The organism is Paenibacillus sp. FSL P4-0081, assembly GCF_000758565.1.
Taxonomy (GTDB): domain Bacteria; phylum Bacillota; class Bacilli; order Paenibacillales; family Paenibacillaceae; genus Paenibacillus_AQ; species Paenibacillus_AQ phytohabitans.
Map to the genome: position 1 here is coordinate 2,710,559 of NZ_CP009280.1, position 461,373 is coordinate 3,171,931.

General features: G+C 53.2%; 337 protein-coding genes, 2 tRNA genes and 1 other RNA gene (3 of these 340 cut by a window edge). 249 read left to right on the forward strand and 91 right to left on the reverse strand.

Annotation, left to right across the window (positions count from 1 at the left end):
* On the reverse strand, window positions 1-743 hold the 5' portion of the coding sequence (locus P40081_RS11400; RefSeq protein ID WP_042135506.1) for a S8 family peptidase. Its footprint begins 556 nt before the window's first position; the window shows 743 of its 1,299 coding nt (coding positions 1-743); it begins with the start codon at window positions 741-743; its stop codon lies off the left edge, out of view.
* A gap of 195 nt (window positions 744-938) precedes the next feature.
* Here P40081_RS11400 and P40081_RS11405 point away from each other — a divergent pair, with 195 nt between their 5' ends.
* The 3 genes from P40081_RS11405 (at window position 939) to P40081_RS11415 (ending at window position 3,145) form a co-directional block, all read left to right on the forward strand.
* The gene (locus tag P40081_RS11405; RefSeq protein WP_052421773.1) at window positions 939-1,274 is read left to right on the forward strand and encodes a hypothetical protein; all 336 of its coding nucleotides are present in this window, start codon (window positions 939-941) and stop codon (window positions 1,272-1,274) included.
* Between the two features lie 135 nt (window positions 1,275-1,409).
* Window positions 1,410-2,141 (forward strand): alpha/beta fold hydrolase, encoded by a 732-nt coding sequence (locus tag P40081_RS11410; protein ID WP_042135508.1) that lies wholly within the window; start codon window positions 1,410-1,412, stop codon window positions 2,139-2,141.
* A 14-nt stretch (window positions 2,142-2,155) separates the two neighbouring features.
* Window positions 2,156-3,145, forward strand: a complete 990-nt coding sequence (locus P40081_RS11415; protein WP_042135510.1) for a hypothetical protein — start codon at window positions 2,156-2,158, stop codon at window positions 3,143-3,145.
* On the opposite strand, the gene P40081_RS11420 is transcribed toward P40081_RS11415, so the two are convergent.
* Entirely contained in the window at window positions 3,120-4,187 is a 1,068-nt protein-coding gene (locus P40081_RS11420) for a GerAB/ArcD/ProY family transporter (RefSeq protein ID WP_042140976.1), read from the reverse strand. The genes P40081_RS11415 and P40081_RS11420 overlap by 26 nt on opposite strands.
* A 126-nt stretch (window positions 4,188-4,313) precedes the next feature.
* Here P40081_RS11420 and P40081_RS11425 point away from each other — a divergent pair, with 126 nt between their 5' ends.
* From P40081_RS11425 to P40081_RS11435, 3 genes are all read left to right on the forward strand, one after another.
* On the forward strand, window positions 4,314-5,714 hold the full coding sequence (locus tag P40081_RS11425; RefSeq protein WP_052421775.1) for a spore germination protein: 1,401 nt from the start codon (window positions 4,314-4,316) through the stop codon (window positions 5,712-5,714).
* Window positions 5,711-6,844 carry a Ger(x)C family spore germination protein gene (locus P40081_RS11430; protein ID WP_042135512.1) on the forward strand — a complete coding sequence of 378 codons (1,134 nt, stop codon included), beginning with the start codon at window positions 5,711-5,713 and terminating at the stop codon, window positions 6,842-6,844. The genes P40081_RS11425 and P40081_RS11430 overlap by 4 nt, the downstream gene beginning before the upstream one ends.
* A gap of 325 nt (window positions 6,845-7,169) precedes the next feature.
* Window positions 7,170-8,573, forward strand: coding sequence for an NAD(P)-binding domain-containing protein (locus tag P40081_RS11435; protein WP_042140978.1), 1,404 nt, complete (start codon window positions 7,170-7,172; stop codon window positions 8,571-8,573).
* Between the two features lie 113 nt (window positions 8,574-8,686).
* On the opposite strand, the gene P40081_RS11440 is transcribed toward P40081_RS11435, so the two are convergent.
* The gene (locus P40081_RS11440) at window positions 8,687-9,775 is read right to left on the reverse strand and encodes a low temperature requirement protein A (protein WP_042135514.1); all 1,089 of its coding nucleotides are present in this window, start codon (window positions 9,773-9,775) and stop codon (window positions 8,687-8,689) included.
* A 187-nt stretch (window positions 9,776-9,962) separates the two neighbouring features.
* On the opposite strand from P40081_RS11440, the gene P40081_RS11445 reads away from it, so the two are divergent.
* Entirely contained in the window at window positions 9,963-11,798 is a 1,836-nt protein-coding gene (locus P40081_RS11445; protein WP_042135515.1) for a UbiD family decarboxylase, read from the forward strand.
* Window positions 11,799-11,806: 8 nt separating this feature from the next.
* Here the strand turns inward: P40081_RS11445 and P40081_RS11450 are convergent, their stop codons facing one another.
* Together P40081_RS11450 and P40081_RS11455 are read right to left on the reverse strand one after the other, a co-directional pair.
* On the reverse strand, window positions 11,807-12,190 hold the full coding sequence (locus tag P40081_RS11450; protein WP_042135517.1) for a hypothetical protein: 384 nt from the start codon (window positions 12,188-12,190) through the stop codon (window positions 11,807-11,809).
* A gap of 236 nt (window positions 12,191-12,426) precedes the next feature.
* Entirely contained in the window at window positions 12,427-13,602 is a 1,176-nt protein-coding gene (locus P40081_RS11455) for a copper amine oxidase N-terminal domain-containing protein (RefSeq protein ID WP_231575327.1), read from the reverse strand.
* Window positions 13,603-13,821: 219 nt separating this feature from the next.
* On the opposite strand from P40081_RS11455, the gene P40081_RS11460 reads away from it, so the two are divergent.
* From P40081_RS11460 to P40081_RS11500, 10 genes are all read left to right on the forward strand, one after another.
* Window positions 13,822-14,241, forward strand: a complete 420-nt coding sequence (locus P40081_RS11460) for a VOC family protein (protein ID WP_042135519.1) — start codon at window positions 13,822-13,824, stop codon at window positions 14,239-14,241.
* Between the two features lie 40 nt (window positions 14,242-14,281).
* The gene (locus P40081_RS11465; RefSeq protein WP_042135520.1) at window positions 14,282-14,848 is read left to right on the forward strand and encodes a GNAT family N-acetyltransferase; all 567 of its coding nucleotides are present in this window, start codon (window positions 14,282-14,284) and stop codon (window positions 14,846-14,848) included.
* Window positions 14,849-15,292: 444 nt separating this feature from the next.
* Window positions 15,293-19,405: a choice-of-anchor I family protein gene (locus P40081_RS11470; RefSeq protein WP_042135522.1), complete on the forward strand. Its 4,113-nt coding sequence runs from the start codon at window positions 15,293-15,295 to the stop codon at window positions 19,403-19,405.
* Window positions 19,406-19,572: 167 nt separating this feature from the next.
* Window positions 19,573-20,490, forward strand: a complete 918-nt coding sequence (locus P40081_RS11475; RefSeq protein WP_042140980.1) for a helix-turn-helix transcriptional regulator — start codon at window positions 19,573-19,575, stop codon at window positions 20,488-20,490.
* A gap of 70 nt (window positions 20,491-20,560) precedes the next feature.
* Window positions 20,561-21,127, forward strand: coding sequence for a GNAT family N-acetyltransferase (locus tag P40081_RS11480; RefSeq protein ID WP_052421777.1), 567 nt, complete (start codon window positions 20,561-20,563; stop codon window positions 21,125-21,127).
* Between the two features lie 190 nt (window positions 21,128-21,317).
* The gene (locus tag P40081_RS36320) at window positions 21,318-25,304 is read left to right on the forward strand and encodes a PAS domain S-box protein (RefSeq protein WP_052421778.1); all 3,987 of its coding nucleotides are present in this window, start codon (window positions 21,318-21,320) and stop codon (window positions 25,302-25,304) included.
* The gene (locus tag P40081_RS11490) at window positions 25,305-26,399 is read left to right on the forward strand and encodes a response regulator (protein WP_042135525.1); all 1,095 of its coding nucleotides are present in this window, start codon (window positions 25,305-25,307) and stop codon (window positions 26,397-26,399) included.
* Window positions 26,400-27,013: 614 nt separating this feature from the next.
* Window positions 27,014-27,178, forward strand: coding sequence for a hypothetical protein (locus P40081_RS38375; RefSeq protein WP_197074349.1), 165 nt, complete (start codon window positions 27,014-27,016; stop codon window positions 27,176-27,178).
* Window positions 27,179-27,337: 159 nt separating this feature from the next.
* Window positions 27,338-28,351, forward strand: coding sequence for an SDR family NAD(P)-dependent oxidoreductase (locus P40081_RS11495; RefSeq protein WP_042135527.1), 1,014 nt, complete (start codon window positions 27,338-27,340; stop codon window positions 28,349-28,351).
* A gap of 178 nt (window positions 28,352-28,529) precedes the next feature.
* Window positions 28,530-28,931, forward strand: coding sequence for a MerR family transcriptional regulator (locus P40081_RS11500; protein ID WP_042135528.1), 402 nt, complete (start codon window positions 28,530-28,532; stop codon window positions 28,929-28,931).
* A 415-nt stretch (window positions 28,932-29,346) separates the two neighbouring features.
* Here the strand turns inward: P40081_RS11500 and P40081_RS11505 are convergent, their stop codons facing one another.
* Both P40081_RS11505 and P40081_RS11510 read right to left on the reverse strand, forming a co-directional pair.
* Window positions 29,347-30,741, reverse strand: coding sequence for a helix-turn-helix domain-containing protein (locus tag P40081_RS11505; protein WP_231575328.1), 1,395 nt, complete (start codon window positions 30,739-30,741; stop codon window positions 29,347-29,349).
* Window positions 30,742-30,936: 195 nt separating this feature from the next.
* On the reverse strand, window positions 30,937-32,094 hold the full coding sequence (locus P40081_RS11510; RefSeq protein ID WP_042135530.1) for a glycosyltransferase family 4 protein: 1,158 nt from the start codon (window positions 32,092-32,094) through the stop codon (window positions 30,937-30,939).
* A gap of 177 nt (window positions 32,095-32,271) precedes the next feature.
* Between P40081_RS11510 and P40081_RS38380 the strand changes: the two genes are divergently transcribed.
* Window positions 32,272-32,442 (forward strand): hypothetical protein, encoded by a 171-nt coding sequence (locus P40081_RS38380; RefSeq protein ID WP_156118586.1) that lies wholly within the window; start codon window positions 32,272-32,274, stop codon window positions 32,440-32,442.
* Window positions 32,443-33,046: 604 nt separating this feature from the next.
* Here P40081_RS38380 and P40081_RS11515 read toward each other — a convergent pair.
* Window positions 33,047-34,030 (reverse strand): zinc dependent phospholipase C family protein, encoded by a 984-nt coding sequence (locus P40081_RS11515; RefSeq protein WP_042135533.1) that lies wholly within the window; start codon window positions 34,028-34,030, stop codon window positions 33,047-33,049.
* Between the two features lie 201 nt (window positions 34,031-34,231).
* Here P40081_RS11515 and P40081_RS11520 point away from each other — a divergent pair, with 201 nt between their 5' ends.
* The 3 genes from P40081_RS11520 to P40081_RS11530 all read left to right on the forward strand — a co-directional run bounded on the left by P40081_RS11520 (window position 34,232) and on the right by P40081_RS11530 (window position 36,951).
* Window positions 34,232-35,251: an AraC family transcriptional regulator gene (locus tag P40081_RS11520; protein ID WP_042135535.1), complete on the forward strand. Its 1,020-nt coding sequence runs from the start codon at window positions 34,232-34,234 to the stop codon at window positions 35,249-35,251.
* Between the two features lie 124 nt (window positions 35,252-35,375).
* Window positions 35,376-36,170, forward strand: coding sequence for an SDR family NAD(P)-dependent oxidoreductase (locus P40081_RS11525; protein ID WP_042135537.1), 795 nt, complete (start codon window positions 35,376-35,378; stop codon window positions 36,168-36,170).
* A gap of 13 nt (window positions 36,171-36,183) precedes the next feature.
* The gene (locus tag P40081_RS11530; RefSeq protein ID WP_042135539.1) at window positions 36,184-36,951 is read left to right on the forward strand and encodes a class I SAM-dependent methyltransferase; all 768 of its coding nucleotides are present in this window, start codon (window positions 36,184-36,186) and stop codon (window positions 36,949-36,951) included.
* Between the two features lie 125 nt (window positions 36,952-37,076).
* Here P40081_RS11530 and P40081_RS11535 read toward each other — a convergent pair whose 3' ends face one another.
* The 3 genes from P40081_RS11535 to P40081_RS11545 are packed head-to-tail and all read right to left on the reverse strand — an operon-like array spanning window position 37,077 to window position 40,128.
* A complete protein-coding gene (locus P40081_RS11535) occupies window positions 37,077-37,556 on the reverse strand; it encodes a GNAT family N-acetyltransferase (protein ID WP_042135541.1) in 480 nt (159 codons plus the stop codon).
* Window positions 37,556-39,367, reverse strand: coding sequence for a family 20 glycosylhydrolase (locus P40081_RS11540; RefSeq protein ID WP_052421779.1), 1,812 nt, complete (start codon window positions 39,365-39,367; stop codon window positions 37,556-37,558). Before P40081_RS11540 ends, P40081_RS11535 begins: the two co-directional genes overlap by 1 nt.
* Window positions 39,364-40,128 (reverse strand): sugar isomerase domain-containing protein, encoded by a 765-nt coding sequence (locus tag P40081_RS11545; protein WP_042135543.1) that lies wholly within the window; start codon window positions 40,126-40,128, stop codon window positions 39,364-39,366. The genes P40081_RS11540 and P40081_RS11545 overlap by 4 nt, the downstream gene beginning before the upstream one ends.
* A gap of 411 nt (window positions 40,129-40,539) precedes the next feature.
* On the opposite strand from P40081_RS11545, the gene P40081_RS11550 reads away from it, so the two are divergent.
* The 8 genes from P40081_RS11550 to P40081_RS11585 all read left to right on the forward strand — a co-directional run bounded on the left by P40081_RS11550 (window position 40,540) and on the right by P40081_RS11585 (window position 49,948).
* Window positions 40,540-41,394, forward strand: a complete 855-nt coding sequence (locus tag P40081_RS11550; protein WP_081970463.1) for a carbohydrate ABC transporter permease — start codon at window positions 40,540-40,542, stop codon at window positions 41,392-41,394.
* Window positions 41,395-41,458: 64 nt separating this feature from the next.
* A complete protein-coding gene (locus tag P40081_RS11555) occupies window positions 41,459-42,238 on the forward strand; it encodes a carbohydrate ABC transporter permease (RefSeq protein WP_042140986.1) in 780 nt (259 codons plus the stop codon).
* 158 nt (window positions 42,239-42,396) lie between these two features.
* On the forward strand, window positions 42,397-43,758 hold the full coding sequence (locus tag P40081_RS11560) for an ABC transporter substrate-binding protein (RefSeq protein WP_042135545.1): 1,362 nt from the start codon (window positions 42,397-42,399) through the stop codon (window positions 43,756-43,758).
* A gap of 118 nt (window positions 43,759-43,876) precedes the next feature.
* Window positions 43,877-45,676, forward strand: a complete 1,800-nt coding sequence (locus P40081_RS11565) for a sensor histidine kinase (protein ID WP_052421780.1) — start codon at window positions 43,877-43,879, stop codon at window positions 45,674-45,676.
* Window positions 45,677-45,695: 19 nt separating this feature from the next.
* Complete coding sequence (locus P40081_RS11570; protein ID WP_042135549.1) at window positions 45,696-47,339, forward strand: response regulator transcription factor; 1,644 nt, start codon at window positions 45,696-45,698, stop codon at window positions 47,337-47,339.
* Window positions 47,333-48,112, forward strand: a complete 780-nt coding sequence (locus tag P40081_RS11575) for a glucosamine-6-phosphate deaminase (protein ID WP_081969917.1) — start codon at window positions 47,333-47,335, stop codon at window positions 48,110-48,112. The genes P40081_RS11570 and P40081_RS11575 overlap by 7 nt, the downstream gene beginning before the upstream one ends.
* Window positions 48,109-49,278, forward strand: coding sequence for an N-acetylglucosamine-6-phosphate deacetylase (locus tag P40081_RS11580; protein ID WP_042135551.1), 1,170 nt, complete (start codon window positions 48,109-48,111; stop codon window positions 49,276-49,278). The genes P40081_RS11575 and P40081_RS11580 overlap by 4 nt, the downstream gene beginning before the upstream one ends.
* 262 nt (window positions 49,279-49,540) lie before the next feature.
* Entirely contained in the window at window positions 49,541-49,948 is a 408-nt protein-coding gene (locus tag P40081_RS11585) for a VOC family protein (protein WP_042135553.1), read from the forward strand.
* Between the two features lie 1,192 nt (window positions 49,949-51,140).
* Here P40081_RS11585 and P40081_RS11595 read toward each other — a convergent pair.
* From P40081_RS11595 to P40081_RS11605, 3 genes are all read right to left on the reverse strand, one after another.
* Complete coding sequence (locus P40081_RS11595) at window positions 51,141-51,710, reverse strand: YdeI/OmpD-associated family protein (RefSeq protein ID WP_042135557.1); 570 nt, start codon at window positions 51,708-51,710, stop codon at window positions 51,141-51,143.
* Window positions 51,711-52,345: 635 nt separating this feature from the next.
* Window positions 52,346-52,864, reverse strand: coding sequence for a DUF1761 domain-containing protein (locus P40081_RS37005; RefSeq protein ID WP_042135558.1), 519 nt, complete (start codon window positions 52,862-52,864; stop codon window positions 52,346-52,348).
* 63 nt (window positions 52,865-52,927) lie between these two features.
* Window positions 52,928-53,845: a helix-turn-helix transcriptional regulator gene (locus P40081_RS11605; RefSeq protein WP_042135560.1), complete on the reverse strand. Its 918-nt coding sequence runs from the start codon at window positions 53,843-53,845 to the stop codon at window positions 52,928-52,930.
* Window positions 53,846-54,032: 187 nt separating this feature from the next.
* On the opposite strand from P40081_RS11605, the gene P40081_RS11610 reads away from it, so the two are divergent.
* The gene (locus tag P40081_RS11610; RefSeq protein WP_042135562.1) at window positions 54,033-56,048 is read left to right on the forward strand and encodes a methyl-accepting chemotaxis protein; all 2,016 of its coding nucleotides are present in this window, start codon (window positions 54,033-54,035) and stop codon (window positions 56,046-56,048) included.
* Here the strand turns inward: P40081_RS11610 and P40081_RS11615 are convergent.
* Together P40081_RS11615 and P40081_RS11620 are read right to left on the reverse strand one after the other, a co-directional pair.
* Window positions 56,028-56,921 (reverse strand): NAD-dependent epimerase/dehydratase family protein, encoded by an 894-nt coding sequence (locus P40081_RS11615; RefSeq protein ID WP_042135563.1) that lies wholly within the window; start codon window positions 56,919-56,921, stop codon window positions 56,028-56,030. The two genes, P40081_RS11610 and P40081_RS11615, sit on opposite strands and share 21 nt — an antisense overlap.
* Window positions 56,922-56,973: 52 nt before the next feature.
* Window positions 56,974-57,735: an RNA polymerase sigma factor gene (locus P40081_RS11620; RefSeq protein WP_052421782.1), complete on the reverse strand. Its 762-nt coding sequence runs from the start codon at window positions 57,733-57,735 to the stop codon at window positions 56,974-56,976.
* A 168-nt stretch (window positions 57,736-57,903) separates the two neighbouring features.
* On the opposite strand from P40081_RS11620, the gene clpP reads away from it, so the two are divergent.
* Both clpP and P40081_RS11630 read left to right on the forward strand, forming a co-directional pair.
* On the forward strand, window positions 57,904-58,521 hold the full coding sequence (clpP, locus tag P40081_RS11625) for an ATP-dependent Clp endopeptidase proteolytic subunit ClpP (protein ID WP_256704061.1): 618 nt from the start codon (window positions 57,904-57,906) through the stop codon (window positions 58,519-58,521).
* Window positions 58,522-58,539: 18 nt separating this feature from the next.
* On the forward strand, window positions 58,540-58,746 hold the full coding sequence (locus P40081_RS11630; protein ID WP_042135564.1) for a hypothetical protein: 207 nt from the start codon (window positions 58,540-58,542) through the stop codon (window positions 58,744-58,746).
* A 148-nt stretch (window positions 58,747-58,894) separates the two neighbouring features.
* Here the strand turns inward: P40081_RS11630 and P40081_RS11635 are convergent, their stop codons facing one another.
* Entirely contained in the window at window positions 58,895-60,334 is a 1,440-nt protein-coding gene (locus P40081_RS11635; RefSeq protein WP_042135565.1) for an MDR family MFS transporter, read from the reverse strand.
* Between the two features lie 162 nt (window positions 60,335-60,496).
* On the opposite strand from P40081_RS11635, the gene P40081_RS11640 reads away from it, so the two are divergent.
* Window positions 60,497-61,111, forward strand: coding sequence for a TetR/AcrR family transcriptional regulator (locus P40081_RS11640; protein WP_042135566.1), 615 nt, complete (start codon window positions 60,497-60,499; stop codon window positions 61,109-61,111).
* A gap of 128 nt (window positions 61,112-61,239) precedes the next feature.
* Here the strand turns inward: P40081_RS11640 and P40081_RS11645 are convergent, their stop codons facing one another.
* Entirely contained in the window at window positions 61,240-63,060 is a 1,821-nt protein-coding gene (locus P40081_RS11645) for an acyltransferase (protein ID WP_042135567.1), read from the reverse strand.
* A gap of 156 nt (window positions 63,061-63,216) precedes the next feature.
* Here P40081_RS11645 and P40081_RS11650 point away from each other — a divergent pair, with 156 nt between their 5' ends.
* The 8 genes from P40081_RS11650 to P40081_RS11685 all read left to right on the forward strand — a co-directional run bounded on the left by P40081_RS11650 (window position 63,217) and on the right by P40081_RS11685 (window position 74,692).
* The gene (locus P40081_RS11650) at window positions 63,217-64,053 is read left to right on the forward strand and encodes an AraC family transcriptional regulator (RefSeq protein WP_179093655.1); all 837 of its coding nucleotides are present in this window, start codon (window positions 63,217-63,219) and stop codon (window positions 64,051-64,053) included.
* A gap of 106 nt (window positions 64,054-64,159) precedes the next feature.
* Complete coding sequence (locus P40081_RS11655; RefSeq protein ID WP_063779791.1) at window positions 64,160-65,815, forward strand: AraC family transcriptional regulator; 1,656 nt, start codon at window positions 64,160-64,162, stop codon at window positions 65,813-65,815.
* 98 nt (window positions 65,816-65,913) lie between these two features.
* Window positions 65,914-66,924: a FecCD family ABC transporter permease gene (locus P40081_RS11660; RefSeq protein ID WP_042135570.1), complete on the forward strand. Its 1,011-nt coding sequence runs from the start codon at window positions 65,914-65,916 to the stop codon at window positions 66,922-66,924.
* Window positions 66,925-66,973: 49 nt separating this feature from the next.
* Complete coding sequence (locus P40081_RS11665) at window positions 66,974-68,002, forward strand: FecCD family ABC transporter permease (protein ID WP_042135572.1); 1,029 nt, start codon at window positions 66,974-66,976, stop codon at window positions 68,000-68,002.
* 42 nt (window positions 68,003-68,044) lie between these two features.
* Window positions 68,045-68,815 (forward strand): alpha/beta hydrolase, encoded by a 771-nt coding sequence (locus P40081_RS11670; protein WP_042135575.1) that lies wholly within the window; start codon window positions 68,045-68,047, stop codon window positions 68,813-68,815.
* 1,086 nt (window positions 68,816-69,901) lie between these two features.
* Complete coding sequence (locus tag P40081_RS11675) at window positions 69,902-71,101, forward strand: saccharopine dehydrogenase family protein (RefSeq protein ID WP_036702452.1); 1,200 nt, start codon at window positions 69,902-69,904, stop codon at window positions 71,099-71,101.
* A gap of 25 nt (window positions 71,102-71,126) precedes the next feature.
* The gene (nspC, locus tag P40081_RS11680; RefSeq protein ID WP_042140990.1) at window positions 71,127-72,263 is read left to right on the forward strand and encodes a carboxynorspermidine decarboxylase; all 1,137 of its coding nucleotides are present in this window, start codon (window positions 71,127-71,129) and stop codon (window positions 72,261-72,263) included.
* Between the two features lie 1,445 nt (window positions 72,264-73,708).
* Window positions 73,709-74,692, forward strand: a complete 984-nt coding sequence (locus tag P40081_RS11685) for a phosphotransferase enzyme family protein (RefSeq protein WP_042135578.1) — start codon at window positions 73,709-73,711, stop codon at window positions 74,690-74,692.
* A 172-nt stretch (window positions 74,693-74,864) separates the two neighbouring features.
* On the opposite strand, the gene P40081_RS11690 is transcribed toward P40081_RS11685, so the two are convergent.
* From P40081_RS11690 to P40081_RS11700, 3 genes are read right to left on the reverse strand one after another with little or no spacing between them, the layout of a single operon-like run.
* The gene (locus P40081_RS11690) at window positions 74,865-75,122 is read right to left on the reverse strand and encodes a hypothetical protein (protein WP_042135579.1); all 258 of its coding nucleotides are present in this window, start codon (window positions 75,120-75,122) and stop codon (window positions 74,865-74,867) included.
* A gap of 22 nt (window positions 75,123-75,144) precedes the next feature.
* A complete protein-coding gene (locus P40081_RS11695; protein WP_042135580.1) occupies window positions 75,145-75,732 on the reverse strand; it encodes a DUF2441 domain-containing protein in 588 nt (195 codons plus the stop codon).
* Between the two features lie 15 nt (window positions 75,733-75,747).
* Window positions 75,748-77,259 (reverse strand): stalk domain-containing protein, encoded by a 1,512-nt coding sequence (locus P40081_RS11700; protein ID WP_042135582.1) that lies wholly within the window; start codon window positions 77,257-77,259, stop codon window positions 75,748-75,750.
* A gap of 235 nt (window positions 77,260-77,494) precedes the next feature.
* Here P40081_RS11700 and P40081_RS11705 point away from each other — a divergent pair, with 235 nt between their 5' ends.
* From P40081_RS11705 to P40081_RS11830, 26 genes are all read left to right on the forward strand, one after another.
* On the forward strand, window positions 77,495-78,118 hold the full coding sequence (locus tag P40081_RS11705) for a deoxynucleoside kinase (protein WP_039303946.1): 624 nt from the start codon (window positions 77,495-77,497) through the stop codon (window positions 78,116-78,118).
* A complete protein-coding gene (locus tag P40081_RS11710; protein WP_042135585.1) occupies window positions 78,115-78,768 on the forward strand; it encodes a deoxynucleoside kinase in 654 nt (217 codons plus the stop codon). The genes P40081_RS11705 and P40081_RS11710 overlap by 4 nt, the downstream gene beginning before the upstream one ends.
* 385 nt (window positions 78,769-79,153) lie before the next feature.
* The gene (locus P40081_RS11715; RefSeq protein ID WP_197074350.1) at window positions 79,154-84,724 is read left to right on the forward strand and encodes a hypothetical protein; all 5,571 of its coding nucleotides are present in this window, start codon (window positions 79,154-79,156) and stop codon (window positions 84,722-84,724) included.
* Window positions 84,725-84,748: 24 nt separating this feature from the next.
* A complete protein-coding gene (locus P40081_RS11720; RefSeq protein WP_042135589.1) occupies window positions 84,749-92,554 on the forward strand; it encodes an S-layer homology domain-containing protein in 7,806 nt (2,601 codons plus the stop codon).
* Between the two features lie 80 nt (window positions 92,555-92,634).
* Complete coding sequence (locus P40081_RS11725) at window positions 92,635-101,358, forward strand: chitobiase/beta-hexosaminidase C-terminal domain-containing protein (protein WP_042135590.1); 8,724 nt, start codon at window positions 92,635-92,637, stop codon at window positions 101,356-101,358.
* A 31-nt stretch (window positions 101,359-101,389) separates the two neighbouring features.
* A complete protein-coding gene (locus P40081_RS11730) occupies window positions 101,390-102,079 on the forward strand; it encodes a S1 family peptidase (protein WP_042135591.1) in 690 nt (229 codons plus the stop codon).
* Window positions 102,080-102,242: 163 nt separating this feature from the next.
* The gene (locus P40081_RS11735; protein WP_052421783.1) at window positions 102,243-102,605 is read left to right on the forward strand and encodes a LytR/AlgR family response regulator transcription factor; all 363 of its coding nucleotides are present in this window, start codon (window positions 102,243-102,245) and stop codon (window positions 102,603-102,605) included.
* Between the two features lie 104 nt (window positions 102,606-102,709).
* The gene (locus P40081_RS11740; RefSeq protein WP_042135592.1) at window positions 102,710-103,891 is read left to right on the forward strand and encodes a MalY/PatB family protein; all 1,182 of its coding nucleotides are present in this window, start codon (window positions 102,710-102,712) and stop codon (window positions 103,889-103,891) included.
* A 328-nt stretch (window positions 103,892-104,219) separates the two neighbouring features.
* A complete protein-coding gene (locus P40081_RS11745; RefSeq protein WP_042135593.1) occupies window positions 104,220-105,179 on the forward strand; it encodes a nucleoside hydrolase in 960 nt (319 codons plus the stop codon).
* 177 nt (window positions 105,180-105,356) lie between these two features.
* Window positions 105,357-106,607: a stalk domain-containing protein gene (locus tag P40081_RS11750; protein ID WP_042135594.1), complete on the forward strand. Its 1,251-nt coding sequence runs from the start codon at window positions 105,357-105,359 to the stop codon at window positions 106,605-106,607.
* Between the two features lie 278 nt (window positions 106,608-106,885).
* Window positions 106,886-107,839, forward strand: coding sequence for a radical SAM protein (locus tag P40081_RS11755; protein WP_039303158.1), 954 nt, complete (start codon window positions 106,886-106,888; stop codon window positions 107,837-107,839).
* Between the two features lie 257 nt (window positions 107,840-108,096).
* Entirely contained in the window at window positions 108,097-109,107 is a 1,011-nt protein-coding gene (locus tag P40081_RS11760) for an L-rhamnose/proton symporter RhaT (protein ID WP_042140993.1), read from the forward strand.
* 135 nt (window positions 109,108-109,242) lie between these two features.
* The gene (locus P40081_RS11765) at window positions 109,243-110,271 is read left to right on the forward strand and encodes a bile acid:sodium symporter family protein (protein ID WP_042135597.1); all 1,029 of its coding nucleotides are present in this window, start codon (window positions 109,243-109,245) and stop codon (window positions 110,269-110,271) included.
* 257 nt (window positions 110,272-110,528) lie between these two features.
* Window positions 110,529-112,562 carry a methyl-accepting chemotaxis protein gene (locus P40081_RS11770; RefSeq protein ID WP_042135599.1) on the forward strand — a complete coding sequence of 678 codons (2,034 nt, stop codon included), beginning with the start codon at window positions 110,529-110,531 and terminating at the stop codon, window positions 112,560-112,562.
* A gap of 232 nt (window positions 112,563-112,794) precedes the next feature.
* Window positions 112,795-113,259 (forward strand): immunity protein YezG family protein, encoded by a 465-nt coding sequence (locus tag P40081_RS11775; RefSeq protein ID WP_042135600.1) that lies wholly within the window; start codon window positions 112,795-112,797, stop codon window positions 113,257-113,259.
* Window positions 113,260-113,575: 316 nt separating this feature from the next.
* Window positions 113,576-113,848, forward strand: coding sequence for a CD3324 family protein (locus tag P40081_RS11780; RefSeq protein ID WP_042135602.1), 273 nt, complete (start codon window positions 113,576-113,578; stop codon window positions 113,846-113,848).
* 147 nt (window positions 113,849-113,995) lie between these two features.
* Window positions 113,996-115,018, forward strand: a complete 1,023-nt coding sequence (locus P40081_RS11785) for a phosphotransferase enzyme family protein (protein ID WP_042135604.1) — start codon at window positions 113,996-113,998, stop codon at window positions 115,016-115,018.
* Between the two features lie 945 nt (window positions 115,019-115,963).
* The gene (locus P40081_RS11790; RefSeq protein ID WP_042135606.1) at window positions 115,964-117,268 is read left to right on the forward strand and encodes an ABC transporter substrate-binding protein; all 1,305 of its coding nucleotides are present in this window, start codon (window positions 115,964-115,966) and stop codon (window positions 117,266-117,268) included.
* Between the two features lie 93 nt (window positions 117,269-117,361).
* A complete protein-coding gene (locus P40081_RS11795; protein WP_231575329.1) occupies window positions 117,362-118,255 on the forward strand; it encodes a carbohydrate ABC transporter permease in 894 nt (297 codons plus the stop codon).
* Window positions 118,256-119,089 carry a carbohydrate ABC transporter permease gene (locus tag P40081_RS11800; RefSeq protein ID WP_042135609.1) on the forward strand — a complete coding sequence of 278 codons (834 nt, stop codon included), beginning with the start codon at window positions 118,256-118,258 and terminating at the stop codon, window positions 119,087-119,089. It abuts the gene before it with no gap.
* 478 nt (window positions 119,090-119,567) lie between these two features.
* Complete coding sequence (locus P40081_RS11805) at window positions 119,568-121,232, forward strand: family 43 glycosylhydrolase (RefSeq protein ID WP_231575330.1); 1,665 nt, start codon at window positions 119,568-119,570, stop codon at window positions 121,230-121,232.
* 45 nt (window positions 121,233-121,277) lie between these two features.
* On the forward strand, window positions 121,278-122,600 hold the full coding sequence (locus P40081_RS11810) for an ABC transporter substrate-binding protein (protein ID WP_042135612.1): 1,323 nt from the start codon (window positions 121,278-121,280) through the stop codon (window positions 122,598-122,600).
* Between the two features lie 29 nt (window positions 122,601-122,629).
* Entirely contained in the window at window positions 122,630-124,441 is a 1,812-nt protein-coding gene (locus P40081_RS11815) for a cache domain-containing sensor histidine kinase (RefSeq protein WP_231575331.1), read from the forward strand.
* Window positions 124,434-126,074 carry a response regulator gene (locus tag P40081_RS11820; protein WP_042135616.1) on the forward strand — a complete coding sequence of 547 codons (1,641 nt, stop codon included), beginning with the start codon at window positions 124,434-124,436 and terminating at the stop codon, window positions 126,072-126,074. The genes P40081_RS11815 and P40081_RS11820 overlap by 8 nt, the downstream gene beginning before the upstream one ends.
* A gap of 81 nt (window positions 126,075-126,155) precedes the next feature.
* Window positions 126,156-127,934, forward strand: coding sequence for a glycoside hydrolase family 2 protein (locus P40081_RS11825; RefSeq protein ID WP_197074351.1), 1,779 nt, complete (start codon window positions 126,156-126,158; stop codon window positions 127,932-127,934).
* A 332-nt stretch (window positions 127,935-128,266) separates the two neighbouring features.
* Entirely contained in the window at window positions 128,267-129,397 is a 1,131-nt protein-coding gene (locus P40081_RS11830; protein ID WP_042135621.1) for an IS4 family transposase, read from the forward strand.
* Window positions 129,398-129,682: 285 nt separating this feature from the next.
* On the opposite strand, the gene P40081_RS11835 is transcribed toward P40081_RS11830, so the two are convergent.
* Entirely contained in the window at window positions 129,683-130,963 is a 1,281-nt protein-coding gene (locus tag P40081_RS11835) for a histidine--tRNA ligase (protein WP_231575332.1), read from the reverse strand.
* Between the two features lie 288 nt (window positions 130,964-131,251).
* Between P40081_RS11835 and P40081_RS11840 the strand changes: the two genes are divergently transcribed.
* The 3 genes from P40081_RS11840 to P40081_RS11850 all read left to right on the forward strand — a co-directional run bounded on the left by P40081_RS11840 (window position 131,252) and on the right by P40081_RS11850 (window position 135,203).
* Complete coding sequence (locus tag P40081_RS11840; protein ID WP_042135624.1) at window positions 131,252-131,905, forward strand: HD domain-containing protein; 654 nt, start codon at window positions 131,252-131,254, stop codon at window positions 131,903-131,905.
* A gap of 90 nt (window positions 131,906-131,995) precedes the next feature.
* Window positions 131,996-133,447, forward strand: a complete 1,452-nt coding sequence (locus tag P40081_RS11845) for a DEAD/DEAH box helicase (RefSeq protein ID WP_042135626.1) — start codon at window positions 131,996-131,998, stop codon at window positions 133,445-133,447.
* Between the two features lie 526 nt (window positions 133,448-133,973).
* Window positions 133,974-135,203, forward strand: coding sequence for a M20 family metallopeptidase (locus tag P40081_RS11850; protein ID WP_042135629.1), 1,230 nt, complete (start codon window positions 133,974-133,976; stop codon window positions 135,201-135,203).
* 96 nt (window positions 135,204-135,299) lie between these two features.
* Here the strand turns inward: P40081_RS11850 and P40081_RS11855 are convergent, their stop codons facing one another.
* A complete protein-coding gene (locus P40081_RS11855) occupies window positions 135,300-136,004 on the reverse strand; it encodes a hypothetical protein (RefSeq protein ID WP_156118589.1) in 705 nt (234 codons plus the stop codon).
* 150 nt (window positions 136,005-136,154) lie between these two features.
* On the reverse strand, window positions 136,155-137,870 hold the full coding sequence (locus tag P40081_RS11860) for an ABC transporter ATP-binding protein (protein ID WP_042135633.1): 1,716 nt from the start codon (window positions 137,868-137,870) through the stop codon (window positions 136,155-136,157).
* A 220-nt stretch (window positions 137,871-138,090) separates the two neighbouring features.
* Between P40081_RS11860 and P40081_RS39310 the strand changes: the two genes are divergently transcribed.
* From P40081_RS39310 to P40081_RS11875, 4 genes are all read left to right on the forward strand, one after another.
* Entirely contained in the window at window positions 138,091-138,195 is a 105-nt protein-coding gene (locus tag P40081_RS39310; RefSeq protein ID WP_231575333.1) for a YjcZ family sporulation protein, read from the forward strand.
* 240 nt (window positions 138,196-138,435) lie between these two features.
* Window positions 138,436-139,668, forward strand: a complete 1,233-nt coding sequence (locus P40081_RS11865) for a CynX/NimT family MFS transporter (protein WP_042135635.1) — start codon at window positions 138,436-138,438, stop codon at window positions 139,666-139,668.
* Between the two features lie 401 nt (window positions 139,669-140,069).
* Complete coding sequence (locus P40081_RS11870; protein ID WP_042135636.1) at window positions 140,070-141,092, forward strand: ABC transporter substrate-binding protein; 1,023 nt, start codon at window positions 140,070-140,072, stop codon at window positions 141,090-141,092.
* Between the two features lie 110 nt (window positions 141,093-141,202).
* Entirely contained in the window at window positions 141,203-142,804 is a 1,602-nt protein-coding gene (locus P40081_RS11875) for a helix-turn-helix domain-containing protein (protein ID WP_052421784.1), read from the forward strand.
* Between the two features lie 6 nt (window positions 142,805-142,810).
* On the opposite strand, the gene P40081_RS11880 is transcribed toward P40081_RS11875, so the two are convergent.
* The 3 genes from P40081_RS11880 to P40081_RS11890 are packed head-to-tail and all read right to left on the reverse strand — an operon-like array spanning window position 142,811 to window position 145,154.
* Window positions 142,811-144,061, reverse strand: coding sequence for an MFS transporter (locus P40081_RS11880; protein ID WP_052421785.1), 1,251 nt, complete (start codon window positions 144,059-144,061; stop codon window positions 142,811-142,813).
* Window positions 144,058-144,690, reverse strand: coding sequence for a LysE family translocator (locus tag P40081_RS11885; protein WP_042135638.1), 633 nt, complete (start codon window positions 144,688-144,690; stop codon window positions 144,058-144,060). The genes P40081_RS11880 and P40081_RS11885 overlap by 4 nt, the downstream gene beginning before the upstream one ends.
* Entirely contained in the window at window positions 144,687-145,154 is a 468-nt protein-coding gene (locus tag P40081_RS11890) for an Lrp/AsnC family transcriptional regulator (RefSeq protein WP_042135639.1), read from the reverse strand. Before P40081_RS11890 ends, P40081_RS11885 begins: the two co-directional genes overlap by 4 nt.
* A 214-nt stretch (window positions 145,155-145,368) precedes the next feature.
* On the opposite strand from P40081_RS11890, the gene P40081_RS11895 reads away from it, so the two are divergent.
* Window positions 145,369-145,452, forward strand: a tRNA-Leu gene (locus tag P40081_RS11895).
* A gap of 1,110 nt (window positions 145,453-146,562) precedes the next feature.
* On the opposite strand, the gene P40081_RS11900 is transcribed toward P40081_RS11895, so the two are convergent.
* A complete protein-coding gene (locus tag P40081_RS11900; RefSeq protein WP_042135640.1) occupies window positions 146,563-148,017 on the reverse strand; it encodes an MDR family MFS transporter in 1,455 nt (484 codons plus the stop codon).
* A 264-nt stretch (window positions 148,018-148,281) separates the two neighbouring features.
* On the opposite strand from P40081_RS11900, the gene P40081_RS11905 reads away from it, so the two are divergent.
* The 9 genes from P40081_RS11905 to P40081_RS11945 all read left to right on the forward strand — a co-directional run bounded on the left by P40081_RS11905 (window position 148,282) and on the right by P40081_RS11945 (window position 157,283).
* Window positions 148,282-148,959, forward strand: coding sequence for a TetR/AcrR family transcriptional regulator C-terminal domain-containing protein (locus P40081_RS11905; protein ID WP_042135641.1), 678 nt, complete (start codon window positions 148,282-148,284; stop codon window positions 148,957-148,959).
* Between the two features lie 169 nt (window positions 148,960-149,128).
* Window positions 149,129-149,869 (forward strand): RNA polymerase sigma factor, encoded by a 741-nt coding sequence (locus P40081_RS11910; protein ID WP_042135643.1) that lies wholly within the window; start codon window positions 149,129-149,131, stop codon window positions 149,867-149,869.
* Window positions 149,832-150,125, forward strand: coding sequence for a hypothetical protein (locus P40081_RS11915; protein WP_042135644.1), 294 nt, complete (start codon window positions 149,832-149,834; stop codon window positions 150,123-150,125). The genes P40081_RS11910 and P40081_RS11915 overlap by 38 nt, the downstream gene beginning before the upstream one ends.
* On the forward strand, window positions 150,115-151,035 hold the full coding sequence (locus P40081_RS11920) for an ABC transporter ATP-binding protein (protein ID WP_231575334.1): 921 nt from the start codon (window positions 150,115-150,117) through the stop codon (window positions 151,033-151,035). Before P40081_RS11915 ends, P40081_RS11920 begins: the two co-directional genes overlap by 11 nt.
* Window positions 151,032-152,261: an ABC transporter permease gene (locus P40081_RS11925; protein ID WP_042135646.1), complete on the forward strand. Its 1,230-nt coding sequence runs from the start codon at window positions 151,032-151,034 to the stop codon at window positions 152,259-152,261. Before P40081_RS11920 ends, P40081_RS11925 begins: the two co-directional genes overlap by 4 nt.
* On the forward strand, window positions 152,258-152,890 hold the full coding sequence (locus tag P40081_RS11930; protein ID WP_042135648.1) for a hypothetical protein: 633 nt from the start codon (window positions 152,258-152,260) through the stop codon (window positions 152,888-152,890). Before P40081_RS11925 ends, P40081_RS11930 begins: the two co-directional genes overlap by 4 nt.
* Before the next feature lie 216 nt (window positions 152,891-153,106).
* Window positions 153,107-156,577 carry a PAS domain S-box protein gene (locus P40081_RS11935; RefSeq protein WP_052421786.1) on the forward strand — a complete coding sequence of 1,157 codons (3,471 nt, stop codon included), beginning with the start codon at window positions 153,107-153,109 and terminating at the stop codon, window positions 156,575-156,577.
* 31 nt (window positions 156,578-156,608) lie between these two features.
* Entirely contained in the window at window positions 156,609-156,797 is a 189-nt protein-coding gene (locus P40081_RS11940; protein ID WP_042135652.1) for a DUF6954 family protein, read from the forward strand.
* Between the two features lie 90 nt (window positions 156,798-156,887).
* Window positions 156,888-157,283: a NusG domain II-containing protein gene (locus tag P40081_RS11945; RefSeq protein ID WP_042140998.1), complete on the forward strand. Its 396-nt coding sequence runs from the start codon at window positions 156,888-156,890 to the stop codon at window positions 157,281-157,283.
* 8 nt (window positions 157,284-157,291) lie between these two features.
* On the opposite strand, the gene P40081_RS11950 is transcribed toward P40081_RS11945, so the two are convergent.
* The 3 genes from P40081_RS11950 to P40081_RS11960 all read right to left on the reverse strand — a co-directional run bounded on the left by P40081_RS11950 (window position 157,292) and on the right by P40081_RS11960 (window position 160,290).
* A complete protein-coding gene (locus P40081_RS11950) occupies window positions 157,292-158,149 on the reverse strand; it encodes a TIGR03943 family putative permease subunit (protein WP_042135654.1) in 858 nt (285 codons plus the stop codon).
* 88 nt (window positions 158,150-158,237) lie between these two features.
* Entirely contained in the window at window positions 158,238-159,236 is a 999-nt protein-coding gene (locus P40081_RS11955; RefSeq protein WP_042135656.1) for a permease, read from the reverse strand.
* A gap of 22 nt (window positions 159,237-159,258) precedes the next feature.
* On the reverse strand, window positions 159,259-160,290 hold the full coding sequence (locus P40081_RS11960) for a CobW family GTP-binding protein (RefSeq protein WP_042135657.1): 1,032 nt from the start codon (window positions 160,288-160,290) through the stop codon (window positions 159,259-159,261).
* 295 nt (window positions 160,291-160,585) lie between these two features.
* Between P40081_RS11960 and rpmG the strand changes: the two genes are divergently transcribed.
* The 8 genes from rpmG to P40081_RS12000 all read left to right on the forward strand — a co-directional run bounded on the left by rpmG (window position 160,586) and on the right by P40081_RS12000 (window position 166,610).
* Window positions 160,586-160,735 carry a 50S ribosomal protein L33 gene (gene rpmG / locus P40081_RS11965; protein ID WP_042135659.1) on the forward strand — a complete coding sequence of 50 codons (150 nt, stop codon included), beginning with the start codon at window positions 160,586-160,588 and terminating at the stop codon, window positions 160,733-160,735.
* A 95-nt stretch (window positions 160,736-160,830) separates the two neighbouring features.
* Window positions 160,831-162,039 carry a GTP-binding protein gene (locus P40081_RS11970; RefSeq protein WP_042135660.1) on the forward strand — a complete coding sequence of 403 codons (1,209 nt, stop codon included), beginning with the start codon at window positions 160,831-160,833 and terminating at the stop codon, window positions 162,037-162,039.
* Between the two features lie 379 nt (window positions 162,040-162,418).
* Entirely contained in the window at window positions 162,419-163,126 is a 708-nt protein-coding gene (locus tag P40081_RS11975; protein WP_039308718.1) for a metal ABC transporter ATP-binding protein, read from the forward strand.
* The gene (locus P40081_RS11980; protein ID WP_042135661.1) at window positions 163,072-163,911 is read left to right on the forward strand and encodes a metal ABC transporter permease; all 840 of its coding nucleotides are present in this window, start codon (window positions 163,072-163,074) and stop codon (window positions 163,909-163,911) included. Before P40081_RS11975 ends, P40081_RS11980 begins: the two co-directional genes overlap by 55 nt.
* Window positions 163,912-163,932: 21 nt before the next feature.
* A complete protein-coding gene (locus tag P40081_RS11985) occupies window positions 163,933-165,057 on the forward strand; it encodes a metal ABC transporter substrate-binding protein (protein ID WP_231575335.1) in 1,125 nt (374 codons plus the stop codon).
* Window positions 165,058-165,081: 24 nt separating this feature from the next.
* The gene (gene rpsN, locus P40081_RS11990; RefSeq protein ID WP_042135662.1) at window positions 165,082-165,351 is read left to right on the forward strand and encodes a 30S ribosomal protein S14; all 270 of its coding nucleotides are present in this window, start codon (window positions 165,082-165,084) and stop codon (window positions 165,349-165,351) included.
* 153 nt (window positions 165,352-165,504) lie between these two features.
* The gene (locus tag P40081_RS11995; protein ID WP_042135664.1) at window positions 165,505-165,924 is read left to right on the forward strand and encodes a DUF6157 family protein; all 420 of its coding nucleotides are present in this window, start codon (window positions 165,505-165,507) and stop codon (window positions 165,922-165,924) included.
* Between the two features lie 62 nt (window positions 165,925-165,986).
* A complete protein-coding gene (locus tag P40081_RS12000; RefSeq protein WP_042135665.1) occupies window positions 165,987-166,610 on the forward strand; it encodes a class I SAM-dependent methyltransferase in 624 nt (207 codons plus the stop codon).
* 83 nt (window positions 166,611-166,693) lie between these two features.
* Here P40081_RS12000 and P40081_RS12005 read toward each other — a convergent pair whose 3' ends face one another.
* Window positions 166,694-167,278 (reverse strand): helix-turn-helix domain-containing protein, encoded by a 585-nt coding sequence (locus tag P40081_RS12005; protein ID WP_039308727.1) that lies wholly within the window; start codon window positions 167,276-167,278, stop codon window positions 166,694-166,696.
* Window positions 167,279-167,477: 199 nt separating this feature from the next.
* On the opposite strand from P40081_RS12005, the gene P40081_RS12010 reads away from it, so the two are divergent.
* The 6 genes from P40081_RS12010 to P40081_RS12035 all read left to right on the forward strand — a co-directional run bounded on the left by P40081_RS12010 (window position 167,478) and on the right by P40081_RS12035 (window position 172,173).
* Entirely contained in the window at window positions 167,478-167,765 is a 288-nt protein-coding gene (locus P40081_RS12010) for a Dabb family protein (RefSeq protein WP_039308729.1), read from the forward strand.
* Window positions 167,766-167,981: 216 nt separating this feature from the next.
* Window positions 167,982-168,422, forward strand: coding sequence for a DUF86 domain-containing protein (locus P40081_RS12015; RefSeq protein ID WP_042135666.1), 441 nt, complete (start codon window positions 167,982-167,984; stop codon window positions 168,420-168,422).
* A 42-nt stretch (window positions 168,423-168,464) separates the two neighbouring features.
* Window positions 168,465-169,130, forward strand: a complete 666-nt coding sequence (locus tag P40081_RS12020) for a helix-turn-helix transcriptional regulator (protein WP_042135667.1) — start codon at window positions 168,465-168,467, stop codon at window positions 169,128-169,130.
* A 98-nt stretch (window positions 169,131-169,228) separates the two neighbouring features.
* Window positions 169,229-169,696, forward strand: coding sequence for a YtxH domain-containing protein (locus tag P40081_RS36335; RefSeq protein ID WP_081969923.1), 468 nt, complete (start codon window positions 169,229-169,231; stop codon window positions 169,694-169,696).
* 233 nt (window positions 169,697-169,929) lie between these two features.
* Window positions 169,930-170,736, forward strand: a complete 807-nt coding sequence (gene racE / locus P40081_RS12030; RefSeq protein WP_039308737.1) for a glutamate racemase — start codon at window positions 169,930-169,932, stop codon at window positions 170,734-170,736.
* 228 nt (window positions 170,737-170,964) lie between these two features.
* Window positions 170,965-172,173, forward strand: a complete 1,209-nt coding sequence (locus P40081_RS12035) for a M14 family metallopeptidase (RefSeq protein ID WP_042135668.1) — start codon at window positions 170,965-170,967, stop codon at window positions 172,171-172,173.
* A gap of 661 nt (window positions 172,174-172,834) precedes the next feature.
* Here the strand turns inward: P40081_RS12035 and P40081_RS38390 are convergent.
* The gene (locus tag P40081_RS38390; protein WP_197074352.1) at window positions 172,835-173,149 is read right to left on the reverse strand and encodes a hypothetical protein; all 315 of its coding nucleotides are present in this window, start codon (window positions 173,147-173,149) and stop codon (window positions 172,835-172,837) included.
* A 170-nt stretch (window positions 173,150-173,319) separates the two neighbouring features.
* Here P40081_RS38390 and P40081_RS12045 point away from each other — a divergent pair, with 170 nt between their 5' ends.
* The 11 genes from P40081_RS12045 (at window position 173,320) to P40081_RS12095 (ending at window position 186,345) form a co-directional block, all read left to right on the forward strand.
* Complete coding sequence (locus P40081_RS12045; protein ID WP_042135670.1) at window positions 173,320-174,696, forward strand: FAD-dependent oxidoreductase; 1,377 nt, start codon at window positions 173,320-173,322, stop codon at window positions 174,694-174,696.
* The gene (locus tag P40081_RS12050; protein WP_042135672.1) at window positions 174,693-175,631 is read left to right on the forward strand and encodes a carbohydrate ABC transporter permease; all 939 of its coding nucleotides are present in this window, start codon (window positions 174,693-174,695) and stop codon (window positions 175,629-175,631) included. The genes P40081_RS12045 and P40081_RS12050 overlap by 4 nt, the downstream gene beginning before the upstream one ends.
* Window positions 175,632-175,656: 25 nt before the next feature.
* Window positions 175,657-176,493 carry a carbohydrate ABC transporter permease gene (locus P40081_RS12055; protein WP_039308750.1) on the forward strand — a complete coding sequence of 279 codons (837 nt, stop codon included), beginning with the start codon at window positions 175,657-175,659 and terminating at the stop codon, window positions 176,491-176,493.
* Window positions 176,494-176,633: 140 nt separating this feature from the next.
* Window positions 176,634-178,001 (forward strand): ABC transporter substrate-binding protein, encoded by a 1,368-nt coding sequence (locus tag P40081_RS12060; protein WP_042135675.1) that lies wholly within the window; start codon window positions 176,634-176,636, stop codon window positions 177,999-178,001.
* 80 nt (window positions 178,002-178,081) lie between these two features.
* Entirely contained in the window at window positions 178,082-179,830 is a 1,749-nt protein-coding gene (locus P40081_RS12065; protein WP_042135677.1) for a sensor histidine kinase, read from the forward strand.
* On the forward strand, window positions 179,811-181,412 hold the full coding sequence (locus P40081_RS12070; protein ID WP_042135679.1) for a helix-turn-helix domain-containing protein: 1,602 nt from the start codon (window positions 179,811-179,813) through the stop codon (window positions 181,410-181,412). The genes P40081_RS12065 and P40081_RS12070 overlap by 20 nt, the downstream gene beginning before the upstream one ends.
* A 302-nt stretch (window positions 181,413-181,714) precedes the next feature.
* Complete coding sequence (locus P40081_RS12075; RefSeq protein ID WP_042135681.1) at window positions 181,715-183,067, forward strand: FAD-dependent oxidoreductase; 1,353 nt, start codon at window positions 181,715-181,717, stop codon at window positions 183,065-183,067.
* Between the two features lie 23 nt (window positions 183,068-183,090).
* Window positions 183,091-185,211 (forward strand): 3-keto-alpha-glucoside-1,2-lyase-like domain-containing protein, encoded by a 2,121-nt coding sequence (locus P40081_RS12080; RefSeq protein ID WP_042135683.1) that lies wholly within the window; start codon window positions 183,091-183,093, stop codon window positions 185,209-185,211.
* Between the two features lie 171 nt (window positions 185,212-185,382).
* Window positions 185,383-185,634 carry a hypothetical protein gene (locus tag P40081_RS12085; protein WP_039308765.1) on the forward strand — a complete coding sequence of 84 codons (252 nt, stop codon included), beginning with the start codon at window positions 185,383-185,385 and terminating at the stop codon, window positions 185,632-185,634.
* A 126-nt stretch (window positions 185,635-185,760) separates the two neighbouring features.
* A complete protein-coding gene (locus P40081_RS12090; RefSeq protein WP_039308768.1) occupies window positions 185,761-186,063 on the forward strand; it encodes a HesB/IscA family protein in 303 nt (100 codons plus the stop codon).
* Window positions 186,064-186,105: 42 nt separating this feature from the next.
* Window positions 186,106-186,345: a DUF1450 domain-containing protein gene (locus P40081_RS12095; RefSeq protein WP_039308771.1), complete on the forward strand. Its 240-nt coding sequence runs from the start codon at window positions 186,106-186,108 to the stop codon at window positions 186,343-186,345.
* 600 nt (window positions 186,346-186,945) lie between these two features.
* On the opposite strand, the gene P40081_RS12100 is transcribed toward P40081_RS12095, so the two are convergent.
* A complete protein-coding gene (locus P40081_RS12100) occupies window positions 186,946-188,079 on the reverse strand; it encodes a THUMP domain-containing class I SAM-dependent RNA methyltransferase (RefSeq protein ID WP_042135686.1) in 1,134 nt (377 codons plus the stop codon).
* 176 nt (window positions 188,080-188,255) lie between these two features.
* On the opposite strand from P40081_RS12100, the gene P40081_RS12105 reads away from it, so the two are divergent.
* A complete protein-coding gene (locus P40081_RS12105) occupies window positions 188,256-188,885 on the forward strand; it encodes an O-methyltransferase (protein WP_042135688.1) in 630 nt (209 codons plus the stop codon).
* 49 nt (window positions 188,886-188,934) lie between these two features.
* Here P40081_RS12105 and P40081_RS12110 read toward each other — a convergent pair whose 3' ends face one another.
* Window positions 188,935-190,155: an MFS transporter gene (locus P40081_RS12110; RefSeq protein ID WP_042135690.1), complete on the reverse strand. Its 1,221-nt coding sequence runs from the start codon at window positions 190,153-190,155 to the stop codon at window positions 188,935-188,937.
* Window positions 190,156-190,382: 227 nt separating this feature from the next.
* On the opposite strand from P40081_RS12110, the gene hemE reads away from it, so the two are divergent.
* From hemE to P40081_RS12165, 11 genes are all read left to right on the forward strand, one after another.
* Entirely contained in the window at window positions 190,383-191,444 is a 1,062-nt protein-coding gene (hemE, locus tag P40081_RS12115) for a uroporphyrinogen decarboxylase (RefSeq protein ID WP_042135692.1), read from the forward strand.
* A 106-nt stretch (window positions 191,445-191,550) separates the two neighbouring features.
* Complete coding sequence (gene hemH, locus P40081_RS12120) at window positions 191,551-192,504, forward strand: ferrochelatase (protein ID WP_042135693.1); 954 nt, start codon at window positions 191,551-191,553, stop codon at window positions 192,502-192,504.
* On the forward strand, window positions 192,501-193,976 hold the full coding sequence (gene hemG / locus P40081_RS12125) for a protoporphyrinogen oxidase (protein WP_042135696.1): 1,476 nt from the start codon (window positions 192,501-192,503) through the stop codon (window positions 193,974-193,976). The genes hemH and hemG overlap by 4 nt, the downstream gene beginning before the upstream one ends.
* Window positions 193,977-194,165: 189 nt before the next feature.
* Window positions 194,166-195,548, forward strand: coding sequence for a CapA family protein (locus P40081_RS12130; RefSeq protein WP_042135698.1), 1,383 nt, complete (start codon window positions 194,166-194,168; stop codon window positions 195,546-195,548).
* Window positions 195,549-195,578: 30 nt separating this feature from the next.
* Window positions 195,579-196,310, forward strand: coding sequence for a glycerophosphodiester phosphodiesterase (locus P40081_RS12135; RefSeq protein ID WP_042141002.1), 732 nt, complete (start codon window positions 195,579-195,581; stop codon window positions 196,308-196,310).
* A 75-nt stretch (window positions 196,311-196,385) separates the two neighbouring features.
* Window positions 196,386-197,009: a fumarylacetoacetate hydrolase family protein gene (locus P40081_RS12140; protein WP_039310261.1), complete on the forward strand. Its 624-nt coding sequence runs from the start codon at window positions 196,386-196,388 to the stop codon at window positions 197,007-197,009.
* A 25-nt stretch (window positions 197,010-197,034) separates the two neighbouring features.
* Window positions 197,035-197,835, forward strand: a complete 801-nt coding sequence (locus P40081_RS12145; RefSeq protein WP_042141003.1) for a DUF92 domain-containing protein — start codon at window positions 197,035-197,037, stop codon at window positions 197,833-197,835.
* Window positions 197,836-197,911: 76 nt separating this feature from the next.
* Window positions 197,912-198,514, forward strand: coding sequence for a TetR/AcrR family transcriptional regulator (locus P40081_RS12150; RefSeq protein ID WP_042135700.1), 603 nt, complete (start codon window positions 197,912-197,914; stop codon window positions 198,512-198,514).
* A gap of 56 nt (window positions 198,515-198,570) precedes the next feature.
* Window positions 198,571-200,514 (forward strand): ABC-F family ATP-binding cassette domain-containing protein, encoded by a 1,944-nt coding sequence (locus P40081_RS12155; RefSeq protein ID WP_042135702.1) that lies wholly within the window; start codon window positions 198,571-198,573, stop codon window positions 200,512-200,514.
* Window positions 200,515-200,965: 451 nt separating this feature from the next.
* On the forward strand, window positions 200,966-201,451 hold the full coding sequence (locus tag P40081_RS12160; RefSeq protein WP_042135704.1) for a tetratricopeptide repeat protein: 486 nt from the start codon (window positions 200,966-200,968) through the stop codon (window positions 201,449-201,451).
* A gap of 370 nt (window positions 201,452-201,821) precedes the next feature.
* The gene (locus P40081_RS12165; protein ID WP_144026086.1) at window positions 201,822-202,145 is read left to right on the forward strand and encodes a hypothetical protein; all 324 of its coding nucleotides are present in this window, start codon (window positions 201,822-201,824) and stop codon (window positions 202,143-202,145) included.
* Between the two features lie 409 nt (window positions 202,146-202,554).
* Here the strand turns inward: P40081_RS12165 and P40081_RS12170 are convergent, their stop codons facing one another.
* The 6 genes from P40081_RS12170 to P40081_RS12195 form a co-directional block, all read right to left on the reverse strand.
* A complete protein-coding gene (locus P40081_RS12170; protein ID WP_231575336.1) occupies window positions 202,555-203,316 on the reverse strand; it encodes a hypothetical protein in 762 nt (253 codons plus the stop codon).
* Window positions 203,317-203,556: 240 nt separating this feature from the next.
* Window positions 203,557-204,600 (reverse strand): M42 family metallopeptidase, encoded by a 1,044-nt coding sequence (locus P40081_RS12175; protein WP_042135710.1) that lies wholly within the window; start codon window positions 204,598-204,600, stop codon window positions 203,557-203,559.
* A gap of 27 nt (window positions 204,601-204,627) precedes the next feature.
* The gene (locus tag P40081_RS12180) at window positions 204,628-204,948 is read right to left on the reverse strand and encodes a LapA family protein (RefSeq protein WP_042135712.1); all 321 of its coding nucleotides are present in this window, start codon (window positions 204,946-204,948) and stop codon (window positions 204,628-204,630) included.
* Between the two features lie 85 nt (window positions 204,949-205,033).
* The gene (gene pepF / locus P40081_RS12185; RefSeq protein ID WP_042141004.1) at window positions 205,034-206,824 is read right to left on the reverse strand and encodes an oligoendopeptidase F; all 1,791 of its coding nucleotides are present in this window, start codon (window positions 206,822-206,824) and stop codon (window positions 205,034-205,036) included.
* Window positions 206,825-207,034: 210 nt separating this feature from the next.
* The gene (locus P40081_RS38965) at window positions 207,035-207,205 is read right to left on the reverse strand and encodes a hypothetical protein (protein ID WP_042135714.1); all 171 of its coding nucleotides are present in this window, start codon (window positions 207,203-207,205) and stop codon (window positions 207,035-207,037) included.
* A 6-nt stretch (window positions 207,206-207,211) separates the two neighbouring features.
* A complete protein-coding gene (locus P40081_RS12195; protein ID WP_036702226.1) occupies window positions 207,212-207,445 on the reverse strand; it encodes a hypothetical protein in 234 nt (77 codons plus the stop codon).
* Between the two features lie 172 nt (window positions 207,446-207,617).
* Between P40081_RS12195 and P40081_RS12200 the strand changes: the two genes are divergently transcribed.
* Window positions 207,618-207,815, forward strand: a complete 198-nt coding sequence (locus P40081_RS12200) for a cold shock domain-containing protein (protein ID WP_036725228.1) — start codon at window positions 207,618-207,620, stop codon at window positions 207,813-207,815.
* 264 nt (window positions 207,816-208,079) lie between these two features.
* Here the strand turns inward: P40081_RS12200 and P40081_RS12205 are convergent, their stop codons facing one another.
* Complete coding sequence (locus P40081_RS12205; protein WP_042135717.1) at window positions 208,080-209,324, reverse strand: MFS transporter; 1,245 nt, start codon at window positions 209,322-209,324, stop codon at window positions 208,080-208,082.
* 224 nt (window positions 209,325-209,548) lie between these two features.
* On the opposite strand from P40081_RS12205, the gene P40081_RS12210 reads away from it, so the two are divergent.
* The 4 genes from P40081_RS12210 to P40081_RS12225 all read left to right on the forward strand — a co-directional run bounded on the left by P40081_RS12210 (window position 209,549) and on the right by P40081_RS12225 (window position 214,665).
* On the forward strand, window positions 209,549-210,631 hold the full coding sequence (locus tag P40081_RS12210) for a tetraprenyl-beta-curcumene synthase family protein (RefSeq protein WP_042141005.1): 1,083 nt from the start codon (window positions 209,549-209,551) through the stop codon (window positions 210,629-210,631).
* Window positions 210,632-210,704: 73 nt separating this feature from the next.
* A complete protein-coding gene (pfkA, locus tag P40081_RS12215; RefSeq protein WP_039299701.1) occupies window positions 210,705-211,676 on the forward strand; it encodes a 6-phosphofructokinase in 972 nt (323 codons plus the stop codon).
* A 238-nt stretch (window positions 211,677-211,914) separates the two neighbouring features.
* Complete coding sequence (locus P40081_RS12220) at window positions 211,915-214,389, forward strand: FAD-dependent oxidoreductase (RefSeq protein ID WP_042135719.1); 2,475 nt, start codon at window positions 211,915-211,917, stop codon at window positions 214,387-214,389.
* Window positions 214,390-214,404: 15 nt separating this feature from the next.
* A complete protein-coding gene (locus P40081_RS12225; RefSeq protein WP_042135721.1) occupies window positions 214,405-214,665 on the forward strand; it encodes a metal-sensitive transcriptional regulator in 261 nt (86 codons plus the stop codon).
* Window positions 214,666-214,737: 72 nt separating this feature from the next.
* On the opposite strand, the gene P40081_RS12230 is transcribed toward P40081_RS12225, so the two are convergent.
* The 4 genes from P40081_RS12230 to P40081_RS12245 form a co-directional block, all read right to left on the reverse strand.
* Window positions 214,738-216,093 (reverse strand): MATE family efflux transporter, encoded by a 1,356-nt coding sequence (locus tag P40081_RS12230; RefSeq protein WP_042135723.1) that lies wholly within the window; start codon window positions 216,091-216,093, stop codon window positions 214,738-214,740.
* 144 nt (window positions 216,094-216,237) lie between these two features.
* Window positions 216,238-217,467: a putative glycoside hydrolase gene (locus P40081_RS12235; RefSeq protein WP_042135725.1), complete on the reverse strand. Its 1,230-nt coding sequence runs from the start codon at window positions 217,465-217,467 to the stop codon at window positions 216,238-216,240.
* A gap of 239 nt (window positions 217,468-217,706) precedes the next feature.
* Window positions 217,707-217,895: a hypothetical protein gene (locus tag P40081_RS12240; protein WP_171718441.1), complete on the reverse strand. Its 189-nt coding sequence runs from the start codon at window positions 217,893-217,895 to the stop codon at window positions 217,707-217,709.
* A gap of 178 nt (window positions 217,896-218,073) precedes the next feature.
* A complete protein-coding gene (locus P40081_RS12245; protein ID WP_042135728.1) occupies window positions 218,074-218,871 on the reverse strand; it encodes a YitT family protein in 798 nt (265 codons plus the stop codon).
* Window positions 218,872-219,217: 346 nt separating this feature from the next.
* Between P40081_RS12245 and P40081_RS12250 the strand changes: the two genes are divergently transcribed.
* Window positions 219,218-220,876, forward strand: coding sequence for a degradosome RNA helicase CshA (locus P40081_RS12250; RefSeq protein ID WP_042135729.1), 1,659 nt, complete (start codon window positions 219,218-219,220; stop codon window positions 220,874-220,876).
* A 115-nt stretch (window positions 220,877-220,991) separates the two neighbouring features.
* Here P40081_RS12250 and P40081_RS12255 read toward each other — a convergent pair whose 3' ends face one another.
* Entirely contained in the window at window positions 220,992-221,087 is a 96-nt protein-coding gene (locus P40081_RS12255) for a hypothetical protein (protein ID WP_039299719.1), read from the reverse strand.
* A gap of 177 nt (window positions 221,088-221,264) precedes the next feature.
* Between P40081_RS12255 and P40081_RS12260 the strand changes: the two genes are divergently transcribed.
* The 3 genes from P40081_RS12260 to P40081_RS12265 all read left to right on the forward strand — a co-directional run bounded on the left by P40081_RS12260 (window position 221,265) and on the right by P40081_RS12265 (window position 223,024).
* Window positions 221,265-222,083 carry a YesL family protein gene (locus P40081_RS12260; RefSeq protein WP_042135731.1) on the forward strand — a complete coding sequence of 273 codons (819 nt, stop codon included), beginning with the start codon at window positions 221,265-221,267 and terminating at the stop codon, window positions 222,081-222,083.
* Window positions 222,084-222,187: 104 nt separating this feature from the next.
* A non-coding RNA gene (gene ssrS / locus P40081_RS37015) (6S RNA) lies at window positions 222,188-222,379 on the forward strand.
* A 255-nt stretch (window positions 222,380-222,634) separates the two neighbouring features.
* Window positions 222,635-223,024, forward strand: coding sequence for a DUF1499 domain-containing protein (locus P40081_RS12265; RefSeq protein WP_039299722.1), 390 nt, complete (start codon window positions 222,635-222,637; stop codon window positions 223,022-223,024).
* A 176-nt stretch (window positions 223,025-223,200) separates the two neighbouring features.
* Here P40081_RS12265 and tpx read toward each other — a convergent pair whose 3' ends face one another.
* Entirely contained in the window at window positions 223,201-223,719 is a 519-nt protein-coding gene (gene tpx, locus P40081_RS12270) for a thiol peroxidase (protein ID WP_042135733.1), read from the reverse strand.
* A gap of 113 nt (window positions 223,720-223,832) precedes the next feature.
* On the opposite strand from tpx, the gene P40081_RS12275 reads away from it, so the two are divergent.
* Both P40081_RS12275 and P40081_RS12280 read left to right on the forward strand, forming a co-directional pair.
* Entirely contained in the window at window positions 223,833-224,459 is a 627-nt protein-coding gene (locus tag P40081_RS12275; RefSeq protein ID WP_042135735.1) for a rhomboid family intramembrane serine protease, read from the forward strand.
* A 14-nt stretch (window positions 224,460-224,473) separates the two neighbouring features.
* Window positions 224,474-225,391, forward strand: coding sequence for a glutamate biosynthesis transcriptional regulator GltC (locus P40081_RS12280; RefSeq protein ID WP_039299738.1), 918 nt, complete (start codon window positions 224,474-224,476; stop codon window positions 225,389-225,391).
* A 40-nt stretch (window positions 225,392-225,431) separates the two neighbouring features.
* Here P40081_RS12280 and P40081_RS12285 read toward each other — a convergent pair whose 3' ends face one another.
* On the reverse strand, window positions 225,432-226,109 hold the full coding sequence (locus P40081_RS12285; protein WP_371916272.1) for a zinc metallopeptidase: 678 nt from the start codon (window positions 226,107-226,109) through the stop codon (window positions 225,432-225,434).
* A gap of 33 nt (window positions 226,110-226,142) precedes the next feature.
* Window positions 226,143-226,574 (reverse strand): MerR family transcriptional regulator, encoded by a 432-nt coding sequence (locus P40081_RS12290; protein ID WP_042135737.1) that lies wholly within the window; start codon window positions 226,572-226,574, stop codon window positions 226,143-226,145.
* Between the two features lie 678 nt (window positions 226,575-227,252).
* On the opposite strand from P40081_RS12290, the gene P40081_RS12295 reads away from it, so the two are divergent.
* Genes P40081_RS12295 through P40081_RS12305 form a run of 3 tightly spaced genes read left to right on the forward strand, consistent with a single transcriptional unit; the run spans window position 227,253 to window position 230,503 of the window.
* Window positions 227,253-228,641 (forward strand): ammonium transporter, encoded by a 1,389-nt coding sequence (locus P40081_RS12295; protein ID WP_042135739.1) that lies wholly within the window; start codon window positions 227,253-227,255, stop codon window positions 228,639-228,641.
* Window positions 228,642-228,683: 42 nt separating this feature from the next.
* Entirely contained in the window at window positions 228,684-229,757 is a 1,074-nt protein-coding gene (locus tag P40081_RS12300; RefSeq protein ID WP_042141006.1) for a DUF294 nucleotidyltransferase-like domain-containing protein, read from the forward strand.
* A complete protein-coding gene (locus P40081_RS12305; protein ID WP_042135741.1) occupies window positions 229,754-230,503 on the forward strand; it encodes an exonuclease domain-containing protein in 750 nt (249 codons plus the stop codon). Before P40081_RS12300 ends, P40081_RS12305 begins: the two co-directional genes overlap by 4 nt.
* Here the strand turns inward: P40081_RS12305 and P40081_RS36340 are convergent.
* On the reverse strand, window positions 230,489-230,959 hold the full coding sequence (locus P40081_RS36340) for a M67 family metallopeptidase (RefSeq protein WP_052421788.1): 471 nt from the start codon (window positions 230,957-230,959) through the stop codon (window positions 230,489-230,491). The genes P40081_RS12305 and P40081_RS36340 overlap by 15 nt on opposite strands.
* A gap of 132 nt (window positions 230,960-231,091) precedes the next feature.
* Between P40081_RS36340 and P40081_RS12315 the strand changes: the two genes are divergently transcribed.
* Window positions 231,092-231,652 (forward strand): TlpA family protein disulfide reductase, encoded by a 561-nt coding sequence (locus P40081_RS12315; protein WP_042135743.1) that lies wholly within the window; start codon window positions 231,092-231,094, stop codon window positions 231,650-231,652.
* Window positions 231,653-231,747: 95 nt separating this feature from the next.
* Here the strand turns inward: P40081_RS12315 and cimA are convergent, their stop codons facing one another.
* Window positions 231,748-233,367 (reverse strand): citramalate synthase, encoded by a 1,620-nt coding sequence (gene cimA / locus P40081_RS12320; protein WP_042135745.1) that lies wholly within the window; start codon window positions 233,365-233,367, stop codon window positions 231,748-231,750.
* Between the two features lie 270 nt (window positions 233,368-233,637).
* On the opposite strand from cimA, the gene P40081_RS12325 reads away from it, so the two are divergent.
* The 3 genes from P40081_RS12325 to P40081_RS12335 all read left to right on the forward strand — a co-directional run bounded on the left by P40081_RS12325 (window position 233,638) and on the right by P40081_RS12335 (window position 236,961).
* Window positions 233,638-234,930, forward strand: coding sequence for a DNA polymerase IV (locus P40081_RS12325; RefSeq protein WP_042135747.1), 1,293 nt, complete (start codon window positions 233,638-233,640; stop codon window positions 234,928-234,930).
* A 158-nt stretch (window positions 234,931-235,088) separates the two neighbouring features.
* Window positions 235,089-235,331 carry a ferredoxin gene (locus P40081_RS12330; RefSeq protein ID WP_036702186.1) on the forward strand — a complete coding sequence of 81 codons (243 nt, stop codon included), beginning with the start codon at window positions 235,089-235,091 and terminating at the stop codon, window positions 235,329-235,331.
* Between the two features lie 190 nt (window positions 235,332-235,521).
* On the forward strand, window positions 235,522-236,961 hold the full coding sequence (locus P40081_RS12335) for a L,D-transpeptidase (RefSeq protein ID WP_042141008.1): 1,440 nt from the start codon (window positions 235,522-235,524) through the stop codon (window positions 236,959-236,961).
* Here the strand turns inward: P40081_RS12335 and P40081_RS38970 are convergent.
* Window positions 236,958-237,095 (reverse strand): hypothetical protein, encoded by a 138-nt coding sequence (locus P40081_RS38970; RefSeq protein ID WP_171718430.1) that lies wholly within the window; start codon window positions 237,093-237,095, stop codon window positions 236,958-236,960. The two genes, P40081_RS12335 and P40081_RS38970, sit on opposite strands and share 4 nt — an antisense overlap.
* Before the next feature lie 208 nt (window positions 237,096-237,303).
* Here P40081_RS38970 and P40081_RS12340 point away from each other — a divergent pair, with 208 nt between their 5' ends.
* The 7 genes from P40081_RS12340 (at window position 237,304) to P40081_RS38395 (ending at window position 243,733) form a co-directional block, all read left to right on the forward strand.
* Window positions 237,304-238,398, forward strand: a complete 1,095-nt coding sequence (locus tag P40081_RS12340; protein WP_042135749.1) for a quinone-dependent dihydroorotate dehydrogenase — start codon at window positions 237,304-237,306, stop codon at window positions 238,396-238,398.
* Window positions 238,399-238,425: 27 nt separating this feature from the next.
* Window positions 238,426-239,238, forward strand: a complete 813-nt coding sequence (locus tag P40081_RS12345; RefSeq protein WP_039299775.1) for a GTP diphosphokinase — start codon at window positions 238,426-238,428, stop codon at window positions 239,236-239,238.
* Window positions 239,204-239,686 (forward strand): DUF309 domain-containing protein, encoded by a 483-nt coding sequence (locus P40081_RS12350; RefSeq protein WP_305954205.1) that lies wholly within the window; start codon window positions 239,204-239,206, stop codon window positions 239,684-239,686. The genes P40081_RS12345 and P40081_RS12350 overlap by 35 nt, the downstream gene beginning before the upstream one ends.
* Window positions 239,687-239,755: 69 nt before the next feature.
* Window positions 239,756-241,321, forward strand: a complete 1,566-nt coding sequence (locus P40081_RS12355) for an RsmB/NOP family class I SAM-dependent RNA methyltransferase (RefSeq protein ID WP_042135755.1) — start codon at window positions 239,756-239,758, stop codon at window positions 241,319-241,321.
* Between the two features lie 3 nt (window positions 241,322-241,324).
* On the forward strand, window positions 241,325-242,089 hold the full coding sequence (locus P40081_RS12360) for a pseudouridine synthase (RefSeq protein ID WP_042135757.1): 765 nt from the start codon (window positions 241,325-241,327) through the stop codon (window positions 242,087-242,089).
* A gap of 648 nt (window positions 242,090-242,737) precedes the next feature.
* Window positions 242,738-243,541 carry a Cof-type HAD-IIB family hydrolase gene (locus P40081_RS12365; RefSeq protein ID WP_042135759.1) on the forward strand — a complete coding sequence of 268 codons (804 nt, stop codon included), beginning with the start codon at window positions 242,738-242,740 and terminating at the stop codon, window positions 243,539-243,541.
* 33 nt (window positions 243,542-243,574) lie between these two features.
* Window positions 243,575-243,733, forward strand: a complete 159-nt coding sequence (locus tag P40081_RS38395; protein ID WP_156118593.1) for a hypothetical protein — start codon at window positions 243,575-243,577, stop codon at window positions 243,731-243,733.
* Between the two features lie 322 nt (window positions 243,734-244,055).
* On the opposite strand, the gene P40081_RS38975 is transcribed toward P40081_RS38395, so the two are convergent.
* On the reverse strand, window positions 244,056-244,145 hold the full coding sequence (locus P40081_RS38975) for a sporulation protein YjcZ (RefSeq protein ID WP_197073075.1): 90 nt from the start codon (window positions 244,143-244,145) through the stop codon (window positions 244,056-244,058).
* Between the two features lie 115 nt (window positions 244,146-244,260).
* Window positions 244,261-245,667: an RsmF rRNA methyltransferase first C-terminal domain-containing protein gene (locus tag P40081_RS12370; protein ID WP_042135761.1), complete on the reverse strand. Its 1,407-nt coding sequence runs from the start codon at window positions 245,665-245,667 to the stop codon at window positions 244,261-244,263.
* Window positions 245,668-245,857: 190 nt separating this feature from the next.
* Here P40081_RS12370 and P40081_RS12375 point away from each other — a divergent pair, with 190 nt between their 5' ends.
* From P40081_RS12375 to P40081_RS12385, 3 genes are read left to right on the forward strand one after another with little or no spacing between them, the layout of a single operon-like run.
* The gene (locus P40081_RS12375; protein WP_042135763.1) at window positions 245,858-246,994 is read left to right on the forward strand and encodes a glycosyltransferase family 4 protein; all 1,137 of its coding nucleotides are present in this window, start codon (window positions 245,858-245,860) and stop codon (window positions 246,992-246,994) included.
* A 4-nt stretch (window positions 246,995-246,998) separates the two neighbouring features.
* Window positions 246,999-248,471: a metallophosphoesterase family protein gene (locus P40081_RS12380; RefSeq protein ID WP_081969926.1), complete on the forward strand. Its 1,473-nt coding sequence runs from the start codon at window positions 246,999-247,001 to the stop codon at window positions 248,469-248,471.
* Window positions 248,468-251,773: an AAA family ATPase gene (locus tag P40081_RS12385; RefSeq protein ID WP_042135765.1), complete on the forward strand. Its 3,306-nt coding sequence runs from the start codon at window positions 248,468-248,470 to the stop codon at window positions 251,771-251,773. Before P40081_RS12380 ends, P40081_RS12385 begins: the two co-directional genes overlap by 4 nt.
* Here P40081_RS12385 and P40081_RS12390 read toward each other — a convergent pair.
* Window positions 251,760-252,887 (reverse strand): YkvI family membrane protein, encoded by a 1,128-nt coding sequence (locus P40081_RS12390; protein WP_042135767.1) that lies wholly within the window; start codon window positions 252,885-252,887, stop codon window positions 251,760-251,762. The genes P40081_RS12385 and P40081_RS12390 overlap by 14 nt on opposite strands.
* 177 nt (window positions 252,888-253,064) lie before the next feature.
* Between P40081_RS12390 and P40081_RS12395 the strand changes: the two genes are divergently transcribed.
* The 5 genes from P40081_RS12395 (at window position 253,065) to P40081_RS12415 (ending at window position 255,999) form a co-directional block, all read left to right on the forward strand.
* Entirely contained in the window at window positions 253,065-253,634 is a 570-nt protein-coding gene (locus tag P40081_RS12395) for a xanthine phosphoribosyltransferase (protein WP_042135769.1), read from the forward strand.
* Window positions 253,635-253,741: 107 nt separating this feature from the next.
* The gene (locus P40081_RS12400) at window positions 253,742-254,059 is read left to right on the forward strand and encodes a hypothetical protein (RefSeq protein WP_039309077.1); all 318 of its coding nucleotides are present in this window, start codon (window positions 253,742-253,744) and stop codon (window positions 254,057-254,059) included.
* Between the two features lie 131 nt (window positions 254,060-254,190).
* Window positions 254,191-254,409, forward strand: coding sequence for a hypothetical protein (locus P40081_RS12405; protein WP_042135771.1), 219 nt, complete (start codon window positions 254,191-254,193; stop codon window positions 254,407-254,409).
* Between the two features lie 124 nt (window positions 254,410-254,533).
* Window positions 254,534-255,325 (forward strand): SDR family oxidoreductase, encoded by a 792-nt coding sequence (locus P40081_RS12410; protein ID WP_042141010.1) that lies wholly within the window; start codon window positions 254,534-254,536, stop codon window positions 255,323-255,325.
* Entirely contained in the window at window positions 255,322-255,999 is a 678-nt protein-coding gene (locus P40081_RS12415; RefSeq protein WP_042135773.1) for an AlkZ-related protein, read from the forward strand. Before P40081_RS12410 ends, P40081_RS12415 begins: the two co-directional genes overlap by 4 nt.
* A 512-nt stretch (window positions 256,000-256,511) precedes the next feature.
* Here P40081_RS12415 and P40081_RS12420 read toward each other — a convergent pair.
* Entirely contained in the window at window positions 256,512-256,970 is a 459-nt protein-coding gene (locus P40081_RS12420; RefSeq protein WP_042135775.1) for a YhjD family protein, read from the reverse strand.
* Between the two features lie 189 nt (window positions 256,971-257,159).
* Here P40081_RS12420 and P40081_RS12425 point away from each other — a divergent pair.
* Window positions 257,160-257,243 (forward strand) — tRNA-Leu (locus P40081_RS12425).
* Between the two features lie 227 nt (window positions 257,244-257,470).
* Here the strand turns inward: P40081_RS12425 and P40081_RS12430 are convergent.
* On the reverse strand, window positions 257,471-258,022 hold the full coding sequence (locus P40081_RS12430; RefSeq protein WP_042135777.1) for a TetR/AcrR family transcriptional regulator: 552 nt from the start codon (window positions 258,020-258,022) through the stop codon (window positions 257,471-257,473).
* A 280-nt stretch (window positions 258,023-258,302) separates the two neighbouring features.
* Here P40081_RS12430 and P40081_RS12435 point away from each other — a divergent pair, with 280 nt between their 5' ends.
* The 9 genes from P40081_RS12435 (at window position 258,303) to P40081_RS12475 (ending at window position 267,653) form a co-directional block, all read left to right on the forward strand.
* Window positions 258,303-259,265, forward strand: coding sequence for an alpha/beta fold hydrolase (locus P40081_RS12435; protein ID WP_042135779.1), 963 nt, complete (start codon window positions 258,303-258,305; stop codon window positions 259,263-259,265).
* 29 nt (window positions 259,266-259,294) lie between these two features.
* Window positions 259,295-260,926 (forward strand): amidohydrolase family protein, encoded by a 1,632-nt coding sequence (locus tag P40081_RS12440; RefSeq protein ID WP_042135781.1) that lies wholly within the window; start codon window positions 259,295-259,297, stop codon window positions 260,924-260,926.
* Window positions 260,927-261,089: 163 nt separating this feature from the next.
* Window positions 261,090-261,293 (forward strand): helix-turn-helix transcriptional regulator, encoded by a 204-nt coding sequence (locus tag P40081_RS12445; protein WP_042135783.1) that lies wholly within the window; start codon window positions 261,090-261,092, stop codon window positions 261,291-261,293.
* A complete protein-coding gene (locus P40081_RS12450; protein WP_042135785.1) occupies window positions 261,290-261,712 on the forward strand; it encodes a hypothetical protein in 423 nt (140 codons plus the stop codon). The genes P40081_RS12445 and P40081_RS12450 overlap by 4 nt, the downstream gene beginning before the upstream one ends.
* 54 nt (window positions 261,713-261,766) lie before the next feature.
* The gene (locus tag P40081_RS12455) at window positions 261,767-262,423 is read left to right on the forward strand and encodes a hypothetical protein (RefSeq protein WP_042135788.1); all 657 of its coding nucleotides are present in this window, start codon (window positions 261,767-261,769) and stop codon (window positions 262,421-262,423) included.
* A gap of 235 nt (window positions 262,424-262,658) precedes the next feature.
* Entirely contained in the window at window positions 262,659-263,999 is a 1,341-nt protein-coding gene (locus P40081_RS12460; RefSeq protein ID WP_039309061.1) for a hypothetical protein, read from the forward strand.
* 101 nt (window positions 264,000-264,100) lie between these two features.
* Window positions 264,101-266,233, forward strand: coding sequence for a hydantoinase/oxoprolinase family protein (locus tag P40081_RS12465; RefSeq protein ID WP_042135793.1), 2,133 nt, complete (start codon window positions 264,101-264,103; stop codon window positions 266,231-266,233).
* Window positions 266,234-266,305: 72 nt separating this feature from the next.
* A complete protein-coding gene (locus P40081_RS12470; RefSeq protein WP_231575412.1) occupies window positions 266,306-266,998 on the forward strand; it encodes a hypothetical protein in 693 nt (230 codons plus the stop codon).
* Window positions 266,985-267,653 (forward strand): GntR family transcriptional regulator, encoded by a 669-nt coding sequence (locus P40081_RS12475; protein WP_039309052.1) that lies wholly within the window; start codon window positions 266,985-266,987, stop codon window positions 267,651-267,653. Before P40081_RS12470 ends, P40081_RS12475 begins: the two co-directional genes overlap by 14 nt.
* Window positions 267,654-267,748: 95 nt before the next feature.
* On the opposite strand, the gene P40081_RS12480 is transcribed toward P40081_RS12475, so the two are convergent.
* The 3 genes from P40081_RS12480 to P40081_RS12490 all read right to left on the reverse strand — a co-directional run bounded on the left by P40081_RS12480 (window position 267,749) and on the right by P40081_RS12490 (window position 270,038).
* The gene (locus tag P40081_RS12480) at window positions 267,749-268,897 is read right to left on the reverse strand and encodes a DUF2812 domain-containing protein (RefSeq protein ID WP_042135797.1); all 1,149 of its coding nucleotides are present in this window, start codon (window positions 268,895-268,897) and stop codon (window positions 267,749-267,751) included.
* On the reverse strand, window positions 268,894-269,259 hold the full coding sequence (locus P40081_RS12485) for a PadR family transcriptional regulator (RefSeq protein WP_231575337.1): 366 nt from the start codon (window positions 269,257-269,259) through the stop codon (window positions 268,894-268,896). The genes P40081_RS12480 and P40081_RS12485 overlap by 4 nt, the downstream gene beginning before the upstream one ends.
* Window positions 269,260-269,351: 92 nt before the next feature.
* On the reverse strand, window positions 269,352-270,038 hold the full coding sequence (locus P40081_RS12490) for a DUF7002 family protein (protein WP_042135799.1): 687 nt from the start codon (window positions 270,036-270,038) through the stop codon (window positions 269,352-269,354).
* 77 nt (window positions 270,039-270,115) lie between these two features.
* Between P40081_RS12490 and P40081_RS12495 the strand changes: the two genes are divergently transcribed.
* The 7 genes from P40081_RS12495 to P40081_RS12525 all read left to right on the forward strand — a co-directional run bounded on the left by P40081_RS12495 (window position 270,116) and on the right by P40081_RS12525 (window position 280,087).
* Entirely contained in the window at window positions 270,116-271,024 is a 909-nt protein-coding gene (locus P40081_RS12495; protein WP_197074353.1) for a GNAT family N-acetyltransferase, read from the forward strand.
* A 496-nt stretch (window positions 271,025-271,520) separates the two neighbouring features.
* The gene (locus P40081_RS12500) at window positions 271,521-273,161 is read left to right on the forward strand and encodes a response regulator transcription factor (protein WP_042135803.1); all 1,641 of its coding nucleotides are present in this window, start codon (window positions 271,521-271,523) and stop codon (window positions 273,159-273,161) included.
* A 67-nt stretch (window positions 273,162-273,228) separates the two neighbouring features.
* Window positions 273,229-275,043 carry a cache domain-containing sensor histidine kinase gene (locus tag P40081_RS12505; RefSeq protein WP_042135805.1) on the forward strand — a complete coding sequence of 605 codons (1,815 nt, stop codon included), beginning with the start codon at window positions 273,229-273,231 and terminating at the stop codon, window positions 275,041-275,043.
* A 167-nt stretch (window positions 275,044-275,210) separates the two neighbouring features.
* Window positions 275,211-276,122 (forward strand): ABC transporter permease, encoded by a 912-nt coding sequence (locus P40081_RS12510; RefSeq protein ID WP_042141012.1) that lies wholly within the window; start codon window positions 275,211-275,213, stop codon window positions 276,120-276,122.
* Window positions 276,123-276,146: 24 nt separating this feature from the next.
* On the forward strand, window positions 276,147-277,022 hold the full coding sequence (locus P40081_RS12515) for a carbohydrate ABC transporter permease (protein WP_042135807.1): 876 nt from the start codon (window positions 276,147-276,149) through the stop codon (window positions 277,020-277,022).
* Window positions 277,023-277,086: 64 nt separating this feature from the next.
* Entirely contained in the window at window positions 277,087-278,646 is a 1,560-nt protein-coding gene (locus P40081_RS12520; RefSeq protein WP_042135809.1) for an extracellular solute-binding protein, read from the forward strand.
* A gap of 31 nt (window positions 278,647-278,677) precedes the next feature.
* Entirely contained in the window at window positions 278,678-280,087 is a 1,410-nt protein-coding gene (locus P40081_RS12525) for an FAD-dependent oxidoreductase (RefSeq protein WP_081969929.1), read from the forward strand.
* Between the two features lie 481 nt (window positions 280,088-280,568).
* Here the strand turns inward: P40081_RS12525 and P40081_RS12530 are convergent, their stop codons facing one another.
* The 3 genes from P40081_RS12530 to P40081_RS12540 form a co-directional block, all read right to left on the reverse strand.
* Window positions 280,569-281,423 carry a YihY/virulence factor BrkB family protein gene (locus P40081_RS12530; protein ID WP_042135811.1) on the reverse strand — a complete coding sequence of 285 codons (855 nt, stop codon included), beginning with the start codon at window positions 281,421-281,423 and terminating at the stop codon, window positions 280,569-280,571.
* 163 nt (window positions 281,424-281,586) lie between these two features.
* Window positions 281,587-282,741: an anaerobic sulfatase maturase gene (locus tag P40081_RS12535; protein ID WP_231575338.1), complete on the reverse strand. Its 1,155-nt coding sequence runs from the start codon at window positions 282,739-282,741 to the stop codon at window positions 281,587-281,589.
* A 24-nt stretch (window positions 282,742-282,765) separates the two neighbouring features.
* Complete coding sequence (locus tag P40081_RS12540; RefSeq protein WP_042135813.1) at window positions 282,766-283,956, reverse strand: ROK family protein; 1,191 nt, start codon at window positions 283,954-283,956, stop codon at window positions 282,766-282,768.
* A gap of 244 nt (window positions 283,957-284,200) precedes the next feature.
* Between P40081_RS12540 and P40081_RS12545 the strand changes: the two genes are divergently transcribed.
* Window positions 284,201-284,812, forward strand: a complete 612-nt coding sequence (locus tag P40081_RS12545) for a chromate transporter (protein WP_371916273.1) — start codon at window positions 284,201-284,203, stop codon at window positions 284,810-284,812.
* Between the two features lie 14 nt (window positions 284,813-284,826).
* A complete protein-coding gene (locus P40081_RS12550; RefSeq protein ID WP_042135816.1) occupies window positions 284,827-285,360 on the forward strand; it encodes a chromate transporter in 534 nt (177 codons plus the stop codon).
* A gap of 84 nt (window positions 285,361-285,444) precedes the next feature.
* Here the strand turns inward: P40081_RS12550 and P40081_RS12555 are convergent, their stop codons facing one another.
* The gene (locus P40081_RS12555) at window positions 285,445-286,983 is read right to left on the reverse strand and encodes a sulfatase family protein (RefSeq protein ID WP_042135818.1); all 1,539 of its coding nucleotides are present in this window, start codon (window positions 286,981-286,983) and stop codon (window positions 285,445-285,447) included.
* 103 nt (window positions 286,984-287,086) lie between these two features.
* Between P40081_RS12555 and P40081_RS12560 the strand changes: the two genes are divergently transcribed.
* The 16 genes from P40081_RS12560 to uidA all read left to right on the forward strand — a co-directional run bounded on the left by P40081_RS12560 (window position 287,087) and on the right by uidA (window position 311,390).
* Entirely contained in the window at window positions 287,087-287,965 is an 879-nt protein-coding gene (locus P40081_RS12560) for an AraC family transcriptional regulator (protein WP_331281712.1), read from the forward strand.
* 76 nt (window positions 287,966-288,041) lie between these two features.
* The gene (locus P40081_RS12565; protein ID WP_042135820.1) at window positions 288,042-289,844 is read left to right on the forward strand and encodes a sensor histidine kinase; all 1,803 of its coding nucleotides are present in this window, start codon (window positions 288,042-288,044) and stop codon (window positions 289,842-289,844) included.
* The gene (locus P40081_RS12570; protein ID WP_231575340.1) at window positions 289,845-291,443 is read left to right on the forward strand and encodes a response regulator; all 1,599 of its coding nucleotides are present in this window, start codon (window positions 289,845-289,847) and stop codon (window positions 291,441-291,443) included.
* A 135-nt stretch (window positions 291,444-291,578) separates the two neighbouring features.
* Window positions 291,579-293,150 carry an extracellular solute-binding protein gene (locus P40081_RS12575; protein WP_042135822.1) on the forward strand — a complete coding sequence of 524 codons (1,572 nt, stop codon included), beginning with the start codon at window positions 291,579-291,581 and terminating at the stop codon, window positions 293,148-293,150.
* A 30-nt stretch (window positions 293,151-293,180) separates the two neighbouring features.
* Window positions 293,181-294,140, forward strand: coding sequence for an ABC transporter permease (locus tag P40081_RS12580; protein ID WP_042135824.1), 960 nt, complete (start codon window positions 293,181-293,183; stop codon window positions 294,138-294,140).
* A gap of 18 nt (window positions 294,141-294,158) precedes the next feature.
* Window positions 294,159-295,055 (forward strand): carbohydrate ABC transporter permease, encoded by an 897-nt coding sequence (locus P40081_RS12585; RefSeq protein ID WP_042135825.1) that lies wholly within the window; start codon window positions 294,159-294,161, stop codon window positions 295,053-295,055.
* Between the two features lie 20 nt (window positions 295,056-295,075).
* Window positions 295,076-297,112 (forward strand): alpha-L-arabinofuranosidase C-terminal domain-containing protein, encoded by a 2,037-nt coding sequence (locus P40081_RS12590; protein WP_042135827.1) that lies wholly within the window; start codon window positions 295,076-295,078, stop codon window positions 297,110-297,112.
* On the forward strand, window positions 297,109-298,875 hold the full coding sequence (locus P40081_RS12595; RefSeq protein WP_042135829.1) for a glycoside hydrolase family 2 protein: 1,767 nt from the start codon (window positions 297,109-297,111) through the stop codon (window positions 298,873-298,875). The genes P40081_RS12590 and P40081_RS12595 overlap by 4 nt, the downstream gene beginning before the upstream one ends.
* A gap of 393 nt (window positions 298,876-299,268) precedes the next feature.
* A complete protein-coding gene (locus P40081_RS12600) occupies window positions 299,269-300,387 on the forward strand; it encodes a glycoside hydrolase family 5 protein (RefSeq protein WP_042135832.1) in 1,119 nt (372 codons plus the stop codon).
* A 274-nt stretch (window positions 300,388-300,661) separates the two neighbouring features.
* Window positions 300,662-301,582 carry an ABC transporter permease gene (locus P40081_RS12605; RefSeq protein WP_269323272.1) on the forward strand — a complete coding sequence of 307 codons (921 nt, stop codon included), beginning with the start codon at window positions 300,662-300,664 and terminating at the stop codon, window positions 301,580-301,582.
* Window positions 301,583-301,608: 26 nt separating this feature from the next.
* Window positions 301,609-302,490, forward strand: coding sequence for a carbohydrate ABC transporter permease (locus tag P40081_RS12610; protein ID WP_042135835.1), 882 nt, complete (start codon window positions 301,609-301,611; stop codon window positions 302,488-302,490).
* Window positions 302,491-302,503: 13 nt separating this feature from the next.
* Window positions 302,504-302,656 (forward strand): hypothetical protein, encoded by a 153-nt coding sequence (locus tag P40081_RS38400; RefSeq protein ID WP_156118595.1) that lies wholly within the window; start codon window positions 302,504-302,506, stop codon window positions 302,654-302,656.
* Between the two features lie 600 nt (window positions 302,657-303,256).
* Window positions 303,257-304,789: an extracellular solute-binding protein gene (locus P40081_RS12615; RefSeq protein ID WP_042135837.1), complete on the forward strand. Its 1,533-nt coding sequence runs from the start codon at window positions 303,257-303,259 to the stop codon at window positions 304,787-304,789.
* Window positions 304,790-304,852: 63 nt separating this feature from the next.
* Entirely contained in the window at window positions 304,853-307,144 is a 2,292-nt protein-coding gene (locus P40081_RS12620) for an AraC family transcriptional regulator (protein WP_042135839.1), read from the forward strand.
* A 65-nt stretch (window positions 307,145-307,209) separates the two neighbouring features.
* Entirely contained in the window at window positions 307,210-309,519 is a 2,310-nt protein-coding gene (locus P40081_RS12625; protein ID WP_042135841.1) for a 3-O-beta-D-glucopyranosyl-beta-D-glucuronide phosphorylase, read from the forward strand.
* Window positions 309,520-309,599: 80 nt separating this feature from the next.
* Window positions 309,600-311,390 (forward strand): beta-glucuronidase, encoded by a 1,791-nt coding sequence (gene uidA, locus P40081_RS12630; RefSeq protein ID WP_042135843.1) that lies wholly within the window; start codon window positions 309,600-309,602, stop codon window positions 311,388-311,390.
* Between the two features lie 3 nt (window positions 311,391-311,393).
* Here the strand turns inward: uidA and P40081_RS12635 are convergent, their stop codons facing one another.
* Complete coding sequence (locus tag P40081_RS12635) at window positions 311,394-311,723, reverse strand: HIT domain-containing protein (protein ID WP_042135845.1); 330 nt, start codon at window positions 311,721-311,723, stop codon at window positions 311,394-311,396.
* 125 nt (window positions 311,724-311,848) lie between these two features.
* Between P40081_RS12635 and P40081_RS12640 the strand changes: the two genes are divergently transcribed.
* Entirely contained in the window at window positions 311,849-312,781 is a 933-nt protein-coding gene (locus P40081_RS12640) for a hypothetical protein (protein WP_052421792.1), read from the forward strand.
* 203 nt (window positions 312,782-312,984) lie between these two features.
* On the opposite strand, the gene P40081_RS12645 is transcribed toward P40081_RS12640, so the two are convergent.
* Complete coding sequence (locus P40081_RS12645) at window positions 312,985-313,845, reverse strand: SDR family NAD(P)-dependent oxidoreductase (RefSeq protein ID WP_042135847.1); 861 nt, start codon at window positions 313,843-313,845, stop codon at window positions 312,985-312,987.
* A 159-nt stretch (window positions 313,846-314,004) separates the two neighbouring features.
* Here P40081_RS12645 and P40081_RS12650 point away from each other — a divergent pair, with 159 nt between their 5' ends.
* The 3 genes from P40081_RS12650 to P40081_RS12660 all read left to right on the forward strand — a co-directional run bounded on the left by P40081_RS12650 (window position 314,005) and on the right by P40081_RS12660 (window position 317,147).
* Window positions 314,005-314,445 (forward strand): MerR family transcriptional regulator, encoded by a 441-nt coding sequence (locus P40081_RS12650; protein WP_042135848.1) that lies wholly within the window; start codon window positions 314,005-314,007, stop codon window positions 314,443-314,445.
* Between the two features lie 529 nt (window positions 314,446-314,974).
* Window positions 314,975-316,069, forward strand: a complete 1,095-nt coding sequence (locus P40081_RS12655) for a glycerol dehydrogenase (protein ID WP_042135850.1) — start codon at window positions 314,975-314,977, stop codon at window positions 316,067-316,069.
* A gap of 130 nt (window positions 316,070-316,199) precedes the next feature.
* On the forward strand, window positions 316,200-317,147 hold the full coding sequence (locus P40081_RS12660) for a divergent polysaccharide deacetylase family protein (protein ID WP_231575341.1): 948 nt from the start codon (window positions 316,200-316,202) through the stop codon (window positions 317,145-317,147).
* Here the strand turns inward: P40081_RS12660 and P40081_RS12665 are convergent.
* On the reverse strand, window positions 317,134-317,931 hold the full coding sequence (locus P40081_RS12665; RefSeq protein WP_063779793.1) for an N-acetylmuramoyl-L-alanine amidase family protein: 798 nt from the start codon (window positions 317,929-317,931) through the stop codon (window positions 317,134-317,136). The genes P40081_RS12660 and P40081_RS12665 overlap by 14 nt on opposite strands.
* A 195-nt stretch (window positions 317,932-318,126) precedes the next feature.
* Between P40081_RS12665 and P40081_RS12670 the strand changes: the two genes are divergently transcribed.
* Entirely contained in the window at window positions 318,127-318,315 is a 189-nt protein-coding gene (locus tag P40081_RS12670) for a YqzE family protein (RefSeq protein ID WP_042135853.1), read from the forward strand.
* Window positions 318,316-318,444: 129 nt separating this feature from the next.
* Here P40081_RS12670 and P40081_RS36345 read toward each other — a convergent pair whose 3' ends face one another.
* From P40081_RS36345 to P40081_RS12685, 3 genes are all read right to left on the reverse strand, one after another.
* Entirely contained in the window at window positions 318,445-319,512 is a 1,068-nt protein-coding gene (locus P40081_RS36345) for a hypothetical protein (RefSeq protein ID WP_052421793.1), read from the reverse strand.
* 193 nt (window positions 319,513-319,705) lie between these two features.
* Entirely contained in the window at window positions 319,706-320,782 is a 1,077-nt protein-coding gene (locus tag P40081_RS12680; RefSeq protein WP_042135856.1) for a YqhG family protein, read from the reverse strand.
* Window positions 320,782-322,527, reverse strand: coding sequence for a DEAD/DEAH box helicase (locus P40081_RS12685; protein WP_042135858.1), 1,746 nt, complete (start codon window positions 322,525-322,527; stop codon window positions 320,782-320,784). Before P40081_RS12685 ends, P40081_RS12680 begins: the two co-directional genes overlap by 1 nt.
* A 550-nt stretch (window positions 322,528-323,077) precedes the next feature.
* Here P40081_RS12685 and P40081_RS12690 point away from each other — a divergent pair.
* Window positions 323,078-325,729, forward strand: a complete 2,652-nt coding sequence (locus P40081_RS12690) for an adenosylcobalamin-dependent ribonucleoside-diphosphate reductase (RefSeq protein ID WP_042135860.1) — start codon at window positions 323,078-323,080, stop codon at window positions 325,727-325,729.
* Window positions 325,730-325,978: 249 nt separating this feature from the next.
* Here the strand turns inward: P40081_RS12690 and P40081_RS12695 are convergent, their stop codons facing one another.
* Window positions 325,979-326,341, reverse strand: coding sequence for a DUF3221 domain-containing protein (locus tag P40081_RS12695; protein WP_042135863.1), 363 nt, complete (start codon window positions 326,339-326,341; stop codon window positions 325,979-325,981).
* A gap of 276 nt (window positions 326,342-326,617) precedes the next feature.
* On the opposite strand from P40081_RS12695, the gene loaP reads away from it, so the two are divergent.
* The 13 genes from loaP to P40081_RS12760 all read left to right on the forward strand — a co-directional run bounded on the left by loaP (window position 326,618) and on the right by P40081_RS12760 (window position 384,475).
* A complete protein-coding gene (gene loaP, locus P40081_RS12700) occupies window positions 326,618-327,202 on the forward strand; it encodes an antiterminator LoaP (RefSeq protein ID WP_042135864.1) in 585 nt (194 codons plus the stop codon).
* A gap of 422 nt (window positions 327,203-327,624) precedes the next feature.
* Entirely contained in the window at window positions 327,625-328,884 is a 1,260-nt protein-coding gene (locus tag P40081_RS12705; RefSeq protein WP_042135866.1) for a hydroxymethylglutaryl-CoA synthase family protein, read from the forward strand.
* Window positions 328,881-329,648 carry an enoyl-CoA hydratase/isomerase gene (locus P40081_RS12710; RefSeq protein ID WP_042135868.1) on the forward strand — a complete coding sequence of 256 codons (768 nt, stop codon included), beginning with the start codon at window positions 328,881-328,883 and terminating at the stop codon, window positions 329,646-329,648. The genes P40081_RS12705 and P40081_RS12710 overlap by 4 nt, the downstream gene beginning before the upstream one ends.
* A 3-nt stretch (window positions 329,649-329,651) precedes the next feature.
* Entirely contained in the window at window positions 329,652-335,084 is a 5,433-nt protein-coding gene (locus P40081_RS12715) for an AprA-related methyltransferase (protein WP_052421794.1), read from the forward strand.
* A 19-nt stretch (window positions 335,085-335,103) separates the two neighbouring features.
* Entirely contained in the window at window positions 335,104-336,366 is a 1,263-nt protein-coding gene (locus tag P40081_RS12720; RefSeq protein ID WP_042135870.1) for a hydroxymethylglutaryl-CoA synthase family protein, read from the forward strand.
* Between the two features lie 5 nt (window positions 336,367-336,371).
* Window positions 336,372-337,121, forward strand: coding sequence for a polyketide synthase (locus tag P40081_RS12725; RefSeq protein ID WP_042141021.1), 750 nt, complete (start codon window positions 336,372-336,374; stop codon window positions 337,119-337,121).
* Between the two features lie 4 nt (window positions 337,122-337,125).
* On the forward strand, window positions 337,126-342,414 hold the full coding sequence (locus P40081_RS39315) for a type I polyketide synthase (RefSeq protein WP_231575342.1): 5,289 nt from the start codon (window positions 337,126-337,128) through the stop codon (window positions 342,412-342,414).
* Window positions 342,415-342,427: 13 nt separating this feature from the next.
* Window positions 342,428-349,201: a beta-ketoacyl synthase N-terminal-like domain-containing protein gene (locus tag P40081_RS12735; RefSeq protein WP_052421796.1), complete on the forward strand. Its 6,774-nt coding sequence runs from the start codon at window positions 342,428-342,430 to the stop codon at window positions 349,199-349,201.
* Between the two features lie 32 nt (window positions 349,202-349,233).
* Complete coding sequence (locus P40081_RS38425; RefSeq protein ID WP_042135872.1) at window positions 349,234-367,578, forward strand: SDR family NAD(P)-dependent oxidoreductase; 18,345 nt, start codon at window positions 349,234-349,236, stop codon at window positions 367,576-367,578.
* Window positions 367,575-380,921 carry an SDR family NAD(P)-dependent oxidoreductase gene (locus tag P40081_RS36350; protein WP_052421797.1) on the forward strand — a complete coding sequence of 4,449 codons (13,347 nt, stop codon included), beginning with the start codon at window positions 367,575-367,577 and terminating at the stop codon, window positions 380,919-380,921. The genes P40081_RS38425 and P40081_RS36350 overlap by 4 nt, the downstream gene beginning before the upstream one ends.
* On the forward strand, window positions 380,914-382,593 hold the full coding sequence (locus P40081_RS12750; RefSeq protein ID WP_042135874.1) for a thioesterase domain-containing protein: 1,680 nt from the start codon (window positions 380,914-380,916) through the stop codon (window positions 382,591-382,593). Before P40081_RS36350 ends, P40081_RS12750 begins: the two co-directional genes overlap by 8 nt.
* Window positions 382,594-382,609: 16 nt before the next feature.
* Entirely contained in the window at window positions 382,610-383,806 is a 1,197-nt protein-coding gene (locus P40081_RS12755; RefSeq protein WP_052421798.1) for an NADH:flavin oxidoreductase, read from the forward strand.
* A 180-nt stretch (window positions 383,807-383,986) separates the two neighbouring features.
* Window positions 383,987-384,475: an LURP-one-related/scramblase family protein gene (locus tag P40081_RS12760; RefSeq protein ID WP_042135876.1), complete on the forward strand. Its 489-nt coding sequence runs from the start codon at window positions 383,987-383,989 to the stop codon at window positions 384,473-384,475.
* Window positions 384,476-384,489: 14 nt separating this feature from the next.
* Here P40081_RS12760 and P40081_RS12765 read toward each other — a convergent pair whose 3' ends face one another.
* The 5 genes from P40081_RS12765 to P40081_RS12785 form a co-directional block, all read right to left on the reverse strand.
* On the reverse strand, window positions 384,490-384,840 hold the full coding sequence (locus P40081_RS12765) for a hypothetical protein (RefSeq protein WP_042135878.1): 351 nt from the start codon (window positions 384,838-384,840) through the stop codon (window positions 384,490-384,492).
* A 274-nt stretch (window positions 384,841-385,114) separates the two neighbouring features.
* On the reverse strand, window positions 385,115-386,326 hold the full coding sequence (locus tag P40081_RS12770; RefSeq protein ID WP_042135879.1) for a CynX/NimT family MFS transporter: 1,212 nt from the start codon (window positions 386,324-386,326) through the stop codon (window positions 385,115-385,117).
* A gap of 224 nt (window positions 386,327-386,550) precedes the next feature.
* Window positions 386,551-387,117, reverse strand: coding sequence for a helix-turn-helix domain-containing protein (locus P40081_RS12775; protein WP_042135880.1), 567 nt, complete (start codon window positions 387,115-387,117; stop codon window positions 386,551-386,553).
* A gap of 88 nt (window positions 387,118-387,205) precedes the next feature.
* Entirely contained in the window at window positions 387,206-388,909 is a 1,704-nt protein-coding gene (locus P40081_RS12780) for a methyl-accepting chemotaxis protein (RefSeq protein ID WP_042141026.1), read from the reverse strand.
* Window positions 388,910-389,124: 215 nt separating this feature from the next.
* Window positions 389,125-390,015 carry a LysR family transcriptional regulator gene (locus tag P40081_RS12785; RefSeq protein ID WP_042135881.1) on the reverse strand — a complete coding sequence of 297 codons (891 nt, stop codon included), beginning with the start codon at window positions 390,013-390,015 and terminating at the stop codon, window positions 389,125-389,127.
* Window positions 390,016-390,123: 108 nt separating this feature from the next.
* Here P40081_RS12785 and P40081_RS12790 point away from each other — a divergent pair, with 108 nt between their 5' ends.
* From P40081_RS12790 to P40081_RS12805, 4 genes are all read left to right on the forward strand, one after another.
* Entirely contained in the window at window positions 390,124-391,422 is a 1,299-nt protein-coding gene (locus tag P40081_RS12790) for an adenylosuccinate synthase (RefSeq protein ID WP_042135883.1), read from the forward strand.
* 106 nt (window positions 391,423-391,528) lie between these two features.
* Window positions 391,529-393,022 carry a WG repeat-containing protein gene (locus P40081_RS36355; protein ID WP_052421799.1) on the forward strand — a complete coding sequence of 498 codons (1,494 nt, stop codon included), beginning with the start codon at window positions 391,529-391,531 and terminating at the stop codon, window positions 393,020-393,022.
* Between the two features lie 259 nt (window positions 393,023-393,281).
* The gene (locus P40081_RS12800) at window positions 393,282-393,917 is read left to right on the forward strand and encodes a hypothetical protein (protein ID WP_042135884.1); all 636 of its coding nucleotides are present in this window, start codon (window positions 393,282-393,284) and stop codon (window positions 393,915-393,917) included.
* Window positions 393,918-394,179: 262 nt separating this feature from the next.
* Window positions 394,180-395,703: a carboxylesterase/lipase family protein gene (locus P40081_RS12805; RefSeq protein WP_042135886.1), complete on the forward strand. Its 1,524-nt coding sequence runs from the start codon at window positions 394,180-394,182 to the stop codon at window positions 395,701-395,703.
* A gap of 26 nt (window positions 395,704-395,729) precedes the next feature.
* Here P40081_RS12805 and P40081_RS12810 read toward each other — a convergent pair whose 3' ends face one another.
* Both P40081_RS12810 and P40081_RS12815 read right to left on the reverse strand, forming a co-directional pair.
* Window positions 395,730-396,494 (reverse strand): helix-turn-helix transcriptional regulator, encoded by a 765-nt coding sequence (locus P40081_RS12810; protein WP_042135889.1) that lies wholly within the window; start codon window positions 396,492-396,494, stop codon window positions 395,730-395,732.
* Window positions 396,495-396,573: 79 nt separating this feature from the next.
* The gene (locus P40081_RS12815; protein WP_042135891.1) at window positions 396,574-397,719 is read right to left on the reverse strand and encodes a family 8 glycosyl hydrolase; all 1,146 of its coding nucleotides are present in this window, start codon (window positions 397,717-397,719) and stop codon (window positions 396,574-396,576) included.
* Between the two features lie 260 nt (window positions 397,720-397,979).
* On the opposite strand from P40081_RS12815, the gene P40081_RS12820 reads away from it, so the two are divergent.
* A complete protein-coding gene (locus P40081_RS12820) occupies window positions 397,980-399,407 on the forward strand; it encodes a family 43 glycosylhydrolase (RefSeq protein WP_042135892.1) in 1,428 nt (475 codons plus the stop codon).
* Between the two features lie 139 nt (window positions 399,408-399,546).
* Here P40081_RS12820 and P40081_RS36360 read toward each other — a convergent pair whose 3' ends face one another.
* A complete protein-coding gene (locus tag P40081_RS36360; RefSeq protein WP_052421800.1) occupies window positions 399,547-400,440 on the reverse strand; it encodes a helix-turn-helix transcriptional regulator in 894 nt (297 codons plus the stop codon).
* 100 nt (window positions 400,441-400,540) lie between these two features.
* Here P40081_RS36360 and P40081_RS12830 point away from each other — a divergent pair, with 100 nt between their 5' ends.
* Window positions 400,541-402,985, forward strand: coding sequence for a glycoside hydrolase family 31 protein (locus P40081_RS12830; protein ID WP_042135894.1), 2,445 nt, complete (start codon window positions 400,541-400,543; stop codon window positions 402,983-402,985).
* 11 nt (window positions 402,986-402,996) lie between these two features.
* On the opposite strand, the gene P40081_RS12835 is transcribed toward P40081_RS12830, so the two are convergent.
* A complete protein-coding gene (locus tag P40081_RS12835; RefSeq protein WP_042135896.1) occupies window positions 402,997-403,866 on the reverse strand; it encodes an AraC family transcriptional regulator in 870 nt (289 codons plus the stop codon).
* Between the two features lie 131 nt (window positions 403,867-403,997).
* On the opposite strand from P40081_RS12835, the gene P40081_RS12840 reads away from it, so the two are divergent.
* The 5 genes from P40081_RS12840 (at window position 403,998) to P40081_RS38430 (ending at window position 409,405) form a co-directional block, all read left to right on the forward strand.
* Window positions 403,998-404,837 carry an amidohydrolase family protein gene (locus P40081_RS12840; RefSeq protein ID WP_042135898.1) on the forward strand — a complete coding sequence of 280 codons (840 nt, stop codon included), beginning with the start codon at window positions 403,998-404,000 and terminating at the stop codon, window positions 404,835-404,837.
* Window positions 404,838-404,964: 127 nt separating this feature from the next.
* The gene (locus P40081_RS12845) at window positions 404,965-405,924 is read left to right on the forward strand and encodes an aldo/keto reductase (protein WP_042135900.1); all 960 of its coding nucleotides are present in this window, start codon (window positions 404,965-404,967) and stop codon (window positions 405,922-405,924) included.
* The gene (locus P40081_RS12850; RefSeq protein WP_042135902.1) at window positions 405,924-406,943 is read left to right on the forward strand and encodes a zinc-binding alcohol dehydrogenase family protein; all 1,020 of its coding nucleotides are present in this window, start codon (window positions 405,924-405,926) and stop codon (window positions 406,941-406,943) included. Before P40081_RS12845 ends, P40081_RS12850 begins: the two co-directional genes overlap by 1 nt.
* Window positions 406,944-406,964: 21 nt before the next feature.
* Window positions 406,965-409,211 carry a glycoside hydrolase family 95 protein gene (locus P40081_RS12855; protein WP_042135904.1) on the forward strand — a complete coding sequence of 749 codons (2,247 nt, stop codon included), beginning with the start codon at window positions 406,965-406,967 and terminating at the stop codon, window positions 409,209-409,211.
* Between the two features lie 32 nt (window positions 409,212-409,243).
* Window positions 409,244-409,405: a hypothetical protein gene (locus P40081_RS38430; RefSeq protein WP_156118598.1), complete on the forward strand. Its 162-nt coding sequence runs from the start codon at window positions 409,244-409,246 to the stop codon at window positions 409,403-409,405.
* An 88-nt stretch (window positions 409,406-409,493) separates the two neighbouring features.
* On the opposite strand, the gene P40081_RS38435 is transcribed toward P40081_RS38430, so the two are convergent.
* Window positions 409,494-410,312: a hypothetical protein gene (locus P40081_RS38435; RefSeq protein WP_156118599.1), complete on the reverse strand. Its 819-nt coding sequence runs from the start codon at window positions 410,310-410,312 to the stop codon at window positions 409,494-409,496.
* A 322-nt stretch (window positions 410,313-410,634) separates the two neighbouring features.
* Here P40081_RS38435 and P40081_RS12865 point away from each other — a divergent pair, with 322 nt between their 5' ends.
* From P40081_RS12865 to P40081_RS12900, 10 genes are all read left to right on the forward strand, one after another.
* The gene (locus P40081_RS12865) at window positions 410,635-412,317 is read left to right on the forward strand and encodes a type 2 periplasmic-binding domain-containing protein (protein ID WP_042135908.1); all 1,683 of its coding nucleotides are present in this window, start codon (window positions 410,635-410,637) and stop codon (window positions 412,315-412,317) included.
* Window positions 412,318-412,410: 93 nt separating this feature from the next.
* Window positions 412,411-413,397: an ABC transporter permease gene (locus P40081_RS12870; RefSeq protein WP_052421801.1), complete on the forward strand. Its 987-nt coding sequence runs from the start codon at window positions 412,411-412,413 to the stop codon at window positions 413,395-413,397.
* Window positions 413,398-413,411: 14 nt separating this feature from the next.
* Complete coding sequence (locus tag P40081_RS12875) at window positions 413,412-414,323, forward strand: carbohydrate ABC transporter permease (protein ID WP_042135910.1); 912 nt, start codon at window positions 413,412-413,414, stop codon at window positions 414,321-414,323.
* Between the two features lie 130 nt (window positions 414,324-414,453).
* Window positions 414,454-415,986: a response regulator transcription factor gene (locus tag P40081_RS12880; RefSeq protein ID WP_042135913.1), complete on the forward strand. Its 1,533-nt coding sequence runs from the start codon at window positions 414,454-414,456 to the stop codon at window positions 415,984-415,986.
* Between the two features lie 22 nt (window positions 415,987-416,008).
* Complete coding sequence (locus tag P40081_RS12885) at window positions 416,009-417,817, forward strand: sensor histidine kinase (protein ID WP_042135915.1); 1,809 nt, start codon at window positions 416,009-416,011, stop codon at window positions 417,815-417,817.
* On the forward strand, window positions 417,810-419,330 hold the full coding sequence (locus P40081_RS36365; protein WP_052421802.1) for a response regulator transcription factor: 1,521 nt from the start codon (window positions 417,810-417,812) through the stop codon (window positions 419,328-419,330). The genes P40081_RS12885 and P40081_RS36365 overlap by 8 nt, the downstream gene beginning before the upstream one ends.
* Window positions 419,331-419,450: 120 nt before the next feature.
* Window positions 419,451-419,573 carry a hypothetical protein gene (locus P40081_RS39910; RefSeq protein ID WP_305954207.1) on the forward strand — a complete coding sequence of 41 codons (123 nt, stop codon included), beginning with the start codon at window positions 419,451-419,453 and terminating at the stop codon, window positions 419,571-419,573.
* A complete protein-coding gene (locus P40081_RS38440) occupies window positions 419,524-419,700 on the forward strand; it encodes an endo-1,4-beta-xylanase (RefSeq protein WP_305954208.1) in 177 nt (58 codons plus the stop codon). Before P40081_RS39910 ends, P40081_RS38440 begins: the two co-directional genes overlap by 50 nt.
* A gap of 89 nt (window positions 419,701-419,789) precedes the next feature.
* The gene (locus P40081_RS12895) at window positions 419,790-421,220 is read left to right on the forward strand and encodes a glycoside hydrolase family 43 protein (protein ID WP_042135917.1); all 1,431 of its coding nucleotides are present in this window, start codon (window positions 419,790-419,792) and stop codon (window positions 421,218-421,220) included.
* A gap of 23 nt (window positions 421,221-421,243) precedes the next feature.
* Window positions 421,244-422,758 (forward strand): glycoside hydrolase family 43 protein, encoded by a 1,515-nt coding sequence (locus P40081_RS12900; protein WP_042135919.1) that lies wholly within the window; start codon window positions 421,244-421,246, stop codon window positions 422,756-422,758.
* A gap of 206 nt (window positions 422,759-422,964) precedes the next feature.
* Here P40081_RS12900 and P40081_RS12905 read toward each other — a convergent pair whose 3' ends face one another.
* Window positions 422,965-423,756, reverse strand: a complete 792-nt coding sequence (locus P40081_RS12905; protein WP_042135921.1) for a helix-turn-helix transcriptional regulator — start codon at window positions 423,754-423,756, stop codon at window positions 422,965-422,967.
* Between the two features lie 172 nt (window positions 423,757-423,928).
* On the opposite strand from P40081_RS12905, the gene P40081_RS12910 reads away from it, so the two are divergent.
* The 3 genes from P40081_RS12910 to P40081_RS12920 all read left to right on the forward strand — a co-directional run bounded on the left by P40081_RS12910 (window position 423,929) and on the right by P40081_RS12920 (window position 428,768).
* The gene (locus tag P40081_RS12910) at window positions 423,929-425,743 is read left to right on the forward strand and encodes a family 43 glycosylhydrolase (RefSeq protein WP_042135923.1); all 1,815 of its coding nucleotides are present in this window, start codon (window positions 423,929-423,931) and stop codon (window positions 425,741-425,743) included.
* Window positions 425,744-425,870: 127 nt separating this feature from the next.
* Window positions 425,871-427,895, forward strand: a complete 2,025-nt coding sequence (locus tag P40081_RS12915) for a right-handed parallel beta-helix repeat-containing protein (RefSeq protein ID WP_042141032.1) — start codon at window positions 425,871-425,873, stop codon at window positions 427,893-427,895.
* A 90-nt stretch (window positions 427,896-427,985) separates the two neighbouring features.
* Window positions 427,986-428,768 (forward strand): alpha/beta hydrolase, encoded by a 783-nt coding sequence (locus P40081_RS12920; RefSeq protein WP_042135925.1) that lies wholly within the window; start codon window positions 427,986-427,988, stop codon window positions 428,766-428,768.
* Between the two features lie 643 nt (window positions 428,769-429,411).
* Here the strand turns inward: P40081_RS12920 and P40081_RS12925 are convergent.
* From P40081_RS12925 to P40081_RS12935, 3 genes are read right to left on the reverse strand one after another with little or no spacing between them, the layout of a single operon-like run.
* A complete protein-coding gene (locus P40081_RS12925; RefSeq protein ID WP_052421804.1) occupies window positions 429,412-431,202 on the reverse strand; it encodes a type 2 periplasmic-binding domain-containing protein in 1,791 nt (596 codons plus the stop codon).
* A gap of 46 nt (window positions 431,203-431,248) precedes the next feature.
* Window positions 431,249-432,211, reverse strand: coding sequence for a carbohydrate ABC transporter permease (locus P40081_RS12930; RefSeq protein WP_144026091.1), 963 nt, complete (start codon window positions 432,209-432,211; stop codon window positions 431,249-431,251).
* Window positions 432,208-433,122, reverse strand: coding sequence for an ABC transporter permease subunit (locus P40081_RS12935; RefSeq protein WP_042135926.1), 915 nt, complete (start codon window positions 433,120-433,122; stop codon window positions 432,208-432,210). The genes P40081_RS12930 and P40081_RS12935 overlap by 4 nt, the downstream gene beginning before the upstream one ends.
* A 674-nt stretch (window positions 433,123-433,796) precedes the next feature.
* On the opposite strand from P40081_RS12935, the gene P40081_RS12940 reads away from it, so the two are divergent.
* The 3 genes from P40081_RS12940 (at window position 433,797) to P40081_RS12950 (ending at window position 436,375) form a co-directional block, all read left to right on the forward strand.
* Window positions 433,797-434,960: a glycoside hydrolase family 27 protein gene (locus P40081_RS12940; protein ID WP_042135929.1), complete on the forward strand. Its 1,164-nt coding sequence runs from the start codon at window positions 433,797-433,799 to the stop codon at window positions 434,958-434,960.
* 19 nt (window positions 434,961-434,979) lie between these two features.
* Window positions 434,980-435,177, forward strand: coding sequence for a hypothetical protein (locus P40081_RS12945; RefSeq protein WP_042135931.1), 198 nt, complete (start codon window positions 434,980-434,982; stop codon window positions 435,175-435,177).
* 79 nt (window positions 435,178-435,256) lie between these two features.
* The gene (locus P40081_RS12950; protein WP_042135933.1) at window positions 435,257-436,375 is read left to right on the forward strand and encodes a GNAT family N-acetyltransferase; all 1,119 of its coding nucleotides are present in this window, start codon (window positions 435,257-435,259) and stop codon (window positions 436,373-436,375) included.
* Between the two features lie 37 nt (window positions 436,376-436,412).
* On the opposite strand, the gene P40081_RS12955 is transcribed toward P40081_RS12950, so the two are convergent.
* A complete protein-coding gene (locus P40081_RS12955; RefSeq protein WP_042135935.1) occupies window positions 436,413-437,279 on the reverse strand; it encodes an AraC family transcriptional regulator in 867 nt (288 codons plus the stop codon).
* 234 nt (window positions 437,280-437,513) lie between these two features.
* On the opposite strand from P40081_RS12955, the gene P40081_RS12960 reads away from it, so the two are divergent.
* A complete protein-coding gene (locus P40081_RS12960) occupies window positions 437,514-439,190 on the forward strand; it encodes a glucuronoarabinoxylan endo-1,4-beta-xylanase XynC (RefSeq protein ID WP_042135937.1) in 1,677 nt (558 codons plus the stop codon).
* Between the two features lie 49 nt (window positions 439,191-439,239).
* On the opposite strand, the gene P40081_RS12965 is transcribed toward P40081_RS12960, so the two are convergent.
* The 3 genes from P40081_RS12965 to P40081_RS12975 are packed head-to-tail and all read right to left on the reverse strand — an operon-like array spanning window position 439,240 to window position 443,608.
* Window positions 439,240-440,208 carry a sugar ABC transporter substrate-binding protein gene (locus P40081_RS12965; protein ID WP_231575343.1) on the reverse strand — a complete coding sequence of 323 codons (969 nt, stop codon included), beginning with the start codon at window positions 440,206-440,208 and terminating at the stop codon, window positions 439,240-439,242.
* Window positions 440,208-441,803 (reverse strand): response regulator transcription factor, encoded by a 1,596-nt coding sequence (locus tag P40081_RS12970; protein WP_042135939.1) that lies wholly within the window; start codon window positions 441,801-441,803, stop codon window positions 440,208-440,210. Before P40081_RS12970 ends, P40081_RS12965 begins: the two co-directional genes overlap by 1 nt.
* Complete coding sequence (locus tag P40081_RS12975) at window positions 441,800-443,608, reverse strand: cache domain-containing sensor histidine kinase (protein ID WP_231575344.1); 1,809 nt, start codon at window positions 443,606-443,608, stop codon at window positions 441,800-441,802. Before P40081_RS12975 ends, P40081_RS12970 begins: the two co-directional genes overlap by 4 nt.
* A 265-nt stretch (window positions 443,609-443,873) precedes the next feature.
* On the opposite strand from P40081_RS12975, the gene P40081_RS12980 reads away from it, so the two are divergent.
* The 8 genes from P40081_RS12980 (at window position 443,874) to P40081_RS13020 (ending at window position 454,488) form a co-directional block, all read left to right on the forward strand.
* Entirely contained in the window at window positions 443,874-444,911 is a 1,038-nt protein-coding gene (locus P40081_RS12980) for an ABC transporter substrate-binding protein (protein ID WP_042135941.1), read from the forward strand.
* 81 nt (window positions 444,912-444,992) lie between these two features.
* A complete protein-coding gene (locus tag P40081_RS12985; protein ID WP_042135942.1) occupies window positions 444,993-446,504 on the forward strand; it encodes a sugar ABC transporter ATP-binding protein in 1,512 nt (503 codons plus the stop codon).
* A 7-nt stretch (window positions 446,505-446,511) separates the two neighbouring features.
* Window positions 446,512-447,552, forward strand: a complete 1,041-nt coding sequence (locus tag P40081_RS12990; protein ID WP_042135944.1) for an ABC transporter permease — start codon at window positions 446,512-446,514, stop codon at window positions 447,550-447,552.
* On the forward strand, window positions 447,542-448,510 hold the full coding sequence (gene yjfF / locus P40081_RS12995; RefSeq protein ID WP_042135946.1) for a galactofuranose ABC transporter, permease protein YjfF: 969 nt from the start codon (window positions 447,542-447,544) through the stop codon (window positions 448,508-448,510). The genes P40081_RS12990 and yjfF overlap by 11 nt, the downstream gene beginning before the upstream one ends.
* Window positions 448,511-448,598: 88 nt before the next feature.
* Window positions 448,599-449,639, forward strand: coding sequence for an ABC transporter substrate-binding protein (locus P40081_RS13000; RefSeq protein WP_231575345.1), 1,041 nt, complete (start codon window positions 448,599-448,601; stop codon window positions 449,637-449,639).
* 241 nt (window positions 449,640-449,880) lie between these two features.
* The gene (locus tag P40081_RS13005) at window positions 449,881-451,788 is read left to right on the forward strand and encodes a carbohydrate-binding protein (RefSeq protein ID WP_042135948.1); all 1,908 of its coding nucleotides are present in this window, start codon (window positions 449,881-449,883) and stop codon (window positions 451,786-451,788) included.
* A 23-nt stretch (window positions 451,789-451,811) separates the two neighbouring features.
* Entirely contained in the window at window positions 451,812-452,891 is a 1,080-nt protein-coding gene (locus P40081_RS13010; RefSeq protein ID WP_231575346.1) for an endo-1,4-beta-xylanase, read from the forward strand.
* A 916-nt stretch (window positions 452,892-453,807) separates the two neighbouring features.
* The gene (locus P40081_RS13020) at window positions 453,808-454,488 is read left to right on the forward strand and encodes a hypothetical protein (protein ID WP_042141040.1); all 681 of its coding nucleotides are present in this window, start codon (window positions 453,808-453,810) and stop codon (window positions 454,486-454,488) included.
* A gap of 508 nt (window positions 454,489-454,996) precedes the next feature.
* Here the strand turns inward: P40081_RS13020 and P40081_RS13025 are convergent.
* Window positions 454,997-455,830, reverse strand: coding sequence for an AraC family transcriptional regulator (locus tag P40081_RS13025; protein ID WP_042135952.1), 834 nt, complete (start codon window positions 455,828-455,830; stop codon window positions 454,997-454,999).
* Between the two features lie 211 nt (window positions 455,831-456,041).
* On the opposite strand from P40081_RS13025, the gene P40081_RS13030 reads away from it, so the two are divergent.
* Entirely contained in the window at window positions 456,042-457,025 is a 984-nt protein-coding gene (locus P40081_RS13030) for an ABC transporter permease (RefSeq protein ID WP_042135954.1), read from the forward strand.
* 17 nt (window positions 457,026-457,042) lie between these two features.
* Window positions 457,043-457,924 (forward strand): carbohydrate ABC transporter permease, encoded by an 882-nt coding sequence (locus tag P40081_RS13035; protein ID WP_231575347.1) that lies wholly within the window; start codon window positions 457,043-457,045, stop codon window positions 457,922-457,924.
* Between the two features lie 32 nt (window positions 457,925-457,956).
* Window positions 457,957-459,528, forward strand: coding sequence for an extracellular solute-binding protein (locus tag P40081_RS13040; protein ID WP_052421805.1), 1,572 nt, complete (start codon window positions 457,957-457,959; stop codon window positions 459,526-459,528).
* A 99-nt stretch (window positions 459,529-459,627) separates the two neighbouring features.
* Window positions 459,628-461,373 carry the 5' portion of a sensor histidine kinase gene (locus tag P40081_RS13045; protein ID WP_042135956.1) on the forward strand. 6 nt of this gene lie beyond the right edge of the window, so the window shows 1,746 of its 1,752 coding nt (coding positions 1-1,746); it begins with the start codon at window positions 459,628-459,630; its stop codon lies off the right edge, out of view.
* Window positions 461,354-461,373, forward strand: partial view of a response regulator transcription factor gene (locus P40081_RS13050; RefSeq protein WP_042135958.1) — the beginning only. Its footprint extends 688 nt past the window's final position; the window shows 20 of its 708 coding nt (coding positions 1-20); it begins with the start codon at window positions 461,354-461,356; the stop codon falls past the right edge of the window. Before P40081_RS13045 ends, P40081_RS13050 begins: the two co-directional genes overlap by 26 nt.

A 461,373-nucleotide genomic window follows, 5' to 3' on the forward strand; every position in this document is an offset into this window, starting at 1 on the left:
TCGTCTTTAGCTGACGGATTTACCGGTCCGCCAAAGGACATGGACAGGATGCGCAGCTTCAGCTTTTTGCGCCGGGCAATGCACCATTCAATGGCTTTAATGATGGTGGAGTCATAACCGTCTCCGTTTTTGTCCAGCACCTTAATTCCGACGATCCCTGCTTCAGGTGCCGGCCCTCTGTATTTACCTTTGCTGGACCAGCCGTTCCCTGCGGCATCGCCGGTAATATGTGTGCCATGCCCGTTATCGTCATACGGACACTTCCGGTGATTGATATAATCCTTGAAGGCAATAATCCGGTTCACAGGCCGGGTCAGATCGGGATGCGGATACACACCGGTATCGAGCACGGCGATATTGATGCCTTTGCCGGTAAGCCCTCTTGAACGCTGCACGGCAGTGGCACCAATGGACGGGGTAGCGATATTTAAGGTGGTTTTTTTGATGCCATCGAGATAGACCTTATGGACCCCGTTCCAGCAGCATACCTGCTCCAGACATTTCAGCGTAATATGTGAGGCAACTGCACGGTGCAGGGGCAACAGATGTTTAACCGGAAAAGCGTGTGTCCCCAGATGCTTCTGCAGAGCCTTCATTCTGGCTGGAGTCAGCGGATGCTTGAACTGTATAATGACCGGAATGGCAGCCGGTTTCACGGTAGATGTATAGGATTTGCGGATCTTTTGCTTCAGCGGACGGTTAAGCTTGGCGGCATGATGCTGAACCCATAACTTATCAGTCATTAATGTGATCACCTCTATGGAAGCATAGTATGCGGCCGGGTGATCAGTGGGTACGAATCTATTAATATAGGACAGTGCTACATTTCTATGAATACCAGGCAATAACGCGTGTCGGCCGGTTCTTCAGTTGCATTTACTACTGTATCCCAGCAGAAAGTGGTGAAGCAATTGAAAGAATCAGAGAAGAAAGCACTAATGGCAAAACGTCTCCTTATGGCCAAAAAAGCAAAAGCATCGGCGGTAGTAAGACCCAAGAGACGGCGGATCAAACAGGTTCTCACCAATTTCATCGTGCTCGCAGTAAATAACAACAATGTTCCTTATGAAACGCAAGGCTGGACGGCTACGTTGACCAGAAGCTCAGGCACGGTTACCACCGCACAGTTCGATGAATTCGGTGTAGCCCAATTTAACACAATCAGCACTCTGACAACTATCAGCTACACCCTTAGAATTATTGATGCGGATAATGTTCAGCGTACTCAGAAATTCGTCCCTGCCAACCGTGAGTTCTTTGTAGCCCGTTTCTAAAAGGCCGGCGCGTCCTGTTCTATACGGGGCGTGCCTTTTACTATACAGAATAATAGAGATGATTCCTTGTACGTTTAAGCGAAATGTGAAATTATAGAAAAAAGAGTTTTATCATACATAGCAGGGGGAACAACGATGAAAAGCTATTTTGTTCATAATGGAACTGCTTTATTGCATGTGATGGAGAGCGGGATGCCGGGTGCTGAAACACCGTCACTGCTCGTGGTCAGCGGATTGTGGGAGCCGGCGGAGCGGGCGATTCCGCTGCTCAGCCATTTACCGGGTCATGTAGTGGCTTTCAGCTTCCGCGGCCGCGGCTTAAGCTCTACACCGGATTCAGGTTATGATCTGGAAGATCATTTATCCGATATTGAGGCTGTAGTTAACCATAGCCTTCTTACAAACTATATTGTACTCGGCTTCTCCCGGGGCGCTGCCTATGCTCTTGGCTGGAGCCTAAGGCATCAGGATCAGATGAGGGGCCTTATCCTGGTTGATCAACCGCCGGTTCACAGGGCCATGTCCCTTGAAACGTTGGAGTTCTGGAGCAGCCTTGTCTATCAGCAGGTGCCTCTTCTGAACTATATCCGCCGGGAGGCTTTGCAGGGAATGGGGCGGGAAGCCCGTGAAGTGGACTTCTCGGCACAACTGCCGCAGCTTGCAATTCCCGTCACGCTGTTTGCCGGCAGGAATCCGGAATCTATGATCCCATCGGATATATCAGATGAAGTAATGGAGAAGTACCGCACATTGGTGCCCTGCTGCACTGTAGTCGAATTTACACAGTCCGGGCATATGATTCCGGATGAAGAGCAGGCGAAGTATATAGCTGAGGTTGAGAGATGTATGTCTGAGACTTTTCGCTAAGAGGAGGTAAGTCTGTGTTTAACTGGATTCAGAATTATACGAGACTTGAGTATATCACGGAGCTGGAGCCTTTCGATTTCAGCAGCGTGACGGAGCAGGAGCGTATCCGCAGAATGGAGCCGCAGGAGCAGCCTGCTGAAATGACTGCACTCGCGCAATATTTCATAGCTGCCAGTGCCTGGCTAACGGAGAATATGTCTATTACGATCCCTATGCGCAATGAAGAAGCCGCGAAGCGGGTGCTGGAAGAGGTTAGCCCGCATTTCAACAAGGTTCTGCAGTACACTGCTGCGGACAGAGGAAGTGGGATGGTTCTGCAGAAGCTGAAGCCGGCGTCCAAAGCACTCTTCGGGGCTGCACGCACCGCAGCGCTGCCGTTAATGGAAGATCTGTACCGGCATCATGATATCAGTGTATGGGATGCCGGCAAGCGGAGTATTGTGAATTATACCGTTAACCGTGCGGAGCTTGAACCCTGTGAAGGTCCGGAAATAGAGAAGCTGCAAGCCCTGCTGCATAAGCTGTATCTTGATCCGCCAGGGGAGGACTTTGGGCTGGCCCCGCTGGGCTGGAAGTTTGAGGATTCCCTTAAGGATTCCCTGATGCTGCGCTTCCTGGCAGGATTCACACCGCATCTGACGCTTGCTGTGGATTCCGGCACCATGGAAGTCATTAGCATTCATCTGTCCCAGGAGGAATTCAGCCGTCCGGTTCTGCTGCGCTCGGGATGGCCTAAGCCGCCGCGCAGGAATGGGGATTATCTGTATCTGGATCTCGGCAGGAAGCTCGTATATGTAGTCGATCTAAGCAAGCAGGCCAAGCTTGAGAACTGGGCTGATCTGCATGAAGAGGCCCGGGTGTACCATATCCTGCCGGACGGGGATTTTGCCCGCTTCAATCACCTTACCGCTGAGCCGAAACCGGCTGGTGTGGGCTTATTCTTTGATACAAATACGATTGGCAGAATGCTGGAGACAATCAACCTTGAGCTGGAGTCTTTTTGAAATAATAAATACTATAGAGGATCAGCGGAATGACCAGGAAATTGGCCAGCTGAATATATAGCAGATAGTCGAGCAGCTTGAACATATCGAACAAATCCCGCGAGAACAGGTACGAGAAAAGTATCGTCAGCGCGCAGACATAATGCTCCTTGAACCGGATCTTCAGGCCCGACAGCCGGATCAGCTCCATCAGTGCAAAGAAGCAGACGATATAACGGATGAACCAGCCGGCGACCACCTGCAGCATGACGAATAGCTCACCGGCCTCCAGGAAGCCGAAGGCGCTGATAATCTGGGTCTGTGTCAGCTTGGGGAACAACAGGTTGACCGCACGGTCCGGCCCGAAGGTAGTAATGACGCCAAGCATCGAGAAGATCTGCATCTGGATAATGAACAGCAGGGCAATCGACGTATGCAGGAGCAGCTTGGATTTGTCCCGCACACTGTCCAGGTAAGGGATCATAATGGTGACACAGCTAAGTGCGCCGAGAATCTTCAGGGTGCTCAGCAGCAGTGCAGGGGTTACTCCATGCTCCAGGATCGGATAGATATACTTCATGTCTTTGTATTTATGAGTCAGGAAGGCGAGCAGCATACCGGACAGGCTGATGAAGAAGATCACCACAATTGTCGTAATCGTTACGGAAGCAATCCCTTTTTTGACCACATAGACCGTCGCTACCGCAGTCACCAGTATAAAGACCCATACAGGCGTGAACAGCTGGAAACCGGTGTGAATGACACTGGCCTCGGCGCCCGCACTCTCAAATATAGTTAATAGAAGGGTCAGCAAAAACAGCACGGAAAAAAAGCCGCCGCCCCATTTGCCGAGCGATTTCGCATAGATGTCGAGCAGGTTATAATTTTTAGTCCTCTTCTTAATCGTCAGAATAACCCACATGTAAACAAGAATACAGGCTGAAGCGGCAATCATGGCAATCCAGGTATCTCTTCCGCCTAGCCGGATGAATGACGAGGGGAAGGTCTTAAGAGTGACAATCGCCAGACTGCAGATGATGAAAAACAGATGTTTGGAGTTCATACTTCCCACTAGTACGCCTTCTCTCAGAAAAATCTAGACTTAACCTCTAGTATGGTCCGCTGTAAGGAATATTATTCCGGGAATCCGGCATACTATCCCTACCACTTAAGAAGGGCGGGAAACCGGATGACCGTACAGGCGAGTGAGCTTTCCTCTATACTAAGCGGCTGCTTTGATTTCATTAAGCGGGATATCGTGATGAACGATGCTGTCATTACTCTCTTTTATATAGAGACCATTTGTGATTCTACCTATATCAGCCAATATATTATCGAGCCGCTGTCGCAGGCGGCAGGGGGGATTACCAGCAGGGAAGAGGTGGGTAAGGCCATCTATGCCGCTAAATTCGGGGAGGTCCGGGATGCGGACGAGGCGCTTGAGCATCTGCTGGCAGGTGATCCGGTGCTGATTTTTGAACAGCTCCAGTATGCTGTTTATTGTGACGCCCGCAAGCTGGAATCCCGTCCGGTCGAGAAATCGCAGTTCGAAGCGTCGCTCGTCGGCTCGAACGAGAGCTTCAATGAGCTGCTGGTTAACAATGTCAGCCTGATCCGCAAACGGATGGCTACGCAGACGCTGAAGATCGAAAGCCATATTCTGGGCAAGCAGTCGAAGACGCAGGCGGTTCTGCTCTATGTGGAGGGGACGGCTCCGGAGGATCTTGTCGCGACTGTCCGCCAGAAGCTGGAGGCTATGGACAATGAATTCGTGCTGGGAGCACAGTATGTTGCGGAAGCCTTAAGTCCGGGCAAGACGCTGTTCGATACCATAGGATACACCGAGAAGCCCGATGCGATAGTCGCCAAGCTGTTTGAGGGCAGAATCTCCGTAATTGTGAATGGTACGCCGTTTGCACTGACCGCGCCCTGTTTCTTTTTTGAGAACCTGCAGTCCCCGGATGATTATGCCACCAACAGGCTGTTTGTTACGCTGCTGCGCTGTGTGAGATTCGGCTCGGTGCTGGTATCGCTGCTTCTGCCGGGATTCTATGTGGCGCTGACAACGCATCACTTCTCGCTGATTCCTTCTGCGTTTGTGTTCAAGCTTGCCGTGTCCCGTTCGGGGGTGCCTTTTCCGACAGTGGTGGAAGCGGTCCTGATGTTCCTGTTCTTCGAGCTCTCCCGGGAAGCGGGACGGCGGCTGCCGCATCAGATCGGACAAGCGCTCAGCATTGTAGGTGCCCTGATTCTGGGCGATGCCGCTGTCGGCGCCGGACTGGCTTCCCAGGCTACAGTGGTCGTGACAGGGATTTATGCCATTACCTCGTTCATTAATCCGCGTCTGACCTCGGCCATTTCTGTATGGGCAGTGTTCTCTATCATCATGTCTGCCTGTTTCGGGCTGCACGGCTTCTATCTGGGATTCATCCTGCTGGTGGCCCATTTGGGATCGCTGAGATCCTGTGATTATCCGTATCTGTTCCCGCTGGGCACCGAGAAATCGTTCCGCGCCGCCAATCTGGATGTGCTGGTCCGGGGACCGCTGAGCAAAGTATCGAAACCCTTCCTGTACCGGGGCAGAAAATGATCAAGGCGCTCCGCAGAAAAGTACTCGTCACACTGATGCTGGCGGTGCTGCCCCTCCTGCTGGCTTCCTGCTTGGGCTACAGGGATCTTGACCACATCGCATTCGTGACCTCCATTCTGATTGATCAGGATGAGGAGGAGAATCTCGTTTTTTATTTTGAGACGCTGAACTCCATCCGCAACTCCTCCAAAGAGGCGAACCAGGAGGAGCGGATTGTATATAAAATAGCGACCCAGAATCCGGGTGATGCAATCAACCGGCTGGAGACCCACACCAGTGCCCCGGTTACCCTTGCCCACAACAAAGTAATCCTCTTCACGGAACGCTTTGCGGCGGGCGGGCTGGACCAGGCATTTGATATTTTTGACCGGTGGCAGGAATCCAGCACACGTACACTTCTGGGCGTGTATGTAGGAGAGACAGAAGATTTCATCAAGCCCAACCACGAGGAAGAGGTTATGACCGGCCTGTATCTCTATGATATGCTGGGCAACAAAGCATCCGTAACCTCCTATGGCGTCAAGCTGAACATCAAGGAGTTCATGAATCAGAAGATTATCGGTGATCATGTAAATTCCATGTCGATCATGAATGTGTCCAAGGATAAGGATACTAAGGGGCAGTATTTCCTGGACGGCCTGGCGCTGATTAAAGATTATAGAATGGTAGGCAGACTGAGCAGCGAGAAGTCCATCTACTTCAACTTCCTGCTCGATAACGAGGTATCGGGCAATATCAATACGCAGAATCCCGAGGACCGGACGAAGACGGTGAGCCTGCTGCTGCAGAATAACCGCTACAAGTCCAGGCTCGATTATAAAGACGGCATGCTAAAGATGGAGATCATCCTTAAGCTGAACACCGATGTATCCTTAATCCAGGGGAAGCTGAAGCTGAACGAGGAGAATATTGCGAAGCTGGAGGCGTCCATGGCAGCGAAGATCAGAGCCGATTGTCTGGCGCTGTTTCAGAGATGGAAGGATAAAGGGACCGATATTTTTGATATCCAGGAGAAGTTTGACCGGAAATATCCTAAGCTCGCCGGCCGGAATATCATCGGGAGTACAGAGCTCGACCTTAAGGTTACGGTAGATATTAACGGCACGACAACGCTTAGGGATGCGGAATAGCAATATGATAATTATAGAAGCTGTTATCACGGCCATAAGGGCTGAGGTTACAGCTTCTTTTTGTATGACAGATTTCATGCCGCGAATAAGCGGATTGCACGGGCTGTTGTATCTTTTGTCAAGAATTAATGCGTAATATTTATAAAATATTGTTCGATTATACAAACCAATCCGCGAATTTTAGCTATAATGAAAATAAACCTGCCACGAACATTTCAAAGCCGGAGCATTAAAGATATAATGTGGCCATAGGTATAGGTATGATACAGTGCGGAAATGCCCGTAATTACGCAGCCTAAAGATGCCAGCGAAAGGTCTGAGGATGATGAGCCTGGAAGCCTTGAATGAACGTGTGAAGACCGATCTTTCCTACCTTGCCTATGGCGGCACGGACTGGGTACGCCCTCTGGAGCATCCCGAAGGCCATGTCTATGATGTTGTGATTGTGGGCGGGGGGCAGAGCGGATTAGGCGCAGCCTTCGGCCTGCTGCGTGAACGGATATCCAACATTCTGATTATTGATGAGAACAGTGACGGGCGGGAAGGTCCTTGGGAAACATACGCGCGGATGGTGACTCTGCGCACGCCCAAGCATTTGACCTCCATTGATCTGGGCATTCCATCGCTCACCTTCCGCTCCTGGTGGGAAGCGCAGAAGGGAACAGCAGCCTGGGATGAATTAGGCAAAATCCCCCGCGGCGACTGGATGAATTATCTGCGCTGGTACCGGCAGATTCTGCAGCTGCCGGTGATCAATGAGGTGCAGCTTAAGCTGATCGAGCCTGGTGAGGACGGGATCTACCGGCTGCGGATTGCCGGAGCGGGTGCCCCGTCCGGTCTGCTGCTGGCGCGTAAGATCGTACTGGCCACAGGTATCCAGGGCGGAGGCGAGTGGCATGTCCCGCCGATGATTGCGGAGCATCTGCCGGAGCATCTGTATGCACATACCTCGCAGAAGATTGATTTCGCCGCTCTCCGCGGCAAGCGGGTAGCGATTCTCGGCGGCGGGGCCTCGGCCTTCGACAATGCTAACTTCGTCCTTACTGAAGGAGCGGCGGAAGCGCATGTGTTCGTCCGCCGCGAACAGCTGCCGAATGTCAATCCGATCCGCCAGATGGAGGTTTCGGGCATGATTGAACGGTTCCATGCCTTAGCGGATGCAGATAAATATGCGGTGATCTCGCATTTCTTCAATTATAATCAGCCGCCAACGAACGACACCTTTGCACGGGCGGCGGCCTGGCCCGGCTTCCGGCTGCATCTCGGTTCTCCCTGGCTTAGTGTGGCGGCTTCCGGAGAAGAAGCGGTAGTGACTACGCCTAAGGGTGAATTCAGCTACGACTTCCTGATTGTCAGCACCGGGCTGCTCAGTGATCCCGCCCTGCGGCCGGAGCTGCAGCAGGTCCAAGCTCATATTGCCCGCTGGCGCGACCGCTATGAGGCGCCGGCCGGAGCGTCGAATGCGCTGCTGGATGCGCATCCGTACCTCAGCCCGGGGTTTGCGCTGCAGAGCCGGGATGAGGCAGACCGCAAGCTGCTGCATGGAATATTCATCTTCAATTATTCGGCCCTGGCCAGCTGCGGCTTATCGGCATCGGCGATCTCCGGCCTGAAGAATGCGATACCGAAGCTTGTCTGTGGTGTAGCCGACCAGTTGTTCATGGATGACCGCCAGCAGACCCTGCAGGCGTATTATGATTACGACGAGATTGAGTTTACCGGCAAATAATACAAGAAGAGGCTGTACCGGGGGTCAGGAAGACCTTTGGTACAGCCTTTGTGCTGTGGAGCGTGTCCAGAGAAGTGGCCTGGTGCTTACATGCTGCTGCCTGGCAGCCGGGTCTAGGTTGTGATCCTGGCATACACCGCGAAGAACAGCGCCAGCTCGCCCATGATCAGCACATTCGGAACATGGATTACGAGATCCAGCACGTAGAAGCAGATCAGGATAGCGGTGAGCAGCGCCAGATGCTTAACCCCCAGCCGGTGCTGCTTATGTCTGTAGACATGGAAGACCAGTGTGGTCGAAGCGAAGTAGAGCAGGACTGAGCCGAAGAGCAGATTCAGCATCAGGTCATAATGAAGCTTATTCAGGAAGAGCAGCTGGATCGATGCGGCAAGCATACATAACGACAGATAGATAAACAGATGTCCGTAGATAATGGTCTGTCCGGCCGTTTGAATATGCATATCGACCTTCTTTTCCAGGTTGTCATAATACTGCCACCACATCGCGATAATCAGCACGAAGGTGAGGGCGGCGAAGCCGACAGATTGTCCGGTCCAGGTACTGGACTGCAGTACGGCAAGAATGCTGACGACAGATTCACCCAGGAGAATTAAAGCGAACAGTGAGAACCGCTCCAGCAGATGATGCGTATTGGCAGGAGTCTTCACAAGAATCCGCCGCCCGGTCAGCGGGAGAATAATGTCCAGCGCAATCCCGGCGTACAGCACGGCATACCGGAGCCAGGAATCGAAGAACAGCGAACACGCCGAAATCACCAGTCCGATCCAAAAGCGTGTTCCTAAATAACGGGCCGTATTCCGCAGATGGCCGCTTTCTTTGGAATGTGCGTAGTGATACTGGACGGCGGTCATGATCCGGAGTCCGAGATAGCCAATCAGAAACGGCAGATAGTTGGCATCGAAATCCACAGACAGGCTGGCTGTCATGATCAGCACGAAGAATAATTGGATGATCAGAAAAATCCGGTGCGCCACCGTATCCTGTCCATAACGGTTGACGAAAAGCGTCTGGCCTACCCAGGCCCACCAAATCGGAATGAAGATCAGTACGAATTTGCCCAGTGTCTCCAGAGAGAGAACCTCGTCTTCTACATGCAGAAGCACATGGCTGGCCTTGGAGACCGCAGCGACAAACAGCAAATCATAGAAGAGCTCCAGCCAGGTTACTTTTTTGATAATCATTCTGCAAGTCTCCTTTGCCGTATGTTTACCGGAGCAGTCCGGTTAACAAGTATAATAAAGGCTCTGGATAGAAGAAGGCAAGACAGCAGGTGGATTAACCATGGTTCATTCCGGCAGCAATTGACCTGGGCTGCGCTCTCACGGATAATATAGAGGTTCATATTCTTTACAGGATCGGGGTAGAAGCATGTCATATCGTAATATGGAAGAATGCATTATTGACTTGGAGAAGCACGGACATTTAATTCGCATACATGAGGAAGTTGACCCGCATCTGGAGATGGCTGCGATCCATATGAAGGTCTATGAAGCGGGCGGTCCCGCGCTGCTGTTCGAGAATGTCCGGGGCTCGAAGTACCGCGCGGTATCGAATCTGTTCGGAACGATCGAGCGCAGCAAATTCATCTTCCGGGATACCTGGCAATCCTCCCAGGATGTTATCGCTTTGCGCAGCAATCCCATGAAGGCGCTAAAGCAGCCTTTTAAATACTTTGGAACCGCCCTTGCAGCCAGAAAAGCACTTCCGCTGAAGAAACAGGGCAGTGCTCCTGCCGGTTTCGAGGAAATTCAAATCTCTGATCTTCCCCAGATCAAGCACTGGCAGGGAGACGGAGGGGCATTTGTCACGCTTCCGCAGGTGTATTCGGAAGATCCGGACAAGCCGGGGATCATGAACTCCAATCTCGGGATGTACCGGATTCAGCTTAGCGGCAATGAGTACGAGATGAACAAGGAGGTCGGTGTGCATTACCAGATTCACCGCGGCATCGGCATACATCAGTCCCAGGCCAATAAACGCGGCGAGCCGCTCAAGGTGAGCTGCTTCATCGGCGGGCCTCCGGCGCATACGCTGTCGGCGGTGATGCCGCTGCCGGAGGGCCTCAGCGAGATGACCTTTGCCGGGCTGCTGGCCGGACGCCATTTCCGCTACACCTATGTGGACGGATTCTGCATCAGCAGTGATGCCGATTTCGTAATTACCGGAGAGATTCATCCCGGTGAGACGAAGCCGGAAGGTCCGTTCGGGGATCATCTGGGCTACTACAGCCTGACCCACCCGTTTCCTGTGATGAGAGTGCATAAGGTCTACGCCAAGCGAGGGGCCATCTTCCCGTTCACGGTCGTCGGCCGTCCGCCGCAGGAAGACACCGCCTTTGGAGAATTGATTCATGAGCTGACGGGCGGGGCAATTCAGTCTGAGGTTCCCGGCGTTAAGGAAGTTCATGCCGTAGATGCCTCGGGAGTGCATCCGCTGCTATTCGCCATCGGCAGTGAACGCTATACGCCTTATCAGCAGCTTAAGCAGCCGGCGGAGCTGCTGACCATTGCCAACCGGATTCTCGGAACCGGACAGCTCAGTCTGGCGAAATATCTGTTCATCACTGCAGAAGAGGACCAGCCGGTCAGCACGCATGATATTGAAGGTTTCCTGACGTATATCCTGGAGCGGATTAATCTGCACCGCGATATTCATTTCCAGACGAATACCACCATAGATACACTGGATTACTCCGGCACGGGAATCAACAGCGGCAGTAAGGTGGTGTTCGCTGCGGTAGGCGGGCAGAAGCGGAGCCTATGCACGGAAGTGCCTGGGATTCTGCAGGCACAGCAGAGCTGGGGACCGGCGGTGATGATTATGCCGGGTGTTGTGGCGCTGCAAGGCAAGCCGTTCGCGGATTATCAGTCAGCCGCAGAGGAAATCGCCGGCCTGTGTGCCGCCATTGCAGAGCAGGGGCCGCCCGATTCCTGCCCGATGATCATTCTGTGCGACGACAGCGGGTTCATGTCGGAGCATCTGAACAATTTCCTGTGGGCGACCTTTACGCGGAGCAATCCTTCCCATGATATCCACGGGGTGAACAGCAGGGTAGAGCATAAGCACTGGGCCTGCGATAATATCATTATCGATGCCCGGGTGAAGCCGCATCAGGCGCCGCCGTTAATCCCCGACCCTGAGGTGCAGAAGAATATACAGCGGGTATTTGCTCCCGGAGCCAGCCTGGGCGGTATGCGGGGATAGAATGGGGCTTACTCCCTGACGGGCACCTCGACTTTAATGTATTCACCTTCACTGTTTAAGACGGCGATTGCTTCTGCTGTAGGGATATCATTAATGGTGTATAACTTGCTGCCTTCAGAGAAAGTAGTGGAGAAGTTGTTGGGAGTATCTGCGATAGGCTCCAGGGATTGTAATGTGATTTCGCCGATTTGTTCCCCTACATCAGTAACCTGCGTTTTCGTAATTTGATAAATCCGGTCATTCCATTTGACACATGGAAAGGCAATGGACCCCGCAGTGCGGACCTCTACGTGTTGACTAGAGGGACCCGGCTGCGGGGTTTGTACTTCTTGGCCGGCAGATGAGCAGGCAGCGAGGAAAATTACGCTTGCGGCAACAATGAACTTCTTCATTCGTCTGGTTTACTCCTTTCAGTAAGCTTTTAGATGGAAAAACGTCACTTAATTATCTTGGCGATACCCAAACAGTAACATTAACTGGAAAAACGTCACTTAATTCTGCCCATATCTCCGATATCCCGCAAGATGGGTTAAATTAAGTGTTGTTTATCCAACTGCAGCTCCATTTAGGAAGATTTCCCCGGAATTAGTTGACGTTTATCCACTTGTTAGCTTGTCTTGAATTTGTTTTATTCACTCTCGCTGTCAGGCAGTGTATAGGTATGCACAGTTTCTTTGCTGCCGTCCAGATAGTTAACAGTGAAGGTGAACACATTGCCCTCACGCTTGGTGAACTTAATATGGTCCCCGGGGAACATATAATCTATTTGCTCCACATCAAGCTGCCCTTCAGCACTAAGCAGCTCTTTGTACAGCAGGGTTTGCTCGCCGGTAGTACGATTGACGAGTGTCAGGAGGGCTGTATCCAGAGGGCGGACCAGCAGGACATCCTTGAAGACAGCTTCGACATTATAGTAGACATCTTTCGTGACGGTTGCGCCCATCAGGTGCGGTAAATCAATTGTTTCACTGACCGCTCCCGTTCCATCCTCAATCAGCCGCAAAGTCTGCCCGTCATTCAATACCAGCTTCCCCTCAGACCATTCGGCGGCTGTGCCGAAGGAGGTGTAGGTATCTATATGCCCTTGACGAATGACACTGCCATTTTTCAAAAGATAGGTGTAGTACCCGGCATGCAGATGCGGTTCGCCGTAAACATTGCTTACACGCAGCAAAGTCAGGCCTGCAGGTGTATGCTCGAAGGTGAAGTCAATAACATCCAGACCTCTGCCCAGCGTAGCAAGCTTGTGCTTCGTGTTCTGCTTGGTGGTGAGGTACAACTCACCGCTGTCAAGGGATAGGGAATACACTCCGCCCTCGAAGGTTTCCGAATAGCTGCGGTACATATGCAGATGATTGATCAGCAGAGTCTTCTTTGCAGAGTCCCACCGGACAGGTCCCCCTTCAAGTGCCGCTGCAATAAATTTAACAGGTACATACAGCTCTTGTTTTGACATATACGGAGTGCCGCCTAGCGGAACCTTCTGCCCGTCGAGCACACCGGTGGAGCTGCCCAGCTGCACACTGAAGCTTTTATTCCAGCCGCTGAATGCCGCAGTTTTAGCCGCATTGTTCCATAGGATCTCAATTCCGGTAGCTTTCACCAGATTGGCAGGCATGTAGGAGATTCCATTCTTGATCTGTGCGTTCCCCGCTGAACTCCCCGATATACCGCTCTCACTGCTATAGGTAAAGTAGATCTTTACCTCAGACACAGACTTGGCGGAAGCCGGGACTGCCGGTGTGCCCGTTGCCATTGCAAGCGCAAGTGCGGGGAGGAGTAATATTTGCCGGGTAATCTTCATCGTTCCCATCCTTTCTATGAAAGCGTGGTTGCCATGGCTCTGGCATTAATCTTCTGTTCCATATAGACGAATATATAGACGAATATAACCATGGAAGGTTTCGGGTGTTTGTAAAAATATGGACGAAGTGATATTGAGTATGCCTAGTCTCCTGTGGATATGCTACTATGTTGTTTAGAGTGGCAGAATAGCGCTTTCATCCGAAAAGGAGCGAATCATATGACCAAAGAGCTTTGGCTTAATCTCCCTGTAAAGGATCTTAACCGTTCGCGGGAATTCTTCGGCAAGCTGGGATTTGCGTTTCATCCGCGGCATGAAGGCAGTGATGAGATGGCGGGACTAGTCATCGGGGATCAGAAAGTACTGGTAATGCTGGTTCCGGAAGCAACGTTCCGCAGATACACCGGGCAGGAGATTGCTGACACCTCTCAAGGGACAGAAGTTCTCTTCTCAATCGATGCTGCCAGCCGGGAGGAAGTAGACGAACTTGTCCGTAAGGCGGAGGAGGCGGGCGGACATGTTTTTGGCAGGCCGAAGGCGGCGGGCGGAGGCTGGATGTACGGCGCAGGCTTCGCTGATCCCGACGGACACCGCTGGAATGTGCTCTATATGGATATGGATCAGATACCCGAAAGTTGAAATTAGGGAAAGTATACACTGCATGCAGGGGGAAACAAAGATGGATGTATTAGAAACGCAGCGGTTAATCTTACGGAGCTTCAGAGCAGAAGACGGGGACGATCTGCATGCCTATCTCTCGCAGGAAGAGGTTGTGAGATTCGAGCCTTACGGCGTATATGACCAGGCTGCAAGTAAGGCCGAGGCAGAGCGGCGGGCAACCGATCACGCCTTCTGGGCCGTATGTCTGAAGGACAGCGGCAGACTGATAGGGAACTTGTATTTCCAACAGCAGAACCCGCCGCAGTTTCAGACCTGGGAGCTGGGCTATGTGTTCAACAGTAACTATCAAGGAAAAGGCTATGCGGCAGAGGCTTGCCGTGAGCTGCTGGCATACGGCTTCGGCACAATTGGAATCAGACGTGTAACCGCGCATTGTGATCCGGACAATCATCCGTCATGGCGGCTGCTCGAGCGGCTGAAGCTGCGCCGGGAGGGGCATTTTCTGCAGACAGGTTATTTCAAGCCTGATGAACAGGGAAACCCGGGATGGCATGATACCTATGCCTATGGTTTGCTTGGGAGTGAGTGGATGAGTATGAACCAAAGAGAAGATGTTAGCAGCTGATCGCTGTGAGGCTGGCGGAGTAAGTCCGTTCCTCATACTAGATTCGTTTAAGGCAGGATAGAGACTCTTAAGTTAGCACTAAGGGCATAAATGTTGTACATTGTGCAGCTTTGATTCCTGAATATCTGGGTGTTCGGAAGGATTGTTGTAGGAAATACAACAATAGTTCCGCTAAACCGCCAAGTGGGGGAGAAATGTTGCATTTTCTACAACAATATTGGTTTTTGGACTGGTATAGTGAGGAGAATGTTGTATTACGTGCAGGATTTTAAAAAAATTTCAAAGCTATAGCCCCACAGCCCCACTGTGTGGGGCTATTTCACGTATACGGCAGCGGCTTTACATTCAGTTTATGTAAATCTTCAAGTGAGCAAATACTCGTCTCCTATAGTAGTTAAAAAAGTAGTTAAAAAATAAACTATAGAGTACAGGAGTGACAATCACTTGAATTCATCCAGTAAAGCCATCCTTTCTCTTCTCCTCGCCGCAGAGCTTGCGGCCGGATCCGCATGGGGCGCAGGCCCGGTAGCCGCCGCCCCTTCGATACAGCCAGGCACTCCGTATAATGCTTCCGGCAGCTATGATGTTGCCGTTCCGCACATTGTCGTCAACCAGATTTACGGCGGCGGTGATGCCGGGACAACAGAGGGCTACTTCTCCAAAGGCTTCATTGAGCTATATAATCCTACAGATTCGGATGTGAATCTGAGCGGCTGGTCGGTGCAGTATTCCGATCCCGGCATGAACGGTGCCTGGAGCAAGCTTGCCCTGACAGGTACCATTAAAGCGCATGCCTCCTACCTTATTACGGACGGTAAATTGAATCCCGTCTATCAAAGTGACCTCAGCGGCAAGGGGGATCAGAGCTGGGACAAACTTCTTTTTAATAATAAAGGCATGAAGGTGGTCCTTCTTAGCAGTTCCGCTCTGCTGGAGAACGCTAATCCGTTCCTGGACAAGTCGCCGGCTTATGTAGATATGATCGGCACAGCAGGAAATGACAACGGTGCTACGATCGATGGCTATGAGGCGGATTATCCGACGGGCAAAACCGGCGGGACCTCCAAGCAAAAGTCAGTGCGACGTACGGATTACGTGGACACGGACAACAATAAAGCGGATTTTGCGCAGATTTCATTCGATAAGCTGGATGGGGCAGCGATGAATCAGCTGAAGCCGCATAACAGTGCCGATGGCGCCTGGGGGATAACGGCTCCTGCCCTGGGCATAGCGACCGCTTCCTTGCCTCAGGCGACTGCAGGGGCGCCCTATTCCGTATCGCTCTCGGTATATGGCGGAACACAGCCGTATTCCTACACGGCAGCGGGCCTGCCTGACGGGCTGAGCATAGACTCCGTATCCGGTGCAGTTAGCGGTACTCCGCTGAAATCCGGAACGGCAACGGTGAGTTTCTCTGTATACGACAGTGCAGCTCCTTCCAACAAGGCTGAAGCGATGCTCCCGCTGACGGTCCAACCTGAGGCTGCTCCGCCTACGGAGGATGTCATCAGCATCACCAAAATTGGCGGGTATGCGGTTGGTACGACCAGTGAGGATGGCGGTGTAGCCGAGATCATTAAGTACAACCGCGATAACGGGAGATTCTACCTTGTCAACGGCTCAACCCATCCGGCATCGGTGGACATCGTGAATCTGAAGGATGGCATTCATCCGGAGAAGGAAACCAGCATCAATGTGGAGCAGCTGTCAGAAACGGGGGGCTTCAGCTACGGTGACTTGACGAGTGTCGATATCAACACGGCCACCAAGCGGATTGCTGTTGCTGTACAGGAAGAAGATGCGCTGAAGAACGGTAAAGTGCTTGTGCTGGATTATGACGGCAGGCTGCTGGAACAATATGAAACCGGCGTACAGCCGGATATGCTCAAATATACGGAAGACGGCCGTTATATTCTTACGGCAGACGAGGCTGAACCCCGCACACTTGCGGGTGATCCCGAAGGCAGTGTAACGATCATCAATACGGCTACCAAAGCAGTGAACCTTGTGAAATTCGACGACCCCGCGGCTATTGATGACCTTGTGCATATCCGTGGTGCTGTTGACCCTAAGACCAAGCTGATTACCGGGAAAGGGAGCAAGGCGGATGCCATACGCGATCTGGAGCCGGAGTTCATCGAGCTGTCCGGGGATCAGGCAACAGCGTATGTCTCGCTTCAGGAGAATAACGCGATTGCCGCGGTTGATGTTGTCTCCGGTAAGCTGTTATGGGTTAAGGGCCTTGGATTCAAGGATTTAAGCAAGCCGGAGAATAAGCTTGATTTGATAAATGACAGTATGATCCATCTGGAGAATGTGCCGTTTAAAGGAGTCTACATGCCGGACGGCATCAGCCAATACACAGTAGACGGCAAAACCTATTTGTTCACAGCCAACGAAGGGGATGCCACCGAATGGGACAGCAAGGAGAATGCAACCAAGATCAGCAAAGTGAAAGGCCTGCTGAATCCGGATTCTGCTGCGGCCAAGTTCCTGAACGGCACCACGAAATATGACGGGGTAGAAGTGATGTCGGATATGGGCAATGAGGACATCTATCTGTACGGAGGCCGTTCTTTCTCAGTATGGGATGCGGCGGACATGACGCAGGTTTATGACAGCGGCAGCGATTTTGAGCAGATTACTGCGGAACGTCTGCCCGGCTATTTCAATGCAAGCAACAGCAACACGACACTTGACAGCCGCAGCTCCAAAAAAGGGCCGGAACCTGAATATGTCAAGGTAGGCATGGTCGGGAAAAGGGCGCTGGCCTTCACCGGACTAGAGCGTATCGGCGGTCTGATGACCTACGATGTAACCAATCCCGGGCAGCCGCAGTTTGTGAATTATATCAATTCCCGTGAATTCACGCCTAAGAATAATCTGGAGACCGACACCGGGCCGGAAGGGATTGATTTCATCCCGGCAACGGCCAGTCCGACCGGACTGCCGCTCGTGCTGGTCGCCAACGAGGTTGGGGGAACGGTTGCCGTCTACCAGCTGAACGTGACGAAAATTACACTGGACCAGTCCTCGCTGTCTCTGACAGCCGGAGGAACGGCAGCAGTGCTCAAGGCGACGGCCCAGGCCGGCGGAGGCACGGAGGGCACGCTCAGCTGGAGCTCTTCCAATGCTGCTGTCGCTTCTGTCGATCAGACTGGCAAAGTAACACCGCATGCCGCGGGAACGGTTGTTGTCTCGGTATACAGTGCGGACGGCTACGGTGTAGCTGAATCTCAGGTGACGGTTGCGGCTGCTGGTCCGGTTGCCAGCTTACCGGGGGCGGGTTCTTCCGGTGGAAGCGGAGCCTCACCAGCTGCAGCAGGGGCTGCAAACGCAACTGCTGCAGTTACTATAGAAGGCGGCAAAGCTGTCATGGAACTGAAGGGACAAGCTGATGCAGAAGGCAAACTAAGCCTGTCGGTAACCGCTGCTGAAGTGGCAGCAGCACTTGAGACCCTGAAGACTTCAAGTGCAAGGGAGCTTGTATTGCATATCATTTCGGGTCATGCGGCCGAAGCGGTGTTGCTGAAGATTCCAGCCGCAGCATGGGCTCAGATTGCCGGCAGTTCACTGGAGGCAGTGAGTGTGACCGGAGGACCCGGTACAGTTACCTTCGACCGGGCTGCCTTCTCCGCCATTCATGCGGCGGCAGGCAACGAAGATATCAGCCTGACCCTTGCCAAAGCCGATCTCGGCAGTACCTTGACCGGTCAGGAAGGGGCAGGTTCAGCCAGCATCATTGGCAGCCGCCCGGTGCTAAGCCTAATGGTTCAGGCCGGAACGCAGACGCTTTCGAGCTTCGGTGAAGGTAAGGTGGATGTCAGCATCCCTTATATAATGGCGTCCGGCGAAGACGCCAATGCGGTTGCTGCCTATCAGGTGAGTGCAGGCGGCGAGCTGGTTGTCCTTCCGGGCAGCAGCTATGATCCGGGGAACGGCCTGCTCTCCTTCCGCACGAATCATTTCTCGGTGTACGCGGTTGGCTACAATAAGCTTGCATTCGCGGATACGGCTAGCAGTTATGCCAAGGATTCCATTACGTACCTTGCGGCACGCGGCATTGTTACCGGGGTCTCCTCAGAGAACTTTGGCCTGAAAGACAAGCTGAGCCGCGGCAATGCCGCGCTGCTCCTGGCCCGTCTGGCCGGGGCAGAGCTGGAGTCCTCAGCTGCCGGCAGCTTTACGGATGTGAAGCCGGGGGACTATTATGCGGCCGCTGTGGATTGGGCGAATCAGAGCGGAATTGTCCAAGGAACGGGAGACGGAAGATTTGAGCCCAAGGCACCGGTCACACGCGAGCAGCTCGCCGTGATGATGATCCGTTTGTCAGATTCATTAAAATGGAGTCTGCCGGCAAACGGCGGCTCAGCGGCCTTTGCAGATCAGCAGACGATTAGCCCTTATGCAGTGGAAGCCGCAGCTGCTGCAGTGCAGGCCGGCATTCTTTCCGGTCAGGCGAGCGCTGACGGCAGTGTCAGCTTCGCACCGAAGGCAGCCGCTACACGTGAGGAAACGGCGCATATGTTAGCCAAACTGCTCAAAGCAGTGCAGTAATAAACCATTTTAAATGATTCCTGAGGGGTGTTTAGAGGCCGTGAAGCGGCTTCTGGACACCCCTCTCGCCGTTAATGGGAGCAGTTAGATGCATCATGGAAAAATCCGGGGCTTCAGGATAAGCTACAAGGGACATATGAAGATGAGGATGGAGCGTGGAGCTGACCATGAAGATTAATCGTTTGCTGGGCATCGTAGTCTATCTGCTCAACCGGGAGACCGTCAGCGGGCGGGTGCTGGCCGGGAAGTTCGAGGTCTCGGCGCGGACCATTCAGCGGGACATTGAAGCGATCAGTCTGGCCGGGATTCCCGTAGGTTCGCTGCAGGGGCTGAACGGGGGCTACTACATCATGGACAGCTTCAAGATGAACAGGCAGCTGCTTCAGCCGCAGGACTATGCGTACATTCTGGCAGCGCTGAGAGGTTTCGTGTCCGGCTATGACAGCAGGCAGGCTCAGGATACGGTGGAGAAAATGGTTGCGCTGTCGCCGGATAATGCGGCGGTTCCGCAAGCTTTTCAGCTGAATCTCGGGGTGCTTCAGGAAGGTGTGGGGACCGGCGAAACCATCGCTGTACTTGAACAAGCCATCCGTGAGAAACATGCTGTCCAGTTCCTGTATACGAATGCCCATCTCAAGGCTTCCTGCAGACGGGTAGAACCGCTGCTGTTGACGTACAAGTGGTATGCCTGGTATTTATTTGCCTATTGCTGTGAGCAGGAGGATTACCGCCTGTTCCGGTTGTCGCGTATGCGTGATATCTTGCCTCTGCCTGAACCATTCACTGCGGTTCACCGGGATGCGGAGCTGCTGCTGGCTGGGCATGGTGACAACCGGGTCTATATACATATTAAGCTGCTCTGTCCTGCGGAGTACCGTGTACTGCTGGAAGAGGCTTTGCCGAATGCCAGATTGCTGGAAACACGCGGGCAGAAGCTGGTGATGGGCTTTACGGTACCCGGGGAGGAGCAGGGCTGGTTCGGCATTATCCTGCAGCACAGCCATCAAGTCACTGTTCTGGAACCGGAGTCACTCCGGGAGAAGCTGCTGGCCAGGGCCAGAATGATTCTGGATACCTATAGCTGAATGGCGACATAATGCTGTCTAATATAGCCCTCTATAATGGATTTATTCCATATCATAAGGAGAGCTTAGCATGAAAATAGAAATATCAGATCCTTACGTAACCAGTCCGGTGTTTGAAACCAAGCGGTTCCGTCTCAGACAGGTACAACTGAAGGATGCAGAGGATTTATTGGGCTGTTACAGTGACCCTGAAGCCAGCCTGCTGTTTAACAGTGACAATTGCCGCTCAGATTTCCGGTTGAACACCCTGAAGGATATGCAGAATATTATCGGGGTATGGCTCGGGGAATATGAGAAAAGAGCCTATATACGCTTCAGTGTTGTGGATAAATTAGCGGGCACAACTGCAGGGACCGTTGAATTTTTCTGCAGAAGCGGAGTGGACGGGGATGAGCAGAGTACAGGCGTATTGCGGCTGGATTTGGCCTCACGCTATGAGACAGAAGAGAACTTGTGCGAGCTTATCTCTCTAGCAGGAGAACGTTTCCGTGAATGGTTTGAATTCAGCGGGATTGTGACCAAAGCAATGCCGCAGGCAGAACGGCGGATTCGTGTGCTGCGTCAGGAGGGGTACCACCGCTTAGAGCTGAACGGAAGCTTTGGCTATAGCGATTATTATCTGAAAAGATCCAATTAAAAGTAAATGAATAGTATTATTTGTCTCAGCCCTTTTTGTCTCCCCTTTGGAGTACAGGAAGGGCTAAATTTTTTGCTGAACAATGTCGAAAAAAAGAGTAGAGCTACGATGACATCTGCGTATAGAATAGATAAGCGCAGATTTCTTTTGCAGAATGATAAATTGATTGAGGCAAGGGTGGTAACGTCAGATGGATACACATAAAGCCAACACATGGTTAGGAGGATTGGCCGTCTATATTGTTGCCTATTTGGCAGCGGTGCTGCTGGATAATCATCTGATGTTTGGAATCGTCACAGTCATAGCGCCTATGCTGGCCTGTCTGTATTACCGGATATCCGGACCGCCTCCCGCGCTGCTGAGAAGGCCCTTCCGGCTGATCAGTTACGGGTTCTTCCTGTGGGTGATCTGTGATGCACTGCTGCTGACAGGGTTATACGGCTTCCATTTCTCAGCTGACGACACGTCAACTTTTACCCTTACCGCACTTACGCTCTATTCGGTTACAAGAACGATTATTCTTGTTGCAGTCCTGCAGATGTATGGAATCTTCAGACAGGGCATCAATAAATTACAGGTGCTGTGGGATCAGATCACAACGCTGGAATGCATTGTGGGCAGTATCTGGTTTGTTTTTTTTCAGGACGGGTCATTCCGTTTGGCGGATATGAATTACCGTACCCTGATCCTCTTCTTCTATCTGCTGGCCCCCCTGCTGACCCTGGCCTCACTGATGCTGATCTGGGTGTACATGAAGCGGGAATACCGTACAACGGGCTTCAAGCTGCTGATTGCCTCCATTGCCCTGGTATCCTCCGTGGATCTGGTCCAGGCGCTGAATAATGGGATTATGTCCGGCTACCTCATAGACGGACTCTATAAATTATCCATTGTGTGCATAGCCGCAAGCTGGATTCTGGTGCGCCAGTATCCGATACAAGCGGAGCAAGGGCTTGCCGAACCCCAGCCCGTAACGGAAAGCCGGACCTTGAAGAGCGGAGTGCTGTTCATGGCGTATCCGGCACTGATTTTTATACTCAAAGGATTCTCTGTATATGTGTTTCTATATTTCACCATCATTATCATGGCTTATTTCATCGTCCGGCTGTATGCCAAACAGATCGCCTATACGAGAAAATTGCTGGACACCGAAAGGGAGTACAGCGAGAAGCTGCGGCTGTACATGGATGTGGTTGAACAATCCCCATTGTCTATAGTCATCACCGATATGGATAGCCTCATCGAATACATAAACCCTTATTTCACGGAAGTTACCGGTTATTCCAAGGAGGAGGCCGTCGGCAATAAACCGTCGATTCTGAGGTCGGACAAGAACCAGGCTGAAACGTACCGGAATATGTGGGAGACGCTGATACTTGAAGGCAAATGGCAAGGGGAATTCATTAACCGTAAGAAGAGCGGGGAAGAGTACACGGAAGCCGTAATTATCTCTTCTATTAAGAATGAACGGGGCCAGACCACGCATTATGTGGGCATTAAGGAGAACGTCTCGGAATATAAGCGGATCAAAAAAGAGCTGTCGGACCAGCTGTATTTCACCTCCCAGCTGGTGGATACTTTACCGCATCCGCTATTCTATATGGATGCCGAAGGGAACTTTCTCGGCTGTAATACGGCCTATGAGGAAGCGTTCCAGGTATCCCGCAGGGTCTTTACGGGAACTCCGATGAGCCGGCTGCCGCATCTCTCGCAGGAGGGCTTCGGAATTCTGAGTGAGATGAAGGATGAAGTGACGGCCAGCGGACTGCCGGCGACCCGGCAGATCCAGCGCAACTTCGCCACCGGGGAAGAGCATGATATTCTCTATTCCCTGTCTGCTTACCGGTTGTCTGACGGCACAGTGGGCGGGTACCTGGGGATTCTGACAGATATCAGTGATCTGAAGCATAAAGAGAAGGAGCTGCTCAACAGCCGCAATTTCCTGGATGCGATTATTAACCATATTCCGGTCATGATTAACGTCAAGGATGCGCAATCCTTGAAGATATTCAAGGCAAATCAGGCGGGAGCTTCCTTCCTCGGTATGACTCCGCAGGAGATGGAAGGCAAGGATAATTACGATTTGTACCCTGAAGAGCTGGCGGGCAAGCTGAACGGCAGTGACCGGAAGGTGCTGGAGACGGGCAGGCTCTTCAGCGAGATTGAGATTGTTACGGATGATGCCGAGCTCTGCAATCTGAAATACGTGCTGGCTTCGAAGGTGCCGATTCTGGATGCAGAGGGGAAGCCCCTCTATCTCCTTAGTGTGTCCGAGGATATCACTGAAGTGAAGCGCAAGGAGGAGGAGCTGAAATCCGCGCTTAATCTGGCGGAAGAGGCGACAGCTGCCAAATCGCAGTTCCTGGCGAATATGAGCCATGAGATCCGGACGCCGATGAATGCCATTATCGGGATGGCTTATCTGGCGCTGAAGACAGAGCTGGATCCCAGGCAAAGTGACTATATCTCCAAGATTCATAATGCCGGAACTTCATTGCTCGGTATTATTAATGAAATCCTAGATTTCTCCAAGGTGGAGTCGGGGAAGCTGGAGCTGGAGAATATTGATTTTGAGCTCCCGGATGTAATCGGGAATGTGGTGGATATCTCAGGACAGTCTGCACTGGACAAGGGGCTGCAGATGTCCGTTCAGCTTCCTCCTGATGTTCCGCGCCAGCTCAGCGGTGATCCGCTGCGGCTGGGGCAGGTCCTTACCAACCTTCTGAGTAACGCCGTTAAATTCACCGAGAAGGGTGAAGTGGTTATTCTGGTAGAGAGAATCAGCATGATCGACAGCATGACGAAGCTTAAATTCAGTGTGCGGGATACAGGGATCGGCATGAGCAAGGAGAGTGAAGGAAAGCTGTTTCAGGCGTTCACGCAGGCGGACAGCTCTACTACAAGAAGGTTCGGGGGCACAGGACTGGGTCTGGCCATCAGCCGGAAGCTGGTGGAGATCATGGGCGGCAGCCTGTGGGTCGAGAGTGAGGAAGGGCAAGGGAGTACCTTCGCCTTCACGGCCTGGTTCGGAATTCCTGCTGTGCAAGACTCAGGGGCAAAGGCAATGAGAGATACAGCAACTGGTGTGAAGGACAAGGATTACGGCCTGTCCGGTGTGCGGGTACTGCTGGTGGAGGATAACGAGATTAATCAGCAGATTGCGGAAGAACTGCTGCTGAGCCAGGGAATGATTATCGACATTGCCGGCAACGGAGCGGAAGCCGTGCAGAAGATTGAGGAGATGTCCGCGGATCTGCCTTATCAGCTGGTGCTGATGGATCTGCAGATGCCGGTCATGGACGGGTTCGAAGCGTCGCGGAGGATCAGGGCGGCAGAAGCTGAGCTGCCGATCATTGCCATGACCGCTAGGACCATGCAGGAGGAGCGGGAACGAAGCTTCGCGGCTGGCATGAACGGCCATGTGGCGAAGCCGGTCGATCCGGATATCCTTTTTGCCAAGATCAGCAGGTGGACATCGGATGCTTCCAGGGAGGAGCAGCCGGATTACGATGAACGTGAGCACAGGCGTCCGCAGGAGGCACAAGGGACTTCCGGATTCCGCATAGAGGGTATTGATACAGAGAATGGCCTGAGACGTGTCGGAAATAATGAGGCGTTATATATACAGCTATTGCTGAAATATTCAGAGAGCCAGCGCGATACCGCCCGGAAGCTCCGCAGCTTCATTAAGCAGGGGGATGAGGAAGCCGTGTATATGCTGGCTCATAGTCTGAAGGGAGTTGCCGGGAACCTGGGGGTAAAAGAAGTGCAGAAGCTTGCCGATTCGCTGGGCAGAATGCCGAATTATCATGAGCAGCCTGAGAAGCTTGAGGCGCTGGTGCTGAGGCTGGATGCGGCTGTGCTGGAGAGCTGTACAGCGATTCGCAGGCAATGGGGGTCTGCCGGGCCCTCTGCCGCCCTGATGGCTGAGCTTGATCCGGAATCGGTTGCACAGCCGCTGGCTCCTATGGCGGGGAAGCTGCTCGGAATGCTGATGGACAGTGACAGCGAAGCCGTTGATTATTTCATTTCGGTGCGTAGCCAGCTTGCAGGATATATGCACCCAGAGCAGCTGGTTCAGCTGGCTGACTGTCTGAACCGGTTCGAATATGAGGCAGCGATAGAAATGATTGAAACGGTAATACAAGAAAGTAAATATGAACAGAGGTTGATATAAATGCTGGACACTAGACCTGTAATCCTGGTAGTTGACGACACGCCGGACAATATCTCACTTCTCAGCGGGCTGCTTAAGGAGCAATACAAAGTAAAGGTAGCCATCAACGGGGAAAAAGCATTACAGGTGGCCAAAGCCTCACCTCCTGATCTGATCCTGCTGGATATTATGATGCCGGTTATGGATGGCTACGAGACCTGCCGCCGGCTTAAGGAAGACGGGGAGCTGAGAGAGGTTCCGGTAATCTTTTTGACGGCCAAGGAAGAGGTGGAGGATGAGAATCTGGGATTTGATCTGGGGGCCGTAGATTATATTACGAAACCGATCAGTTCGCCGATTCTGCTATCCCGTGTCAAAACGCATCTCACCCTGAAGCAATCCAAGGATTTCCTTGCGGACAAGAATGAGTTCCTTGAGGCGGAGATCTCCCGGCGGATTAAGGAAATCTCGCTCATCCAGGAAGTCTCGGTTATGGCGATGGCCGCGCTTGCCGAAATGCGTGACTCGGAGACCGGCAATCACATTCAACGGACGAAGCTCTACATTGAAGAGCTGGCCACCCAGCTAAGCCGGACGGGAAAATATGCGGAGGTGCTGAGTCCGGAGCATATTAACCTGATTGTGACTTCCGCGCCGCTGCATGATATCGGCAAGGTGGGCATTCCTGACCACATCCTCCTGAAGCCGGGGGCGCTGACCCGCGAGGAATTCGAAGTGATGAAGACGCACACGACACTCGGCAGGGAAGCCATTCTGCGGGCAGAACGGCTTATGGACAAGCCGGAGACTTTTCTGCGCTTCGCCAAGGAAATTGTCTATTCCCATCATGAGAAATGGAACGGAACCGGATATCCCGAGCAGATTGCCGGTGAACAGATTCCCCTGTCAGCCCGGCTGATGGCGGTAGCCGATGTCTACGATGCGCTTACGAGCAAGCGGGTATATAAAGATGCAATGACGCATGAGGAGGCGGTCGGTATTATAGTAGGCGATGCCGGAATACATTTCGATCCTGACATCGTGAAGGTATTCGTGAAGAACAAGCATAAATTCAAGGAAATCGCCGAGCGGTATACCAGCGAGCTGGCAGGATGACCGGTCATGGATTGGCAAATAGTGAATAGCGAAAAGAACCGGATCACCCCGCATAGAAATTACTGATATTTTAAAGTTATACAGATCAATCTGGAGGACCGTCCGCTGCATATACGGATTGCGCAGATTGTTTATTTTGAGGGGGCGCTGGCTTCGTATGTGTAGGTTGGCGGTATGAAATAAGCAAAAGGCAATAAGCAATAAGCAATAAGCAATAAAGATCTTTTTCCATCCCTTATGGGGTGGAGGAGGGTCTTTTTTTTAGAAGCGATTTGGAGCATCCGACCCTGGGTACAATCTGCTGCTTCGTACGCCTTGATTGGGCTTAAGAGAACGAGAGTGGAGACGAGCCGAATGTATGCGAAAAACCGAATACAATGTGCCAATGGTAGTGGAGATGAGCCGAATGTATGCGAAAAACCGAATACAATATGCCAATGGTAGAGTAGACGAGCCGAATGTATGCGAAAAACCGAATACAATGTGCCAATGGTAGAGTAGACGAGCCGAATGTATGCGAAAAACCGAATACAATGTGCCAATGGTAGAGTAGACGAGCCGAATGTATGCGAAAAACCGAATACAATGTGCCAATGGTAGTGGAGATGAGCCGAATGTATGCGAAAAACCGAATACATTGTGCCAATGGTAGTGGAGACGAGCCGAGTTATTTTACTTTTGATGTGCCGCGCTTGATTCGTCCTCCGGGCGATTTTGTTATTACTTTGGAGATTAAGCACCGTTATCTTGGGGGGAGAGGGCTGGAGGCGGAAATGTAGGGGATAAATGAATGCTTGCTTTAAAGTGCACTTTAAGGATTATGATGGTTCATGAAGGCGAAGGCGCTGAGGCAGGTGAGTTTGTCGGTTCCTATTAGTTATGTAGAGCGGGTAGCCGGCCATGCGCCTGGAAAGAAACTTTACTTAGGAGGTACAACTATGCACAAGTATATAAATAGCAGCGCAACACCCCAAGCTCCGATTGGGAGCAGTTTTGGTGCCGGGACTACGGCGGAACAAGTAATCGGCAACCTCGATTTGAGCGGAAAAATAGCCATCGTAACCGGCGGATATTCCGGCATTGGCCTGGAAACTGCACGTGTACTCGCCGGTGCCGGAGCTACAGTCATTGTACCGGCACGGACACCGGACAAGGCCAAGGCTGCAGTCGCCGGAATTCCGCGTCTGGAGCTTGAAGCCCTTGATCTCATGGACCCTGCTTCCATCGACAGCTTCGCCCGGCGTTTCCTGGATTCAGGACGGCCGCTGCATATGCTGGTTAACAGTGCCGGCATTATGGCTGCACCGCTGGCGCGGGATACCCGGGGCTATGAATCCCAGTTTGCCACCAACCACCTGGGGCATTTCCAGCTTACGGCCAGGCTCCTGCCGGCATTGAAGCAGGCAGGCAATGCCCGTGTTGTATCCGTAACATCGCGGGCACACCGCCTGGGCGGTGTCGATCTGGACGATCCTAATTTCATCCACCGTGAATATGACAAATGGACCGCCTATGCCCAGTCGAAGACGGCAAATGTACTGTTCGCCATAGCATTGGATGAGAAGGCTAAGGGTCAGGGAATCCGGGCCTTTGCAGTGCACCCGGGATTAATTCCATCCTCCGGCATCGGGCGTTTCTTGGAAGCGGAAGAGCTTGGCGTCAAGCCGGTCCCGGAGGCGCAGGATGTGAAGCATGAACAGCCGGCTGGCAGTGCCGGAGCAGACCGGATGAAGACAGTGGAGCAGGGCGCGGCAACCAGCGTCTGGTGCGCAGTAAGTGAACAACTGGCAGGTATGGGGGGAGTCTACTGCGAGGATGTTGATCTGTCCGAAGCTGTCCCGGCTGGCAGTGTGCAAGGCTCCGGGGTATGGCCCTGGGCAGTAGACCGGGAGATTGCGGAGCAGCTGTGGACGCTCAGCGAGAAGCTGACGGGAGTGGGATTCGCGATTTAAGCGGATATCCTGCTGCGGGAATACAGCGGACGATTCGCAGGTGAGAAGCTAGTGTAAGCACAACGCTGGCTCAGGGCACCCAGGTACTCAAGCGCTCAAGCTTGACTTAAAGTGCATTTTAACCCCTATACTATAAGAAAAACTTGATCACTGCCGTGATCTGAGGGAAGTGACCGCTTTGAGTATATTGATCAAAGAAGCTGCGGCCAAGCTGGGGCTCCCCGCCCATACCATCCGCTATTATGAGAAAGAAGGGCTGCTGCCTTCTCTACAGAGGGACGGGCAGGGGAACCGTGTTTTTGAACAGGGTGATCTGGACTGGATCTCGCTTATGACCTGCTTCCGGGCCACAGGAATGCCAGTGGCCGGACTGAAGCAGATCGTTAACCTAGCCGCAGAAGGAGATTCCACGATACCCGAAAGGCAAGCAATTCTGGAAGCCCACAAGCTCGAGCTTCAGCGCAGGCAGGAGGAGCTGGACCGGGCTTTTACAGCGGTAAATATGAAGCTGTCACGGTATGAGACAATTCTGAAAGGCCAGCCGGACCCCGATGCAGGTAACCCTATGGGATTGTGCTGAGCCTAGCTTTTATAGGGCATCGAGCTTCTGAACTTGGTCAAATATAGCTTCACCTACTGCCTGCGGCTGCTCTTGTCAATATAGTGGAGACGGTGGCCTGTCACTTCCGCGTAATGCGAGTCGAACGGGAAGTCCGCGCGGATAGGAGGGATGTCAGAACGAGCTCCGCCGGTTGATTAGTTGCTGGCAGTTCCACTATACTTCAAATTTAAGTCTATTTCTGTAAAAAAAGATACTCCCGGGTCCGGGAGCATCTTAGGACTATCGTTATACTATTTTCTTAACAATATTATTCAAAATTATACAGACTTAACCCTCACCCGCACCATGGCCCATAGTAGAAATTAATTGGGAGCTATTCAGATCTGTTGTGAATCCGATACCTCCAACCGGTAACATAATTACAAGTAGAAGACTAAACGAAGTTAGAAACGTGATAAACTTTTTGGTCATTTGGATCCTGCACCTCTCTGATTAGAAATTTATACTGCACTTGCTCTTCTTCGCTGGCCTCATGCCGGTGCTGCTCAAACAAATTTACACATTTAATGATTAGGCTTTCATTATTGATTCTAACGGATGATTCCAAACTTTTGAGTATTACGCTAATTCCATCGTGCCGTTTGTTGTGCAGATTATACATGGCTAGCTCAGTGAGGAATCTGGCATGCTGGTCTGCAATAATCTGATGATTATATTTGCCGAAGCCGGAGTTGTAAGGTTCATAAGGAACATGCTTGGAAAACCTGGCAAGAATGTAATCTATATTCCATCCGTAGCGGTTTGCTGATTTAATAATATTATAGACAGCTGTAAAAACCTGCCCCTCGTGGTTAGAGATATAGTCTACATAATCCTGCAGCCCCTCATATTGCCCGGCCATTACACGGTAGAGGTGGGTGTTTGCCGTTCCCCAAAGCTTAAATTGAGCTAACGTCTCCCGGACCTCATCACTGTCTTCCTGTATCCAGTCTGCCTCCATATATTGTGGAATAAGATTCAGAGCCGCTGTATAGTCCCCATACTCTTCCTGCACACTGGAGCGCATAAGATAGGAATATAGAATGTAGAAGTATAACGGTTTCTCAGGAGCTTTCTCGCTTCTGTCCTTGCGGCCGGAGGGATGCTGGAAATTGTAGCTGAGCGTAGCCAAACGGAGCATCTCCAGTGCCAGCTCATCTACCTTGTCCCACTTGTGCAGTGAATAATAGACATGCATCAGGTGTTTCAGCCCATCCAGCTGATCCGCTACCTCTAACCGCTCAATATAGCATTCAAAAAGAAGAGCCGCCTGCAGATTGAGGACTTGGCTGTCACCAATGGAAATGCGGAATACGCGGTATTGGCATATAGCAAGCCGTTCGGAATGCTGATACTTCTCACTTGCACTCACATTCTTGTACAGAACCGCTGCTGCCTGCCATTGGCCCTCCTGAAACAAGCCTTCGGCCACTTCAAACAGCATGGGTGCATAGATTAAATTGTCGAGCAGATTCCTAACCACAAGTTCAATACAGTCAAGCCGCCCAAGCGCTGCTGAACTCAGAATGAACGGGCGCAGTCGCCGCCAGGTTGGTGCTGAATGATAGAAGCATTCGTCCACATACAAACTATAGAAATGGTCCTCCGGTACTCCCATCCCCCGGGTAATCAATTCCAAATGACTCATGGCGATCGGCTGCTGGCCGTTAAGCAAACGGCTGAGCGTTCCCGAATTAATGCCGGTCTGTATGGAGAATTGATTAATGGACATATGCTGTGCAGAGAGATAAGCCTCTAAATGACTGCGAATCGTGGCTGCAGGCTCCAAAGAAACACCACCAATCCAATACCATAATTTAGGTCCTTAATGTTATAAGTGTATAATATGCGCCATTATACCACCGGTCAAGAGTGTGATTGGTAGAAACAGTGAACAACAGGAAAAAGCATCCCCAATGTAACAGGAACGCTCTCCCGAATTATTGCAGATGGTGGTAAGAGATGCTTAGCTTCCGAAGCTGGACTAGGCAGTGAAAATACCCGCCCCTCCTTTGCTCTTCCGGCTCTCGATCACCTCTTCGTAATCCTTGATCAATCCGTCGAAAATATGCTCCCAGGAACGTCCGAGCGCGAGGCGCCGCCCTTCCCGGCCCATAGACGCCCGCAGTGCATGCTGGGCGGCTAGGATACTAATCCCGCGTGCCAGCGCTGCCGGATTACGGGGTTCGAACGGATTCCCGGTGATACCGGGAACGACCAGATCCCTGGTACCGCCAGCATCTGCGGCGATGACCGGCAGCCCCGAAGCCATGGCTTCAAGCACGACATTCCCGAAGGTTTCCGTGCAGGAAGGGAAGACAAACAGGTCGGCTGAAGCGTACAGCTCCGCCAGCTCTTCGCCATGCTTCGCACCGGTAAAGGTTACGTTGTCCGGTGCCTGTGATCTGAGCTCAGGCAGGAGCGGCCCGTCTCCGACAATCAGCAGCTGCACACCGGAGCGTACGGATTCCGGCAGGAGCTGCATGGCGAGCAGCAGGGTGGCGATATCTTTTTCCGGGGCAATCCGCCCGACATAGAGCATAACCAGAGGCGCGCGCATACCATACCGCTCCCGCAACTCTTCACTTCGTTTCTCAGGTGAATAGAGAGTGCAGTCGACGCCTCTGGACCACAGGCGCAGTCTCATGAAGCCCTCTGCGCGCAGCGAGGCTAATGTCTCCTGGGAAGGTGCCAGCACAGCATCGCAGGAACGGTGAAACCACTTCATATATTTCCAGTAGAGCGGGACAATTCTTCTCATTTTGTAATATTCCAAGTATCGGTCGAAGTGGGTGTGGTATGAGGCAACATGAGGGAGCTGCTGCTTGCGGGCATAGCGGAGGCCGGATAAGCCGATGTTGAACGGGGTGGCCAGATGGATCAGATCAGGGGCGAAAGCCGTTAGCTCACTTTGAATAGAGGACATGCCCGGCAAGGCCAGCCTGCACTCGGGATACAGAAAAAACGGGATGCTGGCGATGGGGCGGACGGGATCTGGGTAGCTGCTCTCCGGTGCGGACTTAGGGGTAAACAACAGATGCTCAATCCCCCTGCGGTGCAAATGGCCGGCTAACCGGCTAAGCGTGCGGGCAACACCATTGGTCTGCGGAAGAAACGTGTCCGTGAATAGAGCCATACGCATCGGAATCCCTCCCTGTATTCTTGTTGCCTTGAGCTTAGCAGGCGAATATTTCATGGAGATCAACCGCAGGTTAAACATCTGGCATAGAGGAAGATTGGGGAGTTTCGAATCTGCTTTTTTTCAAGAAGGGGTGGAGCGGGTATACATAGGTATCAGGAATGAAGGAGGTAAGAGGATATGAATAAAGATCTGCCGCCAGAGGTTCCACCGAAGGTTGTACCCGAAGTGAAGCCGGACATGATCCCTGAACCGGGACCGGTTGTAATTCCGCCGGAGGTTCCTCCACAGGAGCAGCCGGAAATTATTCCGCAGATCCCGCCGGAGATTATTCCGAGGGAGCCTTTGTAATTGTTGATATAAGCCGGGCATGGAACGGCATCGGGATAAACACGACATTGGGATAATAGGAACAATACGTGACAATAGGAACATTACCAGTAATTATAGGAACAGTACGTGATGATAGGAAAAATATAGGATGGATTACAAGGAGCGTCCGGGAAACCGGGCGCTTTTTGGCTGCTTGGGAGATTATACATTTGGAATATTGCGATAACTCAGTTTGGAGGCGCCGGAAGCGGGCGGGATGATGTTGTTCCAAAGTAAACTTTGTAGTTGCTTCGCGCCAGTAATATGATTTGTCCTTTTCGCTGAAGCGGACTGAGATTCCGTTATTTCAGCAAAAAACCTCCATATGAAGAGTATGCGGACTGAGTCCGGTTGGGCGGGAAATCTGCTTGTTTTGCTCAAATAGCGGATTTTCAGTCCGCATCATCAGCTGACGGGTCATGAAGTTACTGTGAGGTGCCGCCGGAGCGGTAAAGTTACTGCGAAGTGCCTCCGGGAGCCGCGAAGTTTCTGCCAAGCGCCCACCCGTTCTCCGCGCCGCCCCCTGGGCGGCTTCATTGCCCGGTTGAAGCGGCGGCAGAGCCGGATGAGACGCTGACTGCGATCAGCTGCCAGGCAGGCTGGTCCAGATGGGCTCTGCATATTGGTTCTGCAGGTTCATGCTGCATTCCTTGCCCGTATCATAAGAGCGGTCGCCCAGTACTGTGATGAACTGATCGAGCTTGTGCCTTGCCGCGGCGGTGTCCGTACATTCCAGCCAATCGGCGAGCGCGGTGAGCACGGTCCGGCCTTCCTCCAGCGCCTGCTCCCACAGCTCCCAGACAGATTCCGTCCGGACCTCGGAATACAGTGCGGAATGCCGCCACTCGGAGTGCCGGTCATTCAGATAATCCAGCTGCTCTTCATGGGCAGTCAGCTTCCGGGAGAACAGACGGCGGGTACGGCCCCAGGCTAGGGCCTTCTTCCAGCCCTTCGGATCATAAAGACATCTGTGAGCCAGCACCATATCCCGGTAGGAGCTCTGCCAGATCTCGGAGGGCAGCTTGCCCATGGCTTCCGGATAGTGCCGGAGTGCAGTGGTGTGAAGAATATGATGAACCGGCTCAGGCAGCCGGGGACCTGCGTCTATTCTTGTCCAGGCGGCATTCTGCCAGGTATTGACGCCCCGCAGCCGTTTCATGAACAAGGTATCCAAATCGATTTCGAACCGCTGGTGATCGCGGAATTTGTAGCCTGCCTTCCAGTTAATGTACGGATGCAGGTTCCGGTCCAGCAGATGATGGGTCAGGAAGCCAAGGAAGTAGAGCCGGGCCTGGTCTGCCTCTGGCCCTTCGAGAGTCCGCGCAGCTTCCCAGCAATCAATAAGCACAGGCCCGCAGTGCTGCGTATGCATCAGATCCCCGAGATGAAGGGCCCCCGCATCCTTGCTCCAGGGCAGAAAACTATGATACAGCAGGAAATCCGGACCCTGACAGCCTAGATTATACAACTGTTCCTGCTGCTGAAGCTTATGTAAGAACGGGAACCGGCTGCGGAATTCCCCGGCCAGCTGTTGCCCGTATTCGAGATGCATCCAGATATTAGGCATGATTAATCCTCCTACAGGTTTTGTGAGCACACTTAGTTATGATCTGAATCCATTGTAACGCCTGCATGTTAAAACAAAATGAGAAATGTGGATGAATTTCATTCCATCTCTAGACATCGCAACGGGCATAAGAGTATTCTTATATGGCTTTAATACAACCACAGCTATGAATTTACAACTGGCAAAAGGAGGTCCGTACGTATGAAGTCCCGTCTCTCTGACCTTATTAGAATACCTCCGGGATTCTGGGCAGGCATAAATCACTTAGGAATTGCCTCCCGCGACGTGGCCCGCCATGCACAGCTGCCTGAATCGATAACAACGGAATCCTCAGTCACCACTGCCCAATATTTCGCAATCTGGCAGGCGTATTCCGAGCTCACCGGGGACACTGCAGAGGGGATCATCAAGCTTGCAGCCGCCTTTGAAACCACGCAGTATCCCCCCGCCGTCTTAGCAACGTATCACGCCCGTGACTACCGCGATGCTCTGAAACGTATGGCCAGATACAAGCAGCTGTGTCCTCCTGAAAGCCTGCGGATCACGGAGGAGAACGGGCATTGTACAGTTGAACTGGAATGGCTGAATACCGAAGCATCCGGTCCTCCGGTGCTGGCGGGGATCACTTTGGCCTTTCTTCTGGAGCTTGGGAGGAAGGGGACAGGCCGCCCCTTGAAGGCACAGTCCGTCGAATTTACGCAGTCCATGGGCGATGAACGGGTTCTCGAAGCCTACTTCGGCTGTGCAATCCAGGCAGGCGGGCAATGTAACCGGCTGACGCTGCATCGAAGTGATCTGGACCTTCCCTTTGTATCGTATAACGAAGAGCTGCTGGAGATCCTGACACCCGCTCTGGACCGGTCACTCGTTGAACTGCATGACAACCGCTCTATTACCGGAAGAGTCAAAATGGTCATTAAACACACCCTCGCAGGAGGATGCCCCGGCATTCAGGCTGCTGCGAAGCAGCTTAAGATGAGCGGCCGGACCCTGCAGCGCCGGCTGACTGACGAAAATACGACCTTCAAGCAGCTGTTGACAGAAGCACGGCATGAGCAGGCCCGGGAGTATTTGGCAGACCCTTCGCTTGATATTAAAGAAGTAGCTTACCTGCTTGGCTACGAGGACCAGAACTCCTTCTACCGTGCTTTCCGTCTGTGGGAGGGGGACACTCCTTCGAAGTGGCGTGCTGAGCATCTTCCGGATGCCGGCATTTTGTGAGCAGTATTTTTTTGGCGTGTTAAACAAGAAGTTTGGCACATGGGGCTAGTTACTGAATAATCCCGGCGGGGTACAATAATCACTATCCGGAACACAGGAATGTTCGAATAAGGAGAAGTGGATTATGGATATGGGATTAAACAACACAACAGCATTAGTTACAGGATCTACGAAAGGCATAGGAAAAGCCATTGCTATAGAGCTTGCCAAGGAAGGCGTTAACGTATTGGTCAATGGACGGAATTACGAAGAGGCAGAGCGGACCGTCAGTGAATTGAAGATGAATTTCCCGGCCACCACTCCTCAGAATGCCGCTGCTGATATAGTGGACGCTGCACAAAGACAAGCTTTATTCGCGAAATTCCCCAGCGTTGATCTTCTGATCAACAATATGGGCATTTATGAATTGATGCAGTATGAGGATGTTGACGATGACATATGGGAGAAGTATTTCCGCACGAATGTGCTTGCTGCAAACGGATTAACGAAATTATATATCCCTGGAATGTTGAAACAAGACTACGGCCGTATCCTCTTCATCGCCAGTGAAGAAGCCGTCATGCCTTCAGGACAGATGCCTCAATATGCAATGACCAAATCCATGCTGCTGTCCTTGTCCAAGAGTCTGTCCAAACTGACAGCAGGAACTGAGGTTACGGTTAATACAATCATGCCTGGACCTACACTGTCTGAGAATGTGCAGCAAATCATTGACGGGATGTATCCTGACGAGAAATTGACGTTTGCAGAAAAAGAGAAGAAATTTATGGCTGCAAGTCTACCGCAATCTGAATTACAGCGTTTCATCAAGCCTATGGAGATCGGCAGGCTGGCTGCTTTTGTATGCAGTCCCTATGCGGCAGCATTTAAAGGCTCTCCAATCCGTATGGATGGGGGAATGGTGCCGGTTATTTACTGAAAGAGGAGGATGTATGGATAAACGGTTAACATTCAATGAGGATGCGGCGAATTACGATAAATGGAGACCGGCTTATTGTGCGGAATTATTCCGGGACATTATAGCGTATTCCCGGATCGGGCAGGGCGGGAAGGTCATTGAAATCGGGATCGGAACGGGCCAGGCAACCCGGCCTTTTCTGGAAACGGGCTGCGAATTAGCGGCCATTGAACTGGGGGCAGACCTTGCGGAATACTCACAACTAAAGTTCCGGGAACACAAGAATTTCAGAGTGCATAATACGACTTTTGAAGAATTCACAGGCCCGGACGACAGCGCGGACCTCATTTACTCCGCTACTGCATTTCATTGGATTCCAGAGGACGTTGGTTACCCGAAGGTTCGTGAATTGTTGAAGAAGGGCGGAACAGTGGCCTTATTCTGGAACCGGCCTTTTGCAGCGCGGGAGGATGACGAATTACATCAGCGTATTCAGCGTATTTATCAGAAGTACAGGCCTTCAAACACTAAATTGATCGAACATGATACGGGAAAATACCAGGCCATCTCACAGAATCTGCGTACCTACGGGTTCAAAGATATCCAGTTCAAGTTGTATCACCTAACCAGAAGCTTCTCCTCGGCGGATTACATTGCCCTGCTTAATACATATTCAGACCATAGAAGCATGCCGTCTGCTATTAAAAAGCCGTTTGAGGAAGAGATCAGAGCGGCGATTATGAAGTCCGGTGATGTGTTAACTATTTATGATACAATCGACCTGCATTTGGGCAGAAAATAAAGGATTTCCGATTATCGATTTCTGCTAGCTCGGCGGAATAGGTCATCTGCAATGACAATGAAACAGCGGCAGTTCAGGGACATTTAGGTCCTTGGCTGCCGCTGTTTGCTGTATCAGAGGGGCGTTTAGTCGATACTGATCAAGTCGCGGAATACACCGGGAAAAGAATCAGGGACCGCAATCGCGCCGACAGTCTTCTCATAGAAAGGCACTGCGTCCACGACCCAGCCGATGATTGCGTAGCCGTAGCCGTTCCGGTGCATCGCGGACAGGCATTCCAGCAGCAAGGCCTTCCCGATGCCGAGGCCCCGGTAATCCTCCAGCACGCCGGTCGGGCCGAAGAAGTTCTTCACAACAACATCGTGACAGGCAAAGCCGATCACTTCGCCCTGCTTCACGGCAATGTAGCAATGGACGGGCAGATGCGCGAAGGCTGTCTCGCATTCATTCCGCCAGCTATTCGTGAAATGGCGGCCGACAAAATCCACAATGGCCTGCTTATCCCCGGTCATTGCCCGTTTGATGGCAATTCCTTCTCCCCGCAGACGTTCCAGCAGCGCACTATTGTCAGGCAGATCATATAACTTAACGAGCATATCAGGCATCAGCTATCCCCCGCTTTCTGTTCAATTATCTCAAGATCTGTAATCATCCCGCGCAGGTCTGCTTCAAATAATTCCGGCCGGTAGAACCGGGAGCGGATGAACAGCTCCGCCATCTGCGGCGGGAGCAGCTCTGCAAGCACGCTCTGCATCCGCTGCTTGGCTCTGAATAAATCGCCGTATCCGCTCCTGTACTTATCCCGGAGGAAGGTAATGACTTCCTCACTGCCCGGCGACATCGCTCCGCGGAAGAGGAACGTATGCAGCGGAGAGCGGCGCTGCGCCGGGATCTCATACTGAATCATCGCATCAATCAGCTCGGCAGTAAGGCGGTTCTTCTTCACAGCCGGAAGCAGCTGCGGAATCAGGGCATAATAGTCGGTTACCGCATAATCTGCCCATTCTTCTCCACTCAGCTGGGCCGTATCAAGCCCGTGGAACTGGTGCAGAAAACGGGCCAGGAAGGATGAAATATCCGCCTTGGCATTCCAGCTCTGCTCTGCGGCAAAAAACGCCGGATAACGCGAGGTCTCGAACAGGCCGTAGGGACTGCCCAGTGAGAACGGGCATCCCCAATTCGTATGAATGATCCCGTCCAGCTGCTCCGATTGCGCCAGCTGAATCCAGTCTAGCACATTCTTGATCCGGTTATGAATGACCGGATAATTCTGGTCGCCGTTATCATCCCAGCAGCGGACAGAGGAGGCGCCGATGGTCTCGATGCCGGCGTCGCGCAGCTTGTGGAGAATGAGCCGGGCATCCGCCTTCATCCGGTGCCCGCCGTAGATCCAGACCACCACTACGACACGCTTGTCGAGTGCGGCGATCTCGTTCAGAGTGGCGTGCATGATCATGTCATGCCAGATCATTGGTGTTTTGCCGAGGCTGAGCGTCTTCTCAGCCAGCTGATTGACAAAGCGGATGAAGGAGGCCTCCGGAGTAAGCCCGGAATTCCGGCAGTCTTCACAGGTGCCGAGCGTCCAGACTTCATCACAGCCCAGATGGAGATAATCGCTGTGCGGATGAAGTGCAGCCACTTCCTCCAGAATGCCGGCCATCATCTCGAAGGAGCCTGCGCGGTGCGGGCATAATTCCGAGACTGTCTCCGGGACCTCACGCAGTCCGATATAGACTGGATGCTTCAGAATATATTCCAGATGTCCGAAGGACTGCTGCTTCGGGATTACCGTAACGAAATGGTCATACGCCATCTGCAGCAGCACCCGGTGCTCTTCCTCGGTGAAGGCTAGCCCGGGATGGCGCAGGAAGCTCAGCTTGCGGAACGGCAGCTTGTCCTCATATTCGATGATCAGCGTATTAATCTTGTAGCTGGCCAGCTCCGCAATATACTCCAGCATATGCTCATAGGTCGGATAGACGGTGCGCAGATCGAGATAATCGCTGCGCAGCCGCAGATCCGCCCAGTCGGCCACCGTCAGTGCAGGTACGGCGCCTCCGCCGGTATCCAGCAGCTGCTCCAATGTTCTAATCCCGTAGAAAAGCCCGGAAGCGCTAAGTGCGTATAGTTCAACCCGGTCTGTATCTGTTACCAGTACGTATCCGTCATGCTTGCCTTCTACCCGCCGGGCCATGCGGGGATTGAAGCGGGTTCCCTCCGAGACCAGCGCATATACTGCGCTGCCTCCAGGCTCCTGAACCTCTGTCACCCCCGCGAATATTCCTTGCGCTGCCGCCAATAACCGGACATCATTCCCGGGACTCCATAGCTGCACCGACCAGCCGCGGATGCCGCTGACCGGTTCCGGTCCCCGGCTCTGCACCACCTGAGGCTGCGGAATCAATGGAATGTTCATAGCCAGCGGACCCGGCCCTTGAAGCGCTCAATGAAGCGGTTATTCCATTCATCCCCGCCCGGAGCGTTGCCGCTGCGCCAGACCGGCACCTCAATCCCTTTTTCCCCGAGACAGGCAGCTGTGGTCATCATCAGTGAATTTAGCAGGAAAGCGTTGGCGAAGGTTGAGGTCGAGCCCATCTTCGGTTCAATTCCCTCAATATGCAGTGCAGCATCGCCCGGCTTGACCTTGCTGTCCAGAACATAGTCGCATAGCTCATACAGGTTCTGCCCCGAAGGATGGCGGGCAATATGATTCTTGGGGGTTGCTTCGGCATGGCCGACAGAGGTAACGGCAATCGTTGTAACCCCCCGGCGCCGCGCCTCCAGGGCAGCATCGACACAGGCGGTGTTAATGCCGTAGGCATTGGCAAGGATCAGGATGTCATCTTCGCCCAGCCGGTTATCTTCTATAACAAGTGTTCCGTAGCCGGGAGTACGTTCAACGGCCATCGAGCGCAGAGCGCCGTTCGAGATCATCGTGCCTTCATCTAATATAGCGCTGATATGCATCAGGCCACCTGCGCGGAAGAAGACCTCGGTAGCATTCATGTTGGAATGCCCGCCCGGACCGTACAGATAGACCAGCTTATCCTCTGCAATATGATCTGCAAGCAGCTCCGCCACCTGCACCAGCTTCTCCCTCGGCTCACTCCGTATCTCATTCAGCAGCTCCACAATGCTTTCCATATAAGCGGACATAATATCTGACTTTGCGTTCATTTACATTCCTCCTAAAAGTTTTGTAAGCATAAGCCCCCTGAGTCTCTTCGCAAAACTGGCTTCGGAAGCATACGCTTTAAGTTTTGTAAGCATAAGCTTCCGCTTGCCTAGAAGATAACAAAGCGGGCAGGCGGAGTAAATCAACTATTTTGCGCAAATCCGCACCGTTTTTGACTGATTTGGCCAGCAGCATGCCATGATGTGTACAAATCGCTGATTGGGACAACGGCAGGTAAAAATTTTTCTGAACGGGTCAGGATCGTGACTTATGTAAAATTCTTTGCTTTTCTATAATGAGAGATAACATCACGCAAGAGGGGGGACAGAGCCTTGAAGACGTCAGTTGCCTTGCCACAGTCCCGGGAGAATCCGGTCATCCGCCGAAACAAACGGAAATGGAAAGAAATATGGATGGGTTATCTGTTCACCGGGCCCATGCTGCTCGGAGTAATTGTATTTACGCTGATCCCTATGATTTTCTCCTTCATACTCAGCTTCACCAAGTGGTCGTTCGTCACCGGGTTTGACAAGATCCGCTGGAACGGACTGGACAACTTCCGCCAGCTATTTCAGGATGAAGTGTTTCTGAAGTCGCTGGGCAATAATTTCATTATGCTGCTGGCGGTACCGGTGGGAATGGCTATAGCGCTGATCCTGGGGGTGATTATCACCAATCATGTCTACGCGCCGGGAGCGTTCAAGGTCATCTATTTCATGCCCCAGATTTCCAGTGTCGTCGCTGTCGCAGTAGTATGGCAGGTTCTGTTCCATCCCTCCTACGGTCCGGTTAACGGTTTCCTGTCGGCACTCGGAGTGGACAATCCGCCCAAATGGCTGGCCGATCCTTCGTATGCGCTTCCATCGGTCATGCTGCTGATGATCTGGATAGACCTCGGGGTCTCGCTGATTATCTACATTGCGGGAATCAAGAATATTCCTGCCGATCTGTATGAAGCGGCGACAATCGACGGTGCCTCGAAGTTCGCCCAGTTCCGCTCCATTACTTTTCCGCTGCTGACGCCGACGACCTTTTTCCTGCTGGTGACCGGAATTATCGGCAATTTCAAATCCTTCGCGCTGGTCAAGGTGCTGACGGAGGGCGGTCCGGCCAACTCTACTTCCGTTGTGGTTTATGACATGTATCAGACCGCATTTGTGGATCTCCAGACGGGTTATGCTTCTTCTATGGTCATGGTTCTGTTCGTTATCGTACTCGCCATCACCGGCTTGCAGTGGCTGGGACAGCGCTATTGGGTCAATTACTAGAAAGGGAGGGACCCCTGTGAAATTAAAGAATCTGGACTGGGGAAAAGCGGTTATCACTCTACTTATGGCGCTGCTGGGCATCGTATTCCTGCTCCCTTTTATATGGATGCTGTCCGCTTCGCTCAAGCCGGAGGCTGATGTGTTCAAATATCCGATCGAATGGATTCCGCAAACCTGGAGGGCAGCGTTCAACTACCACTCTGTGTGGTTTGGCAAAGCGAACTTTACCCTGTATTATTGGAACTCCATCAAAGTCACAGCACTCACGACACTCCTGTCCGTAGCCGTCTCCAGCATGGCCGCCTACGGCTTCACCAAAATCCGCTTCCCGGGCAGAAACGCATTATTTGTGGTGGTGCTGGCCACTTATATGATTCCTGCGGAAGCCACGCTGGTGCCGCTGTTCATCATGTTCCGCACCATCGGCCTGTACGACACCCATCTGGGCCTGATTCTGCTGGGCGGGTTCAGCGTACTGGGAACCTTCCTGCTCCGCCAGTTTTTCGCCTCACTCTCGAATGAATATATCGAATCCGGGCAGATCGACGGGGCGGGCCATATCCGTATTTTCCTCTCCATTCTGTTTCCGCTGGTCCGGCCGGCGATTGCCACTTATGCCATTCTGCGGTTTATCTGGACCTGGAATGATTTTCAGACGCCGCTGGTCTTCCTGAACAGCAAGACGCTCTATACCCTTCAGCTTGGCATGAATGCCTTCGCTGACCGGAACGGCGCATTCTACTCCCTCATCATGGCGGCTTCCGTCTCGGCAATTGTACCGCTGCTCGTAGTGTTCATCCTCGGCCAGAAGCAGGTCATCGAGGGCATTTCCTTGGGGGGGTGAAGGGGTGAAGGCTGGCAAGTTCCCGGAAGTTGCATAACCGGAGGTGGATGGAGCGGACGTGACTGTCAGTGTATACATCAGAAAGTCCAGACGATAAGGAACAGCTGCCGGACAAGCTTCATAGGCAGGGAGAACTCACATTAGAAGGGGTGTTATTAATGAAAAAGAATGTATTCGCGTTGGTATGGATCACCGTGCTCCTTGTAGCCCTGGCGGGCTGCGGCAATTCGAACAACACTAATAATGCATCTCCCACTAATAGCAGCACTGCTGCACCGGATGCGGCGGAGAGTGCTGCACCTTCTGCAGAACCTGTCACGATCAAAGTCGCCAACTGGTCACCTGCGGCGGATATGGAACCTATTCTGCAGGCGTACGAGGATTCCCATCCGGGAATTACACTGGAATACGTGGAGCTGGCTGACAACGGCGATTCCGTGGCCGGGATGAAGAAGCTGGATCTCCTCGTTGCTTCCGGCGAGAACCTGGACGTTGTGTTCATGCCGGGTGCAACCGACTACTCACAGCGTGCGGGACTCGGACTGCTGGCTTCGCTGAATGACCTGATAAGCAAAGAAGGCATCACGCTGGCGGATGAATATACGATTGATCCATCCGTAGACGGACAGGTGTATGCACTTCCCGATACACTGGAGAATTATTTCGTCCTGCTGAACAAGGACAAGCTGGATGCGGCTGGACTGGCTGTGCCTACGGAATGGAGCTGGGATGACTATCTTGACTATTCCGCCAAGCTGACCAGCGGTACCGGGCCGTCCAAGACCTTCGGCACTTATTTCCATACCTGGGCGATGTACTGGGAGCTGGCCATTATCAACCAGGAGAAGGACAACAATCTGGTCAATAACGGCATCGTAAATATTGACAGTGCGGGTATCCGCCAATCGCTGGAGCTGCGCAGCAAGGCAGAGGAATCCGGAGTGGCTGTACCTTATGCAGATACCATCTCCCAGAAGCTGGCTTACCGTTCTGAATTCTTCACCGGACATGCCGCGATGATTGTGACCGGCAACTGGATGATTGGAGAAGCGGGCGGATCGGAGGAATTCCCGGCTACGTTCACCACTGCCTTTGCACCGATGCCTTCCAACAGCGCCGGACAGCCTGCCGGAGTCAGTATTGCCAACGGCAACTATGTGGGCATTCTGGAGAAATCGCAGCATCAGCAGGAAGCCTATGATTTCATCCGCTGGTATTCTACAGAGGGCGAGCAGATGCAGAATGTATACTCCGCCTGGAAGAAGCAGGATGTCGATCAATACATCGCCGGAGTGAAGGCATCCGCCATGAGCCCGGACAAGATTGACGAAACCTCACTGGCCTACGTAATCAAGAATGCCAAGCCAGCTCCGCTGAGTGTACCGCCGACCTATCAGGGCGAGCTGGAAACTGCTTTTACCAAAGAAACCGAGCTGTACATCCTGAAACAGCAGGATCTGGAGACTACGATCAGCAAAGCGCAAGCTGAACTGCAAAAGATCGTGGATGCCAATAAGTAAATAAAGCGAACCGTCATATTTTGTCGAAATATTACTGGGAAATGAATTGCTGGAGGCGGAAAGCTGATATGATAGAAGCAAAGAAAACGATCGTCTGATTGTGAAGGGGGGATTGCCATTGCTGCCAAAAGGATGGAAACTCGGTTTTCGCAACAAGCTGCTCGTAGCTTCCTTGCTCTGTCTGCTGCTTCCCGCCTCCATTACCCTGTATATTTCCAATTCCTATACCGAGCACATCCTCCGCTCCCAGGTGATTCAGAATGAACGCCGTTCGCTGGAGCAGGAGAGCATGTATATCTCGAACCTTCTCAGCAATATGGTGCTGGTGTCGAATTACATTCAGTTCGATCCCGGGATTACGCTTATTCTCAAAGAAAATTGGCAGCGCAGTAAGCTGCATCAGCCGGATACAGCCAAGAATGTACTGGAATTCAAAGAGGTTACCGAAAAGCTCGAAAGCGTGACCTCCATGATGGAGAAAACATTTGTCACCGTGCTTACCTCAGACGGCCAATATTATTCGAATTATCCTTACGCCAAGCTGGATGTCGGCGCCCTGCTGCAGCAGCCCTGGATGGAAAAAGCCCGTCAGCAGCCTGTCTTCGATCTCTACTGGGCAGGTGTGCTCGATAACTATATTCCTACCGTTGCCCAGACCAGCCCGCAGGTGCTGACGATTGCCCGCAATCTCAAGCTGTCCTCCAATTCCACTTATGCGACGGTCATTATCAGTATCGCCGAGAGCCGGATCAGCCAGATCTTCAATGATAACCGTAAAGGCCAGGAGACACTGCTGATTGCACCTGACGGAACGGTACTGGCCTCCCGGGACAAGACGCGCCTGGGTCAGCCGTTTGCGCTTGCGGATGAACTGAGTGGTACAGCGGATTCACGTTTCATGGACTACCGGAATGAACAATATCTGCTCAGCAGCCTGGATATTCCCTATGGAAATTACCGGATCGTCAGCCTGTCGCCTTACCGCGAGGCGGTCAGCCAGATCAGTGCAACCCACCGCTGGAGTACAGCCGTGCAGATCGTATCGGGAGCGTTCTTCCTGCTGATCCTGGTCCTGCTGGTCCGTCAGTTCACGAAGCCGGTAATCAGGCTGGACAGCGTAGCGGCCAGAGTGGAGCAGGGTGAGCTTGGCATCCGTTCCGGCGTGCGCGGGTATGACGAGATTGGGCGGCTTGGCAAGTCCTTTGACCATATGCTGGACCGGGTGGAGAAAATGATCGAACAGATTAAGGTGGAGCAGGCGCAGAAGCGCAAGGCCGAGCTGGCGATGCTGCAATCGCAGATCAATCCGCATTTCCTGTTCAATATTCTTAATTCCATCCGCCTGCGCATTATGATGCGGGGGGATGAGGAGAATGCTGAGCTGCTGTTCTCGCTGTCCCGGCTGCTGCGGATGACCATTCAACAGCGCGATGAGTATACTTCTCTGCATGATGAGCTGCATATTGTCAGGAGTTATGTGGAGCTGCTGAATTTCCGCCAGGCCGATGAAGTTACGCTGGATACAGACTGCACCTCGGAGAGCCTTGGGGTAAAAATCCCGCGCTTCCTGCTGCAGCCGGTCATCGAGAATGCTTATATTCACGGCCTGCGCCAGGAGAGCGGACGCATTCTGATCCGTACCTGGACTCAGGACAGCCGTCTGTTCATAGCGATTGAAGATAACGGCCGGGGCATGGATGAGGTGACTCTGAACCGGCTGCGGGCAGAGGTTGGCTCCGAGCCGCCGGAGCTGGAAGCCATGCCGTCCAGCAGACTGGCTCATATTGGAATGTCGAACGTATACGAGCGTCTGTATCTGACATACGGTTCAGCCTTCCAGGTTACCATTGACAGTATCCCTGGACAAGGGACAACCTTCCTGTTTGTGCTTCCTGAAGAAATTCCGGATCAAGGTTAGGAAAGGGAGAGTGGGAACGATGTATAGCGTGATGCTGGTGGATGATGATTATCCGGTACTGGACTTTCTCTCGGCAGTAATTCCCTGGAACGAGCTTGGACTGACCCTTCATTCGGCCTGCAAAAATGGTCTGGTTGCCCTGGAGAAAGCGCAGGCCGGTATGCCGGATATTGTGATAACGGATATTGGCATGCCTTATATGGACGGCATTGAGCTGATCCGCGAGCTGAAGCTGATGAACGAGGATTTACGCGTTGTGGTGCTGTCATGTATGGATGATTTCACGTATGCGCAGCAGGCGGTGAAGCTGATGGTGAGCGATTACATTCTCAAGGAGATGATCAGCCGCGAGCTTATTACCGGTCTGCTGCAGGAGATTGGCGATGAGCTGCGGCGCAGGGATGCGGACAAAGCCCAGACGCTGAAATGGAAAAGCATGGCGGAGAATCAAAAGGTGCTGCTGAAGCAGAGTGTGCTGCGGCGGATTGCCGCCCGGGAGCTACCGGACACCGAATGGCTTCGAGATGCCGCCGAGCTGGGGATTGTACCCGATTTGACGGCAAATGTAGCCGTTCTATGCCGGGTCAGCGGCAGTACCGGGGAGCCGGTCCGGGATGATCTTGCGCTAATGGCACTGGTGGAATCCGCCGCCGAAGCGGTGCTTCAGGATGGAACGGCCGCCGTATGTCTGCCCTACAGCGGGCGGGACTGCGTGCTGGTCTTCACCGGAGGGATGGGTAATGGCGCAAGTGCCGGCCATATCTCCATGCTCGGCAAGCTGCGTTCTGCGGTTCAGAGCATGCCGGGGGTAGGGGCATCCTTTCAATATCTCTGTATTCCGCCCGGCAGCGGGCATTTCCGTGAAGGGATTATAACGCTGCTTACACAGGGGCGGGAGAATGCCTTCTATCTGAAGCCGGGCGAGCTGACCGGGCTGAAGGAGCTCCAGCCGTTCACCGGCGAGGATCTGTTTCTGCATTACACCGAAGCCTCCCGGGAGATCCGGGATGCGTTCCTGGAGGAATCGGCCGGGCGGCTGGAGGAGCTGCTGTCCAAATGGATGGATTATATCCGTGTGAAGCGCTTTGCTCCGCGCCAGGTCAAGGAATGGGTGCTCAAGCTGCTCTATGATAACCAGATGCGGCTGATGGCCCGTCAACAGTTCCAGTCGACCTTCTCTCTGGAGATGCTGCATGACACTATCACTGCCATTGAGCATATTGACAGCCTGGAAGAGTGGTCCCTGCAATTCTTCTTTGAACGTCTGCCGGTGATCCGGGAGATGTACCAGGAGACACGGCGGGATGAGATCAAGAAGGTGAAGCAGTATGTGGACCGGCATCTGAACCGTAAAATTACGCTGGAGGAGGTAGCCGAATACACTCATCTGAATTCGAGCTATTTCAGCCGCTTGTTCAAAAAAGAAACCGGGATGAGCTTCATTCACTATGTCACCCACACCAAGATGGAGCATGCCAAAGAGCTGCTGGACCAGTCTCCGCAAAGTGTGGAGCAGGTCGCCGAGCAGCTGGGCTACGAGAACAAAAGCTATTTCACCAAGCTGTTCAAGCTGCATACAGGCTTCACTCCGGGTGAATTCCGGGGTGAGGAAGGAACAAGGAACGGACAACCACAAGGCACAGGGAGGAACTACTCATGCTGAAAGTGACACCAATCCATACCGAAATGGCAGGTTCCATGCTTGTCCGTGTGTTTGAGAACCGGCAGCTGCTGGGATCTGCGGCAGGGCGTGAAGCAGCCGCGGCGATCCGGGCGCTGCTGGCGTCCAAGACCTTCGTAAGAATTATTTTCGCCGCCGCCCCTTCCCAGAATGAATTCCTTGCCGAGCTTGCCGCAGCCAAGGATCTGGACTGGAGCCGGATTACGGCCTTCCATATGGACGAATATCTCGGACTCCCGGAAGGCTCGCCGCAGAGCTTCGGCAGCTTCCTCCGGGAAGCGCTGTTCGACAAGGTGAAGCCGGGCAGGGTTCATTATATCAATCCTGCCGCAGAGCTTGAGGCTGAATGTGAGCGTTATGGCAGGCTGCTGGCGGAGGCTCCCATCGATATTGTCTGCCTCGGCATTGGCGAGAATGGCCATCTGGCCTTCAATGACCCTCCGGTTGCGGATTTTCATGATCCCCGGCTGGTCAAAGCGGTGACCCTCGATGCCGCCTGCCGCACCCAGCAGGTGAATGACGGATGCTTCGCCAGTCTGGAGGAGGTCCCGCAGCAGGCGCTGACTTTGACGATCCCGGTGCTGCTCTCCGCCAAGTGGCTGTTCTGCATGGTCCCGGGTCCGACTAAGCGCGGAGCAGTTACCCGCACGCTGCATGAATCTGTCTCCACGGCCTGTCCGTCCACAATCCTGCGCAGCCACGGGGATTGCCGGCTGTTTGTGGACACGGATTCCTTCGGAGCGGTTGTGCGATGATTGTGGATGCGCTGCATTACCGTACAGGCGAGCCGGTCCGTATCCATCTGGAGGGCAGCATTATTGCTGCCATTGAACCGTTGGATGGACCGCTGCTGCTGCCGCCGGACGAACTGCTGGAGCTGCCGGTAGCTGCGCCCGGCCTGGTAGATCTGCAGATCAACGGCTATGGAGGCCATGACTTCAATCATCCGGTGCTGACCGCGGAGGCTGTCAAGGAAGCCATCCGCGCCTTGTGGACCGAAGGCATAACCACCTGCTATCCGACCGTGATCACCGGTGCTGCGTATACGATTCACGGCGCAATGCGGGCGATTGCCCGGGCCTGCGAAGAGGATGCTGCCGCCTCTGCGACGATTGGCGGCATCCATCTGGAGGGACCGTTTCTCTCGCCCGAAGACGGTCCGCGCGGAGCGCATAGTCTGGAGCATATTCGTCCGCCGAGTACGGCCTTGTTCGATCAGTGGCAGGAAGCGGCAGGCGGGCGGATCTCCATCGTGACGATGTCCCCCGAATGGGAAGGGAGTACGGAGTTCATCCGCCACTGCGTGCGGCAGGGCGTGACGGTCTCCATCGGGCACACCTCGGCAAGCCCGGCGCAGATCTCGGAGGCGGCCGCTGCCGGAGCGCGGCTGTCCACGCATCTCGGCAATGGGGCGCATGCTATGCTGCCGCGCCATCCGAATTATCTGTGGGCCCAGCTCGCGGAAGATGAGCTGTGGTGCACCCTGATCGCCGACGGCTTCCACCTCCCTGATGAGGTGCTGAAGGTTGCGATGAAGGTCAAGGGCAGCCGGGCACTGCTGATCAGCGATGCCGTTGCCCTCGCCGGCCTGCCGCCCGGCAGCTACGACACGCCGGTCGGCGGCCGCGTGGTGCTGACCCCTGAGGGCCGGCTGCATCTCGCCGGCCAGCCCGGGCTGCTGGCCGGTTCGGCGCAGATGCTGCTGCGCCACATTGCGCGCCTTAGCGCCGCGGGCCTGGCCGATCTGCCGGACGCCTGGGACATGGCGTCCGTGCACCCGGCAGGCTTCATGGCCCTGCCGGAGGCAGCGGGCCTGGCCGCCGGCGCGCCGGCGGATATTGCGCTGCTCCGCCGGGGCAGCGCGGGGCCGGCGCTGGCGGCGCTCTGCAAAGCCGGCGAATGGGTGTACCGCCGGGGCTGATGCCCGGCGGTAGTTTTTTTGCCGGGAGGTGCTGCGGGGTGCTGCGCCCGCCCTCGCACCTGCACTCGCGATTGCATCTGCACCTACATCTGCATCCGCACTAGCTAACGCAACTACACCTACATCTGCACCCGCACTAGCTAACGCACCTGCCCCTGCATCTGCCCCTGCGATCGCACCGCCACCCGCAACTTTTTGCCTGAGACAAGTTCATGCTATAATGGTGCGGAACACACTCCATGGATGCAGAGGTGATTAGAAAGTGGGATATAAGGCAGGCCAGCTTTTTGTTAATTTGCCGGTGAATAATCTGCAGGATTCGATCAACTTTTTTACCGCGCTCGGATTTGAGTTCAACCCGCAGTACACGGATGAGAACGCAACATGCATGATCATCAATGACAACACGTTTGCCATGCTGCTGACCAAAGAATTTTTTAACACCTTCACTTCGAAATCGGTTGTGGATACTGCCGGACACACGGAGGTTATCCTCGCCTTCTCAGCAGCAAGCAGGGCAGAGGTGGACGAACTGGTGCATAAGGCACTTGGGGCCGGCGGCAAACCGTTCAATGATCCGGTAGACCATGGGTTTATGTACAATTGGAGCTTTCAGGATATCGACGGACATCTGTGGGAAGTCATGTATATGGATGAGAACGCGCAATAGCATGGTGTGGATATAAGTGTGCATGAGGACAGGCTTCCGGATACGGGGGCTTGTTTTTTGCTCGTTTATACGAGGAACCTTTGGAGGGTTGGCAGTGATGCTATTATGGTATGCGGAATGCGGTGCGTGGTATGCTTAAGTGCACTTTGTACAACTAAATCGCCTGATTTTCAACCAATTATTCGTTTAGTTGTATTCCGTGCAATTAAACTGCCCCTTATAGATGGTTTACGCCGCTTCGGGCAGATATAGTTGTACAGAATACAGTTATAGGAGGCGAGCCTGCCTTTTCGCGGTTTTTAGTTGTACAATGTACAACTATCCTTTAAGTTTCCAGTTGAAGCTGAAACCGAACACATAAATTTCTGCATGAAATGAACTCATTTCATTAGTTCTGAGATTGTACCAACCGGGCATTGTAGAATGGCGGAGGCATACCTGAAAGACAGATTACTGGTGGTGTTCTGAAGCGAATGGCCGCCAGTGTGGCAGGACCGTTAGCTCAGCAGATGGCGATCAGCAGGGGAATGCGGACTGAGAAGACGCTATTTTGCCCAAAACACTGCATTCAACGCCCAAACGGACTGAGAATCAGTTATTTTGTTCATTCGACCCTAAAATGTGGAGCTGGCAGCCATGTAAGCGATTCTGAGTCCGCAAGACCGAAAAATCACCTATTTTGCCCAAATAGTGGATTCTCATTCCTATTCACGAGCGTACACGATCGTGAAGCTATTCATCCCCCGCCCAGCTCCCGCCGAGTCCCGCCAAGCCCCGCCGAGTCCTGCCAAGTCCCGCCCAGCTCCCGCCGAGTCCCGCCAAGCCCTGCCGAGTCCTGCCAAGCCCCGCCGAGTCCCGCCCAGCTCCCGCGGAGTGCCGCCGAGTCCCGCCCAGCTCCCGCCGAGTCCCGCCCAGCTCCCGCCGAGTCCCGCCCAGCTCCCGCCGAGTCCCGCCCAGCCTCGCCAAGTCCCGCCCAGCTCCCGCCGAGTCCCGCCCAGCCTCGCCAAGTCCCGCCCAGCTCCCGCCCAGCTCCCGCCGAGTCCTGCCGAGTCCTGCCGAGTCCTGCCAAGTCCCGCCCGGCCTCGCCGAGTTCCGCTCAGCTCCCGCCAATCCCCGCAAATTTCCCGCCAGTCCCCGCCAGCCCCCTAAATCACTCTCCCGCCAACTTCTCTAAATACAAGCAGTGCAGGACCTAATACTCCAGCAGGCGCCCGTTATCATGCCATTGGCCGTACATAGTATTGGCTCTGGTGTTTGCGATGAATTTCTCCAGTCTGCGCTGATACACTTCAGGCTGATGGATATAGCTTTGTATGGTATCGATCCGCACCCGCCGGTAGAGCGCCGGAAAGGCCATGAAGTTCTCATACACCTGCGTTTCCTCTTTCAGCTTCTCTTCGATAACCTTGTCTATTCTGAAAGAATTGATGTCCATATCAGGAAGAACCCGCTGTCCTTCCTCACGCATCAAGCCCAGCTTCTCCAGGCGGCGGACACGCTCTTTATTAAGCTCAGTCCATGAGCTCCGCTTGCTGCGGGGAGACAATCTCTGGACCAGCTTCGCTTCAGCGTTCATCTTCTTCACTCCATCGATCCAGCCGAAGCACAAAGCTTCTTCAACGGCGTCCAGGTACAGCAGCGTACCCGGGACTGGCTTCATAGTGGCTTCGACCCAGCAAAAGGGTTCAATCGTGCTGTTCAACAGCAGCCAGTTCCGCAACTCTTCCCTTGATGTAGCCGCAATCCAATTTTCAGCGCTCATAGTTACTGTACACTCCCTTCTGTCAACTATATAGCCCGAACAGGAATCTGCACGGACGTTTTACGTGAATGGCAGTTTGTATGGCTGGAAGACTCCCGCTTAAGTGCTAACTGTAGTTTCGACTAGGCCGGTTTGTATAGTTATAACGAGCTGTCCCTGCAAGATATTCAACTATCCGCTAGGCGTAACCCGCTTGAGAACGGTAGAGCTAGCTCATCATTGATTGCACTTTCTGCAACAGATTCTGCGTTATCCTGCGCTAAAACCAATTCTGATGTATTTCATACAATTGATTTCCAGCGATCTGCCCAAATTCACCTATTCCATAGAGTTCTGTTGTACGAAGTGCAATAGACAATAGATTTCAACCTGGCTCTCACAAGAAGACCAGGCAGCTTAGCTTAAAGGTGAAACAGTGTTGGAGAACCGATCGTGGTTCGTTGAAGTAATCCTGCACGAAATACAACATTCCCCTCGTCAAAACCGGCCCTGACCGAAAACTGTTGCACAAAAGGCATCAATTGTCCTTCACCAAGCGGCTAAACGGGGAAATTGTTGTACCGCGTACAAGAATCCTTACGGCTACACCAGTAACAATGAATTAATGTTGCAAAACGTACAACAACATCGACTTTTCAACTCATCGCTACAAGAATTATACTGACAATCAGCCCGGACAGGAAAAAGTAGCTCCCGCTAACCAGTCCGTAGACCAGCGGCCGGGGGATGTTGGGGTTAATCCCGGTATTCACGGTTGTGGCTGCCAATAGTCCTGCTCCGACAATCCCGCCAAAGATGAGAGCATCGGCAAGGGTTTCGATCTCGAACGCATAGAACAGTACCGCCATCGCCACCGTTGTTACCAGTCCGCATACGAGGGGACCCAAGATGAACCGGAGCGCCGGTTTTTCTTTGGAAATAGAAGGGTTCATATGTTGCTTCGTATGATTAACATTCCTTCCATTTCCCGCTGAACTGATACCGTCCTCCTTAAGGACGGCAGCGCCGTTTCCACTTGGCGAATGCTCTTTTCCCAGAGCGTAGGCATACGCCTTGCCCCAGACCACAGTGAACCATAGGCCTCCCACCAAAGACAACGCCAGCGCCCCGAGCACAACAGCCAACCAATTGATCTCCTGAATTACATTAAACATAATGTCCTCCTCGTGTGTTTAAGTCTGCTTACATCATAAAAAAAGAAGTTTGACAACAGCGTGTCATACTTCTTCATAAGGTTTGAGTGCGTTTTGCAGATGCTCTTTGATGATGGCGCGCAGGGGGAGGGGTTCGAGGACCTCGGCACCGCTGCCGAAACTGAGCAGAATGGCCCATAACCAGCGTGCGCTGAGCGGCTGATATACCGGAATGCGCATCGTCATACTTCCGTCTTCGTGAAACTGCTTGTCCATCTGCTGAAACTGATCCAGCGCGTCGGCCAACGCTTCCGGCTTTACCCGGATTACTACATCCTCCAGCTGGTTCTGCCATACGTTGTCTGAGGAAGCAACCTCTTCCGGCACCTCCGGGTGCGGTCCGAAAGTATCCCCGGTCAGCAGCAAATTCATCAGCCGGGACAGGCGGAACTCGCGGTAAGCCTGACGGGTGCGGCAATATCCGTAAATGTACCAGTTCCGGTATTTGAAATGAAGCCGCAGCGGCTCGATGTCACGGGCCGTTCGTTCATTCATGGTGTCGATATAATCGAAGCGGATCACTATGCGCCCGGTGATGGCAGTCCGTATATGACGCAGCGCATCGGGTTCCGTCCGCAAGGTGTCGAGGTCTACGGACAGACTCTGCGTCAGATGCTCCGGTCCGATGGTCTGCAGCCGTTCAATAGTCCCCTGCGCACGCCCGTCTTCAAACACGGTAGAAAGACTGCGGAGCACAGTAATCAGGGCGTTGACGTCATAAGTGCCGAGCAGACTTTTATCCATTTTGTAGCCGTCCATCATACCATATCCGCCTTTCATCCCCTGATACGATACGACCGGGAACCCCGCCGCACAGATTACATCGATATCCCTGTAGATGGTCCGCTGTGATACCTGAAACTCTTCAGCCAGTATGGCCGCAGACAACACCTCGTGATTCAAAAGCTTATAGATTATAGAGATCAGCCGTTCCAGTTTCATAGGTATACATCCCCGTCCAATGGTTCTATTTCCTTAAATATTGACGTTTTGTTAACAGTTTCGCAACATATTCTTTACGCTCAGCATACACAACCTAAGAGAACAGTTAATATCCGGCTTCTACAATGAGGATATTAGCAGAATATACCTATTGTAAAGACAAGCTAGATATGAAGGGATGATACTTTTGAAGGGGAACCTGCTGCACTTTTCGATGAAATGGAAGCTAATCTTAAGTTTCTCGGCAATTACGCTCATTTTTCTGGGCGTGGCTCTGTACCAAGGACATAAAATTAACCAGGTAGAGCTATCTATGGAACAGCAGAAGAGCGAAATGGAGAAAAGAATTACAGTCTCAACCATCACCCAGCTGCTGCAGGAGCTGAACCGAGCGGAGACTTCCTTCGCTGAATCCAGTGATTTGGAGCTGGCGGAGCCATTACAGGAGAAACAGCAGCAGATGTTGGCTGAACTTGCCAAGGTGGAATTTGAGCAGGACACACCAGCATTCACTATGCTTGGACTTCTGGGCACTCAGGCCGCAGAATATGGGGAATTCATTACGGAACTGCTCGGAGCAATGTCGGATGAAACACTTGATCCACTAACTGTATTGGAACAGATTGATGATATACATACGAAGGCACTTGCGCTGAATCAATCCATGCTTGAGACAAATGGTAAGCTGTATACGGCAGCCGCCGACAATGCAGAGCAGGCGCAGGGGGTTTCTTTTAAACTGCTGGATGATACGGTCTCAATCGTGGCCTATGCTGCAGGCGGAGTGTTCCTGTTCATGCTGGTGCTGGCCTGGCTGCTGATCCGCTCATTCCTGTCGCCGGTCGGCAGGCTGCAGGCTGCACTCAGGCAGATTGCCGACGGGGATCTGCGGCAGCAGATCAACTCCCCGTATAATGATGAGCTGGGCCGGCTGAGCCATCACTTCGATCATATGGTGGGCAGAGTTCAGGGCATGCTGCGGCAGACCTTGTCTGCTGCGGGTTCACTGGCTGACTATTCGCATTCTTTTCAGCAGTCATCAGCGATTACCGCGCATACGAACCGCGATATTGTCCGGACGATCCAGGAGATTTCGCTGGGTGCCGACCAGCAGGCTGTTCAGTCTGAGCAGAGTACGCTGCTGCTGGAGGAGCTGGCCCGCGGGGTTCAGGATATTACCGAGTATACAGATGTGATGCTGGCGACCAGTGAAACGGCTAACCGGAATACGCAGCAGGGTTCAGATACGGTTACTGCATTGCGCCAAATTTCACAGCGTTCCAGGGAGTCGATCAGCAAGGTTTATGTGGCGCTGGAGCAACTGGTGAACCAGTCCAAGGATATTTCACGCATCACCAATTCAATCACGGAGATTTCGAAGCAGACGAATATTCTCTCGCTCAATGCTGCGATTGAGGCAGCGCGGGCCGGGGCATCGGGAAAAGGCTTCGCCGTTATTGCCGATGAAGTCAGACACCTGTCTGTGCAGACGAATGATTCCTCCGTGCATATCAGCCGGATTATCCAGGAGCTTCAGGCCGGCATGGCCGATTTCCAGGGATATATGATGGAGACCAGAGAAAGTCTGGAGCAGCAGGATCACCAGGTGGCAGAGACATTGGCATCCTTCGGGGCGATCGATGAATCCATTGCGGGCATCAGCACACAGATCGGGCAGATTCACCAGAAGGTGGAACAGACGCGTACGATCAACTCACGCCTTGCCGAATCTGTGCATTCCGTAGCCTCCGTGGCGGAGCAGACAGCGGCCGGGGTACAGGAAGTGAATGCCTCCAGCACCCAGCAGGATCAGGCGATCAGCGACATTGCACGGCAGGCGGAGGAGATTCATGAAATCTCGCAGCGGCTGTTCCGGGAGATCAATGTGTTCAAAATTGCGGACGGGCCTGAAGTACAAGTGGCCGACAATACAGCTATAAAGGCTGGAGCAAAGATAGAAGCGACAGAAGTTGCGAGGACGAATACGTATACGATAGAAGTGGACAATACGGTAGAGAAGACTTTGGAGAAGACTAAGAAGCCGGAACCAAAGTCAGAAGCCGGAACATTTGCGGAGACTGAAAAAAAGACCGGAGCCGGAGTTCACCGGCCTCAGTCTGGAGTATTACGGGTGATGGAGGAATCCGCATCCGCAGACGGGCGGAGTGAATCGGAGGCTGATTTACTGGTGCTGGCGAAGTGAATGATTCAGCGATGTGACCAGCTCCGGGAACCAACCGGATAATGACAGGAAGCTGAAGCCCGCGGAGCGGGCTTTTGCCGTATCCATGAACCATGATTCTTCGATGCCAAAGGGAGAGCTGTCCGAATCTGCGGTTTCCCGCCGGACCATGGCAGGTTTACCTGTTGCCGCTTCAACAATGGAGATAACTCCGCCGATGGTCAGTGTACCGTCCGAGCAGGCATTCACCGGACCCGTCAACGTGGAGCTGCCCAGCCAGTGCAGGAAATCAGCGGCTTCATCGGAACGGATGAACGAGATCTCCGCTTGCGGATTCGGGATGCCGATCGGCTGCCCTGCCTGTACATGCTCTATATGAAAATGCAGCCTGCGCGTATAGTCATCCGTGCCCAGCACAATTGGAAACCGCACCGCGGCCACCGGGAAGTCCGCCGTCTGCAGCAGAACGGTCTCGGCCAGTCTTTTGCCTTCCTGGTAACTGAAATCGGCCTTCCCGCCCAGCTTCAGCGGATAATGTACAGGATCGAAATCCGCTTCAGTCAAGATATCCGGCTGCGGATTATAGACAGACAGGCTTGAAGTCAGAATATACCGCTTCGCCCGGCCGGCAAATATCCGTACCGCAGCCGCAGCCTCATCCGGCGAGAAACAAATATTATCGTAGACGATATCCCAGCCTGTATCCCCTACAGCACGCTCCAGCGCAGCTTCATCAGTCCGGTCCACGGCCAGCCGGGTTACCCGGTCACCGAAATCATCCTCTGTTACACCACGGGTCAGAATGGTTACCTGGCTGTCCCCGTCCCGGAGCAGCAGCTCCACCAGTCTTTTACCAAAAAACCGCGTTCCTCCGAGTACAAGTACCTTCTTCATTTGGCTACACTCCTAAAGTTTTGTGTGCGGGCTAAGATTCCAATGAATAAAGTTAAGCTGCCATCCGCAGCCCGGCATAGGTGCTGCTTCCATTCAGATAGGAGAAGCTTCCGCTTCCGGAATACAGGGCATGCACTGTGGTGGTGCTTACAGCAACAGTTACTTCTGCAGCAGTCTCCTGGCGGAGCAGCTCCAGCATCAACGGAATTTGACCCTGCTCATAGGCATGGGCCAGCGCCCGGAGATAAGCCCGGTAATCAGCATCCGGCGGAAGAGCGGGCCCCTCATTCTCAGCCAGTTCTTCCCGGACCCTCGATAAAGCCAGGCGTGCCCGGTGCAGAGCCGCCTTGACTGCCCCTTCGGTAGTGCTTAAGGTTCCGGCTGTCTCGGCGGCTGAATAGCCCAGAACATCACGGAGTACGAAGGCGGTCCGCTGCAAAGGGGAGAGATGCTTGATCAAGGCCTGAAAGGCCAGTTCGATTTCGGTGCGATCTCCTTGCGCAGCCGGTACAAGGGCTGAATCTGCCGGGGTTTCTGAACGTTCAAGCGCACGGATCAGGGAGCCTTTGCGCCGTGCGGCATCAATCCACGTATTCTTGGCAATCCGCAGCAGCAGGGCTTCAGGATTGGGACTCAAGGTGAACTTGCTGTATCCGAGTGCCTTGGTCCAGGTCTCCTGGGCCAGATCTTCAGCGTCGAATGGGGAACGGGTCAGCGACAGGCAATACCGGTGCAGCGCAGTCCCCAGCTCCTGCAGGCTTTGCTTATCCATATCCGCCCTGTCCGGCATACGGTGATGTTCAAGAATCGTCATCTTGGCCCTCTCCTTTGTGCTTTTTTGTTATTTTCTTGTATTCAGCTTATATAGCCATTGCTTCTATTATATAAACGAATGGCACTTTGTAAAAGATACGCTATCCTTGTATACCCGCCGAATTCCGCATGCCCGTATCTTTAAGCTTCCCTGGTCCGTCTACAGGATATATACACTAAGACAGATCAGAGGAGGCACAACCTAATGAGTATTATACCTTATGTCATTGAACAGACTTCCAGAGGCGAACGGTCCTACGATATTTATTCCCGGCTGCTGAAGGACCGGATTGTGTTCGTGGGTGCGGCAATCGATGACGGGCTGGCCAACAGCATTATTGCCCAGCTGCTGTTCCTGGCGGCGGATGAGCCGGATAAGGATATCCAGATGTTCATCAACAGTCCCGGGGGCTCGACTACCGCCGGCTTTGGTATTTATGATACGATGCAGGTAATCAAACCGCAGGTGAATACGATTTGCACCGGTTTTGCGGCTTCTTTCGCTTCGCTGCTGCTGCTGGCAGGAGCTACAGGCAAGAGATCCGCGCTGCCGAACAGCGAGATCATGATCCATCAGCCGCATGGCGGCGCACAGGGCCAGGCCAGTGATATCGCCATCAGCGCAAGACGTATTCTGCAAATCCGGCACAAGATAGTCCAGATTACGGCGGAACGTACCGGCCAGCCGGCGGAGAAGGTGGAGAAGGACATGGACCGTGATTATTTCATGTCAGCTGAGGAAGCACTGGAATACGGGATCATCGACACGATTATTACCCATCTGTAGACGAAGGAGCGGATTAAGATGTTATCAGCGTTGAAAGGGCAGGAAGTAACGATTCATTTTTTGGATGGAACCAGTGTCAGAGGAGGAGTTCTGGAGGAGCTGGATGAGAGGTTCGTGAAGTACAGCACGGAGTACCAGACCCTCTACATTCCAATCACCTCGATCCGCGCCGTAGACGTGCAGACCAAAGAACGGGAACGTCCGCGTGTCGGTTTCGGGCAGTAGACAGTACATCCTGGTAAAAGCAATCTAAACCCCCGGTTCTCCGCTTTATCAGGGAGAACCGGGGGTTTTTGGTTTGGCATAGTGGAGTTGAAGCTGATATTGCTGCTGAAGCTGATATTGGGCCTTAATATCTGCTTGAGGTTTATCCTCAGCCAGCCGCAGGGCTGCTGCGGTGTGATGGCAGGATGAGTGCAGGAATCAATGCGATCACGGCAAAGCCAATCGACCACCAGAAGGCCGCATCGTATGCCCCGGCAATGCTCTGGAGACTTGAGGCTGATTGCCCGGCCAGCTGGTGCTGGGATACAGTGGCCAGAATCGCTGCCCCGAAGGCGCCGCCGATCGTCTGGCAGATCCTCATGGAGATACTGGCATGGGGGATCTGATCCTTGCGCAGCCCAACATATGCGGATACCATTACCGGAATCAGGAGTCCGTTCAGAGCAGCCCCCCGGACTACCAGTGCGGCCGCGAGCAGGATCAGATTCGTATCCGGACCGGCGAAGGCAAAGGGAAGTGTCGCGAATATAGTGACCAGCAGGCTCAGAATGACGATGATCCGCGAACCGATGCGGTCGGACAGACTGCCGATCCAGCTTCTGGTGAGCAGCATACCTATTCCTTGGGGAATCATCATCATTCCGGTAGACAATACACTTTCACCGCGTACCTGCTGATAGTATAATGGCAGCAGGAGTAAAGCCCCGTTCATGACCATGCCGGACAGGAATACGGTGACGTTCGATGCTGAGAAAATGCGCGACTTAAACAGACGCAGATCCAGCAGCGGTTCTATGCGCGTCCGCAAAGCGTAGACAATGAACGCGGCCATGAGGACAAGGCCAATCACCAGGGGAATCACCACTTTGCTGCTGTGCAGCCCCCCATAGGTGCTGATTTGGGCGATCCCGTAGATGAGGATAGCAAAAGCAGGGGACAGCAGCAGCAGACCGGTAAGGTCAAGCGTCTGTTTGCGTGTGGACGGCTCATCCGCCGGAATGCCGCGCCAGGCCAGCAGTATTGCGATGAGGGTAATGGGAATGTTCACGTAGAAAATAAAGCGCCAGCCCAGGCTGTTGATAATGACCCCGCCCAGCACGGGACCGAGAATGGGCCCCAGCAGGGTGGGAATGCTGATGATGGACATGATCCGTCCGATGTTGCGGCCCCCGGCAGTCTGGACAAGCACGGTTTGCAGGGTCGGAATTAATATTCCTGCGCCTACGCCCTGCAGGAGGCGGAAGCCGATCAGGCTGCCGGGATTCCAGGCCAGGGAGCAGAGGACCGAACCGGCCAGGAATACGGCGAGTGAGAACATGTATACTTTTTTGCCGCCGAAACGGTTGACAGCCCAGCCGGACACCGGAATTGCCATACCCATGGTCAGGACGTAACCGGTAATGACCCACTGGATAACGGCAACGGAGCTTTGCAGGTCTGAAGTAAGTGTCCTGATGGCAACATTGATCATCGTGGAGTCGAATAACGGCGCGAGTGCACCGAAGACGAGAATGAGGGCTACTTTAAGAATGGCGGGATCAAGCTTCTCTTTCTGTGCTTTCTTGGGCTTGGTTCTTTGGTCTGACATAAAATTGCTCCTCTCAACATAATAAGGTACGGTACGTTGCGTACCTTATATGAATAAGATAGAGTAAAAGCAGCCAGAATGCAACAAGAGAATTTTCTGCCCATTTTGTCCGCCAGAGGCAAGCCGCGTCTATACTGAAATATCCCGAAAGTAGGAAATGACATGGACGATATCAAACAAGAAAATCAGCCCAAAGGCGGACGCCGCCGCGGGGAGGTTCTCGAACAAGCCATTTTGCAGGCTGCCTGGGAAGAGCTTGGCGAAGCGGGTTATGCCCGCCTGACGATGGAGGGGATTGCGGTCCGGGCGCAAACCAATAAAACCGCACTCTACCGCCGCTGGCCGAATAAAGCCAAGATTGTTGCAGCCGCGATTAAGAAGCATATGCCTAAGACTGCTCTGGCCGCTCCCGATTCAGGCGATCTGCGTACGGATATGCTGCAGCTGTTTCAGAGCTTCGCCCGGCCTTTGCAGGGCTTAGGCGCTGAGACGATCCACGGCCTGCTGGTGGATTATCACGGCGATGATCTGATTGCGCTGCTGCCGAAGATCATGCCTCCCAAAACCGGAGGCAAGCTGAACGCGATCATGGGGACAATTCTGGCTAATGCCGAGAAACGGGGTGAGGTGCGTCTGGACCGCATTCCTGAACGGGTAATTCTGCTTCCCCTCGATTTATTCCGCTACGAGCTGCTTACCACCCATGAACCTGTTTCTGATGAGACAATCACCGGTATTATTGATGATATCTTCCTGCCGCTGGTCCGGATCAGCTGATGGGTCCCCAAGAGCGCAAACAAACCGCCGTTTACCGGAATGATGTTCCGGTATGCGGCGGTTTGTTTGTGTTGAAGGCTGAAGCTGGTGAGGAAGTTCATTCACAGCGGAAGCGGAGATGGAAGCCGCTATCTCGGGGGCAGTGAGAAGGCAGGGTCCAGGCGGTGCACACCTTTGGGAGTATATCCAAGCGATGAGCTTACACCGCACAGGTCAGCCAGCAGATAGAGGATGCTCAGCCACATTTCGGTTCCCTGCAGACCCGTGTCCTGCTGCTGTGATAACTGGAAGGCGAAGCCGCGCTGTGGAACCCAGAATTTCAGCACTTCGCTGAGCATATTCTCCGCCCAGCTGCGGATCTCTCCACGGCGGTAATCGGTCTGCTTCAGGCAGAGCCAGAGCGGATGGACCACATCCAGCACGTTGCAGGCGTTAAGCACCTCTGCACGGAAGAACCGGCGGTCCCTGCTGTGGGCCAGCACGGTATCGATGCTGCGCTCCGGATACGGCAGAGGAAGGCCGAACTGCGCATAGGTCGCGCGGGTGAGCCGGTAGAAACCGTTCACCGGCTGCAGCCAACCTTCCTCTGCGGTAGGGAGGCCCCAGAGGCCGGAGTCCCGGCGGCAATGGGTCGCCAGCCAGCCGAACAGATCATCCGGCCGTTTGCGGGAGCCGAATGTCTTCAGGTTGTGGTACAGACCTGTGGCATAGCAGTCGATCCAGTCTCCGCCGCCCCAGGCGTTGTCCTCCCATGGCAGGTCATTCAGATATGGATACAACGCAGCGGTTTCCATATTCTCAGCAACGGTAACCGGATGGGGCAGGGCAGAACCGAGCACTTCCAGCGCGTACCCTACAGCGAGAAGATGATACCGGGAGAGGTGGTCGGTTAACAGCTCAGGCAGATCCTCCGGTCCGGGCGGAGACCACGGGTCGGGCAGCAATCCTGTCCCGGCATCCTGGAATCCCTGCAATACAGCGGTAAGCTCTGCCCGCGTCCAGCCGGGCGGCAGACTGCCGAACATCGCGGCAATCTCCACCGCATCGCAGTAAGCTCTAACCGTCCGCTTATATCCGGGCCGGTCGCGGAAGAAGTTCTCTTCCCCCGTTGATTCTGAGTAGTACTCCAGCAGCGGGATCAGCTGGTCTCCTGCCAGCCTGCCGAAGTCAGCCAGCTGCTGTGAGAGCAGGCTGTATGGCGGTACACTTTCAGTAACTGGTTTCGTGTTTACGGCAGTGTCCTTATCCGCTGTAACAGCTGTATCAGCCGCATTTGTACCCGTACCTCCTTTCACTGCTGTTCCTCCAGGTTGTGCATCCATTGTCATCCCTATATCCTCCTTTTGTTCAACTGCCGCGGCAATTGCTGCTGTATCCCCGGCCAGCCGGCTGCGGATGAGCCTGGCCGGATTGCCGCCCACAATACTGTAGGCCGGCACATCTCTGGTAACTACGGCACCGGCGGCGACAATGCTGTGCGAACCGATCTGCACACCGTCCAGAATAACGGCATTGGCTCCAATCCATACATCATCCCCGATGATAATCCCTTGGACAGTGCAGGGCTGGCGGAAGACCGGGATATCGGTGGAGGCGAATCCGTGATTGAACCCGTACATACTTGCATGTGAAGCAACTCTTACGCCGTTTCCCATGGTAATATCGCCTGAAAGTACACTGTAGCTGTTGAGTGAGCAGTCGCTGCCCATGACGAGCCGGGCACTGCGGACAATCGCTCCGCCGGCAATATAGCTCCGGTCGCCCATCTGAAGCTGATCCGGCAATACCACCGCCTCCGGTGAGACATAACAGGCTTCTCCGAAGGTACAGGAGTATTCAGTAGTTAGCTGCTGCTGGTATAGGATCTGCTCTTGCTGATCCTGTGCGGAGGGGCCGATCCAGGGCATGTAATCGAGCGCCTTCCGTGAGGCGGAACGTTGTTCGGACATCTCAGTCTCTCCTCTATAACATAAGTCATTATTTCCTTAAGTGTAGCAGTAGAGGAAGGGAAGGGACATGGCATAAAGAGCATGATTAGCTTGTCAAAAACGCTTCAACATCTTAAGCTGATTTCAGAGATGCTGCAGAAACGGGGGAGTCAGAGGGTGGAGAAGATTGTACAGAATCTGGCCATAGATATTCACTGGATTCACGATAAGATCACGTTCCCGCACTGGAGGGATATCCGCCAGAATATCAATGTACATAGCTTCTACTGGATTCAGGAAGGTCAGGGGATCTTCCGTACGGACCAAGACTATCCGGTATCGGCGGGAATGCTGTTCTATCTGCAGCCGGGGCTGGCTATGGACATGAGCTGCGGAAGGGAGGAGCCTCTGCGGATCACAATGATCCTGCTTTCGCTCTATACCTTGTCGCCTTCGGCGGATAATCAGGGCAGGATAGAGCCGCTGGATGTGCTGCCGCTGCAGTTCATGCTGAAGCCGGAGGGGGAACAGGGCAAACAGCTTGGTCATATGTTCCATAAAATTGCTGCGGATTGGGTCCCCGGAAGCACCGGGAGCCAGCTGATGACCCAGTCCCTGCTCTATGAGCTCATGTACGAATTGCTGCAGGTTCAGGCGAATGCCCAGCTGGGCCGGGGGCAGGGCTATGAGCTGTTTTTGCGGATCAAGGATGATATTGAACGCCGTTACAGTGAACCTTTGCTTATTCACGAGCTGGCGGTGCGTTACGGGATTTCCTCCTCGTATTTACGCAGTCTTTTTCAGCAATATCTGCACAGGAGCCCCAAAAGCTACTTAAGTGAAATCCGTTATGAGCATGCAGGGAAGCTGCTGCTGTACACCAGATTAACCTTGAAGGAGATTGCAGCGGCCTGCGGTTACAGCGACGAATTTCACTTCAGCAAAAGCTTCAAACAACAGAACGGGCAGCCGCCTTCGGCTATGCGGACTCAAGACCAAGGGAAGAGCGGATAATGCTTACCGGTAAAATAATTCCTGTGACATTGCCAATGAGAATGATTATCAATATACTAAGGGTAGTTTTCATAACATTCGTTCAGATTTGGTGGTGTGCACTGTAATGGAACTTATCCAACAGAGAACTTCTATAGATAACCAAGATGATCCGGTCGATTGGGACCGGTTGTCTTTCCGGCTTCTGTCTTTACAGGCGCTGAAGGGAACGGGGGAGGTCCATCTCGCTCAGCAGCTGCTTTTCTCTTATGCCCTTGCAGTCGTGACCAGAGGTTCCGTCCAGTTCATTAGTGATCACAACCAGTATGAGCTGGCGGCAGGTTCAGCGGTGCTCTGCCTGCCGGATCAGACCTGCGGAACGGTGCAGCCGGCCGGGGGGCTGGAGATGTATATTTTCTATTTCGATGTGTACTGTTATGGCAAATCAGGCGATAGCGGAAGTTGTCTGCCGGTTAAGGATACCCGGTTATTCCAGGGGGACGGCAGGCTGCCGTTTCATCCGTCGAAAGAGATGTCGGCCAAATGCAGCAGGCTGTTTCTGCTCTCTGAACAGGGTGAACAGAGCATCGGCTTCCGGGCACAGCTTGATTTTCAGGAGCTGCTGTATGATCTCCGCGCGCGCAGCCTGCACCGGCCCAGAGATACGAATTCGGCGCTGGAGCAGGCGAAGCAGTACATAGAGGCCCATTATACAGAGGCGTTAACCGTAGAGCAGGTGGCTCAGTCCGCCGATTTCAGCGCCAAATATTTCGTTGACCTGTATAAGAAGAAATATGGCAAAAGCGCGCTGGAATACGCAGCCGAGCTGCGCATCGGGCAGGCCAAGCGCCTGATGGCAGAGAGCGGCGTTAAGCTGCGGGACATCGCCCACAGGGTCGGTTATGCCGATGAATTCTATTTCAGCCGCAAATTCAAGAAGATGATCGGCATGCCGCCCGCAGTCTATATGAAAAGCCGGCGGCGCAAGCTGGCCGCCTACACGCCCGGACTGCTTGGACAGCTGCTGCCGCTGAATATCACTCCATATGCGGCGGCACTGCATCCGAAATGGACCGAATATTACTACCGGAACTACCGCGCCGATATTCCTGTCCATATCAGCGCCTACCGCAACAATCAGGATTGGCAGGCCAATATTGAAGTGCTTAAGCAGTCTAACGCAGAACTTATCCTGGCCCCGGCAGGTCTGGCAGATGATGAACGGACAGCGCTGGAGCAGGTTGCTCCTGTGAATTATCTGACCAGCGACAGCGCAGATTGGCGCGGGCAATTTCACGAATTATCACGGCTGCTGGGTGAAGAGTGGCAGCGCGAGCAATGGCTTGCTGCCTTCGACTGGGAGGTGAACGCCGCTAAAGACCGCTTGCACGAAGGGCTGGGCCAGCAGACGGTTACAGTTATCCGTATGCTGGGCAGCCAGCTGTTCCTGCACTGCAACGAGGGAATGGCGAGCATATTGTACCGTGAGCTGGAACTGCACCCGGCTTATGAGTGTGAGGCAGAGGTATATAATGTTCCGGTCACTCCGGCGATGCTCGCGGAGCTGCCAGCGGACCATTTACTGATGCTGATCCGTCAGGAATATGACACGCTTGGGGAGTGGAGGAAGCTGCAGAACGACCCCCAGTGGATGAAGATTCCTGCAGTTCAGCGGCATCACGTACATGTCCTGAGCTCTGATCCCTGGCGTGAGGATTCCGCATATGCGCAGCTGCGGATGCTGCGGCAGATCCTTCAGCTGCTTCCGGCCAATCGTCCATAGTTGTTCCGCATTTTGTCCATGGTGCAGGGGACCCCGCTTCGTTATACTCGTAATTGATAATCATTATCAATACAAATGTACATAAAGAGTGGGATGACATGAAATGGACAGGCGGAATTAAGACGGCCTCCCTGCTGGTGCTGGGGGTTGTCCTTATCATTATTATTAGCGTGTTATCTGTAGCTTACGGAACGAAGCCAATGAGCTTCGGTACGGTGCTGAATGCCATTTTCCACGCCGATCCTGAGAATATTGACCATGTGATTGTGCGGACATCGCGTATCCCGCGCACAGCAGGAGCGCTGCTGATCGGGGCATTCCTGGCGGTGTCGGGAGCCCTGATGCAGGGGATGACGCGGAATTATCTCGCTTCTCCGTCCATTATGGGGATCAGCGACGGCTCAGTGTTTGCCGTTACGCTGTGCATGGTACTCCTGCCGGGCGCTTCCTCCATGACCATGATTGTGTATTCGCTGGCCGGCTCTGCGCTGGGGGCATTGCTCGTCTTTGGTACGGCCAAGCTGCTGCCCGGCGGCGTATCGCCGCTGACACTGGCAGTGCTCGGCACGATCATCGGCACCTTCCTCGGCGGAGTCTCGCAGGCGCTGGCTGTTTATTTTCAGGTGTCGCAGAATATCAGCTTCTGGTACAATGCCCGGCTGCATATGATGGACCCGGCTGTGATCAGACTGGCGCTCCCGTTTGCCGCCGCCGGTCTGGTGCTTGCACTGCTGATGGCAAAACCGGTGACGATGCTCTCGCTCGGAGACGAAACGGCCGCAGGCCTTGGACTTCGGGTGGGAACCATCAAGATGCTGACGATGCTGAGTGTGGTGCTGCTGACCGGGATTTCCGTAGCGATAGCCGGCAAAATCGCTTTTATCGGCCTCATTATTCCGCATATTGTACGCTTTCTGGTCGGGCAGGATTACCGCAAGATCATTCCGTTCACTGCGTTTGCCGGAGCCCTCTTCCTGGCCTTGTGCGATCTGATCAGCAGGTATATTAACTTTCCGTTTGAGACACCGGTCGGTGTAGTTACCGCATTGTTCGGCGTCCCCTTCTTCCTCTATCTGATCAAAACGAGAGGGGGAGGCCATCATTCGTAAACATTCCAAGGATTCGAACAATTCTAAGGACGCGAAGAACTCGCTGTTAATGAAGCCCAAATCGAAGGCACTGGCCTTCTGGGGGCTGTTCCTGCTGCTCTCTGTTCTGATTGTCTGCGGGATGTATGTCAGTCTGACCAATGGCACCTTTGATATATCGGCGAAGGATGTCGTGCGCACCCTGCTGCGGATTCATCCTGTGGCGGATCATGATCTCGTCATCTTCGAATTCCGGCTTCCGCGCATTCTGCTCGGGGCACTGGTCGGCTTCGGGTTGGGAATCGCCGGGGCTGTACTGCAGGGCATTACCCGCAACTCCCTGGCAGACCCGGGAATTCTGGGCATTCATGCCGCTGCCGGGGCTTTTGTCGTCATGTTCATGTTCTTTGTTGGCGGCACCATGAAAGCGCCCGGCTGGATTTCGGTCATGAGTATGCCGATGTTCGGATTCATAGGGGGCCTGTGCTCCATCGTTCTTCTCTACCTGTTCGCAAGAAATCAGGGGGAGTTCCACCCGCAGCAATTAATTCTTGTCGGGATCGCTTTGGCCTCCGGTTTCGGTGCGGTAACGCTATATGTTTCCCTGCGAATGGACCCGGAGAATTTCGAGATGGCTACCGTCTGGCTGGCCGGGAGCGTGTATAATGCGAACTGGAGACAGGTGCTCTCCACACTTCCATGGCTGCTCATTCTGACTCCGGTAATCTGGCGCCGCGCGGCGGTGCTCGATCTGCTGCAGCTGCATGAGGTCAGTGTCAAAGGCGTGGGCGTGGCGGTGGGCAGGGAACGGCAGATTCTGCTGCTGTGCTGTGTCGGACTGGTCAGCGCCTGTGTGTCCGTGTCGGGCAGCATCGGCTTCGTCGGACTGATTGCTCCGCATATTGCACGGCGGCTGATCGGTAATACCTACAGGTACATCGTGCCGTTGTGCGGCCTGATCGGAATGCTGATGGTGATTATTGGTGATTTTATCGGCAAAACCGTATTCGCTCCCTTTCAGCTGCCGGTAGGCATTGTAATCTCCATCATCGGTGTGCCATATTTCATATTCCTGCTGTTCAGAAACCGTGCCAGATAAACGCACCGCTTGCTGACGGAGGCCTAAAGGGGAAGTCACAGGATGGGAATAAAGTATATTCACATAGAGGTTCACGGCTGGAAATTGACTATACGTTTGCCATTCAGCTACGGTACAGAGCACAGGCGGTTTCCGGTAGCGTACCTGCAGGACGAAGGCAGTGTAATGAAGCATACGGCGAATTACCTGGACCATTTGTTCAGATCGCAGCAGCTGAATGAGCTGATCCTTGTCGGCGTTGCATCCAAGGACCGGAATCATGATTATACCCCGTGGCCGCTGCCGGAAGTGACTCCTGGAGCACCTTCGTTCGGCGGCGGTGGAGACGATTATCTGCGGGCACTGGCCGAGGAGATCAAACCTTATATCGACAGCCATTATCTAACGTTGCAAGAAGCCAGGCATACGGGGATTATCGGATACTCTCTCGGCGGACTGATCTCGCTGTATGCCTCTTACCGCTATCCTGAAGTGTTCGGGCGGATAGGCCTGTTATCGGCATCCTTCTGGTATGAAGGTATCCTGGACTACATGCGCGATCATCCCGTAGACAGAGCAGGGCAGCGGATATATATGTACTACGGAGAGCTGGAAGGCTGCTATAAGACCAACGCGCAGAAGGAAATGGCCGGACGCTCCAGGGCGGCGCATCAGCTGCTGCTGGAACAAGGCTTCGGCGGCGGTGATTTACTGCTGGAGTGTGATCCGCAGGGAACCCATGACCTGATGTTCTTCAGCCGGCAGTTCCCGCCGGCGCTGAAGTGGCTGTTTGGCAGAGGGGAAGCCGGTCCGGTTCGGGGGAACGCTGGGTGAAGCGGCAGACGGACCTGCTTGTTTATAATAACTGTGATGAATGGGACGGCAGAGATGCCGTTCCTTATTTTTTTTTATTCCTGTACTTATTTGCTTGGAGCGGATAATTGTATTTCGTACACTTAAAAGACGGATAAAAACCGGATTTGGGCGGTTAACTGTATTCTGTACAACTAAAAACAGCGAAAGATGATTTTTTGAGACAGGTCAGCTAATATAACTGTATAGAGTGCAATTAAACTTGATATCTTACAGCGGATGGTGAATTTAGTTGCAGTAAATGCAGTTATAGTCTGGCGCGTTAGCTTCAAAAGATCACCAAGCTCCAGTCCTGCACTCTCTTATCTGCTATTGGCATCAGCCTTGCGGTGCTCTGGCTTTTGCAGTTGTACTTTTTCTTATGGCGATAAATGTGTTGGGCGAAATTACGCATGCACGGCAAATTTATATGAAGGCATAATGCCCCTCGGACTCCTGGTCTGCGGGGTTTATTTCTGCGTTCAGAGTATTGGATTACCGGCGTTACACATAATAACCCTATGGAGCTGCTGCCGGCACTTCCTGACGCAGCTGTGCCGGTCAAGCAGTTAGTGCGGCGCGAAAAAGGGGTAAGTTACTATAATGTGCGGTATTTGCAGTTTTACACAACCACTTGGAGGTGAGCGGATTTCATCGGAATAGAGAGGGCAGACCAACCGTTTCCACTTAATTTTAAAATAAATCGTATGAAGATTTCTTCTGCTGTGATACAATTATCCGGTTGGCCTTGTACATGGTTAATCGTCCGGTGCTCCTGATGAGCCCGTGATTGAATGAAGCTAATAAGCGCAGGAAAACGAAGCATTCCAGTGTATTGCTGTGAATTACAGAGTATTAATGGAGAAACCAACAGATTTTACACGGAACATATCAATTTTTGTCGTTTTTTATTGATTTATTGAAAAGGTTTCTGTATAATCAGCCTTGTTGATTTTTCATAGGATGTAGCCTGTTCAGCTTGATGAAACGAAACGACTGACAACGAAACGGATCCAGAGCAGCAAGGCTAATAACTAATAACTTAAGCAAAATTAGGGGGTTATTAATTTGGGAAAAGCGTTAATTATTGGCGCTGGCGGTGTAGCGAGCGTTGTTGTTCATAAATGCTGCCAGAACCCGGATGTATTCGAAGAGATCTGCATTGCCAGCCGTACGGTGTCAAAATGCGATGCTCTGAAGGAGAAACTGGACGGGGGCCTGACGAAGATTTCTACGGCCAAGCTTGATGCTGACAACACGGAAGAAGTCATTGAACTGATCAAGAGCTTCCAGCCGGATGTCGTGATTAATGTCGCTCTCCCATACCAGGATCTGACGATCATGGATGCCTGCCTGGCTACCGGAGTGCATTATGTAGATACAGCTAACTATGAACCGCAGGATACCGCGAAATTCGAATATTCCTGGCAGTGGGCGTACAAGGAAAGATTCGAGAAGGCCGGAATTACGGCGCTGCTCGGCAGCGGTTTTGACCCAGGCGTAACCGGTGTATTTACGGCGTATGCGCAGAAGCATTATTTTGACGAAATTCATACGATTGATATTGTGGATGCAAATGCCGGTGACCATGGTTATCCGTTTGCGACCAACTTCAATCCTGAAATCAATATCCGCGAAATTACAGCGAACGGACGCTACTTCGAGAATGGCGAGTGGATTGAAACTGCACCGCTGTCCGAGAAAAAAGTCTACGATCTCCCGGAGATTGGTCCGAAGGATATCTATCTTTTGTACCATGAAGAGCTGGAATCCCTGGCTGTTAATATCCCTGGCGTGAAAAAAATCCGCTTCTGGATGACCTTCTCGCAGAACTACCTGACTCACCTGAAGGTGCTTGAGAATGTTGGCATGACCTCGATCGAGCCGATTAATTATGAAGGTAAAGAGATCATTCCTTTGCAGTTCCTGAAGGCCATTCTGCCTGACCCGGCTTCCCTGGGACCAAGAACCAAAGGTAAAACGAACATCGGCTGTATCATTCAAGGTACCAAAGACGGCCAGCCAAAAACTTATTATGTCTACAATGTCTGCGATCACGAAGAGTGCTACAGAGAGGTTGGCTCCCAGGCCATTTCCTACACTACCGGCGTTCCTGCAATGATCGGGGCTATGATGATTATCAAAGGCATCTGGAACAAACCGGGCGTACACAACATCGAAGAATTCGATCCGGATCCGTTCATGGATGCACTCAACAAACACGGGCTGCCTTGGCAAGAAGATTTCTCGCCGACGCTGCTGGATTAGGGCTTAAGTCATGAAGGATAAAGATATAGATATTGATATCAGCGCGCTGCCGTCCCCTGCCTATCTCGTGGACGAGCGTCTGCTGACGAAGAACCTGGAAACTCTGAACTATGTGCAGGAGCAGAGCGGAGCGAAGATTCTTCTCGCGCAAAAAGGCTTCTCCATGCATTCCATGTACCCGCTGGTGGGTAAATACCTGCATGGCGTAACCTCCAGCTCCCTGTTCGAAGCCCGCCTGGGCTTCGAGGAGATGGGCAAAGAGGTCCATGTGTATGCGCCGGCTTATGTAGACCGCGAGTTCGATGAGCTGCTCGGTTACACCGACCACATTGTGTTCAACTCGTTTGACCAATGGAGCCGGTTCAAGGAACGGGTCCAGAACGCACCGAAGAAGATCAGCTGCGGCATCCGCGTCAATCCGGAGTACTCCGAGATTGAAGTTCCGCTGTATGATCCTTGCTACAATTACTCCCGTATGGGCGTAACCCTGCCGAACTTCCGGCCGGAGGAGCTGGACGGCATCGACGGGCTGCATTTCCATACGATGTGCGAACAGAATTCAGACACGCTGGAGCGTACGCTTAAGGTTGTGGAAGAGAAGTTCGGCCAGTATCTGCACGGCATGAAATGGCTGAACTTCGGCGGCGGGCATCATATTACCCGTCCCGACTATGACCTGGAGACGCTGATCAAGTGCATTCGGCATATGAAGGAAACTTATGGCGTGGAGATTTACCTGGAGCCGGGCGAAGCAATTGCCCTTAACACCGGTTACCTGGTGGCGACAGTACTCGACACGATGCATAACGGTATGGATATCGCGATTCTCGATACCTCGGCCGAATGCCATATGCCGGATGTGCTGGCGATGCCTTACCGTCCAGGCATCATCGGTGCCGGAATGCCGGGCGAATTCGCCCACACCTACAGACTCGGTGGCATGACCTGCCTGGCAGGGGATGTAATCGGGGATTATTCCTTCCCGGAGCCGCTGAAATACGGTGACAAGCTTATCTTCCTTGACATGGCGCATTATTCCATGGTGAAGAACCATATGTTCAACGGCGTGAACCTGCCGGCCATTGCTTCCTACAATGAGGAAGAAGGCATCAAGGTCATCCGCGAGTTCGAGTATAGCGATTTCAGCGGACGATTGTCTTAAGTTAGTATAGAAGCGTTCCATCAGCTGCGGCTGATGGGGCGCTTTTTTGCGGTTTGAGGGGGGAGAGGCTCAGGTGCCAGCTGTGGTAGCCTGCTATCTGCTGGTTGCTGTTTACTGTTTGCACACTGCGTATTGCCCATCAAATGCTCACTATACTACTTACAGCCAACATACAGCCCACGATACAACCTATGATAAAGGTCAGCGTACAACACGCCATACTGCTTACCATACAACACATCATATTACTCAACATACAACCACCATACGACCCACGATAAAGCTCAACGTACAACACGCCATACTGTTCACCATACAACCCACGATACTACTCAACATAGAACCACCATACGACCCACATAAAGGTCAGCATACAGCCCACCATACAACACACTATACGACCCACGATAAAGCTCAGCGTACAACACGCGATACTGCTCACCATACAACACACTATACTACTCAACATACAACCACCATACAACCCACATAAAGGTCAGCATACAGCCCACCATACAACACACCATACGACCCACGATAAAGCTCAGCGTACAACACGCGATACTGCTCACCATACAACACACTATACTACTCAACATACAACCTACGTTAAACCTCAGCGTCAACACGCCATATTGTTCACCGTACAATACATCAATACAACCCAGCGTACTATCCGCTACTTACAGCCCACCACTACCTGCTGCCCCCTAATCCGCCGACCTACCGGAAATGTTGCATAAAATACAACAATTCGCGGCGCGAATCGGCTAAATAAGGGGAATCTTGCACAAAATACAACATTTTGAAGCTCAGATCGGCTGATCAGCTTAAAATCTTGTAAAAAGTACAACAATTCGTGAATGCGACAGCCAAATGGAGGCAAATCTTGTAAAAAGTACAACAATTTCTGTATGCAGCCGCCAAATGGGCGAAAATCTTGCGAAAAGTACAACAATTTAGCTCCGTTGAGCTCCAAAAGGAAGCGAAGGAAGCGAAGAAAGTGAAAGAATCAAAAGAATCAAAACAGTCAAAGGAAACAAAAAACCTAAAAACTCCCTAAAGTGAGTTTTTGCTGCGGGAGAAGGGACACTGCTGATGTGAAGTGTTCTGGCTTCTTTTCGGCGAGATTTACTTGTAAAACATACTTAAAAAAGTTTGTTACATTGCCCTTAATCTGCATCTGGCGTAGCATTGAACAGAGAATGATTTGAACGTGAAGGGAGTGAGCGGCATGATTAAGATCAGCCGGGTTATACGAACGGGCAGCTGCTGCAGATGCGGTGAGAGAAGCGCAAGACAGAAGAAGGAACAGCGAAGAACAATGAGTAAAGATAAAGGACAGAGGATAGAGACAGAAAGCTGAAGACTGCGAGCCCAAGAATGGTGATTCAAGTTAATGCTGCGTCTTCCTCTGTTGACTAACCTATAGGGAGCTGCTATGCATGCTGAAATTACAATATCTACACAAGAATGAGGAACTGGCGGCGATGCTGCTGGGGAATTGGGAACATGATCCGGAGTCGCTGCATCTGTTCCAGTATTACCGGATATCTTCTAATGCGGTGTATCCGTTTGAGAATGCAGGGCATAGCCAATTGCTGCGGTTCGCGCCAGTAACTGAGAAGCAGAAGGAGAATATACTGGCAGAGCTTGAGTTCATCGCTTACCTGCGTGAGCACGGGTATGGTGCGCTTGAAGCAGTATCCTCGCGTACAGGATTGGAGCTTATTGAAGCACAGACCCCGTGGGGGCCATACTACGCTTCCGTGTTTAAGCGGGTAGCTGGGGTACAACTGGGCAGCACAGAGCTTAGTGATCACATCGTATATAAATATGGTGAAGCGCTGGGCCGGCTTCATCAATTGTCCAATGAATATACGCCTGTACAGCCTGGCAGATGGACGCACAAAGCTGTGCTGGAATGGATTCTGTCCGTACTGGCTGATTTTCCCGGGGAAGAAGCGGCTGTGGCCGAGGCAAGGTTGCTGGAAGAATATTTTGACGGACAACCTGTCACGCCTGAGAATTACGGGCTGATCCATTATGACTTTGAGCCCGACAATGTGTTCTATGACGAGGCCTCGGATAACATCAACGCCATTGATTTCGATGATGCGATGTACCACTGGTACGCTATGGATATTGAACAGGCACTGGATAGCCTGGAGGGAGAGGCAGCGCCGGAGGAATATGAGCGCAAGAAGCAAATATTCATGAACGGCTATATCAGCCGCCGCCCGCTGCCGCAGGACGGACCCACCATGGCAGCGTGCAGACGGTTCGCCGATTTGTACGGCTACGCACGGATCTTGAGATCCGCAGCGGAGCTGGGAGAGAATGAGCCGGATTGGCTGACTTCGCTGCGGAGCCGGCTGGCAAATGCATGTGCGGCTAGGGCTTCGCGGTTTGGCGGGCCTGTCGGGTAAGCACAATCTGAAATTAAGCTGACCTGTACAACGGGCCGGCCCGGCTGAGTGGTGTCAGCAGATAAATCAGTAATAGGCTTACCTGGAAACTGAAACAGCGACAGCAAAGGACGGGGAATTAAAGTCCTGGCTGTCGCTGTTTTGTTGAACTAACGTTCTTCGTTAGCTCCATTCATTCGCGTTTCTTCATTTGATCCATCATTACTTGAATCTCTTCCCTGCTTGCAATACCTGTTCCGTCAAAAGAACACATTAAGCATGAACGAAGCTCAATCTTTTCTCCATTTTCATTAGTATCATTAACAGGTTCAGTCCAGTCCGCCTGTTGGCCACAGAAATCACATACTCTTGTTCCGTAATCTCCTGTCAAATAATCCTCCTCGTCTTCCTCCTCGTCCATATCTTCAAATTCGTCTTCAGCTTCCTGCATTACAATTTGCCTCCTTGTAACGTTAGAATTCATCAATGATTTCGACGACTTCGATTATACCGTTAATCAGCAGCTCAGGAAGCTGGTTATGGTTATTGCCTTTCCAATATTCCCGGGCTTGTTCGATTTTGCGGGAGAAAGGGAGGCCATCCTCCTTTGGCAAAAGAGTACCGTCACCTTCAAAGATCCTCCCGTTCACGCGAAGTTGAACGATCTGCAATACTTTTCGATGATGAGATACGAAGATTTCTTTCCATTTCAGAGCGTCTTCATAGCTCTTCGCAGCATATAAGCACGACAACCGGGAAGGATATTCAGGATATTCCTGCAATCTAACCATTTCAATGAGTGCTTCTCTTATCGCCCGGATGGTCTGGTCCGCATATCTAATAACGACATCTGCATTCTCTTTATCCATGCTTAATCCGTCATTTGTATAGTGACCGTGCAAAATTTGCATAAAGTCTTCACCCTTGGAGTTCATCTGTTCCTTCTCAAAAAAGAAGTGATATAAGGTGTTTTTTTGGTTACTGTCAAAGCTGATGATTTGCCCAAGGTCCATTTTGTTCCGGGTTACAATGTGATAAACATACCATTCGTTAACTTGCATAGACTGCTGCTCCCCCTATTTCATACTTATTGTAATTCTGCTCTCCTGCGGCAGCCATTCAACCGTGGCCCCGAGCTGTTCGCTGATGAAGCGCAGCGGCAGATAGACTGTACCATTGACTACAAAAGGCGGGGTAAGCAGCGTAACGCTTTTACCGTTTACTGTCGTGGCTCCGCTCTTAGTATTAATCACAATGGATAGCGGCGATTTGCCCTCCGCAGTGCCGGTGATGGTTGCTACTTTATCCATAGAATAGCCGACGGTGGCCCCCATCTTGCTGAACAACGAGCGCAGCGGAATGAAATTCTGCCCGTTCCGGGTAATTACCCCGTTCGTGAAGGCGACGGATTCACCATTCAGGGTGACAGAAATCGGTTTTTGCATCGGGACGGGAGCAGGGTAATTAAATTCATAGGTACCATATCCGAGCTGAGCATTCTTGTTCACACCCCAGCCCCAGAGCGTTCCGTCTTTCTTTTGCATAATAATATGTCTTCCGCCGCCCTTCATGGACTGAACATCGGAAGTGAGCTGAGTGAACGGAGCGTCCGGGGACATCCGGGTCGTCTCAGTAGAAGCCGCATATACCTTGCCGTCTGAGGTCAGCGCAACAATAGAGTGTTCGACGATGTAAGCATTGGTCACCTTGCTGATTCCTGAGAAAAGGACGGGAACGGGTTGATCCGCATAAGTAGTTCCATCGGAGTATCCTGTAACCGTTGAGCCCCAGAACCATAAACGGGATTGCCCGTCAATGGCGAGCCGGGTACGTCCGTTGTTGCGCAGAATACTTACGCTGGATAAGGCGGGCATGCGGGTGGCTGTAAGCTTAGAAGCATCGCCTAGAGTCTCCGGTTGATAAAAATTCTGGATAGGCCACGTCCAGACGCTGCCGTCCTTGCGGAGTGCGTAATTCTGTTCAAGCTGGGTGATGTCCGTCAGACTAGCTACAGGCGTGAGGGTGGCAAATTCGTCAAAGGTGGTCCATACCGTACCGTCCGTCTTCAAGAACAGGAAACGCCGCCAAGAGCTTTGCCCGTTACTCTCGCTGTATCCGGAGACAGCAGCAACTTGATCTATACCGGGGACTGGTGAAAAAGAAGTCGTCTCCGCACCGTCAGGTGTCGTCACAGCAATAAACACCTTGCCTTCTCCGGTGATTGCTACACGGCGGCTATCCAGGCTTAAGAAGTCCGTCATATTCGTTAATTCAGCGATCGGAGTCACTTCTATTTCCAACGTCCGGGCGTTGGTCTCCCAGTTCCAGACAGAGCCGTCCCTGGCCGTAACCAGCGCGCTGTTCCACAGGGGAAAAGAAGCTTGTACATCACTTAACCCCTGAACCTGTGTAGGGACAGATTTGGTGTCACCCCAGACCCAGAGGGAACCATCATCCTTAATCAGATAATTGGCTCCATAAGAGGCGACCCCGGAAGCACTTGCAGCTGAGCCCGTCTCAGGATTACCAATGCTCAGAACCGCGGTCAGACCCATGATCAAGCTCACAAGCAGATTTCTTTTTTTCATAAAAGCACCCTCTACCTTCAATGTTATTTTTACTGATATAGGTAAATAAAAGAATATATTTCCTTCCATATAGACGCTGTATGAGGGCGGAAAGTTTCTTTGAAAATTAACCGTTCATAGCCGGCTCTCCTGTGTTACAATGATTTAGTCTGTTTTTTGTGGAATTTGATTTGTGCACCGATATTTAATAAGCTGTACCCGGCATTGTCCGTATTTGAGGAGGAAATCAGCGTTAATGAAACATGCACCTTTTATAGCCGTGGAGGGCCCAATTGGAGCCGGTAAAACAACCCTCGCCACGATGCTCGCCAGCGAAATGCAGCTTCCGGTCATTAAAGAAATCGTGGATGAAAATCCGTTTCTGGACAAGTTCTATCAGAATATGGACGACTGGAGCTTCCAGCTGGAGATGTTTTTTCTCTGCAACCGGTTTAAGCAGCTTGAAGACACTACGACCCAGTACATAGATAAAGGTAAGCCGGTCATTTCGGATTATCATATTTATAAGAATCTGATCTTCGGGGAACGGACATTGAAGGGATCGAAACGGGACAAATACCGGGAGATCTATCATATCCTGACTGATGATTTTCCGAAGCCGGATATCATCTTCTACATTCGTGCCGATCTGGATACGCTGCTGGCCAGAATTGCCAAACGCGCCCGTACGTTCGAAGAGATCATTGCGCCTGCTTATCTGCAGCAGCTGATCGAGGATTATGACGATGCGATGGCTTCACTGGCCCGCCGCGAACCCTCTACGGTCATTATTACCATCGATGGCAACAAGGTGGACTTTGTAGAGAACCCGGAAGACTTCGCCGCAATCGCGGAACAATTAAAGGAGCTTATGAAATGAACTCATACAACATCCCGGACAATGCAATTATCACGGTAGCCGGCACGGTGGGCGTCGGCAAATCGACCCTGACCGCAGCTCTGGCGGAACGCCTGCAGTTTCAGACGTCACTTGAGCAGGTAGATCATAATCCGTATCTGGAGAAGTTCTACCATGACTTTGAGCGGTGGAGCTTCCACCTGCAGATCTATTTCCTCGCGGAACGCTTCAAGGAGCAGAAGAAAATGTTCGAGCTGGGCGGAGGGTTCGTGCAGGACCGTTCGATTTACGAGGACACAGGGATTTTTGCCAAAATGCATGCCGATCAGGGCACGATGTCAAAAACCGACTATGAAACTTACACCAGCCTGTACGAGGCTATGGTGATGACTCCGTATTTCCCGCATCCTGACGTGCTGATCTACATTGAAGGCAGTCTGCCTTCAATTCTGACCCGGATCAATGAACGCGGGCGCGAGATGGAGATTCAGACCGATGTCTCCTACTGGGAGCATATGCATGGCCGGTATTCCCAGTGGATTAACGAGTTCAGTGCCTGCCCGGTGCTGCGGCTGAACATTGACGAATATGATGTGAAGGATGCTGCCTCCATGGCGGATATCCTGCATAAGGTAGGCGCGGCAATTGGCCGGGCTCCGGTAGGGAAGTAAAGGTTTTATTTTAGCGGATGGTTTGTGGGATCGATAAGATATAGGGATGTTAGGAAGCGGCACCAGTTCATCTGGGGCTGCTTTTTTTGTGTTTTTAGACATTTTTTTTAAAGAAAACGCGACTTTTTTCATATTTTCGGGACATTTACCCTATTCAGGACCATTTGAAACGACTTTTGTCGAGAATTGTTAAGAGATTGTTTAGAGCGGCCTGATAGAATGGATCGCAGATATGATAATTGCAGTAATTAGAATTTAATTGTTTTTGGTCCGCGGGAAGGCAAGCGAAAGGAGAATGCGGGAGCTAAGGGAGCTAATAGAAACTGCAGCGAATCTTGCTACACGCCGGACTGGAAATGATGAACGAATAAGGGGGAGCATCACATTGTTAATAAGCAGGAGATTGAAGAAATATACCTCGCTAAGTTTGATTCTCAGCATGTTGTTGTCGTTAATACCCGGCTCCTTTAGTGGCCTGGCAGAAGCTGCGGGTGATGATTTTGAAGTAACGTTTAAGAACGGAGCGCATGTGGGGAATCTGAGCTACCCTGCAGAGAACGCCTTCGGTAACTTTTACAACAATATGGAAGAAGGCTTCGCCCAGACTGAGACGGACAAAGATGCCAGAATGGATTGGACAACCGGTGATATCTATGCCGGTCTCGATGATAATGAAGCAACGGTCACGTTCGAGGTTGACGTAGCCAAAAATCCGTTATTGAAGGCCATGGCGGAGAGCGGACAAGCAGAGATGATTACAGGTTTTGCGGTTCTGCGGCGTCACTCCGGGTTCCTGTGGACACGTCATTCGGCAATTACGGTGACCATCGACGGAAGGGATATTATCAAAGAAAGAACCGGCAGTAGCCAGAAATATAACAAAACGGCTACAGCCCGTATTACACCTACCTCCAAAATTAAAGTATGGGTATATGGTGAAGGCGATGACGACGGTGAAGCAGCAGGGGTACGGGGCTTCTATCTCAAGTTCCAGGATCTCAAGCGTCCCGTCATTGACAGCTATACCTTCACCGGCAACGGAGCAGAACGGCTGAACGAGAATATTAATCAGCAAGAGCTTTATGTCAAAAGAGATGAGAACATCACACTCAGCTACAATTTCAACGAGCCCGTCAGACCGGCTACGGTAGTGAAAGCAAACTCCGATTATTTCCTGCGGCAAAAGCTGTTCATTAATGATCCGGACACCGGACTTCCGGCTGCCGGACAGCAGCAGTATCTGCAGAATATTACCTTTAATGAGGACAATCTAACTACGTATCAGAAAACACTTTCCTATAGATATACCGGAGTTCCTTTTCATAACAGCGGCAATCTACCCCTGAAACCGCTAATTACCGGGGGGACTACCGGCGGAGCACCGATGGATCTGTCACTGGAAAATAAATTGAAAGAAGCCGTGCTCAGGGATGCGGCAGGGAATAAAGCTACTATAAATCTCAACACTGTGCCGAGCAAGAGCAGCAATGCCTGGCTGAACAATAAAAGCGGGAACCCGTTTGATTTCGATCGGGGCGGCTTCCGCGTCATCGTGGATGCGGTGCGTCCGAAGTATTCCAAGACTGCTAACGGCATTCAACCGGAGATTCTGACCGGTGTTACGCTGAATAAGGGAGATGTTATTGATTTCACCCTGCAGATGACGGAAGAGGCAATTGCCAAAACCGGCTGGGATGAGAAGAAAACCTTTATTCTTTTCAATAACGGAATGAAAGCCTATTATGTTGCAGGCAAGAATACAAGAAATTGGACCTTCCGCATGACAGTACCTGGCGGACTAACTGTGGAAACACCGTTGCTCAAGGTCGTTGCCGTATCTAATGATGCCAAGGGCGGCAGCTTGCCTATCAATATGGATACGGATGTAATCCAGGATTACGCAGGCAACCTGATGATTCAGCCCGCTAACTTCGATGGAATACATGAAGAGAAAATTGATCCTTACGGCAGTGACTTCTCGCTCGCCAACTCTAAGATAGACTGGGCGAACCTGTTCATCGACAATACAAAACCGATTATCGGATACCGGTTCGAGGCACAGGGCGCGAGTGATGTAGCCTATTCGAAAAAAGGTAAGGTAACGATCGATGCCAATGATCCTTCGATTAAAGTACCCCACCTTGATCCGACTGAAGCAGACCGTGGTGCAGAACGGCCGAGCCGCGGAATCTACCGGCCTTCGAATATGAGTGCGGAAGCATCACCTTCCGTTGGACTTGTCTACTACTGGTGGAGTCAGGATAAAGCGGATCCGTTTGCTTCTGTATCCGGAGACAATAACGCGGCACTCAAGCGTTACGCGCTCTCTGCCAAACAACCGTCGGAAGAGCTGTATCCCGGAGAATTCCAGAATGTACAGCTGTCGGTAGTGAATAACAAGACCAACCTGCTCTCTCCTCCGCCTGAAGCGTTCGAGGAAGGAAACAGCGGGGAATGGTACCTGCATACCTGGACAGCGGATATGACCTGGGATTCAGCCAGAGAATTGATGCAGTACGAGAAGAAAAAAGCTTATGTGGCGAGCCATCAGGCGCAGTATGATGCCTGGATTGCAGAAGCACCGGGTTCGAAGGCAGATAAAATCTTCTATGCTGACAATCAGGCGCTGGCCGCTGTTGGACAATACGGCGACCTGAGTGTCTGGAAGGTTGACGATTTCAAACAGGATGATTCCAACTGGACCCATGAAGTAGGTATCCTGAAGCTGGACAACCAGGGACCTGCCATTACAATGGCCGCAGAGGACAGCACCACTGTGCAAGCACTTGTAAAGGACCCGCATAGCGGCGTCAAGAGCGTGCAGTATCAATGGGTGAAGGACGGGGATTCACCGCAGGACATTAAGTGGGCCGATACATCATACTCCGGGAATACCGTAACCCGGTCTACCTATGAGGATATTGATGAGGATGGCGCTTACTGGCTCTATCTGAAGGCACTCGATAATGCGGGCAACGAAACGGTCAAGACACCACAGGAAAAGGCGGTTGTCGTGAGTTCAGAGGCTACGATTCCGACGCAGTTCACACCGGAAGCTAATCCTGACTACGTTCGGAGTCATGATGTTATGTTCCAGATCAGCGGAGTGACCCCGGATTATGTGGGCTATGCCATCAGCAGCAGCTCCATTCATCCTGAGTCCGACAATGAATATACAGGCCTTGAAGCAAGTACGGAGCTGATACAACCTCTGTCCGTGGACAATTCCTTAGACAGCAGGGAAGAGACTACTCAGCCTGAAGCTCCAGCAGAGCCGAATGCTCCGGCAGAACCGGAAGTTACGGCAAACATCGGACCGGTGGCTATCCTTAAGCTCCTGTCCGAAGGACCGGTACAGCCTGAACTGACCCCACTGGCGGCTGAAGAAACTCCGGCACCAGAGAGCGGTGCCGAGCCGGCAACTACACCTGCTGCTTCAGCAGGCGCTACTGAACCGGCAGCAGATGCCGCAGCGGAGGCAACAGAAGATAACACGGATTCCAGGCTGGCAGCGATGGGACTTAATGCTTCTGTAAGTGAAGCCACCTATAGCTATGTTATTCCGGCTAAATCTAAACTGAACGGAACGCAATACATTCATCTTATGGTGAAGCACAGCGACAGAACGTATTACTATTCGAAAGCTTATTATTTTGACAATGAAGCACCGGTGGTGTATTTCAGCCCTGATGCTATTGCTTACCCGTTGCCGCAGCAGAAAACGCGGATCAGCGTGTCGGAATTCTATAGCAAAACAGGACTTGTCAGCAAATATAAATGGGTCAAACAAGAAACAGGTGCAGAAGTACCTACAGAGTCCTCTACAGAATGGAAGGACGTTCCGTCAGGCGGTTCGGTGTCCATAGACGACAAATCGCTGGACGCGGGACAAATTGCTGAATACCGGTTATATGTACTCGCGGTTGACGGGGCAGGCAACAGCTCTGTGACGGCAAGCGGAGGAACCTTCAAGGTATCAGCATCTTCCAAACCGGAGGCACCTGTATCCGATGCGAAGTCTTCTCTTATCTATCTGTCCGGTGATGCAAAGGATGGATACACAGCGATTGTGAAGCTGAGCCTCGAGACAGAGGACAAAACGGGATATGAATATTCGGTATCACCTGATAACGGTGCAAGCTGGATCAACTGGAAGCCTTATACCAACTTCGTAGCCGTGAAGGTTCCGACTGGTGATCCGACACAGCTGCAGGTGTGGGTCAAGTACAGAACACCGGGCGGGTTGATCAGTGAAGCGGCCAAGCTTGATATCGAAGGCGCTTCTACAACCGAACAGCCCGTCTATGCGCTTGCAACGCTCAGCGTGAACAGTCCGGTAAATGCCACGGTTGGGGCAGATATTGAGTTCACGCTTCCGCCGGGTATCCGCGTGATGCCTTCGAAGATTAACCCTTCGGTGCCTGTGCGGACCGGAAACTCATTCAAGATCTATGAGAATGGCTATTACAGCTTCGATCTGACCGATCTCGGTGATCCGGACCGGACAGATACCCTGTATCTGGTTGTAAAGAATATTGACGGTACGCCTCCAGAGGGAACGGTTGAATACTCGAACATGGAGCGTACGAACGGTAATGTGGTTGCTTATCTTCAGAGCACCTCTGAGCCTGTAACGATTACTAACAATGGCGGCAAAAATGCCTACACCTTCAAGGAAAATGGCACCTTCGTCTTTGAGATTAAGGACGCGGCCGGGAATACAAATACCGTCGAAGCCACGGTAAAGAACATTAACAAAGAAGCTCCGAAGGTGAAAGTGGTCCGTTCCTACCAATATGGCCTGAACGGCAGCAGCACCTTCAATACCGTGAAGGATAATAACGGCAATGTACTATTCTCCACCGGCACTACAGTAACGGTTGAGAAGGCAGATGCCTCGGCTAAAGCTATTAACATTATCAGTCAGGCCAAGAGCATTACACTGACTGAGAATGGAACAGCCTCCTTCACAGTTGTAGATGAGTACGGCAATACGACAGTCATTAAAGAGAAGGTTACGAATATTCTCTCCGCACCGCCTGAAGCTGATAAAATTGCCTACACCTTTGTAGATGCGGATGGCAAAGCGGTTCCGGCAGATCAGATTGTTACGATCGGCGGACAGAAATATGCCAAGGGTAAAGTGAAGGTTACGATTAGCGGCAGCGTCACAGCACCTAATAAAATGTTCTTCGGAGTAAGACCTATTGAGGGCGGAGCGGCGTATTCGAATCAGATCAGTAAAGCTGATGGAACGTTCAGCTACTCACGTGCCTTTGAGAGCAGCGGGTCAGCGGTAGTCGCCATCTCGGATCTTCTGGGCAATGTGAACAAGGTTCCGGTTACAATAGCGGGTCTTGATAACACACCGCCTGAGCTGACACTGAATAACGAAACAGCAGGTATTGTCCAGAACAAGAAGGACTTTAACTTCCGCGCAGATCTCGGCGGCTTCACAGTTTCCGATAATGTATCGGAAGCAGCGGGTGTGAAGGTATCGGTCAGCGGGCTGGATCTGAGCAAGCTTGGACGCCAGCGTGTAGCTTATACGGCGGTTGACCAGGTAGGGAATGAGACGGTTGTTTATCAGGATGTGGTGGTCGTGAAGGATGGCGGACTGCTGATCTTCGGTAACGATACCTTAATCTCGGCATCCTCCGGCGAGTCTGCACTGTTCAATACCAATACACTTACCTTTAAGGTATCAGGCTACAACAATATGAAGGTAGCCGGAGTAGACAAGGTCAATCAGGCAGGAACATTTGATATTCTGTATTACCCTGGTTTGTACCGCGAAGGACAGCTGAAGCTGGTGAAGCAGAAGCTGACTTATGACGAACTCGTGAGCAGTCAATTTAAAGTCACCTTCCCGAAAACAGGCTGGTACACGATTGTCGTGAGAACACAGGAGCGGGACCGCGAGTTTGCCACCTTCTTTATTGGCAACATGAAATAAATGAAAGATAAACAGGGGGAATACATGGTGAAGCTGCTCAAACGCGCTACCGCGCTCATGCTCACAATAATCATGGTATTTCTGTCCACCTCCGAGAGCTTTCATGCGCTTGTGGAGGCGGCCAGCAGTACAAAGACAACTGTTGTAGAGAATAACTTTATTAAGGTTACTGTGGATAATGAAACCGGACGCTACGGGATTCGGACCGTGGATGGCCAGCCCATCCGCAAGAATGACAACAACGTAAACTTGCTGTTCCAGGGAGATGATCCGGAAACGTCGTTCACGACGTTCCGGATTGACGGAACTGATTATATTTACGGGAATAAGTACAAGTTTGACAACAGTCATTATTCAGAGACTACTACACCCAAGGTGGTAGAGAATTCGAATGGCACGAAGCAGCTGGAGATGATCTGGAAGATTAAAGGCGTAGAGATTAAGCAGATTCTGATGCTCTACACCGACAGCAAGGATGCTGTCAATTCCGGAAATGTCAACATCCGCTATGAAGTGAATAACCGGAGCAATGCGCAGGTAGAGATCGGAAGCCGGATCCTGCTGGATACGATGGTCGGCGGCAACGACGGGCCGCAGTTCCAGATTGGAACAGCTTACAAGTCACCGCTGCAGGTAGAGCGGAAGCTGGTGCATAATCCGGAGGATAATGCCGGAATCCCTGAAGAGGACAGAGCTTACTTCAAGATTCCTTCTTACTGGGTAATGCGCGACAAGCTGGATTTGACTAATCCCCAGGCAACCAATGTCGTTGCCTATGGCTTCAATAACTTTGCCGAACAGAACATTAATATTGTGGATGAAATGATTGTCGGTCACTGGAACGGCCTGGCGAATACGAAATGGGATTATGAAGTACATCCCAACCTGGACTTCACCAGAGACACCAATGATTACGGCACGGCGGACTCCGCCGTTGCCTTCTATTGGAACCCGGATAAAGTGGCAGCCGGAGGCTTCCAGAGCTTCGAAACTGTCTATGGACTTGGAGAAATAACTGCTCCGGATAAAGTGTTCTCGATCCGCTATGTAGATCAGGTTCAACAGCTGGCTACGGCTGCGCTGGAACAAGGGGAGACGGTTCCGTCGAAGTACGTGGATAACGGAGTCTTCACGATCACAGCCGAGGTTGAGAATCTGCAGGCCTACAATATGGAGCACTCCAAGATCGAAGTGGAGATGACGCTGGAGAGCGGTCTCAGCTTCGTCAGGCAGGATGAGAGCGGCAAAGACGTCCTGGACGCAAATGGCAAGCCAGTCCTGGAGAATGACCGCAGCAAAATGCTGGAATTCAAAAAGTCAGCCTCTCCTGAGGAAGCTGCATTGGGAATTGAGCCGAAGTACAAGCCGGGTGATGCCATCACTGCGACTTTCCGTGTTCAGGCTAAAGGCAGACCTTGGCCGGTAACGCGGGATTACATGATTTCCGCGAGAAGCCCGGAAACACAGGGCAAGATTGAGGGCATTGAGGATGAAGGCATCAAAGCCCAATATGAGTCGAACCGTACAAACTTCATTCTGCTGCCGCCGGTAGGCGAAGCAACGGCTACGTATTCATACGCTCTGTCACCGGCAGAGCTGTATAGCTCAGATGTGAAATATCTGACTGTGAATCTGTCGAACATTGAAGCCTATAATACGGGCAATGCAACCACAGCACCGAACTTTGACCTGTACCTCAAGGATCTGGTATCCGGAAGCCGGTACAAGGTGAATGTGCAGGATGCAGTGGTTATGCAGCCTACAGACGATGGTTTCTCAGGTGCCATGCGGATTACTTACCGCGGCGGGGAACGGGTTGATGAAGGCGGCAATGTGCTGGAATCCGGACTGGGACCCGAGCTGCCGCTGGGTGAATACGCAGTTGAGATCGACTATAAAGGCGATGCGGGAGGCGACGAGGAAGTAGCAGCCCTTTACGATATTACTACCCCTCAATCCTTCCTGGTTACAGATAATGATGAGACGCGGATCCGTGAAGCCGGAGTTATGGCTGTGTACAGGGAAGCTGTGGATATCAGCGGCCTCGCGAACGGCGCCTCTGTAAAGGATGACTTGCTGGATCAGCTGAATTCGCTGTTCCCGGGTGAGCCATTTAAGAACGGCTCGTTCCTGTACTCTGCTGTCACCGAGTATAAGAAGACCAAGGCCTTGTTCGGAGCAGCCAGCAAGGCGGTTGATCCTGAATTTGATATCAGTGAATTCATGGATGATGAAGCGCTCAAAGAGACTCCGCTGTATGCCTACAAATTGTTTGCAACAGAAGAGGATTTTGAAGCCTTCCAGGAAGAAGCAGAATCCGAGGACCCGGAATTCGACCGTGAGGTTCTGGTTACGGTCCGCGGAATGATCAAGCAGGTCGGCACGGGTGATGAAGAGCAGGTCATCGTGGATACCAAGACAGAACCGGCAATTATTAATGATGCTGTTGCCTATACAGGCAAGGATCTGGCTTTTGTACGCGGCAAGCTGGACATCTTCGGAAACAGCCTTCCGGGCGATCTTCCCTTCCTGGATACCTTGTTCATCAAGGGTGACGGAACGCTCAGTGTAGCGAGCAGCGGCTTCGTCTTCCATAAGGGCGAATGGACGCTTGATTTCTTCAACGGCTTCTCCAAATCCCTTGGAGATGAGAACTACAATCCGTCCAAGGTGGAGACGCCAGAGGATGACGATGAAGAGGAAGAAGGCAGTAAGGAAGATAAAGGAAATGACGGTAATCCGGAAGACGACAGCCAGAACGGCAGTCTGAAATGGGCTATCGGCGGTGTGGGCGACAGACTGAATCCGCTGCGCCAGGTCATGATCGGGGATGTGTACTTCAACAAGCAGTCTTTGTTTGGGGCTCCAAGCTTCGCGATTGACGGCTTTGGCTTCTCCTTCAATGATTTCATTCTGAGAGAGAATGGGATTTCCTTCGGCGGCTCATTGTCCCTGAAGATCATTAACTCAGAAATTAAGAATGTCATATTCAACAGCGCAGGCTTCTATGGCGTAGATGCCTCACTCGGCTTCGATCTGAATCAGGAGATGGGCTTGTTCGGACCGGATAAGAAGAAAGACGCGGATAAGAAGAAAGGTCCGGATGCTCCCAGCGGTAAGGTTACCATCAAGCATGCCGTGCAGGGCGGCGGAGTTGGTAATGAATATGGCCTGGAGTTCGCGGCACAGCTGAAGAACATGCTGGGTGTGGAGATTGAATTCTCGCTCAAAAAGGTAAAAGACGGCCGGATTCTTCCGGATGTAATCGCCTTTGGGGCTGAATTGCCGGCTCCGGGTATTATTGTCACCGGTGCAACCTATCTGACCGCTGTACGCGGTGCAGTGCGCGAGCTGGCGGATACCATTGCCGGCGGTACGGCGCAGGACCCGTTCCCGCTGACGATTGAAGCTGGCGTAGGCATGCGGTTCGGGATTGCCCCGGCGTACTTCTTCGGGGATGTTGACCTGACGGTGAAGCGTACCGGCCTCAAGGTGGAAGGACGGCTTGACTTCTCCGCAGACGCAGAAGCTGAGAAGGATGACCGGCTTCCAATGCTCACCAAAGCGCTGCTTGAAGCGCAATGGGTGACTCCATGGTTCGTGCGGGTAGAGGCAGCTATGGATATCGGCGGCTGGGATATCATCATCGGTAAGGCGGGAATCTTCGTCGGACAGAATCTGGAGAAGAACCGCACTGACTTTGAAGGCTATATCGGCTCCAAAGTACAGATTCCGAATAGTGTACCGGTTGTCGGTGGAATGCCGCTGTCCAGTATGTTCCTCGGGGTCAACAATGATAAGGTATGGGGCAGTATCGGCATTCTCTTCATCTCGCTGGGTATTACCTACTACTGGAGCGGAGGCATAGAGTTCGGTACATCAAGCGATCAGCTGCCGGAAGGTATGATTCATCTCGTAGTGGATGATCCCGATAATGGACCGCGCCTGATGGTTATTGGTGAAGGTGTAGAGACTCTTGCCACTTCGGCCGCCCCTGCTGCTGAGGAAGAGAATCAGGAGATTATCTACCGTGAAGTAGCAGAAGGTGTGAAAATTGTTGAGAACGGATCGGTTAATGTCGGCGTAGGCGGCATTACGGTCAAGAACGGCGGCAGAATCCATGAGATTCCTATGGGGGCTGCAACCGGTAATGCCATTATCGAAATGGAATACAGCAGTAAGGATATGCCGGAATTTAAGCTGCAGGATGCAGCGGGCAAGGATTATCCGGTGGTATTCGAAACCTTTGCTAATCCGGACAAGCCTAATCCTAAAGCTAATGCTTTTACACAATATATTCCTGCAAGTGATGTATCACCGGATCCATCCAAACTTAATGCTGAAGTGGATATCCGCAGAGCTTACATTATTATCCCTGAGAATGAAGCTAAGAAAGGCGGAACCTGGACGCTTACTGCAGTCTCGGCTGTAGAAACCAAGCTGATGAATGTTCCAACCCTGCCTCAGCTCAGCGAAGTGAATCTCGCGAAGGATAACTCGAATGTCAATAAATTCACGGCATCCTGGAAAGTAGCCAACGCAGCAGAAGGAGATACAGTGAATCTGTACCTGGCTGAAGATGCGGTAACCACTGAAAAGACTATCGTGGAAGGGCAAGAGGTGCTGTCACCGGGAGATCCGGGGATGCTGATTGCCAAAGATGTGCCGGTTGGCGCCGGCGGTTCTGTCAGTGGTGGCATAACCAGCGGCAGTACAGTAATTGATGTAACGAATGTAACGCTGATGGGCAATCCCGAGGATATCCGCGGGCTGCTCAGACAAGGCAATTATTATCTGCGGGCCGAGCTGAAATCCAGCGCAACCTTCGGCACGAAGACTTCACCGCAGCGATTCGAGCTCGTTGATCCGCTTGCACCGCAGGTTGTCAGTGACGTCTCGGTTGTACCTGCCGGTAACGGACTGTTCTCGCTCTCCTTCAAGCCGGGAGCCAAAAAAGCGGGACATAACGCTTACGAGCATAGCTTCGTCATTGATGCTCAGGTCCAAGTGAACGGCAAGCTGGAGACTTATTCTCCATTTGGCGAAATTTTGTACACCGAAGAAGAACTTCAGCCTTACTGGAATGCAGCAACCGGTAAATATGAAGGTATTCTGATCGGAGGCTGGAAGGCCCTATCCACTTCGGATGAAGTGAATACGACCAGCCTTGAAGGAACGGTTACAGATGTGACCAAGTTGAAGTATACCGGTCTGGAAGTTGGAACGGAGTATGTTGTCGGTGTCACTGCCGCAACAGTTCCAACTGAAGATGCGGACAAGAATCAGAACTATCACTATGCTGAGCACCAGAACAGCAGCAAGAAGCTGCTGCCGGTTCCAAGCCTGCCGAAGCTTACTGTGGCAAGCGGATCTGGTACCGTGCAGGATACCGGAAATTACATTAACCTGCTGACCAGTGAAACGAAGCAGAAGCTGACGCTCACTTCAGACCAGTCCAATGTGACGGTGGAGGTCTTTAATGCGGAGAAGTCCATCGGGTCGGTAGCTTTGACGGACAAGGCCGGCGGCGGAAGCCAAGGCGTTCTGAATCTCGACCAGTTCCAGACAGACGGACCGTTCGCTCTTGAACTGAGAGCCAGAAACATGACGACCAAGGATATCTCGGTCACGATGCTGTATATGACTGTAGATACGATCGCTCCGGTTCTGTATCTTGATCAGCCGGTAACGGGTGAACGTACCGCAAACGGCGCTGTTCATGTAGCAGGAACTACAACAACAGGAACTGTGCTGACAGCGAAATATACAGTGAACCAATTGCAGCCGGATGGCAAATACAAGGAAGTGGAGATTCCTACTACCCTTAAGGTGGACCCGCTGACGGGGGACTTTAATGGAACTGTGGAGATCAAATCCGATGAGCCTTCCGTGGCACTTAACATTGTTGCCTCCGATGAGGCAAAGAATCTGAACACAGCGGTTGTGGATATCACGAACGCTGGTTACAAGGTTCCTGTAGCACTGGTTTTGAAGGGAATGGAAAAGGACCTGGAGCCAGGGCAAACAGGCAAAGTTAAGGCTTATCTCAAGGTCTCGGATGGACAGGACGAGAATACCGGCAAGCCGAAATTCAAGGATGAGCCAATTGCAGATAAGGATCTGCAGAAATTGACTTATACAGTCGCCGTAGGCGATGCAGTGTCCTTATCGGCAGTAGGCAGTGTTACGGCGCTTGCCACAGGCTCCAGCTTAATTGAAGCAGAGTATAAGGTGTCCGAGGGTGTAACGCTCAAAGGCATGGTTGCGGCCACAGTAGCCGTACCGAAACCAGAGAAGCTTGGTGCAATTCAAGCCAGCACTTCTTATATTTATGCAGACAGCAGCCGTACCAAGATCACCATTACTTCCTCCGGGGATATGACCGGACAGCAGATTGCGTATAAGGTTTATCGTTCCGGCGCCGTGCTGCCGGCCTTCGATGATAATGTCAGCTCTTGGTCGCTCCTTCCGCTGGACGGTATAATCAGCGCTTCTTACGGTGATGTAATCGTGCTCGCTAAGCGGACATCTACCGATAAGCTGGTTAAGGCAGCGGGTCAGGTTACAGCAACTGTATGGTCCAGCAGCGGTGCTGGAACAGGCGGTGGCGGTGGCGGTGGCGGCGGTGGTGGCGGAGCTGCCACACCAGGCGTAGTGGAAGAGCAATCACCAGATACAGCCGCACAAGTAACTGTTAACGGACAGCCGGTTGTCACAGAATGGAATGGGCTTACAGCGGTAATCCGGATTACGGATAAAGAAGCCGCAGCGGGCAGCGATCTCACGGTTAGTTCCGCAGATCCGGCTGCAAAAGCATTCAGTATCCATGTAGATCAGAATGTTGTGAAGCAGGCCGTTGCAGCGAAGAAGAAAGTGATTATAGAGGTGCCGATGGGTCGTTTGGTTCTTGAACCTGAGAATCTTACCGCATTAAATAGTGAGCTTGTGGTGGGCATTGGCCAGAACAGCACTGCCGATCAGCAGGCCATGAAGACCATAGCCGATCAGCAGGGCTTCACGCTTATGGCCGCAGGACAGGGTGTTACGGTAACGGCTAACCTGCCAGCAGGCAGCTGGACACCGGCACTTGCAGCCAAGATCGCCATTCCTTCGCCGCTTGCTGCAAACGAAATTACAGCAATTGTGCTGAAGGATGCAGCCGGTAACTGGACTACTGTGCCATGGAAACTGGACAGCAGCGGTACGGCAGTGAATGTGCAATTGACCGGAGAAGGCAGCCTCTACTTCATCCGCAATCAGAAGATCTTCAAGGATATGCCTGCAGGCTGGGGCAAGGACGGTATTGCAGCAGCCTCCGCCAAGCTGTTCGTATTAGGCAAATCTGCAGATACCTTTGATCCGACCGGCAAAGTGACCCGAGCAGAGTATCCAACGATTCTGCTGCGCGTCGCAGGTCTGATGAACAAGCAGGCACCTTCTGCAGGCTTCAGTGATGTCGGCAGCAGCAGCTGGTATAACCGCAGCGTCTCCATTGCTGCACAGCTGGGTATTGTCACCGGATTCGAAGGCGGCAAGTATGCGCCTCAGGGTACGCTGACACGAATGGAAGCCATGACGATGCTGGGCAGACTGCTCACCCTTGTCAGCCCAGGCACTGAGATCAGTGATGCAGAAGTAACAGCAATTCTGGCTGGTTTCACCGATAAAGATAAAGTTCCCGCATGGGCAAGACAAGCAGTAGCATTGAGCATCAAGAACGGCATTATCCTTGGGGAAGGCAACAAGGTGAATCCGTCCAGTCCGCTTACGCGTGAACAGGCGGCAGCCATTGCTATCAGACTTGATCAATTGATTACAGCCAAGCAATAACAAGATGTGCCCGTACCGCCTATTGTGGAGTGCGGGCACACTCTGCTGGGAATTCATAATACTATTTGGGTGGTGTCAAAATGGCTTTGAAGCGGAAATCAATTATAGGGTATTTAATAGCGCTGGCAGTGGTTGTCGTTGCGGCAGTTGCCGGCGGAATCATGGCTAAGGCTGATCCGCAGACCTGGGACAGCATGGCAAAGACCGAATGGTATATATCTACCAATGATACCTTCAAAATTGATAGTGAGGATAAGCTTGCGGGTGTTGCCAAGCTGGTTAATGAAGGCACTGGGAATGGTCTGCAAGGCAAAATTCTTGAAATTACGCGAGACATGGATCTCAAAAACTATCAATGGATTCCCATTGGTACAGCCGAACATCCATTCAAGGGTACTCTGATCACTGAGGGTGGTCTAATCAAGAAAATCTCCAATATGAATGTCGTTACAAATTTGTCCTATCAGGGTCTGGTAGGAAATATGGAGGGCGGGACAGTCGGCGGTCTGACTTTTGAAGGGTCTGGCTCCATCACTGTTACCGGTGTAACCTATGATGTATATGCAGGCTCTGCAGTAGGTAAAATGAGCGGCAGCAGCATCGTTTTCGATATTACCAACAATATCAGTATCAGCACTCACGCTTCTCCGTACCGCTCCTTCACGGGCGGAATTGTCGGAATGGGCGAAGGTATGATCTCTAACTCTATCAACAACGGAACCATTACGGCGCAAGGTTCAGCTGATATCGGCGGGATCCTGGGCTACGGTGAATCCAGAGGCATCATCATCAAAAAAGTGGTCAATAATGCAGCAATTCTCGCACAAGGTACTGACAGTGCCGTTCTCACTGCAGGCGGGATTGCTGGTCATACTACAGGACCGCTTAGTCTGAATGATGAAGATACTCCGATCATCAATAATGCTTCTGTCACCATCGACGGCGGAAACCGGGTTGTGGCAGGCGGAATTGCCGGTAAAGTGGACAATACCGTAGTATTCTCTAACATGACTACCAATAAGGGTGCAGTTACGGTTAATGCATCTGCGGCAGAAGGCTCGGCAGCCGGAGCGCTTGTAGGAGCAACGGGTGCGGTGGTCAGTCCGGAGGTTGGGATTACGTTTGTAAATACCGCACCGGTAGTGAATAACGGCGGCAAGAATGTATACACAGGAGGAATTGCCGGATACACCGGCAGCAAATTCACCTGGACACATGCTTACATCAACACGCAGCCGATTACAGCTACAGGGACACAAGATGTATCTACTGGCGGATTTGTCGGACATGCTGCAGGCGGACTGGTAACCAGCAACGCTGCAGCAGGGGTGTTTGAGAATAAAGCGCTTGTCTCGGTTAACGGAGTAACAGGAATCTATACTGGCGGGATTGCCGGTTATGATGCCAGCGGAAATATAGGCCAGGCCTCCTCCACAGGTGCACTGAATGTAAAAGGTACAGCGGATGTATACACCGGCGGTATCGTAGGGTATGAAGCCGGCGGAACGATTACATCATCAGTAACCGGCAAAACCGCAAGCGATCTTCTGGCGATAACTTCAGATGGTACAATCGGCGGAATCGCCGGTTATCTGGAAGGTACCCTGAATGATTCTTCTGTTAAATATGCAACTCTTCAGGTAACTTCTGCAGGCGGGATTGCCGGGGGGATTGCCGGTAATGCACAAGGAACCATGAACAACATAACTGCCGGAGATGCTTCCTCGGCAAGCTACAGCACGTTAATTCTGAAAGCTGTGGTAGCTGCTCCGGCAGACGGCCAGGATAACATCACGTTCGGCGGAGTTGTAGGCGTGAACACTAAGCCACTGGTTCTGACGGGCGGTAAGGCTGCCCGGATCAGCTTCCTGAATGAAGCTGGCAAAAGCGGATATACCATCGGCGGCGCAGCCGGTAAGCTTACTGCGGATGCGGTAATCGGCACTGTCGCCGTGCCTGCGGAAGTACAGGATTTGCTGGTTGAACTGAAGGCCGACAAGGTCAGCTTCGGCGGCGGCGCAGGGCATAACTCGGCTGCCCAGTTCAACGGACACACGAGCCGTACTGAAATTAAAGCAACAGGTGCTTCGGTAAAAGCTGGCGGAATGTTCGGTGAGAACCATTCGGCAGCAGCGGCTCCGTTCAATCATGCGGAGAATGTAGTCATCACTTCAACGGGTGCGGATAACGTACTCGGCGGTAATACCGGTCTCAATACCGGTCAACTGGTTAACGCTACCGTTACCCGGCTGTCTATTGAGGCGAATGGTGTACGTGCTGAAGCCGGCGGGATTGCCGGACATTCAGAAGGACCGGCAGCTCCTGCTGACCGGGCGGGAATGAAGTCAGCTGTGCTGAATGTTCCCGGGTATGACCCGATGATTACGCTGACTGCTGTGGAATCCAAAGCAGGAGCGATCGTTGGGGCTGCGAAAACTACGGATATTACTAATCCGGAGGTGAACGCAGCGGATGACGCGCAGGCGTTCATCCAAGCGCAGGCAGCCAAACCGTCTGTCGGCGGTTTGGCGGGTACACTGGAGAACAGCGCTATCTACAGTGACAGCAAAATTGTGAATTTGGAAAACATGTTGATTCTGGTAGCGCCAGCCGCTACAGATGCCTATATTGGCGGGATTGTCGGCTACAATGAAGCCTCCAAGCTTGACCGTCTGGTAGGTACAACGGTAAATCTGACGATTAATGCACCACGCGCTACTGCTGGCGGGGTTGCAGGGTACAATCACGGTAGTTCTTCAGGAATTATTGTGAACAGTTATATAAGTGCTCTGAATCTGAAGGCTAACGCCGGAGCGGTTTCATCTTATATCGGGGGGATTGTGGGCTTGAATGATGCCCAGACGATTGATCCCGTATTGAATCCGGCCACAGCGGTTAGTACGATTCAGAATACGCGTACACTCGGTACGGTATCCGCTGTTTCACCTACTTCAATCGTGGGCGGGATGGTCGGTGAGAACCGCACTCTGATTGCCAATAACAGCATTACTGATAAGATCACAGTAATCTCCAGAGGCAATTCTTCCATCATCGGCGGTTTGGCCGGGGTGAACACGGCAACAGGAACTCTCTATTATACGTATTCCAATGCCAACTTGACCATCGAGGGTGTAGGCACCCTGGGTGGCGGACTGGTAGGTGAGAATGCAGGGGCAGTTCTCGGCTCCTATGTAGATATCGACGTTACAGGCAATGCAACAGGAACAGCAAGCGGATCGGTCTACCTGGGCGGACTGATCGGCAGAAACACAGCCGGTACGGTGGAGCAATCTTATACCTCCTCCAAGGTTACGGCAAACGGCGTATATACGAATGTTGGCGGTCTGGTCGGGGAACACTCCGGCGGTACCATCAAGAACTCTTATGTAGCCAAAAGTGTAGCAGCTGCCAAAGCCAATTCTTACGTTGGCGGCTTCATCGGCAGAATAACTAACGGTAAAGTGAACAATGTATACTCGGCGGCGCAAGTTTCTGCTGGTTCGGGCGCTTATGCCGGCGGCTTCGCCGGACGGTATGACAATGCAAGCAAAGAGCTGCTCTACAAGTCTTATTACATTAAAGATGAAGCGCTCAACATCAACTCTGACCTGCCAGATTTCGCAGAGGGCAATCACCGCTGGCTGAATGTGCATGTGCGGCTGACTACGATCCTCTCCGAAACACTAAAGGATAGAATGGTCTTCCCTGGCTTGTCAGGCTGGGACTTTGAAGGATCGTGGAAATACGGCTCGCTAAACGCAGTTTACCAGTATCCTGAAGTAAACCGTGCAGCCAATACCGGCGGTGATATCGGCAATGATGTCAATGCCAATATCAACTGGTACATGAAGGATAAGGATGCTATCAACTTCGAGATTACTACGGAAGCAGAGCTTGCCGGTCTGGCAGCGATTGTCAACGGCACGATTGCCGGTGCGGACAAATTCGACTTCACGGACAGAACGGTGACGATCATGAATCCGATCCATATCCAGTCCAAGCAGTGGGTTCCGATCGGCAACAAGGAAGCCAATCCTTTTGAAGGAACCTTCGAAGGAAACAATCACTTGATCGATGGCTTAACCTTGCAGCCGGTGTACACTCATTCCGGATTGTTCGGAGTCATCGGTACGAAGGCGATCGTCCAGAATATCAATCTGGAGCCACTCTCTGTTGCCGGCAACCAGTATACCGGAGTCCTTGCCGGGATGAACCTGGGTACAGTGAACAATGTGGATCTTAAGCTGCTTGGCGGCGTGAAGGTCAGCGGCGGAATTGTCGGGGGGATGATCGGCAGCAACTCGGGCAGTATTACCGGGCTCCACCTTACGCTGGACGGCGGAAGCCGGATTGAGACGGTTGCTGACCACGGCATTGCCGGTGGACTGATCGGTGAGAATACAGCAGATTTCACAACCGGGACTTATACCATTAAGGATATAGACGGAAGCACCGGCAGCGCTGCTGATCATGCGATTGTCGGCGGACTTATCGGAGTCCAGACGGGCGATGTAACAGGTCTTGGGCATGAAGTGAATTCGCGGTACCGGGTTTCGGCTACGGGAATGGAATCCACTGTCGGCGGACTCATTGGCCAATTCACCTCGGGCCAGGCGAAGGATATTACGCTGACCTTCGCTGACGGAACGCTTGAAGCACGCGGACTCGGCTCGATTCTCGGCGGCATCATCGGCCAATCGGATGCCGGAAACAGCATCAGCAATGTCACAGTGACAGGCTTCGGAAGCGGTGTGCAGTTGACCGCCAACGGTACTGCCGGTGGTGTTGTAGGTGTTAAAGAAGGCAAGCTGGGCGGAATGTTGGCCCGGTCCATTGATCCGGGAAACAGCTTTGACATTGAACATGCAGCAGTTGAAGGCGTGAAGCTGTCTACTACGGGCGACAGCCTGAAGGCTGTTATCGGGGGGATTGCCGGATCGGCTGTCCATACGGCGATCCATGATGTCCGGTTCAATGCTTCTCTGCAGGCCGCAGGTGAAGAGATTACTGCGGGAGGTATCCTGGGAGAGAGTGTGAATTCTATCCTGTACCATGCAGAGGCATCACCTGATCTTCAGGTTGCAGCGAAGAACGGCGATGCAGCAGTCGGCGGGATTGCCGGAACAGTCTCTGCGGATGATATCCACCGGGGCTATGATTTCGGCAAAGCCTATCCGCTGTACAGCGGCATTTACATTGCCAAAGTTCAAAGCAGCAAGATAACGGTCACTGGAGCAGACAATAGTGCTGATCTCTATGTGGGCGGTGTGGCAGGCAAGAACGACAATGCCTCAATCTATAGTTCAGAGGTTGCTTCCGGGCTGAATGTAACCGGCGGCAACACAGTAAATGCAGGCGGAGTTGCCGGATACAGCAGCGGTATCATTGTAGATACCATCGTGAAGACCGGTCTGCATGCGGATACCAGCAGAGTGTATAATGCCGGCGGACTTGTCGGCTGGGGATCAGGCGGCGAGATTCATTACAGCAAGGTGATCGCCGGATCTGGACAAGCTCTGACGGTTGGCACAGCGTTAACGCTGGGTCAATCTGTACCGGCGACACATGCCGGCGGGGTAATCGGTATGGGGGATACTATCAAAATTACGCATACCCATACGGATATTCCGGTACAAATCACCGATACCAATCAGGACAATACCATCTATGCGGGCGGTTTTGCCGGACTTCTGGGTGATAATGGTACGCTTGCAGGACAAATTCAGAAATCCTATGCAGCAGGCAAGCTGAATGTCAGCGGCAGATTAGGCTCTTATGTCGGCGGCTTCGCGGGTTCTGTAGATCATTATTCGATTACGGACTCTTATGCTTCCGGTGACATCAGCAATACCGGCTTCGACACACGCAGCGGCGGTTTCGCAGCAGCGGTGGAGAGAAGCGGCAGCATCAGCAATTCTTACGCATTGCAGAACAAGATTTCTACAGTCGGAGTGAAGTCTTCAACCCGTTCTTACAACGGCGGCTTTGCCGGTTATAATGACGGGACTCTGACAGGCGTCTATGCCAATGTTCCGGAGATTTCCGTTAATGTAGCAGGCAATAACGTCTCTACAGGCGCACTGGTCGGCTATAACTTCCGGGACGGCAAAATTTCCGGTTCGTCGTATACGACAGGTACGCTTACGGCTGGACTGAAGGCAGTAGGCCACAATGCAGGTGCGGCGGCTGGCGCCGTGAGTTCAGCAGCGGTTAATCCGCTCAGCTCAGGCACATGGATTATGGATTATGATACCTCCTTCCTGAACGAACTGACAGACGGAACAATCACGGTTCAGACTCCGCTGCAGCTCTCGGGTGCAGTCATGTTCTATAACGAGACAGGCCTGAATTATTACAAGCTGTTCAACAGAACAGCTGACGACAAACCGGAGCTGGCAACCATCCTGCTTGGGGCGGATATTAATCTTGCCGGAAGCACTTGGACCGCATTCGACAGCTTTAAGGGAGTATTTGACGGTCAAGGCTATACGATTAGCGGACTTTCACTGAAAACCCCAGAGCAGCAAACAGCCGGATTCATAAAAGAAAACTATGGCCAGATTCTGAATGTTAACTTTACCGGAGCGGATATTTCCGGCGCAGTAAATTCCGGTATTGCTGCAGGGATCAATCACGCAGGTGCAGTAATCCGCAAGGTTAACGTCAGTGGTTCTGTAGCTGGCAGTGCCACGGCAGGCGGAGCCGCAGGTGTGAATCTAGGCCTCATTGAGAAGGCTGCTAATGACGGAGTGACTCTTTCGGGACAGGGCCGTAAAGGCGGCATTGCCGGACGCAACGCCGGAGTGATTCACCAGGCAGTGTCCAAAGGCAATATTGATGTTACTGCCACACTGGCAACCGGCGGCATTGCCGGTGAGAACAGTGCGGAAGGTACAATTTTTGAGTCGATTGTCTATGGCGATATCCATGTGGCTTCGGCCCAGGCTATAGCCGGAGGGATCAGCGGTCTGAACGCGGGAGAGATCAAGAACAGCTATTCTGCCGGGGCCATTTACGCAGAAGGAATGTCTACAGCATGGGCTGGCGGTATCGCCGGTCTGGCGGAGAGCGGAGCGATTACTTCTTCCCTGAATACCGGAGAAGTGAAAGCTGGAGTGAAAGGCAAAATTCTTCCGCTGCAGGCCTTCTTCGGAGGGATTGCCGGACAGAAGTCTGATCATGCAACCATCAGCCAATCCTTGTTCAACAGACAAATGCTGAAGAATAATATTGCCTTCTACAATCTGGATGGCCAAGCAGTGGCTGGCAACAGCAGCAGTGCAATGGGGCTGCTTGGCACAGAGCTTACCAGCCCGAATCTTCCAGCAGGTCTGGATGCCGGAATCTGGACAGCACAGAACACATTCTATCCGGTACTTCTGGCCTTTGACGGAACAGAAGAAGGAACTCTTGCTTCAGCGGCTGTTATACTGAACCCGCAGGATCTGATTAACCGTGTAGGTTCGGCATTCAGCTTGAGCGGCAGCGGAGCACTGGTATGGAGTGCAGATCCGTCCAAGGCTGATGTGAACGGTGCTGCAGGAAGCTTGAAACAGGGCGGCAGCGCAGTGCTGAAGGCAATAGCCGGAGGACAGAGCAGAAGCATTACAGTTAATGCGGCTGCACTGCAATACCCTGGCTCGGCAGCTGCACCAACTGCAACACCTGCGGAGCTGAGCTTCTCGACGGAAGTGAAAGTAGAGCTGACAACAGCGGAGCCGGACGGCCAAATTTATTACACGCTCGACGGCACAGATCCTACGGAAGCTTCTCAGCTATACAGCGAAGCGATTGTGCTGAAGGACAAGACGACTGTTAAAGCCGTCACCATTGTTCCGGGCAAAGAATACAGCAAGGTATCGGCCTGGACCTGGACGCTGTTAGTTTCCAGCGGTGGTGGAGGCGGCGGCGGTGGCGGTGGCGGTGGCGGTGGCGGTGCAGTTGTGCCGACCCCGACCCCAACACCAACTCCTGTTCCGGTGATTACCGCTATTGCCGGTACTACGACGGTGAATGGAGACAGTGAAGCTCCAGTGAAGATTGCCAAGAACAGCAAGCTGAAGCTGACAGCTCCGGAAGGGCAGACGATCTACTATACAACGGACGGAAGCACGCCGACAGTAAACAGTACGAAATATACCGGTGAGCTGTTGATTACCAAGACCATGACGATCAAAATGATCACAGATAAAAATGATACTGTGACTACCATTGAATATGTAGCGGAGAATGCCAAATACAGCCTGAAGAGCAATGCGGGAGAAATTAAGTATATCGCTGCTTATCCGAATGGTTTGTTTATGCCTAATGCAGCCATTACCAGATATGAGCTGATCCAATCCCTTGCTCCGCTGCTGGATATGGAAGACGTGAATGTAGGAAACCTGTTCAATGATGTAAGTGCAGGCAACGAGGCTTTGACCGGATTCTTCGCTTCGGCAGGCATTATTGAAGGCTATCCGGACGGCGGCTTCGGCGGAACGAAGGGCTTGACGAGAGCCGAGTTCTCCAAGATCATGACTACAGTGCTGAAGCTGGATGTTACAGATACCGGAATTACGAAGCAGTCGGATCTGAAGGGCCACTGGTCAGAGAATTATGTGAATGCCCTGTCCAAAGCAGGTTATGTGCAAGGCTTCCCTGACGGCACATTTAAACCGGGATCACCGATTACCCGTGCTCAGGCTGTAGTGCTGATCAACCGGATTGCCGGTACGAAGAAGCTGGCTGTAACAGCAGTACGCTTCAAGGATCTTCCGGCAACACACTGGGCTTACAAAGACATCATGTCGGTTGTGCAATAATTTGTAATTCTTTGATGAAGGAGATTGGCGGATGAAAACAAAACTGCTTGCCGTAAGCCTGATCTTCTCGTTGATCTCGGCAGTGCTCTTCTATTCAGACACTACCAGCGCCGACACACCAAGTGTGTATAACGCTGAACAGAGCTACGGAATTGCGAATGAAGCCATGTTTTATCTGCGGGTACTCAAAAGTGACGGCACCGCAAGTTCCACGGGGACAGGAATTATCCTGTCTCCGGCAGGAACAGCAGCAACGGCGTATCACGTGGTCAAAGGTGCGGAGCGGATGGAAGGGGTGATGGCGGATGGTAGTATTATCAGTCCGATCAAAGTCACGAAATTCGATGAGCTTAAGGATGTGGCTGTTCTTGAATTGCCAAGTCCTGCTGCTATGAAGCAGAAGGGTAATGCGTATGCTTATCTTCCGCTGCGTAAGGACGTCCTGAAGCATGGAGAAGCTGTATTCGCACTGGGCTATCCGCTTAAGAATACAGCGATTATCACCGAAGGGATTGTCAACACGCCTGCTGCGGAGATCAATGGAAGAAGCCGGATTCTGACTTCGGCCCAGGTGGCAAGCGGGATGTCAGGAGGTCCGCTGCTGGATACACATGGCCAGCTTGCGGGAATTATCTCCGGTTCGCTGCGGACCATGAACAACATTCATCTGGTTGTAAATATGGAGGATCTGCGGAGCCTGCTGCCGGCGTCCTTCAAGTAGAATTCATTTCAGAAGCAGCTCAGACAACAATGAAGGCTGCAAAATAATAATAACAATGGCTGTCCTCTGACGTTTGGAGCAAACGGGGGACAGCACTTTTTTTAGACACCTGTACCGATAGACGACTGCGTAATTCACCCGTCCGGAAGGAGGAGGAACCCGAGTGATCAAGGCATTTCTGCTGGATATGAACCAGAAGGATCTCTATAAGCTGTCTTCCATGCTGCAGCATACAGGCAAGGTGAATGTGATTGGAATGTCGGCCTATCCCGAGAATGTTGTAGACAAAATTGTTCTGCTGCAGCCTGATGTGCTGTTTCTGGATCTTCAGCTGCCCGGCCAGCAGGGAATGGTTGTAGCCGAACGGGTAAAAAAGAAGCTGCCGGATATTCAAATTGTGATTGTCACAGAGAGCAAACAGCATGCCCTTTGGGCCTTCGACCAAGACATTGTGGATTATGTGCTGAAGCCGCTGGAGGAGGTCCGCCTGGGCCAGTCACTCGAACGGCTGCGTAAGGGAAGCTGAAGCGTATGCCGGAGTAAACCCGAAGCCGCCAGACTGAATCAGGATGCCGGAAGTTTCTCTCCATGTTACAATAAACGGACAAGCAGAAAGGATGGGTGATTTAGTTGAAGTATGATTTTAACCGTATCATTGACCGCCGCAATACCCGCTCATACAAATGGGACCAGTCCGAGAAGCTGTTCGGAGACAAGGAGATTCTTCCGCTTTGGGTCGCGGATATGGACTTTGAGAGTCCCCCTGCCGTGAAGGAAGCGATTCTGCGCCGTGTACAGGAAGGGGTGTACGGCTATAGTGTGACGAGTGACTCCTACAAGGAGGCGATTGCCGGGTGGTACCGCAGCCGTCATGACTGGGAGATTCAGAAGGAATGGATCACCGATTCTCCGGGAATTGTGACCTCGCTCAGCCTGTCCGTAGAGCTGTTCAGCCAGCCGGGAGATCAGGTGATTCTGCAGTCGCCGGTCTACTATCCTTTCTATGATGTAATCCGGATGAATGACCGCAAGGTGGCGATCAACCCGCTGAAGCTGGAAGAAGGCCATTATGTTATGGATTATATCCAGCTTGAAGAACTGATGGCCGGCGGCGCCAAGCTGCTGCTGCTGTGCAGTCCGCATAATCCTGGCGGCAGAGTGTGGGAGCGGGAAGAGCTGCTGCGTCTTGGTGAGCTGTGCCTGCGGTATGGTGTAACGGTAATCTCGGATGAGATCCATTGCGATATGGCAATGCCGGGCTACAAGCATATCCCGTTTGCGTCCCTGTCGCCGGAGCTGTCGGATATTACACTGACTACGCTGGCAGCGACCAAAACCTTCAATCTGCCGGGCCTGCAAACCTCGTATATCGTAACCTCTAGTCCCGAGCTGAAGCGGAAATTCGAGTACAAGCTGAAGGCACTCAGTCTGCATATGTCGGCATTCTTCACGCCGGAGGCGGTTGAAGCGGCTTATAATGAAGGCGGAGAATGGCTGGATGAGCTGGTGCAGCATATCAGCGGCAATGCCGAGTATGCCATCAGCTACCTCGCAGAGCATCTGCCGCAGGTGAAGCCAATGAAACCCGAAGCCACCTATCTGCTGTGGATCGATTGCCGGGCCCTGGGGCTGGATGCGGACGGACTCAAGAACCTGATGTACCGCGAGGCCAAGGTGGCTTTTAACGAAGGCTCTGTCTTCGGAACGGAAGGCCAAGGCCATCTGCGCATCAATCTGGCCTGTCCGCGTTCCGTTCTTGCCGAAGCGCTGGAGCGGTTCACTCAGGCTGCTGCCCCTTATGTTCAGCAATAAAGCTTATACGTATGCTTGTAGCTGCGGCATATAGTTGTATACTGTGCAATTACAAGCAGCGAAAAGGTAGCGTACCATAAATCAGACGCTATATTAAAACATTTACAGCGATCAAGAAATCCGCGCCCTTAGGGGTAGCGGATTTCTTGTTATACCGCTGTCTGCGAAGATTGAAGGTGTCCCGCCAACCTCGCGGTGAACACCCCTTGCTGCCCCTTCCCGGCATGCGCTTCAACCACAACCGCTTATTGAGCAGACCGCAGACCCGTGTTAAGATGGGCAGTACGGCTGATAGAGTAAGTATATATAGAGAGTGGGAGAGATAGAGATGAGTAGCAGCAATGCAACCCGGATGATTATTGATTGTGATACAGGAATAGACGATGCTTTGGCTATTCTATATGCCCTCCGCACACCGGAAGTGGTAGTTGAGGGGATAACGACGGTGTTTGGTAATATTGATGTGCAGCAGGCGGCGGATAATACCTTGCGGCTGCTTGCACTCGCAGATCCCGGATACGACATTCCGGTAGCGCTTGGAGCGTCCAAGGCACTGGTGCGCGAACTGACAGGCTTCTCGACCCATGTGCATGGGGAGAATGGGATTGGCGGCGTTCAGCTGCCCCCTTCCCGGCAAGTGCCGGTGCAGGAGACAGCGGCGGAGTTCATTGTGCGGATGGCGGATGAGAACCCGGGTGAGATTGTGCTGGTAACGCTCGGACGGCTGACCAATCTGTCGCTCGCGCTGGATTTGGACCCGCAGTTGACCTCCAAGCTGAAGAAGGTAGTGGTCATGGGCGGCACGGTCTTTAAGCCGGGCAATGTGACTCCGGTGGCCGAAGCTAATCTGTGGGGCGACCCGGAAGCGGCTGACCGTGTATTCACCTCTGGGCTGCCTGTGCTGATGATCGGGCTGGACGTTACACTGCAGACACGGATTACCTCAGAGCATCTTGAGCTGCTGAAGCGCCATGGGCGCGAAGAGAACAAGTCCATCATAGACTTCATGGAGGAGTCACTCGAATACTATTTCAGATTTTACCGGGAAGCCAATTATCTGATCAACAGTGCGCCGCTGCATGATCCGCTGGCCCTCATGGCTGCGCTGCAGCCGGATCTGGTGACTACGCGCCGGATGAAGGTCCGCGTGGAGCATCAGGGAGAGTTCACCTCAGGTATGGTCGTGGCAGATTTGCGGCCGCAGCCGAAGGTCGGACATTTCATCGAAGTGGCGGTGGATGTGGAGGCTGAACGGGCGGTTGGCGTCTTTTTGAGCGCGTTTATGTAAGTGTGAAGTAAGTGGAATGGAATTATGCATCAGCTACCCTACTTCAATAGCAGACAATTGAATCTCCCAATAGTTACAATCTCTTAATTTGCTATAATTTCCTGGTTTGGTAAAATGGTAGGGGATGTAAGATTGAGAGATTCATAATCTATCTATAAGAGAATGGGGAACTTATTAATGAAGCATCTGGCTAAAATAGTATTATGCGCAGCGATCTCACTGGGTAGCTACTCGGCACTCCCTGCAAGTGCTGCACAGGCGGCACCAGGCGGTGTCAGTATTCTGCTGGACGGCTATCCGCTGCCCTTTCCGGTAGAACCGGTAGTCATGAGCGGAACGACAATGGTACCTTTCCGTGCGATTTCTGAGGCACTGGGCATTGGGGTGGAATGGAACCAGGCGGCCCGCCAGATTACCGCGACGCAGAAGTCCGCTGCTGAAGCATCTCCGGCAAAAGTTATCCTGACCCTGGGCAGTAAAAATGCATCCGTGAACGGAACCGTAGTGAAGCTTGATGTAGCGCCGCAGAATATCCGCGGGACGACGATGATTCCGCTCAAGTTCTTCAGCCAGCAGTTTGGAGCGGTTGCTTCCTGGAATCAGGCTTCCAAGACCGTATCCATTACATCGCCCAAGCGGGATCTGTACACTTTAGGATTCTATGCGCAGAAGGCCTACAGTGAAGTGTCGCTGATTCCAAGCTTTGATGCGGTAGCCTTTGGCTGGAGCCGGATTGACCCTACCGGTCAATTCACTACAACCGGTAAGGATTTCTGGTGGCCGGAGGCTGCAGGAGAGGTAACGCCGGAATCCATTGTCCAGAATGCAGCAGCGGGAGGTACAGCCCCGTATCTGATGGTTTACTCCAGTGACTCAGCTCTGGAACTGAGCAAGAATCTGGCGGACCCGCAGCTGCAGCAGCAGACCATCGCCAGCATCGTGGATCTGGCCTCGCAGAAGGGATTCCAGGGCATTGGACTGGATCTGGAAGGACTGGGCTTGACCGGAGATAAGGCGCTTGTGCAGAGCCAGTATAATGCTTTTGTCAAAAATCTCTCCGTGGCCGCACGCGCTGCCAGTCTGAAGCTGACGGTGATTCTGCATCCGCTCAACAGCTCCTACAAAGGTTATGATTACAAAACGCTTGCTTCTCTCGCTGACGATCTGGTCATTATGGCCTATGCCTACGAGGGCGAGAAGGGGCCGGAGCCGATGGACAAAGTGGATGAAGGTATCCGGCTGGCCCTGCAGCAGGTCAGCAAAGACAAGCTGATTCTCGGCATTTCAGTATTCAGCGAGAATGATTCCTCCGTCAACGCGAAGATTGGCCTGGCCAAACGTTACGGTCTCAAAGGAATTGCCATCTGGCGTCTGGGTCTCATTGGCCAGCCGGTGTTCAGCAGAATGGGAGAATCGGTAGAATTGTAGAATGTGCAGCAAGTATTCATGCAATGATAGCTAAATTTGAATCTGGCTGAAGAGAGACTGCCGTATGGTGATATTGACCGCGCGGCAGTCTTTTTGATGAATATATGATTGTAAATCTTTCATTATATGAGTCCTCCTCAGGTCCTCCTTGTTATGCAGCATCTTGTATATTCGGGCTGGCGATATCAAATGTCACATTAACCTGACGGGCAAACCTGTATAATTTTAAAGGTTGACCTTTAAATTGACGATTCTAAATATAGGAGGGACTATAGAGCATGAGTACGAAATACAAAGCACTGGAACTGGATAAACCGATGACTTATGAGCTGGAGGGGCTGGAAGTCGGGGTCACCTCGAACTGCAATTTCCGCTGCGATTACTGCTGCGCTTACAATAGAAATGATGGACAGAGCATTAACGGCAAGGAGGTTATCCGCATTCTGGAGGAGCTGCCTAATCTGAAGCGTGTGCGCCTCTCGGGCGGTGAGGTGACGCTGAAGTTCCAGGACTGCGTGGACATTGTGGCTTACTGCACCTCCCGCGGGATTCAGACCCAGCTGAACTCGAACGGCAGCCTGCTGAATGAAGAGCGGATCGGGCAGCTGGTGGATGCAGGACTGACTACGATACATATATCCTTCAATTTCACTACTGCCGAAGCATTCTCTGCTTACTACAATATCCACACAAGCGTTTATAACAAAATCAGAGAGAACATCACCATGTTCGCCAAAACAAATGTAAATGTTGTGCTGGAAACGCTGCTGTTCAACGAAACACAGGACAATATGCGCGAGATCAGCGATCATGTCTATTCCATGGGTGTAAGAACGCATGAGATCCAGAACAGCATTATTATGGGGCATACCGGCTGGAAAGCGATCGCGGCCCGGGAACAGCTGAAGAATGCCGTGAACGAGCTGATTGCCCGTAAACCGGCGGATACCACCCTCTATTTCACATGTATGGACCGGTTCATGGAGGCTATGGGGTTCGAGGAACAGCCGGGTGTCTACTTCCCGCACTGCATTGAGGGCATGAAGCAGCTTCACCTGCACGGCAATGGCGATATTCTGATATCCGAGCTATGCCACCCGGTTATTATCGGCAATATTTACAGCGGTACCTCGCTGAAGGATCTGTACAGCAACATGCCTGCACCGCTCGAAAAGTATCTGGAGAAGCGGCCTTGCCCGGCGCTGGATGCGCTTTTCCCGCAAGGGGTATAGTCCGGACGCTGCAGCAGAAGAGCTTATGAGCGGAACTTATTATTGTGCATTATATCAGGCAGGATTGCAGCCCAACCGCTGTGGTCCTGCTTTTTGCTGGGAATGACTTTGAATGACAGGTATTTCTGACTTTATTTCAACTATGAATGAAAACTTTCATGTATAATCATCAGCATGAACTGTATAACAATGCAGAAACCTTCTGCTTCATTACTATAGAAATAGAGATAACACATTTGGACTGGGAGGATTTCATCATGATTTACGGGTTTTTACTATTGCTGCTGGCCTGCTGCTTCCAAGGCAGCTTCGGGCTGGGGATGAAGAAATACCAGCCGTTCTCCTGGGAAGCGTTCTGGACGATTTTCTCGCTGGTAGGGATATTAATTATTCCGGTTGTCTGGACTTGGATCGAAGTGCCCAACTTCTTCAGCTATATCCGGCAGACGCCTGCTGATGTGCTATGGACGGCTTCCTTCTGCGGTTTCCTGTGGGGCATCAGCTCGATTATGTTCGGCAAAGCGATTGATTCCATCGGTGTCTCGCTGACCTATGGTGTTAACATGGGGATATCGGCATCGCTGGGTTCGCTGATTCCGCTGTTCATCTTCGGCAATATCCCGGCGGCTGGCTCATTTACGGTACTGCTGACCGGCACAGCAATTATGCTGGCTGGCGTTGCCGTGATTACCAAGGCCGGCCTGCTCAAAGAAAAGATTATCACCGCTTCCGGCCAAGGGACAAGCTCCGGTACTAACCTGACCAAAGGCCTGATTATCGCTTCAGCTGCCGGGCTAGGCTCTGCTGCGATGAATATCGGCTTCTCCTATGCGAGTCAGGCGGCGGATATTGCCGTTGCCGATGGAACAGCCAGGATTAGCGCCAATCTTATTTCCTGGGTAATTACGCTGTCCGGCGGCTTCATCGCCAACTTCGCGTATGCTTTTATCCTGTTAATCAAGAACCGGACCTATAAGGATTATTTTGCCAAAGGTGCAGGCCCGGCCTACGGTAAGGCACTGTTAACCGCTGCGGTGTGGTTCCTGGCACTCGGTGTCTATGCCAAGGCAACCGCATTACTCGGTCCGCTAGGCTCCGTCGTGGGCTGGCTTGCCTTCAACGGATTGTCGCTGATCATCAGCAATGCGTGGGGACTTAAGGACGGAGAGTGGAAAGGGTTCGCTGCTCCCAAGAAGCTGCTGCTGTGGGGGAATATAATATTGATTCTGTCCTGGATTGTAGTGGGGATCGCCAATAGCATGGCGTAGGATATTCCGCAAATTGGCAATTTTCCACTCTTCCGGGCGGCTTGGTTCTGTTATGATTTCATTAGAGGTGTTAACCAAGACCAAGAAATCTGCAGAGAAGGAATGTGTGGCCCGCCATACATAGAGGGATACAACATGCTTAGTGCAATAAGACGCGGATTAATATCTTCCAATGTTGTGCTTGAGAAAATAATGCCGCTGCTCACACCTACAGCCATTGTGGTTGGTGTGCTTAACGAGGCGGTGCTGCTGCCGTTTACCTGGCTGGTGCCGTGGATTTTTGCTTTTATGACGCTGATCGGCAGTCTGAAATCTAATTTCCGTGACTTGCTGGCAGTGTTGACTAAACCGCAGAAGCTCATCATCCTGCTGATTATTCTGCATATTGTGATGCCGCTGATCGGCTGGCTGGCAGCGATGGCCTTTTTCCCGGGAGATCCGTATACAGTTACAGGGTATGTGCTGCTGTTCGCCATTCCGACCGGTGTGGTCAGTGTGGTCTGGGTGTCGATGCATGGCGGGAATGTTGCTCTTACGCTGGCGCTGATCCTGATCGATACACTGCTTTCGCCGCTGGTTGTACCCGGCACGCTGTATCTGCTGATGGGGGCGAGTGTGCAGATTGAGATTGGGGAGATGATGCGGGGACTGCTCTACATGGTGGTGCTGCCGTCCGTAGCGGGGATGCTGCTCAATCAGTTCAGCAAAGGCAAGGTTACGGCAGTCTGCGGACCGCCGCTGGCGCCGTTTGTCAAAGTTGGCCTGTTCATCGTTGTATCGATTAATGGCGCCAGCATTGCACGGTATCTGAAGCATCCGGATGGCAAGCTGGCCCTGATTATTGCCGTTACTTTCGTGACTGTCGTATTGGGTTATATCATCGGTGCTGTAGTCTCACGCAGCTTCCGCTGGGATTATGAGAATACCGTCGCCGTTCAGTTCAATTCCGGTATGCGCAATCTGAGTGCAGGTGCAGTACTGGCAGTGAAATACTTCCCGCCGGCCGTCGCCCTGCCTGTGATTTCCGGCATGCTGTTCCAGCAGATTCTGGCTGCCTGCTCCGGCATGTTCATCCGCAGCCAAGTGAAACGTCTGCACCAGGCGGAAGCCCTGACTCCAGAAGGGCCAAAGGCCACACCGGCCGAGAGCCGCATTTTGTTATAGGATATCCCGGCAATCCCGCATATTTCCCCTGAGTGCCGCTGTCTGCGGCTGGGGAATTGCGGGTTTTTCAGGCTGAATATAAATAAAAATAGCTATATTTCACTATGATTCGACAAAATGCGATATTATTTCCGAAAATTCGTCTAGAAATATTAATTATTTCTGTGGGAAATCCGATAGTAATTGTAATAAATGTTACAGTTTTTAGCTGTTTAGGTACTAGTGGATTAGATAGAGGCGGAAGGGTGTAGAAAACTATGAAGATTCGTATGAAGCTATCGGTTATGATGATTGTCGTTACACTAATTTCTACAGCATTAATGGGGATTTTTACGTACAGCAAGTCCACTGGCACCATCATGAATCTGACTGAATCTTCTATGGCACAGGTGAACACCAACAAAGCGCAGACGATTGCGGCAATGATCGATAAAGAAAAGCGCAGCATGCAGCTCGTTGCAGGTGAAAGCGAGATCGCGGAACTGCTGCTTCAGGCCGGAAACGGCGAACTTACTAACGGGGATGCGCTGCAGAATGAAGTGAATGTGAAGCTTCAGGGCTTAGTCAAAGATGCAGGCAACCTGGAGCACATGTTTGTGGCTGATATGAAGGGAATTGCGGTAGCTGACAGTGACACCAAGCTGGTCGGCACCGATTTCAGCGAAAGAAACTACACGAAGAATGTATTCAAGACAGGTGAAGCTGTTGTAAGTGAGACCTTGAAATCTAAATCTACCGGAGCCTACGTATTAGCCTTTGTCCATCCTGTGAAGAGCGGGGGCAAGATGATTGGTTTCGTCGCTTCGGCGGTTAATGCTAACAGTATTATTAAATATTTGGCCGATGCCAAGGTGACTAATGCGCCTTCATCTTACGCCTATCTGGTGGACGAAACCGGCAATATCCTCTACCATCCGGATGAAACGAAGATTGGTTCAGTGGTTGAGAATGAATCAATCAAAGCGGTCGTGGAGCGTGTGAAGGTGGGCGAGACCGTACCGGATGGAACGGTGCAATACACGTATGAGGGCGCTGAGAAAAAAGCGGCATTCACCGTTCTTCCGGAGACCCACTGGACCCTGGTGCTGACCGGAGATCTGGAGGAGATCATGCTGCCTGTGGACGAAATGACGAACTACATTTTATTGCTCGGACTGGGAAGTCTGCTGCTTACGCTGTTGATTGGGGTTACTGTAGCTACCCGTATCTCCTCACCGATTATCAAGCTTACCCAGCTGATTAACCGCACAGCAGAGCTGGATCTGAAGTATGACAACCAGTATGAATACCTCACCAAAAATAAAGATGAGACAGGCACCATTGCCAAGGCAATGTTCCATACCCGCGCCGTTCTGCGTGAGATGGCCGGAAGCCTGATCTCGATTTCCTCGAAAGTGCTGGATAATGCGGAGACGCTGGAGAAGCTGTCCATCGACGTCAGAGAGAATGCGCATGATAATTCAGCCACTACGGAGCAGCTGTCGGCAGGAATGGAAGAAACGGCGGCATCTACCCAGGAGATGACGGCAGCGATTCATGAGATCGAGAATAATGTCAGAATGATCTCCACCCGGGTAAAAGAAGGCTCCGGTGTATCCGGGCAAATTACGGAGCGTGCATTGGCGCTTCAGCATGATGCGGTAACTTCAACCGAGAATGCCAAACAGATCTACGGCTCGGTCCGTGGTGAGATGCAGAAAGCTATAGAGCAATCGGGAGCCATCAACGAGATCAATGTGCTGGCGGATACGATTCTCTCCATTACAAGCCAGACCAATCTGCTGGCACTTAATGCAGCGATTGAAGCTGCACGGGCGGGCGATGCCGGGCGTGGATTCGCCGTTGTGGCGGGTGAAATCCGCAAGCTGGCCGAGAAGTCGTCGGAGACTGCGGCAGGCATCCAGGGCGTCGTCAAGAATGTCTACAACTCCGTAGAGCAGATGATTGAACATTCCGAGGCCATGCTGACGTTCATTGATCAGAATGTGCTGGGCGATTATGAGCGGCTGAACGAAGTCAGCCAGCAGTATAACAGCGATGCTTCAACGATTAATGAGCTGATGAACCAGTTCGAGGAGGCAGCCGATCACCTGAACGAAACGGTGTCCAGCATCGCCATCGCCGTCAATGAAGTGGCGGCTACTGTGAATGAAGGCGCGATCGGTGTGCAGGATATCGCCGAGAAGACGGCGGATATTGTGGAGAAGACCTTCCATGAGGCCACCATGGCTGATGAGAATACGCAGAGCGCCAAGGAGATGCAGGTCCTGGTAGAAAAGTTCAAAATCTAAGCCGGTTTCAGCAGATTTTTACCCGCGCTTCATCTGATTTTAAGCTTCGGGGTATATATTAATCACATAACCCCCCTTTAATATAACTTAGACCCCGCCGGACGCTGGCGGGGTCCCTTTTTTTGCCTGGGATTCCGGCTCACCCATTCCACATTCCCAAGACTCCGCAAATAGTGAATTATGGTGTAAACTGGGTTGTAGCGTTGAATTTGGAGTGGAGGCTAAGGTAGCTGTGGGAAAAATTGAAGAATTATATCAGCTTATAGGCAATAAGCTTGTAGGAATCATTCCTGATGAGTGGGACGAAATACATCTCTATGCTGAGATATTGCCCGGTTCAAGAATAGTCTATTTTTATTACAATTCTATCCCCCGGAACGAGTTGATATTTGGTCATAATATTCCTGAAATTTATGGGATAGATGAGCGCATTTATGACCGCCTGTGTAGTGAATTAGAAAAGTGCTTTGTTGATCTTAATGCGGAATCCAGCAAAAACAATCCTCAACAATGGACAAATTTAACTATGTATTTAAGTCAATCAGGCAAATTTAATATTAATTATAATTATGATGCTGTTTTGTATTCCCCTTCACAACAGCGTACAATTTGGAAGTATGAAATTCTAGGACTACATCCTACAGATGGCTTTCACCAGAAGTATTTAGATGAATATCTCAAAACAAAAACGAATTAATCCCCCAGAGGTGTCCTGTCAGCTATTCAATGGCTGAATGGGGCGCCTCTCCTTGTTTATCAAGGCATGGAACTTTTAGCGGGAAATCGCAGTTTCAGTATGCTATATTAAATATAATCCAAGTCAGATAATGGAAGGAGGACGCTTCATGAGAAGATTAATGCTCAGCTCTACGCAAAGTCTATGGACGACATGGCAGTGGTTGTTGTGTAGAGCTGATAGCAAGTCTCCGCTGCAACGATTCGCCGCTTAAAATGGTCTGTTCTATAGACTTTGCTGCCTTTACAAGTTAACTACTTTAAAGGAGCGGAGCTATATGAAATATGTAAATGCAGATCTGGTATTACCGCAGCAGCTGCTGCAGGAAGTACAGAAATATATGCAGGGCGGGATGCTCTACATCCCCAAGCCCGAGGGACAACGGAAACGGTGGGGGGAGAACTCAGGCGGCAGAACCTATCTGACGGCCCGGAACCAGTCCATTCGTGACCATTATGCCGGAGGCTTAAGCGTAACCGAGCTTGCCGAGCAATTTTGCCTGTCGGGTGACAGCATCAAGAAGATTGTATATGGAAGCAAGCAGATATGAGCAGCGCTCATATTGAATTGAGAGAGAAGGAGTCGAACAGGACTCTTTCTTTTTTTGTGCAAAAAATGAATTGCAGCTGTTTATTATCTATGTCCATCCGGTGAGCCACCCATATAATTACAGACATACAATGCGGGAGGCAGGAAGATGACGGAAGATAGTTTATACAGCGGCAGTACGGGTGATTCATCGCGGGCCCTCTGGAGATCGGGCAGGAATATAGCACTCAGGGCATTGGCAGAGTATGATCTGGAATGGAACAGGATTGAGCTTATCGGGATGTCGGATAGCGTCACCTTCCGGATTGAGACAGAAGATTCCGGCAGCTTTCTGCTGCGGATTCATGGTGAGCGCTTCAGCCGGGAGGAGATCCTGTCGGAGCTGGAATGGACCCGGTATCTCAATCAGACGGCGGGCTTTGTGGTCCCGCAAGGATTGGCCAGCTCCGGCGGCGGCTATATCCTGGAGACTGGATGCGAAGAGCGGCGGCTTGCCTGGGCAACGGTGATGCACTGGGTGGAAGGAGAGCCCGTAGAGGTCAATCTGCCGGATGATCATATCTTCAGGATGGGGAACATGCTGGCCGGTATGCACGAAGCGGCCACAACGTTCGTTCCGTCTGCCGGCTTCACCCGCCCGGTATGGGGAGCAGACAGCTTCAAGCTGGAGTGGAGCAAGCTGGAGGAGCATCACGCGGTAATGGTAACGGAGGAACAATGGAAGCTCTATCAGGCTGCTGCCGCGAAAATACGGACTGATCTCGAAGCCATGCAGCCTGACGCCAGTAGCTACGGCTTGATTCACGGCGATTTGCATAGCGGAAATATAGTTTTTGACCAAGGCCAGCCGCGTGCGATCGATTTCGGCCGCTGCGGATACGGATATTTCCTCTATGATATGGCTGCCGCGCTGCTGGAGCTCTCCCCGGCACAGCGCGGTAGCCTGATCCAGGGATATAGCAGTGTCCGGGAGCTGGAGCCGGATTATGAACGGAAGCTGGAATGCTTCTTCGTTATGATCATGATCGGAAATTACAGCCATCACATCTCTAATCCGGATGAAATCCCCGGTCTGCGGGAAGAACAGACGTATGCACTGGCTTACCTGAGAGAATATCTGCAGGGTGAGCGTTTTTTGTTCAGCCGCATCGAACCCTTCGTGATAGAGTGAGGGCAGCGTCCAGTTGTACTTAATAAATAGCAGAGCCCTTTGCGGTCTGTTTCTTCAACATCAGCTGTTCCCCGGTGATTATGCCGGTGGGGCAGCTTTTTTTTGATGTATTAGGAGATATCTGATCAACCGTTTTTTTGTGCAGTTTAAGTAATTATGCTGGGAAGTTATGCGATGTATTAATGAGATTCCCGCAGTGAGTTATGGAGGAAATGTGCTGTAAAAGCAATGTGTCACTGCGAGGGTAACCGAGCCCAATGTATGTGAAAAACCGAATACAATGTGTCGCAGCGAGGGTAACCGAGCCTAATGTATGTGAAAAACCGAATACAATGCTTCACTGTGAAAGTAACCGAGCCCAATGTATGCGAAAAACCGAATACAATGTGTCGCAGCGAGGGTAACCGAGCCCAATGTATGCGAAAAACCGAATACAATGTGTCGCAGTGAGGTAACTGAGCCCAATGTATGTGAAAAACCGAATACAATGTGTCGCAGCGAGGGTAACCGAGCCCAATGTATGCGAAAAACCGAATACAATGTGTCGCAGTGAGGTAACTGAGCCCAATGTATGTTAAAAACCGAATACAATGTGTCGCAGCGAGGGTAACCGAGCCCAATGTATGCGAAAAACCGAATACAATGTGTCGCAACGAGGGTAACCGAGCCTATTGTATGTGAAAAACCGAATACAATGTGTCGCAGCGAAGGAATAGGGTGGAGGAATTGTGCCCTCAGGGCGATTTTATTCTCCGGGAGCCGCCGTTGGATTCGGACCTCTGAGCGTTGAATTCATACGTTAGACCCCGGCAGCGTGCCCGCCAATCTGTAAATATGTCCATTGATCCTAGACTGAGGACATTTTTTGCGATCCCTTGGGGCGGTAACATAAAGACATCAAAGCGCAGCCAGCTTTGAATTACCGGGTAAAAGGGGAGTACACAGATGAAACGATCCATGCAAAAAGTAACATCACTATTACTGATGGTTATGATGCTGGCAATGGTAGTAACCGCCTGCAGCGGGAACAATGCGAAGAACAACAGCGCAAACACCGGCAACAGCGGCAAGGAGACGCAGGGAGAAGGCAGCAGCGGCGGCAAGAAGACAGAGCTTCTGTTCTGGTCACCGTTCTCCGGCTCGGATGGCCCGTTCATGAAGAAAATCGTAGATAAATACAACAGCTCCCAGGATAAATACAAAGTGAATTTCGTGATCCAGCCCAATGGTGAGTATTACAAGCAGCTGGATGTTGCGCTCAGCACCGGCAAGGAACGGCCGGACCTAATGATTATGCACGTGGATCAGGTGCCGACCTACCAGAGCAAGGATCAGCTGCAGGCTGTGGATGAGCTGGCGGCAACTGCCGGAATTAATCCTGCTGATTTTGCCGAAGCCCCGGTGAAGTACGCCACCATCGACAGCAAGCTGTACACCATTCCGCTCGATATTCATCCCGTAGTGATGTATTACAACAAGGATTTGTTTGAGAAAGCGGGAGTCACCGCCCCGCCAACAAACCGTGCTGAATTCGACGCTGCCGTAGAGAAGCTGACGGATAAATCCAAAGGAGTCTACGGATATGTAGTTCCTACCCTTTGGCCTCAGCAGTTCATCTTCCCGTCACTCGTCTGGCAGAATGGCGGAGAGCTGTGGAACGGAACAGATGTAGCTTACAATTCCCCGGAAGCTGTAGAAATGGTGCAGTGGCTACGCGATATGGTCGACAAGGGCATCTCCCCGGCCAATGTTCAGCAGGATGGCGAGAACACGCTGTTCCTGCAGGGCAAGAATGCAATTCAGTTCAACGGACCGTGGATGAAATCACAGTTTGATGAAGCCGGGCTCAATTATGGCGTAGCCGTTATGCCGCAGATCGGCAAAGCAAAGCAGGCTATTTATGCAGGCTCCCACGGCTTTGTGGTTCCGAAGGCTGTGACAGACAGCAATACGCTAGCCGGCATCGGTGATTTCCTGAAATATGTCTCCGGCAACTCGCTGGACTGGGCCGAATCCGGTCAGGCGGTAGCTTCCAAAACTGTTATGGACAGTGCAGAATTCAAAGCTATGGAGTTCCAGAGTACCGTATCCCAGAGCTTCTCCTCCGTACAGTTTGCACCGAATGTGCTGAACTGGGGCACCATCGTCGAGCCGGTGTGGAGCGAGCTGAGCAATGCCATTCTTGGCAAAAAATCACCACAGCAGGCCATGGATGATGCTGTAGCCAAATCCCGTCAGGCGATGAAATAGCACTCATGACGAAGTGAACTTTTCGGTAAGCAAAAGCGGGAGCGCGGAATAGCTTCCCGCTTTTCTTTATACGAAGGAATGGAGGAATCTCTTTTGAAAAGCACATGGACTTCCCGCTTCACCTCATTTCTGTTCATACTGCCCTATCTTGCAGCCTTCGGATTGTTTCTGCTGTTTCCGATCCTGTACGGTGTTGTGATCAGCCTGCAGGACTTTGAGCTGCTGTCTGCCGCGCATCCCTTTGTGGGACTGCGGAATTATATAACGATTTTTACCCCGGGGACTTATGAGAACAGTATCTTCTTCCGCGGGCTGTGGACGACTTTCCAGTTTGTCCTGTACTCCGTGCCGCTGCTGATCGTTGTGGGGCTGGGAATGGCGATGCTGGTCAATGCACTGCCGGCGAAGCTCCGGGGGCTATTCCGGACGTTCTATTTCCTGCCCTATGCCTTGTCGGCTTCGGTTATGGCCGTGATCTGGCTGATGATGTTCGATACCAATGCCGGATTCATTAACAGTCTGCTGCAAAAGCTGGGCCTGACGGGGATCCCGTGGCTGACGGCTACGCCTTGGGTGTGGATTGCGCTGGTGCTCACGACGCTCTGGTGGACGATCGGGTTCAATATGATTATTTTTGTGAATGCGCTCAACGAAGTGCCTGAAGATTATTACGAGGCTGCTGCTATTGACGGGGCGGGCGCGTGGAGCAGGTTTGTGTCGATTACACTGCCTTCGATCCGCCCGGTGATGCTGTTCGTGATGATTACCTCAACGATCGCGTCCTTCAACATTTATGCCCAGCCGTTTCTGCTGACGCGCGGAGGGCCGGGAGACACCACCAAGGTGCTGCTGATCAATGTGCTGGACCAGGCATTCGTGCGCAAGGATATCGGCTCAGCTTCCGCAATGGCGATTCTGATGGCGCTGCTGATCATGATGGTGTCTATCGTGCAGTTCCGTCTTACGAACCGGAAGGAGAAGGTATAAATGGGAAAAGCCAAAAAAACCGGCCTGCTGCTGCTGGCCATTCTGATTGCACTGTTCGTGCTGCTGCCGCTGGTGTGGATGCTGTCCACTGCGTTCAAAAATGACTTCGAAGCCCTCTCCGGGCGGATGAATTTCTTCCCGCAGAAGCCTACCCTTGATAATTTCGTTCAGGGGCTGAGCGGGGAGCTGATGAATACGCCGATTCTGCGCTGGATCATCAATTCCCTGTCAGTAGGGATTGTGGGCACAGCTATCGTGCTGCTAATTGATTCGATGGCGGCGTTTGCCCTGGCCCGGCTGCCGGATCTGCCGCTGCGCCGTACGCTGCTGTCCATGTTCATTGCCTCGCTGATGATTCCCAGCGTGCTGACCTTTCTGCCGATGTACATTGAGTTCAATACACTGGGGCTGATCAACACGTATCAGGCGCTGATTCTGCCGGCTACAGCCGGGGCGTTCGGCGTGTTCCTGCTGTATCAGTTCTTTGTCTCCTTCCCGAAAGAAATCGAAGAGGCTGCCCGGATCGACGGGGTGAACAAATGGGATCTGTATGCCAGGATCCTGCTGCCTTCCGCAGTGTCGATCATGATGACGTTGGGCATTTTCACTTTCATGGGGATCTATAATGACTTTGTCTGGCCGCTGTATGCAACCACTTCACCGGAGATGCGGACGATCACCGCAGGGATTGCTATGATGGCTACCGGAAGCTACACCCAGAGCTACGGCAAATTAATGGCCATGACTACCATCGCGGCGCTCCCGGTGCTGATTATCTTCATTGTCGGCCAGAAGTCGTTCGTTAAGGCGATTACGAGCTCGGGTGTGAAATAACGGGTGATAGAACAGGAGATATAAGCTGTACTTCATAAATTAACATAAAGCTCAGGCGTCACTACTGTAGATATTTGGACTTCCGTCCGCACTTAAGATTTGAACTTGAAGCATATTCGTCACTACGGTGAACATTTGGACTTCCGGCCGCTGTTGTCCCCAGATTTCTTGATTAGAACCGCTTTTTCGCGGTGGAAACCTGGTGACTGATTATGCTTCCGTAGGGAGCTTTCCTGCGGAAAGCTTTCAGGCGGTCGCTACCGCTCCTATAGTTCCAAATTCCCCATTCGTTCCTACCTGCTTTTTGTTAATTTCTATTGTACATCTTATATAAAACTGTTCCATAACCCTTGGAGGGAAGCAGATGGAAATGAAATCAGCGAAACCGCACAAGGCATGGACAGGTAAAAACTCACGTAGAATAGTCTACTCCCTTGCGGTGGTTCTGTTACTTATATTGGCGGGAGGTGCATATTTAGTGCAGCAGCACAATAATAGCAGGATAGATGAAGTCTATAACGGGCATGGCGGAACGTTTAAGAACACACTTGCCGAGATCGATACGCCTGATCCGAGCGTGATCTACAAGGATGGATATTATTACATGACCTTCACCCATAACGGAACGGATATTATGGTGATGAAGTCACGTACCCTGGATTTCCGCCAGGCCGAGCGGAGAGTGGTATGGTATCCGCCGGCGGAGACCGCCTACTCGGCGAATCTCTGGGCGCCCGAGCTCCAGTACATCCGGGGCAGCTGGTATATCTATTTTGCCGCAGATGATGGAAATAACGAGAATCACCGGATGTATGTGCTGCAGGGGGACAGCGGTGATCCGCTGGGCGATTATACCTTCAAGGGCCAAGTCACCGACGACACCAACAAGTGGGCGATCGACGGGCTGGCAATGGAAGTGGATGATGAGCTGTATTTCGTCTGGTCCGGCTGGGAGGGCGATGTCAACGCTGCGCAGAACACCTATATTGCGCCAATGAGTGATCCGCTGACAATCAGCGGTCCGAGGGTGCTGCTGAGCGAGCCGCTGCTTCCGTGGGAGCAGGCTGGAGGTCCGCCGTACATCAATGAAGGCCAGTCGGTCCTTCATCATGACGGACGCGTCTTCATTGTCTATTCCGGCGCGGGCAGCTGGACACCGCATTACAGTCTGGGCCTGCTGGCCTTGAAGCCCGGCGGCAATCCGCTGGAGGCGGCAGACTGGACCAAGACGGAGCAGCCGCTGCTGGAAATGGATGAAGCCGCCGGAGTGTACGGGCCGGGGCATAACTCGTTTACGGTGTCGCCGGATGGCAGCGAGCAGTGGATTGTCTATCACGCGACTACTGGAGCGGCGGACGGCTGGAACAACCGCAAAGCACGGTCCCAGCCGGTCAACTGGGACGATGGCGGCCAACCTGTGTTCGGGAAGCCGCTGGCGCTGAGCACGGCGCTTGAGGTTCCCGCTGGAATGGGAGTATTCCAGGCTGAGAATGCCATCCGCAGCGGGAACCGGCTGGAGTTCCCGTCTCTGCCGTCCACAGTAGATAGCGATACTCCGCTGCTGGCGCATTATGTGAATCCGGGTGGAGAACCGGCGGAGGCGGCAGTTTCAGTGAATGCTGGAACGCCGTCAAAGCTTCAGCTGCCGCCTACCGGGGGAGGCCAAACCGGATACGCCTATCTGAGCATACCGTTCACAGCCGGGATGAATACAGTAGCCTTTGAGCTGCCGGAGGGAAGCGCAGTTGAACTGAAGGCTATTGAAATTCCGCGTTATGAAGGTGAAGCCCAGACGCTGGAGGGGAATGCTGATGCGGAGGCTAACCCGTATGCCTCGGGCGGGGCAGCGGCAACCCTCAGCGGAAGTGATGCGGCGCTGCGTTTCAGCAACATCCGTCTACCGGGAAGCGGGACTTACACTGTCTCCGTAGCTGTCCTTAACGCTTCACCGGATGCGAAGCTGGAGGTAGGGGTGAACGGGGATTCTACGATCGTATTGACCCCGGAATCTCAGGGACGAAACCAGGTATCCTTCATTGAACTGGAGCTGGAATTACAGGGCGGTGCGAATGAAATTATTCTTTTTGACAGACAAGGCAGCTTCGGTATAGATTATATGGATATATGGCAGAAGAGTGAATAAGCCGGGTAGATTCATAGATTGCATGCTTGACGGGGGCTTAATCATATGAGAGATACGGGACGCTTTAGCGGACACAAACGGAACAAACTGATTGCGCTTTCAATTCTGCTGCTGGCTATGCTTCTGGTGCTGGTGATGGGCGGCTGCGGTACAGACGGGGCAGAGGAATCCCCACAGTCTGCCGCTGAGCCGGTAACTCTGGAGTATTGGACTCCATTCAGCGGCGGAGATAACATTTTCATGACCGAACTTGTGCAGCAATTCAACCGGGAGCACGGGGATATCCGGATCGATCAGATCAATTCCCGGCTTGATGATTATTATTCGCGGCTGCGTACGGCAATTCTGTCCGGTAATGCACCGGATCTGGCGATTATCCATGCTACCAATCTGCCGCAATTCGTACAGAACGGTTATATTGAGCCGCTTGACGGACTCGCTGCGGATACCGGGCTGGACTGGGGCCAGTTCAATACTAGAATCGCTGAGTCCACGGTCTACGGCGGTGCCCATTATGCTGTACCCCTGGATACGCATACGTTAGTGCTCTATTACAATAAGAAGTTTTTAAAAGAAGCAGGGCTGCTGGATGCCGGGGACAAACCGCTGATCGGCAAAGGAGAGCAGGGATTTACGGAGTTCCTGCAGCAGTTGAAGGCAGAGTTACCGCCAGGTGTGGCTCCGCTGGCTCTGCCCAGCACACGTATTGATTCCGTGTGGCTGTGGTGGAGCCTGTACAATCAGATGCAGGGCGGTGGTGTCTTTTACAATCCGGAAGGTACGCAGGCTGTCTTTAACAACACGGAATCGCTTCAGGCACTGGAGTTCGTGAACAGCCTGTATCAGCAGGAGCTGATTCCGCCGGATATTAATGATGCGTTCAAGCTGTTCTATGACGGGGAGGCCGCTATGCTGATTACGGGTGTGTGGGGAACCGGCGCTTTTGAGCAGGATGAGAACCTGGAGCTGGGCGTGGTGCCGGTTCCGGTCATCTACGACCATCCGGCGGTCTGGGGAGATTCGCATACGCTGGCTATTCCGGCCAATAGTGAGATGAGTGCGGAGAAGCGTAATGCTGCTATGATTTTTACCCGCTGGGCGGTGGAGCATGGAGTGATGTGGGCGGAAGCAGGGCATGTGCCGAGTTCCCGGAAGGTCGTGGAGAGCGAAGCTTATGCTGCACTGAAGTTCCGCAGTGATTATGCCAATACCGCCAACTCCGTAGCCTACTGGCCGAGAAATGTGAAGCAGTGGAGTATTAATGAAGAGATTATCCGGCAGTTTGAGAAAATGATCTACAAGGAGCAAAGCCCGGAGCAGGCTCTGCAAAATGCGGTGGACAGCATTAACCTTCAGCTGAAGAAATGACTGTAAGGGGATCAAAGGGGAGAATGCGGTTGAAATCATTTCGCGGCTGGTTCAGGAATCTGGCGCTCGCGCGCAAGCTTATTCTTATCAATGTGGTATTCATTGTGCTGCCGCTGGGGCTGATGGGCTATTTCGCCTTCGCACGCTTCACCGAAACAACGGAGCGCAAGGTTGGCGATTATCAGCTTCAGACGCTGAAGCAGCTTACCCTGAATATCGACACCTATATGAATGAGCTGAACCGGCTGACCGTGATGCCCTATCAGTATCCCAAGGTTACCGAATATCTTGCAACCAAGCGTGCTCCTGGCGAACCTCTGACACTGGATGAGATCAGCGGACTGAACAGCTTCGTCACTCAGGTGTTTTTGAACGGCCGGGTAGATATTCTGGGTGTCTCATTATACGGCACCGGCGGTGCCTCTTATGTGGTCATGCCGGAGAGCCAGTATGTGACGACCTATAAGCTCGATGAAAATGTCAGCTGGCTGAACAAGTTCAAGGGTCACTACGGGCAGCCCGTGTATGTTGCTACACATGACTTAAGCTCAAGCGGCGGAAATGTGTATCAGGCGTTCTCCATTGTGCGGGAGCTGCGCAGCTTCGATGACGGGGTGACCCTCGGGTACATCGTCATTGATGTGGACCCCAAGTTCATCAGTGAGATTCTGTCCAAAGTAAAGCTGGACGCCAAGGAGCTGCTGTACATTACGGATGATTCCGGCAAACTGGTCATCGGTAAGGATCATGGGCTGCCACAGGCAGCGCCTTCCCTGTCTCCGGATAATGCCAGTGAAGGGGTAAGACATGTGAAGTCAGAGGGGGAAGGGCTGCTGATGGCCCACGTAACTTCTGAAGTGACCGGCTGGACCACGGTGGGCATTGTACCGGTCTCCAGTCTGATGAAAGATACCGAGGTTCTGCGCACCTACATTATTCTTATTGGCATCATCTGTGTAGGCCTGGCCCTGCTGCTGTATGTGTTCATCGCCTACCGGATCACCCAGCCTCTGCGCAAGCTGAGCCGGCTGATGCGCAGTGTCGAGCGGGGAGACCTCAGCAGGGCTTTTCCGGTGAGCGGTACGGACGAGGTAGGAATGCTGGGCCATTCATTTAACGGCATGCTTGCCAAGCTCAGCGAGCTGGGGTATCTGCTCTATGAGACAGAGATCCGGGAGAAGGATGCGCAGATTGCCGCGCTGCAGAGCAAGATCAATCCGCATTTTCTGTACAACACACTGGGTTCCATCAGCATGTACGCCGAGCTAGAGGGAAGTCCGGAGATTATTACAATGTCCAACAATCTAAGCAAGCTGCTGCGCTACAGCCTCAGCGGACGCAAGGAGCATGTGACGCTTCAGGATGAGCTGGACCATGTCGGCGGATATATGGCAATTCAGCAGATGCGCTATGAAGAACGCATTCACTTCACGATGACCATCGAACCTTCGCTGCTGGATTGTGAGGTCATTCCTCTGATGATCCAGCCGCTGGTGGAGAATGCAATTAATCATGCACTGGACAAAGGTGTTGGCCGGGGCCGCATATCGCTGACTGCAGACAGCAGCGATCAGGTGCTTAGAATCGCCGTTGAAGATGATGGCATCGGCATGAATGCGGAAGCGCTTGAGGCGCTCCGGCTGCATCTGCGGAATACGCAGGAGCTGGGAGGACGCTCAGGCAACGGTCTGCTGAATGTTCACCGCCGGATTGTGCTGCATTATGGCGATGAATATGGTCTTTCGCTGGAGAGTATGCCTTATCAGGGTTTCAAGGCAGTGCTCAAGCTGCCGGTTATTACCCATCAGGGCAGAGCAAGGGAGGATGACGGAGTTGCCTAAAATACTGATTGTTGACGATGAATCTGTCTTCCGCAAAGGTCTGCGCAAAATGATCACCAGCCTGGAGGGGAACTGGGAGGTGGTCGGTGAAGCCACTGACGGCTATGATGCGCTTGACAAGCTGGCCGAGCTGTCGCCTGAAGTGCTGCTCACTGATATTCGAATGCCGCGTATGGACGGAATCCAGCTGCAGCAGATGGCGGGAGGACGTTTCAAGGATCTGATGACCGTCGTGGTCAGCGGCTATGACGAGTTCGCTTATGTGCAGCAGTCAATGCGCCAGGGAGCGAAGGATTATCTGATGAAGCCGGTCGAACGCCAGGAGCTGGGGCGTGTGCTGGAGAGATTGGGGCGGGAACTGGCCGAGCGCAAGGCGCTTCCGGCCCGTAAGGAAGAACTGTGGCAGGTCCAGCCTGTGCTGAAGCGGCATGTGGCCGGTCATCTGATCGAGAGTCTGCTGAAGGGCAAAACAGAAGACAGCGACCTGCAGCTGCTGCGGGAGATGGGTTTTGCCTTCGGGCATCCCTACTTCATCTGCATGGTGATCAAGCTGGATAAGCATTCGGTGGAGAAGGAGCGTTATCAGCGGGGCGACGCCTCCCTGTTCCTCCTGTATATCCAGCAGGTAGTCCAGGAAATGATTGACCGCCATGCTACAGGCATAAGCTTCGTGCTATCGGATACCGAGGTCGTGGCTTTGCTGAATATAGCTGAGCCGCAGCATTCCTTATCGGCACCGGGAGCTCTAGGCGACCTGATTCGCAGACAGATACGCTCTTTGTCCAACCTGACGGTAACCATCGGGGTCAGTAATCCGGCGGAAGGACTGCCGGGTATTCCGAAAGCTTATAATGAAGCCGGAATTGCCCTCTTATACCGGTTAATCGAAGGCGGTGACAAGCTGCTCGATTATGCCCAAATGACAGAGCGCCCCCATTCCGGAAGCGGACCCTTGAAATGGTCATGGGAGATGCTGGAGAAGTCGATTACCGGGGGCAGAGTGGCCAGCATCGGCCCGATTGTTGAACATATGATTGAAGAGCTGTGCAGTATGGCAGAATCGCCGGAGAGCATTCATCAGCAAATCTGCAAGCTGCTGCTGTACTACTACGAATTATCCGAAGAGCTTAATGTTACCGAATCCTGGTTGGGGTCAAAGGATATCCGCAAGGTGCTGTTCGATGTGTGCAGCCTGTCTTCGCGGCAGGAGCTGGCCGAGAAATGCCGCGGATTGCTGCTTACCCTGACGGGTTGTATTGCGAAGTCCAGAGAGGTGAAGGATCTCGATCCGGTTGCCGCCGCCCAGCGCTACATTTCGCAGCATTATGATCATCCGCTAAGCCTTAAGGAAGTGGCGGACGAGGTGTATTTGAACCCGGCATATTTCAGCAATCTGTTCAAGCAGAGGACCGGCGTTACTTTTATCGAGTTCCTGACACATATCCGGATAGAAGAAGCCCGCAAGAAGCTGGCCTTCACAGGTGAGAAAATCAGCAGGGTCGCTGAGGAGACAGGTTTTGGCAATGTGCGACACTTCAACCGGGTGTTCAAGAACTGCTGCGGTATCTCGCCCAAAGAATACAGGGACAGCATACGCAAGGCACAGGCGGCTTCTATAGATGGCCGGGAGTGACAGTAAGGACTAATAAGGGTTGCAGCAGCAAGGCCGGATGGCAATGAAATTTAATCACACGGGAAACTGGAGGATGAAATAATGACAAATCAGCATCGTGCGGAATATCCGCGTCCGCAATTTGTACGCGACAATTGGGTGAATTTGAACGGGGAGTGGGAGTTTGCTTTTGACGATGACAATGTAGGCAGCCGGGAACAGTGGCATCTGGGAAATAAACCGTTGGCTCAGCGGATACAGCTTCCATTTGCTTTTCAGAGCAGCCTGAGCGGGATCGGCGATCCCGGATTTCATGATATCGTCTGGTACCGGCGGGAGCTGGAGATTCCGGAGGCTTTTGCAGGTAAGGAGATTCTGCTGCATTTCGGTGCTGTCGATTATGAGGCCTCCGTCTGGGTCAACGGAATACTGGTGGCGAAGCATGAGGGCGGGCATACGCCGTTCCATACCGGGATCAGCGCCGCACTCGCGCCTGTGGGTCAGCCTAACATTCTGGTGGTCAAAGCTGTGGATTACAGCAAGGACGTAACTTTGCCCCGGGGCAAGCAATACTGGAAAAGCGATTCAGCCAGCATTTTCTATACCCGGACAACGGGGATCTGGCAGACGGTGTGGATGGAGGCGGTATCCTCCGTCTATCTCGGCAAGGTGAAGCTGACGCCGGATATTGACCACAAAAGTATCGAAATCCGCTCCTTCATTAAAGGTGCGCTAACCAGTAATGGAGAGCTGAACAGTGATTCCCTGAAACTTCAGGTGGAGATCACGTTTGAAGGCCAGCCGATTTCAAGTGATATGTACTCTGTGCGCAACCCGGAAGAGTCCCGGAGCATTACCCTCAGTGATTTCAATGACCATGGGCACGGGCACTGGTGGTCGCCGGAGCAGCCGAATCTCTATGATGTCACTTTTACCCTGCTGGATGGCGGGAAGGTGCTGGATCTGGTAACCAGTTATTTCGGTATGCGCAAAATCTCGGTCGAAAGCGGCAGACTCTGCCTCAACAACCGCCCTTATTTCATGAAGCTGGTGCTGGATCAGGGGTATTTCCCGGACGGCAACCTGACACCGCCCAGCGATGAGGCGATCCGCCGGGATGTCGAGCTGACCAAGGAGCTGGGCTTCAACGGTGCGCGCAAGCACCAGAAGCTGGAGGACCCGCGTTACCTGTACTGGTGTGACAAGCTGGGCTTACTCGTCTGGGGCGAAGCGGCCAATGCTTATGAATACTCCGAAGAGTATGTCCGCCGCTTCACCCAGGAATGGCAGGAGAGCATCGAACGGGATTACAACCATCCTTCGATTGTGGTCTGGGTTCCGCTCAACGAGAGCTGGGGCGTGCCGAACATCGCTGCCGACAAACAGCAGCAGCAGCATGCCCAGGCGATGTACCACCTGACCAAGTCGCTGGACGGGACGCGACCGGTTGTCTCCAATGACGGCTGGGAGCTGGTCACCACAGACCTGTTCAACATCCACGATTACGAGTGGCGGCGCGAGGTGCTTGAGCAGCGCTATTCCTCCGTGGAGCTGGCCGTCAGGGGCCTGCCGGGTAACCGCAAGCTGGCGGTAGAAGGCTTCCCGTATGCGGACCAGCCGATTCTCATCACAGAATTCGGCGGCGTCGCCTACAAAAAAAGCGACTGGGACGGCTGGGGCTATTCCGGCGCAGAGAACGACGAAGACTTCGCCGCGCGTCTGCGGGCGGTGATACAGCCGCTGCTGTTGTCCGGGGTGGTGCAGGGCTACTGCTACACCCAGCTTACGGATGTGGAACAGGAGATAAACGGCCTGCTGACGTATGACCGCGTACCGAAGCTGCCGCTGGAGCTGATCCGGGCGATTAATGAGGGGAAATAGGCGTAGGAATAGTTAGGCGAAGCTCATGCTGTTAAGTCCAGGCTATAGAAAAGCTGCCTTCTGGTACGGAAATCGTACGGAGGCAGCTTTTTTAACTTTTTTAGCACGGAGCTATGGGAAATCCTGCACTAAATACAACAATCGGTGCTTTTTAAATCCCGTTTTAGGGAATTGTTGTACGAAATACAACAATCGGCGCCCGGGATGCGCCAATCTGAAGATAATCTTGCAAAAAGTATAGGCGTGTTGATTTCCCAAAAAAAGGGACAAAAAAGGCCGCCATTTCGGGTAATGGTAAGTACGACCAAACCAAACCGAAATGAGGCGACCTCATGAATAAATATACCCCATTCTTAGCTGTTTTCAAACAAGTGTTAACATCGGATGAAGTCGAAATGGTGACCGGACAAACCAAGGACTACGTGGATAGAGGAACCAAAATGACCGTCGGGTTGCTACTCGATTACTTTGTCCAAGCCTGCTACCACAAATGGGACGGCTTCCGGCAAAGTGCCCGCTTAGGCCCAAACTTTGACTTGCCTGAGATTCATTACTCCACCCTTTCCGGCAAGGCCGGTGAAGTCCCTTACGAAATCTTCAAACGTATCTTTCAAATGCTCGTCACGAAATGTAACCGTCAAACCCGGCGGCATCTGAATCTGCCTAAAGATCTTCTGCTGATTGACTCGACTACGGTCACGGCGGCGAACTCCCGAATGCCTTGGGCCTCGTACAAAAAATTCAGAGGGGGCATTAAGCTGCATGTTGCTCTTTCGCAGGGTCAGCGTTCACCCGTGAACGTGGAGGAATCGATCGCGAAGCGCAATGACGCTCCGTTTGGAGAAGTCTTGGCAGATACGGACTACATTTTGGTACAGGATCGGGCGTACGGAAAAATCAGCAGATTGGATCAATATGTGCTCCAGGGCCAGTCGTTTGTGATTCGACTCAAAGACAATCTCCATTTGGTGAAGCCGAGAAACCTCCAGCGACCCGCAGAGGGAGAAACGAACATTGTTCGTGATATTACTTGTTATATCGGTCAAGGGAAGTGCCAATCCGCTAAGCGCCACCGGGTCGTAGAATTTGAGAATGACCGGGGGGAAGTCGTACGGGTCGTGACCGATTTGAGAAAAGAGTCTGCTTATGTGATCGCTGAAATCTATAAGGCACGCTGGGAAATTGAAGTCTTTTTCCGCTGGATTAAACAGCATCTGAACGTGCCATGTCTATTTGGAACCACTGAAAATGCAGTATACAGCCAATTGTTTGTGGCCCTTGCGGTCTATGTACTTTTGAGACGTGTTTATGATGAAATCCACCCCAACGTGCCTGCCTTTGCTCAACTGACCCTTTGGGAATTTATGCAGCATTGGCGTATATTTAGTCTTCCGCTGGAGTGGCAGGTTCAACTTAGTCTGCTCAGGAACAAGGTTGTTTTGGGAATTATATCCATACCATAATATGGGGAATCAACAGGCCTGCAAAAAGTACAACAATTTGTGAATGCAGCCGCCAAATGAGCGGAAATCCTGCAAAAAGTACAACATTTTTCGGCTCGGCGCACCCGGCTGACGGAAATCTTGCACAATTACAACAATGAGTTGTCCCAGAGGTCGAGCTTATAGCAACCTGCAAAACGTACAACTATCAGCCGCCGGCATCTGTATTCAGATACTGGTGAGTGGAGCGTATGCAAACTTGTCTGTCTGACAGTGAATTTGGACCTGGAGCAGACTCAACAAGCTTTACCCGGCAATCAACTGAGCCGCCTTCCCCACCGTAACCAATCTCTCGCTCCCCAGCGTCATATCCTTGAGCCGCAGCTTGCCCTCAGCCGCCTCGCTCTCACAAACCATAATCACATACCGTATACCTTTAGAACTCGCTGTGGCCAACGTTTTTTTGAGCTTGCGCGAGCCGGTGTCTACACCCGTGCGGATGCCGGCGGTCCGGAGCGCAGCGGCGGCAACCAGAGCCTCCGGCAGATATCCGCCGATCGGAATGATCAGGACCCCGGAACGGGTCGCCGTATCCGCCGGACGTTCGCCCAGCAGGGCCATGATCGACTCCATCCCGAAGGAGATCCCGACCGTCGGGTACTCTATATTATCACGCCCGACGAGCTTTCCGATGATCGCATCATATCTGCCTCCGCCCCCAAGGCTTGAGGTATAGCTGCCGGATGCGTCGAAGATTTCATAGACGGTTCCGGTATAGAAGGAGAGGCCGCGTGAGAGAAAGGGATCGAAGACGCAAACGGCGCCAAGCCCAATCGCATCAATCAGTTGCTGCAGCGCGAGTACTTCAAGCGCGCCGGGCTGGCCTTCAAGCTTATACTTCTCCACCAGCTGCCCGAACCCCGGGTTATCCAGCTCCAGCAGCTCCGAAATCAGCCGAACCGTGTCCGCAGTCAGCTGCTTGTCCGTCAGCTCTGCCAGCACCCCGCCGCTGCCGATCTTGGCCAGCTTGTCGAGGGTCAGCATCACGGACAGCTGCTCCTCCGCCGGAACGCCGACCGCGCCCAGAATCTCGCCCAGGAACCGGCGGTTGTTCCACATCAGAACCACCGGAATATCCAGTCTGCGGAAGACCTCCGCTGCCAGCTGCATTAGCTCCGCTTCAGCCTGCGGGCCGGCAATGCCGACGACGTCCGCGTCACATTGCAGGAATTCGCGCAGGCGGCCTTTTTTGACCGGCCCATCGCGGAACACCTTGCCGATCTCATAACGCCGGTATGGGAACTCGATTCCCGGATTCATGGCAATCACCTTGGCAAAAGGGATCGTCAGATCGTAACGCAGCCCCAGTCTGCGCCCGCCCTGATCAGCCAGCTGATACATTTCGCGGAGAATCTCATCGCCCCCGGCGTATTTGGAGGTCAGCAGCTCCAGCTCGTTCAGCAGAGTGGTATCCATCGACTCGAAGCCGTACAGCTCGAACAGCTCCTGGAGTGTGGTCCGGACATTCTGGCGGATGGCCTGTTCCCGGCCGAAATAATCATAAGTTCCTTTAATATTTTGCATCATTAGCAGCTCCCTTGTTATTGAATTCCGGTAAAATAAAAAACGCGCCGGACCCCGTGGTCCCGCGCGCTTCGATATGCCGCAGGGAGGTCAAACGCGAAATGCGTTAGCCCTCCCTGAATGAATTCAGGTGTGTGCTAACGCTGCTTGTGATGATGAAGTTGATTCGGTATGATGGACAGGCAGTTCATGTGAATCCATTCCCTTCAGCTTTTAATTACTGCACATTATAGCGGATCAGGGACAGCTGTGCAACACCTATATCCCTATTTTTACAAAGGAGCAATCATAATGAATCATACAGAGCTTATCACAGAAGCAGAGAACTTCGCCAAGGAGCAACTGGGCCAGGATACCACCGGCCATGACTGGTTTCACACTAACCGCGTGCGCAATACAGCGGCGCTGATCGCAGGGATGGAAGGGGCCAACGTGGTGATCTGCACAATCGCCGCGCTGCTGCATGATGTGGCCGACGAGAAGCTGAATCCCTCCAAAGAAGCAGGATTGCTCAAAGTACATACTTGGCTGGCCGCACATCTCCCGGATGAAGCTGCAAACAAGCAGATTATGGAGATCATCTCGACGATGTCCTTCAGCGGCGGCGGTGGCGCACCGATGTCTACGCTGGAAGGACAAGTGGTGCAGGATGCGGACCGTCTGGATGCGCTGGGGGCGATCGGGATTACGCGTACAATGGTCTTTTCAGGAGCGAAGGGCCGTCCGGTCTATGATCCGGAAATTCCGCCAAGGGACGACTCGCTGAAAGAGGAATACCGCAACTATTCCAAGGGAACGGCGGTCAATCATTTTTATGAGAAGCTGCTTAAGCTGAAGGACCTCATGAACACCTCTTACGGCAAACAGCTGGCGGAGGAGCGGCATCAGTTTATGCTGATTTTTTTGGAGCAATTTTATAAGGAATGGAATCAAGGGGCAGAGTAGGTGTTATAATGGAATAATGCGCAAGATGGATGGAACGCGGGAGACCCCGCTTGAACCGGAACAATCGGCATAGAAGAGGTTGGATACAATATGAGTGAAGTACAAGTACAGTTTAGTGATTATGGTTTGAATGAAGAGATTATCCGCGCGCTGAAGGTTCTGAAGTACGTAGACCCCACCGAGGTGCAGCGGAAGGTCATTCCGGTAGCGCTGAAGGCGCAGGATCTGATCGTGAAGTCACAGACGGGCAGCGGCAAAACCGCAGCCTTCGCCATCCCGCTCTGTGAGCTGGTCGATTGGAATGAGAACAAACCCCAGGCACTGGTGCTGACCCCAACCCGGGAGCTGGCCCAGCAGGTGCGTGAGGATATTACGAATATCGGGCGCTTCAAGCGGATTAAGGCGGTAGCGCTGTTCGGCAAGCAGCCTTTTGCCCCGCAGAAGATCGAGCTGACTCAGAAGACGCATGTGGTCGTTGGCACGCCGGGCCGTGTGTTCGACCATATCGACCGCGGAACGCTGAATCTTAGCCGGATTAAATATCTGGTGATTGATGAAGCGGACGAAATGCTCAGCATGGGCTTCATTGAGCAGATTGAGAAGATTATCAAGCAGCTGCCGAAGGAACGTGTAACGATGCTGTTCTCGGCGACGCTGCCGGAAGTGATTAAGAATCTGTGCCGTAAGTACATGACGGAGCCGGTGGATATCGAGATTGAAGCCAGCGGGATTACGACGGCGTCAATTGAGCATGCGCTGATTGAAGTGAGACAAGCTGCCAAGTTTGGACTGCTGAGCGACCTGCTGACAGTGGAGAATCCGGATAGCTGTATTATTTTTTGCCGGACCCAGGAGCAGGTGAATGCCCTCTTCCGCGGGATGGCGGATCTGGAATATCCGGTGGACAAAATCCACGGCGGCATGGAGCAGGACGAGCGTTTTGAGGTCATGAATGCTTTTAAGCGGGGCCAGTTCCGTTATCTGATCGCCACCGACGTTGCAGCCAGAGGGATTGATATCGAGAACATCACCCATGTCATTAACTACGATATCCCGCTCGAAAAAGAGAGCTACGTCCACCGCACCGGCCGGACCGCCCGCGCAGGCAAAAGCGGTAAAGCGATCACCTTCGTTACGCCGAATGAGCACAAATGGGTCAAGGAAATCGAAGGCTACATCGGCTTCACCCTGCCGGAGATGAAAGCTCCTTCGGATGATGCGGTGGTCTACGCCAAACCGGCGTTCGATCTGAAGCTGGGCAAGCAGCAGGTCCGCAAAGCCGGCAAAACCGAGGTCATGAACCAGGACATCATGAAGCTCTACTTCAACGGCGGCAAGAAAAAGAAGCTCCGCGCGGTCGATTTCGTTGGCACTATCGCCAAGCTTGAGGGCATCACGGCTGCGGACATCGGAATCATCACGATCCAGGACAACGTAACCTACGTCGATATTCTGAACGGTAAGGGATCGCTTGTGCTGCAGGCGATGAAGGAGACAACCGTGAAGGGCAAGCTGCTGAAGTGCCATATCGCGAAGAAATAAGATGTTTCCAAGAGCTGTCACACCAATTGTTATACGGGGTGGCGGCTTTTTTGCGATGTATGAGAGCCTGCGAACAAATGTATGTGAAAAACCGAATACAATGTGCCACGAATGGAGCAAACGGGCCAAATGTATGCGGAAAACCGAATACAATGTGCCGCGAATGGAGCAAACGGACCAAATGTATGCGAAAAACCGAATACAATGTGCGACGAATGGAGTAGATGAGCCAAATGTATGTGAAAAACCGAATACAATGTGCCTCCGATAGCTGGGGAAGCCGATCATCCGGGAAATGTTGGAGGGGAAGAAGCTGATACGTTTAGCGGCGCCAAGGTTTTGTCCTGAGTGATACGTATGCTCCAGGACAACGTGACTTTTGCGGCTGCAAAAATCCCGGAGATCACGTAGATTTCAACATAAGTTATATGCACGATCTGGATGGGCGTGCTGGAAGCCTGTATGAAAGTAAGTTGAACTGGATTAAATTGAACTGAAACTACCTAACCAAGGAGGATGTTGAACTATGATCAATGTGAGAAGCCGCGAGTTTGCCGTGCCTCTTCTGCAGCGTCTGATCCAAGTGGATACCTGTAATCCTCCCGGCAATGAGCACAGGCTGTCTCTGCTGCTGCAGGAGGTGTTGCGGGAGCTGGGCATATCCAGCAGCATTACGATTGTGGAGCAGGGACGGAGCAACCTGGAGGCGGTGATTGCCGGCTCCGGCAACCGGAAGCTGATGTTCTGCGGCCATCTTGATACGGTCAGTCCCTGGAGCGAAGCAGCAGGCAGCTATCCCCCGCACGGCGCGGTGATTGAGGGGGACCGGATGTATGGCCGGGGCACCTCGGATATGAAAAGCGGCCTGGCCGCCATGCTGCTCGCCGCAGCTTCCCTGCAACAGGACGGCATCCGGCTGGCCGGTGATCTGCTCATCCTGGCGACAGCCGGGGAAGAGGTGGACAGCTGCGGCGCACGGCTATATGCCGAGCAGCACAGGCACGACCTGCCGGAGCTGGACGGCCTCGTCATCGGCGAGCCGACATGCAGCCGGGTGGCGGTCGGCCACAAAGGCGCCCTCTGGCTGCGCATTTCCCTCTTCGGACGCAGCGCCCACGGCTCCATGCCGCAGCTTGGACTCAATGCGGTGGAGGGCATGATGGAGGTAATCGCGCTGCTGCACCGCCATGCTCTGGAGTGGCAGGCCACAGATCCGGTTCTTGGTTCCAGCAGCCTGTCCGTGAACAAGATTACCGGTGGTGTACAGACCAATGTGGTCCCGGATTCCTGCACCATCGATGTGGATATCCGCACCGTTCCGCCGCTGGAGCATGGTCCGCTGCTGAGGGAGATTGAGGACAAGCTCCAGGATATCCGGCAGCGTCATGCGGACTACCGTTATCAGGTAGAGCAGCTGTTGGACCGCAGTGTGGTCTATACTGATCCCGGCCAGCGTTTGATTACTACGGCTTTGGAAATTGCTGCGCAGCAGAGGCGGCAGGGCCAAGCGGGAGGCCCTGCTGAAGAAGCAGAAGGTGATGCGGCAAGAGACGTAACTCCAATTCAAGGCGTACCCTACTACACGGACGGCTCCGTGCTGCATGATAACGGCAGGCTTCCGGTGTTGATCTACGGACCGGGCGACCACCGCCTTGCCCACCAGCCGGATGAGTGGGTGGATATTGAGGCTTACCTGGAATCAATCGACTTTTATAGAGAGCTGGCGATCCGTTTTCTGGGCAGGACTGATGATTAGAACACTTAACGCTGATGAGCAGATGCCAATCTTAAACGAACAAACTGGGGCATAGGTAACCTTGCGGTTTGGTTGATTGTACTTTATACGCCGTTTCTAAGGTTGTATTAAACTTCGGATTTCGTCGCCGACAATTCTGGTATCCCAAGGCGAAAAGAACACATTGACACCATCATCAACAAGAGAAAAGGAGAAGGCAAACGGCCCGCCGGTATATAGGACTACCTGATAATATTCCGGATCACCGTCCTTATTCTGAGGGCTGTAATTTTGTGTGTTTTTTCCGCTTTCCAGCAGGTGGATGAAGCGTTTGGTTTCATCATCGGTTAGAGTTTTGTAAGGCTTCACATCATCCTGATGATATAGTTCAACCCGCTCTATATTGTGTTTAATGACGTCGTTATATCGCTGCTGCAGGTTATTGGAGTAATCATCCTCCACATATAAACGGAATCCGCCGATGCGTGTTTCATCTTTAGCGGCAATAACTTCGTCTGTCTTAAAGCCTTCAACGCGGTATAGTTTTGTTCCTTTTTCCAAAAAGGCTGCATCGCCATCCTTCGTCTGGTAATGAGGATTAGTAACGACATCCGCGACTTTAAAGTCCACTTTACCAACAGTCTCAGTGGTGACTTGATCCGGATTCTTAATCACGTTTTCCCAAGATCCGGTGTAGGAATGTCCATTCAACTTTAGGAAATCCACCCAATCAATTGCAGAGCCGCCCTTAATCCGAGTACTACTCGAGCAGCCGCATAGGACTATAACAGCCGTTAGCAATATGAGTATTTTTATTTTCATCCTAAGACCCCCGCCTTTCTTTAGTTGCATTACATATACTAATTGACGAAACTGTTCACGGGAGGTTGCGGGAATGAGGCCCGTGAACGAAAAAAACCTTGCGAAGTGCAGCCCGCAGGCCGCATCTCGCAAGGTTTTTAATGTGTACTCCTAAGCATTATACTGCGCCTGATACAGGCGGCTATAAGTGCCTCCGGCGCCCACCAGATCCTCATGGCGGCCTTCCTCGGAGATGCCGTCCTCGCTGACCACGATAATCCGGTCGGCATTCTTGATCGTTGTCAGGCGATGGGCGATGACAAGGGTTGTGCGGCCCACGGACAGGTCAGCCAGTGACTGCTGAATCGCCGCTTCGGTCTCGGTGTCGAGGGCCGAGGTGGCTTCGTCCAGAATCAGAATCGGCGGATTCTTGAGGAACATGCGGGCGATCGCCAGGCGCTGCTTCTGTCCGCCGGACAGCTTGACGCCGCGTTCCCCGATAACGGTATCCATCCCGTTCGGCAGGCTGTTGATCAGTTCTTCCAGGTGAGCTTGACGTGCTGCCTGCCAGATCTCCGGCAGCTCTGCATCCAGCTTACCGTAAGCGATATTCTCACGGATCGTGCCGGAGAAGAGGAACACATCCTGCTGCACGATCCCGATCTGCTTCCGCAGCGAGGTGAGCTTCATATCGCGGATATCGATCCCGTCGATGGAGATGGCTCCGCCGGTCACATCATAGAAGCGGGGAAGCAGGCTGCAGATCGTTGTTTTGCCGGCACCGGAAGGTCCGACGAAGGCGATAGTCTCACCTGCATTAACCTTCAGGCTAATATCCGCCAGCACTGTACGGTCCGCTTCATAGCCGAAGCTAACATTGCTGAAGCTAATATCCCCGCGGAGTGAGCCTACTTCTACAGCATCCGGCTTGTCCGCGATATCAGGCTCGGTATCAATCACTTCAAGATAACGCTTGAACCCGGCAATCCCCTTCGGATAGCTCTCGATGACGGAGTTGATTTTCTCAATCGGGCGGAAGAAGACGTTGGCCAGCAGGATGAAAGCGACAAATTCCCCGATCTCTAGCTCTCCCTGGATGAAGAACCAGGCACCGCAGACCATCACCACAATGGTAATCAGACGGGTCATCATATAGCTGACCGACGAGCTTTTGGCCATCAGCTTATAAGCCATCAGCTTGGTCTGGCGGAATTTCTGGTTGTCCACAGCGAACAGCTCTTTCTCATATTCTTCATTGGCAAAAGACTGAACCACGCGAATCCCGCCGACATTGTCCTCGATCCGGGCATTAAAGTTACCCACATTGCCGAACAGACGATGGTAAGTTTCCGTCATATTGCGGCCGAAATGGATGATGACCCAGGCCATAACCGGCACGATGATGAAGGTGATTACAGCCAGCTGGAGATTGATATCCGCCATCAGAATAAATGCACCGATCAGTGTCATGACAGCGATGAACACATCCTCCGGCCCGTGATGGGCCACTTCGCCGATATCGTTCAGGTCATTGGTAATTCTGCCGAGCAGATGACCTGTTTTGTTATTATCAAAGAAGCGGAAGGACAGCTTCTGAATATGATCGAACATTTTTTTGCGCATATTGGTCTCAATGTTAATGCCCAGCATGTGCCCCCAGTAAGTGACAACATAGTTCATTGCCGTATTCAGCGCGTAAATTCCGAGCAAGACCACACAGGCAATCAGAATCAGCGGCCAGTCCTGACCCGGCAGCAGATCATCAATGAATTTATTGACCGCTACGGGAAAAGCAAGCTCCAGCAGACCGGCACCTACCGCACAGGTGAAGTCGAGGATAAACAGCTTCTTATAAGGGCGGTAATAGGAGAAAAAACGACGCAGCATCTCTTGTTCACTCTTTTCTATAGTGTGTTATGTATCTGGTTATTGAGATTGATTCTCAAGTGAACCTTATTCTTAGGATACTAAAGAGGGTTACATGATTTGTCAACGGTAAGATGTTTAAAATTACATGTAATTCATCTGATTTATTACCGTTTCACCCAGTCGTGAAAGGCTATTTCCACATATTTTAACTGTATTCAAGTATAAAGGAGGAGTTAACATGAGCGAAAATGTTGGGGGATACGGCGGAGTATTCACTTCCACTGGCGCGATTCTGGTTCTGTTCATCCTGCTCGTAATCATCTCTAAATCTCTCTGGGTATAATGTAGCTTCACCTTAAGTGTACTGCCGCCGGTCGCTGCGACCGGCGGTTATTCCTGCTGCAGACGATGTTCAGACGTATTGTCAACCCTCGGAACTAACTTAAATTTGTGCAACCTCCAGCGTAAAGAGATATAATGGCGACATGTGCCATGGATCTGAAAGTCTACTACATACAGCAGCTTTATTCCCTGACAAGCCCCCGGCTTGACGGGTGTTTTGCTGCGGCCTTGGAGGAACAACATGAAATTCAGCCGTCAAAAAAGCAACATAGCGGAGCCAGGCTTGTCCGCGCATGATTCAAATACCACCAGCCGGTGGATGCTCATCACCGGTATTATTTGTGTCGCAGCTGCGCTGCGTGCCCCGTTCACTTCAGTCGGACCTCTGCTGGAGATGATCCGTGATGACCTGGGATTGTCTAATACCCTGGCTGGAGCGATCACGACCTTGCCGTTACTGGCCTTTGCGCTACTATCTCCATTCGCCCCACAGCTAGCCCGCAAAGTTGGACTTGCCAATATCCTGATGCTGGGTATGCTTACGCTGTCAATGGGGATTCTCGTCCGTTCAGCTTCCGGAACGGTTACCTTGTTTGCGGGTACGGCAATGATTGGCCTGTCCATTGCCGTCTGCAATGTGCTGCTGCCGGGACTGATCAAGGGGAAATTCCCGCACCGCATCGGCCTGATGACCGGAATCTACACGGTCTCCATGAATATATGTGCAGCTGCTGCTTCAGGAATCAGTGTTCCTTTGGCCTCACATGCGGGGCTTGGATGGAGGGGAACCCTGGCTTTGTGGTTTATCATCTCTGCGCTGGCTACCCTGCTCTGGATTCCGCAGATGAAGAGCCTTAGCCCAAGCAGTACAGGCGCCGTGCGGTCTTCGGCTGTGCGCGTATGGCGCTCCCCGCTCGCCTGGCAGGTTACATTGTTCATGGGGCTGCAGTCTTTGCTCTACTATGTCCTGATCGCCTGGTTTTCGGTTATTCTCGGGGAGCGGGGAATGTCCTCCAGCCATGCGGGATGGATTCTCTCACTGATGCAGCTGGCACAGCTGCCGTTTACATTCTTTGTACCGCTCTGGGCCGGACGGATGAAGAACCAGCGTCTGCTGGTAGTTATTACTTCTATCCTGTTTATCATTGGCATCCTTGGAATTTGGCTGGGCAGCACGGAGCTGATGGCGGTATGGGCGGTATGCATTGGAATCGGCGGGGGATTCGCTTTTGGACTGGCGATGATGTTCTTCAGCCTGCGCACCCGGACTACGCAGGAAGCCAGTGAGCTGTCGGGCATGGCCCAGTCTGCCGGTTATCTGCTGGCCGCGATGGGACCTGCACTGTTCGGTCTGCTGCATGATGCTACGAACAGCTGGAACACACCGCTGGCACTGCTGGCAGCAGCAAGCGTGCTCTTGTTCGCGGCAGGAATGGGAGCCGGACGCGACAGATACGTTGGTGACAGGGGATAGCGGATTATAATGAACACGGATATATTTATTATTTTCATGGATTACCTCACACATTCCATTTACAAACGGATGGTATATTAAGGATATCCTCAACTTGTATGTGCTATATATGTTTATGAACTATGGACTCCGCCGCTTGCTGGCGGGGTCAATTTTTTTGATAACTATAAGAATTTATATGTTTCACAGGATCACTTATCCTTCTATTTCTCGCTGAAACGTTACCGTCCTTAGAAAAGAACGGCTGCCGTATCCAATTACAGCTAAATTCAATACGCTTAGTTTGTATAAGATTTTGGCAGAGAAAGTGCATTGAAAGCTGATCAGGACATGCTACTATTGTCATTAAGATTACATGAGAATGATAATCAATGAAAACAGACATAGGAGTGAAGAGAGAAATGACAAACCGGGGCCGGAAGTTTATCTGGACAATCGTACTTATGCTGGCAATGTCCGCTTTGGCGGCTTGCGGGACTGCTAACAAGGCTGCGGAGGGCAACGCTGTCCAAGCAGGGAATGCAGCGGAAGAGGCAGCAGCAGCCAGTGCAACTCCTACAGAGAGCAGCAATAATGCCTCAGAAGAAGGAGCGACCCGTACGATTACCGGAGAATTCGGAGATGTAGAAATTCCCGTAAATCCTAAGCGGGTGGCGGGGATCTATGTAGAAGATTATCTGAAGGCACTAGGCGTTACTCCAGTGGTGCAGTGGTATCATCCAAGCTGGGGCAAGCAGGATTATCTGAATCTGGATGTGCCTGAATTCGATATTAGCGGCAGTATGGAAGCGTTGCTCGACAAAAATCCCGATCTGATCATTACCGATGGCGGTGCAGATGCCGCTAAGTATGAACAATATTCCATGGTGGCGCCAACCTACCGTCTGCCGGAGAGCGTGCTGCAGGATTCAAGGCTAATGCTCACAGCGATTGCCGATGCGCTGGGTATTCCGGAGAAGGGTGAGGCTGTACTTGCTGAGTATGACCAGAAGGTAGCCGATGGTAAAGCCAAGCTGCAGCAGGCTCTGGGACAGGAAAAGGTAGCTGTAATCCGGCTTAATGTCGCGGACAAAACCTTTGCTCTTTTTGGAGTCAAAAACCGCTTTACCGGTGTGCTCTATGATCAATTCGGTCTGACACCTGTCCCGATGGCCGCTGAGATGACGGAATATCAGTCCATTATTTCCGAAGAAGTGATACCAGCGCTTGAAGCGGATCACATCATTGTATTCCCTGACAACGGAGACTGGGATACTGCGGCTAATCAGGAGGCGATTCAGATTCTCGATGGCCCTCTGTGGAAGAACCTGCCTGCGGTGAAGAACGGGAACATCTACAGAATGGAACGTTCCCACTGGCAATCCGGTGCAATCACGGCAAATACGATGAAGCTCGACGATCTGCTGAAGGTAATGGTGAAATAACATAATTTTGATGAAGCAAGTGAAAAGAAGGTCTATCAGCACAGTTGATAGATCTTCTTTTTTGTTTTACACTGAGTTGGTGATAATGATTCTCAATAAGGAGGGGTGGAATGGCGGATCTAGTACAGGAAAATACCGGAAGAAGGCTATTCTATAGCCTGATTAACATAGAAACCGTTGCCCAGTCCCCGTCTGGAAATGAACCGACAGATGTGTACAAGGAACATACATTAATTATAGTTTCGGAAGGGCAGGGCTGGCTCAAAGCGGATGACAGGCAATATCCCTTGGAGAAAGGTGCCGCATTTCTGATAGAGGCCGGATCACTAAACAGAATCCGGGCCGGAGAGCGGGGGCTGAGCTTTTACCGGATTGGCTTTGAGGTTATTCATACCGGAGGCAGCAAACCTGACGGAGTAGAAAGGAAGTCTGGAGATGGCATGCTCCGGCCAGGATTCCTTAACTGCAGACCTTATTCGCAGTGTGTACTGCTGCTGGATTCCATTTATCTTAGCCGCAGGAGTGCCGAGGATATTGAATGGTTTGCGGCTCAGACCCGTTTTCAGGAGCTCCTGCTGCTGATCATGCGGGCGAATTCTCCGGCGATGAAGACCAGGGATGATCATGAGGCGGTGGAGCGTTCGATCCGCTATATGGAGGACCATTTCAATGAAGCCTTATCTGTCGACCAGCTGGCTGAGCTTGCAGGGATTGGCCGTGCGCGTTATACTCAGCTTTTTAGAGAGATTACCGGTCAGATTCCCTTGGAGTACTTGAATGGACTGCGTATTGAACGGGCACAGCAGCAGCTGCTGCTGACCAGGGACCGCCTGCATGATGTTGCACTGGCTGTCGGCTACAGCAATGAGTACTATTTCAACCGCCGCTTCAAAGGAACAGTTGGTGTAACTCCCGGCCAATACAGGAGCCTTCATCAGGAGGGAGTCCGCGTATTTGCCCCTTTTCTGGAGGATTATCTGCTGGCATTGGGGATTACTCCGGTGGTGCAATATTGTCATGCCCAGTGGGGGAAGCAGGAGTATCTGGGTCTTGATCAGGTTCCTGCCTTTGATATTTCGAGCGGAGACTGGCAAGGACTCTCCCGGTATATGCCCGAGCTGATTATACTGGATGACGGCTTTCAGCGCTGGCAGCTGGGGGAATGCCGCCAGGTGGCCCCGCTGCTCCGGCTTCCGTTCCATCAGGAGGACTGGCGGGCAACGCTCCGCTCCGCAGCTGCTGTCTTCGGCAGAACGGAACGGGTGCAGGAAGTTATCGGCCATTATGAGCAGCAGGCCCGGCAGGCCAAGCGGATGCTCAGCCGCAGCATCCGGGGACAGACGGTAGCGTTACTGCGGATTTCCGCTTATGGAGTTGCTCTGTATGGCTGTGATGAGCTGGGATATTCAGCAAGCGTTCTGCATGAGGATCTGGGGCTCCAGCGGCATGGATTTGTCAGCAGGCTTACCCGGGGACAGAAGCGTGTGAACCTGAGCCGTGAAGAATTGTCTGAGCTGACCGCAGATCATCTGTTTATAACGTTTGACAAGCAGGAAGGTGAAAGCCGGGAGCTGCTCGATACACAGCTATGGAGAAGCCTGCCCGCTGTGCGCAACCGCTGTGTATACGAGGTTGATTTCATGGCCTGGATGAATTATGGTGTGCTGTCCCATCAGCGTAAAATCGAGGATGTGCTGAAGGTACTGGCGTAGGCACAGTCACAATCTGCGGATTGGTGAAGCAACAGCAATAAGCACCTCGATCAGTTTGGCGGCGGCGGCCAGCAGAAATACTGCACCGGGGGCCAATGCACCGCTCATCCAGCCGCCGAGTAATGCACCGGCCGGCATAGCCGTGCGGGTGACGACTCTGGAGAAGCTCAGCACTCTGCCGAGCAGCTCGGGCGGAACCTGCTCCTGGCGGATGGAAGCGGACAAGACGGACCAGGAGGTGTTGCAGGCAGCGACCAGGCCGAAGCCGATTCCCGGCGCCAGCCAGGAGGCATTGAAGCCGGCCAGTACAAATCCGCAGGTTCCGGCCAGCAGCAGCACCGGAATCAGGCGGCCGCGCCTGAAATGCCGGTCGAGATAAATAACTGCAAGGCTCCCGGCGACTCCTCCGGCAGCGAGCAAGGTATAAGTCATGCCCATTTGACCTGTAGTTAAATGAAGATTGATAATCAGGTAGTAGGTCAGGGTGGCATACGCTGCACTGTAGCCGAAGTTGCCGATGGCTGTCTGTAATGATAGGGCCAATTGGACCGGGCTGCGGATCAGCCAGAGGAAGCCCTGGGACATTTCGGCGGCAAAAGCAGGCTTGGCGCTGCGTGTCCGTGCGGGTTCCTGCGGAAGCCGGTACAGAACGCAGAGAATGACCGCGAAGGAGGCGACATCCAGCCACAGGATGGAAGTAATGCTCATAAGCGAGGCCAACCCTCCCGCGACCGCCGGTCCGAGCATATCGGCCAGCTGGCCTGCTGTCTGAACTCCGGCATTCCCCCGGGTAAGATTCTTCCCGGACAGCGCCGGAATGAGGGTTACAACCGCTATATCATAACCTGTTGATACAATGGATAAGAGCAGAGAAATGACGTACAGATGCCAAATGGCGAGCAGTCCGTAATGTGCCAGTATAGGAATGAGGGCAATGAGCCCCATTCGGATCAGATCTGCGCAGAGCATCAGCCGCTTGCGATTGAACCGGTCGAGGATCACTCCGGCAAAAGGGGCGAACAGTATGACCGGCAGCACACTGACGGCAAACAGCGAGCTCATTACCAGCACAGACCCGGACAGCCTGTAGGAGAGCAGCGGCAGACAAAAGGTGTATATGGCGTCTCCGATTCTGGAAATGAAATATCCGGCCAGGAAATGCACCAGCTGGAGCGGGCTGTGCGGCCGGGAGTGACGCTGTTGTTCTTGCGGCAAAGCAGAGGCTGGATTAGCAGAGGAACCGCGGGCGGTCTTCATAACAATTGCCCCCAATAAGTGGACAATACGGTGAAGCTGCCGTATAAGCTGAACAGAACCAGTATGATTGCGGTGCCCAGGCTCAGGAACCGGCTGAAGCTGCCGGACAGCCTGCCCCTGATAAGGGCGATTAGGCCGGATAACAGCAGCCACCAGGCGAAGGAGCCCAGAGCAATACCTGCCGGAAGAAACAGGGAGGCGCTGATTGACTGGCCCAGGGAAGCGGCAAGCGCCATGAAGGACAGAAGTGTTGCCGGATTGGCTAGTGTCAACAGGCAGGCGGAGGACAGGCTGTAGATATTTCCGTTGCGCACGGCTGCTGTTACCGGTTCTGCCTTGGCCGGACCCGGCCATATCGCCTTCAGCCCCAGGTAGCCGAGAAACAGGCTGCCTAGCAGACGAAGCGGAAGGGCGTAGGTGGTGGTGAAATCATTCACAACCCGGAAGCTGGCAACGGTCACCAGCGCATAGAAGGCGTCAGCGAGCGCTATTCCGGCGCCCGTGGCGAGACCGGCAGTGAAGCCGGACTTCAGTGTACGGTTCATGCACAGCAGAGACATCGGGCCGACAGGAGCGGCAATAATGAAGCCGAAGCTGAGACCGCTTAACATGGCCAGCCATATATTCATCGTGTGCGTTCTGCCGGGGGCAGCGGTACATGCGGAGTTTCTTTGACCGTTCCGAGGATAATCGTAGTGCGGGTCCGCACGATACCCGGCAGGCCTTTGATCTCATCGCTGATGATCCTGTCCAGATCCCTTGTTCCCCGGCAGCGCAGCTTCAGGATGTAATCATCATCCCCGGCAGTGTGATGGCATTCCTGAACCTCCGGCAGCTTCATCACGAGTTCTATGAAGCCTTGCCGGTGTTCCGGCCGCTCCAGCGATACGGCAATCAGTGCAGCCAATCCGTAACCGGCAGATTCCGCGTCGATCAGCGCCGTATATCCGGTAATGACACCTTGCTCTTCCAGCCGCCGAACCCTGTCTGCAGTGGCAGGAGAAGAAAGGCCCAGCAGTCCGGCAAGCTCGGACCAGGTGATCCTGCCGTTATTCATTATTGCTGAGATGATCTTGTAATCTAAAGAATCCATGTTATTCCTCCTTATATTATTAATCCATATGAGGAATATACATTATAATAATAAGTATTTCAATAATATTCCATGCATATTATTTGCGGGTCATTGAGTGGATAGCAGGACTTTCATAGTGCTGTAATAATCACCAATAAATAATGCTTGCAATTTATATTTAAAGAGAGTATATTCTTAATTACGGTGATTGAATCACTGAACTACATAATATGCGGTCATGGCGGAATTGGCAGACGCGCTGGCTTCAGGTGCCAGTGATAGCAATATCGTGGAGGTTCGAGTCCTCTTGACCGCATCCGTTTTACAAATATGGCTCGTAATTGCTCAGGCAATTACGAGCCATTTTGATTTTTGAGCTAATGGGTGGAATGTAGGCTGGAAAGAGGCTAGGTGGGTGAATGAGGGGCAGAAGTGCCCCTAATTTGCCGGAATTGGGCGGCAAACGGAAATGAGGGGTAAAAGTGCCCCTGAATTTGCCGGAATTGGGCGGCAAACGGAAATGAGGGGTAAAAGTGCGCCTGAATTCGCCGAAAGTAGGCGTTGTGGGGAAATCAGGGGATGAAGTTCCCTCTGAGTCCACCAAAAGTAGCCAGATGAGCGGGATGTATGCGAAAAACCGAATACAATGCACCAGCGATAGGGCAGATGAGCCGGATGTATGCGAAAAACCGAATACAATGCACCAGCGATAGGGCAGATGAGCCGGATGTATGCGAAAAACCGAATACAATGTACCAGCGATAGGGCAAATGAGCCGGATGTATGCGAAAAACCGAATACAATCGGAGCAATGCACCAGCGATAGGGCAGATGAGCCGAATGTATGCGAAAAACCGAAGACAATGCACCAATGTTAGGGCAGATGGGTCGGATGTATGCGAAAAACCGAGTACAATGCACCAGCGATAGGGCAGATGGGCCGGATGTATGCGAAAAACCGAATATAATGCACCAACGCTAGGGCAGATGGGCCGAATGTATGCGGAAAACCGAATACAATGCACCAATGTTAGGGCAGATGGGCCGGATGTATGCGAAAAACCGAATACAATGCACCAGCGATAGGTCAGATGGGACGAATGTATGCGAAAAACCGAAGACAATGCACCAATGTTAGGGCAGATGGGCCGGATGTATGCGAAAAACCGAAGACAATGCACCAATTATAGGACTGATGTGGGCGGGATGAGAAACGTGAAGCCGCAAAAGATGCTACCCGGTAAGGGGAGCATCTTTTTTTGCGTGATATGCGTGATATGCGTGATATGCGTGATATGCGTGATATGCGTGATATGCGTGATATGCGTGATACACGTGATGTGCGCTATGTGAGGCGAATCCGGATGCACTTACAACTTCATGCCGATCAACTTGCGTAGCGCGATGGCCTCTTTAAATACCTTATTCACTGCCCGCTTCCGTGCTCCTGCTTCCGCAGGAACAGACTCAATACAACCCCGCAAAGTGCCAGACTCAGCGGAAGCAGGAAGGTGTCGCGGAACCCTGCAACCATCGCTGCAGTATGGGCATAAGCTGAAGCGGAGCTGGCCTGGCTCATGTGCTCAGCGATGTTGGAAGACAATAGACCGGAGATGATGGCAATGGCGAAGGAGCCGACAATCTGCTGGGCGGAGGTGGTCAGCGGGGTTACCCGGCTGATCAGGTCTTTGGGTGCCGACTTGAGTACATGGGTGCCGAGCTGCATGGTGGTGAGACCCTGGCCCAGTCCCAGAAGGGCGAAGGATCCAATCATCGCATAGATCGTCGTATCGCTGTCCAGCCGTGACAGAAGAACGAGTGCAGCCGAGAGCAGCACAAGACCGGAGAACACAGGAATCCGTGCTCCGTATTTGTCAAGAAGTCTGCCCCCAGCCATAACGCCGGCGAAGCTGACCAGCGCCTGCGGGATGATCATCATCCCGGACTCCAAGGAGGAGAAGCCTCTAACCTGCTGGAGGTATAAGGGAATGAGCAGTATCGAACCGAATAACGCAATCTGATTAATCCAGACCAGAATAATGCCTTTGGTGAACTCGAAGGAACGGAAGGAGCGCAGCTCAAGCAGTGGCTCCTTCTGACGAAGCTCTACAATAACAAACAGAGACAGAGCAACTAAGCCGAAGGCGAGCGGCAGCAATGTATAGAAGTCTGTCCAACCCTCCGCGCCACCTCTGTGCACTCCGAAGACGAGACTGGAGAAGGCCAGCGGGGACAGGATCATTCCCCAAATGTCCAACTTGGCGGAGGCTCCTTTGTCGGAGACCGGAAGATACTTCATCCCTAAATAGATTGCGATCAGGCCGATAGGCAGATTGATCAGGAAAATCCAATGCCAGCTCACATATTCAAGCAGCCATCCGGATAACACGGGGCCGAGCAGCGGAGCGATCAGCATGGGCATGGCGAGGAAGCCCATCAGCTCGCCTCTCCGCTCAGGCGGGGCGATTTTGAAGGATAAGGCCATGCCGATAGGAGCCACCATGCCGCCGCCAAGACCCTGCATAATCCGGAAAACAATCAGCTGAGCCGGGGACTGGGCCGCTGCACACAGCAGGGAGCCGACAGTGAACAATAGAATAGATACAAGAAAAACACGCTTAGCGGTAAATCTGTCCGAGAACCACCCTGCGAGCGGAATGATCATGGAGGTAGCCAGCGTGTAGCCGGTAATCGCCCATTGGATGGTCTTTAGGCTGGTGTGAAATACATTCTCCAGCTCAGGTATGGCCACATTCATAATGGTATTGTCCAGCATAACCAGCAGCATTCCGGCAATGAGCGAGAAGAGTACAGGGATAAGCGGTTTGATCGAAAAAGGCTTGCCGCCTTGCAGGGCGGCTTCTGTTGCGGATGGATTCATTGCAGTACACGTCCTCTTAAAATTAATATGGGTCATCCTGCGAAGCTTGAATAATGATCGGAAAGCAGCTGACCCCTCCGGCCGGTAAGGATCTCTGCACCCTCAATCTAACGGTGTGAGATTAATATAGCACTGCCTTTTTTAACTGTAAAGGAAAATATCTAACGCTGTAAGTTTATTCTGCCGCATGAATTATCTAACGATGGTAGACCCTGTTTGCAGGATCGCTTAGAATAGAAACAGCTTGTACTCGGGAGGGCTCGTATGAGAATCAAAAATCTGCAAATTACCGAACCAAATATCATCAAGGCAGCCTGGGAGCTGCTTGACCAAATAGGCATTGAGGATTTCAGTATGAGGAAGCTGGCGGATCTGCTGCATATCCAGGCCCCTTCGCTGTATTGGCATTTCAAAAGCAAGCAGAGCCTGTTTCAGACGCTCGCCAATGAGGTGGCGAAAGAGGCCCTGCAGTCTGCTAAGCTCGAAGGAGAGTGGGAAGAGCAGCTGTTTCAATGTGCATCGATGATCCGCAGCGTAATGATTAAGTATCCGTGTTCCGCCCAGCTGTTAATGAGAACGGTACCTTCCGAGCCGGACTATCTGGCCTTAATCAACTCGCTTCTGCAGATCGTGGATCATCATCCCGTCAGCGACAGCGACAAGTTTTCCTCGATTGCCTGCCTGCTGAACTATGTGATTGCTTTTGAACTCGATAAATATGAGCAACGCAGAGTCGATACAGCCATGAAGAAGGAAGCGGAGGGCGCAGCGCAGGGAATGTTTATGGATTCGCTTGCACATCTGTCCGGAGAAGGACCGAACGTGGTGCAGCGTATGCACCATAATGGCTTATTCCGCGAGCTGGGTTCGGATAACATGTTCCGTACAGGCCTGAAAATAATCATTGCAGGAATCTCACAGCTGGCCCAGCAGCAGGCGTAAGCCATAGTTTGCTGCTCCATCCAGCTTCTTGAAGAAACGACAGCCCTCATTAGGACGGCATTACCGTTTCTGTTGTAAGGATAATTTTTGTTTTGGGTCCCCACTTAGTGGGGTTATTTTTTGCGGACAGACTGTAACCTTTTGCCGGAGGTAAACGAATAACCAGTAGATGGCTCAGCGGGAGAGGAGGCGGCGTAAGACGAACGGAAACGGAAGAGAACATGCGGAAGACCCTGAGTCAGAGGAAGCGAAGGATAATTCCGCGGAAGAAGAGGCTGTACTGGTCAGGTTCCGGGACGGAAGCCTGGAGGCTTTTGAGTGGCTGGTGTGTAAGTACAGGAAGCCGGCGGTACGTTTTGCGTACCACTTGACCGGAGATTATCATACGGCCGAGGATCTGGCGCAGGATTGTTTCGCTTATCTGCTGGTGTATCCGGAGAAGTATGATCACCGTGCATCCTTCCAAACCTATCTGTTCACGATCCTGCGCAATAAAAGCATTGACTCCATCCGCAAGCGCAGCAGACAGCGTACCTTGACCGCGGAAGAGAGCCATAATCCGGAAGACCGCAGGTCACAGGGTGATGGTCCGGCAGACCGCGGCGGATTCGGGAGATACGGCTGCGTACATACACAGGGAACAGACGATCCCGAGCGGCTGGCTATTATCCGTGAAGAAGACCTGGAATGGCGCAGAAGGCTGCGCCAGATGAAGCCGGATTACTGCCAGGCGGTCTATCTGGTGGATGTGGGACAGATGTCTTATGAGCAGGCGGCAGCAGTAATGCGACGCAATATGGTTAGCTTCAAGGTGCTGCTGCACCGGGCGCGCAAGAAGCTTAGGCAGATTTACGAAAAGGAGGAGTGGGATTGTGAGGTCAAACGAACCGGAACAGTTATTTCTGGATGAGGTCTACCGCAAAGCGCGTCTGCTGGAATATGACAAGCGTGATGCAGAGAAAGTGCTGCATAACCGCAGGATGCTGGCCAGGCGCAAGGCAATGACAATATCATGTGTCACAATCCTAACGGCTGTTTTTGCCCTGATGATCTCGATTGGAAAGATTGATAAGGAACTATGCGTGGCGCTGTCGCTCCTTCTGATCGCAGCAGGTCTGCTGATTGAGAAGCTTGAATTGTCGTGGAGTCCGGAGAATGACGGGTGAACAGGGAATTGTAAGAACGGGGGAGAAGACTGGGATGGAGCTAATTATTAATCATTTAACCAAGACCTACGGAAACAAGCAGGCACTGCAGGATATCAGCTTCCGGGTGGGCGAAGGCATTCACGGCCTGCTCGGACCTAACGGAGCAGGTAAAACCACGCTGATGCGTCTGCTTGCCACCTTGCTGGAGCCTACCTCTGGAACGGTGGAGATTGGTGGTGTTGCCTTGAAAGATAAGGCCCGGATCCGGGAACTGGTTGGCTATTTGCCGCAGGAATTCGCCTTTTATCCGGGGATGACGGTAGTGGAGGCGATGGATTATCTGGCGCTGCTATCGGGCATATCCGGCCGTGCAGAGCGGAAGCGGAGAATAGACAAGCTGCTGGAGCTGGTTAACCTTACCGAGCAGCGCCGTACGAAGGTGAAGGCATTATCCGGGGGAATGAAGCGCCGGCTCGGCGTAGCCCAGGCAATGGTGCATGAGCCGAAGCTGCTGATCGTGGATGAACCGACTGCAGGGCTGGACCCAGAAGAGCGGATCCGTTTCCGGCGGCTGCTCAGCCGCTTTGCCGAAGGCAGAATTGTTCTCTTGTCCACGCATGTCGTCGAAGACGTGGAGTCCACCTGTGAGCAGATGACCGTGCTGCATAAGGGGCGCCTGCGTTATCACGGCAGAATAGGCGATTTGACTGCCGCCGCCGCCGGCCGTGTCTGGATAGCCGAGCTTGACCGGGTGGAGTGGGAACGGGACCGCGACCGGTTCCCGGTTCTGTCTGCTGTGCCGGAAGGAAGGAATATGCGGGTGCGGGTGCTTGCAGATGAACAGCCTTATGCAGGGGCACAGCAGACCGCGCCGTCGATTGAAGATGCTTATCTGCATCTCATGCGCAGGGAGGAATCCTTCGTATGATGGCACTGATCGGCAAAGAGATGCGCATGACGCTGCGCAGCCTGGTTTTTTATCTGTTTATTATCGCGAGCGTGTTCTTCTATTTCACCTCTTATGCTACGGAGGAAACCTGGGGCGAGCTGGGTTCCCCGGTTATAAGTACGCCGCAGAATGTAGGTACTATTGAACACCCGTATTACGGCTGGAAGCAGCCGGCGGATACCCGCGATTTGGCCGAACAAATGAGGAAGGAAATGGGCTGGAATCTGGATGCCGGAACCAGCCAGAAGATCAGGCTGGGTTTTCCATTCAAGGTTAAGCTGAGCGAGAAGGAGAAGACAGCCCTGTCTGCAGCGATCTCCCAGCTGGATGAGGTTCTGAAGAATCCGGATAAGTATACTATGGATGAGGTATACACTATCGCTGAGTCAGTGAACAATCAATTGGGCGGGAAAAGTATATACCAGCAAGGGCTGGGGGAATTCGGTTCTGCCATTGAGTCTGTTGATGAAGCCATAAAGGCGCAGGAAGCGGATCTTGCCCGCTATAACGCTAAGGTGGATGCAGGTGAATTGCTGCCCGGAGCCGCACGCTACTTCAGTGATTATCTCTCGCTGCCAGCAGGGATCTTTCCGGTCTTTCTGTCTGCCTTTCTGCTGCTCCGGGACCGCTCAAGCCGGATGAATGAATTGATTTACAGCCGCAGGATTTCGCCTTGGGTGTATGTCGGTTCGAAGTTTATTGCACAAGGTGTCATGCTCTCTTTGATCTACCTCATCCTGGCTGTCATCGGCGGCTGGCAGACCGTAAATTCACTGGGGCTTACCGGCCAGACGGGACAGGCTGTTGTAATCTTCCTTGGATACACAGCATGGTGGCTACTGCCGACGTTATGGATTTCCGTTGCCTTCGGGATGTTCGGCTCGATGCTGTTCCGCCGGGGGATCGTACCCATCGCCCTGCAGATTATCTGGTGGTTCGTATCGGTACTGCCGTTGTTAGGCTCTTATGGGCTGAACCGGCTGTTCATCCGCTTCAACTCGCCTAATGACTACGAGTTATACTGGAAGTGGACGGATGAGATTGCACTTAACCGTAGCTTCTATTTAATACTCTCTGTATTATTGGCTGCAGGAGCCGCCTGGTTATGGGAAAGAAACCGCAGCCGGCTGGATTCAGCCAAGACGCTGAGCAGGAAGACAGCTAAAGGAAGTGTGGCGGCATCTGCAGCGGAGGCGCTTAGATGAGCCGGCAGATCATCCGCCCGCTGGCCGGGTACAACCTCAGGCTGACTGCACATTATTCATGGCTCCTGTCCGCAGTGCTTCTGGCTGTCGTCCCGTTCTTCATGGAGCCGGCACTGATGAACAGGGTTCAGGCTGCGAAGCTGGGGGAACAGCTGATCAGCTTTCTGGGATTGATTGTCTTCCCCCACCTGGGCCTGCTGGAGGATGGCGGGATTGGTGAAGTGCTCTATGCCAAGCGGGTAAGGCATCATCCGGTATTTCTTTTCCGCTGGCTGCTCACCGTTCTCTATATCTTCCTTGTGGTGACTGCCTTATTCACATGGATGCATGGGAGCGGTGCTGATTTTGAACTGTGGCCGATGATCGGCGGGACAGTGATTACCGCAGTTGCGATAGGATCAGCGGGAATGACGGCTGCGCTCTTGATCGGCAACATCTCTGCCGGATACATTGCCGGGTTCTCCTGGTATCTGCTTGATTTCATGACCAAAGGCAAGCTGACCGGCCGATTTTATTTATTCGGCCTGATAAATAGCGAATGGGATAACGATAAATGGCTGCTCGCAGGCTGTTCTCTTGTCCTTGCCGTGTTCTGTGCCTTCTGGCTGCCGCGCAAGAGGCTGGACTAATAGAGGCCTGCCCTGTCTTATATCAGGTACAATCCAATATTATAAAAATCATATAACAACCGCCTTGACGTCATTTACTTGACCGGGGCGGTTTTTTGACGCATTGAATATACTGCCTGATTATTGGTGTGACTTCAGAGCTGGAGCATATTTTCCGAAAAAAAGGTATACTGATAATAATTTATGTCCCCCACTTTCACAGAGGAGGCTCGAGCTTTGTCTGACACACTTTTTAAGCATTTGTATTTACGTTCTTCCATAGGCTATGCGGTAGTATCCATTGACAATGGTACAATGCTCATGGCCAATCCTGCCTTTTGCGGGATGTTCGGATATACAGAGGATGAACTTAAGGATCTGCGTTATCTGGATATTGCCTATCCGGAGGATGAGCATACCGTGGATCACGGCGTGATTATGAAGTATTTGCTGCGCAGTCCCGGCGCGGCTGTAGATAAAGAGAAACGGTTTGTGCGCAAAGATGGGGAGATCATCTGGGTGGCGCTGCATCTATTTTTAATTATTGATGAATCGACAGGCAGGCCCCTGCAGCTGATTGCGGAGATGACCGATATTACCGCACGCAAGGTAGCAGAGAAGAAGATTGAGGAGGATCACCAGCTCTACAAGCTGATTACGCAAAATACTCCGGACATGATCTCCTTTGCCGATCCGGATGGAACCTTGCGATATGTTTCTCCCTCTGTTGAGAAAGTGATGGGTTACTCCGCAAGTGAGATGATCGGCAGGAAAAGGCCGGAATATTATCATGAAGTTGACGCGCTAGAGATGACCGAGCAGGGCAAGCTATACTCGGACAACGATGTCTTTACCCGCCGGGCAAGGCATAAAGACGGCCATTACATTTGGATTGAAAGCTCGTTTCAGGTTATGCGGGACAGTGAAGGTGAAGTGCAGCAGGTACTGACCATTGCCCGTGATGTTACAGAACGGAAGAAATATGAGGAGATGCTGGCGTCTGCACAGGAGCTTGGGCAGATGGGTTCGTGGGAATGGAATTCGGTCTATGCGGAGTTGACGGTTTCCAGCCAGATGCGGGCTATTTTTGAACTGGGCGGCTGCCAGGGCAGTCATACCCGGATTGATTATCAGCTGCTCCTGGATTGTGTGGTGAAGGATGATCTGGGGGCGCTGCGTGAGGAGCTGCATCATACACTGAAGTCAGGCACCCAAGGTGAGGCGACCTTCAGAATCAGGAATGGCAGCGGCGGGCGTAAAGTGATCTATGCGCACTGGGAGGTTATCCTTGATGCGACAGGCAAGGTTCAGCAGATCCGCGGCATTGTGCAGGATGTTACGGAACGCCACCGGATGGAAGAACAGCTTCGCGACAGCGAACGGAATTACCGCCTGATCTCGGAGAATTCTCAGGACTTTATCTCACGCAATGCGACAGATGAACAGGCGACATATCTGTATGCTTCTCCGGTCTGCCAGCAGATGTTCGGATATACTCCGGAAGAAATGGTCGGCACGAATGGGATGGATTATATCCATCCTGACGATTTTGCCTGTGTGCAGGCTTTTCTGGACGACAGTAAGAAGGGCTTGAAGCTGGAGCCTATCGTCTTCCGTTATCTGTGCAAGGACGGCTCTTATCTGTGGGTGGAGACTACGCTGCGGCATACGGAGACGGGAACCCCGGGAATTACAGAGATGATTGGGGTTACCCGGAATATCTCTGAGCGCAAGCAATATGAACTGAAGCTGCTGGAAAGCGAGAACCGGTACAAGTCGCTGTTCGAATATAATCCGTCCGCGATCAGTGCAATGGATCTGCAGGGCTGCATCCAGTCGCTGAATGCCAGTCTGCAGCAGCTCACCGGCTATTCCCGTGAAACACTGCTGCATTCAAGCTACAGTGAGATTATTGATGCGGATGAGCTGGCATTTGTGAATAACCGTTTTCTTGCCGCTGCCGGGGGGATGGCCCAGACCTTTGAGACCCGGATCATCCGCCGTGACGGGCAGACGGTTGAGGTTGGCATGATTTATGTACCTATTCTGCTGGACAGCCAGGTGGTAGGCGTGTTTGCGATCACGAGCGATATCACCGAACGCAAACGGCATCTGGAACAGATTGAGAAGCTCAGTTATGAGCATGCGCTGATATTGAATTCGGTTTCGGAAGGGATCTTTGGCATCAATCTGCAGGGGGATACGGTCTTTATTAATCCGGCGGCTTCCATTATGCTGGGTTACGCTCCCGGGGAGCTGGCCAGCAATATCAAGCTGCAGACGATCGCCCAGACCTGGATGGACGGGGAACTCTACCGCGGAGGGCATAGGACCCTTGCAGAGCTGCTTACGACTAATCTCTCCTATGAGCGGGAGCAGGAAGGGATTTTCTGGAGACAGGACGGTTCCAGCTTCCTCGTTAAATACCGCATGACGGCATTATATGATAACGGGGAACGCAAGGGTGCGGTAGTGGTATTCCGTGACATTACCGAGGAGAAGGCGGTTGTGCGTGCCAAGGAATCAGCGGAGCAGGCCGACCGGGCCAAATCAGAATTCCTGGCCATTATGAGCCACGAGCTGCGCACTCCGATGAATGGGATTATTGGCATGGCTGATCTGCTCTCGGGGACAGAGCTTACGGAAGAGCAGGAATACTACACGCAGATTATTAATAAAAGCGGTGGAGCACTGCTGCATATTCTGAATGAGGTGCTGGATTTCAGCAAGATTGAATCCGGTATGATGACGCTGGATCTGCAGCCGGTCGATGTCCGGCAAGTGATTCAGAATGTATGTGAACTCTTTTATCCGCGGGTCAAAGAAAAAGGGCTGACCCTGCGCAGCGAAGCAGACCCGGAGATTCCCGGTCTTGTAATAACGGATGAAATCCGGCTGCGGCAAATCCTCGTGAATCTGGTCGGCAATGCGGTGAAATTCACGGAAGAAGGGGAAGTCGGTATTTCCGTGAAGCTGGAACCTGTACGGGAACCCGGGTCAATGATTCTCAGATTCTCGGTGACAGATACCGGTATTGGAATTCCGCAGGACAGCCAGAGCCTGTTGTTCCAGTCGTTCTCCCAGCTGCATCCTTCCATTAACCGCAAATACGGCGGAACCGGACTGGGGCTGGCCATAAGCAAGAAGCTGGTCGAGCTGCTGGATGGTGCGATCGGTGTGGACAGTATTGAAGATGAGGGCTCGGAGTTCTATTTCACGATTGAGGTTATGCCGTCTGGTGAGGTTGCGGGGCCTCCGCTGCCCCTGGAGATCCTTGCAGCTGAAGAGTATAAGAACGGAATTTTTGATATGGATTATCCGGAGGGGCAATATGGTCCGCTGTCGATCCTTATTGCCGAGGATCATCCGGTGAATCTGCACCTGCTGCAGAAGTATTTGAATAAGCGCGGCTATACCTCGGATGTGGCCCTGAACGGGGAGCAGGCGGTTCACGCTGTGCTCACACGTCATTATGATCTGGTGTTTATGGATATTCAGATGCCGGTGCTGGATGGTATTGAGGCTACAGGGCGGATCCGCGAGGCGATGGGATTATCTCCGGTTATTATTGCGGTTACCGCCTTTGCCCGGAAGGAAGATAAGGAAATGTGCCTTCGAGCAGGGATGCAGGACTTTATCTCCAAGCCGATCCGGGTGGAAGAGCTGGACAGGGTTCTGCGGGAATGGTCGATTAATCTCCGGAATTAGCAGGCAGAGCCTTGAGGAGGAGCAAACAGGAATGAGATGGATCATCTATATTTTATTTGCCATACTCTATGGGCTGACAACGCTATATGGGCTGGGGCCGGTGCTGCTGGCTGACGGATCGTTCCGGGAGCGGATGCTGACACTGGCCATTGTACTGCTGATCTATGCCGGAATTACCTGGTGGCTGCGGAGTTTGCTGAAGCGGCTGGGCAGACGTTGACAATCTTCCCCTGGCTAAACTATTATTTATAGGGATCGTAATTTTTACGATTATAAAAGAGTCAGCGAGAGGGTTACGGCATTGAAAACCATGAAACGTGGCGATTTCATCATGATCCTGGTCGTATTGCTTGCCGCCGGTTCCATTTACGGCTATAAGTGGTTCTCGAATCACAATGAGCATTATGCACAGGGAGATCTGAAGGCTGTTATTACAGTGAACGGCAAGGCGTACAAGACGGTAACCCTGACCAAGGAAGAACAGATTATAGACATCCGTACCAAGTTCGGTCACAATACCCTGAAGGTGTTCGACTATGGGATACAGATGACTTACTCGGATGCTCCCCTGACCATTGCGCTGGATATGGGGTTCATCTCCAGGCCCAAACAGCAGATTATCTGTATTCCGGCCCGGCTTCTCATTGAGGTCGTAAATCCCGGTTCATCCATTGATGACGATGATGCGCTGGATGCGGTGATCTAAGCTGGCACTCAAGGCTGCAGCTCCTCCCAGGCCGCTGCGGCGTCGGCACTAGTGTATACATAAGGTGTGGACGGCTCAGGAACTGCGGTTAGGACTTCCGGAGTAATCTGCAGTGTCTCCACTCCCTGATAGAGCACCACATGAAGCTTGCCCCGAACCTCAATCCAGGTATCGGCGGGCAGGCTTATTTGTGTTCCCGGCTTCAGCAGAATACCGAACGGAGTGGCATCCGCCGTGCAGCACTGGACGAGGAACCGGCTGACCGCATAGCTGGACTGGCCCGCACCCTGCGGCTCGCGGTAGAGGAAGCCGGATACCGAGATTTCCCTGCCCTCAAACTGTGATTTATACAGGTTGATTGCGCCCAGGGTCTCGGAGAAAATCTCCGGGTATACAGGAATAACGGACTGTCCGTACAGCTTGCCGGCCAGCTCGGCAAATTCCGCCTCATAGGGGTTAGAGGGAGTGAACTTCGCGCCGCTGCCGGACTCTGAAGCTGTATAAGACAGGGTGAGGCCTTTTCTGGCCGCTGCAGCACTGCCCAGTGCGCGGTCAGGCAGGAGAAACCCTAGCAGCAGCGGAAGCAGGAACAGGCTGTACAGTGCGGAGCTGCCCAGCCCGGAACGGGGGAGGCGGTGCTCACAGTCGCACAGGACACTGCTTTTGCCAAGGACGGCTTGAAGCCCGAGGCTCAGCGCCATCAGGGAGAGCGGAACCGGACACAGTCTGATCCAGCGGGCCAGCTTGGGGGCAACGTAATAATGAAGCGCGTCCTGCTGGACCAGATGTCCGATATAGAGGGCGAAGGCGAGCAGAATAACCGCCCTCAGTAGATAGTGAAACCGGATGCTCCGGGCGTTATTCATACGGAACCTCCTAAGAGTTTGTGAGGGTTGCTCCCTGAGTTTCTGCGGACAAACTGCATCGGAAGCATATGCTGAGTTTGTGAGGGTGCTACAGCCAGAGTGAAGCCAGCACCGAGCCGGTGAAGACGGCCGAGACAATCAGGAAGAACAGATAAAGCGCGAATCTGGTTTTGAACAGCGACAGCAGCATCAGTGAGTTTTTGAAGTCGAGCATCGGGCCCAGCACCATGAACGCCAGCAATGATCCGGCCGGGAAGGAATGCAGGAAGGTAGAGGCGACGAAGGCATCTGAGGTGGAGCAGAGCGAGAGTACAAAGGCCAGCCCCATCATGAACAGGTAGGAGCCCAGCGGGCGCTCTCCGATAGCGGCCAGGCTGCCGTGATTCATGAAGGTTTGGATACCGGCGGTTAACAGACAGCCGATGATCAGATATTTGCCCATTTCAAAAAACTCATCCGACGTATGCACAAAGACTGCGACTAAACGCCCGCCGCGGGTAGTGCGGTGATGCTCCTCGCCGCCCTCGCGGGGGATGGATAGACGCAGCGGTGATTTGCGGACGGTGGCATAGATGACAAGGCCGATTAGGGCGGCTACGGCAAAAGCCAGTCCCATCCGCGCATAGGCCAGTTCCGGATGGGAACGGAAAGCCGTCAGGGTGGCCCCGTAGACGACCGGATTCAGGATCGGACCGGATAGAATGAAGACGATGGCGACGTAGAGCGGCATGCCTTTGTGAACTAACCGGCGGACAAGCGGAATCATCCCGCATTCGCAGACGGGGAAGATGATCCCGAGCAGGCAGCCGAATAGAATAGCCGGAACCGGATGGCGCGGAATCCAGCGTGAGATCATCTCGTCCGGAACAAAGACGCGGAGCAGTGAGGAGAGCAGCGCACCCAGGAGCACGAACGGCAGGGCTTCGAGCAGAATGCCGAGAAACGCTGTTTTGAACGTGTCCACATACCCGTTGTTAAGCAGCTCCGGATGACCGGGGAGCCAGAGAATGCCAATCGTGAGCAGGAAGGCAGCGGGAATGAGCAGCGGCAGTATTTTGAACGGAGAAAAGGTTGTCAAAGGCTTCATCGGCTCCTTCCCGCGCCTGATATTAGCTGAACAAGGCTGCCCAGCGGCGGCTGACCGCCCTCTCGTCCAAATTCAGGCCGATGCACACAATGTAAGGCTGGCCCGGATAACGCGAGGCTTCCCAGGTTGTGCGGTGTCCCGCATATTGCACGAGCTGTACGGAATCCTGCTCCGCAAGCTGGACATGACCTTTGGCTCTAAGCAGACTGTCTCCCCATTCCCGGAAAAAAAGCTCCAGCTGCTCCCGGCGGATCCTTCCGTTCCCCCCCTGCGGAACGGTCAGCGTAACTGCCGCTACCTGCGAATAGGAGGTGCTTGAGCCGGACTCGGGCTCCTGTACAGCAGTCGCGCTCCCCCCGTAGCCAGGACTGGTTCGTTTAAGCGATGTGCCGTTTATAGTACCAGGTCCGCGCTGCGGCGCAGGCCTCCGCAGTTCACGGGCGGCGATGCCTGCCAGCAGCGGGGCCAGATTAATCTGGCTGTAATGGGTAAAAACAATCTCAGATTCAGAGTTTTGCTTATAGACCATTTTCTCGATTTTCCATAGGGTTTCCGGTTCGACCAGATCGCTTTTGTTCACGATAATCAGATCGGCCACCGTGAGCTGCTTGCGCAGAGTGCGGACCAGCTGTTTATCGGCGGAGAAGCGGCTGTTATAGTCCAGCGCATTCTCGGCGTCGAGCAGCGTGATGGTAAAGTGCAGCTTCAGCCGGTCTGCTAAAGGCATCTCCAGCAGCGATTTGGCAATTTCATCGGGGTCCGCTACGCCGGTAAGCTCGATGTAGATGATATCCGGACGGCGCGCCAGCAGGGCGGCCAGGCTGCGCGGCAGCTCTTCCTTGCGGCTGCAGCATACACAGCCGTCCAGCAGCTTTTCCACACTAGTGCCGGTATTCTCCTGCAGAATATAGCCGTCGACATCCTTTTTCCCCAGCTCATTCATGACTACGCCAGGATTCAGCCCCCGCCGCTTGCTCTCCTTCAGCAGACTTAACAGCAGAGTAGTTTTTCCGCTCCCCAGAAATCCGCTCAGTATGATCACAGGTATCTTCATGGCTCACTCTCCCGCTTCGTTCTTGGAATTGCAAGAATCATATTTTCTTTGTAATACAACCTTCGATGCATCTCACCAGAGCAACCGTCTGTTTCCTGCTGAAACGGCCCCGCTCTTGAAGGAGGCCAAGCCGTTTTCACTTGTAATTCCATCTATACGTAATTCCTCCGCAGGAAAGACCACAATTCTAAGAGAGTTGAAATTTTGCGGATCACCAGTTGACAGCGGACAGGCGGACCATGTAGAATGTGTAAATCGTAATAATTACGATTAAATGAAAGGGAGTTGAATTTTAGTGAGAGTAATCGTTACCTTGGCCTGCACGGAGACTGGCGACCGCAACTACACCACTACGAAGAATAAGAGAACCACGCCCGGACGGCTTGAGATGAAGAAATACTGCCCGCGCCTGAAGCGTGTAACGCTGCACCGTGAGACCCGCTAAGGATGCTGAGCCGTACCTTGGGAAGGAAGAAGTTCTGATAGACGGACGGCGGGTGCGCTGCTGTCCTAAACTAAATTTGTGTAAGGAGTAAATCAATGAAGAGAATTCCTGTTACTGTACTCAGCGGATACCTCGGTTCCGGCAAAACCACACTCCTGAATCACATTCTTCACAACCGCGATGGCCTGAAGGTAGCGGTCATTGTGAATGATATGAGTGAGGTGAACGTGGATGCGGGCCTGGTAAAATCCGGCAATACCCTCTCCCGGACAGAGGAGAAGCTGGTGGAAATGTCCAATGGCTGCATCTGCTGCACGCTTCGCGATGATCTGCTGCGGGAAGTGAATAATCTCGCGTCGGAAGGGCGTTTCGATTATATTCTGATCGAGTCTTCCGGCATCAGCGAGCCGGTTCCGGTAGCCCAGACCTTCACCTATGCGAACCCGGAGCTGGATATTGATCTTACTGAGCTTGCCAGACTGGACACGATGGTTACGGTAGTCGATGCCAACCGTTTCTGGCATGATTTTGCATCGGGGGACAGTCTGCTTGACCGCAATATGACTGCGGGCGATGGCGACTTCCGGGATATCGTTGATCTGCTGATTGACCAGATTGAGACCTGCGATGTGCTGCTGCTGAACAAATGCGATCTCGTGGACGAGCAGGAGCTGAACAAGCTGGAGGCTGTGCTGCGCAGGCTTCAACCGCGCGCGAAGATCATCCGTACGGTTAATGCGGAGGTCGACCCTTCAGAGATCCTGAATACGGGTCTGTTTGATTTCGAGCAGACCAGTCTGTCCTCCGGCTGGATCGCGGAGCTCGGCAAGGAGGAGCATACACCGGAGACGGAAGAATACGGCATCACCTCCTTTGTCTACCGGCGCAGAACGCCGTTCCATCCGCAACGGCTGAGCTTCTTCTTCAGCAACTGGCCGGCTGAGGTAGTCCGGGCCAAAGGTCTGGTATGGCTGGCCGCGCGCGGGGATCTGGCCGCAACCGTCAGCCAGGCGGGACCGTCCATTCAGTTCGGTCCGGCCGGTTATTGGCTGGCGACGATGCCGGAGGACCAGCAGCAGGAGGTGCTGGCCGCCGAGCCGGATGTGAAGGCGAAGTGGGACGGGCAGTGGGGCGACCGGCTGAACGAGATCGTGTTCATCGGCGTCAGCATGAACCGTGCAGACATCGAAGCCCGGCTGGACCGCTGCCTGCTGAGCGCGGAAGAAATGCAGCTGGACTGGAATGAGTTCAACAATCCGCTGCCATGGCCGGCAGACGAGCTGCTTGCTGCCGGGCAGGAATAGAGGGCTGAGGAGGAGCGTGCAGCGGGCGGAAGGTTAGGGTTTAAGAATTGAACTCGGGTGATACAGGGGATTTATATCCGGGTGGAATACAAGACAGGCATCTGGAGTTACGGTGGTATGCAAGAAGAGCATCTAATTTCGCGGAAGAGCCGGAATCGGGACTGTCGGTTCCGGCTTTTTGCTGCCTAGATTACAGTGTTAATCAGTTTGATTACGATTAATTTTCGGTTTTGGGTTTACAGATCGTAATTATTACGATAATATCAATGGAGTCAAAACGTAATTATTACGAATAAATTCAATATCTGCGAATGTTAATAGACTTTGCCGGTGCATTAGCTCCGTCTGAAGTTGAATGAAGAAGGAAGGACGATACGCTATGATTTTGTCATCCATGCGGGATGTTGTGTTCGGCTACGGGAACGAGCCGGTCATTGACCGCTTGTCGCTGGATATTGAAGCCGGGCAGTTCATCGGGATCACCGGCCCCAACGGAGCGGCGAAGACAACGCTGCTCAAGCTTATGCTGGGCCTGCTGAAGCCCTGGAGCGGAACGGTCTCCCTGAACAAGGAGCTTACCGGCGGGGGCGGGCTGGTGATTGGCTATGTGCCGCAGCAAGTTGCCTCCTTCAATGCCGGATTCCCCAGCAAGGTCATCGAGCTGGTCCGTTCCGGCTGCTACTCCAGGCTGGGATTGTTCCGCCGCTTCACGAAGGAACAGGAAGCGCTGGTGGAGAGCAGCCTGCGTCAGGTCGATATGTGGGAGTACCGCAACCGCAGAATCGGCGAGTTGTCCGGCGGGCAGAAGCAGCGGATCTGCATCGCCCGGGCGCTGGCCCAGCAGCCGCAGGTGCTGGTGCTGGATGAGCCGGCAACCGGCATGGATACTGCCAGCCGCAGCGGCTTCTACAAGCTGATGCGGCATTATGTCAGCCAGCATGGCCGCACCGTCATTATGGTTACACATGGCCTGGAAGAGACAAGATCCTATCTGGATACGGTGATCAGCCTGGAACGGCAGGAACAGGAGGGCTGGACATGCTTGGTTACGAATTCATGCAGCGTGCATTTTGGGCAGGAGGCCTGATTGGCATTATTGGTCCGCTGCTTGGCGTATATCTGATGCTGCGCAGGCAGGTGCTGATGGCGGACACCCTGTCCCATGTCTCACTTGCAGGTGTGGCCCTGGGTTCAGTCCTGCAGTGGAACCCGGCCATCAGCGGTTTCGCTGTGGCCGTAGCCGGAGGGCTGGTTATCGAGCAGCTGCGCCGTTCTTACCGTACATACAGTGAGCTTCCGGTAGCTATCATTATGACCTCCGGCCTGGCGCTGGCCGTCGTGCTGATGAGCCTGAAGCAGAACCTGACCAAGAGCTTCAGCTCCTACCTGTTCGGCTCCATCGTTGCCGTGAGTGATACCCAGCTTAAGCTGATTGCCATCGTGGCCGCTGCCGGACTTGTCTACTTCATTGTGCTGCGCCGGCCGCTGTACAACCTGACATTTGACGAGGAAACCGCCAGCATCGGCGGAGTCCATACCGGATTACTGTCCTTCTCGTTCGCCGTTCTTACCGGCATGACCGTTGCCGCAGCCATGCCTGTTGTAGGTGTGCTGCTGGTATCCGCTCTTATTGTGCTCCCGGCATCCATTGCGCTGCGGGTTGCGTCCGGTTTTACCACAGCCATTCTGATTTCAGTCGCTGTCGGCTTGACCGGCGTGTTTAGCGGCTTAACGGCTTCGTATTATATCAACACGCCTCCCGGAGGCACGATTGCACTTATTCTGCTCGTATTTTTGCTAATTGCCATTGCTGTGCAACGGCTGATTACCTTGAAAAACCGCCGCAACATTCATAAATCTACTACCATTTAAGAAAAGGGGTCTCCGAAAAATATGATGAATTCCAAATCAAAGTCCAAATTCAAAATCCGCCACCTTGCTGTCTTGTCTCTCACCGCTACGCTTATTGTCTCCGGCTGCGGAAACAATACTGCAGGCAATGCTGCCTCTACCGGCAGCCCTGCTAACGCCCCGTCCTCTGCGGCTGCAGCTACAACCGTACCTGCGGCGGACAAGCTGAATATTAAGGTCAGCTTCTATCCGATGTATGAATTCACGAAGAATATTACCGGTGAGCTTGCGGATGTGGAAGTGCTGATTCCGGCCGGCACCGAGCCGCATGACTGGGAGCCGACCGCAAAGGATATGGCTGAGATTTCTGATGCGGATGTGCTTGTCTATAACGGAGCCGGTATGGAAGGCTGGGCGCAGCAGGTTGTGGACGGGGCTTCCGGCAGCAAACTGATTACCATTGAAGCCAGTAAAGGGCTGGAAATCATGGAAGGAACGGAAGAGGAAGAGGGACATGACCATGACCATGAGCATGCCCATGAAGAAGGCACAGCGTCCGGAGAGGCTGGTCACGATCACGAACATGACCACGAGGATGAACATGGGGAAGAAGCACATGCCGGAGATGGCCATGATCACGGCGGCCTTGATCCGCATGTGTGGCTCGCCCCGGCTATGGCGATCCAGGAGGTCCGCACGATTGAAGCGGCTTTATCCGCAGCCTCGCCTGAGAATGCAGCAGCCTTCAAAACTAATAGCGAAGCCTATATCGCCAAGCTGCAGCAGCTGGACCAGGAGTTCAAAGACGGGCTGAAGGATACGAAACGTAGGGACTTTATTACCCAGCATGCCGCTTTCGGATACCTGGCCCGTGAATATGGCTTAACTCAAGTGCCTATCGCCGGGTTGTCACCGGAGCAGGAGCCTTCCGCTGCTCAAATGGCAGAGATCGTAGAATTTGCCAAGGCGAATAACGTAAAAACGATCTTTTTCGAGACTCTGGTATCCTCCAGCGTGGCTGACACCATTGCCCAGGAAATTGGAGCGAAGACAGCTGTGCTGAATCCGATTGAAGGACTGACGGAGGAAGACACCAGGAATAATCTGGATTACTTGGGCGTTATGCGTCAGAATCTTGAAGCGCTGAGCGCGGCGCTGAACGAATAAGAAGAAGAGAGGCTGATCCATACAATGGCTAAGAAATCGAAGGTTGTCAAGGAACTGAAGCGGCAGGAGCTGGTGGCGAAATATGCGGACAAACGCAGAGAGCTGAAAGCGGCGGGAGATTATATGGCGCTGCAGAAGCTGCCCCGTGATTCCTCGGCTACCCTTCAAAAAAACCGGTGCACCGTCTCCGGCAGACCACGGGGGTACTTAAGCAAATTCCATGTTTCCCGGATCGTCTTCCGCGAGCTCGCACTCCAGGGACAAATTCCCGGTATCACCAAGTCCAGCTGGTAGACCGTTAACTTCATAGATGCTCTGCCGCAAGACGGCTGATTCTCTGTGATACAGGGGACCAGCCGTCTTGCCATATTCATTGACTTTGCCTGATGCAGCGGAGTGAATTATGATAGAGGAAAAAGATATTCCGCAGCTGAAGGAGGCTTCTAAATGAGCTATACCGATACTTTTATCCGTGTTGCTGAAGATTGTCCGGCAGAAATTGGCATAACCCCGGTCTCGGGACGGCCGCTTCTGCCCGCTCATGTCATTCAATACCAGCTGCTGGCCGGTGCTCCTTACCAATATAACCATGAAGAGCTGCTGTATCAGGTCCATGTACGGCACAAAAGAATTCCCGAAGAAGAGCGGGACGCCCGCCGGGAAGAGATTTGGGCAGAGCTGTTCGCGAAGAATCATCCTTGCCTGCGGGCCTCCATGCTGCCCAAGAAGTACGGCTGGGGAGTCCACTATGATGCAGAAGGCAAAATCGCCTTGTACGCCAAAGAGTCTCCAGAGTACGATTATTATACTTCCAGCGGTGAAGCCGGGGTGAAGCTGCTGAATGCTATGCGCAGTAAGCGCCGCTGAGCAGGGAGCCGGGAGCCAAAAGTACAGCATCACAATTTCCTGGATAGAAAGAAGGAAGCGTTATGTCACAGTATTGGAGTCAGCGGTTTGCCCGGGAGGGGATGATCTGGGGGAGCCGGCCCAGTCCGACTGCCGGGTGGGCCAAACAAAGGTTTATGGAAGACGGGGCGTCTTCCGTCCTGGTTCCGGGTGCCGGTTACGGGCGGAACACCAAAGTGTTTGCCCCCGAATTTACCGTTTACGGAATAGAATTAAGTGAAGCCGCGCTGGAGCTGGCCGCAGAATGGGATCCCGGGACAACCTTTATCGCCGGATCTGCGCTGCAGCCGCAGCTTGAACATCCGGTGGATGCCGTGTATTGCTATGACGTGCTGCATCTATTCCTGGCAGATGACCGCCGCAGGCTGATTGAAGCGTGTCTTGAGCAGGTGCGCTCCGGAGGACTGCTCTATTTCACCAGCTTCTCCGATGAAGATCCCAATTATGGGTGTGGGACGGAGCTTGAACCGGGTACTTATGAATACAAGGCAGATAAGTATGCCCATTTTTTCAGCGACGGCGATTTAAGAGGGCATTTTGCCGGTACTGAAATTCTGGAGACGGGTGCATTTACCGAACCGCTGGAGAGTCCGCAGGGCGGGACCCATGAATACATACTAAGATACATTCTCGCGCGCAAAAAATAAACAGGTGCAGGGAGCGCAGCATCAAGAGGCCCTTCTCCAAACAGGAGGAGGGCCTTATTCAGATGTTTATTCAGGCGGTTACACTAGTGAAGCTCACAATCGGCGAACAGGATATGGCGCGGAATCCGGAAGAAATTCTCGGCTTTCTCCTGCAGCGCCAGCGTAGGCAGATGGCATTGGTGCAGCCACTTGCGGAACGTGCCGGGATGGACACCGATCCAGATGCTGACATCGGTTACCGAGAAGTCATACACCATGCAGAGTCCGGTCAGGATGGCATTGCTTTGCGGTGAACGGGCAATCGTTCTTTTCATGAAACGGGACGGGGTCGGCTGGCACACAATCGGACTCTGCCGCAGAAGAGCTTCATTGAACAAGATATGGGACGGATAACCGAGCAGGCGGCAGACCTTGTCCAGATTGGTTCTGGAGGGAATGCGGCCTTCATACACCCATGCGCTTACGCTGCGCGAGGAAACGGATAGCTCTTCTGCAAGTCTGGAGAGCTTCATGTCCTTAGCCATCAGAATGGCCAGCAGAACGCGGTTGCGGATCTGGCTGCGCTTTGGCCGGCGGAATCTTTTGACACGTACACCTTGTCCAAGATATTTGCGGTTGATCAGAGACCAGGCCTGAATTTTATGTGGTTCTTGCTGATTCTTAGGCATAATTCCTCCGATATACTGAATTAATGAAGTGGTAATTCTTCTAGTTTAGCTGTATATGACTTTAACATTACACCAATGCTTTCGTCCAGATCAAATGCCTCCGTTTCGTGCAGCGCTAAGTTTCTTTCAGTAATGCTGCTGTTTATGATATATTTTTAGTAATCAAATTTATATTAATCAAGAGCTGGGAGCGAGATAGATGATCAAGCATATTGTATTCTTCAAATTAAAGGACCGGTCCCCGGACAAAGTACAAGAGACAGTAGCCGTTCTACGCAACATGGAAGGAAGAATTCCGCAGCTTATCTCTATTGAAGTAGGGGCTGATCTGATTCACTCCGAGCGTTCGTATGATATTGCCCTGGTTACCGTTGTAGCCTCCATGGAAGATTTGCAGGCTTACCAGGTTCATCCGGCCCACAAGGAAGTTATCGCCCACATTAACGAAGTCAAAGATGTTTCTGTGGCTGTGGATTACGAGATTTAGGCAGCAAATGATCTGCAAGGCTGGAACCCATTAAGTACGGAAAGCGGTGACGGTTATGCGTGAGCTTGAGTATCCAATGGAAGCGTTAACGTATCTGGTTGTATTTTTGGCGGCTTGCTTCATTATGCTGTTCTGGCTGAAGCGCCGGGGCAAACGCGGGAAGTAGCGGCAATTATGGAGTGGCAGGACAAATTACTGCAGGGTGGAGGGTCATCTGTGTATTATGTCAACCGTAAGCAAATTGAAACGATACTTGAACAAATCCCTGATCTGAATAACGGTCTCCGGCACGCGGCATCTTCCTGGGATGGCAGTACGATACTTGGTCTTGTACAGGAACGCTGCCTGCATCTGGCGGTAGAAGTGGTTACCGATGTGGGCAGCTGTCTGATCGACGGGTTCATTATGCGGGATGCCGGGAGCTATGAAGATATTATTTCCATTATTCATGAGGAAAAGGTGCTGGGTGACAGCGGGATTTACCCTGATCTGACCTCGCTGGTAGCCCTGCGCAAGCCTCTGGTTCAGGACTATTATGTGTGGGAACGGAAGGCGCTGCATCCGCTGACGCTGGTGCTGCCGGGTGTGCTGGAACAGTTCGCCTCCGAGGTGCGCGGCTATCTGGACCGGGAGCTGGGAATTGAAGTAACGGTGTAATCATAACGTAAAGTATGTAGTCAGACAGAAAGGAGGTCCTTTATGGCGAAGAAGGGTCAGGAAAGCGGTTCGACAAGGCGGATGATTATGACGCTGCTGAAGATGAAAGGGCCGCTGACAATCGGCGCTCTGGCGGAAGAGCTGGGCATTACCGAAATGGGCGTCCGCCGCCATGTGCTTCAACTGGAGCAGGAGTCGCTTGCCAAGACCAAGGTGGTGCGCCAGGCCATGGGACGTCCTATGCATGTATACTCGCTTACCGAGCGGGCGGAAGATCATTTTCCCAAAAGCTATCACAATCTGGCGCTGGAGCTGCTGCGGGAGCTGGATCACGGGAGCGGGCTGGATGCGGTTAATGTGCTTTTTGAAGGCCGCAGGCGGCGTATGCTTGCCCAGTACACCCCTATGATGCAGAACCGCGATCTTGAGCAGCGTGTTGCCGAGCTGTCAGCGATTCAGAATGCCGGAGGGTATATGGCGGAATGGAGTAAGGAAGAGGACGGTTCATATGTGATGCGTGAATTTAACTGTCCCATCCGCCAGGTCGCTACCCAGTACCGCAAGGCCTGCCAGTGCGAGCAGCATTTGTTCGAGGAATTGCTGGATGCGAAGGTTACCCGCAGTGAATGTATGGCGGAAGGCGGCCAATGCTGCCGTTATGCAATCACACCGAACAAAAAGGAGAAAACTTCGGAAATCTCCAAATGATCAGTCACAGGACAAACTCTCTATGCTTATGATATACCAGAACTAGGCGATCGCCCGGGCGGCCGGGCAGAGGCACTTTGAATCCAAAGGAGAGATTGATGATGAAAAAGGATACCAAAAGCTTGCTCTGGGGTGTGCTTGCCGGCAGTGTGGTCGGAACGGTGACAGCATTGCTGTTCGCGCCTAAACCGGGTAAGGAGCTCCGTAAGGATATTGCCGAAGGAACGACGGAAGCAGTCGATAAGGTCCAGGAAATCGCTGTTCAGGCCAGTGAGAAGACTACAGAGATCTACGGCAAGGCTAAAGAAGCTGTAGTTTCGGTCGTCAGTGAAGTCAAAGAATGGAGCAAAGCCGTCACAGATACAGTTGAAGAAGCTAAGACGGCTACCGTAAGCGGAATTGCTGAAGAGGCTGTGGAAGCCTCAGAAGCGGATGAAGTTGCTGAAATTGCTGAGGCTGTGCTGGAAGAGGAAGCCATTGAAGCTGAGATCGAAGCTGAATCAGACACGGATATTGCTGTAGCTGAAGAGGTTGTTGACGGCAAAAGTGAAGGCGAGCTTTCCTAAGCTTACCAAACAATAGAGGAGCCGCTTTCCGCAGACTGGCGGGAGGCGGCTTTTGCCGTTCCTGTCCCTCCCCAGGTCGGGCCTGTTCCGGCCCGGGGCTGTGCCTGATGAATCCCTTACTTGAACTAAGCCGGTAAATGGGGTATTATCTGCAATTGGGGCTGAAATCCTGGTACACTTTATTCCGGCCTTACATAAGCTACACAAAACAAGTTAAAGGATGCGGTGTGTTCGTGCAGCAAGCAATAGCTATATTAGACTCAGGTGTGGGAGGATTGACCGTTGTCAAGGAAGTGATGCGACAGCTCCCCAGGGAGAAAATCATCTATTTCGGCGATACGGCGAGAGCTCCGTACGGCCCCCGTTCGACTGAGGAAGTGAAATTGTTCACTGAACAAATCGTGGACTACTTAATTCAATTTAATCCTAAAATGATTGTTATTGCCTGCAATACGGCAACAGCGGCAGCTCTTGATTATATCTCCGCCAAGGTAGCCATTCCTGTGATCGGAGTCATTCACCCCGGTGCCCGCGCAGCCATCAGCGCTTCCAAGAATGGCCAGGTCGGCGTCATCGGTACCATCGGTACGATCAAAAGCGGTGCATATACGGCGGCGCTGAAGCAGCTGTCACCGTTCGTGCAGGTGGTCAGCCAGGCCTGCCCGGCGCTTGTCCCCTTTGTAGAACAGGGATTGTTCCGCTCGGAGGAGAGTCACCTTGCCGTAGCAGAGTCGCTGAACGGCATCAAATACGAGCCGATTGATACTCTGATTCTGGGCTGTACCCATTATCCGTTCCTGGTCGAGCCGATCGGTAAAGTAATGGGGCCGGGAGTCAAGCTGATCAGCTCGGCAGACGAGACGGCGCGGGAGATCAGCACCATTCTGTATGACAAAGGCCAGCTGGCGCGCGGGGATGAAAGCCCGATCCACCAATTCTTCTGCAGCGGCGATGCAGAGATGTTCCAGCGGATCGCCCGGGACTGGCTTGGCGAGCAGATTAGCCGTACCCCTGTAGTATGGCAGGTATCCTCGATGTAGGCTGGGATGCTCTCTGTGGTGAATTGAATAGGGACAAACCCCCAGGCATCACGGGGCGGATGTTACAAGCCGGGAGCGGGATTCCCGGCTTTTTGTATGTTCAAATCTTTCATGACATGGAGCTGCTGCTCATATACTAGGCTAGGGCTGTGTCCCGCCTGTATTCGCGGAGAGACCCGGACAGGCTGGAGGGGACGGCGGCTCAAGAGGGCCGGGAGGATGAGACATATGCAGCAATATATTGCCCGCAGGGGAGATACCGTAAGCCGTATAGCCGCAAGACAAGGACTGACACCGGAGCATGTCATTCAAGGGAATCCATGGGCTGGAAGCCAGCCTTATTTATATCCGGGGCAGGTGCTGTTCCTGCCGTCTGCTCCGCGTAAGCGTTATGCGGTGCAGGAAGGGGACGATGCACACAGCATCGCTTCCCTGTTCGGTGTGGGAATTGACGAACTGGAAATGCTGAATCCGGGAGTAAGCTCGGGGCGCATATGCATACCGGGCAAGGTGCTTGTGATTCCGGCCGCAGCCCGCCGTGAGGAAGTCTATCTGCGCGGTGAATACGGACCGGCTGACCTGGAGGCGGATACCGCCAGGCTCGCGGGCAAATATCCTTTTGTCAGCACTGAAGCCATCGGCACCAGCGTGCTCGGCAAGCCAATCACTCTGCTGCGGATCGGCAGCGGCGCACGGCATCTGCATGTGAATGGCGCGCTGCATGCAAACGAATGGCTTACAGCGCCTGCTCTGATGCGCTTCATTGAAGAATACGCAGCAGCTTTTGCTTCAGGCAGCGCGTGGCATGGCCATCAGCCGGCGGACTGGCACCGGGACTGGACGCTATGGGCGGTGCCGATGGCGAATCCCGATGGTGTCGAGCTGGTGCAGGAAGGTGTGCTGCCGGACCATCCTTATTACGATGCGCTGATGAAATGGAACAGCGGCAGGCGCAGCTTCCGCCACTGGAAGGCCAACATCCGCGGCGTGGATCTTGGCGATCAGTTCCCTGCCCACTGGGAAGAGGAACGCGACCGGCGGCAGGTTCCCGGTCCGGCTCCGCGGGATTACAGCGGGCATGCGCCGCTCTGTGAGCCGGAGGCAGCGGCGCTGGCGGCTCTGACCGAGCGGATTCCCGGCGATGCGGCCGTATCCCTGCACAGCCAGGGTGCAGAGATTTACTGGAACTACCGGGGCTACGAGCCGCCGGAGAGTAAGCGGTGGGCAGCGGGGCTTGCGGCGGTGAGCGGCTACCGGGCCGTCGAGCTGACCGGCAGCGATGCCGGATACAAGGACTGGTTCATCCAGCGCTTCCGCAAGCCGGGATTCACGGTAGAGCTGGGCATAGGCAAGAATCCGCTGCCTGCGGCTGATTTTGAGGATATGGCCCTGGAGACCGGACTCATACTCGGGGCGATACTCTCAAATTTGAAATAATAATGAAACAATGTCTGCAAATTTGCGTAAGATAACAGCAAAGGGCACGGCCGCAATCCTCCCTATCGATCCTTAGCGGCTGTATCCTTTTTTATTGTATTGCTGGTTGGAGACAAATCGGGTCCATGGACCCGATTAATAGGTGCAATAATAAACGCAATAATAGACGCACAAAGAAATCGTTCCTTAAAGAGCGGGCGGGCTGCCCCCCGACGCTTAAGGGGCGGTTTCTTTTTGTATTCGCTGGGGAGTAGGGGGGAAATGAGGACAGAAATGCCCCTGATTCCGCCGGAAGTGGGCTGGATGGACGAATAAGTTAAACTAATTTTTCCGGAGACAGCCGCTTGGGTAGTGGCTTGCCAAAATTGGTTACTGGTGATGCAGGAGTGGGCACTCTAATGGAGAGACGCGGACTGAGATTCCGTTAATTTGTTCATTCGGGCTCAAGATGGGGGATATTCTGACACATAACGGAATCTGAGTCCGTTTGACAGGCGATTTCGCCTGATTCCATCATTTAGCGGAATCTCAGTCCTTATCACTAGTTGAACCTGGCAGAGGTTCCGCTAAGTATACGCAAAGACAATGCACGCTCGCAGAGCATACATACGTCCATTCCTCCACATCCCCCCACACAAGGTGCTAACGTTACTCCAACGGCCTATACCAACTCCAGCTCCAACTCGAACTCCAGCTCCAGCTCCAACTCGAACTCCGACTCCAACTCGAACTCTAACTCTAACTCTAACTCTAACTCTAACTCTAACTCTAACTCTAACTCTAACACCAGCTCGAACACCAGCGTGAACTCCAACTCCAGCTCTAACTCAAACTCGAACCCAAGCTCGAACTCGAACTCTAATTCTAATTCCAGCTCGAACCCCAACCCCAACCCCAACCCCAACCCCAACCCCAACCCCAACCCCAACCCCAACCCCAACCCCAACCCCAACCCCAACCCCAACCCCAACCCCAACCCCAACCCCCTGAGTCTCCCGCCTAGGCTTTTTATAGTCAAAATAATGCACATCAAGGCGTATGAAAGCTATACCGTACTCGCAAATGTCTCTTGCTAAAATTAGCGTATAGAATAGTGGCGGACGGCTTCACGGATAGAGGGCCGGCCGCCGGGAAAGTGAGGGCCATATGGAGAATGATACGTATACGCTGAAAAGTAAACAGATCCCGCTGAATTCCTCCTACGATGTCATTGTAGTCGGAGGCGGACCTGCGGGCTGCACTGCCGCAGCTGCGGCGGCAAGAGAAGGGGCGCGGACGCTGCTGGTCGAAGCAACCGGGAGCCTGGGCGGAATGGGAACCTCCGGCCTGGTGCCGGCCTGGTGCCCGTTCTCGGATAAAGAGAAGATGGTCTACCGTGGTCTCGCGGCCAAGGTATTCAATACCTTAAAGGCGCAAATGCCGCATGTCCGGGAGGATGCGATGGACTGGGTGCCGATCGAACCGGAGAAGCTCAAGCGGGTGTATGACGATCTCGTAACGGAGTCGGGTGCGCATATCCTGTTCCTGACCGCGCTTGCGGATGTGGAGAGAGACGACCACGGCAACATCACCACACTACTCCTCCTGAACAAAGGCGGCCTGCAGGCCTTCCGCGCTGCCGTCTATGTCGATTGCACGGGAGACGGCGATGTCGCCGCATGGGCCGGCGCCGAGTGCCAGATGGGGGACGAAGAGACCGGCGAGCTTCAGCCGGCTACCCATTGTTTCATCCTTGGCAACGTGGATGATTACGCGTATTTGAACGGGCCGAAGCTGCATGCGGAGAACCCGCACAGCCCGATCCATGAAGTGGTCCGTTCGGGGGAATACCCGGCAATTCCGGACACCCATCTGTGCAACAACATGGTGGCTCCGCGTGCCGTTGGCTTCAACGCCGGACATCTCTGGGGTGTCGATAACACGAATTCCTTCTCTGTATCCGGGGCGCTGGTTGAAGGACGCAGGATGGCGGCTGCCTACCGGGACATGCTCGCCGCTGTCCACCCCGCAGCCTTCGGCAACGCGGTGGTCATGAGCACAGGCACGCTGATCGGAACGCGGGAGTCCCGGCGGATTACCGGCGATTATGTCCTGACGGCGGAAGACTACATCTCACGCAAAAGCTTCGACGATGAGATCTGCCGCAACAGCTACTTCATTGATGTGCACGGCACACAGAAGGAGCAGCAGAGCGGCGCCGGGTCCAGCCAAGCGATCACGCTCTACGGTCCGGGCGAATCGCACGGCATTCCGTACCGCTGCCTTACGCCGCGCGGACTGCGCAATGTACTGGTCGCCGGCCGTTCCATCTCATGCGACCGCAGGGTGCTCGGCAGTGTCCGGGTGATGCCGGTCTGCCTGGCGATGGGCGAAGCAGCCGGACTCGCTGCCGCACTGGCTGCCGCTCAGACCGGCGGCGACGTACATGCCGTTGATGTCCCGCGTCTGCGCACCCGTCTCCGGGAAGAAGGCGGCTATCTGCCGGACAACCAAGCTGAAACTGCAGGGGAGAGAATGCAATGAGTGAATCTGCTGTTACCCGTAAGACAACCGGGGCTGAGCCCAAAACTTACTGGACACGCAAAAGAAGGGAGCAGCTGGCGGGGTGGCTCTTTATCGCTCCCGAAGTGATCGGTATGCTGGTGATCGCCGTGTTCCCGCTGCTGTTCAGCCTTTTCCTCAGCTTAACGGAGTGGAATCTGGTCGGAGGCTTGTCCGCCATTCACTTTGTGGGGCTGGACAACTTCGTCGAATTGTTTAGAGACAACCGCTTCCTGCTGGCACTGAAGAATAACGTGCTGTTTACGATCGGCACGGTTCCGGTCACGATGCTGCTGGGGGTGGTGCTCTCGGCGCTGATCCATAAGAAGCTGTATGCCAAAACCTTTTTCAAAGTAGCCTTCTTCGTGCCCTACATTTGTTCAACCGTCGCAATTGCCGCAGTCTGGCAGGCGCTATATCACCCGTCCAAAGGACCGATCAACCAGATTCTGATGCAGATCGGCTTGTCGGAGCCGCCGCGCTGGCTGGTCGATACCAGCTTCTCGCTGATCGCCATTATGATTATTTATGTCTGGCAGCTGCTGGGCTATCAGATCATCATCTTCCTGGCCGGCATGACGAATATTCCGGAAGAGCTGTATGAAGCCGCAACGATTGACGGTGCGAGCGGGATCGGACAGTTCCGGCGGATTACGCTGCCGCTGCTGGGTCCGACTACTTTTTTCCTGGCCATTACCAGCACAATTTCGTCCTTCAAAATCTTCGATATGATCAAGTTCCTGACGGACGGCGGTCCCAACTATTCCAGTACGGTAATCGTGTACCAGATTTATGAGGAAGGGTTCGAGCGCTTCAAAATGGGCTACGCCTCGGCAATGTCCTGGGTGCTGTTCCTCATCATCATGCTGGTTACGTCGATTACCTGGATGACACAGAATCGCAAAGTCCATTATTAGTCTACGGCGAAAGGAACTAAAGGCAATGACAATGAGAAAATTTAAGACAGGCAATCTGATCTTTACGGCCCTGTTCGCCCTGCTCTCGGTATTCTTTCTGATGCCGCTGGTCTGGATGCTGTCCGCAGCCTCCAAGACGGAGAAGGAGGTCTGGACCTTCCCGATTCAGTGGATTCCGACCGACTGGAATCTGATCGCTAACTTTAAGGCCGTGTGGATGGGCGACGTCGCGTTTGGACTATTTTATATGAATTCGATTAAAATCGCCCTGATATCCACCATAGCTACAATTGTGATATCGGCCATGGCAGGCTATGCGCTCGGCAAGCTTGATTTCAAGGGCAGAACCCTGATCTTCACCCTGATGCTGGCCTTCATGATGATTCCGGAGCAGGCGACACTCGTTCCGCGCTATATTATGATCAAGGAGCTGGGACTCTACGATTCGCATGCAGCGCTGATCCTGATGGGGATGTTCTCCAGTTACTTCACCTTCCTGCTGCGCCAGTTCATGATCGGCATTCATAATGATATGCTGGAAGCTGCCGAGCTCGACGGTGCCGGATTCTTCCGCATCTTCTGGAGTGTTGTGCTGCCGCTAAGCCGGCCGATCCTGGCTACGGTAGGGATTATCAAGTTCATCTGGACGTGGAATGATTACCAGGGACCACTGATTATGCTGAATTCGACCAAGCTGTACACCATTCCGCTGGGGATGCAATTCTTCAAGGAAGAGTTCGGCACGCAAATCTCCGTCATGATGATGGCTTCCGTAGCTGCGATTCTGCCGCTGCTTATCTTGTTCCTGGCCCTGCAAAAGCAAGTCATTGACGGCATTGCCATTGGCGGAGTCAAAGGTTAAAGTAATGTCTCCGGGTAGATAAAGCTGCCCGGACCGGAAGGTCAAAAAAGTGTACGCGCACACCGCAAAGCTGTACACGGTGTGCGCGGGCCTTAGATTGTATAATGAGCCTGCAGACAACAAATCAAGGGGGAATTGCTTTGAAAAAACTATCTTTAGTATTAGCAAGTATGATTCTTATGCTCTCCGTTACCGCATGCGGCGGGAACGGAAACAGCACTAATTCGGCGGCAACAGACGCGCCGGCTTCGGCTGATCCGGCTGCCGGAAGCAGCAGTACAGACCAGCCCGCAGGCAAGGCGAAGATCAAATTCTACACGTTCAAGGCCGATAAGCCGGAAGAACCGATCTACCAGGCCGTTCAGGCGTATAACGAATCCCAGGATAAAGTGGAAGTCGAATATGAATCACTGGTTCAGAACAGCGACAGTACTGATTTCATGAAGAAGCTGGATATTCTCGTAGCCGGCGGAGAAGTGGTCGATGTATTCATGACCGGCAATGAGGATGAACTGCTGGAGCGTGCTTCACGCGGTGTTGTGGAACCGCTTAACTCCTTCTTTGAGCAGGAGAGTATTACACCGGAGGATGAATATTCCAAGCTGTTGAAGCTGGATGACAAGGTATACGGCATTCTGCCGAGCTCTACCCAGTGGCTGACAGTCTTTAACAAGGATCATCTGGAAGCAGCCGGGCTGTCTCTGCCTGAGATGGGCTGGACCTGGGATGACTTCCGCGACTATGCCAAGAAGCTGACGACACCTGAGCACTACGGAACCTACTTCCACACTTGGGGTGAATATCCGAACATCATCGCTTACACCGAGAAGCCGCATCCGCAGCTGAGCGCAGATCTGAAGCCGATTTTCGATGATCCGTCCTTCGAGTACTTCTTCAATCTCCGCCGCACTATGGAGAAGGAAGATAAGAGTGTTGAACCGTATGCCGATGTGCTTGCTTCGAACTATCATGTGCTGCAGCAGTTTTTTGCCGGAAATGCCAGTATGCTCGCTGTACCAAGCTATGCTGTCCGGGCGGCGCTGAATCTGGAGAAATTCCCGCATGAGTTCCAGACGATGTACGCTCCGCTGCCGCGCTCCGTGGATACGGAAGAGCTGGGCATGACGAATATTTCCGGCGGCGGCCTCGCTATGGGCGCGAAATCGGAGAATAAGGAAGCCTCCTATGATTTCATCCGCTGGATGTCCAAGGAATCCTATAAATTCACGAAAGAAATTCCGGCATTCAAGGGTGTAGACGGAGCAGAGCTAATCAACGGCTTCTTCGGCGAAAATACAGATTTGATCGACACCGCCTCCTTATCCAAAACGCTGTTCGATCCGAATATTCAAATGCCGGATACCTTCAGCGTTCCTTACGGAAGTGAGCTGAAAGCGATTGTGGAGAATGGCTTCGCCAGCTTTATCCTGGATAACCGCAGCTTCGATGAGGTCAAGACTGAAATGACAGCCGAAGTGGAGAAAGTGGTTCAGGCCAACCAGAAATAATGAATTACGCTAAAGGCGGCAGCGATTATGGATTATAATAGGGACGTTGAATTTACATTACAGTACAAGGTGGATACATTATGAAATGGTTAAGCCGTTTTTCTTTCCATCGCAGACTGCAGTTCACGTTCCTGATCCTGATCCTGCTGCCTTTTATTGTCGTTACCTTCTGGTCGTACACCTCCGTGAGAGAGAATGTGAGTGATAAAATCTCGCGTGCAGGCGAAGAGACACTGAAGGTTATCGGGAGTCAAATCGAAAAAACCGTAGACAGCATCTCGTTTGTCTCGGTTTATTTCTCTGAGGCATATGATCCGGCCGTGCTGGAAAGTCTGCGTTACCTAAAAAACACCGGGAACTTCGGGAACTACGGAGTGTATACCCACTACAATAAACTCAAGACCACGGCCAATATATTGTCCGTGCAGTCGCTGGATGCCGATCTGCAGATTATGCTGGTCAACCGGGAGAACCGGATTCTGATCGGCAACCAGAATATTCCTGTCTTTTCGGGCCTGCCGGAGCAGCTTCTAGAGGAGAGCAGCAAGCTGAATGAGCAGGAGAAGATCTCACTGCAATGGTTCCCCTACGGCGGCGACCCCTCTGCACCGGATTATTATTACGCTGTACGCTTTATTACCGATCCGCTGAATCAGGAGAAGCTGGCGACGCTGTACGTGGGCATTCCGAGCCATTATTTTCATAACCTGCTGGATACGGGCAATAGCGCCAACGTTCTCTCCCTGGCTGACGGGCTGGGCAGAAGCATCGCGGTCACGGGCGGAGCGGATACCCCGAAGGAGAGTCAGATGCTGGTCAGCGAGGTCCGTATTCCAAAAGTGGGCTGGCTGCTCACCAGCAAGACGCCGCGCAGCTCCATCGACAGCCATATCAACCGCGAGTTTCTGGTCTCAATTTCGATCGTCGGTCTGTTCTTTCTGGCGTTTCTGATCCTGTCCATGCTGTGGGCCGGATATATCAATAAGCCGATCAGTCTGCTGCGGGCAAGCGTTAAGCAGTATGTCGGCGGCAACCGCGCGGTGCGGATTCCGGTCCGGGGCAAGGATGAAGTGGCAGTGCTGTCCTCAGCCTTCAACCAGATGCTGGATGATATGAATCAGCTGCTGCAGCAGGTCGAGAGTGAGCAGGAGGAGAAAAGGCTGCTGGAGCTTCAGGCCTTGGCGGCGCAGATCCGGCCCCATTTTCTGCTGAATACGCTCAACTCCATCAAGGTGGATCTGCTGCTCTCCGGGGACCAGCCCCATGGCGCGATGATCGATGCGCTGATGAAGCTGCTGCGCGTATACGTTCATGTAGATAAGCCGCTGGAGCTGGCGGAGGAGTGCAAGGTGCTGGGCAGCTATGTGCAGGTGATGCAGATCCGCAACCGGCTGGATATCGCTTTTGAATGCGTGCTGGACGAGAAGGTAGGCGAGGTTATGCTGCCAAGGCTGCTGCTGCAGCCTATTGTCGAGAATGCCATCAGCCACGGCTTCTCTGCACGTCCGGCGAAGCCGGCGATCCTGCTCGAGGCGGCGTTTGAAGACGATATGCTGAAGATCAGCATCAGCGATAACGGCCGGGGGATGCCGGAGGATAAGCTCCAGCGTCTGAACCGGCGGCTGCAAGGAAATGAAGACACGGCCCTGTGGCCGGAAAAAGGGGTCGGACTCGTGAACACGGCACGCCGGCTGCAGGTGCTGTACGGATACCGCGCGCGGCTGAGCGCGCAGGCAAGAACAGATGATGATGGCATGACTTTTACCCTATATATCCCCATAACCAGTGAGAAGGAGGCGGTTCCCCTTGATGACCCTGATGCTGATTGATGATGATGTCCCGATGCTGGAATATGTAGAATATCTGCTCGGGTCACTGGGACTGGAGCTGCAGCTGGTGGCTTCGGCCTTCAGCAGTGAGGATGCGCTGGAGCAGTTCCATGCGGCTCTGCCGGATGTAGTCATTATTGATATCGGCCTGCCGGGCATGGACGGGCTGGAGCTGGCGGATGCCTTCCGTATTACGAAGCCGGAGGTGCGCCTGATCTTCCTGACCTGCTATGAGGATTTCCATTACTCGAAGCGGGCCATCCAGCTGGAGGCGGATGATTATCTCATTAAGGATGAATTATCCCCTGAACAGCTGAAGAGCAGCCTCAGCAAAGCGATGAGCCGCTTCAAGAGCCGTGAAGAGCTGCTGGAGCGTTATTCCTTCCGCCAGGCGATTGAGCGCAATAAGGAAGTGCTGAAGCAGAGCTTCCTCAAGCAGCTGCTGTCCGGTACGGCAGATCAGGAGAATACGCTTGAATTCGGACAGCGCCTCGGGATCTCCTGGAAGCATCCTTATCTGCGCCACGGGTTTATCCATATGGATGCCGCCTCTGTAACCGAGCGTTACCGGTACAAGGATATTCCGCTGATTCATTTTGCCGTGAACAATATAGCGCTGGAGCTGTCCGCCGGAGAAGCTTCCATTACACCAATTATGAGCAGGGACGCAGACATTTATCTGGTCTGGAATGTAGCTGACCCCGGCTGCCCGGGGACGGGGCTGACTGATTTTATGCAATCGGTGCTGGACAAGGTAGAGCAGTACCTGAAGATTACCCTGCGGGGGTTCTATTCAGGGGCTTCCGTGCCCTTGCGGAACTTCGACTCGCTGTATAAGACGCTTATGGACAGCCGCGATCACAACTTCTATCAGGCGGTTACTCCTATTGCTGTCCTCGATGAACAGGCGGATTTCGGGCAGACCGCCGAATGGCGCGGAGATAAGGAACGCGGGATGCTGTCGCTGGCGCTGGAAGAAGGGCATGCCGCCTGGATTGATCTGGCAATCAATCAATGGACGCAGCAGGTCACCACGGATAGGCTGCTGCCCCGGCTGGTGAAGGAAGCCTGCGGCAATTTTGTGCGCCAGATGGCCTTTGAAGCCGGAGGACTTGCCGAGGAGGACTTCTTCACCCAGCTGGAGCAGACGGTTCATATCCAGGAGGCTGCCCGCCTGACCAAGCGGGAGCTGCGGAATCTGTGGAGACAGCATACGCTGGCACCCGTGGCGGCGCAGGAGAAGGATATCCGGCTGCAGGAGGTGGACCGCTTTCTGGAGGAGCATGTGGACCAGATGGTGACCTCGACCGATATGGCGGAGCATCTGCATCTGAATGCCAGCTACTTCTCCCGCTATTTCAAGAAGCTGTCCGGCATCAATTTCACCGATTACGTCAATCAGTACAAAATGAATATGGCGATCACGATGCTGGCACGCCCGCATGAGACGGTGGAGAATGTAGCCTACACCCTAGGCTTCTCTGACCGGGCTTATTTCTCCAAAGTGTTCAAGAAGTACAGCGGCAGAAATCCCAGTGAATACAAAGCCGGGCCGGCTGAAGAGGGCGGCGCTGAGGAATGAAAAGTCCAAATTTTTCACCGGAACAGGCAATCAGGATGCACGCTCAGGAGCCCTCCACCTCACTATAATGGTGAGGAAAAAGGAAATAACAAAAAGCGAGAAGGATCGGAGGGGGATTTTGGAACTGTAGGAGCAGTAGCGACCGCCTTTGTCACCGGATTTCCACCGCGAAGAGCGGTACCATTCAAGAAATCTGGAGACAACAGCGGCCGAAAGTCCAAATATTCACCGTAGTGACGACAGAGCTTTAATTTAGTTTTTTAAGTTCAGGTTATCTAGTATAGCTTCAAGGAGGAAGAACGATGAATAGAACTACGTTTAGATTACCTGCGGAAGAAATCGCCATTTCGCATGAAGTGGATGTGCTGGTTGCAGGCGGCGGGCCTGCGGGCGTGGCGGCTGCGATTTCCGCCGCCAGAAGCGGAGCGCGGACGCTGCTGATTGAGCAGCGCGGCTTCCTGGGCGGCATGGGCACCGTTGCCCTGGTGCCGGCCTTCTGTCCCTACAGTGACGGGGAGAAGGCGGTGGTGCGCGGCATCGGACTTCAGCTGCTGGAGCAGATGAAGGCGGAATGTGAACCGGAATTCCGCGAACGCTTCGGCACTGAGCTGGACTGGGTGCCCATCGATCCGGAGGTGCTTAAGCGTGTATACGATGATACTGTGGCAGAGAGCGGAGCCGGGGTGCTGCTGCATACCATTGCCAGCCAGACTGTGATGGACGCAGACGGGCGCAAGATCGAAGGTATCGTCATCGTCAATAAATCCGGCCGGAGCCTCATCAAGGTGAAGACGGTGATTGATGCGACAGGAGATGCCGATCTGGCCGCCCTGGCAGGAGCGCCGTTCCATAAAGGCGGGGAGGCAGGTGAGCTTCAGGCGGCGACGATGTGTTACCTGCTGGCTAATGTAGACCGCAAGCGATTCCTGGATTATCTGAATGAAAGCGGTGACACCGATCAGATTCATCGGGCGGTGCAGCAGGCCCAAGCGGACGGGAAGCTGCCGCAGGGCCGGGATTCGGTCTCTGGCCTGTCCTGGGTTGCCGATTATCTGGTCGGCGTCAACTTCGGCCATGTCTTCGGCATCGACGGCTCCAGAGCGGAGGATTTGACCCGGGGCGCCGTGGAAGGACGCAAGCTGGTCCTCCGCCAGCTGGAATTCTTCCGCGCGTACGTGCCCGGCTTTGAACAGGCCCACCTCGTGTCCACCGGAGAGCAGATCGGTATCCGTGAGACGCGGCGGATTGTGGGCGATTATGTTCTGACACAGGATGATTTCATGAATATGGTGTCCTTCCCGGATGATATTGCCCGCAACAGCTATTTCATCGATATCCATATGGCGCGCAGCAGCGGAGCCATGCATATTCACCATCTGCCACCCGGCGAATCCCACGGCGTTCCCTACCGCTGCATGCTGCCGGTTGGTCTCGATAATGTGTGGGTGGCAGGACGCGCTGCCTCCTCGGACCGTGTGGTGCAAGGCTCGCTGCGCGTGATGCCCAACTGCTTCGCTATGGGGCAGGCGGCGGGAATGGCGGCAGCGATGGCTGCCGGTACGGACAGCCAGAGCCGGAAGGTAGATATCACCGCGCTTCAGCGCGGGCTGGTTCAGCAGGGAGCCTGGCTTGGTGAAGCATTGGCAGCGTTATAACTAATTGCGGGAGAGTGATTAGAATGACAAATAACCATGTGAAACATAATTCAAGCAAAAACAGGCCGGGCAGGCTGACCATCCTTGGCATCGTCGCATTTCTGCTGTTCAGTCTGGTATCGGGAGCATCAGGACCTATGGCCGCCGCCGCAGGGACGACGTATTACGTCGATTCTGCCCTGGGCAGCGACAATAGCTCCGGTACCAGTGAAACGGCCGCCTGGAAGACGCTGGGCAAAGTGAACAGCACTACCTTCAGCCCGGGTGACCGGATTCTTTTGAAGGCAGGCAGTGTGTGGACTAACCAGTATCTTGATCTGCAGGGCTCAGGAACTGAGGGGAATCCGATTACGGTGGACCGCTATGGGAGCGGGGGGAAGCCGCTGATAGATTTCGGCAACACCGCCATGGGCGGTGAAGGCTTCGGGGTCAGATTGCGCAATGTCTCCTACTGGGAGATCAATAATCTGGAGATTACAAGCGGACAGCAGCCCACGGATATGCGGAGAAACGGCGTGCTCGTTGTGGGCGAAGGAGCAGGGGCGGGGAACTTCCGGCATATTTATATCCGCAATCTCGACATCCACGATATCTTTGGCACGGACCGCAGAACGGGCGGAATTAATGTTCATGCCCGGGGAGCCAATACCGCACCGGAGAGCACCTGGGACGATATTCTGATCGAGAATAACACAATCATCAACGTGGCGGATACCGGGATTCAGACGATGACGGATGCTTTTTTCAATAGTGCATGGACTCATAAGTTCGATGCTTTCAGTAATGTCGTGATCCGGGGCAATGTGGTGGAGAAAATCCACCGGGACGGCATCCTGGTCAGAGCCAGCGCCTCGCCGCTGATCGAATACAACAAGACGAAATCCATCGGAGAAGCCACCGATGTGAATACATCCATCGTCAATTACCTTGAGGATATCACTGTCGTTGCGGCGCAGTGGGCATATTATACCAAGGGTGCTATTTTCCAGTACAACGAGGCCTCCGATACCCGGATGCTGGGCGGAGACGGCCAGCCGTGGGACTTTGATATTGAGGTGCACGACAGCATCTACCAGTATAACTATAGCTATAACAACGAGGGCGGCACACTGCTGGTCATGAACAACACGAATAATAATATCTTCCGCTACAATATCAGCCAGAATGATAAGGATGCTAACGGGGTGTTCCATCTGGTGAACGGCGGCGGCAATCTGTACATCTACAACAATATCATCTACCGTTCGGGAACGCAGAATAAGGCGCTGACCCATGCAAGTAATACAGGAATGGCCTATTACACTAATAATATCTTTTATAATGCTGCCAGCGGTCAATACACGAACAGTCCGAGAATGACATATGATCACAACAGCTTCTATGGGCTTAATTCGGGTGTTCCCAGCGATCCTAACAAAATCACCGGCAATCCCGGCTTCGTCAGTCCAGGCACGGCCACAGGACTCGCTTCGGCAGACGGTTATAAGCTGGCGCAGACCTCTCCGCTGATCAATGCCGGGGCGGTGGTTGCAGGCAACGGGGGTCTCGATTACTTCGGAAATACACTGTATAACGGCGTGCCGGATATCGGTGTATACGAGTTCCAGGGTACAATCACACCGCCGGTTACGCTGCTTCAGGATGATTTCGAGGATAACAATTACAGCGGCTGGACGACTTCAGGCGGGGCGTGGAGCGTAGCGGATGACGGTACGAAAGCTTTGACGCAGACATCGTCGTCAGGGGAAGCGCTGGCGTATACCGGCGATGCCTCCTGGAGGAACTACACGTATTCGGCCAAAATTAAGCTGCTGAATGCCTTCGGCAACGCTGGACTGCTGTTCCGGTATGCGGATGCCTCGAATTATTACATGTTCCGACTGAATGATTCAGGCGACAAAGCGGAGCTGTTCAAAAAAACAGCCGGAACGCTCACGATGGTAAGCAGTGCCGATGTTGCCGTTACACCCGGACAGTGGACGGAGCTGAAGGTGACGGTCAGCGGCAGTACGGTTACGGCTTTTGCCGGCGGTACCCAGCTGATCCAGTGGACCGATACGGCGGCGCAGCCGGCCGGAGGGAAGATTGGCATCCGGATGCATTCCAGCACCGCCCGGATCGATGATGTCAAGGTTACGGAATAAAGTTTAGCGGGATGATCCGGTCAAATTTTAGTTAAAAATGAAACGATTTCTGCAAATTTGCGTAAGATAACAGCAAAGGGTATGGCCGCAATCCTTTCAACGGGTGTTTGGCGGCTGTGCCCTTTTCTCTTTTCTAATGATATAAGCAAATGAAGCAGGGAGGACTACTCAATGAAATTCAGAAAACTGTTGTCGCTCAAACAATGGTCTCATATCTTCCGCAGCTCCTGGCAGTATATCATTTCACCGAACGTCACTATGGGAGATAAGCTGCTGTTCACTATTCCGGCGCTGCTGTACTGGGTGCTGCCTGACTTCATGCCGTTCATACCAATAGATGACATCGGGGTAACGATGCTGCTGATGGGCTGGTTCGTCTCGCGGATGGACCGCAAATACCCGGCGCTGAAGAGCCTAAGATGACGGTTTTACGACAATTTTGACTGCTCTATCTGATGTATTTCAGCAATATGGTTGCTTTTACATCCTATATTCCTTAAAATGAATTATTGAGTATTTAAACTATAGATGCCCGGGAGATGGAATCGAATGAACGTCAAAATTACCCGCAATGCGGCTAAAGTGATAAAGAAAACTATGGAGCTTGAAGGCAACAGCGAGCTTAAACTGCGCGTAGCGATTACGCATTCCCACGGTGACCATGCCCACTACGGCCTGGATCTGGACACGCCTAAGGAGAACGACGTAGTCATCTCCACCGACAAAGAAATCGATGTTATTCTTGATCCGAACCAGCCGCTGCTGGACGGTGTGAAGATTGATTATCTCTACTTCCCTGAGGAAGGCTTCGTTATTACTAATCCGTCTAAAGGAAATCATGGCGATCACTAATTGATCCGCCCGTATTTTACGGACATAAAGAAGGGTTGCTTCATGGCTAACGATATAAGATTATGTGACGAGTGCAATCATATCAAAATGAAAAGCATCGTGCCCAAGCTGCTGAAGATGGCGCCTGACGCCGAGATCAAAACAGGCTGTATCTCCTACTGCGGACCTTGCGGCAAACGCCCGTTTGTCTATATCAACGGCCGTTACATCAGTGCTCCGACAGAAGATGAGGTGCTGGCCAAAGCGGAAGCTTTCGTCAAACAGCCGGCAGTGAAGAAATAGATCAGGTCTGGTAGAATTGTTTTGATAGTGTGATAGAAAAAATACAGCCTCCGCATAAGTTTGCGGGGGTTGTTTTGTTTGAGATATGAGCGTTTGTCTATTTTAGTTCCCTGCACAGTACCTAGTATCTGAGTAATCATGTGGAGCTAAAGCGCAACTTTGCGGGATTATGTCGTGTGTGGGGGGAAGGTACTGTAAAAGGTGGCCGATAGATAAAAATCTTGCACAAAATACAACAATCGCAATGGGCAGACGTCCGAAACTCGGAAATCTTGCACGAAATACAACAATCTGAATTAGTGAGAGCTCAGTTAGGCTGAAATGCTGCATTTTGTACAACAATCGGGGTCCGAGTGGTGCCGTTCCAATGATAATCTTGCATTCTGTACAACATTCCGAGCCAGCTCCTAGGCTTGCAGTCCATGCTGAGTTATTCCTATGGCAAGCCTGCATATTGCAGCACTATTGGCGTAGCGCGCAGCAGCAGTGAAAACCGAAACAAGCCTTAAGTCCGCAGCACAGACCGGCTGCATGGAGCTTAAGGCTTGTTATTAGTTTGTTTAAGTGCCACCTCTGATAATCAAATCCGTACCGCCACTGCTAATTACGCGGAGGCAGCGGACCGAGGTATTGATAGTATTGGCATTCAATCCGGCCGTTGTAGAGCTTGCGGCGCTTGTCCGCTTTACGTCCGTAGTATTGCTCGAATTCCTTATACGGGCTGATGGCGAAGAAGGACCAGGTTGGCAGATAGAGCATCATCTCGCCGAATTGGCGGGTCAGCTTCTCCACTTCCTTATCGTTACTTATCCGCTCCCCGTATGGAGGGTTCGTGATAATACAGCCATACTCGCCTTCCGGGCGGGCCTTGGCGGCAGCGATATGCTTGAAGGTGATCTCACCGGAGAGTCCGGCGCTCTTGGCGGCGGCTTCGGCAATCTCAATCGCTGCCGGATCAATGTCGGTGCCGGTCAGCTGCAGCGGATAGTCGTCGCGCACAGCGTCGAAGGCTTCCTCGCGGGCTTCCTCCCACAGGCGCTGCGGGATCTCCGGCCAGTGCTCGGACGGGAAGGAGCGGCGCAGACCCGGTGCGATATTCCAGGCGATCATCGCGGCCTCGATCAGAATCGTACCGGAACCGCAGCATGGATCGTACAGCGGCCGGTGGCCGTTCCAGCGGCTGAGCTGGATCAGGGCTGCAGCCATGGTCTCCTTCAGCGGCGCTTCGGTGGCCTGGCGGCGGTAGCCGCGTTTATGCAGCGCCGGTCCGGTGGTGTCCAGGGTGATCAGCGCGATGTCATTCAGCAGAATAACTTCAACCACATAACGCGGCCCGTTCTCAGGGAACCACTCGGTATGGTAGGACAGCTTCAGCTTCTCGACAATCGCCTTCTTGACGATCCCCTGGCAGGCAGGAACACTTGTCAGCTGTGATTTGTGGGAGCGGCCTTCTACCGGGAATTCGCCGTTCTCGGGAATCCAGTCCTCCCAGTTGATGGCTTTGACGCCTTCGAACAGCTCATCGAAGGTTTTGGCCGGGAACTGGCCCATTTTGACCAATACACGGTCAGAGGTGCGCAGCCATAAATTGCAGCGGCAGATGTCGATGTAATCTCCGCTGAATAATACCCGTCCGTTCTCGACCGTGGTCTCATAACCCAGTTCGTTTAATTCACGCGCTACTACAGCCTCCAGCCCCATGGGGGCGGTGGCGATCAATTGTAATTTGCCCAAATGCTCTCAACTCCGTTTAACTTGTGGATAAATACGCAAAGCCAGTACAATAAGAGAAGCTTGCTCTCCATGTGAATGTGAACCATTAGAACGTTCAGATATCAGTATAGGGTAATGAAGAGATCTACACAATGCCCGTTCACGCTACACAAAATGAAATTTGAAGGAGAATACATATGCAGAATCAGGAAGAATACAGTGAACAGCTATATATAGAGGATGAATTACTATTAAAAGTCAAACAGGCCATCGCAGCAAACGGAATGCCGGAGGTGTCCATCGCTCCAGGCTACGGCAGACTGCTGACAATGCTGGTTACCCTTTCCCGCGCCACCCGGATACTTGAGATCGGTGCACTGGGCGGCTACAGCGGAATCTGCCTATGCCGTGGTTTATCGCAGAGCGGCAGCCTGACTTCCCTGGAGCTTAACGCTGACTATGGCAAGCTTGCACACGGCCATCTGGAGCAGGCGGGCTTCGGGGACGCGGTAGAATACAAAATCGGCCCCGCACTGGACAGCCTGAAGCAGCTCGAAGCGCAGGGCCAAAAGTATGATTTCTTCTTCATCGACGCCGACAAGGAGAATTATCCGAATTATCTGGAATATGCGATCCGGCTGGCATCGCCGGGTGCAATCATTGCCGGGGACAATATCTTCCTGCGAGGCCGCACGCTGAATACGGAGAAGAACGGACCTGCCGTTCAGGCGATGCGCCGCTTCAATGAGATGATTGCCGGCGATCCCCGCCTGACCAGCACACTGCTGCCGGCCTACGACGGACTAGCCTTGGCGATGGTTAAATAGCCTGTCCTCTGCAGGCGGAGCCCATACGCTCCACGCATACCAAAGTCTGTTAACGGAACAACCTGGGTTCTGTCTTCTTATATAACTTGAGCCTTACCCAGACCGTATTAATCAGCAGGAACGCGCCGGAGATGATGAACAGCCCTTCGATCCCGATATATCCGGACAGGAAGCCGCCGATGACTGCGCCCAGCATATTGCCGAGTGCCAGTGTGCTGCTGTTGAAGCCGAAGGCCCGGCTCTCCTTGCCGTCGGGCGTATAGGAACGGATGAGGGCGTTGACGCTCGGCAGCAGGCCGCCCATGAAGACGCCCATCAGGAAGCGGACGAGGATCAGCTGCCACACGCTGGTCACGAAGGCCTGCGGGATGAGGAACAGCGCCGCGCCAATCAGCGCATAGGTCAGTATCCGGTGGGCGCCTACCTTGTCGCTGAGCTTGCCGAGCAGCGGAGAAGCCAGCATGTTCGAAATACCGGTGACGGCACTGACCATGCCTGCCCAGAAGGCAATATTCACAGCGGAGCCGTGCAGCTTCTCCACGTAGAGCGGCAGCAGCGACATCGGGCTGATCATGGCGAACTGCAGCAGGAACGTCACGCCGAACAGTGCCGGCAGCTGCGGAACCTTAGCCAGCTCCTTGAAGCCTTCGAGCACAGATACCTGCGGCACCTGCGCAGCTTCCACCCGGTCGAATTTCTCCTTGACCAGGAATAAGGCCAGCAGGGAAGCGACGAACAAGAGCGCACCCACGACATAAAAGATCGGGCGGAACCCGATCCAGTCCGCCAGCAAGCCGCCGATCAGGGGACCGAGAATCGTACCGGCTACAGCGCCGGACTGCATCAGTCCCATCGCGAAGCCCATACGCGGCTTCGGGGTGGTTCCCGAGACCAGCGCGATGGAGGCGGGGTTGAAGCCGGAGATGGTTCCGTTCAGCAGGCGGAGCAGCAGCAGCTGCATCGGGGACTGCGCGAAGCCCATCAGCACGATAACAATTGCCATACCGAAGCTGGAGCGCAGCAGCATGATTTTGCGGCCGTATTTGTCGGCAAGCTTGCCCCACAGGGGCTGAAAGATAAACGAGGTCAAGAAGTTTGCGGCAAAAATAAGTCCGGCCCACATCCCGATCGCGTGATCTCCGGTCACACCCAGGTCTTTGGCGAGATAAAGGGACAGAAAAGGGGTAATCATAGTCATGCCGGCATTCACCAGAAACTGGCCAAACCAAAGCACCATGAGGTTGACTTTCCAGGTCTCCCAATTCTTCAAAGTGCTTTCACTTCCTTTCAGGGGATTCAAAGATAAATAGTTCACGAAAAATTGACATTATATCAGTATATCATAGTTTTTTAGCCGTGCAGTGCAACACTTGTCATAGTAATGTCATGGGATTGTCATTCCCTTAAGGGTGAAGCGGTTGTTACCCGCTGGCAAAAGGGGCATAATAATGATATGTGTTTTCTAAATATACTATCAAATCTAATGGAGATCTTATCATGACCTACAACGACACTTTTATCCGCGCCTGCAGACAGCAGAGCACGGAGCACGTTCCCGTATGGTACATGCGGCAGGCCGGCCGTTATGATCCCGAGTACCGTAAAATCAAGGAGAAATACTCGCTGCTGGAGATCTGCAGACAGCCGGAGCTTGCAGCTGAAGTAACCTTGATGCCTGTGCGCAAGCTGGGTGTGGACGCGGCCATCCTGTATTCCGACATTATGAATCCTGTAGCTTCCCTTGGCGTGGACTTCGACATCGTGAAGAATATCGGCCCGGTCATTGAGAATCCGATCCGCTCGGCGGCGGATGTCGACCGGCTGAAGCCGATTGATGTGGAAGGGGATCTGGGCCACATTCTGGAGACGATTGCCCTCCTGGACAAAGAGCTGGACGTGCCGCTGATCACTTTTGCAGGAGCACCTTTCACCATCGCCAGCTATCTGATTGAAGGCAGGCCCTCCAAGAGCTATCACCGCACCAAGGAAATGATGTTCAGCCAGCCCCGCGTGTGGGAGAAGCTGATGGAGAAGCTGGGCGATATGGTTATCGCATATCTTCGCGCCCATGTCGCAAGCGGCGGCAAGGCGTTCCAGCTGTTCGACAGCTGGGTTGGCGCGCTGGCCCCGCGTGATTTCGAAGCATATGTGCTGCCGACAATCACCCGGATTTTTGCCGAGTTGTCTGATCTGGACGTTCCGAAGATTTATTTCCCCGGTGTCAGCTCAGGGGAGCTGCTCCCCAGCCTGGCCAGGCTGCAGGCCGATGTGATCGGACTGGACTGGCGTGTAAGCCTGACCGAAGGCAGACGCAGAACGGGCGGAGGATTCGCGATTCAAGGCAATCTGGATCCTTATCTGCTGACCGCACCAATGGACGTATTGAAAGAACGGACGAAAGAACTGATCGATGAAGGCATCAGACAGCCGGGTTATATTTTTAATCTGGGCCATGGATTATTTCCTGAAGCTTCATTGGACACACTTAAGGAATTAACGGATTATGTACATGAGTATTCGGCAGCGGCATTGAAACAGGCAGCAGGACCGCTCGCGTAATTAAAGCAAGGTACATGAGATAGCAGCAATTGCTGCTCTCTTTGTTTTTTATGAGCATAATGGAATTGTGAAATGAGCAGGCGCAGGACATTATTCGTAAAAGGGGATGGAAACCGTGACCACCAAAATTGGAGTACTCGTGATGTCGTATGGCACGCCTGAAAGTCTGGAGGATGTGGAGGCGTATTACACGCATATCCGCAGAGGCAATGCACCTTCCGCTGAACAGCTGAAAGAGCTGAAGGACCGCTATGAAGCGATCGTAGGAGGCGTGTTCCCGCTCAGGGAGAATACAGACCGCCAGGTGGAGGCCCTGCAGGCCAAGCTGAACAGCGGGCAGATTCAGTATGTCTGCTACCAGGGGCTGAAGCATGCCAGACCTTTCATTGAAGATGGTGTGGAGGCGATGGTCCGGGATGGGATTACCCAGGCGATAGGCATTGTGCTGGCCCCTCATTACTCGGTGATGAGCGTTGGAACCTATATCAAGCGGGCCAAGGAAAAAGCGGATGCCTGCGGAATTAATATGGAATTTGTCGAGAGTTACCATATGCATCCGGAGCTGATCGATGTGCTTAGCCGCCGGGTGACTGCGAAGCTGGATGAATTCGAGGAAACCGGAGCGGCGAGGGATGAAGTACGTGTACTGTTCAGCGCACACAGCCTGCCGGAACGCATTCTGGCTATGGGCGATCCGTACCGTGACCAGCTGCTGGAAACTTCCAAAGCCATTGCCGATCAGGCAGGTGTGGAGTCCTGGCAGTTCACCTGGCAGAGCGCGGGCAGAACTGCAGAGCCGTGGCTGGGTCCGGATATTCTGGATACGCTGCGTGAGCTGGCCGAAGCTCAGGTGAAATATGTGCTGTCTGCTCCCATTGGCTTCGTATCTGACCACTTAGAGGTGCTGTACGATCTGGATATTGAGGCGCAGGCCTTGGCTTCAGAGCTGGATATGCGTCTGCTGCGGATTGATTCGTTGAACAGCGATCCGGCGTATATGTCTGTGCTTAGCGATGTGGTGCGTACGAAGGCCGGGCAGTTACAGGTGAAGCAATCATGAGCGGTTCACCGCGCAAGGTAGTAATTATCGGCGGAGGCCTCAGCGGCCTCAGTGCCGCTTACTACGTCCGCAAGTTTTACCGGGAAGCCGGGATTCAGCCGGAAATTATATTGATCGAGAAGGATAAATGCCTTGGCGGCAAAATCGAGACCCTGCACCGTGACGGTTTTGTCATTGAGAAAGGCCCGGACTCCTTCCTGGCCCGCAAAACAGCCATGGTTGATCTGGCCAGAGAGCTGGAGCTGGATCACGAGCTGGTGACCACGAATCCGAATGCCAAGAAGACTTACATATTGCAGCGAGGCAAGCTCCACCCGATGCCCGCAGGGCTTGTTCTGGGGATTCCTACGGAGCTGAAGCCGTTTCTGAAGAGCGGCCTCGTCTCCTTCGGCGGTAAAATGCGGGCGATGATGGATTTCGTACTTCCGCCTCGCCGCAGCTCCGAGGATGAATCGCTCGGTGACCTGATCGAGCGGCGTCTGGGTACAGAGGTGCTGGAGAATATGACAGAGCCCCTGCTCGCCGGTATTTATGCCGGTGATATGCGCAAGATCAGCCTCCAGGCTACTTTTCCGCAGTTCGGCGAGGTCGAACGCCAGTACGGCAGTCTGATCCGCGGGATGACGACCGGCAGGAAGCCGGCGGAGACCCATACCGGAACCAAGAAAAGCGCGTTCCTGACTTTCCGTCAGGGGCTGCAGAGCCTGGTGCATGCCCTGATCCATGATCTGCAGGATGCCCAGCAGCGGACCGGAACGGGAGCGGTGTCCATCAAAGTACGGAGCGGGGCGGGGGTATCCGCAGAGGCCTCTGCTGCACCGCGCTATGAGGTGGAGCTGGACAACGGTGAACTGCTGCAAGCTGATGATATCTATATAACCGTGCAGAATTTCGCTGCCGCAGAGCTGCTGCGTCCGCATGTGGATGTATCCGCGCTGGATGCTGTCAATTATGTGTCAGTGGCTAATGTGGTCATGGCGTTTACCAAAAAGGGTATCGTTACCGAATATGACGGATCCGGATTCCTGGTCCCCCGCAAAGAGGGGCGGAACATCACGGCCTGTACCTGGACTTCTACGAAATGGCTGCATACCAGCCCGGATGATAAGGTACTGCTGCGCTGTTACGTCGGACGGTCGGGGGATGAACAGAATGTAGACCTGCCGGATGAGGCGCTGGCTGAACTGGTGCGCAAAGACCTGAAGGAAATTATGGGGATCACTGCAGCTCCCCTGTTCACCGAGATTACCCGGCTCAGGCATTCCATGCCGCAATATCCGGTAGGCCATCCAGGCCGGATCGCCGGCCTGCGAAGTGAGCTGGAGGAGAAGCTGCCGGGTGTGTATGCTTTTGGCGCCGGCTATGACGGCATCGGCATGCCGGACTGCATTAAGCAGGCGAAGCTTACGGCTGAGACTGCTGCAGCCCATTTAGAGAAGCTGCCGGAACAACCGGCGGCTGTAACGGTATAACGGAAGCGGTGGAGCGGAGCAGTGGCGCTTCACCCTTTTTTTATTGGGGAATTTATAAAGTGCCGGAATAATCATTGAAGCCAAGGCCACGCTCCGCGGGGCGGGAAGACTATGGGTTACTTTGGAGCGACACGGAAGAGATATGCTATAATAGAAACACTTTAAGGGTAAAGGAGATTACCAGTACTCATGTATCCGCCGAGGTCACGCAGTAGACAGAGCAAGAAACATAGCAGCAAAAAGAGGCGCAGAACGGTCTGGGCATGGTTTAATGTAGTGTTGCTTCTGATGATTACCGGCCTGCTGGCCTATTCTTTCATGGATAACAAAGAGAAGGAGAGTTCAGCTCCTCCGGTAGCAGTGACTGAGCCGTCACCTTCGCCTGAAGCTTCTGCAACAGCGGCAGCTCCTGTGGAGGTGGCACCTACAGCAGAGGCTACAGCCAGTCCGGAGCCAACACCAGAAGCAACACCGGAGGCCACTGCGCTGCCTACGGAGACTGCGGAAGCCGTGATTACGCCTGTTTCAACGGTTAAGGAAGCGGCAGCAACGGCTGAACCTCAAGCGACAACGGGCAATCCTGGCGGCCTGATATCAGGCTTGCCTGAGAACTCTTCCGGCGGTACGGTGAAGCTGAATTTTGCCGGAGATGTTATCTTTGCCGGAAAGGTAGCGGAGCTGCTGCAGAAGAAGGGGTACGATTATTCTTACAGTGCACTTGACGGGATGTTCAAAAAGGATGATCTGACCGTGGTCAACCTGGAGACGCCGATCACTACTGGCGGTGTAGGTGCCGCGAACAAGCAATTTGTATTCAAGGGTGCCCCCGAAGCGCTGGATGCACTGAAATCAGCTGGCGTAGATGCGGTCAATCTGGCTAATAACCACACCCTGGATCAGGGGGAAGAGGGCTTGCTGGATACCCTGAAGCATCTGAGCAAGCGGGGCATTCCCTATGTCGGAGCAGGAAAGAACAGCAAGGAAGCTTACTCTGCGCAGTATTTTGAGCGGCAGGGTATCAAAATAGCCTTGCTCGGGTTCACACGGGTGATGCCGGTGATCGAATGGAAGGCCGAAGCAGGCAAGCCGGGCCTCGCCTCTGTCTATGACAGCGCAGAAGCACTCAAGGCCATTGCCGCTGCCAAGCAACAAGCCGATCTTGTCGTAGTCGTTGTCCATTGGGGCAAGGAGCGGATGGAGCAATATGACAAGACCCAGCAGACGCTGGGGCATAGCTTTATCGATGCGGGAGCCGATCTGGTGATGGGCGGACATCCGCATGTGCTGCAGGGGATTGAGCCCTACAAAGGGAAATGGATTGCCTACAGCACAGGCAACTTTATCTTCACACGTTCCAGTCTTCCGGCAACCTGGGAGACGGCTGTATTCCAGGCGGAATGCAGCAAGGAGGGACAATGTTCCCTTAAGCTGAGTCCGATGGATGCTGAGCTGGGACAACCGGTGCCGATGAATGAGGCGGACGGACAGCTTTTGTTGCATAAGGTTGAATCCTTATCTTCCGGTCTGGTCAAGATCCGCAATGATGGTACCGTTGTGCAGTCGGCCCAATAAATCCTACTTCTGCTGGAGGTGCCAATGATGATGAATAACATGTGTGTCGCCCACCGCGGATTTTCCGGCAAAGCCCCCGAGAATACGCTGGCGGCCGTCCGGATGGCGATAGCCCTGCCTTTTGTGCGGTGGATGGAGATTGATGTGCAGCTGACGAAGGACGGCGTGCCTGTGGTCATCCATGATTATTCGCTGGACCGCACGACCAATGGACACGGCAAGGTGAAGAACATGGATTATGAACATATACGGCGTCTGGATGCGGGGAGCTGGAAAGGGCGTGCTTTTCGCGGAGAACGGGTGCCCTCCCTGGAAGAAGTGCTCAGCCTGGCTTCAGGCAGACTGCGGCTTAACATTGAGCTGAAGACCAGCGGGGAGATGTACCCTGGCCTTGAGCAAGCGGTCATCGATCTAGTGAATACCATGGGAATGCGCGAGGATGTGGTGCTCACCTCCTTCGACGCCGGTGCGCTGCAGCGGATTAAGGAGCTGGACCCGCGGTTCCGTACCGGTCTGATCTATGATTCCAGGTCCGGCGATCCGGCCAAAAAGCTGAATGAGCTGGGCTGCTCCTTCTTATCCATCAGCTCCGACCGGCTTAGCCCGGTTCTGGCGAAATCCCTGGCTGAACGGGGCGTGAAGATCATGGCCTGGACAGTGAATAAAGCTAAGGAGATGCGGCGCTTATCCGCCATGCATTCGGATATCATGATCTGTACGAACCGCCCGGATATTTGGGGCGATATCTTTCTGCAGGCCTGACTTAGGATATAGACTAATCCATTAAAACGATCTATTCATTCTAATAATCTGAGAAGAAAGCGAGCTGAACGATCAATGAGTAGAGCGGTCAATAATGTGTACTGTGTGGGACGCAATTATAAATTACATGCGGAGGAACTCGGCAATCAGGTGCCGGCCGAGCCGCTGATCTTCCTGAAGCCGTCACATGCTGCTGTTGCGCTTGATAAAGCGATCATCCATCTGCCCAAAGATGCGGGACTGATCCATTATGAAGGTGAGCTGGTGCTGCGTATTGCGCGTGATTATGTGCCGGGGATGAGTGTGGAGGAATTGGTGGATGTGATGGCGCTGGGCCTCGACTTCACGCTCCGTGATGTGCATAATGATCTGCAGAAAAAAGGCCTGCCCTGGACACCAGCCAAGGGCTTCAAGAATGCGGCTCCGCTGACTCCCTACATTGCATTTCCGGAGCAGGAGGAGCTGGAAGCAACGGATTTCACCGTCCGCAAGAACGGAATTGAGGTCCAGCGCGGGAACGTGCAGAACATGATTTTCTCGCTGCAAAAAATTGTTGAATTCATTGCCTCCCGCTACGGGCTCGGCAAGGATGATATCATCTTCACCGGAACTCCTGCTGGCGTGGGACCTGTAGTGCCCGGCGATTCGTTCGAGCTGTTCTGGGGCGATACGCTAATGGGCACCTGCCTGATCGGTTAGGGCGATGTTATCAGGACTTGAAGTGCTGCAATGGCTGATCGGGGCCTGCGGTGCGCTGCTGGTCGCCGGGGCCGCTTACTGGAAGCAGTCGCTGAGCCTCTCGGGCATGCTGGCGGCGATAGTGATGGGAACCATCTACTTTGGGGCAGGCAATGCCTTCTGGTTCGGCATTCTGCTGCTGTTCTTCATCTCCTCCAGCCTGCTGTCGAAGCTTCATCATGAGAATAAGGCCGAGCTTGAGGCCACCTATGATAAGACAGGGCGCCGGGATGCCGGCCAGGTCTTCGCCAACGGCGGACTTGGCATGCTGCTGGTGCTGCTTAACGCGATTTATCCGCTGGAAATCTGGGGCTTTCTGTTTATCGGAGTCATGGCTACCGTGACCTCCGATACATGGGCAACAGAGATTGGGACGCTCGCTAAGCGGCCTCCCCGGTCTGTACTGACCGGGAAGGTGCTGCAGGCGGGCACCTCCGGCGGCGTATCGCTCCCGGGCACGCTGGCCGCTGCTGCCGGGGGTGCGCTGATCGGCGCGGCCTCCTGGCTGCTGCGGGCAGCCTCCGGCATGCCGCCGCATTCTCTGCTGACGCTGGCGCTTGCCGGACTGCTGGGCGGACTTGCCGGAGCCTTTGCCGACTCGGTGCTGGGGGCAACGGTGCAGCGGATGAACCGCTGCGCAGTCTGCGGCCGCGAGGTGGAAGCCTCGATGCACTGCGGTAAGCCGACCTTGTACGCCCGGGGCTGGCGCTGGATGGACAATGATACCGTGAATGCTGTAAGTTCAATTATAGGCGGCGTGGTGGCCCTGCTGGCCAGCTACATATGAGCGGGATAGGAGATATGCGGGCCTTAGTTACGTTATCCGGCTACAATTTTATTATACAAGGTTGGGAGGTGAACCGTTGAGCAGCGCATCCGTACACAAACATGCAGCTATTCTGGATGCCGCTTACGAGCTTTTCGGTTCAGGCGGCTTCTACGAAACGAAGATGTCGGAAGTGGCAGAGCGGGCCGGAATTGCCAAGGGCACGGTCTATTTATATTTTAAAAGCAAAGAAGAGCTGTTCATGGCGGTTACCCGCCGGGATTGTGAAGGGTTCCTGGAGCAGCTTGAAGGCAAGCTGGGCACCTGCTCCAGACTGGCGGATAAGCTCTCCGTTATTGCCGAGCATCATCTGTTCTATTATTATGAACGCAAGCAGCATACGAAGCTGTTCTTCCGCGCACCCAATAATAATCCTGAGCTGGTAGACTATATGGCGCAGTTCATGGAAGCCTATATGCAGGCGGTAGTGAAGGTGCTGCTGGAAGGCGGGGCATCCGAGCCGGAATTGATGGCGCAGTCTTATATCGGTATGCTGGACCGTCTGAAGATGGATATCCTGTTTAACCCCGGCTTTGCGGAAGAAGATGCGTATAAGCGGGCAAAGTTTGCTGCGAACCTCTTCATCACAGGGGCGCTGGGCAGCTTGAATTCGGCACTCGGTGACCTTCCGTCTGAATAATCCTAAGAGATACAGCCAGACCTGGTTTATAAATATAAGGCAAGCGAGGACAACTGATGAATATTATGACCGTGGAACACCTCTCCAAGAGTTACGGGGAGAAAACATTATTCCTTGATGCATCCTTTGGCATGGACGACAGGGACAAGATTGGCGTCATTGGTGTCAACGGAACGGGTAAATCGACCTTTCTGAAGATTATCGCCGGGCTGGATACACCGGACGCCGGACAGATTGCCATCGGCAATGACGTGCGTGTACAGTATCTGGCGCAGAATCCGCCGTATGAGCCTGGCAATACCGTGCTGCAGCAGGTGTTTGCCGGAGATGATCCGGAGCTGGCCACGATGCGGGAGTACATGGAGATTATGTCTCTGCTGGAGCAGAATCCGGGCGATTCCGGGCTGGAAGCCAGACTCGTGCGGATCGGGCAGGCCATCGATGCCGCCGGCTCCTGGCAGCTGGAGAGCGAAGCCAAGATTGTCCTGACCAAGCTTGGGATCACACAATTTGATGCCCGGATGGAGAACCTCTCCGGCGGTCAACGCAAACGTGTAGCGCTTGCCGCAGCGCTGATTACGCCTTCAGAGCTGCTGATTCTGGATGAGCCTACCAACCATATCGATACGGATTCCGTAGCCTGGCTGGAGCAATATTTGCAGAAACGGCGCGGCGCCCTGCTGATGGTTACGCATGACCGTTATTTCCTGGAGCGCGTAGCCAGCGTAATGCTGGAGCTGGATGGAGGGAGCCTGTACCGCTATGAAGCGAACTACTCCCGCTTCCTGGAGCTGAAGGCTGACCGCGAAGAGCGCGAAGCCTCGGCGGAGCAGAAGCGCAAGAATCTGCTGCGCACCGAGCTGGCGTGGATCCGCCGGGGGGCCAAAGCACGATCCACGAAGCAGAAAGCGCGTATCGACCGCTTCGAGAAGCTGAAGGAGAGTACAGGCGGCGCTTCATCTGCCTCGATGGATATTTCCGTGGCTTCCACCAGACTGGGCCGCAAAATCATTGAGATCCAGGATCTCACGAAATCCATGGACGGCCGGACCCTGATTAAGGACCTGACCTATATCGCGGTGCCGCAGGACCGGGTGGGTATTGTCGGCAAGAACGGCAGCGGGAAGTCGACCCTGCTCAACCTGATCGCCGGAAAGCTTACGCCGGACAGCGGCGAGGTTCAGCTGGGGACAACCGTTAAGCTCGGCTACTTCACCCAGGAGCATCAGGATATGGATCTCAGCATGCGCGCGATTGAGTATGTGAAGGAAGAAGCGGAAATCATCAAGACTGCCGATGGCAGTGTCATCACCGCCGGGCAGATGCTGGAACGGTTCCTGTTCCCTCCGGCGATGCAGTGGACCCCGATCTCCAAGCTCTCCGGGGGCGAGAAGAGACGCCTCTACCTGCTGCGCGTGCTTATGGGAGCGCCGAATGTACTGCTGCTGGATGAGCCGACGAATGATCTGGATATCGGAACGCTGGCTGTGCTGGAGGACTATCTGGATGAATTCCCCGGCGTAGTCTTTACCGTATCGCATGACCGTTACTTCCTGGACCGTACCATAGATAAGCTGATTGCCTTCGAGGACGGATCGATCCGGCTGCATGTCGGTGACTATAGTGAATACGAAGAATGGCTGGCAAAGAATGTGCCTTCCGGCAGTGGTGGTTCCGGTAAGTCTGAAGGCGCTGGAGGCCGCAGTACTACTGCACCTGTAGAGCAGAGCGGTAATGCGCCAGCAGCCGCGCCGTCACGCGAGAAGCTGAAATTCACCTTCAAGGAGCAGAAGGAATACGAGGGCATCGACGAGGCCATCGAACAGGCCGAGCAGCATCTCGTAGATATCTCGGCAGAGATGGAGGCGGCCTTTGCCGACTCCGGTAAGCTCCAGGAGCTGGTGGATAAGCAGCGGCAGGCCGAAGCGGAGCTGGAGCGCCTGATGGAGCGCTGGACGTATCTGAATGAGCTGGCGGAGAAGATCGCGGGTAAGGCGTGAGGTTTGAAGCGCTTCGGGCTGGGTTAAGGTTGTGACCAACCTATCTCTGCTGCTCTCCTTCGTTGCGATATAAAATCCTGCCCAAATACAACATTTCCCTCATTTTATCGGCCCAAATCACCGATTGTTGTATAAAAGGCAGGATTTCAACTTTTTCAAGCGGCTTGGCAGGATTATTCTTGTATTTTGTACAACAATCCGCCTGAACAGCTTGTTATTCATGAATCAAAGTTGCAAAACGTACAACATTTATGTCCGCACTGCTGCTTCCTAACTCTAAGAAGTTTCAATTTAGCCGGCAACGAATCAAGTGTGGGGAATTGACGATTGTCGTATCTCCGCCAGTCTCTCAGCAACTGGCCGGTAATTTGAAGGGGTGTTATCTAAAGAGCAGTTATATAGTTATTAATTTCCCCTGTCAGAGTTAAATTGTAGAAGGAGGTCGCTGCCGGTGACAAATACTCTCGAAGCTGCCATTGCGCTGCGGACCTCCGGGCAAGCGGAGGAAGCAAGAGTCATGCTGCTTCAGCTGCTGTCAGCGGATGACAGCAATGCCGAGCTGTACTATCAGCTGGCCTGGACACATGATGTGCTCGGCATGGAACGCGAGGCCGTGTCCTATTATGAGCAGAGTCTTGCTCATGGTCTTCCGGATGAGGAGCAGAAGGCAGGTGCAATGCTGGGACTGGGAAGCACGTACCGGACGCTTGGGGCGTACTCACAGTCCCGGGAGCTGCTGGAGCAGGGCGTGCTTGAATTTCCGCATCGTGCGGAGTTCAAAGCCTTCCTCGCCATGACACTGCATAATCTGGGTGCGCATGCAGAGGCAATGGAGCTACTGCTTAAGCTGCTGTCCGAAACCTCTGCCGATGCAGGTATTCATAGTTACAGCAAGGCTATTATGTTCTATGCAGATAAGCTGGAGCAGGTATGGTGATATAAACGCGCAATAGGAAACCCGGCACCTGAAGTTCAGAGGCCGGGTTTCTTTTTTTTGCGCTGTGGAAGGAAATACAACATTAGATTTCCCAGGAATAGCTATGTACTATACAAGACGCACAAAAAAAACAACTAGCGAAAGAAGCATAATCAGTCACCGGATATCCACCGCGAACAGCGGTAATCATCAAGAAATCTGAGGGCGGGCAGCGGCCGGAAGTCCAAAGGTTCACCGCAGTGACGACTAAGCTTCAAATTCAAATCTTAAGTGCATCTTATATAGTAAATTTATGGTAGAATATTTTTGTGTATATGTGCTTAAATATAGAATAATTGTGGCTTCGATCTTACTGTTTGCGGAGGTGTGAATGATGAACATACGACTGAGAGAGATAGGCTTAAGTGTCATGTTTGTTTCTGCTGTTTTCTTCTTCGGAAGGCCGGATGTGACCGATGAAACCAATGAACACATTGAACACAATGTAGAGGCGCTCAAATATTACAAGAATACCTCTGCACCAGTTATAGCTCACCCTATTTCAGCTGATAACAAGCTGCCCCGCAGGCATGAGGAAACTTCAGAACAGAATCTGATTATAGCTGAAGTTGACTCCGGCAAAAGCCCCGTGCAGCTCATCCCGGTCTATAAGAACGGGGATGTGCCGCGAATTGAGCTTGTGCCATCCCGTTAAATTTCAATACATTACATTCTACTGTTGGATCAATTGTTAATAACTCAGACCTGAGGATGAAGCGGACTGAGATTCCGTTTTATACTATTCATTTAAGCCCGAAATGAGGCATAATCGGTCATATAAGGGCACTGAGTCCGCTTGGACAGCGAATCCGCTGGATCTGCTCAAATAGCGGATTTTCAGTCCTCTTCACCCGGAAATTATTATTCTATAGTAAAAAATTGGGAGACGTGTCTCCCGCAGATACTTTCCTTAGTTCAGCTTATCTTATACAGTTAACAGAAAGAGTGCTGTGCCAGTTATGAAAAGAACTGGCACAGCACTCTTTGGTTATTACGCTATAGCATAGGTATAAGCATCGTGGCGAGCAGGAAGGTCCGTGGCCGGGTATGGCCCCGGGCCCCGGTTATTTCCCGCCCGCCACGGCAATCATCTGCACGACCGGCCGCGAGTCGCCGGTCAGCACCACCTCGTCAGCGTTCATCTGCGATGAACCGTCTCCGTCGAGGAAGATCCCTTCCCGTCCCTCGCCGGGGACGGCCCGCTGCACGGCGGTGCGGAACTCCGCCGCCGTGCAGAGCGAATTCGTGACGAGCAGCCACAACTTGCCGGACTGGTCATAGACCAGCCCGGAGCGCAGGCGCCGCTCGCCCTCAAAGGGAAGATGCTCTGCGGCCGCCCCAGCTGCCCACAGCTCTTCATGCTGCAGGTTCATGCTGATCCCGCCCTGCGCCCAGTAATTGCCGCGGTCACTCACCGCCAGGTCGCCGCCGGAGGCAACGACCTGTACGCTGAACGCTCCCGCGGCTCCATCCCACACCAGGGTGCCACGCTCGTACTTCGCGTTGAACCAGCCGGAGCCGTAGCCCTGCGGTGCGCCGTTCACCGGCACGTCGTTCATGATGGCGATGGACAGCAGGTCATCGCCATAGAAGAAGCCGCCATTGATCCCATAGGCGGCAATCTGTCGCAGCGGCTGCCCTGCGCGCCGCAGCACGATATCCTCCGGCTTCACCGCCATCATATGCAGCTGAATCTCGCCTGAACTCTCGGCATAGATGTAACTATGAGGGAGGTCGTCAAAGACCTCATGCTCATCATCATCCGTCAGCCTAAGCGCAGCCAGGATGACCGCAAACAACACCAGTAGGACAACTGTGGTAACCACAATCCACCACCTGCGATGCCCCCGCAAACTCTGCAGCCATCCCCCAAACTCAAATCGCGCCGACACAAGCATCCCTCCGCAAACTCCGCAGCATGGCATTAGTCTTCATAGTCTCTATGATTCAGTCCACACAGCCTAAGCTCTCCGTAAACCCCGCAGCATGGCATTAGCCTTCATAGTCTCCATGATTCAGTCCTCACAGCCTAAGCTCTCCGCAAACTCCGCAGCCATTTCTCTAGTTCAGTGCGCCCCAACATAAGCGGCAAGCAGCTTAGCAGTATTCAGCACGGCCTGCTTGTGTGTGCGCTCCATGGAGTGGGAGGCATGCACGCCCGGACCGATCAGCGCGGCCCGGATGTTATTCCCGCCACGCAGCGCCGCTGAAGCATCGGAGCCATACTGCGGATAGATATCTACCGCAAAAGGAATCGCCAGCCCGTTAGCGAGCTCAATCAGCTTACTGGTCATGGCATAGTCATAAGGTCCGGAGGAGTCTTTGGCACAGATGGAGACATCGGTCTCTTTGCAGCTCAGATCGTCACCCATAGCGCCCATATCCACAGCGATCATCTCGTTAATCCCGCCCGGAATCCAGGCTGCGCCGTGTCCGACTTCTTCGTAATTGGAGATCAGCAGGGACAGGTTATGGAGCGGCTTCCAGCCTTCGCGCCGGATGCTCTCCAGGAGGCCGAAGATGGCCGCTACGCTGGCTTTGTCGTCGAGATGCCGGGACTTAACATAACCGCTTGGCGTCAATACCGCACGGGCGTCAAAAGAAATGAAATCACCCACAGCAATGCCCAGCTTCAGCACATCATCTTTAGTGGAGACCACTTCATCAATACGGATTTCCATGTTCTCTTCTACGCGTTTGAAATCGCGCGCATCGGCATACACATGCACGGAAGGGTGGCTGCTCAGGATTGTACCGGTGTAGGTTAATCCGCTGCGCGTATGAATCGTGCAGTACTCATTCTCGATACTCTGCATGCTGAATCCGCCGACAGAGGTTAAGCGCAGGGAGCCGTTTGGTTTAATGGAGCGGACCATGGCGCCCAGTGTATCTACATGGGCACTGATCCCGATGGTGCGCGAAGGATCAAGTCCGGGAACAGTCAGGATCGCCCCGCCTTTCTCATTCCAGCTCAGCGGAATATTCAGTGCAGCCGCTTCTTCGGCCACAAGAGTCATCACCTGGGCGGTGAAGCCGCTGGGACTGGGGGTGTCGAGCAGTTTTTTGAGCAGGGTAAGGATATATTCTTCATTAGGCTGAATGTTAAGCAATGGGTGTTCCTCCTATTCGGTGTATGGTTATATCTGGGCTGATCCTTCTGAAGAGAGGACATCATTTGGGACAGTCAGAGAATCCATGGCATTGCCTGCATCACGGAGCTTGGTCAGCTCTGCGTTCAAGCTTTTAATCTGCTTCTGCAGCTTATATTGGCGGAAAATCCCGTAGGAACCTACAACAACGCCGCCGATCAGCGCGCAGCCAAGAATGACAAGAATAAGCGGGATGCTGACAACGTCGAAGCCGAAATTAACCGGTACCGTATCCACGTTCATGACAGCGAAAACAGCGGTCAGCAGTGCAAAGAATAAACCTAATATAAGTGACCATTGAAATTTCATAGTACTTCCTCCTCGGGCCATATTGACAATACAAATCCCCTGCCCGCAAAGGGCAAGGGATTACTGTAATACTAAGCTTTCTGCCTTACTTGGTCAACTGTTCCATCTGTTCAATCACACTTTCAAAGACGCTCATTGCTTCGCGGATCGGTTCAGGTGAAGACATATCGACGCCGGCTTTGGTCAGGATATTAATGGAATAATCACTGCCGCCGCTCTTCAGGAAGCCCAGGTAACGGTCTACCGCCGGTTTGCCTTCCTCCAGAATCTGTTTGGCGAAGCTGGTCGCCGCCGAGAATCCGGTAGCATATTTGTAGACGTAGAAGCTGTTATAGAAATGCGGAATCCGCGCCCATTCCATCTCGATATCCTTATCCACGACCATATCCTTACCGTAATACTTCACATTCAGGTCGTAGTAGATTGCAGAGAGGTCCTGAGGAGTAAGCGATTCGCCTTCTTCAGCACGCTGGTGAATAATCTTCTCGAATTCGGCGAACATCGTCTGCCGGAACACGGTAGTGCGGAACTGGTCGGCATAATAGGTGAGCAGGTACATTTTTTCCTTCGGATCGGTCGACTTGTTCAGCAGATAATCCATCAGCAGGGCTTCATTGGTGGTCGAAGCAACCTCTGCCAGGAAAATGGTGTACTGGGCATCCCGGTATTTCAGCGTCGTGTCTGAATAGTAGGAATGCAGGGCGTGGCCCATTTCATGCGCCAGTGTGAACATGCTGTTGAGGTTGTCATTATGGTTCAGCAGCACGTAAGGGTGGGTGCCGTAAGCTCCCCAGCTGTATGCGCCGGTGCGTTTGTTCTCATTCTCATAAACGTCAATCCAGCTTTTGTCGTAGCCTTCCTGCAGCACGCTTAGGTAGTCCTCGCCGAGCGGCTTAAGGCCTTCCTTAGTGATCTTCTTGGCTTCCTCAAAAGTAATATTCAGCTTGTATTCGTCCACGAGCGGGGCGAACAAATCGTACATATGTAACTCATCTACTCCAAGCAGCTTCTGGCGCAGCTTCATATAACGGTGCATCAGCGGCAGGCTCTCATGAATGGTGTCGATCAGATTAGTGTAGACTTCCTTCGGAATATTGTCACCGTAGAGGGACATTTCCAGCACGGAAGGGTATTTGCGCACACGCGAGTAAAATACATTCTTGTTCACATTCGCACTAAGCGTAGCGGCGATGGTGTTCTTTTGCTTGCCGTAGGTCTCATAGACCGCTTTGAAAGCATTCTTGCGCACTTCACGGTCCGGGCTTTCCAGGAACTGAATGTAGCTTCCGTGGGTGAGCTCAACTTCCTCGCCATCTTCATTCTTGACCTTCGGGAATTTCAGATCCGCATTGTTCAGCATGCCGAACACAGTCTGCGGAGCCTGGGCAAGAGTGCCAACCTGAGCGAGCAATGCTTCTTCCGCTTTGGAGAGGACATGCGCTTTCTCACGCTTCATTTCCGTTAAGGTGAAGGTATAGTCAGAGAGAGAAGGATCGGCAATGAACTGGTCCAGGGTTTCGTTTGGCAGGGCCAGAATTTCCGGTGTGACAAAAGAAAGAGCTTCCCCGGCTTCAACGCCCAGCTTCTTGGCTTTTGAGGAGAGTGCCTGGTACTTAGGAGCCGCCGTATCTTCGTCCTGGCGCATGTGCGCATAGACATAGAGGCGTTCGGTCAGCAGGGACAGCTTGTCGTCCAGCTCGAAGCATTTCTTGAGGGCCTGAGGAGAATCAAGCTTGCCCTGGAAGTCAGAGGCGCTTGTGATTAGCTCCTTCACTTCCTTGTATTCGGCATCCCATTGTTCCTCTGAAGCAAACATATCTTCAAGCTTCCAGCGGTTCTCGGCGGGTACTTCACTTCTCTTAGGTAATTGTTCCATAGAAATCCTCCTCGGTTGATGGGATGCAGCAGACATAGTCTCGGCTTGCGGCACTGCTGCGGACACATTTCCCGGCAGCAGGCCGAGAACAAGCAGCAGCGGGAGGGATTTGGAAGTAAACGACATGACAGCAGCCTCCTGAATCTTAAAGTAGGCTTAGTATGTCCTGCCAAATCCTGATTATTAATCTTAAAGTTACTTGCGGTGAAATTATGCGAGCATGCTGTAAATAATGAAGACAAAAGCGAGTGCAATCATGATGACTGCAGTTAAGGCCATGCCGCGTTTCAGACGCGGCGGCATCTTGTCCTTGCTCATAACGAGCACGGCACCCAGACACAGAACGACAATTACATAGATTACAAGGCTCTCATTGTTCATTCCCGCTTATACCTGTTTGAAGGCAGCGATGATATTCTTGTACTCTTCTTCATTGTCTTTGTAGGACTCTTTGTTGAAGCGGTTGTTGACCCACTGCATCATGGCCGGACGGCTCATGAAGGTATGTGTTTCTTCTCCCCATTGATCGGAAATTTCACGGAGGATAATATAACGTCCCTGAACTTCCACTGTCATCATATTCCATTTGTCTGTTTTGTATATTTCATGTTTTTTGATCATTATCATTACCACCCTGGCGATTTTTGGCTTTTGGCTCAATGATAACGCACCGGAGAAGGGAAAAGCAAATTAAATCACGAATACAGGGAAAAGATGGATTGCTTTACAAGTATAGATGGAGTATAATGTAAGCATACGCCATATATGGCGGTATTTTTAGGAGGTTGTTCATTTGAAAGGTACAGTAAAATGGTTTAACGCAGAAAAGGGTTATGGTTTCCTTCAAGTAGAAGGCGGCGAAGATGTATTTGTTCACTTCTCAGCAATTCAAGGCGACGGTTTCAAGACTTTGGATGAAGGCCAAGCGGTTGAATTCGATGTTACTGACGGTAACCGCGGTCCACAAGCAGCGAACGTAGTTAAATTATAAGATACGGTCAGGCAGAGCTTCTGCCAGCCGCAATATATATATTTGATGCAACACGCATTTGCATGAGTAGCAACAAGCAACTTAAGCAGCACACAGTTCTCCCGGGAACTGTGTTTTTTTATTTCTTCTATAGAATGATGAACGAGAATTAAGAGCGGAAATTAAGAAAGCCATGCTGTTCCCGGGCCCGGGAACAGCATGGCTGATTTTATTAGTGCCAGCATACGAAGCAAATAATCTTTACAGTTTGTTACAATACAATACTCAGAGCGGAGTCCTGGCTTTTCTCCGGAGCGGCCGGTCGGGGCCTCCCCCCACATCCATCAGATGCTTGGACAGGAAGCCGATAAAAGCAAGAATTGAGAATCCGGTAGCCACCATATAGAATACAATCCGTCCGGCATCCTGATAGATCAGGCCGCCGAAGGTACCGCTAAGCAGACCGGCACCGCTGGACCATACAACCGTGAACAGTGCCATTCCCGTTGCCCGGAGATGATCCGGGATAATCCGCGTGATATAACGGACGGCGGTTACATAATAGATGCCGAAGGAGACGCTGTGCATAGCCTGAATGGCAACTACAGCTCCCGGCTCCTGAGCCAGTGACATGAACAGGAACCGCAAGGCAAACATCAGGCTTGCGAAAGCAAGCAGCGGCAGTTCCTTGAACTTGTCGCCGTATTTGCTCAGCAGGAAGAAGATCGGGATCTCACTAAGAGCAGAAGCCAGCAATGCCCAGCCGATAATCTCATCCCCGGCATTCATTCCCTTGAGGCTGATGGTCAAAAAGGCTTCATTCATGCGGTAACCGATAGCGAGCAGAAAGACACAGCTGAAGAACCACAGCACTTCTTTTTGCAATAGAATTTCTTTGAGTCCGCCGCCTTTAAGCGGTTTGCCTGAAGCGTCCCCGCTTACATCTGCGGGAGCTGGCTCGCTGCGTTTCACATCCTTCAGTCCGAAGGTAATAAGCAGTGCGGTCACGACAATCACGATACAAATGCCTACGCTATATTCAGGACCAAGTGCTCTCAGCACATAACCGATCGTTAGGGCGAAGAACGAATACCCGAGCGAGCCGAATACACGGATTGCAATGAAGTTCCGGCCGTGACGCTGGGCAATTTTGATAGCCATGGTGTCCGCAAGCGGAAATACAGGGTAATAGAAGAAATAGAAAACGGACAAAATAAGCATAACACTCGAGAAATCTGCGGCTCTGGCGAGAATGATAGCGGTTACCAGCTGGCCTCCTAGCAGGAGGGCCATGATCTTCCGGACAGTGCCCAGACGGTCACTCATCATGCTCCAGAACAGATTGGAGAGAATGGAGATCAGCGGGCCGACAGAGTAGAGCAGACCCATCTGCGGGCTGCTGAAGCCCAAATGTGAATAGAATAAAGGGAAATAGGATACAACCAGCACGCTGGTGCCGTATAAGGTGAACATAAAGGATCGCAGCCAGTTTTGATCGCTATATTGGCCGCCGCTCCGTCCTGCATACATGAACCTGCACTCCTCCGGATATGAAATAAGCCTAATCTCATACATTTAATGTCGAACGGGTAATAGTATAGCATAAAGCTGGTGAGGCAGGGGTTACGTGAAAAAACGTTTTTCTGAATCTTTCAAGGTTTTGCGAAAGTGATTTTGTTGTTTGTACAAATACGCTCTGCATATTATAATAATGATGATTTGGATAAGGAGACAACAATGTGGAGGCACTGTCATTGAATGAATTTGAGCAAGGCCGTTACCTTAGTCCGCGCGGTCCCATTGGACTGATGAACAGGGTCTACAAGTACGTGCTGCCGGAAGTGCGGGCATGCCTCGATTTCTGGCGCCAGGATGCAGAAGGGATTCCCGATCCCGAGCTCCGCAAGCAAGCGCTTGCCAGCATTGAAACGAAGCAGTTTCATTGCGAAGGCGGCGGTATTTATGCCGCCGGCAATTTGTCGATGAGACATATACTGATTCCGCTAATTGTTGCTTATCAGACGATCAGTGATTATTTGGACAACCTATGTGATCGCAGTACTTCGCTTGACCCTGCCGATTTCCGGCTGCTGCATCAATCCATGCTTGATGCTATTAACCCAGAGGCGGAGCCGGTGAATTACTACGCGCTGCGCAATGAACAGAATGACGGCGGATATTTGTACAGGCTTGTCCGCAAATGCCAGGAGATGACCTCTCAGCTTCCCGGATATGCCGCCGCCGCAGCTGAGATTCATGATCTGGCCGTATTGTACACCGATCTTCAGGTCTATAAGCACATTCGTCCGGAGCTCAGGGAAGCCGCCCTGAAGGAATGGTGGGAGAGAGAGGGCCATCGTGCACCTCATCTCGGGTGGAATGAGTTTGCAGCCGCAACCGGTTCAACCCTTGGCGTCTTTATGCTTTTTTTGGCCTCTTGTGATCCCAAGCTAAGCCTAAGCGCATCGGCTTCGATTCGTGCTGCTTACTTTCCGCATGTGTGCGGACTGCACATTATGCTGGATTATCTGATTGACCAGGACGAAGACCGGGCAGGCGGTGACCTCAATTTCTGCAATTATTATGACGACACTGATACCATGCTGAATCGGATCGCTTCCATCGTGGAGTGGGCCCGCAAGGATGTCCGGACTCTTCCCGAGACCTCAATGCATCGTATGGTCATCGAGGGGCTCTTGGCACTTTATTTATCCGATCCAAAAGTCAGCGAACAGCGGGAGGTTCGCTCTGTATCCAAACGGCTGATGAGAAAAAGCCCGCTGACCCGGTTATTCTTCTTCGTTAACAGCCGCTGGATACGCAAACACATGTATTAGTCGCACTAGATGCTGCCGGGGCTCATTCTGACACGGAGGACATCCGGCGCAATTTTAAGGAGGAACAAACAGAATGGCAAACGTAAAAAAAATCGCAGTACTAACCAGTGGAGGAGATTCACAGGGCATGAACGCCGCTGTACGTGCGGTTGTCCGCAGTGCGATCTACTTCGGAATTGAAGTGTTCGGCATTCAGCGCGGGTATCAGGGTCTGCTCAACCGTGATATTTTCCCAATGGATCTGCGCAGTGTGGGTGACATTATCCAGCGCGGAGGTACCATTCTGCAATCTGCACGCTGTCTGGAGTTCCTGAAGCCTGAAGGCCAGCAGAGAGGTGCTGACATTCTTAATGAAATGGGCATTGACGGCCTGGTAGTCATCGGGGGTGACGGTTCTTACAAAGGAGCCAACAAACTCAGCAAGCTGGGTATTAACACCATGGCTCTGCCGGGTACCATCGATAATGATATTTCCTTCACAGATTATACGATTGGCTTCGATACAGCCGTAGGCGTTGTTGTAGATGCGATTAACAAACTGCGTGACACCATGTCTTCCCATGAGCGTTCTTCGATCGTGGAAGTTATGGGCCGCCATTGCGGAGACATCGCGCTGCATGCAGGTCTTGCCTCCGGTGCAGAAACGATTCTTGTGCCTGAAATGCCGTATGACCTGAATGAAGTAGCAGACCGGATGAAGGACAATTTTGCCCGCGGCAAACGCCACAGTATTGTAATTGTTGCTGAAGGCGTAGGCAAAGGCGAAGATGTGGCACAGGCGCTCAAGGACCGCCATGCTTCTCTGGATGCCCGTGTAACGGTTCTGGGACATATCCAGCGCGGAGGTACACCTACTCCTGGTGACCGCAACCTGGCCAGCCGTCTGGGTGACTTCGCAGTCCGCAAGCTGATTGAGGGCGAATCGGACAAAGCATGCGGAATTATCAAGGGTGAACTGACTCTTACTGATATTGATAAAGTTGTGAACACTAAGAAAGACTTCGACACGGATCTGTATGAATTGGCTTCCCGTTTGTCCCAATAGGAACTATTATATTGCCTTTAAGACCGCCTGGAGACAGGCGGTCTTTTTCCTGTGATCATAATTAGAAGGATATGCTTAACTCGATATTTCTTTGCTCTGAGCTGGAAAAGATAAATAGTATTATTCCATATACGGGTGCCATGACCTACAGCAAAACATCTTTTTCTCACTTGACTATATACCCCCACCCGTATATATTTATACCCGTAGGGGTATTATTTATAAGGGGGAACTAGAAGTGGGAAGAACTATTGTCATTATTGGCGGAGTAGCAGGAGGAGCGTCAGCTGCTGCACGTTTAAGAAGATTGAATGAGGAAGACCGGATTATTATTCTGGAACGTGGAGAGCATGTTTCCTTTGCCAACTGCGGGCTGCCCTATTACATCGGAGAAACTATTGATTCCAGAGAAAAGCTGTTTCTGCAGACACCTGCCGGTATACGGGCCCGGTTCAATATCGATGTGAGAGTATTTACTGAGGCCACGCAGATTGACCGTGAACATAAGCGGGTAGAGTGCCGGAATAGTAAGACCGGAGAGGTTGAACAAATTCCATACGATATTATAGTGCTGTCTCCGGGTGCGCGGCCGATAGTGCCGTCTATTGAGGGTATTTCTGCAGCGGAGAATCTGTTCACCCTAAGAAATATTCCCGATACCGACCGTATCAAAGCTTATGTAGACCGCCGAAAGCCCCGACATGCTACAGTTATCGGCGCAGGCTTTATCGGCCTTGAAATGGCGGAGAATCTGCGTGAGCGGGGTCTTGAAGTAACTGTAATTGACCGGGGACAGCAGATTCTCAATCCGCTCGATCCGGAAATGGCCCGCCCGCTGGAAGAGCATATGCGGCTGCATGGTGTTGAAGTGCGGCTGAATGAAGGTGTAGAAGCTTTTGAACAACAGGGCAGCCTGCTGCGCCTCTCCTCCGGTGAAGTGCTCAGTACCGATATGGTGATTTTGGCAATTGGTGTCAGTCCCGAGAATGATCTGGCACGCAGCAGCGGGCTTGCACTTGGTGTCCGTGGAGCAGTTAAAGTAAATGCCCAATTACAGACCAGTGATCCGGCCATCTATGCCGTTGGGGATGTCATTGAAGTCAAGGACCGTATTCAAGGGTTTGATACCATGGTTTCTCTTGCCTGGGGGGCGAACCGGCAGGGCCGTCTCGCCGCAGATCATATTAATGGGCGCGAAGCTTCATACAATGGGGCAATGGGAACGGCGATTATTAAGATTTTTGGTTTAACTGCCGCTCTTACCGGTAATAACGAGAAGACGCTTAAGTCTCTTGGGGTACCTTATGAAGCGGTGCATATACATCCGAATTCCCATGCCGGATATTATCCCGGTGCTGCACCGATAGCCATGAAGCTGTTATTCAATCCGCAGACAGGAGCCATTTACGGAGCGCAGGCGGCGGGCAGCACCGGTGTTGATAAAAGAATCGATGTAATTGCCACAGCCATCCGCGGCAATCTTAAGGCTAATGAGCTGGCCGATATAGAATTGTCATATGCTCCTCCATACTCCTCAGCCAAGGACCCGGTAAATATGGCAGGCTACGTAGCCTCCAATCTGCTGGAGGGACTTGTAGCAAACCTCCAGTGGCATGAGGTGGATGACTTTTCGCACGGCGGCGGACTTATCATTGATGTGAGGGAAGAAGTGGAACGGTCAGCAGGCTATATACCCGGCTCTATAAACATTCCGCTGCCAGAGCTGAGAGAGCGTCTAACGGAAATCCCGCGGGATAAGGAAATTGCGGTATCCTGCCAGGTAGGGCTGCGCGGCTATATTGCTGCCAGAATACTAAGCCAAAACGGTTATCAGGTAAGGAATGTTGACGGTGGATATAAGACTTATGCTGTGATGGAAGAAAGTCAGCTGCAGAGTACCGGGAAGCGCAAGGCTTCGTCCGGTTCAGCGGCTCCTGCCAATGCCGTGAATAACCGGACAGAACACGGGAATGAACAGCGTCTTATACTGGATGCTTGCGGTTTGCAATGTCCGGGCCCTATACTCAAAGTATATGAGACAGTAAAGTCAATGGAAGATGGCCAGAGGGTTGAGATTTCTGCAACGGATTTTGGTTTTGCCGCTGACATCAGGCAGTGGTGCAGCAAGACGCATAACACCCTGGAATCTGTAGATGTATCTGAGGGCAAAGTGAAGGCGCTGGTACGCAAAGGGTCATGGAATACAGCAGATGATGTGTTTCAGGTGCAGAATCCCCAAGTCACAGAAGGGACGACCATGGTTGTCTTCAGCGGCGATCTGGACAAAACCATTGCATCCTTCATCATTGCCTCAGGTGCTGCCGCGATGGGGAAGCAGGTAACGATGTTCTTTACTTTCTGGGGGCTGAATGTGCTGCGGCGCGGGCAGACCCCGCAGGTGAAGAAAGCCGGACTCGACAGAATGTTTGGAATGATGATGCCGCAAGGGACACGTAAGCTACCCTTATCAAGAATGAATATGGGCGGGCTGGGTGCGCGGCTGATCCGCTACACGATGAAACGCAAGAATGTAGATTCACTGGAGCAGCTTATGCAGGGGGCGCTTAATGCCGGTGTGAAGCTGATGGCTTGTTCTATGAGTATGGACATCATGGGTATATCACAGGAAGAATTGATAGAAGGGGTAGAGATCGGCGGTGTTGCCAGCTATCTCGGTGCCGCAGAGGATTCGGGAGTTAATCTGTTCATTTAAAGGGGCGAAGAAACCGTGGTATATGACAAGGCAATAATAAACAGATTGAAGCGTATAGAAGGTCAGGTTAGGGGTGTTCTCAGCATGCTGGAGGAGGGCAAGGATTGCCGGGAGATTGTAACCCAGCTGACCGCGATCAGAACCGCCGTAGACCGCACTGCTGGTGCAGTTATTGGAGACAATCTGGAGCACTGCATTCAGGAGGAGCTGGCAAAGGGAAATACTCCGGATCAGGTCATCAAGGAAGCAGTACAACTGCTTGTGAAAAGCCGGTAAAATAGAACAGCCGCAGACAGGAGGATTAACCTCTTGCCTGCGGCTGTTTTTCGAATATAAGCTGTAAATTACTCAAGCCTTCTCAAGAGCGAATCTTCGCTGCACCCGAATGAGCCGCGACAGCAGCAGAATAGCTCCAATAGCCAGACCCGTAATCAGCCCGATCCAGTAGCCGTAAGCGCCCAGATCCGTATAAGTGGCGAGCAGATAGCCAACCGGAAGACCAATTACCCAGTATGCAACGAAGCAAATGATGAAGGCAGGGGTAACATCCTTATACCCCCGCAGAACACCTTGAATTGGAGTTGCGATAGCATCGGAGATTTGGAAAAAGATTGCATAGATCAGGAAATGCTGAATTAGCGATATCACTTCAGGTGCATCCGAATATAGCCCGGCGACATGGCTGCCGGCAAACAGCAGCACCAGCGCGGTAAGCAGGGAGAGGACCGCTGCCGTACCAATGCCCATGAATCCGTACTGGCGGGCATCCTTAAGCCGGCCGGAGCCGCTCTCGAAACCGACAAGTATCGTCAGACTCATACAGATGCTCAGCGGAATCATATACAGGGTGGACGCGAAGTTGATCGCTGCCTGGTGGGCTGCAATAGTAACCGTATCAAAGCGGCTCATAAGCAGCGTTACGGCTGAGAAAACCGCAGTTTCAAAAAAGATTGAGAAGCCGATAGGTACACCGATCTTCAGCAGTTCCTTAAAGCTGCCCAGCGACATGGCATGGAATTTGCGGAAGAGCTGCAGGCCTCTGAAGGGCTCGGCACGATAGATAAAGACCAGGGAAATCAGGAAGATTACCCAGTATGTAATGGCTGAGGCTACACCGGCACCTACTCCGCCAAGGCGGGGGAATCCGAAGTTACCGAAGATCAGAAGGTAATTGAGTCCCACGTTAACCGGAAGAGCAATCAGTGTGATGAACATCGAGACGCGGGTCTGACCCAGTGCGTCAATGCAGCTGCGGACTACGGTATAGCCGAACAACGGTATGATGCCAAAAGAAATCGCCCGCAGGAACCGGAATGCGATATCGCGTACCTCTGGCTCCAGGTTCATGAAATTGAGTACCGGCGATAAGGCCAATCCGCCCAGAATGAGCACCAGCACCGATACGAGCAAGGAGAGCCACATGCCTTGCATGACCTGGTGGGCGACATCTTTATTGCGGCGGCTGCCGATCAGATGGGAGACAATCGGCGTAATTCCCATTAGAATCCCGCTTAGTCCGGTCTGGATCGGAATCCACAAGCTTGTGCCGATAGCAACACCGGCGAGATCGTTCGTGCCGAATTTACCGGACATGTTCGTATCGAAGAAAGTAATGGCTGACAAGGCGATTTGAGTAATAAGGATCGGAAGCAGGATATGCAGAAACTGTCCGGCTTTTTGTTTAATGGAAGAAGTCTGTTTCATAATAGTGGGTGCCCCGTTATCTTAATAGTAGTTGTAGGATGTACTTGCTTAATTCTCAGTAAAAAACCCGGCAGCTGCCGGGTTCCGGATCGTCTTATGGTGATGTCTTATGGAGATTGGATACATCAGATAATTGCTGTAAGCTTATTGTTCGTAATCCACTTCCGAGGTATAACGGTTATTGGCATTCCAGAGCAGGAATTCATCCACGTTCTCGTCTTTCAAGGCGCGGATCTGGTCTTCAACCTGCTTTTTGCCGTATTTGACATAATGGCCGCTGCCGAGCCAGCTGGCGGTGAAATCCTGTATCCATGGACGAATTACCGGCTTGTAGCTGCCGAGCGGATCAAGCTTCTTGTGCGTATCGACCATTGAGCCTTTGATTGTAGCATAAGGGTCCTTGTCCGGATCTTTGACGTCAAACCAGCCGGTAGAGTAATGGCTTGGATAGACCATCGGGCTGATGACATCCACATTCTTCGATATTTTGACGAAATCCTGGCCAATGCCCTCTGCTGCAGGAACTGACGCTGCATAGCCGAAAATATCAACAGATACACGTACGCCCAGCGGCGCGAGCTCTGCTTTGGCATATTTGACAAAGTCGGCAATGATTTCTACACGCGGTCTGTCACTCTTGGTGTATTTCAATGTATCTGCACGTTTCTCGAAGCCTTCAGGGAAGCGTACATAGTCAAATTGAATTTCCTTGAATCCGAGCTTCGCGGCTTCTTTGGCAATATCCACATTGTACTTCCACACCGCTTCATTATAAGGATTCACGAAGCTGTCTCCGCCTTTGTTAGCCCAGACTGAGCCGTCGGTATTTACAAAGGATAATTCCTTGTTCTTCTTGGCCAATACAGAGTCCTTGAAAACAACAATCCGGGCAATCGGATATACGTCATGCTCCTTCAGACGTGTCATCAGCTTGTTGATGTCTCCAATGAACGGCTGGGGATGTCCCATTTGCTGGAGCTCTGTGTTATCCGTTTTGTATGTGATGTAACCCGCGTCATCCTTGATATCGATGACCATGGAATTCAGTTCCGTCTTGTCGAGCAGAGCGAGCAGGGTTTCCATGCGTTCGCCCCCGGCGCTGTAGGCTGTTACATAAATCCCCTTAACCTTAGGTGCATCCGGCTGCGGATCGGTATGAAGTGCTGCGTCTGGTGTTGCGCTTGGTGAGGGTGCTGCCGTGCTGCCAGCTCCACCCGGTGTAATCGCTGTTGCCTCTGGATTCGTAGTGTGTTCTGCGACGATGGGGGGATTCATGGCGCTCTGCAGTGCTGCTGCCACATCAGCGTCGTGGCCGTTATTCGGCACTCCAACGCCTCCCAGGGCCATCATCAGTAATGCCCAGGTGATGTTCATTCGTTATTCGCTCCCTTTATGTACATTCCCTTAAAGTATAAAGTAACGGATGCACTCAAAAAGAACAGACTTGTAACAATACCCGTAATTTTTGGTGTCATAAAAAACCGCTCTTGTTGTTTATAAACGGGATGTACGGATTTTGAACCGCTGAATTAAAAAGTAAATGCCGCTCGGATCCGGCACGAAGGCCGAATCCGAAGCGGCAACTATAAAAACTTGCTCTTAGGGCAGCTTGCTTAGTGAAGATACGCAGAATTCTGATGCTCGCAAATGCTGTAATGGATGATATCCATGGCATCTGCCGGTTCCAGAATGCTTAGACCGTCACGCAGAACGATTACAGAATTGAGTTCGTCCTGCTTCAGAAACGGTATCATATCGGGATACCACCTCATGACGATTGCTGACAGTTTTACCGTTTCCATTTCCACAAAAATCACCCTTTCCTTTTTCGAATCGAACTGAATTAGAATTCAGGGTCCACCCGGAAAAACGAAGTGCCTGGAAAAAAGAGGGGTAAATCACAATCTTCATGAAATTGATAAGGGTCCTGCGTGGTACTAATATATCACAATTTTAAAATATGCGCATTTTTTTCGGAGCCTATCTTTTGCGGAAAGACCCCATAACCCCGACTGTTTCAACGATGTTCACAAAAGCCTGCGGGTCGCTTGTTTTGATGATCCGTTTGAGCTCTGCGAGTTCGTACCGTGTGGTCACTGTCATTAGCATGTCCCGTTCCACATGAGAATAAGCACCTTCCGTCTTAATCTTTGTGACACCGCGCTGAAGCCCCAGCAATTGCTGCAGAAGCTCATCCGTCCGGGTTGTTACTATATAGACGGTGACTTTGATGTGGCTGACATGAATCAGATCGACGACCTTGCCGCTTACATAAATGGAGACCATGGATGCAAGTGCCAGGTTCCAGTTGTTATCGAAATAAGCTGCGGCCAGAATAACGAGCCCGTTAAGGCCGACCAGGACATTGCCAATCGGGAAATCGCGGTAACGTGTAATAATCGAGCCCAGAATATCGAAACCGCCGGACGAGCCGCCCACACGGAAAGACACTCCGGCCCCGACACCTACAAGCACCCCTCCGAAGACGGAAGCCAGCAGCATATCCGAGGATACCTGATACACCGGTACCAGGGTCATCAGCCAGGTTGTGGCTCCGACAGAGAGGATACTGAGGATAATGAACCTCCGTCCAAGCTGGAACCAGCCGGCGGCAAGCAGTGGCACATTAAAGAGTAAATACAGCAGGCTGATGTTAAATGGAGTGAAGTAACCGACCAGCATGGCCAGGCCTGATACTCCTCCACTGAGCAGTCTGTGCGGGATCAGGAACAGATTGAAGCCGCAGGCAATCATCGCAGAACCGAAGATTACGGCCATATAACTCCCGAATAGTCTGAGTTTCAACAAACAAATTCACCTCTATGTTTAATGTAAGTAATGAAAGAAAGGAATGTACTGGTATTCCTGATCCGGTTTGTGATATAATGTATAGGATATTCTTGAGTAGGACGTTACAATGGTATTTTTGCATTGCTTAGAATGCGAAGTTACAGTTGTCAGGTATATGTAGTGGCCTGATCATAGGACATTTTTTTTGTCCCAATACGCGCTAAACCATGCAGGAAATACGGCATGATTGGACAGCCTATAAATGTGTTTACCGCTACTTAAGAATACAGACAAGCATGTGGAATGTCCACTGTATAGAAGGAGCATGAATAATTTGAAAACATTCGCAGAATTCGGCTTGGAGCCAAAAGTGCTACAGGCAATCACTGAACTAGGATTTGAGGAAGCAACACCCATTCAGGAGCAAGCTATCCCTCTTGCAATGGCCGGATCGGATCTGATCGGCCAGGCACAGACGGGTACAGGTAAGACCGCTGCTTTCGGGATTCCCCTCATTTCCAAGATCGCCCGGGAAGAAGAGAAAATTGTTGCATTGATTATGACGCCTACACGCGAGCTTGCTATCCAAGTAGCAGAAGAAATCGGCAAATTGACCCGCTTCAAGGGACTTCGTTCACTGGCCATCTACGGCGGGCAGGATATCGGCCGTCAAATCCGCGGACTTAAGAAGAAACCACAGATTATTATTGGTACTCCTGGACGTCTCCTGGATCATATCAACCGCAAAACCATCCGTCTTGATGATGTACAGACCATTGTACTTGATGAAGCTGATGAAATGCTGGATATGGGATTCATGGAGGATATCCAGACGATCCTCAAGCTCGTTCCGGAAGAACGCCAGACGATGCTCTTCTCGGCTACTATGCCTCCTAACATTCAACGTCTTGCCCAGCAGTTCCTGAAGAACCCACAGCATGTATCCGTAATTCCTAAGCAAATCAGTGCACCGCTAATCGATCAGGCTTATATTGAAGTTCCTGAACGCCAGAAGTTCGAAGCGCTCAGCCGTTTGATTGATATGGAGTCCCCTGATCTGGCTATCGTCTTCGGCCGTACCAAACGCCGGGTAGACGAGCTTGCTGAAGGATTGCAGAAACGCGGATATTCCGCTGATGGCCTGCATGGTGACTTGTCGCAGAACCAGCGCGATGCTGTAATGCGCAAATTCCGCGACGGCAGTATTGATGTACTGGTTGCTACAGACGTTGCAGCCCGCGGTCTGGACGTTTCCGGTGTAACTCATGTAATTAACTTTGACCTTCCGCAGGATCCGGAAAGCTATGTACACCGTATCGGCCGTACCGGCCGTGCCGGTAAAGAAGGAACTGCATGGTCCTTCGTAACTCCTCGCGAAATGGATCACCTGCACCTGATCGAACGTGTTACCCGTCACCGCATTACCCGTAAACCGCTTCCTACTATGGCTGAGGCTATTGAAGGCAAACAGCGCATTACAGCTGAACGTCTGCTGGCAATGGTTGAGGACGGCGGCGAACTGAACGAATACAAAGGTATTGCCATTCAATTGCTGGAACAATATGATTCTGTACAGCTGCTATCCGCAGCTATGAAGCTTCTTACCGGCGATAACAAGGATGCGCAAATCGAGCTGACTCCTGAAGATCCGATCCGCGCTAAACGCCGCGGAGGCAAGAACGATATTCGCAGCGGACGCAAGCCTAACGGCGGCGGCTATGGCGGCAATCGTACAGGCTCCGGAACTGGCAGCAGCAGTGGCGGCGGCTATCGCGGTAACCGTGATAATGCCAGCAGCGGCGGAAGCACGCGTGGCGGCTACAGCAGCGGCTATGGCAGCAACAGCGGCAGCAGCTACGGCGGCGGCTACAAAGGCAACCGTGATGCGGGAGCAGGACGCGATGGCGGTGCAAGCCGCAGCGCAGACCGTAAACCGTCCGCCCGCCCAAGCAGCACAAGCACCCGTCCGGCTAAACAGGATTACGACGTTTAAGCATTGCGTTTGACATAGGAAGAAGACGAGCGACCGCGAGCGGTTCTCGTCTTCTTTTTTTGCAGAGATAAGAATTTATATGCTTCGAGTAATACCTTATCCTTATCATGCACGATTAGATGAAAGTGCGGGTAATAATGACGAGCAGGATGAACAGGACCAGAATGGTGCCGGTGGAAGTCCAAGGATTGCAGCAACCGGGTGCGGACATGGGATTAACCTCCTTTAAACAGTGGTTGTTGTGGTTACGATTCTAATATATGGACGAATCACAGAGCTTGCGTAGACACTTACCTATAACTTGTAAACTTGGGCGCTGGAAAAGTCCGGGTCAAATAGGGTATAGTTAAGATACGCAGTATGCGCTAGATAGACAGGAGGAAGGGAATTGGAGTTTAAGGGAGCAATGGGCGGTTTATACCGCATCACAGAATGGATATCACGTATTGCCTTCAGTAATATTTTGTGGGCACTGTGTTCGGTTCCGTTTCTGTTCGCAGGAATTATGAAGATGATTATGCTGGGTTCGGAAGCAGGCGGACCGAATGAGCAGATCACGCTCAACTGGGTACTTGGCGTACTCGCGCCATTCACTGTATTTCCCGCTACGGCGGCGTTGTTTACAGTGGTGCGCAAATGGGTGATGGGCAACACAGATGTAAGCACATTCCGCACTTTTTTTCAGGGGTACAAAGAGAATTATTTCAAAAGCATGCTTGGAGGTATTATCTACACCCTGCTGTTCGTGATTATGTACGTTGATGTTACCGTATACATGACACAAATGGCCAATTTCAAAATCGTCGGTATCCTGATGCTCGTGCTGATGATTATTTTGTTCGTTTCCATGTTCAATTTCTTCTCGATCGTGGTTCATTACCAGATGACCTTCAAGGAAGTGGTGACCAACTCCATTCTGTTGACCATCGCCCGGCCGATCCGTGTATTCTCAACACTAATTGGTTCAGCGGTTCTTCTCTATATAGGTCTGCGGTATCCGGTGCTCTACGCTCTTTGTATTCCTACATTCATTGCTATGCTTGCTTTCTTTAACTTCTATGCAACGTACAACAAGCTGCAGCTGCAGGTGGAGAAGAAGAAGCTGGCTGAAGAGCAGGCGGCGCTGGAAGCAGCCGAGAATGAAGGCATGCCTTCTGACGAGGATGATGAGGAAGCGGAAGAGGGTATTAACCTCAAGAAGAGTTAACATTCCGGTAACCGAAAGATCAATAATTTTGACGGAAATTTATTACAGTGTTAATTAAAGCGCATACAGGTTTACTTTTTCGTTAAAACGCAATATAATATTAATAAATCCTGCGATGTACGTTATGGTTGCTCGTTGTTTTGAACCAATGATAATGTCTTGGGAGATCTACATGAAGCGCGGCTGAACAGCCCTGTCTATACGACTTGGGGAATTCAAAAACGACTTCTGCGGTCACCCACCTGCTATAGCAGGTTCAGAAGACACTGCAGCCGGACGGCATAGGCGGGTTTTCTACTGTTTTTGACAAGGCACCCTGTTACCTGCTCACTGCAGGAGTAGGGTGCCTTTTATGGTGTGTGTTCCGTTTTTTTGTGAGCAGTACTTGTAAGTGCATTGCTGTTCCCGCCAGCTAATGGAAGCGGGATGTTAGGACTGCCCTGTCTGGCCGGGCTATTTACCCGGACAAAGTGCGCTATGCTCTTTTGTTCCGGGGATAAGAGTGTTACACTTAGAGTAATGAACTTGGGATTTGAAGAGGGGGAAGAATTTTGTCGTTGAAAAGAACCTTGGTCGGTTTATTTCGCAGTCATGACGGAACAAGCGACCGTGCAAAAGATCCGACACTCAAAACACGTTATTACACTCTTTCAAGAGACAAGGCGTGGGATGAAGTATCCGCAACGCTGAAGAAGATTCCTGGATTCAAAGTGCTTCACGAAGTACAGTCTGTAGGGGAGATCACCCTGGAGAAGAGAACGGCCTTCGGCCGCACACTGGATATCACCGTATCTGTGCTGAGTACCTCGCCGGTACGCTGTGCCGTAGATATGTATTCCGCATCCAGAGGATCGCTTGGCGATTTGGGTGCCAATTACCGTGTCATTCAGCGTCTGTACCAGTCACTGGATAAGAAGCTGGGCAAATATAAGGCTGACTAAGAGCAAGCTGCACTTTTCTGTCCAGAGATTGTATGCGGTTTCTAAGCGCGGTACAGGCCGTGCCGGGCATTAATAAATAGGGCTCATCATACGCAAAAAGCGGGAGAAGGATGACCTTCTGCCGCTTTTTTTCACAAAAGTAAGACTGAAAATGTATAAGTATGGTGCGCTTGCGGTTACAGCAGTGCCCGAACAGCAGAGATGGCAGCTTCATAGTCCGGATGCTCCGCCATTTCGCTGAGGTATTCAACATAAGCCAGCTTGTCATTCTTGTCCACAACGAAGATGGAACGCATATCCAGACGGAATTCCTTGATCAGTACGCCGTAGGCTTGTCCGAAAGAGGTTTCCTTATGGTCGGAGAGTGTAATTACGCTGTCAATGCCTGCAGCGCCGCACCAGCGTGCCTGAGCGAAAGGCAGGTCTGTGCTGATAGTGAGGATAACCACGTCATCGCCGAGACCGGCAGCCTCGCTGTTGAAGCGGCGGGTCTGTGCATCGCACACGCCGGTGTCGAGGGAAGGCACAACGCTGATCAGCTTTATTTTGCCGGCATAATCACCGAGTGAAGCATCTTCCAGCAGATTCTTGCTTACCACGAATGCGGGTGCGGAATCTCCTGCCTTCAGTTCAGGTCCTACGAGAGTAATGGGATTGCCTTTAAAAGTAGCTACGCCTGTTCTTTCTTGCGTCATGTCCTTGTTTCCTCCTTGGATTGCAATATTGGATTGTTACTGCCACAATAAATTATAATCTTTTTAGAAGCTGAATGTCGAGCCGGACAAACATACATAAAAGGATGGGTGCTATGATTTTCATACGATACGAGAAGTGGAAAAGTTATCTCCGGTATTATCCGGTAACCTGTGTGCTGATTCTGGCCAATGTGCTGATGTTCATTGTACTGTCGCTGAATGGCGGCTCAACGAATCTGCAGACTCTCGTGAAGTTCGGGGCAACGGTAAATGTCGGACCGGAGAAAGATGAGCTGTGGCGCTACGCTGCGGCCATGTTCCTGCATAACGGGTTTGCCCATCTGTTCTTTAACAGTTTCGCCCTGCTGGTATTTGCGCCTCCCCTGGAGCGGCTGATGGGCTGGTGGCGGTATGCGCTGCTGTATCTGGCCGGCGGGTTCCTGGCGAACCTTCTGGGGGTTGCCATCAGCGGCCGCGGAGTAGTAGAGATCGGGATTGTCTCTGTAGGCGCCTCTGGAGCCATCTACGCCGTTTATGGAGCATTCCTCTACATTGCGTTACTGCAAAGAACGATGATGGACGAGGGCTCGCGCAAGACGCTGTACGGCCTCCTGGTGATGGGGATTATTATGTCGTTTGCCACACCGCATGTAGATTATATGGCCCATATCGGCGGTCTGATAGCCGGCTTCTTCATTTACGGACTAATGATCCGCGTGTTCAAACGAAACCGACGATAAGAGAGGGTGTAGATGTGGAGCTTAGACAGCTGCAGTATTTTCTAAAGGTTGCCCAAAAGGAACATGTCACCAGAGCGGCGGAGGAGCTGCATGTCGCACAATCTGCAGTAAGCCGCCAGATCCATCAGCTTGAGCAGGAGCTCGGTGTAGATCTGTTCATGCAGAAAGGGAGGAACCTGCAGCTTACTCCCGTCGGACAGCTCTTTTGCAAAAGAGTAGAGTCGCTCCTTAATGAACTGGACCGTTCAGTGGCGGAGGTTCATGAATTCCTTGATCCGGAGCGCGGGGAGATCCGCATCGGCTTCCCGCATAGTCTCGGGACCCATCTCATTCCTTCCATTGTTGCGGAATTCCGCCGTCATTATCCGCATGTTAAATTCCGCTTTAAGCAGGGGGCCTATCCGTCGTTAATTAAGGATGTGATTTCGGGTGAGGTGGATCTGGCCTTCATTTCTCCATTTCCGGAGAATGACGGGCATGTGGCCGGAGATATTGTGATGACTGAAGAGTTGTTCGCCATTCTGCCGCAGAATCATCCGCTGGCCGGAGAGGAAGTGATCCGGCTGGAACAGCTGCGGGAAGAGAAATTTGTCTTATTCAGCCAAGGCTACTCACTGCGGCCGATTGTATGGCAGGCTTGTCTGCAGGCGGGGTTCAAGCCGCAGATCGCTTTTGAAGGCGGGGAGACAGATACGATCCGCGGTCTGGTAGCTGCCGGGATGGGAGTAAGTTTGCTGCCGGAGATGGCGTTCTACCAGACCAATCCAATGCAGCCGGCGCAGGTCCGGGTCGTTGAACCCTCGGTTACAAGAACGGTGGGGCTGATTCACAGGGCGGACGGCAAGCTGCCGCTGGTGGCCCGTTCATTCCGTACCTTCCTGCTAACATATTTCAAAGACAGACAGCAAAACAATACCCCGGTCGGCTCATAGCCTACCGGGGTATTGTTTGTAATTATCTAAGGGTCCGCTCTTAGTCGCGGTTCCCCAGGAACATGAGGATCAGCCGGATAAGCTCAAGCAGCGAGACTAATGCTGCTGCCACGTACGTGAGTGCTGCGGCATTCAGGACCTTGGCGACCCCGCGTTCCTCTTCATTGCGGATGAAGCCTTGCTGGACCATGATCTGGCGTGCCCGGCTGCTGGCATTGAACTCAACAGGCAGCGTGACAAGCTGGAAAGCTACTGCGGCCGAGAAGAAAATGATCCCCAGGCCAATAAGATTCAATGAGCTGAAAATAAAACCGGCCAGCAGCATAAAGGGTGCAACACCTGATGCGAAGTTAACAACCGGGAACATCCGGTGGCGGAGTGTCAGCATCGGATAATGTTCCTTATGCTGAATCGCATGGCCAATCTCGTGACAGGCGACAGAAACCGCTGCGATGGAGCTTTCATAATATACGGGCTCAGACAGCCGGACAACACGGTTGATAGGGTCGTAGTGGTCGGAGAGGGTGCCCCGTACCGGTTCAATGGGTACATCGTATAATCCGTTGGCGTCGAGCATGCGGCGTGCGGCTTCATATCCGGTCAATCCATTCATGTTGGGCACCTTGGCCCATTTCTTGAAATTACCCTTGACCCTGAACTGCGCCCACACGGAGAAGATAAAAGCGATAATTAATAATAGATACATTAGGGGCATCATATGTCTCATTCCTCCACTTTAAGTTACAAGCTGTTACATTGGCGGCCCCTGCGTCAGCAGAAGCCGGATCGCTTCCATGCAGGCAACACCTTGCGGAATTAATGCTGCTAATGCCCGGTTGGCCTGTCCGGGCTTCAAACCGCTAATTACCGGTTCAAGAGCCTTGACCTCGCGCTCAAGCTGCTGCATCTGAATCTCAAGCTGAACCAGTTTGCCCGAGACCTCGGCTTCCGGTGTAGCTGCGTTCCATTTGCCCATCAGGGATTTGATTTCTTCCAATGTATATTTCTCCTGCTTTAGCTGATTAATACGTTGTAAATTGATCAAGGTTTCATGACTGTACAGCCGGTAGTTCTTCATGCTTCTTGATTCGGGTGTAATAAGTCCGAGCTTCGTATAATAATCAATGGTACGTTCACTTGTGCCGGCCGCCTTGGCCAGCTCACCAATCCGGTAAAGGGTCATATCTCCAAGTCATCTCACCTCGTTCGAAGCGGCAGGCTGTAATACAGCGATGTGCTCTGCTTCATTTATTATTCTTATAATTAATGATACCAAATCGCAAACCATACAGTCAAACGTCACACTTACTTAAAGTATATGCTGTAATTTCTGAAAGATTCGCTGTTTATTTATATGAGGGATACCTTCTTTGCGGAGTGCGGGAGCACAGATTTCCATAATGGTGGGGATTCAGACAGGGAAGGCAAGATTAATATATAACACGACATGTGATGTATAGACTTAAGAACCCTAAATATCCCGGATATTACACTCAGCCGCTTAGGAAAAGCGGTTAAACATATTTTATATTGAAGATAAACAAGGGTGATGTCAGGTAAAATCCGGCGTGAAAAGGTATGTTTACTAACTGATATTAATAAAAATACATAATGAAAGATCTAGAATCCTACACGAAGTGTATGCGCTTGCATCCTTGACTGGTATGGAAGTTGGCGGTTTTTGCGGATTATCTGCGATCTGGCGGGGGAATTGTCATACGGTGAATAAATCGTGAGCTTCCGATAATAAATTAAAACATTCAAAAAAATAGTCTTGTCAATTTCCCTGACTTCTGATTATAATGACATTAAGAGTTTCACGCTTTGTTAGAAAATATAACATTGGGGAGTGGGGTAAAGTATGAAAAAAAAGATGTTGATGATGTTCCTGGCCATGGTTACACTGATGATCTATCCGGTCAGCGCATTTGCAGCTGAGGGTCCGGCAACACCGGATCTGCAAATCGGACTTGACACTGCGTTTACGTTCCTGGCATTTATCCTTGTATTCTTTATGCAAGCTGGTTTTGCAATGCTTGAAGCAGGTTCGGTCCGGATGAAGAATGCAGGCCACGTTGCCGGTAAGACGGTATTGACACTGGCCATTGCAAGCTTATGTTTCTGGGCTCTGGGCTTTGGTCTTGGCTTCGGTAACGGCAATAGCTTCTTCGGTACTACAGGATTCTTCTACGGTGGAGATACAACGGCTTCCTCGTTCGAATCCCTGTTATTCTCCGATGTCACTCTAAATGTTAAATTCCTGTTCCAAATGGCTTTCGCAGCGGTTTCTCTGGCGATCGTATCCGGTGGTATGGCGGAACGTGCGAAGCTGAGCGTATACATCATCTTCGGAATTCTTTTCTCAGTAGTGATCTACCCGGTTGTAGCTCACTGGGTATGGGGCGGCGGCTGGCTGGCTGAGCTGGGCATGCAGGACTATGCAGGTTCCACAGTTGTCCATCTTACAGGTGCAACTGCAGCTGTTGTGGCTACAATCCTCCTTAAACCCCGTCTGGGCAAGTTCAATAAAGAAGGTAAACCGGTTATCATTCCTGGTCACAACCAGGTATTCACAGTACTCGGCGTTATCATTCTCTGGTTCGGCTGGTTTGGCTTCAACCCGGGTAGTGCATTGTCCCCGATGGGCGGATTCTTCGGCCACGTGGCACTGACAACGAACCTGGCTGCTGCGGCAGGCGGTCTGGCGGCACTGATTGCTTCTTGGCTGTACTTCGGCAAGTCGGATATTCCGGCAATGCTGAATGGTGTTCTGGCTGCACTCGTTGCTATCACTGGTGCCTGTGCATTTGTAGAACCTTGGGCAGCAATTCTTATTGGATTTATCGCTGGTGCATTCACGTTCATGACATCACAGTGGCTGGAACGTGCAGGTCTCGACGATCCGATCTACGCCTTCTCCGTTCACGGTATTGCAGGGATGTGGGGAGCCATTTCTACAGGCTTGTTCGCAACACCTGAGCTTGTTGAAACTGTTGGTGTCGGTAAAGCCGGTTTGTTCTACGGCGGCGGGGCACATCAGCTGGGAGTACAGGCGCTTGGTGTCATCGGAACCTTTGCTTTCGTAGCGGTGATGTCCTTCATTATCCTCTACGTGATGAAGATGGTTATCGGACTTCGTGTAACGGAAGAAGAAGAATTGATGGGTCTGGATATCAGTGAGCATGGTACTTACGGTTATCCTGAACAAATGAAACTGATTACAGAATCGGAATCCAAACCCTTGAAATAATTATATCTTCTACTCAATAGGGAGGCGGACCGAGTGGCTTCGATGGAGACAGCAGACTGGAACGAAGATGAAAGATACTTGTCCATCGTAACGGCCGGTTCGCCGCAGGAGCTTAAGGCCAGGCGTACCGCTTGTCAAAAAGTACTTCTGGAGCAATTAAACGTTATTCCGGTTGAGGAATGGATGTGCCGGGTGAATGCAATGCATGATCAGATTGCAAGAACCGCGGTACACATATGTGAGGCGCAGATGAAGGAGGCGGGCTATGGCCTGCCTCCCTGCGCCTATTCCTTTATTGTATTCGGCAGTGCAGGCAGACAGGAAGCTACGCTGTGGAGTGATCAGGATAATGGTTTGATTGTAGAAGGAGAGCTGGATGGGCTCAAGAAAAGCTATTTCGAAGCCTTTGGAGCCATGTTGTCCGATGTGCTTGAAACTACAGGATACGAGAAATGCGATGGCAAGGTGATGTGCTCAGAGCCTTTGTGGCGTAAAACACTGCCTGAATGGGAGCATCAGCTGGCGGGATGGATGGAGCAGCTGGAATGGGAGCCTGTCCGTTACCTGATCATAGCTTCTGATATGCGCCATGTGGCCGGCAGCGTAGAATTGTCCGCGAGGTGGAAGGAAGCTTTTCATGCCGGTTTTGCAGACAATCACAAACTGGCGATGGCTGTGCTGCGCAATACCGTGCGTCATAAAGCAACGCTTAATCTGCTTGGACAGGTGCTCACGGAACGGTTTGGCGATTATGCCGGCGGTTTTGATGTCAAATACGGGCTTTATATCCCGCTTGTCAATATTGTCAGGCATTTGTCGCTGCTGCACGGGATAGAGGATTCTTCGACGCTGAAGAGGCTTGAGCATTTGGCTGGACTGGACAAATACCAGCATCTTGAAGAGATCCGGCGGGCATTTCTGACTGCCTTGAAGATGCGTGTGAATACGCCTTATACGGTGGAGGACGGTTTGCTAGCAAGCAGTGATTACTATGCCGAGAATGATTTGAAGAATAAGCAGCTCAGAAGTGAGCTGCGGGAAAGTCTGCTGCTGGTCAGGCGCCTGCACAAGGCCCTGCAGCGTCAGCTCCGGTCCGCGGAAAGGAGACAGCCATGAAGGAGCCGAACAAAGGCGGAGGGTTCTGGAATAACCTGAGACAAGGCGGAATGCCATCCGCCATCGCTTCCATGAGAGGCGGAGAATCGGCGCAGCAAACCGCACAGCAGATGGCTTTTATCCGTTCTCTTATGCGCGAAAAACGGCGTCCGGAAGTGCTGCACACGCCGCTCTCTGAGCTGGAGACCGTTATATTTGATCTTGAGACTACCGGCTTCTCCCATCAGGGCGGGGATGAAATTATGTCCTTCGGGGCGATCCGTGTGGTAGGGGAAGAGATCAAGGAAGACGAATGTTTCTATACGCTCGTGAATTGCGGGACGGCTATTCCTGATAATATTACCAGGCTGACCGGGATCTCAGAGGAAATGACATCCAGTGCCCCGTCTTTGATGGACGGACTGCACAATTTCATGTCCTTTGTCGGCCAGAGAGTACTGGTAGCACATGGAAGTGCACATGATAAATCTTTTCTGAATGCCGCCTTATGGAAAACCTCCAAGGTCCAGCTGACCCACCGGGTACTGGATACGATGATGCTGGCCCGCTGGCTGGAGCCGCACCGTAGTAATTACACGCTGGATGAGCTGCTGGCCATCCACGAGATCCCGATTGAAGGCCGTCATCATGCGCTGGAGGATGCCAAAATGACGGCGAAATTATGGGTAGCGTATCTCCGGCAGATTTCCCAGAAGAACCAGGTGGAGACACTGGGCGATCTGTACGCTTATCTAAGCAGGACTTAAGGGCACATGCTGTAAGGCAGGTGTCTGTGCAGAGCCATTGCTGTCCGTACGCTGTATTAGGAAGCCGTTCAGCAGCGGAGTACCGGTATGGCCGGTTCCCGGAGAGCCGATCAGGTATACCTTGAACTCAGGCCCCAGCGAAGACAGGCCGTTCAGATCGGCAAGAGAAGGCCAGGGCGCAGCATGCGGATGGGAGTGGAAGAATCCGACAGGTGCGGGTTCACGGTATACGGCTCTGATCCACTCTCCGGGATCAGGTACGAAAGAATGCAGCGGGTCAGGCGCTACGTTGCGTACCGGCACATAGTTGTCGATACACATGCCGCCCGCTGCGGCAGCTCCCAGCAGGATTCCGCAGGCTTCCTGCGGATAACAGGATAGCAGATGCTTCCCCAGCATATGCTGTACGGAAGAGCTCAGTCTGATCGACTGGGGGATTCCCTGGCTCGCTGTCATATCTTCACCCCTCTCTCTTCATGGGATTTCGTCTTTGACGGAATCCTCTTTTTTTATTGCAAATAACGTTTGAAACTGCAGCAGGTGGGGGTACAATAGAGGAAAATCCTCTAAGCAAAGGAACTGACTCCTATGAAAGCAGTCCATAAACGGAATTTGACTGTTCTGGCCCTGATTGTTTTTCTGGCCGTTCTTGCCATAGAGCATAGAAGCAAGGCTGAACCGAAAGCGGTCGCGGTCCTTCAACAGCAGGCGGAGCCGGAGACAGGTGCTTCCGCAGGCTTGAGAGCTCCTTCATTCATGCTGCAGGAAGGCGACAAACGGTATGAAGTCGGGGGAGCCAGGGAGAAAGCGGTAATGCTGAATTTCTGGGCCTCCTGGTGTGATCCCTGTCAGCAGGAAGCTCCGGAGCTGAACAAGCTGGCAATGAAATACAGCGATGTGCTGGATATTTACGGCATCAATGTTACCAGCCAGGATTATAAACCGAACGCAGAACGGTTTGTCAAAAAGTACATGCTGGCTTTTCCGGTGATGTATGATCTGAAAGGCCAGATCTTCGATAAATATAATGGAGCCGTATTCCCGACCAATGTACTAATTGACAAGAAGGGTGTAATTAGCGAGATCATTCTGGGTGTCCTGACCGCTGAGGAATTGGAGCAGAAGATTATCGCCTTAACCGGCTCTTGACGAGGCCGGCGGCAAGGTGCTGCAAAGCCCTCCGGTGCGGATGTACTTCCGCACCGGAGGGCTTTTGATTTTGAACAACCTATGGATAAAGGCAGTTAGTGATTGACTAAGCCTCTCGGCTCACTGCTGGCCTGGGTGCCATGATCCAGCGAAATCTGTCCGAGCAGGGCATAGCGCATAGAATCGACCAGTGCCTCCCAGCTTGCTTCAATCACGTTGCTGGATACGCCTACTGTGCTCCAGGTGTCTCCGTAGTCTTTGGATTCAATGAGTACGCGAACCTTCGCTGCGGTCTGGTCCTGCTCGTCAAGCACCCGGACCTTATAGTCGGAGAGGTGCATATCCTTAAGCTGCGGGAAATACGTCTGCAGCGCCTTGCGCAGCGCGTTATCCAGCGCATTGACCGGACCATTGCCTTCTGCGGCAGTATACAGGTTCTCGCCGCCGACCTTCAGTTTGACGAAGGCTTCAGAGACGACGGGGCGGCCGGCAGTTTTCTCTACCAGCATCTTGAACGACTCGAAGGTGAACAGCTCGTTCATCTCCCCGGTAGCTTCCCGGAGCAGCAGTTCAAGCGAGGCATCCGCCCCTTCGAACTGATACCCCTGATGCTCCAGGTCCTTGATCTTATCAATAACCTTGCGGGCCTGTTCGCTGCTTGGATCGAGACTGAGCCCCATCTCCTGGGCTTTGGACAGCACATTGCTTTGTCCTGCGAGTTCAGAGACAAGCACACGCTGTTTGTTGCCGACCAGCTCGGGAGCGATATGCTCATAGGTGCGCGAATCGCGCAGAATGGCCGAGACATGAATGCCGCCCTTATGGGCAAAAGCCGCGGTTCCGACATAAGGCTGGTTTACCGGCATGTTCACGTTGGCGACTTCGCTGATGAACCGGGCGGTGTTGGTTAATTGGGGTAACGAATCTCCCGGGATACAGTGATACCCCATCTTCAGCTGCAGGGTTGGAATGATGGAGCACAGATTGGCGTTACCGCAGCGTTCGCCGTAGCCGTTGATGGTTCCCTGGACCTGACGTACACCCGCACCGATTGCGCTTAAAGTGTTAGCTACCGCAAGCTCGCAATCGTTGTGTGTATGAATGCCCAGAGCAGCACCCGGAAGCTGGATGCCCATGCCGGAGACGATCTCCTGAATTTCATGCGGCAGGGTGCCGCCGTTCGTATCGCACATTACAAGCCAGTCGGCTCCGGCTTCGCGGGCACGGGCGAGTACGGCAGAAGCATATTCGGGATTGTTCTTATACCCGTCGAAGAAATGCTCCGCATCGAAAATGACCTCCAGTCCCTGACGTTTCAGGTAGGAGATGGAGTCGCCGATCATGGCAAGGTTCTCTTCAAGGGTAGTCTGCAGCGCAGTATGAACGTGGAAGTCCCAGGACTTCCCGACCAGGGTCGCTGCCGGAACGCCGGCATCAATCATTCTTTGCAGCCCGTCGTCGTGCTCCGCTACCGAATTCTTGCGCCGGGTGCTGCCGAATGCCGTGATTTTGGCATTCAGGTGGAGCTCCTGGACTCTTTTGAAAAATTCGATGTCTTTATTGTTGCTTCCCGGATTGCCGCCTTCAATATAATGGACACCCAGATCGTCGAGTTTCCGGGCAATCTTCAGCTTGTCATCCGCCGACAGACTGATCCCTTCGCCTTGAGTGCCGTCGCGCAGGGTAGTATCGAAGATGGAGATAGACTTAGACATGAGTGTCCTCCTAAAAGTGTTGTTTGGCATAACTTCCTTGAAACCGCTTCGTGCAAAACTGGCCTCGGAAGCATTAGCTTAAGTTGTAGTTGTAGTTAGCATACACATATATGAAATTAATTTTTATATTATAGCATTTTTACGCGGGAAAGTAACAAAGAACTTTTCACTTAAACGCCACATGAGGCTCTTCTGCAAGTTGACCTCCCGCAAGGTGAAGAGGTATGCTGACAATAACAATGGAACCCTGAAGATAAGAAGGTCGATACCATGCAGAATGTGGATCAGTATTATCCGGCAAGCGGCAGGGTTATTCTACATGTGGATATGAATGCCTTTTACTGCTCGGTGCATGAGGCGGAGGATCCGGAGCAGTATAAAGGTAAAGCGACGGCCGTTGCCGGGAGTGTGGAGTCCAGACGGGGGATTATCGTCACTTGCTCCTACGCCGCACGCAGGCTGGGCATCTCAACCGGGATGCAGGTGCAGAAGGCGCTGCGAATCTGTCCATCCTTAATCCTTATTAAGCCGGACTTTCATTTATACCGCAAGTACTCGAATGCATTTATGCAGATTGCCTACAGCTATACTCCGCTGCTTGAAGCGGTATCGATAGACGAATGTTATCTGGATATTACCGGTTCGCGCCAATTCGGGACCCCTCCGCAGATTGCCGAGGCGCTGCAGCGGCGTATTATGGAAGAGCTGGGTCTGCCCTGCTCCATAGGGATTGCCCCCAATAAACTGCTGGCGAAGATTGCCTCTGATCTCAAAAAGCCGAATGGCATATCCGTGCTGCGGCTGCGCGATGTGCCGTCCATTCTATGGAACAAACCCTGCAACGAGATGTTCGGAATCGGCAGCAAGACGGCCGAGAAGCTGAAGAAGCTGGGCATCTACAGCATTGGACAGCTGGCGGCAGCGGATGAGGCGATGCTAGTCGGACATTTTGGCGTGATGGGCTCGTGGCTGAAGCGGGCCGGCAACGGGATCGATCACGGGGTAGTGAACCCTGAGCGGGAACAGAGCAAGTCCATCGGCCACACGACTACGCTGCCGCGGGATGTGGTGGGGCTGGCGGAGGCGCGTCCAATCCTGCTGAATCTCAGCGATCAGGTGGCGCGGCGGCTGCGGAAGCAGGGTCTGGTCGCTGCGGGAGTGCAGCTAACGATCCGTACACCGGATATGAAGACGATTACCCGTTCGCGCCAGCTGGAGGCACCTACAGAGAGCGCTGAAGACATCTATAAGGCTGCCCTGGACCAGTTCACGCGCCACTGGAAGGGCGACAAGCCGGTACGGCTGCTGGGGGTGACCCTTCAGGGGCTGACGCTCAAGGAGGATTCCGCCATTCAGCTGGACTTGTTCGATTACGAACGGCAGCCGAAGAAGGAATCGCTGAATAAGGCGATGGATATGCTGCGCAACAAGTTCGGCGAGAATGCGGTGCTGACAGCAGGGATGCTCACCGACAGCCACTCGGCGCGGCTGCGTAATCACAAGGAGCGGGGGACTTCACTTCAGAAGGACAATCTTAGCGGCGCGGACCGGGATACCGACTGAGATATTGGCCCGGAATAGCAGCATGATGCGGCCGGTTAATAGGGCAATACTGTAAACACATTGAAAATTCATTGAAATTGTATCCTATTTATATTAATATGAGAAAAATAACAGGCTGCTACTGCAGGCTGTATTGTTTAACGGGAGGCAGAGATAAAATGGCTAAGTACACTTGGGTCGAAAAAGATACATGCATCGCTTGTGGTGCTTGTGGCGCGACGGCCCCTGATATTTTTGATTACGATGACGAAGGTTTGGCAGAAGTGATCTACGAGAATGACGGTAACCACGGGAATGTAGTGATTCCGGACGACTTGTTCGATGACCTGCAGGATTCCGCTGACGGATGTCCAACAGACTCCATTAAGATTGCGGATGCGCCGTTCAACAAAGAAGGCTAAGTCCGGACTTCAATTCATCAGTACCTAATGTAAGGATCAGATATAGGGTGATACTCGTATTTGATCCTTACATTAACATAAAGGCATCTCCTGACCGTGATAAATGCGGCTTGAGATGTCTTTTTTTAATGTCCTGACCGATATAAAATATAAAGAAACTAAGTTGAATCATAGATTCCCGGAGGCCAATGTGAAAAATTCGCAGCATCTTAAAGCATATGTGCAGATGCATCCTGATAACAAGATGGCATGGTACTTGCTCGGTAAGGAATACTATAAGAACGGTCAGCAGGGAAAAGCCAATTACTGCTTCAACCAGGCCGGCGAAGTGTATGAAGCTTTTGAGCACAGCAAGGTGCCGGCCGATATGCTGAAGCAATATGAGGATGGGCTGCTGCAATCCGCCCGGGAACGCCAGGCAGGCAGGCTGCGGAAACGCCGTGTGCTGCTGGCCTTGATGCTTCTGCTGCTGTTGCTGATCCCGGCTGCAGTGGCACCGGGGGTAAGCCAGGAAAGCTCTGAAGCACCGGACGGGGAGAATGCGGCTGTTGCCCTGGCTGAGCTGCCGGCATCAGATGAAGAAGAGACCCCGGCAGTTCAGCCAAGCCTGTCCTTCACCGCTGTAGGGGCAGATGCCGTTTCCGGCGGCCAGGGACTGGCGGGTATCCTGCAGAAGGCACAAACGCCTTCCGCCACGGCGATGCTAAGCATGGAGCGGGCGGGCAAGTGGCTGGTATGGAAGAAGAAGCTTCCGCTGGCGGCTACGCTTGCCAAGAGCGGGGACGGACGCGTAGTGTACCAGTCCTATAATCCGGTTGTCTGTGACTGCCAGCCGCCTGATCCGGCGGAAATCAAGAAGCAGGCGGGGCTGTGGCAGGAGAAGCAGGAGGAGCTTGCCGTGCTCTGGAGTGCCATGCGGGCCTATAAGACGGGCAAAGGAGCCCTTCCCGGTTCACTGCAGGAACTGGTGAAGCCTTTTCCGGCCAACTGGCTGGGCGGCACGACACCGCTCATGAAGGAAGAGTTCAGTCCGCTCCGCGGGGCAGCAGCGGGACTTGCTGCAGTGCCAAGCCCCTCTCCGCAACCTGCCGTAACACCGGCCGCCGGTTCACCGGGGCAAGGTCAGACAAGCGGGGGCAGTACCGAGGCGGGCAGCGGAGCCGGCGGGGCAGATATGCCCTTTTTTACAGCACCGCTCACAATTATTGTGGATAAACAAAAACACCGTCTGGCAGTAACCAGCGGCAATATTATTCTGCGGAACTATGCAGTCGGATTGGGCGGGGAGAAGACGCCTGAGGGTAGCTTCGTGATCCGGGATAAAGTGGTCAATCCGAATGGACGTGATAACGGTGAATTCGGCAGCCGGGGCATGCAGCTCTCGGACAGTAATTATGCGATACACGGCACGAATGAACCGGAAAGCATCGGGAAGGATGAATCACTGGGCTGTATCCGGATGAGCCGGAAGGATGTGGAGGAGCTGTTCGCGATGGTGCCGATGGGCACGAAAGTGCAGATTAGTAAAGGGGTTCTGCCTGAGGAGCTAGCCGTGCCGGAGGACCGGTTCCCTTCGGATGCGCCCCCAAATCAGACCAACCCCCATAAGGTCTACCATTGGTTGAATTAGTTCCCTGCTACGAGAAACAAAACGACAATGAGAAGAACCAGCAGTACCAGACTTGCACTGATCCATAGGATTGCCTTGCGGTTAACCTCTTCTTTTTTCTGCTGCAGTGTAGGAGGTTTGCGTTTAGTTGACATATTGTCATCCTTCTTTCTCTCTTTATCTGTGATTACCCTTACATTGTAATGCGTTTACAAGAAAATTACTATACTCTGAGGGACAGGCTGGAACAATCGCTGCGGCAAAAAACTTTTCTTTTCACCCGGAAACGGATAAAATTAAGAAGAAACCTATAGATACGGGAGTCGCCCTGCGATTTGTGGTTCCCTTGAAGGAGCGAGAACGGTGCTGTATCGACATTTTGGTAAACCAATTTTCTTTAAAATGGACCCGGAGAAGGCGCACCATCTCGTCATAGGCGGACTAAATAAAGCGAATTTAGTTCCCGGCGGAAGTGCGGCGATGCGCCTCATGTACGGTGTTCCTGAGACTGCTGATCTGGCAGTGGATCTGTTTGGCGTGCATTTCCCCACACCGGTAGGCTTAGCTGCAGGACTGGATAAGAATGCTGAAGCGGTAGGAGGCTTCTCTTCAATCGGCTTCGGATTTATGGAAGTGGGCACAGTGACGCCGCTGGGCCAGCCGGGCAATGACAGCCCCCGGTTATTCCGCCTATTGCCCGACAAGGCGCTGATTAACCGGATGGGCTTCAACAATGAAGGCGCAGCGGCAATGGCTGAACGTCTGAAGGGGATGAAGAAGCGCAGGATTCCGGTAGCGGTCAATATCGGGCGCAACAAGGCCACCCCGAATGAATTGGCGCATGAGGATTACCGCCAGTGTATCCGTACGCTATATCCGTACGGTGATTTTTTTGTGGTCAATATCAGCTCGCCGAATACGCCGGATCTCCGGAGTCTCCAGCATGGCAGCGAGCTCTCGAACCTGCTTAGCCAGGTGAAGGAAGAGATGGAGCTGCAGCGGGTGAAGACCGGAGAAGCCAAAGGGCTGCTGGTGAAGATTGCTCCCGATGTCAGCGACGCCGAGCTGGAATATATGGTACATACAATCACAGAGGCTGGAATGGACGGTGTGATTGCCACCAATACGACACTTGTCCGTGAAGGGCTGAAGAGTGACAAAGCCGGTGAAACGGGAGGACTCAGCGGCCAGCCGCTGCGTGACCGCTCCACAGAGATTATCCGCAGAATCTACAGCCAGACCGGCGGCAAGCTGCCGATTATCGGCTCGGGCGGGATTTTTACAGCCCAGGATGCTTATGACAAAATCCGGGCAGGCGCAAGCCTGGTCGAAATTTATACAGCACTCATCTATGAAGGACCGGAGGTTAACCGCAAAGTGCATGCCGGATTACGGCAGTTGCTGCGGCGGGACGGTTTCCGGGGGCTCCTAGAAGCGGTGGGCGCTGATCATCACTGAAGGATGAATGGACAGGAGGACAAGGCGATGGACGTCAGGGACTGGGGAACTTTTCTACTTCCATATGAACAGACTGTGGAGGAATTGAAGGTTAAATTTAAAACAATGCGCTCGGAACTCAAGAAAAGAGAAGAATATACACCGATTGAGTTCGTAACCGGACGTGTCAAACGGCTGTCGAGCATACTCGAAAAGGCTAAGCGGTTAAACGTGAAGATGGAGGATCTGGAAACGGGCATTGAGGATATCGCCGGCATTCGCATTATGTGCCAATTCGTCGAGGATATCCGCAGAGTGGCGGAGTACATCCGCGCCCGCAAGGACCTTGAAGTGTTATATGAGAAGGATTACATCACCAACTACAAGGAAAGCGGATACCGCAGCTTCCATATGATCATCAGATACCCGGTACAGACTGCACTTGGACAAAAGATTGTACTGGCCGAAATCCAGATCCGCACGCTGGCGATGAATTTCTGGGCAACCATTGAGCATTCGCTGAATTATAAATACCGCGAGAGCCTGCCGGATGAAATGCGCGTCCGCCTGAAGACGGCAGCGGAAGCGGCATCGATCCTGGACAGCGAGATGTCCAGTATCCGTGAAGAGATTCTGGAAGCCCAGAAGACCTTCGAGGAGAACTCGAATACGACGACCCAACTGCTCAAAGCCATCCATCAGCTGTATTTCTATCACCTCGTGAATGAAGCGATTGAGTGCCAGGAGCGGTTCAATGCCATCTGGCAGGTGCAGGATATGGACGCTATGCGGGAGCTGCTGGATCATGTGCGGGAGCTGCTCTCGAATGCCAAGAAGGGCAGCCAGCCGGATGGCCTATGAGCCGCTGTACCTGGAGTATCTGATCTATTTCAACCGGGACAGGGATTACTTCGAATGTCATGAGGTGCTTGAGGAGCTATGGCTGGAACAGCAGCGCGACCCGCTCTACAAAGCATTGCTGCAGGTAGCGGTCGGGCTGTATCATTTCCGCAACGCCAATGTGCGCGGCGGACGGATCATGCTGAGGCAGTCCTATGAAGTACTGCGTGGATATCCGGCGGTTACCTTGGGGATTGATCTGGCGAAGCTCGTGCAGGAAGTGGGAGAGTATGCCGCCCGGCTTGAAGCTTATGAAGAGCAGCCGTTTCCCTATTATGACCTGACGATCCGTATTGTTGACCCTGTGCTGGAAGAAGCGGCGGGAATGACTGCGCAGTCTCTTAAGCCGCAGCTTCCCCAGCGCCGGGGGCCGCAGCGGCCGGATAGACCCAGGCATAGAGCGGATTGAATATAGCAAGGCAACATTAGGAGCACCCGCAGGGGTGTTCCTTGATTATTTGAGCAGGAGGACGGCATCATGGCGGCACAACTGCCCGGGCTTTTCATGGAGCGCATGAAAGAATTGCTGGGAACTGAATACGATCAATTTGTGGATACATATAAGCAGTCCCCCTACGGAGGAATCCGCGTAAATACGCTGAAAATTACTGTGGACGAGCTGCGCGGACGATCCCCTTTCGGGCTGGAGCCTATTCCCTGGTGCCCTACCGGTTTCTATACCGGAGAGGGAGCCAGACCCGGCAAACACCCGTATTATCATGCAGGGTTATACTATATCCAGGAGCCCAGTGCCATGGCACCGGTCGAATTGCTTGGCGTTCAGCCGGGTGACCGGGTACTGGATCTGTGTGCCGCGCCCGGCGGCAAATCCACGCAGATTGCCGCCAAGCTGCAAGGCGAAGGTCTGCTGGTTACCAACGACCTGCATCCGGAACGGACGAAGGCACTTGCCAAGAATCTGGAGCTGTACGGCGTGCGTAACGGAATTGTACTGAATGAGAGCCCGGAGCGGATTGCAGCCGCATTCCCCGGATTCTTCGACCGGATACTGATTGACGCGCCTTGCTCCGGTGAGGGCATGTTCCGCAAGGACGAGGATATGGTCAAGCAGTGGGAACCGGAAACTCCGGCCAAATATGCGGGTATGCAGCGGGAGATCCTTGCGGCGGCAGCGGCAGCGCTGAAGCCGGGCGGAACGGTCGTATACTCGACATGTACGTTCGCCTTGGAAGAGAACGAAGAGATGATTGACGGTTTCTTATCCGGTCATCCGCAGTTCTCGCTGGTACCGGTGGGCGGCAGCGGTTCTTTTGCTGCCGGATTAGGTCCATTGCCGGGAGCTGCGCGGCTGTGGCCGCATAAGGTCAAGGGCGAAGGACACTTCATGGCCGTGCTGCGGCATGACGGAAGTCCTGATATAGCTGGAGTGGCAGATATAGAGGCGAGAGCAGACTTCATAGAAGCAAGGGCAGACTTCAAAGAGGCGACCGTATCCGTTTCTCCGCGTAACCGGGATACCAGGTCCGCTTCCCCTGCCAAAGCGTCAGCCGGCAGAGCAGATAGCGGGCGCGCAGGCAAGGGCGGACGGGGGCTTGGCAAAACTGGAGCTGCTGCCGGACGGCAGGTCCAGGGAACCGGAGAAGAAGCGTCACTTGCGGTATATGCTGATTTTATTCAGGAGCTCCTTGGGAAGCTGCCCGCCGGATATCCGGTATGGTTCGGAGATCACTTATATATCTCGCCGCTGCCGCGTGAAGCGCTGGACGGACTGAAGACGATCCGTCCGGGCTGGTATGTCGGTCATATGAAGAGCGGCCGGTTCATTCCCGGGCATCCGCTGGCAACAGCCTTGCATCCTGCGGAGAGCAGCCGAAGTGTGTCGCTGTCCAGTGCAAGCGGTGAAGCTGTCTCCTACCTGAAGGGAGAGACCTTGTCGATTCCGGAGGAACGTCTGTCCATTAAGGCCGGTCATGCCTCCAAGGGTTACATGCTCGTCTGCATTGACGGCTTCAGCGCAGGCTGGGGCAAATGGCAGGACGGTATGCTCAAGAACGAATATCCCGCTGGCTGGAGGTGGACATAGATTATGAGTGGAGCAGGAAATACGAATAAGAAGCAGCGGATTGATAAAGTATTGTCCCATATGGGCATTGGCTCACGCAGCGATATCCGCAAGCAGGCGAAGCAGGGGCTGATTACGGTGAATGGCGCTGTAGTCAAAGACAGCGGCTTTCATGTAGACCCCGGGCAGGATGTGATCGAGGTTGGCGGTGAGCCGGTTCTCTACCGTGAATATATCTATCTGATGATGAACAAACCGCCGGGCGTCCTGTCCGCGACTGAGGACAAACGCGACCGTACTGTTCTGGATCTGCTTAAAGCTGAGTATGCGCTGTTCGAGCCGTTCCCGGTGGGGCGGCTGGATAAGGATACCGTGGGTTTGTTGCTGCTCACCAATGACGGCAAGCTGGCTCATGAGCTGCTGTCCCCGCGCAAGCATGTACCCAAAACCTACGAAGCTACGGTCGAAGGTGAGGTCGATGCGGCGGATGTGGCCGCTTTTGCAGCCGGTGTGGAGCTGGAGGATGGGTATGTGACACTTCCGGCAAGCCTGAGGATTCTGAGCAGAGAAAGAGGCAGCAAGGTGCTGTCGTATATCTCGCTCACGATCACGGAAGGCAAATTCCACCAGGTGAAGCGGATGTTCGTGGCGGTCGGGAAGAAGGTTGTCTTCCTGAAGCGCGTATCGATGGGGGAGCTGAAGCTGGATGAGAGCCTGCCGCTTGGCGCATGCAGGGAGCTGACTGCTGAAGAGCTGGAGCTGCTGCGCCGGGGCGGGGCGGAGGAATAAGCTGGCGGGTAAAGTGATGCAGCGCCATATCCAGCAAATGAAGAGCGGACCTGGCAGATTGCCAGATCCTAAATGGTGGAAGGCTAATACAACTTCGGCGGACCGCCGGGGCTTGGGCTTGCATGCAGTATAGCTGAAATGACTGTACGCCGGACCGTAGCAGATACTAGCTAGTGCAACTTCAGAACTGAAAAGTGAGTGTATTCAACAATGCTGCTAGTGATGTGTTCAGTCCTAATGAAGATTCAGAGATAGTTGTATAATGTACAATTAAAAACAGCGAAAAGGGATGCTTGCGTCTTATAAGTGTATTCTGTACAACTAAATCTGCCTAAATGGGTGAAAACAAAGGTGCAATGGCAGTTTAATTGTACGAAATACAACTAAATAGTGTATTGGTTGTAAATCAGACGTTTTAGTTGTACAAAGTACAATTAAGCATATTGAATGCCGTAATCGGGTCAATGCAATGGCTCGCTTACCGTACCTACGAGACTCACGTACTATTCAGCCGATTTTGGGCAGCTGCGCGGGTGAAGGATTTACACAACCTTTGATATAAACGAAATCGTAGCTGATGGGGTACAGGTAAGCTTTTGATATAAAGTATGTGCAGCAGATTATACAGAGAAATAAGGATGGTGGAGTATGAAATACAAGCTGATAGCACTTGATGTGGATGGAACGCTGCTGAACGATGATCATCACTTGAGTGACGAGAATAAAGCGGCCATTGCCGAGGTTACCCGCCAGGGCGGCCAGATCGTATTGTGTACAGGACGCAGCCCGCAGAATTCGATTCCGTTCATGGAAGAGATGGGCTTGTCGGGGTATGTGCTGGGGCATAACGGAGCGGTGACGGTGAGTGTGAAGGACCGCAAAGTACTACACCAATATGGAATGGATGCCAGGGGGCTCGATCCGTATATCGCGTATTGCCGCGAACATGATATCCATTTCGATGTTAACACTGCATTCGATATGTATGTCGATAATGTCGAGAACTTGACCAAGGAAGCCAACTTCATGTATGAGCATTTCCGGATTATGCCTGCATCGCTGCCGGCCTGGGAGGATTTCCGCGAACCGATTGTGAAATTCACCGTGTTCACGCAGTCTGATATTCTGGATGAAGCGCAGCGGGAATGGTCTACCTGGGGAGAGCAGTACAACATTCTGCGCAGCGGAGAGTTCTTCGTGGACTTCATGCACCCGGAAGCCTCCAAAGGCAATGCCCTGAAGAACCTGGCCGCAGAGCTGGGCATTCCCCAGGAGCAGGTCCTGTCGATCGGCAATTATTATAATGATATCTCTATGCTGACGTATGCCGGCCTGGGTGTTGCTATGGACAACTCACCGCTTGAAGTCAAAGCAGCAGCAGATGCGGTTACCGGAACGAATAATGACAATGGCGTGCGCGATGCGCTGGTGAAATACTGCCTGTCTTCCTGACTTCTGTCCTGATTGGCCCCGGCGGTGTACTAAGTGGAAAAACGTCATCTAATTATGCGGAAATCTCAGGAAACAGGGCAGCAGTTGGAAAAAAGACACTTAATTCCGCTCCCTCTGGAGAATATCGGGAATATGGGCGGAATTAGTGACGATAATCCACTTATTATTGGCAAAGCAGCAGAGACGGAATGATTAAGTGTTGAAAATCATAACTATTCCCACAACCCGGGCTGCTTCGTCGCATTCAGGATCAGTGAAGCTTGCAGAAGACGAAGACCACATAAAGCATGGTTCAGTGCCTTGGCGGCTCTGTGCTGTGCTTTTTTTGTGGAGTTCCCCGTTCAGATAAAAAGAAATACGCAAATAAAAAGTGGAAATGTAAAGTGAAAATGTAAAACGCAAATAAAAAGTGCAATTGAAAAGTGCAAATAAAAAACGCAAAAAAGCAGCCTTGCCGCTCCTGAAAGGAACGGCCGGGCCGCTTGTGTCTATACGCTATGCTGCTTAAGCGGAATTAGACAAACAACGAACGGGAAATGATAACGAGCAATATGAAGAGCACCAAAATCGCACCGGTCGATGTGAAGCCTGGAACTGCACCCATGTCTGATTCCTCCCTTGACTCATGTCTGTTCCCATTGCCGCGTTAGTAGTTCAGCGGAGCTCCATGGGATAATGACATCATATGCGTAAGGAGGCTCCCTGAACTGGTCAGCAGCCTAAACCTCATCAATATGGGCTTTCAGTATCCGCAGGCCCTTGGGCAGATGATTCTTCAGCTGGCCGGAGCTGGCTTTGCCCCAGCCTACGGGCAAGCCATCCACACTGACCAGTGTCCAGCCATGCAGGCTGGCCGGAACGGGCAGACTCTCTCCGCGCAGCCAGGCCTGGATTTCCGGACCCCCGGCAGGCATATCATAGATCCGCGCCGCCTGATCCGGTCTCAGCGCCATGGCAAGAGCGTGGGCGGGTTCAATCCGGTTTTTCTTCAAGTGGGCAATATGCAGTCCGGCACGCGGAACCTTAAGGCCGTCGAGCAGGCCGGTGTGCAGCCGGTCATTGAATGCTTCGGGCAGCAGATACAGGGATTCACCGAAGAGAAGCGGTACGCCGCTTCCGGCAAACCCGGGCAGTTCTACCGACGACCAGCTTATAAACTGCTGATAGGCATCCCGGAGCGAGGAGCTTACTTTCGGACTGTTCTTGCCGCGGTCTCCGCGTTTGCTGCGGCCCTGACGCTGTGCAGGTTCGGCATCATCCTCTACAACTGCCTTGCGCAGCAGGGCTACGAAATGCCCTTCTCCTTTTTCCAAATGAGGCCACAGCCGTTTCGTAACGATCAGCTCCATATCGGGATAGCTCTGTATGAAGTGTTCGATCGTCTCTTCGTTTTCTTTGCGGTTAAAGGTGCAGGTCGAGTAAGCCATACTGCCGCCCGGCTTCAGCATCAGGTAGGCATCCTGCAATATATCCCACTGTCTGGCAACACACATCTCCACATGCTTCGGTGACCATTCGCTTACGGCGGCAGGATCTTTGCGGAACATTCCTTCACCGGAGCAAGGCGCATCAAGCATAATCCGGTCAAAAACTTCAGGGAACCGCTTGGAGAGTTCCCCCGGGGTTGCCGAGGTGACAAGCGCGTTAGCTATCCCAAGCCGCTCTACGTTTTCTGCGAGTATTTTGGCCCGTTCAGGATGTATTTCATTGGATATCAGCAAGCCTTGTCCCTGCATCAGCGCGGCAATATGGGTGGTTTTGCCTCCCGGTGCGGCAGCCAGATCGAGAACAGTCTCCCCGGGAAGCGGTCCAAGCAGCTCAGCTGCGGACATTGCCGAGGGCTCCTGAATATAATATAGTCCGGCGGTATGATAAGGATGTCTCCCCGGCCGTGCAGGCTCTTCATAATAAAATCCTGCCGGACACCAAGGTACCGGCGACAGGCTAAATTGGGATATTGCTTGTTCCGCAGCTGTGCGGCCCGGATCTGAAATGCTTTTTAAACCATTGAACCGCAGACCCTGGGTCCGCCGTGCATGATAGCTCTCCAGAAAAGCGTCTGCCGTATCCCCCAGCATCTCTCTAATGTCAGCGGTGTAAGCGGCAGGCAGCCGTTCTTCATTCATACGTCATTCTCCTCTAATCAAAATCCAAGATAAGTAAAGCTGTCATCTTAGTTGCTGTTTCAGGTAGATACCGATAAAATCAAAGTATGGATCTTAGCGTACCTGTAATTGTACTTCTACATATACACAACTATATCATAATTGCCGGGTCTCACCGTAATCAGGGCAATTGTAAAGGGAGATGTACCTTATGAACTTGCTGCAAGCGCTATTCTTCCCGCCGGAGCAGCCCGGTGGTGTATCTTCTATGATCCCTTATCTGCAGGAACGCTTCCGGTCCAGCCGCTGGGAGATGGATTTGTTCTGGCTGCCCAAACGGATCCGGGGCAAGGGACGCGAAGAGATTGTCTTTGAAACCTTTGACTGGACACAGTACGGCGAAAGTCCGGTTGTGCAAAAATATATCCAAACCTACCGTGATTATATTTGGTGGACGAAGCTGCGGATGAGCAAAAGCTATGATCTGATCCATGCCCATCACCCGATTGCCGGGCTGGCCATGAAAAGAATATATCCGGAAATTCCTTTAATTCAAACGCTGCACTCCAGCTATGAACGCGAGCTGATTCTGAATGGAGCCATCCAGGAGGGCGGCCTGGAGCATCAGTTTCTGGTCTCGATTTACCGCGAGCTGGAGCATGTCAGCGACAGGCTGATGACGGTTTCGCGCGCTTTTGCCGAATATTTAACTCCTTATATAGATCAGCCCGGCAGCATCGGCGTTATTCCCAACGGTTTCGACGAGAAGAGATTCAAGCCTGTGCCGCATGACAATGATATTCCGCAGCTGGTCACTGTTACCCGTCTGGTACCGGCCAAAGGAATAGATACACTGTTCAAGGCTTGTGCCGAGCTCAAAAAGCGGGGTCATGAATATGTACTGCATATTATCGGGGACGGACCGAGCCGGGCGGAGCTGGAGCAGCTGGCGCAGGACCTGGGAATTTATAATGAAACGATCTTTTACGGCTATACGCTGCATCCGGAGGAATTCATGCCGTTCTTTGATATTTTTGTCCTCCCTTCGCGGGCGGAGGCATTCGGGTCAGTCTTTGCGGAAGCTGCACTCAGCTGCCTCGCACTTGTCGGAACGAATGTCGGCGGGATTCCCGAGCAGATTGAAGATGGCGTCAACGGGCTGCTGGTGAATCCGGATGATGAGCTGGGACTGGCAGATGCCCTTGAGAAAGTGATCAGTGATCCCGGCTACCGTTATGAGCTGTCCCGTTCGGCCTGGGATAAGGCCAAGAGCCTCTATTCCCTGACCCGGGTAGCCAATGAGCTGAAGAAAACTTACCTGCAGTATCAGCCGGGAATGAAGGGGTGAGGGTATGATACCTTTTCGATTCCTGCATGCTGCGGATCTGCATCTGGACAGCCGGTTTGCAGGGCTGTCCCATCTCCCGCAGGCTATACGCTCCTATCTCCGGGAGTCCACCTTCGCCGCCCTCGGGCGGCTTGTTGGCGTAGCTATAGAGCAAAAGGTAGATTTCGTTGTCATAAGCGGCGATGTTTATGATGTCTCCGATGCCTCTCTCCAGGGTCAGCTCCGGTTCCGGGAAGCGCTGGAGGAACTCGGGCGGCACGGGATTCAGGTGTTCCTGATTCACGGAAATCATGATCCGCTGGACGGGCCGCGTCTGGTAGAGGCACCGCCTGATCACGTTACGGTGTTCGGCGGCAATGAGCCGGAACAGGCTATTGCCCGCAGCAGAGAGGACGGCAGGGAGGTAGCCGTGATCAGCGGGATCTCCTATCCAACTGCCAAAGTGACTGAGAATACGGCGCTGCGGTATAACCGTCAACCGGGCAGCAGCCTGTTCCACATTGCCCTGCTGCACGGCAATGTGGACGGGGATCTCCAGCATGAGACGTACTCTCCGTGCAGCCGCAAGGATCTGATCGGCAGGGGCTACGACTATTGGGCGCTGGGGCATATTCATAAACGCAGTATTCTGCACGATCGTCCGCCGATTGTCTACCCGGGAAATATTCAGGGGCGAAGTATTAAAGAGACTGGCCCTAAAGGCTGCTATATCGTTTATGTGGATGCAGAAGGTGCTGCGTCGCTGACCTTCCATGAACTGGACAGTGTGCGCTGGCAGGTCCGTGAGATCCCGGTGGAGGGTCTGGCGGATGAGGCTGAGTGGACGCGGGCCGTTGAGAATGCGGTTGAAGACCTCCGGGAAGAAACACCGCAGCTGATGTCTGTGGTAAGATTCCGCCTGACCGGGCGGGGTGCTATACATAAGGTGCTGACGGAGAAGGGGGCTGCGGATGATCTGCTCGCCGAGCTGCAGCGGCGGGAAACGGTCCGTGCGGAACGTAAGGAGTATGCAGGTCTCGTGTGGACCGAAGGCTTCGCTATTGAAACGGGACTGGCGGTTGACCGGGGCCGTCTGCTGCTGGAGGACAGCTTCCTCGGCGAAATGCTGCGGCTTGCCGGACGTAGCGGCGGGAACGACGAGGAGCTGGAGGAGCTGATCTCCACTGCGCTAAGGCCGCTAATGGAGAATCAGGAGCTGCGCAAGCTGCTCATGTCCACAGGGAGCGAAGAGAAGCGGGAGTGGCTGGGCAGTGCTGCGGAGCTGGGCATTGTGCTGCTCAGCGGAGTAGAGGAGCAGGCTACTGTGCCGCAGAGTCCTGCGGCAGGAGAAGAGGTTGTGTCTGCCCGGGCCAACGGACCCTCGGAAAGAGACGGAGCCGGCGGATCAGCGGTGAATATGGCGATGCCGGAGGAAGAGGACAGTGACAGGGAAGCGGCAGACCTGACTGTATGGCGGGAGCGGGGGGATGCTGAATGAAAATTGAGTCTTTGCGGATTGACGGCTATGGCCGTCTGGCCCGGCGGGAGATGAAGCTGAACGAAGGGGTCACTGTGCTCTTCGGGCGTAATGAAGCCGGCAAAAGCACTACCCTGCAGTTTATCCGCGCGATGCTGTACGGCATCCCCGGCAGGGCGTATCCTGCCGAGCGGTATGAGCCGCTGCAGGGCGGAACACATGGCGGGGTGCTGAATGCGCGTGATGATAGAGGCGCCCTCTGGACGATCCGCCGGTTTGCTTCCGGCGGTGAAGGACCTGGAAGAGGAGAGAAGCTGCAGATTACACTTAGCCATCCGGATGGAAGCACTGAGGAGCTGCAGCAGGCTGAGCTGGAGCGCCGCCTGCTGGGCGGCATCTCGCGGAGTATGTTCCGCCAGCTGTTCGCCGTCTCGCTGGACGAGCTGCAGGAGCTTGGCGCGCTGCAGTCCGGTGAGATGAGCAGCTACCTGTTCCATGCCGGGATGGGCGGCGGCGGTGAGATTATGCGGGCGGAGAAACGCCTGGTCCAGGATGCCGAGAAGCTCTATAAGCCACGGGGCAAGGTGCAGGATGCCGCCAAGATTCTGCAGTCTATTGAGAAGCTGGAACGGGAGGTAGCGGAGAGCCGTTCCTATCTGCCCAGATATAATGAGAATACCCTGGCTCTGGAAGCGGTAGAGCAGAAGCTGTTACAGATGAAAGATAGCCGGGAAACCGCGGCAGACCAGCTGCTTAAGCTGCGGAAGGCGCAGGAGATCCGCGAGCTGTGGCTGAAATGGTCTGAAGCCCGGCTTGAGCTGGCAGAGCTTCCGCAGATCGATGCGTTCCCTGAAGCTGGAGTGGACCGCTGGAAGGCATTGGAGGGTGATCTGCGGGGGTTGCAGGGCGCGGCGTTCCGCCTGGAACGGCTGCAGGCAGAGCTTGCGGCTGAGCTTGCCGCGAATCCGCCTGATTCCCTGCTGGAGCAGCAGGGGCCGGTTCTCGAAGCGCTGGACCGCAGACGGGGCAGCTATGAGGACAAGCGCACGGAGCGGCAGCGGCTGACGGGTGAGCTTGCCGCGCTGGGCGAACAGCTCCAGCGTATCCTGCGCAGCATTGGCGCGGGCTGGAGCGCCGCTGAGCTGGCGGGCTTCGCAGCCAGCGCGGCGGACCGGGAAGCCGCGCGGCGCTACGCTGCGTCATTTGCCGGGTACGACCGGCAAATGGAGACCCGGGGCGCGGAGCTGCTGAGCCTCCGCGCCAGAACGGCCGCCGCCGGCGCTGCGCTGCAGGCGGCCGAGCGCCAGCTTGCGCGCGAACACGCAAGCGGCGCAGCGGACTTCGCGGGCCTCGCTCCGCGCAGCCCGCGTGAACTGCTGCAGCTGTGGGACGAGCTGCAGCAGGCCGCCGAGCGCTGGCGCGAAGCGCTGCTCGGCGGCTCTGCAGGCGGCGCGGAGGTCCCGCGCCGCAGAGGCACTGCCGCCGGGGACAGCCGCCCCGGCGGGAACGGGCGCCGGGCGCAGCGCTACCGGCGCCTCCTGCAGGCGGGCGCAGCGCTTACGCTGCTGCTGCCGCCTGCGCTGCTCTTGACCGGCGCGCCGCCGGTCAGCGCGTGGTCCGCGCTCGGCCTGCTGGCCGCAGCGGACCTTGCACTGCTCTTCGCTCTGCGCGGTGCAAGCAGAGCAGACCAGACGCCGCCTGCGCCGGGCGCCGGGGAGGCGGGCAAGGCCGCAGCGGAGATGCTGCGGCTGCGCGGGCTTTTGCTCTCCGGGGCGAAGCCGGAGAGCGGCATACAAGATGCCGGCGGGCTGGAGGCCGGGATGAAGGAGCTGCGCCGCCTGATGGAGGCGTGGAATGCCTGGCGCCAGCGCGTCGAACGGCAGACCGCTGAGGTGGAGGCCTGCCGCACGGAGCTCGCGGTGCTGGCCGGACAGGAGCGGGTACTGGCAGAGGAGCTGGACCATGCCGAAGCCAGCTTCACGGAGCTGGCCGCTCGTTATGAAGAATGGCTGCGCCAGCGGGGGCTGCCGGAAGGGCTCTCACCGGACGGTCTGCCGGATATCTTCGCTCTGGCGGAGCGGGGCAATGAACTGCTCCGCCAGCAGGGCAAATTATCCCTCCGGCTCAGCGGACTGGAGTCAGAGTGCGCTGCTTATGAGCAGGAAGGGATGATTCTGCTTAGAGATACTGAGGCTGCTGCCGAGGCCCGCAGGGATCACTCCTCTGTTACTTTGATGGCTCCCGCACATCCCGGCTCACAATCAGGCCCGCAGCCGGAGCCCCAAGCTGAACCTCCTGCCGGAGCCCGGGCTTTAACTCAAGTTTCACCGGACTCTCTTTCACTGCTAACCTGGCTGGAGCTGCGGAAGCGGGAATGGGAGGCGCTGAAGACAGAGCTGCTGCGCAGGGAGAGTATAGAAGCGCGGCTTACCCAAGTTCGTGAGGAACTGGCTGCGAACCGGAGAGAGCAGGAGGAGCTGAACGGGCGGAGCAGCAGGCTCCTTCAGGAAGGCGGCGCTGAGGACGGTGAACAATTCCTGCGCCGTTCATCGGCCTGGCTGAGGCATAGTGAGCTGACGCGGTCGGTACGTCAGTGGGAGCTGGCGATGTTTGGCGGATGGGAGCAGGAAGGCAAGGCAGAGCTGCTCCGGCTGCTGGAGCATCAGGATGCCCGGGTGCTTGAACAGGAACGCTTGGCGGCGGAAGAGGCGGTATTGAACCTGGAGGAAGAACGCAGTTTCCTGCTCCAGCAGCGCGGCAAGCTGCTGCAGGAACGGGAGGACCTGAGGGGACGGTGCATGGAGGACTCGGTGCTTCAGCAGCTGGAAGAACAGCGGGCGGCGCTGCGTAATCTGGCCGGGCAATATGCGGTAACGGCGCTGGCGGCAGAGCTTATGGGACGGACGAGGCGGATCTATGAACAGGAGAAGCAGCCGCAGGTGCTGCAGCTTGCCTCTGTATATTTCTCCAAGCTGACGCATGGGGAGTACCGCCGGATCGTAATGACTCTCGGGCACAAGGAGCTGAAGGCGGAGCATAAGGACGCCGGACTGCTGGACAGCGGACTGCTTAGCCGGGGGACAGCGGAACAGCTGTATCTGGCGATCCGGCTGGCTCTTTCGGAGACCATGAGCAGTCAGGTGAACCTGCCGCTGTTCTTCGACGATTTGTTTGTTAATTTCGATGAACACCGCTTGCATGCGGCTCTTGAATTACTTGGCGAATTGTCGGTATCCCGGCAGATTGTGATGATGACCTGCCACCGGCATGTGGCCGAAGCGGTGGCGGCGATCATACCTGCTGCTGCGGTTATTTCCGTGTAGTCCGGATCACCGGCTTAACCGCCACAATGGTGATGCCCTTACCTCCGCTTCCAGAGGCAGGCGGACCGCTTGGCCGCGGCGGCTGCGACATGGGAGCGCGCATCAGCATGACCGCCCACACCAGGCACAGGGCGCCGAAGATCGGGTAGAACACCCCGAGGAGGGAACTGAAGCCGAATTGGCTGAACACATAGCAGACCAGCATTAACAGCGGGGTTACCAGGGCTGGGGCGACCGGCAGGCGCTGCTGCAGTTGAACGCTAACTCCATAGATGTCTGCAACGAAGGTACTGAAGATTTCCATGAAGATCAGCAGCAGAAAAATCGTCTGCACGATGGGACCCAGCCGGAAGGCGATGCTGCCCATCGGAATCTCGAACTGCAGAATTCCCGGCATCTGTGAGCTCATGGCAAAGTGGGCTGCCAGCAGCATGAACCCGATTCCGGCTCCGCCCAGAATCCCTCCGCGTACAAGCGCCTGCTCGTCTTCGGTATGCCGGGCCAGCGGAACAAGCACAGCCTGGGCCATGCCGAGGTTGAAGGCGGTATACAGGAGCGGAGACATCCAGGCACTGAAGAAGCTGTGGTCTGACGGCAGGAACAGGAAACGGTCTGCACCGGGTACACCCAGCGTATTAAATACAATAATCAGCGACAGAGTAAGCATCAATGGGACCACCAGGCTGTTGATCTGGAGGATTCCGGAAATGCCGCGCTTCAGGAGCAGGTAGGACCCGAGAATGGTGAGCAGCAGCCCCGCCTGATAGGGCATTCCGAGATGCTCCTTAAAAATAGCCCCGGCACCTGCCAGCATGATGCTATTCACGCCAATCAGAATAATCATGGTGAACAGGCTGATGCTGGAGCCGACCTTTTCTCCAAACAGATGGCGGTTGAAATCTTCGTAGGAGTCTGCCTCGATCCGCCGGGCGATAATCATCATTTTGGTGCCGAGCCAAATAAATATCGCGGTGGAGAACAGGATGGTCAGCAGGGCCCAGTGGCCGTATCTTGTGAAGAAACGGAGAATTTCCTGGCCGGTGGCGAAGCCGGCACCCACAATGGTGCCAATATAGGTGAAAGCGATCTGCAATGTGCGGACTCGGGACTTCATGGCTCTCCTCCTCTGAATGCTGCGAAGATTTAAATAGCGGTGCGGGCAGGATTGCCTTGTGCAGTCCGCATAGTACAGGTTATGATGAGGAACAGAAGGACATGACTTCCGCCTTGTGAATAAGCTGGTATTACAGTGGAACGTCTGGAATTATAAAGGTAATGGAGGTTCAAGGTCATGGAAATATTGAAACAGCGGATTTTGGAGGAAGGGGTCGTCATTTCGGATCAGGTGCTGAAGCTGGACGGTCTGCTCAACCACCAGGTTGATCCGATGCTGACGATGGAAATGGGACGGGAGTTTGCCCGCAGATTTGCTGAGGCTGGAGTGACACGAGTAGTTACCGTGGAGTCTTCGGGTATTGCCGTGGCATTTGCCACCGCTTATGAGATGAAGGTGCCGCTGGTCTTTGCCCGGCGCAAAAAAACGCTGCTCGCTGATCCCGATGCCTTATGCGAACGGGTGCCGTCTTTTACCAAAGGGATTGTCACGGACATTATGCTGTCCCGCCAATACATCTCGGAGAATGACAAAATCCTATTTATCGACGATATTATCGCCAACGGAGACGCCGCGCGCGGCCTGATCAAGATTATCCAGCGTTCCGGCGCTGAACTTGTGGGTCTGGGCGTAGTGGTCGAGAAAAGCTTCCAGGCCGGCGCCCGCACAATCCGGGAACAGGGTATCCGTCTGGAGTCGCTTGTCGATATTACCTCACTTAGTGAGGGAACGATTACTTTCGGGTAAGATTTAAGTGACAAATACAGGAACATAGCCTATTTTTGAAACATCTGCTTTTCACCCTATAAGTTTTCCTTTATAATAAAAATAGACATGAGAGAGGAGGCGTCACAATGGGGAAAGAACCGGTGACAGAGCAATTTTTTATTGATAAACTAACCGAGGCTAAGGATCACTTCGAACGTGCGCTGGATTGCAAACACACGGAGTTCGACGATTTGTATCCCTATATGATCGAACATCCTCAGTTTTTCTGGTACAAACGCTACGTAGCTTGGTCGGAGCTTCTGACAATCACAAGTTTGTGTGAAGAGCTGTCCTTCAACTGGAGACAGAAATTCACGGATCATCAGGTAGAATATCTGGAACAACGGGTGATGTCCGCTAAAGTTCTTGACTTCTGGTTTGAGAAGAATGAAGCGCTGATATAAGAACTTCATAAGACATACAGACTTACCCAAATCGTAACTAGACCCGGATGATTTATCATTTGGGTCTTTTTCATGATTCGATTTAGGCAAATATTGGACAAGCTAAGGACAGAGAGGGGAGTAGAACAATTATGATCAGTGATGAACAGCTGGATGCCTACCGGATTTCCGGTGAAAAGATACGTGTTGTGCGGGATGGACTGGAGAGCAATGATGTCAAGGGGATTGTGCTGGCCTGGGATGAGTCCCAGGTAATGATCCGGCGTCCGAATAAGCGTGTTGTGAAGCTGGACCGGAACTACCTGTATCAGCCGTTCAGCGAGCCGAGACCGGAAGCAGATACTTTGTAAAAAGCAAACGGGATACGCTAGATGCCGTTTTTAAATACAGCTTTACACTCAGCTGAGTACGCTGCAGAGCGTACTTTTGCTGATTATGCAGGACCCTTACATTGAACTGCCTAAGGAGGAGCATATGAACCATCAGAATAAAATCTCTGTCGTCACCGGCGGTGCTAACGGAATTGGACGCTGTATTACAGAGGAGCTGCTGGAGGCGGGAGCGGCGGTTGCCTGTATAGATACCGATCTTGCGGCCGGACGCTGGCTGGAGGAGCAGTATGGGGCGGAGCGGCTGTTTTTCTATCCGGGAGATATTGCTGAGCGTTCGGTCATTGAGGATTTCACCGCACAGGTTATCAGCAGATTCGGACACGTAGATTACCTGATTAACAATGCCTGCATCAGCAAAAAAGGACTGCTGTCGGAGTGCAGCTACGAGGATTTCGAATATGTGCAGCGGATCGGGGTAACTGCGCCATATTATTTGACACTGCGGCTTAAGGAATATTTCGCTCCGGGAGCGTCCATTGTGAATATTTCTTCAAGCCGGGAGCGCATGTCCCAGCCGGATACGGAGAGCTATACTGCCACCAAAGGCGGCATTGGTGCGTTGACCCACGGCCTTAGTGTAAGTCTGGCCGGTAAAGCGAGGGTGAATGCGATCAGCCCCGGTTGGATTGATACCACTGCCTATCATGGTACGGGAGAAGCAGCGGACCCGGTTCATTCGGAGCCGGACCGGCTGCAGCACCCGGCCGGACGTGTAGGAGCACCGCCGGATATCGCTGCTATGGTGCTTTTCCTGTGCAGTGATGCTGCAGGATTCATCAGCGGGGAGAATATAAATATCGATGGCGGTATGTCCAAGCTGATGATCTACCACGGGGATGAAGGCTGGACGTATGAACCGGGAGGTCCGTTATGAAGCTGCCTGTAATTAAGAATGCGCGGGAGTTAGCCGATCTGGTGCGTGAGATAGGTTTCCTTCCTTTATTCCGCTGTGAGATTGATGGTTTCTCCCTGCAGGAATGCACGCCTGCGGGCTACTGGTTCGTGAAGGATGTGGAAGGGCCGTGGGAATGGCGCGAGGAAGTTGCCGCAGGGGGCGAGATCGCTTATGCGAAGCTTTTTAACAAAAAAGCCGGGTTTATCAGCAAAGCGTGGTACCCTGACTTCGCCAATTACCGCAGGGACGGATACGACTTCGACGCCAGATATGATGATGGACTAGCCTCCATGCCCAGCAAACAAATTATGGATGTGTTAATGGAACACAGTGAGGGACTGCTCTCCAATGAGCTTAAGCAGCCGGCCGGCTTCGGGAAAAACGGGGCCAAGGGCTTCGATACCGCAATGACGCATCTGCAGATGCAGACCTATATTACAGCGAGCAGATTCGAATACAAGCAGGACAAAGAAGGCCGTCCGTACGGCTGGGGAGTCGGGCGGTATGCGATGAGTGAGCATGTATACGGGGAAGAATGGGTCACCTCGCGTTACGCTGATAAGCCCGCGGAATCGAAATCACGGATTGCTGAGCATGTGGCGAAGCTGTTCCCGGATGCGGGGATGAAGGAGATTGAAAAGGTCATTAAGTAGAGGAGCGCCGCGCCCGATACAGATTGAATTTTTGATTTTTTCGAATTTGGGGTTGCCGTGGCTACAGAGAATAGGTGAACATCCGGCTGCTATTGCCACAAATATTTCTTATCCCGATATTTGTACCGGAGATCACATTGCTTATTAAAATCCTGCACAGAATACAACATTTCCCTCCGTAATTCGGCCCTAATCCAAAATTGTTGTATAAAAGGCAACATCTCTCTTTGTTCTAGCGGTTTGGTGGAGGAATTGTTGTATTTCATACAACAATCTGTCCGAATGCCCAGGTATCGAGGTATCAAAGTTGCAATACGTACAACAATTATGCCTATGTAGTGTTAATTTAACAATCTCAGGCTCGCTCTGCGGACAACGGGACAGGTATGAGGAAATGGAATGGTTCCGCTTTTGTTCAAATTCAAACTATATGGAACCTCTAGGAAGTGTAGGTACACAAAGAGCCTCGTCCGGTAAATAGGACGAGGCTCTTTGCGGTAACCAGTAACGGTCTAGAACGACAAGGCCATCTGTTCCACCCGTTCTTCTCTGGGAAGAACGGAGGCAAGCTCGGCACCCAGCCCGAGATAAGCGCGCATGCGCAGCATCATTTCGTTGCGGAAGCCGGGCCAAAGGATATGGATATCCCCGGAGTATCCCCGGCAGGTATACTCGGCCGTAACTCCGCGCTGATCCTGGCGGATGGTATTGATCTTCAGCTGATGCGAAGTAAGCTCACGGGTAACCTCCTGCAGCATCAGCGAAGTCTTCTTCGTGGCGCTGGAGACGAGCTCCATGTAGAGCTGTGGAGTCTTGAAGAGACCGCTCTTACCAATAACTCGGCAATCGCGCTCAAACACTTTATGGATAAACGTTAGCAGCAGATAGCTTCTGACAAGGGACAATTCGTCTTTGGTTATATCTTCAGGAAGTGTTGGTGTGATTAGGGTGTTTCTCTTGGTAGTCGCCATATAAATCACCTCATTTATAGTATGCGAACCTTTGTTCTCATTATACATCTTTTGGGTAAGTAAATGCAATATTCATCTTGAAAATTATTGGAAATAATCAAAAATTAAAAAAAAGATAAAAAGGTTGACTCTGAAATCCCAGCATGATAAGATCTATCTTGTGACTGCGTAAGCAAGTCAACTTAATATGCGGTCATGGCGGAATTGGCAGACGCGCTGGCTTCAGGTGCCAGTGATAGCAATATCGTGGAGGTTCGAGTCCTCTTGACCGCATCATATTTAATAAATACAGGTTCTGAATCGGCTGTTTATAGCTGGTTTAGAGCCTGTTTTTTTATGGGCAGATAGCTGAGGACGTTGCTCATCCCTTGGGCCGATGATACTTATGCCATTCCCGAAAGCTCCCCCTTATCCAAGAGGCGTCCCCTCCAATGCAGTGACGCTACCTTTCATATTCAACATTTCCCATAGTTCTATCTCATGTTGGCCGGATAATCCAATTACGATTTGAATACCGGCTGTTTGCCGAATAGATCGCTCAGCGTGCTGGAAATATCCTGCGAATCATCTTCACTAAATTGAGTGATTGCGACCCTTAGCGCAGTAAAGAGCATGGCTGCCCGGATGTGTATGAAATACTGCCAGCTCCTGTCGTCCATACCAACAGCTTCTTTAATAAAGTTCAGTTTTTCTCCGATTACAAAGGATAACCGGGTTTGAAACTCCCCATACAGATTTGCTTTTACCAAGGATAAAAAGAGAGCTTTTTGGGGAAGCCAGATATCAAATAAAGCTTTAACTACTATACTGGAATCGGTATGCGGCCCCATACGCCGGATTAATTCATCGAATACTGACTCCATTTGGTACAGCACAACATCTGATTTATCGTCAAACAGCCGATAGAAGGTTGCTCTGCCCACGCCGGACGTGTTGATAATCTGTGTGATGGAGATATCTTTATAATCCTGTATTAGCATCAAATCTTCCATGCCTTTGCAAATAAGTTTTGCGGATTGTGTTTTTCGCTTATCCTTTCCGATACGATACATTACGCTCACTCCTGTTCCACTTCTGCATTTCGGGTTTTTTTCATTTGTATTTATGATACATTTGTATCACAGTATTGTTTTTTTTAGCAAGCTGAAATTGATACCGATTAGTCGTCATGCACAGTGATTAGTTGTACTAGGGAGTGGAAAAGATGCTGTTTGCAGCGGGAGCCAGGCTGAATTTGTGGACACGTCCATCAAAATGAATTCTCAAGTCTTCCGGGCATCGGCAGACCGAATTCTATCCAGCATAGGTATACACAAGTGGAGGAGTGGCTCTATGAATAATTCATCGCTTATTCTAAAAGATAACGATCCCCGCGTCCTCAAGGCACGGAATGCAGAACAGAAATTGCTTGATTATTATCAGCTTGACGCGGAAATCCGCCACATTCCGTTCGGCAATTTCGGATATACAATCAGAGTGACCGAGATTGGACACGGAGAGCCTGTTGTTCTTGTTCCCGGCAATACCGGCGATACCTTCCCGCTGATTCCCTTGATGGCCCATTTGACCGGCCGGCGTATAATCGCCATCAACCGTCCGGGCGGTGGAATGAGTGACGGCATGGACCACCGGAATATTAACTTCAGAGAATTTGCGGTTCAAACGGTTATAAGTGTGTTGGACGAGCTCAAGCTTGACCGGGTTCCGATTATAGCTCATTCCATCGGCGGGCACATGAGTATTCTGACAGCGATCGACCGTCCGGAACGTGTATCCAGTCTTGTACTGCTAGGCGTACCAGGGAACCTGATTAGCACAAGACCGCCGGCCGCGCTGCGTGCACTTTCCATACCTGGTCTGAACAATGTCCTGTACAAGCTGGTTATGTCCAAGAAACCGGATAAATCGTTGGAAAGCCTGCGTTTTATGGGGCATTCTGAGGAAACACTGGAGAAGCTGCCCAGTGAACTCGCAGACTGCTACTATTATTTTCAACAGCTTCCCAACTATAAAATTTCGAGTCTCAGTCTCATGCGCCGTATTAACACCATGTGGGGCTCTCAGCCGGATGTCATGCTGCAAAAAGAAGAGCTGAATCGTGTGCAGCAACCAACGATGTTCCTGTGGGGTACAAATGATCCGTTTGGCAGCATTGACATCGGAGAGGAGGTTGCCTCTTGTTTTCAACGGCCGGAGTTTCATGCCTTGCAGAATGCCGGGCATCTTCCGTGGCTGGATAAGCCGGAGGAATGTGGTTCGCTTGCCATGAAGTTTATGGAACAGTGCAGATCTTGAAATCTTGATAAAGAAAGGGAGGGCTTGCGATGGAGCAAAATACAAAAAGAAAACTTCTAAGCACCATCGGATTTGGGCTATTATTTGTTCTTGTTTTTGGAATTGTACTAGTGTTGATGATCAGCAGTGATGAACGCTGGTATGGTTATCTGATTCTGGCTGCCTGCGCCGGCTTCCTCATTACCCTGAGAAGAATGAAATTATGGCATGGATGGCGAGTTCCGCTATATTGGATATTAGCGCTTGTCATCGTATGGAGCGGCTTGTATGCTGGCCAACCTTCGATGAATATTCAGCCCTACACCGCTATGAATCTGGAACAACCAAGCGTTCCATATCAGCTATTGCTGAATCATGTAACCATTGTGGATACACAAAACGGTCAATTAACCTCTAACATGAGCATCCTGACTAAGGATGGGACAATCATCGACATTGCACCGGCTGGAAGCATTAAGACAGGCGAAGACACGAAGATTGTTGAGGCCACCGGGAAGTATGCGGTGCCCGGGTACCTGAACATGCACATGCACGTGCTGGGAGATGAGAAGACCCCTGAAGTTATGTCTCTGCTGCTTGCTAACGGTGTTACCGGCTTCAGACAGATGAGTGGTTCAGCCGACCAGTTGAAGGAATGGAGAGCCGGTGCCTATACCAGTTCTACGGAAGAGCCGGCACTGCTCGCGATGCCTGGCGATGTGTTAACACCGATCAACGCGCCTACGCCAAAGGTTGCAGTGGAATTCGTTCGAGAGCAGCAAAAGGAAGGGGCTGGCTTTATAAAAGCGGGGGCTGTTACACCAGAAGTATTTGATGCCGTCCAAGCGGAGGCGAACAAATTAAATCTTGCGTTTGTAGGCCATGTGCTTCCGGATTTGGACTTGAAGGAGGCTTCGAAAAACGGATTTTATAGTGTCGAACATTTCGGAATCAACAACGGGGCGCTAATCTCTACCTCAACTGATGAGAACAACTTGAGAGCAGAGGCCACAGGACTTCCCTCCATCACGTCAAATCCAGTCTTCGTGCAATTCATGAAGATAAAGGGTGTTAGAGATTTTGTGAACGAGCAAGTCGTCAAGTTAGCTATTGAGACTTCCGGGGGAAAAGAGGATTCCGCAGTACTGCAACATTTGATTGACACTTACAGTGAAGAGAAGGCCATTCAGCTTGCCGGTGTATTCGTTGAAAACAACACATGGCAAACCCCGACTCTGGTACGTATGCATTTAGGTCTATTCTCAAATGATAGTGATCCAACCATTGCACAAGGGCTCTACGATCTTTATTTGAAATTGGCAAAGACCTATGATTCCAAAGGCGTTAAGATGATGGTTGGCACAGATGAAGGCGGCGGAGTTAATTGGCGTAATGCAGGTAACTCTATTCATCAGGAATTTGATGAACTCGAAAAAGCGGGTATCTCACCTCTTCACGTTCTCCAAATGGCTACCCTTAACGGAGCGGAGTTTCTGGGGCGTTTGGATGATATGGGCACAGTGGAGGCAGGTAAGAATGCGGATTTAGTGATATTGGATGCCAATCCCTTGGAGAGTGTTCAGAATCTTCATAAGATAGATGCTGTTATACGTGCAGGTTCTTATCACGGACAAGAAGAGCTGAATTCTATTAAGAAAAATGAAAGGCCAAGTGACAACTGAAGGAATACGAAATCGATAAACTCCGGCATAATTACCCGTTAGGGGTATTTTATGCTTTTCTTTTTGTGTGAATAAACATAGAATGATGGAAAGTACGCTTTACATATTAGAAAGTGAGTGATACTATGATGGAAAGTTAACTTTACATATGCGAGGTGAAGGTATGGATAACAGGCTGGAGCAGCTTCGGAAGGAGCGGGGAATTAAACAGGAAGAGCTGGCTGAGGCGCTGGAGGTCTCCAGACAGACTATCGGTTCGCTTGAGAACGGGAGGTATAACCCGTCCATCATTCTGGCCTTCAAAATCGCCCGCTATTTCAAACTGGCCATTGAGGATATTTTTATCTATGAGGAGGAATCCGAATGAAGGTGAACAAGAAGATCTGGCTGTTTTCTTTTCTGCTGCTGCTTGGGGGGATTCTGGCTGCTGCCGGGCTTCTGACGATGAATGAAAGTACAGAGAGACTAGCCGGGTTAGGTCTTGGTATAGGCTCGGGGCTGTTCAGTATGAGTGCCGCCCAGCTTATCATTCAGTGTTATTATGCCAAGCACCCCAAGCTGAGGAAGCAGGCTGTCATTGAACTGCGCGACGAACGCCATACGGCCATCCGGATGAAAGCGAAGGCCAAAGCCTTCGATGTTATGATTGTGGTTATGATTGCGCTGCCGTTTCTGTTCATATTTGGCGGGACCGCTCTGTGGGTAGTGCTGTCGACCATCGGACTATATGTTTTCGGCTGTTTCCTGCAGCTGTTCTACATCCGTAAGTACAGTAAGCAGATGTAACCGGACTAGTGGAAGAGTAAGACGATGTTCTATATTTGACTGGAGGAATTTCTGATGGATGTGCCTGTTAAGAACAGGATGCATTGGGAGTTAACCTATATTTTCCTGCTTACTGGTCTCATCATACTGCTGGCAGCTGCCGTTCGCGGATGTTCAGAGCAGATGGCTGTTGCAGGATTTGCAGCAGCCATAGCGCTAAATTGTTGGGTCTGGAAGCAGACTGTCAGCCGGACTGTGGTCTATTTGCATAATGGCTTGAACATCATCTGTGCAGTTCTGCTGGCGTATCTGCTGTCAGCCTACGTATTCGTCTCGGACAGTACGGTCATTGGTGCTGCCTTCGGAGTTGTAGTCATGGATGTGTTCAGCTTCACCAAGAGAGGCGGCTTCACGCTCAACGCCAGATTAATGGAGCGTAAGAATACAGCCGCCCGTCTATCGGTCTGCCTTCCGGTTCCCGGGAAGCGGGGGCTCATTCCGGTCATCGGTACAGGGGATCTAGTCTTCTATTCATTGCTGACAATAGTTTCCCTGCAATCCGTCAATAGAGCAGGACCACTCTTTGCAGTCTTACCTGTCCTGGCAGGCCAGCTGCTGAACCTGGCAATTATTGCGGCCTTGAAGAATAGAGCAGGCTTCAAAGGGTTTCCTGCTACCCTAATGCCGGGCTTGCTGTTTATTGCTGTAGTTCTACCGGGCATTCAGCCTTAATAAGCAGCACCCAGCCCCTGCGGCCATGCCGCGGGGGCTTTCTCTGTTCGTGCTGAAAGGCTGCCGTTCTTACCCGCGCCTGACTTCAAAAACAGCTGAAATTCGCAGCGCAGAATTGTATTGACGCCCGAGCAACTAACATGTTAATATTTTCCCGAGACAAACTAACATGTCAGTGAGGCTATATAGCATGTTAGCATGTTATTCATATATTCCTATTACAGGAGGTTATTTTGTGGCTAATGTTGTAATCGGTTTCATTATGGTTTTATCATTTTTTGGATTGGTGTGGTACTGCGTCAAGGGGTATAACCTCATGGTGGGCTTCTTCGTCATGTCGGTCCTGTGGACCTCGATTGCCCTGATCGGCAATTCTATTCATCCAACCTCCGTTATGGAGGGCAAGACCTTTATTGATGTCCTGACGAACGTCTTCCAGACGGGTCCGGAGAACTACGGTAAAGCGATTCTGGTTAACATCTTCTTCGGCGCCTTCTTCGGCAGAGTCTTGATCGACACAGGAATTGCTGCAACGCTGATCCGTAAGGTGGTAGAGCTCGGCGGAGACAAACCAAGAATTACGATGTCGCTCTTATGTATTGTTACTGCGGTAATCTTCACCTCTATGACCGGTATCGGTCCGGTAATCTCCATTGCCGTAATCGTATTGCCGATCATGCTGTCGCTGGGTATTCCTTCACCGATTGCCTTGTTCTCCTTCATGGGCTCCATTATGGCGGGTATCTTCGGGAACATTGTTAACTTCAAGCAGTATCAGGCTATTTTTGCCACAGCCAATGAAAGTTATGCCAGCTACGACTACAATACATATTTCAAATTCGGCATGATTGCGATGGCTGTCTCCCTGATTGTTGTTCTGGTGGTATCTAACCTATCCATGAACAAGAAGGTCTCCCGTGCCTGGGCAGCCACTCCGGATGCCGGAGCTACGGTTGACGCCCCAGCAATCTCCTGGATTTCCATCATCCTGCCGGTAATCGGTGTGGTGGTGTTCAAACTCCCGATTATCTTCGGATTTATCGTTGCCGGTCTGTTCGCCTTACTGACCTGCGGCAAGTTAAAGGGTGGGTTTGCAAGCGTTTGCAGAATGCTGTCGAAGCAATTCGCGGACGGGGCTATCGATGTGGCGCCGATGATCGGATTCCTGCTCACCCTGTCCATGTTCAATAATGCGGCAACCTATGCTTCCCCTTATTTCAAAACCTTGCTCGACGGTGCAATGCCTCAGACGGCGTTATTGCTCTGTATCGTATTCGCCATCCTGACACCGCTCGGCTTCTTCCGCGGCCCGATGAACCTGGTCGGTTCCGGTTCGGCCATTCTGGCAGTAGTTGTGGCTACCGCAGCCTGGCCTGTACAGTTCCTGTATCCTTTGTTCGCCATCACTACAGTAGCGCCGCAGCATTTGGACGTTACCCAATCCTGGGTAGCCTGGGGCTTCGGATATACGAAGGTTCCGGCCAAGGAATATATGAAGATGTCCATTCCTACAGGCTGGATTATCGGGATTATTCTCTGCGCGATTGTATTCTTCATGTACGGCAATTTGGTGTAGCACCGCTTGTATCCAAATGAACCGGCTGCTGCGTCCCTGTCCGTCAGGAGCCGGTTATTCAACCTTCAGTACAATTTAATGAAGAGAAACGGAGAAATCATATGGGTAAAATGGTTAGAATGGGGATCGACGTCGGTGGAACACATACAAAAGCAGTTGCCATCGACAACGAAACACATGAAATTATCGGGAAATCGTCCGTCAAGACTACGCATGATCATGCGAGAGGTGTAGCCGCCGGTGTTGTGAAATGTTTTCAGAATTGTCTGAAGGAAAATAACATCAAGCCGGAAGATGTAGTCTTCGTTGCACACAGCACAACGCAGGCAACCAATGCGCTGATTGAAGGCGATATCGCACAGGTTGGCATCATTGGCATGGCTAAGGGCGGTCTTGAAGGCTGGCTGGCCAAACGTCAGACCAAACTGCAGAACATCGATCTGGGCAATAGCAAAGAGATCAAAATCTACAATAGCTTCATTAATATTAAGAAAATGTCCGAAGCCTCCGTGCTGCAGGTCATCGATGATCTTAAGCGTCAGGGTGCACAGGTGATTGTGCCTTCCATGGCTTTTGGCGTAGATAATGGCAGACCTGAAGAGCTCGTCTATAAAGAAGCTGAGAAAAAAGGCATTCCGACCACCATGGCATCCGATATCACCAAATTGTACGGACTCACCCGCAGAACGAGAACGGCAGCGATCAACGCAAGTATTCTGCCCAAGATGCTGGATACCGCCAATTCAACCGAACAGTCTGTAAGGGAAGCCGGCGTCCATGTACCTCTGATGATCATGAGAGGCGACGGCGGGGTTATGGAAATCAGCGAAATGAAGAAACGTCCTGTGCTTACGATGCTGTCGGGTCCCGCAGCCTCAGTTATGGGGTCTTTGATGTATCTGAGAGCCTCTAACGGTGTGTATTTCGAGGTGGGTGGAACCACAACCAATATCGGGGTTATCAAAAACGGCCGTCCGGCCATTGACTATTCCATCGTCGGCGGTCATCCGACCTATGTCAATTCACTGGATGTGCGCGTCCTCGGTGTTGCTGGCGGCTCCATGATCCGGGCGAACAAAAGCGGAGTAGTGGATGTCGGCCCCAGATCGGCACATATCGGCGGATTGGATTATTCGGTATTTACCGACCCGGACAAGATTAAGGGCGCCAAGGTGGAATTTTTCTCACCTAAGCCGGGTGATCCAGCAGATTATGTCGCCATCCGTCTGGAGAACGGGGAGCGTGTGACGATCACGAATTCCTGTGCTGCGAACGTGCTGGGCCTTGTGAAGCCGGAGCATTTCTCCTACGGGAATGTGGAAGCCGCCAGACGGGCGATGCAGGCATTAGCCGATTATTGCGGAACCACGGTCGAGGATATTGCGAAGCAGATTATGGAAAAAGCGTATGCGAAGATCGAACCGATCATCCTGTCGCTGGCCGAGAAATACAAACTGGAGAAAGACCAGATCTCCCTGGTGGGAGTTGGCGGGGGAGCCGCTTCGCTGATCGTCTATTTCTCTGAGAAAATGGGTCTGAAATACAGCATTCCTGAGAATGCAGAGGTGATCTCGTCCATCGGTGTTGCCCTGTCCATGGTGCGGGACGTGGTAGAGCGGATCATTCCGTCACCTTCCAAAGAAGTGATTGCCGCACTCAAAATGGAAGCGATGAACAAGGCGATTCAGAGCGGAGCCACTCCGGAAAGCATCGAGATCCATATCGATATCGATCCGCAGACCTCCAAGGTTACCGCGATTGCTACCGGTTCCACGGAAGTGAAGACGACCGAGCTGCTGAAGGAATGTGATGAAGCGGAGCTCCGCGAGCTGGCCGCGAAGGATATGCGTATTTCCATCGACCGGACACAGCTGCTTGAGAAAACGAGGTATGTCAGCATTTTCGGCGAAAAGGTTGAGAAGGCCGGTGAAGCGGGTGCAGTCCGCATTCTGGACACCAAAGGGTTCATTAAGGTGCAACGAGGCCGGGCTATGGCCCTTAAGACAACTGCCGGAGATTACCTGAATGCCGTCAAAAAGCTCTGGGAGGCTATGGCCGTCTACCAGACTGAACTGATTGCCCGGCCGGACTTCTATCTGTGTATCGGTGCCCGGGTGATGGACTTTACCGCTTCCGATTTCGAACAGCTGGAGCTGCTGATGGATATCGAAATTTCCACGTTTGAGCCGGATACGGAGGTTATCGTTGTCGCTGCCAATGTCAAGCAGAGCTGACGCTAATCTATTGAAATTATTCATAGCCATATTAATGAAGGAATGAAGAATGGGGGCAGCATGCAGGTGCAGATGAAGCTGGGTGTAATGATGCGTGATTTGCTGCAGGTAGAGGATGAGGCTTGGGGGCTGTACGCTTTTTCCAGGGACATTCTGAACCGGCGCATTCTGCCTGAAACCAAGACAGAGATGGTTGCCAAAGCTAATGCCTGCGGCAAAGCCTATGCACAGAGGATCATCCGTGAATACGGAACCCGTGATGTCCGCGTGATCGCGGACAAATTGAAGCTGAAGCTAGAATTTCAAAGTGCGCTTATGACAGGGAAACGTGTGCTATTTGCCTGCTATACCCCGCCGTACACAATCGAAATTATGGAGGAGCCTGTGCGCAGAGCGGCGGAGCTGGTCCAGGAGGAAGAGCCGGCGCTAGTTGAACTTTTTCAGCAAGCTGGTATAATGAATACTATCCTTGGACACGAAATTTTTCATTTTGTAGAAGACCAGTTTGCACATGAAATCTACACCCGGACTGAGAAGATTCTGCTATGGAACCTGCTTGGGTTCAAGAATTATTCTACAATACGCACCTTGAGTGAAGTAGGAGCCATGGCCTTTACACAGGAACTGAATAGACTCAGCTACCCGCCGTTTATTCTGGATGTTCTGTTGTATTACAGCTATGATGCTGCCAGTGCGGAGAAAATATATCGTGATGTACTAGGAGTGAGTTCAGGAAGGTGTAGGGAACCCGTTGAAGATTATTAATAACAGTAATTCACTAAATGATGTAACTTACAATAAAATAAGAGAAGACATCATGAATATGACGTTGGAGCCGGGAATGGATGTCAGTGTGCAGAAGCTCTCTGAACGCTATGGCGTAAGCCGGACACCGGTACGGGAAGCAGTAGTCCGCCTTCAACAGTCTGGACTGGTGGAAATATATCCTCAGCGCAAAACAGTAGTCTCCAAAATTGATCTGCAGCGGGTCCGCGAGGAATGGTTCATCCGCACATCGCTTGAATCTGCCGTGATTGATGAATTCATCCGCAAGTGCAGTGAGCTTGTAGCAGATACGATGCAGGAACTGATTAACAAACAGAAGAAATATATGGATAAGAAATATTTCCGGGAATTTTACTTCAAGGATAATCGTTTCCACCAGCTGATCTTTCAGACGGCCGGGGAAGAGCTATCCTGGTTCACGATTGAAGAGGTAGCCTCGCACTATAACCGTATCCGTCTGCTCTATGGCAAGATGGAGGGCGTGCAGCAATCCGATATTGATAAACATGTGAAGATGGTAGCGGCCACCCGCAAGCGTGACGTGGAGGGAATGCGCAAGATTGTGATGGAGCATTCCAATACATTGCTGGAACGGGTACAGGTGATGTCCAAGCAATATCCGCAATTCTTCTGAAATAAGGTAAAGTCTAAATGCTTAAGGCGTATCCTTGAAGCCTGCTCCGTTTGGAGCATGACTTCCGGTATACGCCTTTTGTTGCGGTGCAATAACTACAGCTTCTTAAGCCGCCGGTAATACAGCCAGGTTCTGCCTGCGAACGAGCCGAAGAGAAGGATACAGAGGAACATAAGTGAAGTATTCCATGCCCGGGAAGCGGTGATTCCGTCTTGCAGCATGCCGTCAATAAATGCCGTCACATTCAGGCTGTAGAGCAGAATCGTCGGAAGAAACAATGCTGTATAGCTGATGGCAATTTTACGGGCATGCTTCAAGCGGTGATACGGGTCACTGTAGATTTCCGGTTGTTCAGCACGATCCAACTCCTCCCGGCTCCAGAGGGTCCATTTCTGCAGAGAAGAGGATGAGCTATATACTTTATGCCAGCCTGCCTGCCGGTGCAGCTCGAAATACTCTTCATCGCCAATGACCTGATAGTCGGCGTGATACTTCATTATACGTGGACTGCCTTGGCTGAAATGGAACAGGGTGCCTCCAGGGCCGACTTTATACAGATTCCATCCCAGCCGTTCCTTATCCTCCAGCCATTCCTCCAGCCGGTCAGGAGCGTACATCCAGCCTAACTTCAACCTCTTCATCGTAACACCCGCTGGCTTCTGCGGATCGTGAGACTTCTTGAATTCCTCATGATTCAAGAGTAACCCCTTGCTGGCTGCCCGGAGTTTAATAATCGAATAGATTGCAAGTACGAGCAGGATCACAGCCAAGGCTGCTGCGGCCCAGGTAACCGCCCACATAGGGCTTTGCTGTACCTGAAGCGGAGCATCCTGGGTCAAGGAGAAGCTTAGAGCAATCAGCGGAATCATTGCAATGAGCAGCAAATAAAGAAGTATTCCCATAAAAATATATGAGATTGTGCGGTTTCGCCTCAAGACATCCTTGCGGGAAGGGTAGGCCTTAATCTGTGACGGCTGCCGATCATTCTCGTAGACGCTCCACTTGCCTTGCTGCAGACGCTTGCTCCAGCCTTCAGCAGCAAGATAGGAAGACATGGAAGGCTGGGAGGATGGAGCATAACCGATCTGATAGGTAAGCTGAACCGACTCATCCTGGCGGAATATAAACTGCCGCAGCAGCAGGTTCCACTCCGTCAGCACCCAACCCTGACTCGCCATATCGGCCAGCCAGGCTTCTGACTTGGGCAGGTCGTAGCTCCAGAAGGGCCGAAATACCCTTTTCATACAAATTCCTCCTCACTGGTAATGGCATTGCGGTGAAGTTCCTTTAATCTGCTGATTTCTGCGCGCATTACTGCTTTCCCCAGATCTGAAACCTCGTACACCGTTTTTCTCTCTTCATCAGCGAATACAACAATCAGACCATCCTTGTTCATCTTCGTCAAAGTTCCATATACCGTACCGGAACCCAGTCTAAGCCGTCCCTCAGACAGCTCATCCACATGCTTGATGATTCCATATCCGTGGCGGGGTATGGTTAGGGACAACAGAATATAGAAGGCCGTCTCTGTCATCGGCACGTACTTTTTCAGCACTTTATCCATTGTGGACAACACGATCACCTGCTTCGCCAGTTCATTGTGCATAACTCATGGCCTTCAATATAATATGTCTTGCCGTGACTATGTCATAACGTGACTATATCACGATGCGACATAAGTTTCAAGGCTAGCGGCAATTAATGTGTCGTCAGAGTCAGCGGTTGACATACAGGCTGCCAGATCTCAGGAACCAGCTGCGGTTCCGAACAATAAACCGTTTGCAAATACCGGCTGAGCGGGGATATTTGTCCTTCGACCAGCACTTCCTTGATCTCCGATGGTTTGGTCGGTATCGCCTGCCCGGTTGTTGACATGAACTCTGTAAGGGGCAGCAGCATCCCGCAGCTTTTGCGGTAGGACATCCGGTGCGGGAATCTGGGAGAGCTGCCGGAATCGTATTTGGACAGCTTGATCCGATCAAACTGATCGGTTAGCAGCTCGCTGGCGTCGAATTTTAGGATGGCAAAAACTTCGCCGGGCTCTCTGCGGGAATACATCGCCGCCATCGCCAGGCAATCCCGCCAGGTCGGCCACAAGAAGACATGTCGGTCAAGGCAGAGACGGAATTCTTCAGGGGTTGTGTCCGGGTCCATTGCTTCAGGTGTGATGCGCAGATGGGAATTCAGGACAACCGGCTGACCGGCGTATTCAATCTGGAGGGCTGTAGTTCTGCGTTCTCCGGCTGCATGATCTGGACTTAATACGGCTGGGGCGAATAATGCGTCAAGTGCAGCCATGGCGGGCAAATTCCGGGCCCGGGTGAAGTGGTATAACGAAGTGCGGAGCAGGCTTTTGGTAATGGCTGCAATCAGTGAATGTTTCATAGTGTTATTTTATCCTTTGCGCGAAATCAATATTTTGTTATTTTAGAAAAGGAAATGCTGAAAGGGAAAGGATGAGAATGATGAAAGCTGAAGCACTCGAACAGAGCAGAGTGGAGGCGTTTTTGAATTTTTGCCGGAAGCACCGGGACGAACTGGATGATTCTTATCTGATCGATGAGGAGCTTGCCGGATTCAGGCTTTCACCGGACCAACCTACATATATTGTTGCCAATTCCTCAGGTCAAATTACCGCAGCAGCCTCGCTCATTCTGAATGATTACAGCCGCAGAGGGCGCAAGGCCAGATTCAGAATCCTTCATGCGGACACCGCAGATGTGAAGGTATATCAGGATCTGCTGGAGGCGATTCTGCCCCATGCTGCCGGAATGGATAAGCTGAATCTGTTTATTCCCGCGGTAAATACTGCGGCGATGGAGGTGTTGGCAGCCGTGCGGTTTGCGGTGGAGCGGTATACTTATGTTCTCGTGAGAGAGGAGCCGCATATTCCTGAGGTCAGCCTGCCCGCCGGTTACGAGCTCATTCCCTTCCGCGCCGGATTGGATGAAGCCGTCTGGTGTGAAGTGCGAAATGCCGGTTTCGCTAAGCTTCAGGGCAACGAGACGCCCGCCACACCAGCGATGGTGAAGCAGATGATCAGCGGAGCCGACTATATCGAAGGCGGTTTACAGATACTGTACCATAACGGCAAAGCTGTGGGAATTGTACGCGGCTGCGCCGATGAGTATGGGGATGAGCCTGCCATGAGTATCGGGCCGCTGGCAGTATTGCCGGAGGCTCAGGGGAGAGGACTCGGCAGAATTCTGCTGCGGGCAGCACTCTGGTTCGCGGGAGAACAGTCGTATGCGCGCACCATCCTGTGTGTGAATGCAGAGAACGAACGGGCGCAGGCTTTGTATATTGGGGAAGGCTTCAAGCAGGCGGAAGCCCTTGCCTGCCTGGCTTACACGGTGAGTGAAGAAGGGTAGAGGGGGGATTGATGCTAGGAGTGGAGGCGCTGATTGTGGTAGCGAGAGATGCGATTAGTGATGTAGAGTTGAGATGCTGATCGCTCACATCAAACCGTGGCGGACTGTAGGGACCTTATTTTGCCGATCAGCCAATTTAGAGATGAAGCGGACTGAGAATCGCCTATTCAGCTTAGAACACCAGAATTAATCCCATCATTCAGCGCATAGCGGAATCTCAGTCCGCGAAGCCGGCAAAACAGCTGTTTTTCCCGAAATAACGGATTCTGAGTCCGGGTGGAACGGCTGTTTGTGCTGCCTATGTGCTGTTATTCGTGGTCTGCTTGCATCGTCGGCCCCTTATTTATGGGCTTCTTGCAGGAGATGCACTTTGGATGTAGAAATTCAGGTCAGCAGGTTATTCAATCCAGTAAAAACCATTTACTCTCCATATGCACCATTATAACGTTAAACTCCGTCTAACCTGGACAGATTCACTATTAAAGGGGACAAGGTAATGAAAAGACTGGTTATTGTGGATGATGAGCCTTCGGTGGTGAACGGGCTGCGGACCTATGTGGACTGGGCGGCACAGGGGATTGAGCTGGTTGGAACCGCAGATGACGGGGACACTGGGCTGGCGCTGATCCGGGAGCTGAAGCCGGATATCGTGCTGACGGATGTCCAGATGCCGTCAATGGACGGCATCCGCATGGCGGCCGAGGTACGGGCGCTGCTGCCGGAGGCCAAGATCGTCTTCATCAGCGGCCACAACGATGCCGGATACCTTAAGTCCGCGCTACAGATGCATGCGGCGGATTATATTTTTAAGCCGGTTAGCCGCAAGGAGCTGTCGGTGGTGATGGGCAAGGTGACTGCTGCGCTGGATGCGGAGACGCAGGAGCGCAAGCGGATCAAGGAGATGCAGGTGAAGCTGACGCAGAGTATGCCGCTGCTGCGCGAGAAGTTCCTGCTGTCCGTAATCAGCGATGGTGTTCATACCGCGCATATTCAGGACAAGCTGGAATTTCTGGGCTTGCAGCAGCTCGCGGCGGACAGCTACATCCTCATGGTCATTCTGCTCGATGATGTGCCGCAGGTGCTGGACACCCGCAGCGAGCAGGACAGACAGCTGCTGTCCTATACGGTGCTGAATATCATCCAGGAGCTGATTGACAATCAGATGCGCGGCGTGACCTTCGAGAAGGAGCCGGGAGAGTACGTCGGGATTCTGCTGGCCGGACAATTGCAGCCGCAGGAGTTCAGCGAATCTCCCGAGAATGACCTGCTGGTGCTGGCAGAATCAATCCGCAGCAATCTGCGGCAATGGCTGAAGCTCAGTGTAACCATCGGTGTCGGCGAGGGGGTTGAGCACTTGCCGGAGATCCCGTCCTCCTACAAACAGGCGAGGGATGCAGCTGACCAGAAGTGGTATCTGGGCAAAAACCGGATTCTGACCATGGACAATATCGTGTCCGGAGAGAGCGGTGAGAATCTGCGTTACCGGTACGAGCCGGAGTGGGGGGAGCGGGTGTGGTCTGCCCTGAAATCCGGAGACCGCGGACGTCTGCAGACGGAGCTTAGTGACATCTTCAGCCTACTTGGGCAGAACCGGGGACAAGGGGCGCGGTATGCGCAGAATGTCAGTCTGCATCTGATTCTGCAGTCCGGCCAGGTGCTGCTGGAGCTTGGCGGAATGACGGAGGAATGGGAAAAACGCGAGACGGCCGCCTGGAAACAGGTTGCGCGCCAGGAGACGATGCAGGATCTGCTGGGATATACAGAAGCCTATTTGCTTGAGGTCTGTGATTTCGTCGGGATGAAGCGCAGCGGCAAGACAAGCGAAGTGATAGAACGGGTTCGTCAGCTGATTGGAGAACGGTACCCGGAGAATCTGGCAGTGGCGGATATTGCGGCAGGCGTCTATCTCAGTCCGACCTATGTCCGGCTCCTGTTCAAGCAGGAAACGGGCGAAACGCTGTTCGAATATCTGACCAAGGTCAGAATCGAGCAGGCGAAGAAGCTGCTTAGAGACCCGCAGAACAAATTCTACGAAATCTGTTATGCCGTCGGCTACAGCGATCCCAGCCATTTCAGCAAGCTTTTCAAGAAAATAACCGGAATTACCCCCAGCGCCTACAGGGAGCAGAGTCTATGAGCAGGGGCAATCCTATGAAGATCAGGCCGCACAGGAATGTAAGCATGCCATATAAGGAGGCTGTGCAGTGAAAAAGGGCTGGAGCTATTTGACCGGACTGGGCCAGGGGATTCTGGCGGCGAGAAAGTGGCTGATTGCCTATGTGATACTCATTCTGCTGCCGGTATCCGTCATGCTGGCTTCCTTCTATCAGCGGTCCAGTGACATTCTGGAGCAAGAAGTCACCAGTACGATGCAGCTGACCCTTAAGCAGGCAGGGATGAATCTGACCTATAAGCTGGATCATATCCGTGACAGCAGCAATTCGGTCTTCATGAACCAGGTGCTCTACAGCAATCTGCAGCAGAAGGACAGCATCACCGATGAGCTTAACCAGCTTAAGGAGCTGCGCAATTTAGCCGAAACCGCCCAGGAGAATGAGGATATTTTCCGGCTGCGGTTTTTTGTTGATCCTTCCCGGATGTACGGAGGGGACCGGGTGAATCTGTATCCGCTATCTGAGATAGAGCATTATCCGTGGTACAGGCAGGTGCTGGAGGCCGGGGGCGGTATGGTCTGGACCGGGGTGTATGAGGAGAGTTATATCGATTTCGGTGACAAAAAGATTTTCTCTGCCGCAAGGATGCTGCGCAATCCGAAGGCATATGAAGAGACCATCGGCATACTGGTGATGGATGTATCCCAGGATCTGATCGCAGAAGTCATGTCAGAGCTTCATTTCTCGGACAGCTATGCCCCTTATCTTCTGGATAGTGAGGGCCGGCTGATCTACAGCACCGGAGAGAACGGTCCGCAGGAAGTCAGCATGCTGCCGGAAGAACTGCTGGATACGATTAAGCAATCGGAGGAGGGAATCGTTAAGCGGACCCTTGGGCGTGAAGAGGTTAATGTGGTCTATACCACGATCGGAACTTCAGGGTGGAAAATGATCTCCCAAGTCTCTGAATCAGAGATTTCGCATAGGGCAACGGCAATGAACCAGTTCACCAGCATTGCCACGCTGGCAGGGATCACGGTCATGTTCCTGGTACTCGTGTTTGTGCTGCTGATGTTCCTCGTGCAGAACATGCAGCGCAGAGTACAGATGATACTGCGGATGATCCGCAAGGAGGGCATCGGCTGGCTGGAGGACAGAAGGACGATGCCAGGGGGGGATTTCCGGCTGCTGGAACGCAGTGTGGACCACCTGATTCACAAGGTCAACATTCTGATGGAGGAATCCTATCAGGCGAAGATGCAGGAGCGGGAGGCGCAGCTGAGAACCCTGCAGGCCCAGATTAATCCGCATTTTCTCTATAATGCGCTGGATATGATCAACTGGTCGGCAATTTCGCATGATGCGGAGGATACCAGCCAGATGATTGAGGCGCTGGCCCGCTATTTCCGGCTCAGCCTGAATCAGGGCCGCGACAATGTCAGCCTTGCCGATGAATTGAATCTGGCCAAGGTGTTCATGGAGATTCAGCAGAACCGCTTTCCGTCCACCTTTACCTTCAGCGTCCAAGTAGAGCCGGGACTTGAACAGTATATGATTCCCAAGCTTACCCTCCAGCCGCTGGTGGAGAATGCGCTGCTGCATGGTATCCGCAAAACCCGCAGGAAGCAGGGGAATATCGCCATAACAGCCCGCCGGGAGCAGGAGGATATCCTTCTGGCGGTGTCCGATGACGGGATCGGCATGAGTCCGGAGCAGGCCAGACGGCTGCTGCTGGAGCCTTCCTCCGAGCTGCGCAGTGACGGGATGCCGGGCTCCTTCGGCCTCTATAATGTCAACGAGCGGATTCGATATTTTGCCGGCAACCGGTGTGGCTTGTCCATTGAAACGGAGCCCGGCCAAGGAACTGTGATCAACATCAGAATTAAAGCGGTTCCATTAGAATAAGCAGATTGCCTGATATACAGTCGCGTAAGACCAGAAATAATCAGATTACCACCTACAACCGCCCCCCGGTTTCTCAGTATAATCAACTCACAAACAGATGGGGGTGAATGAACTTGGGTGGGAGTGTCACGGATTTGGACCGGAAGAGCAAACTTCAGGCAACGAGAATCAGGTCCGCCAGCAAGTGGAGGCTCGCCTGGAGAAACAGGGATTATTATGTGCTGCTGATACCCGGTCTGCTGTTTCTGCTGCTCTTCAAATATACACCGCTGTACGGAGTGCTGATCGCATTTCAGGATTTCAACATTTTCGAGGGCATCAGAGGCAGTGAATGGGTAGGGCTGGAGCAATTCCATAAGCTTATCCAATCGGACGAATTCGGAAGGGTATTCATGAATACACTGCTTATCAGTGTGTACAAGATTGTCCTGCTGTTCCCGGTGCCGGTCCTCATCGCGCTGGTGCTGAACGAGGTCAGGCTGATGTTCTTCAAACGGACGATCCAGACGATTATTTATCTCCCGCATTTTCTGTCCTGGGTGATTATTTCCGGATTGTTCGTCACCATCCTCTCCACCTCGGGCGGACTGGTCAATAATATCATTCAGTGGTTCGGCGGAGAACCGGTCAGCTTTTTTGTCAGCAATGATTATTTCCGCAGTGTGGTTGTCTTTACGGCCGGCTGGAAGGAATCAGGGTGGAACGCGATTGTCTTCATTGCCGCCATTGCCGGGATCGATCAGGAGCAATACGAGGCGGCTGCCATTGACGGGGCGGGGCGAATCCGCAGAATGCTGCATATCTCACTGCCGGGTATCCTGCCGACTGTGGTGCTGATGTTCATTCTCCGGCTGGGCTCGGTGCTCGATGCGGGAACGGAGCAGATTCTGACCATGTACAATCCGGTAGTCTATGAGACAGCGGATGTGATCGGAACCTTCGTCTATCGCATCGGGCTGGGCAAAATGGATTACAGCTTCAGCACCGCGGTGGGCCTGTTCAACTCGGTAGTAGGCTTCATCCTCATCGTTTCGGGAAATTATATCAGCCGGAAGCTGCTGAACCGCGGAATCTGGTAGGCGGGAAAGGAGACAGTATAATCCATGACCAAACGAACCAAAGGCGACAGGCTGCTTGATATCTTTGTCTACCTGTTCCTGATCACACTCGGAGTGATGATGCTGCTGCCGCTGGTTAACGTATTATCGAAATCGGTCAGTGAGGAATGGGCGATTACTTCGGGAAAAGTAGGCATTCTGCCGGTAGGCTTCCAGCTCGACACCTTGCGGGAGGTTATCTCTTCCTCAATGTTCATCCGGGCGTTCTGTGTATCCGTAGGCGTCACGGTAGTGGGCACCCTGATCTCCATCTTAATGACAGCACTGACGGCCTATCCGTTATCCAAACGGAATCTGCCGGGCATCTCCTTTTTCATGGTGCTGTTCATCTTCACGATGCTGTTCAGCGGCGGGCTTATTCCCAATTATCTGCTGATGCGCCAGCTGCATCTGATCAATAATCTGTGGGTGCTTATCCTGCCCGGAATGATCAGTGTGTTCAACATGCTGGTGATCAAAAGCTACTATGAGAGTCTTCCCGAAGCCCTGGAGGAGTCCGCGCGGATCGACGGGGCCAAGACGTACACGATTCTGTTCCGGATTATTCTGCCGCTCAGTATGCCGGTGATTGCCACGATTGCGCTTTTTTATGCCGTCGGGTACTGGAATGATTACTTCGGGCCAATGATCTACATCAACGATACCGCGCTTAAGACCCTGCAGCTCTATCTGCAGGATGTGGTGATGGATGCCAGTGCCGCCAATGCCATCAATAAAAGTGTGGATGATCTGATGAACATGTCACCGGAAGGCATACGTGCGGCAACGGTGGTCGCTTCGACGGTCCCGATTCTGTTCGTATACCCGTTCCTGCAGAAGTATTTCATCAAAGGCGTGCTGATTGGCTCGGTTAAAGGCTGAGGCGGATTTTGTACGAAGTAAGACTGGAAGCTTAAGCTCACAAAACTTATAGGGGGTTATCTTAATGAAACAGACAAAGTGGCTGTCACTCCTGCTGAGTACCGGGCTGCTGCTCGCTGCAACTGCCTGTGGTTCTTCTAACAACACGAATAGTAACGGGGGGGACGCTTCAACAGCAGCACCAGCTTCTGCAGAAGCAACTGCCGCACCGGCAACGTCAGAGAATGCTGCCAAGCCGGAGCTGAAATCGCTTAATCTGTGGTCGAAGGATGATTACAATACGTATCCGCTGGCCAAGGTGATCGAAGAGCGGACCGGCTATAAGGTGAAGTATGAGATGCTTCCCGCCGACAAGGCGATGGATAAGCTCAATCTGCTGATCTCCTCTGCCGAGCCGTATGATGTCATTACCATTTCCGGTGAAAAAGCCGTGTATACCGATTATGCCAAAATGGGCGCACTGGTGGATCTGACCCCGCTCATCGAGGAGTTCGGCGATAATATCAAAGCTTCCATCTCCCAGGCGTCCTTCGATGCAATGAAAATTGACGGCAAAATCTATGGTATTCCCAACAGCTCCTCACAATTTGCCGGTGCCGATCTGATGATCCGCCAGGACTGGCTCGATAAGCTGGGGCTGAAGACGCCGACTACGCTGGATGAATTCACGGAAGTGCTGAAGGCCTTCAAGGAAAAAGATCCGGGCGGAACCGGGAACAGCGGCGCCCCGATGTCAATCGATGGTGCACTGGCAACAACGGCGAATATTACAGGTGCCTTCGGAATAGGCACGAGCTGGAATACGGTGGACGGCCAGCTGGTTCCGGCCCCGCTGCATCCGGGCTTCAAGGAATATTTGACGTACATGTCCGATCTATATAAACAGGGTCTGCTCGATAAAGAATTTGCCGTGAACAAGGATGCTACTCTGAAGGAGAAATTCACCAGCGGCAAGATCGGGGTTATTCAGCTGCCTTGGTATGATATTCCCGGAATTGCCGATGCCCTGACCAAGAACTTTCCTGATGCCAAATATGCTTATCTTCCTGCCCTCAAAGGCAAAGACGGTCAAATGGGCCTCGGCATGAGCGGCGGGTTCGACCGCATTACCTTCATTCCGAAATCTGCGAAGCATCCTGAAGATGCGATTAAATGGATCAATGCCAAGCTGGAAAAGGAAACCTTCAAGCTGATTGCCATCGGTGAAGAAGGCAAACATCATACGTATAAAGACGGCGTATACAGCCCGATCCTGCCGCTGTTCACGGACGAACGCGGCAACGCCAGCAATTATCTGACCGGTATAGACGAGAAGCTGTACCCGATCTACTGGCAGGCCCGGGTGCAGAAGGATGCACGTCTGTTTGCAGGCTTCTCTTACCTGAACAATGAGCTTCCGGCGGAAGCAAGAATTGCCGATCCGCTGGCGCTGGCGCCATCCCTGCCGGAATATTCGAAGAACAATGCTTCGCTGAATCAGATGATTAATGATTTTGCCGTCAAAGTCATTGTCGGTGAAGAGTCCCCGGATGCCGTGGCTGATTTCGCCGAGAAATATAAAGCTGCAGGCGGAGAGGCCAGCACCAAAGAGGTGAATGACTGGTATGCTACAGTGAAGAAATAGAGTCAAAGAAGACTTTTTAGGAGGCAAAAGAATGAACAGCTACAGGATGCGGAGCAGTGAAATTCCGCTGCAGGATTCCTGGGATGTCATCGTTGCAGGCGGCGGGCCGGCCGGTTGTACGGCGGCCGCTGCCGCAGCCCGGGAAGGGGCAAAGACGCTGCTGATCGAAGCGACAGGCAGCCTGGGCGGAATGGGCACATCGGGATTAGTGCCGGCCTGGTGCCCGTTCTCGGACATGAAGACGATCATCTACCGGGGACTGGCGATGAAGGTGTTTGAAGCCTTGAAGGCGCAGATGCCGCATGTAAGCCAAGAGGCGATGGACTGGGTTCCGATCGAACCGGAGAAGCTCAAGGTCATCTATGATGAGCTGGTAGCCGGAGCCGGGGCAACGGTGCTGTTCCATACGCAGCTGGGTTCCGTGGAGGCGGATGAGGAAGGTAATGTGCTGGCGCTGATCACTGCCAGCAAGAATGGACTGCAGGCGCTGAAGGCCAAGGTCTATATTGACTGCACGGGCGATGCCGATGTAGCGGCCTGGGCGGGAGCGGAATATCTCAAGGGTGATACGGCAACCGGTGAGCTGATGCCTGCCACGCACTGTTTTACCTTGGGCAATGTCGATGAATATGCTTATCTGAACGGTCCGCTGCTGCATAACAATAATAAAACCAGCCCGATCTTCGATATTCTGGGCTCCGGCAAATTCCCCTTGATTCCGGACTCGCATATCTGTAACAATGTCATTGCTCCCCGGACGGTGGGCTTCAACGCGGGGCATCTATGGGATGTGGATAATACGGATGCCTTCTCCGTATCCGCTGCATTAATGCAGGGAAGGAAGCTGGCCTCTGTCTATAGGGATGCCCTGGCCGAGTTCATGCCTGCTGCGTTCGGCAGCTCTTATGTAGCCAACACCGGCTCGCTGATGGGGGTACGGGAGACGCGGAGAATTACCGGAGACTATGTGCTGAGTGTGGAGGATTACGTTAACCGCCGCAGCTTCGCGGATGAAATCTGCCGCAACAGCTACTTCATTGATATCCATGGGACGGAGAAGGAAGAGAAGCAGGCGGGAGGCAAGCCGGAGGTCATTAAACGTTACGGTCCGGGAGAATCGCACGGCATTCCATACCGCTGCCTGACGCCGCGTTCACTGAAGAATGTGCTGGTCGCGGGACGTTCGATCTCCTGTGTCCGTGAGGTGCAGGGGAGTGTCCGGGTGATGCCGGTCTGTCTGGCGATGGGCGAAGCGGCCGGGATTGCCGCAGCACTTGCTGCGAATCTGCCGGATTATGACGTGCATGCAGTGGATGTAGCTGTGCTGCGCAAGCGGCTGAAGGAGGAGGGGGCTTATCTGCCGGATGCCACAGAAGGAACAGTATTTGGTGATCCGGGTGCGGCGGCAGGAGAAGAGGGAAAACCGGTGAGGTATCACTGAGATACGAAGCAAAATGATGCTTAGCTAATAGCTGTTTCCAAGCAGGCAATCTCCCGGGCGTCGGGGGGTTGCCTGTCTTGTTGTACAGGAATCGTACACCTTGCGAAAAACCGAATACAATGTGCCCCTGATAGGGTAGATGAACCGAATGTATGCGAAAAACCGAATACAATGTGCCGATGACAGGGCAGACGAGCCGAATGTATGCGAAAAACCGAATACAATGTGCCCATGATAGGGTAGACGAGCCGAATGTATGCGAAAAACCGAATACAATGTGCCCATGATAGGGTAGACGAGCCGAATGTATGCGAAAAACCGAATACAATGTGCCCATGATGGGGTAGACGTGCAGAATGTATGCGAAAAACCGAGTACAATGTGCCAATGATAGGGTAGACGAGCCGAATGAGGCTGCATCCCTCTGATCCCAGCGGATGCAGCCCCAAGTTAGTTGCTGTTAAAAATATTGATAATCCGGTTATTCTACCGTTGCTCCGTCAACCTTGCGTTTGAGTAGGATCGCGTTGATCTCGCCTCCGGCGAGGATAATAATCGAGCTGATATACAGCCAGATGAGCAGAATCATTACGCCTCCGAGACTGCCGTAGGTTTTGGTGAAATCACTGAACTGATTGACGTAAATGGAGAAGAGGACTGATGTAATAATCCAGCCGAGGGTCGAGAACAGCGCACCGGGCACCACCTCACGCAGAGCCAGCCTGCGGCTTGGGGCGATCCAGTAGAGCAGGGTGAACACAATGAACATGACCAGCAGCGGTACGGCGTATTGCAGCAGATCCCATAGCTTCTGGAAACCGTAAGGCAGATCGGTCAACAGGAATACCTGTGTCTTGAGCCATGTACCGAGGACTAGCAGCAGAATGCTGAGCAGTACGACAAAACCGATCGTCAGGGTAGCGAGGAAGGCGATCCCTCTAATTTTCCAGAAGGCCCGGCTCTCATCAATGTCGTAAGCGCGATTGAGCCCCTTAATGATTGCATTGACCCCCTTGGAAGCGGCCCAGAGTGTAGCCAGCATCCCGAAGGATAACAGCGCCTGACTGCGTCCCTCGGACACATCCTGCAGAATCTCTTCTATAATAGAGACGGCTTCGGCAGGCATCACCTGTTCCAGCTGCTGGATTTTGTCCTCCAGGGAAATATTCGCGTACCCGATCAGGGTCATAATGAAGATCAGAAAGGGAAACAGCGACAGAATCAGATAATAGGTCAGCTGTGCGCTGATCCCCTGGACATCATCGGCTTTGATTTTTTGCAGCAGCTGTTTGATGAATGTGAATGTGCCGCCGGAACCGGCAGTCCTTCTGCTCATATAGCCCTCCTTCACTTATTGCGGTATAGGCTTGTTTATGAAAATATATCCATATATATGTGTCCCGCACAAAATTATCCTTAGGTTCAGCAAGCTTGGTCTTATTTTAACACAGGGGGAGGTAAGAAACAGAATGGCAGTGGACTATTAATTACGGAACAAGTTAAGGCATGACCTTGGGAAGACGCAGCCGGTCCGCCAGCTTCTGCATTCTCTCATCAGCGTAAGCGTAGATGCGCATATAGCTCTGGCAAAAATAATCTGGACCGCTGAGGCCTTCCTCCGTGTTCCATTTCCGGTTCCGGGGGCATCCGCCATAACATAACCGCTGCCATTCGCAGGTTTGACATTTGTCCGGGAGAGCGGGCTTCATCCGGTGGAACCGCCTAAAGTTGGGATGGGCAAGCATATCCGCAATGGAATCTTCGGCAACGTTGCCGACCTTCCACTCCTCATTGATGTAGAAATCGCAGGGGAAGGCGTCCCCGTTCTGCTCCAGCACCAGGCTTGAAGGACATGCTGCACGGTGTACACAGGATTCCGCTTCCCCGCCCAGGTAGACGCTGAGCATATTATCGAAGAACCGTACCGATATTTCGGGCTTGCCGTCCTGATACCATTCGTCGAAGGCTTCACACAGGAACTCCCCGTATTCGTCCGCTGAAATTTCATATTCCCCCGGCTGATCAACCTGCTGGGCTCTGAAGTCCATGCAGGGGATAAACTGAATGAACCGGAAGTCCTGCTCCCGGTAGAACGCCATCAGTTCCCGGGCTTTGCCCACATTGCCTTTATGAATTACTGTCAAAATATTAAAGTCAACCTGGTGCCGGCGAAGATGGCCGATGCCGTTCATTACCTGACTATAACTGCCTTTGCCTGCGGCATTCACCCGGCGTGAGTCATGAATCTGCTGCGGGCCGTCCAGACTGACTCCGATCAGAAAATGATAAGTTTTGAAGAAGGCAGCCCACCGCCCGCTGATCAGTGTAGCGTTGGTCTGCAGGGAATTACTGATAACCGTATGCGGCGGGGCATGCAGGGCCTGGCGGTATACGACTTCTTCGAAGAATTCGTGACCTGCCAGCAGCGGTTCTCCGCCCTGCCAGGCGAAGGTGGCACTGCCTGAGCTGTGCCGCATATAATCCTGGATGAATTTATCCAGAACGAAAGAATCGATCCGGTTAATTGCCGGTCCGGGCTTCCCTCCACAGGTACTGTAATAACAATAGTCGCAAGCCAGATTACAATCCTCTGATACCGTCTTCCACATGACACCTAAACCGGACTGAGAACCGGCAGCGCAATTGAGAGACACAGCAATCCCCTCCTGTCTTCCTATTTATTCCACATACCAGTCATTTAGCAGCATGATGGCCGCTCCGGTGGCTACGGCCTCTTCTTTAAGATATCCTTGCGTAAAAAACGGACTGTTCTCGGGGGAGGGATAAGTGTTCTTCCTGGCGACCTCAACCGAAGTGTCGAACACAAGCTGATGTGCCCGGACCAGGGGGCCGCCCAGAACGACACACTCCGGATGAAGGGTATTAATCAGATTAGCCAGCCCGATCCCCAGATACGCAGACGATTCCGTGAATTGTTCAGTAACGAGCTTGTCCCCTTGCTGGAGAGCTTCAGATAAGGAGGCAAAGGTGACCTGTTCCGGAGAAATTTCCGCTAGTAAGCTGCTGCGTCCAATCTTTAACTGTGTGCGTACACGCTCTTCCAGCGCCGGAACAGACACGAAGGCTTCAAGGGCTCCGTAGTTTCCTTTGCCGTGCAGTCTGGGGCCGTTGGTCTGGATAATCATCTGACCCAGCGCACCCTCTGCGCCGGAGGCTCCCCGAACGATATGGCCGCCGGACATCATCGCGAACCTTATAGTTGTTCCGGCATGTACATACAGGATGTGCTTATAATTGTTGGACTTGAGAGCCCGGTGCTCACCGATGAGGGCGCAGTTTGCGCCATTGTCAAGCTTGACCGGTATTTCAAGCCGTTCCTCCAGCATTTCGCAGATGGGGACATTTGTCCAGGAGGCGGCCGGAAAGTGCTCCGGCTCCAGAATAATCCCGCGTTCTGAGTTCAAGGGACCAACAGCGCCTATCCCCAACCCCAGAACGCTGCCTGGCGATATTCCGTGCTCCGACAGAAGAGCCCGGGCACTGTCCGCAACATGATCCGCGAGCAGCGGGGGCGTCATGCAATCATCCATTATCCACCGGGTCATAGACAGCAGATTGAAATGCATATCATACAAGCCAAGTGAAGAATGAATGCGGGAAATTTCCAGCCCGAACAGATACCTGTATGCCGGGTTACACTGGAACAGGATGGGCTTCCTCCCGCCTTTGGAGGTTCCCAGCCCGGAGGCAATAATTAACCCCTGGGATGACATGTCATCAAGAAGACGTGTCATACTGCTGCTGGTCAGTGCAAAATCATTCAACAAATCGGCTTTGGAGGCAGTTCCCAGATAGGATATGCGGTCATAGACCTGTTTTTTGATAGACGCATTAGGGTGGGGCAGCATCAGGCTTATCTCCATTTCCAAGTTTATTAGTAGGAATACCTAAGATAATTCCAAAATGATTTTTATTCAACGAAAATAAGACTTTATACACTCTGATTATGAAGTATTAACAGAATATTTACAATAAAATTCATGACTTTAATCCAAAATGAAATTAATTATGCTAAAATACAAGTGACATCTCTTGGGAGAGCAGAAAAGAATGTAAGGGTGAACTGGAATGAAGCAAAGAGCGGGCAGGAAAATGAATTTGCTTTGGAGTATTTTTTGCGTATTTTTCAAAATTGGACCCTCCACCTTTGGAGGCGGTTATGCCATGATTGCAACCATCGAAGAAGAAATTGTACGAAAAAAGGGCTGGATGAACGAAGAGGAAATGGGTGACATGATATCCGTGTCCGGTTCCGCTCCCGGAGGGGTGGCCGTCAATAGCGCAACGTTTATCGGCTATCGTCTTGGCGGAGTGGCGGGAGCCGTGGCTGCCGTCACTGCAATAACCCTGCCTACCTTTCTGATCGTGTTCCTCCTCAGCGGGCTCAGGCTTTTATTCAAAGACAACGTCAAGGTAGAAGCTGCTTTGAAGGGCATTCATGCTGCGGTAGCAGCCTTGATTATTGTTGCGGCCGGCAAGATGTGGAAAGCTTCTGTTCTGGACGCGGCGACGTTTGTGCTTGTAGCTGTATCGCTGGCCTTGCTGTTGTTCACCCAGATTCATCCGTTTTATCTGATTGTGGGCGGGCTGACAGCCGGAGTCCTGGTGGTTCTGTACAAAAAGAAACAGGGGATGAGCGTAGTTACGGAAAAGGTGCGAACGGAGGAACGCCGTGACCTGCAGTTTCCTGAATACTACATCTGAAGGGTGATTATCTTATGCTGTGGGAGCTGTTGCTGGTTTTTATTAAAGTGGGGTTAGTTTCTTTTGGGGGCGGTTATGCGGTTATAACGCTGATTCAGCGGGAGGTTTCCGAAAAAGGATGGATGGGCAGCGGCGCTTTTCAGGAAATTGTTTCTTTGGCAGGGATGGCTCCGGGCTCTATCGCGACGAATACCGCGACCCTGATCGGATACTCCAAAGCAGGGCTGGGGGGAGCGATAGCGGCAACGGTCGGCATTATTCTGCCATCGCTAATTATCGTCATTTGTATCGCTGTCTTCTTTCTGAAGCTGCAGAGCAATGACTGGGTCAGATCTTCATTCTACGGACTGCGTCCGATTGTAACCGGCTTAATCCTCTACGCGGCGGTTCATTTCGCATTTAGCGGACAAAGCGGATCCTGGTTAAGCTGGACAATGGCGGGCTCGCTGCTGATCTGCGGCGGATGCCTCGTTCTTGTTGCCAAATATAAGATGCATCCGTTTGCGGTGATCCTCCTGTCGGCGGTAGCAGGCATTGTTATTTTCTGACTAAATATATTATTCTGAAAAAAGCGTGAGCGAAGGGAGGAATCCTTGCTCACGCTTTCTTATTTCTCCATGGACCGGCCTGCTTCAGGCATGATGAATTCTCGGCATAGGCAGCGGTTCCTTGCCCAGCTCCGCCCAAATATATTTCAGCAGAAGCTCAGTCTTCAGCTGCCCGTGTTCCGGCTCGTCCCACAGATTATGAAGTTCGTGCGGGTCCTGCACTAAATCGAAGATTTCGCCGTACTGCTGATTGTAGTAGACCGTAATTTTATATCTTGCATCAATATAAGTCTTCTGGTGAATGGTCGTAGGCTCATGACGGAATTCGCAAATGGCATGGTCACGCGCCTGATTCTTGCGGCCCAGCCATACGTCCTTCTGATCCACACCAGTCATCGACGAAGGAACGGGAAGATTGGCAAATGATAAGAAGGTAGGCGCCAGGTCAACGAGTGACTGGATCGCATCCGTCTGTCTGCCTGCCGGAACATGCCCGGGATATCTGACGATGAACGGAAGCTTAATTAAATCCTCGTAATGAAATCCTCCTTTGGCCTGCAGACCATGTTGTCCGAAGAAATGCCCGTGATCAGTTGTAAAGACGACGAGCGTGTTCCCGGCGAGTCCGAGTTCATCGAGCTTATCCAGAATGCTGCCGATATACTTATCCATCATGCTGATCATTCCGTAATAGACCGCTACCAGTTTCTTTTTGTCGTAATCCGTCAGAAGCGCTTTATCCCCGTATTCATAATACAGGTGGGAGCGGTACCCGTGAATGCCGAAGCCGGTTTCCATGAACTGCGAGAAGTCGGGGTTGTCTTCCTGTGTCATGCCGAAATGCGGCGGATTCCGGTCATGTTCCCCGGCCGTCAGTGAAGGAATAGTCAGCGTGTCAGGGTTATACATCGAATCCCAGGGCTCCGGCACCAGATATTCAGGATGCGGATCAAAGAAGCTGGCCCAGAGAAAGAACGGATCTCCTGATTGTTGATGCTCTTCCAGGCGGGCCTTGCTCCGCTCTGCAATCCAGGTGTTGTAATGATATTTCTCCGGAATGGGCCATGTGTAGGTTGCAGACGGGTCCATTGTCCCTGTTGGAGGGAGGAAATAATCCCGCCAATTGTGACAGCCCTGTTCTTCCAGCCATAAGGCATAATGCTGGCCGACATGTGCTTCGTTCGTATGGTTCCGGGCAAGCTCCACATGGTCGAATCCGTAGAAGGACTCGTGGAAACTGCTCCAGTAATCCAAATCCTGCAGCAGCGGGTAAGCTTCCTTCGATTCATATTCCTCCGTGGACTTCAGGGGCTGAAAATGGGCTTTGCCGATCAGCGAGGTCTGATAACCCGCTTCACTGAAGTCTTCCCCTACCGTGTGGCGGTCCTCCAATAGCTTCGTTCCGAGTGTCCATGCCCCGTGCTGGCTCGGGTACATTCCCGTGATGATAGAGGAACGGCTTGGCGTGCAGGTGGGATTCGGGCAATAAGCCCGGCCGAAGGTTGTCCCTTGCTGTGCCAGCCGGTCCAGATTCGGGGTGGAAATCTCGGGCTGGAAGGCACCGATGGTATTCCAATGCTGTTGATCGCTGGTAATTAGTAAAATGTTAGGTCTACTGGACAATGGTTATCGCCTCCTATTATGATAATATTGAAAAAACAACATTTTTTAAATAGCCTGATGTTAGATTTGAATTGTCATTTTGTTAGATGGAGGGAGTGGGGATATGTCAGGAGTGTTGCAGAATCTGCAGGAATACGAATATGAATATGCCGAGTTTATCTACTATTCACCCGGATATTTGGATAGGGAGGGGCAGCTATGGCCTGTCCGTGCCGGCCGTAGTCAGGCTAAGCCGAACTACAGGGTGGGTCCCAAAAGGATCGAGTGCTACAGCCTTCATTTCGTGTATGAAGGAAAGGTTGGCCTTAACTATGGAGATGAGCACATTGAACTGCAAAAGGGCGACATGTTCTGTCTGTTTCCGGATCAGACGTATCATTATTACATCATTCCCGCGGAATCACCGCTGCAGATGAGCTGGCTTGCGCTGGATGGAAGCAGAGTGATGCCGCTGCTGAAGCTAACCGGGATGGTGCCTGAGAAGCCGTATGCTCTTGGTAAGGTGACATCCCGCATTAAGAAAGTACTGGAACGCATATTCGGGGCAATGACAAGGTACGGGCGGTGGGACCCGGCTGTGTCCTTGGAGCTGCAGGGACAGACCTGCGAATTGCTGGCCGTCCTGATGCCCGGAGCATTCCCGGCTGATACACCATCACCTTCAGGCTGGGTATCGGAGTGTATGGAATTTATGAACCTCCATGCTACTGAAGGGATATCCGTTCAGCAGGTTGCCTCGTATGCGGGTGTACACCGATCCTATTTCACCAGTGCTTTTACAAGCCAGACCGGCGTATCTCCGCAGAAGTACATCCAGAACATCCGTATGGGCAAGGCTAAACGGCTGCTTGCTGAAACCGATGCTTCAATCACGGAAATCGCCTTGTCACTCGGCTATCCCAACCTGTATACGTTTACCCGGGCATTCAAGTCCTACTACAAGACTTCCCCGCTGCATACCCGTTCAGCTGGAGGCGGATAACGGCACGGTTTTGTTTTCTGATAATATGATAGCGCTTACTGAAAGTCATTTCCCTCATGTGAAGGAGAGACCGAGAATGAGATTTACAGCTCTGCGCAATAAAATATCACCGAAGCTGGGGATTCAGGGGAAAATATTCATCGCGTTCGGACTGCTCAGTCTATTCTCTATTGTAACGATCACCTCCATTATCTATCTGAATATGCGTGAGACGATTAAGCATAACGCCATTACTTCGGTTGCGGACAGTATCCGTCAAGCCGACGAATCCCTGAATCTTATGTTTGAGGAGATCGATCGTCTGAACACGGTTGCCGTTACGAATAAAAATACGGTAATCGATATATTGCTGAGCCCCAGCGAGGAAATCAGCTATGAGTGGTTTCTGGAGCAAAAGCGGATTAATGAATTTCTGTCAGGTCTGATCGGCTATAAGCCTTATATAACACGCATCGCTGTAATTGGCCTGAACGGTAAGGTTTTCTTCACCGGGGGACCTTGGATTGACCGTAATTTCCTGCAGACGCAGGCGATGGACTACATGTTAAACAACGGGGAACGCCACGCTTATTTCAAACAAGAGGGCAGCCCGGATGTGATTTCCGTCGGCCGTGTCATCCGGTATAACAGGGAATCCATTGGTGTGGTGATGGTGGATTTGAACTATGATTTCATCCGCAACACGTATGGCGTCAAGCCGACAGCGGACAGTGTCCTGTATGTACTGGATGAACAGATGGAGCTGGTATACCAGTCTGATTCTGCCCCTGCATCACTCTCGCCGCAAATGACAAGAACGATATATACCGCTCCGCAGCTTGCGGGAACAGCTGTTCAAGAGGCGGCAGAGCAGAAGATTGACGGTAAGTCCTATATTGTCGTCAGCCGCCGCTCCGGGCACACCGGCTGGATTACCCGGGCGCTTATTCCTCTGGATTCTCTCGTGAGTGAATCGGTGAAGGTCCGGAATCTGATGGTTGAAGTATCAGTTATCGTCTTTGTCGCAGTTTTGCTGGGAGCCATGCAGATGTCCTCCAGGACTACACTGCAAATCCGGCGGCTCAAAACGATGATGATGCGGGTGAAGGACGGTAATTTATCCTTTCCGCGTATGGAGATTAACTCGAAAGACGAAATCGGTGAACTCTACACTGTGTTCATCAGCATGATTGATGATCTGAAGCGGCTGATGCAGGATATCCGGATTAGCGAGCAGGCGAAGCGTGAAGCTGAGCTTACGGCACTGCAGGCACAGATCCGTCCTCATTTTTTGTACAACACGCTCAATACCATCAAATATTTGGCTAATCTGAACGGTGTGCCGAATATTGAAGAGGTCTCTGGATCTTTAATCGAGCTTATGCGCGGGGTGCTGGGGAATTCAAGTGAATTTCTTACCGTCAGGGAAGAGCTGGATTATGTGAACTGCTATATGTCGATTGTGAAATACAAGTATATGGAGCCGATAACGGTTCAGGTTCAAGTGGAAGATGATGAGTTGCTGGAATGCCGGGTGCTTAAGCTGATGCTCCAGCCTATTGTGGAGAATGCCATCCTGCACGGGGTTGTCCCGTCGGCCAGAGGCGGACTTATTCTGATCAGAGTATACGGGGAGGGCGGGGATCTGTTCATAGAAATCATGGATAACGGGCCGGGGATGTCGCGGGAGAAAATGCGGCTGCTTCTGGAATCCGGCAGGGAGGGAAGCGCGTCGCGCTTCAGCGGAATCGGCGTGCGGAATGTGCATGAACGAATCTGCAGAATGTACGGGGAGCCGTACGGTATCACGCTGTTCAGTGAAGAAGGATTGTATACCAAGGTGGTCATTCGTTTGCCGGAGATTCGTACGGATGAACGATCCGCAGAGGAGGCAGGTTGAATGTTGATTCAAGTGCTGCTGGTGGATGATGAACCGCTGGTACATCATCATCTGTCAACGATGACGGATTGGCGGAGTCATGGTTTTGAGATTTGCGGAGAAGCCTATAGCGGTCCAATGGCGCTCCAGGCTCTTGAAGAATTGCAGGCGCATATCGCAATTATAGATGTGAATATGCCGGGCATGAATGGTGTGGAGCTGCAGCGGACCATCCGGGAGCGGTATCCGGCTGTAAAGACAATTATGCTCAGCAGCTATGATGATTATGATTATGTGCGGGAATGCCTGAGGAACGGGGCTGCAGACTATTTGCTGAAGCACCGCCTGAATGACCAATCCCTGATCGCCATTCTGAAGAAGGCTGCCCGGGAGCTGGAGGAGGAGACCGAAACATCGGGTCTGCGGCTGGAGGACGGGAGCCTGGATACGGGCAACAGAACTGAAAGTTTACGTGAGCAGACGCTCCAGCTGCTGGCCGGCAAGCCGGAGGCTGCCGCCATACTTGAGAAGAGCATGCGCCTGAGCGGACTTCTGCCTGGTGTGGTCTGTTATATGGCCGCCGCTGTCCAAATCGTTCCCTTCCTGCTGTTGACCCAAACACGCAGTGATGTGCAGATTAACGGTCTGGTCCGGCAGGCGGTAGAACTAATGCAGCAGAGTCTCGGCGATCTGCCCGAGCGGATGGCCGTTTATGTAGAAAATGGCCGTTTGGCCATCCTGTTCGCATTCAGAGAACGGAGCGAGCAGGCTGCCGCCAGCGAAGCTGGCCGGCTGATGAGCAATGTCAGCCATTCGCTTGAGCTATTCCTGAATTTGAAATGCACTTATGCTATAGGCCATATGTGCAGCAGCCTGTCCAAGCTCGAAGACAGTTACCGTTTGGCTGAACGTGTCCTCGATAACGCTGCTACACGGCTGGAGCCGGATAGCAGTCTTAACGATCCCCGCCTCCTGATGACGATCGGGAATCAGAAGCAGCTGCTTCTAGCCATTGAACGGCTGGATATGGAAGAGGTAGAGCGGTCAATTACCAGTGCGTTCGCCTCTGTCCAGAAGCATCCGCTTCATTCGCCAAGTGTGCAGATGATTGTCAGCGAGCTGCTGGCCATAGGGGAAAAGACATTAACAAGAGATGAAGCTGCAGATGGCGGACTGCCTTCCCGGGAAGAACTTGGCAATATCAATAGCGTAGCCGGGCTGGAACGGTGGCTGATAATTTATTATGAAGGTCTGCTGGGCCGGCTCCGCCGGAGACAGGCGCAAGGCTCCTATTCGAGACATGTGTCCCAGGCGGTTCAGCTTATTCTGGAACGTTACCAGAGTTACATTACGCTGGAGCTGACCGCTGACCTGATCGGGCTCAACCCGTCTTATTTAAGCCGGATTTTCAAAGAAGAGACGCGGACGACCTTCTCCGAATATTTGAACCGTGTCCGTATTGATGCAAGCTGCAGACTGCTCGAAAGCGGAAAATACACGGTTAAACAAATTAGTATTCAGGTCGGGTTCACTACGTACAATTATTTTTTCAAAGTATTCAAGGAGCTGACCGGCACGACGCCGCATGCCTTTGTGAGCCGTCCGCCTGCTGCGAAATGAAACGGTAAGATAAGTGTAGTAAAAAGTCATATATGTGGAATTCCCCTCTTTGCGTGCCCGGCTATAATAAAGTCACATCAAGGGAAGCGCTTACAACGATGGGTTGAGCGAGATCTAAAAGGAGGTTATACAGACATGCGTAAACAACGGACTAAAACGGCGCTAAGCCTGATGGTCATTGCCGCACTGGCAATGGCGGGGTGCAATTCAGGAGCAGGCAACGGCAATGAGGCTGCACCTAAGGCGACCGCAGACCAATCGGTGAGCAAGGACGGGTTTCCGATCGTGCAGGAACCGGTGAAGCTGAGTATGTTCACCCGGATCGCTCCCGTCAACGGACCCTTCAAGGATATGCCGGTCTTTCAGGATTACGAGAAGCTGAGCAATGTGCAGGTGGAGTTCACTGAAGCACCAACCGATGGCTTTCAGGAGAAAAAGAATCTCCTATTCGCCTCCAATGAGCTTCCAGATGTGATGTACCGCTCCGGAATCACCCAACTGGAGGCCATCCGTTACGGCTCGGGCGGCCAGCTCATTCCGCTGGAGGATCTGATCCGCGACTATGCCCCGAATTTCAACAAGCTGATGGATGAGTATCCGGAGATCCGTGCAGGTATCACGACGCCGGAAGGCCATATATATGCGATTCCGGGCATTGTTACCCTGGGCGCGGCACGGACGGACAAGAAATGGATCAACCAGGCCTGGCTGGAGAAGCTGAACCTGAAGGTGCCGGAGACGACGGATGAGCTGTACGATGTGCTGGTCGCCTTCCGCGATCAGGACCCGAACGGCAACGGCCAAAAGGATGAGCTGCCGCTGACCGCGCGCGTCGGCCTCAGTATCGTGACGATGATGAGCGGTTCGTTTGGACTGGACCAGCAGTTCGGCTACAACATCAACATCAAAGACGATAAAGTCGAAATCTGGATGGGCAGCGAACAGAACAAGGAAATGCTCATGTACTTGAGCAAGCTGTATGCAGATAAGCTGCTGGACCAGGAAGTATTCTCCCATACGGAGGCCCAGTTCCTGGCCAAGCAGGGCTCAGGCAAAACGGGCATGTTCTTCGACCAGACGAATAACAATTTCCTGCCGATCTCGGATCAATATATCGGCATTGCGCCGCCGGCGGGTCCGCACGGAGACCGGATGCAGAGCCAGACGGCTCCGATCCCGCGTGACTTTGGGGCGTATGCCATTACTTCAGTCAATAAATATCCGGAAATCTCCATGCGCTGGGTCGACTATTTCTATAGCGACGAAGGCTCGACGCTGCTGCGGTTCGGGCGGGAAGGCGAACATTATGAGCTGAAGGACGGGATTCCCTATTACAAGGAAGAGTATTCTACTTCCGAGACCCAGCCGAAAATCACTCCGTACGCCGGCGGAGGGGCGCCGCATCTGATCAGTGAGCATGTAGCTTCTTATATCAATCCGCCTCAAGTGCAGGAAGCGCAAAAGGCGCTGGATCCGTACATGCCGGCAATCCGCTATGCCGCTCCAATGTTTGACGAAGCAACGGCCCAGAAGGTGAACATGCTGCGCAATGACATCGACAAATATTATGAAGAACAAAGCACGAAATTCATCGCGGGTGCGCTCAGCTTCGACAAGTGGGATGAATTCCAGGCAACCCTGCAAAAGATGAATGTCGAAGAGCTTCAGCAAATTTATCAGGAAGCCTACGACAAGATGGAGAAATAGGCTGATCCTATTGGATAGGAGCGGATGTTCATGAATAAGGCGGAGATTCATAATAAGGCTGCAGTGCCCCGGTTCCGCCGGGAACCGGGGCGCCGCCTGGTCAGGCAAATTGCCAGAAGATACGACTTGTATCTTATGCTGCTGATTCCGGTCACCTGGTATTTAGTGTTCCATTACGGACCGCTGTACGGGCTGCAGATTGCCTTCAAAAATTTCAATCCGGGCAAAGGAATTCTCGGCAGCAGCTGGGTGGGATTCGAGCATTTCCAGCGGTTTTTTGACTCCTATTATTTCTGGAGACTTCTCTGGAATACGCTGTCCATCAACCTGTTCTCCCTGCTGATTGCTTTTCCGGTTCCGATTATGCTGGCACTGCTGATCAACGAAATCGGCAGCAAGAGATACAGTAAATTACTGCAGAACGTCACTTATATCCCGCACTTTATCTCAGTTGTTGTTATCGTGGGCATTCTGACAGTGCTCCTGTCACCGAGCGGCCCGGTCAACATGCTGATTCAGGCGCTTGGCGGTACGCCGACCCGCTTCATGGAATCGGCCGCATGGTTCAAAACAATCTTCATCAGCTCAAATATTTGGCAGAACATGGGCTGGCAATCCATTATATACATCGCTGCGCTTAGCGGAATTAATCCGCAGCTGTACGAAGCAGCCAAGATGGACGGCGCGTCCCGTATCCGGCGTATCTGGCATGTCTCTCTGCCCGGAATCATCCCGGTTATCGTTATTTTACTGATTCTGGATATTGGGCAGTTCATGAACATCGGATTCGAGAAGATATTGCTGATGCAGAATAATTTGAATCTTGAAGCAAGCGATGTAATTTCCACTTTTGTATACACTACCGGAATTCTAAAGGGCGAATACAGCTATACTGCGGCAATAGGGCTTTTCAACTCCCTGATTAACCTGACGCTGCTCCTGCTGGTGAACCGGTTTGCGCGCAAAACGTCGGATACGAGCCTGTGGTAATGGAGGAGGAGACGGGCAATGCCTAAGGATGTAATTATAAAAGCCCCACCCGATGAGAAGCGGTTCGACGTTATCGTATACCTGCTCGCAGCAATAATCATTATTTTAGTGCTCTATCCATTACTATTTGTGGTCAGCGCTTCGTTCAGTGATCCCGCCAGGGTACTGAACGGGGAAGTATGGCTGCTGCCCAAAGGCGTGACACTGGAAGCCTACAGCAATATTTTGCACAACGATAAAATTTGGACCGGATACCGCAATACGCTGATCTACACAGTTGTTGGTACAAGTGTCAATATTATGATGACTCTGCTTGCCGCATACCCGCTGTCCAGACCGGATCTTCCCGGACGCAAGCTGCTGATGCTGATTGTGACCCTGACCATGTTCTTCAGCGGAGGATTGATTCCCAGTTATCTGCTGGTCAAAAATCTCGGGATGGTCGATACAATGTGGGCGCTCATTATTCCCGGGGCCATTTCTACGTACAATCTCATTGTTATGAGAACTTACTTTGAATCCAGTATCCCGTGGGAGCTGCAGGAGGCGGCGCACATCGACGGCTGCTCCAACTGGAGGCTGCTGATCACTATCATTCTGCCGTTGTCGAAGCCGATTATTGCCGTAATGGTTCTGTTCTATGCCGTGGGACACTGGAATTCATTCTTCAATGCGCTGATTTATATCCGCAGCGAGGACCGGTACCCGCTGCAGCTGGTGCTGCGCGAAATACTGATGATCAGCCAGGCTGCCTCTGTAGACGGGGGGAATGTCGGGCTGGAGGATAAAATCCTGCTCTCCGAGAGCATTAAATACGCGGTCATTATCGTATCCAGCCTGCCGGTGCTGCTGATGTATCCTTTTGTTCAGAAGCACTTCGTTAAAGGGGTAATGATTGGTTCAATAAAAGGTTAATCGGAAACGGAGGATTGAAATTGTCTAACCAAGCAACGATAACGATCGACTGCAGCCAGCCAAGCGGGCATACGGTCAACCCGTACCTGTTCGGACATTTCGTGGAGGATATCCGCGATCATATGGAAGCCATGCTGGCGTATCCGCTGAAGGATATGGATTTCGAAAGTGAGCCGGGGAGTACGGCAGGGGTGCCGGGAAGCTGGTATGCCTATACGAATGGACGGAATACCGGATATGCACTTGAAGCGTCTGCCCCTAAGCATTCGGGCCGCGCCCAGCGCATCCGGCTGCTGAGTGATGATGAGGCCTATGCCGGCATCGCCCAGAGGACCGCTCTCCAAGAAGGGCGGTATACGGTCAAGCTGGTGCTTAGAGCTTCCGTTGAACTGGACTACATTATTATAGAAGCGATAGACAGGATTACCCAGGCACGGCTGGGGCTTGAGCGTGTCGGACTGGCGGGCCATAATTGGCAGCAGTATGAAGCCAGGCTGTCTGTCAGCCGGGACAGCGCAGATGCAGAGTTTCGTGTGTATGTGCCGGCCGAACACCCCAGATGGAGGGATCATGTATCTACCGGCATGTTATGGATTGATCATGTCTCTCTGCTCCCGGAAGACCACATCGGCACCGTAAAACGTAAGGTGGTCGAAATGACGAAAGACCTGAACGCCGGGATGATGCGGCTGGCGGGCAACTATATCAGCGCCTATCATTTCGAGCACGGCGTCGGTCCGGTGCTGGAGCGTCCGGTCATGTTCAATGAGGCATGGGGAGGATGGACCAGCAAATATTTCGGTACGGATGAATTCATCCGGTTCTGCCGGGAGCTCGGTGTGGAACCGCTCATCTGTGTGAATGACGGCTCCGGCTCGCCGGAGGAGGCAGCGAGGTGGGTGGAATACTGCAATGGCGGGATCGAAACTCCCATGGGAGCGAAGCGGGCCGCGAACGGGTATGCGGAGCCCTATAATGTGAAGTATTGGGAGATTGGCAACGAGGTGTGGGGACCCTGGCAGGTCGGAACAACCACGGCGGAGCAGTTCGCCAAGCGGACCGTGTCCTTCATTCAAGCCATGGAACAGGCAGATCCCTCCCTTGTTATTCTGGCCTGCGGACATACGGATCAGGAATGGAACCGGACCGTACTGGATATCGCAGGTGAGCAGATCGATTATTTGACCCTGCATCTCTATCATGGCTACTACCGTTTTGCAATGGACCATGATACTCCGGAAGAAGAACGCTATAAAGCCATAGCTTCATTCCCGGAATGGACCCGCTACAATATAGAACAGACGGCGGGACAGATCCGGTCCAATCCGAAGCATGGTCATGTGAAGCTGGCAATTACCGAATACAATACGATGTATTATCCCAACACGGTACGCAAAGGGCTGCCGGACGAACACACGCTGGGCGCTGCGGTAGCCAATGCTGCCAATTTGAACGAGATGCTCCGTGCCAGTGAGATGGTACATATCGGCAGCTTCTCCGATCTGGTGAACGGATGGCTCGGCGGCTGTATCCGGGTGGGGGATTATTATGCCGATCAATACTGCGGCAAGCTGCCGGGCTGGAGCGGGCACCCGTTAACCGTCTATGGCACGCCAACCTATGAAGTCATGAAGCTCTATGCGGGCCGTGATATTTCCCGCCTGCTGCCCGTGGATACGGAGTGCGGCACTTTCTCCGTAAGCTCCGGCAAACCGGCGCCGATCAATCTGGACGCCCTGCCGGAGCTGGATATCGCAGCGTTCACGAACGGGTCCGGCGATACAGTCACCGTGTTTGCCGTTAACCGGAGTCTGCAGGAAGTGAAGGCTTCCTTCACACTGCACGGATTCGAGGCTGACGGTACTGTAGTTGTATATGAAATAACGGGAGAATCTGAACGGGAGATCAATTCTGTCTTTGCGCCAAGCCGTATCTCCTGCAAGGTTAACGAGGTTTCCGCTGAAAGATGGGCGGAGGACTGTCTGCTGCGTCCGGCATCGGTCTATGCACTGGAATTCAGAACCGGGTCTGACACACGGGACGGGGGAGCACCATGACAACCAAGGCGTATATCAAGGATTATCCCAGACCGCAGTTCGTCCGCAGGGAGTGGCAGTCTCTTAACGGTGAATGGGGCTTCCGGTTTGATGACCAGAATACCGGAGAAAGCGGGAGATGGCAGGAACAGCTGAACGCAACCCATACCATTACCGTTCCCTATACTTACGAGACGCAGGCAAGCGGAGTCGGTCTTCAGGAATTTCATCCCCGGGTGTGGTACAACAAATCCGTGTCCATTCCGGAGGCTGCTGCCGGGAGACGGGTGATCCTCCACTTTCAGGCGGTGGATTATCACGCCAAAGTATGGGTGAACGGCATCCTGGCAGGCAGTCATCAGGGAGGATATGCTGCTTTTTCCTTCGACATTACCCCCTATCTTGTATCCGGGAAGGATAATAACATTACGTTAAAGGCAGAAGACAGTAATGACTGTACCCAGCCCCGCGGGAAGCAGCGCTGGACGAAGGACAATTTTGAATGCTTTTATGTGCAGAGCACCGGAATCTGGCAGACCGTCTGGCTGGAATATGTGGAAGAGCAGAGGCTGGATTCTGTAAAAATCACTCCGGATATCGACCGCTCCAGCGTCTCGTTCGATGTTCAGGTACACGGACTGGAGACGGCGGCAGGAAAGATCCTTCTGGAGGCTGCAGTTACTTTAAAGGGAGTCCCGGTTAAGACCACAAGCCAGATTATAGACCGGCCCCGCCAGACGGTGGAAATCGATTTGCTGCATGAGGCAAGCGGTCCCTGGAAGCGGAGCTATTGGTCACCGGCACAGCCCAATCTGTATGATGTCGAGTTTATACTCTATGTGGACGGCAAAGTCGCGGACCGCGTGCATTCCTATTTCGGGATGCGGAAGGTATCGATCCGGAACGGCAAGGTGCTGCTTAATAATGCGCCAATCTATCAAAGGCTTATTCTGGATCAAGGCTACTGGACAGAGAGCCACCTGACACCGCCGAGCGAGGAAGCGATAGTTGCAGATATTGATTATATTCTGGCGCTGGGCTACAACAGCGTACGCAAGCATATGAAAATTGAAGATGCCCGTTTCCTGTACTGGTGCGATGTAAAGGGCCTGCTGGTATGGTCGGAAATGGCGGCAACATTCGAATTTCATGACCGCGCCGTTGAGAGATTTACGAATGAATGGCTGGAGATCGTCCAGCAGCAGTATAATCATCCAAGCATTATTACCTGGGTGCCGTTCAATGAGTCGTGGGGCGTCCCGAACATTCTGCACGACCAGAGGCAGCAGAAATTCACAGAAGGTATTTATCACTTAACCAAAGCGATTGACCCCTACCGCCCGGTGATTACGAATGACGGCTGGGAGCATACCGTGTCGGATATTCTGACCCTGCATGACTACGTTGAAATGGGTGAAGGCTTCTTAAGCAGATACGGTGACAATAAAGAAGCCATCGTGAATAAAGAGACCACCTGCAATCAATGGAAATATGCATTCGCGGAGGGATATGCGTACAGAGGCCAGCCCATCATTATATCGGAATTCGGCGGGATCGCCTTCCAGTCCGATAAGGGCTGGGGATACGGGCATCAGGTGGCATCGGAGGAAGAATTCCTGAAACGCTTCGCAAGCCTGACTCAGGCGATCAAGAGTGTGGATTATATCTGCGGGTACTGCTATACCCAGCTCACCGATGTGCAGCAGGAAATCAACGGTCTGCTGACAGAGGCACGCGAGCCGAAAATTCCGCTGGATAAGATTAAAGAGATCAATCTGAAGTAATCGAATGGATAAGGACTGACCCGGAGCCAGGGAATGGCCGGGCCGGTCCTTTTTGCTGTCCGGCAGAAGACATATGGGCATTTGGGAAGAGATATCTGTAAACGGACCGACTCCAGGGAAGCCAAAGCTCAGGTTAGATAATGACAACAGCAGAGTCTGTAATGAATAACCGGGCGCCGCAAACCCAGCAGCAGCAAGGCTTCACACAGTGGTACTAAGATGACTATAGACGGCAATTCACAGGCTCCTCTATATTGGTGGCAGAGCAAGCAGCTGCTGCCTGAACCTGCTGGACCGGAGAGGATTTTCTCTAGCCAGCTGCAAAATGAATACGCTTTCCATTAGATGTATACCGTTCTATTGAACCATTACCATCCTGAGGAGGCATGATTAATGAGATTCCCAACTAGCATCAAATCTGCAATGATCTGGCCGGTCTGTGCCATTCTGTTGATTGCACTGCTGACCGGCGGAGCCAGTGCGAAGGCGGAGACATCGTCTGGAGCTGCCGTTTCCACTCCGTTGACGGCGGAGGAAATGGCCGGTCTTATGGGCAGGGGAACCAATCTGGGCAACACGTTTGAAGGGAACTGGAACAGCCAGAGTTACGATGATGTGAAGGCGGCCGTGGACGCTTTTATTGCGGCGGGGTACACCAACATCCGGATTCCGGTCAACTGGGGCGGACGGGGTGATAAATATGCTTCGACTGCGGATGAAGCGGGGCATTTCTCCTTCAGCGCTCCGAATGTGGCGACAGTGAAGCGTCTGGTGGACTATGTCCTGAAGGATGTGAACGTTCAGCGGGCTTGCGCAGGCAAGCCGCCTGTCATTCTGATTGTGAATGCACATCACGAGGAATGGGCAATGAACGCGGTGCAGGGCGAGCCTGCCTTCGAAACGAACATGCAGCGGCTGGAGACCATCTGGACAGGAATCGCAGAGCTGTTCAAGGATGAACCGGACACGCTGGTGTTCGAATTGTTCAATGAACCGCATCTGAGCCTGAATACGGGGGCAGCTGCCAAAGCGAGCGTCATTGAGCTCAACAAGCGGGCGTATGCGGCGATCCGCGGTTATACCTTCGGCGGCATGCAGCCGCATACCAAGCGGATTGTGATCTTCGGCGGGTACAACTACAACAGCGGCTGGGGGCTGTACGATACGTACCGCAATCCGCAGGACCTGCCGGGCGGGGGGACGGACCGCTATATTATGGGGACTTATCACTCGTATTTTCAGAATCTGGCGGATCATCTGAAGCGTGTGGACGATGTGAAGCGGGAATTCGCCGATGTGCATGACATTCCGGTGTATCTGGGCGAATTCGGGTACGAGCACCGGGGAGTCATTACGGACACACTTCTGGATTCGTACCGTCAAATCGCGAACAAGGCTATTGCTGGACAGTTTGCTTTCTCCGTATGGGATGACAATGGCTGGTATCAAATTTATAACCGGGCAACCGGGCAATTCAATGCACTGAAGGATCAGGTTCTAGATAAGCACTAATGAAATAAACAAAAAGCAAAAGAAGCGGAGGGGAAATTTGGAACTGTAGGAGCGGTAGCGACCGCCTTTGTCACCGGATTTCTACCGCTAACAGCGGTTCAAAATTAAGAAATCTGGAGACAACAGCGGCCGGAAGTCCAAATGTTCACCGCAGTGACGATGAAGCTTCAAGTTCAAATCTTAAGTGCACTTATATAAACATAAATAACTGATCCAAGGGTGCCGGAAATGGGGAAGGAACATGGGAAATCCATTAGCGGCTTCGAAGCCGTCAATGTCTGCTGTATTCCGCAGGCAGAAGCTGAAGCGTCTGGCCCGCAACCGCTGGCTGTATATCATGCTGCTGCCGGGACTGCTGTATTTTATCACTTTTAAATATGTACCGATGTATGGGATCCTGCTGGCCTTCAAGAACTATCAGCCCTTCCTGGGGTTTGTCGACAGCGAATGGGTGGGGATGAAGCATTTTGACCGCTTTTTCGGGGACCCGCTGTTCTGGAAGCTGCTGAAGAATACGTTCGTGCTGGCGGCCTACAATATTCTGTTCTTTTTTCCGCTGCCGATTGTGCTGGCACTGATGCTGAATGAATTAAGATCGCAGACGTACAAGAAGACAATTCAGACCCTGGTCTATATCCCCCACTTCATGTCCTGGGTGGTTATCGTCTCCATTGCCTACCTGTTCTTCACAACCGAGGGAGGGCTGGTCAATGAAGCGATTGCCTCTGTGGGCGGCGAGAAAATCCAGTTCCTGCTTAGTCCCGGCTGGTTCCGGACCTTCATCACCGGTGAAGTTATGTGGAAGGAAACGGGCTGGGGAACGATCATCTTCCTGGCCGCGCTGGCGGGTGTAGACACGCAGCTCTACGAGGCTGCCAAAATAGACGGAGCCGGGCGGATGCGCCAGCTATGGCATATTACACTTCCGGCGATCCGCTCGACCATTGTGATTCTGCTGATCCTGCGGCTGGGCAATTTCCTCGATACGGGGTTTGAACAGATTTTCCTGATGCTGAATCCTCTCAACCGGGAGGTTGGCGAAGTCTTCGATACCTATGTGTATACCACGGGGATCTCGCAGGGAGAGTACAGCTACAGTACTGCGGTCGGACTGTTCAAGTCAGTTGTCGGGCTGGTGCTGGTCTTCGGCTCCAACTTCCTGGCCAAACGGTTCGGTGAGGAAGGAATTCTCTAGGAAAAACAGCGAAAGGAGGTAGAATTGTGGTAAAAGAAACATCATGGCCGAGCCGCCTGTTTGATCTGTTCAATATAATCGTGCTGGCAGTCATTGCGCTCATTACTATTGTTCCGTTCATTTATGTGGTTGCCGGTTCATTCGCAACGCAGCGGGAGCTGCTTGAAAAGGGGTTTATTCTCTTCCCTACAGAGTTTTCACTGGAGGCGTACAACTATATCTTCTCCACCAATACGCTGATGCGAAGCCTGGGAGTAACCATCTTCATCACAGTCGCAGGTACGCTGATCAACATTACACTGACCTGCCTGATGGCCTATCCGTTATCCCGCAGGGATATGGATTTTCGCTCTCCGATCCAGCTCATGGTCATCTTCACGATGCTGTTCAGCGGCGGGATGATCCCCACCTTCCTGGTGGTCAAAGAGCTGGGGATGCTGGATACGTACTGGTCGCTGCTGCTGCCGGGTGCCATCAGTGCCTTTAACCTGATTATTGTCCGCAGCTTCTTCCAGCAGCTTCCGCCGGATCTGGAGGAATCGGCCAAAATCGACGGTGCCAGCGATCCCGGCATTCTGGTGCGGATTGTCATACCTTTGTCCCTGCCGGTGCTGGCTACGTTCTCGCTGTTCTATGCCGTAGGCCACTGGAATACTTACTTCAGCTCCATTCTCTATATTAACGATTCAACCAAGTGGCCGATTCAGGTGCTGCTGCGGCAGATTGTCATGCTGTCCCAGGGCGGAAGTCTGGGAGATACGTCTTCGCTGGAGAGTAACTTTATCCCACCGGACCAGGCTGTCAAAATGGCGGTCATCGTAGTCTCCACGATTCCGATTCTGATCGTATACCCGTTCCTGCAGAAGCATTTCGCCAAAGGCGCTTTGCTGGGATCGGTGAAGGGCTGAGGTCTGAAGGTTCATGAAGGGCAGGAGTGCGGAGGGGGAGTTTGAAGCCGCCGGTGAACTGGACAATAACAATACACGTTACCGGTCAGTCGCTGTGATACTGGCAGCACAGAAATTCAGTACACTTCGGAAATTTAGTACGCTTGATGCGTACCGGCTGATTTGAGTCCTCTTAGGAGGCAGCGTAGAGAGAAATGTTGTACGTTATACAACTTTGATTCACAGATAGCCAGGTGTTTGGGACGATTGTTGTACGAAATACAATAATATTCCGGCTAAGCCGCTTGGAAAAGGTGAAATCCTGTATTTTGTACAACAATTGTGGATTTTGACCGATTTGGTGAGGGAAATGTTGTATTATGTGCAAGATTTCCAGAGCGTTACCGGATTGCTACGGAAGCCTCATCAGTCTGCGGATTCCCACCGCGAAGAGCGGTGCAATTCAAGGAATCTGCAGACGGGCAGCGGCCGGAGGGCCAAACATTCCCCGTAGTCACGGCCCTGCACTTGAACACCCAAATAAGGAGAACTTGAGAAAATAATAAAAGGCAGTAGTGCGGAGGGGAAGTTTGGAACTGTAGGAGCGGTAGCGTCCGCCTTTAGCTTTGGATTTCAACCGCAGCCAGCGGTAAAAAATCAGGAAATCCATACCTAACAGCGGCCGGAAGTCCAAACATTCCCCGCAGCCGCGACCAAGCCGAGTATTCCATTTCTCAAGTTCGACGCATTACACCACCCACCTCATATTAAGGAAGGAACATCAATCATGAAAACAACCAAAGGGGCAAAAGGCTTTAAAAGTCTGGCGCTGACGACATTCTCGGCAGCTCTGGTGCTGGGTGCATTAGCCGGCTGCGGCAGTAACAGCAATAAAGAAGAGAATGCCGTTCAAGGCGCAGACGGAACCGCATCACCTGCCGGGCCTTACAAAATGTCCATGATGCTGACCAGCTACAATCCGGAGCCGATGGACCCGGAAGGTGAAATCTACAAACAGCTGGAGGAACGGACGAATACTGATCTCAAAATCACCTGGGTCCCTTCGACCACCTATTCGGATAAACTCAGCGCCACCATCGCATCGGGCGAGCTGCCCAGCACCGTGCTTGTGCTCGACCAGAAGCTGCCCTACATTGTCAATTCGGTACGCTCCGGCATGTTCTGGGAGCTGGGTCCTTACCTGAAGGATTATCCCAACTTAAGCCGGATGAACGAAGTAGCCTTGAATGCTATTTCCATTGACGGAAAAGTGTACGGGATCTACCGCGAACGGGATCTGGCACGTGACGGCCTGATGCTGCGCAAGGACTGGCTGGAGAATCTCGGGCTGCAGGAGCCAAAGACGGTGGATGATTTCTATAAAGTGCTGCAGGCATTCGTGAAGGAGGATCCGGATCAGAACGGCAAAGCCGATACGATCGGTCTGGCCGAGCAGCAGGTGGCAGCGGGCTGGCGGGCTATGCTGACCTGGATGGGCGGTCCGGCGGACTGGGAGATCAAGGACGGGAAGGCGAGTCCGGCTCATCTGTCCCCTGCCTTTTTGGAAACGATGAAATTCTACAAAAGGCTGTATGATGAGAAGCTCATCAACCTGGATTTCGCTGTGGTGAAAGACGGCAAGCAGATGATTAACGCAGGCAAAGCAGGCTCGTGGATTGCGAATCTGAATGATGCCAACGGCATTGAAGAGAGTGTGAAGAAGGTTACGCCAGCCGGTACGATTACGATGGTCAACGCGCTGGAAGGTCCGGAAGGACTCCGCAGTCCCGGCGGTTCAGGCTCATACGGCATCTTCATGATTCCCAAGACTTCGGTGAAGACAGAGGAAGATCTCAAGGCCGTTCTGAACTTTTTTGACAAAGTGTCGGATGAGGATATGCAGAATATGCTGGTCAACGGGCTGGAAGGACGCCAGTTCACCCTGGATAACGGGAATTATGTCAAGACCACCGACTCCAAGCTGCTGGCTGAATACGGCATGGGCGATTCCTCCCAGCTGGCTGTCCTAAGGGATAAAGTGGTGACCTATGGTAATCCGCTGGTGCATTTACGTGATGAGATGTGGAAAAAGAATGCGGAAATCGCTGTGGTCAACCCGGTTCAGCCGTTCATTTCCGATACCTACAGCGAACGGGGCTCGGAGCTTAGCAAAATAATTGATGATGCCCGGGTCCGCTTTATCATGGGGGATATGGACGAGAACGGGTGGAATCAGGCTGTCGCGAAATGGGAGCAGGACGGCGGCGCGAAGGTGATTGAAGAATATACTGCGGCCTACAACCAAGCGAATGCGCAATAAGCGTGCCTGAGAATCCCCATATGCTAGAATAAAAGCAACATACGATTGCGGGGGTAGTGAGTCATGCGAATACGGATATCCAGCTATTTATTGAAACTAATCATTCTTACCTTGGTGATCGGTGCTTTTCCGGTGCTGATCTTAGGGTGGTATTCCTATCACTACTCCTCGCAGTCGGTGCTTCAGCAGGTTGAAGAACGCAACTCCCAGGTACTCCGGCAGAGCCAGCTGCGGGTGGAGCAGACGCTTAAGATGATTGATTTCTCCACCACGCAGCTTCTGGGGCTGCCGACAGTGACCAATGCAATTGCGACTAACCTCGGCATTAAAGATATGGAAATGATCCATGAGCTGTATAAAAATCTCTCCTCGATCCAGACGTTCGAGCTGGGGATTAAGGATGTCTATTTGTTCAGTCTGGAACAGGACTGGCTGATTACCAATTCCGGTATGGATGCTTACAGCCAGCCGGGTCTGAAGGAGAAGCTGCGTCCGTTCGCCGGAATGCCTAACGGATCGGTGTGGATCAGCGGCAATTCAGCCAGCATCCAGGGGGCCGACGGCATGGTTGAACTGAACCACGCCGTCATTAATATCAAGAAATGGCCGATTAATTCGAGCAGACCCCGGGGTATGATCGCGGTGGTGCTGTCCTCCCAGCAGCTGAACGATCTGATCGCCAATGAGCCGGGCATGGGCAGCGTATTCATACTGGATGAGGATGGCCGGGCGATTAGCCATTCCAACCCTTCGCTGCTGGATAAGGATCTGTCAGCTGAAGCTTACATCGCTGCAATCCGGGACAAGGAAGATACCGCCGGAGTATTCAACGGCATAGCCGATGAGAGCAAGGCCTCCATCTCTTACCGGAAGTCAGCTTATAACGGCTGGACGTACGTATCGGTCGTTCCTACCCAGGCGGTTACCCGTCAGGCTACTGCCATTGGCAGGACCTCGATCCTGATCAGTCTCTGTGTGCTTGCTGCCACAGTGTTTACAGCTTTGATCGGCTCGCGCCGGATGTATAGTCCCGTGCGGCATATCTACTCGTCCTTGCTGCCTGATAAGGAGCAGAGACCCCGAAAGGATGAGTTCATCGCCATCTCCGACCGGATACAGGGCATTCTCTCGGATCAGACCAAGCTGCAGTTTGAGCTTGAAGGACAGCAGCAGCAGCTGGCGGAGTTTCTGGTCCGCAAAATGATGCTGGGTGAAGCGCGATCCCAGGGTATCCAGGAGCGGCTCATGGACTATGGTTACGGGCACACCAGCCAGTGGACAGTTATGCGGGTGCTGCTTGTACAGGTTGACCGGCTTGACAGCAGCCGGTTTACAGAGCAGGACCGGGATCTGCTGCTGTTTGCCATCAGCAATATCGCGCTGGAGGTGGTCCCGGAAGGAGACCGTCTTCCGCCGATTGTCATCCGGGAGTCCGTGGTGATCCTGACCGGCACAAGTACGCAGTCCGAAGAAGCCTTCAAGGAATCCGTGTATGCCAGGGCTGCTGAAGTACAGGCATCTGTTAAGCGTTATCTGGAGCTGCAGACCAGCATCGGCATTAGCCGCTCCTGTACAGCCTGGCCTGAAGTGGGCCGGGGGTATGAAGAAGGGGAGAATGCGCTGAAGTACCGGGCCCGTCTCGGAGAAGAGGTCATTCTGTTCATTGAAGATGTGCAGCCGGCAAGCCGTAAGGAAATTGTCTATCCTAAGAAAATTGCCGATGAGCTGTGCGAAGCGATTAAATCACATGACAGCGGCCGGGCAGAAGAACGCCTGTCCCAGGTGATGAATGCGCTCGCAAGCGAGGAATCCGACCATCAGGAATATCAGATGTCGCTGGTCCGGCTGCTGATGGATCTGATCCGCCTGCTGCAGGACGCAGGCATCTCCCACCACCTGCTGAGGGCAGGGGAGGATTCCCTGTTCGAGGAGCTGCTTGCCATGCATAGTCCCGGTGATATAGAAGCCTGGTTCGGAAAGGTCATTGTTTCGCCGGCTATCGGGCTGCTGAAAGAGCGGCAGGAGACGCAGTTCAACAGTATCTCGGAAGAGGTGAAGCAGCTGATTGCTGAAGCCTTCGACACAGATCTGACGCTGGAGAAATGCTCGGCCAGGCTGAATTATCATCCGCAGTATATCAGCCGTGTGTTCCGTCAGGAGACCGGGACCAGCTTCACCGATTATCTGGCGCAATACCGGCTTACCGTGGCCAAAAGATGGCTAAAGGATACCGATCTGACGATCACCGAGATCGCAATGAAACTGAAATACAATAATCCGGCGAACTTCATCCGTTATTTCCGCAAGATGGAAGGGATTACTCCGGGCCAGTACCGGACCAACCTGGTGGAATAGCAGCTTGTGTTGTGTAGGGCAGGGCAGCAGGAGCTTAAGGAGAACAGGAAAGGTGTGTAATTCATTTGAACAGAAGTGATGCTTACGGGTATTTCCGGAATCAGGGGAGAGACTATGTCATTACCACTCCCCGGACACCGGCAAGATGGTTCAACTATTTGTTTAACGACACTTATTATATGGAGGTATCCCAGACGGGGCAGGGGGACAGTATTGCATTTCAGCCCCATAACCGGACGATCAGCAGAGGCTTCCGCTACTTTTATCTGAAGGATCAGGAAACGGGGAAAGCCTGGTCGCCGTTCTATCAGCCGCTGAAGACAGAGCCGGAGGCGTATGAGTGTATTCATAGCCTGGGGAGTACCGAGATCCGCTCCGTATCCCAGGAGATAACATCCTCTATTCATGTCTTTGTACCACGCACGGGCCAGCAGGAGATTTGGACAGTAACGCTCACGAATACGGGCGTTAAGCCGAGGAGCTTATCGCTGTTCACGGCGTTCTCGCTGGAGAACGGGGGCGTGATGGGCAGCAAATGCCGGTTCGATCAGGAATCGCAAATCCTGTCCTCCTATTCCTTCCCTTATCATGTCACGTATGAACAGAAGGCCGGATGCGATGACCATACCAACGTGGTGTACGTGTACTCAGATTATCCGGCGGATTCCTATGACTGCAGCCAGCGCGCATTCTTCGGGGGCGACGATATGTACGAGCTTCCGGCAGCCGTGCAGAAGGGGCACTGTTCGGGCCGGCAGGCAGAGGCGGAGAATCCGCTTGGAGCCCTCCAGCAGATCATGACTCTTCAGCCGGGTGAACAGGCAGTGCGTCATTTTGTAGCGGGCTGCGCCTCTTCTCTGGAAGAGATCCGCAGCAGCAAGGCGGAGCTGGCCGTCAAGGGATATGCTGTTCTGCTTCAGGAAGCTGAGGACTACTGGGAAGGAATCACCGGCATGTTCCGGGTGGAGACACCGGATGCGGATGTGAATGCATTCATGAATATCTGGCTCAAAAAACAGATCGTCATGCAGACCCGCACGAACCGCATGTCCAGCTATTGCCCGGTCCGCAATCAGCTTCAGGATGCCCTCGGCTATGCGCTGGTTGATCCTGCCGGGGCGGCAGAGTATATGATCTCTGTGCTTCAGGGCCAGGAGAGCAGCGGCTTCATCCAGCAGTGGATTATGACCGACGGCTCCCCGCCCAAGAATCTGTGCCTGCTGAAGCATACGGACGGCCCGGTCTGGCTGGTTATCTGCATGACGGCACTGCTGAACCAGTGCGGAGATCCGGAGCTGCTGCTGCGGCAGGTGGGCTTCAAGGGATCTTCTGATAGCGCTACCATCTATCGGCACCTGCTGCTGGCAGTGGATTATATGGCCGGTGAGACCGGAGCGCATGGACTGTGCCTGATGGGAGACGGGGACTGGAATGACCCGATTAACGGACCGGGCCGGCTCGGCTGCGGGGAATCTGCCTGGAATACCATGGCGCTGGTCTATGCCATTCAGGCACTCCTTCCCTTCTGCGAACAGCTGGGCGATACGGAGAATGCAGAGCATCTGAATACTGTCGCCGGGAGGCTGGCGGATGCCGTTAACCGCACCTGCTGGGATGGAGGCTGGTATGTGGCCGGATTCGATGATGACGGTATACCGTTCGGAACCGCGCAGGATGAAGAGGGCAAGCTGTTCCTGAACACCCAGACTTGGGCGATCATGAGCGGTATTGCGGGCGGGGAGCGGCTGGAGCAATGCCTGGCTGCGATTGACAGCCTGGATACACCGTTTGGACCCCGGCTGCTGGAGCCGCCGTTCAGCGGCTGGAATCCCAAATGGGGCCGGATCAGCCTTAAGCTGGCGGGCACTACCGAGAATGGCTCCGTCTATTGCCACGCGTCCATGTTCAAAGCGTTCGCCGACTGCATCGCCGGCCGGGGAAGCGAAGCCTGGCAGACGATCAGCCGGACGCTGCCGACGAACCCGGACAATCCGCCCGGGCAGAACGGGCAGGTGCCGATTTTTGTGCCAAATTATTATTTCGGCCTGGCGGATTCCCCGAACTACGGCAAGTCCAGCCATCATGTCTCTACCGGAACGGTAGGCTGGATGCTCTGGACTACGCTTGAATATGCGCTCGGGATCAGAGCTACGGCTATTGGACTGGTTATCGACCCCTGCATTCCAGCGGATTGGCCGGAGTACACAGTGGAGCGGAAATACCGGTCCGCCTCGTACCGGATTCATGTGCTCAATCCTTCCCGGATCAGCAGGGGAACGGTGAAGGTGACGGTTGACGGAGAGGCCTGGGCGGATGCAACGCTTCCTTATGAAGGAGGAAGAGAGTACCAGGTTACTGTTCAGCTGGAGCAGTGACGCCTGTTCCTAACGCGGGCCTAAGTCTGAGCTTAAGTGAAAGTCAGAGTTAATATATAGAAGATCGGAGTGGATAAACCATGCTGTTTCCAAAAGATACATTGACGCGCGAAATCAAGGATCTGTCCGGCATCTGGCGCTTTAAGGCAGATCCCGGTAACCGGGGGCGGGAAGAGAAGTGGCATAATCAGCCGCTTCAGGATACCATTCCTATGCCGGTTCCGGCCAGCTACAACGATATCACCCAGGATGCGGCGCTGCGCGACCACATCGGTGACGTGTGGTATGAGCAGACCTTCATCGTCCCCCGTTCCTGGTCCGGCGACCGGATGATGCTCTGGGTCGGCAGTGCCTGCCATCATGCGGTTGTCTGGGTCAACGGAGTGGAGGTGGCCTCCCACAAAGGAGGATTCCTGCCTTTTGAAGCGGATATTACGGGGATTGCGGTGCCCGGGCGGGAGAACCGCTTAACGATCGTGGTCAACAATGTGCTTAACTGGCAGACACTGCCGCCGGGACGGATCAAGACCTTCGAGGATGAGAAGCATCCCGAGGGCTACCGGGTGCAGGAATATTTTCATGATTTCTTCAACTATGCGGGATTACACCGGCCTGTGAAGCTATACCGGACATCCGGATTGTTCATTCAGGATATCACGGTAACTACTGATGTGCAGGGGGAGTCAGGGCTTGTAAGGTACTCGATTGATTGCTCGCAGCCGGAAGGAGAGGTGAGGGTCAGGCTGCTGGACGAGGACGGGAAGCAAGCTGCTGCCGGGAAGGGAAGCTCAGGCACCTTGCAGGTGAAGAACGCCAGACTGTGGAAGCCGCTGGGCGCGTATCTCTATACGCTTCACGTAGAGCTTCTTAATCCTGACGGACAACTCGCTGACCATTATCAGCTCCAGACTGGAATACGGACGGTTAAGGTGGAAGGGACCCGGTTCCTGATCAACGGCGAGCCGTTCTATTTCAAGGGCTTCGGGAAGCATGAGGACAGTGACATCCGGGGCAAGGGGCTGGACCATGCGGTCAATGTGAAGGACTTCAATCTGCTGAGGTGGATTAACGCCAACTCCTTCCGCACCTCCCACTATCCGTATGCCGAAGAGCTGCTGGAGCTGGCAGACCGCGAAGGCATCGTGGTGATCGGCGAGGTGCCGGCCGTAGGCTTCACTTTCTTCAACTATAACGAGAAGGTGTACACACCGGATCAGGCTAATGAGGAGACGCTGGCTCATCATCATGATGTTCTCCGCGATCTGATTGCCCGCGACAAGAACCATCCATCCGTAGTCATGTGGAGTCTTGCCAACGAAGCGGCCACCTTCCAGGACGAAGCGGTGCCGTATTTCCGCCAGCTGGCTGATACCGCCCGCAGGCTGGACCCGCAGCGTCCGATTACGATTGTCCAATGGCCGCTGCCGGATAAGTGCAAGGTGGCGCAGTTTTTTGACGTCATCTGTGTGAACCGTTACTACTCCTGGTACCAGGACCCGGGTGCCCTGGAGCTGGTGGAGCATCAGGTGGAATGGGAGCTGACGAACTGGTACCGGAATTTCGGCAAGCCGGTCATCATGACGGAATATGGCGCCGATGCCATCGCCGGATTTCATCAGGACCCTCCGGTGATGTTCACCGAGGAGTATCAGGAAGAGCTGCTCACCCGTTACCACAATGTGTTTGACCGGCTGAATTTCGTGATCGGGGAGCATGTCTGGGCTTTTGCCGATTTTGCCACCAAGCAGGGCATCACTAGAATTAACGGCAACAAAAAAGGCGTGTTCACCCGCCAGCGCCAGCCCAAAGCCGCCGCCCGTATGCTGCGCAGCCGCTGGGGGGAGATGGGGGGATATCCGGAGAAGCTGTAGGACTTATCTCAGCGGCTCGCCATGGCTGATATGCCAGTGCAGATGCTTCGAATCCTGATAGTCTCCAAGGTTCGTGCTCACTCTGCAAGCCCCATACTCCCCGGTTACCTGGGCGGCCACCTGCTTAATTACTCCGATAAGCTCAAGCAGCAGGTCATTATCACTGTCTTGAAGAGTTATAAGCGAGGAGATATGCCGCTTAGGGATAGCCACAATGTGGACAGGATAAAAGGGCCGGGTGTGGTGGTAGGCTAGCACATTGTCCGTTTCGAGTACTTTTTGCACAACTGTTTTGCCGCTTAATACTTCGTCACAGTAGAAATCTTCAGTCATATGTATCCTCCTTGGCAATGAGTGTCCTCTTGTATTTTACTGGAAATCTCTTAGAATTATATGTATGAAATCATAGCACTTGCTGAGAGCCGGTTCATTACTATTTTGCCAAAAGGAGATTGTTCATGAAGCTGCTGCTGGAGGATTACGAGGTTATACGGCGATGGATGTACCGCAATGCCCGCCCGCTGGACCTGGCGAGATGGAAGTTTCACTTTGAAAAAGGCGGAATACCGCCTGTGCTGGAAGCATTATCAGCCTATCAGAATGAAGACGGGGGCTTCGGACATGCCCTGGAAGCCGATGCGTGGAATCCGGATTCTACACCTGTCATGGCGGGAACGGCTGTGGAGAGACTGCTGGAATTGGAATTTGAAAATGGCGGCCATCCGGTGGTGCAGGGCATTCTGAAGTATCTGGACAGCGGTGCGGACATGGAAGACCGGACCTGGAGGAATGTGGTAGCCTCTAACAATGATTACCCGCATGCTCCTTGGTGGCACACGGATTCGAACAGTACCGCACGGAGTATCTATAATCCGACAGCCATATTGGCCGGATTCATCCTGAAGTATGCTGTCAGGAACAGTGCACTGTATGAACGGGGGATGGGCATCGCCCGTGAATTGACTGATTTATTCCTGCAAGATCCCGCGCTTGAGATGCATCCGCTGAGATGTGTTGCCACGCTGCTGGAATGCATCGCCTGGGCGGAGCTGCAGGAGCAGTTCCCCTACGTTTCCTTGAAGGAAGCGGTCAAGGTGCAGACCATTCAGCTCATCAGCCGCGATGAGGGGCAATGGAACGGATACAGCTGCAGACCGTCCTTTTTCCTGAAGTCGCCGCAAAGTCCGGGTTATGCAGAGCTTGCCGGGCTGATGCACCAGGAGCTGGATCATATCGTGGAGACCAGAAATCCCGAAGGGGTCTGGAACCTGACCTGGACCTGGGCCGGTTATGAGCGGGAGTTTGCCATCAGCGAGAACTGGTGGAAGGCACATATTGTTATAGAGAATATGCTGCTGCTGCGGGAGTTTGGACGGATAGCTGAGCATTAAGGGACCGAAAGAGCAGCTGATCCTGACGAAACTTCCGGAGGCTTTTTCCGCTTAAACAGCGGAGAGGACGGACTGATGGTGAAAAAGCGGAGCGTTCGCCTATGTGCTCACGTTGATCCTGCTTAAAAACAGAGGGCTGTCCCGAGCATCCGTTTTATGGATTATGGGACAGCCTCTTTGGTATGTGCAGCCTTCCCAATGAATCAGGAGCTGCTGCCGGCCGTGCGGAACTCCTGCTGATAAATGGTCTGGACGTTCTTCAGAATAGAGCTGCTGTGCTCTGTGAAATTAAGCGGGGTCACCTGATTCTTGATCAGGAACACACCGGGCTTGCGGCTGTGCTCGCCGAGTGCGGCCTGATATAACAAGCCAGCTCCATGAGTGGGTTCCGGGAAGAACATACGGATAACCGGTCTCAGCCAAAAAGGAATTCCGGATTTCTTGCCCCCGCGGATCGTATTGTTGCCGCCTGGATCGGCACTGCGGATCAGGATGCCTTCCGCCGCAAGCGCCGGGGCAATCTCGCTGGTCCACAAGGATAGGGCAAGCTTGGTGTCCGCATAAGGACCGGTCAGCTTTTGAAACTTGGCAGGATGCTCCAGGGCGGCCGGGTCGAATTTGCGCTTCATCATAAAAGCGTTGGAAGAGGTATTAATCACTGTGCGCAGTGTGCCTTTCAGGATCAGCGGCTTCAGCTCCATCGTGAGGATATACGGGACAACCGTCTGCAGCTCATAGTGCAGCTCACGTCCCTGCCTGGAGAAGCTTAACTCCGGGAAGCTGCCGCCGGCATTATTGAACAGCAGATCAATCTGCTTTTCATGGCTTGTAATATCCTGCAAGGCACGCTTCAACTGGGCGAAATCGGAGAGGTCTGCCTTGTACGTCCGCAGCTGTCTGCTGCTGAGCGCCTCACGGATAAGGGAATCGTCCTCTGGAAAAGCTGAACGGATGAGCGCGATAATCTCCCAGCCTTCGCCCAGCATTCTGCGGGTCAAGGCGAGTCCGATTCCATTATTCGCGCCGGTGATCAGCGCAGTGCGTTGTGCTTGTTGTATAGTCATAATAAGGGCTCCTTTGGAAATGTAATGGTGAATGGTGCCCATTGTATAACTTGGAGCCGACTCCAAGTCAAGGCCGGAAATTAACGATTGACTTGGAGCTGACTCCAAGTTATACAATAGAATGAACTGAAGACCATACAATTCAAATGAGGTGGGCCTATGAGTCTGGCTGATGCTAATATCATTCAAGGATATTCGATCAAAGAAACAGCCGAGCGGACCGGGATCCCGGAAGATACCATCCGGTATTACGAGAAGATCGGACTGCTGCCCCGGGCGCAGCGCAAGGGAAACAGCCACCGCATCTACAGCGATCAGGATCTGGAGATGATGAAGCTGATCAGTTGCCTTAAGAAGACGGGGATGTCGCTGGACGATATGCGGCCATATCTCAACCTGTCTCTTGATTCAGACCTGTCCGAATATCCGGAGCTGCATGAGATGATCCTGAATCATAAACAGAAGATCCTGGAACAGATCGCTTCGCTGCAGCAGATTGTGGATTTTATTGACACTAAGATTGAGCATGGCAATCTTGGACCGCAGACATGTGAGCTGACCGGCGATACCCGCAAAATGCCTGAACGCCGCAAACGCTGACCTTATTACCGCACAGCCTCATTCCAAATCACTTTGGAGTGGGGCTTTTTGCTATTATTACGCAGGCATGCAGCTGTTTCAAGTGATAACTCACCTATCAGGAAATAATACAATGGAACAATGTGTATAACTCCTATGAAGCGGCTAAAGCGCCGGGAACAGCAGCATTAGTATGGACTTGCTAAGTCGGCGGCAGGAATTAGGTGGATTTTCAACACTTGCTCATGACCGGAAGAGCCCTTCCCAGACAACAGTTGGAAAACCGGCACTTAATATGCGGCAAATCGTTCAGCGTCGAGGGAATGCATGAGATTAAATGACGTTTATCCACTTACTTGCCTCAGATGGTCCAAAAGATCGAAATTAAGATACGTTTTTCCAATTGCTAATTTTGCAGCCCTGTGACTGACATTTTATATAACTGCTATTTATGTATCTGCAATTAACATAGGGATCAGCGGAGTTTGGTCATTGCCGGATTCCAGATTCTTCCTTAGAATGAAAAGAATTAGAACAGGAGGAATTCATCATGTCACAGATCATCTATTCACCGTCAAAATATATTCAGGGCAGCGGGGAGATTACGAGACTGGGGGTGTATTGCCTGCAGATGGGGGCGAGAGGAGCCTATGCCATTGTAGATCCCTATATTCTCTCCTTATACGGACAAGAGATCAGCAAGGGCTTCGCGTCGGAGCAGATTCCGCTGCTGCTGCGTGAATTTAAGGGCGAGTGCAGTCTAGTACAGGTGGACCAGATTGTGGCGGAGCTGGGTAGCAGCGGTGTGGATGTCATCGTGGGTATAGGCGGGGGCAAGACACTGGATACGGCAAAAGCCGTCAGTCATTTCGCCGGGCTCCCGGTGATGCTTGTGCCGACCGTAGCGTCAACAGATGCGCCTTGCAGCGCCCTGTCGGTCCTCTACAGCGAATCGGGCGAATTCGACCGGTATCTGCCGCTGCGCCGCAGTCCGGATATCGTGGTCGCGGATGTGGAGATTATCGCCAAAGCTCCGGTAAGACTGCTTGCTGCCGGAATGGGCGATGCCTTGTCGACGTATTACGAAGCAAGAGCCTGCAGCAGATCCGGAGCAGTTACCAGCGCAGGAGGGACAGGCACTCTCGCGGCCCTGGCACTGGCACGTACATGTCTGGATACGCTGCTCGCCGACGGCGCGCAGGCGCTGCAGGATGCAGCTGACGGACGCGCGACAGCCGCAGTTGAACATATTGTCGAAGCCAATATATATCTCAGCGGCATCGGCTTTGAGAGCGGCGGACTGGCAGCGGCCCATGCCATTCATAACGGGCTGACGCTGCTTGAGGAATGCCGGACCGTGCTTCACGGGGAGAAAGTGGCGTTCACCACACTGGTGCAGCTGATCCTTGAAGGAGCAGCGGAAGCCGAGATCACCGGGGCGGTGGATTTCTGCCGGGGGGCAGGTCTGCCTGTTACGCTGGCGGAGCTAAGGTTAGCGGGTGTTGCACAGGACCGGCTGCTCTATGCCGCCGAGGCGAGCTGCAGCGAGGGCAGTCCGATGGCCAACATGCCGTTTGCCGTGACACCGCAGCAGGTGCTGGAGGCGATTCTTGAAGCCGACCGAAGCGGGGCAAAGGTTTCTTAAAGGATAATTTATATGTTTTGGGGAGTTAGTTTAAGCCTTGTTAATTATTGCGTAACTTCAGCGTACATATTTATCCTCCGTGAGCCAAACAATGAGAACAATTGTTGAATCACGAAGGAGGTGTTCCATTTTGGAGAAAAGCAATCACAGCGTAAAGCACATCATTCTCTATCCCTTGGCCGCCGTAGTTGTTCTGATGACCACGCTGATTCCGTCAGCGCCTCAGTCCGTATCTGCCGCATCGCAACCTGGTGGGCACTCTGCCCGTAACCTTGAAGCTGCAGTCTCCACGCTCCGTCCGGTAACTGATACGCATGCAGACAGCAGCGGAAACAGCGGTTCAGTTGACCGGCAGGCGGAGAATAAGAAGTTGCCCAACCGGGTGGCCATCATTGTCGATGATTTCGGCAACAACATGCGGGGCACGGAGGAGATGTTCAAGCTGCCGGTCAAGATTACCGTTGCGGTGATGCCATTCCTGCCCTCGAGCGAGCAGGATGCACGCCGTGCGCATGAGCTTGGCTTCGATGTCCTGGTTCATCTGCCGATGGAGCCGCGCCAGGGCAAGCCGGAATGGCTTGGACCGGGAGCGGTGCTGACCAGGATGAGTGATGCAGAAGTCAGCCAGAGGGTGGAGGCGGCGCTTGAGAATGTTCCTTATGCGATTGGCATTAACAACCATATGGGCTCCAAGGTGACCGGTGACGAGCGGGTGATGGGTATTGTGCTCGCGGTCTGCAAGGAGCGCGGACTTTTCTTCGTAGACAGCCATACCAATTATCGCTCAGTTGCCGGTAAAATAGCCCGGGAGCTGGGGCTCCCGCCAGTGGAGAACCACATTTTCCTGGACGACGTGCATTCTGCGAGCCATGTGGTTAAGCAGATGAAGCTGGTCCAGGAGCGGGCCCTGAACCAGAGATACTGCGTGACGATTGGCCATGTCGGCATTCAAGGCAAAGAAACCGCAGCGGGCATCCGCAGCGGCATTGCCGGAATGAAGGACAGCGTTGAGTTTATCGGAATCTCCGAGCTTGTCCGGGAAGAGTGGAAATGGAATTCGCAGGTCACACTTCCATAAGGTACGCGGCAATTCCATTGGCAACCGCCTCGGCAATCTCTTCCTGACCTTTCGGGGTACACAGCTTCTCGCGGTCCGCCGGACTGCTTACAAATCCCGCCTCGACGATAACCGTTGTGGCGGTTATTTTGTTGAGCAGGTAGAAGGGTTTGCCTTGTCTGGGGTCGTTCTTCATTCCATACAGCCCGTTCAGCTGATCCTGAATTAATCTGGCCAGCAGGAAGCTGCGCCCTTCCTGGCGGTACAAGACAAGCGGACCATGCTTGGAGGGTGACTTTGCCCAATTGATATGAATGCTGACCACGACATTCGCCGGCAGCGTTTCGGCCAGTTCCTTGCGCTGGGCCAGATCACGCAGGTGCCGGGATTTACTGCGCAGCCAGAGATTCTCATCGCTCGGCGCATAATCGCCGGTCCGGTTCAATATGGCATCGAAGCCGTCACTGCGCAGCAGGAGAAACAGCCGGCGTGAGATCGCCAGAGTAATATCCTTCTCCAGGATGGTGCCGTGTGAGGTTCCGCCGTCAATCCCTCCGTGTCCGGCATCAATCAGAATGATCCGCTGGTCATGACCGAGCATATGCTGGCGGTCTGACGGGTTGTCGGTTAAGTGGTTTACTCCCGGTGTGGCGGCCAGGATGGTCCCTGCATGTCCAGCTGTCAGCAGAGTCAGCACCGCTATCGAAGCCAGTATCCTCCGCAGCCCACGCCCTAGCCGGAAATGTTGCCCAAGACGGCTGGCCCCTCCTGTATGATCTTCTTGTAAATGTTCCGAAATTCTCAAGTGAATAACCTCCCTGCCGGAATCATCATCAGTATCTTTGGTGGAATCTCTGTTAGATTGTGCCTTAACAGCCAAACCTATACGAAGGTTAGCGGTTCCGGTTTAGAGAGCGGGGATTTGGAGCACACTAAAGTCATGGAGAAAAGGCAGGGCGGCAGGCGGCGACCCGCCAGCGCCTGCATGGGAGGGATAGTAATGGCATCCAGCGGAGATGATCTGGTGAAATACATTACGGAGAAAGTAGTCATATATATGGAGGACCCGCGCGCCGTACATGCACGGCGGAAGGCAGAGAAGCAGCCCTGGGCCGAGAAATGGTTCGGCACGCTGCCGCTCGCCTGGTCGGTCTGGCGCAGCAAATGGAGCCGCAAGGATCGGGAGTAGCCAGCCTAGCAGCGCCGCAGCTCCCCCGAATTCCGAAACAGCCTTCCCTTAAAGCCGCTTGACACGGCTGAAGGGAAGGCTGTTTGGCATGTACAGCTGTATATAGGATTATCGCTGAAACCTTCAGTATTAATGTGGCGCCGCTCCGAGCGTCGTTCCTCCTGATAGCGGCAGCGGCGGCTTGTGGAAGGTTCCGTACTTCTGGAGGGCCGTGAGCGGGAGGTACCGTTTCGCCCCTGGACCGGCAGCGGCGTATATAACTGCCGGTTCAGCACCCCCATTACTTCCGGCAGAGGCCGTAAGCCAGCTCTGGCAGCCTGTAATCATGAACGGAGCACCCAAGGCATCGTTGCGTCCTGTCGACTGGAAGGCAAGGCTGCCGCGGCTTTTAAGCAAAGTATTTAAACTGCCTTCGCTGATAGTCTTCAATTCAGGAGCAGTAAGCCACATTAAATCTGCATACGGGTCATCCTGCCCGCCGCTGAGCAGAGCGGGCAGAGGAGTGCGGACTTGTTGTCCAGACCCGGTGTACACCACCAGGGCATTAGCATCAAGCTGGCCGTCCAGGATACGGTTTGCCTGGCTAAGGCTCCAAGGCAGTACCTGCAGTACTGAGGCATTGAGATACAGCGTCTTGTCCGCAAGCGTGAGCTTCCAGACCGGCAGCAGCGGAGCGTACAGCGCCGATAGTTCTATTTTACCTGAATAAGAGGAGGTAATCAGTCCTTCCTGCACCAGATACTGGCGCAGATCACTCATACTATAAGGGAGACCATAGGTACCGGCTCCGTATTCACTCAGCAGATATTTGCCCCCGTCCGCAGCAGAAATAATGAGATATCCGATCCGCTGCTCCCCGTTCATCACATTGACCAGCCAGCTGCGTGTGCCCGGCCCGAGTGGATAGACCTCAGTTCCGGCATTCTTCCATTCCTTAAACGGAGCATCCGCCGACAATTGGCTAATTGTGAGACGGGTGAAATCCTGCAAGGTTTCAGATGCGGGCGCCTGTGTCATCACAAGTCCGGGCAGCAGCTCCTGCAGGACGGCTTGTGTGACAGTGGCCCGGCTGCCTATAGACGCGAGCGCCGGAGGCGGGGAGGCGCTCGCGGCGAACAGAGTCAGCCCGAGAGTCAGACAGAGGAGCAGGCGGGTACGCCGCCCTAGCGGCCCCTTCTGCTTCGCTTTGATTTTCATGTTATCGTTCACCTTTCCTGTTCCAAAGGTTAATCGCAAGAATTACCGGGTCCGGCAAGCCGGAGCCCGGGAGGTTCTGCTTCATACTTTTAATTGTAGGGGACAAGCCTTGAAAAGGCTGTTGCTTACTGTCGCGGCAGCCTGCAGGAATTCCGCTGTTTTTTTGTTTGCTTTTAGCGAGCCGGGTCGCATTCTATGTGCTGCGCAGGTGAAACAGCCCGTACGTTACGGCAGAAACTGCAATCTGCGGCTCATACTGCCAGGTGGTCTCTTTGCGGCGGCGGTTGTATTGCTCCTCTATGCCGAGGCGTTTCTCCTCATCCTGCTCCTTCAGCAGCTCCTCATAATAGATATCCACGATGCTCAGCTCCAGCCGCAGGCGTTCGCGGGCTTCCTCGGCCCAGGTGTAATCCAGAAGAGCCAGCTTCGAGGTCAGATATCCCTCCAGCCTGTCGGCTCCGGCAGTAACGGACAGCTCGGAAGGCTGGATGTGGATATTCTCCGGCAGCCTTGGCGTAAGCTCCCGCGAAGCCAGCCGGGCCTCGAAGTCCGGAACAATCAGCCCGGAGGTCAGTGACACCGCGATGAAATGCAGCTCTTCACGCTTAAGATCACAGGTCATCTCCACCTTATAGCAGACGGCAAGCCAAGGCTCGTAGGCGGCTGAGAACAGCGTGGTCCGCTGCCGGAGTCCCGGGTCCTCGAACAGCTGCAGGCATTTGCCCTCATCCCGTGCCGCTGACCAGATCTGCCGCAGGCGCTTGCTGCCGTAGGTCACATCCTCGCGGCGGATCATGCCCGGCCCGATGCGCGGCAGCTGCGGGACGATGCCGAAGTACCGGGCGAGGATGCTGTCCTCCGGATCAGCGGAGACCCCGGGCGGCACCACGCCTCCGGGTGCAGCTGCCGGTGCGGCGCCAGGCTCCGCGCCTGCCTCAGCATCCGCAGCACCCGCCGCGCCGATGCCGCCCGTCAGAGGTCCTGCCGCCGGGCGGACCGCCCCGCCGCGCGGACGGGCCGCAGGCGCAGCTGCCTGCGCGGCCAGTTCATCGTACTTCTCCGGATCGAAGACGAAGCTGAAGGACAGGGTCTCCGGATCTACGCCGGTGCGCTCCACGAATCCCCAATAATAAGGGCGGTCCGTCAGCATCCGGTCCGCGCGCGGCGAGAGCTTCACCGTCACATGCAGCGGAGAGGATTCGAGAATCGTACACTCTGTCGCTTCCAGGTAATCCATGACCTGTTTACGTACTTCCACAGGGGTCAGCATTAAGGAGCCACCTCGCTTTCATCCAGATTGGCATGGGTCAGCTCGCTGAGTGAATCGCCGATCTGATCCAGCTCGCTGCGCAGCTCCTCGTCGCTGCGGGCTTCGAGGACGATTTTATATAAGCTTTTCTCAAGCGACTCCTTCTTCTCGAAGCGTTCCAGGATAACATCCAGCCCGCCGATGACCATCTCGAACATATTGATTTTTTCGTGCAGCAGGTGAAGAATATGCTCCTCGATCGTGCCTTCGGTAGAGAGATTGTAGATAACTACATCGTTCTCCTGGCCAAGCCGGTGTACCCGGCCGATCCGCTGCTCTACGCGCATGGGGTTCCAGGGGAGGTCGAAGTTGATCATATGGTGGCAGAACTGCAGATTGATCCCTTCGCCGCCTGCTTCCGTAGCAATCATTACCTGGGCGCGCCCGCGGAAGAGGTCCATCATCCAGTCCTTTTTGCCGCGGTTCATCCCGCCGGAGTAAGTGACACACTGCAGTCCATGCTCACGGAAATATTGCAGCAGATATTCCTGGGTCGCGCGGTATTCGGTGAAGACGATGACCTTCTCATTCATTTGGCGGATCAGCTCCATCGTCTTCTCCGCTTTGGTATTCGTCTTAACAGTACGAATCGTCTGGAGCAGCCCCATCATGCGCTCACGTTTCGGTGAATCCGCCGGAAGCTTCTTGATCAGATTCACAAGCGTGACGAACACCGCATCCCGGCTGCTGCATACCTCGCGCTGGAGCGTAACCAGGGAGAGCATGCTGCTGAGATTGCCGCCCGCTTCCTGATATTGGTCTTTGACAAAGGCGGTGACGCCGTCATATAATTCTTTCTCCTCTAAAGAGAGGGTAAGCGGGATATTGCGCACTTTGCGCTTCGTGAAGTTCACGGGACCCTCGCCGCGGCGGTTGCGGATCATCACCTTGGAGAGCTCGCCCCTCAGCTGGACTTCGTTCTTAGGCTGGCGTTTATCGACCACGAAATTGGTGGCAAAATCCCCCTGATTCCCGAGCTGTCCCGGCTTCAGTAATGTGATCAGATTGAACAGCTCGCCGAGATCATTCTGCACGGGAGTGGCGGTGAGCAGCAGGCAGTACTTTTTGCGCAGCTGCTGTACGAACAGATAGTTTGTTGATTTCTTATTCTTCAGCTTATGGGCCTCGTCGATAATCAGCATGTCGAATTCCTGGCTCAGCAGCATCTCCTTGTGCGGATCACGCTTCGCCGTATCCATGGAGGCGACAACAATGTCGTTGCCCCAGGAGTAAGCTTTCTTCTGTGCCACGGCTGAAATACCGAATTTACTGTTCAGCTCGCGCACCCACTGCAGGACCAGAGACGCAGGGACAAGGATCAGAACTTTACTTACGAGCCCGCGCACCAGATATTCCTTGAGGATCAGTCCGGCTTCTATCGTCTTGCCTAGCCCTACTTCGTCTGCCAGAATGGCCCGGCCTGACATTTCAAACAGCACCTTATGGGCGGTATCCAGCTGGTGGGGGAGCGGGGATAACCCGGACAGATGCTTCAGACACTGCAGCTCATCGAAGCTCGTAACGAGTCCCGATTGCTCTCCTTGTATGGCCAGCCGGGATAATCTCCAGTCTCCCCAGGGTCCGCCTTTATCGAGCTTCGACTCCAGGTCCTGCAGCCAGTTACGCTCAAAGGACAGAGGAACAGGCAGCAGCGGGGCAGGCGTACTTCCCCCTTGCGGCAAGGAATTGCGGAATAATTGCGTCATGTTGCAGCCTCCTCCGGCGCGGTTTCATATCGAAATGCGTAGCAGTAGTATGCGCGTAAAAGAGAGATTTCATAACCTGCTATCCTCCGGCTGCTGCCGTGGAGTAATATTGCGGAGCCTTGCAGCGGTACTGCTGCTGGTGCTGCGGCGGCTTCCGCGGATCTTGAATATCCGTGGCGGAATCTGTCTTCCGGGCCCGGAAGCTTATCAATCTGGAACCTGTAAAAAAGCGAGAAAGAGGGAGAAAATCCACTATCTTTTACCGTTTTTCCGAAATTCCCGCCATGGGCCGCTTTTTTGGAAAAAGAACTCTGATACAATATGTGGTATAGTTGAAAAGCTGATGTATACAATATATTGTTACAAAAGCTTGAAAATTTGATTATTCGCGGGTTTTTGCGGTTATTTGTTATTGACAAGAGGAACTTCCGCTGTACATGCAGGCTGCGGCTACCCTGCCGCTGGAAGTTCTTGTTGTGGGTTACAAAAAGTCTAAGCCCACACCAAGGAACGGAAGTATTACCTATCAATCATCCGGGAGGTTTTTCTATTGAGTACAGTGGAACGCAAGCAGCGTCTTGAGGGGCTGAGTGAGAAAATATTTTTGGACCGTTATGCCTGGAAGGACGCGGACAGCAATAATGCCAAGGTAGGCGATGTGGTGCTTGTCCTGACGAAGGATGATCCGAAATTTCCAACCAAGGAGGTTGGCGAGATTGTTGAGCGCACCGGCCGGATTGTTACGGTGAAGACCCGCAGCGGTGAACTCGTGCAATCGGATGTGGAGAAGCTGACACTGAATATTGAGAAGACCCCGGAGGAAATGTGGGACCGTCTTGCGGCAGCCATGGCTTCCGTAGAGCAGACTCCCGAGCTTCAGGAAGAGTGGACAGGCAAGTTCCGCTCTATTCTTGATGACTGGAAGCTGGTACCGGGCGGTCGGATTGCGGCAGGTGCCGGAGCAAGCGAGGAGCTTACGCTGTTCAACTGTTATGTTGTTCCTTCCCCGAAAGACAGCCGCGGGGGCATCATGCAGACGCTCTCCGAAATGACCGAGATTATGGCCCGCGGCGGCGGTGTAGGTATTAACTTATCCTCGCTGCGCCCGCGCCGCGCGATTGTAAGAGGCGTGAACGGATCATCCAGCGGCTCAGTGTCCTGGGGCGGTCTTTTCAGCTATACGACCGGACTGATTGAGCAAGGCGGAAGCCGCCGCGGCGCGCTGATGCTGATGATTAATGACTGGCATCCGGATGTGGTGGACTTCATTACCGTGAAGCAGACGATGGGTCAGGTAACCAATGCCAACCTGTCGGTATGCGTGAGCAATGCCTTCATGAAAGCCGTCAAGGAGGATCTGGACTGGGAGCTGGTCTTCCCGGATACCACCGATCCGGATTACGATACAATCTGGGACGGCGATCTGGATAAATGGAAAGCAGACGGCCGCCGCGTCATTCCTTACCGTACCGTAAGAGCACGCGATGTGTGGCATACGATTATCGAATCGGCCTGGAAGTCGGCTGAGCCGGGTGTAGTGTTCATGGAATATTACAACCAGATGTCCAACAGCTGGTATTTCAACCCGATCATCTGCACCAATCCATGCGGTGAGCAGGGTCTGCCGGGCTGGGGCGTGTGCAATCTGTCGGCCGTCAACCTCTCCAAGTTCTACGATGCGGAGAATCACGACGTGGACTGGGCAGATCTGGCGACAACGACCCGCTATTCCGTGCGTTTCCTGGACAATGTCATCGACAAGACACCGTATCATTTCCCGGAAAATGAAGCCAATCAGAAGCTCGAACGCCGCGTAGGACTCGGCACAATGGGATTGGCTGAGCTGATGATCAAGCTGAATATCCGTTACGGCAGCCCGGAATCCCTGGAGTTCCTGGACAAGCTCTACGGCTTCATGGCGCGCGAAGCTTATCTGGCTTCTGCTGAGATCGCTGGCGAGAAGGGTTCTTTCCAGGCTTTTGATACCGATAAATATCTGCAAAGCGGCTTCATGCGTAATATCACCGAGGTCTATCCTGAAGTCGGCGAATCCATCCGTAAGCATGGCATGCGAAATGTTACGGTAATTACCCAGGCCCCTACAGGTAGTACTGGTACCATGGTCGGCACTTCGACCGGTATCGAGCCTTATTTCGCATTCAAATATTACCGCCAGAGCCGTCTGGGCTATGACGAGCAGTTCGTGCCGATTGCCCAGGAATGGCTGGAAGCCCATCCGGGTGAAGAGCTCCCTGAATACTTCGTTACTTCGATGGATCTGTCCGCTAAGGATCATATCCGTGCACAGGCTGCCATTCAGCGCTGGGTGGACAGCTCGATCTCCAAAACGGCGAACTGCCCGTCCGACTTCACCGTTGAAGAGACTGCCGAGCTGTACGAAATGGCCTTCGACCTGGGCTGCAAAGGTGTAACGATCTACCGTGACGGCAGCCGTGACGTACAGGTACTGGAAACGACGAAGAAGGAAGAAAAGAAAGACGCTCCGGCGGCAGTTGAGACTGCTGAAGCTGAGCCAGCGGCAGCTGAAGCTGCTCCGGCTCCAGTCACAGTAGCAGCAGCGCCTGCACCGCAGCCTGCGCCTAATGTAGTGGACAAACAATACAAGAAACGCCCGCAGGTTCTGCGCGGCGCTACCTATAAGATCAACACGCCATTCGGTATGGCGTATATCACCATCAACGATCTCGACCGCACGCCGGCCGAAATCTTCCTGAACGTCGGCAAAGCCGGCTCCGACGTCTTCGCCATGGCGGAAGCTCTGGGCCGCGTCTGCTCGCTGTTCCTGCGTTACGGGGATCACGGCGAGAAGGTCGAGCTGCTGATTAAGCATCTCAAAGGCATCGGCGGCTCCGGCGCCATCGGCTTCGGTGCGAACCGCGTCGAGTCCATCGCCGACGCTGTAGCCAAGGCGCTGGAGACCCATGTGCTGAACAACGCCCATGACGATCACGTGCCTGCACCTATCGCAGCTACACTGGAGCTTGATTTCAATGAAGCGCTGAACGCCGAGCTGAAATCAAGTGTTCCAGCTGCGGCTACTGATGATGGGCACGGGGGCCATGGTGCGCATAGCCATGCGACTGCTTCGCGGGATCTCTGCCCTTCCTGCGGAAGTGCATCGCTGATTAATATTGAGGGATGTAAGACTTGCGGGAATTGCGGGTATAGCCGGTGCGGGTGAGTAGATTATTGGCATGATGATAAGACTGACTCATTAAAATGAGTACTTTCGCATCGGATTCTGCCAAGTGCTTTAAATAGGAGAAATATTTAATGATTCCCGGTGAGGCAATTCCCTCATCGGGAATTTTTGTGTGGAGCAGCTCTCTCGAAATACTAATAGTGGTTGTGAGTAGCTTTAGTCTCACACCAAAAAGCACCGCTTCTTATTAAAAACGATGCTTTGATCTGCTGGATTTTATTTATTGAATCAATTACTAATTTTAGTGATTTTCTTGGCAGTTACTTGTGCCGGATAAGAATCATCGCTCGCGGTATAGGTTATTTCAATCTCATCACCTTGTTTGAATCTAGAGGGAGAAACTTTACTCACCCAAATGATCTTAGCGTATTCACTAGAATTGAGAAGTTCTTTGTAACTCTTCTTCAAATCCTCTTCTTTTAAGCCAGATATAACTAGCAGTCTTTTATTTTCTATATCTATTGTGTGTACAGTTCCAATAAATACTTCAGCATCCTTATTACAAGAAGTAAGCAAGAACAAACAAATGAAAATTAAGATAGGAATTTTATTAAGGATAGTATTTTTAAAGATAGTGTTTTTTTGGACCATTGATTTCTCCTTTTAATTTATGACATTTGATGAGGGATATATACTGGATTTCTGTTAACATCAGAATGTTCAGAAGCAAATGCTGCAAATAAATGAAGAATTAGAAATAGCGCAATGATTCTAGTAACTGATCGTTGAAGACTCCTAACCTTTGGTATATAATGAGTAAAATAGCAATTATATAATTTCTTTTCTAATATGTTGATTATAACAAGTTTGGGCATTCATTCATCGGAAAGTCCGCCTGTCTCTAATCTTTTACTATTGGGGGATATTATGAGCTGGTACGTATTATTCGTTCGAAACGGCTGCGAAGACCGTGTGAAGTCATCTCTGCAGCGGCTATTTTCCGGAGAGATGCTCCGCTGCGTCGTTCCCAAGAAGCAAATTTCGGAAAGAAGAGCCGGTCAATATGATTTAATTGAAAGACTGTTATTTCCGGGCTATGTGTTCATCCAGACTCAAATGAATTACTCTACCTATTATATCCTTCAGAAGAACCCCCATGTCTATCGGTTATTAAACTACTGCAGCCGCAAGGATCTTATCTATAAGCACCAAGCTATGAATGATTTGGAGAACTCTGAGGAGCAGTATTTTAAGCAAATACCGGAAGATGAGATTAGTCCTATATTGGGGCTGCTCGATCATGACGATGTGGCGGAGAATTCTAGGGTGTATTTTGAGAACTCCCGTATGAATGTCGTGTCGGGCCCCTTAACTGGAAAAGAGGAGCTCGTCACCAAAGTTGACAAACGCAAAAGGCGCGCGAAGGTCAGTCTTCAGTTGTTGGGCGGCGGGAGAACGATCGATTTAGGAATTATCCTTTTGGAGCCGGAAACGAATCTTGTACAGGAATAACTTTAGCTAATGAAACCGGAAGCTGTATAACCGATGTTTCGGCACGTTATATGGCAACCGATGGATATAGGATAGAAATGGTAGTGCCTTCCGGAAGGAAGCATGAAAGGGCGAAGCTGTCGACATTATGAATTCCAAATTTCAATACATATATATAAAGACTAGACACACCTGTGTCCGGTCTTTTTATTTTGTCCGGGAAAGGGGAATGCGGCAGTATCGTCCGGCAATGAACCCTAAGGGGGCCCTGTCAAAGGAAAGGAGGCGAGCAGCTCTGTCACCATAAGTATGATTTGGAAGCGTAAGGCGTTACGGATGGGGCTCGTCATGCGCTGCTGCCCGACCGGGCTCTAGCGTAATGAAAACGGCTATATGTCTTAGCAGATAGGAAGAAACTTAAAGCAGAGAGGGCGAGGAATAGAATGCCTGTCGGAATTGAAGCGTTGAATATCTATGGAGGCTCCGCCTTTCTGGACGTGCTGCAGCTGGCCAAGCATCGCGGATTGGATACAACCCGGTTCGACAATTTGATGATGAAAGAGAAGGCTGTCGCGCTGCCGTTCGAAGATCCGGTCACCTTCGGCGTGAATGCGGCGAAGCCGCTAGTTGATGCGTTGCCGCCGGAAGCAAAGGATCGGATTGAACTGCTTATCACCTGTACGGAATCAGGCATCGACTTCGGCAAGTCGATTAGCACCTATATACATCATTATTTGGGTCTGAACCGGAACTGCCGGTTATTCGAGATCAAGCAGGCCTGCTACTCAGGCATCGCTGGCCTGCAGACGGCCATCAGCTTCGTGCTGTCCCAAGCATCACCGGGTGCGAAGGCGCTCGTTGTCGCGACGGATATCTCCCGCTTCATGACTGTGGAGCCGGGGGAGGTGCTGACGGCTGATTGGTCGTTCGCCGAACCGAGTGCCGGGGCCGGCGCTGTTGCTGTGCTGGTCAGCTCCCGTCCGTATGTATTTCAGATCGACGTAGGGGCGAGCGGATATTACGGCTATGAAGTAATGGACAGCTGCCGCCCGGTTCCCGACAGCGAAGCCGGCGATGCCGACTTATCCTTGATGTCTTATCTGGACTGCTGCGAGCAGACATTCCGGGAGTACAAAAAAAGGGTGCCGGAAGCCGATTACAGGGAGACCTTTCAATATCTCGCTTTCCATACCCCTTTCGGGGGAATGGTGAAGGGCGCCCACCGTTCGATGATGCGGAAGCTGGCCCAGGCGAAGCCGCCTGAAATTGAAGCGGACTTCCAAAGGCGGGTTAGGCCCGGTATGGTGTATTGCCAGCGGGTAGGCAATATTATGGGCGCGACTGCACTGCTCTCGCTGGCGAGTACGATCGATCATGCAAGTCTCGATACGCCGGGCCGAATCGGCTGCTTCTCTTACGGCTCCGGCTGCTGCTCCGAATTTTTTAGCGGAGTTGCTTCAGCTAAGGGACAGGAGCTTCAGCGCGGTTTCATGATCGGCCAACAGCTCGATGAGCGTTATCCGCTATCGATTGACGAATATGAATCGTTGTTCCAGCCTGCGAACGCGCTTCGGTTCGGCACACGCAATCTGAAGATTGATCCGGAAGTACTGCCCGGCGCACTGAAGTCTGCAAGCGGGAGTGCACGCCTTGTTCTGGAGGAAATCCGTGAATATCACCGGGAATACAGGTGGACCTCATGAACTATGACACGATTAAGGTCCGGGTTGAGGGGCAGGTCTGTTATCTTCAGCTGTACCGTCCGGAAGCCGGCAATACGATAAACGACCGGTTGGTCGAAGAATGCTCACACGCGCTGGCGCAATGTGAGGAAAGTGCGTCGGTCATTGTACTGGAAGGCATGGACGGTATTTTCTGCACAGGTGCTGACTTCAAGGGTATACATGCGAAGCTGACGGCGGGGGAGCCGCTGGGGAATCGTCCGGAGCCTTTGTATGCCCTGTGGCAGAAGCTGGCGACAGGTCCATTCATTACGATTGCCCATGTCAGAGGCAAAGCGAACGCCGGAGGGGTAGGCTTCGCAGCCGCTTGCGATATCGTGCTGGCAGACGAGAAGGCGGAGTTCAGCTTGTCCGAGCTTCTGTTCGGGCTTTTTCCTGCTTGCGTATTACCGTTTCTCATTCGGCGGACGGGCTTTCAGAAGGCTCATTACATGACCCTCACAACGAAGCCGATTCCGGTACAGGAAGCGCATGCGTGGGGGATTGTGGACGGGTACGGCCCGGACAGCGAAATGCTGCTCCGCAGGCATTTACTCCGGCTCAAGAAGCTGCCGAAACCCGCGATTGCGCATTACAAAACCTATATGAACGAGCTGCGCGGGATATTGACGACATCCAAACCGTTAGCTTTGGCGGCTAACGAGAAGATTTTCGCGGACCCCCGGAATCTGGAGAAGATTTACCGCTATGTGGAGAAGGGACAATTTCCTTGGGAGGACGAATAATCTATGCTGACGATATTGAACGATTATAGTAATGGCTATGTAGCCATTCCCGTCATTGCAGCATGCAGCAAGCAGGGACTTTTCGCGGAGCTGTCCTTGACGGACCCGGTTTCTTTTCAGGAGCTTTCCGGGAAACTGAACGCCAACAAGGGTTTTTTACGCATCGCGCTGAACATGCTTGAATCGATGCATTGGGTGGAGAGAAGCGAAGGGGATGCTTATATCCGCACGGCTTCGGCCGATGTTCATGAACAGATGCGGGAGGAAGGCGTGCCGCTGTTGTCATTTCCGATGAAATCATATTTAAAAAGAAACCCATCCAAGCTCACACTGGAGCATTGGATCGAGCGGTCGGAGCGGCAGTGGGATATGCAGAACCCGGTCATGGCCCGGTTTATGGACGGCTTGCTAGTGATTCCGCTCCTCCTGGCACTGAAAGAAAACGGCCAGCTAAGCTACGGGCAAGACGGAAGCAACACGCTGCTGCTGAAGAACATGGGGGCGCGCACCCGTAAGGAGATTAAGCGTTACTTTTCACATCACGGCTGGCTGGCGCAAGTTAAGGAAGAGGATTGCCTGACTGATACGGGCCGCTTTATGGTGGACCGTATTTTCATTACCGCGGCGATGGCCGCCTACCGGCCGATGCTCATGAGTATGGACGAGATTCTGTTCGGGGATTCCAGGGCGGTCTTCGGACATGACGGGGAAGGGCATGAGCTGCATATCGACCGGACGTTGAATGTCGTGGGCAGCGGATTTCAGCATGAGAAATATTTCTCCGATATGGAGGAAATCGTCCTGGCGATATTCAACCGTGAGCCGCTCGCGGAGCAGCCGAAATATATCGCCGACATGGGATGCGGGGACGGCTCCCTGCTGAAGAAGATGCATGCCATCATCCGGGATAAAACGGTCCGGGGCCGGCATTTGCAGGAATATCCGCTTAAGCTGATCGGCATCGATTATAACGGGAAGGCGCTGGATGCGACAAGCCTGACCCTGCAGGGGACGGAGCATCTGGTACTCAAGGGCAATATTGGCGATCCGGCCCAGGTGATCCGGGATTTGAGGGAGCTGGGGATCGGGGACCCGGAGCATATTCTGCATGTCCGTTCGTTTCTCGATCATGACCGCCCCTACCTGCCACCGGCAGATCAGGTGTCGGCCGCTGCCCGCTCGCGGGTCCGTTTCGACCAGCCGTATACCGATTCGGAAGGGAATGAAATTCCGGGAACCGACGTGTTTCAAAGCCTGGTGGAGCATCTGGAACGCTGGGCATCCGTCATGGGTAAGGACGGTATAATCATCCTGGAGGTACACGGCCTGGAGACGCGGACTGTACGCGATTATATAAGTAAATGCGAAAGCTTGCATTTCGATGCCTACCACGCTTTCTCCCAGCAGCTTCTTGTAGGTGCAGAGCAGTTTCTAATGGCCGCATCCGAGGCGGGCTTGTTTCCGGATTCTAATTATTTCCGCAAATACCCAAAGACGATGCCCTTCGGCCGTATTACCTTGAACCGGTTCGAACGGAGAGACTATAGAATCCGGTATGCCCGTCTGGACGATATGCCGGCTCTAGAGGAGCTGGAGGAGGCATGCTGGGAGCCTGATCTACGGACGCCGCCCTCCTCCATCCTGAGCAGATGGGAGCAGGACCCGGCGGGTCAGCTTGTCCTTGAAGTGGATGGGAGAATAGCCGGAGCGGTGTACTCCCAGAGAATTGGAGCATCCGGGCAGCTGAGGCAGGCTTCCTTCGGCCGGTTGGAAGAGCTGCAAGAAGAGAATGGGCCGGTAGTCCAGCTGCTTGGACTGAACATTCTGCCAGGGATGCAGCACCGGAATTTGGGGGACCAGCTGCTGGAATTTATGCTGCTGCGATGCAGCCTGATTAGCGGAGTGCATACCGTAGCAGGCATTACCCGGTGCAAGAATTACTCGCGGAATACCGGGGTCCCGCTGGAGGATTATATCCGGCTGCGCAACGAGCATGGCAGCCCGGCGGACCCGAATTTAAGATTTCACGAATGGCATGGGGCGGAGATCAAGCAATTGATACCGGGCTACCGGCCGCTCGATACTGCGAACGAGGGTCAAGGCGTCTGGATCGAATACGATTTGCAGCACCGGCATCAGAAGCAGAAGCAGAAGCATAAGCATGCACAATCGCCTTCGCCTGAAGAATTGAAAGCGTTACCCGCGACGAAGATGCCGCTGCCGGCCAGAAATGTTCCATCCCGAAACGGCTTGATCCGCGACTACGTGACGAAGGTTATCGGTCTCGTCCTGGGGGGCGGTCAAGAATTCTCCATGGACCAGCCTTTGATGGAGATGGGACTGGATTCGGCGGATCTGCTGGAGCTGAACGAACGGATCAGCCACGAGTATTCTGTCCGATTGGAGCCGGCCTTTTTCTTTCAATATAATACGCCGCAGCTCATCGTTGCTTACTTGGAGGAGCAGGCTGCCGCCCGGGAGCCGCAAACCGAAGAGGAGGTTGCCGCTGTGAAGCCCGTTGATGCTCCGGATTGCACGGATAGCGGGAACCTGCGTCAAGCTGCTGCCGGGAAAGGCGAAGCGGCACCGGATAACGGTATCGCTATCGTTGCCGCCGCCTGCCGGTTTCCCGGAGGCGTGTCCAATCTGGAAGAACTGTGGGAGCTGCTGCAGGAAGGAAGAAACGCCGTCGGGCGTATGCCGGACGGCAGATGGGAGTGGCCGGATTCCGTCGATACGGCTCAATCCCATAGGGGGATCGATAGGGGCGGTTTTTTGGACGATATTTCGGGCTTCGATCCTTCGTTTTTCCGGATCTCCCCGAAGGAAGCCGAATGGATTGACCCGCAGCAGCGTCTGCTGCTTGAGCTTGCCTGGGAATGCTTCGAACACGCAGGTTATCCGGCCAAGGAGCTGGCCGGTAGCGATACGGGTGTGTTTATCGGGGCCAGCGGCTCTGATTATCAGAGGCTGCTGGATAAGCACGAGGTTTACTACGGACCCGGCGCTTCTATGGCGGCCCTGCCGAATCGCCTTTCGTATTATTTTAATCTGCATGGTCCGAGCCTGTTGATTGATACGGCCTGCTCCAGCTCGCTTGTAGCCATACATGAGGCCTTACGTTCCATGACTGATGGAGAATGCGGGCAGGCGCTTGTGGGCGGCATCCATCTGATGTGCCACCCGGCCAACAGCATCACCTATTACCAGGCGGGGATGCTGTCGAAGGACGGCGCCTGCCGCACGTTCGATGCCGAAGCGAACGGATACGTGCGCGGGGAAGGAGCCGGCATGGTGCTGCTGAAGCCGCTTGATCAAGCGCTGCAGGATCAGGATACCATCCTTGCCGTTATCAAAGGCACGGCTGTTAACCATGGAGGCCAGGCCGGCGGACTTACGGTTCCGAATCCGGCCAAGCAGGCCGATCTGGTAGCCGCCGCTCTTCTTAAGGCTGGCTTTGCTCCCGAAACGGTCGGCTATATCGAAGCGCACGGAACGGGCACTTCGCTCGGTGATCCGGTGGAGATCGGCGGCTTGAAGGAGGCGTTCACCAGGCTGTCCGGCGGTAAAACGGAGGATTCCCCGCAGCCTTACTGCGGTTTAGGCTCGATTAAGACGAATATCGGACATCTCGAGGGAGCTGCGGGGATCGCCGGGCTGCTTAAGCTTGTGGTCAGCATGCGGAACCGGAGTATTCCGGCTTCACTGCATTTTCATGTGCTGAATCCGCATTGCTCGCTGGACCAGTCCCCCTTCTTTGTTGCCTCGGAGCAGCAGTCCTGGCCTTTGCCGGATGGTCATCCGCTGCGTAGGGGAGGCGTCAGCAGCTTCGGGTCTGGAGGTACGAATGCCCATGTGCTGGTGGAAGAAGCGCCGGAGCGGAAGATTCTGTCCCCGCTGGACCGTACGCACGAACTGCTGTGCGTATCCGCTAAATCGGAGCAAGCGTTGCTGAACCGGGCGAGAGATTTACTGCTATGGCTCGAACGGAATGGAGGATCGTACCGGATCGCCGAAGTATGCGCCGCATTGCTGAACGGCAGGGAGCATTTCGCAGGGGCACGGGCCGCCTTCGTCGTTCAGAGCCGGGAAGACATGAAGGATAAGCTCGAGGCGCTGCTTGAAGGACGCGATTCGGGCGGGTATTTCAGTGCCGGGCACCTTGGTGTGAATGGGAAATTCCTCCGTCAACCGCTCTTCGAAGAGCTGGGAAAGGGCATTATCAGGGAAATAGAAACGGTACGGGGCGCGGCCCTGGAGAACGGCCTTCATGCGTTGGCGGAGCTGTACGCGGCAGGCTACGATCTTGATTGGCAGGCGATGTACGCCGGCGTTCCCGTTCCCCGGATTGGACTGCCGACCTACCCGTTCCAGCGGGAGCGGTATTGGATTGGTGACAGAAGGGGCAAAGTGGCCTCGGAGCAGCCGAAAGCGCCGGACACTGCGCCGGTTGGGTACGAGTCCGGTTCATACCCGGCGGTCTCCGCTCCGGCCTCGGCAAAGCAGCATGTAGAGCCGCAGACGGCTTCAACGGCTGACGCCCGCACGCAGGAAGTTTCGGAGCTGCGGGGGATAACAGCGTTGCGGCCGGTAACCGAATACGGGTCTAAGAGCACCGTACAAGCGGCAGACCGTTCCAGACCGTTCATCTCGCTCAAGCCTTCCTCCGAATTGCTGCCCCCTACTGCCGGAGCGTCCAGCAGCAGGGAACCGCAGCGCAGGCCGGACCTGTGCGAAGCCGGTAACGAGCACGTGTTACAGGAAGAACTGGCACTTAGCTTGGCTGAGGCGCTCTACATGAAGCGCAGCGAGATCGACCCGGGCGGGAAGTTCGTTGATTTCGGGCTGGATTCGATTATCGGGGTCGAATGGATTCAGACCCTTAACAAACGGTACGGCACGAAAATTCCGGCAACGAAAGTGTACGAGTATCCGACACTACGGGATTTTTCCGGGTATTTGGTTCAGCTGATATCCGCATCATCCGAGGGGCATATTGCTGATCTGCCGAAGGAAGAAGCGGTCCTTCACCCGCCGGTGTCCGCCCCATCCGCAGGGCCGTCAGATCTGCTGAAGCAGCTGGCTTTAAGCTTGGCGGAAGCTTTGTATATGAAGCCTGAAGAGATTGATCCTTCCCGGAAATTTGTTGATTTGGGGCTGGATTCGGTCATCGGCGTGGAATGGATTCAGACGGTTAACCGCCTGTTCGGTACAGCAATAACGGCAACCCAAATCTACGCCTATCCGACACTGTATGATTTTGCGGAATACGTACAGGAAACGCAGGCAGAAAAGGAAGGTCCGCCTAACGCGGGCACGGCTGAGGCCGAGCTGTCGGTCGACGAGATATTGGAAAAGGTATACACGGGGACGCTCGACAGCGGCCAAGCCGGTCATTACTTGCAGCAGCTTCGCTATACGGAAGCTTCAAAATAAACGATGGGAGTGCGATACGATGGTCTCGGTTGGAATCGAAGCGATGAATGTGTACGGCGGGTCAGCCAGCCTGGATGTTCTCGAGCTGGCCAAATTCCGCAGCCTGGACACCTCCCGGTTCGAGAATTTGCTGGTGAAGGAAAAAACGGTGGCGATGCCCTACGAGGATGCAGTTACGTTCGGCGTCAACGCCGCCAAACCGCTCCTCGATGATATGACACCGGAGGAGATCGGGCGGATAGAGCTGCTTGTGACTTGCACGGAATCGGGCATCGATTTCGGCAAATCGCTCAGCACCTACATCCATCATTATTTGGGCTTAAGCCGGAACTGCCGGCTATTCGAAATCAAACAGGCCTGTTATTCCGGTACAGCAGGATTCCAGATGGCCGTCAATTTCGTATTGTCGCAAACCTCGCCCGGAGCCAAGGCGCTGGTGATCGCGACGGACATCTCCCGGTTCTCGGCAGCTGACGCTGCCGAGGCCGAAGGGGCGGACTGGTCGTTCGCTGAACCGAGCGGAGGCTCCGGTGCAGCAGCGGTGCTGGTCGGCGAGAATCCGGCTGTATTCGAAGCCGATATCGGAGCGAACGGTTATTACGGATATGAAGTGATGGATACCTGCCGCCCTGTTCCGGATACGGAGGCGGGCGATGTGGATCTATCCTTGCTCTCCTACCTGGATTGCTGCCAGCAAACGTTCCAGGAATACAAAAAGCGGGTAATCGGCGCGGATTACCGGAGTACGTTCCAGTATCTGGCCAGCCATACGCCATTCGGCGGAATGGTCAAGGGTGCCCACCGCACCATGATGCGAAAGGAAGCGAAGGCGGGTCAAGCTGAAATCGAGGAGGATTTCCTCCGGCGTGTCATGCCGGGAATCAGCTATTGCCAGCGGGTAGGCAATATTATGGGTGCGACCCTGTTTCTGTCTCTCGCCGGCACCATCGACCAGGGCAGCTTCGAGACGCCGGGGCGAATCGGCTGTTTCTCTTACGGCTCGGGATGCTGCTCCGAGTTTTATAGCGGTGTCGTGACGGCGGAAGGCCAGCGGCGGCAGCGGCGTTTCGGCATCGAACGGGCGCTGGGCGAACGTTATCCGCTGTCAATGGCGGAATACGATGAGCTCTTGCGGGATACGCAGGCGATCAAATTCGGAACCCGTAATGCGAAGCCCCATTCACAGCTGATCCCGGAGGCTTGGCAGGCGCTGCGGGGCAAAGGCCGGCTGGAGCTTGTGCAGGTCCGGGATTATCACCGTGAATACAGCTGGGGGGGCTGATGGCAATGTTCTCTTCGGTCGTTCGGCTGGATGAAGCGGAAGCAGGCATTTTCCAAATTACGATGGAGGACCGTGCTAACCGGAATATGTTCTCCGGAGAGCTGATCGCCGGGCTGCGGTCGGCCTTTGCGGAGATCGATGCCAATCCGGACGGCAAAGCGGTCATTCTGACCGGATACGATAGCTACTTCGCCTCCGGCGGTACCCGTGAGTCACTGCTAAGCCTTCATGAAGGCCGCGCCCGGTTCACCGATCTCGATGTGTACAGCCTGGCCTTAAATTGCAAAATTCCGGTGATATCCGCCATGCAGGGTCACGGAATTGGCGGCGGATTCGTGCTCGGGTTATTTTCAGATATAGTCATTCTTAGTTTGGAAAGCGTATACAATACGAATTTTATGAAATACGGCTTTACGCCCGGCTTCGGCTCCACGCTGATCGTACCCCGTAAGCTGGGCATGAGCCTGGCGCAGGAAATGCTCCTCAGCGCAGGCAGCTATCGGGGCGCGGAGCTGCAGAGAAGAGGTATTCCGTTCCCTGTACTGCCAAGGAATGAAGTGCTGGAGCATGCGTACGGCGTAGCCAGACAGTTAGCGGAGAAACCAAGAATATCCTTAATAACGCTCAAAGACCATTTGACCGCTTCTTTGCGCAGGGAGCTTCCGGAAGTTGTGCAACAGGAGCTTGACATGCACACCAAGACGTTCTTTCAGGATGAAGTGCGGGACCGGATTATGAACTTGTTCGGGAATTGAATTTATGGCAAAAGAGGGAATGCCGATGAATGCGGAACAGATATTGCAGGCGCTGATGCGAAAGGAAATCCGGCCGGATGAAGCCAAGGCGCTTCTGGCATCCGGCAAAGGACAGACAGCCGCAGCCGAATCGTATACGAACATAGACGGGCGGCGGAATAAGCCTGCGGACCGGACGGTTGCCGGCCGGGAAGCCATCGCGATTGTCGGAATGTCCGGCAAATATCCGGAGGCTGACGATTTGCCGCAGTATTGGGACAATTTGTCGGCGGGAAGGAATTCCGTCAAGGAGATTCCCCCGTCACGCTGGAATACCGGCAACTACTACAATCCGCATCCTCAAAAAGGAAAAATATATGCCAAATGGCTGGGAATGCTCGAAGACTTTGCGGATTTCGATCCGCTCTTTTTTCATATATCGCCGACGGAAGCGGAATGGATGGATCCGCAGCACCGGTTGTTTTTGCAGGAAGGGTACAAGGCGTTTGAAGACGCCGGATATAGCCCGCAGCGGCTGGACGGCATGAAGTGCGGTCTATATCTCGGCATCATGAGCAGCGAATATGGGGCGCTGTGCAGAGAGAGAGGAAAGGCGGACATGTCTTCCGGCTTTGGCTTTGCCCATACGACGGGAAGCAGCCACGCCATAGCGGCCGCCCGCTTGGCTTATTACCTGAACCTGAAGGGGCCGGCGATTCCGATTGATACGGCTTGTTCCTCCTCGCTTGTTGCTGTTCATTTGGCCTGCCAGGCGTTATTGAACCGGGAAATCGATATGGCACTGGCCGGCGGCGTGAGCTTATATTTGACCCCGGAAACGTACGTTTCGATGTGCGATGCGGGCATGCTCTCACCTGACGGGCAGTGCAAAGCCTTCGATAACAGTGCCAACGGGTTCGTACCCGGCGAAGGAGTCGGCGCCATCGTCCTGAAACGGCTGGGAGACGCAGAGGCGGACGGTGACTCCATTCATGGTGTCATTCTCGGATCGGGCATCAACCAGGACGGGAGAACGAACGGCATCACCGCGCCGAGCTTGAGCAGCCAAATGGAGCTTGTGCGGGATATCTATGAGAAATACGGCATTGATCCGGAAAGCATCGGTTATGTGGAGATGCACGGAACCGGCACCAAGCTGGGCGATCCGATCGAGCTTGAGGCAATATCGGCCGTATTTAAGGGACGAACGAACCGTAAAGGCTATTGCGCTATCGGCTCCGTGAAAAGCAATATTGGCCATACATCCGGGGCAGCCGGCATCGCCGGCATCCAGAAGGCCGTGCTGCTTATGCGTCACAAGAAGCTCGTCCCGACGCTGCACTACCGGGTGCCGAATGAGCATTATTCCTGCGAAGATTCGCCGTTCTATGTGAATACGGAGACGAAGGACTGGGAGAGCCGCGAAGGTGCGCCGCGCCGCACGGCGGTCAGTTCGTTTGGCTTCAGCGGAACCAATGCCCATCTTGTCCTTGAGGAATATACCGACAAGAGACCTTCCGCCGGGACGGGCGTTCAGCCGTTGTTCGTGCTGTCTGCCAAAAGCGGTGAGCAGCTGGCGGACTGCGCCCGAAGCCTGGCTGTTGTGGTCGCTTCCCGGGAGCAGATCGATTTGGCCGATGTTGCCTATACGCTGCAGACTGGCCGTGATGCAATGGACGTACGGCTTGCTTTTCAGGCGGATTCCAGAAAAGCGGTTATTGATGCATTGAACAGTTACCTGTCTGCTGGCGGGGGAGACGGTATGATTACAGGCCGCGCACTCACCGACCGGCGCCTGCTGGAGCAGGAGCTGACACCCCTGATGAACCGCTGTATCCGGCAAAAGAAGGCGAAGCCGGCGCTTGAGCTGTGGGTGCAAGGGGCGGCGGCGGACTGGGACGCATGGTATGGGGACCGCAAGCCCCGGAGGATCAGCCTGCCGACGTATCCGTTCCTGAAGGAACGGTATTGGCTGCCGCCTGTACAAGGTGCCGGGGGCATCGCGGCGGCGGAACAGCACCGGCAGGAGGTGCAGCGTAATGGCGAAGACGCGCATGCGGGGCGCAGCCTGCGGATGCTGCGGAAGGAATGGGAGCCTTGCCCTCTCCGTGCAGAGCCGGGCAGCAACCGTGGAACGGTCGCCATTCTGGCGTCGGAGGAGACGAAGCCATTAGCGCTGCTGCTGTCGCATAAGCTTGCTCCGGCCCGGATCATCTGCCCCGAGCAGCTGTGCGGCGAGCTGGACAAGCCCGCACCGGAGCAAGCGGCCTATTCGGGTCTCATTGATTTAATCGGCTGCGGGAAGCAGCGGAGCGGTGAGGCGGAAGACTGGATAACCTGGCTTCAGCGGCTGGTCGAATTCGGGAGCCGGGACGGTCTGACGCTGATCTGCGTAACCCGGGGGCTGGAGGCGGAGAATGGCCCGGCCAATCTGCCGGGTGCTGTGCGGGCCGGCTTGTACCGGATGCTGCAGAGCGAATACAGTCATCTTCGTTCAAGGCATGTCGACTTCGGGCCGGATTGCGGTGAGCCTTTTATGGCGGAGACGATTGCCGCCGAGCTGCTGGCGGATAGTGAGGAGGCCGAGGTGCGCTACCTAAGCGGGACGCGGTACCGCGCCTGCTTGGGTGAGCTGCCTATGGATAGCGGAGAAGCTACGCCCGTCTCGTTTCCGGAAGGGCAAACGCTGTGGATTACCGGGGGTACCCGCGGCATAGGGGCGCTCTGTGCGAAGCACTTCGTCAACCGCCGGGGTGTTAGGCGGCTGGTGCTGACGGGGCGGGAAGCATTTCCGCCCCGTCAGCAGTGGGAGGCATATGAGGCGGACGCAGACAGCGCGATCGGGCGGAAAATCCGGGCCGTAAAAGAGCTCGAGGCACTGGGGGCCGAGGTGAAAGTGCTGTCCCTTGATCTGACCGATGAGGAGGCGGTACGCCGCTGCTTCGATGAAGTCAGAGCCGCCTGGGGCCGGATCGGCGGCGTGCTTCATTGCGCCGGGATCGTCGATCAGGAGACGCCGGCGTTTATCCGGAAATCAGGCAGCGGCATCCGGGAGGTGCTGGCTCCAAAAACAGCGGGGCTGGATGTATTGCTCCGCTGCATGAAAAGCGAGCCGCTGCAGTTCTTCATGCTGTTCTCGTCCGTGTCGTCCATTGTGCCGGCGCTTGCATCCGGACAGAGTGATTATGCAATGGCGAATGCTTATATGGATTACGCGGCACAGGCATGGCGCGGGGAAATCCCGGTTGTCAGCGTCCAGTGGCCCAATTGGAAGGAAACGGGCATAGGCGAAGTGAAGAGCCGGATCTATCGGCAAAGTGGTCTGCTGTCGCATACGAATGACGAAGGCTTAAGGCTGCTGGATCGTATTCTAGCCCGGGGCCTTGGACCGGTCGTGCTGCCGGCCGTCATCGATCCGCAGCGCTGGAAGCCGGAACAGCTGCTGCTGCGCAGCCTGGGAAGCGGGCAGGGGGAACCGCAGTCTCAGCCTGTGCGGCAGGGGACGGCCCATAATAACGGACAAGACGGGAGAGAAGGCCTTCTGTATTCCGCGTCGGCACTCTTGACCGGCATCTTTGCGAAGGAACTGAAGCTTGCACAGTCGCGGCTTGATCCCGATACGCCGTTCACCGAATACGGCGTCGATTCCATAATGCTTGCCCAGGTGCTGCGGACCGTACGGCAGTCGGCCGGCATTGATCTGGACCCGTCGGTACTATATGAATATCCGACTATCCGCCTGCTGTCGGAATGGCTGGCGGATAAACACGGCGCATCGTTCTCCCTGGGGGCAGCAACGAATCCGGAAGAAGAAGCTTCGGATAAGGACAAGGGTATTCTCGGAGCGACGCTAAACGGCCGGGAGAAGCAGCCGGTTCAACCGACTCCCGCACCAAAGGCAGACCCCGTTCCTGCCACGGCAGTGAGGACAGGAACGGGGCCGGCCGATATCGCGGTCATCGGCCTGTCCTGCCGTTTCCCGGGAGCGGAGACACCGGACGGCTACTGGCGGCTATTGTCAGAGGGAAGGTCGGCGATCCGAACGGTAACCCGGGATAACTGGACGGGTGGAGCAGCTGATTATGCAGGGCTGCTTGACTGTTCGCGCACGATGCCTGCATCACATTTCCGCCTGTCCGAGGAAGACGCGAACGCGATGGACCCTCAAGCGCTGCTGCTGCTCGAGGAGAGCCTGAAGGCATGGCATCATGCAGGCTATGTGCCGGAGGAGATCAAGGAGCGCAGCATCGGAGTCTATATCGGCGCGCGGAGCCGGCATGAGCCGGACGAAGCCAGCCTGCTCCAGGCCCGGAATCCGATTCTGGCGGTCGGAACGAACTATTTGGCGGCTAACATTTCGCAATATTTTGACCTTCGGGGTCCGAGTGTGGTCTTGGATACGGCCTGCTCGTCGGCGCTCGTCGGCTTGAACGTGGCGGTACAGGCACTGCTTGCCGGCGAGATCGAATGCGCGCTTGTCGGCGGTGTCAGTCTGCTCGTATCCGATAAATCGCACCGGCTGTTCCGGCAGCGCGGCATCCTGAGTCCTGAGCCGCAATTCCATATCTTCGACGGGAAAGCGAGTGGCGTGGTGCTGTCGGAAGGAGCAGGAATCGTACTGCTTAAGCCTGTAGCGCAAGCGCTGATAGACGGAGACCGGATTTATGCGGTCATTAAGGGAGTTGCCGTGAACAATGACGGACGGACAGCGGGACCGGCCGCGCCGAATTATACGGCGCAGACAGAAGTGATGCGCCAGGCACTGGCCCGGAGCGGCAAGCAGCCGGAGGAGATCGGCTACATCGAAGCGAACGGGTCAGGATCGGAGGTGAACGATCTGCTGGAGCTGAAGGCGACCCAAGCCGTGTACCGCAAGGCAGGCGGACCGCCTCTTTGCATCGGGTCTGCCAAGCCCAACATTGGACATCCGCTGTGTGCAGAAGGCATCGCCGGCTTGATTAAGCTTGTCTTGATGCTGGACCGCCGGGGGTATGTTCCGTTCCTGTCCGGCCATACGCCGATGAAGCATTTCGATATCGGCGCTTCGCCTTTTTATTTCAGCAGGGAGCATCAGGAGTGGGCGGGTCCCCGTACCGCAGCGCTGAACTGTTTTGCGGACGGAGGCACGAACGCGCATATCATCCTCGAAGGCTGGGAGGAGCTTCGCGGGCCGGATGCGCTCCGCCGTCCGCTGCCGCTGCCGGCTATGGAGCCGGATGGAGGGCCGGGCGCCACCACCGGGCTTGAGGGGACTGACGATTCGCAGCCGGGTGAAGCGGAGAGCGAACCGATCATCTGGGAATCGTACGCCTAAAGGAGGATCACGAATGAAGAAGCAGCTGGTCTTTAATCAAAATAATCCGATGATTCGGCATCATCAGGTCTGCGGACAATCGCTTCTGCCAGGCCAGGCCTATATCGATATACTGTATCAAATCTTCCGGAAGTACAAATACCGGTTCAACGAGCTTGAACTGCGGAATCTGTCCATCCATCAGCCATTGACCGCCCGGCCCGGCGAGGATATTGTACTCACCATCCAGGTGACGGAAACCGCGGAAGGCCGCTGGGCGGTACGCTTCGGGGGCGAGAGCCGGCGTAGCGGAATATCCTCCGGTGAGGAAATTTTATATGCAGCGGCAGAAATGCACCGGATCGGGCCGGTACTGTTCGATGATAAGCTCTATCCGGACGAATACAAGTCGGCCCCGGCACGTTCCCGGGATCTGGGCAGGATGTACGAGGAGTGGACGCAGCGCGGCGTCTTGCATACCGGTTTCATGAAAGCTGCGGGAACGTTATGGGAAACAGACAAAGCCTATATCATGGAAACGGCTGTCAGCGAGGAGGCGCTACTGACGGCGGACAAATTTATGTTCCATCCCGTACTCCTGGACGGAAGCGGGGCCGGGATTCTCGGAGGCTTATTCTCGGATGGATTACAGACCGGGAAAGGTCTGCTGCTGCCGTTATTTTACGAATCGTTCCGCGCTTCGGGACTGCTGCAGACCGGCTGTGCCGCCAAGGTACTCTCCTCGTCCGTCCAACAAAGGGGAGAGCTGCTGTCGATGACGATCAGTTATTACGATAATCAAGGGAGTAAAGTAGCTGAGCTGACGAACTTCACAATGAAGCTGATTCGCCAAGACAATACAGGAGCGGAAATTATTATCGGGGAGTCTCGCCCGGACGGACAACAGCAGCAGAGCCATGCGGCGGGGGCAGCGGCAGCGCTGAAGCTCGTGCGGAAGCTTCTGGCGGAACAGCTGCAGAAGACGGAAGAGGAGCTGAATCCCCATGCCGGCTATTACGAGCTGGGTCTGAATTCGGCAGGCCTGCTTGCCATTGCGAACGCCATCGAAAATGAGATCGGAGACGCTGTGCCGCCAACGCTGCTGTTCGAGCATACGACGGCCGTGCAGCTGGCCGACTATTTGGCATCGGCCTATTCTGGTTGTTTTGGCAGGAAGGAAACGTACGGGAAGGTGGCGTACGAGAAGGAAACGTACGGGAAGGATACGTACGGAAACATCCCGTTTTTCAGGTCCGCCGGCGAGCCGCAAGGCCGGGAACAAGCGGCAGCGAACGCCCTGCCGTCGCCAGATGCCGGTGCAGACGGTGACATTGCTATTATCGGGATGGCCGGAAGGTATCCCGATGCGGACGGGCTAGCCGCCTTTTGGGACAATTTGAAGTCGGGCAAGGATAGTATCCGCCAGGTTCCGTCCACCCGCTGGCAATGGGAAAGCTATAAGGATATTGTTTCGCCTTCGGGCAAGCCGGTGTCCCGCTGGGGCGGCTTTATCGACGATCCGGATTGCTTTGACCCGCAATTTTTCCGGATCTCCCCAAGGGAAGCGGAGACTATGGATCCTCAGGAACGTTTGTTTTTAACGGTCTGCTGGGAAACGGTTGAGGATGCGGGATATACACCGGGTACGCTCGTTCAACCCCGGGGCCGCCATAAGCGGCAGCCGGTCGGTGTATTTGCCGGTGTGATGCATAAGGACTATGCAATGCTTGGAGCGGAAGAGGCGGCGAAGGGCAATAGGTTTCCTTTGTCGCTCAATTATGCGCCGATTGCTAACCGGGTCTCTTATTTTTGCAATTTCCACGGTCCCAGCATGACCATCGATACAGTATGCTCCTCTTCACTGACGGCGGTTCATCTGGCGGCTGAGAGCATCCGGCACGGAGAGTGTGAGGTTGCATTGGCAGGGGGCGTGAATCTGTCCCTGCATCCGAATAAATACGTATCCTACGGCCTGATGGATATGCATGCCAGCGACGGCCGGTGCCGTACATTCGGCGAGGGCGGGGACGGCTACGTGTCCAGTGAAGGCGTCGGCGCCGTGCTGCTCAAGCCTCTTCGGAAGGCGGTCCGGGACGGAGACTCTATTTATGCTGTTATTAAAGGCAGCGTCATCAATCATGTAGGTACGGTCAGCGGAATTACGGTGCCCAGTCCGGTCGGCCAGGCTGAATTGATCAGCGAATGCCTGGACAAAACGGGCATCGACGCGCGGACTATCTCTTATATCGAGGCGCACGGGACGGGGACGTCACTTGGCGATCCGATTGAAATGCAAGGGCTTGTCAAGGCGTTCAGGGATTACACATCCGACACCGGGTTTTGCTCAATCGGTTCGGTCAAGTCCAATATCGGACATGCGGAATCGGCAGCCGGCATCGGCGGGCTGCACAAAGTAATTTTGCAGCTGTACCACGAGAAGCTGGTGCCCTCACTCCATGCGGAGGAGCCGAATCCGTATATTGATTTTGCCGGCTCACCTTTTTATATTCAGCGGACATTGAAGCATTGGGAGCGGCCGAAGGCCGTTATCGGCGGCAAGGAGACGGTCTTCCCGCGGCGCGCTGGTATCAGCTCGTTCGGGGCGACCGGATCGAATGCCCATATCATCCTTGAAGAATACATGCCGGAACCGGACATGGTGAAGCCAGTAAACGCAGCAGGCCTTGAGCCGGGAGAACGGCTATATTTGATACCGCTGTCAGCCAAAAATAAGGAGCGTCTGCAAGCTTATGCCGCCAAGCTGGCTGCTTTTCTGCAAGCCTCCTTGCCTGAACAGAAGGCGGCAGCGGGCGGGAAGCAGCATGGCGCCGCTATTCTGGAAACGGCTGAGCACCGGGTATGCAGCATCGTCTCGGACATCATTCAGATGAAGGACGGAATCATCGATGCGGAGCAGGACTGGTCCGAATACGGACTGGAGCCGGTCCATTTCATCCAGCTTCACGATAAATTAAAGACTGCCTTCGGCATAGAGCTCGGCAGCGAGACGATCCTGGCGCTTCGTTCGGCTGCCGCCGTGGCGAAACGGATTGCCGAAGGGACGGCGGGTATAGAAGAGGAAGACGCTTCACCCGCCGTTGAAAAGTCCGGAGGTTCAGGCCGACTGGATGCAGAGAACCTTGAAGCTATAGCCTATACACTGCAAGTGGGACGCGAGCCGATGAACGATCGCGTGATTTGCGTTGCCCGCAGCAGCCGGGAGCTGATCCTTCAGCTCGAACAAATTGCGCAGGGGAAAGAGAATATCGCATCGGTGTTCCGGGGGGCGGTCAAGCCAAGCAGCGAGCTGGCTTCCGTATTCCGGGCGGATGAAGATTTCGGCGAGCTGCTGCAGCGGTGGCTGAGCAAAGGACAGCTGGAAAAAATCGCGCAGCTTTGGGTAAACGGCGTCGGTATTGAATGGAAAAAGTTGTATGGGAGCAATGTTCCGAAACGGCTCAGCTTGCCGTCTTATCCGTTCGCGAAGGAACGGTACTGGCTGCCTTCAATGGCTGTTCCAGACGATCATGCAGTTGGACAACAGGGATGGCCGCCTATGTCTGCCCGCCGTGATGGCGGGGCTCTACCGGCCGAGCGGAGCATGCGGATGCTGCAAAAGCAGTGGGAGCTGTGTCCGCCGCAGGTATCTATCCGCAGCCTGTCCGGAGCTGTGGCTATTCTCACGACGGAGGAGACAAGACCGCTTGCTCTCCGGCTTGCCCGGCAGTTGCCAGCTGCCCGGATACTGGGCTCCGAAGAGCTTCGCTCTGAGCTGGATGAGCATGTCTACTCATACGTCGTCGACTTGACCGGCTGTGGGAAAGAACAGACTGACGAGCCGGATGGCTGGATTCCCTGGCTTCAGCGGCTGATAGAGCAAGGGACGCGTGACGGCATGATGCTTCTGGGCGTGACCACGGGTCTGGAAGCAACGCATGGGCAGAAGCAGGGCCCGGTCAATCTGGCCGGGGCTATGCGGGCGGGTTTATACCGGATGCTGCAGAGTGAATACAGCCACCTGCGTTCGCGCCACGTCGACTTCGCGCCGGATTGCGGCGGGCACGTTATGGCGGAGACGATTGCGGCTGAGCTGCTGACAGACAGCGAAGATGCCGAGGTGCGCTATCTAAAAGGGATGCGGTACCGCGCCTGCCTGGCTGAGCTGCCTAAGGATTGCGGAGAAGAGGCGCCCGGCCCGTTTCCGGAGGGGCAAACGCTATGGATTACAGGAGGCACCCGCGGCATTGGGGCCTTATGCGCGAAGCATTTTGTCAGAAGCCGGGGTGTACGCAGGCTGGTGCTGACTGGACGCGAAGCCATTCCGCCCCGCGAACAGTGGGATGACTATACGGCGGACGAGGCCAGTCCGACCGGGCAGAAAATACGGATGGTCCGCGAACTGGAGTCGCTCGGGGCTCAGGTGAAGGTGCTGGCCCTTGATATGACCGACGAGGCGGCCGTACGCCGCTGCATAAGCGAGGTGAAGGCGGCCTGGGGCGGGGTCGGCGGCGTGCTTCATTGCGCCGGACTGGGCAATTTGGACACGCCGGCATTTATCCGCAAATCAGGCGGCAGGATGGAAGAGGTGTGGGCGCCGAAAGTGAAGGGCCTTAATGTCTTATACCGCTGCATGAGAGAGGAGCCCCTGCAGTTTTTTGTGCTGTTCTCGTCGGTGTCAGCGATCGTGCCGACACTGGCGGCGGGGCAGAGCGATTATGCGATGGCTAATGCGTATATGGATTACGCCGCACAGGCATGGAGCGGGGAATGCCCGGTGGTCAGCATCCAGTGGCCGAGCTGGAAGGAGACGGGCCTCGGCGAGGTTAAGAGCCGTGCTTATGAACAGACGGGAATGCTTACGCATACGGATTCCGAGGGCTTACTGATGCTGGACCGTATTTTGTCCGGCGGCCTGGGACCGGTTGTGCTGCCGGCCGTGGTCGATCCCCGGCGCTGGAAGCCGGAGAGGCTGCTGCTGCGCAGCCTGCGTGAGCTGGGGGACGCCCGGATTGAGGCAAGGAAGCCTGTGCCGCAAGAAGAGCGGGATGCAGAAAGTGTGCTGCCGGTGGTACGGTCATTCGTAACAGGCGTGTTCGCGAAAGAGCTGAAGCTTAACCCGCTGCGGCTTGATCCCGACCTGCCTTTTGCCGAATATGGCGTGGATTCCATTATGCTGGCGCAGGTGCTGCGAATCATTAAGCAGGGGGCCGGCACTGAGCTGGACCCGTCAATCCTGTATGAACACCCGAGCATCCGTTCCTTATCGGCGTGGCTTGCAGACAATCACGGTGATTCGTTCGCTGCTCACAGCGGGGAAGCGATGGAGCTGCCGGGCCAAGGGGACACCCGCCTGTTTCAACCGGCTGCCGCTTTGAAGCAGCTGCCGGTACCGTTATCAGGACCGCTGCCGCAGACTGCTGCCGCAGGCCGAATGATAGATTCGGGCACGGATGCGCCGAATATCGCGGTTATCGGCTTGTCCTGCCGCTTTCCCGGAGCGGAGACGCTGGACGACTACTGGCGCCTGCTGTCAGAGGGAAGCTCCGCCATCCGCCTTGTTCCGGCGGGGCGCTGGCCGGGGCCGGAGCTATATTATGCCGGTCTGCTCGGCCGGCCGCAGGCGATGCCGGCTTCTGTATTCCGTTTATCGAATGAAGATGCGCAAGCGATGGACCCGCAGGCGCTGTTGCTGCTCGAAGAAAGCCTCAAGGCATGGCATCATGCAGGCTATACGCCGGAGGAGATCAAAGAGCGTTCAGTTGGCGTATACATCGGTGCGCGCAGCAAGCATGATCCTGATGAAGCAAGTCTGCTTCAAGCCCGGAATCCGATTCTGGCGGTCGGGTCGAATTATTTGGCCGCCAACATTTCGCAGTATTTCGATCTCCACGGTCCGAGTCTCGTCCTGGATACCGCCTGCTCTTCGGCGCTTGTCGGCCTCAATCTGGCGGTCCAGGCCTTGCGCAGCGGAGAAATCGAATGTGCGCTTGTCGGCGGAGTCAGCCTGCTGACCTCCAGTAAGATACACCGGCTGTTTCAGCAGCGGGGCATCTTAAGCCCGGAGCCGAACTTTCACGTGTTTGACAGCCGCGCGCAGGGCGTGGTGTTGTCGGAAGGAGCGGGAGTCGTGCTGCTCAAGCCTGTAGAGCAGGCGGTTAAGGACGGGGACCGGATCTACGCAGTCATAAAAGGAACCGCCGTGAACAATGACGGGAGGACGGCAGGTCCTGCCGTGCCGAACCTGCAGGCACAGAAGGAAGTGATGCGCCAGGCGCTGGCCAGAAGCGGCAAACGGCCGGAGGAGATCGGTTACATCGAGGCGAACGGCTCCGGATCGGTAGTGACCGATCTGCTGGAGCTGAAGGCAATTCAGGCCGTGTACCGCAAGGACGGCGGAGTGCCGCTTGGCATCGGGTCGGTCAAGCCGAATATCGGTCATCCTTTATGTGCAGAAGGAATTGCCGGATTGATCAAGGTGGTGCTGATGCTGAATCATGGAGAGCAAGTTCCGTATTTGTCCGGCCAAAGGCCGATGAAGCACTTTGATATCGAAGCGTCACCTTTCTATTTCAGCAGGGATTGCGCCGAATGGCCGGGCCGCAGAACCGCTGCGCTGAACAGTTTTGCAGACGGAGGCACGAACGCGCATGTCATCATGGAGAGCTGGGAGGAGCTGCGCGCACCGAGTGCCGTCCGCCGTCCGCTTCCGTTGCCGGAGGAGGCCATTGAACAGCATGCCGGCGCAGGCGCGGTTAAGCCGAACTGGTGGCTGAAGCAGACCAAAGCGGCTGATGAGATTCGAGGATGAGCAGAGAGATTAAGACTGGAGGGTTAAGCGGGATGACAACAACAGAATTCCGGTTTCAAAGCGATCATCCGATCTTGGCCCATCATCAGGTGATGGGCAGCGGCATCCTGCCGGGATTGGCTTACATTGATATCTGTTACCAATGGTTCAGGGAGCAGGGATATGATTGCGCAGAGCTGGAGCTGCGCCAGGTTACCCTCTTCCGCCCCGTAACCATCCGGGAGAACGAGGAGATCCGGCTGCAGCTTCATTGTGTGGAAGCGCAGAAGGGACAATGGCAAATCCGGGTGGAAGGCGAAATTACCGGGACGGAGGAAGAGTCCGCCGGGCCTTTCATGACCGCCGAGATGCACCGCTGCCCGCCGGTGCGGTTCGAGCATTCGGTCGATGCGGACCGTATCCGTTCTTCGGCCGGCAGCAGGACAGATATGGCGCTGCTCTATGAGCAGTGCCGGGCTCTCGGACTTGTACATTCCGGATTCATGAAGGCGGAAGGAAGGCTGTTTGACGAGGCCGATTCGCTCTTGCTGGACCTGGATCTCCCGCAGGATAGCCTCGGGGAAGCAGATAGCTTCATGTTCCACCCGGCACTGCTCGACGGAAGCTGCGTCGGGGCCGGGGCACACTTCACGCAATTGGCGGAGGACCGGAGGCTGTTTCTGCCTGTCTACATCGAATCATTTTGTGCTGCGGAGCTGATTCAAGCGAACTGTATGGCCTTAGTCAAGCATTCATCGGTAATTCAACGGGATGGACTATTGTCGTTTACGCTGGCGTTTTTTAACCGGGATGGCCGGCAAATCGGCGAGCTGAAGAATATTACGAACAAGCTGGTCCGCGGCGGGGAGGCAGAGGGCCCTGGTCAGCTCCTTCCCCGGCAGCCGCAAGAAGCTTTGCCGGACGTAACGGAAGCGGCTCAGAGCGCGGCTGCCGCCGCACGCCGTTTTCTCGTCAGCCTGATTGCGGAGCGGATGGACCGGGACGAGAAACAGATTGATGTGCGGGCGGGCTATTTTGAAATGGGGATTGATTCGGCCTCCATGCTTACACTGGCCAAGGCTGTGGAGAACCGTCTCGGGACGGCCATCTCCCCGACGCTTCTATTCGAGTACCCGACGGTTGAACGCTTAGCGCAGTATTTGGGAGCTGCCTATCCGGAGCAGCTTCGTCCGGAGGAGCCGGAGCTGAGCACGAATCTGCCGGCTGCAGACGGCGGCGTATGGCCTGTGAATTCCAGTGCGGCTGAACCGGCAGCGCACGCGTCTGCTCGCGGTGATGACATCGCGGTCATCGGCATGGCCGGGCGATATCCGTCCGCTGCGAACCTGGAACAATTCTGGGCGAATCTGACGGCCGGCAAAGATTGTATCCGCGAGGTTCCGTCTTCCCGCTGGAAGTCAGAGCGGCTGGCGGGCCTTCGTTCCGCCTCGGGGAAGCCGATGTCCCGCTGGGGCGGATTCATCGACGATCCGGATTGCTTCGATCCGCAATTTTTTAGAATTACGCCGAGAGAGGCGGAGACGCTCGACCCTCAGGAGCGGCTGTTTCTGGAAACCTGCTGGGAGACCATCGAGGACGCGGGCTATACGCCGGATTCATTGGCAGTACCGGCAGGGCCGCATCAGCGCCGCCGCGTCGGGGTATTTGTCGGTGTGATGCATAAGGATTACGCGCTGCTCGGGGCGGAAGCGGCGGCGCAGGGGCACCCGTTTCCGCTATCGCTGAACTATGCCCCCATAGCGAACCGCGTGTCGTATGTTTGCAATTTTCATGGACCCAGCATGGCCGTCGATACGGTATGCTCCTCCTCGCTGACTGCGGTACATCTGGCCATGGAGAGCATTCGGAGCGGAGACTGCGAAGCCGCATTGGCAGGCGGCGTCAATCTGTCGCTCCATCCGGCCAAATATGCCACTTACGGCATGATGGACATGCAGGCCAGCGACGGGCGCTGCCGCACGTTCGGCAGCGGCGGAGACGGCTACGTGTCGGGAGAAGGAGTCGGCGCCGTTCTGCTCAAGCCGCTCAGCAAGGCGATTGCGGACGGTGATCATATTTATGCTGTTCTGAAAGGAAGCATGATCAATCACGGCGGCTCGGCGAGCGGCATTACTGTGCCTAACCCTGTGGCCCATGCCGATTTGATCGGTGAATGTCTCCAGAAGGCCGGTATTGGCGCGCGGTCGGTTTCGTATATCGAGGCTCACGGGACCGGGACGCCGCTGGGCGACCCGATAGAGATGGAGGGACTCGTTAGAGCATTCCGCTCCCATACGGACGATACCCAGTTCTGTTCGGTCGGCTCCGTAAAATCGAATATCGGCCATGCAGAGTCGGCTGCCGGCATTTGCGGGCTTCAGAAAGTCATTTTGCAGCTTTGCCACCGGATGCTGGTGCCTTCGCTGCATGCGGAGGAGCTTAATCCATATATCGATTTTGAACGGTCTCCTTTCTATGTACAGCGGAAGCTCGCGGCATGGGAGCGGCCAGTTGTGACGGATAAGGGCAAGGAGATAAGCGTGCCGCTGCGGGCGGGCATCAGCTCGTTTGGAGCCACCGGCTCCAACGCCCATCTCCTGCTTGAAGAATACGACCCTGCGGCTCACGCGGCAGGCACGGTCCCGGTCAATCCGCCACTTGGTGAGAACGGCCAGTGTCCCGCACTTGTACTGCTCTCCGCCAAAAACAAGGAACGTCTTCACGCATATGCCGGCAAGCTGGCCGGCCATTTACAGCCGGATTCGGATTACCGCACCGTTGATCTGCATGCGCTGGCCTACACGCTTCAAGTCGGCCGTGAGGCGATGGAAGAACGCGCTGCCTTCCTGGTGAGGGATTTACCGGAGCTTGTCGCCGGGCTGCGCCTGCTGGCAGCGGGAGAAGAGAGCACCGGCTCAGTATGGCTTGGCCGGTCGGGATTTGACGCGGCTGAGGACCGGCTCGTTCCGGAGGCGGCTGCTGAAAGCTTGGCTTCCGCTGCCGCCGCATGGGTCCACGGACGGGAAGTCGACTGGAAGAGGATGTACGGTGAATCCGTACCTCTTCGCCTGAGCCTGCCATCGTACCCTTTTGCCAAAGAACGGTATTGGGTACCGGTAACCGGCCATCCAGCGGGTGCCAGGCTGTCCGCTTCGTCCTTGCTGCATCCGCTGCTCCACGAGAATGTCTCGGACTTCCGGGAGCAGCGCTTCCGGACGGTCTTTACCGGCAGCGAGTTTTTTCTGGCAGATCATATTGTGAACGGACAGCGTATGCTTCCCGCCACAGCATACCTGGAAATGGTCCGGGCCGCTGTGGCGATGTCTGCCGGCGAAATGCCGGAAGGGCCGCTCCGTATCCGGTTGAAGCATATTGTCTGGTCTAACCCCTTCATCGCAGGCGAAGGAACGGCTGTCGATATCGCGCTTTTTCCTGAGACGGACAATGAAATTACATTCGATATCTTTAGTCATGCGCCGGGAGAGGAGCCGGTTGTGTACTGCCAGGGAACTGCGGTAATTGCTTCCGGCACCGTAGAAGCCGCCCGGATGGATCTGGACCGGGTTCGCTCGGAATGTGCGGAGGATAGTCTGGATGCGCCAGCACTATACGGGCTGTTCCGGTCGATGGGAATCGAATACGGCGCAGCCCACCGCGGGGTGGACAGGCTTCAGCTAGGCGAGGGCCAGGCGCTTGCGCGGCTGACGCTGCCGGCGGAAGCGGCCGCTTCAGAGGCCTATGTCCTGCATCCGAGCTCTATGGATGCGGCGCTGCAAGCCTGCATCGGACTTGCTCCGGCGGCAGGCGCGGCAGGCAAGCCTTTGCTTCCATTCGCGCTGGAAGAGCTGGTTATTCACGGTGCCTGCACGGAACGGATGTGGGTCTGGACCCGCTATAGCCCGGGAAGCGGGACTGGCTCTCCGCTGCTCAAATATGATTTGGACCTCTGCGATGATCAGGGCAGTGTGCTCATTCAGCTAAAAGGCTTATCCGTTCGTCCGTTGGAGCTTGAAACGCTTACGGGTACGAAGTCAGCACCGGCTTCCACATTACTGCTGCATAAAGAATGGGTAGAACGACCGGCTGCTTTCACGCATAGTTTATCCGGCCTGGACGTTAAGCATCTCGTTGTCCTTAGCGGACAGGAGGCGTTCGATTTAGCCGCGCTTCGTGCCAATCTGGGTGGTGCAGAATGCGTCCAATTCCCTCATGAAGGGGAGGGGACGGCCGCCCGTTACCGCAGGGCTGCGGCCGCTCTGCTCGAGCATCTTCAGCGCATAGGCCCAAGCTCTCCGGCGGAGAGGCTGCTTATTCAACTCGCGGTCCCGAACCAGGGCGAGCTCCGGCTGTATGCCGGACTTTTCGGGATGCTGAAAACGATGCAGCTGGAGAACACGGGTCTGGCCGTGCAGCTGATTGAGCTGGAACCTGGGGACAATGCAGGTTCCCTCGCGTACAAATTGAAGCAGGACAGCATAGATTTGGAGTACGAACATATCCGTTACGAGCATGGGAAGCGGCATGTTGCCATTCGCCAGGCAGTTGACATTTCCGGCGGAGATGCCCCTCATTCGCTGCCTTGGAAAGATGGGGGCGTCTATCTAATCACCGGCGGAGCGGGCGGGCTTGGCCTGATTATTTCCAGGGAAATTGCACGTTCTGTTAACGATCCGTCAATTATACTGGCTGGACGCTCCGAGCTGGACAAGGCAATGGAGGCGGAGCTTGACGAGTTGCGCAGAAGCGGTACCCGCGTCCGTTACGTGAAGACAGATGTCAGCGACTTTACGGAAGTTTGCAGTCTAATGAACAGCATCCGCTCTGAATATGGCACGCTGAACGGCATCGTACATAGCGCGGGCCTGGTTCGTGACCGTATGCTCATGCACAAAACGGCTGCGGAGCTGCAGGAGGTGCTGGCACCGAAGGTGGACGGGCTTGTTCATCTGGATGAGGCCAGCACCGGCTTTCCGCTCGACTTTGTTATCGCCTTCTCATCGGCAGCCGGGAGTCTAGGCAATTCCGGTCAAGCGGATTATGCGGCGGCCAACGCTTTCATGGATGCATATGCCGGGTTCCGCAATACGCTCTACCAGTCCGGCAAGCGGAACGGCCGGATGCTGTCGGTTGGCTGGCCGCTGTGGGCGGAAGGCGGAATGAGGCTGGAGGCACAAGCGGAGACAGCACTGCTTGGAAGCAAAGGCCTGATTCCTCTGCGGACGGCCTCCGGTATCCGGGCAATGTACCGGGCATGGGCTGCACAGAAGGATCATGTACTGGTACTTGAGGGAGACGCTGCCCGTATGCTGGACATCGATAAGCAGCAGTCCGCCACATGGGAACAACAGACCGGCGCCGGTGCTGACGGGACTTTGGCCGAAATAGATGTGCTTTACGGCTTTGCAGTACGGTACCTCACCAGGTTGTTGGCCGAAGTGACCAAGCTGCCGGTCAGCCGGATTGATGACGTCACCTCCTTGGAGGAGTACGGCATGGATTCGATCGTAGCGATGCAGCTGACTGCTGAAATGGAGAAAGGATTCGGGACGCTGCCGAAGACGCTGTTCTTCGAATACCGGAATTTGCAGGAATTGGCGGCATATCTGACCAAAGCTTACCCGGGCAGGATATCCGCATTGTCAGGCGAACCGGCCGGGCTGAAGGAGACAGCAGCCGCCAAGGTTCCGGCTGAGACTGCGAAAGACGGCACGTTGAAGAGGCTCACGCCCCGCTCCCGGCCATCCGGCAGACTGCACCGCGGTAATAGCGAGGATACCGCTGCAGAAGCGGCGGGTCTGCCGGCTGCCGCAAAGGATATCGCCATTATCGGCTTGTCGGGACGTTACCCGGGAGCATGGGACTTGGAGGAGTTCTGGCAGGTACTGAAGGACGGCAGGGATTGTATTACCGGAATTCCGGCTGCGCGCTGGGATAACAACCGCCACCGCAAAGGGAGCGAAGGCCGGAACGCTGAACGTTGGGGCGGTTTTATCGATGGTGTCGACGAATTTGATCCGCTATTCTTCAACATCTCTCCGCGCGAAGCGGAGACGATGGATCCGCAGGAGCGGCTCTTTCTGGAGCGCGTCTATGAAGCGATGGAGGATGCGGGCTATGTGCGCCTGACAGGCGGAGCCTCCGCCCCGTATCATACGGGCAGTGTAGGCGTATACGTCGGGGTCATGTACGAGGAATATCAGCTGTATGGTGTTCGCGAGCAGATACAGGGAAAAGCGGTGGCACTTTCGGGTAATTCGGCATCCATCGCCAACCGGGTGTCGTATTATTGCAATTTTCAAGGACCGAGTATGGCGGTTGCGACCATGTGCTCGTCCTCTCTGACGGCGATTCACCTGGCATGCCAAAGCTTGCGGCTGGGCGAGTGCAAGATGGCCGTAGCCGGCGGCGTCAACGTATCGGTTCATCAGAACAAATATATATTGCTTGAGCAAAACCAGTTCGTGTCGAGCAAAGGCCGATGCGAAAGCTTCGGTATCGGGGGAGACGGCTATGTGCCCGGCGAGGGAGTCGGCGCCGTGCTGCTTAAGCCGCTCGATCAGGCAATTGCCGACGGCGACCCGATCTACGGCGTGATTAAAGGAACGGCCGTTAATCACGGCGGCAAGGTGAACGGCTACACCGTCCCGAATCCGAACGCCCAAGCGGAGGTCATCGGCAAAGCGCTTAGGGAAGCGGGACTCGATGCCCGGGAACTCACGTATATCGAAGCGCATGGAACGGGCACTTCGCTGGGCGATCCGATTGAAATCGCGGGGTTAGCCAAATGCTTCGGGACCTATACGCAGGATAAACAATTTTGTGCGATCGGGTCGGTCAAGTCGAATATCGGCCATTCCGAAAGCGCGGCCGGCATTGCCGGACTCACCAAGGTGCTGCTGCAGCTGCAGCATAAACAGCTCGTGCCGTCGCTCCACTCGGAAGTGCTGAATCCTAACATCGATTTTACGAATACACCTTTTACCGTTCAACGGGAGCTGGCAGAATGGCCAAGACCACTGCTTAACCTGGACGGAACGGCGAAGGAGCACCGGCGGACAGCGGGCCTGTCATCGTTCGGCGCGGGCGGCTCGAATGCCCACATCATTATTCAGGAATACGTTCCGGCCGGGACGGAGGCAATGTACGTGGAGTCTGCGGGTACACCGGTGCATCCTGCTCTTATTCTGTTATCCGCAAGAGATGAGGAGAGACTCCGGGAGCAGGCGAAGCGGCTTGTTGAGGCGATACGCTGTAAAGGACTGTCGGATACGGATTTGCCGCATTTGGCGTATACACTTCAAGTCGGCCGCGAAGCCATGGAGGAACGGCTGGCGCTTGCGGCGGTGACGATGGCGGATGCGGTGCAGAAGCTGACGGCTTACGCAGAGAATCCTGCGGCAGCCTCCCTGGACATATACCGGGACGGGATCAGACGCAATAAAGAAATGATGGCATTGCTCGCCCAAGATGAAGATATGGCTGCTGCAGTGGACCATTGGATGGCAAAAGGCAAATGGAACAAGCTCCTCGGGCTCTGGGTGAGGGGCGGGGCAGTGGATTGGTCCCGGCTTTACACCGGTTCAGGCTTCTTGCCGCGGCGCTTGCGGCTGCCTTCCTATCCTTTCGCCAGAGAACGGTATTGGGTTGCCGGCGGACAAGAACATGCCGATGTATCCGGCGGCAGTGCCGGGCAGGCTTATCTTCATCCTCTGCTGCATGTAAATACATCTGATCTGGCAGAGCAACGGTATACTTCTTTGTTTACGGGGGCGGAATTTTATCTGGAGGATCATGTGGTGAACGGGCAATACATGCTGCCTGCCGCCGCATTCCTGGAGATGGCACGTGCTGCCGTAGAAGACGCGGCTGCAGGCTTGACGGATGAGCCGTCAGCCATCCGGCTGTCCGGCGTAACGTGGCCCCGCCCGCTTATCGCGGGAACACAGCCCGTTCAAGTGCATATCGGACTCCATCCCGGTGAGCGGGATGAAATTATGTTCGACATATACGGGAACGGGGAAGACGGCAGTGCGCCGGTCTACAGCAGCGGCCGGGCAGAGCTGTATGCGGTAGAAGATGCCCCGCTGCTAGACCTGGACGCCCTTTATGCGGCCTGCAGCGGGCAGCAGTTCGATGCCGGTACCGTGTATGAAAGCTTCCGCTTGAGGGGGATCGGGTACGGGCCCGGCCACCGGGGGATCAAGAGGCTGCACACCGGCCCAGGACAAGTGCTGGCAGAGCTTACGCTGCCTGACTTCCTGGCGGGGACTGAGGATACCTATATGCTGCATCCGAGCTTGCTCGACTCGGCGCTTCAAGCGTCGGCAGGACTGCGCCTCGCTGAGGCTGACGCAGGAAAGGCAGCGGACGCCCAGGGGCTCTATCTGCCTTTTGCTTTGGAGGAGCTGGAGGTGACGGGAGCCTGCGCTTCCCGGATGGTTGCCCATGTCCGTTACAGCGATGGAAGCCCGGCAGACGGTAGCACCGACAAATTCGATATTGATTTATGCGACCGGAGCGGGAAGGTCTGTGCCCGGTTAAAAGGGTTCACGGTTCGTAAAACCGGCCCGGAAGCGCTGCGCCAGCAGGAAGAAGGAGCGGCAGCAAGCGCGTCGAAGCCGCAGATGCAGACATTAAGCCTGCTGCCGGTCTGGGATGCCGTTAAACCTGCAATGAAGCAGGACAATACACGGGATGGAGAAGGATTATTACTGATCGGAACGCCCGGGGTGATACGCGACCGGGTGATGCAGCACTTTGCCGGTGCTTCCCTGATGGAGCTTATGGGGGGAGAAACGGCGGATATGATTGCGCAGCGGCTTCAGGCGCAGGGTCCGGTCCGCCATGTGGTGTGGATTGCGCCGCACAATACGATCGAATCTCCTGCCGATGAAGCATGGATTGGGGAGCAGGAGCGCGGGGTGCTGCAAGTATTCCGCCTGATCAAAGCGTTTCTTCAATTAAAATACGGCGGCCAGCCGCTGGAATGGACGCTGGTGACGGTGCAGTCGCAGCCTATCCATTCCTGTGACCCGCTGAAGACGGCACATGCCGGGGTTCACGGACTGGCAGGGTCAATGGCCAAAGAATATCCGGGCTGGCAGATACGCGCTGTCGATCTGGAAGCGGGCCGGGAGTTCCCTGTTGAAGACATGTTCAGGCTTCCGGCGGAACCGCAAGGAAATTCCTGGGTCTACCGTACGGGCGAATGGCACAAGCAGAAGCTCGTCCCGATTCAGGAAGCCGCTTCCGAACCGACGCTCTTCCAGGAGGGCGGCGTGTATGTGGTAATTGGAGGCGCAGGCGGCATCGGCCAAGCGTGGAGCGAATATATGATCCGGACCTACCAGGCCAATGTGATATGGATTGGAAGGCGGGAGAAGGATTCCGGCATTCAAGCCGGCATCGACCGGCTTGCGGCTCTGGGTCCGGCGCCCGGATATATTACGGCAGATGCGGCCGACCTGCAGTCTTTTCAGCGCGCTTATCTTGAGATCAAGCAGCGCTATTCCCGCATTAACGGCATTGTGCATGCGGCGCTTGTGCTGCGGGATCAGTTACTTGCGAACATGGACGAAGAACGTTTCCAGGCGGCCCTTGCCGCCAAGGTAGATGTATCTGTGAGGATAGGCCAAGTATTCCGGGACGAGCCGCTCGATTTCGTGCTGTTCTTCTCCTCCGTCAATGCGTTTGCAAGATCCGCAGGACAAAGCAATTATAGCGCAGGCTGCGCTTTTAAGGATGCATATGCCAGCTATTTGGCAGGAGTGTGGCCGTGTGCCGTCAAGGTGATGAACTGGGGATATTGGGGAAGCGTCGGAGCTGTCGCATCCCGGGAATACAGCGAGCGCATGGCTAACAGGGGAATCGGCTCCATCGAGCCGCCGGAGGCAATGGCTGCGCTGGAGTCGCTGCTGGCCGGTCCGGTGAATCAGATGGCACTGGTCCGGACGGCGAACCCCGGGACTATGGAAATGATCGATGTCCGGCAGGCAGCCTCAGTCTATTCCGCACAAGCGGATGCTTCACCGGGCGCCGGCATATTCCATCACATGGCGGAAGATATCCAGGAAGGGCAGACCCGGCAGGCCAAAGCGCTGAGCAGCCCGGCGGCCCGTGAGCTGGAACAGCTGATAGTGCGGCTACTGCTCAAGCAGCTTCGTACAACCGCTGCCCCCCTTGCTAACGGCAGGCTGGAGCGGCAGGCGATGTTCGGTAAGTGGCTGGAGGCAAGTGTACAACTGCTTGCGGAGCACGCTGGAGTGTCCGATCCGCTGAATGAATTGCCTGAGGAGGAGACGGCTGCACTCTGGCAGGAGTGGAGCGGCCGCAGGCAGGAATGGCTGGACACCGAAGGGTTAGAAGCACAGGTTATCCTGGCGGAGACGATGCTGCGCGCGCTGCCTGATATTCTAACCGGGCAGCGGCCGGCCACAGATGTCATGTTCCCGAATTCCTCCATGCATCTGGTCGAAGGAATATATAAGAACAATCCCCATGCCGATTACTTCAACGGCGTATTGGCCGGCACGGCTGTCGCCTATGTGGAGCAGCGTATCAGGCACAATCCGTCCGCAAAGATCCGCATTCTGGAGATCGGCGCAGGGACCGGCGGAACGAGCAGCGGGGTGCTGCGCAAGCTGGAGCCTTACCGGGACCGGATCCAGGAGTACGCCTATACGGATCTCTCACGGGCGTTTCTTCAGCATGCAGAGAAGGAATACGGCCCGCGTTATCCTTATCTGGCTTATGGCATCTTTAATGCCGAGAACGGCATTCAGGAGCAGGGGTATGCGGCCGGCGTCTACGATGTCGTCATCGCGGCGAATGCTCTGCATGCGACCAGAGATATCCGCACGGCGCTGCGCAATGCGAAGGCGCTGCTGCGGAGCGGGGGCATTCTGCTGCTGAACGAAATCACGCGCAGCGATTTGTTCACCCATATCACCTTCGGTCTGCTGGAAGGCTGGTGGGCGTATGAAGATGCTGCGCTGCGCGCGCCGGGTTGTCCGGGGCTTGCTCCAGATACGTGGCAGGCTGTTCTCGCCGGGGAAGGGTTCGGGCGGATCATCTTCCCGGCCGGTGCCGCCCATGACAAGGGGCAGCAGATTATTGCGGCGCACAGTGACGGGATCGCAAGGCAACGTCTCCAGGCCCAGCCGGACGGCAGTCCAAAGGTTCATAAGGAAGTAAAGGCGATTCATGCGGCAGCAAAAGTTGAAGCCGTTAGCTTCCAAAGGAACCAACCTGCGGCTGCTGCGGAGGCTGCGGATACCCGTGTGCCTGAGGAGGAGCTGCGCGCGCGAAGCCGCAGCTATTTCAAACGGCTGATCGGGGACGTGCTTAGACTGCCGGATCACCGGATCGACGCCTCAGAACCGTTCGAAAGCTACGGCATCGACTCGATTCTGGTCGTCCAGCTGACGGATTCGCTGCGCGGAGTGTTACCTTCGGTCAGCTCAACCTTGTTTTTCGAGCACAGGACGATTGATTCGCTGGTCGAGCATTTCATTCTGACACAGGAGGACGGATTGCGGAAGCTGGTCGGCATGGAGAACGGCATTGCGGTGGCAGCCGGATTACCGGAAGCTTCTGCGGCCGGTCCGGGAGCCGGTTCCGCGCCTTCTGTGCATTCCGCGCCGCTTCGTCCACCTACGGCATCCTTGATGACCAAGCGCCGGTTTGTTTCCAGGACGGCAACGGAGCCGGAATCGATACCGAGGCCGGTATCAAATTCGGAATCCAAGCCATCGTACGTGCAGGACGTCGCGGTTATCGGTTTATCCGGCCGGTTCCCGATGGCCGGCGGGGTGAACGAATTCTGGGAGAACGTGAAGCAGGGAAGAAGCTGTATCTCTGAGATTCCGCCGCAGCGGTGGGATTGGCGAAGTTATTATAACGAAGAGAAAGGCAAGAGCGGATCGATGTATACCCGGTGGGGAGGCTTTCTTGAGGATATCGACGCTTTTGATCCGATGTTTTTCCGCATATCGCCGAAGGAAGCCGCCCAGATGGATCCTCAGGAGCGGCTGTTTCTTGAATCTGCTTACGCTTCCGTAGAGGATGCGGGCTATACGCCTGCGAATCTTAGCACCAGCCGGAAGGTCGGAGTATTCGCCGGGGTGATGAATGGCAGCTATCCGACAGGGGCCAGCTACTGGTCGATTGCCAACCGGGTCTCATACCTGCTGAACTTTCAGGGGCCAAGCATGGCGGTCGATACAGCCTGTTCGTCTTCCTTGACGGCTGTGCATCTGGCGCTGGAGAGCCTCTACAGCGGGATGAGCGAATGCGCCGTCGTCGGCGGTGTTAACCTGATCGCGGACCCGGTCCATTATCTGAAGCTGTCGGCTGCAACCATGCTCTCCCCTGGCGATACCTGCAGGGCGTTCGGTGCGGGAGCGGACGGCTTCGTCGATGGCGAGACCGTGTGCACAGTCGTGCTTAAACCGCTGGAGGCCGCCCTTGCAGACGGCGATCATATCTATGGCGTTCTGAAGGGAAGCGCCTTGAACGCAGGCGGGCGGACGAACGGCTACACGGTTCCCAGCCCGGATGCTCAGCGCGGGGCGGTCTCAGAAGCGCTGCGGCGCTCAGGCGTTCCGGCCCGAACCGTTACGTATGTGGAGGCGCATGGCACGGGGACGGCGCTCGGCGATCCGATCGAAATTTCCGGTCTTACCAAAGCGTACGAACGGGAAACGTCCGACAAGCAGTTTTGCGCTATAGGCTCTGTGAAGTCCAACATCGGCCATACGGAAAGCGCTTCGGGCATGGCAGGGCTGGCTAAGGTGCTGCTTCAACTGAAGCACCGCAAGATTGCGCCTACTCTGCATGCGCAGGAGACCAATCCGGATATTACATTCGGCGAGACTCCGTTCTTCGTTCAGCAGGAGCTTGGGGAATGGCAAAGGCCGACTGTGGAGCTCGGCGGCATCCGCAGGGAATTTCCGCGCCGTGCGGGCATTTCCTCCTTCGGAGCAGGCGGAGCGAATGCCCATCTGATCGTTGAAGAATTTGTTCCGGAGGTTCGGAGCGAAAGACCCGCAGCGGCTGCACCAGGCCGTCCGTTCCTGATTGTGCTGTCAGCGAGAAACGGGGACCGCCTGAAGGGGAGAGTCCAGCGTCTGCTAGCGGCGGCCGAAACGAATGGCTATTCTGATGCCGATCTTGCGGACATCGCCTATACGCTGCAGGTCGGACGCGAGGAGATGGAGGAACGGTTAGCGTTCACAGCGTTATCAATGGCCGACCTGCACCTGCGGCTTCACGAATATCTGCGCGGGGACGGCTATCAGCCAGAGCTGCACCACGGTCATGTGAAAGCGAACCAGGAAGTGCTGGCGGCGCTGACGGCGGATGAGGATATGCAGGAAACCGTGGACAAATGGATTCGGCACGGCAAATTCGCCAAGCTCCTCGACCTATGGGTCAAGGGCTTTCGTCTGGATTGGAGCGGGCTGTATGATGGTCTGCCGGCTAAGCCGCGGCGCATATCGCTGCCGACCTATCCTTTTGCCAGAGAACGGTATTGGATGGAGGGAAGTCCCTTCCCTGCGGCACCTGCCATGGACACAGCCGGTGCGCAGCTGGTACTCCCGAAGAACAGTCAGGCCGAAAGGCCGAATCGTCACCCGGCGCCGCAGGAGCAAGACGAACCCATGATCTTTGAGGAAATCTGGGAGGAAGAGACCGGGGCAGAAATGCCTGCTGCCGGGCAAGTTCAGCTTGAAACGGTTGTGTGCTTCCTGTCGGACCGCCGGAGTCAGCAGATTCTATCCAATGCGGTGAGGCTTAGCTCACCTACTGCACGCATCGTCTTCGTGAGCGAACAACCAGACGGCGGCGAGCGGCTTGAGGATACGTACAGGGCCCGGGGAGACGATAGCGCCTCCTTGGCTGATGCTTTCCGTGACATAGCCGTCAAGTATGGTAACGCTGATGCGCTGCTCTACATGTGGCCGCTCGAAAATCCGCAGCATATTCAAGATCCGTCTGCACTTGTTCATACCATTCAGGCACTTGCCTCTACGAAGTTCGAGGTCCGGAAATTAATAGCTGCGGCTGCCTTTGCGAACGGGCTTGAGCGCTGCTATGCCGAATCGTGGATCGGGATACAGCGCTCGCTTGGGAATGTGCTTCCCGATACGTCTATGGGGGTATGGCTGGCGGAGGCCGGATTACACGGGCAGGACGCGGGCATGAAGGATTGGCTGGAGCAAATAGGCGCAGAGCTGCGCTCTTCCAGCGTACGGAATGTGCTGTATGTTGAAGGTAAGCGTAACGTCTGCACAGTACGCAGGGCAACAGATCATGTCTGTGTTCAGCCGGTATGGAAGAAGGGGGGCACCTATTTAATTACAGGCGGCTGCGGGGGACTTGGTTATCTGTTCGCCGAGCACGCCGCCAGGACGCACGGGGTTCAGCTTATTCTAACCGGACGTTCGGCTGTGGATGACACAATTAAGAAGAAGCTCGGGACACTGGAGGCACTGGGCAGCAGTGTCGAATACGTGCAGGCAGACCTATGCAATCTTCCGCGTATGCAGGAGGGAATCGCCCGGGCCAAAGCACGGTTCGGCCCGATTAACGGAGTTATTCACGCTGCGGGTATCCAGGTGAACCGCAGCGTTATGGAGAAGAGTGCGGAGGAATTCCGGCAGGTGCTTCTTCCGAAGACGGAGGGAACGGCTATCCTGGACGAGCTGCTGCTGGAGGAGCCGCTTGACTTCTTCTGTCTGTTCTCTTCAACCTCTGCCGTACTGGGTGACTTCGGTTCCTGTGACTATGCCGCCGCCAACCGGTTCCAGATGGCTTATGCGGATTACCGGAACGCCCTGCGGAAGCAGGGGCTGCGGCGCGGCCATACGGCTGCCGTTGGCTGGCCTCTATGGAGAGACGGGGGCATGGGCTTCTCGGAGGAAGAGCAGAGCGGCATGTATCTGAAAGCGAGCGGACAGCGGTATCTTGAAGCGGAAGAAGGGCTTGCTGTATTCAGTGATCTCATCTCTAGGGCCGGCGGCCGCTATCTGGTACTTGCCGGGGACAGCAGAAGAATCGGGCGCTTTCTGGGCACCGGTACCTCTTCAGCGGACTTCGTGCCTGCATCTTTCGTCCGCTCAGGGAGCTCAGCGGAGTATGCGCAGGGTCCTCTCCGACTGGAGGAGTACATGGAGCGTGATCTGAAGAATCATATCGGCAGCCTGCTCAGCATTCCGCTGAACAAGCTGGATTCCGGGGAGAATCTCGTAGACTATGGCTTCGATTCCATCTCGCTCACGCAGTTCGCCAGGCTGCTGGCCAAGCAGTATGAAATCGACTTCGGGCCTTCGTTATTTTACGCCTATCCGACGATTGAGAAGCTAAAAGAATATTTGCTTACGGGCCATGAGAATGCTGTCCGGTCCTATTACCTGCGCGCTGAAGAAGCGGATGTGCAGGCAAGTCTGGAACCTGTTGTCAACAAGGTGTCCGGTGAGGTTTCCGGTGAACAGAAATCTGCCCTGGTATCCGAATCGTCCGGTTCGCCGCAGCCGGCGGCGCAGGTGCCGAAGGGCGCTTCAACTGCCGGTATTCCGGAGCCGGTTGCAATCATCGGCATGAGCGGGAGGTTCCCCGGCGCATCCGACATTGACACCTTCTGGAGCAATCTTGTGACGGAAACAAGCGCCATTTCGGAAATACCGTCCGAACGATGGGATTGGAGGAAATATAGCGGCGATCCCCGCAAGGAGCCGGGAACCAGCGTGTCCCGATGGGGAGGGTTCATCCCGGATATTGACCGGTTCGATCCTTTGTTCTTCGAGATCTCACCCAAAGAGGCGGAGCTGATGGACCCTCAGCAGCGGCTGTTCCTCGAAGAAGCCTGGCATGCTCTGGAAGATGCGGGCTACATGGGCGAACGGATCAGAGGGAAGCTCTGCGGTGTATATGTGGGAGCGGAAGAGAGCCAATATGCTGATGTCACCGGAGGGGAAGGGCAGATCAGCTCCAATCAGAATGCAACCTTGTCGGCACGGATCGCATACAAGCTGGATTTGAAAGGGCCGAATTTCACGTTGACGGCTTCTTGCTCCTCCGGCCTGGTAGCAGTGCATCAAGCCTGCCTGGCGCTGCGGAGCGGGGACTGCGACATGGCGGTGGCGGGAGGCGTCAGCCTAACCGTATCGCCCCGTATGTATGCCGGACTCGGCAAAGCGAACATGCTGTCGCCGGACGGTACATGCAGCGTATTTGACGGCAGGGCCAACGGACTCGTTCCGGGCGAGGCGGCGGCAGTTGTCGTGCTCAAGCCGTTGTCGAAGGCAATCGCGGATAACGACCGCATCTACGGCACGATCAAAGCAAGCGGTGTCAATTATGACGGCCGGACGAATGGCATTTCCGCTCCGAACCCGTTAAGCCAGGAGCAGCTGATTAAGCAGATTTATGAACGCAGCGGCATACGTCCCGAACAAATCGGTTTTTTGATGGCACACAGCGTTGGCGCGAAGATCGGAGACTCGATCGAAATGGAGGCTCTTTCGTCTGCATTCCGGAAGCTTAGCGATGTAAAAGGCCACTGCGCTGTCGGTTCCGTCAAGCCGCTGATCGGCCATACCTTCGCCGCTTCGGGGGTTGTCAGTCTAATCGCCATGGTGACGGCAATACACCGGAAGACGATTGTGCCGGTGTCCGGCTTTGAATCGCTGAGCGAGCTGATTTCATTTAAGGAAAGCCCGTTTTATATTGCACAGGAAGTGCGGGAATGGACATCCCGGCCAGGCCAGGCCAGACTTGGAGCGGTATCCACGACCGGAATTAGCGGGACGAACGCGCATGCCGTGATTGAAGAATATATTCCTTCATTAGCGGAGCCGCAGGGGGAGTGCCCTTCACCGGCGGCTTATGCCGTTATTTTGTCTGCGCAGAACGATGAACGCCTGCAGGCGGCGGCCCGGCAATTAGCAGATTATATGGACAGCGGCCGTTCGGCTGACATCGCTTTGCGCGACCTGGCTTATACGCTGAGCGTGGGCAGAGAGGCGATGAAATGTCGTCTTGCGATTGTGACACCATCGAAAGAAGCGTTGGTGCAGGGCTTAAGCGCTTATATCGAAGGAACGGCCGCAACGCTTCCCGGCGGGCTTGCCATCTATGGCGGAAGTTCGGGAACTCACGGACATCAGACGCCTGCATCCGCCACTGCCGGGACAGCCGGTAAGGCGGTGAGGGAGCACGACCTTCTACAGCTCGCCTCGCTTTGGGCCGGGGGGATGCAGGTTCCGTGGGCAGAACTGTACGAAGCCGGAAGCGCCAGAATCGTTTCAGCTCCGGGGTATCCTTTCAGAAGAAGAAAATGTTGGCCGCAAGAGAACCGTAACGTATCCGTTCAGCATACGGCTGTAAGCCTGCCTCCTTCGGGGCCGGACGGCGGCAATAAGGCGGCGGAGCTGTACTCGTTCAACACCGTCGACCGCTCGGCGGAATTTCAGGAGGAATATTTAACGTTTTGCCCGTTCGAATCGCGGATTCCCGGCTTCTCGATGAGCAGGGTGCTGCTGAATCCGGAGCGGTATCCGGATGAAGCAGCCCTTGTCAAGGATAAACAGATCGAACTGCGGCAGGTATTGTTCTATAAAGCGGATTTCCGCCGTGTCCGCTCCGTACTGGATATCGGCTGCGGCCATGGTACCGATGTCATTCAAATCGCTTCGCTGTATCCAGATATCCAGGCGCACGGGTATACCATTTCGAAGGGACAGGCGGAGCTGGGCAACAAACGGATTGAAGGGCTGAATCTAAGCTCCCGTGCAGCAATTTATCACCGGGACAGCGCGGTTGACCGCTTCCCTGACTGCTACGATCTCGTCATCGGGATTGAGGTGTGCTGCCACATCCCGGACAAAACCGCCTTGTTCGCGAATATTGCCGCTTCCTTGGCGGAAGACGGCCAAGTGCTGCTGATGGATTTCATCGCGAATCTGCGCGGGCCGATCGTTGATGCGGACATTGGCATTGCGATTGCGACTGCGGCGGAATGGGCCGGCGTGCTGGCGCACTGCGGCCTGGCTATCGAGGAGATTATCGACGTTTCGTCCCGGGTCGCCAATTATTTGTACGATCCGGATTGCGAGCGGAACACGGAAGGATTAGTTCCGGTCGCGCGTGATTCGCTGCGCAGCTACGCCAATAACGCCATCTCGCTCGAGCGGGGCTGGACCAGCTACTGCCTGTTCAAGCTCTGCAAGGAGACGGCGATGACCGAAGCGGAGCTGAAATCGTTCAACGAAATCAGAATCGCGCACAAAACCCCGTACGCGGAAGCGCTGAACGAAATGAAGCATCTCGGGCAGAAGAGCTATCCGCCGACGTCTATAACGCAGCAGGAGAGACCGTTGAAGGGAGCAATCTTATGATTTCTGGGAATAGGCCGGATTCACTTGAAGAAAGGCTGGATGTGGTTAGAGAAAGCTTGGTGCTCGTATTCGGGCAGGTCCTTGGTTTGGACCGGGAAGAATTGCTGGAGGCGGAATCGCTGAAGGAGCTTGGCATCTCGTCCGTTAATTTGGTCGAATTGCTGGAAGCAATCAACGTCCGCTTCGATTTGTCACTTCCGACCAGCATTCTCGTCGAATGCCATCATTTCGAAGCGTTGGCCGTTTATGTCGCCGGGCAGCTGCACGCAAGCGGTGCTCTGCCGTCCGCCGGGCCGGTAACGAAGGTGCCATCAGAATACGCGGCAAAAATAACGGGTCCCGCGGTGGACTTCGTTCCGGTTCCCGGACCGGCCGGAATGCCTGCCGGTGCACCTTCCCGGGAGGAGAAGGTGCAGCAATCGCAGCAACAGGGGAGTGTATCCCGGCCGCCGGAGGCGGACCCTGCAGGGTCCGTCTCCGGCCGGATCGCCGTCATCGGGCTGTCGTGCCGGACCGCCGGGGCTGCTAATCAAGACGAGTTCTGGGAGATCGTTTCGCAAGGAAAGGACTGCACCCGGATGATGGACAATCCGGAGTGGATCGCTTACATCCAAGCGCATTCCTCCTCGCCTGTGCCCCTCCGGTATGGCGCTATGGACGGTATCGAGCACTTCGATCCGCTGTTCTTCAATATATCGCCCAAAGAAGCGGAAGCGATGGATGCGGCGCAGCGCATCGTTCTGCAGGAATGCTACCGGGCGCTGGAAGATGCCGGATATGCCCGCCAGGGCGGACAGGTCGGCACGTTCATAGGCTCGATGGGGTATCCCTCCGCGCAGGATTACTCCCACCATACTATGCTGGGCACCGACACGAGTATTATGGCGGCCCGCATTGCGTATTGCCTGGATCTCAAAGGTCCGGCGCTTGCGGTCAACACGGCATGCTCTTCTTCCCTGGTCGCCATCGACCTTGCTTGTGAGAAGCTGCGGAATGGCGCTATCGATCTGGCCATTGCCGGCGGAATAACGATCTATACCCATCCCGGTGCCTTTCTGTTCATGAACAATGCCGGCATGCTGTCTCCTACGGGAATGTGCCGCCCGTTCGATAACGATGCGGACGGTATCGTCGTCGGTGACGGCGCAGGCATCGTCATTCTAAAAAGGCTTGAGGACGCTCTGCGCGACAACGATTCGATCTATGGAATTATTCGCGGGAGCGGCACCAATCAGGACGGTCAAACTTCAGGCATTACGGCGCCGAGCTTCCTCTCCCAGAGCAAGCTGCAGCAATCGGTGTATGAGCGGTATGGAATCAACGTGGAGGATATTCAATATACGGAAGCGCACGGAACGGCCACGAAGCTGGGCGACCCGGTTGAAATTCACGCGCTGAGCCATGCGTTCGGCAAATTTACATCGAACAAACAGTATTGTGCCATCGGCTCGCTGAAAGGCAATATCGGGCATACGACCGCCGCCGCAGGCGTGCTTAGCTTAATAAAAGTGCTGCTTAGCTTCAAGCATATGCAGATGCCGCCTTCGATCCACTTCCGCAAAGAGAATGAGCATATCGATTTCGCAGGCAGCCCTTTCTACGTGAACACCTGTCTGCAGGAATGGCCGCTAAACGCGAAATCGTCGCGGCTCGCTGCGGTAAGCTCGTTCGGCTTCAGCGGCACGAACGCGCATCTCGTCGTTGAGGCGCATGAAGCAGCCGTGCCGTTGGCGTATGACAGGCCGGCTGCCGTGGAACAAGGCTTGTTCATGCTCTCTGCGGCCAGTGAGGCAAGCTTGCGGGAGTACGCCCGGTCTGTGCATGCGTATTTACGTTCACACCCTGACGTGGACACCGGGAGCTTCCTGTATACGTATCAAGCCGCCAGAACCCCGATGGAATACCGGCTTGCGGCCGTAACCGGCAGCGTAGCCCAGCTTACGCAGCAATTGGAGGAACTGGCCGGGGAGCAGCGGCTTGCTCCGGCACCGGCACTGGGCCGTTATGCCGGAGCGGCCGGCAAGAAGGAAGGCACCGATCTCGCCGACACGGCGGAAGGCAGACAATTCCTGCAGCAATTGCTGACGGGCGGGAAATACAAAAAATTGGCGGAGCTGTGGGTTGGCGGAACCGATGTGGGACAGGCTGTCCTCCAGTACCGCCAAACGGACGCCAAGCGGCTGGCGGGATTGCCGACACATCCTTTTGCCCGGGAAAGGTTTGCTATTCCTGACATCAAGCCCGTATTGAGCACAAGCTTGGCGGATAGGCTTGGTCCGGCAGCGCCGGGTCATCCTTTGCTGCAGCACAATACGTCCGATCTTGCCGGGCAGAAATTCACCTCCGTGTTCACGGGGGACGAGTTTTTCTTCAGGGATCATGTCGTCAGCGGCCAGCGGCTCCTGCCGGGATCGGCCTATCTCGAAATGGCCCGGGCCGCATTGGAGAAGTCGGCAGACGCTGCCGCACAGCAATCGCTTCGGGCCGGAACAGCAGGAATCCGGCTTCAGCATGTCTCGTGGTCCCGTCCTCTCGCCGCAGGGGAAGAGCCTGTTCACGTTCATATCACGCTGTATCCGGAAGAGGACGGCAGCGTATCCTTCGAGATCACCGGCTCCTCAGTTGAATCCGGGGACATCGCGGCCGTACACAGCCAAGGCCGCCTGATGTTGGAGGCTTCATCCGAAGCGCGGAGCGTGATCGATTTGCATGCGATCCGCTCGCAATGTGGTACAGCGCGGATAACTGCCTCCGAAAGCTATGATCGGTTCGAAGCGATGGGAATCCGGTATGGCCCGGCCCACCGGGGATTGGAAGAAATGTATATCGGCAAGGGACAGGTGCTCGCCAGGCTGAAGCTTCCCGAAATGGTATGGGGAACGGGCGATGCCTTCGTTCTGCATCCGGGCATGCTGGATTCCGCTTTACAGGCGTCGCTCGGGCTGCTGATCGGGGAAGAAAGTCGGGCGCCCCTTCGCCCGCTTCTCCCCTTTGCCGTGGAGAACGTGGAGGTGATCAGTCCATGCCTTTCGTCGATGTGGGTATACATCCGCTCAGGTGAAGGAGAGGTGTACGGCGGCGTTCGGAAGCTTGATGCCGACCTATGCGATGAACAAGGAGCCGTATGCGTGAAGATCAGAGGTTTCTCCGTTCGTGCTTTGGATCACCCGGCGGAAGAAGATTCAACGGAAACGCTGCTGCTTGAGCCCGTCTGGGAAGAGCAAACAGCGGGCCAATCCGATCAGGGCAGCAGAACGGCACCGTTCGATCTTCATCTCGTCATGCTGTGCGGGCAGCAAGAGCTGGCAGACAGCCTGGATGCTTGCTGGAACGGCAGGCCGCTTAGCCGCCGCTGGCGCATTTGCAATCTGGTTGCTGCGGAGGAAGAAACCTGTCTGCGTTTCAGCCGGTACGCAGCGCTGGCACTGAACGAGCTGCAAGCCGTTGCGAACGATTCTTCCATCGGCTCGGCTCTGGTGCAGCTCATCATCTCCGGCAAGGGCGAAGAGCGGCTGCTGTCTGGATTGGCAGGAATGCTGCAGACGGCCGCCCTGGAGCATCCGAAGCTTGCCGTTCAGCTGATCGAAGCGGAAGCCGGAGCCGGAAGCAGTGCTCCGGACTTCGCCATTCAGCTGCAGAACGACGGCGGAAGCCCGCAGGACACGAGAATCCGCTATCAGAACGGCATCCGCTATGTATTACGGTGGGATGAGCTTGAAGCATCCGGCGGGCTTGCGGCTGAGCCGTGGAGAGAGAATGGAGTGTACTTAATTACAGGCGGCACAGGCGGCCTCGGCCGGCTATTCGCCAGAGAGGCAGGCCGGCAGGCCAAGCAGGCAACGCTTGTTCTGACCGGACGGTCTCCGCTCGATGCGGATAAGGAGGAGCAGCTCCGGCAGCTTCGCGCCACAGGCGTCCGGGCAGAATACCGGCAGGCCGACATGAACGACAGGCAGGCCATGTTCGGCCTTATACGGGATATCGGGGAACGCTTTGGCAAATTGCATGGTATTATCCACAGCGCGGGAATCGTGCGTGACAGCTTGATCGTGAATAAGGGCATACAGGAGCTTGCGGACGTACTGGCTCCTAAAGTAACCGGTTTAGCCTATCTGGATGAGGCGACCCGCCATCTCGAGCTAGACTTTTTTGTGCTGTTTTCGTCCACTGCGGGCAGCATGGGGAATGCCGGTCAAGCCGATTATGCGGCAGCCAATGCCTATATGGATGCATTCGCTGCATACCGCAGCGAGCTGGCGGCAGCCGGGCAGCGCCAAGGCCGCACGCTGTCTATCAATTGGCCGCTTTGGAAGGACGGCGGGATGAGCGTGAGCGAAAGCACGGTGAAGAGGCTCCAGGATACGTTCGGCTTCGTGCCGCTTCAGACGGACAGCGGCTTCTCCGCCTTTTATCGCGCCTTCGCTTCAGAGCGAAGCCAGGTCATGGTCGTCCAAGGCAAGCCGGCACAATTGCGGAGCGCCTTGCACAAGCTGGCGGCTAGCTCAAAGGTTGGGGCTATCCCGTCCCCGGCACCAGCTCCTGTGAAGCGGAATACGGATGGCGATACGAAGCAGAAGATTCTCGCTGCCGCAGTCCGTGCCGTATCCGGGTTGCTCACCGTCCCCGGCAGCGAGATTCATATCGATACCGATTGGGACGAATTCGGCTTCGATGCGCATCAGATGCAAACTGCCGCAGTGAGCATAGGCGAGGCCGTCGGGTTCAAGGTAACGCCAGTCGAACTGCTTGAATATCCGACCATTCGCCAGCTGGCAGAGCATTTAGCGGAACGTATGCCTACTCCAAGGGAAGCTGAACCACTGGAGGCTCCTGAAGTGCATGCGGAAGGGGTTTCTTCCGCGCCTGCCGACTTGCCGGCCGCATTCCGGGAGCAGGCGGTCCAATATTTTAAAAAGCTGCTCTCGTCTGCGATCAAGCTGCCGTCCCACCGGATCGACGAGCATGTCCCGCTGGAGAAGTACGGGATCGATTCAATTATGGTGATGGATCTGACCGGAGAACTGGAGAAAGTGTTCGGCCCCTTGTCCAAAACGTTGTTTTTTGAATACCAGAACCTTGCCGCCTTAACGGACTATTTCCTCGGGGCGCATCAAGCCAAACTGAAGGAGCTTCTGGGCTCCGGCAGACCACCTGCGGATGATAACAGAGCTGCTGCCAAGACAGCACCTCCGGTGACCGGGCTTATCCGGCCTTCTACAGGGAGGCAGCCCCGTTCCCAGGTTTCACCGGCGTTGGCGGCGGCAGGCAGCCCTTCCCCGTCATTAAGGCAGCACGGGCAGGGCGGTCCAATCGATATTGCCGTTATCGGCATAGCGGGACGTTACCCGGGAGCGCCGGACGTGGCGGAATACTGGCGCAATTTGCAGCAGGGACGGGATTGCATTACGGAGATCCCGCCGGAAAGATGGGATCACTCCCTTTATTTCGACGAAGATAAGAACAAGCTGGGCACCACTTACAGCAAATGGGGAGGTTTCCTGGACGGGATGGATCAGTTCGATCCGTTGTTCTTCCAGATTTCGCCCCTGGAGGCAGAAGTAATGGATCCCCAGGAGCGGCTGTTTCTGCAATGCGTCTACCATACACTGGAGGACGCCGGTTATACGAGGGAATCGGTTGCGTTCAACCGGAAGCTGAACCGCCGGATTCCGGTGGGTATTTATGCCGGCGTCATGTATGAGGAGTACCAGCTGTACGGGGCGCAGGAGCAGCTTTCGGGCAGAAGAATCGCTTACGCCGGCAGCCCGTCTTCGATTGCGAACCGGGTGTCCTATTGGTATAACTTCCAGGGGCCCAGCATAGCCGTCGATACGATGTGCTCTTCGTCCTTGACCGCCATTCATCTGGCCTGCCAAAGCATCCAGCAAGGGGAGTGCGGCGTAGCCGTTGCCGGAGGCGTCAACCTGTCGCTTCATCCGAACAAATATCTGATGCTTGCGCAGGGGAAATTCGTGTCGAGCAAGGGCCGCTGCGAAAGCTTCGGCGAAGGCGGCGACGGCTACGTGCCCGGGGAGGGCGTCGGCGCGGTGCTGCTCAAGCCGTTGTCCGAAGCGGTTGCGGACGGGGACCGGATTTACGGCGTGATCAAAGCAAGTGCAATCAATCACGGCGGCAAAACGAACGGGTACTCGGTTCCGAATCCCAATGCCCAGGCTGAAGTGATCAAGCAGGCGCTGAGCAGGGCGGGGTTCGACCCGAGAACGGTCAGTTACATCGAGGCTCACGGTACCGGGACATCGCTCGGCGATCCTATAGAAATCGCGGGCTTGTCGGGCGCGTTCTCGGCATATACGGATGATAAGGCATTTTGCGCCATCGGCTCGGCCAAGTCTAATATCGGCCATTGCGAAAGCGCGGCCGGGATTGCCGGCTTGACGAAGGTGCTGCTGCAGCTGAAGCATGGGCAGCTGGCGCCGTCCCTGCATGCCTCCGTGCTCAATCCGAACATCGATTTCTCCTCAACGCCATTCGTCGTACAGCGGGAGCTGGCGGAATGGAAGCGGCCGGTCCTGCGTGAGTCCGGCTCGGTGCGGGAATATCCGCGCAGGGCGGGTATATCGTCCTTCGGGGCCGGGGGTTCCAATGCGCATTTGCTGGTGGAGGAATATATTCCTGCCGCAGAGGCGGGTGCGGGTCCCGCGGCGGCTTATCCGCTGCCTGCGGTGATCGTGCTGTCCGCCAAGAACGAGGAACGGCTGCGCGCGCTTGCGCAGGCGCTGCTGGATGCAGTTCGTGAAGAAGCGTTCACCGATGCCGACTTGGCCAGTATAGCCCATACGCTGCAGACCGGCCGGGAGGTGATGGAGGAACGGCTCGCGCTTCTGGCAGACAGCATAGGCGAGGTTGAGAGCAAGCTGGCCGCTTACCTGAGAGGAGACCGTACGACAGGGGATCTGTTCTACGGCCGGGGAAGAATTAATGACGGCGCAGCGGCCGTCTTAACGGCAGATGAGGATTTGCAGCACACGGTCGATGCATGGCTTGCCAAAAGAAAGTATACGAAGCTGCTCGACTGGTGGGTGCAAGGGCTTTCGGTCGATTGGAGCAGCATGTACCAGGGACGGAAGCCTCGGCGGATTGCCCTCCCTCTATACCCGTTCGCCAAGAACCGGTACTGGTCTCCGAAGCCGGGGGCGGATGCGGGAGGCGGTCATACCGGCTCCGCAGGCGAGGGAAGCGGGTCTGCTGCTCCTGCCGGTGAGCTGCTGCATCCGCTGCTGTACGCCAATACATCCGACTTCTCGGAGCAGCGTTACAGCTCGGCCTTTACGGGAACCGAGTTTTTCTTTGCCGATCATGTCGTCAGGGGGCAGAAGGTGCTGCCCGGCGCGGCGCAGCTGGAGATGGCCATTTATGCTGCGGCCCAAGCCAGCGGCAGGAGTGAAGGCATTCCGGTGGGCCTTCGGCTGAAGGAGGTGGTCTGGGTGAGACCTTGCACAATCAGCGAAGGGACGTCGAACGTTCATATCGGGCTGCGCCCGCAGGAGAGCGGGGACATCGCATTCGAGATCTACGGCGGCAATGCAGGAGCAAGCGGGGATAACATCTATAGCCAAGGACGTGCGGAATGGAGCGGCAGTGAAATTGCTCCTGCACTGGAATTGGCGTCCCTGCGCGCAAAGTGCGGCATTCGCGTCCTGACGGCCGATGATTGTTATTCGGCGTTCCAAAGGATGGGGATTGAGTACGGCGCAGCCCACAGGGCTGTTGATTGCGTGTATGCGGGTGACGGGCGCGCGCTTGCGAAGCTGGTTCTTCCTGCATCGGCCATCCCTTCGGCGGACCGGTTCATTCTGCATCCGAGCTTGACGGACGCGGCGTTCCAAGCTGCGATCGGTCTGATGGACGGCATCGGGCAGGAGGATGCCGGCTTGAAGCCGATGCTTCCGTTTACACTTGAGGAGTTGACCGTTTACGGCCGTTACTCCTCCGTCGTATGGGCTTATGTCCGTTGGAGCGGGGGCGACACGGCCAGCGGCAAAGTACGGAAGATGGACATTGACCTGTGCAATGAGCAGGGCGGTGTTATCGCAAGTCTGAAAGGCTATTCCGTAAGGGGGATGGATGGCGATGCCGTACCCGCTGTTCGGACGGAGCCCAGTATTATGGCAACGGCGGCAGCGGATAGACAGACTCCTTCCGCTCTTATGACGTTACACCCTGTATGGGACACCGTGCCTGTCGAACGTGTTCAAGAGTGGCCGAAGCCTGATAGCCGCATAACGATTGTCGGCGATGCCGGTCCTAAGAACAGTTCGGCTTTGGAACAGCTGCTTCCACACGCGCAATCACTTAGGTTCCAGCCGGAGGATACGATCGAAGAGATCGCCCGGCGGCTTGCGGACGGAGGGATGCCGGAGCATATCGTTTGGATTGCACCGGATGCTGCCGAAGGCTCGCTGCCCGGTGTTTCACTGACCCGCGCGCAGCAAGCCGGCGTCTTCCAGCTGTTCAAGCTGATCAAGGCCGTGCTGCTTGCAGGCGGAGGAGGCAGCAAAACCGGCTGGACGGTCATTACCGGACATACGCAGAGCGTAGGCCGGAGAGATGACGTCGATGCGGCACACGCCGGCGTGCACGGGCTGATTGGTTCGCTCGCCAAAGAATATCCGAATTGGAGCGTACGGCTAATCGATCTGGAGTCCGGCGGCCAGTGGCCGCTTCAGGAGCTATTGTCGCTGCCCGCAGACCGGCAGGGCAACGCCTGGGCTTACCGAAGCGGAGAGTGGTTCCGCCAGAAGCTCATTCCGGTCAACCGGAGTAACAATAATACCCCGGAACGGATTTTGTACAGAAAAGGCGGCGTCTACGTGGTGATCGGCGGAGCCGGCGGCATCGGCGAGGTCTGGAGCGAATATATGATCCGCACCTGGCAGGCGCATATCGTCTGGATCGGACGCCGCGAGAAGGATGAATTGATCCAGGCGAAGCTTGACCGGCTGGGTGCCTTCGGTGAAGCACCTGTCTATATTTCCGGGGACGCATCCGACCGCAGCTCCCTGCAGCTTGCCTACGACGCGGCGAAGAAACGGTTCGGCCGCATTGACGGGGTTGTTCACTCGGCCATCGTGCTGGCGGACCAAAGTCTTGCGAACATGGACGAAGCCCGTTTTCGGTCCGCCCTTGTGGCCAAGGTCGATACAAGCGTCAATATGGCGGAGCTGCTCGCCGGGGAAACGCCCGATTTCGTTCTGTTCTTCTCGTCCATGAATGCCTTCATGAAATCGGCGGGTCAAAGCAATTACGCCGCCGGATGCACATTCATGGATGCTTATGCGCATCAGCTTGCCGCCCGCTCGCCTTATCCGGTCAAAACGATGAACTGGGGCTACTGGGGCGGCGTTGGTGTCGTTGCTTCCGATGCTTATCAGGAACGAATGGCACAGATGGGGATAGGATCCATTGAGCCGGAGGAGGCGATGGAGGCGCTCGGCGGACTTCTGTCCGGCCCGCTGAATCAGCTGGCTCTGCTCAAGACCACTGGGGGCCTTACGATCGAGGGCATTTCGCAGGACGAACAGCTATTCCTGCATCCGGACAACAGCGTTCAATCGGCGGAGCAACTTGCCAGTGTTCTCCCTGACCCGGCAGCCGCGGCGGCAGGACTTACGGGGGAAGGATATGCGGCGCTTCAAGATATGGAGTCACAGCTCTGCCGGATGCTCGAAGGGCAGCTGCTTGCGTCCGGCATGTTCAGCCGGGCAGCGGACAATACCGGCTACGTGCAGGGAAACGGCGTACATGGCCGGTATTCAAGATGGCTTGATGCGAGTATTGCGCTGCTTAGAGAGCGAAAGGGTGTGCAGCAAGACAGCGCCGGCAAGGGGCTGTATCCAGCCAATGCCAGGATGGAGGCGCTGTGGTCCGACTGGGACCGCAAAAAGAAGGAATGGCTCGCCTTCGGCGGAATGGCGGCGCAGATTGCGCTCGCGGAGACGGCGCTGCGTGCATTGCCGGATATTTTATCGGGCAAGCTTCCGGCAACGGATGTAATGTTTCCGAATTCATCCATGGAGCTCGTAGAAGGCGTCTATAAGCATAATCCGGTGGCGGACGCTTTCAATGAAGTGCTCGGCGATGTCGTTGCCGCTTATGTGAAGCAGCGGATTCAGCTAGATCCGTCCGCCCGCATTCGCATTCTGGAGATCGGGGCGGGAACCGGCGGCACGAGTGCCGGGGTCCTGCGCAAGCTGAAGGCATATGCCGACAACATTCAGGAATATCGCTATACCGATATCTCGCAAGCCTTCCTGATCCATGCGAAGGAGACATATGGACCGGACCATTCATTCCTGACTTATCAGCTATTCAATGTCGAGTCACCGCTATCCGGCCAGCAGATTCTTCCGGCCGAATACGATATCGCCATTGCGGCTAACGTACTTCACGCGACGAAGAACATTCGCCACACGCTGCGCAACGCCAAAGCCGTACTCAAAAAGAACGGCCTGCTGCTGCTGAACGAGCTGCACGGACAATCCATGTTTACGCATCTGACCTTCGGGCTGCTCGATGGGTGGTGGCGGTATGAAGACGCCCGGCTTCGTATGCCGGGCTCACCCGGTTTATCGCCGGGGACGTGGCTGAACGTGCTTGAAGACGAAGGATTCCGTTCGGTTCACTTCCCTGCTGAGACTGTACACTCATGGGGCCAGCAGATTATTATGGCGGAAAGCGATGGCGTGGTACGGCAGCAGGTGAAGCCCGTTCAAGAGAAAAGCGAGGCGGCGAACAAGGAGGATCGTGTTAGCGTTCTGCCCGTCCAGCCGGTGAAGGCAGGGGCAGAAGAGCGTTACGCAGGCACGCTGAGGGAGAAGACTATTGCATATTTGCGCCGGCGCATAGCGGAAGTGCTCAAGATGCCAACCGGACAGCTCGATCCTAGGGAGCGGTTCGAAAACTACGGTATCGACTCCATTCTGGTTGTACAGCTGACGAATGCGTTAAGTGAAGAGTTCGGCAGCGTGAACAGCACGGTATTCTTCGAATATCAGACGGTCGAAGAGCTTGCCGGATATTTCTTGACGGCACATCAGGAGACGCTCGCGGTGCTGCTCGGACCGGATGAATCCGGGACCGGCGGGGCACGGCCTAATGACGGCGGTATCCAAGGGCCACAGCCGGAGCCGGCCCTTGCAGGCGCAGCCGGAAATCCGCGGCCGGGCAGCCGGTTTGCTTCGATTCCGCAGAATACTGCCCGGACATCCGCGGCCGTAACGGCGTCAGCCGATATCGCTATCGTTGGGCTGTCGGGACGTTATCCGGGTGCCGGAAACATCCGGGAATTCTGGGCGCAGCTGAAGGCGGGAAGACACGGCATTACCGAAATTTCCAAGGATCGCTGGGACTGGGCGGATTATTATGAAGCGCAGCGCGGCAAAAGAGGGACGATGTACAGCAAATGGGGCGGATTCATTGAAGGATACGACTGGTTCGATCCGCTGTTCTTCGGCATTTCGCCGAAAGAAGCGAAGCAGATGGACCCTCAAGAACGGCTATTCCTCGAAACCGCTTATTCAAGCATAGAAGATGCGGGCTATACGCCTGCTACGCTATGCGCCAGCGGCAAGGTAGGCGTATATGTCGGGGCGATGAACGGGAATTATCCGACGGGTGCCAGTTATTGGTCCATCGCGAACCGCATCTCCTATTTGTTCAATTTCCGTGGCCCGAGCATGGCGGTCGATACGGCCTGTTCCTCCTCGTTAACGGCGATTCATCTGGCCATTGACAGCCTGAACAACGGCACAAGCGAATGTGCAATCGCCGGCGGTGTCAATTTGATTCAGTCTCCGAACCATTATTTAAGGCTGTCGGCCATGAACATGCTGTCCTCCGGGGATCAATGCAGGTCGTTCGGTGCCGGAGCTGACGGCTTCGTTGATGGGGAAGGCGTAGGCGCCATTGTGCTGAAGCCGCTGGATAAAGCGGTGCGGGACGGCGACCACATCTATGGCGTTATTAAAGGAAGCATGCTCAATGCCGGAGGCCGGACGAACGGTTATACGGTCCCGAACCCGCTGGCCCAGTATGAGGTCGTTACAGATGCGCTCAAACGGGCCAATGTCCATGCCAGAACGATTAGCTGCATAGAGGCTCACGGAACTGGAACCGCGCTTGGCGATCCGATTGAGATCACCGGATTGACCCGGGCGTTTGAACGGGATACGCAAGATAAGCAATTCTGCTCCCTAGGGTCGGTGAAGTCCAACATCGGGCACTCTGAGAGCGCAGCCGGCATCGCCGGACTGACCAAAGTGCTGCTAATGCTCCGCCACCGGCAGCTCGTCCCTTCTCTGCACGCGACAACGCTGAATCCGGGCATCGAGTTCGGTAACACGCCGTTCATCGTCCAGCAGGAGCTTGCCGATTGGAACCGGCCTGTCCTTACCATTGACGGCACCCGGCGGGAATATCCGCGCCGGGCCGGCATCTCTTCGTTTGGGGCGGGAGGCGCCAATGCGCATCTTGTCGTGGAGGAATATATGCCGAATCCGTACACCGTGCCGCAGCAGAGAACGGATGCATCCAGGCCGTGCCTCATTGTGCTGTCGGCCAGAAGCGGGGATCAGCTTAAGCTGATCGCCCAGCAGCTTGCGTCTGCCATTCAGGAAGGACGGTATGAAGAATCAGATTTGAGCCGGATCGCTTATACGCTCCAGACGGGGCGGGAAGCGATGGAAGAAAGAGCTGCCTGCGTTGCCGGAACACTTGAAGAGTTAGGCGCAGTGCTGCAGCTTCTCGGCGACGGTGTTTCTGAGGTGCCGGGTCTATACCGGGGACGGGTTAAGGAGAACAAAGACACAATCGCCGCACTCAGCTCCGACGATGAAATGCAGGAGGTCCTGAGCAAGTGGATGCGGCAGCGCAAGTTCGACAAGCTGCTGAGCTTGTGGACGAGAGGCCTGCAGCTCGATTGGTCACAGCTCTACGACGGCCCGCATCCGCAGCGCATCAGCCTGCCAACCTATCCGTTCGCCAGAGAACGGTATTGGTTTACGGAGGGCGGAGGGGGAAGCAGCCAAGGTCAGCCACTGGCAGAAAAGCCTCAGGCGGAACAGCCGCCGGCGGAGCCGCTTGCGATCCCGGTCCCGCATAAGGATGAACCGGCAGCCGCGGGGCTCATGACGGCAGGAACCGGGACCCCCGGTATGCTGGCGTCAACAGCTGCAAGCGGCTTGAGCAGCGATGTATTTGACAGCAGCTTCTATGGCAAGCTGCTGGATCGGATCATGGACGATTCCATCAGCATCGACCGTGCGGCCGATGAGATCCAATCGAATATAAGAGACGTGATCCGTCAAAGGAGGACCTATGGCTGAATTCCTGCAATATGTGTTGAATGAGATGAAACAGCATCGTCTGGCTAAGGCCGAGGCGCTTGATTTGCTGCGGCAATTTCACGGCAATGTGCTTGAAGAGCTGAACGGGGAGCTGTCCGCTGCCCGCTCTTACTCTGACAACGCTGTGGCTGGTCACCAGGTGCAGCGGTTATCACCGGAAGCGGAGCCCGCAGTGTCTCCCCTGGCATCCGCGAAGCCGGGCGGCATTACGCTTCGCCCTTTATCCGAAGCCTTGCTGCCGGGCATTGCAGATGAAGGCCATTCCCGCGCTGTAGCGGGAACCGCAACTGCGGAGAAGCTGAGGGAAGAGCTGGCGGTAAGCTTGGCCGGCGTTCTCGACATGTTGCCGGGGGATGTGGACGCGGAGGAGCCGTTCACCCAATTTGGGCTGGACTCCATATCGGGGGTCGAATGGGTCCGGGACCTTCATAACCGGTTCGGCGTCCCGGTTACCCTGGAGGATATCCATGCGCACGCGAGCCTGCGGGAGCTTTCGGTATGGCTGGCTTCCGCCGTGAACGCAGAGGCGGCCGCGGTCCCTGCGGAACATTTCCCTATTGTCACGTTGCCCGTATATGAGCCTATAGAAGAAGTGCATGCAACTGCTCAGGCAGCCCCAATTAAGCTGCCTGAGCGCTCTGAAGCCGCCAGCCATGCCGCCAGCTCACGGCCTTTATTTCCCGAGCTGATTGCGCTCAATCACCGCACTTCCGGCCGTCCTGTGTTTTGGATTCACGGAGGAAGCGCCATCGTCAGCGGCTACAAGCCGATCGCTCAAGAAGCCGAGCGTCCGATGTACGGCATCCAGGCCCGGGGCTGGATGTCCAGCCGCAAGCCGCTGCACGGCATTCAAGCGATGGCGGCGTACTATGTCCATATCATCATGTCTGTTCAGCCGCACGGTCCGTATGACCTCGGAGGTTTCTCGCTTGGCGGGCGTATCGCTTACGAAGTTGCCCGGCAGCTTCAAGAGCTTGGAGAGGGCGTTCAGACAATCGTCATGCTCGATTCTTATTTGCACACCCCTTACCGGGAAGCGCTTCAAGACGAGGCATTCTATAGAAAAACGATTGCGCTGCAGGCGGTGAACTCGGCACTCTTATCCGCATTATCGCCGGAGCCCAAATCATGGGCGGGCCGTCTTATCCATCAGGACGAGGCCCGTGCTTATTTGCACGAAGATCCGGAGTTGTTCCTGGAGCAGTTGCTCGGGATGGCCAGTGCACGGGGGTTGAACGGGTCCGAAGCAGCGTGGCGCGAGCGGCTGGAGCAAAGCATTCGGGTTCAGGAGGCTTACGGGCTTGACCAGTACGTTATTGCGCCACTGGATGCACCGGCGGAACCGTCCTGTTATTATTTCCGCTGCCGGGGCGGGTCGTTCTATGGAGAGCTGGAGCCTTATTTTTGCCTGGATGACAACGGGACAGGACCGGCTGACGCTATCCCTTACTGGAAGGCGTGGGAAGAATGGCTGCCCCGCATGTCGGTTATGACGGCCGGATCGGACAGCCATTACCGGATGTTGTCCGATCTGCGCGCGATGGAAGCGGTACGAACGTTTTGCAGAATGCTGTACCGTATGGAAGGTCCGCCGGCCGAGGCGATCGCTGCGTTAATTGAAGAGAATCAAATACAGAGGGCGAATCATTAGAATGGGGGACTTACTCATGAGCAGGCAGCATTATAAGGTATATTCCGAAGGAAGAATCGGCAATCTCGTCATGAAAAACCGGCTGGTGCGCTCTGCTACAGGTGAGAGCCAAATGTCGACGGACGGGAGAATATCGCAATCGGTTCTGCAGGTGTACAAGGATCTGGCGCTGGGCGGAGTCGGAACCATCGTTACCGGCGCCATGGCGGCAACGCCGACGGCCAAAAGAACGGAGGGCCAATATTGCATCTACGATGACGAATTCATTCCCGAGGTAGCCAAAATCGCGCACACCGTTCATGAGACCGATCCGGAATGCATCGTCATCGCGCAGTTAAACCATCCCGGCCGGCAGGTGCATCACTATGTAACGGCGGACTGCATCGCGCCCTCGGCTGTGGAGTCTCCGATTCTGATCAAAAAAGCCCGGGAGCTGCAGCCGGATGAAATCGGGCAAATCATCCGGTATTTCGCCAATGCGATTGTCCGGGTTCAAAAGGCCGGGTTCGACGGTGTGCAGTTTCATGCGGCGCACGGCTATTTGCTCAGCTCCTTCCTGTCCCCTTATACGAATAGGCGTACTGACAGGTACGGCGGTTCGGTGCAGAAGCGGGCGAACATTATCCGGGATATCGTTGCGCTGGCGAGAGAGGAAGTTGGAGACTTTCCGATCCTCATCAAGCTGAACTGCGACGATCATGTAGAAGGCGGCATTAACAAGGACAACTTCCCGGAGCTGCTGGACGAAATTGCAACGACCGGCGTCGACGCCATCGAGGTAAGCGGGGGCATGTGGGATTGTCTCGTCCGGTCCGAGGACGAATTAGGCTTTACACCGGTCCCGATTCCCGAAGCAAGAACGAAGATTGGCGGGCTTGCCAAGCAGTCGTATTATTATGATTATATCAAGGATATCCGTCTCTCCATTCCGCTTATCCTGGTAGGCGGACACCGTAATATCGAGCGGATGGAAGAGATCGCGCAGAACGGAAACGCCGATTTCCTGTCGCTGTGCCGTCCGCTTATTTCCGAGCCGGATTTGCCTAACCGCTGGCTGCACGGGGAAGGACTCACCAGGGCGGATTGTATTTCCTGTAACGCCTGCCTGCTTGTACTGCGTAAGGAATTTTGCTGTCCGTATAAGAAATACGGCAAATTGAAGGAGTTATATCTCGCGACGAACGCAGAGAATTGGAGGGAGACCTTCAAGTAGGCATCAAGCCTGGCCGGTGACTGAAATGCCTGAATGCCTGAGCCTGTTCATAGGGTTCAGGCTTTTTTTGTATACATGGGCGTATGTCAATGACTACATTGCTGGTTAATGTTAAATAGTTGCCTCATACTTATAGTATTCAGAAAACAATCAGACTCTATGACATAGGAGGAGACGGGGATGACGGAGCTTTTTATTAAGCAGAAGGTGTTCAGTCTAAGAGAGAAGTTTACGGTGAAGAATCAGCAGGAGCAGGATGTCTATTATGTAGAAGGCAGCTTTATGAGGATTCCTAAGACTTTCTCTATTATGAATACAGCAGATGAGGAAGTCGCATTGATTACCAAGAAGGTATTCAGCTTTTTACCGAAGTTTTTTGTGGAGGTGGACGGCCGGGAGGTGCTCACGATTAAGAAGGAATTTTCTTTCCTGAAAGCACGCTATACGATAGATTCGGCTGACATTGAGGTGCATGGGAATTGGTGGGACATGGATTTTCAGGTCATCCAACGCGGAGCCGTCATAGGTGAGGTCAACAAGAAGTGGTTCACCTGGGGCGATAGCTACAGTGTTCAAGTATTCAAAGAGGAGATGGAGGCCGTCATCATTGCGATTGTGGTCGCCATTGATTGTGTGAAGGCTGACGATGCCGCGGCTTCCCAGCAGTGATTATTACCGTGCAGTTATCTGAAAGCTTTTCTATACTCTCCTTCAATCTGGACAGCGATAACGGAAGCCTCGTCCTGGCCCTCAACTTCATAAAATGGACTCCCCTTCGGGGCAATGGTTGAATCGCCATCCTGCTCCGGCAAGGATTTGTCCGGGTCGATGTACCTTTTTACAGTTCCGATTTCTTTGCCTATCCGCTCTGCTGCGATTGTGTCATCAGTAACTACGTAGGCTTTGTTATTCCATACAATAACTGGTGGGTAGGGAAGTACGGGATATTCGGTAGTGTTATCCTTAAGTGAACACCCTTGAAATATAATGATGAATACAATCAAGATGAAGGTTTTTTTTGAAATTTCATCCACCCACTTGTCTATTATCGAGAGTAATTACCAAATATTTTACGCGTTAACTTCAGAAACAGGAGATCAGGAAGCAGTGACAGCCGAACGTTGTGAAGTGAAATCATTGAAAGGGTGGTCAGGTACCAGCACCACACAATGATTAATTATGAGTGATAAAGCAATGATTACCAGCTACAAAGCATATTTAGCGGTAGCCATGGATGTAATAATATCCTTGACTGCCGCTGTTTTTTTGAGCTAATGTTCTACGTGCTGTACATCCTTGTGGCCGCCATTAACCACGTTGACTTGACTTGCTGCCTACAAAACGGTTACTTGCTGCTCCTATGCCGACTATGAAGAGTAGGACTGAAGCTCCAAGCAGAATGAAGAGCGGCAGGTTCCAGCTGTTTGTGGCATCATGCAGATAACCGATAAGGGCAGGGCCGATTGCGGCAAGTAGGTATCCGACCGATTGGGCCATGCCTGATAGTTCTGCTGCCTGATGCGCGTTATGAGTACGTAACCCGAAAAACATCATGGATAAGCTAAAGGCGAAGCCTCCGCCAATTCCGAGTATTATAATCCACAACAAAATGATATTGGAGCTTCCATAAAGCATTCCTAGCGTTCCTGTCAAAAGTAAAATGGTTGTGATGACCACCAGGGAACGCTGGTTTGACATACGCCCGGCTATAACAGGGACAATAAAGGTAAAGGGAAGCAGCGCTAATTGCATAATTGAGAGATACCATCCTGATTGGTTTAAGTCAATGCCTTGCTGTTGTAGAATTTCAGGCAACCAAGCGATCAGCACATAGAAAATCATGGACTGCGTACCCATAAACAGCGTCACTTGCCACGCAAGAGGTGAACGCCAGACATTCACATCATTGCCAGCCTGCTGTTGGCCCGTCAGGGTTGTTTGCTTCATATGATTTCTCATTTGAGGTAACCAGCAAAGAATCGATATGAAGCTTAGGATTCCCCATATTCCCAAGGACCCCTGCCATTTGAAACCAGCATCCGCGGCTAGCGGTACACTGATTCCCGATGCGACGGCTCCGGATAAACTCATTGAAATTGCAAAAATACCAGTCATGGAACCGATTTTGTGAGGAAAATTACGTTTGATTAGACTCGGTAATAATACATTACAAACCGCAATGGCGAATCCGAGAATTGCTGTTCCAATATACAGATTTACAGCGCCAGATAAAGAACGTACTCCAATACCAACAGTCAAAAAGATCAGGGCAATCAAGATTAAAAGTTCTACTCCATGCTTCCGTCCCAGTTTTGGGACTAGAGGCGATAATAAAGCAAAGGTAAGCAGAGGTACCGTTGTTAAGAGGCCCGCTAAAGTATTGGAAATATGAACGTCATCCCTTATAAGGCTTACTAAAGGACCGACTGAGGTTAAGGGAGCACGTAAATTAGCTGCAATAATGATAATGCCGAGTATTAGCAGCCCAATAGATGATGGTGAATTTTTTTTATTCGGCATTCTTCATTCTCCTACCAGAACAGTATAGTATAATATCCGCGCGGACAACGAAAGTATAATATAATATATTAAAATTGACAATAAGTATTTTATAATTAACGATTTTAAGGAATTTAATTCCTGAATATTTAAAATTATTACATTCGTTAAAAACAAAAATGCAACGCTGCGTTCCCATATATAAATGGAATACAGAGTTGCATATTGTAGTGGGGCTTTGAATTTTAGAAACCATATTTCAAGGCTATATGGAGTACTGTTTCGCTATTCGTATTATTGGTATAAGAGTGAGGACTATCTGCACGAAAACTGATTGTATCATATTGATTCAAGGTGTAACGCTCTCCATTGACCTGAATTTCAATAGAACCCGTCATTACTGTTGCAATTTCAGTTGTATTTACATGATGACCTTCAGGATGGTACGAACTATTAGGGTTTAAATAAGCCCGGCACATTTCAATATCGTTGCTGGCATTTTTGAAGACGGGCTCTATGCTCCAATTCTTATTGTCATTCGAAAACCGGAGCCCTTCGCCTGCCCGGTACAAGCTGACAGGGTCCTCTGATTTGAACAAAGCCAACAGCGGTAATGAGATGCCCTTTGAAATTTTCCATATCATCGCCAGAGTCGGATTGGTCTCTCCGCGTTCGATATTACCCAGAGTAAGTTTGCTTACGCCCGTTGATTCTGCTAAATCCTCCAGACTCATGTTTTTTTCTTTTCTGTACCTTTTCAAGGCACTGCCGATTTGTAATACAAGTTGTTTTGATTCATCGATTTCATCCATTGGATATTCACCTCAACAAATAACTGTATAGCTAGTATATTGTTTATTCTGACTCTTTTCCATACGAGCAGTATTTGATGGTGACTATCTACACTTTAAATTTGTTGATCTGTCCCTGCAATTCTTCTGCCATCTTAGAGAGGAATTCTGCCGACGCTGCAATCTCTTCCATGGAAGCGAGCTGTTCCTCGGTTGCAGCAGATACATTATGAACCCCGCCGGATGCTTCCCCGGCAATGCTGGAGATCTGGCTTATATATCCGACCACTTCATCTGCGCTGGCTGACATTTCTTCTGAACCGGCAGTTACTCCCTGAATGTCATCAGCGACCCTGTTCACGGCTTCGTAGATATGCTCGAATGCTTCTCCAGCCGCTGTAACAATCTCAATTCCGGCTTCGGTTTCATTGCTGTTTACCTTCACAGCCAGGATTGCATGGTTCGTATCATTCTGAATCAGCTGGACAAGATCGGTAATTTTTTGCGCGGATTTCGAGGATTCCTCGGCTAGTTTACGTACTTCTCCGGCTACAACAGCGAAGCCCCGGCCGTGTTCCCCTGCACGCGCAGCCTCGATAGCCGCATTCAATGCGAGCAGATTGGTCTGACTTGCGATAGTATTAATTACCCCGGTAATACTGCCAATCTCAGCAGAGCGTTCCCCCAGACCGGTAACCAGCTCAGTCAATGAGGATATAGAAGTACGCACGGAGCCCATTTGGTCCACTGCCTGCCGGATGACCTTGTTGCCTTCAGCCGATTGATTCGCGGCATCTACAGCGAGTACGGATACGCTCTGGGCAAGGAGGGCGATCTGCTCCGAACCATCGGCCATCTCGCTCATTGCCTGTGAAGAATTATTCACCATCTTCACCTGATTAGAAGTACCAGAGGCTAGTTCCTCGACGGTTTCGGAGATTTGCTCGGAGGCTTTCGTATTTTGCTCTGCACTCGCCAGCAATTCTTCCGAAGAAGCGGCTACCTGCTCGGAAGTCATGGAGACGGATTGAATCATCGCCCGCAAGTTACCAGTCATGGTATTGAAGGAGGCAGCCAATGTACCGAGCTCATCCTTGTTTTTAAGTGTGATGGTTTCACCAGTTAGATCCCCGTTCGCTATAAGCAACGCCGAAGCATTCATTTTCTGAATGGGTCTTGATATCATGGCTGCAATGAAGAAGGCTATAAATAAGGCAATCAGGAAGGAAATAATCGTCACCGCCAAAATGATAATGAATGCACGATTGGCCTCTGACAGTGAATCTTTTGTAGCCTGTCCCGATAAATCACTGCCCATGGCAATTAACTGAGCGAGTGTGTCATTGGCTGTATACCATAACGGGTAAGCCTCTGTATGCAGCCTGCTGGCATCCTCAAAGTTGTTAGCTAACCCAAATTCGATAAAGGCAGGCATTTTCGCCATATAGGCATCATAGTTGGTGCTGAAGGCATTATACATTACCATCGCTTCGTCACTGCCCTCAATGAGGGTAAACAGCTGTTTGCGCTCATCCTCAATTTTGACTTTGAGCTGCTCCAAAGCTTCATTCATCTTCGCAATTTCACTCAGATCCGTCTCAACGATGACGGCAAGAGCCAGCCGCTCCACATCTGAAATGTCACCATTCATCATGCCAAGTAAGCTGACGCTCGGCATCCACTCCTGATCGATTTCCTCGGAGGTTTCGGACATTACATAGATCTGATTTAAGGCATAGGTGCTTACGAAGGCGAGCAGTGCAACCACAACCAGAAATCCCATCAATAATTTCATGCGAATCGTCAACTTCATGCTCCCCAACAGGTTTCTCTGTGTGTCTTTCATGTTTCCCACTCCTCAATATGCTGCGCAAAAATAGGTGTCAAATGTATATCGACAGCTTTTGGCATTAATTGAAGATATGAAAATTATAATCATACAAATTTAATGTAATTTCCTGCGTAACAAAGGGAGACACGGAGTGGAAGATTGGATTATGATTGCCTACCCGATTTGCCTGAACGTATTCAGGTCATTCTAGGTAATAGCTCTAAGAAAGCCCGGGTCGCCGAAGATAGAGGGACTCCCCGCAGCGTCGCAATCCCGATCCGCCGTTCAGGAATCGGTGGCTTCAAAGGGATTTCAAAGAGCTTACCGGACTTCAGCTCCTCGGTGATGTAATTCCGCACGACAAAAGCAAGACCAAATCCGCTGCTGGCGAATTGCACGAGAAGATCCACGCTTCCCAGCTCGAATTCAGGCTCCAGCTTTACTCCACATGAAGCGGCATAATGATCCAGATAACGTCTTGTGCTGCTTCCCGGCTCCAGGATCAGCAGAGGATAGTGATGGAGGGCTTCGATGGCAAGCGGGCCTTCTGCCGCCAAATTCTGAAAGTCCTTTCCCCCGACAAGACTGTCCTGGATCGGTTGGCTCTCGTAGAATTCGACCTGTTTGTCAGAGGCAGGCAGACTGACTATACCGAAGTCGATTTTTCCTTCCTTAAGCAGCGTTATTGTCTCTGGTGTCGTCCGGTTAGTGACCCGGATTCTGATCCGGGGGTGCAGGGCATGAAACTGCTCCAGATACGGTAACAGGAAATATTTGCACAACGTGTCACTTGCCCCGATTGCGATTTCTCCGCTGTTCAAGTTATTCATCTCTGCAAGGGCCTTTTCTCCGATATCTACGAAATTGAAAGCCTGCTCCAGGTAATGAAACAGTACCTCGCCTTCCTTGGTCAAGATGACTCCTTTAGCAGTGCGGAAGAACAACTGTCCACCAAGGGAGTTCTCCAGCTGTTTAATGGTATGGCTGACAGCCGGTTGAGTGATATGAAGATGCTCTGCTGCCCGCGATATGCTGCCAGTTCTGGCAATCCAATAAAAGACTCGGTACCATTCCAAATTGATAGACATTCATATTACCTCTCTTTATACCTAGTATTACTAATATGCATTATTCTAATATACTTTGCTTAGATTATCATTAGTTTTGTAAGCAAATTAGGATTGGAGGCTATGAATATGACAGTAACAGCAATCGTGGGTGCAAATTGGGGAGATGAGGGCAAGGGGAAGGTGACGGACATGATGGCAGCTGCTTCATCTTATGTGGTGAGATATCAAGGCGGAAGCAATGCAGGACATACGATAATTAATCCTTTCGGGAAATTCGCGCTGCGGATGCTTCCTTCCGGGGTTTTCTATTCCAATGTGGTGAATGTTATCGGCCCCGGAGTGGCTGTGGATATCGAAGTGCTGCTGCATGAACTGGAATCATTAACCGTTAGAGGAGTCCCGGCCCCTCAATTACGAATATCGGAGAGAGCCCAAATTGTACTGCCAGTGCACCGGTTGCTGGACGAGCTCGAAGAGAACCGGTTAGGAGGCCGCAGCTTCGGTTCGACGAAACGCGGGATTGCCCCGTTCTATTCCGATAAATATGCAAAGCTTGGAATTCAAATCTCCGGCTTATTCAACAAGGCTTATCTTCGTGAACGTTTGGAAAATCTGTTGGAGAGTAAAAATATACTGCTCCGGCATCTTTATGGACAGTCAACGATTCAGGTAGAGGAGTGGTTAGCCAAGTTAAGCGAGCAGGCAGAGGCTATCGCTCCTTACCTGTGCGATACAACAGCGTTGTTGCATAATGCCTATCGGAATGGAGAAGGGATTCTGCTGGAAGGACAGCTTGGGGCGCTTAGAGATCCTGACCATGGGATATATCCTTTCACGACTTCATCCTCTACACTTGCCGGATATGCTTCAGTAGGGGCCGGGCTTCCGCCGTATTCGATTGAGAAGATCGTAGCGGTAACAAAGGCTTATTCCAGTTGCGTCGGCGCAGGGCCATTCGTTGTGGAAATGGAAGACAGCAAAGGCGATGAGCTTCGAAGCCGGGGTGGAGATGCCGGTGAGTACGGAGCGGTAACAGGACGGCCTAGGAGAGTAGGCTGGTTTGATGCGGTCGCGACGCGATATGGCTGCAGAATCCAGGGAGCAACCAGCGTAGCTCTTACAAACCTGGATGTCCTGGGTTATTTAGATGAGATTCCGGTATGTGTGGGATACGAGATCGGGGGGGAAGTCGTAGACGAATTCCCTTACCAGGATAAGTTAAGCCTGGCCAAACCCGTATATAAACAGTTTCCGGGCTGGAAATGCGATATATCGCAGATTACAAAGCTGGAAGACTTACCGGAAGCCGCAAGAGATTATATCGATTATATAGAATCAGAACTGGGAGTGGGGATTACGACGGTATCTGTCGGCCCGAACCGGGAGCAGGTTATCCTCCGCCAGTCACAGGTGCATAGAGGGTAGGCTAATCCGGAGTATTGCAGTTCAGCAACTAATTCACAATACTCGCGTCTAAAAGAATAGATTCCAGTATCATCCATTCGGAGCATTTCACAGGGGGATTTATTCTATGTACTCACATCGTTCGTTTATTCAGAATCACCGGCTGGCGGCAGTTTTGGCAGCGGGTTTGTTCGCGCTGGCCGCTTTCTTCGGGCTTGGCAGCGCATATGCCCATGCGGACCGCTGGGAGGTGTTTGACCAGGGCGAGCATTTATTTTTTCCGGAGGGGCCAATTGAGATTGACGGAGTGGTTATGGTGCCCCTGCGCCCGATAGCGGAGCGGTTTGGCTATACCTTTGTGTCCGTAAGCAATAAGGAAATTGTGCTTAAGAATGCGGAAGGGCACAGAGCCGTAGTCCGGCTGGGCACCAAAACAGCTTTGCTCGATTATGACGGCGGTTCGAAAACGCAGCTGATGGCGCAGATTCCCCGCAACTACAACGGTGCATGGTTTATTGATCTGGCGCTGGCAGGAGCCATGGGCGGGCAAGGACACTCTACAGTTCCCGGGACAAATCTGATTCAGCTTCGTCCCGTGTCAGGCGATGCCCAGGAGCAGCTGGAGCAGCAGTATTGGTTCAACTTCATGGATAAGGGCAAAACGGTATTTGTTAATAATCAGGGGCAGGAGCAGCTACGGACTTCCAATACTCCGGTGTATGACTTTGGTTATGAAGAACTGCTTCCGGTGAAGACATCCGCCTATACGGCTGGTTTCATGAACCGGGCAGGAGAACTGGTGTTAGATACGCCGCATTATCAAGTGGGACAGTTCTATGAGGGGCTGGCCTGGTTCAAGGATATGGTCAAGACGGGAAGCGGCGGCTTTTCAGTGAAAATGGGCTTTATGAACCGTGCAGGCAAGATCGTCATTCCGGCAATCTACAGCCGTGTGTATGATTTCTCGGATGGGCTCGCGAAGGTAGCCGGAGGCAAAACCTTGTACATCGACCACAGTGGAAAAATAGTTATACCAGGCGTATCCGGGCTGCAGAATAGCGAGTCGTTCTCGAATGGTCTGGCGCTCGTTACTGTACGTACCACAAGCGGCGGTAAAAGCGTCATCCGGACCGGCTTTATCGACACTAAAGGGAATTGGGCAATCAAGCCAATCTATGACTCTGCGAGTTCGTTCTCCGAAGGCGTTGCTACCGCGGCATTGAACGGCAAAAGCGGTCTCCTCGATACCAAAGGAAAGTTGATTCTGAAGCCTGAATTCAGTACTGGTAATGGGTTCGTAGGGCAGTTCCATGACGGTTATATTGTGCTGACGCTGAGCGGGGGCGAACACGATTACAAGCAGCGGCTTGTTGATGCTAATGGGAATATTATTGCCATTCCGGGTGCGGAGCAAATTAATGGTTATGGCGATGGCATGATTTCTTATAAGGACGGCGGGTATGGCTTCAAAAATGTGGCAGGTGATGTGATCGTAAAGCCTGCTTTCTCAGAGGTACGGGATTTCAAAGCCGGAGCAGGCAAAGGGTTCACAAATATCAACAATGAACAATCCGCATGTCTGATCAATAAAGCAGGAGAAATCGTCTGGAGTAGAGAATAAAGGTCGTATATCCTTATATTTGAAAGGGAAGATGACTTTGGAAACAGGCGGAGTTCGCCCGGGTAAGCTCAATGCGATAGTGTATGTATTATTTGGTTTGCAGCTTCTGTTCACTCTTTTCAGTAACCGGTTTTATAGCTTTATCGCTTATATCGACAACAACCAAAGTTCTAGCGGTAGTATGGCTGGCTTAATATCGATAGTAGCAGCCATAGCTGCAGTTGTATGCGTGATATGGTTTGGGAGAAGGCATAGTCTGGTGCTGATGTTTCTGTCCGTGGAGCTGATATCTATTCTGTACCAGCTATGCCTGCACCCGTCGCAGATTCTACGGCCAACCAATCTGATCTATACAGTGGTTGTCAGCGTGCTGACGGTATTGTTTCTGGTTAAACTGCCGCCGGCAGAACCTGAAGAACCGGCCGGGAAGGCGGAGCAGGAGAGCGTCAAATTGTCTTCCGGCAGTAACCATGATTCCGGCCCAGTGGTAACCGCTAAGCTAGGTATGATTATGCTCTATATTCTGGCGGCGGTACCAGTTCTGTACAATATTTATTCCAAGTCTGGCGGTTATGAATATACAATGCTGGTGGGTCCGTATCTGAAGTTGTCCTACTTCTTTGTCATTCTCAGTGTTATTTATTTTTTCATCACGAATACATATTTGCAGGATCATTTGAAGGTGATTCTTACACTCATTGTTGTTTTTACCCTTATAAAATTCGTACTGCCGCTGTTGTATTTCATACCGGGCATCAATTATATCACTTTCTATGCCGGATACTATCTGGTTTACATTCTTCTTGCCGTTCTAATTATCGCTCCGGTCTACACGCTGCTGCGGGGAAGACGGCTGCCGCTGCTGTCCCGGCTGGCAGATCGAATATCTTTTTAAGCGGCGGATTTCCGGAATAACCACTTCCTCAGCAAAATCTCCTCACGGAAGCCAAACGCACGAAGACATCTGTAAGATGTTCTTACGCGCCGGCTTACCCGTTGGGGGATTTTTTTGTGGAGCCATAAACTCTGATTCACTCGAATGTTAGAATACATCAAATATGATTTGGCTTAGATCATTGTTTTAGATGGGGCGGTAAATTAGAATTTCAAGTATAAGTTAATGAAAACGAATTCATCTTCACAAAGGAGCCGGTAACATGCTTAGAATAGTAAAAGTCGAAAACGGGACAGTCCAGGGACTGCCGGCAGCCGATCCCCGGATTACAAGCTTCAAGGGGATACCCTTCGCTGCTCCGCCAATAGGCGACAACCGCTGGCGGGCGCCGCAGCCGGCTGCAGACTGGGAGGGTGTGCTGCATGCTTACCAGTTCGCAGCGGTCTCCATGCAGGTGAGGCAAGAGCTGGATGATAATAACATCTATACCCGCGAATGGGCCGTAGAACCGGACATCGCAATGAGCGAGGATTGTCTGTACCTGAACGTATGGACACCAGCTAAACTTCCGGACGAGAAGCTCCCCGTATACGTATGGTATTTTGGCGGAGGCCTGCAGGTAGGCCATCCGGCTGAGATGGAATTTGACGGTGAACGTATTGCACGCAGAGGCATAGTGGTAGTGACAATCAACTACCGCCTGAATGCCTTCGGATTTCTTTGCCATCCGGAAATAACAGCGGAAGCGCCGGAGGCGCCCGCCAACTTTGGCAACCTCGATCAACAGGCAGCGACCCGCTGGGTGAAGCGCAATATTGCGGCATTCGGAGGCGATCCGGACAATATCACCATCGGCGGACAGTCAGCCGGCGGCGGGAGTGTCATGAGCCAGCTCACTTCACCACAGAACGAAGGTCTATTTCAGAGGGCGATTGTAGAAAGCGGGATTTTCACAAAGCTGTATCCGGGAACCCTGCTGCCTCCTCACCGCAGTGATCTGCATGAGGCTGAGCATGACGGTACCCGGTTCTTCAATTACCTGGGCGTATCCTCACTTGCAGAAGCCCGGCAGCTGGATGCGGTCTATCTTCGGGACAAGGCCGTAGAGTACGGGGGATTCTGGGGCACGGTTGCTGACCAGAGATTCCAGACAGGCAACCCGTTCGAATTGTTTCTTCAGAACAAGCGCTTGAAGGTACCGGTAATGCTGGGTCATACCTCCTCGGAGTTCTTTAGTACCCCGGACGCCGGGACATTCGACGAGCTCAAGAAGCTGGCCGCAGACATGTTCGGTGAGGATGCCGGTACATTCCTCGAGCTTTGCGGAGATCAGACCGTTCCAATAGAGGAAGCCAGACAGAGAGCTTCGGTTAGCGGAATAGAATATGCGATTCGCATTGCTGCGCGGGCCAATGCCGACACCGGCAGCGAAACTCCGCTTTACTATTATAATTTCGATGCTGAAATACCGGGCTGGGATAATCCCGGCACCTTCCACTCTGTGGATCTCTGGTTCTTCTTCGAGACGCTCGCCAAATGCTGGAGGCCTTTTACCGGCAAGCATTATGATTTGGCCCGGCAGATGTGCAATTATTGGGCCCATTTCATCCGTTCCGGAGACCCGAACGGCCCAGACTCCACAGGAGCGGAATTACCCCGGTGGGAGCCGTATACCCCGGACGCGCCGTACGGGATGCTGTTTGCAGACAAGGCGGAGTTTTCCCGACAACAACCGGAGGCCATGATGAATTTCCTTGTTCAGCAATATTTCAGGAACCGCGAATAAACCGGTTTGATTGAAGAGCTCCAATTCTAGCGTTTAGCCTGCTTCTGGAAATTTCTCGGTGTATGCCCGGTCATTTGCTTGAATTGCCGGCAGAAGTGTTCCACATTCTGATATCCGCACCTTGAAGCCACATCGGCAATGCTCTGGGCATTGTGAATGAGGTATTCCTTCGCCATACGGATCCGGCTGCTGATGACATCATCCATGCAGGAGATTCCGAATGTTTTTTTGTAAATATTCTGAAGATAGCCCGGGCTAATGAGGAGAAAATCAGCCATTTTTGAAACGGTCCAGTAATCCCCGGGGTTGCTCTGAATAGCCGTGCGCAGCTTCAGCAATTTGTAATATTGAGGTGTAATATTATCCTGGAAATAGGATTCCCACAGTTTGTTGAATAAGGTCCGGAGCAGATAATCGATGGAGGATTCTTTGCAATTCCGGTTGAAATTGTGTTCGCTGACCATCAGCTCAAGCAGCTTTTGGCAGTAGTCAGGGTCACTTAACGCAAAGGGCACACCAAAAGGAAGCGGAGATTCCGTGATATAAGGTTCATCGGATTCGAAGCGGATCCAGTCATTGACGAATTGACCGGCGCTGGCCCGGTAATAGACTTTTTGCTGTGGACGATAGAGGATTACATTGTGAGCGGGATAGAGCTTAAGTCCGCCATGTACCCAGAACTCTGCTGGAGTCTTGGTAATAACAAGCAGCCAATGAGAGCCTACGGGAACATCAATAACAAAATTACCGGCGTGTGAAGTATTACACTCAACATAGTGTATAAGGGCCATCGCGTTCTCCTCCTGGCAGACATGGCGTACTAGCATAGCAAATACAAGAACCCGCCCCTGTCAGGAGCGGGTTCCCTGTCTATCTATAAATCCGGTAGTTTCCGCTCAGCGCCAGCATAGTGAAGAAGTACAGGCAGTTGTCGTAATACCGGCGCTCCCCTGTACGAAGCGGCGTATGCCAGAACAGCTTGACGAAAGGCCCGGCATCCGGTCCATCGGCTGCAAGCGAGGCCATACCCAGTGTAGCCAGCAGGCCGACCGGATGCAGGGAAAGCTCGTCAAACGGCTGCCCGTCAATGGTATAACGCCGGTAATCCTCAGGCTTGGTGTCACGGAAGAACGCCTGAATCCGGTTAGACTGCTCCACCTGCCAAGGGTCACAGCGGAACCATTCATAGTCCAGCCCGATGTTGGCGGCGACCCGGTATGCATCGCTGAAGAAGTGGCGGAAGTCACCGTGCGGCTGGGGTTCAGCCGGAGTCCCGTCATAATTGGCGTATTCCGGCGACAGGCCGGTTTCGGGATGGCAGGCCTTGTGCAGATAGGCTCTGCTTTGGGCTGCCGCATCCTTCCAGAATGCCCGGTCCGCTTCATCTGCCTGCAGAGCGAATAAATCATAGAAATGCGGTAAATGGTAGGAAGGGTCGCTGAATGGGGTCTCGGGAATGAACTTAATCAGCCGGGTTGCAGGGTCCCACATGGGATCGCCTTCTCCGTCTTCGCCTTTGTGTACACAGGCGCGGAGAATGATTCTGGCCTGCCCGGAATAGTTGAACGGCTCGGCGCCGTCGCCCCAGCGCGCCGATGCAAAGAACAGCGCCATGGCGAAGAACTCTTCACCGTCCGGCGCCGGACCGGGAGACAGCCGCGTGCCGTCCAGCTTGCAGTGCCAGGCAAAATAATCCTTGTAACGGCCTTCCGTATGCTGCATATAGACTTTGGCGAACTTCCAGAGCCGGTCGAATTCCTCCTTTTTATCCATTTGAACCGCCATCATCATCCCGTAGGACATGCCTTCGGTACGCACATCGGTATTGCCGGTATCTACGATATATCCCTTATCGTCACCCATAGGATGGTAGATTCGGACCCCGGGAGCGCCGTAGAACAGCTCGTTCCAGGTATCTTCAAGCCTCTGGGAGATCGCCTCTGCCTCCAGACCGTTCTCAAGGAACAGGTTTCTGTATTTTCCCGTATAAAAGGAGCCTTCTGTGAAAAAATTCATAACAATCCTCCAATGGATAGCATTTTGCCCAAAGTATAACATAACCGGAAGTATAGAAATTAAAGCGTTTTCCTTGAAATTTATAGGTGAGTCCGGCCGCGTCCAATCATCTAAGGATAGATCAATCTTAGGTGTCTATATGTCATGGACTTCGCTAAAGCGGCTTCTCTATACTGAAAGGGATAGGGACATACAGGTGACGGTGCTGGCGTAGCCCGACATATCCATGTATATAACGAACAACTAGGGGGACAACAGAAATGACGCAACAACAGGGATTCAATCCGTATTTGCCATCCTGTGAATATATTCCGGATGCTGAACCTTATGTATTTGAAGGCAGAGTGTATGTGTATGGCTCACATGACCGGTTTAACGGACACGCCTTCTGTCTGAACGACTATGCCTGCTGGTCTGCTCCTGAGGACAATCTGGCCGATTGGCAGTATGAAGGTGTGATCTACCGGACTACGGATGACCCGCTGAACCCGGAAGGCAGCATGTGCCTCTATGCACCGGATGTGACGAAGGGGCCGGACGGACGGTATTATCTCTACTATGTACTGGACAAGGTTCCTGTCGTATCGGTGGCTGTCTGCGGCAAGCCGGGCGGCAAATATGAATTCTACGGCTATGTAACCTACGGTGACGGTACGCGTCTGGGCGAACGGGAAGGCGACGAGCCGCAGTTTGATCCGGGGGTATTGACCGAAGGAGACACCACCTACCTGTACACCGGCTTCTGCGGATACGGGGACAAGTCCAGACACGGCGCCATGGCTACCGTGCTGGGTCCCGATATGCTTACGATTATTGAGGAGCCTGTGTTCGTAGCGCCGAGTCAGCCTTACAGCGGGGGGACAGGATTTGAAGGCTATGAGTTCTTCGAGGCCCCGTCTATCCGCAAAAGAGGGGATATCTACTACCTGATCTATTCTTCGATCTCGATGCATGAGCTGTGTTATGCGACCAGTAAGCATCCGACCCGGGATTTCGTCTATCAGGGAGTCATTGTAAGCAATTGCGACCTGCATATTGATACGTATAAGCCTGCGGACCAGCCGATGTATTATGGCGGCAATAACCACGGCAGTATCGTAGAGGTTAATGGAGAATGGTATATCTTCTACCACCGCCATACCAACGGGACAGCATTCTCCCGCCAGGGCTGCATTGAGCGGATTGAATTCCGCGCAGACGGCACGATCCCCCAGGTGGAGATGACCTCCTGCGGTCCGAACGGAGGCCCGCTCCAAGGAAGCGGCGAATATCCGGCCTATCTGGCCTGCCATTTGTTCTGCAAGGATCAGGAGATGTACACCGGAGGCTTCGGCCCGATTGGTGCCTGGATGGACAGCCGGTTCCCGAAGATTACCCAGGACGGCAGGGATGGCGATGAAGAGACCGGCTATATTGCCAATATGACCGATTCTGCTACCGCCGGATTTAAATATTTCAAGTGTGAAGGGGTTACCCGGGTCTCCATTAAGGTGCGCGGTTATTGCCACGGCGAGTTCGAGGTGAAAGCGGCCTGGGACGGCCCGGCACTCGGACGTATCCCGGTAGGGTTCACGAATGTCTGGAAAGAATACACTGCGGAAGTGGCGATTCCGGACGGCGTTCAGGCGCTGTATTTCACGTACACCGGCAACGGCGGCGCCCAGCTTGCTTCGTTTACGCTGAAATAACCCGGAGAATATGCTGAATATGGCTTGATGCACAAGCAGCACTTGGAAGTTCCCGGGTGCTGCTTTTTGTTGCTGCAAGCTGTGAGCAGGAAGCAGGGAGCGAGCCGCTATGAAGGTAGCTAGGCTAAGCGCACTACCGCTACACCCCGGAAGAATAACGGGCCTTGTAGTCTGAAGGCGTCATGTTCATATAATGCCTGAACCACTTCGAGAAGTAGCTGACATGCTGATAGCCTGACTCCAGTGCAGCCTCCAGCACGTTGTATGATCCGCTGCGGAGCAGACTGGCCGCCTGGCTGATGCGGATATAGTTCAAATACTCCATTGGGCGCATGCCGGTCTGGGCTTTGAAAAACTTGCAGAAATGCGAGCGGCTAAGCGATACAACGGAGGCAAGCTGATCCAGCTCCAGCCTGTCACGGGAATGCTGCTCCATATAGCTCAGCACTTCCCTGATTTGCCGGTTGTATTCGCGCCTGTGGCGGGGTTCCGGATCCGGATTCTGTCCGGTGAGCCTGTATTGATGACTGTCTGCAATGAACAGCAGCAGGAGAGCCTTCAAGCTCAGTTCATACGCCGCAGACTGATGCTCATAGCGGTTCAGCAGCTCTTTTATCAGATAGAGCAATGGAGTATGAGTATCATCTGCAGCAGATAACAAGGCGGGCAGCCGGGTTGTCCCCTGCAATAGAGGGTCCAGGAACAACGACTGCACCCGGTCCGGATACGGTGAAGAGAGCCAGGAGCATTTGAACACGATGGAGTAATAACAGGTGCCGCCTGAGACGGTGTCCATGCCGGAATGAAGTTCCCCCGGGTGAACGATCAGGGCATCGCCTGCCTGAATGGTGAATTCCCGGCTCTCGACTTGGAAGGTAGCCCGGCCTTCCGCCAGATAAATGATCTCCATCTCATTATGCCAATGCACGGGTAGAATCGAATGAACGCGGGCCTGATGCTCTACCCTGTAGATATGAAGCGGGAATTCAGGCTGACCATGCAGCTTGTTCTCACGGTAACGGTGTTCGTACATGATTACCTCCTGCGAATCGCAATATTGTGCTTATAAAGCACAAATATATGCTAGATAACGGATATTAATAATAATATCATTATAATCAAAGGAAGTCATAATGAAGGGTGGAACTATTGTGAATCTGATCGCTACACACTCCGGTACAGATGGCGTAAGGCTGGAGACTACAGAGGGGATTATGCATATCGCCATGTATACGCCAGGCATTGCCAGAATCCGGTATACCCTGAATGCGGAGCTAAGCGGGAAAGAGAGTCTTATGGTAGTGAGCCGCCCGGAGGCGGAGAGTGTAGAGTGGACGGTTGAGGAACACTCCGGCCATCTGGAAATTTCGACAGTGCTTCTTAAGATTAAGGTGGACAAGTTAACCTGCGCGTTCAGTTATTGGGATGCGGATGGCAGGCTGCTGACACGGGAGCCGTCCAGAGGCGGCAAAACCCTGGAGCGGACAGAGGTCTATCATACGGTCTTCGATGCTTCGGCAGATACGGTTGAGACCGGCCAGGGAGCCGATGGTTTGCGCGCACGCGCCGAAGGGATCAACCGCAGGCTGGACAGAGAGGCTTTTCATACGAAGCTGGAATTTGAATGGCAGGAAGGTGAAGCCCTGTATGGACTTGGCTCCCATGAGGAAGGAATGATGAACCTCCGGGGCCGGCAGCAATACTTGTATCAGCAGAATATGAAAGCGGTTGTTCCGGTGCTTGTATCTACGCGCGGATACGGGATTCTGGTAGATTCGGGGTCGTACATGACCTTTCATGATGATGCCTTTGGCTCCTATCTCTGGAGTGATGCCGATGAAGAAATGGATTATTATTTCATTTACGGGCCGGAGTTCGATCAGATTACCGGGGGAATCCGTTACCTGACAGGGGATGCGCCGATGCTTCCCAAGTGGTCCTTCGGTTATGTACAGTCCAAGGAAAGGTACATCTCCCAGGCAGAACTCATTGCCACCGTGCAGGAGTACCGTGAGCGGTCGCTTCCCCTCGATTGTATTGTGCTTGACTGGCAGTCCTGGACGGGGAATCTGTGGGGGCAAAAGACCTTCGATCCCGAACGTTTCCCTGATCCCTCGCAGATGATGAACAGCCTGCACGCCATGAATGCCAAGCTCATGGTATCCATCTGGCCGATTATGGGCGCGGGCGGAGCCAACCATGAGGAGATGAAGGAAAGCGGCTTCCTGCTCGGGAATCAGGCTACTTATGACGCATTCCGGGAGGAGGCGCGCGAACTGTACTGGAAGCAGGCGAATGACGGGCTGTTCTCCCACGGAGTCGATGCCTGGTGGTGCGATTGCACCGAGCCGTTTGAGGCGGACTGGAAGGGTGCGGTGAAGCCGGAACCGGAGCAGCGCCTGCTGATCAACACCTCGGAATCCAAACGTTATCTCGATCCGGGGCTGATCAATGCCTATTCCATGCAGCATTCCAAAGGCATCTATGAAGGCCAGCGTGCAGCAACCTCAGAGAAACGAGTGGTTAATCTGACACGCTCCGCCTTTGCGGGGCAGCACCGGTACGGCACGGTTACATGGTCAGGGGATATCGCGGCCAATTGGGAGACACTGAGGAAGCAGATTGCTGACGGCCTTAACTTCTGCCTGACAGGTTCTCCGTATTGGACACTGGATATCGGCGCTTTTTTCGTGAAGAAGCAGAAGGAGCAGTGGTTCTCGAACGGGGATTATGACGAAGGGGTTGCCGATCTCGGATACCGTGAGCTGTACATCCGCTGGTTCCAGCTAGGGGCCTTCCTGCCAATGTTCCGTTCCCATGGGACGGATACGCCAAGAGAGGTGTGGCAGTTCGGAGAAGAGGGAGAGCCTATGTACGATACGCTTGTGAAATATCTGAAGCTCCGTTATAGGCTGATGCCATACATCTACTCACTGGCCGGAGCCGTCGCACACCGCAGCTATACCCTGTTCCGTGCGCTTGCCTTCGACTACCGGGAAGATGTGCAGGTCCATTCGATCAGCGACCAGTTCATGTTCGGTCCGGCCTTCATGGCAGCTCCCGTAACGGAGGCAATGTATTACGGTCCCGGTTCCCTTGAGCTTGAGGGAGTCCGCAAGCTGCGCAGTGTCTATCTGCCTGCCGGGGAATGGTACGATTACTGGAGCGATGAACGGATAGAGGGCGGTCAGATGATTGAAGCCAAGGCCGGTCTGGAGACACTTCCGCTCTTCGTCCGCGCCGGCTCGATTGTTCCGCTTGGCCCGGAGATTCAATATACGGATGAACAGCCGGATGCTGTGATTAGCCTCAAGGTATACGGCGGCAAGGATGTCTCCTTCACCCTGTATGAAGATGAAGGGGATAACTACAATTATGAGCACGGCTCCTATTCCATGATCTTGATGACCTGGAGCGAAGCGGCCCGTAGCTTGACGATTGGGAAGCGGGCAGGAGATTATGCCGGTATGCAGGCGGTCAGACAATTTACTGTAGAGATCGCCGGACAGGCCGGAAGCTGTATTGTAAATTATGAGGGTGAAGCTGTAACCGTCCGGGAAGCAGACCTGAACCTTTGACTTTGAAGCCCTCAATGCGTTCTGCTGTTTCTCCGGTAGGCGGCCGGCGTCACTTTCGTGATCTTTTTGAATGTACGGTAGAAATGGGGCATGCTCTCGAAGCCGCAGGCCATAGCGATCTGCTCGATGGTATAGCTTGATTGCAGCAGGCAGTCCTTGGCGGCAAAAATCCGTTTGGTCGCGATGTAATCCGTCACATTCATCCCCAGACGCTGCTTGAAGACCCGGCTGAAATGGGCCGGAGAGATCGCCGCCCGCCCCGCCAATGCGGACAGCTCCAGCGGCTGATCCAGGTGGTCGTTGATATAGCTGAGTGCCTCACGGAACCAGTCCGGCAGCAAGGCGCTTGAGGTTACCGGCTCGGCAGCCTGCGGGAGGCAGTAGCGGTTCAAGTGAAGCAGCGTGAGATGGAGCAGCAGCGTCAGGGCTTGTCCGCCGTCCGGACGGCTCTGCTCCCGTTCGCCGTGGATGACATCGATATCGTTTTGTAAGATTCCGGCGTGTTCAGGAGATAGGGTGTACTTGTATTGCTTATTCTTCTTGGCCGCGTCAAACAGCTTCAGATAAGCATAAGATTCGCTGTAGGTATGGTTAAGAACAAGACCCGGGCTGAAAAATACGGCAGAAGAGGTCACCGGCTCCTCCTTGTCGGGGAATCCCCGGTGCACCGTGTTTCCGGGAACGACGATAACATCCCCCTGGCGCATTTCATAAAAGGTCTGATCGATGAAAAAGGTGCCTTTGCCGCCGTATACGTATATGAATTCGTACCAGTCGTGCTGATGGTCGGGCAGCTCGCGCTGCGGGCTTTTGGTCTCCTTGTAGTCCAGAAGCAGAGAGAACGGCAATTCATTGTCGAAATGCTTGCGGATCGGTTCCATGACGCGGCCTCCTTAGCTAAGGCTATGAATTCTTATCCTTATCATATCAAAATAAGGTATAAATTTGTTTGTTTAAGCTATTTTTATTCCTTTATCGGATGTTTAAAATAAGGTGGAATGGAGGTGCTGAGATGTATATTGATGCTCATCAGCATTACTGGAAGATAGACAGGGACGATTACGGATGGATTACACCGGATATTCCGGTGCTGTTCCGGGATTATCTGCCCGCTGACCTTGAACCGCATTTGCACAAGCACGGGATTAGCCACTCGATTGTGGTACAGGCTGCGCCGACCGTGGAGGAGACGGAATACATTCTGGGACTCAGCGAGCAGGCGGATTCCATAGCCGGTGTGATTGGCTGGCTGGACCTTACGAGTCCTTCCTTCAAGGAACAGTATCAGCAGCTTTGCAGGCACCGGAAGTTCACCGGTCTACGCGTGATGATCCAGGAGATGGAGGACCCCGGCCTGCTTTTGACCCGTCCATATATAGAAGCGCTCACATTTCTTGCGGACGAGGATGTCCCCGTGGACCTGCTGGTTCTGGCAGATCAGCTTCCGCAGCTCATAGGGCTGCTGGATCGGGTTCCGGGTCTAAGAGGGGTCATCGACCATTTGGCCAAGCCCCCGATTGCAGCGGGCCAATTAGAACCATGGCGAAGCCGGATGGCGGAGATTGCGAAGCACCCCGGTATCTGCTGCAAGCTGTCCGGGATGGTAACGGAAGCCGGTCCAGAGGGCTGGACACAGGAGGATTTCACGGCTTATATCCATGCGGTGCTGGAGCTGTTCGGACCGGAGCGGGTGATGTTCGGCAGCGATTGGCCCGTGTGTCTGATGGCGGCAACCTATGATGAGGTGCTTCAGATCTTGCGCACGGCACTGCAGGAGCGGCTGTCACCGGAAGAGATGGAGCCGGTCTTTGGAGCGAATGCTGTGAGATTTTACAAGTTGAATTCACTATAGTAAGAAGCACTAAAGAAATAAACAAAAAGCACAGAAGCGGCCGGAAGTCCAAATGTTCACCGCAGTGACGATGATGCTACAAGTTCAAATCTTAAGTGCAATATCAAACTACAGGAGGTAGAACGCTATGAAATACAGAAAGCTGGGGAATACAGGGCTGGAAGTCTCCGTATTAAGCTACGGGGCATCGTCGCTGGGAAGCGTATTCCGGGATGTTCCCAAGGAAGAAGGAATCCGCACGGTTCATACGGCGCTTGATATGGGGATCAACCTCATCGACGTCTCTCCCTATTACGGCCTGACGAAAGCGGAGACTGTTCTGGGAGAATCGCTGCAGACTGTACCGCGGGACCGCTACATCCTGAGTACGAAAGCCGGACGTTACGGCCAGGATGAGTTTGATTTCTCCAGAGAGCGGATTATCCGCAGCGCCGAAGAGAGTATGGGCCGTCTGGGGACGGACTATTTGGATATTTTGCTGCTGCATGATATTGAATTCGGCTCTCTGGAACAGGTAATGGAAGAGGGAATTCCAGCGCTTGAGGAGTTGAAGCAATCCGGTAAAATCCGTTATTCCGGCGTGACCGGCCTGCCCCTTCCTATCTTCGAGACCGTGTTGTCGCGGACCGCTCTGGATGTAATCCTATCCTACTGCCACTATTCGCTGAATGACACCGCGCTGCTTCAGCTCCTTCCGCTGCTGGAGAGCCGCGGCACGGGACTAATTAATGCCTCGCCTATCTCCATGGGCCTGCTCAGCAACCGTAAAGTGCCAGACTGGCATCCGGCGAGTGCAGAGATCCAGGCCGCGTGTCAGCGCGCCGCTGAATATTGCCGGGACAACGGAGAGGACATCGCCAAGCTGGCGGTCCAGTTCTCTACAGCGAATGAACAGATTCCGACAACGCTCGTAAGCACCGCGACACCGGAGAATATCCGCAACAATATTAAATGGACGGATGAGCCGATGGATGAACAATTACTGGCAGAGGTACGGGGCATTCTGAAGCCTATCGACGGGGCAACCTGGCCGAGCGGCCAGCCGGAGTGGAACGTGATGCAAGGCCGGAACGGAGATTTATTATAATGAAGGGAATTATTTGTGAGGAGATCGGGAAGCTCGTATACCGGGAAGATCTGCCCGAACCGGAGCTTCAGGACGGAGAAGCCATTGTAAGCATCCGGCGGATCGGAATCTGCGGCACAGACCTGCACGCCTACCGGGGCAATCAGCCTTATTTCACTTATCCGCGTGTGCTTGGGCATGAGCTGTCCGGGACGGTTGAGCGCATTGGCGACAATCCGCAAGGGCTGCGGGCCGGTGATCAGGTAAGTGTGATTCCTTATCTGCATTGCGGAGAGTGCCGGGCCTGTCTGAGCGGCACAACGAACTGCTGTCAGAAAATGAGAGTGTTCGGCGTTCATTTGGACGGCGGAATGCGTGAGCGGGTGAGCTTGCCTGTAGGCAATCTATTGAAGACAGACGGACTGACGCTGGATCAGGCGGCCATGCTGGAGCCCCTGGCTATCGGGGCGCATGCCGTGCGGCGTTCGGGTCTGGGATCAGGTGATCAAGTGCTGGTTATCGGAGCCGGACCTATCGGACTGGGTGTGATGGCGATGGCCAGATATGCCGGTGCGCAGGTGATTGCGATGGATGTCAACGATGAACGCCTGGAATTCTGCAAGGGCTGGGCGCAGGCGGAGCATACAGTGAGCGCCTTGCGCGAACCGAAGGAGCAGCTATCCGGGCTGACACAAGGCAACTTCCTGCCATATGTCATTGATTCCACCGGCAATATCTCCTCGATGGAGGGTGCTTTTGGCCTGGTTGGGCATGGAGGAACGTTGACTTATGTCGGCTTGGTCAAAGGAGATATAACCTTTAGTGATCCGGATTTCCATGCGCGGGAAATGACCGTGCAGGGGAGCAGAAATGCGACCCGGGAGGATTTTGAACAGGTGATTCGGGCCATTACTGACGGTTATATTGAGGTGGACAGCTATATTTCCCACCGCTGCTCATTCGAAGATATGACCGGCCAGTTCGAGAGCTGGCTGAATCCGGAGTCTAAGGTAATTAAGGCACTGGTAGAGCTCGATTAAATACGAAGGAGCGGAATAGCGATGACTAGCAAGGAACAGAGCCAGCGGTTATGGTACAGTGAACCGGCGCAGGAATGGAATGAGGCGCTGCCGATCGGCAACGGGCGGCTCGGAGCGATGATCTTCGGCAGGGCAGCCGAGGAGAAGCTGCAGCTCAATGAGGATTCCGTATGGTACGGAGGTCCGCGTGACCGCAACAACGAAGACGCGCTGCCTCATCTGCCCAAGCTCCGCAAGCTGATCCTTGAGGGGAAGCTGAAGGAGGCGGAGGAACTCGCCGCGATGACGATGACGGGACTGCCGGAAGCGCAGCGCCATTATCTGCCGCTGGGCGAGCTGCTGCTGTCGTTCAGCGGGCATGAGCAGCCGGCTGCGGATTATAGACGGGAGCTTGATTTGGAGCGCGGCGTATCCCGGGTGAGCTATTCAACCGGCGGGGTCCGGTATACCCGTGAGCTGTTTGCGAGCTTCCCGGATCAGGCCATAGTGGTTCGGTTGACCTCCGACCGGAAGAACGCAATCTCCCTGAAGGCCAGGTTCAACCGCCAGAACTGGAGAATGCTGGAGAAGACGGAGAAGTGGCAGAACAGCGGACTGGTGATGGGCGGAGAATGCGGAGGGCGCGGAGGCAGCTCCTTCGCTGCCGTATTGAAGGCAGTTACGGAAGACGGCACCTGCCGCAATATCGGAGAATATTTGCTTGTGGAGGGGGCAAACTCGGTTACGCTGCTGCTTGCCGCAGGAACCACATTCCGTCATCCCGATCCGGCGCTGCATGCCAAGATGCAGCTTGAAGAACTGAGCCGGGTTCCCTATGAAGAGCTGCTGGCCCGTCATATTGCGGATTACCGCAGCTTGTACGGGCGGGTTGCGCTGACGCTCCCTGAGAACCCGCAGCTACACGGGCTGCCGACCGGCGAACGGCTGAAGCGGTTTCAGCAGGGGGAGGAGGATCACTGGCTGATCACAACCTATTTCCAGTATGGCCGTTATTTGCTGATCTCCTCCAGCCGTCCAGGTTCCCTGCCTGCGAATCTGCAAGGAATCTGGAATGACAGCTTCACCCCGGCCTGGGACAGCAAATTCACCATCAATATCAACGCGCAAATGAATTACTGGCCTGCTGAAATCTGTAATCTTGCGGAATGCCATGAGCCACTGTTCGATTTGATTGAACGGATGCGGGAGCCGGGACGGGTGACGGCTAGGGTGATGTACGATTGCGGAGGCTTTACGGCGCATCACAATACGGACATCTGGGCAGATACAGCTCCGCAGGATACCTATCTCCCGGCGTCCTTTTGGCCGCTGGGTGCGGCCTGGCTATGCCTGCATCTGTGGGAGCATTACCAGTTCAGCCAGGACCGTTATTATCTGGCGCAGGCGTACGATACCATGAAGGAAGCTGCGCAGTTCCTGCTGGATTACCTGATAGAGGATGAGGCTGGCCGGCTGATTACCTGCCCGTCTGTCTCGCCGGAGAATACGTATCAGCTGCCTGGCGGAGAATCGGGCGTGCTGTGCGCCGGAGCCTCCATGGACTTCCAGATCATTGAAGCTTTGTTCAAGGCCGTCGTCCGCAGTGCCGAGATTATCGGCCGGGACGAGGCATTCCGCGAAGAACTGCGCTCTGCGCTGGACCGGCTGCCTGGACCGCAAATCGGGAAATACGGCCAGATTCAGGAGTGGATGGAGGATTACGAAGAGGTGGAGCCGGGACACCGCCATATCTCCCATCTGTTTGCTTTGTACCCCGGGGACGCATTCACGGTGGAGCATACGCCGGAGCTGGCTGCAGCAGCCCGGACTACGCTGGAGCGCAGACTCGCAAGCGGCGGCGGACATACCGGCTGGAGCCGGGCCTGGATCATTAACTTCTGGGCCAGACTACAGGACGAGAGCAAAGCCTACACGAATGTACGGGCATTGCTGGAGCATTCGACCCTGCCTAACCTGTTCGACAACCATCCGCCGTTCCAGATTGACGGGAATTTCGGAGGCACCGCGGGAATTGCCGAGATGCTGCTGCAGAGTCACACGGATAGCATCAGACTGCTGCCCGCGCTGCCTGCAAGCTGGAGCGAGGGCAGTGTGAAGGGGCTGCGGGCAAGAGGCGGCTATACCCTCGACTTCTCGTGGGCCGATGGACTCGTTACGGAAGCGGTGGTATCATGTACCGTATCCGGTCCTTGCCGGATCGAAGGCCCGGGCCTGGATTCCGTTTTCTTCATAGGGGAAGCGGGAGGCTCTTATACGTTTACCCGGTAAGCGTGAGCCGGAAGCTGCCAGGATAGAAGTTTATGGAAGATTGCGTAAACTGGATGCTGGCAGAGTTGATGATTATAGAAAATTGCGTAAACAGGAAGCTGGCAGAGCGGATGATTATAGAAGACTACGGAAACAGGAAGCTGGCAGAGTGGATGATTATAGAAGACTGCGGAAACAGGAAGCTGGCAGAGTAGCTGATTATAGAAGACTGCGGAAACAGGAAGCTGGCAGAGTGGATGATTATAGAAGACTACGGAAACAGGATACGGTCAGAATGGATGATTATAGAAGATTGTGCTGGGATTGGCGCATTTGCGCCAATCCTTTTCTGTGATTATGCAGGAAATTCTGCGTATAAAATAGACCCGCCCGAAGTAGGCGATACGCGGAAATGAAGGGGATAAATCCCACTAATTCCGCCGAAAGTTGGCTGTACGCGGAAATGAAAGGGATAAATCCCTCTAATTCCGCCGAAAGTGGGCGATGCGCGGAAATGAAAGGGATAATTCCCACTAATTCCGCCGAAAGTGGGCGATGCACGGGAATCAAAGGGATAAATCCCTCTAATTCCGCCGAAAGTGGGCGATGCACGGGAATCAAAGGGATAAATCCCTCTAATTCCGCCGAAAGTGGGCAATGTGCGGAAATGAAAGGGATAAATCCCACTAATTCCGCCGAAAGTGGGCGATGCACGGGAATCAAAGGGATAAATCCCTCTAATTCCGCCGAAAGTGGGCGATGTGCGGGAATGAAAGGGATAAATCCCACTAATTCCGCCGAAAGTGGGCGATGCACGGGAATCAAAGGGATAAATCCCTCTAATTCCGCCGAAAGTGGGCGATACGCGGAAATGAAAGGGATAAATCCCACTAATTCCGCCGAAAGTCGGCGATGTTCAGGAACGAAAGCGGGCGGTAAGAGGAAATGAAGAGCAAAAGTGCCCCTGAATCCGCCGAAAGTCGGCGATAGGAAGAAATAAGGAGCAAAAGTGTCCCTGAATCCGCCGAAAGCCGGCGACAAGAGGAAATGAGGAGCAAAGTGCCCCTGAATCCGCCGAAATTCGGCGACAAGGAAGAAATGAGGAGCAAAAGTGCCCCTCAATCCGTCCGATGTGCGCAGGCAAGAGAAAGGTGTAAACTATCTGTCTTGTTCTTCATTTATAGCTGCAGCCGTGTAATCGCCAGCGGGTGCATTAAGTCATTTGAAATGCCGGGAGCGGCTCAACAACCGCTGGCTGCTCCTGTACTAAAGAACGGAAAATCAGTTGCCGCGCAGCAAGCAAGCGTTTTCTTTTTATCGAATTTTCGGGGGGAAGTACTATAGTTTATGAATTGTAAGCGCATTCTGAAAACGTATAATTAGAGATGTCAACAAGAGAATTTATAAGCATAAGCGATTAGCCAAAAAGGGGAGGCATAACAACATGCACAAAACGGCAAAACGTTCAGCCAAGGCCGCGGCAGCCGGTGTATTAGCACTCACACTGGCACTTACAGGCTGTGGTTCTGGCAACAACAGCAGCAACACCGGAAGCAAAGATAACGCCACTGGAGGAAACGCCAGTCCGGCAGCAGCCGGAGACGATAATGCTCCGGTAACATTCTCGGTATTTATGAGTGGTCCCGGGCAGCAGCCTACGCCTGACAACAAAATTCTCAAACTGATGAAAGAAAAAACCGGGGTCAGCTTCAATATGGAATTCCTGGTCGGCGACCTGCAGCAGAAGCTGGGTGTCATGATTGCCGGAGGTGACTATCCGGACATCATGTCAGGGGACGACAAGCTGATCAATGCCAAAGCTTACATTCCGCTGGAGGATCTGATTGAGAAGTACGCGCCCAACCTGAAGAAGCATTATGCCGATGTGTGGAATCAGATCAAGGATGAGAGTGACGGTCACATCTATGTACTGCCAAGCTATGGCGTATATCAAGGTAAAATTACTGAACCGACTTACCAGGGACCCGGCTTCTGGCTGCAAAAGAAGGTACTGGAGGAAATGGGCTATCCAACGCCTAAGACCCTTGATGAATATTTCGATATCATTGCCAAATATAAAGAAAAACACCCGGATGTCATCGGGTTCGAATCGCTCAACTTCGACTGGCGTGTCTTCCCGCTGCAGAATGCGCCTGAGCATCTGTCAGGACATCCGAATGACGGAGCGGTTGTTGTAGACAACAATGTAGCGCAGATTTTTGCCGACAAGGATATGTCCAAGGACTACTACAAGAAGCTTAATGAGATTAACGCTCAAGGGCTGATGGATAAGGAAGCGTTCGTGCAGAACTATGACCAGTATCTGGCCAAAATCGCAAGTGGCAAGGTCGTCGGTATGTTTGACCAGCACTGGAACTTCCAGGACGGCGAGACTTCCCTGATCTCCCAGGGCAAAATCGAAGATACGTACATCGGCTTCCCTCTGCTCTATCCGGGTGCTGAGGAATGGTACCGTGACCGCGGAGCAGTCGGCACCAACCGCGGCTTCGGCATTTCGATCAATGCCAAGGACCCTGAGCGCATTATCAAATTCTGGGATCAGATGATCACTGAGGAATGGCAGAAGACGATCCAATGGGGAGTCAAGGGCGAGGATTATGAAGTGAATGCGGACGGTTCGTTCTACCGGACACCGGAACAACGGGCAAACGCTGACAAGACAAGCTGGCAGGTAGCTAACAAAATCACAGGCATGCACGGTTATATGCCTAAGATTCAAGGTACGTACAGCGATGGAAATGCAGCAGATCCGGGTACGCAGCCACAGGAATTCTTCGACAGCCTGAAGCCGTATGACCAGAAGATTCTGAAGGCGTACAACAAGAAATCCTGGTCTGAATTCTTCAAGGAACCCAAAGAGAACCATATCTACTTCCCGGCTTACTCCATCGTGCTTAAGGATGGCTCGCCAGCTCAGCTTGCACAATCCAAGCTGAATGACCTTCAGGTTAAATTCCTGCCCAAAGCCATTATGGCCAGTCCGGATGAGTTCGAAGATGTATGGCAGGATTATGTGGACAAAATCCACAAGCTGGACATCAAGGCCTACGAAGACCGGATTAATGAAGGTATCCAGCAGCGTATCGAAAAATGGAGCGTCAAGTAAGCGGCACTAAGGGTTGAAACGGAGCGGGAAATGAACTTTCCCGCTCTTCCTAAATAGGAGTGGAGAGAACGATTACACAGGAGGGAATACTACATGTCTGATGCCGTACTGGACAAACAGGTCAAGAAACAGAAGACCCGTAGAAGCAAAGTCGATCCGGAAATCGGTGTGAGCCTCAGCTGGAAGACGCTAAAGATACAGAAACAGCTTATTTTCATGTCTGTGCCGATTGCCATCTATCTAATTATTTTTAACTATGTACCCGTTTGGGGCTGGATTATGGCCTTTCAGAATTACCGCCCGGCGCTGTCCTTCGGCCAGCAGGAGTGGGTAGGCTTCCAGCAGTTCAAATTCTTATTCTCCGATGAGACCTTCATGCTGGTGCTGCGCAACACGGTTGCCATGAGCTTCATCAATCTTGTACTCGGTACGGTGACGGCCATCGGCCTGGCTTTGCTGCTGAATGAGATTAGACTCAAGTTCTTCAAACGTATCGTCCAGTCAATTTCATATTTGCCGCACTTTCTGTCCTGGGTTATCGCAGCGGGTATTGTCGCTACCTCCCTGTCGATTGATGACGGGATTGTCAATGTCATTCTAATGAAGCTTCACCTGATCAAAGATCCGATTATGTGGCTCAGTGAGGGCAAGTATTTCTGGGGCATTGTCGGGGCTTCCAACGTGTGGAAAGAAGTAGGCTGGGGCACGATTATCTATCTGGCCGCGATTACCTCCATTGACCCTTCCCTGTATGAGGCAGCATCCATCGACGGCGCTACGCGTCTGCAAAAAATGCGTTTTGTCACTCTTCCGGGAATTAAAGCAACCTTTGTGATTCTGCTGATTATGAATATTGGACATATTCTGGATGCCGGCTTTGAACTTCAGTACCTGCTCGGCAACGGTCTTACTATAGACTATTCGCAGACCATCGACATCTTCGTCATTAAGTACGGGATCTCTATGGGGAACTATTCTCTGGCTACGGCAGCAGGGATCTTCAAGACCATCGTCAGTGTTGTTCTCGTCTTCATGGCCAACTATACTGCCAAACGTCTCGGCGAAGAGCGGTTAATCTAAAGGAGGAAGCCCTTATGAAAGCTGTAGCAAAAGGATCAAGCCGCATAGAGCCGGTTGTGTTTCATACACTGAACACGCTGTTCATGCTCTTTGTGGTTGCTGTAACCCTGTATCCATTCCTCCACACGATGGCTGTTTCGTTCAACGACGGCAGTGACACGCTGGCCGGTGGAATCTATCTCTGGCCCCGTTCGTGGACGCTGGAGAATTACAAGGCGGTCTTTGTTTCAGGGACGATCTACCATGCCGCATTTATCTCGGTATCCCGCACGGTCATCTCAACGCTGCTCGGTGTTTTTCTCACCACTATGCTGGCTTATGCACTGGCGCAGCCACAATATATTTTCCGCAAAAAAATCGGCCTGCTGTTCATCCTGACCATGTATTTCAATGCCGGACTGATTCCGAACTACTTCCTGATCAAGAATATGGGCCTGCTGCATAGCTTCATGGTCTATATCCTTCCGAGTCTGGTCAGCGCATTCAACCTGATCATTATGCGGACCTATATCCGCGGTCTTCCGTTCAGTCTAACCGAATCGGCGAAGATCGACGGGGCGGGGGATTTCCGGATTTTCTGGAAAATCATCTTCCCGCTGTGTACTCCTGTACTGGCAACGGTTGCTTTGTTCATTGCGGTAGGTTCATGGAATGCCTGGTTCGATACCTTCCTCTATGCTTCCTCGGATCTTAAGCTAAGCACACTGCAATATGAAATGATGAAGCTGCTGGGTTCCACGATGAGCACGAACAATGATCCTTCCATGCTTGCGGGAGGCCAGAATAATCAGGTGCAGGCCCTGGTTACACCGGCTTCCATCCGTTCCGCGATCACGATCGTTACGGCTGTCCCGATTTTGTTCGTCTACCCTTTCTTGCAGAAGTATTTCGTGGTAGGGTTGAACCTGGGAAGTGTGAAAGAATAATTGTCATTTAGAATGATATAAGAAAAATATGGATAATATAACCGTTTCGGGTGAAGCCGAAGCGGTTTCTCCTGTTCAATACTGGTGAGCCTTGCAGAACTCAAAATACTTAAATAAAGAGGGTGATCCAATGCTTAAGGTACTGTTTGCCGACGATGAGCCGCTTATGCTGGAAGGGCTGCGATTCCTGGTAGACTGGGAGAAATTAAACTTTGAAGTATGCGGTGAGGCTCTGGACGGGGAGGACGCGCTGGAGCTGATTCACAGCACCCGTCCTGATCTGGTTATAACTGATGTGCGCATGCCGGTAATTGACGGTCTTGAACTAATAAAAAGAGCTTCCAAAACCGATTTCCGGCCCAAGTTTATTATCTTCAGCGGCTACGCCGACTTTGAGTATGCCAAGCGGGCGCTTAAGTACGGGGTATCCAACTATTTGACCAAACCTCTGGATGAGAAGGAGCTGACAGAGGCGCTGCAGATCGTAACCGACCAAATCCATAAGGAGCGCAAGGTGTCCTCACGGCGCGAGGCTCTTTCGGCTCTGATGCAGGCGGATACGGTATCCCGGCTCCTGATGCGGGAGAACACGGAAGAGGAGCGGCAGAAGGGGATGAAGAGCCTTGGGATCACCCCCGCCTCGCGGATATGCTGTATACTGGTCCATGGAACAGCGCCTGACAGTCTTCAGCTGCGTGAGCAGGTCTCTGCCATGGGCGGCAAGGAGCCGCTGCGCAGCCTGAGCGTCTATCCGTTCACTGCAGGAAGCGGGAAGCATGGATATTTGCTGGTGTCCCCGCAGGAAGGACCGGAGCTTGACCCGGCCATGCTCACAAGCTGGATGGATGAAATACGTCCCTTGTACAGCACTCCGGTCTGTTTCACGGCAAGCCTTCAGCATCACGGACCGGAAGCTCTGAATTCGGCTTATCAGGATGCGCTGGCTGCTGAGCTGTGCAGGCCGGATGCCGCGGAGGGCGGAGCGGCCGGCTTCTTCGAGAAGCAGGATAAGACTCAGATGGCGATGCTTCCGGCAGAGCTGAGAAGATCGCTGCTGCAATCCGTCACTGAAGGGAAGCTTGAGCACCTGAGCGGGCAACTCCGCGATGTGTTCAAGATATTCTCGGCGGAGGTGGCTTCAAGCTCATGGATCGACGCTTTTCTGGCCAATATCAAAGCTGAGCTGCTACGTGAAATTACCGCCAGAGGGGGAGACTATGCGCAGTGGGTGAAAAAATGGTTTCCGTCCCGGTATACGGCCAGCTGCCTGCCTCTGCTGGAGAGGCAGACGGAGGAGGAGCTGTGCGAGGCTGCAGAATGGTTCGCAGCTGCTGCGGACGGCAGGCGGGAGGACCAGATAGTGTCTGCCGTGACGGAGTATGTCCGCAGGCATTATCAGGAGAAGCTGAAGCTGCAGGATATTGCGAAAGTTCTGCATGTGAATTCCGCTTACCTGGGACAACGGTTCAGGAAGCATTACGGCAGCTCTTTTAACGACTATCTCCATGAATACCGCATTGAAGAAGCCAAGAAGCTGCTGCGCCGGACCGATATGGGTATTTCCGATATCTCAAGCCGGGTGGGCTATGCGGACGCTGATGTGTTCGCTGCCAAGTTCAAGGCGCTCAACGGCGTTACGCCTACCGTATACAAGAAGAGCTAAATCAAGGGGAGGAGGGGACTGCATGAAGCATAAACGGAAGCCGTCTGCCTTCATCAATGATATTCCGCTCAAATACAAGTTTTTGTTTATCTACTTACTGTGTGTTCTCGTCCCCATACTCAGCATCAACGCCCTTTTTTATGTGCAGATCAGCCGCAACGTGGAAGTACGGGAGAGGGAGAATCTGGGGATTTCGGTAGACCGGGTGGTCTATGATCTGATGCAGATCGTGAATGAATGTGTGGCGATCAGCAATACGGTGGCTGCAGACCGGCCCTATATGGAGATGATGGATTATGCCTACCCGGATAATGAGGCTTATTATGATGCCTATAACGATTTTCTCAAGGACAAGCTGCGGCAGTACAGCAATCTCCACTCCTATATCTACTGGATGGGCATATATACCTCCAATCCGACGATCCAGAATGGCAGCAGCTATTTTATTCTGTCAGACAAGGATAAGCAGAGTGAATGGTACCGCAAAATATCAAGCAGCACAGACAAGGTATTGCTGACCTCCTATCAGGGGACCAACCCGCTTAATCCGCCCCAGCAGGAGGTGTTTGTCAGCCTGATCCGCAAGCTGGATAACTTTACGGGCCAGCCCTACAATAAGTATTTGCGGATTGATCTGCGGCTGAACAATGTGCAGGAGCTGTTCCAGAAGGAGCGTGATTATCTGGATTTCAAGCTGCTGGATGAGAAGAACCGGATCGTGCTGGCATCGGGTCAATCCTTCTACTCGCTGGACACCAATGCTCTGCTGAATGTCGACACAAGCCTGGATCAGCCATCCAAGCAGATTGTCCGTACGCTCAGCAGTGCAGCCTACACCAAGGGCTGGCGTCTGGTCGGAACTCCGGAGGGCCGGAAGGTGAATCATGAAATGGTCCATGCGCTAAGGATCTCACTGATTCTTGCTCTATTAACTATAATTCTTCCTACCCTGCTCATGATTGTGATTATAAGGTCCTATAATCTGCGGGTCAGATTGCTCTACAAGCATATGAAGCTGGTCAAATATGAACAGTTCGAGAGCATTGATATGTATGAGGGGAAGGATGAAATCGGCGGACTGATCCGCAGCTTCAATCTGATGACCGGGAAAATCCGCAATCTGATCAATGATGTCTATAAGCTGGAGATTCAGAAGAAGGACCTGGAGCTTGAACGGGTACGGGCGGAGCTGAAATATCTGGAAAGCCAGGTGGACCCTCATTTCCTCTTCAATACGCTGAATGCCATATTGGTCATTTGCAAGAAATATAAGTATGAACAAGTCACGGATGTCATCCGCAATCTGGCGCTGATTATGCGCAGGCTGCTAAGCTGGAAGGATGATCTTATTACTGTAGAGGAAGAGGTCTCTTTTATCGAAATGTATCTGCAGATTGAGAAGTTCCGCTTTCAGAACCGGTTCTCTTATGTGCTGGATATTGAGCCGGAGGTGCTGAAATGCCGGATTCCCAAGATGAGCATACAGGCTTTGGTGGAGAATTCCTGCAAGCATGGCCTGCAGTCGGTCAAATGGGCAAGGGAAATCCACGTGTCCGCGGCGAGGGATAACGCTGGCCTGCTGATCGTAGTGACGGACAATGGCAAGGGAATCGAGAAGGAGAAGCTGGAATGGATCAAGTCCCATCTGGAAACGGAGCAGGATTCCGGACAAAATGTCGGGCTTCGCAATGTGTATAAACGCTTGATGTTGTACTATAACGGCAGAGCCAGGTTCAGCATTGAGAGCACCGAATATGAACAGACGGTCATTACCATCCGGATTCCCGAGGACTTGAGCCTGGATCTGGTAGTGGAGGGATCTCATGTATAAAGTGGTACTCGCGGATGATGAAACCCTCGCATTAGAGGGATTGCGGACGCAGACGGATTGGGAAGAGCTGGGCTTTGAAATCTGCGGAGCCTGCGAGAATGGGGAGGAAGCGCTGGCTGCGATTGTACAAAGCTCGCCCGATCTTGTGATTACAGATATCCGTATGCCCGGGATTGACGGGCTGGAGCTGATAAGGCGCGTGCGCAGCCTTGAGATGGAGCAGCCGATCTTCGTCGTTCTCAGCGGCTACGGCGAATTCGAATATGCAAGAACTGCCATTCGTTATGGGGTAAGTCACTATCTGCTGAAGCCGGTCGTAGAGGCCGAATGGGATAAGGTGCTTACAGACATTACGGATGAGCTGGAGCTGCGCGTTAAGCAGAGGATGCAGCAGAGCATGCTGGCGAGCCGGCTGCTGCCGCTGGCGATTGCGCGCATGCTTGAGGGCCACTGGGCCGAGCCTGAAGAGGAGGCGGCCGAGCAGATGGACCGTCTGGATGAGACCGTTACGGGCTGGACGTATCTGCATGTGGAGGGCGATAGCAGCAATATTACAGACCTTTGCCGGGAGCTGGCCGGACCGGCAGGTGCCCTGTTCATTGACCTGCCCGGCGATCAGGCCGGACTGGTTGTGGAGAGCTCGGCGGGGGCGGCCGGGCTGGCGGAGCAGCTATATGCCGGGCTGATCCGCAGCGGTGTGAAGGGCTCCGTCAGCATCGGGCCGAGTGTGCAGTCACTCCGCGAGCTGCCTGTCTCCTACAGGGAAGCGGCAGGGGCTGCGGCCCGCCACTATTTCTATTCAGACGGAAGCGGTCCGGTGCATTCGGCCATTGAGGGCGAGGGCCAGGTGAACTACAATCTCCCTGCCACAGAGTTGCTCGAGGAAATAATAAGCGCTGTGGAAAGGCTGCAGGAGCAGAAGGTTCAGGAGAAGCTGAACGAAATGTTCAGCGTGTTCAAGGAGAACCGGACAGATCCGGGAGTTGTACAGATGACCAGCATGGATATCATGCTGAGAAGCATGGAATTGCTGAAGGAATTCGGCGGAGCGGACGATCAGTGGATCGGTTCGCTTGATTTTTTCAGAACGGAGCCCAAATCGCTGGAAGCCCTGCAAGCCACCCTTCAGAGCGCGCTGGCAACAAGTATGAATTATATCCGGCAGCACAAGGAACGTAACTCAGAGCATCCGCTTATCCGCGTAGAATGCTTCTTGCGGGATCATTATTCCAGGCATTTGACTGTAAAAGAGATTGCCGAGCACTTCTATATCAATCCGGTGTACCTGGGCCAGGCCTTCATCAAAAAGCATGGGATCAGCATTCTGGAATACATTCACAATCTGCGTATAGAAGCAGCCAAAAAGCGGCTGATCGAAACCCGCGACACAGTCAGGAGCATTGTGGAAAGTGTGGGTTATGTGCACTATCACCATTTCCTGAGAGAGTTTGAGAAACGGACGGCACTGAAGCCGGTGGCATTCCGCGAACAGTCCCAGTCTGATAAAGGATAGATCCATTAATTTATTAGGGTCCATGTATTTAGTATGGTAATGGTAAACGCATACAAATTCGCTATGATAGAGATAGCTGTCCAACAATGCTGTTATTCACAGGAGGTCCACGGCATAGGCATGCAGGCCCATTGGAATATCTATGGCCCGTCCATTGAAGAAATCCGCAGCGCCCTTGAGCTGTACGCTTCTTTTGGGGCTCAAAATCCTGATTACGGAGCTGGATATCTCCATGTTCCGTAATGAGGATAAGCGCACGGACTTGAAAGCGCCAACATTAGAAATGCTGAGGCTCCAGGAGGAGCGTTATGCGGAGATCTTCGCCCTTCTGCTGGAATACAAAGCTTCCATTGATTCGGTGATCTTCTGAGGCGTGGCCGATGATTATACCTGGCTGGACGGTTTCGCAATCCTAATTGTTATAACCATCTTATCGCTAACAACAATGGAGGGAATTAAATGACAACTCAATTGAATCAGGCTACCGGAAAGGTACCCCCTAACGGTAATCCGCTGGTAGCGCACAGATACGGAGCCGACCCTTATGCCCTGGTATTCGGGGACAGAGTCTACCTGTACATGACCAACGACGCGCTGGAATATGATGAGAGCGGTGTGGTGAAAGAGAACTCTTACAGCAGTATCAATACCATTACCGTCATCTCCTCTGCCGACCTGGTCAACTGGACCGATCATGGCGCGATTGCCGTGGCCGGACCGGAGGGCGCTGCGAAGTGGGCTACCCAATCCTGGGCACCGGCAGCAGTTCATAAGGTGATTGGCGGCAAGGACAAGTTCTTCCTGTACTTCGCCAATAATGCCAGCGGGATTGGGGTTCTCTCAAGTGACAGTCCGGTGGGGCCATGGGTTGACCCAATCGGGGAAGCGCTGATTCTGCGCTCCACACCGGGGGTGGCGGATGTGACCTGGCTGTTCGACCCGGCGGTTCTGGTCGATGACGACGGCAAGGGCTACATTTACTTCGGAGGCGGTGTCCCGGAAGGACAGTTCGCAGAGCCGGGCACAGCCCGGGTGATGAGACTGGGTGAGGATATGACCAGCGTAGTGGGTACTGCTGAAGTGATCCCGGCGCCATTCATGTTCGAGGATGCCGGGATTCATAAGCGGAACGGTGTCTACTACTATACTTACTGCTCGAACTTTTATGACGGGGAACGGCCAGAGGGCAGCCCTCCGGCGGGGGAGATCGCCTATATGACGAGTGACAGTCCCATGGGTCCTTGGACATATCAGCGGACGATCCTGAAGAACCCGGGACATTTCTTCGGAGTCTCTGGGAACAACCACCATGCGGTGTTTGAATTTCATGACAGCTGGTATATTGCTTATCACGCCCAGACCTTATCCAAGGCACAAGGGATTGCGAACGGCTACCGCTCCACGCATCTTAACCGCCTGACTCATCTTGAGGACGGGTCCATTCAAGAGATTCATGCGGACTATGAGGGCGTGCAGCAGCTTGTCACACTGAACCCGTATGAACGCATTCCGGCGGCAACAATGGGCTGGAGCGCGGGGGTGAAGACAGAATTTCTCACTGCCGGGGGAGAGCAGATCGTAACGGATATAGAGAACGGCGGCTGGATCGGATTATCCGGAGTGGACTTCGGGAGCCGGGGAGCAAAAGCGTTCCAGGTTTCGGTTCTGGGCCTTGAAGCCGGCGGTGTACTGGAGCTGCATCTGGATGACCCGGCTGGCCCGCTCGCCGGCAAGCTGTCCGTGCCTGCGGCGAACGGGGCAGAATGGACGGAGCTGAAGACGGAGGTCCATGGAGCCATAGGGGTACATTCACTCTATCTGGTATTCACAGGCGCGAGCGGCAAGGACTTGTTCAAGCTGGCAGCTTGGAAATTCACGACAGAAGCATAACTAACTTCAAGGAGGCCAAAGCATTGAATACCGCGATCATTACCAATCCTGTAATGTGGGCAGATGTCCCGGATGTGGATGTTATCCGGGTCGGCCCTGTATTCTATATGGTCAGCACCAGCATGCACTCCATGCCGGGCTGTCCGATTATGAAGTCAGAGAATCTGTACGACTGGGAAATAGTGAATTATGTCTATGGCACCTTCGAGGATCATGAGGCCCACCGGCTGGAAGACGGCCAAGGGATATACGGCAGCGGTTCTTGGGCGGCCTCTCTCCGCTATAAGGAAGGAATCTACTATGTATGCTTCTCCTCCAATGATATGGACCAGTTCTATATCTACCGGACCGGAGATATTGAGCATGGGCCCTGGGAGCGTTCGGTGATTCCGGGACTTCATCATGACCCGGCTCTGCTGCTGGATGAAGATAACCGCAATTATGTGATCTATGGGAACGGGGACATCATGCTCAAGGAGCTGACAGCGGATCTGACGGCTGTGAAGCCCGGCGGAACGGATCAGCTGCTGCTGGAAGGCGAACGGGAAGACATCGGTCTGCGCATTGAAGGCTGTCATGCGCATAAGCGGAACGGCTATTATTATCTGTTCTTCATTGAATGGCCGAGAACCGGCAATCAGCGCAGACGGCAGCTATGCTACCGTTCCCGTGAGCTGCCGGGTCCTTACGAGCGGAAGGTTATTCTGGATGATGATCTGGGCTACCAGAATAACGGTGTCGCGCAAGGCGGCATTGTCGATACACCGGACGGTGACTGGTACGCGGTGCTATTCCAGGATCATGGGGCTGTCGGACGGATTCCCTGCGTCCTCCCCGTAAGCTGGGAGCAGGATTGGCCGGTGATCGGGGAGAACGGTGAAGCACCTAAAGTGTTCCGGACGAAGCTTCCTGCGGGTGAGCCGAAGCCGCTGGTGATCAGTGATGAGTTCGATTATACCAGCGGCCGGCTGGCGCTGAACTGGCAGTGGAACCATAATCCCGACAACGGGCTATGGTCGCTCACCGAGCGGCCGGGTTATCTGCGTCTGCGCACCGGACGCACAGCAGACAGCATTCTGCGGGCGCGTAATACACTGACCCAGCGGACGGAAGGTCCGGCGTGCAGCGCGGAGACGCTGATTGATCTCTCAGGCATGCAGACCGGCGACAAGGCAGGTATGGTTGCCCTGCAGAACGGGTACGGGACGGTCGAGGCTGCGGCCTTGAAGCAGGGCGGGTTCAGCGTGAATATGTGCGTCAACAGCGGAGACGGCTATCCGCAGACGGTGGAGAGTATTCCATTCACCGGCAACAGGATATATCTAAGAATCGATTTCAATTTCGAGGATAGCGTGGACCAGGCCCATTTCTTCTATTCGGCGGACGGGGCGGTCTGGAAGGCGATTGGCGGGACGCTGCATATGAAATATACACTGGATCATTTCATGGGCTACCGGATTGGCTTGTTCAATTATGCAACCCAATCAGCCGGCGGTTATGCCGATTTCGATTATTTCCGTTATCGCAGACAAGGCTAAGTCCGGGTCTTGAAACCGAACCCGGAAGCCTGGGATACTGAAGGCGGAGGGGGCAATTTAAGAATACCTGCCAGAGGCGGCCACAGAGTAAAGGTGTGCAAATAGTGGCGTAATCAACAAATGAGGGGCATTGGTTAATGCTTCTCATTTGCTTGTCGTCTAGCCCGCACCCGCTCCAGCAAAACTGCCGAGATAACTACAATTGCCTATTCTTCCTGCCGGGTTTCAGCCTGTTTGGAAGCAAGCTTCTCGCGGTAGGCCCGGGGGGAGAAGCCGGTAAGCTGCCGGAACTGCCGGCAGAAATGCTCGACATTCGCATAGCCGCAGAGTGCGGCGATCTCCGCAATTTTGTGCTGGCCATAGCCAAGCTTCTCCTTGGCCAGCCGAATCCGGCAGTGAATGACATCCTCCATGCAGGAGATGCCGAAGGTGGATTTGTATATGGTCTGCAGGTAGCCTGTACTTATATGCAGATGCCCGGCCATAGAGGACACGGTCCAAGGGTGGCCGGGGTTGCTGTAAAGCGTCTTGCGCAGCTCCAGAAGATTATAATATTGCGGAGTCAGCTTGTCCTCGGACGCCTCGGACAGCTTATTGAACAAGAGCCGGAACAGGTAGTCAATGGATAGCTCCCGGTAATCGTTCTGGAAGGAGTTCTCCAGTGTCAGCAGTTGAAACAGCTGATGACAATAGCCGGGGTCCGGCAGCGAGAACGGAGTACCTACCGGTAAGACGGTCTCTGTAATATAAGATTCATCCGCATCAAAGCGGACCCAGTCATTCACATACTTCCGGGAGCAGGCCCGGTAATAGATGCTGTGCTTAGGCGGATACAAGACAGCAGAATGAGCGGGGAATTCCTTCAATTCCCCATTGACTTCAAACAGTGCCGGAGTCTGTGTCAGTACAAGAAGCCAGGCATCCAGCCCTTCCGGAATGCTGTACACGAAATCATGCTGATGCGCAGCGTCATATTCAACGTAGTGTATTGTGGGCATTGGCTTCTCCTTCCTTCGGATAGATCAATTAATGGTCAGTAAATATCATTGTTAGAAATTCGCTCAATCTCTATAATTTATAGTGTGTATCACGAGCGTAACTGAATAATGACAGTGGAAGGTGTATTGCTGGTTATTAGAAATTATCAATAAGAAGGAAGGTTATTGATTAATGATACCACAACGAAACGAGGATCGGAATCAGATCCTTTGCTATACAAGGCTGCCGCAGGAGGATATGGTGTACGCTTCAAGGCTTGCCCACAGCATGCACTTGGCTTACAGCACAGACGGGCTTCTGTTTCAGGAATTGAATCATAACTCGGGTGTTCTGTTCGCCAAGGCGACGGAGAATGAAGACGGGACACTCCGGGCCAAGAGCCTGAATCATCCGTATCTTTTCCACTTGGCTGACGGGAATTACGGCGTAATTGCTGTGCGTACTGAGGCAGACGGTGAAGCCGATGAACAGAGTAAGGGGAAGGTGCTGTTGTTCTCCTCTGCCGATTTACTGCAATACAGCGAGGTGGGACTGCTGGAGCTTAAGGCCGATACCTTTGTAAGCGATGTCTCTTGCCAATACGATACGGAGCAGAACGGTTACCTGATCAGCTGGATAGATGAATATGGTCAGGGGTATGAGAGCTGGATGACCGACATCATGAGCCTCAAAAATGTCTCGGCTCCGGAAAAAGCAAAGCCGTTCACTCTGGATACCGTGCTTGCCGATATTGAAGGGATTCTGCCGCGCAATGTGATCTCTGTCTCTGCAGAGACAGCCCGCAGACTTTTCTTCAAGCTTACTGTTCCAGAGAACATTGCTATCGTGGTTCCGGACCGCGTAAGTGCGGCTTCGGTAGAGGAAGTGAAGGCTGTGCGGGCAACGGCTCTATACAGCGATGGTACGCAGGCGTCCAAAAAAGTGGATTGGAATATAGGCGCCATCGACTGGAGCCAGGCGGGAACCTACAGAATTACCGGGGAGATCCATCAGGAGCATTATCCGTTTCCAATCGCACTTGACCGTGCAGACCCCTGCATTGCACAGTGGAAGGGAAAATATTATTTCATTGCCACCAATGATGCGGATCAGAATCATACGCTGTATATGAGGGAAGCGGATACTATTCCCGGACTGGTAACGGCTGAAGAGGTGCTGATTCTCGATTCTTCCACCCATGAACAGATTCGCGGTCTGCTGTGGGCGCCGGAATTCCATGTCATTGAAGATGAGCTGTACATTTTTCATGCGGCAACCTCTGGTGAATTCTTCTATGAAGAGTCGCATGTGATGAAGCTGCGGGCAGGTGGTCGTCCGATGAACGCGGCGGACTGGACCATCCCGGAGCGTGTAGTGAAGAAGGACGGCACATATTTGTGTGAAGCAGGCAAGACGATTTCTCTGGACATGACTGTCATCCGGTGGAACGGCAAGCTCTATGCGGCATGGTCGGAGCGCCAGTTCGTGCCTGTCGATCTGGGGGCCTGGGTCTATATCGCAACCATCAATCCGCAGGAGCCGTGGAAGCTGACCAGTGATCCGGTGCTGCTGACCCGGCCCGACTATGGGTGGGCCAACAATCATACCTTTGTGGATGAAGGGCCTTTTGCCCTGTATTCGGATGACAAGCTCTACGTGACCTTTGCCAGCGCAGCGGTGGATGCTACCTATGTTGTCGGTCTCCTGACTGCAGATAAAGGGGCAGATCTGCTGGATATAGAGAGCTGGACCAAAGGCAATTATCCGCTGCTGACCTCCAGAAGTGTGCCGGGAGAATACGGTCCGGGCCATAATTCCTACGTGACGGACGAGGATGGTGTCATCTGGAACGCCTATCATGCGAGACCGGGAATTGACGGACCGCGAAGCTCGGGCCTACGCCGTGTGCATTTTGACATTGACGGTGCTCCGGTTCTGGATCTCACAGAGGAAAAGGACCTGAATCCGGAGCTGAAGCAGGTATCCATGGAAGTGAACGTAGGCTAGCTAGTGGGTCTGTTAGCCGCATCAGCGTCTCCCTGGAAGAGTGAACGCAAGAATGTACGGGATCATCATTGTGGACGATAACGCCCTTAATATGCAGAAGACTTGCAAGGAAGAGGAGGAATTGATTATGGAATATCATGTTGCCATTCAAGGGAGCGATCAGGCGCCGGGTACGGCGGAACAGCCATTCCGCTCCGTTTCCCGTGCTGCGGCTCTTGCGGTGCCGGGAGATACGATTACAGTACATGCGGGGATATACAGGGAATGGGTCAACCCGGCCAATGGAGGTACAGAGGAACAGCGGATTGTATATCAGTCTGCCGGGGATGGGGAAGTGGTTATCACCGGTGCAGAGCCTGTGGCCGATTGGACGGATGAAGGGGACGGCGTCTGGAGTACGGAGGTACCGAACACCCTGTTTGTTGTCCGCAACCCTTATAAGGTTAAATTGTACGGGGACTGGCTGTTTGAAGGCGCGTTCCAGCCGCATTTGGGAGAGGTATACCTTGACGGCAAGTCCCTATATGAATGTGATGGCGTTGATAAGCTGCGCAATCCCCAGGTTTGGCCTCAGGCCAAATATGCGGAGGACTCTCTGCTGCAGTGGTATGCGGAAGTAAGCTCCACGGCCACCACAATATGGGCGAACTTCGGCGGCAGGGACCCGCGCAAGGAGAATGTGGAAATCAATGTGCGCCCTTATTGCTTCTGGCCGGAGAAGACCGGCCGCAGCTACATAACTGTCAGGGGCTTCTCACTCCGGCAGGCCTCACCCCAGTGGGCTCCGCCAACAGCTTTGCAGGAAGGGCTCATTGGCCCCCATTGGAGCAAGGGCTGGATTATTGAGGATAATCTGATCAGCGAGTCCAAATGTACAGGCATCAGCCTCGGCAAAGAAATCACCACTGGACATAACGAATGGTCAGAGAACCGGATCAAGGGCGGAACGCAACGGGAGCAGGAGGTTATTTTCCGTGCTTTGCGCAAGGACTGGAACAAGGACCGGATTGGAAGCCATATTGTCCGCAACAACGTGATTCATGACTGTGAACAGGCTGGAATCGTAGGGCATCTAGGAGGTGCTTTTAGCCAAATCTATCAGAACCGCATTTACAATATCCATCATAAACGTATTTTTCACGGTGCAGAAGTCGGAGGCATCAAACTCCATGCTTCACTGGATACCCAGATTTGCGGGAATGTCATTTACAGCTGCTACCGGGCACTTTGGCTGGATTGGCAGGCGCAGGGCACCCGTATCAGCCGAAACACCTTTTACGACAATTTGTCCGAGGATCTCTTTGTAGAGGTCTGTCACGGCCCTTATATGGTGGATCACAACCTGTTCCTGTCTCCGATGAACTTTCGCAATATGGCTCAAGGCGGTGCGTTTGTTCATAATCTGTTTGCCGGCAGGTTTGTGGTGCGTTCCGAGCTTACCCGTTATACACCCTACCATATGCCTCATGAGACAGCTGTTGCCGGGTTCAGTAATATCACGGGTGGCGACGACAAGTATTATAACAACCTATTTATAGGTGATGACGATCCGCGCAACGAGCCGCTGCCGATGACTTTTTTCGAGCATCTCCCACTCACTCCAAGAGAAAATCTGGATGATAGCGGTACCCGGGTAATGGACGGTATCCCGGATAACTCCCGCTGTTATCTTCATCCTGTGGGGCTTGGCGGGTACAACGATTACCCGGACTCCATGCACAAGCGGTGGTGGGAATACACCAAGGAAGAAATTGCGGCGATGGAGGAAGCCGGAAAGCCGTTCCAGCCTGATAGGATGGCACTTCCTGTCGCGATACAGGGCAATGTGTATTTGAAAGGCGCGGTCCCCAGTTCTCATGAGCCGGATGCAAGGGCCTATGTCGACAACGGTGTTGAGATCGAAATCGATCCAGCTGTAAACAAGGTGCAGTTGTATATTAAAAGCCCTGAAATGATGCATGCTGCAGCTCCAGCGGTAGTTACGACTGAGCTGCTCGGCAGAAGCTATCACGCGGAGATGAACTATGAGGAACCGGATGGCTCCACTTACCGTTTTGACCACGACTTTTTTGGCAAACAGCGCCCGAATCAAAATATCACGCCTGGACCATTTGAATTGCTAGATGATAGTCCGGTGAAGATTGTGCTGTAACGCGGAGTAACGGGCAAGGCTCCCACACTTGGTTTATTAAATAAACTAAGTATGGGATATACATAAATTCAAGGAGAGGGATGAGGTACATTGAACGGGAATAATCCGAAGTATTTAACACAAAAGCCAGGGTATGATCAGGAGCGGGAAGGGATCAAGCGGGGCGAGATCACGATGATAGAATACCCCTCTGCGACAGTAGGCAACACGCGGAAGGCCCGGGTGTATACACCGCCCGGATATTCCAGTGCAGAGAAATACAGCGTCTTGTATCTGCTGCACGGCATTGGCGGAGATGAGGACGAATGGTATACCCACGGCAAACCGCAGATCATCCTGGACAATCTGTATGCCGATCAGCTACTGAAGCCCATGATCGTTGTGCTGCCGAACGGCCGGGCGATGCTGAATGACCGGGCGGAAGGCGATATTTTCGCCCCCGACAAGGTGCAGGCCTTTGCGACATTTGAATCGGATTTGCTGAACGATCTTATTCCTTATATAGAAGCGAATTATTCAGTCCTGACGGACCGGATGCACCGTGCCCTGGCCGGATTATCCATGGGAGGTGGGCAATCGCTCAACATGGGTCTGAGCCATCTGGACCGGTTTGCCTGGATCGGGGCGTTCTCCCCGGCTCCCAACACGAAGGAGCCTGAGCTGCTGGTACACGATCCGCAGCAGACGTCCACAGCGCTTAGCCTGCTCTGGTTATCCTGCGGCGATCGGGACAGCCTCAAGTATGTCAGCGACCGGACGCATGCCTATTTCGCGGAGCATGCGGTGCCGCATATCTGGGTTGAAGAACAGGGTGATCATGATTGGCCGGTCTGGAAGAACGGCTTGTATCAGTTCTCGCAGCTTATTTTTTAAATGGTTAGGGGCGTTCGGAATGGGCACCTCGTATGCCGCTGGAAGTGCTGCTATTGTAGCGGCGAAACGTCCTGCCGGACGTACACTGATTGTCCGTTGAACAAGCGTTGACCCAAGCGCTGACCGAGTACTGATTGAGTACTGATCGGGCATTGATTAAGTGCTGATTGAGTACTGATTGAGTACTGATTGAGTACTGATTAAGCATTGATTATCCACCGTTTGCCCATCAATCGCCCACTAAAAAAACACCCAACGTCCGACGAACGCCAACTAATCAGCCTCTAATCACTCACCTTTCGTCCACCGATCGCACAAGACTGCACTGCACTTAATTCATTGCAATTCACCTAAAATGGAGAATACAGCAAAATTAGATGCTCTTTTTCCACTTGCTTGCCTGCAAACGCCGGAATCCGCTTAATTAAGATACGTTTTTCCACTTGTTTGCTGACGAGGGCGATTGGTTGGATAGGAGCAGGCGGGTTGGCCGACGAGGGGCTCAATTGGCCGGAATTGGGCGGCAGTAGGCTGGAGAAGTTAGCTTATATATACTCAATTAAGCGCGATAAAGGCAGCCCCAAGCCATGTACATGGCTCCGGGGCTGCCTTTTCTTTTATACCTGGCCTTGCCGGTCAACGCTTATTTATTCGCAATCGCATCGGCACGCATTTTAACAATTTTGTCTGCTCTTTCTTTGTCGACAGCAAAGACATCATTCCAGCCGAGACCTTCGACATCGCTCTTGAGCTTCGTCCAGAGCTGATCGAATTCGCCCTGATCCTTGGCGAAGATCATTTTCCAGGAGGTGTTCTTCACATAATCCGAAATCTGGCTGCGTTTGTTCTTGACGTCTGAAGAATCGGAGCCGAGACTTGTATTGATGTTAGGTACAATATCGATCATATTGTTCTTCTGATAGTATTCGGTCGGAGTGATCGCGTCATAGGTTTTCTGCCAGTCTGTAGTCAGCGCTGTTTTGTTGGCTTCAATGGTGGAAGCCCAATAGGTGCTGTTGTAGAACTCCTTGGTTTCCGGGTCGACTACGAAATCACTCATAATCATCGAGTTCACCTTACTCTGGCCGTCCTGATAACCGCCGCCGCCGTACTCATCAGGTACAGGGGTATTCTCCTGGAATGCCGTTTGGCCTACCTCGGTCAGCTTGAATTTGCCGTCAGGCGTCTTTTCATAGTTGAAGCCTTCGAAGCCGTTGGTGTAATAGCGCAGACCTTCAGGGGAAGACATCCAGTCCATCAGTTCCATGATTCGTTCCGGTTCTTTCGCTTTGGAGCCGATGGCAAAGACTCTTCCGTTCCCGAAGTAAGCATCACTGTTCTGGATCAGGTGGCTGTCCGCAATCGGAACCGCAACGTTGCCGTCGCCCTGGTTGCCTCTTTCAATCGTGTTGTAGAAGCCTCTCTGCCAGGAGTACCACAGGAGAAGAACCTGTTTGTTGGTCAGCTTTTCGGACACCTTGTTCCAGTCCTGGGAAGGAGAGTCCGGGTCGACAAGGCCCATCTTGTTAGCGTCATAGTAGAATTGCAGAATCTTCTTATACATACTGTTGTCGTCTACGATCGGAACGATATCGCCTTTGGCATTCAGTTGAATGGTTGTAGTCCCGTTCGGCTGCTCGTAGCCATACCAGTTGCTGAGCCAGCGGACATTCTCCATGCTTCCGCCGTCCCAGTCCTTCCACAGCGTGATCGGAACAATAGGCTTGCCATCCGGAGTCTTCGGATATTTGGCCTGCATGTCCTTCAGGGCGGTCATCAGATCGTTCAGATTATTCAGCTTCGGCGCGCCGATTCCCTTGTAATAGTCCCAAGGCAGAATCGGGCTGGAGTATGGCAGCTCTTCCGAGAAGGTGGTTGGCGAAGTATCGGCGGTGAAGGCCGGCAGGGCATAGATTTTACCGTCCGGATTCTGCTTCTCGAAGGCAACATTGAACGGCTTGAAGTGATTGTCTACATATTTGGACAGATGCTCTGTATTCTTGATCAAGTCCGTAAGATCCATAATCATCCCCGCCGGAATCAATTCCTCGAGCTGGCTGTTCTCAATAATCAGAAGGTCCCCGAGGTCTCCGGATGCCGATCGGGTCTTGTACAGCTGATCGCCGGCCACCTGCGGAGCCAGAATGTTCAGCGTGATATTGAACTTGTCTTTCAGCAGTTTACCGTACCACCCGGTCTGCTCGCCCTGGTAGTTAGCCGCATTGTTAAATACCGTAAGGGTCAAAGGTTTGCTGTGATCAATGCCTGTACCCGAATCGGATGACTGGGCAGGTGTCCCTGGTTCGGCCGTCCCGGCAGCAGGTCCTGCATTGTTGGAATTTCCACTACAACCGCTTAGTACCGTTGTTACCAGAAGAATGGTCGTCCCGAGTAACAGCGCGGACTTTCTTCCCAGCTTAATGTGTGTTCTCATGTGTAGCCCCCCCGAATGATTAATGTATCATAATGGCGCAAGCGCACTAACCTTTGACTGCACCAATTATAATTCCTTTGACAAAAAATCTCTGGAAGATCGGATAGACCAGCAGAATAGGTGCGACTACGATAATGGTAACCGTCATGCGGATGGAGGTAGAGGTCTGCTTGGTCGCCAGCGTTGCCATCGCCGTTGATCCGGCATTCTGCAGATTGACCATAGTGGACAAGGAGCTTGCCTGATTGATGTAGTTATACAGAATGAACTGCAAGCTGTACAATTTGCTGTCCGTCACCAGCAGCAGCGTGTCCTGGAAGGAGTTCCATTGGTTGACTGCCGAGAAGATGGCAACGGTTGCAAGGATCGGCTTGCTGATCGGCAGAATGATTTTGTAGAAAATCGTGAAGATCCCGGCACCGTCAATGCTGGCCGCTTGCTGCAGCTCCTTGGGCGTTGCTTCCACAAAGGTTTTGACCAGGATAATGAAGAATGGAGCTACCACGGACGGAAGAATATACGCCAGGAAATTGTCGGTCAGATGCAGGGTTCTCATGGTCAGATACCACGGGATGATCCCGGCATTGAAGAACATCGTAATGATGGTGAAGCGGTACCAGAATTTCTTGCCCCACATATCCTCCTGCGCGAACATGAATCCCAGGAAGGCAGAAGCGCCGACAGTGAGAAGGGTACCTATTACCGTTCTGGCCAGCGAAATGACAAAGGCATTGCCGAGGCCCGGTATTTTGAATACATCGACATAGTTCTGGAAATGAATCCCCTTAGGCCAGAAGATAATCTCACCCTTGGCACTGAGATCGTTCGCGCTGATGGTATTGATAATGATCGAATAGAACGGATAGACACAGATGAAGGCGAAGAGGGAGAACAGGATATAGATGACGGTGGAAATGATTTTGTCGGTGGCGCTGACCTGCATTTTGACCGTTTTGGAGATGTCTATATCCCGGCTGTTTGGCGTAAGACCCGTCTGGCTGTCACTCATACGATGCCCTCTCCTCTCAACAATTTGGACAGTCCGTTTACCGAAAAGAGAAGCACCACACTAATCAGGCTCTTCAGCATACTGATGGCAACGGAGACGGAATAACTGCCGCCGCCCATGGCGAGGTTATACACATATAAATCGAGAACCTGTATACTGTCCTTGTTAAACGCATTTTGGAAGACAAAATATTGCTCCAGTCCATTGTTCAGGAAGCTTGCAATCTGGAGCATCAGCAGCACGAAGTAGGTCGGCATCATGCTTGGCAATACGACATGCCGGATCACCTGCATCCGGGTTGCACCATCCACATAAGCCGCTTCATACAGCGACTCGTCAATACCCATGATGGCGGCGATATACAGGATCGCTGACCAGCCGAGTGTCTTCCAGGTAGCCCAGAACCACATGGTAAGCCAGACATGATCCGAGCTCTGAAGGAAAAGGACCGGAGAATCGGACAGCCCCGTCATGTGGAGGAAGCCGTTGACCATACCTTCACTGGAGAACATGGAGAAGGCCAGGGAGTAGACGAGGACCCAGCTGATAAAGTTCGGCAGCGTGGTTACGGTCTGAATGAATTTGCGGAAACGCACAGCCTTGATCTCGGTCAGGAAGATGGCGAAGATCATCGGGAGCCAGGAGAAGAGAATGCCCAGACCGCTAATGCCGAAGGTGTTCTTGATGACCTGGAGCAACTGGTCGACCTTCACCTGATTCTCAACCAGAGAGTGGAACCACTTCAAGCCGACAAACGGCGATTGGGACAACGGAATGGGCGGGGTATAGTCAAAGAAGGCATATACCCATCCGTAGAGCGGGTAATACGCAAAGACAGCAAGTAAAACCATAAAGGGCGAAATGTAAAGGAATTTCCGGAAAGAATTGCTTCTAATGCTCTGGCTGCGCATCGTTTCACTCCTCTTCGTATTCTCTTTGTATAATTGCCTCGTTGAAGCTTTCCAGGACTGCTATTCCTGGAAGTCTAAGTCTGCCTGTCATCCCCCTTTTTCAAAAGCAATTTCAACGGCCCCGAGGAGTGCGCTGTTCGTTGTTTCCCCTATTGTTTCCCCTAACCCTTCTATATTGATAACGCTTTCATATATGAAATCTATAATAAATTATCATCTACCTACTAACAATGACCGATCCTCACCACTTATTGATCTATTATGAGGTGAAATCCGGATGGGATCATGAGCATGTCCTCTCCGCAAAAGAAGTGGAAAAAGGACACTTAATTTTCTCGAATGATTCGATCTAAGATCATTAGGTGGAAAAAGTACAACTAATAAATCCGATATCCTGGTTTATGGCATAAACAGGATAATTAAGTGCTGTTTTTCCACTTGCTGCCGGACAGTAGCGTTAAATCATATAATTAGTTGTACAATTTCCACTTACGTTCCATGTCAGCCTGTTCTGCAATCCGTTGATTTCCACGTTTAATAAAAGCAACATTCGTCGATATGAAAGCAACGTCAAGCTATAGATTACAAGGTTCGTGTGTGATTAAATACATAAAGAATACAGCATTTTCTCTGGAACCTACATTTGGAATGATGCGAAAGGATGAATACGAATTATGGACAAACAACAACAGCTCGGCTTGACGCCTCCGATGGGCTGGAATTCATGGAACACCTTCACTTGGGATATTAACGAGCAACTGATCCGGGAAGCCGCCGATACTCTGGTGGCAGACGGCTACAAGGATGCGGGATATGATTACATTGTCATTGACGACTGCTGGAGCCTGAAAGAACGGGACAAGGATGGTAAGCTGGTCGCCGATCCGGTTAAATTCCCGAGCGGAATGAAGGCGCTTGCAGATTATATTCATTCCAAGGGACTGAAGTTCGGCATGTACTCTTGTGTAGGCACACATACCTGCGCCGGGTATCCGGGGAGCTTCGAGCATGAATTTCAGGATGCGGAATCGCTGGCCGAATGGGGCGTGGATTTTCTTAAGTATGACTATTGCTTCAAGCCCAGACATATGTCGGGAGAGCTGCTGTACAAGCGGATGAGCTTGGCGCTTAAAAACTGCGGAAGAGACATTCTGTTCTCCGCGTGCAACTGGGGCGAGGACAACGTCTATCAGTGGATTCGTGAATCCGGCGCGCATATGTACCGTTCTACCGGAGATATCCAGGACAGCTGGGAATCCATCAAGACCCTGGCTCTGTCGCAGCTGGATAAAGCCGCCTACACCGGCGCCTACTGCCATAACGATCTGGATATGCTGGTAGTCGGCATGTACGGAGGCAGCAACAGCGACTTCATCGGCAGCCAGATCGGAGGCTGCACGGATGTGGAGTACAAGACCCACTTCTCACTATGGAGCCTGCTGGGTTCTCCGCTGATGATTGGCAGCGATATCCGCAAAGCTAATGAGGCCACCAGGAATATTCTGCTGAACCCGGATCTGATCGCGATCAATCAGGATGTGGAGAGCCGCGGGGCTTACCGCATCAAGCCGGAACCCCAATGGTTCCATGCAGATGATGTATTCATGCTGGTCAAAGTATTGTCGGACGGAGACCTTGCGATCGGCTTCTTCAACCTGAGCGATGGACAGAGAGAGATGTCGCTGCAATTCTGGGATTTCGGAATCCCGTATGCCTCCGGCAAATCGCTGTCCCTGTATGACTGCTGGGAGCATAAAGAGCTTGGCGTATTCAGAGAAAGATATGCTCCGGTCGTTGCAGCCCATGATTGTCTGATTGTGCGGGCTAAATTGGTGTAGAGAAGAGAAGGGCGTGAACATGAATAGAACATGCAGACAATGCGGTGTTCCCCTGATGACGGATGATGTGGCGATTTACCTGAAGCTGGTCACGCGCAATGCCCAGGATTTCCTGTGTATCGATTGTCTTGGAGAGCAGCTGAAGTGCGGGCGCGAGCCGATTGAGCGGCTGATCAAATACTTCAGGGAGTCGGGGAAATGTGTGTTGTTCCGTTAAAACGCGTTACCTCCGCTGCTTTATGTTTATCTATATAGCGAGAGAGTGTAAAGTGGAAGGGAAAGGGTGGATGGGGCAAATGGTTAAATACAGAACGGCAGCTCCGCATGAGCGCGAGGAATACATAGATTTGGCCAACCTGGCATTCCGCTTTGATTTTGAAATCCTGATGCCCAAGGCTTATGACAAAAGTGTAGATTCTTCGGCCATGCATAAGGTTGCTGAGGATGAGCAGGGCAGGCTGCGCGCACTGGTGGCTGTGTTCCCCGAGTCTCTACGGGTAGGTGAGGATACGTTGCGGACCGGCTATCTGGGGACCGTATCGGTCCATCCGCGTGCGCGCGGTGAAGGGCATATGAAAGCGCTTATGAATCTGTGGATTGAAGAGCTGCGGGGTACATGCGATATGGTTGTATTATATGGGCAGCGGCAGAGATATGAGTATTTCGGCTTCACGCTTGGCGGTGTCAAGTTCAAGTATACTGTGGCAGAAGCCAATGTGCGCCATGGCTTAAGAGAGGTGGATGACACCGGTATATCCTTCAGTCCGCTGTTTGAGATTGAAGGAGGAGCAGAATTTGCGCATAACCTGAACATCTCGCGGCTTGCTTATGTTGAACGTAACTTAGAGCAATTGCCGCTGATTTTCAGCACACTCTGTCAAAAGGCACTTGGCGTTCTGGATCAGGGTAAGCTGATGGGCTATCTGGTTGTCAACGAAGCGGGCGATGATATAGCTGAATTCGCGCTGGAGAAGGCGGACGACATTCTGCGGACGCTTAAGGCATACATGGCCTATAGCAGAGCAGGGCGAATAACGACGTACGCGCCGGAATATGAGATTCCGCTGAATAAGGCTCTTGGCGGTATTGCCGAAGACTTTGTGACCGAGAACTCGGATATGTATCATATTCTGGATTTCGCCAATGTCCTGAAGGCTTATCTGACGCTGAAGCTCAAGACTACAGGTCTGGTCCCGGGGGAATTCTCCGCAGTGATGGACGGACAGCCGGTGACGGCGCGGGTGGACGAAGAGGGCGTGAGCGTTGAGCGGTCTGCCCGGCCGGGAGCTGTGGTCCTTGACAGGCTGCAGGCTCAGACGCTTCTGCTGTCACAACACAGCCGTTACATGGCAGTGGATGCGCCTACAGGCTGGTTCCCGCTGCCGCTGTTCTGGTACAAGATTGATAAATTCTGAATAATTCCATGTCTTATAATAGAGCAACGCAAGCCTTCTACTCCTGGAGGCTTGCGTTTTTTTTGGCGTATCTTCCAGGCGAGATTCCGGTAATCTTGGTGAAACTGCGGATGAAGTTGGCATAATCGCTGAAGCCCGAAAGCTCACAAGCTTCGGCGACTGAGTTGCCGGCAGACAGGTGGCTTTTGGCAAGTGATATGCGCTGATCGATAATGTAAGAGCGTACCGTAAGTCCGGTATGCTCCCTGAACAGCCGGCTTATATATTTGCTGCTGTAATGAAACTCCTGCTCCAGCTGCTCAGAGGAGATAGCTTCGGCCAGATGCTCCTTGATGTAGGTCATCGTATGGCTAACCAGCGCCGGCATAAGATTGTTCGATGAGCAGGTAGATGACTGATACAAGGTGTTGATGAACACAAGCAGGCGGGTTGCATAGGACTCTGCCAGCAGATCCTGTCCGTATGCCTCCGAGCCCAGGCAAGTAATCAATTGGTCTGCAAGGCGGCAGTACAACACCGTCTGCTCCCGCGAGAGCCGGGTAAGATTGTTCTGTCCCAAGGGATGGGATTCAATGCAGGCTAACAGATTAGAGCGGCCGCTTGAAAGTCTCTCCAAAGCTGACTTCTTGATATTCAGCCCTATCCGTTCATACATTTGATTGTCAATACAGATACAACGGTGCATTTCGCCGGGGCTGATAATGATTAAATCGCCGGGGACCAGTTTGTAGCAGGACTGCTCCAGATACATATAAGCATTGCCTCTCAGAAATAAATAGATTTCGTAAGCATCATGGCGGTGATAAGGCAAGGCCGGGTTAATGAGCTCGGTATCTGTTGTTTTATGAAAGCACAGCAATTCTTCCTGAATAGGGGTGAAAATATAGTGTATGTCCCGATCCATAGCTAACATTCCCTTTAATGTAATTTAATGTAATAATAGGCATTCGCGCAATATATTATCGTTAATATGCAAGGATTATACAGCGAATAATTTATATAATACAGTTAAAGGAAGCGTTTGCAAGTATTGTGAGAAAATTGGACAAGCATACGAGTGGTACAGCTGCGCTTCGACCGGACTGGAGGTGATAAGAACAAGGTTTGGCCGAGATTACACGAAGAGGAGATGGAATTAATGATTTCAAGGGTAAAAAAATCACTGTGCACCTTATTGGCCTGTGTAACTGTGCTGTCTGTTATGATGGTACCCGCACCTCCCAAGGCTTCAGCAGCAAGCGATGTGAACGTGAATTTGTCAGCCGAGAAACAGGTGATCCGCGGCTTCGGAGGCATCAACTTCCCTGCCTGGATAGGCGATCTGACCGCAGCGCAAAGAGAAACGGCCTTCGGCAATGGTGCGAACCAGCTGGGATTCTCTATTCTGAGAATCTATGTGGATGACAATAAGAATAACTGGTACAAGGAATTAGATACGGCGAAGGCAGCTATTGCAAAGGGAGCCCTTGTTTTTGCTTCACCCTGGAATCCCCCAAGCGATATGACAGAGACCTTCAACCACGATGGCGATACATCGGCCAAACGCCTCAGATACGACAAGTACGCAGCCTATGCCCAGCATCTGAACGATTTCGTTACGTACATGAAGAATAACGGCGTGGAGCTGTATGCGATTTCGGTTCAGAATGAACCGGATTATGCCCATACCTGGACCTGGTGGACTCCCGCAGAAATGCTTACTTTTATGAAAAATAATGCCGGATCTATCAACTGCAGGGTTATAGCTCCTGAGTCATTCTCTTACCTGAAGAATATGTCCGACCCTATTCTTAATGATTCACAGGCGCTTGCCAATATGGATATTCTAGGCGCGCATACGTATGGAACTTCGTTTAACAACTTTGCTTATCCTCTTTTCAAACAGAAGGGGACAGGGAAAGAGCTGTGGATGACAGAAGTCTACTACCCCAACAGCAATAATAACTCGGCCAATCTTTGGCCGGAAGCACTGGAAGTAGCCTATCATATGCACAACGCGATGACAGAGGCGGATTTCCAGGCCTATGTGTGGTGGTACATCCGCCGTCAATACGGTCCGATGAATGAGGATGGCACGATCAGCAAGCGCGGAGACAGCATGGCACAATTCTCCAAATTCATCCGGCCCGGATATGTAAGGGTAGACGCCACCAAAAATCCCAATACAAACATCTACACCTCGGCCTACAAAGGGGATAACAAGGTGGTCATTGTGGCCATTAACAAAGGCACTTCGGCTGCAAGCCAGAGCTTTGTCCTGCAGAATGGCACGGCAGCGAGCGTATCCGCCTGGATCACAGATGCCGGCCGTAAGGTAGCCGCCGGGACATCCATTAATGTGTCGAACGGTTCCTTCACGGCCCAGCTTCCAGCCCAAAGTGTGACAACCTTTGTAGCTGCACTTGGCAGCGGAAGTGGCACCGGAACGGGCACCACCTATGAGGCCGAGACAGACACAGCATTGACGGCTGCTGCAGCAGAAACGATCAATGCAGGCTACACCGGCAGCGGCTACGTCAATTTTAATGCCGCAACCGATGCCGCAATTCAATGGAACAGCGTGTACTGTGCGGTTGCAGGGACCAAGAATGTGAAATTCCGCTATGCGCTGGAGTCAGGTACAAGAAATCTGGATGTATATGTGAATGGCACCAAGGTCATCAGCAATACCGCCTTTGCAGCAACGGGGAGCTGGTCAACCTGGGCAGAGAAGACGGTTCAGGCAGCCATGAATGCCGGGACCAATACGGTAAAAGTGGTGACTACCGGTACGGAAGGACCGAATGTAGACAGTATCAATGTATCTGCCCAGTAGGGTGATGCAGTGTCAATATGGAACCCCGGGCCCTCCGCTTTTTGGAGGGCTAAGGCTGTTCACCAATGATTGTAATTTCCGTATTGATCCATTTGGCTACAGCTATGCCTTTGGCCCTTAGCAGCAGAGTGTTGATAATATCCTCTCCCCAATTCTGCTCATTCTGTGAGATCACCCGCGTAATCTGCCCGTTGTCCATCGCCTGCTTCAACGAAGGCGTGAGGCCCAGAGCGATATTATAGCGCGTCAGGCCTTTGGCTTTCCAGACCAGGACAGAGCTTGAGCTGGACACGAAATCCAGACTGACCAGAGCGCTGAAATGGGGATGGGCCGAGATCATTTGCTCCAGCTGCAACGCTGCGTTGTCCTCACTGCCGTCATTATGACGGATTTCCAGTACATCTATCTCGGTATGCTCCGCCAAATAATCCTGCAATCCGCGCAGCCGTTCTTGAGTGCCCCGCATGCGGGACATTCCAGACTCGACCAGAATCATCCCTTTTCCGCCAAGCAGGCGTTCCACAGTCTGTCCAATAGTAGCGCCGGTTGCTCTATTATCAGCCCCGATGAAGGCTTCTCTGCTGCTGGCAGACGAATCCGACTCAAAACAAACCACGGGAATCCCCCGGGATACCGCTTTGTTAATAACGCTGGTAAGCGCCAGGGAATCCGCCGGGGCAATGGCGATTCCGTCTACACCCCGCTTGATCATCGTCTCCATAATCCGGATCTGCTGCTCCAGATTGGCTTCGTCAGGCGCTTGAACCAGCAGCTCTACATTATGCTTTTTTGCCACAGCTTCTGCTTTCTCTGTTATCATTTCATAGGTGGCGTTCACCATGGGATAGATAATACCGAAAGTCAGCGGCGGCTCCCCGCTCCGACTTGATGAAGAGTCCAGGGCTTCCTCCGAAGGAATATTAGTGGCTCCGGAGGAACGGGAGCAGCCGCCAAGGATGAAGCCTGCTGCCAGCAGCAGGATAAAGACATTCCGGATCCGCATTCTGGAAGAAGTCACTAATTCCCCGCTCCTTTACGGCTGGGCTGAAGCTGGTCCCCGGAATTTCCGTGCTTGCGATATTCCATAGGCGTCATCCCCGTTACTTTCTTGAACAGATTGGAGAAGTAATGCTGATCGTTGTAGCCTACACTAAACGCAATCTCAAACGTTTTATGTCCCGTTGACTTCAGCAGCTCTTTGGCTTTATCCATGCGTGTGGCCGTCAGGAATTCAGTGATCGTCTGTCCGGTCGCCTGGCTGAAGGTTTTGCTCAGATGGCTGGGACTGACCCTGACCTGACTGGAGATGTCGTTAAGGGAGAGCTGTTCTTTGTCATAATGCTCACGGATATAATGCTTAACTTTGTCAATCAGCTCACGATATTTATCTGCCCCCTCGGATCTCCATTCCCATAGCCGCTCCAATAGCCGGTTCAAATAATGCAGACCTTCATCTGTATTGGAAATATGCTTCAGCTGTGTCTGGAATTCCTTAATGAGCTCCTCAGGATTTGGGGCCGCGCGAAAACATTTCTTAGCCGTCTGCACCAGCTCCAGGGTGATGTCGTTCATCAGGTAATAGGCGTACACGGATTGCCAATTCATCTGCTGGAGCTCCGCAGAGAGCTCCAGCAGAAATGCGGGAACCTGTTTGTGGTCACCCAGCTTCAGAAACTGGATCAGCCGGTTCCGGTCGAGCAGGATACCGCTGGCGGATGGATCGAAATATGCATCAAGCAACGCTGCTGAATTCAGTCTGGACATCTTCTTGAACATCCGGTCATCCTCGGCCTCCAGATAGGAGAGATGAATGCCCTGCAGCCGTTCCCGGACATCACCCAGACTGACGGATAGCTCCAGGCCGCAAGCCGCTCTCAGCTTCTGCTTCAGAATCCCGCAGATCTCTTCCAGGGCGATGCTCATCTGGGCCGGATTACTGCCTTTATAGATCAGGACAGTTTCAGTGCGGCTGCGCTTATAAATGAAGCCTTCTGCCAGCTCCTTCAGCAGGCCTGCGAGCAGCTCTTCGGCATCCTGCGGCGCACCTGGGGAACCCGTTCCTGCATCGCTATCCGATGGATTTAACGTAAATATGGCAGTTGCATAGTAAGGGGCCATAATCATCAGCTCTAGCTGTTCCGCCGATTCGATGGCGGCAGCGGTACTGATCAGTCCTCCGCACAGATCGGCGAACAGATTCTCGGGGGTATAGGCTTGTTTTTGTTTCATCCGCAATTCTTCATCAATCCTGGAGCTGACACTATGGAGCAGCTGCAGCAGATCCGCAGAGCTGAACGGCTTCAGACAATAATCCTCAACCCCAAGCCGTAGCGCCGCCCTGGCGTATTGGAAGTCATCATGACCGCTTAGAATTATGATTTTGATTTTTGGGAACTTTTGCCGGACGACAGAGCTCAGCTCCAGCCCGTTCATAAAAGGCATTTTGATGTCGGTAATGAGAATGTCGGGGAGCTGTTCTTCGATGACCGGAAGTGCAAGCTCACCGTCGGGGGCGTCACCGCAAAAGATAAAGCCTTCTTTCTCCCAATCTACGGATTCCCGTATACTTTCACGGATCAGGATCTCATCATCCACCAGCATAACCTTTTTCATCTTCGGGTCCCCCTGTTCTTGGGTATGCGAACGGTAATTTGTGTGCCATAACCTTCTGAACTGTCCAAGCGGATTCCATACTCGTCTCCGAAATACAGCTGCAGCCGCTGATGTACATTCTGCAGACCGAATCCGTTCTGAGCGGTGTCCGGATCCTCCGATTGAATGGGATGCTCGAAAGATTCTCTGAGCTGCGCCAGCCGTTCTCCGGGAATGCCAATTCCATTGTCGGCTACGGTGAGCATGATGGAGTTCGCGTCTGTATGTCCGCTAATGCTGATCAGCCCTTTGCCTCTTTTATTTTTGATCCCGTGATAGAGGGCGTTCTCTATCAATGGCTGCAGCGTCATATTCAGAATCGGATATTCCTGCAGCTCCTCCGCAACTTCAATCTTGAACTCCAGAATGTCACGGTAACGCATCTGCTGGATGATCAGGTAGCTCTGGGCATGGGCAAGCTCAGAGCGGATCAGTACCCAGTCACGCCCTTTATTCAGGCTAAGCCGGAAGAACCCGGATAGCGCTTTCACGATCCGGATGACCCCATCGTTATTCCCCGCTTCAGCCATCCATACAATGGAATCCAGTGTATTGTATAAAAAATGTGGATTGATCTGCGCCTGTAGCGTCCGCAGCTCCGCCTTTTGCAGTTGCTGCTGCTTGCGGATGCTCTGCTCCAGCAGCGCTTTGATCTGCTCGACCATAATGTTGAAGCTTTGTCCCAGATCGGCAATTTCATCATTGCCGTCCGGTTTGACCTTGGCTTCCAGGTAGCCGCTTGCCGTCAGGCGCATCTTGTGCTGCAGCAGCTGGATGGGTCTGGTCAGCCGCCGCGTAAGCAAATAATTAAGCGTTATCGCGAAAATGATGCTTAAGCCTACGCTGACTATAATCAGCTGCCTGATCCGGTTGGCTTCGGCAACGATCTCCTGCAGCGGGGCCATGCCGATAATCTTCCAGCCCGTCGATAGGGAGGAGGTATGGACAATGAACCAGGGCGGGCCGGCGGTCTGAAGCACAAAGCTCCCGCTCCCGCTTATTTGCCCGGCAGGTAATCCCGTTTCTTGAACCAGGGCCACAGCCGCTTCTTGAACAGGCGGCACATAGATGGGGTTGTTCTGCTGATCGAGCAGGTAGAAGAACCCTGTTGTACCAATCGTCATCTTGTCGCAGAATTCCTTGATGAAGGAATCGTTCAGATCCACAATGATGAATCCGATCACCTCATGCGTGATCCGCTGCTTGACGGCTGTCATGATCGATATGACGCCCTGATCCCTATAGGTGAAGCCATCAACCCGGTCATAACCGGAAATCAGGGGCGGAGGAATCCGGAGAATGAGCTCGGGGTTCTGGGACAGTGTCTGGAAATGCGGATTGCGCAGCGGATTAATATTGGATTGAAAAATGCCCCTCCGCTCGCTGATCCCCTTGCCGTACAGATTAATCAGGCTGATATTGAGTACATCCTCATATTTGTAGGTGTCCCGGTAGAGTGTGAAGGTCTGCAGAATTGCCTTGGCCTCTTGATAGGTTTCAGATTGTGAGAAAAGAAAATGGATGACCTGGGGGTTATTGCTGAGCTCCAGCAGCCGCTCGGTATCTTTGAACAGATTATCGATATTCGTTCCCAGCATGTCAGCCTGAAGCATACTTGAAGCCTTGCTGTGACTGGAAATGGAAGTATAGGATTTCTGGTAAGAAATGAGGCCGACAGCGATCAGCGGTATCGTGGACAGCACAATAAACAAAGCCAGCAGTTTGGCCCTCAGACTGGAGGAGATCCAGTGTGTGATCCGCATCATCGGAAGTTCCCTTTCGCAAGTAGAGTAGATTTGGCTTCAATATATAGTTTATAACAAATTCTGGAATGCCGATACCCGAAAAGAAAGCGCAATCAAAATTCACACCTTTTAAATAAAAAAATACACAAAATCCTCCCGTGGGCAGAACAATGCCAAAAATAGAAAGCAAACGCCAAAGGCTGCCCGTATAACGGACTTTTGTAAGCGGTTTATAATGGGCAGAACACCAGAACCTGGTGAATGCCGAGGGGAGGAATATATACGTATGAAGAGATTAGGGAAAATGGGAGCAGTACTTGCACTAACCTTATCTATGGTCATGCTTGGAGCATGCGGCAACAATAATGGGGGGGACAAAGCGGCGAATACCGGAAATGCGGCAACGGAAGCACCGGCGGCGAATGGCGGAACCAAGACGGAGGCCAAGGACATTACGCTCGGTTTCTCGCAGGTGGGTGCAGAGAGCGGCTGGCGAAGCGCCAATACGAAGTCCATTCAGGATTCAGCCAAGGAAGCAGGCTATACGCTGAAATTCTCGGATGCGCAGCAGAAGCAGGAGAATCAGATCAAGGCCATCCGTTCCTTTATCCAGCAAAAGGTGGATGTGATTGCCTTCTCCCCGGTCGTGGAATCCGGTTGGGATACTGTACTTAAAGAGGCAAAGGCTGCAGGAATTCCGGTGGTTCTGACCGATCGTGCGGTAGATTCCAAAGACACCTCGCTATACGTTACTTTCCTCGGCTCCGATTTCGTGGAAGAAGGCCGCAAGGCGGGTGAGTGGCTGTCTGAGCAGTATAAAGACGCTTCAGAGGACGTTAATATTGTGGAGCTGCAGGGAACAACAGGCTCTGCTCCAGCCAATGACCGTATGGCAGGGTTTGCCGAAGTCATCAAGAGCAATCCGCATCTCAAGGTCATTGCCTCTCAGACCGGCGATTTCACCCGGGCCAAAGGTAAGGAAGTTATGCAGGCGTTCCTGAAGGCCAATAAGGATATTGATGCGCTGTACGCCCATAATGATGATATGGCACTCGGGGCGATTCAGGCGATAGAGGCGGCAGGGCTGAAGCCGGGCGAGGATATTAAGATTATCTCTGTCGATGCGGTGAAGGACGGAATGCAGGCAGCCAGCGAAGGTAAAATCAATTTCATCGTTGAATGTAATCCGCTGCTTGGACCGCAGCTGATGCAGGTGGTGCAGAAGGTAGTTGACGGCCAGGCGGTTGAGGCCCGGATTGTGACTGAGGAATCGACCTTCACTTCCGAGCAGGCCAAGGAAGCGCTGTCTGGCCGGGAATATTAATCAGCAAGCCTAATAGAACGCGGCTAAGGCTGCAGGACAACCGCTTGGCGTTTCTATGGAGAATGAGGAGTGGATGCAACCATGAGCACGCAGCTGCCCATACTGCAAATGACCGGGATTCATAAACGGTTTCCGGGTGTAAAAGCATTGACTAATGTGAACCTCCGCCTGTTCCCTGGTGAGGTTCATGCCTTGATGGGGGAGAATGGTGCCGGCAAGTCAACGCTGATCAAAGTATTGACCGGCGTCTATTCCATTGATGAAGGCGGCGTAGAAATGGAGGGTGCGCCCATTTCCCTGCACAGCCCGCAGGAATCGCAGGCTGCGGGAATCAGCACAGTATATCAGGAAGTCAATCTGTGCCCCAATCTGACCGTTGCCGAGAACATCTTCATTGGCAGAGAGCCGCGGAGATTCGGATGCATTCTATGGAAGGAAATGAATCTGCGCGCTGCGGAGCTGCTCCGGGAACGGATGAATCTGCAGATCGACGTTACCCTTCCGCTGCATATGTATTCCGTAGCGGTTCAGCAGCTGATCGCAATCGCCAGAGCGCTGAATATTTCAGCCAAGGTACTGATTCTGGACGAACCGACCTCAAGTCTGGATCAGAATGAAGTGGAGCAGCTGTTCCGCATTATGAGGAAGCTGCAAAAGGATGGTTTGTCGATATTGTTTGTCACGCATTTTTTGGATCAGATGTACGAAATCTGCGACCGGGTAACCATCCTGCGGGGTGGTGAACTTGTCGGTGAATATAGGGTTAAGGAGCTAAGCCGGCTGGATCTGGTCTTAAAAATGATCGGCAAGGATCTTAATTTGCTGGAAGAGCTGCCGGGTCTGGCAGCAGAATACAAGGATGCCCTGGGTGATGAGCTGATCAGGGCTGAAGGGCTGGGCCGCAAAGGCGGGATTGAGCCGTTCGATCTGTCGATCCGCAAGGGTGAGGTAGTAGGGCTGGCAGGACTTCTCGGTTCAGGGCGGACTGAGGCAGCCCGGCTGTTCTTCGGTGCCGACAAACCGGATTCCGGGCAATTGAAGCTGGCGGAATCAGGAGGTGGGGTACATTCGCCGCGGGAGGCCATTGGACGGCGGATCGCCTTCTGCTCCGAGAACCGCAAGACAGAGGGGATTATCGGCGATCTGACGGTAAGAGAGAATATTATCCTTGCGCTGCAGGCCAAGTACGGCACGTTCAAGACCATCTCCCGCAGGCGGCAGGAGGAGATGGCTGGAGAATATATCCGCATGCTGAATATCAATCCTCCGAATCCCGACCTGCTGATCAAGAATTTAAGCGGCGGAAATCAGCAGAAGGTTCTCCTGGCACGGTGGCTGCTGACGGAGCCTGAGCTGTTCATTCTCGATGAGCCGACACGGGGCATCGACATTGGAGCCAAGGCGGAAATTCAAAAGCTGGTGCTGACGCTCTCACGGCAGGGCATGTCATTCCTGTTCATCTCCTCCGAGCTGGAGGAAGTGCTGCGGGTCAGTGACCGGATCGCTATCTTGCGCGACCGCCGCAAAGTGAAGGAAATTTCGGATAAGGACATGAGCCAGCAGCAAATTATGCAGGCGATTGCGGGAGGCTGACACGACCATGAGCCAACTGGTAAAACATCATTTATTCTGGCCGCTGTGCGTTCTGGCTGTACTGCTGCTGTTCAACCTGTGCTATTCGCAGGACTTCTTCTCGATTACAATCCATGACGGACACTTATACGGAAGCCTGATTGATATTCTTAACTTCGGAGCACCGCTTATTCTGGTGGCCATTGGGATGACACTGGTAGTGGCAACCAAGGGCATCGACCTGTCTGTCGGCTCCATTGTCGCTATATCCGGCGCCATTGCCTGCCTGAGCATCAGCCAAGCTTCAGACCCGAATGCCTTGGGTCTGATTCTAACCTCGGTGCTGCTGGCAGCAGGTTTGTCGCTGATGCTTGGCGCATGGAACGGTCTGCTCGTCTCCGGGGCCGGAATTCAGCCGATTATAGCCACGCTGATTCTGATGGTTGCAGGGCGGGGGATCGCCCAACTGGTTACAGGCGGACAGATTATTACGGTAACCAGCACGAAATATGCCTATATCGGGTCCGGCTCACTTGCTGCGCTGCCATTTTCAATATTTGTCGTAGCCCTGGTTCTGGTCATTGCCGTGCTGCTTACCCGTAAGACAGCGCTGGGCCTGTTTATAGAATCGGTGGGCTGCAATCCGGCGGCCAGCTCCATGTCCGGTATCCGCGCCCGCTGGGTTATTCTGTCGGTGTATGTATTCTGCGGTTTATGTGCCGGCATTGCCGGACTATTGCTCAGCTCGAATGTTTCCAGCGCTGACGGCAATAACGCCGGACTCTGGTATGAGCTCGACGCTATTCTGGCAGTAGTCATTGGGGGGACGTCGTTGAACGGCGGACGTTTTTATCTTACAGGTACCGTAATCGGTGCGCTGATTATCCAGACGCTGACCACAACCATCTATATGATCGGCGTCCCGCCGGAAATTACACTGGTCGTCAAAGCTTTGGTCGTGCTGGCGGTCTGCCTGATCCAGTCGGATACCTTCCGGGCCGCTATTGCCGCCCGCTGGAAGCCGCGGCATTATCCCGCAGAGAAGGAAGTGACCCGTCATGTCTCTTAACCGCAAGTTTATTCCGATTGTGGTCACCATCGCGCTGTTCCTCGTCATGTTCGCCGCCGGTTCCTTCCGGTATACCGGATTCTTCTCCCTGCAGGTGCTGATGAATCTGCTTATCGACAATGCCTTTCTGCTGATTACGGCCGTTGGCATGTCCTTTGTCATTCTGTCAGGCGGCATTGATCTCTCGGTCGGCTCTATCATTGCCTTGTCGACCATGGTCTCCGCAAGCCTGGTGCAGCAGCAGGGGTGGCCGCCGGCTGTTGTTATTCCGCTGGTGCTCCTGATGGGTGCGTTGTTTGGCAGCATTATGGGAGCGATCATTCATTATTTTGCAATCCAGCCGTTCATTGTAACGCTGGCGGGAATGTTCCTGGCCCGGGGTTTATGTTATGTAATCAGCATTGATACCATTACCATTGATAATTCCTTCTATACCGCCATTGCCCAGACGAGAATCCCGCTGCCGGGCGGCAGCTTTCTCTCGATCAGCGCCATTATTGCTCTTGTTGCCGTTGCTGTGGCGATCTTCACCGCCCATTACACCCGGTTTGGCCGCAATGTGTATGCGCTTGGGGGCAATGAGCAATCGGCTCTGCTGATGGGGCTTCCGGTGGCAAGAACCAAGGTGCTTGTCTATACGCTCAGCGGATTGTGCTCGGCACTTGCAGGAGTGGTCTTCACCTTTTATATGCTGTCGGGTTATGGGCTTCATGCCGTAGGCTTTGAGCTGGATACCATCGCGGCTGTCGTCATTGGCGGAACACTGCTGACCGGCGGTGTAGGTTATGTGCTGGGCACCTTCTTCGGTGTACTCATCCAAGGTGTGATTCAGACCATTATCAGCTTCGAGGGCACACTCAGCTCTTGGTGGACCAAAATTGTTATTGGCCTGCTGCTGTTCATTTTTATCCTCCTGCAGCGGGTGTTAAGCTCAAGGCGGTTGACTCTTAAAGAATAAGAAGATTGGATGGGGAGACAAATAATTCTTGTCTCCCCATGTTTTTGCTATATAATTGTAATCGCTATCATATGAAGGAGGGGTCCTGTTGAGAACGGCCAAGGGGTGCCTGGTTCTGCTGCTGTTACTGCTGCTGGGCGGCTGCTCAGGCAGCGGAGGCAACAATACGCAGGCATTGATGATGCCTCATCATTCTCCTGCAGTGAATCCCGGCTTGCTGCCGCCGGCAGATAGAGCCATGGCCAAGCCGATTGTGCTGGGCTTCTCCCAGCTTGGGTCGGAGAATACCTGGCGGGAGGCCAATACCGCTTCGATCCGGGAAGCCGCCGGGGAGGCGGGGATTACCCTCATCCTGAAGAACGCCGAACAGGATCAGCAGCAGCAGTTCGATGCCATTCGTGCCTTTATCCGGAGCGATGTTGATGTCATAGCGATTGCTCCTGTGGTTCAGACCGGCTGGGAACCGATTCTTCTGGAAATCAGGCAGGCAGGGATTCCGGTTATTATTGTGGACCGTTCAGTCAACGTGGAGAACAGCTCGCTCTATGTCACTTTTATCGGTTCTGACTTTTATGAAGAAGGGGTAAAGGCAGCCAAATATGTGATTGATAAGATGCGCCATCATAGCGAAGCCATCCATATCGCAGAATTGCAGGGTACCGTAGGCTCGACACCGTCGATTGACCGTGGGCGCGGGTTCCGGAAGATGCTCGGGGATAAGCAGGACCTCCGGATTACAATGACTGCCCCGGCAGATTTCACACAAAGCGGCGGCCGTGAGGTAATGCGGACTTTTTTGCAGCAGCCGAAGGAGCAGTGGCCCCGGGTGCTCTTTGCACATAATGATGATATGGCTATTGGTGCGGTGGAGGCTATGAAGGAGGCCGGTATTGTACCGGGAAGCGATATTATAATAGTTTCAGTGGACGGCACACGGCGGGCATTTGAGCAGATGGCGGCGGGAAGTATTAATGCTGTTGTCGAATGCAATCCGATGCTGGGTCCCCTGCTGATGCAGGCAGTCAAAGAGATTATGGCTGGCCGGACGCTGCCCAAGCGAATGGTAACGCCGGAGGACATTTACACGCAAGAACTGGCTGGTAGGGAGATAGATAACCGTAAATATTGAAGAAGCAGCCTAGCGCTTTTGCTCCGGCTTTTTTTTTGCAGATAAAACGCCAAAAAAATTCAACTTTTCAAACAAAAAACTACATTGTTCCAAGCCGGAATCTATATTAAGATGATCTCAGATAACAAATATTAGTAGATTTGTCCAAAGAATGCTAGAAGGGAGGGGCAGCCGGGCGACCGTTATTTGTGCGGCAGCCGATTGAAAGGGATTACCAATTAATCTTAATGGAGGTATGCCGATGTTTAAAAAGCTCTTGGTCATTGCAGTAACCCTTGTGTTATTCCTGAACGGTCTGCCCTTGATGTCTGTGTCTGCTGCAAACAATGCCACGGCCAAGCAGCCGGGGAATTCCAATCCCCTGATGGATCACAAGCTGGGTGCCGATCCTTTCGCACTGACGTATAACGGAAGAGTCTATGTCTATATGTCCAGTGATGCTTACGTCTATAACAGCAACGGAACCGTGAAGGACAATGATTTCAGCGCCCTGAACAAAATCAATGTCATCTCCTCGGCGGATATGGTGAACTGGACAGATCACGGCGCCATCCCGGTGGCCGGAGCCAATAATGTCAACGGCAGCGCCGGCATTGCCAAATGGGCCTCTCTCTCCTGGGCGCCTTCGGCGGCGGTGAAAAAAATTAACGGCCAGGATAAATTTTTCCTGTATTTTGCAAACGGTGCATCAGGCATCGGCGTGTTAACGGCGAATTCTCCGATTGGCCCCTGGTCGGACCCGCTGGGCAAAGCGCTGGTGACAGGGGCTACACCCGGCATGTCCGGGGTGACCTGGCTGTTTGATCCGGCTGTCCTGGTGGACGATGACGGCAGCGGATACCTGTATGCAGGCGGGGGGATCCCCAACACTTCGGACCCGGCATCCATAGCCAATCCCCGGACAGCCCGTGTGCTGAAGCTGGGTGCGGATATGACGAGTATTGTTGGAAGCGCATCCACTATTGATGCCCCTTATATGTTCGAGGATTCGGGCATTCATAAGTATGGCGGCAAATATTATTACTCGTACTGCTTCAATTTCTCCGGCACACACCCGGCTGCCTATCCGGCCGGTGAAATCGGGTACATGGTGAGCAACAGCCCGATGGGGCCTTTTACGTATACCGGACATTTCCTGAAGAATCCGTACACCTTCTTCGGAGTAGGCGGCAACAACCACCATGCGGTATTTAACTTCAACAACCAATGGTATGTAGTGTACCATGCCCAGACCGTAGCGAAGGCTGTACTCGGCGATGGCAAAGGCTACCGCTCTCCGCATATCAACAAGCTTGTCCATAATGCGAACGGGAACATTCAGGAGGTTCAGGGAGACATGGCGGGCATTGCCCAGATTGCCAATCTGAATCCGTTCACCAGAGTGGAAGCCGAAACCATCGGCTGGAATGCAGGCATAGCTACTGAAGCTACTCAGGCTGCAGGCGGCCCTGTAAGCAATATGAATGTGACCAGCATTAACAATGGGGACTGGATTGCCGTAGGCAACGCGGATTTCGGTTCCGGGGCAAGCAGCTTCAAGGCTAATGTGGCCTCCGCCACAGGCGGCAAAATTGAAATCCGGCTGGATAGCGCAACAGGCACACTCGCAGGCACGCTTGATGTACCGTCTACCGGAGGCGCGCAGACCTGGAAAGAGGTTGAGACCCCTGTCAGCAATGTGACAGGTGTTCACAGACTCTACCTGGTATTCACCGGATCAGGCTCGGGCAATCTGTTTAATCTGGATTACTGGCAGTTCTCCACGGGCACCACTGCTCCCGGAACCGGAAGCAAAGTGGAAGCAGAGGATATGACGCTCAGCGGCACTTATGCGGGCAAGATCACTTCTCCGTTCAGCGGGGTAACGTTGTACGGGAATGATGATGATGCTGCGTTCAATCAATATTTTGCCTATGGTACCCATAATATCTCAGTCCGTGGGGCTTCCAGCAGCTCCGCCGCAGTCAGGGTCGATTTGCAAATTGGCGGGGTGACCGTTGGCTCCTTCTACTTCAGCGGAACCACACCTACCGTGCAGACCTTGTCCAATGTGGCCCACGGCACCGGAAATCAGGAGGTTAAGCTGATCGTAACTACGGACAATGGAGCCTGGGATGCTTCTGTGGATTATATTGAATGGAGCTTATAATCGCCAAAGGAGATGGATTCAAATTGAAGAACAATATTAAAAAGCTTGTAGGCGGGCTGGCTTTAGCCGGCATATTACTCTCATCCGTCATTTCGGGGAACGCCAGTGCTGCGCTTACCAATGGGCCGAAGTTCCTGGGGAATATCATTGCAGGCAGTGCTCCTGCGAGCTTCGCCACCTATTGGAATCAGGTGACGCCTGAGAATGCAACTAAATGGGGAGCGGTTGAAGGCAACCGCAATAATATGAACTGGGGCGGTGCGGATACTTCCTATAATTATGCGGTAAGCAGAAACCTCCCCTTCAAGTTCCATACACTGGTCTGGGGAAGCCAAGAGCCTGCATGGGTTGCCGGCCTGTCGGCGGCAGAACAGAAGTCGGAGGTCAGCGCATGGATTACCGCAGCGGGACAGCGTTATCCCAAGTCGGCCTTCGTGGATGTCGTCAATGAACCGCTGCATGCCAAGCCCTCTTACCGCAACGCCATCGGCGGCGACGGAAGTACTGGCTGGGATTGGGTGATCTGGTCCTTCCAGCAGGCCAGAGCCGCGTTCCCGAACGCCAAGCTGCTCATCAATGAATATGGCATTATTGGTGATCCAAGCTTGACCGATAAATATGTGACGATTATCAACCACTTGAAGTCCAGAGGTCTGATCGACGGCATCGGCATTCAGTGCCATCATTTCAATATGAATACAGTTAGTGTCTCTACCATGAATACTGTGCTTGGTAAACTGTCCGCAACAGGCCTGCCTATCTACGTCTCCGAGCTGGATATGACCGGTGACGACAATACACAGCTGGCCAGATATAAGGAGAAGTTCCCTGTGCTGTGGGAGAATCCTGCGGTGAAAGGCGTGACCCTCTGGGGCTACATCCAGAATCAGACCTGGGAACCGAATACCCATCTGGTGAATTCTAATGGCACGGAGCGCCCTGCGATGAAATGGCTGAAGCAATACCTGGGCAGCTCTTCAGCCCTTATGGAAACCACCGACAGTCAGGATATCACGGATAGTGTGATCCAGCCGGACAGTGTGGTCGAGCCAGAGCTTCAACTGGATCTCCAACCAGTGCTGGAACCCGTTCCGGCTGAGTAAGCTGAAGCAGGCCTTCAGCATAAGGGCTGTTGCCAAAGTGTGAACAAGGCTGTTTCTGATGCGTGAATATGGCTGCTCCCCATGCGCGGTAAGACGCGCCGGGAGCAGCCTTTTTGTGAGATGGGCAGTACGGAGGCGCGAGGGCCGAATGTAAGCGAAAAACCGACACATTGGGCAGTGCGGAGGCGTGTGGGCGGAATGTAAGCGAAAAACCGAACACATTGGGGAGTGCAGAGGCGTGCGAGCGGAATGTAAGCGAAAAACCGAACACATTGGGCAGTGCAGAGGCGTGTGGGCGGAATGTAAGCGAAAAACCGAACACATTGGGGAGTGCAGAGGCGTGCGAGCGGAATGTAAGCGAAAAACCGAACACATTGGGCAGTGCGGAGGCGTGTGGGCGGAATGTAAGCGAAAAACCGAATACATTGGGGAGTGCAGAGGCGTGCGAGCGGAATGTAAGCGAAAAACCGAACACATTGGGCAGTGCAGAGGCGTGTGGGCGGAATGTAAGCGAAAAACCGAACACATTGGGCAGTGCGGAGGCGTGTGGGCGGAATGTAAGCGAAAAACCGAACACATTGGGCAGTGCAGAGGCGTGTGGGCGGAGTGTAAGCGAAAAACCGAACACATTGGGGAGTGCAGAGGCGTGCGAGCGGAATGTAAGCGAAAAACCGAACACATTGGGGAGTGCAGAGGCGTACGAGCGGAATGTAAGCGAAAAACCGAACACATTAACTTGTGTAGCTGGACCATAAGGTCTTCTGAGATCTTCATCTTGCGTTCGCTGACCAAAAGTGGCACACTAGTAATAGATGCAGTAAACGTGGCAAAGAATGCCCCGCTCCCTTCTCTTTAAGAAGGCGGCGGGGTTTTGTGCGTTTAGAGATTAATTTTATTGCAGAGCGGGGGAATTGGAGTGGGATTTACAGAAGAACATGACCATTGGTTAAGCAATCATTTGAAACGAAGAAAGGGGGAGCGCCTTGATGCGCTAAAGCGGGGACACAGCTACGGTAACCGCTTATTCGTGGAATATGTGTGGTGGCCGCTTGTTGGATATTTTCAGGGACTCCATCCGGAATATGAAGTTAAGGACTGGCGTGGGAGATCGTATTTTATTGATTTACTGTGGAAGGTCGGTTCCTCGCGTATTGCATTTGAGATTATGGATTATGGATCGCATGGCACGGACCGGAGCAAATACCGGATGGACTTGAATCGCGGTCTCTTCCTGCAATCACAGGACTACATGGTTCTCTATATCTCGCTGGATGAGATGAAAGACAATCCGCCTTTTGTTCTCTCTACAATGCGGAACGTTCTGGCTCCTTATTTGTCGGCCGGAACTGCTAATAAAAGAAAAGACAAATCCTATTCTCGAATTGAACGAGATCTGATGCGGTTAGCCATCCGTAACCACCGTGTCCTCCGTCCGGGTGATGCCGCGAGAGAACTTGAGCTACATAACACGACAGTTATTAAATACAGCCGTATGCTGGTGGATAAGGGGAAATTTCGCCCTGTAGCGAGAGGGATATCTCCACGGGTTACATACTACGAGTACATAGGTACCATTCAAAGCCCGGATTTGGTCTGAAGAATAGTACAACCCGGGATGTAAGCGAAAAACCGAACACATTGGGGAGTGCGGGGGCGTGCGAGCGGAATGTAAGCGAAAAACCGAGCACATTGGGGAGTGCGGGGGCGTGCGAGCGGAATGTAAGCGAAAAACCGAGCACATTGGGCAGTGCGGGGGCGTACGAGCGGAATGTAAGCGAAAAACCGAACACATTGGGGAGTGCGGGGGGCGTGCGAGCGGAATGTAAGCGAAAAACCGAACACATTGGGGAGTGCGGGGGCGTGCGAGCGGAATGTAAGCGAAAAACCGAACACATTGGACGCTGCGTGGGCACGTGGGCCAAATGTAAGCGAAAAACCGAACACATTGGGCGGTGCTGAGGTGCCAATTGTATGCGAAAAACCGAACACATTGGGCGGTGCTGAGGTGTATGGGCCAAATGTATGCGAAAAACTTAGCACCCGCACCAACATCGCTCACCCGCACAGGTAAGTTATCCCCGCGCCCACCAAGGCATCCGCCAATCTCACCCCCCACCCCCATCCGCCGGAGGAAGTACATTCCCCTCCCTATACACCTTCCTGTACTGTGACGGCGTGTAAGAAGTAACCTTCTTGAAGATCTTAGAGAAATACAGCGGGTCGTGGTAGCCGACCGAATAAGCCAAGGATTTCACAGATAACCGGGACTCGCCCAGCAGCCCGCAGGCCCGCCGAATCCGAAAGGCGGTGAGATAGCCTGAGATGGAGGTGCCCGTCTCTTTCTTGAACAGCCGGAACAAGTAGCTGCGCTCGATTTTGACATAATCTACAACATCCAGAACCGACAAGGCAGATTTCCAATAGTTCCTCTCCACATATGCCTTGGCTGAACCTACATAGTCTTTCTTGAGGGAAGCCTGTCCGCTTGGATAATACTCCATGTAATAGGTTAACAACAGGCGAAATCCGGCATCCGACCGCTCCCGTTCATACGGCTCGATTGCATTCGCCTCGACTCTATCGAACATGGGCTTGAGGTCCTGCGGAGCAGCCGTTACAACGGGGTGATCCGGTGATATATGAATCATGTCCAGTAACCGCAAAGCCTCCGTTCCGCCACATTCAATCCAGCAATACGCCCACGGGTCTTGTGGATCAGGGTAATAATACACCTCCATCTGCGGGAAAATCACAAAGCTGTCGCCGGCCTCCAAAGGAAAAACCGCCTGGCTTGTCTTCAAATAGCCCCTGCCGCTTACGATATAATGCAGGGCATATACATCACGGACGCCCGGTCCCCATCTGTGCAGATTGGGTGGCTTATACCCGTTCCCCTTCACCAGCGGACCCTCGCTGAGTCCGTATTCCTTAGCGTTCATAGTCAGCACCCGTATCCTTCAACAGTATGATACTACTAGGGTAAAGCAATCTGATGAATAAAGATAGATCGCTGAGCCGGTACCGCACTTTAAATGGATAGCAACGCCGGTTCAATAACCGCATGTAAAAATGATAACGCTTTCTTAAGAATGTTGGCTTACGCCCTCCCTGGGCTCGAAGGTAAACTAAAGGTACGAGGGAGGAGCGAATATGGAATTGCAAACACAGGTTAGGAGTCCCGGGACCGGCGGAAGCCGGCGGTCGTTTTTATGGAAGCGTTTCAAAAAACAGAAGGTATTGCATTTGTTCGTCGGGTTGGGCATGATCTATCTGCTGATCTTCGCCTATACTCCAATGTTTGGTATTCTGATGGCCTTCAAGGATTACAGCATCTCCGGCGGGATTAAAGGGATCTTCACGAGTGACTGGGTCGGCTTGGAGTATTTCGATGAATTCGTGCATGATTATCAATTCGGCAAGCTGGTCCGCAACACGCTGGTCCTTAGTCTGCTGAAGGTCATCTTCGCCTTCCCGGCGCCGATTCTGCTGGCGATAATGCTGAATGAAGTGAAGCACATGGCCTTCAAGCGGTTGGTGCAGACGATCAGCTATCTGCCGCATTTTATCTCCTGGGTAGTCGTGGTTGGCGTATCCTATGCCTTCCTGTCCGCCGATGTCGGTGTGGTCAATAAGGCGTTGATGGCTATAGGCTTCACGGATGAGCCGCTGGCCTTCCTGACCAGTCCGAATTACTTTTGGGGGCTGGCGGTAGGGAGTGCGGTGTGGAAAGAGATGGGCTGGTGGACGATTATTTTTCTGGCGGCGATATCGGGGATCAGTCCTTCCCTCTATGAGGCTGCAGAGATTGACGGGGCCGGAAGGCTGGCAAGAATCCGCTATATCACCCTTCCGGGAATGAAGGGAACCATTGTTGTTGTGCTGGTGTTGACCATCGGAAGTATTCTCGGCGGCGGACTGGTGGGCTCCAACTTTGAGCAGGCCTACCTGTTCGGCAACAGTATCAATAATCCAACCTCTGAGATTGTCCAGACCTACGCATTCAGGGTGGGGCTAAGCGACGGGCGGTTCTCCTATGCAGCGGCGATAGATTTAATTCAATCAGTGATTTCGGTAGCCCTGATATTCTCCAGTAACTATATTGCCAAACGGGTGTCAGGCTCAAGTCTTTTTTAGAGAGAGGAGGAAAGGCTGTGCTGAAGAGTCAGCGGCAGATGGATTTTGTTTTTGACAGCGTGATCTATGTGGTATTGTTCATTATTATGCTCACGATGCTGTATCCGTTCTATTATGTGTTAATTGCTTCCTTCAATAAAGGCTCGGACTCGCTGCTGGGCGGTGTGTATCTGTGGCCCCGGAACTTTACCCTGGAGAATTACCGGGTGTTCATGGATGATCCCAAGTGGGTGAAGGCATTCCTGGTCTCCGTACTGCGTACGGTTTCCGGCACCTTGCTCGGACTGCTGCTCACCAGCATCGTCGCTTACGGCCTGTCCCATCGTGATCTGTTATTCAGCAAGGTCTATTTCACAGTGATCGTATTCGCCATGTACTTCTCCGGCGGACTGATCCCTTATTATGTGGTGCTGCGTTCACTCGGCTTGCTTAATTCCTTTGCGGTGTACATTATCCCGTCCATGCTCAGCACGTTCTTCCTGCTCATTGCGATCTCGTTCTTCCGCGAGATTCCTGCTGAGCTAAAAGAGTCTGCGCATATAGACGGGGCCGGCGAGCTTACGATATTCTTCCGCATCATCCTGCCGGTCTCAACACCGGTGCTTGCGACCATGGCCTTGTTCATGGGGGTCGGGCAATGGAATTCCTGGCTGGATTCAGCCTATTTCGTCCAGTCCGAAGAGCTGCGCACGCTGGCCTTCCGCATGATGGAGGTCATCAACAAGAGCAACTCTCCGATGGATTCGCTGGCGGTAGCCAACAGTGTCTCGGCGGGTGTCACCAGCTTCTCCTTGCAGGTCACTTCAATGGTCGTGTCCATTGTTCCGATTATCTGTGTGTACCCGTTCCTGCAGAAGTATTTCGTACATGGTATCATGCTGGGGTCGGTAAAAGGTTAGACCATTATTAATTCAATCATGGAGGGATTAGCTTGAACAAAAGCAGAAGCTTCAAGATGGTTGCAGCCGCACTCTCAATTGCCGTATTATCCGCCTGCGGCAGCGGAGGAAATGCCGTCCAGGTCGCCCCGTCCGTCAGTCCGGACGCAGCAGCAGGCCGGAATTCTCCGGCCAAACCTGCGGAAGTGAAGGAATTGAGCCTGTTCATTGATGCGTCGTGGTACCCGGTTACGGAATGGAAGGGCCCGGTCGCCGACATGATTACCGAGAAGACGGGAGTGAAGCTCAAGGTTACGGTCGCTACCGATGATAAGCAGCTTCCACTGATGATTGCCTCCGGTGACCTGCCGGACCTGGTGTTCACCTCTTCCAACATAGACCGGTTATCCGACTCGAAGCTGTCATATTCCTGGAATGAGCTGATTGAGAAATATGCGCCGGATTTCAAGATTGACAAGACCCGGATTGCCATCCATACCATGGATGACGGCAAGTTCTATACCGTGCGGAATTCCTTTGCGACCCAGGAGGAGATGAAGAATAGTAAATATTCGTTAGGCAGCGACGGCAACCCGGGCATCGCGGTGCGGGAGGATATTCTGAAGGAGCTGGGAAATCCGCCGATCAAGACCCTGGATGATTTCGTCAAGGTGCTGGGCATGGTCAAGGAGAAATATCCCGAGATGGTCCCGCTGATCATGGACAAGGACTGGATTGAACAGTATTTCCTGGCCCAGTTCGGTACGGAGACCCTGCTCGACGGCTGGTATGAACAGGACGGCAAGGTGGAATATGCGATCAGGCAGCCCAAGATGCTGGACTTCTTCAAGTTCATGAATAGCCTGTACCGCAATGGCTATATCCTGGCTGAGAATTTCGCACTGGCCAATGACCAGATTGATGATCAATATGCTACGGGCGGCAAAGCCTTCGCCCATAGCCATACCGTATCCACCGCAGATACCGATAACATCAAGATCAAGAGCAATCAGGGGAACTTCTCCTTCAAGATGCTGCCAAGCGTATTGTCGAAGGATGCCAAGGTAGTCAGCTCAGGACTCGGCTTCTCCGGAACCTTCATCACCAAGAAGAATAGGGACCCGGAGGCCTCCATCAAATTCATCCAGTATCTGGCCAGCGACGAGGGTAAGAAGCTGACGATGTTCGGAGTCGAAGGGGTACACTGGACCTGGAATGAAGAGGGCCACCCCGACTTCAAATATAATCCGTCCGATGCCGATTTTGTGAACAGCAACGGGATTAAGTGGTGGTATCTCTATAACGATGGGGTTACCGAGGGCATGCTGTCTTATGTTCCTGAGCTGCAGAAGACGCAGGCGCTGATGGATCTGAAGTCCGTCAGAATCTATAAGCCGGAGATCGGGCTGATCCAGACCCAGCCGGATTCACAGGAGAAGACCATCAAGACGAAGATTGACGAGATGGTCAAGAATGAGAAGGTCAAGATCTATCTGGCAGAATCGGAGGAGGCGGCAGTGGCAGCCTATGAGAATATGCTGAAGAATGCAGAGAACATAGGGCTGCAGAAGCTCACCGACTGGGCGAATACAACCTATCAGAAGAAAAAAGAATTATTCAAGTAAGGGAATTCCTGCCGGTAGAGACCTGTCTCTACCGGGTTTTACATGTTCATGGTAGGATTAGAAAAAAAGAAGTCGGGCACCGGGGGGGGACAGGCTGCCGTGAGCATTGTACGCAAAATGATATTAGGATATATCCTGCTGATTTTTATTCCGGTCGTTACCTTCGGCTATTATTATTACAGCAAGCTCTATGACAGTGTAAGCAGACAGTTTGTGGAGAGCCGTCAGAAGATACTGGAGCAGGCCTATTCCAATATGAAGGCGGATCTGGCCCGGATCGATTCCACCCAGCGGATGCTCCAGTACAACCCGTATGTCACTGACTATCTGGACGGCAGCTATGAGACGGACTCAGAGAGCATATATGCCTATAACCGTTATATTAATCCGGTGATTCTGCAATCGCTTAATATCAGTCCGGAGATCGACACGTTCAGAATCTATATAACCAAGCAAGGCGTGCTGCCCATTACTGACCGGCTGCTCGAACTATCAGCGCTGGATGAACAGGGTGCCGAGGCTACCCGTATGCTGCGGCCGGGACAGGGCAAATGGATACTCCCCGACTCCAAGGTCGAAGCACCCCCGCTGGTGTTCTATCAGAACATATATAATCATGACTTTACCGAGATTGTCGGACTGCTGGAGCTGCGGGTCGGCAGTGAGCTGATCCGCAAATTCTACCGGGCGACAGGCGGAGGGGATTGGACCGCGCTGCTTCTGCCGCCGGAGAGGGAAGGCATTCCCTCGGCGGTTGATCCTGCAACCTGGGCAAGAATGGCATCGGAGGAGTCGCAGACGTATTTCATCAACCGTAAGGTCATCGTCAACCAGCTGTTCATTCAGGAGCTGGGTGTCCGGGTCGCCGTGATCGGCAAGGTATCCGAGGTGTTCCGTTCGATCAGGAGCCAGGAGATCGTGATGATTACCACCTTCGCCGTCCTGCTGGCGTTATTGTCTTTTGCTTATTACACGCTGGCTGCGACGATCACTAAGCGCGTCCTCCGGCTGGCCCGGCATATGCGCAACCTGAATGATGATAATCTGAAGCAGTCGATCAGCAAGGAAGACAAGCCGGGCCGCAAGGATGAGATCAGTTTCCTCACCGAGACTTATAATTCCATGCTCCTGCGTATGGATGAGCTGATCAACAATGTCCACCGTGCGGAGCTGCGCAATAAGGAAGCCGCTTACAAAGTCCTTCAGGCCCAGATCAAGCCGCATTTCCTCTATAATACGCTGGAGACGATCCGGATGCTGGCGGAATCCAACAACGACCAGGAAGTGGCTGAAATCTCGTACTGGTTTGGCAAGCTGATGCGGTACAGCCTGTCCGCCCAAGAGGATCATACGGTCCTCTCCCAAGAGATTGAGACTGTGGTCTTCTACCTCAATATTCATAAAATGCGGCTGCAGAAGAGACTGACCTATGAGGTCGATATCGCTGTGGCTGCCGAGCAGATGAGCTGTCCAAGGTTCATCCTCCAGCCGCTGGTCGAGAATAGCATCATCCATGGAGCCTCCGTGACGCTCCGGCCTGTCCATATCCGCATTCAGGCCGCCGAGACGGAGGACGAGATCAGGATAAGTGTGTCGGACAGCGGCATAGGGATTCCCGAAGACCGGTTGCAGCAGATCCACAGCCGGTTATCCCAGGGAGATGAGGTGAAGCCCCGGGAGGAGGCGGAAGGAGGCGTGGGGCTGTATAACGTCAGCGAGCGGATTAAATCGTTCTATGGCGGAGCTTCCCGGCTGGTTCTGGAGAGTGAGGAGGGCAAGGGTACCTGCTTGACTATTATCATAGCGAAAGGGGCGGCGAGCGAGCATGCGAATCTTAATAGTAGA

Coding starts and splice junctions, on each gene's coding strand:
- P40081_RS12080 (WP_042135683.1), top strand. CDS start 183,091: ATGACAAATAACCATGTGAAACATAATTCAAGCAAAAACAGGCCGGGC.
- P40081_RS12420 (WP_042135775.1), bottom strand. CDS start 256,970: ATGGCGACTACCAAGAGAAACACCCTAATCACACCAACACTTCCTGAA.
- P40081_RS12570 (WP_231575340.1), top strand. CDS start 289,845: ATGTTGATTCAAGTGCTGCTGGTGGATGATGAACCGCTGGTACATCAT.
- P40081_RS11905 (WP_042135641.1), top strand. CDS start 148,282: ATGAGAATCAAAAATCTGCAAATTACCGAACCAAATATCATCAAGGCA.
- P40081_RS12345 (WP_039299775.1), top strand. CDS start 238,426: ATGGACGTCAGGGACTGGGGAACTTTTCTACTTCCATATGAACAGACT.
- P40081_RS38430 (WP_156118598.1), top strand. CDS start 409,244: ATGGAAGATTGCGTAAACTGGATGCTGGCAGAGTTGATGATTATAGAA.
- P40081_RS11880 (WP_052421785.1), bottom strand. CDS start 144,061: ATGAAGACCGCCCGCGGTTCCTCTGCTAATCCAGCCTCTGCTTTGCCG.
- P40081_RS12480 (WP_042135797.1), bottom strand. CDS start 268,897: ATGAAAAGGGTATTTCGGCCCTTCTGGAGCTACGACCTGCCCAAGTCA.
- P40081_RS12520 (WP_042135809.1), top strand. CDS start 277,087: ATGAAACAGACAAAGTGGCTGTCACTCCTGCTGAGTACCGGGCTGCTG.
- P40081_RS12350 (WP_305954205.1), top strand. CDS start 239,204: ATGCCAAGAAGGGCAGCCAGCCGGATGGCCTATGAGCCGCTGTACCTG.
- P40081_RS12470 (WP_231575412.1), top strand. CDS start 266,306: ATGAAGCTGGGTGTAATGATGCGTGATTTGCTGCAGGTAGAGGATGAG.
- P40081_RS12240 (WP_171718441.1), bottom strand. CDS start 217,895: ATGGAAACGGTAAAACTGTCAGCAATCGTCATGAGGTGGTATCCCGAT.
- P40081_RS38400 (WP_156118595.1), top strand. CDS start 302,504: ATGAAGGGCAGGAGTGCGGAGGGGGAGTTTGAAGCCGCCGGTGAACTG.
- P40081_RS12180 (WP_042135712.1), bottom strand. CDS start 204,948: ATGAAATTTCAATGGTCACTTATATTAGGTTTATTCTTTGCACTGCTG.
- P40081_RS11525 (WP_042135537.1), top strand. CDS start 35,376: ATGGATATGGGATTAAACAACACAACAGCATTAGTTACAGGATCTACG.
- P40081_RS12155 (WP_042135702.1), top strand. CDS start 198,571: ATGAATATTATGACCGTGGAACACCTCTCCAAGAGTTACGGGGAGAAA.
- P40081_RS12330 (WP_036702186.1), top strand. CDS start 235,089: ATGGCTAAGTACACTTGGGTCGAAAAAGATACATGCATCGCTTGTGGT.
- P40081_RS12840 (WP_042135898.1), top strand. CDS start 403,998: ATGTATATTGATGCTCATCAGCATTACTGGAAGATAGACAGGGACGAT.
- P40081_RS11855 (WP_156118589.1), bottom strand. CDS start 136,004: ATGAAAATAAAAATACTCATATTGCTAACGGCTGTTATAGTCCTATGC.
- P40081_RS11455 (WP_231575327.1), bottom strand. CDS start 13,602: ATGAAGATTACCCGGCAAATATTACTCCTCCCCGCACTTGCGCTTGCA.
- P40081_RS12500 (WP_042135803.1), top strand. CDS start 271,521: ATGAAAAGACTGGTTATTGTGGATGATGAGCCTTCGGTGGTGAACGGG.
- P40081_RS12130 (WP_042135698.1), top strand. CDS start 194,166: ATGTATCCGCCGAGGTCACGCAGTAGACAGAGCAAGAAACATAGCAGC.
- P40081_RS11465 (WP_042135520.1), top strand. CDS start 14,282: ATGGATGTATTAGAAACGCAGCGGTTAATCTTACGGAGCTTCAGAGCA.
- P40081_RS11870 (WP_042135636.1), top strand. CDS start 140,070: ATGACAAACCGGGGCCGGAAGTTTATCTGGACAATCGTACTTATGCTG.
- P40081_RS36340 (WP_052421788.1), bottom strand. CDS start 230,959: ATGACAGCGAGCCAGGGAATCCCCCAGTCGATCAGACTGAGCTCTTCC.
- P40081_RS11450 (WP_042135517.1), bottom strand. CDS start 12,190: ATGAAGAAGTTCATTGTTGCCGCAAGCGTAATTTTCCTCGCTGCCTGC.
- P40081_RS12095 (WP_039308771.1), top strand. CDS start 186,106: ATGGCTAACGATATAAGATTATGTGACGAGTGCAATCATATCAAAATG.
- P40081_RS11810 (WP_042135612.1), top strand. CDS start 121,278: ATGAGAGATACGGGACGCTTTAGCGGACACAAACGGAACAAACTGATT.
- P40081_RS11620 (WP_052421782.1), bottom strand. CDS start 57,735: ATGACGATTCTTGAACATCACCGTATGCCGGACAGGGCGGATATGGAT.
- P40081_RS12820 (WP_042135892.1), top strand. CDS start 397,980: ATGACGCAACAACAGGGATTCAATCCGTATTTGCCATCCTGTGAATAT.
- P40081_RS12485 (WP_231575337.1), bottom strand. CDS start 269,259: ATGCACAATGAACTGGCGAAGCAGGTGATCGTGTTGTCCACAATGGAT.
- P40081_RS39910 (WP_305954207.1), top strand. CDS start 419,451: ATGCAGGCCCATTGGAATATCTATGGCCCGTCCATTGAAGAAATCCGC.
- hemG (WP_042135696.1), top strand. CDS start 192,501: ATGAGCGGTTCACCGCGCAAGGTAGTAATTATCGGCGGAGGCCTCAGC.
- P40081_RS11555 (WP_042140986.1), top strand. CDS start 41,459: ATGGCGCTGCTGGGCATCGTATTCCTGCTCCCTTTTATATGGATGCTG.
- P40081_RS12295 (WP_042135739.1), top strand. CDS start 227,253: ATGAAAAAAAAGATGTTGATGATGTTCCTGGCCATGGTTACACTGATG.
- P40081_RS11800 (WP_042135609.1), top strand. CDS start 118,256: ATGGGAAAAGCCAAAAAAACCGGCCTGCTGCTGCTGGCCATTCTGATT.
- P40081_RS12450 (WP_042135785.1), top strand. CDS start 261,290: ATGAAGGTGAACAAGAAGATCTGGCTGTTTTCTTTTCTGCTGCTGCTT.
- P40081_RS12910 (WP_042135923.1), top strand. CDS start 423,929: ATGATACCACAACGAAACGAGGATCGGAATCAGATCCTTTGCTATACA.
- P40081_RS12790 (WP_042135883.1), top strand. CDS start 390,124: ATGACAGTAACAGCAATCGTGGGTGCAAATTGGGGAGATGAGGGCAAG.
- P40081_RS12980 (WP_042135941.1), top strand. CDS start 443,874: ATGAAGAGATTAGGGAAAATGGGAGCAGTACTTGCACTAACCTTATCT.
- P40081_RS12195 (WP_036702226.1), bottom strand. CDS start 207,445: ATGATCAAAAAACATGAAATATACAAAACAGACAAATGGAATATGATG.
- P40081_RS12600 (WP_042135832.1), top strand. CDS start 299,269: ATGAGATTCCCAACTAGCATCAAATCTGCAATGATCTGGCCGGTCTGT.
- P40081_RS12070 (WP_042135679.1), top strand. CDS start 179,811: ATGACCCTGATGCTGATTGATGATGATGTCCCGATGCTGGAATATGTA.
- P40081_RS37005 (WP_042135558.1), bottom strand. CDS start 52,864: ATGTTTAATGTAATTCAGGAGATCAATTGGTTGGCTGTTGTGCTCGGG.
- pepF (WP_042141004.1), bottom strand. CDS start 206,824: ATGGAACAATTACCTAAGAGAAGTGAAGTACCCGCCGAGAACCGCTGG.
- P40081_RS12960 (WP_042135937.1), top strand. CDS start 437,514: ATGATTTCAAGGGTAAAAAAATCACTGTGCACCTTATTGGCCTGTGTA.
- P40081_RS12770 (WP_042135879.1), bottom strand. CDS start 386,326: ATGCCGAATAAAAAAAATTCACCATCATCTATTGGGCTGCTAATACTC.
- cimA (WP_042135745.1), bottom strand. CDS start 233,367: ATGTCTAAGTCTATCTCCATCTTCGATACTACCCTGCGCGACGGCACT.
- P40081_RS11845 (WP_042135626.1), top strand. CDS start 131,996: ATGAGTGAAGTACAAGTACAGTTTAGTGATTATGGTTTGAATGAAGAG.
- P40081_RS11670 (WP_042135575.1), top strand. CDS start 68,045: ATGGGAATAAAGTATATTCACATAGAGGTTCACGGCTGGAAATTGACT.
- P40081_RS11860 (WP_042135633.1), bottom strand. CDS start 137,870: ATGCTGCGTCGTTTTTTCTCCTATTACCGCCCTTATAAGAAGCTGTTT.
- P40081_RS13005 (WP_042135948.1), top strand. CDS start 449,881: ATGTTTAAAAAGCTCTTGGTCATTGCAGTAACCCTTGTGTTATTCCTG.
- P40081_RS11865 (WP_042135635.1), top strand. CDS start 138,436: ATGAAATTCAGCCGTCAAAAAAGCAACATAGCGGAGCCAGGCTTGTCC.
- P40081_RS12305 (WP_042135741.1), top strand. CDS start 229,754: ATGAAGGAGCCGAACAAAGGCGGAGGGTTCTGGAATAACCTGAGACAA.
- P40081_RS12950 (WP_042135933.1), top strand. CDS start 435,257: ATGGTTAAATACAGAACGGCAGCTCCGCATGAGCGCGAGGAATACATA.
- P40081_RS11835 (WP_231575332.1), bottom strand. CDS start 130,963: ATGATGCAAAATATTAAAGGAACTTATGATTATTTCGGCCGGGAACAG.
- P40081_RS36355 (WP_052421799.1), top strand. CDS start 391,529: ATGTACTCACATCGTTCGTTTATTCAGAATCACCGGCTGGCGGCAGTT.
- P40081_RS12300 (WP_042141006.1), top strand. CDS start 228,684: ATGGAGACAGCAGACTGGAACGAAGATGAAAGATACTTGTCCATCGTA.
- P40081_RS12605 (WP_269323272.1), top strand. CDS start 300,662: ATGTCTGCTGTATTCCGCAGGCAGAAGCTGAAGCGTCTGGCCCGCAAC.
- P40081_RS12780 (WP_042141026.1), bottom strand. CDS start 388,909: ATGAAGTTGACGATTCGCATGAAATTATTGATGGGATTTCTGGTTGTG.
- P40081_RS11830 (WP_042135621.1), top strand. CDS start 128,267: ATGAATAAATATACCCCATTCTTAGCTGTTTTCAAACAAGTGTTAACA.
- P40081_RS11645 (WP_042135567.1), bottom strand. CDS start 63,060: ATGTCCGAACAACGTTCCGCCTCACGGAAGGCGCTCGATTACATGCCC.
- P40081_RS12385 (WP_042135765.1), top strand. CDS start 248,468: ATGAAAATTGAGTCTTTGCGGATTGACGGCTATGGCCGTCTGGCCCGG.
- P40081_RS12135 (WP_042141002.1), top strand. CDS start 195,579: ATGAATAACATGTGTGTCGCCCACCGCGGATTTTCCGGCAAAGCCCCC.
- P40081_RS13030 (WP_042135954.1), top strand. CDS start 456,042: ATGGAATTGCAAACACAGGTTAGGAGTCCCGGGACCGGCGGAAGCCGG.
- P40081_RS12850 (WP_042135902.1), top strand. CDS start 405,924: ATGAAGGGAATTATTTGTGAGGAGATCGGGAAGCTCGTATACCGGGAA.
- P40081_RS11435 (WP_042140978.1), top strand. CDS start 7,170: ATGAGCCTGGAAGCCTTGAATGAACGTGTGAAGACCGATCTTTCCTAC.
- P40081_RS12370 (WP_042135761.1), bottom strand. CDS start 245,667: ATGAATGAAGAACGGCTGCCTGCCGCTTACACCGCTGACATTAGAGAG.
- P40081_RS12830 (WP_042135894.1), top strand. CDS start 400,541: ATGAAGGGTGGAACTATTGTGAATCTGATCGCTACACACTCCGGTACA.
- P40081_RS11580 (WP_042135551.1), top strand. CDS start 48,109: ATGATTGTGGATGCGCTGCATTACCGTACAGGCGAGCCGGTCCGTATC.
- P40081_RS12925 (WP_052421804.1), bottom strand. CDS start 431,202: ATGAGAACACACATTAAGCTGGGAAGAAAGTCCGCGCTGTTACTCGGG.
- P40081_RS11665 (WP_042135572.1), top strand. CDS start 66,974: ATGAAGCCCAAATCGAAGGCACTGGCCTTCTGGGGGCTGTTCCTGCTG.
- P40081_RS12490 (WP_042135799.1), bottom strand. CDS start 270,038: ATGAAACATTCACTGATTGCAGCCATTACCAAAAGCCTGCTCCGCACT.
- P40081_RS12915 (WP_042141032.1), top strand. CDS start 425,871: ATGGAATATCATGTTGCCATTCAAGGGAGCGATCAGGCGCCGGGTACG.
- P40081_RS11540 (WP_052421779.1), bottom strand. CDS start 39,367: ATGAACATTCCATTGATTCCGCAGCCTCAGGTGGTGCAGAGCCGGGGA.
- P40081_RS12845 (WP_042135900.1), top strand. CDS start 404,965: ATGAAATACAGAAAGCTGGGGAATACAGGGCTGGAAGTCTCCGTATTA.
- P40081_RS12735 (WP_052421796.1), top strand. CDS start 342,428: ATGAAGAAGCAGCTGGTCTTTAATCAAAATAATCCGATGATTCGGCAT.
- P40081_RS11405 (WP_052421773.1), top strand. CDS start 939: ATGGCAAAACGTCTCCTTATGGCCAAAAAAGCAAAAGCATCGGCGGTA.
- pfkA (WP_039299701.1), top strand. CDS start 210,705: ATGGCAAACGTAAAAAAAATCGCAGTACTAACCAGTGGAGGAGATTCA.
- P40081_RS12945 (WP_042135931.1), top strand. CDS start 434,980: ATGAATAGAACATGCAGACAATGCGGTGTTCCCCTGATGACGGATGAT.
- P40081_RS11515 (WP_042135533.1), bottom strand. CDS start 34,030: ATGCCTAATATCTGGATGCATCTCGAATACGGGCAACAGCTGGCCGGG.
- P40081_RS11695 (WP_042135580.1), bottom strand. CDS start 75,732: ATGCAAGTTAACGAATGGTATGTTTATCACATTGTAACCCGGAACAAA.
- P40081_RS36365 (WP_052421802.1), top strand. CDS start 417,810: ATGTATAAAGTGGTACTCGCGGATGATGAAACCCTCGCATTAGAGGGA.
- P40081_RS11770 (WP_042135599.1), top strand. CDS start 110,529: ATGAAGATTCGTATGAAGCTATCGGTTATGATGATTGTCGTTACACTA.
- P40081_RS11960 (WP_042135657.1), bottom strand. CDS start 160,290: ATGAAGATACCTGTGATCATACTGAGCGGATTTCTGGGGAGCGGAAAA.
- P40081_RS11930 (WP_042135648.1), top strand. CDS start 152,258: ATGAGCCGGCAGATCATCCGCCCGCTGGCCGGGTACAACCTCAGGCTG.
- P40081_RS11560 (WP_042135545.1), top strand. CDS start 42,397: ATGAAAAAGAATGTATTCGCGTTGGTATGGATCACCGTGCTCCTTGTA.
- P40081_RS12855 (WP_042135904.1), top strand. CDS start 406,965: ATGACTAGCAAGGAACAGAGCCAGCGGTTATGGTACAGTGAACCGGCG.
- P40081_RS11535 (WP_042135541.1), bottom strand. CDS start 37,556: ATGCCTGATATGCTCGTTAAGTTATATGATCTGCCTGACAATAGTGCG.
- P40081_RS11920 (WP_231575334.1), top strand. CDS start 150,115: ATGACGGGTGAACAGGGAATTGTAAGAACGGGGGAGAAGACTGGGATG.
- P40081_RS11520 (WP_042135535.1), top strand. CDS start 34,232: ATGAAGTCCCGTCTCTCTGACCTTATTAGAATACCTCCGGGATTCTGG.
- P40081_RS12515 (WP_042135807.1), top strand. CDS start 276,147: ATGACCAAACGAACCAAAGGCGACAGGCTGCTTGATATCTTTGTCTAC.
- P40081_RS12865 (WP_042135908.1), top strand. CDS start 410,635: ATGCACAAAACGGCAAAACGTTCAGCCAAGGCCGCGGCAGCCGGTGTA.
- P40081_RS11730 (WP_042135591.1), top strand. CDS start 101,390: ATGAAAACAAAACTGCTTGCCGTAAGCCTGATCTTCTCGTTGATCTCG.
- P40081_RS12640 (WP_052421792.1), top strand. CDS start 311,849: ATGAAGCTGCTGCTGGAGGATTACGAGGTTATACGGCGATGGATGTAC.
- P40081_RS11640 (WP_042135566.1), top strand. CDS start 60,497: ATGGACGATATCAAACAAGAAAATCAGCCCAAAGGCGGACGCCGCCGC.
- P40081_RS11840 (WP_042135624.1), top strand. CDS start 131,252: ATGAATCATACAGAGCTTATCACAGAAGCAGAGAACTTCGCCAAGGAG.
- P40081_RS11630 (WP_042135564.1), top strand. CDS start 58,540: ATGTTATCAGCGTTGAAAGGGCAGGAAGTAACGATTCATTTTTTGGAT.
- P40081_RS11575 (WP_081969917.1), top strand. CDS start 47,333: ATGCTGAAAGTGACACCAATCCATACCGAAATGGCAGGTTCCATGCTT.
- P40081_RS12710 (WP_042135868.1), top strand. CDS start 328,881: ATGAACTATGACACGATTAAGGTCCGGGTTGAGGGGCAGGTCTGTTAT.
- P40081_RS12685 (WP_042135858.1), bottom strand. CDS start 322,527: ATGACGCAATTATTCCGCAATTCCTTGCCGCAAGGGGGAAGTACGCCT.
- P40081_RS11825 (WP_197074351.1), top strand. CDS start 126,156: ATGACAAATCAGCATCGTGCGGAATATCCGCGTCCGCAATTTGTACGC.
- P40081_RS12620 (WP_042135839.1), top strand. CDS start 304,853: ATGCGAATACGGATATCCAGCTATTTATTGAAACTAATCATTCTTACC.
- P40081_RS11790 (WP_042135606.1), top strand. CDS start 115,964: ATGAAACGATCCATGCAAAAAGTAACATCACTATTACTGATGGTTATG.
- P40081_RS38975 (WP_197073075.1), bottom strand. CDS start 244,145: ATGGGTGCAGTTCCAGGCTTCACATCGACCGGTGCGATTTTGGTGCTC.
- P40081_RS11985 (WP_231575335.1), top strand. CDS start 163,933: ATGATGAATTCCAAATCAAAGTCCAAATTCAAAATCCGCCACCTTGCT.
- P40081_RS12835 (WP_042135896.1), bottom strand. CDS start 403,866: ATGGAACCGATCCGCAAGCATTTCGACAATGAATTGCCGTTCTCTCTG.
- P40081_RS12255 (WP_039299719.1), bottom strand. CDS start 221,087: ATGTCCGCACCCGGTTGCTGCAATCCTTGGACTTCCACCGGCACCATT.
- P40081_RS11710 (WP_042135585.1), top strand. CDS start 78,115: ATGAACTCATACAACATCCCGGACAATGCAATTATCACGGTAGCCGGC.
- P40081_RS12880 (WP_042135913.1), top strand. CDS start 414,454: ATGCTTAAGGTACTGTTTGCCGACGATGAGCCGCTTATGCTGGAAGGG.
- P40081_RS12390 (WP_042135767.1), bottom strand. CDS start 252,887: ATGAAGTCCCGAGTCCGCACATTGCAGATCGCTTTCACCTATATTGGC.
- P40081_RS11660 (WP_042135570.1), top strand. CDS start 65,914: ATGAAATGGACAGGCGGAATTAAGACGGCCTCCCTGCTGGTGCTGGGG.
- P40081_RS12065 (WP_042135677.1), top strand. CDS start 178,082: ATGAAATGGTTAAGCCGTTTTTCTTTCCATCGCAGACTGCAGTTCACG.
- P40081_RS38970 (WP_171718430.1), bottom strand. CDS start 237,095: ATGTCAACTAAACGCAAACCTCCTACACTGCAGCAGAAAAAAGAAGAG.
- P40081_RS12035 (WP_042135668.1), top strand. CDS start 170,965: ATGCAGCAATATATTGCCCGCAGGGGAGATACCGTAAGCCGTATAGCC.
- P40081_RS12415 (WP_042135773.1), top strand. CDS start 255,322: ATGAAGCTGCCTGTAATTAAGAATGCGCGGGAGTTAGCCGATCTGGTG.
- loaP (WP_042135864.1), top strand. CDS start 326,618: ATGAGCTGGTACGTATTATTCGTTCGAAACGGCTGCGAAGACCGTGTG.
- P40081_RS12290 (WP_042135737.1), bottom strand. CDS start 226,574: ATGACCCTTTACCGGATTGGTGAGCTGGCCAAGGCGGCCGGCACAAGT.
- P40081_RS12235 (WP_042135725.1), bottom strand. CDS start 217,467: ATGAACATCACCTGGGCATTACTGATGATGGCCCTGGGAGGCGTTGGA.
- P40081_RS12380 (WP_081969926.1), top strand. CDS start 246,999: ATGATACCTTTTCGATTCCTGCATGCTGCGGATCTGCATCTGGACAGC.
- P40081_RS11765 (WP_042135597.1), top strand. CDS start 109,243: ATGCTTAGTGCAATAAGACGCGGATTAATATCTTCCAATGTTGTGCTT.
- P40081_RS12140 (WP_039310261.1), top strand. CDS start 196,386: ATGAGTAGAGCGGTCAATAATGTGTACTGTGTGGGACGCAATTATAAA.
- P40081_RS12205 (WP_042135717.1), bottom strand. CDS start 209,324: ATGTATGCAGGACGGAGCGGCGGCCAATATAGCGATCAAAACTGGCTG.
- P40081_RS11570 (WP_042135549.1), top strand. CDS start 45,696: ATGTATAGCGTGATGCTGGTGGATGATGATTATCCGGTACTGGACTTT.
- P40081_RS11495 (WP_042135527.1), top strand. CDS start 27,338: ATGCACAAGTATATAAATAGCAGCGCAACACCCCAAGCTCCGATTGGG.
- P40081_RS12540 (WP_042135813.1), bottom strand. CDS start 283,956: ATGCTGCCCCACCCTAATGCGTCTATCAAAAAACAGGTCTATGACCGC.
- P40081_RS11900 (WP_042135640.1), bottom strand. CDS start 148,017: ATGAATCCATCCGCAACAGAAGCCGCCCTGCAAGGCGGCAAGCCTTTT.
- P40081_RS12935 (WP_042135926.1), bottom strand. CDS start 433,122: ATGCGCAGCCAGAGCATTAGAAGCAATTCTTTCCGGAAATTCCTTTAC.
- P40081_RS11430 (WP_042135512.1), top strand. CDS start 5,711: ATGATCAAGGCGCTCCGCAGAAAAGTACTCGTCACACTGATGCTGGCG.
- P40081_RS12655 (WP_042135850.1), top strand. CDS start 314,975: ATGTCACAGATCATCTATTCACCGTCAAAATATATTCAGGGCAGCGGG.
- P40081_RS11425 (WP_052421775.1), top strand. CDS start 4,314: ATGACCGTACAGGCGAGTGAGCTTTCCTCTATACTAAGCGGCTGCTTT.
- hemE (WP_042135692.1), top strand. CDS start 190,383: ATGACCTACAACGACACTTTTATCCGCGCCTGCAGACAGCAGAGCACG.
- P40081_RS39315 (WP_231575342.1), top strand. CDS start 337,126: ATGGCAAAAGAGGGAATGCCGATGAATGCGGAACAGATATTGCAGGCG.
- P40081_RS38380 (WP_156118586.1), top strand. CDS start 32,272: ATGAATAAAGATCTGCCGCCAGAGGTTCCACCGAAGGTTGTACCCGAA.
- P40081_RS12955 (WP_042135935.1), bottom strand. CDS start 437,279: ATGGATCGGGACATACACTATATTTTCACCCCTATTCAGGAAGAATTG.
- P40081_RS11885 (WP_042135638.1), bottom strand. CDS start 144,690: ATGAATATATGGCTGGCCATGTTAAGCGGTCTCAGCTTCGGCTTCATT.
- P40081_RS38425 (WP_042135872.1), top strand. CDS start 349,234: ATGACAACAACAGAATTCCGGTTTCAAAGCGATCATCCGATCTTGGCC.
- P40081_RS11410 (WP_042135508.1), top strand. CDS start 1,410: ATGAAAAGCTATTTTGTTCATAATGGAACTGCTTTATTGCATGTGATG.
- P40081_RS12050 (WP_042135672.1), top strand. CDS start 174,693: ATGAGTGAATCTGCTGTTACCCGTAAGACAACCGGGGCTGAGCCCAAA.
- P40081_RS12495 (WP_197074353.1), top strand. CDS start 270,116: ATGATGAAAGCTGAAGCACTCGAACAGAGCAGAGTGGAGGCGTTTTTG.
- P40081_RS12435 (WP_042135779.1), top strand. CDS start 258,303: ATGAATAATTCATCGCTTATTCTAAAAGATAACGATCCCCGCGTCCTC.
- P40081_RS38965 (WP_042135714.1), bottom strand. CDS start 207,205: ATGAACAATGAGAGCCTTGTAATCTATGTAATTGTCGTTCTGTGTCTG.
- P40081_RS12815 (WP_042135891.1), bottom strand. CDS start 397,719: ATGAATTTTTTCACAGAAGGCTCCTTTTATACGGGAAAATACAGAAAC.
- P40081_RS12445 (WP_042135783.1), top strand. CDS start 261,090: ATGGATAACAGGCTGGAGCAGCTTCGGAAGGAGCGGGGAATTAAACAG.
- P40081_RS12550 (WP_042135816.1), top strand. CDS start 284,827: ATGCTGTGGGAGCTGTTGCTGGTTTTTATTAAAGTGGGGTTAGTTTCT.
- P40081_RS12075 (WP_042135681.1), top strand. CDS start 181,715: ATGAATAGAACTACGTTTAGATTACCTGCGGAAGAAATCGCCATTTCG.
- rpsN (WP_042135662.1), top strand. CDS start 165,082: ATGGCTAAGAAATCGAAGGTTGTCAAGGAACTGAAGCGGCAGGAGCTG.
- P40081_RS11750 (WP_042135594.1), top strand. CDS start 105,357: ATGAAGCATCTGGCTAAAATAGTATTATGCGCAGCGATCTCACTGGGT.
- P40081_RS12985 (WP_042135942.1), top strand. CDS start 444,993: ATGAGCACGCAGCTGCCCATACTGCAAATGACCGGGATTCATAAACGG.
- P40081_RS11745 (WP_042135593.1), top strand. CDS start 104,220: ATGAGTAGCAGCAATGCAACCCGGATGATTATTGATTGTGATACAGGA.
- P40081_RS12635 (WP_042135845.1), bottom strand. CDS start 311,723: ATGACTGAAGATTTCTACTGTGACGAAGTATTAAGCGGCAAAACAGTT.
- P40081_RS36350 (WP_052421797.1), top strand. CDS start 367,575: ATGATTTCTGGGAATAGGCCGGATTCACTTGAAGAAAGGCTGGATGTG.
- P40081_RS12545 (WP_371916273.1), top strand. CDS start 284,201: ATGAATTTGCTTTGGAGTATTTTTTGCGTATTTTTCAAAATTGGACCC.
- P40081_RS11460 (WP_042135519.1), top strand. CDS start 13,822: ATGACCAAAGAGCTTTGGCTTAATCTCCCTGTAAAGGATCTTAACCGT.
- P40081_RS12810 (WP_042135889.1), bottom strand. CDS start 396,494: ATGGCCCTTATACACTATGTTGAGTGTAATACTTCACACGCCGGTAAT.
- P40081_RS12580 (WP_042135824.1), top strand. CDS start 293,181: ATGAATAAGGCGGAGATTCATAATAAGGCTGCAGTGCCCCGGTTCCGC.
- P40081_RS11615 (WP_042135563.1), bottom strand. CDS start 56,921: ATGAAGAAGGTACTTGTACTCGGAGGAACGCGGTTTTTTGGTAAAAGA.
- P40081_RS11780 (WP_042135602.1), top strand. CDS start 113,576: ATGAAATATGTAAATGCAGATCTGGTATTACCGCAGCAGCTGCTGCAG.
- P40081_RS36335 (WP_081969923.1), top strand. CDS start 169,229: ATGATGAAAAAGGATACCAAAAGCTTGCTCTGGGGTGTGCTTGCCGGC.
- P40081_RS12990 (WP_042135944.1), top strand. CDS start 446,512: ATGAGCCAACTGGTAAAACATCATTTATTCTGGCCGCTGTGCGTTCTG.
- P40081_RS12355 (WP_042135755.1), top strand. CDS start 239,756: ATGGCGGCACAACTGCCCGGGCTTTTCATGGAGCGCATGAAAGAATTG.
- P40081_RS12045 (WP_042135670.1), top strand. CDS start 173,320: ATGGAGAATGATACGTATACGCTGAAAAGTAAACAGATCCCGCTGAAT.
- P40081_RS12020 (WP_042135667.1), top strand. CDS start 168,465: ATGGCGAAGAAGGGTCAGGAAAGCGGTTCGACAAGGCGGATGATTATG.
- P40081_RS12930 (WP_144026091.1), bottom strand. CDS start 432,211: ATGAGTGACAGCCAGACGGGTCTTACGCCAAACAGCCGGGATATAGAC.
- P40081_RS12275 (WP_042135735.1), top strand. CDS start 223,833: ATGATTTTCATACGATACGAGAAGTGGAAAAGTTATCTCCGGTATTAT.
- P40081_RS11595 (WP_042135557.1), bottom strand. CDS start 51,710: ATGAGCGCTGAAAATTGGATTGCGGCTACATCAAGGGAAGAGTTGCGG.
- P40081_RS12750 (WP_042135874.1), top strand. CDS start 380,914: ATGGCTGAATTCCTGCAATATGTGTTGAATGAGATGAAACAGCATCGT.
- P40081_RS12905 (WP_042135921.1), bottom strand. CDS start 423,756: ATGCCCACAATACACTACGTTGAATATGACGCTGCGCATCAGCATGAT.
- hemH (WP_042135693.1), top strand. CDS start 191,551: ATGGAAACCGTGACCACCAAAATTGGAGTACTCGTGATGTCGTATGGC.
- P40081_RS11755 (WP_039303158.1), top strand. CDS start 106,886: ATGAGTACGAAATACAAAGCACTGGAACTGGATAAACCGATGACTTAT.
- P40081_RS12395 (WP_042135769.1), top strand. CDS start 253,065: ATGGAAATATTGAAACAGCGGATTTTGGAGGAAGGGGTCGTCATTTCG.
- P40081_RS11970 (WP_042135660.1), top strand. CDS start 160,831: ATGAAGAGAATTCCTGTTACTGTACTCAGCGGATACCTCGGTTCCGGC.
- P40081_RS12375 (WP_042135763.1), top strand. CDS start 245,858: ATGAACTTGCTGCAAGCGCTATTCTTCCCGCCGGAGCAGCCCGGTGGT.
- uidA (WP_042135843.1), top strand. CDS start 309,600: ATGCTGTTTCCAAAAGATACATTGACGCGCGAAATCAAGGATCTGTCC.
- P40081_RS11635 (WP_042135565.1), bottom strand. CDS start 60,334: ATGTCAGACCAAAGAACCAAGCCCAAGAAAGCACAGAAAGAGAAGCTT.
- P40081_RS12365 (WP_042135759.1), top strand. CDS start 242,738: ATGAAATACAAGCTGATAGCACTTGATGTGGATGGAACGCTGCTGAAC.
- P40081_RS11850 (WP_042135629.1), top strand. CDS start 133,974: ATGATCAATGTGAGAAGCCGCGAGTTTGCCGTGCCTCTTCTGCAGCGT.
- P40081_RS11705 (WP_039303946.1), top strand. CDS start 77,495: ATGAAACATGCACCTTTTATAGCCGTGGAGGGCCCAATTGGAGCCGGT.
- P40081_RS38375 (WP_197074349.1), top strand. CDS start 27,014: ATGTATGCGAAAAACCGAATACATTGTGCCAATGGTAGTGGAGACGAG.
- P40081_RS12870 (WP_052421801.1), top strand. CDS start 412,411: ATGTCTGATGCCGTACTGGACAAACAGGTCAAGAAACAGAAGACCCGT.
- P40081_RS12680 (WP_042135856.1), bottom strand. CDS start 320,782: ATGCTGACCCCTGTGGAAGTACGTAAACAGGTCATGGATTACCTGGAA.
- P40081_RS12760 (WP_042135876.1), top strand. CDS start 383,987: ATGACGGAGCTTTTTATTAAGCAGAAGGTGTTCAGTCTAAGAGAGAAG.
- P40081_RS11445 (WP_042135515.1), top strand. CDS start 9,963: ATGTCATATCGTAATATGGAAGAATGCATTATTGACTTGGAGAAGCAC.
- P40081_RS11760 (WP_042140993.1), top strand. CDS start 108,097: ATGATTTACGGGTTTTTACTATTGCTGCTGGCCTGCTGCTTCCAAGGC.
- P40081_RS12805 (WP_042135886.1), top strand. CDS start 394,180: ATGCTTAGAATAGTAAAAGTCGAAAACGGGACAGTCCAGGGACTGCCG.
- P40081_RS11785 (WP_042135604.1), top strand. CDS start 113,996: ATGACGGAAGATAGTTTATACAGCGGCAGTACGGGTGATTCATCGCGG.
- P40081_RS11700 (WP_042135582.1), bottom strand. CDS start 77,259: ATGAAAAAAAGAAATCTGCTTGTGAGCTTGATCATGGGTCTGACCGCG.
- P40081_RS12010 (WP_039308729.1), top strand. CDS start 167,478: ATGATCAAGCATATTGTATTCTTCAAATTAAAGGACCGGTCCCCGGAC.
- P40081_RS12245 (WP_042135728.1), bottom strand. CDS start 218,871: ATGGCCGTAATCTTCGGTTCTGCGATGATTGCCTGCGGCTTCAATCTG.
- P40081_RS12560 (WP_331281712.1), top strand. CDS start 287,087: ATGTCAGGAGTGTTGCAGAATCTGCAGGAATACGAATATGAATATGCC.
- P40081_RS12105 (WP_042135688.1), top strand. CDS start 188,256: ATGCAGAATCAGGAAGAATACAGTGAACAGCTATATATAGAGGATGAA.
- P40081_RS12400 (WP_039309077.1), top strand. CDS start 253,742: ATGGGGAAAGAACCGGTGACAGAGCAATTTTTTATTGATAAACTAACC.
- P40081_RS12720 (WP_042135870.1), top strand. CDS start 335,104: ATGGTCTCGGTTGGAATCGAAGCGATGAATGTGTACGGCGGGTCAGCC.
- tpx (WP_042135733.1), bottom strand. CDS start 223,719: ATGACGCAAGAAAGAACAGGCGTAGCTACTTTTAAAGGCAATCCCATT.
- P40081_RS12695 (WP_042135863.1), bottom strand. CDS start 326,341: ATGGTCCAAAAAAACACTATCTTTAAAAATACTATCCTTAATAAAATT.
- P40081_RS11950 (WP_042135654.1), bottom strand. CDS start 158,149: ATGAATAACGCCCGGAGCATCCGGTTTCACTATCTACTGAGGGCGGTT.
- P40081_RS12755 (WP_052421798.1), top strand. CDS start 382,610: ATGAGCAGGCAGCATTATAAGGTATATTCCGAAGGAAGAATCGGCAAT.
- P40081_RS12970 (WP_042135939.1), bottom strand. CDS start 441,803: ATGAAAAAGGTTATGCTGGTGGATGATGAGATCCTGATCCGTGAAAGT.
- P40081_RS11510 (WP_042135530.1), bottom strand. CDS start 32,094: ATGCGTATGGCTCTATTCACGGACACGTTTCTTCCGCAGACCAATGGT.
- P40081_RS11925 (WP_042135646.1), top strand. CDS start 151,032: ATGATGGCACTGATCGGCAAAGAGATGCGCATGACGCTGCGCAGCCTG.
- P40081_RS12715 (WP_052421794.1), top strand. CDS start 329,652: ATGCTGACGATATTGAACGATTATAGTAATGGCTATGTAGCCATTCCC.
- P40081_RS12650 (WP_042135848.1), top strand. CDS start 314,005: ATGAGTCTGGCTGATGCTAATATCATTCAAGGATATTCGATCAAAGAA.
- P40081_RS12595 (WP_042135829.1), top strand. CDS start 297,109: ATGACAACCAAGGCGTATATCAAGGATTATCCCAGACCGCAGTTCGTC.
- P40081_RS39310 (WP_231575333.1), top strand. CDS start 138,091: ATGAGCGAAAATGTTGGGGGATACGGCGGAGTATTCACTTCCACTGGC.
- P40081_RS12705 (WP_042135866.1), top strand. CDS start 327,625: ATGCCTGTCGGAATTGAAGCGTTGAATATCTATGGAGGCTCCGCCTTT.
- P40081_RS12410 (WP_042141010.1), top strand. CDS start 254,534: ATGAACCATCAGAATAAAATCTCTGTCGTCACCGGCGGTGCTAACGGA.
- P40081_RS36360 (WP_052421800.1), bottom strand. CDS start 400,440: ATGTACGAACACCGTTACCGTGAGAACAAGCTGCATGGTCAGCCTGAA.
- P40081_RS12565 (WP_042135820.1), top strand. CDS start 288,042: ATGAGATTTACAGCTCTGCGCAATAAAATATCACCGAAGCTGGGGATT.
- P40081_RS12940 (WP_042135929.1), top strand. CDS start 433,797: ATGGACAAACAACAACAGCTCGGCTTGACGCCTCCGATGGGCTGGAAT.
- P40081_RS11945 (WP_042140998.1), top strand. CDS start 156,888: ATGAAACGTGGCGATTTCATCATGATCCTGGTCGTATTGCTTGCCGCC.
- P40081_RS11480 (WP_052421777.1), top strand. CDS start 20,561: ATGAAAATAGAAATATCAGATCCTTACGTAACCAGTCCGGTGTTTGAA.
- P40081_RS11475 (WP_042140980.1), top strand. CDS start 19,573: ATGAAGATTAATCGTTTGCTGGGCATCGTAGTCTATCTGCTCAACCGG.
- P40081_RS12875 (WP_042135910.1), top strand. CDS start 413,412: ATGAAAGCTGTAGCAAAAGGATCAAGCCGCATAGAGCCGGTTGTGTTT.
- P40081_RS11440 (WP_042135514.1), bottom strand. CDS start 9,775: ATGATTATCAAAAAAGTAACCTGGCTGGAGCTCTTCTATGATTTGCTG.
- P40081_RS12895 (WP_042135917.1), top strand. CDS start 419,790: ATGACAACTCAATTGAATCAGGCTACCGGAAAGGTACCCCCTAACGGT.
- yjfF (WP_042135946.1), top strand. CDS start 447,542: ATGTCTCTTAACCGCAAGTTTATTCCGATTGTGGTCACCATCGCGCTG.
- P40081_RS12530 (WP_042135811.1), bottom strand. CDS start 281,423: ATGAGCAGAAGGACTGCCGGTTCCGGCGGCACATTCACATTCATCAAA.
- P40081_RS12975 (WP_231575344.1), bottom strand. CDS start 443,608: ATGATGCGGATCACACACTGGATCTCCTCCAGTCTGAGGGCCAAACTG.
- P40081_RS11995 (WP_042135664.1), top strand. CDS start 165,505: ATGAGCTATACCGATACTTTTATCCGTGTTGCTGAAGATTGTCCGGCA.
- P40081_RS12405 (WP_042135771.1), top strand. CDS start 254,191: ATGATCAGTGATGAACAGCTGGATGCCTACCGGATTTCCGGTGAAAAG.
- P40081_RS12525 (WP_081969929.1), top strand. CDS start 278,678: ATGAACAGCTACAGGATGCGGAGCAGTGAAATTCCGCTGCAGGATTCC.
- P40081_RS12585 (WP_042135825.1), top strand. CDS start 294,159: ATGCCTAAGGATGTAATTATAAAAGCCCCACCCGATGAGAAGCGGTTC.
- P40081_RS12005 (WP_039308727.1), bottom strand. CDS start 167,278: ATGCCTAAGAATCAGCAAGAACCACATAAAATTCAGGCCTGGTCTCTG.
- P40081_RS12430 (WP_042135777.1), bottom strand. CDS start 258,022: ATGTATCGTATCGGAAAGGATAAGCGAAAAACACAATCCGCAAAACTT.
- P40081_RS12575 (WP_042135822.1), top strand. CDS start 291,579: ATGCGTAAACAACGGACTAAAACGGCGCTAAGCCTGATGGTCATTGCC.
- P40081_RS12670 (WP_042135853.1), top strand. CDS start 318,127: ATGGCATCCAGCGGAGATGATCTGGTGAAATACATTACGGAGAAAGTA.
- P40081_RS12785 (WP_042135881.1), bottom strand. CDS start 390,015: ATGTCTATCAATTTGGAATGGTACCGAGTCTTTTATTGGATTGCCAGA.
- P40081_RS12440 (WP_042135781.1), top strand. CDS start 259,295: ATGGAGCAAAATACAAAAAGAAAACTTCTAAGCACCATCGGATTTGGG.
- P40081_RS11940 (WP_042135652.1), top strand. CDS start 156,609: ATGAGATGGATCATCTATATTTTATTTGCCATACTCTATGGGCTGACA.
- P40081_RS12315 (WP_042135743.1), top strand. CDS start 231,092: ATGAAAGCAGTCCATAAACGGAATTTGACTGTTCTGGCCCTGATTGTT.
- P40081_RS12885 (WP_042135915.1), top strand. CDS start 416,009: ATGAAGCATAAACGGAAGCCGTCTGCCTTCATCAATGATATTCCGCTC.
- P40081_RS12360 (WP_042135757.1), top strand. CDS start 241,325: ATGAGTGGAGCAGGAAATACGAATAAGAAGCAGCGGATTGATAAAGTA.
- P40081_RS11910 (WP_042135643.1), top strand. CDS start 149,129: ATGGCTCAGCGGGAGAGGAGGCGGCGTAAGACGAACGGAAACGGAAGA.
- P40081_RS12775 (WP_042135880.1), bottom strand. CDS start 387,117: ATGGATGAAATCGATGAATCAAAACAACTTGTATTACAAATCGGCAGT.
- P40081_RS12085 (WP_039308765.1), top strand. CDS start 185,383: ATGAAATTCAGAAAACTGTTGTCGCTCAAACAATGGTCTCATATCTTC.
- P40081_RS11725 (WP_042135590.1), top strand. CDS start 92,635: ATGGCTTTGAAGCGGAAATCAATTATAGGGTATTTAATAGCGCTGGCA.
- P40081_RS12455 (WP_042135788.1), top strand. CDS start 261,767: ATGGATGTGCCTGTTAAGAACAGGATGCATTGGGAGTTAACCTATATT.
- P40081_RS36320 (WP_052421778.1), top strand. CDS start 21,318: ATGGATACACATAAAGCCAACACATGGTTAGGAGGATTGGCCGTCTAT.
- P40081_RS12615 (WP_042135837.1), top strand. CDS start 303,257: ATGAAAACAACCAAAGGGGCAAAAGGCTTTAAAAGTCTGGCGCTGACG.
- P40081_RS11545 (WP_042135543.1), bottom strand. CDS start 40,128: ATGAACGCAAAGTCAGATATTATGTCCGCTTATATGGAAAGCATTGTG.
- P40081_RS12165 (WP_144026086.1), top strand. CDS start 201,822: ATGATGAACATACGACTGAGAGAGATAGGCTTAAGTGTCATGTTTGTT.
- P40081_RS11975 (WP_039308718.1), top strand. CDS start 162,419: ATGATTTTGTCATCCATGCGGGATGTTGTGTTCGGCTACGGGAACGAG.
- P40081_RS12645 (WP_042135847.1), bottom strand. CDS start 313,845: ATGACTATACAACAAGCACAACGCACTGCGCTGATCACCGGCGCGAAT.
- P40081_RS11550 (WP_081970463.1), top strand. CDS start 40,540: ATGGGTTATCTGTTCACCGGGCCCATGCTGCTCGGAGTAATTGTATTT.
- P40081_RS11720 (WP_042135589.1), top strand. CDS start 84,749: ATGGTGAAGCTGCTCAAACGCGCTACCGCGCTCATGCTCACAATAATC.
- P40081_RS11690 (WP_042135579.1), bottom strand. CDS start 75,122: ATGCAGGAAGCTGAAGACGAATTTGAAGATATGGACGAGGAGGAAGAC.
- P40081_RS13025 (WP_042135952.1), bottom strand. CDS start 455,830: ATGAACGCTAAGGAATACGGACTCAGCGAGGGTCCGCTGGTGAAGGGG.
- P40081_RS12090 (WP_039308768.1), top strand. CDS start 185,761: ATGAACGTCAAAATTACCCGCAATGCGGCTAAAGTGATAAAGAAAACT.
- P40081_RS12285 (WP_371916272.1), bottom strand. CDS start 226,109: ATGATGCCCCTAATGTATCTATTATTAATTATCGCTTTTATCTTCTCC.
- P40081_RS11530 (WP_042135539.1), top strand. CDS start 36,184: ATGGATAAACGGTTAACATTCAATGAGGATGCGGCGAATTACGATAAA.
- P40081_RS12055 (WP_039308750.1), top strand. CDS start 175,657: ATGACAATGAGAAAATTTAAGACAGGCAATCTGATCTTTACGGCCCTG.
- P40081_RS36345 (WP_052421793.1), bottom strand. CDS start 319,512: ATGAAAATCAAAGCGAAGCAGAAGGGGCCGCTAGGGCGGCGTACCCGC.
- P40081_RS11685 (WP_042135578.1), top strand. CDS start 73,709: ATGCTGAAATTACAATATCTACACAAGAATGAGGAACTGGCGGCGATG.
- P40081_RS12230 (WP_042135723.1), bottom strand. CDS start 216,093: ATGAAACAGACTTCTTCCATTAAACAAAAAGCCGGACAGTTTCTGCAT.
- P40081_RS12725 (WP_042141021.1), top strand. CDS start 336,372: ATGTTCTCTTCGGTCGTTCGGCTGGATGAAGCGGAAGCAGGCATTTTC.
- P40081_RS11605 (WP_042135560.1), bottom strand. CDS start 53,845: ATGAAACTGGAACGGCTGATCTCTATAATCTATAAGCTTTTGAATCAC.
- P40081_RS12325 (WP_042135747.1), top strand. CDS start 233,638: ATGCAGAATGTGGATCAGTATTATCCGGCAAGCGGCAGGGTTATTCTA.
- P40081_RS12000 (WP_042135665.1), top strand. CDS start 165,987: ATGTCACAGTATTGGAGTCAGCGGTTTGCCCGGGAGGGGATGATCTGG.
- P40081_RS11955 (WP_042135656.1), bottom strand. CDS start 159,236: ATGAAGCCTTTGACAACCTTTTCTCCGTTCAAAATACTGCCGCTGCTC.
- P40081_RS11890 (WP_042135639.1), bottom strand. CDS start 145,154: ATGGATTCTTTAGATTACAAGATCATCTCAGCAATAATGAATAACGGC.
- P40081_RS11490 (WP_042135525.1), top strand. CDS start 25,305: ATGCTGGACACTAGACCTGTAATCCTGGTAGTTGACGACACGCCGGAC.
- P40081_RS12465 (WP_042135793.1), top strand. CDS start 264,101: ATGGGTAAAATGGTTAGAATGGGGATCGACGTCGGTGGAACACATACA.
- P40081_RS11655 (WP_063779791.1), top strand. CDS start 64,160: ATGGAACTTATCCAACAGAGAACTTCTATAGATAACCAAGATGATCCG.
- P40081_RS11875 (WP_052421784.1), top strand. CDS start 141,203: ATGGCGGATCTAGTACAGGAAAATACCGGAAGAAGGCTATTCTATAGC.
- P40081_RS11420 (WP_042140976.1), bottom strand. CDS start 4,187: ATGAACTCCAAACATCTGTTTTTCATCATCTGCAGTCTGGCGATTGTC.